Origin of the sequence: Thermococcus sp. LS1, from assembly GCF_012027395.1 — an archaeon.
GTDB lineage: Archaea > Methanobacteriota_B > Thermococci > Thermococcales > Thermococcaceae > Thermococcus.
Window position 1 is genome coordinate 385,079 of sequence record NZ_SNUJ01000001.1, and the last position, 438,558, is coordinate 823,636.

General features: G+C 51.2%; 464 protein-coding genes, 5 tRNA genes, 1 other RNA gene and 1 other annotated feature (1 of these 471 running past the window's edge). Of the genes, 254 read left to right on the plus strand and 216 right to left on the minus strand.

Features of this window, described 5'->3' with window-relative positions; all coding sequences use genetic code 11:
• From E3E26_RS02090 to E3E26_RS02270, 37 genes are all read left to right on the plus strand, one after another.
• Positions 1–428, plus strand: the final stretch of a protein-coding gene (locus tag E3E26_RS02090) for a formate/nitrite transporter family protein (protein WP_167899688.1). The gene continues 601 nt to the left of window position 1, outside the view; the window shows 428 of its 1,029 coding nt (coding positions 602–1,029); its start codon lies off the left edge, out of view; its stop codon occupies positions 426–428.
• Between the two features lie 41 nt (positions 429–469).
• On the plus strand, positions 470–751 hold the full coding sequence (locus E3E26_RS02095) for a monovalent cation/H+ antiporter complex subunit F (protein ID WP_167899689.1): 282 nt from the start codon (positions 470–472) through the stop codon (positions 749–751).
• Positions 748–1,107, plus strand: coding sequence for a monovalent cation/H(+) antiporter subunit G (gene mnhG, locus E3E26_RS02100; RefSeq protein WP_167899690.1), 360 nt, complete (start codon positions 748–750; stop codon positions 1,105–1,107). The genes E3E26_RS02095 and mnhG (E3E26_RS02100) overlap by 4 nt, the downstream gene beginning before the upstream one ends.
• The gene (locus tag E3E26_RS02105; protein WP_068665210.1) at positions 1,100–1,354 is read left to right on the plus strand and encodes a hydrogenase subunit MbhD domain-containing protein; all 255 of its coding nucleotides are present in this window, start codon (positions 1,100–1,102) and stop codon (positions 1,352–1,354) included. Before mnhG (E3E26_RS02100) ends, E3E26_RS02105 begins: the two co-directional genes overlap by 8 nt.
• A complete protein-coding gene (locus E3E26_RS02110) occupies positions 1,355–2,110 on the plus strand; it encodes an MnhB domain-containing protein (protein WP_167899691.1) in 756 nt (251 codons plus the stop codon).
• Entirely contained in the window at positions 2,107–2,511 is a 405-nt protein-coding gene (locus tag E3E26_RS02115; protein WP_012572540.1) for a Na+/H+ antiporter subunit C, read from the plus strand. The genes E3E26_RS02110 and E3E26_RS02115 overlap by 4 nt, the downstream gene beginning before the upstream one ends.
• A complete protein-coding gene (locus E3E26_RS02120; RefSeq protein ID WP_167712068.1) occupies positions 2,508–2,993 on the plus strand; it encodes a Na+/H+ antiporter subunit E in 486 nt (161 codons plus the stop codon). The genes E3E26_RS02115 and E3E26_RS02120 overlap by 4 nt, the downstream gene beginning before the upstream one ends.
• Positions 2,994–3,004: 11 nt before the next feature.
• Positions 3,005–4,573: a proton-conducting transporter membrane subunit gene (locus tag E3E26_RS02125; protein ID WP_167899692.1), complete on the plus strand. Its 1,569-nt coding sequence runs from the start codon at positions 3,005–3,007 to the stop codon at positions 4,571–4,573.
• A gap of 51 nt (positions 4,574–4,624) precedes the next feature.
• The gene (gene mobA, locus E3E26_RS02130; protein ID WP_167899693.1) at positions 4,625–5,212 is read left to right on the plus strand and encodes a molybdenum cofactor guanylyltransferase MobA; all 588 of its coding nucleotides are present in this window, start codon (positions 4,625–4,627) and stop codon (positions 5,210–5,212) included.
• 141 nt (positions 5,213–5,353) lie between these two features.
• The gene (locus E3E26_RS02135; protein ID WP_167899694.1) at positions 5,354–5,854 is read left to right on the plus strand and encodes a monovalent cation/H+ antiporter subunit E; all 501 of its coding nucleotides are present in this window, start codon (positions 5,354–5,356) and stop codon (positions 5,852–5,854) included.
• Positions 5,851–6,114 (plus strand): cation:proton antiporter, encoded by a 264-nt coding sequence (locus tag E3E26_RS02140; protein ID WP_167899695.1) that lies wholly within the window; start codon positions 5,851–5,853, stop codon positions 6,112–6,114. The genes E3E26_RS02135 and E3E26_RS02140 overlap by 4 nt, the downstream gene beginning before the upstream one ends.
• Positions 6,111–6,485 (plus strand): monovalent cation/H(+) antiporter subunit G, encoded by a 375-nt coding sequence (gene mnhG, locus E3E26_RS02145; protein ID WP_167899696.1) that lies wholly within the window; start codon positions 6,111–6,113, stop codon positions 6,483–6,485. Before E3E26_RS02140 ends, mnhG (E3E26_RS02145) begins: the two co-directional genes overlap by 4 nt.
• Positions 6,482–6,748, plus strand: a complete 267-nt coding sequence (locus E3E26_RS02150) for a DUF4040 domain-containing protein (protein ID WP_167899697.1) — start codon at positions 6,482–6,484, stop codon at positions 6,746–6,748. Before mnhG (E3E26_RS02145) ends, E3E26_RS02150 begins: the two co-directional genes overlap by 4 nt.
• Positions 6,745–7,047 (plus strand): hydrogen gas-evolving membrane-bound hydrogenase subunit E, encoded by a 303-nt coding sequence (gene mbhE / locus E3E26_RS02155; protein WP_167899698.1) that lies wholly within the window; start codon positions 6,745–6,747, stop codon positions 7,045–7,047. Before E3E26_RS02150 ends, mbhE (E3E26_RS02155) begins: the two co-directional genes overlap by 4 nt.
• Complete coding sequence (locus tag E3E26_RS02160; protein WP_167900108.1) at positions 7,037–7,483, plus strand: Na(+)/H(+) antiporter subunit B; 447 nt, start codon at positions 7,037–7,039, stop codon at positions 7,481–7,483. Before mbhE (E3E26_RS02155) ends, E3E26_RS02160 begins: the two co-directional genes overlap by 11 nt.
• On the plus strand, positions 7,480–7,839 hold the full coding sequence (locus E3E26_RS02165) for an NADH-quinone oxidoreductase subunit K (RefSeq protein WP_167899699.1): 360 nt from the start codon (positions 7,480–7,482) through the stop codon (positions 7,837–7,839). Before E3E26_RS02160 ends, E3E26_RS02165 begins: the two co-directional genes overlap by 4 nt.
• Entirely contained in the window at positions 7,836–9,371 is a 1,536-nt protein-coding gene (locus E3E26_RS02170; RefSeq protein ID WP_167899700.1) for a proton-conducting transporter membrane subunit, read from the plus strand. Before E3E26_RS02165 ends, E3E26_RS02170 begins: the two co-directional genes overlap by 4 nt.
• 1 nt (position 9,372) lies before the next feature.
• Positions 9,373–9,720, plus strand: a complete 348-nt coding sequence (locus E3E26_RS02175; protein WP_167899701.1) for a hydrogenase — start codon at positions 9,373–9,375, stop codon at positions 9,718–9,720.
• A 5-nt stretch (positions 9,721–9,725) separates the two neighbouring features.
• Positions 9,726–10,232, plus strand: coding sequence for an NADH-quinone oxidoreductase subunit B family protein (locus E3E26_RS02180; protein WP_167899702.1), 507 nt, complete (start codon positions 9,726–9,728; stop codon positions 10,230–10,232).
• Positions 10,229–10,756 (plus strand): NADH-quinone oxidoreductase subunit C, encoded by a 528-nt coding sequence (locus E3E26_RS02185; RefSeq protein ID WP_167899703.1) that lies wholly within the window; start codon positions 10,229–10,231, stop codon positions 10,754–10,756. Before E3E26_RS02180 ends, E3E26_RS02185 begins: the two co-directional genes overlap by 4 nt.
• A complete protein-coding gene (locus E3E26_RS02190; RefSeq protein ID WP_167899704.1) occupies positions 10,753–12,048 on the plus strand; it encodes a nickel-dependent hydrogenase large subunit in 1,296 nt (431 codons plus the stop codon). Before E3E26_RS02185 ends, E3E26_RS02190 begins: the two co-directional genes overlap by 4 nt.
• Positions 12,045–13,034, plus strand: coding sequence for a respiratory chain complex I subunit 1 family protein (locus E3E26_RS02195; RefSeq protein WP_167899705.1), 990 nt, complete (start codon positions 12,045–12,047; stop codon positions 13,032–13,034). The genes E3E26_RS02190 and E3E26_RS02195 overlap by 4 nt, the downstream gene beginning before the upstream one ends.
• Positions 13,031–13,456, plus strand: a complete 426-nt coding sequence (locus E3E26_RS02200; RefSeq protein ID WP_167899706.1) for a 4Fe-4S binding protein — start codon at positions 13,031–13,033, stop codon at positions 13,454–13,456. The genes E3E26_RS02195 and E3E26_RS02200 overlap by 4 nt, the downstream gene beginning before the upstream one ends.
• Positions 13,457–13,697: 241 nt before the next feature.
• A complete protein-coding gene (locus E3E26_RS02205; RefSeq protein ID WP_167899707.1) occupies positions 13,698–14,201 on the plus strand; it encodes a Na+/H+ antiporter subunit E in 504 nt (167 codons plus the stop codon).
• The gene (locus E3E26_RS02210; RefSeq protein WP_167899708.1) at positions 14,198–14,473 is read left to right on the plus strand and encodes a cation:proton antiporter; all 276 of its coding nucleotides are present in this window, start codon (positions 14,198–14,200) and stop codon (positions 14,471–14,473) included. Before E3E26_RS02205 ends, E3E26_RS02210 begins: the two co-directional genes overlap by 4 nt.
• The gene (mnhG, locus tag E3E26_RS02215) at positions 14,470–14,823 is read left to right on the plus strand and encodes a monovalent cation/H(+) antiporter subunit G (RefSeq protein ID WP_167899709.1); all 354 of its coding nucleotides are present in this window, start codon (positions 14,470–14,472) and stop codon (positions 14,821–14,823) included. The genes E3E26_RS02210 and mnhG (E3E26_RS02215) overlap by 4 nt, the downstream gene beginning before the upstream one ends.
• On the plus strand, positions 14,820–15,083 hold the full coding sequence (locus tag E3E26_RS02220; protein ID WP_167899710.1) for a hydrogenase subunit MbhD domain-containing protein: 264 nt from the start codon (positions 14,820–14,822) through the stop codon (positions 15,081–15,083). Before mnhG (E3E26_RS02215) ends, E3E26_RS02220 begins: the two co-directional genes overlap by 4 nt.
• The gene (gene mbhE / locus E3E26_RS02225) at positions 15,080–15,352 is read left to right on the plus strand and encodes a hydrogen gas-evolving membrane-bound hydrogenase subunit E (protein ID WP_167899711.1); all 273 of its coding nucleotides are present in this window, start codon (positions 15,080–15,082) and stop codon (positions 15,350–15,352) included. Before E3E26_RS02220 ends, mbhE (E3E26_RS02225) begins: the two co-directional genes overlap by 4 nt.
• Positions 15,349–15,816 (plus strand): MnhB domain-containing protein, encoded by a 468-nt coding sequence (locus E3E26_RS02230; RefSeq protein WP_167899712.1) that lies wholly within the window; start codon positions 15,349–15,351, stop codon positions 15,814–15,816. The genes mbhE (E3E26_RS02225) and E3E26_RS02230 overlap by 4 nt, the downstream gene beginning before the upstream one ends.
• Positions 15,809–16,174 carry a sodium:proton antiporter gene (locus tag E3E26_RS02235; RefSeq protein ID WP_206204299.1) on the plus strand — a complete coding sequence of 122 codons (366 nt, stop codon included), beginning with the start codon at positions 15,809–15,811 and terminating at the stop codon, positions 16,172–16,174. Before E3E26_RS02230 ends, E3E26_RS02235 begins: the two co-directional genes overlap by 8 nt.
• Positions 16,171–17,724 carry a proton-conducting transporter membrane subunit gene (locus E3E26_RS02240; protein ID WP_167899713.1) on the plus strand — a complete coding sequence of 518 codons (1,554 nt, stop codon included), beginning with the start codon at positions 16,171–16,173 and terminating at the stop codon, positions 17,722–17,724. Before E3E26_RS02235 ends, E3E26_RS02240 begins: the two co-directional genes overlap by 4 nt.
• Positions 17,721–18,074, plus strand: a complete 354-nt coding sequence (locus E3E26_RS02245) for a hydrogenase (RefSeq protein WP_167899714.1) — start codon at positions 17,721–17,723, stop codon at positions 18,072–18,074. Before E3E26_RS02240 ends, E3E26_RS02245 begins: the two co-directional genes overlap by 4 nt.
• Complete coding sequence (locus E3E26_RS02250; RefSeq protein ID WP_167899715.1) at positions 18,075–18,521, plus strand: NADH-quinone oxidoreductase subunit B family protein; 447 nt, start codon at positions 18,075–18,077, stop codon at positions 18,519–18,521.
• Positions 18,518–19,072 (plus strand): NADH-quinone oxidoreductase subunit C, encoded by a 555-nt coding sequence (locus E3E26_RS02255; protein ID WP_167899716.1) that lies wholly within the window; start codon positions 18,518–18,520, stop codon positions 19,070–19,072. Before E3E26_RS02250 ends, E3E26_RS02255 begins: the two co-directional genes overlap by 4 nt.
• On the plus strand, positions 19,072–20,310 hold the full coding sequence (locus E3E26_RS02260; protein WP_167899717.1) for a nickel-dependent hydrogenase large subunit: 1,239 nt from the start codon (positions 19,072–19,074) through the stop codon (positions 20,308–20,310). The genes E3E26_RS02255 and E3E26_RS02260 overlap by 1 nt, the downstream gene beginning before the upstream one ends.
• Positions 20,307–21,272: a respiratory chain complex I subunit 1 family protein gene (locus tag E3E26_RS02265; protein WP_167899718.1), complete on the plus strand. Its 966-nt coding sequence runs from the start codon at positions 20,307–20,309 to the stop codon at positions 21,270–21,272. The genes E3E26_RS02260 and E3E26_RS02265 overlap by 4 nt, the downstream gene beginning before the upstream one ends.
• 3 nt (positions 21,273–21,275) lie before the next feature.
• Positions 21,276–21,767 (plus strand): 4Fe-4S dicluster domain-containing protein, encoded by a 492-nt coding sequence (locus tag E3E26_RS02270; protein WP_167899719.1) that lies wholly within the window; start codon positions 21,276–21,278, stop codon positions 21,765–21,767.
• Between the two features lie 163 nt (positions 21,768–21,930).
• Here E3E26_RS02270 and E3E26_RS02275 read toward each other — a convergent pair whose 3' ends face one another.
• From E3E26_RS02275 to E3E26_RS02290, 4 genes are read right to left on the minus strand one after another with little or no spacing between them, the layout of a single operon-like run.
• Positions 21,931–22,413 carry a ferritin family protein gene (locus E3E26_RS02275; protein WP_167900110.1) on the minus strand — a complete coding sequence of 161 codons (483 nt, stop codon included), beginning with the start codon at positions 22,411–22,413 and terminating at the stop codon, positions 21,931–21,933.
• 47 nt (positions 22,414–22,460) lie between these two features.
• Entirely contained in the window at positions 22,461–22,634 is a 174-nt protein-coding gene (locus tag E3E26_RS02280) for a hypothetical protein (protein WP_167899720.1), read from the minus strand.
• Complete coding sequence (locus tag E3E26_RS02285; protein ID WP_167899721.1) at positions 22,631–23,329, minus strand: SagB/ThcOx family dehydrogenase; 699 nt, start codon at positions 23,327–23,329, stop codon at positions 22,631–22,633. Before E3E26_RS02285 ends, E3E26_RS02280 begins: the two co-directional genes overlap by 4 nt.
• Before the next feature lie 38 nt (positions 23,330–23,367).
• Complete coding sequence (locus E3E26_RS02290) at positions 23,368–23,853, minus strand: THUMP domain-containing protein (protein WP_167899722.1); 486 nt, start codon at positions 23,851–23,853, stop codon at positions 23,368–23,370.
• A gap of 61 nt (positions 23,854–23,914) precedes the next feature.
• On the opposite strand from E3E26_RS02290, the gene E3E26_RS02295 reads away from it, so the two are divergent.
• The 4 genes from E3E26_RS02295 (at position 23,915) to trxB (ending at position 27,590) form a co-directional block, all read left to right on the plus strand.
• Complete coding sequence (locus E3E26_RS02295; protein ID WP_167899723.1) at positions 23,915–25,120, plus strand: AAA family ATPase; 1,206 nt, start codon at positions 23,915–23,917, stop codon at positions 25,118–25,120.
• Positions 25,117–25,644, plus strand: coding sequence for a metal-dependent hydrolase (locus E3E26_RS02300; protein WP_167899724.1), 528 nt, complete (start codon positions 25,117–25,119; stop codon positions 25,642–25,644). The genes E3E26_RS02295 and E3E26_RS02300 overlap by 4 nt, the downstream gene beginning before the upstream one ends.
• A 45-nt stretch (positions 25,645–25,689) precedes the next feature.
• Positions 25,690–26,532 (plus strand): hypothetical protein, encoded by an 843-nt coding sequence (locus tag E3E26_RS02305; protein ID WP_167899725.1) that lies wholly within the window; start codon positions 25,690–25,692, stop codon positions 26,530–26,532.
• Between the two features lie 65 nt (positions 26,533–26,597).
• Positions 26,598–27,590, plus strand: a complete 993-nt coding sequence (gene trxB, locus E3E26_RS02310; protein ID WP_167899726.1) for a thioredoxin-disulfide reductase — start codon at positions 26,598–26,600, stop codon at positions 27,588–27,590.
• 19 nt (positions 27,591–27,609) lie between these two features.
• Here trxB and E3E26_RS02315 read toward each other — a convergent pair whose 3' ends face one another.
• Entirely contained in the window at positions 27,610–28,083 is a 474-nt protein-coding gene (locus E3E26_RS02315) for a hypothetical protein (RefSeq protein ID WP_167899727.1), read from the minus strand.
• A 1-nt stretch (position 28,084) separates the two neighbouring features.
• Here E3E26_RS02315 and E3E26_RS02320 point away from each other — a divergent pair, with 1 nt between their 5' ends.
• Both E3E26_RS02320 and E3E26_RS02325 read left to right on the plus strand, forming a co-directional pair.
• Positions 28,085–29,422, plus strand: coding sequence for an ornithine aminotransferase (locus E3E26_RS02320; protein ID WP_167899728.1), 1,338 nt, complete (start codon positions 28,085–28,087; stop codon positions 29,420–29,422).
• Between the two features lie 74 nt (positions 29,423–29,496).
• On the plus strand, positions 29,497–30,096 hold the full coding sequence (locus E3E26_RS02325) for an ECF transporter S component (protein WP_167900111.1): 600 nt from the start codon (positions 29,497–29,499) through the stop codon (positions 30,094–30,096).
• Here the strand turns inward: E3E26_RS02325 and E3E26_RS02330 are convergent.
• From E3E26_RS02330 to E3E26_RS02355, 6 genes are all read right to left on the minus strand, one after another.
• On the minus strand, positions 30,093–30,377 hold the full coding sequence (locus E3E26_RS02330) for a family 4B encapsulin nanocompartment shell protein (protein ID WP_167899729.1): 285 nt from the start codon (positions 30,375–30,377) through the stop codon (positions 30,093–30,095). The genes E3E26_RS02325 and E3E26_RS02330 overlap by 4 nt on opposite strands.
• Positions 30,364–31,041: a deoxyribose-phosphate aldolase gene (deoC, locus tag E3E26_RS02335; protein ID WP_167900112.1), complete on the minus strand. Its 678-nt coding sequence runs from the start codon at positions 31,039–31,041 to the stop codon at positions 30,364–30,366. The genes E3E26_RS02330 and deoC overlap by 14 nt, the downstream gene beginning before the upstream one ends.
• Positions 31,042–31,218: 177 nt before the next feature.
• On the minus strand, positions 31,219–31,521 hold the full coding sequence (locus E3E26_RS02340) for a hypothetical protein (protein WP_167899730.1): 303 nt from the start codon (positions 31,519–31,521) through the stop codon (positions 31,219–31,221).
• Between the two features lie 30 nt (positions 31,522–31,551).
• Positions 31,552–32,769 carry a CGP-CTERM-anchored Cys-rich protein gene (locus E3E26_RS02345; protein WP_167899731.1) on the minus strand — a complete coding sequence of 406 codons (1,218 nt, stop codon included), beginning with the start codon at positions 32,767–32,769 and terminating at the stop codon, positions 31,552–31,554.
• A 161-nt stretch (positions 32,770–32,930) separates the two neighbouring features.
• A complete protein-coding gene (locus E3E26_RS02350) occupies positions 32,931–34,148 on the minus strand; it encodes an MFS transporter (protein ID WP_167899732.1) in 1,218 nt (405 codons plus the stop codon).
• Positions 34,149–34,314: 166 nt separating this feature from the next.
• Entirely contained in the window at positions 34,315–35,790 is a 1,476-nt protein-coding gene (locus E3E26_RS02355; protein ID WP_240911652.1) for a radical SAM/SPASM domain-containing protein, read from the minus strand.
• Between the two features lie 167 nt (positions 35,791–35,957).
• Between E3E26_RS02355 and eno the strand changes: the two genes are divergently transcribed.
• Both eno and E3E26_RS02365 read left to right on the plus strand, forming a co-directional pair.
• The gene (gene eno / locus E3E26_RS02360; RefSeq protein ID WP_167900113.1) at positions 35,958–37,250 is read left to right on the plus strand and encodes a phosphopyruvate hydratase; all 1,293 of its coding nucleotides are present in this window, start codon (positions 35,958–35,960) and stop codon (positions 37,248–37,250) included.
• A 184-nt stretch (positions 37,251–37,434) separates the two neighbouring features.
• A complete protein-coding gene (locus E3E26_RS02365; RefSeq protein ID WP_167899734.1) occupies positions 37,435–38,271 on the plus strand; it encodes a radical SAM protein in 837 nt (278 codons plus the stop codon).
• Between the two features lie 79 nt (positions 38,272–38,350).
• Here E3E26_RS02365 and E3E26_RS02370 read toward each other — a convergent pair whose 3' ends face one another.
• Genes E3E26_RS02370 through E3E26_RS02380 form a run of 3 tightly spaced genes read right to left on the minus strand, consistent with a single transcriptional unit; the run spans position 38,351 to position 39,944 of the window.
• Complete coding sequence (locus E3E26_RS02370; RefSeq protein WP_012572577.1) at positions 38,351–38,803, minus strand: Lrp/AsnC family transcriptional regulator; 453 nt, start codon at positions 38,801–38,803, stop codon at positions 38,351–38,353.
• Positions 38,804–38,858: 55 nt separating this feature from the next.
• Complete coding sequence (locus E3E26_RS02375; protein WP_167899735.1) at positions 38,859–39,413, minus strand: XTP/dITP diphosphatase; 555 nt, start codon at positions 39,411–39,413, stop codon at positions 38,859–38,861.
• 42 nt (positions 39,414–39,455) lie between these two features.
• Positions 39,456–39,944, minus strand: coding sequence for an adenosine-specific kinase (locus tag E3E26_RS02380; protein WP_167900114.1), 489 nt, complete (start codon positions 39,942–39,944; stop codon positions 39,456–39,458).
• A 71-nt stretch (positions 39,945–40,015) separates the two neighbouring features.
• Here E3E26_RS02380 and E3E26_RS02385 point away from each other — a divergent pair, with 71 nt between their 5' ends.
• Positions 40,016–40,930: an Lrp/AsnC family transcriptional regulator gene (locus tag E3E26_RS02385; RefSeq protein ID WP_167899736.1), complete on the plus strand. Its 915-nt coding sequence runs from the start codon at positions 40,016–40,018 to the stop codon at positions 40,928–40,930.
• Here E3E26_RS02385 and E3E26_RS02390 read toward each other — a convergent pair.
• Both E3E26_RS02390 and E3E26_RS02395 read right to left on the minus strand, forming a co-directional pair.
• Entirely contained in the window at positions 40,927–41,859 is a 933-nt protein-coding gene (locus tag E3E26_RS02390; RefSeq protein ID WP_167899737.1) for an SPASM domain-containing protein, read from the minus strand. The two genes, E3E26_RS02385 and E3E26_RS02390, sit on opposite strands and share 4 nt — an antisense overlap.
• Positions 41,860–41,965: 106 nt before the next feature.
• Complete coding sequence (locus E3E26_RS02395; RefSeq protein WP_167899738.1) at positions 41,966–42,394, minus strand: molybdenum cofactor biosynthesis protein MoaE; 429 nt, start codon at positions 42,392–42,394, stop codon at positions 41,966–41,968.
• A 99-nt stretch (positions 42,395–42,493) separates the two neighbouring features.
• Between E3E26_RS02395 and E3E26_RS02400 the strand changes: the two genes are divergently transcribed.
• On the plus strand, positions 42,494–43,366 hold the full coding sequence (locus E3E26_RS02400) for a hypothetical protein (RefSeq protein WP_167900115.1): 873 nt from the start codon (positions 42,494–42,496) through the stop codon (positions 43,364–43,366).
• Here the strand turns inward: E3E26_RS02400 and E3E26_RS02405 are convergent.
• The 18 genes from E3E26_RS02405 to E3E26_RS02490 all read right to left on the minus strand — a co-directional run bounded on the left by E3E26_RS02405 (position 43,359) and on the right by E3E26_RS02490 (position 55,023).
• Complete coding sequence (locus tag E3E26_RS02405; protein WP_167899739.1) at positions 43,359–44,057, minus strand: ThiF family adenylyltransferase; 699 nt, start codon at positions 44,055–44,057, stop codon at positions 43,359–43,361. The two genes, E3E26_RS02400 and E3E26_RS02405, sit on opposite strands and share 8 nt — an antisense overlap.
• 1 nt (position 44,058) lies before the next feature.
• On the minus strand, positions 44,059–44,325 hold the full coding sequence (locus E3E26_RS02410) for a ubiquitin-like small modifier protein 1 (RefSeq protein ID WP_167899740.1): 267 nt from the start codon (positions 44,323–44,325) through the stop codon (positions 44,059–44,061).
• Positions 44,326–44,455: 130 nt separating this feature from the next.
• Entirely contained in the window at positions 44,456–44,593 is a 138-nt protein-coding gene (locus tag E3E26_RS02415) for a hypothetical protein (RefSeq protein ID WP_167899741.1), read from the minus strand.
• Positions 44,590–45,048 (minus strand): hypothetical protein, encoded by a 459-nt coding sequence (locus tag E3E26_RS02420; RefSeq protein ID WP_167899742.1) that lies wholly within the window; start codon positions 45,046–45,048, stop codon positions 44,590–44,592. The genes E3E26_RS02415 and E3E26_RS02420 overlap by 4 nt, the downstream gene beginning before the upstream one ends.
• 253 nt (positions 45,049–45,301) lie before the next feature.
• Positions 45,302–45,517 (minus strand): hypothetical protein, encoded by a 216-nt coding sequence (locus tag E3E26_RS02425; RefSeq protein ID WP_167899743.1) that lies wholly within the window; start codon positions 45,515–45,517, stop codon positions 45,302–45,304.
• 4 nt (positions 45,518–45,521) lie between these two features.
• Positions 45,522–45,803: a hypothetical protein gene (locus E3E26_RS02430; RefSeq protein WP_167899744.1), complete on the minus strand. Its 282-nt coding sequence runs from the start codon at positions 45,801–45,803 to the stop codon at positions 45,522–45,524.
• Positions 45,804–46,048: 245 nt separating this feature from the next.
• Positions 46,049–46,393 carry a hypothetical protein gene (locus tag E3E26_RS02435; protein ID WP_167899745.1) on the minus strand — a complete coding sequence of 115 codons (345 nt, stop codon included), beginning with the start codon at positions 46,391–46,393 and terminating at the stop codon, positions 46,049–46,051.
• A 16-nt stretch (positions 46,394–46,409) separates the two neighbouring features.
• Positions 46,410–46,919, minus strand: a complete 510-nt coding sequence (locus tag E3E26_RS02440) for a hypothetical protein (RefSeq protein ID WP_167899746.1) — start codon at positions 46,917–46,919, stop codon at positions 46,410–46,412.
• Between the two features lie 209 nt (positions 46,920–47,128).
• Complete coding sequence (locus E3E26_RS02445) at positions 47,129–47,755, minus strand: LPXTG cell wall anchor domain-containing protein (protein ID WP_167899747.1); 627 nt, start codon at positions 47,753–47,755, stop codon at positions 47,129–47,131.
• A 24-nt stretch (positions 47,756–47,779) separates the two neighbouring features.
• Positions 47,780–48,277, minus strand: a complete 498-nt coding sequence (locus E3E26_RS02450; protein WP_167899748.1) for a hypothetical protein — start codon at positions 48,275–48,277, stop codon at positions 47,780–47,782.
• Positions 48,278–48,281: 4 nt separating this feature from the next.
• Positions 48,282–49,130 (minus strand): hypothetical protein, encoded by an 849-nt coding sequence (locus E3E26_RS02455; protein ID WP_167899749.1) that lies wholly within the window; start codon positions 49,128–49,130, stop codon positions 48,282–48,284.
• 25 nt (positions 49,131–49,155) lie between these two features.
• Positions 49,156–49,575: a hypothetical protein gene (locus tag E3E26_RS02460; RefSeq protein WP_167899750.1), complete on the minus strand. Its 420-nt coding sequence runs from the start codon at positions 49,573–49,575 to the stop codon at positions 49,156–49,158.
• Positions 49,576–49,588: 13 nt separating this feature from the next.
• On the minus strand, positions 49,589–49,783 hold the full coding sequence (locus E3E26_RS02465; RefSeq protein WP_167899751.1) for a hypothetical protein: 195 nt from the start codon (positions 49,781–49,783) through the stop codon (positions 49,589–49,591).
• Between the two features lie 215 nt (positions 49,784–49,998).
• Positions 49,999–50,424 carry a hypothetical protein gene (locus tag E3E26_RS02470; protein WP_167899752.1) on the minus strand — a complete coding sequence of 142 codons (426 nt, stop codon included), beginning with the start codon at positions 50,422–50,424 and terminating at the stop codon, positions 49,999–50,001.
• An 86-nt stretch (positions 50,425–50,510) separates the two neighbouring features.
• Positions 50,511–53,387, minus strand: coding sequence for a hypothetical protein (locus E3E26_RS02475; RefSeq protein WP_167899753.1), 2,877 nt, complete (start codon positions 53,385–53,387; stop codon positions 50,511–50,513).
• Complete coding sequence (locus E3E26_RS02480; RefSeq protein WP_167899754.1) at positions 53,384–53,779, minus strand: hypothetical protein; 396 nt, start codon at positions 53,777–53,779, stop codon at positions 53,384–53,386. The genes E3E26_RS02475 and E3E26_RS02480 overlap by 4 nt, the downstream gene beginning before the upstream one ends.
• 169 nt (positions 53,780–53,948) lie before the next feature.
• Complete coding sequence (locus E3E26_RS02485; RefSeq protein WP_167731263.1) at positions 53,949–54,461, minus strand: CDP-2,3-bis-(O-geranylgeranyl)-sn-glycerol synthase; 513 nt, start codon at positions 54,459–54,461, stop codon at positions 53,949–53,951.
• A 40-nt stretch (positions 54,462–54,501) separates the two neighbouring features.
• The gene (locus E3E26_RS02490) at positions 54,502–55,023 is read right to left on the minus strand and encodes a GbsR/MarR family transcriptional regulator (RefSeq protein WP_167899755.1); all 522 of its coding nucleotides are present in this window, start codon (positions 55,021–55,023) and stop codon (positions 54,502–54,504) included.
• 290 nt (positions 55,024–55,313) lie between these two features.
• Between E3E26_RS02490 and E3E26_RS02495 the strand changes: the two genes are divergently transcribed.
• The 7 genes from E3E26_RS02495 to E3E26_RS02525 are packed head-to-tail and all read left to right on the plus strand — an operon-like array spanning position 55,314 to position 64,508.
• A complete protein-coding gene (locus tag E3E26_RS02495; protein WP_206204300.1) occupies positions 55,314–57,572 on the plus strand; it encodes a hydrophobe/amphiphile efflux-3 (HAE3) family transporter in 2,259 nt (752 codons plus the stop codon).
• On the plus strand, positions 57,569–59,941 hold the full coding sequence (locus E3E26_RS02500; protein ID WP_167899756.1) for a COG1361 S-layer family protein: 2,373 nt from the start codon (positions 57,569–57,571) through the stop codon (positions 59,939–59,941). Before E3E26_RS02495 ends, E3E26_RS02500 begins: the two co-directional genes overlap by 4 nt.
• 54 nt (positions 59,942–59,995) lie before the next feature.
• Positions 59,996–60,895 (plus strand): LEA type 2 family protein, encoded by a 900-nt coding sequence (locus E3E26_RS02505; protein ID WP_167899757.1) that lies wholly within the window; start codon positions 59,996–59,998, stop codon positions 60,893–60,895.
• 45 nt (positions 60,896–60,940) lie between these two features.
• Positions 60,941–61,459, plus strand: a complete 519-nt coding sequence (locus E3E26_RS02510; protein WP_167900117.1) for a DUF3201 domain-containing protein — start codon at positions 60,941–60,943, stop codon at positions 61,457–61,459.
• 9 nt (positions 61,460–61,468) lie between these two features.
• A complete protein-coding gene (locus E3E26_RS02515; protein ID WP_167899758.1) occupies positions 61,469–62,620 on the plus strand; it encodes an RsmB/NOP family class I SAM-dependent RNA methyltransferase in 1,152 nt (383 codons plus the stop codon).
• Positions 62,621–62,622: 2 nt separating this feature from the next.
• Positions 62,623–63,669, plus strand: coding sequence for a lysylphosphatidylglycerol synthase transmembrane domain-containing protein (locus E3E26_RS02520; protein WP_167899759.1), 1,047 nt, complete (start codon positions 62,623–62,625; stop codon positions 63,667–63,669).
• A 2-nt stretch (positions 63,670–63,671) separates the two neighbouring features.
• The gene (locus tag E3E26_RS02525) at positions 63,672–64,508 is read left to right on the plus strand and encodes an NAD(+) kinase (RefSeq protein ID WP_167899760.1); all 837 of its coding nucleotides are present in this window, start codon (positions 63,672–63,674) and stop codon (positions 64,506–64,508) included.
• On the opposite strand, the gene E3E26_RS02530 is transcribed toward E3E26_RS02525, so the two are convergent.
• The 5 genes from E3E26_RS02530 to E3E26_RS02550 are packed head-to-tail and all read right to left on the minus strand — an operon-like array spanning position 64,492 to position 69,388.
• Positions 64,492–65,283 carry a DUF835 domain-containing protein gene (locus E3E26_RS02530; RefSeq protein WP_167899761.1) on the minus strand — a complete coding sequence of 264 codons (792 nt, stop codon included), beginning with the start codon at positions 65,281–65,283 and terminating at the stop codon, positions 64,492–64,494. The genes E3E26_RS02525 and E3E26_RS02530 overlap by 17 nt on opposite strands.
• Complete coding sequence (locus E3E26_RS02535) at positions 65,274–66,251, minus strand: bifunctional N(6)-L-threonylcarbamoyladenine synthase/serine/threonine protein kinase (RefSeq protein ID WP_167899762.1); 978 nt, start codon at positions 66,249–66,251, stop codon at positions 65,274–65,276. Before E3E26_RS02535 ends, E3E26_RS02530 begins: the two co-directional genes overlap by 10 nt.
• Before the next feature lie 41 nt (positions 66,252–66,292).
• The gene (locus tag E3E26_RS02540) at positions 66,293–66,817 is read right to left on the minus strand and encodes a flavin reductase family protein (protein ID WP_167900118.1); all 525 of its coding nucleotides are present in this window, start codon (positions 66,815–66,817) and stop codon (positions 66,293–66,295) included.
• Between the two features lie 48 nt (positions 66,818–66,865).
• On the minus strand, positions 66,866–68,182 hold the full coding sequence (locus tag E3E26_RS02545; RefSeq protein ID WP_167899763.1) for an acetate--CoA ligase family protein: 1,317 nt from the start codon (positions 68,180–68,182) through the stop codon (positions 66,866–66,868).
• Positions 68,183–69,388 carry a hypothetical protein gene (locus E3E26_RS02550; protein WP_167899764.1) on the minus strand — a complete coding sequence of 402 codons (1,206 nt, stop codon included), beginning with the start codon at positions 69,386–69,388 and terminating at the stop codon, positions 68,183–68,185.
• Between the two features lie 72 nt (positions 69,389–69,460).
• On the opposite strand from E3E26_RS02550, the gene coaD reads away from it, so the two are divergent.
• A complete protein-coding gene (coaD, locus tag E3E26_RS02555) occupies positions 69,461–69,943 on the plus strand; it encodes a phosphopantetheine adenylyltransferase (protein ID WP_167711199.1) in 483 nt (160 codons plus the stop codon).
• On the opposite strand, the gene E3E26_RS02560 is transcribed toward coaD, so the two are convergent.
• The gene (locus E3E26_RS02560) at positions 69,921–70,148 is read right to left on the minus strand and encodes a hypothetical protein (RefSeq protein WP_167899765.1); all 228 of its coding nucleotides are present in this window, start codon (positions 70,146–70,148) and stop codon (positions 69,921–69,923) included. The genes coaD and E3E26_RS02560 overlap by 23 nt on opposite strands.
• A gap of 112 nt (positions 70,149–70,260) precedes the next feature.
• On the opposite strand from E3E26_RS02560, the gene tpiA reads away from it, so the two are divergent.
• Positions 70,261–70,941, plus strand: coding sequence for a triose-phosphate isomerase (tpiA, locus tag E3E26_RS02565; protein ID WP_167899766.1), 681 nt, complete (start codon positions 70,261–70,263; stop codon positions 70,939–70,941).
• A gap of 662 nt (positions 70,942–71,603) precedes the next feature.
• On the opposite strand, the gene E3E26_RS02570 is transcribed toward tpiA, so the two are convergent.
• The 6 genes from E3E26_RS02570 to E3E26_RS02595 form a co-directional block, all read right to left on the minus strand.
• Positions 71,604–71,679 (minus strand) — tRNA-Gln (locus tag E3E26_RS02570).
• 194 nt (positions 71,680–71,873) lie between these two features.
• On the minus strand, positions 71,874–72,572 hold the full coding sequence (locus tag E3E26_RS02575) for a hypothetical protein (protein WP_167899767.1): 699 nt from the start codon (positions 72,570–72,572) through the stop codon (positions 71,874–71,876).
• Positions 72,573–72,613: 41 nt separating this feature from the next.
• Positions 72,614–77,023 (minus strand): DNA-directed DNA polymerase II large subunit, encoded by a 4,410-nt coding sequence (locus E3E26_RS02580; protein ID WP_167899768.1) that lies wholly within the window; start codon positions 77,021–77,023, stop codon positions 72,614–72,616.
• A gap of 2 nt (positions 77,024–77,025) precedes the next feature.
• Positions 77,026–79,131 carry a DNA-directed DNA polymerase II small subunit gene (locus E3E26_RS02585; protein ID WP_167899769.1) on the minus strand — a complete coding sequence of 702 codons (2,106 nt, stop codon included), beginning with the start codon at positions 79,129–79,131 and terminating at the stop codon, positions 77,026–77,028.
• Positions 79,131–80,378 carry an ORC1-type DNA replication protein gene (locus E3E26_RS02590; protein ID WP_167899770.1) on the minus strand — a complete coding sequence of 416 codons (1,248 nt, stop codon included), beginning with the start codon at positions 80,376–80,378 and terminating at the stop codon, positions 79,131–79,133. Before E3E26_RS02590 ends, E3E26_RS02585 begins: the two co-directional genes overlap by 1 nt.
• A gap of 259 nt (positions 80,379–80,637) precedes the next feature.
• The gene (locus tag E3E26_RS02595) at positions 80,638–81,264 is read right to left on the minus strand and encodes a DNA-binding protein (RefSeq protein WP_167900119.1); all 627 of its coding nucleotides are present in this window, start codon (positions 81,262–81,264) and stop codon (positions 80,638–80,640) included.
• Positions 81,265–81,941: 677 nt separating this feature from the next.
• Between E3E26_RS02595 and E3E26_RS02600 the strand changes: the two genes are divergently transcribed.
• The 6 genes from E3E26_RS02600 (at position 81,942) to nucS (ending at position 86,834) form a co-directional block, all read left to right on the plus strand.
• Positions 81,942–83,057 carry a TrkA family potassium uptake protein gene (locus tag E3E26_RS02600; protein ID WP_167899771.1) on the plus strand — a complete coding sequence of 372 codons (1,116 nt, stop codon included), beginning with the start codon at positions 81,942–81,944 and terminating at the stop codon, positions 83,055–83,057.
• Between the two features lie 78 nt (positions 83,058–83,135).
• Entirely contained in the window at positions 83,136–84,197 is a 1,062-nt protein-coding gene (gene radA, locus E3E26_RS02605) for a DNA repair and recombination protein RadA (RefSeq protein WP_167899772.1), read from the plus strand.
• Positions 84,198–84,478: 281 nt separating this feature from the next.
• Positions 84,479–84,862: a hypothetical protein gene (locus E3E26_RS11355; RefSeq protein WP_370520069.1), complete on the plus strand. Its 384-nt coding sequence runs from the start codon at positions 84,479–84,481 to the stop codon at positions 84,860–84,862.
• Between the two features lie 88 nt (positions 84,863–84,950).
• Positions 84,951–85,460 (plus strand): hypothetical protein, encoded by a 510-nt coding sequence (locus tag E3E26_RS11360; protein ID WP_370520070.1) that lies wholly within the window; start codon positions 84,951–84,953, stop codon positions 85,458–85,460.
• Positions 85,461–85,471: 11 nt separating this feature from the next.
• Positions 85,472–85,819 carry a hypothetical protein gene (locus E3E26_RS02615; protein ID WP_167899773.1) on the plus strand — a complete coding sequence of 116 codons (348 nt, stop codon included), beginning with the start codon at positions 85,472–85,474 and terminating at the stop codon, positions 85,817–85,819.
• 262 nt (positions 85,820–86,081) lie between these two features.
• Positions 86,082–86,834 (plus strand): endonuclease NucS, encoded by a 753-nt coding sequence (gene nucS, locus E3E26_RS02620; RefSeq protein WP_167899774.1) that lies wholly within the window; start codon positions 86,082–86,084, stop codon positions 86,832–86,834.
• Here nucS and E3E26_RS02625 read toward each other — a convergent pair.
• On the minus strand, positions 86,831–87,211 hold the full coding sequence (locus E3E26_RS02625) for a DUF473 domain-containing protein (protein ID WP_167711217.1): 381 nt from the start codon (positions 87,209–87,211) through the stop codon (positions 86,831–86,833). The genes nucS and E3E26_RS02625 overlap by 4 nt on opposite strands.
• Positions 87,212–87,220: 9 nt before the next feature.
• Entirely contained in the window at positions 87,221–87,949 is a 729-nt protein-coding gene (locus E3E26_RS02630) for a proteasome assembly chaperone family protein (protein WP_167899775.1), read from the minus strand.
• A gap of 118 nt (positions 87,950–88,067) precedes the next feature.
• Between E3E26_RS02630 and E3E26_RS02635 the strand changes: the two genes are divergently transcribed.
• Together E3E26_RS02635 and E3E26_RS02640 are read left to right on the plus strand one after the other, a co-directional pair.
• The gene (locus E3E26_RS02635; RefSeq protein WP_167899776.1) at positions 88,068–88,841 is read left to right on the plus strand and encodes an S-methyl-5'-thioadenosine phosphorylase; all 774 of its coding nucleotides are present in this window, start codon (positions 88,068–88,070) and stop codon (positions 88,839–88,841) included.
• A 70-nt stretch (positions 88,842–88,911) separates the two neighbouring features.
• Positions 88,912–90,186: an amidohydrolase family protein gene (locus E3E26_RS02640; protein WP_167899777.1), complete on the plus strand. Its 1,275-nt coding sequence runs from the start codon at positions 88,912–88,914 to the stop codon at positions 90,184–90,186.
• Here E3E26_RS02640 and E3E26_RS02645 read toward each other — a convergent pair.
• Positions 90,183–91,007: a hypothetical protein gene (locus tag E3E26_RS02645; RefSeq protein WP_167899778.1), complete on the minus strand. Its 825-nt coding sequence runs from the start codon at positions 91,005–91,007 to the stop codon at positions 90,183–90,185. The two genes, E3E26_RS02640 and E3E26_RS02645, sit on opposite strands and share 4 nt — an antisense overlap.
• 138 nt (positions 91,008–91,145) lie before the next feature.
• Here E3E26_RS02645 and E3E26_RS02650 point away from each other — a divergent pair, with 138 nt between their 5' ends.
• The 5 genes from E3E26_RS02650 (at position 91,146) to E3E26_RS02670 (ending at position 95,474) form a co-directional block, all read left to right on the plus strand.
• Positions 91,146–91,703: a [protein ADP-ribosylglutamate] hydrolase gene (locus E3E26_RS02650; protein ID WP_167900120.1), complete on the plus strand. Its 558-nt coding sequence runs from the start codon at positions 91,146–91,148 to the stop codon at positions 91,701–91,703.
• Positions 91,690–92,568: an ABC transporter ATP-binding protein gene (locus tag E3E26_RS02655; protein WP_167899779.1), complete on the plus strand. Its 879-nt coding sequence runs from the start codon at positions 91,690–91,692 to the stop codon at positions 92,566–92,568. The genes E3E26_RS02650 and E3E26_RS02655 overlap by 14 nt, the downstream gene beginning before the upstream one ends.
• A complete protein-coding gene (locus E3E26_RS02660) occupies positions 92,561–93,268 on the plus strand; it encodes a multidrug transporter (RefSeq protein WP_167899780.1) in 708 nt (235 codons plus the stop codon). The genes E3E26_RS02655 and E3E26_RS02660 overlap by 8 nt, the downstream gene beginning before the upstream one ends.
• Positions 93,269–93,374: 106 nt before the next feature.
• On the plus strand, positions 93,375–94,817 hold the full coding sequence (locus tag E3E26_RS02665; RefSeq protein WP_167900121.1) for an NAD(P)H-hydrate dehydratase: 1,443 nt from the start codon (positions 93,375–93,377) through the stop codon (positions 94,815–94,817).
• Positions 94,818–94,826: 9 nt separating this feature from the next.
• A complete protein-coding gene (locus E3E26_RS02670; RefSeq protein ID WP_167899781.1) occupies positions 94,827–95,474 on the plus strand; it encodes a hypothetical protein in 648 nt (215 codons plus the stop codon).
• Positions 95,475–95,476: 2 nt separating this feature from the next.
• Here the strand turns inward: E3E26_RS02670 and E3E26_RS02675 are convergent, their stop codons facing one another.
• The 4 genes from E3E26_RS02675 to E3E26_RS02690 all read right to left on the minus strand — a co-directional run bounded on the left by E3E26_RS02675 (position 95,477) and on the right by E3E26_RS02690 (position 98,467).
• Complete coding sequence (locus E3E26_RS02675; protein ID WP_167899782.1) at positions 95,477–96,853, minus strand: alpha-amylase; 1,377 nt, start codon at positions 96,851–96,853, stop codon at positions 95,477–95,479.
• A 150-nt stretch (positions 96,854–97,003) separates the two neighbouring features.
• On the minus strand, positions 97,004–97,561 hold the full coding sequence (locus E3E26_RS02680; RefSeq protein ID WP_167899783.1) for a winged helix-turn-helix domain-containing protein: 558 nt from the start codon (positions 97,559–97,561) through the stop codon (positions 97,004–97,006).
• Positions 97,562–97,867, minus strand: coding sequence for a DUF211 domain-containing protein (locus tag E3E26_RS02685; protein ID WP_012572624.1), 306 nt, complete (start codon positions 97,865–97,867; stop codon positions 97,562–97,564). It lies immediately after the preceding gene.
• Between the two features lie 24 nt (positions 97,868–97,891).
• Complete coding sequence (locus tag E3E26_RS02690) at positions 97,892–98,467, minus strand: winged helix-turn-helix domain-containing protein (RefSeq protein ID WP_167899784.1); 576 nt, start codon at positions 98,465–98,467, stop codon at positions 97,892–97,894.
• A 201-nt stretch (positions 98,468–98,668) separates the two neighbouring features.
• Between E3E26_RS02690 and E3E26_RS02695 the strand changes: the two genes are divergently transcribed.
• Positions 98,669–100,078, plus strand: a complete 1,410-nt coding sequence (locus E3E26_RS02695) for a CoA-binding protein (RefSeq protein WP_167899785.1) — start codon at positions 98,669–98,671, stop codon at positions 100,076–100,078.
• A 192-nt stretch (positions 100,079–100,270) separates the two neighbouring features.
• Here the strand turns inward: E3E26_RS02695 and E3E26_RS02700 are convergent, their stop codons facing one another.
• Positions 100,271–100,690 (minus strand): hypothetical protein, encoded by a 420-nt coding sequence (locus tag E3E26_RS02700; protein ID WP_167899786.1) that lies wholly within the window; start codon positions 100,688–100,690, stop codon positions 100,271–100,273.
• Positions 100,687–101,700, minus strand: coding sequence for a hypothetical protein (locus E3E26_RS02705; RefSeq protein ID WP_167899787.1), 1,014 nt, complete (start codon positions 101,698–101,700; stop codon positions 100,687–100,689). The genes E3E26_RS02700 and E3E26_RS02705 overlap by 4 nt, the downstream gene beginning before the upstream one ends.
• Before the next feature lie 235 nt (positions 101,701–101,935).
• Here E3E26_RS02705 and E3E26_RS02710 point away from each other — a divergent pair, with 235 nt between their 5' ends.
• From E3E26_RS02710 to E3E26_RS02740, 8 genes are all read left to right on the plus strand, one after another.
• Positions 101,936–103,090 (plus strand): tryptophan--tRNA ligase, encoded by a 1,155-nt coding sequence (locus tag E3E26_RS02710; protein WP_167899788.1) that lies wholly within the window; start codon positions 101,936–101,938, stop codon positions 103,088–103,090.
• Positions 103,091–103,161: 71 nt separating this feature from the next.
• A complete protein-coding gene (locus E3E26_RS11120) occupies positions 103,162–103,971 on the plus strand; it encodes a hypothetical protein (protein ID WP_240911621.1) in 810 nt (269 codons plus the stop codon).
• Positions 103,968–104,945, plus strand: a complete 978-nt coding sequence (locus tag E3E26_RS02715) for a M1 family aminopeptidase (RefSeq protein ID WP_370520084.1) — start codon at positions 103,968–103,970, stop codon at positions 104,943–104,945. Before E3E26_RS11120 ends, E3E26_RS02715 begins: the two co-directional genes overlap by 4 nt.
• Before the next feature lie 9 nt (positions 104,946–104,954).
• Positions 104,955–106,670, plus strand: a complete 1,716-nt coding sequence (locus E3E26_RS02720; protein ID WP_167899790.1) for a M1 family metallopeptidase — start codon at positions 104,955–104,957, stop codon at positions 106,668–106,670.
• A gap of 63 nt (positions 106,671–106,733) precedes the next feature.
• Complete coding sequence (locus tag E3E26_RS02725) at positions 106,734–107,417, plus strand: fumarylacetoacetate hydrolase family protein (protein ID WP_167899791.1); 684 nt, start codon at positions 106,734–106,736, stop codon at positions 107,415–107,417.
• A gap of 46 nt (positions 107,418–107,463) precedes the next feature.
• Positions 107,464–107,820 (plus strand): hypothetical protein, encoded by a 357-nt coding sequence (locus E3E26_RS02730; RefSeq protein ID WP_167900122.1) that lies wholly within the window; start codon positions 107,464–107,466, stop codon positions 107,818–107,820.
• A 321-nt stretch (positions 107,821–108,141) separates the two neighbouring features.
• Positions 108,142–109,854: an OPT family oligopeptide transporter gene (locus E3E26_RS02735; protein ID WP_167899792.1), complete on the plus strand. Its 1,713-nt coding sequence runs from the start codon at positions 108,142–108,144 to the stop codon at positions 109,852–109,854.
• A gap of 4 nt (positions 109,855–109,858) precedes the next feature.
• Entirely contained in the window at positions 109,859–110,377 is a 519-nt protein-coding gene (locus tag E3E26_RS02740) for a cell division protein (protein WP_240911622.1), read from the plus strand.
• Between the two features lie 95 nt (positions 110,378–110,472).
• Here E3E26_RS02740 and trm14 read toward each other — a convergent pair whose 3' ends face one another.
• Genes trm14 through E3E26_RS02755 form a run of 3 tightly spaced genes read right to left on the minus strand, consistent with a single transcriptional unit; the run spans position 110,473 to position 112,939 of the window.
• Positions 110,473–111,570, minus strand: coding sequence for a tRNA (guanine(6)-N2)-methyltransferase (gene trm14, locus E3E26_RS02745; protein ID WP_167899793.1), 1,098 nt, complete (start codon positions 111,568–111,570; stop codon positions 110,473–110,475).
• A gap of 6 nt (positions 111,571–111,576) precedes the next feature.
• Entirely contained in the window at positions 111,577–112,650 is a 1,074-nt protein-coding gene (locus E3E26_RS02750) for a GTPase (RefSeq protein WP_167899794.1), read from the minus strand.
• Positions 112,607–112,939 carry a TIGR04076 family protein gene (locus tag E3E26_RS02755; RefSeq protein WP_167899795.1) on the minus strand — a complete coding sequence of 111 codons (333 nt, stop codon included), beginning with the start codon at positions 112,937–112,939 and terminating at the stop codon, positions 112,607–112,609. Before E3E26_RS02755 ends, E3E26_RS02750 begins: the two co-directional genes overlap by 44 nt.
• Before the next feature lie 76 nt (positions 112,940–113,015).
• On the opposite strand from E3E26_RS02755, the gene E3E26_RS02760 reads away from it, so the two are divergent.
• Genes E3E26_RS02760 through E3E26_RS02780 form a run of 5 tightly spaced genes read left to right on the plus strand, consistent with a single transcriptional unit; the run spans position 113,016 to position 119,308 of the window.
• Positions 113,016–114,461, plus strand: a complete 1,446-nt coding sequence (locus tag E3E26_RS02760) for a DUF515 domain-containing protein (RefSeq protein WP_206204302.1) — start codon at positions 113,016–113,018, stop codon at positions 114,459–114,461.
• Between the two features lie 10 nt (positions 114,462–114,471).
• Entirely contained in the window at positions 114,472–115,455 is a 984-nt protein-coding gene (locus tag E3E26_RS02765) for a hypothetical protein (RefSeq protein ID WP_167899796.1), read from the plus strand.
• Positions 115,456–115,461: 6 nt separating this feature from the next.
• Positions 115,462–117,321 (plus strand): CpaF family protein, encoded by a 1,860-nt coding sequence (locus E3E26_RS02770; RefSeq protein WP_167899797.1) that lies wholly within the window; start codon positions 115,462–115,464, stop codon positions 117,319–117,321.
• 11 nt (positions 117,322–117,332) lie between these two features.
• A complete protein-coding gene (locus E3E26_RS02775) occupies positions 117,333–118,397 on the plus strand; it encodes a type II secretion system F family protein (protein WP_167899798.1) in 1,065 nt (354 codons plus the stop codon).
• 5 nt (positions 118,398–118,402) lie between these two features.
• Positions 118,403–119,308, plus strand: coding sequence for a type II secretion system F family protein (locus tag E3E26_RS02780; protein WP_167899799.1), 906 nt, complete (start codon positions 118,403–118,405; stop codon positions 119,306–119,308).
• Here E3E26_RS02780 and E3E26_RS02785 read toward each other — a convergent pair.
• Positions 119,282–119,773, minus strand: coding sequence for a peptidylprolyl isomerase (locus E3E26_RS02785; RefSeq protein ID WP_167899800.1), 492 nt, complete (start codon positions 119,771–119,773; stop codon positions 119,282–119,284). The two genes, E3E26_RS02780 and E3E26_RS02785, sit on opposite strands and share 27 nt — an antisense overlap.
• A 133-nt stretch (positions 119,774–119,906) precedes the next feature.
• Here E3E26_RS02785 and E3E26_RS02790 point away from each other — a divergent pair, with 133 nt between their 5' ends.
• Positions 119,907–120,200: a hypothetical protein gene (locus tag E3E26_RS02790; protein ID WP_167899801.1), complete on the plus strand. Its 294-nt coding sequence runs from the start codon at positions 119,907–119,909 to the stop codon at positions 120,198–120,200.
• A gap of 39 nt (positions 120,201–120,239) precedes the next feature.
• Here the strand turns inward: E3E26_RS02790 and E3E26_RS02795 are convergent, their stop codons facing one another.
• A complete protein-coding gene (locus E3E26_RS02795; protein ID WP_167899802.1) occupies positions 120,240–120,734 on the minus strand; it encodes a DUF2118 family protein in 495 nt (164 codons plus the stop codon).
• 69 nt (positions 120,735–120,803) lie between these two features.
• Between E3E26_RS02795 and E3E26_RS02800 the strand changes: the two genes are divergently transcribed.
• From E3E26_RS02800 to E3E26_RS02820, 5 genes are all read left to right on the plus strand, one after another.
• The gene (locus tag E3E26_RS02800) at positions 120,804–121,643 is read left to right on the plus strand and encodes a DUF4129 domain-containing protein (RefSeq protein WP_167899803.1); all 840 of its coding nucleotides are present in this window, start codon (positions 120,804–120,806) and stop codon (positions 121,641–121,643) included.
• Complete coding sequence (locus tag E3E26_RS02805; RefSeq protein ID WP_167899804.1) at positions 121,630–122,082, plus strand: hypothetical protein; 453 nt, start codon at positions 121,630–121,632, stop codon at positions 122,080–122,082. The genes E3E26_RS02800 and E3E26_RS02805 overlap by 14 nt, the downstream gene beginning before the upstream one ends.
• The gene (locus tag E3E26_RS02810; protein ID WP_167899805.1) at positions 122,051–123,004 is read left to right on the plus strand and encodes a MoxR family ATPase; all 954 of its coding nucleotides are present in this window, start codon (positions 122,051–122,053) and stop codon (positions 123,002–123,004) included. The genes E3E26_RS02805 and E3E26_RS02810 overlap by 32 nt, the downstream gene beginning before the upstream one ends.
• Positions 123,005–123,094: 90 nt before the next feature.
• Positions 123,095–124,321 carry a DUF58 domain-containing protein gene (locus tag E3E26_RS02815; RefSeq protein ID WP_167900125.1) on the plus strand — a complete coding sequence of 409 codons (1,227 nt, stop codon included), beginning with the start codon at positions 123,095–123,097 and terminating at the stop codon, positions 124,319–124,321.
• The gene (locus E3E26_RS02820) at positions 124,318–124,743 is read left to right on the plus strand and encodes a hypothetical protein (RefSeq protein WP_167899806.1); all 426 of its coding nucleotides are present in this window, start codon (positions 124,318–124,320) and stop codon (positions 124,741–124,743) included. The genes E3E26_RS02815 and E3E26_RS02820 overlap by 4 nt, the downstream gene beginning before the upstream one ends.
• Here the strand turns inward: E3E26_RS02820 and E3E26_RS02825 are convergent.
• The gene (locus E3E26_RS02825) at positions 124,740–125,579 is read right to left on the minus strand and encodes a carbohydrate kinase family protein (RefSeq protein ID WP_167899807.1); all 840 of its coding nucleotides are present in this window, start codon (positions 125,577–125,579) and stop codon (positions 124,740–124,742) included. The two genes, E3E26_RS02820 and E3E26_RS02825, sit on opposite strands and share 4 nt — an antisense overlap.
• A gap of 150 nt (positions 125,580–125,729) precedes the next feature.
• On the opposite strand from E3E26_RS02825, the gene E3E26_RS02830 reads away from it, so the two are divergent.
• A complete protein-coding gene (locus tag E3E26_RS02830) occupies positions 125,730–127,229 on the plus strand; it encodes a carboxypeptidase M32 (RefSeq protein WP_167899808.1) in 1,500 nt (499 codons plus the stop codon).
• Between the two features lie 24 nt (positions 127,230–127,253).
• On the opposite strand, the gene E3E26_RS02835 is transcribed toward E3E26_RS02830, so the two are convergent.
• From E3E26_RS02835 to E3E26_RS02850, 4 genes are all read right to left on the minus strand, one after another.
• Positions 127,254–128,702 (minus strand): prenyltransferase/squalene oxidase repeat-containing protein, encoded by a 1,449-nt coding sequence (locus tag E3E26_RS02835; RefSeq protein ID WP_167899809.1) that lies wholly within the window; start codon positions 128,700–128,702, stop codon positions 127,254–127,256.
• Between the two features lie 47 nt (positions 128,703–128,749).
• The gene (locus E3E26_RS02840) at positions 128,750–129,697 is read right to left on the minus strand and encodes a hypothetical protein (RefSeq protein WP_167899810.1); all 948 of its coding nucleotides are present in this window, start codon (positions 129,695–129,697) and stop codon (positions 128,750–128,752) included.
• A gap of 63 nt (positions 129,698–129,760) precedes the next feature.
• Positions 129,761–130,096 (minus strand): ASCH domain-containing protein, encoded by a 336-nt coding sequence (locus E3E26_RS02845; protein WP_167899811.1) that lies wholly within the window; start codon positions 130,094–130,096, stop codon positions 129,761–129,763.
• Between the two features lie 9 nt (positions 130,097–130,105).
• Positions 130,106–131,218, minus strand: a complete 1,113-nt coding sequence (locus tag E3E26_RS02850; protein WP_167899812.1) for an NAD(P)/FAD-dependent oxidoreductase — start codon at positions 131,216–131,218, stop codon at positions 130,106–130,108.
• A gap of 61 nt (positions 131,219–131,279) precedes the next feature.
• Between E3E26_RS02850 and pcp the strand changes: the two genes are divergently transcribed.
• Both pcp and E3E26_RS02860 read left to right on the plus strand, forming a co-directional pair.
• Entirely contained in the window at positions 131,280–131,882 is a 603-nt protein-coding gene (gene pcp / locus E3E26_RS02855; protein WP_167899813.1) for a pyroglutamyl-peptidase I, read from the plus strand.
• Positions 131,883–131,932: 50 nt separating this feature from the next.
• Positions 131,933–133,927 (plus strand): DUF460 domain-containing protein, encoded by a 1,995-nt coding sequence (locus E3E26_RS02860; RefSeq protein WP_167899814.1) that lies wholly within the window; start codon positions 131,933–131,935, stop codon positions 133,925–133,927.
• Here E3E26_RS02860 and E3E26_RS02865 read toward each other — a convergent pair.
• From E3E26_RS02865 to E3E26_RS02875, 3 genes are all read right to left on the minus strand, one after another.
• A complete protein-coding gene (locus tag E3E26_RS02865) occupies positions 133,914–134,210 on the minus strand; it encodes a transcriptional regulator (protein ID WP_167899815.1) in 297 nt (98 codons plus the stop codon). The genes E3E26_RS02860 and E3E26_RS02865 overlap by 14 nt on opposite strands.
• A 9-nt stretch (positions 134,211–134,219) precedes the next feature.
• Entirely contained in the window at positions 134,220–134,828 is a 609-nt protein-coding gene (locus E3E26_RS02870; RefSeq protein WP_370520071.1) for a hypothetical protein, read from the minus strand.
• 100 nt (positions 134,829–134,928) lie between these two features.
• On the minus strand, positions 134,929–135,906 hold the full coding sequence (locus E3E26_RS02875; protein WP_167899816.1) for a TIGR00269 family protein: 978 nt from the start codon (positions 135,904–135,906) through the stop codon (positions 134,929–134,931).
• A 105-nt stretch (positions 135,907–136,011) separates the two neighbouring features.
• On the opposite strand from E3E26_RS02875, the gene E3E26_RS02880 reads away from it, so the two are divergent.
• Positions 136,012–136,740, plus strand: a complete 729-nt coding sequence (locus E3E26_RS02880) for a hypothetical protein (RefSeq protein ID WP_167899817.1) — start codon at positions 136,012–136,014, stop codon at positions 136,738–136,740.
• Here the strand turns inward: E3E26_RS02880 and E3E26_RS02885 are convergent.
• Genes E3E26_RS02885 through E3E26_RS02910 form a run of 6 tightly spaced genes read right to left on the minus strand, consistent with a single transcriptional unit; the run spans position 136,737 to position 142,896 of the window.
• Positions 136,737–137,876 carry a site-2 protease family protein gene (locus E3E26_RS02885; protein WP_167899818.1) on the minus strand — a complete coding sequence of 380 codons (1,140 nt, stop codon included), beginning with the start codon at positions 137,874–137,876 and terminating at the stop codon, positions 136,737–136,739. The genes E3E26_RS02880 and E3E26_RS02885 overlap by 4 nt on opposite strands.
• A 51-nt stretch (positions 137,877–137,927) precedes the next feature.
• A complete protein-coding gene (locus tag E3E26_RS02890; protein WP_167899819.1) occupies positions 137,928–138,812 on the minus strand; it encodes a glycosyltransferase in 885 nt (294 codons plus the stop codon).
• On the minus strand, positions 138,809–140,089 hold the full coding sequence (locus tag E3E26_RS02895) for a sulfatase-like hydrolase/transferase (protein ID WP_370520072.1): 1,281 nt from the start codon (positions 140,087–140,089) through the stop codon (positions 138,809–138,811). Before E3E26_RS02895 ends, E3E26_RS02890 begins: the two co-directional genes overlap by 4 nt.
• Complete coding sequence (locus E3E26_RS02900; protein ID WP_370520073.1) at positions 140,073–141,023, minus strand: glycosyltransferase family 2 protein; 951 nt, start codon at positions 141,021–141,023, stop codon at positions 140,073–140,075. Before E3E26_RS02900 ends, E3E26_RS02895 begins: the two co-directional genes overlap by 17 nt.
• Positions 141,020–141,886: an alkaline phosphatase family protein gene (locus E3E26_RS02905; protein ID WP_167899820.1), complete on the minus strand. Its 867-nt coding sequence runs from the start codon at positions 141,884–141,886 to the stop codon at positions 141,020–141,022. The genes E3E26_RS02900 and E3E26_RS02905 overlap by 4 nt, the downstream gene beginning before the upstream one ends.
• A 2-nt stretch (positions 141,887–141,888) precedes the next feature.
• Positions 141,889–142,896: a glycosyltransferase family 2 protein gene (locus E3E26_RS02910; RefSeq protein ID WP_167899821.1), complete on the minus strand. Its 1,008-nt coding sequence runs from the start codon at positions 142,894–142,896 to the stop codon at positions 141,889–141,891.
• Between the two features lie 116 nt (positions 142,897–143,012).
• On the opposite strand from E3E26_RS02910, the gene E3E26_RS02915 reads away from it, so the two are divergent.
• Entirely contained in the window at positions 143,013–144,005 is a 993-nt protein-coding gene (locus tag E3E26_RS02915; protein WP_167899822.1) for a sulfotransferase, read from the plus strand.
• A 2-nt stretch (positions 144,006–144,007) separates the two neighbouring features.
• Positions 144,008–145,345: a sulfatase-like hydrolase/transferase gene (locus E3E26_RS02920; RefSeq protein ID WP_167899823.1), complete on the plus strand. Its 1,338-nt coding sequence runs from the start codon at positions 144,008–144,010 to the stop codon at positions 145,343–145,345.
• Here the strand turns inward: E3E26_RS02920 and E3E26_RS02925 are convergent.
• From E3E26_RS02925 to E3E26_RS02955, 7 genes are read right to left on the minus strand one after another with little or no spacing between them, the layout of a single operon-like run.
• Positions 145,335–146,870 (minus strand): flippase, encoded by a 1,536-nt coding sequence (locus tag E3E26_RS02925; RefSeq protein WP_167899824.1) that lies wholly within the window; start codon positions 146,868–146,870, stop codon positions 145,335–145,337. The genes E3E26_RS02920 and E3E26_RS02925 overlap by 11 nt on opposite strands.
• 5 nt (positions 146,871–146,875) lie before the next feature.
• On the minus strand, positions 146,876–147,619 hold the full coding sequence (locus tag E3E26_RS02930; RefSeq protein ID WP_167899825.1) for a sulfite exporter TauE/SafE family protein: 744 nt from the start codon (positions 147,617–147,619) through the stop codon (positions 146,876–146,878).
• An 18-nt stretch (positions 147,620–147,637) separates the two neighbouring features.
• A complete protein-coding gene (cysC, locus tag E3E26_RS02935; RefSeq protein ID WP_167899826.1) occupies positions 147,638–148,183 on the minus strand; it encodes an adenylyl-sulfate kinase in 546 nt (181 codons plus the stop codon).
• 39 nt (positions 148,184–148,222) lie between these two features.
• Positions 148,223–149,653, minus strand: coding sequence for an alkaline phosphatase family protein (locus tag E3E26_RS02940; protein ID WP_167899827.1), 1,431 nt, complete (start codon positions 149,651–149,653; stop codon positions 148,223–148,225).
• A 5-nt stretch (positions 149,654–149,658) separates the two neighbouring features.
• Positions 149,659–150,594, minus strand: coding sequence for a DHH family phosphoesterase (locus tag E3E26_RS02945; protein WP_167899828.1), 936 nt, complete (start codon positions 150,592–150,594; stop codon positions 149,659–149,661).
• A gap of 29 nt (positions 150,595–150,623) precedes the next feature.
• Entirely contained in the window at positions 150,624–151,763 is a 1,140-nt protein-coding gene (sat, locus tag E3E26_RS02950) for a sulfate adenylyltransferase (RefSeq protein WP_167899829.1), read from the minus strand.
• 25 nt (positions 151,764–151,788) lie between these two features.
• Complete coding sequence (locus tag E3E26_RS02955; protein WP_012572670.1) at positions 151,789–152,016, minus strand: ribbon-helix-helix domain-containing protein; 228 nt, start codon at positions 152,014–152,016, stop codon at positions 151,789–151,791.
• A gap of 396 nt (positions 152,017–152,412) precedes the next feature.
• Between E3E26_RS02955 and E3E26_RS02960 the strand changes: the two genes are divergently transcribed.
• Positions 152,413–153,273, plus strand: coding sequence for a cation diffusion facilitator family transporter (locus E3E26_RS02960; RefSeq protein WP_167899830.1), 861 nt, complete (start codon positions 152,413–152,415; stop codon positions 153,271–153,273).
• A 33-nt stretch (positions 153,274–153,306) separates the two neighbouring features.
• Here E3E26_RS02960 and E3E26_RS11125 read toward each other — a convergent pair whose 3' ends face one another.
• From E3E26_RS11125 to E3E26_RS02980, 5 genes are all read right to left on the minus strand, one after another.
• A complete protein-coding gene (locus E3E26_RS11125) occupies positions 153,307–153,684 on the minus strand; it encodes a hypothetical protein (RefSeq protein WP_240911623.1) in 378 nt (125 codons plus the stop codon).
• Entirely contained in the window at positions 153,681–154,847 is a 1,167-nt protein-coding gene (locus E3E26_RS02965; protein ID WP_240911624.1) for a hypothetical protein, read from the minus strand. Before E3E26_RS02965 ends, E3E26_RS11125 begins: the two co-directional genes overlap by 4 nt.
• Before the next feature lie 211 nt (positions 154,848–155,058).
• Entirely contained in the window at positions 155,059–156,222 is a 1,164-nt protein-coding gene (gene mfnA / locus E3E26_RS02970; RefSeq protein ID WP_167899831.1) for a tyrosine decarboxylase MfnA, read from the minus strand.
• 37 nt (positions 156,223–156,259) lie between these two features.
• Positions 156,260–157,435: a cation:proton antiporter gene (locus E3E26_RS02975; RefSeq protein WP_167899832.1), complete on the minus strand. Its 1,176-nt coding sequence runs from the start codon at positions 157,433–157,435 to the stop codon at positions 156,260–156,262.
• A gap of 1 nt (position 157,436) precedes the next feature.
• Positions 157,437–157,685, minus strand: coding sequence for a DUF131 domain-containing protein (locus E3E26_RS02980; RefSeq protein ID WP_167731194.1), 249 nt, complete (start codon positions 157,683–157,685; stop codon positions 157,437–157,439).
• A gap of 83 nt (positions 157,686–157,768) precedes the next feature.
• Here E3E26_RS02980 and E3E26_RS02985 point away from each other — a divergent pair, with 83 nt between their 5' ends.
• Together E3E26_RS02985 and E3E26_RS02990 are read left to right on the plus strand one after the other, a co-directional pair.
• Positions 157,769–158,467: an HAD family hydrolase gene (locus E3E26_RS02985; protein ID WP_167899833.1), complete on the plus strand. Its 699-nt coding sequence runs from the start codon at positions 157,769–157,771 to the stop codon at positions 158,465–158,467.
• On the plus strand, positions 158,439–159,068 hold the full coding sequence (locus E3E26_RS02990) for a diacylglycerol/polyprenol kinase family protein (protein ID WP_167899834.1): 630 nt from the start codon (positions 158,439–158,441) through the stop codon (positions 159,066–159,068). Before E3E26_RS02985 ends, E3E26_RS02990 begins: the two co-directional genes overlap by 29 nt.
• Positions 159,069–159,108: 40 nt before the next feature.
• On the opposite strand, the gene E3E26_RS02995 is transcribed toward E3E26_RS02990, so the two are convergent.
• On the minus strand, positions 159,109–162,522 hold the full coding sequence (locus E3E26_RS02995; RefSeq protein ID WP_167899835.1) for a CARDB domain-containing protein: 3,414 nt from the start codon (positions 162,520–162,522) through the stop codon (positions 159,109–159,111).
• A gap of 110 nt (positions 162,523–162,632) precedes the next feature.
• Between E3E26_RS02995 and E3E26_RS03000 the strand changes: the two genes are divergently transcribed.
• Positions 162,633–164,591 (plus strand): alpha-amylase/4-alpha-glucanotransferase domain-containing protein, encoded by a 1,959-nt coding sequence (locus E3E26_RS03000; protein ID WP_167899836.1) that lies wholly within the window; start codon positions 162,633–162,635, stop codon positions 164,589–164,591.
• Between the two features lie 69 nt (positions 164,592–164,660).
• Here E3E26_RS03000 and E3E26_RS03005 read toward each other — a convergent pair whose 3' ends face one another.
• Complete coding sequence (locus tag E3E26_RS03005) at positions 164,661–165,572, minus strand: TIGR00269 family protein (protein ID WP_167900129.1); 912 nt, start codon at positions 165,570–165,572, stop codon at positions 164,661–164,663.
• Positions 165,573–165,619: 47 nt separating this feature from the next.
• Positions 165,620–167,074, minus strand: a complete 1,455-nt coding sequence (locus E3E26_RS03010; protein WP_167900130.1) for an NAD(P)/FAD-dependent oxidoreductase — start codon at positions 167,072–167,074, stop codon at positions 165,620–165,622.
• Between the two features lie 157 nt (positions 167,075–167,231).
• Between E3E26_RS03010 and E3E26_RS03015 the strand changes: the two genes are divergently transcribed.
• The 4 genes from E3E26_RS03015 (at position 167,232) to E3E26_RS03030 (ending at position 170,835) form a co-directional block, all read left to right on the plus strand.
• Positions 167,232–167,777 carry an HPP family protein gene (locus tag E3E26_RS03015; RefSeq protein ID WP_167899837.1) on the plus strand — a complete coding sequence of 182 codons (546 nt, stop codon included), beginning with the start codon at positions 167,232–167,234 and terminating at the stop codon, positions 167,775–167,777.
• Positions 167,778–167,808: 31 nt separating this feature from the next.
• Positions 167,809–168,951, plus strand: a complete 1,143-nt coding sequence (locus E3E26_RS03020; RefSeq protein ID WP_167899838.1) for a cation:proton antiporter — start codon at positions 167,809–167,811, stop codon at positions 168,949–168,951.
• Between the two features lies 1 nt (position 168,952).
• A complete protein-coding gene (locus tag E3E26_RS03025; protein WP_167899839.1) occupies positions 168,953–170,077 on the plus strand; it encodes a cation:proton antiporter in 1,125 nt (374 codons plus the stop codon).
• A gap of 140 nt (positions 170,078–170,217) precedes the next feature.
• A complete protein-coding gene (locus E3E26_RS03030) occupies positions 170,218–170,835 on the plus strand; it encodes a MarC family protein (RefSeq protein WP_167899840.1) in 618 nt (205 codons plus the stop codon).
• Positions 170,836–170,872: 37 nt separating this feature from the next.
• Here E3E26_RS03030 and E3E26_RS03035 read toward each other — a convergent pair whose 3' ends face one another.
• Positions 170,873–172,054 (minus strand): RNA-guided endonuclease TnpB family protein, encoded by a 1,182-nt coding sequence (locus E3E26_RS03035; protein ID WP_167899841.1) that lies wholly within the window; start codon positions 172,052–172,054, stop codon positions 170,873–170,875.
• Positions 172,055–172,162: 108 nt separating this feature from the next.
• Here E3E26_RS03035 and hisS point away from each other — a divergent pair, with 108 nt between their 5' ends.
• A complete protein-coding gene (hisS, locus tag E3E26_RS03040; RefSeq protein WP_167899842.1) occupies positions 172,163–173,476 on the plus strand; it encodes a histidine--tRNA ligase in 1,314 nt (437 codons plus the stop codon).
• A 4-nt stretch (positions 173,477–173,480) separates the two neighbouring features.
• Here hisS and E3E26_RS11240 read toward each other — a convergent pair whose 3' ends face one another.
• The 3 genes from E3E26_RS11240 to E3E26_RS11135 all read right to left on the minus strand — a co-directional run bounded on the left by E3E26_RS11240 (position 173,481) and on the right by E3E26_RS11135 (position 174,399).
• Positions 173,481–173,606, minus strand: a complete 126-nt coding sequence (locus tag E3E26_RS11240) for a hypothetical protein (protein WP_255453704.1) — start codon at positions 173,604–173,606, stop codon at positions 173,481–173,483.
• 33 nt (positions 173,607–173,639) lie between these two features.
• Positions 173,640–173,993 carry a phospholipase D-like domain-containing protein gene (locus tag E3E26_RS11130; protein WP_240911625.1) on the minus strand — a complete coding sequence of 118 codons (354 nt, stop codon included), beginning with the start codon at positions 173,991–173,993 and terminating at the stop codon, positions 173,640–173,642.
• 76 nt (positions 173,994–174,069) lie between these two features.
• Positions 174,070–174,399, minus strand: a complete 330-nt coding sequence (locus E3E26_RS11135) for a hypothetical protein (RefSeq protein WP_240911626.1) — start codon at positions 174,397–174,399, stop codon at positions 174,070–174,072.
• A gap of 132 nt (positions 174,400–174,531) precedes the next feature.
• Between E3E26_RS11135 and E3E26_RS03050 the strand changes: the two genes are divergently transcribed.
• The 3 genes from E3E26_RS03050 to E3E26_RS03060 are packed head-to-tail and all read left to right on the plus strand — an operon-like array spanning position 174,532 to position 178,012.
• Positions 174,532–174,828 carry an initiation control protein YabA gene (locus tag E3E26_RS03050; protein WP_167899843.1) on the plus strand — a complete coding sequence of 99 codons (297 nt, stop codon included), beginning with the start codon at positions 174,532–174,534 and terminating at the stop codon, positions 174,826–174,828.
• Positions 174,829–174,886: 58 nt separating this feature from the next.
• Positions 174,887–177,616, plus strand: coding sequence for an alanine--tRNA ligase (alaS, locus tag E3E26_RS03055; protein WP_167900131.1), 2,730 nt, complete (start codon positions 174,887–174,889; stop codon positions 177,614–177,616).
• An 18-nt stretch (positions 177,617–177,634) separates the two neighbouring features.
• Positions 177,635–178,012: a hypothetical protein gene (locus E3E26_RS03060; RefSeq protein WP_167899844.1), complete on the plus strand. Its 378-nt coding sequence runs from the start codon at positions 177,635–177,637 to the stop codon at positions 178,010–178,012.
• Here E3E26_RS03060 and E3E26_RS03065 read toward each other — a convergent pair.
• On the minus strand, positions 177,987–178,742 hold the full coding sequence (locus E3E26_RS03065; protein ID WP_167900132.1) for a Nif3-like dinuclear metal center hexameric protein: 756 nt from the start codon (positions 178,740–178,742) through the stop codon (positions 177,987–177,989). The genes E3E26_RS03060 and E3E26_RS03065 overlap by 26 nt on opposite strands.
• Positions 178,743–178,873: 131 nt before the next feature.
• On the opposite strand from E3E26_RS03065, the gene E3E26_RS03070 reads away from it, so the two are divergent.
• The 7 genes from E3E26_RS03070 (at position 178,874) to E3E26_RS03100 (ending at position 184,614) form a co-directional block, all read left to right on the plus strand.
• Entirely contained in the window at positions 178,874–180,652 is a 1,779-nt protein-coding gene (locus E3E26_RS03070) for a tRNA uridine(34) 5-carboxymethylaminomethyl modification radical SAM/GNAT enzyme Elp3 (RefSeq protein WP_167899845.1), read from the plus strand.
• A 263-nt stretch (positions 180,653–180,915) separates the two neighbouring features.
• Positions 180,916–181,509 carry a hypothetical protein gene (locus tag E3E26_RS03075; RefSeq protein WP_240911627.1) on the plus strand — a complete coding sequence of 198 codons (594 nt, stop codon included), beginning with the start codon at positions 180,916–180,918 and terminating at the stop codon, positions 181,507–181,509.
• Between the two features lie 21 nt (positions 181,510–181,530).
• Complete coding sequence (locus E3E26_RS03080; protein WP_167899846.1) at positions 181,531–182,058, plus strand: hypothetical protein; 528 nt, start codon at positions 181,531–181,533, stop codon at positions 182,056–182,058.
• 31 nt (positions 182,059–182,089) lie between these two features.
• The gene (locus E3E26_RS03085) at positions 182,090–182,602 is read left to right on the plus strand and encodes a YkgJ family cysteine cluster protein (protein ID WP_167899847.1); all 513 of its coding nucleotides are present in this window, start codon (positions 182,090–182,092) and stop codon (positions 182,600–182,602) included.
• A 41-nt stretch (positions 182,603–182,643) separates the two neighbouring features.
• The gene (locus E3E26_RS03090) at positions 182,644–183,153 is read left to right on the plus strand and encodes a PUA domain-containing protein (protein ID WP_370520074.1); all 510 of its coding nucleotides are present in this window, start codon (positions 182,644–182,646) and stop codon (positions 183,151–183,153) included.
• Between the two features lie 85 nt (positions 183,154–183,238).
• Positions 183,239–183,985, plus strand: coding sequence for a KaiC domain-containing protein (locus tag E3E26_RS03095; RefSeq protein ID WP_167899848.1), 747 nt, complete (start codon positions 183,239–183,241; stop codon positions 183,983–183,985).
• A 20-nt stretch (positions 183,986–184,005) separates the two neighbouring features.
• Positions 184,006–184,614 carry a hypothetical protein gene (locus tag E3E26_RS03100; RefSeq protein ID WP_167899849.1) on the plus strand — a complete coding sequence of 203 codons (609 nt, stop codon included), beginning with the start codon at positions 184,006–184,008 and terminating at the stop codon, positions 184,612–184,614.
• 3 nt (positions 184,615–184,617) lie between these two features.
• On the opposite strand, the gene speD is transcribed toward E3E26_RS03100, so the two are convergent.
• On the minus strand, positions 184,618–185,043 hold the full coding sequence (gene speD, locus E3E26_RS03105) for an adenosylmethionine decarboxylase (protein WP_012572704.1): 426 nt from the start codon (positions 185,041–185,043) through the stop codon (positions 184,618–184,620).
• A 307-nt stretch (positions 185,044–185,350) separates the two neighbouring features.
• Here speD and E3E26_RS03110 point away from each other — a divergent pair, with 307 nt between their 5' ends.
• From E3E26_RS03110 to E3E26_RS03180, 15 genes are all read left to right on the plus strand, one after another.
• Positions 185,351–186,268 carry a protein translocase subunit SecF gene (locus E3E26_RS03110; protein ID WP_167899850.1) on the plus strand — a complete coding sequence of 306 codons (918 nt, stop codon included), beginning with the start codon at positions 185,351–185,353 and terminating at the stop codon, positions 186,266–186,268.
• On the plus strand, positions 186,265–187,788 hold the full coding sequence (locus E3E26_RS03115) for a preprotein translocase subunit SecD (RefSeq protein WP_167899851.1): 1,524 nt from the start codon (positions 186,265–186,267) through the stop codon (positions 187,786–187,788). The genes E3E26_RS03110 and E3E26_RS03115 overlap by 4 nt, the downstream gene beginning before the upstream one ends.
• Positions 187,788–188,483: a TrkA family potassium uptake protein gene (locus E3E26_RS03120; RefSeq protein WP_167899852.1), complete on the plus strand. Its 696-nt coding sequence runs from the start codon at positions 187,788–187,790 to the stop codon at positions 188,481–188,483. Before E3E26_RS03115 ends, E3E26_RS03120 begins: the two co-directional genes overlap by 1 nt.
• 105 nt (positions 188,484–188,588) lie before the next feature.
• Positions 188,589–188,900 (plus strand): V-type ATP synthase subunit H, encoded by a 312-nt coding sequence (locus E3E26_RS03125; protein WP_167899853.1) that lies wholly within the window; start codon positions 188,589–188,591, stop codon positions 188,898–188,900.
• A 1-nt stretch (position 188,901) separates the two neighbouring features.
• A complete protein-coding gene (locus E3E26_RS03130; protein WP_167899854.1) occupies positions 188,902–190,881 on the plus strand; it encodes a V-type ATP synthase subunit I in 1,980 nt (659 codons plus the stop codon).
• A 15-nt stretch (positions 190,882–190,896) separates the two neighbouring features.
• On the plus strand, positions 190,897–191,385 hold the full coding sequence (locus tag E3E26_RS03135) for a V-type ATP synthase subunit K (protein WP_167899855.1): 489 nt from the start codon (positions 190,897–190,899) through the stop codon (positions 191,383–191,385).
• Positions 191,386–191,422: 37 nt separating this feature from the next.
• Positions 191,423–192,034 (plus strand): V-type ATP synthase subunit E, encoded by a 612-nt coding sequence (locus E3E26_RS03140; protein WP_167899856.1) that lies wholly within the window; start codon positions 191,423–191,425, stop codon positions 192,032–192,034.
• A 5-nt stretch (positions 192,035–192,039) separates the two neighbouring features.
• Positions 192,040–193,140, plus strand: a complete 1,101-nt coding sequence (locus E3E26_RS03145; RefSeq protein ID WP_167899857.1) for a V-type ATP synthase subunit C — start codon at positions 192,040–192,042, stop codon at positions 193,138–193,140.
• Positions 193,137–193,445 carry a V-type ATP synthase subunit F gene (locus E3E26_RS03150; protein ID WP_167731170.1) on the plus strand — a complete coding sequence of 103 codons (309 nt, stop codon included), beginning with the start codon at positions 193,137–193,139 and terminating at the stop codon, positions 193,443–193,445. The genes E3E26_RS03145 and E3E26_RS03150 overlap by 4 nt, the downstream gene beginning before the upstream one ends.
• A gap of 5 nt (positions 193,446–193,450) precedes the next feature.
• On the plus strand, positions 193,451–195,208 hold the full coding sequence (locus E3E26_RS03155; RefSeq protein ID WP_167899858.1) for an ATP synthase subunit A: 1,758 nt from the start codon (positions 193,451–193,453) through the stop codon (positions 195,206–195,208).
• 5 nt (positions 195,209–195,213) lie between these two features.
• Positions 195,214–196,605: an ATP synthase subunit B gene (locus tag E3E26_RS03160; RefSeq protein WP_048055114.1), complete on the plus strand. Its 1,392-nt coding sequence runs from the start codon at positions 195,214–195,216 to the stop codon at positions 196,603–196,605.
• Positions 196,606–196,632: 27 nt separating this feature from the next.
• Entirely contained in the window at positions 196,633–197,286 is a 654-nt protein-coding gene (locus E3E26_RS03165; protein ID WP_167731168.1) for a V-type ATP synthase subunit D, read from the plus strand.
• Positions 197,287–197,329: 43 nt separating this feature from the next.
• On the plus strand, positions 197,330–198,553 hold the full coding sequence (locus E3E26_RS03170) for a DHHA1 domain-containing protein (RefSeq protein ID WP_167899859.1): 1,224 nt from the start codon (positions 197,330–197,332) through the stop codon (positions 198,551–198,553).
• Positions 198,554–198,692: 139 nt separating this feature from the next.
• The gene (locus tag E3E26_RS03175; protein ID WP_167899860.1) at positions 198,693–199,712 is read left to right on the plus strand and encodes an ABC transporter permease subunit; all 1,020 of its coding nucleotides are present in this window, start codon (positions 198,693–198,695) and stop codon (positions 199,710–199,712) included.
• Positions 199,709–200,893 carry an ABC transporter permease gene (locus tag E3E26_RS03180; RefSeq protein WP_167899861.1) on the plus strand — a complete coding sequence of 395 codons (1,185 nt, stop codon included), beginning with the start codon at positions 199,709–199,711 and terminating at the stop codon, positions 200,891–200,893. Before E3E26_RS03175 ends, E3E26_RS03180 begins: the two co-directional genes overlap by 4 nt.
• On the opposite strand, the gene E3E26_RS03185 is transcribed toward E3E26_RS03180, so the two are convergent.
• From E3E26_RS03185 to E3E26_RS03210, 6 genes are all read right to left on the minus strand, one after another.
• The gene (locus tag E3E26_RS03185; RefSeq protein ID WP_206204307.1) at positions 200,882–201,025 is read right to left on the minus strand and encodes a hypothetical protein; all 144 of its coding nucleotides are present in this window, start codon (positions 201,023–201,025) and stop codon (positions 200,882–200,884) included. The two genes, E3E26_RS03180 and E3E26_RS03185, sit on opposite strands and share 12 nt — an antisense overlap.
• Before the next feature lie 33 nt (positions 201,026–201,058).
• Positions 201,059–201,877 (minus strand): 7-cyano-7-deazaguanine synthase, encoded by an 819-nt coding sequence (locus tag E3E26_RS03190; protein ID WP_167899862.1) that lies wholly within the window; start codon positions 201,875–201,877, stop codon positions 201,059–201,061.
• A 30-nt stretch (positions 201,878–201,907) separates the two neighbouring features.
• Positions 201,908–202,597: a hypothetical protein gene (locus E3E26_RS03195; protein WP_167899863.1), complete on the minus strand. Its 690-nt coding sequence runs from the start codon at positions 202,595–202,597 to the stop codon at positions 201,908–201,910.
• A 57-nt stretch (positions 202,598–202,654) separates the two neighbouring features.
• On the minus strand, positions 202,655–203,524 hold the full coding sequence (locus E3E26_RS03200) for a radical SAM protein (RefSeq protein ID WP_167900135.1): 870 nt from the start codon (positions 203,522–203,524) through the stop codon (positions 202,655–202,657).
• A gap of 81 nt (positions 203,525–203,605) precedes the next feature.
• Entirely contained in the window at positions 203,606–204,307 is a 702-nt protein-coding gene (locus E3E26_RS03205; RefSeq protein WP_167899864.1) for a dihydroorotate dehydrogenase electron transfer subunit, read from the minus strand.
• On the minus strand, positions 204,291–205,517 hold the full coding sequence (locus tag E3E26_RS03210; protein ID WP_167899865.1) for a dihydroorotase: 1,227 nt from the start codon (positions 205,515–205,517) through the stop codon (positions 204,291–204,293). The genes E3E26_RS03205 and E3E26_RS03210 overlap by 17 nt, the downstream gene beginning before the upstream one ends.
• 358 nt (positions 205,518–205,875) lie before the next feature.
• On the opposite strand from E3E26_RS03210, the gene E3E26_RS03215 reads away from it, so the two are divergent.
• The 8 genes from E3E26_RS03215 to E3E26_RS03250 all read left to right on the plus strand — a co-directional run bounded on the left by E3E26_RS03215 (position 205,876) and on the right by E3E26_RS03250 (position 215,155).
• A complete protein-coding gene (locus E3E26_RS03215; RefSeq protein WP_167899866.1) occupies positions 205,876–208,347 on the plus strand; it encodes an ABC transporter substrate-binding protein in 2,472 nt (823 codons plus the stop codon).
• 173 nt (positions 208,348–208,520) lie between these two features.
• Positions 208,521–209,576 carry an ABC transporter permease gene (locus tag E3E26_RS03220; protein ID WP_167899867.1) on the plus strand — a complete coding sequence of 352 codons (1,056 nt, stop codon included), beginning with the start codon at positions 208,521–208,523 and terminating at the stop codon, positions 209,574–209,576.
• Positions 209,577–209,587: 11 nt separating this feature from the next.
• Positions 209,588–211,048, plus strand: a complete 1,461-nt coding sequence (locus E3E26_RS03225; protein ID WP_167899868.1) for an ABC transporter permease — start codon at positions 209,588–209,590, stop codon at positions 211,046–211,048.
• Between the two features lie 10 nt (positions 211,049–211,058).
• A complete protein-coding gene (locus E3E26_RS03230) occupies positions 211,059–212,018 on the plus strand; it encodes an ABC transporter ATP-binding protein (RefSeq protein ID WP_167899869.1) in 960 nt (319 codons plus the stop codon).
• A 10-nt stretch (positions 212,019–212,028) separates the two neighbouring features.
• Positions 212,029–213,036, plus strand: coding sequence for an ABC transporter ATP-binding protein (locus tag E3E26_RS03235; RefSeq protein WP_167899870.1), 1,008 nt, complete (start codon positions 212,029–212,031; stop codon positions 213,034–213,036).
• Positions 213,037–213,068: 32 nt separating this feature from the next.
• On the plus strand, positions 213,069–213,545 hold the full coding sequence (locus E3E26_RS03240; RefSeq protein WP_167899871.1) for a hypothetical protein: 477 nt from the start codon (positions 213,069–213,071) through the stop codon (positions 213,543–213,545).
• On the plus strand, positions 213,542–214,303 hold the full coding sequence (locus E3E26_RS03245; protein WP_167899872.1) for an NAD+ synthase: 762 nt from the start codon (positions 213,542–213,544) through the stop codon (positions 214,301–214,303). The genes E3E26_RS03240 and E3E26_RS03245 overlap by 4 nt, the downstream gene beginning before the upstream one ends.
• Before the next feature lie 9 nt (positions 214,304–214,312).
• On the plus strand, positions 214,313–215,155 hold the full coding sequence (locus E3E26_RS03250; protein ID WP_167899873.1) for an EamA family transporter: 843 nt from the start codon (positions 214,313–214,315) through the stop codon (positions 215,153–215,155).
• Between the two features lie 24 nt (positions 215,156–215,179).
• Here the strand turns inward: E3E26_RS03250 and glnA are convergent, their stop codons facing one another.
• Entirely contained in the window at positions 215,180–216,511 is a 1,332-nt protein-coding gene (glnA, locus tag E3E26_RS03255) for a type I glutamate--ammonia ligase (protein ID WP_167899874.1), read from the minus strand.
• Between the two features lie 219 nt (positions 216,512–216,730).
• Between glnA and E3E26_RS03260 the strand changes: the two genes are divergently transcribed.
• The 4 genes from E3E26_RS03260 to rnpB all read left to right on the plus strand — a co-directional run bounded on the left by E3E26_RS03260 (position 216,731) and on the right by rnpB (position 219,437).
• Positions 216,731–217,138: a DUF61 family protein gene (locus E3E26_RS03260; protein WP_167899875.1), complete on the plus strand. Its 408-nt coding sequence runs from the start codon at positions 216,731–216,733 to the stop codon at positions 217,136–217,138.
• Complete coding sequence (locus E3E26_RS03265; protein WP_370520075.1) at positions 217,138–217,419, plus strand: hypothetical protein; 282 nt, start codon at positions 217,138–217,140, stop codon at positions 217,417–217,419. Before E3E26_RS03260 ends, E3E26_RS03265 begins: the two co-directional genes overlap by 1 nt.
• A 41-nt stretch (positions 217,420–217,460) precedes the next feature.
• A complete protein-coding gene (locus E3E26_RS03270; protein ID WP_167899876.1) occupies positions 217,461–219,068 on the plus strand; it encodes a hypothetical protein in 1,608 nt (535 codons plus the stop codon).
• Positions 219,069–219,115: 47 nt separating this feature from the next.
• Positions 219,116–219,437: RNase P RNA component (rnpB, locus tag E3E26_RS03275), an RNA gene on the plus strand.
• Here the strand turns inward: rnpB and E3E26_RS03280 are convergent.
• The 3 genes from E3E26_RS03280 to priL are packed head-to-tail and all read right to left on the minus strand — an operon-like array spanning position 219,423 to position 222,509.
• A complete protein-coding gene (locus tag E3E26_RS03280) occupies positions 219,423–220,274 on the minus strand; it encodes a DMT family transporter (protein WP_167899877.1) in 852 nt (283 codons plus the stop codon). The genes rnpB and E3E26_RS03280 overlap by 15 nt on opposite strands.
• Complete coding sequence (priS, locus tag E3E26_RS03285) at positions 220,271–221,311, minus strand: DNA primase catalytic subunit PriS (protein ID WP_167900137.1); 1,041 nt, start codon at positions 221,309–221,311, stop codon at positions 220,271–220,273. Before priS ends, E3E26_RS03280 begins: the two co-directional genes overlap by 4 nt.
• The gene (gene priL / locus E3E26_RS03290) at positions 221,304–222,509 is read right to left on the minus strand and encodes a DNA primase large subunit PriL (protein WP_167900138.1); all 1,206 of its coding nucleotides are present in this window, start codon (positions 222,507–222,509) and stop codon (positions 221,304–221,306) included. The genes priS and priL overlap by 8 nt, the downstream gene beginning before the upstream one ends.
• Positions 222,510–222,851: 342 nt before the next feature.
• On the opposite strand from priL, the gene E3E26_RS03295 reads away from it, so the two are divergent.
• The 3 genes from E3E26_RS03295 (at position 222,852) to E3E26_RS03305 (ending at position 225,958) form a co-directional block, all read left to right on the plus strand.
• Positions 222,852–223,601: an ATPase domain-containing protein gene (locus E3E26_RS03295; RefSeq protein ID WP_167899878.1), complete on the plus strand. Its 750-nt coding sequence runs from the start codon at positions 222,852–222,854 to the stop codon at positions 223,599–223,601.
• An 81-nt stretch (positions 223,602–223,682) separates the two neighbouring features.
• Positions 223,683–224,849 (plus strand): hypothetical protein, encoded by a 1,167-nt coding sequence (locus E3E26_RS03300; protein WP_240911629.1) that lies wholly within the window; start codon positions 223,683–223,685, stop codon positions 224,847–224,849.
• The gene (locus E3E26_RS03305; RefSeq protein WP_370520076.1) at positions 224,843–225,958 is read left to right on the plus strand and encodes a tripartite tricarboxylate transporter permease; all 1,116 of its coding nucleotides are present in this window, start codon (positions 224,843–224,845) and stop codon (positions 225,956–225,958) included. The genes E3E26_RS03300 and E3E26_RS03305 overlap by 7 nt, the downstream gene beginning before the upstream one ends.
• 11 nt (positions 225,959–225,969) lie before the next feature.
• On the opposite strand, the gene E3E26_RS03310 is transcribed toward E3E26_RS03305, so the two are convergent.
• Positions 225,970–226,278 (minus strand): DUF5748 family protein, encoded by a 309-nt coding sequence (locus E3E26_RS03310; RefSeq protein WP_167899880.1) that lies wholly within the window; start codon positions 226,276–226,278, stop codon positions 225,970–225,972.
• A 71-nt stretch (positions 226,279–226,349) separates the two neighbouring features.
• Here E3E26_RS03310 and E3E26_RS03315 point away from each other — a divergent pair, with 71 nt between their 5' ends.
• Positions 226,350–227,540, plus strand: a complete 1,191-nt coding sequence (locus tag E3E26_RS03315) for a class I SAM-dependent rRNA methyltransferase (protein ID WP_167899881.1) — start codon at positions 226,350–226,352, stop codon at positions 227,538–227,540.
• A 93-nt stretch (positions 227,541–227,633) separates the two neighbouring features.
• Here the strand turns inward: E3E26_RS03315 and E3E26_RS03320 are convergent, their stop codons facing one another.
• Entirely contained in the window at positions 227,634–228,377 is a 744-nt protein-coding gene (locus E3E26_RS03320; RefSeq protein ID WP_167899882.1) for an RlmF-related methyltransferase, read from the minus strand.
• A 107-nt stretch (positions 228,378–228,484) separates the two neighbouring features.
• Here E3E26_RS03320 and E3E26_RS03325 point away from each other — a divergent pair, with 107 nt between their 5' ends.
• Positions 228,485–229,471, plus strand: a complete 987-nt coding sequence (locus E3E26_RS03325) for a hypothetical protein (RefSeq protein ID WP_167711422.1) — start codon at positions 228,485–228,487, stop codon at positions 229,469–229,471.
• Positions 229,464–230,465 carry a hypothetical protein gene (locus E3E26_RS03330; protein ID WP_167899883.1) on the plus strand — a complete coding sequence of 334 codons (1,002 nt, stop codon included), beginning with the start codon at positions 229,464–229,466 and terminating at the stop codon, positions 230,463–230,465. The genes E3E26_RS03325 and E3E26_RS03330 overlap by 8 nt, the downstream gene beginning before the upstream one ends.
• A 9-nt stretch (positions 230,466–230,474) precedes the next feature.
• Here the strand turns inward: E3E26_RS03330 and E3E26_RS03335 are convergent, their stop codons facing one another.
• Both E3E26_RS03335 and E3E26_RS03340 read right to left on the minus strand, forming a co-directional pair.
• On the minus strand, positions 230,475–231,737 hold the full coding sequence (locus E3E26_RS03335) for a serpin family protein (protein ID WP_167899884.1): 1,263 nt from the start codon (positions 231,735–231,737) through the stop codon (positions 230,475–230,477).
• Between the two features lie 77 nt (positions 231,738–231,814).
• Positions 231,815–233,080, minus strand: a complete 1,266-nt coding sequence (locus tag E3E26_RS03340) for a M20 family metallo-hydrolase (RefSeq protein WP_167900140.1) — start codon at positions 233,078–233,080, stop codon at positions 231,815–231,817.
• Positions 233,081–233,196: 116 nt separating this feature from the next.
• Here E3E26_RS03340 and E3E26_RS03345 point away from each other — a divergent pair, with 116 nt between their 5' ends.
• Positions 233,197–234,012: an MBL fold metallo-hydrolase gene (locus tag E3E26_RS03345; RefSeq protein WP_167899885.1), complete on the plus strand. Its 816-nt coding sequence runs from the start codon at positions 233,197–233,199 to the stop codon at positions 234,010–234,012.
• On the opposite strand, the gene glmM is transcribed toward E3E26_RS03345, so the two are convergent.
• The 8 genes from glmM to E3E26_RS03385 form a co-directional block, all read right to left on the minus strand.
• Positions 234,009–235,379 carry a phosphoglucosamine mutase gene (glmM, locus tag E3E26_RS03350; RefSeq protein WP_167899886.1) on the minus strand — a complete coding sequence of 457 codons (1,371 nt, stop codon included), beginning with the start codon at positions 235,377–235,379 and terminating at the stop codon, positions 234,009–234,011. The two genes, E3E26_RS03345 and glmM, sit on opposite strands and share 4 nt — an antisense overlap.
• Positions 235,380–235,408: 29 nt before the next feature.
• The gene (locus E3E26_RS03355; RefSeq protein WP_167899887.1) at positions 235,409–235,813 is read right to left on the minus strand and encodes a UPF0146 family protein; all 405 of its coding nucleotides are present in this window, start codon (positions 235,811–235,813) and stop codon (positions 235,409–235,411) included.
• A gap of 33 nt (positions 235,814–235,846) precedes the next feature.
• Complete coding sequence (locus E3E26_RS03360) at positions 235,847–236,974, minus strand: ABC transporter ATP-binding protein (protein ID WP_167899888.1); 1,128 nt, start codon at positions 236,972–236,974, stop codon at positions 235,847–235,849.
• Positions 236,975–237,003: 29 nt separating this feature from the next.
• The gene (locus E3E26_RS03365) at positions 237,004–241,041 is read right to left on the minus strand and encodes a glucodextranase DOMON-like domain-containing protein (RefSeq protein ID WP_167899889.1); all 4,038 of its coding nucleotides are present in this window, start codon (positions 241,039–241,041) and stop codon (positions 237,004–237,006) included.
• A 9-nt stretch (positions 241,042–241,050) separates the two neighbouring features.
• Positions 241,051–242,301 (minus strand): ABC transporter permease subunit, encoded by a 1,251-nt coding sequence (locus E3E26_RS03370; RefSeq protein ID WP_167899890.1) that lies wholly within the window; start codon positions 242,299–242,301, stop codon positions 241,051–241,053.
• Complete coding sequence (locus E3E26_RS03375) at positions 242,298–243,197, minus strand: carbohydrate ABC transporter permease (RefSeq protein ID WP_167899891.1); 900 nt, start codon at positions 243,195–243,197, stop codon at positions 242,298–242,300. The genes E3E26_RS03370 and E3E26_RS03375 overlap by 4 nt, the downstream gene beginning before the upstream one ends.
• Before the next feature lie 38 nt (positions 243,198–243,235).
• On the minus strand, positions 243,236–244,579 hold the full coding sequence (locus E3E26_RS03380; RefSeq protein ID WP_167899892.1) for an extracellular solute-binding protein: 1,344 nt from the start codon (positions 244,577–244,579) through the stop codon (positions 243,236–243,238).
• Between the two features lie 125 nt (positions 244,580–244,704).
• Complete coding sequence (locus E3E26_RS03385) at positions 244,705–246,663, minus strand: alpha amylase N-terminal ig-like domain-containing protein (protein WP_167899893.1); 1,959 nt, start codon at positions 246,661–246,663, stop codon at positions 244,705–244,707.
• Between the two features lie 71 nt (positions 246,664–246,734).
• On the opposite strand from E3E26_RS03385, the gene trmBL1 reads away from it, so the two are divergent.
• The 7 genes from trmBL1 to E3E26_RS03420 all read left to right on the plus strand — a co-directional run bounded on the left by trmBL1 (position 246,735) and on the right by E3E26_RS03420 (position 254,867).
• On the plus strand, positions 246,735–247,757 hold the full coding sequence (gene trmBL1, locus E3E26_RS03390) for an HTH-type sugar sensing transcriptional regulator TrmBL1 (RefSeq protein ID WP_167899894.1): 1,023 nt from the start codon (positions 246,735–246,737) through the stop codon (positions 247,755–247,757).
• A gap of 266 nt (positions 247,758–248,023) precedes the next feature.
• Positions 248,024–249,376: an ABC transporter substrate-binding protein gene (locus E3E26_RS03395; RefSeq protein WP_206204308.1), complete on the plus strand. Its 1,353-nt coding sequence runs from the start codon at positions 248,024–248,026 to the stop codon at positions 249,374–249,376.
• 63 nt (positions 249,377–249,439) lie between these two features.
• Positions 249,440–250,318 (plus strand): trehalose/maltose ABC transporter permease MalF, encoded by an 879-nt coding sequence (gene malF, locus E3E26_RS03400; RefSeq protein WP_167899895.1) that lies wholly within the window; start codon positions 249,440–249,442, stop codon positions 250,316–250,318.
• Positions 250,315–251,151 (plus strand): trehalose/maltose ABC transporter permease MalG, encoded by an 837-nt coding sequence (gene malG / locus E3E26_RS03405; RefSeq protein ID WP_167894326.1) that lies wholly within the window; start codon positions 250,315–250,317, stop codon positions 251,149–251,151. Before malF ends, malG begins: the two co-directional genes overlap by 4 nt.
• A 9-nt stretch (positions 251,152–251,160) precedes the next feature.
• Positions 251,161–252,405, plus strand: a complete 1,245-nt coding sequence (gene treT / locus E3E26_RS03410; RefSeq protein ID WP_167899896.1) for a trehalose synthase — start codon at positions 251,161–251,163, stop codon at positions 252,403–252,405.
• Between the two features lie 35 nt (positions 252,406–252,440).
• A complete protein-coding gene (gene trmB / locus E3E26_RS03415; protein ID WP_167900142.1) occupies positions 252,441–253,466 on the plus strand; it encodes an HTH-type sugar-sensing transcriptional regulator TrmB in 1,026 nt (341 codons plus the stop codon).
• A 48-nt stretch (positions 253,467–253,514) separates the two neighbouring features.
• A complete protein-coding gene (locus E3E26_RS03420) occupies positions 253,515–254,867 on the plus strand; it encodes a glycogen synthase (protein ID WP_167899897.1) in 1,353 nt (450 codons plus the stop codon).
• A gap of 2 nt (positions 254,868–254,869) precedes the next feature.
• Here E3E26_RS03420 and E3E26_RS03425 read toward each other — a convergent pair whose 3' ends face one another.
• Positions 254,870–255,232 (minus strand): ribonuclease P protein component 2, encoded by a 363-nt coding sequence (locus E3E26_RS03425; RefSeq protein WP_167899898.1) that lies wholly within the window; start codon positions 255,230–255,232, stop codon positions 254,870–254,872.
• An 82-nt stretch (positions 255,233–255,314) separates the two neighbouring features.
• Between E3E26_RS03425 and E3E26_RS03430 the strand changes: the two genes are divergently transcribed.
• Complete coding sequence (locus tag E3E26_RS03430) at positions 255,315–256,397, plus strand: radical SAM protein (protein WP_167900143.1); 1,083 nt, start codon at positions 255,315–255,317, stop codon at positions 256,395–256,397.
• Positions 256,398–256,691: 294 nt separating this feature from the next.
• Here E3E26_RS03430 and ileS read toward each other — a convergent pair whose 3' ends face one another.
• The 3 genes from ileS to E3E26_RS03445 form a co-directional block, all read right to left on the minus strand.
• Positions 256,692–259,889: an isoleucine--tRNA ligase gene (ileS, locus tag E3E26_RS03435; protein ID WP_167899899.1), complete on the minus strand. Its 3,198-nt coding sequence runs from the start codon at positions 259,887–259,889 to the stop codon at positions 256,692–256,694.
• A gap of 427 nt (positions 259,890–260,316) precedes the next feature.
• A complete protein-coding gene (locus E3E26_RS03440; RefSeq protein ID WP_167900144.1) occupies positions 260,317–260,691 on the minus strand; it encodes a hypothetical protein in 375 nt (124 codons plus the stop codon).
• Between the two features lie 63 nt (positions 260,692–260,754).
• Positions 260,755–261,585 (minus strand): DMT family transporter, encoded by an 831-nt coding sequence (locus E3E26_RS03445; protein WP_167899900.1) that lies wholly within the window; start codon positions 261,583–261,585, stop codon positions 260,755–260,757.
• A gap of 115 nt (positions 261,586–261,700) precedes the next feature.
• Between E3E26_RS03445 and E3E26_RS03450 the strand changes: the two genes are divergently transcribed.
• The 3 genes from E3E26_RS03450 to E3E26_RS03460 are packed head-to-tail and all read left to right on the plus strand — an operon-like array spanning position 261,701 to position 264,353.
• Positions 261,701–262,231, plus strand: a complete 531-nt coding sequence (locus E3E26_RS03450; RefSeq protein WP_167899901.1) for a 4Fe-4S dicluster domain-containing protein — start codon at positions 261,701–261,703, stop codon at positions 262,229–262,231.
• A 4-nt stretch (positions 262,232–262,235) separates the two neighbouring features.
• Positions 262,236–264,107 (plus strand): aldehyde ferredoxin oxidoreductase family protein, encoded by a 1,872-nt coding sequence (locus tag E3E26_RS03455; protein ID WP_167899902.1) that lies wholly within the window; start codon positions 262,236–262,238, stop codon positions 264,105–264,107.
• A gap of 24 nt (positions 264,108–264,131) precedes the next feature.
• Complete coding sequence (locus E3E26_RS03460) at positions 264,132–264,353, plus strand: MoaD/ThiS family protein (protein ID WP_167899903.1); 222 nt, start codon at positions 264,132–264,134, stop codon at positions 264,351–264,353.
• On the opposite strand, the gene E3E26_RS03465 is transcribed toward E3E26_RS03460, so the two are convergent.
• Positions 264,354–264,662: a hypothetical protein gene (locus E3E26_RS03465; RefSeq protein ID WP_167899904.1), complete on the minus strand. Its 309-nt coding sequence runs from the start codon at positions 264,660–264,662 to the stop codon at positions 264,354–264,356.
• A gap of 128 nt (positions 264,663–264,790) precedes the next feature.
• Here E3E26_RS03465 and E3E26_RS03470 point away from each other — a divergent pair, with 128 nt between their 5' ends.
• Both E3E26_RS03470 and E3E26_RS03475 read left to right on the plus strand, forming a co-directional pair.
• A complete protein-coding gene (locus E3E26_RS03470; protein WP_167899905.1) occupies positions 264,791–266,527 on the plus strand; it encodes a glycoside hydrolase in 1,737 nt (578 codons plus the stop codon).
• Positions 266,528–266,656: 129 nt separating this feature from the next.
• Entirely contained in the window at positions 266,657–266,800 is a 144-nt protein-coding gene (locus E3E26_RS03475; protein ID WP_167899906.1) for a hypothetical protein, read from the plus strand.
• On the opposite strand, the gene cca is transcribed toward E3E26_RS03475, so the two are convergent.
• From cca to E3E26_RS03550, 15 genes are all read right to left on the minus strand, one after another.
• Positions 266,797–268,164 carry a CCA tRNA nucleotidyltransferase gene (cca, locus tag E3E26_RS03480; RefSeq protein ID WP_167900145.1) on the minus strand — a complete coding sequence of 456 codons (1,368 nt, stop codon included), beginning with the start codon at positions 268,162–268,164 and terminating at the stop codon, positions 266,797–266,799. The genes E3E26_RS03475 and cca overlap by 4 nt on opposite strands.
• Before the next feature lie 2 nt (positions 268,165–268,166).
• Complete coding sequence (thpR, locus tag E3E26_RS03485; protein ID WP_167899907.1) at positions 268,167–268,721, minus strand: RNA 2',3'-cyclic phosphodiesterase; 555 nt, start codon at positions 268,719–268,721, stop codon at positions 268,167–268,169.
• Between the two features lie 52 nt (positions 268,722–268,773).
• Entirely contained in the window at positions 268,774–269,637 is an 864-nt protein-coding gene (locus tag E3E26_RS03490) for a hypothetical protein (protein WP_167899908.1), read from the minus strand.
• A 22-nt stretch (positions 269,638–269,659) separates the two neighbouring features.
• The gene (locus tag E3E26_RS03495) at positions 269,660–270,214 is read right to left on the minus strand and encodes a hypothetical protein (RefSeq protein WP_167899909.1); all 555 of its coding nucleotides are present in this window, start codon (positions 270,212–270,214) and stop codon (positions 269,660–269,662) included.
• 212 nt (positions 270,215–270,426) lie between these two features.
• Positions 270,427–270,891, minus strand: a complete 465-nt coding sequence (locus E3E26_RS03500) for a phosphoribosyltransferase (RefSeq protein WP_167899910.1) — start codon at positions 270,889–270,891, stop codon at positions 270,427–270,429.
• A gap of 137 nt (positions 270,892–271,028) precedes the next feature.
• Positions 271,029–273,761: an adenosylcobalamin-dependent ribonucleoside-diphosphate reductase gene (locus E3E26_RS03505; protein WP_167899911.1), complete on the minus strand. Its 2,733-nt coding sequence runs from the start codon at positions 273,759–273,761 to the stop codon at positions 271,029–271,031.
• A 190-nt stretch (positions 273,762–273,951) separates the two neighbouring features.
• Positions 273,952–274,386, minus strand: a complete 435-nt coding sequence (locus tag E3E26_RS03510; RefSeq protein ID WP_167899912.1) for a ferritin family protein — start codon at positions 274,384–274,386, stop codon at positions 273,952–273,954.
• The gene (locus E3E26_RS03515) at positions 274,383–275,189 is read right to left on the minus strand and encodes an HAD-IIA family hydrolase (RefSeq protein ID WP_167900146.1); all 807 of its coding nucleotides are present in this window, start codon (positions 275,187–275,189) and stop codon (positions 274,383–274,385) included. The genes E3E26_RS03510 and E3E26_RS03515 overlap by 4 nt, the downstream gene beginning before the upstream one ends.
• A gap of 40 nt (positions 275,190–275,229) precedes the next feature.
• Positions 275,230–275,826: a TasA family protein gene (locus E3E26_RS03520; protein WP_167900147.1), complete on the minus strand. Its 597-nt coding sequence runs from the start codon at positions 275,824–275,826 to the stop codon at positions 275,230–275,232.
• Between the two features lie 83 nt (positions 275,827–275,909).
• The gene (locus tag E3E26_RS03525) at positions 275,910–276,899 is read right to left on the minus strand and encodes a DUF1616 domain-containing protein (RefSeq protein ID WP_167899913.1); all 990 of its coding nucleotides are present in this window, start codon (positions 276,897–276,899) and stop codon (positions 275,910–275,912) included.
• Positions 276,900–277,079: 180 nt separating this feature from the next.
• Positions 277,080–277,634, minus strand: coding sequence for a hypothetical protein (locus E3E26_RS03530; protein ID WP_167899914.1), 555 nt, complete (start codon positions 277,632–277,634; stop codon positions 277,080–277,082).
• Complete coding sequence (locus E3E26_RS03535; RefSeq protein WP_167899915.1) at positions 277,631–278,914, minus strand: DUF58 domain-containing protein; 1,284 nt, start codon at positions 278,912–278,914, stop codon at positions 277,631–277,633. The genes E3E26_RS03530 and E3E26_RS03535 overlap by 4 nt, the downstream gene beginning before the upstream one ends.
• Positions 278,911–279,831: a MoxR family ATPase gene (locus tag E3E26_RS03540; RefSeq protein WP_167899916.1), complete on the minus strand. Its 921-nt coding sequence runs from the start codon at positions 279,829–279,831 to the stop codon at positions 278,911–278,913. The genes E3E26_RS03535 and E3E26_RS03540 overlap by 4 nt, the downstream gene beginning before the upstream one ends.
• A gap of 1 nt (position 279,832) precedes the next feature.
• Complete coding sequence (locus E3E26_RS03545; RefSeq protein WP_167899917.1) at positions 279,833–280,831, minus strand: DUF4350 domain-containing protein; 999 nt, start codon at positions 280,829–280,831, stop codon at positions 279,833–279,835.
• A complete protein-coding gene (locus E3E26_RS03550) occupies positions 280,824–282,572 on the minus strand; it encodes a DUF4129 domain-containing protein (protein WP_240911630.1) in 1,749 nt (582 codons plus the stop codon). The genes E3E26_RS03545 and E3E26_RS03550 overlap by 8 nt, the downstream gene beginning before the upstream one ends.
• A 51-nt stretch (positions 282,573–282,623) precedes the next feature.
• On the opposite strand from E3E26_RS03550, the gene E3E26_RS03555 reads away from it, so the two are divergent.
• Positions 282,624–283,343, plus strand: coding sequence for a hypothetical protein (locus E3E26_RS03555; RefSeq protein ID WP_167899918.1), 720 nt, complete (start codon positions 282,624–282,626; stop codon positions 283,341–283,343).
• Positions 283,334–283,573, plus strand: a complete 240-nt coding sequence (locus E3E26_RS03560) for a hypothetical protein (protein ID WP_167899919.1) — start codon at positions 283,334–283,336, stop codon at positions 283,571–283,573. Before E3E26_RS03555 ends, E3E26_RS03560 begins: the two co-directional genes overlap by 10 nt.
• Position 283,574: 1 nt before the next feature.
• Here the strand turns inward: E3E26_RS03560 and E3E26_RS03565 are convergent, their stop codons facing one another.
• On the minus strand, positions 283,575–284,528 hold the full coding sequence (locus E3E26_RS03565; RefSeq protein ID WP_167899920.1) for an NAD-dependent epimerase/dehydratase family protein: 954 nt from the start codon (positions 284,526–284,528) through the stop codon (positions 283,575–283,577).
• An 87-nt stretch (positions 284,529–284,615) separates the two neighbouring features.
• Here E3E26_RS03565 and E3E26_RS03570 point away from each other — a divergent pair, with 87 nt between their 5' ends.
• The 18 genes from E3E26_RS03570 (at position 284,616) to E3E26_RS03655 (ending at position 299,475) form a co-directional block, all read left to right on the plus strand.
• Positions 284,616–285,611 (plus strand): sugar phosphate nucleotidyltransferase, encoded by a 996-nt coding sequence (locus tag E3E26_RS03570; protein ID WP_167900149.1) that lies wholly within the window; start codon positions 284,616–284,618, stop codon positions 285,609–285,611.
• A 99-nt stretch (positions 285,612–285,710) separates the two neighbouring features.
• Positions 285,711–287,069, plus strand: coding sequence for an ATP-binding protein (locus E3E26_RS03575; protein WP_167899921.1), 1,359 nt, complete (start codon positions 285,711–285,713; stop codon positions 287,067–287,069).
• Positions 287,070–287,750: 681 nt separating this feature from the next.
• A complete protein-coding gene (locus E3E26_RS03580; RefSeq protein WP_167899922.1) occupies positions 287,751–288,395 on the plus strand; it encodes a hypothetical protein in 645 nt (214 codons plus the stop codon).
• A gap of 3 nt (positions 288,396–288,398) precedes the next feature.
• A complete protein-coding gene (locus tag E3E26_RS03585) occupies positions 288,399–288,914 on the plus strand; it encodes a hypothetical protein (RefSeq protein ID WP_206204310.1) in 516 nt (171 codons plus the stop codon).
• A gap of 53 nt (positions 288,915–288,967) precedes the next feature.
• Complete coding sequence (locus E3E26_RS03590) at positions 288,968–290,053, plus strand: ATP-binding protein (RefSeq protein WP_167899923.1); 1,086 nt, start codon at positions 288,968–288,970, stop codon at positions 290,051–290,053.
• Between the two features lie 188 nt (positions 290,054–290,241).
• Positions 290,242–291,327, plus strand: coding sequence for an ATP-binding protein (locus tag E3E26_RS03595; protein ID WP_370520077.1), 1,086 nt, complete (start codon positions 290,242–290,244; stop codon positions 291,325–291,327).
• Positions 291,328–291,553: 226 nt separating this feature from the next.
• Positions 291,554–292,612 (plus strand): glucose-1-phosphate thymidylyltransferase, encoded by a 1,059-nt coding sequence (locus E3E26_RS03600; protein ID WP_167899925.1) that lies wholly within the window; start codon positions 291,554–291,556, stop codon positions 292,610–292,612.
• A 9-nt stretch (positions 292,613–292,621) separates the two neighbouring features.
• A complete protein-coding gene (gene rfbB / locus E3E26_RS03605; RefSeq protein WP_167899926.1) occupies positions 292,622–293,623 on the plus strand; it encodes a dTDP-glucose 4,6-dehydratase in 1,002 nt (333 codons plus the stop codon).
• Between the two features lie 45 nt (positions 293,624–293,668).
• Positions 293,669–293,956 (plus strand): hypothetical protein, encoded by a 288-nt coding sequence (locus E3E26_RS03610; RefSeq protein WP_167899927.1) that lies wholly within the window; start codon positions 293,669–293,671, stop codon positions 293,954–293,956.
• Positions 293,914–294,255 (plus strand): type II toxin-antitoxin system VapC family toxin, encoded by a 342-nt coding sequence (locus E3E26_RS03615; protein ID WP_167899928.1) that lies wholly within the window; start codon positions 293,914–293,916, stop codon positions 294,253–294,255. The genes E3E26_RS03610 and E3E26_RS03615 overlap by 43 nt, the downstream gene beginning before the upstream one ends.
• A gap of 118 nt (positions 294,256–294,373) precedes the next feature.
• Positions 294,374–294,577, plus strand: a complete 204-nt coding sequence (locus E3E26_RS03620; RefSeq protein WP_058938042.1) for a DUF2281 domain-containing protein — start codon at positions 294,374–294,376, stop codon at positions 294,575–294,577.
• Positions 294,577–294,975: a PIN domain-containing protein gene (locus E3E26_RS03625; protein ID WP_012572809.1), complete on the plus strand. Its 399-nt coding sequence runs from the start codon at positions 294,577–294,579 to the stop codon at positions 294,973–294,975. Before E3E26_RS03620 ends, E3E26_RS03625 begins: the two co-directional genes overlap by 1 nt.
• A 4-nt stretch (positions 294,976–294,979) precedes the next feature.
• Positions 294,980–295,537: a dTDP-4-dehydrorhamnose 3,5-epimerase gene (gene rfbC, locus E3E26_RS03630; protein ID WP_167899929.1), complete on the plus strand. Its 558-nt coding sequence runs from the start codon at positions 294,980–294,982 to the stop codon at positions 295,535–295,537.
• 63 nt (positions 295,538–295,600) lie between these two features.
• Positions 295,601–295,789: a hypothetical protein gene (locus E3E26_RS03635; RefSeq protein WP_012572811.1), complete on the plus strand. Its 189-nt coding sequence runs from the start codon at positions 295,601–295,603 to the stop codon at positions 295,787–295,789.
• Positions 295,777–296,247 (plus strand): type II toxin-antitoxin system VapC family toxin, encoded by a 471-nt coding sequence (locus tag E3E26_RS03640; RefSeq protein WP_167899930.1) that lies wholly within the window; start codon positions 295,777–295,779, stop codon positions 296,245–296,247. The genes E3E26_RS03635 and E3E26_RS03640 overlap by 13 nt, the downstream gene beginning before the upstream one ends.
• Positions 296,244–297,107 carry a dTDP-4-dehydrorhamnose reductase gene (gene rfbD, locus E3E26_RS03645; protein WP_167899931.1) on the plus strand — a complete coding sequence of 288 codons (864 nt, stop codon included), beginning with the start codon at positions 296,244–296,246 and terminating at the stop codon, positions 297,105–297,107. The genes E3E26_RS03640 and rfbD overlap by 4 nt, the downstream gene beginning before the upstream one ends.
• Before the next feature lie 239 nt (positions 297,108–297,346).
• The gene (locus E3E26_RS03650) at positions 297,347–298,738 is read left to right on the plus strand and encodes an ATP-binding protein (RefSeq protein ID WP_240911631.1); all 1,392 of its coding nucleotides are present in this window, start codon (positions 297,347–297,349) and stop codon (positions 298,736–298,738) included.
• Between the two features lie 215 nt (positions 298,739–298,953).
• Entirely contained in the window at positions 298,954–299,475 is a 522-nt protein-coding gene (locus E3E26_RS03655) for a helix-turn-helix domain-containing protein (protein ID WP_240911632.1), read from the plus strand.
• Positions 299,476–299,618: 143 nt separating this feature from the next.
• Here E3E26_RS03655 and E3E26_RS03660 read toward each other — a convergent pair whose 3' ends face one another.
• Positions 299,619–300,107, minus strand: a complete 489-nt coding sequence (locus E3E26_RS03660) for a hypothetical protein (protein ID WP_167899932.1) — start codon at positions 300,105–300,107, stop codon at positions 299,619–299,621.
• Between the two features lie 205 nt (positions 300,108–300,312).
• On the opposite strand from E3E26_RS03660, the gene E3E26_RS03665 reads away from it, so the two are divergent.
• From E3E26_RS03665 to E3E26_RS03680, 4 genes are all read left to right on the plus strand, one after another.
• On the plus strand, positions 300,313–300,570 hold the full coding sequence (locus E3E26_RS03665) for a DeoR family transcriptional regulator (protein ID WP_167899933.1): 258 nt from the start codon (positions 300,313–300,315) through the stop codon (positions 300,568–300,570).
• A 122-nt stretch (positions 300,571–300,692) separates the two neighbouring features.
• Positions 300,693–302,210 carry an ATP-binding protein gene (locus tag E3E26_RS03670; protein ID WP_167899934.1) on the plus strand — a complete coding sequence of 506 codons (1,518 nt, stop codon included), beginning with the start codon at positions 300,693–300,695 and terminating at the stop codon, positions 302,208–302,210.
• A 165-nt stretch (positions 302,211–302,375) separates the two neighbouring features.
• A complete protein-coding gene (locus E3E26_RS03675; RefSeq protein ID WP_167899935.1) occupies positions 302,376–303,905 on the plus strand; it encodes a flippase in 1,530 nt (509 codons plus the stop codon).
• Positions 303,906–303,927: 22 nt separating this feature from the next.
• A complete protein-coding gene (locus tag E3E26_RS03680) occupies positions 303,928–305,295 on the plus strand; it encodes a sulfatase (RefSeq protein WP_206204311.1) in 1,368 nt (455 codons plus the stop codon).
• Here E3E26_RS03680 and E3E26_RS03685 read toward each other — a convergent pair.
• From E3E26_RS03685 to E3E26_RS03715, 7 genes are read right to left on the minus strand one after another with little or no spacing between them, the layout of a single operon-like run.
• Positions 305,292–306,854, minus strand: a complete 1,563-nt coding sequence (locus E3E26_RS03685; protein ID WP_167899937.1) for an alkaline phosphatase family protein — start codon at positions 306,852–306,854, stop codon at positions 305,292–305,294. The two genes, E3E26_RS03680 and E3E26_RS03685, sit on opposite strands and share 4 nt — an antisense overlap.
• A 3-nt stretch (positions 306,855–306,857) precedes the next feature.
• Positions 306,858–307,811 (minus strand): glycosyltransferase, encoded by a 954-nt coding sequence (locus E3E26_RS03690; RefSeq protein WP_167899938.1) that lies wholly within the window; start codon positions 307,809–307,811, stop codon positions 306,858–306,860.
• Positions 307,795–308,892 carry a DegT/DnrJ/EryC1/StrS aminotransferase family protein gene (locus E3E26_RS03695; RefSeq protein ID WP_167899939.1) on the minus strand — a complete coding sequence of 366 codons (1,098 nt, stop codon included), beginning with the start codon at positions 308,890–308,892 and terminating at the stop codon, positions 307,795–307,797. Before E3E26_RS03695 ends, E3E26_RS03690 begins: the two co-directional genes overlap by 17 nt.
• On the minus strand, positions 308,889–309,566 hold the full coding sequence (locus tag E3E26_RS03700; protein ID WP_167899940.1) for an HAD family hydrolase: 678 nt from the start codon (positions 309,564–309,566) through the stop codon (positions 308,889–308,891). The genes E3E26_RS03695 and E3E26_RS03700 overlap by 4 nt, the downstream gene beginning before the upstream one ends.
• Positions 309,563–310,294, minus strand: a complete 732-nt coding sequence (locus E3E26_RS03705; protein WP_167899941.1) for a bifunctional 2-polyprenyl-6-hydroxyphenol methylase/3-demethylubiquinol 3-O-methyltransferase UbiG — start codon at positions 310,292–310,294, stop codon at positions 309,563–309,565. The genes E3E26_RS03700 and E3E26_RS03705 overlap by 4 nt, the downstream gene beginning before the upstream one ends.
• On the minus strand, positions 310,284–311,267 hold the full coding sequence (locus E3E26_RS03710; RefSeq protein WP_167899942.1) for an ATP-grasp domain-containing protein: 984 nt from the start codon (positions 311,265–311,267) through the stop codon (positions 310,284–310,286). The genes E3E26_RS03705 and E3E26_RS03710 overlap by 11 nt, the downstream gene beginning before the upstream one ends.
• Positions 311,268–311,287: 20 nt before the next feature.
• Entirely contained in the window at positions 311,288–311,767 is a 480-nt protein-coding gene (locus E3E26_RS03715; RefSeq protein ID WP_167899943.1) for an FdtA/QdtA family cupin domain-containing protein, read from the minus strand.
• A gap of 56 nt (positions 311,768–311,823) precedes the next feature.
• Between E3E26_RS03715 and E3E26_RS03720 the strand changes: the two genes are divergently transcribed.
• Entirely contained in the window at positions 311,824–312,834 is a 1,011-nt protein-coding gene (locus E3E26_RS03720; RefSeq protein ID WP_167899944.1) for a glycosyltransferase family 2 protein, read from the plus strand.
• Here E3E26_RS03720 and E3E26_RS03725 read toward each other — a convergent pair.
• Positions 312,831–314,537 (minus strand): hypothetical protein, encoded by a 1,707-nt coding sequence (locus E3E26_RS03725; protein WP_167899945.1) that lies wholly within the window; start codon positions 314,535–314,537, stop codon positions 312,831–312,833. The genes E3E26_RS03720 and E3E26_RS03725 overlap by 4 nt on opposite strands.
• Before the next feature lie 264 nt (positions 314,538–314,801).
• On the opposite strand from E3E26_RS03725, the gene E3E26_RS03730 reads away from it, so the two are divergent.
• Positions 314,802–315,965 carry a glycosyltransferase family 1 protein gene (locus tag E3E26_RS03730; RefSeq protein ID WP_167899946.1) on the plus strand — a complete coding sequence of 388 codons (1,164 nt, stop codon included), beginning with the start codon at positions 314,802–314,804 and terminating at the stop codon, positions 315,963–315,965.
• A gap of 3 nt (positions 315,966–315,968) precedes the next feature.
• Here E3E26_RS03730 and E3E26_RS03735 read toward each other — a convergent pair whose 3' ends face one another.
• Genes E3E26_RS03735 through E3E26_RS03750 form a run of 4 tightly spaced genes read right to left on the minus strand, consistent with a single transcriptional unit; the run spans position 315,969 to position 320,670 of the window.
• Positions 315,969–317,168: a glycosyltransferase gene (locus E3E26_RS03735; RefSeq protein WP_167899947.1), complete on the minus strand. Its 1,200-nt coding sequence runs from the start codon at positions 317,166–317,168 to the stop codon at positions 315,969–315,971.
• Positions 317,168–318,571, minus strand: a complete 1,404-nt coding sequence (locus tag E3E26_RS03740) for a sulfatase (protein WP_240911633.1) — start codon at positions 318,569–318,571, stop codon at positions 317,168–317,170. Before E3E26_RS03740 ends, E3E26_RS03735 begins: the two co-directional genes overlap by 1 nt.
• A complete protein-coding gene (locus E3E26_RS03745; RefSeq protein ID WP_167899948.1) occupies positions 318,568–319,740 on the minus strand; it encodes a DUF1972 domain-containing protein in 1,173 nt (390 codons plus the stop codon). Before E3E26_RS03745 ends, E3E26_RS03740 begins: the two co-directional genes overlap by 4 nt.
• 21 nt (positions 319,741–319,761) lie before the next feature.
• Positions 319,762–320,670: a glycosyltransferase family 2 protein gene (locus E3E26_RS03750; protein ID WP_370520078.1), complete on the minus strand. Its 909-nt coding sequence runs from the start codon at positions 320,668–320,670 to the stop codon at positions 319,762–319,764.
• Positions 320,671–321,093: 423 nt separating this feature from the next.
• On the opposite strand from E3E26_RS03750, the gene E3E26_RS03755 reads away from it, so the two are divergent.
• The 8 genes from E3E26_RS03755 to E3E26_RS03790 all read left to right on the plus strand — a co-directional run bounded on the left by E3E26_RS03755 (position 321,094) and on the right by E3E26_RS03790 (position 326,269).
• Positions 321,094–321,171 (plus strand) — tRNA-Glu (locus tag E3E26_RS03755).
• A 7-nt stretch (positions 321,172–321,178) separates the two neighbouring features.
• Positions 321,179–321,256: transfer RNA gene (locus E3E26_RS03760), tRNA-Ile, on the plus strand.
• A gap of 543 nt (positions 321,257–321,799) precedes the next feature.
• A complete protein-coding gene (locus E3E26_RS03765) occupies positions 321,800–322,915 on the plus strand; it encodes an ATP-binding protein (protein ID WP_167711657.1) in 1,116 nt (371 codons plus the stop codon).
• A 908-nt stretch (positions 322,916–323,823) separates the two neighbouring features.
• Positions 323,824–324,615 carry a hypothetical protein gene (locus tag E3E26_RS03770; RefSeq protein WP_167899951.1) on the plus strand — a complete coding sequence of 264 codons (792 nt, stop codon included), beginning with the start codon at positions 323,824–323,826 and terminating at the stop codon, positions 324,613–324,615.
• On the plus strand, positions 324,608–325,402 hold the full coding sequence (locus E3E26_RS03775) for a nucleotidyl transferase AbiEii/AbiGii toxin family protein (RefSeq protein ID WP_167899952.1): 795 nt from the start codon (positions 324,608–324,610) through the stop codon (positions 325,400–325,402). Before E3E26_RS03770 ends, E3E26_RS03775 begins: the two co-directional genes overlap by 8 nt.
• Before the next feature lie 89 nt (positions 325,403–325,491).
• Positions 325,492–325,671 carry a zinc finger domain-containing protein gene (locus E3E26_RS03780; RefSeq protein WP_012572828.1) on the plus strand — a complete coding sequence of 60 codons (180 nt, stop codon included), beginning with the start codon at positions 325,492–325,494 and terminating at the stop codon, positions 325,669–325,671.
• Between the two features lie 19 nt (positions 325,672–325,690).
• Positions 325,691–325,966 (plus strand): elongation factor 1-beta, encoded by a 276-nt coding sequence (locus tag E3E26_RS03785; RefSeq protein WP_012572829.1) that lies wholly within the window; start codon positions 325,691–325,693, stop codon positions 325,964–325,966.
• A 78-nt stretch (positions 325,967–326,044) separates the two neighbouring features.
• A complete protein-coding gene (locus E3E26_RS03790; protein WP_167899953.1) occupies positions 326,045–326,269 on the plus strand; it encodes a DUF2283 domain-containing protein in 225 nt (74 codons plus the stop codon).
• Here the strand turns inward: E3E26_RS03790 and E3E26_RS03795 are convergent.
• Complete coding sequence (locus tag E3E26_RS03795) at positions 326,266–327,291, minus strand: tetratricopeptide repeat protein (protein WP_167899954.1); 1,026 nt, start codon at positions 327,289–327,291, stop codon at positions 326,266–326,268. The genes E3E26_RS03790 and E3E26_RS03795 overlap by 4 nt on opposite strands.
• A 371-nt stretch (positions 327,292–327,662) precedes the next feature.
• Here E3E26_RS03795 and E3E26_RS03800 point away from each other — a divergent pair, with 371 nt between their 5' ends.
• The 13 genes from E3E26_RS03800 to E3E26_RS03850 all read left to right on the plus strand — a co-directional run bounded on the left by E3E26_RS03800 (position 327,663) and on the right by E3E26_RS03850 (position 342,225).
• Positions 327,663–328,790, plus strand: a complete 1,128-nt coding sequence (locus tag E3E26_RS03800) for an ABC transporter substrate-binding protein (RefSeq protein ID WP_167900152.1) — start codon at positions 327,663–327,665, stop codon at positions 328,788–328,790.
• 2 nt (positions 328,791–328,792) lie between these two features.
• Positions 328,793–329,839 (plus strand): iron ABC transporter permease, encoded by a 1,047-nt coding sequence (locus E3E26_RS03805; RefSeq protein WP_167899955.1) that lies wholly within the window; start codon positions 328,793–328,795, stop codon positions 329,837–329,839.
• Positions 329,832–330,605 (plus strand): ABC transporter ATP-binding protein, encoded by a 774-nt coding sequence (locus tag E3E26_RS03810; RefSeq protein WP_167899956.1) that lies wholly within the window; start codon positions 329,832–329,834, stop codon positions 330,603–330,605. Before E3E26_RS03805 ends, E3E26_RS03810 begins: the two co-directional genes overlap by 8 nt.
• Positions 330,602–334,360 carry a cobaltochelatase subunit CobN gene (locus E3E26_RS03815; RefSeq protein ID WP_167899957.1) on the plus strand — a complete coding sequence of 1,253 codons (3,759 nt, stop codon included), beginning with the start codon at positions 330,602–330,604 and terminating at the stop codon, positions 334,358–334,360. Before E3E26_RS03810 ends, E3E26_RS03815 begins: the two co-directional genes overlap by 4 nt.
• Positions 334,336–336,258, plus strand: coding sequence for a VWA domain-containing protein (locus tag E3E26_RS03820; protein ID WP_167899958.1), 1,923 nt, complete (start codon positions 334,336–334,338; stop codon positions 336,256–336,258). The genes E3E26_RS03815 and E3E26_RS03820 overlap by 25 nt, the downstream gene beginning before the upstream one ends.
• A gap of 236 nt (positions 336,259–336,494) precedes the next feature.
• Positions 336,495–338,129, plus strand: coding sequence for a thermosome subunit beta (thsB, locus tag E3E26_RS03825; RefSeq protein ID WP_167899959.1), 1,635 nt, complete (start codon positions 336,495–336,497; stop codon positions 338,127–338,129).
• Positions 338,130–338,201: 72 nt separating this feature from the next.
• Entirely contained in the window at positions 338,202–338,597 is a 396-nt protein-coding gene (locus tag E3E26_RS11140; protein ID WP_240911634.1) for an ATP-binding cassette domain-containing protein, read from the plus strand.
• 9 nt (positions 338,598–338,606) lie between these two features.
• Positions 338,607–339,083, plus strand: coding sequence for an ABC transporter ATP-binding protein (locus E3E26_RS11145; protein WP_240911635.1), 477 nt, complete (start codon positions 338,607–338,609; stop codon positions 339,081–339,083).
• On the plus strand, positions 339,070–339,747 hold the full coding sequence (locus tag E3E26_RS03835; RefSeq protein ID WP_206204339.1) for a multidrug transporter: 678 nt from the start codon (positions 339,070–339,072) through the stop codon (positions 339,745–339,747). Before E3E26_RS11145 ends, E3E26_RS03835 begins: the two co-directional genes overlap by 14 nt.
• Before the next feature lie 75 nt (positions 339,748–339,822).
• Entirely contained in the window at positions 339,823–340,023 is a 201-nt protein-coding gene (locus tag E3E26_RS03840) for an antitoxin family protein (RefSeq protein ID WP_167899961.1), read from the plus strand.
• 299 nt (positions 340,024–340,322) lie between these two features.
• Positions 340,323–340,589 carry a hypothetical protein gene (locus E3E26_RS11150; protein WP_240911636.1) on the plus strand — a complete coding sequence of 89 codons (267 nt, stop codon included), beginning with the start codon at positions 340,323–340,325 and terminating at the stop codon, positions 340,587–340,589.
• 13 nt (positions 340,590–340,602) lie between these two features.
• A complete protein-coding gene (locus tag E3E26_RS03845) occupies positions 340,603–341,397 on the plus strand; it encodes a hypothetical protein (protein WP_240911637.1) in 795 nt (264 codons plus the stop codon).
• Positions 341,398–341,430: 33 nt separating this feature from the next.
• Positions 341,431–342,225, plus strand: coding sequence for a hypothetical protein (locus tag E3E26_RS03850; RefSeq protein WP_370520079.1), 795 nt, complete (start codon positions 341,431–341,433; stop codon positions 342,223–342,225).
• Positions 342,226–342,312: 87 nt separating this feature from the next.
• Here E3E26_RS03850 and E3E26_RS03855 read toward each other — a convergent pair whose 3' ends face one another.
• From E3E26_RS03855 to E3E26_RS03870, 4 genes are all read right to left on the minus strand, one after another.
• Entirely contained in the window at positions 342,313–342,912 is a 600-nt protein-coding gene (locus E3E26_RS03855) for a hypothetical protein (protein WP_167899962.1), read from the minus strand.
• Positions 342,913–342,916: 4 nt separating this feature from the next.
• Positions 342,917–343,930, minus strand: a complete 1,014-nt coding sequence (locus E3E26_RS03860; RefSeq protein WP_370520080.1) for an ATP-binding protein — start codon at positions 343,928–343,930, stop codon at positions 342,917–342,919.
• An 81-nt stretch (positions 343,931–344,011) separates the two neighbouring features.
• Positions 344,012–345,961, minus strand: a complete 1,950-nt coding sequence (locus tag E3E26_RS03865; protein WP_167899964.1) for an IGHMBP2 family helicase — start codon at positions 345,959–345,961, stop codon at positions 344,012–344,014.
• A 110-nt stretch (positions 345,962–346,071) separates the two neighbouring features.
• A complete protein-coding gene (locus E3E26_RS03870; RefSeq protein WP_370520081.1) occupies positions 346,072–346,356 on the minus strand; it encodes a hypothetical protein in 285 nt (94 codons plus the stop codon).
• Between the two features lie 438 nt (positions 346,357–346,794).
• Between E3E26_RS03870 and guaB the strand changes: the two genes are divergently transcribed.
• The 7 genes from guaB (at position 346,795) to nadC (ending at position 355,292) form a co-directional block, all read left to right on the plus strand.
• Complete coding sequence (gene guaB / locus E3E26_RS03875) at positions 346,795–348,255, plus strand: IMP dehydrogenase (RefSeq protein ID WP_167899966.1); 1,461 nt, start codon at positions 346,795–346,797, stop codon at positions 348,253–348,255.
• A gap of 79 nt (positions 348,256–348,334) precedes the next feature.
• Positions 348,335–349,735 (plus strand): L-aspartate oxidase, encoded by a 1,401-nt coding sequence (locus E3E26_RS03880; RefSeq protein WP_167899967.1) that lies wholly within the window; start codon positions 348,335–348,337, stop codon positions 349,733–349,735.
• A gap of 50 nt (positions 349,736–349,785) precedes the next feature.
• On the plus strand, positions 349,786–350,973 hold the full coding sequence (locus tag E3E26_RS03885) for a TIGR00529 family membrane protein (RefSeq protein WP_167900154.1): 1,188 nt from the start codon (positions 349,786–349,788) through the stop codon (positions 350,971–350,973).
• A 45-nt stretch (positions 350,974–351,018) separates the two neighbouring features.
• Positions 351,019–351,927 carry a quinolinate synthase NadA gene (gene nadA / locus E3E26_RS03890; protein ID WP_167899968.1) on the plus strand — a complete coding sequence of 303 codons (909 nt, stop codon included), beginning with the start codon at positions 351,019–351,021 and terminating at the stop codon, positions 351,925–351,927.
• A gap of 190 nt (positions 351,928–352,117) precedes the next feature.
• Positions 352,118–353,017, plus strand: coding sequence for a hypothetical protein (locus E3E26_RS03895; RefSeq protein ID WP_167899969.1), 900 nt, complete (start codon positions 352,118–352,120; stop codon positions 353,015–353,017).
• Positions 353,018–353,021: 4 nt separating this feature from the next.
• A complete protein-coding gene (locus tag E3E26_RS03900; protein WP_167899970.1) occupies positions 353,022–354,383 on the plus strand; it encodes a hypothetical protein in 1,362 nt (453 codons plus the stop codon).
• Positions 354,384–354,458: 75 nt separating this feature from the next.
• Positions 354,459–355,292 (plus strand): carboxylating nicotinate-nucleotide diphosphorylase, encoded by an 834-nt coding sequence (gene nadC, locus E3E26_RS03905; RefSeq protein ID WP_167899971.1) that lies wholly within the window; start codon positions 354,459–354,461, stop codon positions 355,290–355,292.
• A gap of 162 nt (positions 355,293–355,454) precedes the next feature.
• Here nadC and E3E26_RS03910 read toward each other — a convergent pair whose 3' ends face one another.
• The 3 genes from E3E26_RS03910 to E3E26_RS03920 all read right to left on the minus strand — a co-directional run bounded on the left by E3E26_RS03910 (position 355,455) and on the right by E3E26_RS03920 (position 357,697).
• Complete coding sequence (locus tag E3E26_RS03910) at positions 355,455–355,742, minus strand: hypothetical protein (protein ID WP_167899972.1); 288 nt, start codon at positions 355,740–355,742, stop codon at positions 355,455–355,457.
• A gap of 236 nt (positions 355,743–355,978) precedes the next feature.
• The gene (locus E3E26_RS03915) at positions 355,979–356,635 is read right to left on the minus strand and encodes a hypothetical protein (RefSeq protein ID WP_167899973.1); all 657 of its coding nucleotides are present in this window, start codon (positions 356,633–356,635) and stop codon (positions 355,979–355,981) included.
• 57 nt (positions 356,636–356,692) lie between these two features.
• Positions 356,693–357,697 carry a hypothetical protein gene (locus E3E26_RS03920; protein ID WP_167899974.1) on the minus strand — a complete coding sequence of 335 codons (1,005 nt, stop codon included), beginning with the start codon at positions 357,695–357,697 and terminating at the stop codon, positions 356,693–356,695.
• A gap of 250 nt (positions 357,698–357,947) precedes the next feature.
• On the opposite strand from E3E26_RS03920, the gene pdxS reads away from it, so the two are divergent.
• Entirely contained in the window at positions 357,948–358,955 is a 1,008-nt protein-coding gene (gene pdxS, locus E3E26_RS03925; protein ID WP_167899975.1) for a pyridoxal 5'-phosphate synthase lyase subunit PdxS, read from the plus strand.
• A 32-nt stretch (positions 358,956–358,987) separates the two neighbouring features.
• Positions 358,988–359,581, plus strand: coding sequence for a pyridoxal 5'-phosphate synthase glutaminase subunit PdxT (gene pdxT, locus E3E26_RS03930; RefSeq protein WP_167899976.1), 594 nt, complete (start codon positions 358,988–358,990; stop codon positions 359,579–359,581).
• Positions 359,582–359,616: 35 nt separating this feature from the next.
• Here the strand turns inward: pdxT and purF are convergent, their stop codons facing one another.
• Positions 359,617–360,948, minus strand: coding sequence for an amidophosphoribosyltransferase (purF, locus tag E3E26_RS03935; RefSeq protein WP_167899977.1), 1,332 nt, complete (start codon positions 360,946–360,948; stop codon positions 359,617–359,619).
• Between the two features lie 161 nt (positions 360,949–361,109).
• On the opposite strand from purF, the gene purC reads away from it, so the two are divergent.
• Positions 361,110–361,805 (plus strand): phosphoribosylaminoimidazolesuccinocarboxamide synthase, encoded by a 696-nt coding sequence (purC, locus tag E3E26_RS03940; RefSeq protein WP_304940784.1) that lies wholly within the window; start codon positions 361,110–361,112, stop codon positions 361,803–361,805.
• Here the strand turns inward: purC and E3E26_RS03945 are convergent.
• Together E3E26_RS03945 and purM are read right to left on the minus strand one after the other, a co-directional pair.
• Positions 361,789–361,968 (minus strand): hypothetical protein, encoded by a 180-nt coding sequence (locus tag E3E26_RS03945; protein ID WP_167899385.1) that lies wholly within the window; start codon positions 361,966–361,968, stop codon positions 361,789–361,791. The two genes, purC and E3E26_RS03945, sit on opposite strands and share 17 nt — an antisense overlap.
• Before the next feature lie 22 nt (positions 361,969–361,990).
• The gene (gene purM, locus E3E26_RS03950) at positions 361,991–362,995 is read right to left on the minus strand and encodes a phosphoribosylformylglycinamidine cyclo-ligase (RefSeq protein ID WP_167900155.1); all 1,005 of its coding nucleotides are present in this window, start codon (positions 362,993–362,995) and stop codon (positions 361,991–361,993) included.
• A gap of 118 nt (positions 362,996–363,113) precedes the next feature.
• On the opposite strand from purM, the gene purT reads away from it, so the two are divergent.
• Positions 363,114–364,403 carry a phosphoribosylglycinamide formyltransferase 2 gene (gene purT, locus E3E26_RS03955; protein WP_167899979.1) on the plus strand — a complete coding sequence of 430 codons (1,290 nt, stop codon included), beginning with the start codon at positions 363,114–363,116 and terminating at the stop codon, positions 364,401–364,403.
• 133 nt (positions 364,404–364,536) lie between these two features.
• On the opposite strand, the gene purE is transcribed toward purT, so the two are convergent.
• Positions 364,537–364,968 carry a 5-(carboxyamino)imidazole ribonucleotide mutase gene (gene purE, locus E3E26_RS03960; protein ID WP_167900156.1) on the minus strand — a complete coding sequence of 144 codons (432 nt, stop codon included), beginning with the start codon at positions 364,966–364,968 and terminating at the stop codon, positions 364,537–364,539.
• Positions 364,969–365,074: 106 nt separating this feature from the next.
• On the opposite strand from purE, the gene purD reads away from it, so the two are divergent.
• The 12 genes from purD (at position 365,075) to E3E26_RS04015 (ending at position 376,558) form a co-directional block, all read left to right on the plus strand.
• A complete protein-coding gene (gene purD / locus E3E26_RS03965) occupies positions 365,075–366,391 on the plus strand; it encodes a phosphoribosylamine--glycine ligase (RefSeq protein WP_167900157.1) in 1,317 nt (438 codons plus the stop codon).
• Between the two features lie 10 nt (positions 366,392–366,401).
• Positions 366,402–367,544, plus strand: a complete 1,143-nt coding sequence (locus E3E26_RS03970) for a formate--phosphoribosylaminoimidazolecarboxamide ligase family protein (RefSeq protein ID WP_167899980.1) — start codon at positions 366,402–366,404, stop codon at positions 367,542–367,544.
• A 199-nt stretch (positions 367,545–367,743) separates the two neighbouring features.
• Entirely contained in the window at positions 367,744–367,869 is a 126-nt protein-coding gene (locus E3E26_RS11245) for a hypothetical protein (RefSeq protein ID WP_255453695.1), read from the plus strand.
• Positions 367,870–367,920: 51 nt separating this feature from the next.
• On the plus strand, positions 367,921–368,967 hold the full coding sequence (locus E3E26_RS03975) for a radical SAM/SPASM domain-containing protein (RefSeq protein ID WP_167899981.1): 1,047 nt from the start codon (positions 367,921–367,923) through the stop codon (positions 368,965–368,967).
• Positions 368,968–369,167: 200 nt separating this feature from the next.
• Entirely contained in the window at positions 369,168–370,343 is a 1,176-nt protein-coding gene (locus E3E26_RS03980) for an MFS transporter (RefSeq protein ID WP_255453701.1), read from the plus strand.
• A gap of 61 nt (positions 370,344–370,404) precedes the next feature.
• Entirely contained in the window at positions 370,405–370,632 is a 228-nt protein-coding gene (locus E3E26_RS11155) for a hypothetical protein (protein WP_240911638.1), read from the plus strand.
• A gap of 300 nt (positions 370,633–370,932) precedes the next feature.
• Positions 370,933–371,175 (plus strand): phosphoribosylformylglycinamidine synthase subunit PurS, encoded by a 243-nt coding sequence (gene purS, locus E3E26_RS03990; RefSeq protein ID WP_167900158.1) that lies wholly within the window; start codon positions 370,933–370,935, stop codon positions 371,173–371,175.
• A 1-nt stretch (position 371,176) separates the two neighbouring features.
• Positions 371,177–371,848: a phosphoribosylformylglycinamidine synthase I gene (gene purQ, locus E3E26_RS03995; protein WP_167899983.1), complete on the plus strand. Its 672-nt coding sequence runs from the start codon at positions 371,177–371,179 to the stop codon at positions 371,846–371,848.
• A 6-nt stretch (positions 371,849–371,854) separates the two neighbouring features.
• Positions 371,855–373,999 carry a phosphoribosylformylglycinamidine synthase subunit PurL gene (purL, locus tag E3E26_RS04000; RefSeq protein WP_167899984.1) on the plus strand — a complete coding sequence of 715 codons (2,145 nt, stop codon included), beginning with the start codon at positions 371,855–371,857 and terminating at the stop codon, positions 373,997–373,999.
• Positions 373,996–374,991: a formate--phosphoribosylaminoimidazolecarboxamide ligase gene (locus E3E26_RS04005; protein WP_167899985.1), complete on the plus strand. Its 996-nt coding sequence runs from the start codon at positions 373,996–373,998 to the stop codon at positions 374,989–374,991. The genes purL and E3E26_RS04005 overlap by 4 nt, the downstream gene beginning before the upstream one ends.
• Positions 374,992–375,058: 67 nt before the next feature.
• Positions 375,059–375,982, plus strand: a complete 924-nt coding sequence (gene guaA, locus E3E26_RS04010; RefSeq protein ID WP_167900159.1) for a glutamine-hydrolyzing GMP synthase — start codon at positions 375,059–375,061, stop codon at positions 375,980–375,982.
• Positions 375,983–375,991: 9 nt separating this feature from the next.
• The gene (locus E3E26_RS04015; protein ID WP_167899986.1) at positions 375,992–376,558 is read left to right on the plus strand and encodes a GMP synthase subunit A; all 567 of its coding nucleotides are present in this window, start codon (positions 375,992–375,994) and stop codon (positions 376,556–376,558) included.
• 392 nt (positions 376,559–376,950) lie between these two features.
• Here the strand turns inward: E3E26_RS04015 and E3E26_RS04020 are convergent, their stop codons facing one another.
• The 11 genes from E3E26_RS04020 to twy1 all read right to left on the minus strand — a co-directional run bounded on the left by E3E26_RS04020 (position 376,951) and on the right by twy1 (position 391,247).
• The gene (locus E3E26_RS04020) at positions 376,951–377,688 is read right to left on the minus strand and encodes a DUF2101 family protein (RefSeq protein ID WP_167899987.1); all 738 of its coding nucleotides are present in this window, start codon (positions 377,686–377,688) and stop codon (positions 376,951–376,953) included.
• A gap of 4 nt (positions 377,689–377,692) precedes the next feature.
• Positions 377,693–381,088, minus strand: coding sequence for a DUF2341 domain-containing protein (locus E3E26_RS04025; protein ID WP_167899988.1), 3,396 nt, complete (start codon positions 381,086–381,088; stop codon positions 377,693–377,695).
• Complete coding sequence (locus tag E3E26_RS04030) at positions 381,088–383,187, minus strand: hydrolase (RefSeq protein ID WP_167899989.1); 2,100 nt, start codon at positions 383,185–383,187, stop codon at positions 381,088–381,090. Before E3E26_RS04030 ends, E3E26_RS04025 begins: the two co-directional genes overlap by 1 nt.
• Complete coding sequence (locus E3E26_RS04035; RefSeq protein WP_167899990.1) at positions 383,184–384,674, minus strand: hypothetical protein; 1,491 nt, start codon at positions 384,672–384,674, stop codon at positions 383,184–383,186. Before E3E26_RS04035 ends, E3E26_RS04030 begins: the two co-directional genes overlap by 4 nt.
• A complete protein-coding gene (locus E3E26_RS04040) occupies positions 384,671–385,144 on the minus strand; it encodes a hypothetical protein (RefSeq protein WP_167899991.1) in 474 nt (157 codons plus the stop codon). Before E3E26_RS04040 ends, E3E26_RS04035 begins: the two co-directional genes overlap by 4 nt.
• A complete protein-coding gene (locus E3E26_RS04045) occupies positions 385,125–385,568 on the minus strand; it encodes a hypothetical protein (RefSeq protein WP_167899992.1) in 444 nt (147 codons plus the stop codon). Before E3E26_RS04045 ends, E3E26_RS04040 begins: the two co-directional genes overlap by 20 nt.
• A 2-nt stretch (positions 385,569–385,570) precedes the next feature.
• Positions 385,571–386,206, minus strand: coding sequence for a class III signal peptide-containing protein (locus tag E3E26_RS04050; protein ID WP_167899993.1), 636 nt, complete (start codon positions 386,204–386,206; stop codon positions 385,571–385,573).
• A gap of 39 nt (positions 386,207–386,245) precedes the next feature.
• Positions 386,246–386,875: a hypothetical protein gene (locus E3E26_RS04055; RefSeq protein WP_167899994.1), complete on the minus strand. Its 630-nt coding sequence runs from the start codon at positions 386,873–386,875 to the stop codon at positions 386,246–386,248.
• Positions 386,872–387,963, minus strand: a complete 1,092-nt coding sequence (locus tag E3E26_RS04060) for a cell division protein FtsZ (protein WP_167899995.1) — start codon at positions 387,961–387,963, stop codon at positions 386,872–386,874. Before E3E26_RS04060 ends, E3E26_RS04055 begins: the two co-directional genes overlap by 4 nt.
• A gap of 7 nt (positions 387,964–387,970) precedes the next feature.
• On the minus strand, positions 387,971–390,187 hold the full coding sequence (locus tag E3E26_RS04065; protein WP_240911639.1) for a terpene cyclase/mutase family protein: 2,217 nt from the start codon (positions 390,185–390,187) through the stop codon (positions 387,971–387,973).
• 73 nt (positions 390,188–390,260) lie between these two features.
• Entirely contained in the window at positions 390,261–391,247 is a 987-nt protein-coding gene (gene twy1 / locus E3E26_RS04070; protein WP_167900160.1) for a 4-demethylwyosine synthase TYW1, read from the minus strand.
• 132 nt (positions 391,248–391,379) lie between these two features.
• Between twy1 and E3E26_RS11250 the strand changes: the two genes are divergently transcribed.
• Positions 391,380–391,514, plus strand: coding sequence for a hypothetical protein (locus E3E26_RS11250; protein WP_255453696.1), 135 nt, complete (start codon positions 391,380–391,382; stop codon positions 391,512–391,514).
• On the opposite strand, the gene E3E26_RS04075 is transcribed toward E3E26_RS11250, so the two are convergent.
• The gene (locus E3E26_RS04075) at positions 391,511–392,092 is read right to left on the minus strand and encodes a HemK2/MTQ2 family protein methyltransferase (protein ID WP_167899997.1); all 582 of its coding nucleotides are present in this window, start codon (positions 392,090–392,092) and stop codon (positions 391,511–391,513) included. The two genes, E3E26_RS11250 and E3E26_RS04075, sit on opposite strands and share 4 nt — an antisense overlap.
• A 254-nt stretch (positions 392,093–392,346) precedes the next feature.
• Between E3E26_RS04075 and E3E26_RS04080 the strand changes: the two genes are divergently transcribed.
• Both E3E26_RS04080 and E3E26_RS04085 read left to right on the plus strand, forming a co-directional pair.
• Positions 392,347–393,627 carry a S8 family peptidase gene (locus E3E26_RS04080; RefSeq protein ID WP_167899998.1) on the plus strand — a complete coding sequence of 427 codons (1,281 nt, stop codon included), beginning with the start codon at positions 392,347–392,349 and terminating at the stop codon, positions 393,625–393,627.
• A 303-nt stretch (positions 393,628–393,930) separates the two neighbouring features.
• Positions 393,931–395,211, plus strand: a complete 1,281-nt coding sequence (locus tag E3E26_RS04085; RefSeq protein ID WP_167899999.1) for a S8 family peptidase — start codon at positions 393,931–393,933, stop codon at positions 395,209–395,211.
• 125 nt (positions 395,212–395,336) lie between these two features.
• Here the strand turns inward: E3E26_RS04085 and E3E26_RS04090 are convergent, their stop codons facing one another.
• From E3E26_RS04090 to E3E26_RS04160, 15 genes are all read right to left on the minus strand, one after another.
• The gene (locus tag E3E26_RS04090; RefSeq protein WP_012572872.1) at positions 395,337–395,492 is read right to left on the minus strand and encodes a 30S ribosomal protein S27ae; all 156 of its coding nucleotides are present in this window, start codon (positions 395,490–395,492) and stop codon (positions 395,337–395,339) included.
• A 2-nt stretch (positions 395,493–395,494) separates the two neighbouring features.
• Entirely contained in the window at positions 395,495–395,791 is a 297-nt protein-coding gene (locus E3E26_RS04095; RefSeq protein WP_167900000.1) for a 30S ribosomal protein S24e, read from the minus strand.
• Positions 395,781–396,314: a GTP-dependent dephospho-CoA kinase gene (locus tag E3E26_RS04100; protein WP_167900001.1), complete on the minus strand. Its 534-nt coding sequence runs from the start codon at positions 396,312–396,314 to the stop codon at positions 395,781–395,783. Before E3E26_RS04100 ends, E3E26_RS04095 begins: the two co-directional genes overlap by 11 nt.
• Positions 396,314–396,499 (minus strand): transcription elongation factor subunit Spt4, encoded by a 186-nt coding sequence (gene spt4 / locus E3E26_RS04105; protein ID WP_012572875.1) that lies wholly within the window; start codon positions 396,497–396,499, stop codon positions 396,314–396,316. The genes E3E26_RS04100 and spt4 overlap by 1 nt, the downstream gene beginning before the upstream one ends.
• A complete protein-coding gene (locus E3E26_RS04110; RefSeq protein ID WP_167900002.1) occupies positions 396,496–397,062 on the minus strand; it encodes a DNA-directed RNA polymerase in 567 nt (188 codons plus the stop codon). The genes spt4 and E3E26_RS04110 overlap by 4 nt, the downstream gene beginning before the upstream one ends.
• Positions 397,063–397,101: 39 nt before the next feature.
• Positions 397,102–397,638 carry an inorganic diphosphatase gene (locus E3E26_RS04115; protein ID WP_167711930.1) on the minus strand — a complete coding sequence of 179 codons (537 nt, stop codon included), beginning with the start codon at positions 397,636–397,638 and terminating at the stop codon, positions 397,102–397,104.
• A gap of 111 nt (positions 397,639–397,749) precedes the next feature.
• Positions 397,750–398,772, minus strand: coding sequence for a DUF5305 family protein (locus tag E3E26_RS04120; RefSeq protein WP_167900003.1), 1,023 nt, complete (start codon positions 398,770–398,772; stop codon positions 397,750–397,752).
• A complete protein-coding gene (locus E3E26_RS04125) occupies positions 398,769–399,818 on the minus strand; it encodes a hypothetical protein (RefSeq protein WP_206204313.1) in 1,050 nt (349 codons plus the stop codon). The genes E3E26_RS04120 and E3E26_RS04125 overlap by 4 nt, the downstream gene beginning before the upstream one ends.
• Positions 399,815–400,882 (minus strand): signal peptidase I, encoded by a 1,068-nt coding sequence (locus E3E26_RS04130; RefSeq protein ID WP_167900004.1) that lies wholly within the window; start codon positions 400,880–400,882, stop codon positions 399,815–399,817. Before E3E26_RS04130 ends, E3E26_RS04125 begins: the two co-directional genes overlap by 4 nt.
• Complete coding sequence (locus E3E26_RS04135; RefSeq protein ID WP_167900005.1) at positions 400,879–401,388, minus strand: DUF1102 domain-containing protein; 510 nt, start codon at positions 401,386–401,388, stop codon at positions 400,879–400,881. Before E3E26_RS04135 ends, E3E26_RS04130 begins: the two co-directional genes overlap by 4 nt.
• 61 nt (positions 401,389–401,449) lie before the next feature.
• Complete coding sequence (locus tag E3E26_RS04140) at positions 401,450–401,983, minus strand: DUF1102 domain-containing protein (protein ID WP_167900006.1); 534 nt, start codon at positions 401,981–401,983, stop codon at positions 401,450–401,452.
• A gap of 2 nt (positions 401,984–401,985) precedes the next feature.
• On the minus strand, positions 401,986–402,621 hold the full coding sequence (locus E3E26_RS04145) for a DUF1102 domain-containing protein (RefSeq protein ID WP_167900007.1): 636 nt from the start codon (positions 402,619–402,621) through the stop codon (positions 401,986–401,988).
• 181 nt (positions 402,622–402,802) lie between these two features.
• Positions 402,803–403,237 (minus strand): hypothetical protein, encoded by a 435-nt coding sequence (locus E3E26_RS04150; RefSeq protein ID WP_167900008.1) that lies wholly within the window; start codon positions 403,235–403,237, stop codon positions 402,803–402,805.
• A 4-nt stretch (positions 403,238–403,241) separates the two neighbouring features.
• On the minus strand, positions 403,242–403,457 hold the full coding sequence (locus E3E26_RS04155) for a hypothetical protein (RefSeq protein WP_167900009.1): 216 nt from the start codon (positions 403,455–403,457) through the stop codon (positions 403,242–403,244).
• Positions 403,458–403,862: 405 nt separating this feature from the next.
• Positions 403,863–403,938, minus strand: a tRNA-Gln gene (locus E3E26_RS04160).
• Positions 403,939–404,065: 127 nt separating this feature from the next.
• Here E3E26_RS04160 and E3E26_RS04165 point away from each other — a divergent pair.
• A complete protein-coding gene (locus tag E3E26_RS04165; protein ID WP_167900010.1) occupies positions 404,066–404,323 on the plus strand; it encodes a hypothetical protein in 258 nt (85 codons plus the stop codon).
• Between the two features lie 283 nt (positions 404,324–404,606).
• On the opposite strand, the gene E3E26_RS04170 is transcribed toward E3E26_RS04165, so the two are convergent.
• A tRNA-Pro gene (locus E3E26_RS04170) sits at positions 404,607–404,684 on the minus strand.
• Positions 404,685–404,763: 79 nt separating this feature from the next.
• Between E3E26_RS04170 and E3E26_RS04175 the strand changes: the two genes are divergently transcribed.
• A complete protein-coding gene (locus E3E26_RS04175; protein WP_167900161.1) occupies positions 404,764–405,822 on the plus strand; it encodes a glycosyltransferase in 1,059 nt (352 codons plus the stop codon).
• A gap of 64 nt (positions 405,823–405,886) precedes the next feature.
• Positions 405,887–407,575 carry a DUF4910 domain-containing protein gene (locus E3E26_RS04180; RefSeq protein ID WP_167900011.1) on the plus strand — a complete coding sequence of 563 codons (1,689 nt, stop codon included), beginning with the start codon at positions 405,887–405,889 and terminating at the stop codon, positions 407,573–407,575.
• Here the strand turns inward: E3E26_RS04180 and E3E26_RS04185 are convergent.
• On the minus strand, positions 407,572–407,913 hold the full coding sequence (locus E3E26_RS04185) for a transcriptional regulator (RefSeq protein WP_167900162.1): 342 nt from the start codon (positions 407,911–407,913) through the stop codon (positions 407,572–407,574). The genes E3E26_RS04180 and E3E26_RS04185 overlap by 4 nt on opposite strands.
• A 69-nt stretch (positions 407,914–407,982) precedes the next feature.
• Positions 407,983–408,633: a metallophosphoesterase gene (locus tag E3E26_RS04190; RefSeq protein WP_167900012.1), complete on the minus strand. Its 651-nt coding sequence runs from the start codon at positions 408,631–408,633 to the stop codon at positions 407,983–407,985.
• A gap of 514 nt (positions 408,634–409,147) precedes the next feature.
• On the opposite strand from E3E26_RS04190, the gene E3E26_RS04195 reads away from it, so the two are divergent.
• Both E3E26_RS04195 and E3E26_RS04200 read left to right on the plus strand, forming a co-directional pair.
• On the plus strand, positions 409,148–409,942 hold the full coding sequence (locus E3E26_RS04195) for a nitrilase (RefSeq protein WP_167900013.1): 795 nt from the start codon (positions 409,148–409,150) through the stop codon (positions 409,940–409,942).
• Between the two features lie 251 nt (positions 409,943–410,193).
• On the plus strand, positions 410,194–410,571 hold the full coding sequence (locus E3E26_RS04200) for a multidrug transporter (RefSeq protein WP_167900163.1): 378 nt from the start codon (positions 410,194–410,196) through the stop codon (positions 410,569–410,571).
• Positions 410,572–410,587: 16 nt separating this feature from the next.
• Here E3E26_RS04200 and E3E26_RS04205 read toward each other — a convergent pair whose 3' ends face one another.
• On the minus strand, positions 410,588–411,376 hold the full coding sequence (locus tag E3E26_RS04205; protein ID WP_167900014.1) for a class I SAM-dependent methyltransferase: 789 nt from the start codon (positions 411,374–411,376) through the stop codon (positions 410,588–410,590).
• A 103-nt stretch (positions 411,377–411,479) separates the two neighbouring features.
• Here E3E26_RS04205 and E3E26_RS04210 point away from each other — a divergent pair, with 103 nt between their 5' ends.
• From E3E26_RS04210 to E3E26_RS04225, 4 genes are read left to right on the plus strand one after another with little or no spacing between them, the layout of a single operon-like run.
• Positions 411,480–412,175: a hypothetical protein gene (locus E3E26_RS04210; RefSeq protein ID WP_167900015.1), complete on the plus strand. Its 696-nt coding sequence runs from the start codon at positions 411,480–411,482 to the stop codon at positions 412,173–412,175.
• Positions 412,151–412,846, plus strand: coding sequence for a hypothetical protein (locus E3E26_RS04215; protein ID WP_167900016.1), 696 nt, complete (start codon positions 412,151–412,153; stop codon positions 412,844–412,846). Before E3E26_RS04210 ends, E3E26_RS04215 begins: the two co-directional genes overlap by 25 nt.
• Positions 412,843–413,547 (plus strand): hypothetical protein, encoded by a 705-nt coding sequence (locus E3E26_RS04220; protein ID WP_167900017.1) that lies wholly within the window; start codon positions 412,843–412,845, stop codon positions 413,545–413,547. The genes E3E26_RS04215 and E3E26_RS04220 overlap by 4 nt, the downstream gene beginning before the upstream one ends.
• Positions 413,531–413,923 (plus strand): hypothetical protein, encoded by a 393-nt coding sequence (locus tag E3E26_RS04225; protein ID WP_167900018.1) that lies wholly within the window; start codon positions 413,531–413,533, stop codon positions 413,921–413,923. Before E3E26_RS04220 ends, E3E26_RS04225 begins: the two co-directional genes overlap by 17 nt.
• On the opposite strand, the gene E3E26_RS04230 is transcribed toward E3E26_RS04225, so the two are convergent.
• The 6 genes from E3E26_RS04230 to E3E26_RS04255 all read right to left on the minus strand — a co-directional run bounded on the left by E3E26_RS04230 (position 413,920) and on the right by E3E26_RS04255 (position 417,564).
• Positions 413,920–414,645 carry an SdpI family protein gene (locus E3E26_RS04230; protein WP_240911640.1) on the minus strand — a complete coding sequence of 242 codons (726 nt, stop codon included), beginning with the start codon at positions 414,643–414,645 and terminating at the stop codon, positions 413,920–413,922. The genes E3E26_RS04225 and E3E26_RS04230 overlap by 4 nt on opposite strands.
• Complete coding sequence (locus E3E26_RS04235) at positions 414,635–415,423, minus strand: DUF1648 domain-containing protein (protein WP_167900019.1); 789 nt, start codon at positions 415,421–415,423, stop codon at positions 414,635–414,637. The genes E3E26_RS04230 and E3E26_RS04235 overlap by 11 nt, the downstream gene beginning before the upstream one ends.
• Positions 415,411–415,779 carry a PadR family transcriptional regulator gene (locus E3E26_RS04240; RefSeq protein ID WP_012572893.1) on the minus strand — a complete coding sequence of 123 codons (369 nt, stop codon included), beginning with the start codon at positions 415,777–415,779 and terminating at the stop codon, positions 415,411–415,413. Before E3E26_RS04240 ends, E3E26_RS04235 begins: the two co-directional genes overlap by 13 nt.
• 5 nt (positions 415,780–415,784) lie before the next feature.
• The gene (locus E3E26_RS04245) at positions 415,785–416,495 is read right to left on the minus strand and encodes a YhfC family glutamic-type intramembrane protease (protein ID WP_240911641.1); all 711 of its coding nucleotides are present in this window, start codon (positions 416,493–416,495) and stop codon (positions 415,785–415,787) included.
• Entirely contained in the window at positions 416,495–416,824 is a 330-nt protein-coding gene (locus tag E3E26_RS04250) for a heavy metal-binding domain-containing protein (RefSeq protein ID WP_167731048.1), read from the minus strand. The genes E3E26_RS04245 and E3E26_RS04250 overlap by 1 nt, the downstream gene beginning before the upstream one ends.
• Before the next feature lie 152 nt (positions 416,825–416,976).
• On the minus strand, positions 416,977–417,564 hold the full coding sequence (locus E3E26_RS04255; protein ID WP_167900020.1) for a YiiX/YebB-like N1pC/P60 family cysteine hydrolase: 588 nt from the start codon (positions 417,562–417,564) through the stop codon (positions 416,977–416,979).
• Positions 417,565–417,792: 228 nt separating this feature from the next.
• On the opposite strand from E3E26_RS04255, the gene dph2 reads away from it, so the two are divergent.
• The 5 genes from dph2 (at position 417,793) to E3E26_RS04280 (ending at position 422,786) form a co-directional block, all read left to right on the plus strand.
• Positions 417,793–418,836: a diphthamide biosynthesis enzyme Dph2 gene (gene dph2 / locus E3E26_RS04260; protein ID WP_167900021.1), complete on the plus strand. Its 1,044-nt coding sequence runs from the start codon at positions 417,793–417,795 to the stop codon at positions 418,834–418,836.
• Positions 418,833–419,444, plus strand: coding sequence for an METTL5 family protein (locus E3E26_RS04265; protein ID WP_167900022.1), 612 nt, complete (start codon positions 418,833–418,835; stop codon positions 419,442–419,444). The genes dph2 and E3E26_RS04265 overlap by 4 nt, the downstream gene beginning before the upstream one ends.
• 77 nt (positions 419,445–419,521) lie before the next feature.
• On the plus strand, positions 419,522–420,481 hold the full coding sequence (locus E3E26_RS04270) for a hypothetical protein (protein WP_167900023.1): 960 nt from the start codon (positions 419,522–419,524) through the stop codon (positions 420,479–420,481).
• A 49-nt stretch (positions 420,482–420,530) separates the two neighbouring features.
• Complete coding sequence (locus tag E3E26_RS04275; protein WP_167900024.1) at positions 420,531–421,448, plus strand: HEAT repeat domain-containing protein; 918 nt, start codon at positions 420,531–420,533, stop codon at positions 421,446–421,448.
• 9 nt (positions 421,449–421,457) lie between these two features.
• The gene (locus E3E26_RS04280; RefSeq protein ID WP_167900025.1) at positions 421,458–422,786 is read left to right on the plus strand and encodes an RsmB/NOP family class I SAM-dependent RNA methyltransferase; all 1,329 of its coding nucleotides are present in this window, start codon (positions 421,458–421,460) and stop codon (positions 422,784–422,786) included.
• Here the strand turns inward: E3E26_RS04280 and E3E26_RS11365 are convergent.
• Positions 422,783–423,427: a mechanosensitive ion channel family protein gene (locus E3E26_RS11365; RefSeq protein WP_370520085.1), complete on the minus strand. Its 645-nt coding sequence runs from the start codon at positions 423,425–423,427 to the stop codon at positions 422,783–422,785. The genes E3E26_RS04280 and E3E26_RS11365 overlap by 4 nt on opposite strands.
• Between E3E26_RS11365 and E3E26_RS11370 the strand changes: the two genes are divergently transcribed.
• Positions 423,317–423,706 (plus strand): hypothetical protein, encoded by a 390-nt coding sequence (locus E3E26_RS11370; RefSeq protein WP_370520086.1) that lies wholly within the window; start codon positions 423,317–423,319, stop codon positions 423,704–423,706. The two genes, E3E26_RS11365 and E3E26_RS11370, sit on opposite strands and share 111 nt — an antisense overlap.
• 161 nt (positions 423,707–423,867) lie before the next feature.
• Here E3E26_RS11370 and E3E26_RS04290 read toward each other — a convergent pair whose 3' ends face one another.
• From E3E26_RS04290 to E3E26_RS04330, 9 genes are all read right to left on the minus strand, one after another.
• Positions 423,868–424,506, minus strand: coding sequence for a DUF432 domain-containing protein (locus E3E26_RS04290; protein WP_167900027.1), 639 nt, complete (start codon positions 424,504–424,506; stop codon positions 423,868–423,870).
• Between the two features lie 107 nt (positions 424,507–424,613).
• Entirely contained in the window at positions 424,614–425,756 is a 1,143-nt protein-coding gene (locus E3E26_RS04295; RefSeq protein WP_167900028.1) for a hypothetical protein, read from the minus strand.
• Positions 425,757–425,886: 130 nt separating this feature from the next.
• Positions 425,887–426,546 (minus strand): DUF434 domain-containing protein, encoded by a 660-nt coding sequence (locus tag E3E26_RS04300; protein WP_167900029.1) that lies wholly within the window; start codon positions 426,544–426,546, stop codon positions 425,887–425,889.
• A 21-nt stretch (positions 426,547–426,567) separates the two neighbouring features.
• Complete coding sequence (locus E3E26_RS04305) at positions 426,568–427,338, minus strand: HD domain-containing protein (RefSeq protein WP_167900166.1); 771 nt, start codon at positions 427,336–427,338, stop codon at positions 426,568–426,570.
• Entirely contained in the window at positions 427,314–427,973 is a 660-nt protein-coding gene (locus tag E3E26_RS04310) for a hypothetical protein (protein WP_167900030.1), read from the minus strand. The genes E3E26_RS04305 and E3E26_RS04310 overlap by 25 nt, the downstream gene beginning before the upstream one ends.
• Before the next feature lie 33 nt (positions 427,974–428,006).
• The gene (locus E3E26_RS04315; RefSeq protein WP_167900031.1) at positions 428,007–428,417 is read right to left on the minus strand and encodes a PIN domain-containing protein; all 411 of its coding nucleotides are present in this window, start codon (positions 428,415–428,417) and stop codon (positions 428,007–428,009) included.
• A gap of 28 nt (positions 428,418–428,445) precedes the next feature.
• Positions 428,446–429,678: a translation initiation factor IF-2 subunit gamma gene (eif2g, locus tag E3E26_RS04320; protein ID WP_167900032.1), complete on the minus strand. Its 1,233-nt coding sequence runs from the start codon at positions 429,676–429,678 to the stop codon at positions 428,446–428,448.
• A 157-nt stretch (positions 429,679–429,835) separates the two neighbouring features.
• Positions 429,836–430,213, minus strand: a complete 378-nt coding sequence (locus E3E26_RS04325; RefSeq protein WP_167900033.1) for a 30S ribosomal protein S6e — start codon at positions 430,211–430,213, stop codon at positions 429,836–429,838.
• Positions 430,214–430,333: 120 nt separating this feature from the next.
• Complete coding sequence (locus E3E26_RS04330) at positions 430,334–430,639, minus strand: hypothetical protein (RefSeq protein ID WP_167900034.1); 306 nt, start codon at positions 430,637–430,639, stop codon at positions 430,334–430,336.
• Between the two features lie 286 nt (positions 430,640–430,925).
• Here E3E26_RS04330 and E3E26_RS04335 point away from each other — a divergent pair, with 286 nt between their 5' ends.
• A complete protein-coding gene (locus E3E26_RS04335) occupies positions 430,926–431,096 on the plus strand; it encodes a preprotein translocase subunit Sec61beta (protein ID WP_167900035.1) in 171 nt (56 codons plus the stop codon).
• Here the strand turns inward: E3E26_RS04335 and E3E26_RS04340 are convergent.
• Positions 431,093–431,755 (minus strand): hypothetical protein, encoded by a 663-nt coding sequence (locus tag E3E26_RS04340; protein WP_167900167.1) that lies wholly within the window; start codon positions 431,753–431,755, stop codon positions 431,093–431,095. The genes E3E26_RS04335 and E3E26_RS04340 overlap by 4 nt on opposite strands.
• A gap of 93 nt (positions 431,756–431,848) precedes the next feature.
• Here E3E26_RS04340 and engB point away from each other — a divergent pair, with 93 nt between their 5' ends.
• Entirely contained in the window at positions 431,849–432,460 is a 612-nt protein-coding gene (gene engB, locus E3E26_RS04345; RefSeq protein WP_167900168.1) for a GTP-binding protein EngB, read from the plus strand.
• On the opposite strand, the gene E3E26_RS04350 is transcribed toward engB, so the two are convergent.
• Entirely contained in the window at positions 432,407–432,871 is a 465-nt protein-coding gene (locus E3E26_RS04350) for an Lrp/AsnC family transcriptional regulator (RefSeq protein ID WP_167900036.1), read from the minus strand. The two genes, engB and E3E26_RS04350, sit on opposite strands and share 54 nt — an antisense overlap.
• A gap of 162 nt (positions 432,872–433,033) precedes the next feature.
• Between E3E26_RS04350 and E3E26_RS04355 the strand changes: the two genes are divergently transcribed.
• Genes E3E26_RS04355 through E3E26_RS04365 form a run of 3 tightly spaced genes read left to right on the plus strand, consistent with a single transcriptional unit; the run spans position 433,034 to position 435,369 of the window.
• Positions 433,034–434,101 (plus strand): Clp1/GlmU family protein, encoded by a 1,068-nt coding sequence (locus tag E3E26_RS04355; protein ID WP_167900037.1) that lies wholly within the window; start codon positions 433,034–433,036, stop codon positions 434,099–434,101.
• Between the two features lie 44 nt (positions 434,102–434,145).
• Positions 434,146–434,976: a geranylgeranylglycerol-phosphate geranylgeranyltransferase gene (locus tag E3E26_RS04360; protein WP_167900169.1), complete on the plus strand. Its 831-nt coding sequence runs from the start codon at positions 434,146–434,148 to the stop codon at positions 434,974–434,976.
• Positions 434,977–434,988: 12 nt separating this feature from the next.
• A complete protein-coding gene (locus E3E26_RS04365; RefSeq protein WP_167900038.1) occupies positions 434,989–435,369 on the plus strand; it encodes a ribonucleoside-triphosphate reductase in 381 nt (126 codons plus the stop codon).
• Positions 435,370–435,414: 45 nt separating this feature from the next.
• On the opposite strand, the gene E3E26_RS04370 is transcribed toward E3E26_RS04365, so the two are convergent.
• The 4 genes from E3E26_RS04370 to scpB all read right to left on the minus strand — a co-directional run bounded on the left by E3E26_RS04370 (position 435,415) and on the right by scpB (position 438,363).
• Positions 435,415–436,221 carry an OB-fold nucleic acid binding domain-containing protein gene (locus E3E26_RS04370; protein ID WP_167900039.1) on the minus strand — a complete coding sequence of 269 codons (807 nt, stop codon included), beginning with the start codon at positions 436,219–436,221 and terminating at the stop codon, positions 435,415–435,417.
• Positions 436,218–436,595, minus strand: a complete 378-nt coding sequence (locus E3E26_RS04375; protein ID WP_167900040.1) for a replication protein RepA — start codon at positions 436,593–436,595, stop codon at positions 436,218–436,220. The genes E3E26_RS04370 and E3E26_RS04375 overlap by 4 nt, the downstream gene beginning before the upstream one ends.
• Positions 436,596–437,660 carry an OB-fold nucleic acid binding domain-containing protein gene (locus E3E26_RS04380; RefSeq protein ID WP_167900170.1) on the minus strand — a complete coding sequence of 355 codons (1,065 nt, stop codon included), beginning with the start codon at positions 437,658–437,660 and terminating at the stop codon, positions 436,596–436,598.
• Positions 437,661–437,784: 124 nt separating this feature from the next.
• Positions 437,785–438,363, minus strand: coding sequence for an SMC-Scp complex subunit ScpB (scpB, locus tag E3E26_RS04385; protein ID WP_167900171.1), 579 nt, complete (start codon positions 438,361–438,363; stop codon positions 437,785–437,787).
• Between the two features lie 99 nt (positions 438,364–438,462).
• Positions 438,463–438,550, plus strand: a sequence feature (5S ribosomal RNA rRNA prediction is too short).
• The last annotated feature ends 8 nt before the right edge of the window (positions 438,551–438,558 follow it).

Below are 438,558 nucleotides of genomic sequence, written 5' to 3' on the forward strand. Positions count from 1 at the left end.
AGATACTTGCCATATGGTTCCCAATCTTCGCCTTCGTTGCCATAGGCTTCGAGCACGCCATAGCCAACATGTGGGCCATTCCAACTGGCATACTCCTCAGCGACTACGCCATAACCTGGACCCAGTTCTTCCACAACATAATCCCAGTAACCTTCGGTAACGCCGTCGGTGGCTTCCTCTTCGTGGCCTTCTACTACTGGTACCTCAGCCACCCAGAGCTGACCACGGACAGGATGATCAAGGAAATCATCGACTTCTTCGTCGTCTTCATGGCCTTCTGGGTCGTCGCGACCCTCATCCCCGCAGGAATCGGCATAGCCCTCGACCAGGCCCTTGGCAAGGGTGCCATGTACCTCGTCCCGCTGGTGCTCTCAGCCTACTACATCGGCGGTGCCTTCGTCCTCTACAAGAAGGCCAGGCTGGCCTGACGACTTTTTCCTTTTTCCATCCATCGTGAGAGGTGAGAAAAATGCTCGAAAGCACGTTCATGACGCTCATGAAGCTCATCATTCCCCTTTACATAGCCGCGTTCGTCATCTATGCCGTTAGGGCCTTTAAAGGGCCAAGTATTCCAGATGTTATCCTCGCAGTGGACTGTATGAGCTTTGATATCGCAGCCTTTATGGCCATCCTGGCAGTCTACTTCAAGTCCACCTTCCTCGTAAGCGGCGCAATAACACTCACCCTCTGGGCCTACCTGCTGGACATCTACGTCGCCAAGCACTTGGCTAGGGGGGAGGTGGGAGCATGAGCGAGATACTCTTCTACATTGGAGCAGTCATGATAATCATCGGCGGCATCTGCGACCTCTTCGGAGCTATAGGCTTACTCCGCTTCCCCAACTTCTACGTCAGACTGCACGCTGCAACAGTTGGAACGATTGGCGGAGCGGTGGTTCCCCTCTTTGGCGTTGCCCTGCTTGCCCTCGGTGCGGACTTCCTCCCCCACAGGTACGCCATAGCTGGGGCCAGCTTCATCACGGGGATAATCGTCCTCCTCGCAGCGCCAGCGGGAGCTACTGCACTAGCCTACGCTGCCCATAAGGTCAAGCTCGTGGAGTGGAAGCCAAAGGTCGACCATCTGGCAGAGGTGAGGGGCAATGATTGAAATCCACCTGCTGATCTTAGCCACCGTCGCAGTCCTCGGCATGGTCTTCTCCTATCTGGCCATCACAGAGAAGGACCTGCTCAAGGCGGTCGGATTTTCCGCCGTACAGGCAATAGCTTACGCCATAGCCTTCTACATCCTAATGGCGCCGGACATCGTCCTAGCATATGTTGCCATAGCAGTAGGAATCTACTCTGCCCTGCTCGTCTTCGTGATAAGCAAGACCGAAAGGTACGAGGTGGTGTGAATGAAGCGCTTGGTCACGCTCATCCTCCTGCTCACCGCGGTCATCACGCTGGCCTACGTCTTCCAAGTCCCCCAGCCAGAGGACGTCAAACCCCTCGGTGAGTTCTACCTCGAAAACAGCTATTTCGGAGATTACTCGGCCAAGAGCCCGGAGGTTATCACCTCAATCCTCTGGGACTACCGTGGCATTGACACGCTCTTCGAGACTGCAGTGTTCTTCCTCGCAATAATAGGCAGCCTGACCGTCTTCAGGCTCACCAAGGAGCAGGAGAAAGAAGTTAAAACAGAGTCAACGCAGGTGGAACCACTCCCCCTGCCGATTAGGACGGTTACAAAGGTTATCGTTGCGATGATCCTCGCCGTTTCGGCTTCGATAGCCCTGCACGGTCACTTAACGCCCGGTGGTGGCTTCCAGGGTGGTTCAGCTTTAGCAGTTGCTCCATTGCTGATAATCGCAGCTTACTCTAAGTATGCCCTCGAAAAGAATGGCTTAGACAAGACCAGGGCGTTAATCCTGCGTTCTATCGGACTCCTAGGAATAGCGTTAGTGGCGTTAGTTCCACTCCTCAGCGGGAGCTACATAATGCAGAACCAGCCGATATTCCCTGCAGAGATCAACGGCCAGCTCATTGGCGGTTCGCTGATTTACTACAACTTCTTCGAGTTCCTCGCAGTTGGGGCTGGCTTTACAGCAGTGTTCCTCCTCCTGGCGATTCCAGAGGAGAAATTCAAGAAAATCCTGGGGGTGAGGAGATGATAGGCTTCCTCTGGAGCCTCGTGGTAATTTCACTCATGACGACACTGCTCATCGGCCTCTACGGAATTGCCAGAAGGCCCAACCTCGTCAAGAAGCTCATAGCACTGACTATCATCGGTGACACCGCGAACCTGCTCGTGGTCATGCTCGGCTACCGCCTGACCTATCCGACGGCTCCCCCGATCCTCCCGAGCCTTGAGAAGAGCGCACTAGGGAGCTTCCTGAGCGCCGCGGTTGACCCTCTCCCCCAGGCGCTGGTAATCACCGCCGTCGTCATTGGAATGGCTGTCAACGTGCTGATAGCCTTCGCAATCGTTCAGATTTACAGGCTCTATGGCACGCTCGACGCGAGGGAAATAGGTGTAAAACGCTCATCGCCGCTGGAGGGTGAGAAGATATGAGGGGTGTGATTCCCACCGCACTGCTCGCGTTCATTACCTACATCCTGTTCACTGGCTCCGCAACGCCCTACGATTTGGCAACCGGAGCCATCGTCGCAATCGCCGTAGGACTGCTAGCGGGCAAGTTCCTCGTGAAGAACGACGCTAAAGCGCTGAATCCGGCCAGGTGGCTCTGGCTTGGCGCTTACTTCCTCTGGTACATGCTGGTCGCCGAAGTCAAAAGCCACATTGACGTGATGCTCAGAATCATTACAGGAAACGTCGAGCCCGGAATAGTCAAAGTGCCTATCGACGTGAAGACCGAGTACGCCAAGACCCTCGTGGCGAACTCCATAACCAACACGCCCGGAACGGTCGTGGTGGACATGGACGAGAACTACCTCTACGTGAACTGGATTGACACTAGCACGGAAGACCCAGAAGAAGCTAGAAGTGAAATCTCCGCCGACTTTGAGAAATACGCGAAGAAAATATTCGAGTGAGGTGGTGAAAAATGGACATCGTGGGACTCACCCCCGTGATACCAATACTCTTCGCCTTTGCTCTCCCGCTCACGTCAATAATAGTCAAGGGCAACAGGAAGGTGACTCAAGCTTACGCCCTAATAGGCACGGGCTTGACTTTACTCGCCTCCTACGAGCTTTTCAGGCAAGTTTATAACTCCAGCAAACCTCTAATCTACACTTTCGGCGGTTGGGCCGCCCCAGTGGGAATAATATATGAAGTTGACAGGATGAGCGCCCTCTTCGCCCTGGTTACTGCCGCACTAATGTTCCTCATTGCGATTTACAGCTACCGCTACCTGGAGCACGAGGAGGGCTTAGAGTGGTACTACACGCTCTACCTCGGCCTTGAGGCAGGTTTACTCGGCGTTCTCCTCACGGGCGACGCCTTCAACCTCTTCGTCATGATAGAAGTCACAAGCATCGCAGCATACGCCCTCGTCATGTTCTACAGGGACAGGGGCGATTCAATCTGCGCGGGTCTGAAGTACGCCTTTATCGGCGCTCTCGGAACGACCATGTACTTCCTCGCGCTTGGGGTACTCTACGGGGCGTTTGGAACATTGAACATGGCCAACTTGAGCGCATTAATCCACGGATTGAGCTTCCCGATAGCGGGCACCACCTACGGCAATATTGCGATAGCTTCAGGTGTTGCCTTGGCCTTGGCAACCTGGGCGTTCCTCATAAAGGCCGCAATAGTCCCGAACCACTTCTGGCTTCCGGAAGCCCACCCAGCAGCGCCGAGCCCAATCTCGGCCGTACTCTCTGGATTAGTCGTCAACGTCGGAATTTACGCACTCATCAGATTCCTCTACACCGTCTACAGCGGCGAAGTCAGCGGTTCGCTCGGTGGGGTTATCCACGCCCTCAGCGTTATCTTGATAGCCCTCGGTGCAGTCTCGGCACTCTTCGGTGCCCTTATGATGAACGTCCAGCGCGACGTGAAGAAGCTCATCGCGTATTCAACGGTAATGCACATGGGTTATCTGGCGATGGCGGTTGGCGTTGGAACCCAGCTGGCACTTCAGGCAGCGGCTTTCCACATCATTAACCACGCAATCGCCAAGGCCCTCCTCTTCCTCGCGGCGGGTGCCTTTATCCACGCGGTCGGCTCAAGGGACATCTCAGACCTGGCAGGCCTCGGCAGGCAGATGCCCGTTGCCACTTTCGGCCTGGCCATAGCAACCCTCAGCCTCGTCGGAATCCCGCCATTCAACGTCTTCTTCAGCAAGTTACTGCTCTTCAACGCCTTCATGGAGGAGAGCCCTGCCCTGGCCCTGGTCCTCGTGCTGAGCTCTGTGATTGCACTGGTGGCTTACGTTAGAGTGTTCCAGGAGATCTGGCTCGGCAAGCCCAGGGAGAATACTACCATCAAGGAGCATGGCAGCATGAGCGGGGTTCTGCTGATACTGGCAGTCGTCTGCCTGCTGCTTGGACTCTTCGCACCATACATCATCGAACACTACATCAACCCCGCTGTAAGCCAGGCCATGGACTACAAGCTCTACATCCAGACGGCACTGGAATACGCGGCAAAGCTGAAGATGGGCCTTTAATCCTTTTTATATTCTTCAGACACACTAAAGCACCAACGTGGAGGGAAGGAATTGATCGGAGCGGTTCTAGCAGGAGGCAGGTCAAAGCGCTTTGGTGGAAACAAACTTCTGTACAGAATCGACGGAAAGCCGTTAATCCTTCATACAATTGAGAGACTTGAGTCAGCGAATGAAATAGACGAAGTTGTCATTGTTGCTTCCCCTGAAAACGCTGAAAAGCTGAAAACCTTTGGCTACCAGGTTCTTGTTGATGAGCTTCTCGTTGGCCCAATTGGAGGAATATTTACGACCCTATACCTCGGGGATTCTTTCGTTGTTGCAGGAGATATGCCCACGCTCGTCCCGGAGTTCATCGACTACATAGTCCGCGAATTCAAAAAGAGTGAAAAGGTTACCTGCGTTCCGCGCTGGAGCAATGGGTACATAGAACCCCTTCACGCGGCGTATTCCAAAGACTTTCAGAAGGTTCTTGAGAAGCAGATATCCTATGGGGAGTATAAGATAAGGAACGCCATAGAAAAAGTCAGTGCCCGCTACCTGCCGATAGAGATGCTTCCGATAGAGTGGAGGGAAAGCTTTTTCAACGTGAACAGAAAAGATGACCTGGAAAAACTCGGTATTCTTGAACCTTTGGTTTAAAACGGGGTGTTACATACTTTTATTTTCAATTCTAAGCTTCAAAAAACCCTTTTAAAAGCAAACATCCAATCACATCTCAGAAGGGGGGGTAAACAAAACCGTAAAATAGTGTTTTGAACCAAGCGTTGGGGTGGGAGAAATATGGCATTCATTGCAACCTTCGTGTGGTGTTACATCCTGTGGTTGGTCCTCACCGCAGGAAGCAAAGGGATGCTGTGGAGCACCGAGGAACTCATCGCAGGAGTTATATTCTCGGCAATCGTGGCCTACGCTACCAGAAACGTCATCGGAGAGAAAGCGTCACGCTTCCTGAACCCAGTGAAGTGGGTGGGCTTCATAGTATACTCCATCGGCCCGCTCTTCTGGGGCATGGTCAAGGCTAACTTCGACGTCGCTTACCGTGTCATAACTGGCAGGATAAAACCAGGAATAGTGCGCGTCCCCGTGGATCTGGAGAACGACGCCCAGTACACCATCCTGAGCAACTCGATAACGCTGACGCCGGGAACACTCACCATAGATGCGTGCCCAGAGGAGAAGGCTCTCTACGTCCACTGGATAAACGTGACGGACCCACACCCGGAGAGCTCGGAGGTTCTAGCGGGTTCATTCGAGAAGTGGGCGAGGAGGTTGGGAAGATGATAGCGCCGGAGTTCTTCTACTCAGCCCTGATAGTCATGATAGGAGCATTCATGGCCCTGCTAAGGGTGTTCTTTGGCCCATCGGTTCCGGACAGAGTGGTCGGCGTTGATACCCTCAACACCCTGGTGGTGGCCGGCATGATCCTCCTCGGAGCGGCCTACGACAGGACGATATACATCGACATCGCGATAGTTTACGCCCTTCTGAGCTACATCGGAACCCTCGCGATAGCAAGATACCTCCAGGGGGGATTGGAATGACCGATTACGTCACCTATCTGATTTACGCGTTCCTGGGAATCAACATAATATTCAACCTGCTGGGAAGCCTTTCGCTCCACCGCTTCCCGGACGTTTACACCAGACTGCACGGCGCGACGAAGTGCACCACCTTCGGAACGATCTTCGCGGTTTTAGCCGTCATCGTTCACGCCCTTAACCAGCTCCACGTCACTGGCGACCCTAAGTACCTCCAGATGGCCCTCCACAGCCTCGTGGCGCTGATAGCCCTCCTCCTGACCAACCCGACCGGAGCACATGCAATAGCCAAGGCCGCCCACCTGAGCGGATACAAGCCCGCTAAGGCAGTCATAGATGCCTACGAGGAAAAGCTGAGGGGGGAGAAGCCATGAACGTTCTCTCGATTGACATGATAATCCAGTTCGGCATACTCATCGGCGTGCTCATGAGCGCTTACCTCACGATAACCTTCAGGGACCTGCTGAGCGCAGCTCTTGCCTCTGCTGCCATGAGCCTGCTCCTAAGCTTGGAGTTCTACATGCTCCACGCCCCGGACGTCGCGATAGCAGAGGCAGCCGTCGGAGCGGGAGTTGTTACGGCGATAGTGGTTTACGGAATAGCCAAAACGGAGAGATGGGAGCGTGAGGGACCATGAAGAAAGCTTTCGGAACCCTGGCGTTACTCTTCCTGCTCGGCGTTCTCCTCGTTGTGGCGAGCCCGTCGAACGGGATAAAATTCGGCCTCGGCGGTGAGGACTGGAAGACCTACCGCTACACTGATGAGTACTACATCCAGCATGGTATGGATGAGGTTGGTGGAACCAACATAGTTACGGACATCGTCTTCGACTACCGTGGCTACGATACCCTCGGAGAGGCCACCGTTCTCTTCACGGCCATAGCCGGTGCAGTTGCCCTTCTGAGGCCGTGGAGGAGGGATGAGAATGAGGAGTGACATGGGTCTCATCGTTAAGACCACTGCCAGAGCAACCATACCGCTCATAGGCATATTCGGCGCCTACGTGGTTTCCCACGGACACCTGACACCGGGAGGAGGTTTCCAGGGAGGAGCGACGATAGCTGGAGCCGGGATACTGTTCCTCATAGCGTTCGGCTTCGGCGAGATGAAGAAGCGCTACAACCACCATCTCTACTCGGTTCTCGAGGGGTTCGGAGGCCTAGTCTTCCTCGGAGCGGCCATGCTTGGTCTGGGTGTAGCATTCTTCTACAACGCGCTGTGGCACGAAGGTCCCATTCTCAACGGCCAGCCAGGAACTCTCCTCTCAGCTGGCTACCTGCCGATAATGAACCTCGCCGTTGGCCTTAAGGTCTTCACGGGGCTCATAAGTGCGCTCTTTGCAATAGCAGCCTACAGGAGGTGGAGAGAGTGATACCCTTCCAGTTCATCACCGCGTTCCTGATGGTCTTCATGGGCATCTACGCCCTCCTGTACAAGAGGAACCTCATCAAGCTCATCCTGGCCTTGAACATCATCGACTCGGGGATTCACCTCCTCCTGATAAGCCTCGGCTACAGGCTCGAGGCAGATCAGCTCCCAACGGCGCCGATATACACCGGCTACGAGACTGTAAAAACCGCGATGGTCGCCCCGATCCCGCAGGCGCTCACCCTTACGAGCATAGTCATTGGAGTCTGTGTTCTTGCCCTTGCGATGGCCCTCACGATAAACGCCTACAGGCACTACGGAAGCCTCGACGTTAACAAGCTCAGGAGGTTGAGAGGATGATGCTCCCGTACCTTATAACAATCCCGCTCTTCGGAGCCTTCGCGCTGCCCATAGTGAGCCTAGCCGGAAGAAAGGCGAGGGAGCTCTGGGCGATCCTCGTCAGCGCGTTAACCCTTGGGGTGGCGACGGAGGTTTTCAGAACCGTCTGGAAATCGGGGGAGGTCATGGTTTACACCCTCGGCGCGGAGAGCCCGCTCGGGCAGGGAGTTGACTTTCCAATCAGGATAGTCTGGGAGGTCGACCTGCTCGGTGCGATAGTTGCCCTCATGATTGCCTTCATAGCTTTCGTGGCTATACTCTACTCGACCGAGTACATGAGGCACGACACCGGACTGGAGAAGTACTACGCCCTCATCCTACTCCTCGAGGTTGGAATGCTGGGCATAGCCATAACCGGCGACCTCTTCAACTTCTACGTCTTCCTCGAGATAATGAGCATAGCCAGCTACGCATTGGTCGCCTTCAGGAACGACACCTGGGAGGGCATCGAGGCAGGTATAAAGTACATGTTCGCCGGCTCACTCGCGAGCGCGTTCATACTCCTCGGCATAGCCCTCCTCTACGGCCAGTACGGAACGCTGACGATGGCTTACCTGGCCAAGCAGATAGCTGCCAACCCAACATTCACCGCCAAAGTCGCTCTGGGCCTCATAGCCGGAGGACTGCTCTTCAAGAGCGGTGCCGTCCCGGTCCACATGTGGCTCGCCGATGCCCACCCAGCGGCACCAAGTTCGATAAGCGCCATGCTCTCCGGACTGGTCATCAAGATAGGCGGAACCTACGCCTTAGCGAGGCTTGCCTTCAGCGTCTACGGCATGGGAATAAACCTCAGAACCCTTGGGTGGATCATCATATTCTTCGCCTGCCTCACGCTCATAGTCGGTAACGCCATGGCTATAGTGCAGACCGACATGAAGCGCCTCTTCGCCTTCTCGAGCGTGGGACAGATAGGCTACATCCTCCTCGGAATCGGCATAGGCCTGGCAGCCTACGGAAGCGACGTCGGCGAGGTCGCTTTGGCTGGAGCCATCTACCACACCGTCAACCACGCCCTCATGAAGGCCCTCCTGTTCCTTGTCGCGGGAGCGGTCATACACCAACTCGGAACCAAGAACCTCAACGAGCTCAGCGGAATAGCCAGAAAGATGCCGGTAACGAGCTTCGCGTTCCTCGTCGGTGCTGCGGCGATAATAGGCCTTCCACCCCTCAACGGCTTTGCAAGCAAGTGGCTCATCTACGAGAGCTCGGCGCTCTTCAACCCGTTCCTTGCTGCGATAGCCGTCATAGGCACGGCCTTCTGTACGGCAGCATACATCAGGGTGCTCTTCACCTTCTTCGGAAGGCCGAGCGAGAAGGTTATGAACGCGAAGGAGCCAGGAAAAGCCATGCTCGTACCCATGATGATCCTAGTCCTGGCGATAATCCTCATGGGACTCTTCCCGTGGGCGATAAGCGAGAAGGTCATGATTCCGGCGGCGAAGATGCTGGAGAACGTTGGAACCTACGTCTCAGCCGTGCTGGGGGGTGCGTGAAATGTTCGGCTACTGGGATGCCCTCTACTTCGTTTACGTCTTTGCCATAGGCCTGATCATCTCTTACCTGCTCTACAAGTGGGCGGAAAAAGCCAGCACAGGAACAAGGAGAACTGGCGACGGCACCAAGATATTCCTCAGTGGTGAAGACCCTGACAGAGTTATCCCTCAGTTCGAGCACTTCCAGGGATACGTCACGGGCAGGCACGTCATGTGGGGCCTCATCAGAGGCATACACAGGATGTTCCTCGTCTTCCGCAGGGAGCACACCGGCCTGTTGAGCGACTACATCAGCTACCTGCTCGTTACCGTTGCCCTCATCGTGGGGGCTCTCATAGTGTGGGGGTGAGATGAATGGCCATTAAGGTTCCCGCTAACGGTTCAAACGGAACGTCAGAGCGCGAGATGCTAGAGAAGAAAATATCGAAGCTCTGCAAGTACCTGGGACGCTCACCCTGGGTGTTTCACGTTAACTCAGGCTCGTGCAACGGCTGTGACATCGAGATAATCGCCGCTTTAACGCCGCGCTACGATGCGGAGCGCTTCGGAGTCAAGCTCGTAGGAACGCCGAGGCACGCCGACATACTGCTCGTCACCGGACCGATAACCGACCAGAGCCTCGAGAGGGTCAAGCTGGTCTACGAGCAGACGCCCGATCCAAAGGTGGTCATCGCGGTCGGAGCGTGCCCCACCGGCGGAAGCGTGTTCTTCGAGAGCCCGTTCACCAACGCGCCGCTGGACAAGCACATACCCGTGGACGTCTTCGTTCCGGGCTGCCCGCCGAGGCCGGAAGCGATACTCTATGGCGTTGTCCTGGGACTTCAGAAGCTTATAGAGAAGATAGAGGGGGGTAAGGAATGAACGTTGATGAGTTCGTCAAGGTCTTCGGCGAGAGGTTTCCAGAGGCAGAGATAGTGGTTAGCGAGAACAAGCAGCCCCATCCGAAGAAGAGGATCTGGATCCAGGTCGATAGGAGCATCTTCAAGGACGCCATGAAGTTCATCAAAGAGCTCGACCCCATGGCCCAGTTCTCGATCATAATAGGCATGGACGCCGGAGATAAGCTCGAGGCCAAGTACCACATGGAGCTCTTCTGGGAAGAGGGCGAGAGTCTGTCGGTCATAATCGGAACGAGCGCTCCGAAGGACGACCCCAAGCTTCCAACGGTTACCGACGTCTTTCCGAGCTCACTGCCCTACGAGAGGGAGATACAGGAGTTCCTCGGACTGTTCTTCGAGGGAATCCCTGACCCGAGGAGGCTTTTCCTGCCCGACGACTTCCCGGAGGGAATCTATCCGCTGAGGCTCGACGAGACCGGAATCAAGCCCGAGATGGTCAAGAACGCAGGACACCCCTATAAAATTAAGAAGGAGGGCTCGAAATGAACGGAAAGCTTGAGTACTGGGTTAAGATTCCGATTGGACCAATTCACCCCGCACTGGAGGAGCCCGAGAAGTTCATACTCACCCTCGACGGCGAGAGGATAATTCACGTCGACGTCAAGCTCGGCTACAACCTCAGGGGCCTCGAATGGATCGCCATGAAGAGGAACTACATCCAGATACTCTACCTAGCGGAGAGGATATGCGGAATCTGCTCCTTCTCCCACAACCACACCTACTCAAGGGCCGTAGAGGAGATGGCCGGCATAGAAGTGCCCGAGAGAGCCGAGTACATCCGTGTGATCATAGGCGAGCTTGAGAGAATCCACTCCCACCTGCTCAACCTCGGTGTGGTTGCACACGCCATAGGCTACGACACCGTCCTCCACCTCAGCTGGCTCGCCAGGGAAAGGGTCATGGATATCCTCGAGGCCATAGGTGGGAACAGGGTCAACTACTCCATCAACATGATAGGCGGCGTCAGGAGGGACATCGAGGAGAAGCACAAGAGGGCCATCCTCGACATGATAGAGTACTACCGCAACGAGGTCATGCCCAAGGTGGAGGAGATATTCCTCTACGACCCAACCGTTGAGGCCCGCCTGAGGGACGCCGGAGTCATCCCGAAGAGGATAGCCATAGAGTACAGTGCACAGGGACCAACTGCAAGGGGAAGCGGTGTCAAGAAGGACGTCCGCTACAACGAGAAGCTCAGCGTTTACCCCGACCTCGGCGTGAAGCCGATAACCCCGAAGGAGTTCACTGGAGTTATCAAGGGAGACGTTTTCGACAGGATGGTCGTCCGTGTCGGTGAGCTCTGGCAGAGCATGGACCTCATAGAACGCGCTTTAGACCAGATGCCCGAGGGCAAGATAAAGGCCGTCCCGAAGGACAATGCACTCCTCTTCCAGCTCAAGAAGGCCGATGGAGAAGGAATCGGAAGGTACGAGGCTCCGCGCGGAGAGCTCATCCACTACGTCAAGGGACAGAAGGGCAAGGACATTCCGGCGAAGTGGAAGATGAGAGAACCAACGTTCCCGAACCTCTTCGCCATAGCGAGGGCCCTCGTCGGCGAGCAGGTTGCGGACGTTCCGGTCGCGATAGCTTCAATCGACCCGTGCCTGAGCTGTACCGACAGGGTTGCTGTGATAGATGCCAGCACCGGTAAGAAGAGGATTCTCACCGAGAAGGACCTCCTCAAGCTCTCGATAGAGAAGACGAGGGAGATCAACCCGAACGTCAAGGCCAGACCCGAAGTAGTGGGTGTTGGCTGCCCGAGGGGTGGTGGACTATGAACGTGCTCTATGCTACTCTGGGATTCATAGCGGTTTACGCTTACGTTTCCTTCGCCTCACTGCTCTGGGGAGGAATAGACAGGAAGCTAGTTGCTAGAATGCAGCGCAGGATGGGCCCGCCGCTGCTCCAGCCGTTCTACGACTTCCTCAAGCTCGTCGGCAAGGAGTCAATAATCCCCAGGAACGCCAACAAGTTCTTCGAGCTGGCCCCCGTGCTTGCCCTCGCGACCTCGATAGCTCTCCTGGCCTACACGCCGCTCGGCTTCGAGCCGCTCTTTGGAACCAAGGGTGATGTTATACTCTTCATCTACCTGCTGACCCTCATAGGATTCCTCAGAGTGCTCGGTGCCGTCAGCTCCGGCTCTCCCTACGCCCAGATAGGCGCCCAGAGAGAGATGATAATCCTCGTCTCCAGGGAAGCGCCTATGATGTTGGGCCTCTTCACCGTCCTCTGGCGCCTCAACGAGTTCGGCGTCACGAAGCCGTTCAGCATGGGGACCTTCTACGAGCACAACATATGGGAGCTCGGAACGCCGCTGAGCTTCATAGGAACACTGATACTGCTCTTCGTCTTCCTGGTCTGGCTGGCCAGTGAGATAGAAGTCGGTTACTTCGACATCCCGGAGGCAGAGACGGAGCTTGCAGAGGGAACCATGGCCGAGTACAGCGGCAGACACCTGGCTCTCTTCGAGCTCGCCAACGCCATAAAGGCCTTCGTCAGCGCGAGCCTCGTCGTAGCAATATTCCTCCCTTGGGGCATCTCACCGTACCTTGGACTGAGCGGAACCGAAGGAATGATAGTTGACCTGCTCTTCCACACGCTGAAGGTCTTCGCGGTGCTCTTCGTCAGCATGAGCGTCTTCAGAGCAGTGACTGGCAGGCTCAGGATCACGCAGGCGGTGAACCTCTTCTGGACGAGGCTCCTGCCGGCGAGCATAGTTGGAGCCCTGCTGCTGGCCATAGACGCCATGGGGGTGATAGCATGAAGGTTCCACCGACCCTGTCAACGGTGCTCAGCAACCTGTTCAAGAAGCCGGCCACGAACCCGTTCCCGAATACCGAGCCGGTGCCGACCCCAGAGGGCTTCAGGGGCAAGCTCGTCTACGACGTCGACAAGTGCGTCGGCTGCAGACTCTGCGTCATGGTCTGCCCAGCGGGGGTCATAGAGTACGTGCCGGAGGTCAGGAAGGTCACCTTCTGGCTCGGAAGGTGCGTCTTCTGCCAGCAGTGTGCTGACGTCTGCCCCGTCAACGCCATCAAGATGAGCGACGAGTTCCTCCTGGCTACCTACGACAAGTACGACGACAACCTCCGCTGGTTCAAGGAGGACGAGATAGCGGAGCTCAAGAGGAAGCTCGAGGAGCAGAAGAAGGCAAAGGAAGCCGCGAAGAAAGAAGGGTCAAAGTGACCCTTTCCATTTCTCTATTCCTATTCGTTAATGTACTTTTCTGAACGTCCGTACTCAATAGCATACTACAGCGAGCCGTTTTTTGGACTTATGTAAAGAGTTGTTCTCTTTCTATTTGTCAAATTTCAGGTTATTAACCATTTGTTTTAGAAATGCATTTATAAAATTCTGACAAGTTACTATTGAGATTTCGGGAAAATACGCCCGATACGGGTTTAAAACTTAAAGTTGAGGTGGGAAAATGGGGTTTGCCGCACCGTTCCTGTGGTCCCTTATCGTTTACCTGCTCCTAACAGCGGGCTCAGGAAACGTCATTGCTTGGAGCCCTGAGGAGCTTCTTGCGGGAGTTGTAATAGCAGCCATCATAGGCTACGCCACCAGAAACGTCATGGATGAAAAAGTGAGCTACTTCTTCAACCCGAAGAGATGGCTGCTTATGATAATCTACGCCATCGGACCCCTCTTCTTCGCCATGGCCAAGGCCAACTTTGACGTCGCCTACAGGGTCATAACGGGCAAGATAAGACCCGGAATCGTCAAGATATCCCCTGGCCTGACGAGGGACGAGAGCAAAACGATTCTCGCCAACTCAATAACTCTTACTCCAGGAACTTTCACGCTCGAGATAGATGATGAGGGCAACTTCTACGTCCACTGGATAAACGTGCCCAAGGGAAAGGAGAAGCCCACGCCCGAGGAGCTGTGTGGATACCTTCCTAAATGGGCGAGGAGGATTGGAGAATGACGGTCGATGCCATGTTCATGTGGGCCCTGGCCCTGCTCCTGTTCTCGGCGATGCTGACGCTGATAAGACTTCTAGTAGGACCAACGATACCCGATAGAGCGGTTGCTCTGGACTCCATGACGACAACAACAGCCGGAGCGATGGTTCTCTACGGCGTGATAACAAGGCAGGCCATCTTCATCGACGTCGCGCTGGTCTATGCCATTCTGAGTTACATAGCAACCCTCTACATAGCCCGTTATCTGGTCAAAAAGAGGGTGGGGTTGGCATGATAGAGTGGACCATAGGAATTTTCCTCGCGATTGGGGTTACCTTCAACCTGCTGGCCAGCATAGGAATACTCCGCTTCCCTGACGTTTATACCAGAATACACGCCGCGACCAAGTGCACCACCTTCGGAACCATCTTCATAGTGCTCGCGACGGTCACTTACTCGATATACTCCTACTACTGGGTCCAGAAGGACCCTGCATGGATAACGATAGGAATACATTCGGCCCTTGTCGTCATCTTCCTCGTTCTGACGAACCCTGTCGGAGCCCATGCGATTGGGAGAGCCGCGAGGAAGTCGGGCATAAGACCCTATGGAGCCGTAATCGATGAACTGGAGGGTCGCTTATGAACTTTGGGGAGCTTTTCTGGGCGGTTCAGATATTAGCGGCCTTTGGGCTTCTGGTGTCCGCAATAGCCGCTGTCCGCTTCAAGAACCTCGTTGCGGCAGTCATAGCAATGGCCGTCTTCAGCCTGATACTCTCCCTGGAGTTCTACATCCTCCAGGCCCCGGACGTTGCCATAGCGGAGGCCGGTGTTGGAGCATGTCTGACAACGGCGATGTATCTTCTAGCGATAAAGAACACCACCGACGAGGAGGTGATAGAATGAGAAGGTCACTCGGCCTCTTCGCATTCATCGGGTTCACCCTCTTCCTGCTGGCTGCCGCAATCAGTCTGAGGCCCTTCGGGGAGCCTGTTCACACGGAGATGGACACCTACTTCATCCAGCACGCCCAGGAGGAGGCCTCGGCCAACAACGTTGTGACGAGCGTAGTCTTCGACTACAGGGGCTTTGATACCCTCGGAGAGGCGACCGTTCTCTTCACGGCAGTTGCAGGTGTCCTGATGGCCCTCAGGAAGAGGGAGGTGAGCTCATGACCACCGTCATAATAAAGACAACGACGAAGTTCCTCGCATCGCTGATACTGACCTTCGGAGCCTATATAATCCTCCACGGACACTTAACACCTGGTGGTGGCTTCCAGGGCGGAGCGGTTTTTGCGAGCGGTTTGGCGCTCCTCATAGTGGCGAACAGGTACGATGACGTTAAGAGAGCCTTTAAGAGAGTTCCGCTCAGCAGTCTTGAAAGTATCGGAGCCCTCGGCTTCCTTGGGACTGCCGCTCTGGGTTTCATGGGATACACATTCTTCAAGAACGTCATAGCCAACAGCGGCTTTCCGCTCTTCGGGGAGCCGACACCAATCGGAATAAACCCCGGCTACCTCAACACGGGCGGAACACTGACTTACATGAACATCTTCGTTGGAACTAAGGTCCTTGCAGGTTTGACTAGCATAATACTGATTTTCTTCCTTCTGCTGGGGGTGAAGAAGGATGAATAACGTGATTCTGGCTAACCTTCCCTTCGTCGTCGTGGCTCTGCTCCTGGCCATAGGGTTCTACACGATAGGCTTCAAGCGGAACCTCATCAAGGTGGTCATAGGTATTGAAATCCTCGAAGGAGCCGTCAACCTCTTCCTGGTGGCTTTGGGCTATGTCAAAGGCGCCTACGCGCCGATATACACCATGGCACCCGAGGATGCGGTGAACAACATGGTTCTCCCGACGCCCCAGGCGCTTACCCTCACAAGCATCGTCATCGGAGTCGCCGTTTCAGCCCTCATGCTGGCCTTCGCGGTCAACATATACCGCCACTACGGAACCCTTGACGTCACAAAGGCCAGGAGGCTGAGAGGATGATGGAGCACCTCCCGGCTCTGATGATAGCGGTTCCCCTCTTCGGAGCGTTCACAACTCCACTGTTCAAGAAAAGGGGAAGTGCGGCGGCCGTATGGGCGCTCATAATCGCCACCACAACGCTTGGACTCTCGCTCCTCCTCGTGAGACAGATTCTCAACAGCGGGCTCATGGTGTACGTCTTTGGAGCAGACAAACCAACGCTTGTCCTACCCTCCGGCTACTCCGTCCCGATAAGGATAATCTTCGAAGTTGACGCCATAGGCGCCTTTATGGCACTCTCGGCAACACTCATGACGTTCATCGGCGCGCTATACTCCTACAACCACGTGAAGAACGAGACCGGCCTTGAGAAGTACTACGCGCTGCTGCTCCTCCTCGAGGTCGGAATACTCGGAATGGTGCTCACAGGCGACCTCTTCAACCTCTTCGTGTTCCTCGAGATAGCCGGCATAGCCGGTTCGGCTTTAGTTGGCTTCAGGAACTACAGGGGAGAGGCCAGCGAGGCTGGAATAAAGTACCTCATAGTCAGCGCAATCGCTTCGCTCATGGTGCTCTTCTCAATAGGACTCCTTTACGGCGAATACGGAAACCTGAACATCGCCTACCTCAGCACGCAGATCAGGTTCAGCACGGTTGACATGATAGCCCTTGGAATACTCTTCACATCCTTCGCCATGAAGTGCGGCTCAGTGCCGACCCATCACTGGGTTCCGGATGCCTACACCGAAGTTCCGTCCGGGATAAACCCGGCCCTCCTCGTGGCGACTTACGCGAGCCTCTACGCCCTATTTAGGATCAGCTTCACGCTCTTCGGAAAGATAAGCCTCAGCATGAGCAACGTCGGCTGGATAATGTGCATCCTCGGTGTCCTCACGATGTTCATAGGCGTTACCATGGCACTGGTTCAGAAGGACGTCAAGAGACTGATGAGCTACCACGCGATTTCCCAGACGGGCTACATGCTCCTCGGCGTTGGCGTTGGCTTGGCGGTTCTCAACGACCCGGCCAAGCTCGCAGCCTTCGGAAGGGACGCGATGGCAGGAGGAATATTCCACATCATAAACCACATCATCTACAAGAGCCTCCTCCTCATGACTGCCGGGGCGCTGTTCTACGTCACCGGAACTAGGAACCTCAACGAGATGGGCGGCTTAGCGAGGAAAATGCCCTACACGACGATAGCCTTCATCGTCGGTGCGGCGGCCATATCAGGAATCCCGCCCTTCAACGGCTTCGCCAGCAAGTTCCTCATCTATGAGACATCCTATCAGCTCAACCCGCTGTTAGCGGTCTTCGCCCTGGTGACCAGCGTTTTAACCCTCGCATCGTTCGTCAAGGTCTTCGCGTCGGCCTTCCTCGGCCCGCCGGTCGAGAAGTACGAGAATGTCCGCGAGGTCCCGAAGGCCATGGTAGTGGCGATGCTGATACTGGCGGGGCTGTGTATACTTTTCGGCCTGTTCCCGAACCTGGTGCTCGACAAACTGGTCTATCCGGCCGTTGACGCGCTGCTGAACCTCGCCCAGTATCAGACGTGGGGTGGTGTCCTATGAACTGGCTCGAGCAACTGACCCTGAAGTCCCCCGCGGGCTTCTGGAACCCGATACTGTGGCTGGCCTTCCTGGTGATCTTTGCAATCATAGGCTACATCATCTACTCCCGCGGAAACAGAGGCTACAAGCCCAACACCGAACAGGTCAAGCCCTACCTCAGCGGCAACCCGGAGCCTGGGAAGGAGGAGATACGCGTCCGTGCCGGAGACATCTACTGGGGCTTCGTGGAGGCGCTGAAGAGCTACTACTCCGTTCTCATCAGGATGCACAGCGGCGACGTGAGGGACTACATCCTCTGGTATCTCGGGGTGGGTGCGGTTATACTGTTCATCCTCGTGGGGGGTGTGTGAATGGGGAAGCTCACCAGCTTTAAGCGCTCCCTCTGGGTTTTCCACGCATCTGGAGGGAGCTGCAACGCCTGTGATATAGAGATAATCGCAGCCTTAACACCGCGCTACGATGCGGAGCGCTTTGGAATCAAGCTCGTGGGTAGTCCGAGGCACGCGGATGTGCTGCTCGTCACAGGCGCCATTCCAAGGGACTTCGCCGACAAGCTGAGGCGCATATACGAGCAGATGCCTGACCCGAAGGCCGTTGTGGTCATCGGAAACTGCGGAACGACTGGAGGAGTCTTCTACGACTCCTACAACATAGCGGGACCGATAGACGAGATAATCCCTGTGGACGTCTACATTCCGGGCTGTCCACCGAGGCCAGAGGCGATAATAGACGGCATAGTGAAGGCCTGGCTCAAGATAGAGAAGCTGGAGAAAGAACTGGAGGGGAAGAAGGAATGAGAGAAGTCCTCAGCGCGGAAGAAGTCCTTAAGAGGCTCAAGGAGACACTCGGAGAGGCCCTGCTGTCCCACGAGATAAGGGAGTACACGATGGGTGTCAGGAGAAAGAGAACCTACCAAGAGCTGTGGATTGAAATAGACAGGGGGACCTTCAGAAAGGCCGTCGAGACCATATTCGGCATCGACTATCCCCACCTGCACTTCATAACCGGTGAAGACCCCGGAGGGGAAGTTCTCAGGATGGTCTACTCCTTCGGCCTGTTCCACGGGCTGCCGTGGAAGGAATTGAGCGTTACCATCACGTTCGAGCTCCCGAAGAGCGAGCTCGTTCTGCCGACGATAACAGACCTCATGCCCGGTGCTGAGACCAACGAGAGAGAAATCCGGGAGATGCTGGGCGTCGAGTTCGAGGGGCTGAAGAACACGAGGCACCTCTTCCTGCCCGACGACTGGCCCGAGGGCAAGTACCCGTGGAGACGGGACGAGTACGGCGTCGAGGACATGGTGAAGCACACCCACAGGAGCGTTAACGAGATACGGAGGGGTGAATGATGGGGAAGACGACCTACTACGTTCCCGTCGGGCCGATTCACCCGGCTCTGAAAGAGCCGATTCGCGTTGAGGCTAAGGTGGAGGGCGAGAAGATAGTCGAAGTTGATGTCAAGAGGGGCTTCGCCCACAGGGGAATCGAGTACATGGGCATGAAGAGGAATGCCATCCAGACCCTTTATCTCTCCGAGAGAATATGCGGAATCTGTTCAATCTCTCACCCCTACGCGTTCGTCATAGGGAGCGAAAAAGCTCTGGGAATAGAGGCCCCCCCGAGGGCTCAGTACATCAGGACGATAATCGGCGAACTGGAGAGGATACACAGCCACATCCTCTGGCTCGGGGTTATAGCACACGAGATGGGTTTCGACTCGCTCCTCTTCTGGACGTGGAAGGGCAGGGAAAAGGTGCTCGATCTGCTGGAGCTGCTTACCGGGAACAGGATAAACTACTCCGTCTTCATGATAGGGGGCGTTAGAAGGGACATCAAGGAGAGCCACATGAAGGCCATAAGGGATGCGATAAACTACTACAGAATCTTCACAGAGGAGATGAAGGAGATTTTCCTCTCCGACCCGGTCTACAAGGCAAGAACCCGCGGTGTCGCCCAGCTCTCGAAGGAGATGGCCCTCAAGCTCAACGTCGTTGGCCCCGTGGCGAGGGCAGCCGGACTGAGGGTGGATGTGAGGCAGGACAACCCCTACGACGCCTACGCCGATATCGACGTCAGGGCCATCGTTCCCCAGGATATCATCGGCGAAGCAAGGGGAGACGCCTATGACATCACCATGGTGAGGATATACGAGATAGAGCAGAGCCTTGACATAATCGAGTTCTGCCTCGACAACATGCCCGAGGGCAAGATAATGGCGATTCCAAACTACGTCGTGCTGCTGAGCAAGATAAGGAAAACCCAGGGCGAGGCCATAGGGATGCACGAGGCACCGAGGGGTGAGGTGATACACTACTTCAAGTACGACGGCAAACGCGACGGTCCAGCCGTGTGGAAGGTCATAGCACCGAGCTACAACAACATCAACACCTGGGGCCCGCTCCTCCTCGGGGCGGAGGTGGCGGACATACCAATAGTTGTCGCCTACATCGACCCCTGTATGTGCTGCAACGACAGGGTGGCGGTAGTCAGGGACGAGAGTGGCAGAATCATAGACCCCACAACGCTTCACAGGAAGGCGGTCGAAAAAACCCAGAAGCTTAGGAAAGAGCTGGGGGTGGGAGCATGACCCCCGAGACCCTGGCATATGCCTTCACCTTCCCGATCCTCGGAATCTTCCTTGGACTCGTCTACAAGGGTATAGACAGGCGTATCTCCGCCAGGCTGACGTCGAGAATAGGCCCGCCAATAAGGCAGCCCTTCTGGGATGTTGGGAAGCTCCTCCTCAAGGAGACAGTCGTTCCGGAAAATGCCGTGGCAGGGATATTCAATGCCATGCCAATAGTAGCGTTTGCCTCCTCAATGACGCTGCTCCTCTACATACCCTTCGGAGTGCTTAGGGCTCCCCTCGAAGGCTATGGAGATTTGATAGTCATCCTCTACCTGCTCACCCTCCAGTCTCTCACCATGGCCATAGGCGGCTTTGCCTCCGGAAGCCCGTTCTCATCCATAGGAGCGCAGAGGGAAATGGTGCTCATGATGAGCTACGAGATGCCGCTCGCTACGGTAATAGTCGGCTTTGCCCTCGTTTACAGGAGCTTCTCCCTAACCACGATAGCGACGACGCCAGTCTGGAGCCTCACCGAACCGCTCGCGGCTATAGGAATTCTGCTGCTCTTCGCGGCACTGCTCGTGGTGACTCCGGCGGAGCTGGCAAAGCTGCCCTTCGACATAGCCGAGGCCGAAACGGAGATATGTGAGGGTATGCTCGCCGAGTACAGCGGAAGGAACCTAGCCCTCTTCTACCTCTCCGACGCGGTCAGGGGCTTCGCTATGGCTGCATTGGAAGTTGTACTGTTCCTCCCGTTCACCCTCGATAGCCTCATCAACCTCGGGCTCACGGGATGGGCGTACTACACAGTGGAGGCGCTGTGGTTCCTCTTCAAGGTCATGGTCATCTACCTTCTCGCAATAACGCTCGTCAGAACTTCCTTCGCGAGGTTCAGAATAGAGCAGGCTTCAAGGATATTCTGGATCTATGTCAACATAGTGGCGCTGGTGGGACTGGCGCTCGTGTGGATGGGGGTGTGAAGAATGGTCAACAAGATGATGTTCGTCCTGCTCAAGCAGCTCGTCAAGAAGCCAGCAACGAACCCATTCCCCGTCAAGCACGCGCCGAGCAACGTCACAGAGCTCATAGAGAAGGTCCAGAAGGGGGAGGTTAAGATAAATCCGCCCGTCCCGACGCCGGAGGGATTCAGAGGGAAGCTGCACTATGACCCCGAGAGGTGTATCGGCTGCAGGCTGTGCATAATGGTCTGCCCTGCCGATGCCATGGAGTGGATACCAGAGCTGAAGAAGATAAGGCACTACGTTGCCAGATGTATGTTCTGCGCACTGTGCGTTGACGTTTGCCCCGGCAAAAAGTTCCCCGGCGAGGAGAAGGCCGTTAAAGCCCTCAGCATGAGCGAGGAGTTCCTCTTAGCCGACTACGACAAGTACAGCGACAACCTCATAGAGGAGCCGCCCGAGGCGAGGGAGATCGTGAAAAAAGAAGTAAACGCGGCAATGGAGTCAGAAAGCTAGCCCAAGCCCCCATACTCTCTTTTATCCCCAGTAGGATCCATGGTCTCCCGTAGGCGTCACTATCGCCCCTCATCGTCTATGGAAGGATTTTAGAATAGAGGGAGGATTTTGAATGAAATTTTTCATAAACGGGACGCCGATTCTGGTTTCCTAGTTTTGAACCTCAGCCCTTTACCAGCTCATCGTACCTCTGCCTCAGAAGCTCATAGTGACCCCACTCAACGTCGGCCAGCTTGGCGTAGAGTTTCCTGAGCTCTTCATCACCAACCATCTCGGAGAGGGACTTGTAGGACTTGTAGGCTATCAGCTCGCTCTCCATCGCGGCCTTGAGTATCTCCTCGAGCTGGTCGGCCCTCTCGAACTTATCGAGAAGGGGCAGAACTTCAAACGGTGGAACCTCACTCCTCGGCTTTCTGCCGTACTTTACTCTGAACTGCTCCTCCAGATCTTTTGCGTGCCCTACAGAATCCTCGGCAAGCTTCTCAAAAGTCTTCACGAGCTCCTCACCGAGTCCGAGGTCTCTGGCTCTTTTGGCCAGCTCCCTGTAAAATTTTGCCTCCTCCTTCTCACCCTCTATCCAGTAAGCCAGGACCTCCTCGTAGTTCAATTTTTGAAGGGCCGCCACTATCTCGTCAACGTCGTACATGGCCAATCACAATAACACTACTCCCTATGGGACTAAAAACCTTGAGTTCACCTCACGAACCATATGAGAATGACCATAATAAGGTACGTCGCGACGCTGAGGACTATGTGAACCTTGATCCAGAAGTCCCTTCGTTCCGAGAGGAAGATGAAAGCCCCGCTGAGCATCGTCAGGCTCATGAGGGCAAAGGTAAGATAGCCGAGCGTGTGGTGGTCTATCATCCTGGGACACCCACGGGGAAGATGTAGAGAGGAACGCCTTCGGTTCCGAGTATCTCAGCCACCTGATCCTCGTAGAAGGCCCCAACAGCGACGGTTCCAAGTCCAAGGGCGGTGGCCTGAAGGTATATGTTCTGTCCGATGTGTCCGGCCTCCATGTGGACGTACATTATTCCTCTGTCGCCGTAATAGGAGGTCGTTCTCTCGTAGAAGGCCACAAGGACTATGTCAACCGGAGCGTTTCCGACCCACTTCTGGTCGAGGGCGGCCTTCTGCAGTGCCCTCCTGTAGTCGCCCTCCTTTACCAGCGTCAGGCTGTGCTCAAAGGGGTCGTAGTGGTAGATACCCGGCTCAAGGCCCTCGACGTTTCCAACGACAATGTAGACCTCAAAGGGATAAGTGGCGCCGGCGCTCGGGGCGCTTCGTTTGTTCCCGTGCGTTATGCCCTGAGCCGCCCAGAGAAGCTGGGAGAGCTGCTCCAGGGTTAGGGGCTCGTTCCTGTAGGAGCGTATGCTCTTTCTCATCGCTATGGCCTCTTCAAGGCTCATCTCGCCTGTTAATCTGGGCTCCGGAAGTAGAACGACTTCGCCTGAGATGGTCTCACCTCCTCCACGCCCGAGATAGGGCTTTACGAGTATCAGAAGCGAAGAGACTATGACGAGCAGAATCACCATATACGAGACGTGTCGGTAGTCCATGTTATGAATTGGTCTTTAATCGTATTTTAGGTTTCCCACTAGTCCTTCACCTCGAACCTGAGCATCTCGTCGGGCTTGAGAACCCCCACTCCAGCCTTCTTTCCGATAACCTCGACGACTAGGGTGTATTCCGGCTCGCTCAGATTAACTTTGAGTCCGTAGCGCTCGACGATTAGAGAGCCGAGGTCAATCTCAAGCTCCCTCGCCTTGAGTGCCTTGTTTCCCCTAACCTTCGCCCGAACGGCGAAGGTTCCATCGATTTTTTCTGCAAGTTTAAGGGCGGCTTCCTCTATCTCCTCCCTTCGGGCGGGGACAAGAACTTCCAGCGGAATGACCCTCTGTATTGCCTGCGTTTCGAAGCGCTTAAGCCTTTCGAGGGCTTCCTCTCGGGACAGGGGGGTCTCGGCCAGGAGAACACCCTTCCAGTCCGTTCCCTTGACCTTAACCTTCTCCAGCGCCCATTCCAGCTCGAGGATTGCATCCCCCTCACGGCCTTGAGGTGCCGTAACGAGCAGAACTGTCATTTTTGCTCACCAATGGACAAGCTTTTATATTTCACAACCCTAAACTATGCGGTGAGTTAAAATGGAAACCGGCGGCCTTAAGCTTTACCCCTACCAGTCATACGAGGTTTATGGCCTTTCTCGGAACCCCTTCGAGCAGCTCGCAAGTGAGGGAATAGCCGACGTCGAGGGCATTCACGTCTATCAGGAAATCGACATGCGCCTGCAGATGATACTCTCCGAGATCATAGGAAATAAAAGCTCCATAGCCCTCTCCATAGTCGGTCCCCTCGGAATGGGCAAAACCCAGAGGCTGAAAACCATAGCAAAGGCCATCGAAGAGAATAAAGGAAAAGCCATCTACGTCAAGGTTGATACCAATGACATCCTCAAGCTCACGCGCGACATATTCTACGCACTGAAGCCGCCAAAGAGCAGGACGAACATCTTCCTTGAGAACCTCTCAAGAAAGCTCGGCTTCATCGACCGCTTAGAGAAAATGCTCAGTTCACGTCAGGAGTACAAGAGCAGGGATATAGCCGAGCTTTTGACGGAGCAGATGGGCAAGTACCCCTACTGTGCCCTTCTCCTCGACGAGCTCGAGAACATGCAGACCGCGAGTGAGCAGGAAAAGATACAGTTCTTCGAGATGTTGAGACACTTCATAAGCAACATGCCCAAGGGTTGTATAGTGGCCTTCGCCTGTGTGCCCGAGGCCTACGAAGAGTACAGCAAGATATTCCCCGCATTCTTCATGCGCCTGCATTATGAGTTCAAGCTGAGGCCGATGAGCCTCGACGAGGCTTACGAGCTCGTCAAGAAGAGGCTCAACATGGTCAGGATAAGGGACACCGACGACCCGCTTTATCCGTTCACGGAGGAGGCCATAAAGCTCATCCACGAGCTCGGAAAGGGCAACCCGAGACAGATTCTTCGCTTACTTCACTACGTTCTGAGCGAAGCTGCCAAGCACAAGTTCGATCCGATAGACGACTACGTGGTCACGACTATCCTCGAGGAGCCCAAGAGCCTTGAGGAATACCTCACGAGGATCCCGAAGGACTACAAGGACCTCGTCGAGGCGATAGTCTTCGAGTTTAACGGCGGACCGATCAGCTACATACAGGTCGCGAAGCACGTCAAGAAGCCCGGAATACAGGTCTATGATCAGCTCAACGAGCTAATAAGGCTCGGCTTCCTCGTCGGTGATCCAAAGGGCAACTACAAGGTTCCAGACTACGTCAGAAAGTTCCTTGAGGAGGCTTCGAATAAGGAGGAGAAAGAATGAACTACGAGGAGCACGTGCTGGCCGGGATAATAACCTATCCCCTGGCCATCGCGGTGGCTTCCCTCCTCAAAAACTTCGGTTTTCCGATTGAGCTCAGCACAATAGCAATGGTGCTCGGCTACGCCCTCTACGTTTTGGGAAGCGACCTGCCGGACATGGATCATCCCAACGCCCTCATCCACCGCGGAACGAAGCCGCTGGTCTCAGTTGCAGTCGGCAGCATCGTCTACCTCAGGAGCGTGGACATGGTAAACATCGGGACTGAGTGGGAGAACATCACCCTCGCATGGGTTCTTGGGGCCATAGCAGGAGTCATATCATGGTATGGCTTCACGGCCATAATGCCAAAGCACAGAGGCATAATTCACTCCCTGCTCTTTGCCTTCGTTTACGGTCTGCTCGCATTCGCCCTTGGGAACTTTGGTATTGGACTGCCATCTGGAGAATCCGTCTTCCTCGGCTTCGCGGCCTTCAGCGGCTACACGCTCCACTTGATACTCGACAGGGACGTCTCGCTGGTGTGAGGGAAAGGTTTATCGTTCCAAGGGGCAACACCCATCGGTGGTGCTATGGATCCGGGAGTTTTCTTTTTCTTCTTGATCATATTCATTATCTTGGCGATCATCCTCTGGGGCCATCGCCAGCGGGAGACTGCTAAGCAGAAAGCCGAAAGGTTCAGGGAAGGGTTAAGGATCGAGGGAAACGAGCTGGTTCTCCCGAGGAGAATGAGGCTCGTTAAGGGGAGACTCACCCTTAAGGGGTACTGGTCGAGCTCCGGGAGGAGCCGACATTACCATATCGACAGGAAGTTCACTCAGAGTGAGGAGTTAGAAACAGACAGAATAGAACTGAAGCCAGAGAGGTTCTCCCTGATCATGAATAAGAGCGAGGAGACCCTAATAGATGTTCCAGCGTACCTCCTCATGGAGCCAGAGCTCGAGAACATCCTGCTGATACCCATAATTCCGTCCTACAGGTTCGAGATCGACAAGCAATCGCTGGAGGCCTCAAAGGAGATGGAGTTCGCCCATGCAAGGATTGACCTAACCGAATGGGGCTTTTCCGGAAGGCTCTACGCCACCGTTCAGAAGTGCAGGGGAGCGAGGGTGGAGCTGAAGAGGAAAGGCCCTAAGGTCACTGAGAAGCTTGCTGAAACGAGGGAAAGCGCTGAATTCAGCAGGGAATTCATGAGGGAGAAGCTCATGATAATTTCCAACAAGAACGTCGTCGATCCGAGGGAGTTCAAGAAGGTCCTTGGAAAGAGCATCTTCCTAGAAGGACACGGTGAGTACATCATAGAGCTCACCCTTGACGTTCCCCTTGGGAGCGACATCCACGACAGGGCAACTTTGATGGCTGAACCAGGAGAGGAAATACCAGAGGGCGAAACAAGGGTCGAGATCGTGATTTGAATACACATCCCTGGGCAATAATGCTTTTAAATAGCCCACGTTAGAAAAGCCTGGAGGTGGGAGAGATGTTTAGTCTGGGAGGATTTTCACGCGGAGGCGAGTACGAGAAGAAGGCCTGGGACGTGCTCATCATAGGCGCCGGACCGGCTGGCTTCACCGCAGCGATATACGCGGCACGCTTCGGACTGAAGACCCTGATAATCAGCAAAGACCTCGGCGGAAACATGGCACTGACGGACCTCATAGAGAACTACCCCGGCTTCCCGGAGGGCATCAGCGGCTCGGAGCTGACCACCCGGATGCACGAGCACGTCAAAAAGCTTGGCGTTGACATAGTCTTTGACGAGGTCGAGAGGATCGACCCGACCGAGTGCGCCTATTACGAGGGCCCGTGCAAGTTCGTCGTCAGGACGAAGAACGGCAAGGAGTACAAGGGCAAGACCATAATCATAGCCGTCGGTGCCGCCCCAAGGAAGCTCAACGTTCCAGGCGAGGCCGAGTTCACCGGCAGGGGAGTCAGCTACTGCGCCACCTGCGACGGCCCGCTCTTCAAGGGCAAGAAAGTCATAGTTGTCGGCGGCGGAAACACCGCCCTGCAGGAGGCCCTCTACCTCAAGAGCATAGGAGTCGACGTCACCCTCGTCCACAGGCGCGACAAGTTCAGGGCCGACAAGATACTCCAGGACAGGTTCAAGGCCAGCGGAATTCCGACGATACTCAACACCGTCGTCACCGAGATCAAGGGAACCAGCAAGGTCGAGGCGGTGAAGCTCAAGAACGTTAAGACCGGCGAGGAGACGGAGATGGCCGTTGACGGCGTCTTCATCTTCATAGGATACGAGCCGAAGACGGACTTCGTCAAGCACCTCGGCATAACCGACGAGTACGGCTACATCCCAGTTGATATGCACATGCGCACCAAGGTCAAGGGCATCTTCGCGGCCGGCGATATAACCAACGTCTTCAAGCAGATAGCCGTTGCAGTCGGTCAGGGTGCCATCGCTGCCAACTCAGCGAAGGAGCTCCTCGAGGAGTGGAACGGGAAGGCAGCGGAGTGAGCTTCAGAGTCATCTCTTTTCATTTCTCGCTTTCAGCCGTCTCTGACACATCATCATAAGGAAGGGCCGAACGGCTTTCATCTTCTTCGTCAAAGAGAAAACCCCGGTCAAAGAGCGATATTAAGACAAAAACCCACAAAGCCATGAACGGGATTACCTTAACTGCCATGTCAAGGGCGGCTATTAAATCCCGCTCACCCATAAGAACCTCCATGGCAGCAATCACCATTATCGAGGCGATGGAACTAGCCAGAAGGGCTTTACCAAAATCCCCTCTCTTTCGCTCCTTCCGTTTGATGCTCCAGTAAAACTTCACCACCATCATACCGAAAATCGAAACTCTTCTAAGTTTATTAACTTTGCGTCCCCACGGGCGGTGGTCTTTTATGAGCTCACGCTTTTTGGCGTTCTCCCGAAGATTTTTCGACCAAAAGTGTTCATTGATGAACATAGGATTATATAGGAGAAGTTCCTTCTTCCATCGGTGATGCACGATGGTGGTTAGGCCAAACGTTAAGGAGCTTCCCGGGCCGAAGGCTCAGGAGATAATAAAGAAGAACTTCGAGGCTCTGGCGGTTACCACCCAGGACCCCGATACCCTCCCTATAGTCATCGACCACGGTGATGGCATACTCGTCTACGACGTCGACGGAAACGTCTTCTACGACTTCGGAAGCGGTGTCGGTGTTCTCAACGTCGGCCACGCCCACCCGAGGGTTGTTGAGGCCGTTAAGAGGCAGGCCGAGAAGTTCACTCACTTCGCACTGAACGACTTCTTCTACGAGAACGCCATAATACTAGCCAACAAGCTTGCCGAGCTCGCCCCGGGCGACTTCCCGAAGAAGGTCGTCTACCAGAACAGCGGTGCCGAGGCCAACGAGGCCATGATGAAGCTCGTCAAGTACGGCACCGGCAGGAAGAGGTTCATAGCCTTCTACCACGCCTTCCACGGCAGGACCCAGGCCGTTCTCAGCCTCACCGCAAGCAAATGGGTCCAGCAGGAGCGCTTCTTCCCGACCATGCCGGGCGTTGAGCACGTACCCTATCCGAACCCCTACAGGAACCCCTGGCACATTGATGGCTACGCCGAGCCGGACGAGCTTGTTAACAGGGTCATTGAGTTCATCGAGGAGTACGTCTTCCGCCATGTTCCGCCCGAAGAGGTTGGCGCCATAGTCTTCGAGCCGATTCAGGGTGAGGGTGGCTACGTCGTTCCACCGAAGAACTTCTTCAAGGAGCTCAAGAAGCTCGCCGACAACTACGGAATCCTCCTCGCGGACGACGAGGTCCAGATGGGTGTTGGCAGGACGGGCAAGTTCTGGGCCATTGAGCACTTTGGCATTGCCCCGGACACCATCCAGTTCGGTAAGGCCATAGGCGGCGGCATTCCGCTCGCCGGTGTCGTCCACAGGGCCGACATAGCGTTCGACAAGCCTGGCAGGCATGCCTCGACCTTCGGCGGCAACCCCGTCGCCATAGCGGCTGGAATAGAGGTCGTGGAGATCGTCAAGGAGCTCTTGCCGCACGTCCAGGATGTCGGTGACTACCTCCACAAGCGCCTCAAGGAACTTGAGGAGAAGTACGATGTCATCGGAGATGCCAGAGGTCTCGGTCTCGCCCAGGCCGTCGAGATTGTCAAGAGCAAGGACACCAAGGAGAAGCACCCAGAGCTCAGGAACGAAATCGTCAAGGAAGCCGTCAAGCGCGGCCTTATACTCCTCGGCTGCGGCGACAACAGCATAAGGTTCATCCCACCGCTGACCATCAGCAAGGAAGAGATCGACGTGGCTATGGAAATATTCGAGGAGAGCCTCAAGGCCGCTCTCCAGTGATCCATTTTTTCTTCTCGCTTTTTCCTGGGCCAAGTTTTTTAAAGTTGAAACTTGAAATTCTTCAGGTGGTGAACATGGGAGACCTAACTGAAATGCTAAAACCCTACGTGCCCTATGTACTTGGAGGGGCGATCATAGTCTACCTCGCCTACCTCTGGGCCAACAGAGAGAAGTTCAGGAGCGCCAATGTTATGGCAATATCTGCAATGATGGCGGCCGTAGTGGGTGTCACCACTGCATTCGTCACGATAACCATTCCAGCGACCGGCGGCTACCTCAACTTCGGCGACACGATGGTGATGTTCACAGCTATGGTCTTCGGCCCCGTTGTTGGTGTCTTTGCAGGTGGTGTCGGCTCTGCCCTCGGCGATGTTATAGCAGGATACCCCGGATGGGCGCCAATAACGCTCGTCGTCAAGGGACTGGAAGGCCTCGCCGTTGGTTATCTGGCAAGGAGAAGCGACAATGTCTCGACGCTCATCATAGCCGGCATAGTCGGTGGAATAATAATGGTAACCGGCTACTTCCTGTTCGAGGCGTACATGTTTGGAATTCCGGCGGCGGCCCAGGAAGTCCCACCCAACATCGTCCAGGCAGTCACCGGTGTTTTAGTCGGCACCGGACTAGCGCAGGCAATAAAGAAGAGGTATCCCGAGGTCGAAGACCTCATCTAAACGTTCAGCTTCTTTATTTCTTCCCACATTTCATTTTCTTCGAGGAGAGGCTCGACCGAAATCCTTCTGGAGGCGCGCTTTATCTGGCCGAGGTACTTGGAGTCAGCGACCACCGCATCGTAGCCGAGCTCATCAATCTTGTATATCTTAAGCTTGCACTCCCTGAGCACCTGGATGGTGTGCTCCAGGAAGCCTGGACCAACGAGGAGGATGTCCGGCTCAAGACCCTCCGCCCTGAGTTCCTGAATGGCCCGATCAAGGATGTCCTTAATTTCCTGCATCCATTGCCCCCTCCATAATTTTCACACCACTAGAGGTCCCTATCCTCGTCGCGCCAGCCTCTATCATAGCCATTGCCTGCTCGTAGGTTCTGATTCCTCCAGATGCTTTGACACCCATATCGGGGCCAACGACCTTTCTCATCAGCTTGACGTCCTCGACTGTTGCGCCGCCGGTTCCGAAGCCGGTCGAGGTCTTCACAAAGTCCGCTCCGGCCTCCTTGGCCAGCTCGCAGGCTTTGACTTTCTCTTCCTCAGTTAGATAGCAGGTCTCGATAATGACCTTGACTATTGCCCCCTTCTCATGGGCGACCTTGACGACCTCTTCTATGTCTCGCTTAACGTACTCATAATCGCCATCCTTCAGCGCGCCGATGTTTATCACCATATCCAGCTCATCGGCGCCGTCTTCAAGTGCTTTCTTCGCCTCGAAGACCTTGACTTCTGTGGGAGTTGCACCGAGTGGAAATCCTATGACGGTGGCCACTTTTACGTTCGAACCTTTGAGCTGCTCCTTGGCGAGTTTAACGCGGTAGGGATTGACGCAGACGGCGTAGAAGTTGTAGCGCTTGGCCTCATCGCAGAGCTTAACTATATCATCGGCAGTAGCGTAAGGTTTGAGATTCGTATGGTCAATATATCTGGCGATATCAATTTGATCGCTCATACCCATCACCGGTTACTACTCCATCTAAAGGCATTTAGAATTTTTCTCCTCAAAAATGGGGACTCAATCGGAAAATCTGCAGGTCCCTTTTTTGGATTTTTGACAATTTTTGGACTTTTTTTTAAAGGGCAGGGAAAGCACCACGGTTCTGGCAAAGGCGCAAGAAAGGAAGCCCCCTCATCTCAAGGATTCCAAAGCCTTCAAGAACCGCTCTTTAACACCCTCCTCACCAAACTGTGGCTCCTCTTCACCTCTGACTATCCGTTCAAAAACCCTCACTGCGTTGTCCCAGTTCTCCTCGAGTGTCCTTCCCTTCGGTATGGCGTTTCTCAGGACGTGCCATTTCCCGTTCTCATAGTCGTAGACGATTATTCTCGGTATGTAGTCCAAGTCCATGAAAGTGTTGTCCAGGGTAAGCTCCACCCTAAAGCCATCCAGCTCGAGAAAACCCTCTTCGCGAAGTTGTCTTTTCCAGTCCATGGTGAAAAGTTGGAGAGGAGGTTTAAAAGTTCACCTCCTCCGCAGGAGGGTAACCAACGACAGCCCAACGACTAAGGCAGGACCGCATATCCCACCGTTTGGTGAACTCTCCGTCGACGTGGTAGCATCTGTGGATGGAGGCTGGGTTATTGTTGGACCAACATAGACCGTTCCGTTCGGGAGGTTGTAGGTGGGCACCTCATCGGCGGTGCACCTGACCAACATTGGATTAAGGCTCTCATCATAGGGTATCCACGCATAAGTGCCGTCTTTTGTCTCATACCAGCCGATGTGGGAATTAGGCCCCGCCTTTCCAGGCCCGGCAACTTTAGCTATCGCTTCGATGTCTTCGTCGCTTATTTGAAGCACTCCGACATCCCTCAGCCACTCGAGCTCGACTTTTACCGCCTCCGAGAAGTTCACCTCGGAGGGATCAACCACAGGAACGAGCCTTCCACTCATGGGTTCCATGAAGGTTAGCACCGGGTTGCAGTCAACACCAAAGGCCGAGAGAAAATCCTTAACGGCGGCTTCAACCTCTCCAGGGTCCATGTCGTAAGCTTCAACCTCCACCCTCACGGAACCCGCCCGGATAACTTTCTCAGGATCAATCCCGTGCTCCCTCAGGCAGGACTCGAAGGCATCGTTTGGCTTCCAGGTGCAGATCCCGTTTACGCAGCCGCAGCTCGTCAGGCCGAGGCAGGTGTACCACTCGCGATAGACGCAGGGGGTTATTATCTTGGCAGCCTCTTCCCTCGGAGCACATACTTCCCCGGAGCAGCCGCCAGTGGCGCAGTCCCCATCCGAAGTGCACTCTCCCCCAGTCACGGGCTTCAGAGTTATCGTGACGTTGCCCCTAGTGAAAGTTAGGTTGTCCTTTGTTTTCCATCCATCAGCTTCCAACTTTTCAAGTGCGTCGGTTGTTATCAGGAGCGAGGCGTTGAAGGCTGTTTTAGCCAGCCCAGTCTCTCTCCACTCTGCCAGAATCTCTATCCTCAGGTGAGGACCGTCGCTGGCGTTCCATAGTATAACCGCAAGCCTTTTGTCGTAGTGGGAGCGAAAGATGAAAGTGCTGTTCTCGACTATCGCGTTGTGAAGAGCATTAAAAGCGGGATACGGCTTGTAAATTATCCCGGGCTTGTTCAGAACGACCTCGACCGCGTAGACATCGGTGGGGCTCATGCAGGCCTCGGACAGGGGTGTTAGAGCGAACATCAAAAACACAATCAGCACCATGACCCTCTTCATGATCTCCACCGTAGGAAATAAGGAGAGGAAATATATACCCCTTCCCATCGCTTCAATCCAGCTTGAACTGACCTCCTCCCGGCTAAGGGTGAGGCTTGAGAAAAGAAAAGTCAAAGGCCATCCAATTCCCAAATTTGCCATTGTATTGTTTAGGATACGGCCTACCGCTCATTTGGGATAGCCTCCGCGTGCCTGAGCCGTAGGGTCTCCCCGAGGGGCCCCACGATTTCACCGGCCTTCAGGAAGATTCCAGCAACCAGTAGCGCTATGGCAAACACCAGTCTCGCCTCCCCAAGCCCAAGCCAATCAACGGCAAACCCGTAGATGAAGTAGAAAACGCTCATGACCAGTGCCGAGACCATGGAGTAAACGGACAGTATGGTGGCCCTCTTCTCGCTCGGAATCCTGTACTGGATCTCTATCCCAAGGTTAAAGGAGAAGGCCGTGTGAATCACCGTAACGAAAATCCCAATGGCAATAATCCAAAGCGGATTCTGGTAAACGACCGACAATGCCGTCAATACTGGAATGACAACCGGGGCAAGGGAGTAGGCCTTAACGCTCCACGAGTCCCTTAAGCGAACGCCTATGAGCCTTGGGATAATCTTCACGATGGATTCAACAATTCCAAGGAGTCCAAGGGTTCCCATTAAGGTCGTTCCAAGGCTTTTTGCGAGTATCTCACCGAGGTAGGGCTCGAAGAACTTCCGGAACTGGTTCGTGGCCATGACGACGGTTATCGAGAGAACCACCAGCCAGAAGAGCTGGGGCTGGAGGATGTCCTTGAATGAATGGAGAGTGTGTGAGAGGTATGAGCGCTCTGGTTTTTTGAATTCATATTCTGGAATCGTGTAGGCCACGATAAGGGTAGCTATTTCAAGGATTAACGTAAGAAGAAGGGGAAGCCAGAAGCCGTAGAGCTGGGCGAGGATTCCTCCGATCGCTATGGCTAGTGCCGAGAGTGGAATCGTAAGAGTTTTAATGTCCCTCATTAGGCTCCGGTATTCTCTTTCCATCCCAAGGTGTTTGAGGTTGTCAAAGAGCCACGCTTGGAGGCTTCCGCTCACGAACGTTGCGCCGAACGAAGCAACAATGGCATAAATGAGCAACATCGGGAATCCCCTAAGGAATATCAGGAATATCATGGCCGTTATATTTATCGCAAAGCCCACCAGAACGCTGAGCTTCCTGCTCATCTTGTCCGCGACCACACCTGTCGGGACCTCAAACAGGAAGAATCCCACAGTCAGTATCGATGTCGCGATGCCTATCTGGGCATATGTAAGGCCCTTTGAGAGGTAGTAGACGATGAGGAGGTTCCCAATGAAGCCTGTATTCATGAAGATGTAAAGTAAGGTATAGCGCTTTACTATATCCATATTCCATCACCTGTCTCCCGATTACAGCGCAGACAAAAATAAAAATGTTAGAAGAATTCAGGTTATCTCCTTGACTTCACACCATATGTCCTTTATCGCAGGGCATGCCATCAAGGTGGCAACTTTTGGCTTTGTTTTGACTAAAGCCCTCAATTTGTCACCTCCTTTAAATTGTGGCCGTGATGTGTTCTGATTCTATCCTCTCAAGCTCAGGAGCAGTATTACGTTCAGGGTCAGAGCTGGGGACTGAGATTGACTTTTCTAACACCTTCTCGAACTCTTCCTCATATTCATCCCAGAGCCGGGAGTAAAGCCATAGTCCTATTTTGAAAGATTCTCTCGAATAGTAGCATTTCAGAGCAGGCGGTATGAATCCCTTGCCCGTGTATATTGTGTTTTCGTAGAAGCAAAAGTCGTGGCAGTAGAGTTTTAGCCAACAGCTCTTACAGGGTTCATGGTTGAAGAAGTTGTATTTTTGGAGCTCAAAGCGTTTTAGATGTTCCCATTCGAAGTTCTCAATGTGGCTAAGCTCAAAGTTCTTCATGCTGACGAACCGATGACACGGATAAATGTTTCCGTTCACGTCAATGGCAACGCTTCCCTTTCCAGCGCCACAATGGAAGCTACTTACTCTCCCTCTGTAAACATCCTGGATTATCTGTTTGAATTTGACGTAAACAACGGTTCCCAACTCCCCAAAGGTTTCAACTTCTTCGACGGCGATTTTCTTGAGTTGGTCCAGGTAAGTATCAATGTGCCCCTTGGTTACTACGCTGTCCGAGAGGGTGGCTAATTCAACCCCGACGTTGAGGACTCCAAATTCTGTCTTGATGTGGTGGTAGATGTCATAAACTCTATTAAGCTGTTCTGGGAGAACAGTTGCTCTCACAGAAATCTTGTGGAGCTTTCCTCTTTTTTTAGCTTCTTCAACGAGGTGCTTGAGGTTTTTAGCTACAACATTGTAGGTGGGGGAGTTGTCCGCAAAGGGTCTGTTATGGTCGTGGATTTCTTTAGGTCCATCCATGCTCACTATCACGTTGAAGGGGTGGTTTAGTACGAATTCAGCCACCTCTGGGGTGAGAAGGTATCCGTTGGTTGTAACGTTGAAAAAGACGGGTTTCTTTGTTTCCCTGGCCTTCTGCTCTGCATAGAGGACGCCTTCTTTTATTGCAGGAAAGTTTAGTAGGGGTTCCCCTCCAAAGAAGACTATGCTCACTCCATAGGGAGATTTTTCAAATAGGAAGTCTATGGCCTTTCGGATTGTCTCTTTGTCTATAAGTTTTGGCTTTTCGAGGGTATAGGTTCCTTTATTTGCGTAGCAGTAAACGCAGGAGAAATTACAGGCCTGGGAAACGTTGATACTCCCCCCAAGGAGGAAACCGTAATCTTCGTTGTATTCAAGGTTTAGGGGCGGGAGCTGGTTCAAATAGTTCTGAAGTTCCCTAAGTTTTGCTCGCTCTTCCGAGGTTAGTTTGTCCCCTTCCCCTTCTTTGATTTTCTGAAGGCCGGAGTAGATTTCGGGCTCTACCTCCACCACGTATCCCGAGCTATCGTGTATCACGAAAAACTTTGGAAAACCAGCTATTTCAGACTTTATACAGTTTAAATCTCTATTTGTATCATCTATATCCATTAATACCATCCTCAATAGGTTAAATGCATAAAATAATTTAAAAAAAATTTCGACTTTTTTGTTCTGCAAAACATGGCAACAACCTAGTTATAATAACAGCCAAAAAACCCACAACAAGCCCAGAGAGACTAAAAGCTTTATATGCTGCTTGGAGAATATCACCCGAGGTGATTGAGATGGAGAACCCCTTTGAGATAACCGCGGTCGTTGCCAGGGAGATACTGGACAGCAGGGGAAACCCTACGGTTGAGGTCGAGGTCTACACGCCGATAAGCATGGGAAGGGCAGCGGTTCCGAGCGGAGCGAGCACTGGAACCCACGAGGCCCTTGAGCTCCGCGACGGAGGAAAGCGCTACCATGGAAAAGGCGTTAGAAGGGCTGTTGAGAACGTCAACAAGATAATCGCGCCCGAACTCATCGGTATGGACGTCACCTGGCAGAGGGACATCGATATGCTCATGCTCGAGCTCGACGGCACCGAGAACAAGAGCAACCTCGGTGCAAATGCTATTCTCGGCGTTTCTCTGGCCGTTGCTAAGGCCGCCGCCAACGCCCTCGGCCTTCCGCTCTACCAGTACATAGGCGGAACCAACGCCTACGTAATGCCCGTTCCAATGAGCAACGTCATCAACGGCGGCGTTCACGCTGGAAACGAGCTCGACTTCCAGGAGTTCATGATAATGCCCGTTGGTGCAGCCTCCTTCAGGGAGGCCATAATGTGGGTCAGCGAGACCTACCACGTTCTTAAGAGCGTCATAGCCGAGAAGTACGGCAAGGGTGCAATAAACGTTGGAGACGAGGGTGGCTTCGCACCGCCAATGAAAGAGGTCACCGAGCCACTCGAGACCCTCATCAAGGCCATTGAGGAGGCCGGCTACAAGCCGGGCGACGAGATTGCCCTCGCTATTGATGCAGCTTCCAGCGAGTTCTACCACCCGGACATCGGCAAGTACGTCGTTGCCGGCAAGGAGTACACGAGGGAAGAGCTCGTTGACCTCTACAAGGAGCTCGTCTCGAGCTATCCGATAGTCTCTATCGAGGACCCGTTCCAGGAGGAGGACTGGGAGGGCTTCAAGCTCATCACTAAAGAGCTCGGCGGCAAGATACAGATAGTCGGCGACGACCTCTTCGTCACCAACCCGAAGAGGATAAGAAAGGGCATCGAGATGGGTGCCGCCAACGCGCTCCTCCTCAAAGTCAACCAGATTGGAACGCTGAGCGAGGCCATAGATGCCGCCTACACAGCCTTTAGGGCTGGCTACGGCGTCGTCGTCTCCCACAGGAGCGGAGAGACCGAGGATGCTACCATAGCAGACCTTGCCGTTGCCCTTAACGCCGGCCAGATAAAGACCGGTGCTCCAGCCAGGAGTGACAGGAACGCCAAGTACAACCAGCTCATCAGGATCGAAGAGGAGCTCGAGGGCATCGCGTACTATCCGGGCAGGAAGTTCAGGAACCCGTTCTTCTGAGCCATTCTCTTTCTTTTCCACATTATTGGCCAGCAAGAGTTTTTAACTTCGGCTTCAACGTTTTTTGAACTCGCAAGAACCAGGAGTGTGCCCATCCTGGGAGGCCTCAACAATGAAGAATGACTATCAAACTCTCCAAGTAGACTCTGTCCCCTACAACCCCCTGTTCTGCGAGGTGGTTTAAATGGCAGAACGAAAAAAACTCAAAATCTACATCCCCGGCATCAAATTTCCCTCAATCTCGCTCACCGGCAACTACTGTGCCCTCAACTGCGCCCACTGCGGGAGGCACTACCTGGAGAGAATGAGAAAACCCACGCGAAGGGAGCTCCTCAACTACTGTATGAATCTGGAAAAGGAAGGCTATACCGGCTGCCTCCTCAGCGGCGGCATGGATTCCAGGTTGAAGGTACCACTGGATAAGTACGCGGACGAGCTGAGGGAAATAAAGAGGAGGACGAGCTTAAAGCTCAACGCCCACGTCGGCTTCATCGACGAGAGCGATTTGGAGTGGGTCAAATACGTTGACGTCGTTTCCCTCGACTTCGTCGGAGATAACGACGTGATAAGGCGCGTGTACAAGATAAACAAGACCGTCAAAGACTACCTCAGAATTCTCGATCTGCTCACCGAAGCCGGTGTTAGGGTCGCACCCCATATAACAATCGGCCTTGACTTCGGCAGAATTCACTGGGAGTACAAGGCAATAGACATGCTCCTTCAGTACCCTATAGACGTCATCGTCCTCGACGTACTCATCCCAACACCCGGCACTGAGATGGAGAGCGTTCAAAAGCCAGGTGTGGAGGAGAGCCTCAACGTTGTCAGGTACGCCAGGGAAAAGTTTGATGGCGAGCTTAGCATAGGCTGCATGAGGCCGCTTGGGAAATGGCGCCTTGATTTTGATAAGGGGGCCGTCTCAGCGGGCGTTGACAGACTGACGAACCCACCAAGAAAAGTTATAGAATGGGCAAAAACTGTGAGGGAAGTTGAAATAATCTACGAGTGCTGCGTTATGTAGGGCGCCACGGTAGTGGGCTCAGTAAACCTCGCATCATCATAAAATCAGAAAGGAGAACGCCAATCATCGCCCTAAAGCTTTACAGCTCCTCCTTCACGGTAACGAATGACACCATAGTCACAGTTTGGCCGACGCCCTTGATTTCTCTGAGCCTATCAACGACTATCTTGCCAACCTCCTCCGATGAGGGGGCGCGCACCTTTATGAGGAGATCCCACTCGCCTGCTATGATGTGGACCTCGTAAACCCCTTCGAGGGCGGCTATTCTTTCAGCGACCTCCCGCTGGCTCAGGCCGGAATCTGGCTCGTATCTGGCAAGTATGAAAGCGGTAGTGCCAAGGTTGAGCTTCTTGTAGTTTGGCTTAACTGTGAACTTCTCGATCACGCCCTCCTCAACGAGCTTTTTGATGCGGTAGTGGACGGTGGTCCTCGGGATGCCCAGCTTCTTACTGAGCGAGGCTATGTTCTCCCTGGCGTTTTCCTTAAGTTCCTTCAACAGCTTCATATCAGTGGCATCGAGTGAAGTTACCATCGCGACCCCCTTCGTCACTTGTACAACTTCAATCATAATTTTTGGGAGGATGAGCTTATTTAAGGTTTTCCTTTAGCCACTCTGAAAAAGCTTTAAGAGCCTGACCTCTGTGTGATATTTTGTTCTTTTCGGTGGTTGTCATTTCGGCAAAAGTTTTGTCGAAACCCGAAGGCTTGAATACCGGGTCAAAACCGAAGCCCATGTTTCCGCGCTTCTCGTGGATTATCTCGCCTTCCACAATACCGGTAAAGACGTGAGCTTCGCCATCCCAGTAAGCTATGACACTCTTGAAGTACGCCCTCCTGTTCTCAACGCCCTCCATGAGCTTCAGAAGGCCGTCAACGCCGAGGGTCTTGTAGACGTAGGCAGAGTAAACACCAGGGAATCCCTTCAAAGCTTCGACGAAGAGACCAGAATCGTCGAGGAAAAACGGTCCATCGATTTTCCTGCTCAGCCACTCCAAGCCGAAGAGGGCAACTTCTTCGAGCGTATCTGCCTGTATCTCCGGATACTCAACCCTGAGCTGATAAACTTCAACGCCCAAGGGTTCAAAGTACTTTCGCGCTTCCTCAACCTTTCCGGGGTTAGAAGTGATGAACGCCAGCCTCATATAACCACCGAAGGATAGAGAAGAAAAGACGATAAAAAGCTTTCAGTCTATCTTGTAGCCAATCTTCTCGACGAGCTCGCGCCTCTCAGCCTTCTGCTCCTCGGTCTCTATCTTGTTTGCCGCTTTGCCGTCAACGACACCAAGCACTGACCTTCCAAGCTCGGTCTCAGCAACGATAACCTGGAACGGGTTCTCGCTGGCGCCGTAGACCATGGCAACGGCAGGGTGGTTCTTGATGGCGTTGAGGACGTTTATCGGGAAGGCGTTTTTCATGAGAATCACAAAGACGTGGCCGGCCCCTATCTTCACTGCGTTCTTGGCGGCGAGCTTCTTGAGCTCCTCATCGTTGCCGGTGAAGCGAGTAAGCTGAGGCTTTGCCTCATTCATGGCTACACCGAACTTTATACCCGGGACAGTGGTGAGAAGTGTCTTTGCGAGGTCATCAACTGTGAATATGGAGAAGTTCCCCTGTCCGATTATCACTTCAACACCCTCAGGTTTTTCTATATCAACAACCTCTATCTTCACCATGGTCACCACCGGAAGAATTTAATATCAAGAACGATTTAACTTTTTCCCGTGGGATAAATCGGTGAGGTAGAATGGCCGAGCCTGTGATGGAAGAGCTCGAGTTCCTGGTTGAAATCCTTGGCAGACATCCAACCGACAGCCTGAAGAAGATAGCGGAGGAGGAAGACATAGACTACTACAGGCTCAAAAGGCTCTACGACAAGTACTACGGGAAGTATCTAACCGTAAACGCCTCGTACAATCTAAGACTCATTGGACTGAAGAGTTTCGTTGCATTTCTGAGCGTGCCCCCAGAGGAGCTTATGGAGGTAGTTGACAGAATAGCGGCAAACCCGTTTATAGGCTACATAAATCCAGCCTTCGGCTTTAAGAACGGACTGTCGCTGATTATATACGTTCCGGCAGATCAAACCGATAAGATAGACGACCTTCTCTCCAGGTACTCCCGCGACTATGAGTACTACGAAGTTAGAGCCTATCCATACAGCGGAGATGACAACTTTGGGAGATGGACCCTCAGCTACGACTACGCCGTTCTCATGGACATTCTCAAGGTGGACGCCAGAACCCCGATAACCGAAATAGCCAGAAGACTTGGAAAGACCAGGCCAACGGTCAGGTTTATGATAAACAGGCTCAAAGAGGAAGGTATTCTCGTCGGTTTCGTCCCCCTCATTGATATGAATATCCACGACAGAGGTGTCATAGGGCTCACAAAGAGTCTGAACGAGGAAGTGCTGGAGCGCTTCAGAGAGTACGAGATAACAGTGGGCGTGCTGCCATCCTACGGCTATCTCCTTGAGTGGTTCTTCTCGTCAAAGGAAGATCTTGGAAGCAAGATACTCGAGTTCAGCAACTACGTGGACAAGCTCCTCATAGAGTACTTCGACACTTTCAAGGAGTTGAACGACATGAAATACACCAAAAGGCTCTCTGGTATGGTTAAAAAAGATGGGAGCGGGTACCACTCCATACTGGACTTTTAAAACACCATCTGGCAGTACTCAAGACCGTAAAGCTCCCCAGTTGCCTGGTATTCGAGTGCTCTGCAGTCGTGGCATATGTACCTAAATGGGCAACGGCTGCAGGCTTCTATCTTGTCTTTTGTAAGCCTCCAGGACTCCTTGAGGCGCTTCTTCCTGAGGGCCTTCCTCAGTCCGACCTCCTTAACATCAGCCACGATGTAATTCCTGAGGAGCGGACACGGAAGGGCGTACCCCTCAGCGGTTATTGCCAGGGTTCCTGCAAGGCAGTCATGGTACATCTCGGCGCTCTGGTTAAGAACCCTCTTCATCTCTATGACGTTAAAGTCAAGCTTCCTGGCCGAACCCGGGTAGAGTATATCAACGTAGATTTCCCCGGAGAAGCTGATCTTGAGGCCCTTAAGTTCATCGTACTGCTTTGCGGTGGCCATTACAAGAGCTCCGTGGAGCCAGTCCTGAGCCTCAAGCTTCTGAATGTTCTCTTTGGAGTATTCTAGTTCGGCTATGAAACGAACCCCCTCAACCGGATAGACTGATTCGAGGTCCTCGAGCTTAACAACGGCGTACACCTCGGGGACGCCTATCTCAACGGCATATGCAGCGATGCTGGTGAGGTATTCGATGCGATCGTAGTTTGTGAGCCAGAGCTCCCTTCCACCGATATCCCTGAAATCCTTTATTATTTCCCTCACCCTCTCGGGGCTGAGGGGTTCCCGCCGGAGTAGAAATGAGTTGTTACCGATGCAGCCTATCGAGCGGGGGATACCGGTAACCTCAGAGAATTTTCCACTTCCGGCGCCGAGCTGGAGGATAAGCCTCTCCAGCCTTCCGCTGTGGGACTGGCTGCTCCATGGCGGCTTTCCAACGGAGACAATGTTTGTGGACGTTCCGACATCAACTGAATTAGCGACACTGTATACAACCTTCTCCATTGACCCTCACCGACGGAGAATGGACAAAATCGTATATATACTTTTTCTATTCCGATTTTGCACACCACTAACAGTAGTCTGCAAAAAATGGAGAGAACAGAGATGTTCATTTGTCTGGTACTAATCTATCCCCCTCAATCCAGAAGATACCCTCATCAGTCACCTCCCGTTTCCAAACCGGGACGCGTCTCTTGACCTCGTCGATTGCCCACATACAGGCCTCAAATGCCTCCTTCCTGTGCTTGCCACTGGCAATAATGAGTATCGTGTCCTCGCCCACACTGAGCTCGCCGTAGCGGTGCCATATCAGGATGTCCAGTATGGGAAACTTTTCAAGGGCCTCCCTCCGTATCCTCTCCATCTCCTCAATGGCCATCTCTTCATAGGCCTCGTAGATGAGTTTTCTGACTTTTCTGCCATGGTTTTCGTTCCTGACCTTCCCCAAGAAGAAAACGTAGCCACCGGCCTCTGGAACGAGAAGATAACTCAACGCCTCATTGAGATCGAAGGGTTCTTTAGTAATCTTAACCTTCATATCCATCCCCCATGGAACTTAAGGCTTCACCCAATTAAATCTGTCGGGCTAATAAAAAGGTTTAAGTGGTTTCAAGCTCAGGAGTTGTCGGTGAAGGGAATGAGAAAATACGCGCTTGTGCTCATCCTCATTTTGCTCACTGGACTCATGGTGGGCTGTATATCTTCCAGCGGCTCAACCACGACATCGAGCGAGTCCCTTCCACCTGAAACCCAGACGTTGAGCCCAACGACCACGAGTACCTCCACAACCACCACCCCCACTGAAACCCCAACCTCAACGGAGACCCCGGGAAGGTATGACATTTCTGAGCTTCTACGGGCAGTCTCAGAGATAAAGCAGTTTACCTACGTGAGCAACGCCACGATTTCAATGGTAGTAACAGTGGAGCAGGAAGGAATCACCCAGAAAGACCACGTGAACCTCAGCATAGTCGAGGAAGGTTACATGGACTTTGAATCGTGGAGCGCGTGGATAAATTCCACCACCGTCAGCATGCCGGATGGGGCTTCCACCAACTTCTCACAGGTAATTGTGGGCAACGTGACATACATCCGGACGATTGCCGGATGGATAAAGACGGACGATAGTACCACCAGTGAATTCCTCTGGGAATACAATCTCGTAAGCCTCGCCAGGAAGTATCTAACCAGAGAACCCGACGAACGCGAAGAGGATGACGTTCTAACGCTCATATACTACCTCAGAAGCTCCGATCTCGAGCCACTGGCAAGGATGTACTTCGCAACCACTCCAGACACGGAGATAAGCGTTGACAGCGGTATTTTGGAGCTCTACTTCAGGGACGGAGAGCTCGTTGGCGGAAAGATAAGCTACACTGTTAGTTCCAAGACAGTGATAGACGACCCGACGCTCGGCACCATGACGATAACCCAGGAGGGATCCTGGAGCGAGATCATCGAGATAAAGAACATCAACGAAAAGAAAAGCGTGAAGGAGCCCGCTACTTGAGCTCCACGACATCAAAGGTGTTGAAGGCCAGATCGACTATGAGAAGCTTGTTCAGTAGCGGCTCGCCGATGCCTGTGAGTAGCTTAACGACCTCCATTGCCTGAAGCGTGCCGATGACCCCCGCGGTAGCTCCTAAAATCGGGAACTTCTCCTTCTTTCTCCCTACGTTTGGAAAGATTTCGCGCAGGCTTTTGGTGAAGCCCGGAACTATCGTCGTCACTTGACCGTAGGTTCCTTCGACCGCGCCATGGACGAGGGGGATTTTCTTCCTCTGCGCATAATCATCGAGAAGGAAGCGCGTCTCGAAGTTGTCGAGGCAGTCAACGATTATGTCAACGCCTTCGAGAACCTCATCGATGTTCTCCTCACTTAGACGTCCCACGAAGGTCTCGATTTCTATGTCGGAGTTAAAGCGTTCCAGCTTCCATTTGGCGGAGAGCGGTTTGGGGTTCTTATCTAAATCCTCCTCCCAGTGGAGTATCTGTCTGTTGAGGTTGCTGAGCTCGGGCGTCTGCTCATCTATGAGGAGGAGCGTCCCTATTCCAGCGGCGGCAAGGTAGTAGGCGACCGGACTTCCAAGGCCGCCTACTCCTACCACGGCCACCTTGGAGTTCTTGAGCTTCTCCTGACCTTCCTTTCCGAAAATCATAATCTGCCTGTCGTAGCGCTCCAGTTCCCTCTCGCTCAGCATATCAACCACCACTCACCGGAGGGAACAGCGCTATCGTGTCACCGTCTTTCAAAACCTCGTCGAAGCTCACATAGCGCCCGTTCCGCGAAACGTTGACGTCGGCCAAATCGTCGTCCTCCGCGAAGACCTCGTTTTTGAGGACCGGGTGCCTTTCTTTGATGATATCGATGAGCTCTCTAACCTTTATCCCATCCGGAACCTCCAGCTCCTCCTCACCAGTGCCAACAAGGGAGCGGAAGCGGGCAAAGTACTTGACCTTTACCTTCATCTTTACACCACCGAAGGAGTTGGGAAACGGAAGTTAAAAAGGGTTGCTGGACAAGGAACCAAAGTTCCAACTCCTTGGACATTAAGCTATGTCCATTACTGGATGGAATGTCCCCATCTTCATCGTAAGATCATACCATCTTACCACCAAATTCAAATCTCTCCAAGTTAAGCGTTAATGTCGTCTGCTCTTTCAGCTTGAAATGTACAGTACACTGAGCTGAGCCACCTAGACCAACAACTGCAGGGCATGTCATCGTCGGCTTCACCGGTCCGGGTTGGATAACGTTGATTTTTGCGTTTTGTAAGAGTAAAGTGCTAGAACTGAGTAGGCTAGATAAACCACGCCCAATGCAATTCCAGCATTTGCTGAATCAAGCTTCCAGTAAACCATTGCAAAAGAAAGCAGGGATAAACCGATCAGATAAACCACAGACCATGCGGGACTTTTCGAGATTTTGCCAAACAGCCTTTCCCCGACTTCCTCCTTTCTTTTCCCCACCAGCAGTATAAAAACAAATGCTCCGATGTATCCAGCGGTTTCATATACCAAGCCGAGAACCAGCAAGATAGTCATGGTGGTCGCCATAGAAAGCACTGGCACAGTCCAGTTCCTCCAGCCCTTGGGGATTTCAGCTGCCATAATTTTATAGGCAAGCACAACAATAAAAGCAAAGTTGATGATAAAGTAAACAAGGAAGATATCCACCAGACTCATTGGCATCACCCAAAATCACCTACTATCAAATCGTTACCCGTTATATCGTCTTTTGAACTTCCGGAGTTTTCTTAGGGATTTAATCGTGTATGCCGTGTGTAGTGTGATGACGCCATAGGACACCAATAAAAATTGCCAAAAAAGTGGAGTCGGGGAATTCAAAATAACCCCACGGCATTTTTAACTACCTCCCCATTTGAAATGGGAACGCTGTGTCTCTTTAAACACTTCTTTTGAGTTTTCAAGGATTTTTGAGACTTTATCTGCGTTTCCAGTTTATATTTATATCGTCTAGCGGTGCTAGAAGGTAGAGTACCACAATAAAACCTGCGAATATTAAGAAAACTATGTGAAGGACACCGAGTATCGCCAATAATGAGGCTCCCTTGAATGAGTCAGTAACAAAAAATACTAACCACACAAACAGATATGCAATAAAAATAATAGCAAGAAAATCTCTTGGGATTTTCTTCATCTCATCACCCCCCAATTATCAAATTGTTATCACCAGGGTCATTTGGAGGTATAGGATCGAAGAGTCCGACTTTTAGTTCATAAAGCCAGAGCCCAACTAGAGTTGCAGGAATGCCAGCCAATGCACCCTCTCCTGCCGCTATAAAAATTCCCATTGCTGTTATCTCTTCAGTAGTTAGGCAGTATCCTGCAACCCCAACTATAGCACCTGCAGTTTCACTAATTGCAAATTCTGTTGATACTTGAAGTCCCGTTAGGTCTCTGGGATTCATTTCTATCACGTACATCACTGGCTCGTTTAGGATTAATCTGTGTGCCTTTTTAATCAACTGGTATTAGCAGATAGGCAACTAGTATTAGTCCAGCAAATATGAGAAAGACGAAGTGAACTCCAAATAAGACTTCAGGGATACTTGTATTTCTAAATCCGTCTGTGTTTATCACTGCAATGAACCATACAAAAATATAAAGAATAATAAGCCACCTAAGAAGGATTTTAGGGATCTTAAGTTTCATGACTCATCACCTACTATTAAATTATTGTCTCCAGGATCACTCGGAGGTATCGGCTTAGTTCTTCATAGGCCAAGTAAATCCAAAATCCAATAATGGAACCCAGAGAAACATATGCGCTCAAAGCCTCCATTCCAGCGGCTGTAAGAGCTCCCGCTAGGGTAGCTTCCTCATTTGTAGTGAAGTAAGTTAAAGCTCCTGCTATCCCGCTTCCAATACCAACTGCGATTTCTTTTTCAGGCAATGAAAGATCACCAAGATCCCTTGGGTTCATTTTTACCACGTACATCACCGGTTCTTTCAGCCGGTTTAAGTAGGCCTTGATTGCTATTGGCGTTCCAGGGTTTATGTCACTTAAGTCCACCGGCACTCTCTTCTCATTACCCGTTACATCGTTTTTGAGCTCCGCGAGTTTTCTGACTTCTATGAATCTCCCTAAGGAGCTTGAAGGAATACCCGAAGTAAAGAATTGCTATTGCAAAGTAGATGGCCGAACCAATGGAGAACTCTTTTTTGAGGAGGGTAATGAATGCTGGAATCAGGATGTACACTGTTGCCAGTATGCCTGCCAGCATGTAATCATGTTTGGAAAATCTCCTTACCTTGAGTGGATCTCCTTTGAGGTTGCCGGTTATGTATAGTACTCCCACAGTTAGAACTGTAAAAATAATTGCACCAATGAGAGGGTACCTGAGCATTACATGGAAGGTAAACACAAGCGGTAGGTAGTACCCTGGAAGTATAATCACCCAAGTGTAAATTTTTGTAATCCCCTCTGGAGATCTATAAATAACGTCTTTGTTGCCGACTAACACTGCCAGCGAGAGCAAGAGGAATGGAGCTATGACAATTAAAAGAAAGGAGGAGAAGCCTTCGAGACTAACGGTCACTTCAACCACCTCCATATAGCTCTTAGAGCGGAAGGAGCTGGAGTGCCCGCAAATTTGTCAACATATGTTCTGTAGATAGGTTTCCCAAAGTAGTAGTTCGCTAGCTCGTCATTCATTGCAATCCTCACGGTTAAGTCCTCCTGCATGTTCCTCCCACAAGCCTCCTATAATGGTATAACAGGATTATAGATGTAGGCACTTTACACATTTTAAGTACTCCCCAATTCATTTTGTAGTGCCTGAGTCATCTTGATGGCATAGTGAATCATCACGAACACAGCAAATCCAAAGAAGAATCCCATGCCGAGCACGAGATAGTCCACTTTGTAGGCTTGATTCACAAACGCCCATAATATTACATACGACGCTATATATTGAAGTTCCCGTCTCTTCCTGAAGGCATAGAATGCTAAAGACAGGAGTATCATCCCCGTCACTATGAGAAGCTTGTTTGATATGCCAAGACACGCCAACAGTGAAAGGGCAAAAACAATGGTATTGATTTGTTTATCCCCAGCTCTATAGTACCTCATTGAGAGTAGTGGAATCAAAATGATCAAACCAACCAAAAGCCAAGACACGGGACTCCTAACAGCGTATACAAATGGATAGAACCCAAAAATTGGTAGCACATCGCTCACCCATTTTATATCTTCTTTTCTATTCTTTGCCAGATAATAGCCAGCAAAGAGGAAGGGCAGGATCACTGTTGAAAACAGAGCTCCAGCAGCTATCCCATCTTCTCTACCGGAGACTGCTACCATTATCTGAAGCGTGGAGATCATTAAAAGTCCAGGAAAAATAAGGGGAAGAGAAACTTGCATCCTCGGTCTCATAACCGCCCCTCCTCTTGTTGTGAATCAACTCTCAGATATTTTCCTTGTTGTTTCTTCTGATCTTAATAGGCAATATAACACGAAAAGGGAATATGTCAGAGAGAGTAGGGGGTATTTGTAATATAGTATCCACGCGAGGCAGATTAATAATATATAATATATAGTGATTAATCTTGCAACTTTATTGGGTTGTTGTCTTGTTATGAAGTGTATTGCAATTTCAATTGCTATAAATATCGTTATTGTGTAAATTACAAAGGACTTTAACCCGGAACTCAGAGCAAACACTTTAATAACAATTAGGAACATGAAGGGATAAAGGAGGAGGTCATTAAGATTGTACCATGTAGGCATCTTTTTGCTTGGAGTTGCCAGAAACATTCCTACAGTCCATAAAAATACGCCAATGAAAGTGTATCCCCACCATTCAGAGTCGTTGACTTTGACTTGATATGCTGAATACAAGATTACCAAAATATTAATAAAGAGGGAGAACTTAAAGACCTGAAAAGGATTCCTCATGCTGTCATCCCCCTATCACGTTGTTGTTATCTTCATCTGAGGGTGTCGGTGCTCTGAGCCAGTTTATAACATCTCTTGCAGTTAAAAGCCAACCAACAATCCCAAGTACTTTTGATCCCACTACTGCCGCTTTTCCTAAAGATCCGCTGACCACGGTCTCCAGTTGTCCCATATGTTCAGCTGCTTTCTCGAGCACAGACTGAGCAATACCCCCTACTTCTACTGCAGTCTCAACTTTCTCACCAAGCGAGGAAGATTTATCGGTTATTTCAATTATATCACTGGTTATAATGCCATCACTGAAGACTGCTCTAATGAGGTAGGAGTATCCTACAAGTCTGTCACTATATGATCCCCACCCAAGTGGCTCCTTCTCAAAGTAATAATCTGCTAGTTCGTCGTTTATATCTATGGTTATTGTCAAGTCCTCTCGCATGTTCGTTGGAGTTAGGGTTACGGTTTGCTTGTTAACAACAACGCTACTTGGCCCATTAGGCCACACTTTCTTACCCCCAAAGGCAACCTCTTCAAGGTTCAAAGTCACGGTATCGACACTCTTCAGTTCAAAGTGGACAGTGCAAGTAGTGGACGAACCCAGCGAAACCACCGCTGGCTTGCACTCCATGCTTGCCTTAACTGGCCCGTCCTGCTTGATGTTGATTTTTGCACTTGCCAGTGTCTTGCCCCCAACCTTTAAGTACAGGGTAGTGGCCTGACCGACATTGTTGAAATCCGTCCACTCACTCATTGTTTTGTCAGTGATTACAATTTTATTTAGCAGTGTCCATACGGATACGTAAGTCATCGTTCCGGAGTAGTGGTCAGCGGTGATTGTCTTTGCATTCGTTCTCATCTCGCTCCTGAGTGCCTCCTTTATCCTAAGTTTTAACCTGTGATTTCTGGCATCTCTTATTTATCCATCGGTATGTGAGCCCAATTAAGCCTGTTGTAAGAGGGAAGAGTGACAAGAAGAATCCTATGGAATCCTCAACCAGCGGAAGGTTAGGCAACCCGCTGAGGGCAAAATACCCTACGAAAAGGGCAAAAAGTTGTCGGGATTTACCCTTAGCACCTGAGAGCTTGGTATAGCCGATTATATACTGTGTTATCCTACCTCTGTAACTCTGAGAATTTAACTGCTTACCAGTCCAGCAAATTGATAACATGAGTATGAACGCCACTGCAGAACCCGCTATTGTCCTGATGGCGCTCCATAACCCAAAGTACTTAGTCTGCAAAAATAAAGATAGAAAAATCAGAGAGCCAAAGACAAACCTGGGGCTAGTTTCACTCCTCATTTTCTATCCCCCTTTACGTGTGTTCTAAGATAACTGGCTTGATGAATGTATTCCAGAGTATCGGCCACAGATCCGTGCTTAGTTTAATATTGACACTCCTACCGAAGACTGTCACTGTTCCAATGTTGTAGCTTATCACAGTATCTGGATCGAAAATAGCCATTCCTCCGCTGAGTATGTAGTCCGCCGCAACGGTCTTACTGTCCATTTCTACTTTCACCCCGTATCGAATGTTGCCAGTGAAATGCAACCATGCATCTTGAATTCAAGTTTGTAGCCCAGAGTGTACATTATATATCCACTGTGCTCGGATCGTTGTTTTTAATCACTACCTCCGTGGCATCAGCAACACTGACTGGAACCCAATTGCTAATTTCCATTCAGGAGTTTAAATGTAACCCATATAATCTCGCCTCTGCTTCATTATTTCCTCTCAAGTTCCCACTCATAAATTGTTCCCCCTATTGCGATAAAGGTTAGGAGATATATGAGATTCAATGGAGCAGGAACCGCTATATAGACGAGTATCCCAATTGAAATAAAAACCGTAGGCAAGAGCATGATACTGTGATCCCTTAATATTCTTATGGTATCTCTGATTTTCTCTTCTGTCCTGCCAAAGAGTACAAGGATAAAAATCCACACAGCGACACTAACAAAAAACTGTATACCTGTGCTTGAAAGTGCTGCTCCTATGAAAAGAACAGAGACACCTATTATCATGAACAATAGGTACCAAATCTTATCCTCAAACGATATTCTCTTTTCATTAAGAACTTCTCGAACGAAATGATAATAATAAACGCCCCAGAATATCCCGGGGAGTAAATACAGTAAAGCCGTGTTCATACTGCCCAATTGGAGTCCCTTATAAAAAAGATACAAAGAGGAAAGTACTGCCAAAAACCTAAAGGCTTTGGAGATCCACATCTTCCCTACCCTCCCACAATATTGTTTCCGTCATTTCCTGTGTTTGGTGTCGGAGCAAACAGCCAGTCATGAAGATCCGTTACTAGGAAAAATCCACTGACAAAAACCATTGCTCCATTGACGACTTTCCCGTATTTTCCAGCTACTGTTACAAACTTTTTACCTGCGCTAGACAATCTTGTAACCTCTGAGACGATAGCTTTGCCCTTAGTTGCGACATCTACTGCTTCATCAAATCCAGATTGCTCAGCCACTGCAAACACATCGCTAACAGTTACTCCATTGCTGAATTTTGCCTTAACAAGATACGTGTACCCTGCAAACTGGCCAACAAAGCTCTCCTTGAAAATATACCTGTCAATCGGATCCCAAGGCCTCTCTCCAAAGTAGTAGTTTGCCAGCTCATCATCTATGTCAATTGTTATTGTCAATTCTCCCTGCATGTTCATGGGGGTTAAAGTTACGCTCTGCTCACTTACGATAACACTACTAGGTCCGTTCGGCCACACTTTCTTGCCTCCAAAGTCAATCTCTTCCAAGCTCAGCGTGACAGTATCAGCACTCTTAAGTTCAAAGTGCACAGTACATTGGGTTGGCTTGCCCAGTGGAACAACCGTAGGCTTGCACTCCATGCTTGCCTTAACTGGCCCAGGTTGTATCACGTTGATCCTTACACTCGCGAGTTCAACGCCATTGACTTTTAAGTGCAGAGTAGTGTTTTGAGTTAATCCTTTAAAGGTAGTTTCTTCACTCATAGTTTTGCCCGAAGCGATCGTTAATACTCCATTGATCAGTTTATAATCGTTTTCCAATATTGCGCAAGGCCATGTTTCAGGGCCAAGCAATACGTAATCTCTTTCCGGCCACCAAACAGCCCCAGAATCATCAACCAGGGCAATTTCTCCCTGGTAGAAACACGAAGCTGAACCAATATTCTTCACAACAATGTGCACGCTAACGTTGCCACCGGCTTCTACTGGATTGGGATAAACTTCCAGATATCCAATCAGGGGCAAATCTGGATGTCCAACCTGGATAGGCTTTGTTTCACTGTCTTCTGGATTCCAGGGATCATCTGAGCCGATGTTTCTTGACCAGGCTTCTATCTTTACAGTATACTCGCCCCCTGGGAAGTCATCCGGAACATTCCAGATAAGGATCACTCCCGAGGAACTACCTGCAGCAACAGTGGTCTCAACGACATTAACGGTAGTCCCATCGACTTCTAATTTAACCTTCACAGACTTGTCTACCGAATACGTATTCACCAAATCCACATCAAATTCAACGGAATCCCCAAGACGAGCCGTACTTGGCCAACTTGTTGGAACAACATCAATCATCTTCACAACAATGGGATCCGTGGAGTCACTCTCCTCCACCGTCACGCTTCCGCTGAAGCTTTTTGTGTACTGGTCGAAACTGCACTCTCCAGTGTACGTGAAGGTTCCGGACCAGGCATAATGAACACTACCAAAAGTTTCCGTTGCACTCCCACCCACGGGAGCGTTAACGCTAACGCTAAAACTCCTCGTGCTCGTGTCGCTACTGCTTATTGGGTACCTCACATCAATCCGGCAGACTCCTGCAACATTAGCATTATTGTCATTCTCCACCACAACCTTAAAGGTAACGTCCTCGCCTGCCGTGACGGTCCCATCACCATTCTCATCATAAGTCTCAATGCTTACGTAAATCTTACTGGGATCAACGCCCTCATCCAGCGTTATCGTCTTTGAGTAACTCTTGGTTATCTCACGCTCGTCATTAGCCGGACCAACACTGTTCGGCGTTGGGCCAGAACTGGGAGTGTACGTTATCTTAACAGTTCCGCTCACCGTCACTTGACCGCTACCATACACCTTTCCACTGACGGCACTTTCCACTACAAGGCTATCATCAGGATACAAGAAGCCCACAGACTTGGAGTCACTCAACTCAGTTCCCTGAAACTCTGCATTTACGTTTGAGACTGCGTTATCCTCAACATGGAGATAAACTACAACCCTGTAGGTGACGTAATCAGAAGTTACCTCAACCACTTCCACATCAACGCTGTCAACCACTAAGCGTCCTTCCTCGTTGTTGGGATCAAGGGCCAACAGTGTAATCTCATCGGGCTGAGTTGTGGTAGTGGTGCTTTCTGGGAGTGTAGTGGTTGAAAGCGTGCTCGTGCTTTCAATGGATGATGTAGTGGAGGAGTCAGGCAGCAGGATTGGCTCTGGTGGAGAAGGTATTATCGGGTCTTTAATTATGGGATCAATAGGTTCTATCGGTTCAAGGGGAGTTACACTTGTGCTACTCTCAATGACAATGACTTTCAAGGCTTCCCTTAACTCTGCGACTTTCTGGTTAAGCATCCAGTCTAATTCAACGTTGGCATTACCGTAGTTTCTTGCCTTCACCAGCGTGTAAACGTTGCCGATAAGCTCGTAAGCATTAAGCGCGTTAGGCCAGTAGTACGTCGTCTTAGTGGTGACTATTCCGGTAGAAGTCACTGAAGTGGAAGTTGCAGTGAAAATAAGACCACCATCATTAACCCAAGTGACGCCTCCAACTTCACCATTCGCCGTGATAAGCGATAAGTCCTTGTAAAACATTAAGCTAGTACTCGTGCTCTGGTCAGTTAGCAGCTTATAAGCAGCTCCTCTCAAGCTTTCAATGGCTGGCTCCATTTTCTGATAGTCTCTTTGATAATACCCCACATAAAACAACACCCACGGGTTAGCTAGAACTGGGTTTATCAATTCTCCATTGTTCGCCGTCGGAGCTTCAGCGGGCTGAGTCCACTTCCATTTCTCCAGCGCCCAAGCCTCGTAGTGATTATATTTAAAACCAACTTCAATAAATGCCATCGAGAAGTCTTTGAGGAAAGCAGTCATATTGAAGTCCTCAGTAATGTTCCCCCATCCTGGACAATATACTCTTCCAAAGCCTGAATCTGCTCGTCAGTCCAGTTCTCAGCCTTTAGGGCCCCTATAGTCTCCTGTGGAAGGCCGTTCTCACTAACGTTTTGCGCCATCTCCTGGAGTTCTTCAGCAGTATAATACGTTTTGACCCCAGAGGTTTTCAGCTCTTCCAAAGCCTGCCAGATTAAGGCTGAAATGTTCGCAGCATTATCCGCACCAAGGCGAGAATTCTGAATTAACTCTGGAGCAAGACTGAGGTTGCCGTTTTCAATGCCAACCACAAGCTCTGCCTCCCGGTTTAGGATGTCCCAGAATGTCTCATAGGGATCGCTGGTCGTTGCTGCTGCCACGTAGTTACTTGACATTCCAGCACTTACTGTCATGCTCAAAATCAGTATTACTAACCACAGTCCCAACGTCTTCCTCACGAGAGCTTCACCAAAATACTAAGGTTAATTGAAATTTAAAAGCCTTTTCTATCCAAATTTTGCACACCACTAAAAATAGTACACGAAAAATCTGAAAGAGCACTCATCACCACGGCACGCTCTTCCAGCCCATTTTGTAGGCGAAGTAGTTGGCCCCCCAGTGAACGAAGGGCGAGACGACGAGGAGGAAGATTATCTGGCCAGAATCGAGTGTTTTGACTGGATAAGCAAAGGCCAGCGCTGAAATCAGGAAGCCGAGCTGGTCGAGACCTATCGCCGGAGAGCCACGCGGAAGATCTATCCTCCTCTTGAAGAAGCTCCCGACCAAATCGCCAAAAAGGGCACCGAATGACAGCAGGAACGCAAGAAGAAGGGCCTTCTCAAGTGAACCGTAGAACTCAGGGGTAATGAAGTACTGGAGAGCGCCAACTGCAGTTCCAATTGCAACTCCTCCGATTAAGCCGCGCCAGGTTTTACCGTCCCCGAAGACCCTCCGCCCGTCTTTCCAGTACCTGCCGCCGTCTATCGGCCTCCCACCGCCGACCAGGACGGGCGATGCATTGGCAAAGTAAGCGGGAAGGATATACCAGAATGCCCACAGTAGCGATGACAGCGACATTCCTCCACCCCGATTTGACTATCAACGGCTGGTTTTAAAGCTACCGCCCAAGCTTTTCCTCCAGACACTCAAGCAATGCCCTGAGGACTGCATCTTCGTCGTTCTTGAGGAAGATGTTAACTATCTTTTCGGTTATAGCGTTTCTCTCGAGCGCAAATTCAATCCTCTCCTTTATTCTCTGCGCTTCCTCACTTTCATCCCCCTCTATCTCCTTCAGGGCCCTTAAGAGGTTTTCACGGGTCTGTCTAACGTCCTCCTCTATCTTCCTGTAGTAGGCCTCCCTGCGCCATTCCCGAATGTTTTTTATGGCCTTGAAGTAGGCCTTTTTGTCGCCGGGCTTCTTAATTCTCTTTACCAGCCCGATGTTTTCGAGAAGTTTCAGTGCGGTGCTTACGTGAGAGAGGGAATAGCCCGTCTTTTCAGCAATCTCTCTCAGGCTCATCGGCTCCTCCTCAAAAAACAAAACCCCGTATATGTAGCCGTAAAGCTCATTCAGACCGAACCTCCGAGCGGTGTTGGCAAAATGTTCCATTATAATCCTCTTGGCCTCTTCCACACCCAACTCTATCCCCCCTAGATATCAGTGCCCCTGTATAAAAGAGCGAGACCGCTTTTTATTACGTTCCACCTAAACCTCGCAGACATCAGAGCTTCCTCACCCCAATCTCGACAGTGCCATCGTAGTCCCCGCAAGTTGCGTGGGCTCCCTGACATTTTTGGGAGCACTTCAACGACTCCCCTGCTGGGAAGAGTCGCCGCCAACACTGGGGTCATCATGATGACCTCCAAAAGCTTTTTAAGTTCACGATATATAAAACTTTCGGAAATTTCCGAAAGTTTGGAGGGGAAATAATGGAAGTGCTGCGCAGTGCCGCAAGAATAATCGTGAGGTACAGAGTCGCTTTCGCCCTAATAGCGATATTTCTGTTAGTGGTCTCCATCTACGGGATTCAGAACCTCCGCTTTGAGAGCGACCTGAGAAGCATGCTTCCCGAGGGGCATCCTGCCATAGACGACTATACAACACTTCAGAATGAGTTCCAGAGCGGCGACAGCACTATCATAGTGGTCAAAGTGAACTCCATCGAGCCGGGTGGAGTTTACGACGTGAGGGACCCCCAGGTAATTCAAGCCATTTATGAACTCGAGCAGAGGCTCCTCCAGAGGGAGTACGTCACGGACACGATAAGTATCGCCGACATCTACATGCAGGTTCTTGGCAGGCTCCCGGAAAATGAGGAAGAGGCAAAGTTCGTCCTTGACATGCTTCCACCGGAAACGAGAAATCAGCTCGTGAGCAGGGATTACACGACGACGATGATAGTGGTGACCATAAGCAGGGAGAAGAACTCCAAAACCCTCGTCAGGGTCTATGAGGGGATTCAGGAGGACATTAACGACGTGAAGTTCCCGAAGAACGTCGAGGTTATCCAGACCGGCAACATAGGTATAACATACCGCATACTGGAGCTCCTCCAGAGCGACCTCAACAAGACGATGGCGATATCGTTCATAATCGTTCTCGCCCTGCTCCTCTACTTCTACCGCTCGCCGGTCAAGGCGCTGATACCTCTAACGCCGCTCGTCTTTGGCGTGGCCATGACCCTGGGTGCGATGGGGCTCCTCGGCATTCCCCTCGACCTTGCGACGACCACCATAGGTGCGATGCTCATAGGAATGGGCATAGACTACGGAATCCACGTCACGAACCGCTATTACGAGGAGCGCAAAAGGGGAAGAACCATCGAGGAGGCCGCTGAGGAGGCTATAGCCGAGACGGGAAAGGCCCTGCTCGGAGCGGCGCTGACGACCGTTGCCGGCTTTGCTGCCATGTACCTCTCGAGCCTTCCGATGCTCCACAACCTGGCGACGACCTTGATCCTAGGACTGAGTCTGGCGGCACTGAACGCGGTCGTGATAACACCCTCTGTGATAATCCTTGAGGAAGACGTCATGAAGAAGCTCAAGGGGCACTACGAGGTTCCGGAGATACGCTCCCATTCAGGCTTCGTTGGGAAAGCCTTCCGCTCCCTTGGAGAGGCCGTGAGGAGGAAGCCCTTTGCGTTTCTCGGTGCAGTCTTTCTGATAACGCTCATCTTCGGCTATGGTGTGACGCAGGTAACTACCGAGGTCAGACTCGAGAAGTTCGTCCCCAAGGGAATGCCCGAGATAGAAGCTTTGCTGGACATACGCAGCGATTTCGGCGGCCAAGATGAGCTCTACATTCTCGTAAAAGCGGATGACGTGAGGGATCCCACCGTAGTAAGGAGCATCTACCGCTTCGAGAACCAGATAAAGGCAGACACCTACTACAACAACGTCTTTGACTCCGAGAGTATCGCCGACATCGTTGTCCAGAAGTACGGCTACATCCCCGACGACAGGGAGAAGATAAAGGAAGCTCTGAAGGACTACCAGGGGGTTCAGCTCGTTTCATCGGACTATTCCATGACGATAATCAAATTCACCGGCGACTTCAGCGGCTCGAGTATAGACGACTTTAGGAGGATAATACGCTATTTTGAAGAAGAAGTTCAAAACGCCGTCTTCCCACCGGGAGTGAGCCTCTCCCTGACGGGTGACATCTACCTCAACTACGTTCTCGACCAGCTCACAAACGAGGAAATAAACCGCATCTCCATGTATGGAACGGTTTTCGTCGTCCTGATAGTTTTGCTCCTCTTCAGGCGCCCAAAGGTCTCCCTGGCGATGATAACGCCGATGTTCCTCGGTGCCCTCTGGACGGTCGGCTTCATGGGTCTCGCTGGCATTCCTTTCACCCAGACACTGGCTGGTGTTATCTCGATGATAGTCGGCCTGGGCGTCGATTACGGGATGCACCTGACCCACCGCTTCCTTGAGGAGATGAACGAAGGGAACCCGCGCCCGATAGTCACTTCGATAGAGAGCGTGGGTCCTGGAATACTCGCCGGCGCCCTGACGACTGCCGGAGGCTTTCTGGCGCTCCTGGCTGGAGAGCTGCCGACGATACACGACTTTGGATTGACACTCGCGTTTGGAATATTTGCCTCTATGTTTGCCGCTTACCTTGTAACGCCTGCACTGCTGCAGGTCTTCTACGGAAAGAAAATTGGAGGTGATGCGGGATGAAAAAGATAAAGGTTGTCCTGCTCGGATTGATGCTCATCACGAGTCTGCTCGGAAGTGCGGTGAGCGCCTCGACGGGAAGCCCGCTTTTCGAGGGCTACTTAAGCAAGGGCGAGGCCATACTGGTTGGGCCGCTCATAATCTCGCTGACAGATACGCAGAAGGACTATGGGAACGGCGAGTACTACGCCTTCCTGGTGATAATGAAGGATGGAAAGATACTCAACGCCGAGTATAAGACGATATACGTACCCGACCCTGAAAAGATTCAGAGACTCCTCCTCGACCCAGAGTTCCTGCTGGCCCTCGCCGAAACTCAGGGCTACGATGTAAGTTCGTGTTCCCAGTACGTCAACGACACTACAGCGTTCAACGCGTGCCTGATGGCCAACGCCTTCGGCTTCTACCAGTGGCTCAACACGGCATCGCCGAAGGAGATAGCCGACGCGGTCGTGAAAACCATCGAGGAGCACCCAGAGCTCGGGATAAACAAGGAAGACATCTTAATGCCCATAACGTATCCAGACATAACTCCCGTGCGGGAGGGAGAAACGGTAGAAGTTGATGTTGATGATCAGACAGTTTACGTGACCGTCCTCGAAGTATATCCGAACGGGATAAAGATAAGCATCAGCGGGCCACCCGAGTGGAGAGCAGCAACCGCCCCGGGAGTGGTGATTTCAAGCGTTGAAATGCCAGAAACGGTCCAGCCAGGCGATACAGTCATGATAAAAGTCCACCTGAGGAACGAAGGAGCGCTGAAGGTTCGCTATCTGAACGTCTTCGTTTCACCAGCGCCGGTGAGCTTCAACGACAGCTCCTCCATAGCGAGCGCGATATCAATGGCACTGAGTCAGAGCGGATTATCCCAGAGTGCATTCTACCCCGAGGGGAGCGCGATCCAGTACATAGAGTATCTCGACGGCAAGGAGAACACAACACTGACGTTCAGGATAAAGATAAACCCCAACGCCGACGTCGGCACCTATCCGCTCTACGTTGGGGTGGTTTACTTTACGGGCCTGGGGACTAACATGAAAATGCTTCAGAGCTACAACTTCGTCGCCCTTACCGTCAAAAAGAGCAGGGAGGGCTTCGTCGAGATAACGAAGGTCGAGACGATTCCAGGGGAGATAAGCCCCGGCGATACCTTCACAGTGAGGTTTACGGTGGAAAACACCGGAGCCGAGCCCATCAAGGCCCTCAGCTTGAAGATAACCTCCTACCAGGTCCCGGTCCAAGGGGAAATCAAAAACGTTGACCTCTCAGCCCTTTCACAGTTGCCAATCCAGGGAAGCGAGGCCCTAAGCGAGAACCTTCAGACGTCGCTCAACCAGATAATGCGCGAGCTGGCGAAGCAGAACATTGACGCATTCCTGCCCATCGGCGAGGACAACGTAAAGTACGTGGCCGAGCTCCAACCGGGACAGAGCACAACGCTGGAGTTCAGGATTAAGGCCAACGACAGGCTCGAGAACGGCATATACCCTCTCAGGATAGAGCTCAAGTATCTCAGCGAGCCGGACGAGAAGGAAATAACCGATGAGAGGCTGGTGGGAGTAGACATCACAGGAAGGGCCGAGCTGATCCTCTCAAAGGTCTCCACCTCGCCGAGCAAGATTTTGCCAGGAACCGACAACGTGGAGGTAAATATTCAGATAGACAACGTCGGAACCGGAACCGCAAGGACGGTCATAATAAAGCCCCAGTCGGTCTGGCCGTTTGAGCTCAGCGAAACGAGCCAGCAGGTCATAGGTCTGGGAAGCCTAAACAAGGGCGACTCGGCCCAGACATCTTTCAGGGTCAACGTTGCAGAGAACGCGAGCTCCGGAACCTACGAGATACCGCTCCTAATTATGTACACCAACAGCCTTGGGGTACAGAAGAACATCACACTGAAGGTTCCAATCATCATAGGCGCCAAGCCGAATATAGAGGTCGTTGACATCAGGTTTGAACCCGAGCCCCTCCAGGGAGAGAGCGTCAAGGTTTACATCACCCTGAAGAACACAGGCGGAGAAAAGGCCACGAGCGTGCTCATCGAGGGTGTGGTTAAGGCGGATCAGCCATTCAACCTCGACAAGAGGACGGACTACGTCGGTGATATAGCACCCGGAGCAACCGGTGAGGGTGTAATAATCCTCAGGATAGACCGCGACGCCATACCCAAAGACTACAAGATTCAGCTCAGGATAAGGGCCGTCGGAGACCCCTCCCAGGGTGACGACAACGTCTACGTCTTCGAAAGGACCGTAGATGTAACGGTGAAGGAGAACACCAAGACCTCAACCAACCTGAGGAACCTCGCCGTGGTCGTGGGAGTACTGGTGGTGATCGTGGTAATCTACACCCACAGGAGAAGGGCCAGCTGAGAAAATAGGAAACATTTAAACGCCCCACAGATAACAAATAGGAAGGTGAGAGAAATGAACTGGAAAATAGCGGTCTTAGCAGTACTCCTCGCGTTCATCCTGTGGGGCAGTTACGTCGGCTACGCCATCCTCACGCTTCAGCCCAGCATCAACGCCCGGTGGGGCTACGTGGACGACAACACAACGGAAGTATGGATAAGCGCCCACCTCGACAAGCCTCTGCTCGTTCCGGCATCCATAGAGAACGTTAGCCTCGAGTTCGCTGGTGTCCCTGTGGCAAAGGTGGAGAGGTTCGATTACGGGGCGACTGAAAAAGACGTGACGCTCGCGATATCCATAGACAACAGGAACCTCGTGAAGGCCATGATAAACTATCTGAACAACGGGCAAAGAGGCTCCTTCACCATATACCTCAAAGGCAAGCTCCTCGGAGTGGTACCAGTGAAGGGAAGCATCAGCGAAGAGGTAAACGAGGATATACTGAGCTATCTCGATGTAAAAGCCGAGAGCAGGGACCTTGGCATAGCCAAAACTCCCGCCCTCGTCGAGACAGAGACAGAGTGGGCTGGAGTGCGGGGGAACAAGGCGGTAATAATTAACCACCTACAGCTCTACAACCCCAATCCCTTCCCCCTCCCGATCACCGGAGTCAGCTACACCCTCTACGTGAATGGGGTCAAGATAGGTGAAGGCACAATAGTCGAGAGCGTCGTCCTTCCGGCGAAGGGCTACGGAACGGTTGATGTTGAAACGTTCATAGACACAAACGCCCTTCCAGAGGCCTGGGTCAGGCACATAAAGAACAACGAGACCAGCTACGTGAAAGCGGAGATATACCTCGACGTCACGGTGCTTGGTAAGGAGTTCAAGATGGAGCTGGCGACGGTAGATGAGACCGTCCGGACGGACATAATGGGAGACCTCAACAGGATGCTGGAGGGGCTTGTGAGGTAACCAAAGTTTTTAAGCCCTCCATCTTTTTCCTTTCTGGTGGGAGAAATGAACGTGAGAGAGGTTCATGAGTTTCTCAACGAGATGTGGGAGAGCATCTTCAGGCTCAACGAGGAACTTAAGGCCGAGCTTCCTGAGAAGGGCTTCAAAGTGGAGGACGTGGAGGAGGTCTTTGGTGCTTACATCTTCCTCGACGGCGAATGGAGGCTCATGAAGTACCCACACCCGGCCTTCGAGATAAAGCCCCAGATAGAAGTTGGGGCAACACCAGAGGCTTACTACTTCGTGGTCGCGGTTCCAAAGGAAAGGATAAGCGAGAACTTCGTTGGCCTCTTCGTGGAGCTCTTCCCGAGGAGCTTCATCTACGGGGCGGAGGACTTCCTGAGCGACGTATACAACTGGAGGCGCGACGGGAGGATTTCTCCGAGCGAGATAATGGCACGCATAGAGAAAAGCAATGAGAAGATTTTCCAGTTCGAAGCCAACTTCGAGAGCGTGGAGACCCTCCGGGAGGGCATTGAGAGACTCATTGATATCGGGAAGCGCTTTGAAATCTTCGACCTCTGAGGTGTCGGGATGAGCTACGAGGAGGCATTTCCACCGGAGCTGAGGGAGTACTACAGGCGACTCTTTGGCGAAGAGGCCGAGGAGATAATGGCCTCTCTCAGGACGCCGGTTGAGAAGTACTACATCCGCGTTAACACACTCAAGACGAGCCGCTCAAAGCTGATGAGAATTCTCCGAAAGGAAGGTCTGAAGCCGAAGAGGAGTCCCTATCTGGAGGAGGGCATCTACTTCGAGCGCGAGGGTCCAAACTTCCCCGATGACTATGAGCCCGACCTTCCCGTTGTAAGGGCAAACAAGTTCGCCAGCGAGAGCGTCTATCAGGGGGCAATGCTCTACGCACCCGGTGTCCTCCAGGCGGACAAGAAAATCAGGCCCGGCGACGAGGTCGAGATTCGCGATCCAAGGGGCCTCCTCGTTGGAATTGGAATAGCGAGGATGAGCGCCAAAGAGATGATCGTCTCGACGAGGGGTATAGCGGTGGAGGTCACCCTGCCCAAGTTCAGGCTTCCCAGCCTGAGCGAGCTGGAGAGCTTTAAGGAGGGGCTCTTCTACGCCCAGAGCCTGCCTTCAATGATCGTTGCGAGGATTTTAGAGCCGAGCGAGGAGGAGCTGATAATCGACATGGCGGCCGCTCCAGGAGGAAAAACGAGCCACATCGCGCAGCTCATGCAGAACAGGGGTGAGATAATAGCCATCGACAAATCAAAGAATCGGCTGAGGAAAATGGAGGAGGAGCTTAAGAGGCTCGGGGTCAAGAACGTCAAACTAATCCACATGGACTCAAGGAAGCTGCCCGAGCTCGGAATAGAGGCCGACAAGATACTCCTCGACGCTCCCTGTACCGCCTTGGGAATCAGGCCAAAGCTCTGGGAGAGCAGGACGCCAAAGGACATCGAGGCGACGGCGCGCTACCAGAGGCACTTCATCAACGCGGCAATCAAATCCCTCAGAAAGGGTGGCGTTCTGGTTTATTCTACCTGCACGCTCAGCTATGAGGAAAACGAGGCGAACGTTAAGTACATGCTGAGCAAAGGTTTAAAGCTCGAGGAACAGAGCCTATTCATAGGCTCCCACGGCATAGGCCTCGACGGAGTGCAGAGGTTTTACCCGAACAGACACCTAACGCAGGGCTTCTTCATAGCGAAGCTCAGGAAGGTGTGAGGATGGACTGGAAAAAAATAGCATTCCTCACCCTCGGACTGCTCATAATCGCCCTCCTCATTGGATGGGTAGGGGTAGAGGAGGTACTGGACGTTTTAAAAAAGGCCAGGCTGGACTACTTCCTGCTCGCCGTTCTCGCTTATCTAGCTGGGATTTTCATCTGGGCCCTCCGCTGGCGTGTACTTCTTAAGAGCCTCAACATAACCGCACCATTCAGGGCCATCCTGGGGGCAATATTCGTCGGTATCTTCGTAAACAACGTTACGCCGGGAGCGAGGGGCGGCGGCGAGCCCATTAGAATGTATTACCTCTCTAAACGCTCCAACGGAGCCTACGGTCCGGTCTTTGCCACAGTCATGGCAGACAGGATACTCGACCTCATTCCCGTGGTGATAATGCTTCTGGCCTCCACCATCTACGTTTACCTTCTCGGTTCGAGATCTTTAACGATAATGCTCCTCATACTCGACTTCCTCCTCGCCCTCCTCATAGTCATAACCCTCGTCATACTCCTCAACGAGAGGAGGACGAAGAAGATACTCTACTGGTTCTTCAACTTGGTCTCCAGGATCATGCCCAAAAGGGCACAGAAGTACGAGGAGAAGTTCATTCACAACATAGAGGTCAGCGTTCCCAAGTTTCAGAAGGGCTTCAGGCTCCTGCTGAAGGATAAGAAGGCCTTCTTTTTGGCCCTGGCTTATTCCTTCGTCTTCTGGTTTCTGACCCTCCTCCGCGCATACTTCATCTTTCTGAGCATAAACTATCCCATTGGACTGATGGACGTAATGGTCGTTCAGATGATAGGCATAGTTGTCGGGCTACTCAGTATAATTCCAGGCGGAGCAGGCTTCATTGAGGCTATTAATTCAGGTGTTTACGTCCTCCTGGGCATAGACAAGAACTTCGCGGTAACGGCAACGCTCATCGAGAGGGTCGTATCCTACTGGGCCCCGACGGTTTTCGGAGGCTTCATAACCACACACTTCGGGATTAAGGTCAGCGAGGAGAAGAAAAAGAAAAGTTTAACTGATGAAGGGGAGAAGAAGTAACCATGAAGTTCGGGATAGTGGCCAGGAGGGATAAAGAGGCCGCCCTCAAGCTCGCATACAGGGTCTACGACTTCCTCAAGGTCAGCGGTTATGAGGTGTACGTGGATACCGATACGTACAAATATCTTCCCGAGTTCCACGAGGAGGACGTTCTCCCGCTGGAGGACTTCGACGTCGACTTCATCATCGTTATCGGGGGAGATGGAACGATTCTCAGGGTGGAGCACAAGACCAAAAAGGAGATACCCTTGCTGGGCATCAACATGGGGACGCTCGGTTTTCTCACGGAGGTTGAACCACACGAAGCCTTTTTTGCCCTCAGCAAGCTGATTGAAGGTGATTACCACATAGACGAACGCATAAAGCTAAGGACGTACCTAAACGGCGAGAACGTAGTTCCCGATGCCCTCAACGAGGTTGCCATCCTGACCGGCATACCGGGCAAGATAATCCATCTGCGCTACTACATAGATGAAGGCCTCGCCGATGAAATCCGGGCGGATGGGCTCATAGTATCGACTCCGACGGGCTCGACTGGCTACGCTATGAGCGCGGGAGGTCCCTTCGTAGACCCAAGGCTCGACGTAATAGTGATAGCTCCTCTTGCGCCGATAGCTCTGAGCTCAAGGCCAATGATAGTACCCTCCTACACCAAAATAGACGTCAGGAACTTAGCCTTAACTAGAGAGATAATCCTGGCGATAGACGGCCAGTTCTACACCTACCTCGAGCCTGAAACGGAGATAACGATAAAGCTTTCCCCGAGAAAGGCAAAGTTCGTAAGGTTCACGAATGAGGTCTACCCAAAGTACACCATGAAGATCAAGAGGAAGTTCTGAGGAGGTTCTTAGGATTCCTGACTGGAGTAAACTCCCTCATAAGTATCTTCAGCTCTTTCTCTCCAATGGTTCCTTTAACGACAACCAGGAGCAGGGTGGATTTTGCCTCGACGGCGTAGTCTTTTAGAGACGAGAGGAATCTAAAGATGGCCGTAAAGTCGTTGTACAGGATAAGGGTCTCCAGGCAGTCCACCACTATCAATCTGCCGCCTCCCCGGAGAAACTTTACCGCACTCTCCATGATCACATGAAGTTTCGTTGGCCCTATCCCCCTGTCAACGGCAGGGGTTATCCAGAGCGTCTGAACGTGCTCTCCGATATTTTCGTACATCCAAGGACTCCTGGTAATTACAAGCACTGGAGCGTCAATTGAAGAAATAAACTCCGCAAGATCATCTGTGTCCTCTCCCGTGTAGAGATAACCTCCCGGGAAGAGCCTTGCGCTCCCAGAGGCCTTTGCAGGAACCGGAAGAATAGTTTTTTCAACATGGCTTATATAGCTCAACAGGCCATATGTTATACCGATTATCGAGAAGAAGTAGAGAATCTGCTCTAGAGATATAATAGTGGGCACTTCTCCAGTGAAATCGTCAACGATATCAAGTGCCCTTCCTGTCGCAGCCGTGAACATGGAAACTGCCACTATAACGAGGAACCTGTTAAGGGGTTCACCGTAGCGTGATATCCTTCTGAGGGCGTAGAACGCGGAATATCCGATAACGATGAACAGTACGATATCAATAAAAAAGATCCAGATTGAAACCTTTAACCCCATACAACCTCCACCTCATCCGTCCTGAACTTCTGCTTTACCACAGTTTCCTCGAGACTGAACCTGACACCGCCGAGATACATCCTTAATCCAGTGTAAGCTATCATGGCTCCGTTGTCCCTGCAGAGGTCGTAGGGCGGAACGAAGAACTTTATCCCTCTGTCCTCGGTCATTATTCTAAGCATCTCCCGCAATCTGTTGTTCGCGGCGACGCCTCCAACGAGAACGACCTCATCCTTGCCGGTGTGGGCAACGGCCCTCTCGGTGACCTCAACGAGCGCTGCAAATGCCGTCTCCTGAAAGGAATAGGCAAGATCCTCAACCCGATACCGGCTCGTGCGGTACTTCCGAACGGCCTCAGTGAGTATCCCGGAGAAGCTCAAATCCATACCCTTAACCGCATAGGGGAGCTCGATGTATTTCTCTCCCTTCAGGGCAAGCTTCTCTATCTTGGGCCCCCCAGGGAAACCTATCCCAATCTCGCGCGCAAAGGTGTCTATAGCGTTGCCGATGCCAATATCAAGCGTTTCGCCGAAGACGCGGTAGCGGCCTCCCTCCAACGCCAGAACCTGGGTGTTTCCACCGCTCACGTAGAGGCCAACGGGGTCTTTAACACCGAACATCTTGGTTATCTCAACGTGGGCTATGCAGTGGTTTACGCCGATTATTGGTTTGTTATGCTTTATGGCAAGAGCTCGTGCGGCCGTGGCGACAACTCGCAAAGCAGGCCCGAGACCCGGCCCCTGGGAGAAGGCTATCAGGTCAACGTCCTCGATAGTTATTCCAGCCTCGTCAAGGGCCTTTCTCAGAAGGGGCTTCAAAAGCCTTGCATGGTGCTCGGCGGCTTCCTTTGGGTGGATTCCACCCTTTTCAGTGGTGAGGGTATCAAATACGTTGGCAAGAACTTTCTTCTCGGTGACTATACCTATGCCAAGAGTATGCGCCGTCCCCTCTATACCTAACGCTATCATCAGGATGGGAGGGTAAAAAGGGTATAAAAAGATTATCAGAATCAAACCTGCGGTGGACGGTGGATGCGTTTCTCAAATGTCACAAAATCAGTCCAAGAGGCGTGTGCAAGGAACCCTGCCTCAAGCTTCGGCCTGTCATCCTCAAAGGCATCTTCCCTGTAAGAACTTGCCACGACCTCTCCGACAAACCATGTGTGGTCGCCGTAGTCCCTCTCATCCACAAGTCTGCACTCAACGTTCGCAAGGGCCTCTTTTATGCTGGGAGTTCCAAGAGCCTTCGATGGAACAAGGGTTATTTTCATCTCTTTCAGCTTCTCAGGGCCGTGTCTTGTGCCGGCTATCCAGACGTCCCGGAGCATATCGAGACCCGGCACGCTGATGACAAACTCGCGGTACTTCTTTATCAGCCCCCATGTGTACCTCTCAGGAGCAACGGCAACACCAACCATGAAGGGCCTGAATGAGACTATCGTGACCCAATCAGCGGCCATCACGTTTGTTTCCTCACCATTTCCTGCCACGATGAGGTAAGTCCTCAAAGGATAGAGGAGTCGGTACGGCTTCATGAGAACCACCAAAAATGAATTGAACTTCACCTTAAAAAGTTAAAAGCCTCAGCGGCGGGAGAGCCACGCCAAAGCTTTGGCCGCCCTCTCCGGCGTCGGGAAGTTCTTTATCCCACTTCCCTCCAGCAGCTTAACCCCATCCCTGACGAGCTCTCCGGCCATGAAGTTCACTATCACTGGCTTGTCGCACTCGGCGTCGATTACGGCCTTCGCTATCTCTTCGCTCGGGATGAATATCGGCGGGACGCAGATTACCAGCAAAGCATCGACGTTCCCGTCCCTGCAGACAATCTCAATCGTTTTCTTGTAGCGCTCGTAGTCCGCGTCGGCTATGAGGTCTATCGGGTTCTTAACCGAGCACTGCGGTGGAAGGAACGAGTGGAGCTCTTCAACGGTTTCATCGCTTAGCTGGGCTATTTCGAGACCGAGGCTCTCAAGCTTGTCGGTGGCGAGAACACCGGGCCCGCCAGAATTAGTAATCACGGCAACGCGCCTCCCGGCTTTCTCGTACATCTCAAAGGCCTTCGCCGCGTCGAATAGCTCTTCCATCTCCTCAACCTCTATGGCGCCGGCCTGCTTGAAGGCCGCCCTATAAATCTCGTAGCTTCCGGCGAGCGAGCCGGTGTGTGAAGCGGCTGCCCTTGCACCACTCTTGCTCTTTCCAGCCTTGAGGATTATCACAGGCTTTTTGCTAGCCGCATAGCGGAGGGCCTCCATGAAGCGCCTCCCGTCCCTAACGCCCTCAATGTAGAGTGCTATGGCCTTCGTGTTTTCGTCGTCTGCAAAGTACCTCAGAAAGTCGCTCTCGTTCAGGTCGGCCGCGTTTCCATAAGAGACGAAGGCCGAGAAGCCTATTCCCTCGTCGTTGCCCATCGCCAAAGCGGCACCGCCGAAGGCGCCGCTCTGACTTATGAGCGCCAGTCCACCGGGATTAACGCGAACCTCAAAGGAGCCGAAAAACTTGCCGTGGACGCCGAAGATGCCGGCGCAGTTAGGACCGATGATTCTAACGCCATGCTTTCTGGCTTTCTCGACGAGCTCGCGTTCAAGCTCAACGTTTCCGACTTCGGAAAAGCCAGCACTTATGACGACGGCACCCTTGATTAGTTCACCAATCTCGTCTATGAGCGATGGAACGAACTTCGCCGGAATGGCAATTATGGCAGTATCAACGGGCTCCTCCAGCTTCGGGCGAATTTCAAAGGCTTTCCCCGCGACCTCAACGGTTCCACCCTTCGGGTTGACTAGAACTATCTTCCCATCAAAGCCACCTTCGACGATGTTCCTGAGAATCTCGTAGGCTATCGCACCCACCTTAAAGGAGCCAAAGACCGCGACGCTCTTGGGATAAAAGAAGAAATCCATTTACTCACCTCCAGGTTCGGAGGTTTCATCATTCGGCTCCTCGACTTTTTCATTTTCAGTGCTTCCTTCTTCAACAGCCCCACTCTCTTCTCCAGTTGGCTGCTCTGGCTCCTCTGAAGATGTCCCACGCCTCTTGATCCAGAATATTCCGAGAACGACAACCAGAATCAGGCCCGCCCAGATGTAAGGCAGACGGCTCGTCTTTTTCTCAGTCACAGTGATTACGATGGTGTTGTCGGGAGCCATCTTGTAGGTGCCGCCCACCACTGAAACCCTGTCAAACGACCCGGGCAGTTTAAGAAGGGCCTCCCATATCTTTTCGGAGGAGGTCTCCCTGTAGGCCACCTTGGGTTTTGCCACACCTATGACAACCAAGGTGCCGTTCTCCTGGCGGGTGTCCAGGCTTATTATGTCCATCGTGGCCTTGAAGCTCGAGAGGAGCTGATCGATAACCACGGGCGTTGCGTTGGCACCGGTAAATGTGGCATTAAACTGAACGTAGCCCTCGTGGGGGTCGTACTGGAGCGATATCTCCTTCCTGGTCGAGTTCAGAAATATCACATAAGAATACACGGGGGTGTAAAGCTCTATTAGGGGTATGAAGTCGCCGTTAGTCCAGACGGCGACGTTGTCACTGAAGTCGTCGGGAGCAGGAGCAAGGTTTTTCACCTCGTAGTCCTTCGGAAGCACGAGCGTCAGCTTGTCCCAGCTGTAGTCGAAAACGTGGCCCTTAAATACGAAGTCCATCGGGCCGCTGAGAGGACAGCTGATGATTTTCCCATCACTGACAAGGAAGTTTGAGAGAGCAAAGGTAACGACCGCAGACCAGTTGTCGAGAACTTTAACCGGACCCCCGGAGGGGAGGTAAATCGTGCTGTTAATGCCTTTGGCCTCAAAACGATCCTTGAAGTTGTTCTTCAGGTTGTCGTAAATCAGCTGCTTGACAAATGACCGGAACTCCTCGTTTGCCTTCGTCGTGTTGTTTGTGGCGAGGTAGTCAAAATAGGCTCTGTAACCCGGATCCTTGAGGGTGGCGTATATCCTGAACTGGCCCATCCAGGTGGAAGAGCCGTTTATGACCACCGGTGAGACCCGAATCATAATCTCGACCTTGAAAAGGGGCTGTGGGTTCCCAGCGGCATTGACCTCACTGACCAGGGGCGTGAGAAGAAGAACTGTCAGAATGAACGCGATGAGCTTCTTCATTCTACCACCTCCAGGAAAAATCTCTGGAGGTTGATAAAAAAGCTTATTGGTTCTTCAGCCTAATTTCAGCCCATGAGGAAAAAGTACCGCAAAGTGGTCGTCGGAGGGACCTTTGACAGGCTCCATCTCGGGCATAAGGCGTTGCTGAGGAAGGCCTTCGAAGTGGGGAAGTACGTCTATGTTGGACTGACCGCCGACGAGATGGTGAGGAACAAGCCCCACGCAGATAAAATCCTTCCCTACGAGCTCCGCCTGAGGGATCTGCTCAAGTTCTTCGAGGTTAACGGCTACTCCAACTACAGGATCATCAAGATACACACGGCCATAGGCTTCGCGGATAAGATGAAAAGCCTTGACGCCATAGTCGTCAGTGAGGAGACCTACAAAGGGGCACTCATAGTGAACAGAGCCAGAGAAGAGAGGGGCCTGAAGCCCCTCGAGATAGTGACCATAGGGATCGTAAGGAGCAGCCTCGGGGCGAAGATAAGCTCCTCCCTGATCAGGGCAGGCCTCATCGACCCGCTCGGAAACCCTAGGAAGAGAGATTCACCGTAATGCTCCCCATGTTATTGATACATACTCCATCTGACCTCCTCCCCCTCCCGAGGGTGAGGGCTCCAACGAGGAACCCCATATCCGGCGGGCAGAAAGGGTGGTGGGCTTCAATAAGGCCCCTTAGGATTGGCATCTTGACTCTCAGGAGAGTCTTCCCTATTACCCCCAACCTGAAGTAGAATAATCCCTCCGGATTCAGGAGCATCTTTCCAGCAACCTTTTTTCAAAATATTAAAAGTCCCAACCGGGTCCGAGGAAAAGTTCCTCACCAGGAAAGAATTTAAGAGTTGAGCGTTAATTCACTCCTGGTGATATCTATGACGAAGCTGAAGGAGCCGATAATAGCGATAAACTTCAAGACGTACATCGAGGCCACGGGCGAGAGAGCCCTTGAGATCGCCAAGGCCGCCGAGAAGGTCTGGAAGGAGACTGGAATAACCATAGTGGTCGCGCCGCAGCTGGCTGACCTTTACAGAATTGCCCAGGAGGTCGAGATTCCGGTCTTTGCTCAGCATATAGACCCGATTAAACCGGGAAGCCACACCGGCCACGTCCTCCCGGAGGCAGTTAAGGAAGCCGGGGCCGTCGGAACTCTCCTCAACCATTCGGAGAACAGGATGATCTTAGCAGACCTTGAAGCGGCCATAAGACGCGCCGAGGAAGTTGGATTGATGACGATGGTCTGCTCCAACAACCCAGCAGTCAGCGCCGCTATCGCCGCTCTGGGACCAGATTACGTCGCAGTTGAACCGCCCGAACTGATAGGAACTGGCATTCCAGTCAGCAAGGCCAAGCCGGAAGTCATAACCGACACCGTCGAGCTCGTCAGGAGAGTAAACCCAGAGGTCAAGGTTTTGACTGGCGCGGGTATTTCCACTGGAGAGGACGTCAAGAAGGCTTTGGAGCTCGGAAGCGTTGGCGTTCTCCTCGCGAGTGGTGTTACTAAGGCAAAAGACCCGGAGAAGGCGATAAGGGATTTGGTGTCGCTGATTGTCTGAGCTTTTCTCTTAAAATTTTCAACGCCGATGCGGACAACCTTTGCAAAGCAAAGCCTGATCAAAGTTGAGACTGCCCGATAAAATGTTCCTTTGGATGAGTGCCCCTCTAAATTCTGCAAGTTCGAGGGGATTTCCATTTAACAGGAGACTTTAATTTGGAGTCTGCTTTTCTTTTTGACGCCCTTTGGGCGTCGTACTTTGAGAGACTTCTTGAAAATTGGCCAGTTAAGAAGAAATCCAACTTAAATCGCCTTTTTGAAGGAGTGCACACTCAAAAATCATCATTTTTAGAAGCAGTCAGAATTTTTCCGCCAGCGCCGAAGCTTTTGGGAAAAGCTTCACCAAAAGTTTGTAGCTCTTGGAAAATTTGGGGTATTTGAGTGTGATTACTTCTTGATAGGACGCTCTTAACTTGGAATCTTCTCAACCTGCGAGTTAAAAGGAGTTCCTCCTTGTTGACGCCCTTCGGGCGTCGGTTGAAAGTGAACTCCTCACAAAAGGGTAGGCTTTAATGGATTCCAACACCCCAGAGACCAATCTAACAGCAATCACGCTCTGGAATAGGATTTTGAGAAGGAGCTATGAACCTTGATCAAACTCAACGGGACTATCGTCCCGTGCGTTGAAGCTTCGCTTCAACGTCGCGAAGGCGAAGTTTGTATTGGTAGCCCCGCCGGGATTCGAACCCGGGTCGCGGGATCCAAAGTCCCGCATGCTTGGCCGCTACACCACGGGGCTGCCCGATAGGAAAAGCTAAGAAAGAGCTTATAAACCTTAAGCCCACAAGTAAGCCAACACCCCTGACCCCTTGCTCTCCAAGCTTTGATTGGTGTGCGATTGTCCACTGTCCCCTCTAAAATTGCACGCTTCAGTTCTCTCGCCTTTGAAATAGAGGCAAACTTTTTGATCAAACTTTGCGCAAGCAAAGTTTGCTAGAAGGCGAACTCCTCCACGCTGAAGCTCTCCATGACACGCTCGAAGTCGTTCTCCGGAGCGTAGACGAAGCCGCAGCGGGTGCACTTAAGAACGCCGTTCTCCTCACTCAGTGGGGAAAAGCAGACCGGACAGCGGTACTCCTCACGCTGGAGGGAATCATAGACCTCATCCTTCATCACGAGGAGATTAAGCTCGGCCTCCCAGTCCTCGTGGAGCATGCCCCAGTAGGGCGTTTCGATGGGATAAAAGTCCTCCAAAATCAGGGCGTTTATTCCGATGCTCTTAACACCAGGCGGGAGCTTTCCTGTCGGCTCTATACTGACCACGTACTGATCGTAGAACTCGATGTACTCCGCGCGGATCGTTAAGCCGCGGGAGAGCCTTGAGCGGAGGGGAATAATCTGAAGGAAGAGATTTTCCCGCTCGACGTCCCAGCTCGCGCTTATCGAAACGCTACCCTTAGTAAAGAACTGAGTGATGTAACGGTCGTCCCTTTCTTCACCGGCCAGAGAAAAGCCCAGCTTGGCCATTGCACGGTTTAGGAAGTTCGGCCGCGGGAGCTTCTGGTAGTTTATCAGATACTCCCCTACCCATCCGGCCAGGGGCATGGAATAGCCTAGGAAGACCTGCTTCTGCACGCGGAGGTAGGCGACGCTGGGGAGCAGTTTGAACTGGTGTTGTGTAGGCAGTCTCATCAAAAGGAAGGAAAGTCATAATAATATATATGGTTATCGGCCTAACTGCCGCCGAAGAACTCGTCCAGGCTTATGCCCTTCTTGGGCTTCTTCATCTTGGACTTCTCCTTCCTGATGTCCTTCTCAAGACCTTCAGAAGGCTTGGTCTTTTTCTCAGCTTTTTTAGACTTCTTTTCAGATTTCGTCTCAGCTTTTGACTTCTCAGCCTTTTTCTTGAGCTTCCCGTTGGCCTTAAGCTCGTCAAGGTAACCGTTCCTGCCGTTAGACTTGCCGGTCCTAGCCTTTATCATCTTCTCGCAGATGTCAGCAGAGAAGCCCATCAAAGTCCTCTGCCTCTCCGGAAAGACGTTCTCAAAGAGGCTCTTGATGTCCTTTTCTGTCATGCATATCCTCTGCCTCGTGTAGTCCAGCACGTTGTACCGCGTAACCAACATCTTGGCCGTCGGCAGGTACTTCTCAATTGCACCTTTACTGACGGTCAGGACGATTTTGCCGCCGCACTTGGGGCACTTGCCGGTGAGCGGTGGCCTCCGGTACTTCGTGTTGCACTTGACGCAGCGGAACTCCTGTCTGGTGAAGCTCCTGAGGTTGCCCCTCAGATCTGGAACGAGGTGGGAGTTGATTATCGTCTCGGCAACGTGGTGCTCGTCAACTGCGCGAATACGCTCCGCCAAAGCCAGCTGGCGGGCGACCTTCTCCTCCATGTCGCCGAGCTGTTTGTACAGGCTCATCTTCGGGCCGAGGCCGATGTCATCAGTGTCGTGGGTGAATTTTATGCCTTCGTACATCTCGGGCTTTCCTAGGCGGTCCTCAACGCGCTCGATGAACTTTATCTCCTTGGGCGATTTCATCTCGTAAGTGGCCGCGTAAAACTCGAGTGGATAATACCTGACAACGTCCATGTTGTGAACCTCGCTGTCAACCTCGCGCGGGTCAAGGCGGGTGGTAACGACCAGCGGCGCGTCCATCTTTCCACCGCGCTTTTCGGGCAGGTAGTACTTGCTGAAGTTCAGGAGGGCATCGAGGAGGAGCATTACTGCATCTTCGTCGCCATCACAATTTGCTGTAGTAATATTATTACTAATTATTATAGTATGATACTTCGAGGCACTTAGCGAGTACACGAAGTCGTCGGGAGGTTTAATGTACTGAACTTCAGTGACTCTAAGAAGGCTAACGTCCCCAATCTGAAGGGTAGAAAGCCCATTTTCAAAAACAGGAATCAAATCGCCCTCCTTGACCTCAAATGCCCTCTTCTCTATGAATTTCCCGTTTTCGTAGACAAGAACCGGATGGTCAACGGTTGTCTCAAAGGCCCTTCCCAACTCAAGCTCGAAGCGAATGGTGTGGTCAGTGCTTGGAGCTTTGATGACATCCTCGATATCTGTCAGAACGACCTTTCCGCTCTCTGGGTCAAAGGAGTAAACTTTGACATCAACCTTCGGCTTCCTTCTGACGTAAACCATGTTCTCGTAGTGCTCATCCTCGAAGAGCTCGTAGAGCTCTCTAAGCGTTATCCTCATTGGCATTCCGTCAATCTGGACGAGTATCCTCGTGTCGCCAGGGAAGCAGTTCCTTCTCTTCGCGGCATGATAATACGGGTGAGCATAACCAACCAGCACGTCGGAAAAGCCTATTATCCTGCCAATGATTCCGGCAGACGTGTGGGGAGCAAGACCGATGACGAGGTGGCCTATCAAATCCTCCATCTTCTCGGCGTTGTAGAACCTCGGCAGTCCGTAGAACTTCTCAAGCAGGTCATCTATGAAGCGTGCGACTTTGAGGAGGTACCTGCCAGCCTCGTAGGAGAGGATTACGTCCTGCACCTTGAGCTCGACTATCTGGTCGTCTCGCTCTAACGGTTTGCCCTCGAAGTCGTGGGTGTAGCCAAGCTCGCGGAGCTTCTCAACGCTTACACCTATCTCTCTCGGCTTGAAGTGGGTTATCGGGGCATCGGTGGCGTCGAAACGAATTGTACCATCTTTAAAGACGTAAACGTCGTTCTTGGCCCTGAGTAGGCCTTTCTCTAAAGGTTCAGCCATCTTGTAGCCCGAGGTCATTCCCTGGACGCCCTTGAGCTTGTCTATGCCGTAGACCTTGACGTTCTCCATGGCAGCGCGGAGAAGCTCAGAGGGTTTTATCCTCCGCCTGGTGTAGGGCTTGAGCTCGATCCCACACTTCGGACACCGGAAGTCGAAGTTATCGGCCTCACCCTCAGGATAATCAGTGTTGCACTTCGGGCAGTGCCAGAGAAGCTCTTTCCTCGTTCCGCAGCTAGGACATATATGTTCTGGCCCAACGTGGCCGCATTTTGGACACTTGAAGAAGGCTATCTCCACCTCTGTGGTCTTTCCTTCTTCAGCGGCCTTCTTTATATCACGGGAGCTTCCGCCGGCGAGGCCTATCGGGAAGAGCACCTGAACGGGCGGCTTCATCTTCCTCTCTTTGGCCTTCTCAGGCCTGCCCATTCTCGCGCCGATCCAGCTTATGCCCCTGTCGCGGAGCTTAATCCTGTTGCCCTTGTTGATGATGTCAATTACTGTGTGGAAGGGCTTGGCCTTGAATTCCCACTCGAGGTTGCCGAGAGGAGTCAGTAATGCGGCACTCCAGGGATATTCGATTATGATAACCTTCTTCCGATCTTCCGTCCGCTCCAATCGGTGCGGAAGGCCCAAAAGCTCGAGGTAGCGCTTTATCTTCGAGTCGTTGTCGAGGATGACTTTTCTCGCGAACTTGTTCTTCATGTGCTCGTCCCACCCGATTTGGGCGCCGAGAAGGGCCTTCTGGAGCTCCTCGACTTCCTCCGGCTTTAGTGTGTTCCAGTAGAGGGTGTAGTAGGGGTGGAAGGGAATGTCGAGAACCTTGGAGATGTGTATGGCTTCTTCAATGCTCGGCCTGACGCGAAGAGGGTCTTTAAGGAGCCTTTCAAGGAAGTCAGGATCAAGCTCGATGTATTCAGCGGCCTCTTCTACCGCCTCGCGTGGGTTGTCCTCGAAGGGCTTCAGCTCGACCTCGTAGATATCCACGATGGCTTTAGCAAACTCCTGAATCCACCATTCTTCAGCGTAGTTGGCAGGCAAGAGAGTCTGATTGTTCTCAACAAAGTCGCCGAAGTTAACAAGGGCGTCGCCGACGTAGAGTATCTCCTCGATTTTGTCGCGGATTTTGAGGGCGGTTTGATAGTCGTCAACCCGGATAACCGAGCCATCCTTGAGCTTGACTATCGGGCCTTCGACGGTGGTTGCGGGGGTTACGATACAGCCCTTTCCGGGGCGTTCAGTCTTCATCTGCGTGCCTATGGCTATGAACTCGTCGAGGATGAGCATGGTTGCAGGATTGACGCTCCAGGTTGCGAAGCCACTAACCCTCGAACGGCCGTATCTAAGCCTGAAGCCACCGTTAGTGGAGGGTTCGGCGAAGAGCGGCCTGCCACCGATTATCTCCTTCGTGTACTTCTTGTTGGGGGCGATATTAGCCCTGAACTTCTCGTAGAGTTCGTAGTAGAAGCCCTTCTCAATTTTCTCCTCAACTTTCTCAGTGGGAGCTTCTTCACCGGCGCTCTCGACCTTCTCTTCCTTGACCTCAGCTTTGCCTTTCTCCTTCGCCTCGACGAACTCCTTTATCCAGTCCCAGCCCTCTATGCCCATCTTGTCAATGTACTTGACGAGCTTCTTGGCCTTCTGGAGGACACCTTCAGCAAGAACGAGGATTGCACCGCCGCGCAGGTGGTTGGTCTCCACTCCAGGGACATCGCGGTGGGAAACTTCAACCTTGTCGGTCTCTTCGCCGGTTATCTCTATGGGGATGTTCTTCATGGCAAGTCTTACTTCGTCTGCCTCCGGATGATACTGGAGCCTCGTAACTGCCCGGTGGTAGAGGTCTATCTCCTCAACCATTCTCTCAATGTGCTTCTCGCTCGGCTTGAACCTGTCGAGGCCGAGCTTTTTTCTCACGTAATCGCCAACGAGAACACTCAAAGCCTGGGCCGTTCCACCAGAGCTTCTTATTGGCCCGGCATAGTAGAGGGCTAAGTACTCACTCCCATCAGCCCACTCGTTGCGCTTGATTTTAACGTCGGCTATTCCTTCCAGCGGGGCGGAGACGATGCCCTCAGTGAGAATAGCAAGGGCCGTCCTTACCGCCTGCTCTGCGTATTTCTCCTTGCTCCCAAGGTCACCGAATTTGCCATCTATTATCTCGTCAACGACCTTAAGGGCGGCCAGTTCCTTTCCATACTCTTTGACGAGCGCCCTAATCCTCTCGGCAACGCCTGGAGGGCCAACGAGGCTTTCGACACGACCGGCCATGTCAGTAGCTTGAGGAACCTCAACATCGGTGCTCGGATCCTTACCCTGGGCGCGGGCCTTTCTCGCTATCTCGTAGGCCCTGTCGATCTCGCGCTGGAGAGATTCAAAGTAAGCCTTCATTTCTTCAGAATAAAGCTCGGCCATTGTCAAACACCCTCACAGTACTGGTCAAAGTGCACAACAGCCCTCAAACGGGCGGTTTCCACATCGATTATTGGAACCCTTGCCGGGGTAGGAACGATGTTCACCATCTTCTGGAACTCCGTCTGAGCCTGCCATGTGCCGGTGTTTATCAAAAAGACGCCGTTGTAAATCTTATACTGCATAACGTGGACGTGGCCGGCCTGGAAGAGGTCTGGAACGCTGTCTATGACAAGGGTATCCTCCGGATCCGGAGCTATTGGCACCTTCTCACCGAAGGTGGGTGCAAGGTGGCGGAGCTTGAGGAGGTCGAGCATTGCCTCCGCAGGCCTGTGGTGGGTTCTGTTCGGGATAAAGCTAACGACGTCCTCTATCCCCCTTCCGTGAGCTATGAGAAAGTCCCTGCCGTGAAGCCTTACCACCGCGGGATTGCTTATTATGACCGCGTTCTTGAGCTTAAGGAGTGGTCTGGCGTATTCTTCGTAAAAGCCCGGCTGAGGAAGGGCTGTTCTGGCCGCATCGTGGTTGCCCGGGCCAATGAACATTGTTATATGGTCCGGCACGTTGGAGAGGAGGTTCGCCAAAGCCTCGTACTGATCGAAAATGTCAGGGATAGCAAGCTCGTTGTACTGGCCGGGATAGATGCCTATGCCATCAACGACGTCGCCAGCGATTATCATGTACTTAATCCGGCTCACGAGCTCCTCCTCGGCCCTGTTGTTGACATCTCCGTTGAGCCACTCAAGGAAGCGCATAAAGGCTTTCTCGCAGAACTTATTGCTTCCGACGTGGATGTCACTGAGCAGAACAGCGTAGACCTTTTCTTCGAGGGGTGGCTTTTCGCGCTTGAACTTTGGAACGTCCGGCAGGTAAATCTTATCCGCGAAGAAGATGCCCCTTCCAGAGTAGCGGCCCTTGAAGGCCACCACAGCGTCGGGCATTATCTCGAAGAACTTCTTCGAGTCCTCGTTGTTGCGGTTTATGAAGACCTTGATTATTCCCGTGTTGTCCTCAACCTCGAACATGAAACCCTTAGCAGTCTCCCTCTTGGAGTTCACGAGGCCGATTATCGTGACGTCCTCATCGGTTCTAACGTAACTTAGCTTGGCTATGTCTATCACACTACCTATCTCCGGATTCTCGCGGAGAATGCGGCGCATCTTCTTGAGCCTGCTCCTGAAGTAGTCCGCATAGACCTTGATTATTATCTCCCCTTCCTTGCCCCGGGCGTCCTTAGCCTTTGGAAGGGTGAACTTGACGTTCTTGACATCGAAGGCAATCTCGTAATCATCGGGAATCTCTTTGGCCCTGTAGTGGAAGCCCTCCTTTGGGGATACCCTAAAGTCAGAATAGACGGAATAACTCTTCTCCTCTTCGGGAACCTCCTCGACGTAGGCTATCGGGACACCGTAGTCACCGTAAACTATCTTCGGCTTGACGTCATTATCAGTCTCCTCACTGTTCGCGTAGCCGTGGGCATAACCATTGTCATTTTCAGTCGGAGTCTCTTCGACTGAAATCTCCCCTTCCACTGGAAGGGTTTCATCAGCAACCTCCGAAAGGGAGGCAGCCATGACTTCGGTTTCAGATTCAGAGTCGCCTACGAGGGGGGATTCCCCCAGAGTTCCAGTAGAAATATAACTCTCCCCCCCAGAAAAGTCGGGCTCTTCTTGCCCCGACGGACCCATTTCAGACATATCACCCCCGCTTTCAGAGGAGGTTCCAGTGGAAATAGACGTCTCTTCGCCAGTATCATGAACAACAACCACAGTTGTTGGTTCAGACATTTCTCCACGCATAGCAGATGATTCGGCAGTTCCAGGTATTTCAGTAGGCATTTCCGCTTCAGAAGCCATATCATCCGAAATTTGCTCTTCAGCATGGGGGTGGGATTCTGCAGAAGAAGAGATCGAATTTTCCAATGGAGCCATGCCCTTTTCCATGAGAAACTCCCTGGCAATAGTGGCGTCTATTACAAAGGTACCCCTCGCCTTAGCGAACTTGATGAGCTCCGCGAGAGTAAAGTCCTTCTTATAGCCATCAACGAGAAGGTAATAGGCCGACGGGGTGATTAGATAGTTGTTAGCCATTAAATCCTCAATCAAGCCCATCAGAGCAGCCTCCTCTGGCGGGACATGCTTATAGTGAGCACCGTCTGGAGCTGATGATCATGACGGTATATGTTCTTGACCTTATAAGGAGTTACGTTGAGCCTTATCTCTTTGGTTCTACCATAGCGGCCCTTGCTGACAACCTTGGCGTTTATGATGCCGAGCATGTCTAGTTCATTTATTAAATCACTCACACGCCTCTGAGTTAGCGGTTCAAGATCTATGTGGTCACATAGGGACTTGTAGACAGAATAGACGTCGCCAGTGTTTGCGGGCAACTCGCCGTTCTCGTCCAGGAGAACTATAGCATAGAGGAGAACCTTTGAGTGGAGCGGAAGGGTCTTTATGACCTCCTCCATGGTGTCCTGCTCTATCTTCTCCTGGGCCTTCCAGACGTGGCGCTCGGTTACCTTGCTCGCCCCTTCGCGCTCGGCTATTTCTCCAGCGACGCGGAGCAGGTCGAGGGCGCGCCTTGCATCACCATGCTCGCGGGCTGCCAAGGCGGCACAGAGGGGAACTACACCGTCATCGAGAACACCCTCGTTGAAGGCATCCTTCGCACGCTGCATGAGTATATCCCGCAGCTGGTTGGCGTCATAGGGTGGGAAGACAACCTCCTCCTCGCTTAGACTTGAGAGAACGCGTGGGTCCAGGTAGTCCTTGAACTTGAGGTCGTTGGATATACCGATTATGCTAACCTTCGCCCGGTGAAGTTCGGTGTTTATCCTCGTGAGAGAGTAAAGAATATCGTCACCGCTCTTTTTGATGAGTTTGTCAATCTCATCGAGGACTATGATGACGAAGCGCTCTTTGGCGTCTATGACAGCCTTGAGCTTGGAGTACACCTCATCGGTCGGCCATCCTACGAGCGGAACTTCAACGCCGCTCTCCTCGCGGAAGTAGTTCACAATGTTGGCGAGAACGCGGTACTGTGTATCAACTATCTCGCAGTTGACATAGATAACATCAACGGGAACGTTGTACTTTTGAGATATCTTCTTCAGCTCCTCTGTGACGAACTTTATGGTGACGGTCTTACCAGTACCTGTTTTGCCGTAGACGAAAACGTTGGAAGGAGTTTCACCTCTAAGAACCGGAACAAGGATGTGCGCAAGGTTTTCAATCTGCTCGCGCCTGTGAGGAAGCTCTCTGGGTGTATAGCTATGCCTTAAAACCTCCTTATTTTTGAAAATCTTCTTGGCATGAAGATACTTCTCGAAGATTGAATCAAGGTAATTGTCGTCCATCAGCACCACCCATTCCACTGGAAATCCAGCTCCAGCAGTGATTATTGTACAGAGCTCCGAATCACAGTTGGAACATATGACAATTTTAACGACAATAATTGTAAATCATGCGACTTTATCATCTGGATTATGAACGCTAAACATGTGCTCCACAGGAAGCACCGGATACAGAGGAAAGCATAGGTAGTGAGCCCCAGGGGTTTATATGCCTTGTTGAACAGAGGGATGTAAAAAGAACAGAGAGCCAACAGGAAAATCGTCAGAGATATATTGTGTTGTCCTGTTCACGAGAGTTGGCCTCTTCCTGGGCCTCAAATATCTCTTTAAGCAGCTGTTTGGCATCAGCTTCGGGCATTCCGACTTTAACCACCAAGAAGCGGAGAAGTTCTTCCCGGGTAGCCCCTTTCTGAAGCCTCTCAAAGATCATCCAGACAAGGCGGTCGAACACATCCTGGGCAAAGGCCTCCTCCAAGCCAAGGGCCTCGACGGCCGATTGAAGACCTATCAGAAGGGACGTCAGGGCGTCGTTGAACTCGGCCTTGCCCAAGGATTTCTTGTCGAGGTCCACGCGGAGGTATATCTCATCGTTCATTCCGGAGAGTGTGAATTTCATGAGGTTGACCCTATCATTGAGCAGGAGAAGCGTGTGATACACCTTCAAGCGCTCGTCTTTTGTCATGGAGAGGGTCTCCAGACGAAGAGGAACTATCAGATGGACGAAGTCGTCGGAGAACATCACGAGAAGGCTAAACGGCATACGGGGGTGCTCAGCAACATAAGCGTTCTGACCGACGTTTTTTATGACCCAGGGGAGGTCCACGATGTCCTTAGCGTTGTCGTCACCCTCCCTAAGCCAGCTGAGAACTTGATTCTCAATATCTTCCACTGGAATCACCAAGGGAACTTTTGATTCGAAACTTAATAACGGTATCGCTCCAGCGGAAACTGAAGGGGTCAAAGAACATAATAGTGCATCGAAGGTTTACATTCGAAAATGAACAATAGCATCCAAGAGGACATTTCCACTGAAAGAAGAATGAACATTTTTGGGCAGAAGACTGTATACACTGACGTTCCAAATTGTACCATTTGGGCAAACATACATATTAAACACAAACCAGAACATTAAACGGTTTTGTAGTCCCCCAGAGTTCTGTTTCCTGTGGAGGAGGACTTTGGCTACTCCTATACTATCATTCCGTTTTTGGTGAAACTCTCCCGTCTTCTTTACAATTTCGAATATTTATATTTTTTCATGAACAATGTTCATAAAAAATCTTGAACTTACGGAAGTCATGAAAATTAGTCTAAATATCCAAAGAGTAGATTTAAAACCTGTTGATTTTATGTTTGTAATGTCCTTTATAAATGGAGTTTTCTGTTTTTTCTGACATGTGGGCCATCCATTCTCCGAAACTGGGTTCCAGTGGAAATGAAACTCTGGGGGGTCTTTCAGATAATCATCGAAATGGACTTCCGTTTCCAGTGGAAATATACCTCCATTCTTGGACAACACAAGGCATCAATGATAATTTTTTAAACCTGCCAACGATAGTGTACAACATGATTCCAGTACCCCTCGTTAGAAGACTCCTGAAGCTCAAGATCCGGGTGAGTAGGAACAAGCTTCTCCTAATTGCCACCGTGGTTCTGGGACTGGCGTTAGTTTTTGCGGGTCTGTTCATGTATTCTGAGGGTGTGGACTTCTTTACGGCGTTCTACTGGGCAATAATAACCATGGCCACGATCGGCTATGGAGACATAACCCCCCAAACCGAAGCCGGCCGGATAGTGGCTATGATAGCCGCTGTCGCTGGAATCTCGACTTTCACCGCCCTGGTTTCCGTTCTGGCTGAATACTTCATTTCATCGTCTTTGAGGAGGATGATGGGCATGCACCGCGTAAAGTATTCTAGGCATTACGTTATCATAGGTCAGGGGAGTAGCGTTCCCAGCTGTGTGGGTGAGCTCATGTCGGCGATTTCCTCTGGAGATGCTGATGCGAGGCCAATAGTCGTTGTTCTCCCCAGTGAAGAGGAGCGCAAAAAACTGGAACTTCCGGAAGAAGTGGAGATACTCATTGGGGATCCCACGAATAGAGAAACTCTCGAGAGGGCTCGGGTGGGGGATGCGTCCCATGTGATACTTTCCCTCGAGGATGACTCGAAGTCTGTCTTCACAACCCTAATGATAAAGCGCATGTCCGATGCAAAGGTCTTTGTGGAAGCACTGAAGCCAGAGAGCGTCGAGCTGCTTAAGCAGGCGGGTGCCGACAGGGTTATAACAAGCAGGAGCCTCGCGGGCAGGCTTTTAGCGAGTTCCGTCTTCGAGCCTGAGGTCGTTGATGTCATAGATGACCTCACTACCGCCTCCAGGGGCTATGACATATCCACCATTGTAAGGAAGAACCTCTGGGGTGTTCCCTACATCGAGGCGTTTCAGAAGCTTTATTCGGAGGGCTACTTCCTTGTCGGTTACTACACTGATAGAGCCATCCTCGGACCCAAGCTCAATGAACCCATCCCGGAGGGGGCAAAAACTGCTTGTGATAAGGAGTGTTGTTTCCACTGGAAAGGGCTGAGCTCCTGGGATTTTGGGGCTTTTGCTTTATTATCCTGTGTTTGCTCTACTAAATTTGGTCAGTTTGATGGCCTTTTGGCTTTAGAACCAAAATCTTAAAAGTTCCTTTCCCTGAGAAAAGTATATAACCCTCCAGCTTTTTACCCCTATGAAAGGTAGTCGTAGCGGGTGAGTGGGATGCCGAAGAAAAAGAAGGCTGAGGATGAAATAAAAGAGCTCGAGGAGTTTGAGGAGCTCGACGTTGTTGAGGAGTCATCATCAAGCTCAACCAAGAAGAAGCAGAAAGAGATTAAGACGTTAGAGGATCTTCCGGGCGTTGGTCCCGCCACTGCCGAGAAGCTCCGCGAGGCCGGCTACGACAGCATTGAGGCCATAGCCGTTGCATCTCCGATGGAGCTCAAGGAGATCGCCGGCATAAGCGAGGGAGCGGCACTCAAGATAATCCAAGCTGCCAGAGAGGCAGCCAACATAGGAACCTTCATGCGCGCCGACGAGTACATGGAGAAGCGGAGGACTATAGGCAAGATATCCACTGGAAGCAAGAGCCTCGATAAGCTGGTCGGCGGCGGTATAGAAACCCAGGCCATAACCGAGGTCTTTGGTGAGTTCGGAAGTGGTAAGACCCAGCTGGCCCACACTTTGGCGGTAATGGTTCAGCTCCCGCCAGAGGAAGGCGGACTTCACGGCTCGGTCATCTGGATAGACACTGAGAACACCTTCAGGCCTGAGAGGATACGGCAGATCGCTGAAAACCGCGGCCTCGATCCGGAGGAGGTCCTCAAGAACATCTACGTTGCCAGGGCCTTCAACAGCAACCACCAGATGCTCCTCGTCGAAAGGGCGGAGGAGATAATCAAGGAGAAGGCCGAGACTGACAGGCCCGTCAAGCTTCTCGTCATAGATTCGCTCATGGCCCACTTCAGAAGCGAGTACGTTGGAAGGGGAACCCTCGCCGAGAGGCAGCAGAAGCTGGCAAAGCACCTCGCAGACCTTCACCGCATTGCTGACCTCTACGACATAGCTGTCTTCGTCACCAACCAGGTCCAGGCGAAACCCGACGCCTTCTTCGGCGACCCAACGAGGCCAGTTGGAGGTCATATACTCGCACACTCCGCGACGCTGAGGATATACCTCAGGAAGGGCAAGGCTGGAAAGCGTGTCGCCAGGCTCATAGACAGCCCGCACCTGCCCGAGGGAGAGGCTATATTCCGCATCACCGACAAGGGCGTTGAGGATTAATTTGTTCCTTATTGTTTTTAATGTTGGCGTTTATAGGCTGGGTAGTTCTAATCATAGTAGGATTGAGCTGATATGCTTTGGGTTATGTGGGGGTAGATGGACATCTGTCTCCATTTGTTCTTTCTTTTACTTTGGCTTCTTTTGTCTTGTTCTCCTCTTGATACAATGGTTGAAAATTGGAAATTCTACGAAAAAAAACAGAATAGTTTAAAATTTATAATTAGAAAAACTTTTGAGGGGTTTTGCATTAGTTTTGATGACGACCTCTGGGGGTGTCCTCTGTGGAAGGTTTGGTTAAGAAGGCGGGTGCCATACTCTTGCTTGCCATGCTTTTGAGCCTTCAGCTTGTAGCCACTCCTCAAGCAGTAGCAATGACTACCAGCAACTCTACCATTACCTTCCGCAGGGCAGTCGTTGCTTGGTACGATGAGAAGGACAAGCTTCAGCTCAATGTCACTTGGGTGAACAAGACCATAGACTTCGCGAACTTAACCAACGTCTCATGCTCTTGTCATAACTCAAGCTCTTGCAGTGGCACTAATCTCAATGTTTCTGTTGTCACTCTTTACAACCTCACTACGAAGCACGAGCAGTTATTGTTCTTGGGCATAAGCCTCTACAACAGTACATTCAATTACACGAACGATATACTCTCTGGTTTATAGAGCTGAGAAGAGTCAGTACAACTTCACATTAATTACAAGGATTTTTACTGATCCAGAGACTGGTAAGTACCGAGTTTTCGTTACTGGAATGAACATTGCTCCGAAGGACGAGGATAAGGTCGTTCCGGTTGGTGACAATATCATTACTGCCAACAACTTGACTCTCTCGGAGTACTACTGGACTCTGAACAAGGTTCTCATGAAGCTCAGGCGTGGAGATGAGACGAACTGGATTTGGGGCAGGAGCGCTTACGAGTTGAGGCACTTATCACACTTGGTAAGGCTAAAGTTGCCAGAATACAATCAGGAAAAAGCAGTAGGGGTAACCATAGCAATTGATGTAATTGGGATAACATTAACATGCATAACATATCCTAAGCACATAAGTTGGTGGTGTGCAATTACATCATGTGCAACCTCGATAATATTGGGGATAATTGAATGTGGTGAATGTGCCGCAAGTCTTTTAGCTAGAAAACCAAACACTAAAGCATGTACGGCATGTGTAGCCGCAATTGGCAGTATCAGTGGAGACTGTGGTAAATGTTTTAGTGACTGGACAACAGTCTGTATGCCCGGATATGGGACACCGTCATAGGTGATGATACCATGAATCTCACGTTGACTGGAAATGTAATCTCGGCTCTGATGTTTCCTTTGCTTTTATATTATGCAATCTCGGCCGTAAAATCCCGGGAATTCGAGAAGCCTCAAACCTGGGCAGTACTTGCGGCTCTTTTTATGTCGGTTCGGGGAATATACAGCACTGCAGTTTATTTTAATATCATTCAGTTTTATCTGTTTGTCGATGAATTGCTTAATACATTGGCTGTGGTATCTGTGATTCCAATGTTGCTTACAGTAAGAAGAAAGGGAATGACTAACAAATCAGAGGGAGAAACTTTCCGGGACTATAATCAGTCAGACCACGAAAATAAACGGAAGCTGATTTTTTGAGTTTAAAATGGTTCAGCTTTAAAAATTCTGGTTCGTTCCGTGAGTATTACTTGGTGTCATTGGTAGTGCACTGGGTTTATTTGTTAGTGTCAAAGGTAATCAACTCAGGATTACCCTTAATAGTGTATCTTTGGCTTTTTAGTCGGATGGACTGTTGTGAGTTTTGGATTATCCAAAGGTGGTAGGTAACTATATGCGTTCACTGTTTAAAGTTCCTTTTTAAGACTTCACTTTTATAAACCCCTCTTCTTTACCTCTTCCCATGTCAAAAGTTGAGGCAGTGACGAACCCCTCTCGCGAGGAGCTCCTCGGGATAATCGATTCCGCGCTATCAAAGGAGGCCATGCTGACGATTTTTGCCCGATGTAAGGTTCACTACGACGGCAGGGCTAAGAGCGAGCTAGGCTCCGGGGATAGGGTCATAATCGTCAAGCCGGATGGTGCTTTTCTCATCCACCAGAGCAAGAAGCGTGAGCCTGTCAACTGGCAGCCTCCTGGAAGCTTCGTAACCGTCGAAGAGCGCGATGGGATTATCGTCCTCCGATCCGTAAGAAGGAAGCCCAAAGAAATCCTTGAAGTTGAGCTGGAGGATGTTTACCTCGCCTCCCTCTTTAAGGCCGAGGACTACGAGGAGCTGGCATTAACCGGCAGCGAGGCTGAGATGGCGGAGATGATATTCAAAAACCCCGAGCTAATTGAGCCTGGCTTCAAGCCCCTCTTCCGCGAGAAGTCCATTGGCCACGGCATAGTGGACATCCTTGGAAGGGATAGGGAGGGCAACCTCGTGGTTCTGGAGCTCAAGCGCAGGAGGGCAGATCTCCACGCGGTGAGTCAGCTCAAGCGCTACGTTGAGGCTTTGCGGGCTGAGCACCCAGCCGTCAGGGGAATTCTCGTCGCACCTTCGCTTACCTCTGGCGCTAAGAGGCTCCTTGAAAAAGAGGGTCTGGAATTCAGAAGGGTTCAGCCACCCAAGAGGGAAAGCGTGGCTAAGGGCAGGCAGACGACACTGTTTTAGCCAATGTCCATCTCCTGCGGGAGCATCTCCCTGACCCTGACGAGCAGAATTGTATTCTTCTTCCTTATCTCGACGATTCTTCCCAGTCCCAGCAGCCTCACCTGCGCCCTGCAGACGGTGATTTCCCTCTCGTCGCTCTCCTCCCATGGAATGCGCTGCTCCATGCTCTCGAGTTTTAACAACTCGGCGAGGAGTCCCTCCGTTCCGATGGTTATATCCTGGTAGGTTTCGTAGGTGAGAAAGACCCTTCCCAGCTCGCGCGCCCTTTCGAGGGCTACGACGTTCCTCGCACTTCTGATTTCCAGCGTCTTGTAGGGGCTCCTGAGGAGCTCATCCAGAACGCGTCTCGCGATTCCAGCTAAGGTCACCGCCTCCATGCTCTCACCTCACAGATAGATGCTCTCGTACTGCTTTTCGGCCTTTCTCCTCGCCTGCTCCATCTGCTCATGCATTTTCCTGAGCTGCTCCTCTATCATCTCCGCCTCCTTGATAAGCGGCTCCGTGGAGACCTCTATGGGCGTCAGCTTCTTGAGAACCTCAACAACGTTGGCTGCCGCCCTTGGGTCTGGTCTGTCTCCAAAGGTCTCGCCGAGAAGAACGTAGGCGTCCAAACCTTCTCTGCTAGCCTCCCATAGGAGCTTGCCGCTCATGCCCATTATTGATCCGTACTGGAGTATCTTAACGCCGAGGTTCTCCAGCTCCTTGTTGAGCTCCTCACGCGCACCGACGCCCCACACGTCCATTTTCTCCTTGAAGAAGCCTATGCCAATACCTCCAAGAGAAATGACCTTCGCTGCGTTCATATCTTTCAGATACCTCACCAGCTCCTTTGCTATCTCGCTTACCAGAGTTGGAGGCACGTAGATATCGGCAACGGCGAGGATTATGTTGTCTTTTCCGTAGAACCTGAGTGGTGGGTTGGGCTTTCCCTCAAGGATGAGCGCCATCGGCGGGATGAATGGGCTCTCCACGTAGCCTATCATTTCCATTCCGAGTTCCTTCGCTAAGAAGTTGGCCGCTATGTGGCCTACTAGGCCTATTCCGGGATATCCCTCGATGAGAATGGGGTTCTTTATCTCGGGCAGGACTATCTTGACGGGCTTCCCGTTCTCCATCCTCTCACCCCCGAGAAATTTTTAGTTTCTAAAGGTTATTAAAGTTTCGGAGTTTGGTTTCCACTGGAAAGGCAAGTTTTAAATAATTCGAGCCTGATTTTTACAGGGTGATGTCCAAATGCCGAGGATAGGTATCATAGGCGGTTCTGGTGTTTACGGAGTTTTTGAGCCTGAGGAGACGGTGAAGATCCACACCCCCTACGGGAGACCATCGGCTCCGATCGAGATAGGCGAAATCGAAGGCGTTGAGGTGGCCTTCATACCGCGCCACGGCAAGCACCACGAGTTCCCGCCGCACGAGGTTCCATACAGGGCGAACATCTGGGCCCTCAAGGAGCTCGGCGTCGAGCGCATCATCGGCGTAACCGCCGTCGGCTCGCTCCGCGAGGAGTACAAGCCAGGGGACATAGTCATAACCGACCAGTTCATTGACTTCACGAAAAAGCGCGACTACACCTTCTACAACGGGCCAAGGGTTGCCCACATCAGCATGGCCGACCCCTTCTGCCCCGAGATGAGGGAGATATTCTACGAGACGGCTAAAGAGCTCGGCTTCCCTGTTCACGAGAGGGGCACCTACGTCTGTATCGAGGGACCGAGGTTCTCAACGCGCGCCGAGTCATTCATGTTCCGCCAATTTGCTCACATAATCGGAATGACCCTCGTTCCCGAGATCAACCTCGCCAGGGAGCTCGGAATGTGCTACGTCAACATCGCAACGGTCACAGACTACGACGTCTGGGCAGACAAACCGGTTGATGCCCAGGAAGTCATGAAGGTCATGGCTGAGAATAACTATAAGGTTCAGGAGCTCCTCAAGAAGGGAATTCCGCGCATACCGGAGGAGAGGAAGTGCGGCTGTGCTGATGTTCTCAAGAACGCTTTCGTTTGAGGCTTTTCTTTTGACAACCTTTTTAACTCCCTTGCGGAATATCCCCTCTTAAAAAGCGAGGGTGGTCTGGATGAGCGTTCTAATAAAAAACGGTTACGTCATCTACGGCGAGAACTTTGAAGTTATCAAAGCGGACGTCCTTATCGAAAGCAATGAAATAGTAAAGGTTGCCAAAAACATTAACGATGCCGCCGACACTGTCATAGACGCTAAAGGAAAAGTTGTTTCTCCAGGCTTCGTCAACCTGCACACCCACTCTCCAATGGGCCTCTTCCGCGGCCTCGCTGACGATCTGCCGTTGATGGACTGGCTCCAGGACCACATCTGGCCGAAGGAGGCTAAGCTGACAAGAGAGTACACCAAAGTCGGTGCTTACCTTGGCGCGCTGGAGATGATAAAAAGCGGGACGACGACGTTTTTGGATATGTACTTCTTCATGGACGCGGTCGCCGAGGTGACCCTCGAGAGTGGCCTGAGGGGATACCTGAGCTACGGCATGATCGACCTGGGCGACCCTGAGAAGACGGAGAAAGAGATAAAGGAAGCCCTCAGAACGATGGAGTTCATCGAAGGGCTCGACTCGGAGCGCGTTCAGTTCGTCTTTGGTCCCCATGCGCCATACACCTGTTCCCTGGCCCTGCTAAAAGAGGTCAGAAGGCTTGCCAATGAGCACGGGAAGATGATAACCATCCACGTCAGCGAAACGATGGCTGAGATAGGTCAGATATCCGAGCGCTACGGCAAAAGCCCTGTTGTCCTCCTCGACGAAATCGGCTTTTTGGAGAGGGACGTCATCATAGCCCACGGCGTCTGGCTAGACAGCAGGGACATACAGATTCTGGCGAGACACGGCGTCACCGTCGCCCACAACCCTGCGAGCAATATGAAGCTCGCCAGCGGCGTCATGCCCCTTCAGAGGCTTCTTAATGCGGGCGTTAACGTTGGCCTTGGTACGGACGGCTCAGCGAGCAACAACAACCTCGACATGCTTGACGAGATGAAGCTTGCGGCTCTCCTCCACAAGGTTCACAACCTCGACCCCACCGTTGCCGATGCAAAGACCGTCTTCAGAATGGCAACCGTTAACGGTGCGAGGGCACTCGGACTCAAGGCAGGCATAATCAAGGAGGGCTACTTGGCCGACATCGCAATAATAGACTTCGACAAACCTCACCTGAGGCCGATTAATAACGTTATCAGCCACCTGGTTTACTCCGCCAATGGCAACGACGTCGAGACGACGATAGTGGACGGAAAGATCCTGATGCTCGACCGCGAGGTCTTCACTCTCGACGAGGAGAAGATACTCGATGATGTGGAAAAAGTTATAGAAAAGCTCGCCTAAAGGCTAGCGAGCCAGTCCGGATCGATCTCAGGCGGGATTGTCTCTTTTCTTTCTATCACCACTGAAAGCCTGCTGTACATGGCAGCCCCTGCGGTGTTTGAAACAACGTTCATAAGGCCTGTGATTGAGCCATCTATGAGGCCCACTATGAGGGCGCCAATGGCCCCATCGAGTACCCACGAGAAGACTTCCACAATTCCTGCGGCGGCAACAGTCAGTCCAATCAGCGCGAGCAGCATCACCGTGCCGAAGACTATGGTTTCCTTCTTGTTTTCCCACGCGGTCCCGATGACGCCAAGGCCAGCGTCGAAGTCGTCAGTCCAGATGTACGCGGGAATCATCATGAAGAGCACTCCTGCGAGGAAGAGAGCCGGTGGGAGGGCAAAAGCAACTGTGATAACATCCCCAACGACTCCTGGTATTACGTAGTGGGCTATTATCGCGGGGAGCAGCAGGATGACGGCGACTATTCCAAAAACAATGCCGTAGACTATGCTCACCAGAACCACCATAAATCCGCCTGCGATGGATTCCTTTATCAGGTCAGTTTCTTTGAAAGGGATGCCCTTTTTGTGGTAGTAGAAAGCCTTGGTGGGATAGTAGAGCACCGTGAGCTTAAGGAAGAGCGCGATTAGTATCATTGCTACGATAGCCACCACCGGTAGGTCAGGTTCGTACTGGATGAGGGCTGCATCATCTCCTATTCCGGTCAGTGCAATGAGTGCGGCTGCCATCCCGGAGGCTATTACTGGATACCTCCATATTTTGGGATTCTCCGCAGTTGAGTTTATGGCATCTCCCACTGCATCGAACGCCTTCATCCCATCACCTGGGTTGCTTAAGCAGAAGACTTTTTAAATATTACTGCTGCTAGTTGTATTGATGCTTTAGTCTCGGAATGTAATCTCTCGCGCAAGGGTTAAAATCGCGTGGAAGTAATTCTCAAGACGGTGATTGGGGTGCTCTCCTTCGAAATCGTCCGTGGAGACATCACCAGTTTCCCGGCCGAGGTGATAGTCAACGCGGCGAACAGGTATCTGGAGCACGGCGGTGGTGTAGCCTACGCGATAGCCAAAGCGGCCGCCGGCGATGCCCGCGAGTATATACGGATAAGTAAGGAAGCGATGAGGGAGCAGCTCGGAAAAGACTGGATAGAACACGGCGAGGTCGTTGTAACACCAGCTTTGGGACTGGAGCAATACGGGATTAAGTACGTCATCCATACCGTTGGTCCGTACTGCGGTGGGCGATGGGATGAGGATAAAAAGGAAAAGCTGAGGAAGGCTATACTCGGCGCTCTGAGGAAGGCCGACGAGCTCGGTGTCAAAACCATAGCCTTCCCTGCCATAAGCGCTGGCATCTATGGCTGTCCGCTTGAGGAAGTCGTGAGAACCTTCAAGGAGACAGCGGAAGAGTTCTCGCGGGAAACGAGGAGCGTCGAGAAGGTCTACCTCGTGCTCTATTCAGAGAGGGACTATAATAGGGCCAGAGCGGTGCTCGAAAATGGCGGTTATTGAAGTGGGGCATCTGACGAAGCACTACGGAACGGTTAAAGCTCTCGAAGACGTTACCTTCGAGGTCGATGGGGGCATAGTGGGCCTCATAGGCCCCAACGGTGCCGGAAAGACGACGCTCATAAAAATCTTAACCACCCAGCTGAAGCCCACCTCTGGAACGGCGAGGGTTCTTGGCTTCGACGTTTTAAAGGAGCCAATGGAAATCAAAAGGAGAATTGCCCTCCTGCCCCAGGAGGTCAGAGCGCACTTCTACACCCTCACGCCGAGGGAGTATATCTACCACTACCTCAGAATGCGCGGCCTTCCGGGGGGCAAAGCGAGGGCAAAGGCCAGCGAGTGGGTGGAAAAGCTTAACCTCTATTACGCGGACAGGCCGATCGTCGAGCTCTCGGGTGGGATGGTTAGAAAGGCCCTTCTCGCGATGGTTCTGGCCTACGACGCTGAGCTCTACTTTCTGGATGAGCCGACGGTTGGCCTCGACCCCTCTGCGAGATTCGAGCTCTGGGACGTTCTGAGGGAGAAGTCTGAAAACGCCACGATTTTTCTAACAAGCCACTACGTGGACGAGATCTCCAGGGTATGCGATGAGGTGATACTCCTCAAGAGGCGGGTTCTTCTGAAGGGGAAGCCGGAGGAAATAGCCAGGCTCTACCTTCCGCACTTCAGGAAGAAGGTAGTGCTCTTTGAGAGCTTTGAGCTAGAGGGCTTCACATCAAAGCGCGCCGGGAGGTACACCTTCGTCTACCCCGCGAGCGAGACCGAGCTGAGGGAGCTTGAAGGCCTTCTCCTCGATAGGGGCGTTCCCTTCAGGGTGGAGGAGCTCACAATCGAGGATCTCTTCCTGATGGGGTGGGAGCATGATTAGCATGCTGGAATACTATGCGGGGGCCTTAACTAAAAACCGCTCCTCTCTCATCAGCTTCGCGATTCAGCCGCTCTCGTTTATCTTCCTCTTGACAGTCATCAGCGGTGGACGGCTCCTTCCGAACGCTCTAATCGGTGCGATGGTGAGCTTTATCGCCGGCGTCGGAATAGCTGACCTGGCCATAGAGCTGGCCGGTCTTAAAACCCGCTCGAAGTTCTACGACATTCTCATGACCCTCCCAGTGCATCCACTCAAGCTAGGACTCGGCATCTCCATTGGAATGAGCCTTCCCGCGCTGCCTTACCTGGTTCTGCTCGTTCTATCCTTGGCTTACCTCGAAGGTCTGTCATTCCCCAAGCTTCTCTCGCTTCTCGCGGCTCTTGCCCTGCTATGGCTCTGGAGCGTCTTCGTAGGCCTTTACCTAGGGGTGAAGCTGAAGGAGCCCATCGTTATTATGCGCGCCTCAAACATAGCGCTAACGCTCCTCACGGTCTTCCTGCCCGTTTACTATCCCGTCGAGGTCCTGCCGAGCGTTCTCCAAAAGCCTCTACTACTGCTCCCCACGAGTGCCGCTGCCTACCTCATAAGGTCGCTCTACGAGTCCCTGCCTTACTGGAAGCTCTCCCTCGCCGCTCTGCTCATGTGGGCTGCCCTCTCTGGAATGCTGGCTTTTTGGGAGGGGATTTTCAGGGAGGAGTAGTTGTCCTGACTCTGGGATTCCCTGGTGCTTTCGGGATAGGTGGGCAGGGGGCTCTCTTTGTGTTACCTTTTTATCATCAAAGACGGAGTTTTCACTGGTGGTGCCCATGAGAATCGAGGACGTTTACATCTGGGACATCAACGCCAAGTGGCTCGGAATCTCACCCTTCCAGCTCATGGAGAACGCCGGCGCTGGAGTTGCCAGAACGATTGAGGAAAAGTTTGGGAAAGGCCTCAAGATAGCCGTCTTCTCTGGAACTGGCAACAACGGCGGCGACGGCTTTGTTGCCGCTCGGCATCTCAGCTTCGAGAACGATGTTACTCTCTTTCTCGTAGGCGATGAGGCTAAGATACGGAGTGAGGAAGCTAAGCATAACTGGGAAATCCTGAAGGGCCTCGACTTCGTGAGAATCAAGATCCTCAAGGACTCGACATACATTAAGGCCCTCGATTTGTCTGGCTTCGATGTCATAGTGGATGCCCTTCTTGGAGCAGGCACAAAGGGCGAGCCGCGCGAGCCGATCCGCTCGGCCATCGAGAAGATAAACGAATACGCCGGAAAGACCAAGATAGTCAGCGTTGACCTGCCGAGCGGCTATCCATCTGCGGTTCGCGTTAAGGCCGACTTCGCCGTAACATTTCAGTGGGACAAGGAGGAGTATGAGGGCTTCGAGCGCGTTGTGGTTAAGATAGGCTATCCCAAGGAACTCTACCACCTCGTTGGCCCCGGTGATGCGAAGTTCGCTTTAAGGAAGAAGGGCGAGCACAAGGGTCAGAACGGAAGGCTGTTAATAATCGGCGGAAGCGAGGACTACTTCGGCGCGCCCTACTTGGCGGCAAAAGCTGCTGCATATCTTGTGGACTTGGTTTATTTAGTGATGCCGGAATATTCAGCGAGACGCATAACTGACCCGGACATGATTTTGAGGCCCCTTGAAGGAAAGAACTTTACAAAAGAGCATCTTGAAGAAGTCTTGGCACTGGCAGAAAAGGCTGATGCCGTCATCATAGGGCCTGGCATAGGATTAAGGGAAGAAACTAAGGAGTTCGTCAGGGAATTTGTAAAGCGCTGCGAAAAGCCTTTAGTCATAGACGCCGACGGCCTAAAGGCCATAGCCGAGGACTTGAGCGTTCTCAAGGGCAAGACCTTCGTCCTAACTCCCCACGATGGCGAGTTCAAGGTTCTCTTTGGCGTCAAGCCCGAGGGTTCCTTCCAGGAAAAAGCAGAGCTCGTGAGGGCAAAGGCAAGGGAAATTGGCGGCGTTATCCTGCTCAAAGGTGCTTACGACGTCATAAGCGACGGAAAAATCTGGAAGTACAACAGAACAGGCAACAGGGGAATGACCACCGGAGGAACTGGAGATGTCTTGGCTGGCCTCGTTGGGGCCTTGCTGGCTCTGGGCAACGAGCCGCTAAGGGCCGCTTCCGTTGGCGCCTTCCTCAACGGCCTCGCTGGGGATATGGTGAAGGAAGAGCTTGGCGAGAACTTCACCGCACTGGACGTGGCAGGAAAGGTTCCCTACGCGGTTAAGTGGGTTTTGGAGTTCTGAGGTGGTTCCATGGCTGACCGCCTTTCAAAGGCTTTCCTCTTTTTCATTGCTGTTGTCATTATAGTTGTGGGTCTTACTATTTCCCTTTCAGAGGAGAGATACCGGATTAACGTGGAGGTCCACTTTGCTTCTCCCGCGGAGCTTGAGGGAATTGAGCTGCTGGAGAAGTATCCCAACGAGGTCACCCATGTTGCACTCTTCAGATTCAGATATTCAGAGCATGGCAGGCGGGACTTTCACTTCACCGAGGACTTTGACGTTTCTCCCGATTACGTGGTGGCTGAGATTCGCAACGGGGACACCTTTTACTGCAGGGCGAGTTTTGAGGACGGACATTTTGTGATTCGTGAAGAAAAGTGCTCCCCAACCCTTGAAGGCGCCCTCAAGAGGAGGATAACCCTCAGCGCCTGCGTCAACGGCACCTACCTTGGCCACGAAATCGAGAGGGGCTCAATCGTCTACTTCCTCTTCGAGGCTTCCAACGGGACGACCTGCGTGAACGATACTGTTGAAGTGCTCGGCAGAACCTGGGGGATATTTGCTAGAATAGTCAGTGGCAACGTAACGATACTCTGCAACCTGGAGAACATCAACGGGACATCTCTAACGGACGAGGTCGTGACAATAAATAAAGAATGGTGCGGGCCGGAAAATTAATGTCAACCAACACCACAGTAGCTCCAGACGGAGTAGCCGTAATAACCATTGGCAGGGTCGTGCGGCGGTGCCTCGAGGTAAACCCATCCGCTGTAGTCCACCCATTTGTCCACCCAGCCGCCCAGATTGCCTGTGTACTCGTGAATGCATGAGCCCGCGAACTTGGGCACATATACCCACCTACCTGCCCAGCTGCTTCCTAGGTTGATGTATGTTATCAATCCTGGCTTGTCGCCGTAACCGTTTCTAACGAAGATGAGCTCGTCGCTGTCGTAGTAGACTATAGTTGTGCTCCCTCCTGCGAGGTGGTCGTGTATCCAGATGAGGTTTATCAGCTTGTCCTTGTTGAGCCACTCCTCGTAGTCGCGGTAGAATATCATGGGCTGACCCTCGTAGGTGAGGATGAAAGCGTATGCCGGATACTTGTTCCAGATTATGTCAGTGTCGTGGTTGGCCACGAAGGTTACGGCCTTGAAGGGGTCGCGAGAGACAACAGTTCCACCGTTCTGGAGGGCGTAAACGAGAGCCGGGATGTTGGTATTGTCAAAGGCCTCGTCCATCTTATAGTAAAGCGGGAAGTCGAAGACCTTGGCGCCGCTCGCGTAGGCCCAGTTGAGAAGGGCGTCGACGTTAGTGTCCCAGTATTCTCCAACGGCCCAGCCTCCCCAGTAGCTCAGCCACGAGTTAACCACCCACGCCGGGTAGCCCTTCACATAGTCGAAGCGCCACGCATCGAAGCCGATGCTTCTCAGATAGGCAGCGTAGCTCTCGTTGCTCTTCCAGAGCCAGTACTGGTTCCATTCCTTGTCATGGTCTATGTCTGGATAACCCCCAAAGGTACCCTCATCGGCGTAGCTGACATCGTTGGGATGGAAGTCGAGGTAGCAGGCAGTGTATTTGCCTGAAGCAACGCCGGAGAAGTCCGTCCAGGTGTAGTCGTTGACGAAGGGGTTCCACTCTAAATCGCCGCCCGCCCTGTGGTTTATGACTATGTCCGCTATCACCTTCATGTTGTAGACGTGTGCCGTATTGATTAGAGCTATGAGCTCGTCCTTTGAGCCGAACCTCGTTTCTACCGTCCCCTTCTGGTCATATTCGCCGAGATCGAAGTAGTCGTATGGATCGTAGCCCATGGAATAGCCGCCGCTCATGCCTTTACTCGCCGGCGGCAGCCATATTGCGGCTATGCCCGCTTGGGACCACTCAGGCACTTTAGCCCTTATTGTATCCCACCAGATTCCACCCATGGGCACATCCCAGTAGAAGGCCTGCATTATGACTCCGCCGTTTTCCAGTGTTTCCGCCCTGGCTGGGACTGCAAACAGGCTCATAGAAATCAGAAGGGCTATCAAAACTGCAACGGCTGCTTTTCTGGCCATGATACCACCCCAGGTAAGCTGCTCATAATATATCACCGATGGTGAAATATTTAAACTTTGCCGCCAATGTGCATTGGAGAACCTAATCGTTCATCCACTGGGCGATGAAAATGAAACTTCATGTTTTATCAGGAATGATAAAAAGAAGCCTCAGAATTCCACGAGCTTCTTTACTTCTTTGGCTTTCTCGCAGAGCTCGCAGCTCTGGAGGAAAACGAGCATGTTGAGAAGGTGGAAGAGCTCTACCTCCGTCAGATCCACTTTGGCTTGGGATATTCTCTTGAGTATAGGCTGGGAGTTGAGTTCAATTTCGTTGAGCACTGTCTTGGTGAGATGCTTTAGTTTTTCTCGGTCTTTTATTTTGGCGCCTGCTTTTTCAAGGATTTGGATGAGCTTTTCAGCCTCTACCTGGAGATAGGCCTGTCTGAACTCTTCTATGACCTCGTCAGGGTCTGCTTTTATGAGGAAGAGCCTCGCTGTCCTGGTGTATATCCTCTCGTTACCGTCATTGTCGAGCTCCTTGATGAGTCCCGCGTTCTCGAGCATCTTCACGTGTCGATAGACGGTTGTTCTGTCCTTTCCAAGTGCGCTGCTAAGCTCGATAATTGTCATTGGGCGCTCTCTTAGTAATTGGAGGATTTTGAATCGTGTCTCCTCCGACAGGACTTTTACCTTTTCAGGTTCTGTGATAATGAGGACTTCCTTCACTCAGTACTCCTCCAACTTGTCTTGAGGGGTTTCTCCTTCCTCAACGATTTTCTTTCCGGCTGCAACCATATCGATGCTGTGAACAACTCCGCCGAACTCCTCGATAGTCCTGACTATCTCTTCGTAATCCAAATTGTCTCCGACCATGGTTATCTTGACGTTCTCCGTCTCCTTGTCTATCTCCACGAGGGTTATGTTAACTCCATCGACCCCCTCGAGCTCGCTCAGTCCCAAAGCCAGCTCCGTCACTATCGGCTGGTGTGGCTTAAGCACGTCTAAAACTAGAAGCCTTATCCCCTTTGCCATAGTCCATCGCTTCCCCTTTCACCCTCACTTTTTAAGTATTTTCCCGAGCTTCCGGAGGAGCTCCATCGCTTCCTCATCGCGGCCCATCTTGGCCATTGCCAGCCATTCTATGGCGTGGATTATGTCCTCGTTGGAGAAGTCCCTAAGCTTCTCCTCGTTTACCTCTATCTCCTTGGATATCTCGGTCTTGTATTCGTGCTCCTTCTCGAGGATGTGGTCCATCACGTCGAGGAGCTCATCGTCATCGAATTCATATCCAAGGGCCTTGAATATCTCGAGTTTGGTCTTGAGCCTCGAGCGGGCGAAGTAGCGGAGCTCTTCATCGCCGAGATAGAGGTTGATGTAGAAGGCATCCGCCGTTCTTCCATAGTACTTCTCGACGAGGTTGCCTTTCATCTCCGTCCTCTTGACCTCAACGAGGCCGGCCTCTTTGAGCTTCTCTATGTGGTGGTATATTGTCTGCGGCGTCTTACCGAGAATCTCGCTGAGCTGGGAAATTGTCATCTCCTTGTTGCGGAGCAGCTGGAGAATCTTTCTCCTAGTATCTTCGAGCATAAGTTTTATGACCTCTGGGTCAGTTATGACCTTTACTTTTGCCATTTCCACCACCCAATTTTAACGTTCTAACGATTTTTTGAACGTTTTGGGATATAACTCTTTCCCTTTGGCGCTAGGTTTATATATGTAAAGTTCGCGCTCAAGTAAGACGTCTCCTGGACAAAATATCCAATATGGGACGCTACGCCCGTTCGGGGGAAAGCTTAAATAAAGCCGACCGAAAAACTTTCGGAGGTGGATACGGTGGAGACCCCAAACCTTGACTTCCTGTTTTACCCCAAGAGCGTCGCGGTTATAGGTGCGTCCAACGTTCCCGGCAAGATTGGAAACTCGATAATGCGCTCGATAACCCTCAACTTCGATGGTAAGGTCTACGCCGTCAACGTCAAAGGTGGCGAGGTTGAGGTCAACGGGAGGAAGTTCCCCGTTTACAGGAGCATTAAGGATATTCCCGACGAGGTTGACGTCGCGGTCATAGCCGTTCCGGCCAAGTTTGTTCCTGATGTCATCGATGAGTGTGGCGAGAAGGGCGTCAAGGGTGCGGTCGTTATTTCCGCCGGCTTCAAAGAGGCTGGAAACATAGAGCTTGAGGAAGAGCTCGTTAAGAGGGCTAAGAAGTGGGGCATTCGCTTGGTTGGCCCCAACTGTCTCGGTGTTACCAACCTTGAGAACGGCTTCGACTGCAACTTCAACCCGCCGGAGAGGCAGGCGAGGCCGCCCTTTGGAAAGATTGCTTTCATGAGTCAGAGCGGTGCTTTTGGAGCCGCCATTCTCGACTGGGCCGCCAACCACATGATAGGTATGAGCAAGTTCATCAGCCTTGGAAACATGGCTGATCTCGATGAGAGCGACTTCATGGCCTACCTAGGCGAGGACCCCAAGACCGGAGTTATCACCGGTTACATCGAGGGCGTCAAGGACGGAAGGAAGTTCTTCGAGACGGCCAAGGAGGTTACCCTCAGGAAGCCCGTCATAATCATCAAGGCCGGAAGAACCGAGGCCGGCGCTAAGGCGGCGGCTTCCCACACTGGCTCGCTCGCAGGCTCGTACAAGATATACGAGGCTGTCTTTGAGCAGACTGGAGTTCTCTCGGCCAAGAGCATGAGGCAGCTCTTCAACTACGCCAAGGCCCTTGCAATGCAGAAGCCGGCAAAGGGCAACCGCGTCGCTATAGTCACAAACGGCGGCGGCGCTGGTGTCATGATGAGTGATGGTTTGCTTGAGCGCGGCATGAAGCTCGCCGAGCTGAGCGAAGAAACCAACGAGAAGTTCAGAAAGGGCATAGAGGAAGGAAAGCTCCCGCACCACATGAGCTACAAAAACCCGATAGACGTCATAGGTGACGCCCCGTCCAGCAGGTACGAGATAGCCATGCGCTATGCCCTTGAGGATCCGAACGTTGACGTTCTCGTTGTCATAGCCCTCTTCCAGAGCCCGGCTTTAGACGAGGGGATAGTTGACGCAGTAGCTAAGATGCAAGAGTACGGCAAGCCCATAATCTTCGTCGCTCCTGGAGGAGACTACCCGCACAGGATGGCAAGGAATATCGAGCTCAAAGGCGTTCCGGTCTACGAGACTGTTGAGGATGGAGTTGATGCTGTTTATGCCCTTGTCAAATACGGTGAGTGGCTTAGGGAGAATGGAAGGCTTTGAGCCTTCTTTTTACCATAAAATCCTTTTTATTGTGATTTTGTAAGTTCAAAATAGTGACGCTAGGGGAGTTTTTGAAGGAAAATTGGGGCAGAATAAGTTGAGGTTTAATCTCTAATCCATGATTACTTTTTGAAAGCCTTGCTCCTCCAGGCCACGAAGAGGTCAGTTTATTGAACTTTTTGTAGGAGAATTTCACCCGATGGAACCACACTTTGAAAGGATATTTTTCTCGTCTTCTTTGGTTGAGTTTTCCAAGGATATAATCTCCCAGTTTCTCATGTCGATAGTTGCTTTGTAAACAGAGTAATTATCAGTGCAGGCTTCTAGATTGGGCCCTATGTGGATGAAAACTACTGCTGTACAGGTTGTTATGTTGAAACAACCGACATGGCCACAATTTGTCATGTTGGGAAACTTTTCTGAGGTTATTTCATCTGCAATAGTGTCAAGTTTGGCAACATTGATGGAGCAGTTCTGTATTCCAGCAGAAGATGTGTTCGTATGATTTATCACTTTTCCATAGTCTTCGTGATCGATGAACTTTGGAACTTTGACGAAGAGATAGGTAGCGGCCAATAAAAAGATAACAAAGAAGAAAAGAAGCTTTTTCAAGAGTTATCCCCCCTGATCGTTACATTTATCCCGATAGGTTCTGGATAATAATAGACAGGTTTTCCAGACTTTTTAAATTTCTCTGCGATCGATTTTGGCAATCCAAACTTTGAACTGTACTTGTATATTGCGTTTGGGTTAATTTTGTAAACTGGTATCCTTTGGCCATTATATGTAATGTAGAATTTTGTTATGTCTCCATGATATCGTATCCGATAATAGACGTTGATTATTTTATTTAGGACTCTATCCGTTGTGCTTTGTATTGATATTACTTCTGGGTCTCCAGAACTTGGAAAGACGTCTATCATGACGTCAAATGCTACTTCTGTAAACTCATTGGAATTATACGCCCCGTAGACTCTGTCTTTCACTGAAAATTCTATGAGCTTATTTGTTTCTGTATCTATCCAGAATTTTAGATAATGGGAACATTTTGACTCTCCAACTGGACCCAAGTCCCATTCGGCTGTTAGACTGCCATCCATAGTTTTGTCTCCGTTTAGAAACTCGTCTATGCCTTGCTTCATTTCCTTGGCTATTTCTGCCGCAGATATTGCAATACCTGCTTCCCAGAATAATTTGGAAGCTGCTATCTCTAGCAAATCACCTATGACGTCGGCAAAGTAATAATCTATTCCTGGATGTGGCCAAGCACCAAGAACTTTCTTGTCGGTCTGACTGCTTAGTATGTAGAAGTAATCATGTCCTCCTACTTTATTTATGTACACACCCATTTTGTGAATAGCAGGCCATGAACCAAATACGGGATTCTTTGCGGCTCCTGTAGATGTCACTTTAAAAACGTATATTGCACGCTGTTCTCCGTCCTCATATCCGACAAAATACCCGCTGTATTCTAGTACTGCGCTGTTGTATATAACGTACGATCCAAAGTCCTCATGGTTAACTTTGGACCATTTGGTTCCTACAGGGGCCGCTAGTGCATAACTCGATATTATTACTCCTAATATGCACAACAATGTTAACATCTTTTTATGTTTAATCACGAGACATCGCCAACACATTGATATATTAAATTGTTTTTAAGATTTACTGTTTATCGTTTAATATTAAGGGTAGTAGCATAAAAGTCGTAATTTTCATGACTTCCAAAAACTTTAAATCCTCTTCCTTCCTTTCTCTTCCCATGCTTGGTGATTGTTTTTGGCCTTGGTGAAGCCTTCCTCTTCTGCCCCGGCTTAGTCTGGAGTTTCGTTTCCACTGGAAATGGAGGTGCTTTGAATGGACGAGTTTAAGGTTACCCCATGGGACGTTGAGGGATTGGTAGACTACAACAAGCTGATAGAGGAGTTTGGAACGAGTCCTTTGACGGACGAGCTGCTTGAGAAGACCGCCCAGCTGACCAAGAGCGAGCTGCCGCTCTACTTCAGGAGGAGGTTCTTCTTCTCCCACAGGGACTACGATAAGGTTCTCCAGGACTATGAGAGCGGAAAGGGCTTCTTCCTCTACACCGGGAGGGGTCCGAGCGGGCCGATGCATATAGGCCACATCATACCCTTCTTCGCGACGAAATGGCTCCAGGAGAAGTTCAACGTGAACCTCTACATCCAGATAACCGACGACGAGAAGTTCCTCTTCAAGGAGAAGCTGAGCTTTGACGACACCAAGTACTGGGCCTACCAGAACATCCTCGACATCATAGCTGTCGGCTTCGACCCGGACAGGACCTTCATCTTCCAGAACAGCGAGTTCACCAAAATCTACGAGATGGCCATTCCGATAGCTAAAAAGATAAACTTCTCGATGGCGAAAGCCGTTTTTGGCTTCACCGAGCAGAGCAAGATTGGAATGATCTTCTATCCGGCTATTCAGGCCGCGCCGACCTTCTTTGAGAAGAAGCGCTGTTTAATTCCAGCGGCCATAGACCAGGACCCCTACTGGAGACTGCAAAGGGACTTTGCCGAGAGTCTTGGCTACTACAAGACGGCGGCTCTGCACAGCAAGTTCGTACCCGGTCTGATGGGCCTTGAGGGCAAGATGAGCGCCAGCAAGCCGGAGACGGCCATCTACCTGACCGACGACCCGGAAGAGGCCGGCAAGAAGATATGGAAGTACGCCCTGACCGGCGGCCAGCCGACGCTCAAGGAGCAGCGCGAGAAGGGCGGCAACCCGGAGAAGTGTGTCGTCTTTAAGTGGCTGGAGATATTCTTCGAGGAGGACGATAAGAAGCTCATGGAGCGCTACCACGCCTGTAAGGCTGGAGAGCTGACCTGCGGCGAGTGCAAGCGCTACCTCATCAAGAAGGTGCAGGAGTTCCTCATCGACCACCAGAAGGAGCGTAAGGAAGCCGAGAAGAAGGTTGAGAAATTCAAGTACACCGGTGAGCTCGCTAGAGAGCAGTGGGAGAGGAGCATCCCGGAGCCGCTGAGGGGCTAAGGCTCTGATTTTAATTCTCCTTCAAAACCCTTTTATACTTCTTTGGGTTTAAATTTTACTGGAGGATAAAAATGCGGAGGGCATCGCTTCTGGTCCCTCTTGTGGTCTTCATGGTCATAGTGAGCGGCTGTCTCGGCGGTGGGAATACCCCGACTAGCACGCCTTCGAGTGCTTCTTCACCCGCGCTTGAAACCACTTCAACGACTTCCGTGGAGCAGGTTCCCCCTGTGAAGTTCCTCTATCCTGAGGAGCCAAAGGTCGTTAATCTGAGCTATGGGGAAGTCCAGGGATTTTTCGTGGAGAAATATGCCAAAGTTCCATACTCCCAGCATGGCAACATAACAGTCAACTACACCAACGGCGTCTTCAGGGGAAGATACGAGTTTGTTCTCACCAATTTCACCTCAAGGACACTTTATCTGGCACTTCTCGTCACCCCAAACGGCCCCCTAACCCTCAACATTACCATTGAGGGCGTTCCGCTTGAGCTTTCCCGTATGAACGTTTACCGGTGGATTGATGATGAGGGCTTTGGTGTTGGGTTTTACGCGGTCAACGTTTCGACGAACTTCACCACCCTAAAAGGCGTTGTCACCTACGATTTCCGCTACCTCGAAAATAAGGACTATATACGCCAGATGTGGGAGCGTGACGTTCTCATTGGAACGGACTTCTCTTGGTGGGAGTTTGCGTCGAAGAACGCGACTATTACTGTCACCCCCATCTGCCCAAAGACACTGTTTTCGTGCTCTTTGACTACGGAGTCGTCCGCAATGGTTCAAAGGTGGTCTACACTTCACCATTATACCCCCACCTCGGTTTCTCGCTTTATCTCCAGAACCTCGGCTGGAAGGAGCTGTCGGTTAATGGCGTCAACGTGACGGTTTACTATTCGGGGAGCTGCTACAGCGAGGAGGGTCTAAACCTCGTCCAGAAGGAGCTTGAGTTCGCCTTTGGGCTGTACACGAACATTACTGGAATCAGACCGGTTGAGCGGTTCGACGTGGTCTTTGTCCCAGGATTTTTCTACCGTTCAAGGGAGATATTTGGGGAGATGGCCAAGGGTCTTGACGTGAAGGGAACGTTCCTCGTGGACTGTCCGGTGGATATGGAGGATTCCGCAACCAACTATGCCTCCCTGTTCTTCCACGAGCTGGCCCACGAGTGGTTCGTCCACTACGCAAGCTTCCATCGCTTCAACGAGGCCTTTGCCGAGTTCATGAGGTTTGAGGCCTATTCCCGTTGGAACCCCGAGGGATTCCCCGCATGGGCAAACAATAGGGAGAGAAGGGCGATAATGGAATCCGGAAACTTCACCTACTACCAGGCCATGAACGCTTCGATTCCCTACTGGAAGGTGCATTCCGTCCTCTATTACAAGGGTGCCTTCATACTACGCTCTCTCCGCTTTGTCCTTGGAAATGAAACGTTCAATGAGATTCTCCACGAGGCGCTAACGGAGTGCCACGGTTCTTACTGCACCGTCCAGGACTTCCAGCGTATAGCCGAGAACGTCTCCGGCGAAGACCTCGATTGGTTCTTCAGCGAGTGGTTTAACTCGACGCTGCTGCCGGACTACACGGTTGAGAACCTCACGGTGGCCAATGAGAGCGGCTCGTACAGGCTCATCTTTAAGCTCGTTGACAGGAACAACTTCACGATGCCCGTTTACGTTAGAATAGTCACGGAAAACGGCAGGTTCGTGGATAAGACGGTCTGGGTGGAAAATGGCCTCGGGAGCGTTGATGTCACCCTGGAAGCTAAGCCAACGACGATAATAATCGACCCCGACGAATGGATGGCCAACGTGAACAGGGAGTTCGATATCAATGGCATCGCTGTGAAGGTCAACTGAGGGGATAATATGAAACGCCTCCTCACTTTTCTCCTCGTTTTTATGGTTCTTGCGAGCGGCTGTCTCGGGGAAAGCGGCACGTCAACGAGCACTTCCAGCCTTACCCCTTCCAGTAGAGCCTCCAATTTCGCGGTGCTATATCCAGAAAATCCTAGGGTCGAAAACCTGACACCCGTGAGCGACGATCCCCTGTGGGATGAGCTCATCTCATCAACCTTGGTTCAGCGCGGCAACCTGAGCATTGAGTACGATGGGGAACTGATACGCGGGCGCTACGACTTCGTGCTGAGCAATCTCTCGGAGAAGGTGATTTATTTCATGCTCTCCCACCTCAACGACAACTCGGGCTTCCTGAGGGTCAACCTCACGATTGAAGGCGTCCCCATTGACTTCTCACGGCTTGACGAGCACAGGATAGTTGAGAAGCACGGCTATCTGTCCATTTACGCGGTGAGGTTCAACTCCTCGGGGGAAACCCTTCGCGGGGAGCTCACCTACGTGCTGAACTACAGCGCCTTCGTGGAATTAACCTACCACTACATCGGCTCACCGCTTACCTGGTGGGAGATAAACGCGGTTTCCACCGGTCTGAACCTCTCGTACTCCCTGCCCGATGGATACACCCTTGTAGTACCGGGCTACGGCTTCTTCAACTCCACCGGCCGGCTCAGCGGCCCTAAGCTCCCCTATGCCCTCGGTGAGGCGTTTATTTATCATTGGGGCATCGTTACCGAGGACTTCACAACGGCCGGCATCGAAGTTACGGCCTACATTCCGCATGAGAAGTACGACCCGGTTATCTGGCGGAAGATGGAGCGCTTAATAGCACTCTCCCTCGGACTGTACATCAACGTCACCGGCGTTGCACCGCTTGAGAATTTATCTGTGGTGTTTGAGCCCTACTACAACATCGGGCACGGCATGGAGATGCCGGGGGTCAATTCGGTCGTTCTGGGTGCCAGAGAGGGTTTTGGCGACCTCGTCTACCGCAACCCGGCACTTGTGTTCCACGAGATCGCCCACATGTGGTTCGCCGGCTACGTAAAGCTCGGCTACCTCGACGAGAGCTTCGCCACTTACTTCCAGATGCTTGCCACCACCCACTACGCGCCTGCGAGCTACACTACCGTATTTGACCGCATAGAGGACTTCGTTGCCGAATACGGCACATCCAGACCGATTTACGAAGCGATTAGGATCAACAACCCCAAGGCTTACTGGGCCGAGGACTTCATCCCCGTGGTGTACTACAAGGGCGCTTTCGTATTTCGCTCGCTCAGGTTCGTGCTCGGAGACGAGGTTTTCTTTGAAGGGTTGAGAAAAATACTTCACGACTGTCACGGAGCAACCTGCGATTTTGCCGATGTCCAGAGGGCCTTTGAAGGGGCCTCGGGCAGGAACCTAAACTGGTTCTTCGGCGAATGGTTCAACAGAACGGAACTGCCCGACTACACCATCGAAAACCTCTCGGTTGACAACGAGAGCGGCAGCTACAACCTGACCTTCAGGCTGATTGATGCAAACAACTTCACAATGCCGGTAGAGCTTAGAATAGTCATGGAGAACGGCAGGTTCATGGACACGGTCGTTTGGGTCAACGGTACCGCCGAAGTGTCCATAACCCTCGAAGCCAGGCCAATCATAATTATTGTTGACCTCGAGGAATGGGTGGCAAACGTGAACAAGAAGTTTGAAATTGACTGGGTTGAGGTGAAGGTCAACTGAACTTTCTCTTTTTTCTGCGTAGGGTTATAAACCCTTGAAAAGTAGGTCTTCTGGTGGTTTTCAATGTCCCTAATTAGACTCCCCTTTCGTGACACCTATTACGAGATCAGGCCGACCAAGATAATAGCGCTCGCCAAGAACTACGCGGAGCACGCTAAGGAAATGGAGAGCGACGTCCCTGAAAGGCCAGTCTTCTTCCTAAAGCCGCCCTCGGCTCTAATCGGTCCCAACTCAACGATAGTCCTCCCACGGATGAGCAAGCGCGTTGACCACGAGGTCGAGCTTGCTGTGATAATTGGTAAGCGCGCGAAGAACGTCCCTGCGAAGAAGGCGATGGACTACGTCCTTGGCTACACAATACTGCTCGACATTACGGCGAGAGATTTGCAGGCGGAAGCAAGGAAAAGCGGCATGCCGTGGACCCTCTCGAAGGGCTTCGATACATTCGCACCGGTCGGGCCTAGAGTTGTGGACAAGCGCGAGCTTGACATCAGTGACCTTGAAATCGGTCTGAAGGTAAACGGCGAGCTTAGACAGCTCGGCAGAACGAGTGAGATGGTCTTTAAAGTTCCCGAGCTGATAGAGTACATAAGCTCAATAATGATGCTGGAGCCGGGCGATATCATCGCCACCGGCACCCCCGCAGGCGTCGGTCCGCTCAGGCACGGCGACAGGATTGAGGCGTGGATAGAGGGTATCGGGACTTTAGAGGAGGACGTTATAGCGGAGAGCTCGATACTCTGCTGAGAAACTTTTTAAAGTTTTTCTTTCATAACTCTCTTCGGTGGTGTGGATGAGGCGCCTTGCTGTTTTCCTCGTTGTGCTCTTGGTTCTCTCTGCCGGCTGCGTTGAGACCAAATTCGCTTACAGCAAGGCGAAGTTCTTGGGTTCTGGAGAAACTCTGGAGTACGTCTTTGCTGGCCCCTCTAACCTAACGGTGAAGATTGACTCCGACATTCCAGTAGATGTGAAGATAGTATCAAACGACGGCGAAGTTTTGAAGGACTTTGGAGAAACCCATCATATAGACACGGTGATTGAGTTGCCCAAAGGAAAGTGGAAGCTCACCATACACAAACCGAACGACAAAAAAGCCGTTCTGAGTATGACACTGAGGGTAATAAGTCGACTTTCATTCGTTTTCTTTTGAATTTCTTCTAAGTTACTTTCGAGTTATCTTCTCCAACGGGTCATCGTTCGTTTTGTTTCATCTGTCCTCAAAGATTCTTCGATACTGTAATGACGTAATGTGCGCTGGTGTCCATTTGAACATGCTGCTGATGAATCCTTATTCATGAAATATCAAAAACCTCCATAAAGGCTTAATTTGGCTGTTTGTTGGTTTTAAATTCCCGTTCTTGAATTTTAACGTCCTAACAAACTTTATATCCTAAAAAAAGCAATACCTATGCCCTAAGCTTTCCATACCAATGTGGACATGAGTGCTCATAACTGTGCAGGGGGTTGAGAAATGGGTGAAGAAAAGGGAACCTATCGCGAAGTCACGCCTGCGGCGGTAATACTTGGTGTGATCTGGGGCGCCTTCATGGCTGCGAGCTTCACCTACGCCGGAATGATTATGGGATTCACCTCCGGCGGCTCTGCAATAGCCGCTATAGTCGGCTGGGGAATCCTCAGGGGACTGCTCAAGAAGGGAACCATCGTCGAGAACAACATCGTCCAGACAATAGCCTCCGCAGTTAACATCTCGGTCTCCGGAGTCATATTCACCATACCGGCGCTCTACATAATGGGTCTCAACGAGGAAATCAACATGCCGTATTTCTTCATTGCAACCGCGGCTGGAGCCATACTGGGAATCACCTTCATAATCCCACTGAGGAAGCAGATGATCGAGATAGACCGCCTCAGGTTCCCGACGGGAACTGCAGTCGCTACCGTCCTCAAGACCCCGGGAAGCGGAATCGAGAAGGCCAGGCTGCTCTTCCTTGGAATGATAGTCAGTGCCGGAGTCTATCTCGTTCAGCAGTTCCCCATCCTCGGCCTTCCAGAAATAATCCCGGAGTACGTTGACCTCGGCTCTATCCTTCACCTGCCCTCCTGGGTCAACCTCACAATAGCGCTCTCCCTTATGGTCTTCGGAATGGGACTCATAACCGGAAGGAATGGTCTCATAGTCCTTGCTGGTGGAGTGCTCTCCTACTACATTATCACCCCACTCGTCAAGGCCCTTGGATGGATTCCAAGTGATGTCACCGACGGTGCGATAAGCTCCTTCGTCTACGCCAACATGACAAGGCCCCTCGGTATCGGAATGCTCCTTGGAGGCTCCATAGCTGGTCTCATACTCTCGCTTCCAGTCATAGTCGTTGCCATCAAGAGCATTGCGGGAGCCAGCAAGCTGGGCTCAAGGGCTAGGAACGAGGAGCTGCCGATAAGCTACCTCTACGCTGGAATCGCCCTGGCGTTCCTCCTTCTGCTGGTGACAACCTACCAGCTTGGAGACCTCGGCCTGGGCAGGAGCCTGCTCACGGCCCTCGTCGGCGTCGTGTGGATTTTCGTCGCGTCGCTCCTCGTTGCAATGTCCACTGGAATGACCGACTGGAGCCCGGTTTCCGGCCTCTCGCTCGTGTCGGTCATGATACTCCTCTACCTGACCGGCAAGAACGTCCCGCTCACGATACTCCTTGGCGCCACCGTCGGAGTCGCCATCTCCGGAGCGGCTGACATGATGCAGGACCTCAAGACGGGCCACCTCGTAGGAGGCATCCCATCAAAGCAGCAGAAGGTCGAGCTCCTCACCGCCTGGATAGGGCCGATAATAGCCCTGACCGTCGTCGGTCTCATCTGGAAGGCCTACGGAATAGGAAACGAGATGGTTCCGGCGCCGCAGGCAATGGCCCTCAAGTCGATGGTCGAGGCCATCCTCGGAGGAAATGTCCCGGTGGACAAGTTCATCGCCGGTGGAATCCTCGGCTTCGCCCTTTCGATGAGCGGCATTCCAGGACTTGGAGTCCTCGTTGGACTCTCGATGTACCTGCCGATGCTCTACATCATTCCCTACGGAATAGGCTGTATCGTCCACGAGGTCGCCAAGAGGAAGAAGGGACACGAGTTCATTACGGAGAAGGTCCTCCCGGTTGCGGCAGGTCTGATGGTAGGAGAGGCCGCGATGACCCTCCTGTTCGCGGTCCTCACCGTGCTGGGAGTCCTTCACCCATGAGGTGATGGAAATGAAGAAGCTCATAGGCAACGTCATACTCACCATTGGACTCGTTGGGGGAGCTATCACGGCTGCCAGGATACCGCCGATGTGGAGTGGCTTGGCGGTTTCGCTCGGTGTCATGGCCGTTGGCATAGTCCTGAGAAGACAGGGTGCCAAAGAGGAGCTCCACAGAGCTGCCCAGAGCGGAACCGGCGGCGTCAAGGAGCTTGAAAGGCTCCTCACCGAGAGTCTCGCAAGGCTCGAGGCCATAATGGACGTCCCAAGGGAGAAGGTTCTCAGTGAACTCACCGCCGTACTGGAGGAGCTCGAAGAGTTCGCAGAGAAGGCCCAGCCTCTCAGGATAGAGGGCCTCATGACCTATGGAACCATAATGACAGTCTTCAGCAGGGGCGAAAGGGCCCTTAACAGAGCCTGGAGCGCCTTCGCCGACGGCTATGAGGAAGAGGGAAGAAAGTACCTGCGCTTTGGCTACGAGGATCTGAAGGAGACCCTCCAGGCCATCAAGGGCCTGAGGGTCTGACTCTCTTTCCCCTTCTTCTTAGCTGTTATTTATGCCCTTTTTTGGGAGCGAGAAGCTGTTGGCTGGCTTTAGCCCTTTAGGAAGATTAGGGATAGTTATTCAATAACGTAGGTGTGCACCATTAATCCACCGTGCCCGATGAGCCTGTGGTGGGCAATCTTGAAGCCGTTCTCCCCTATCGCCTTTTCTATGGCCCTTTTCTCCGTCGTTATGAAAACGCCGCGCTTTTCAAGAACCTTGGCCAGTTCACCAAAGAACTCCATGTAGAGCTTTGGTATCATGCTCTTCCTCCCGATTTTGAGGCCGTAGGGCAAGTTGCTCACCGCGAAGTCAACGCTCTCAACGTATTCGCTCAGCTTCGTCGCATCGCCGAGTATAAAGTCTATCCTGTCGTAAACTCCAGCGGCCAGTGCGTTCATCTTGGCCCCACGGAGGTGCTTTCTGTACTTCTCAAGGCCAATTATTTTGCCTCCGTAGCCTCCCAAAGCCAGCTCTATCGGAATCGTCCCACTTCCGCAGAAGGGGTCGATGAAGGGCCCACCGTCTGGCTTGACCAGCTCTATGAGTGCGTTAGCTATGCTAGCCTTGAGGTGTGCTGGATGGTCGTAGACTCTCCAAGGCCGCTTGTGGAGGGAAGAATCGCCGGTGGTGTCTATTCCGAGGAAGAATACGTCACCAATCAGCTCCGCTCGGAAGATAACCGCTGGATGGTCGAGGTTAACCTTTGGAGTCCCGTATCTGCTCAACCTGTCAAAAATTGCCTTTCCGACGGTTTTTGCTATATCAACACTGGTTATCTTGTGTTCTCCTTTCCTGAAGGAGCGAACCGCGAAGCTCTCACTGACCTTGATGTATTTTTCCACTGGAAGGGAAGCCACGAAGTCTTCTATTTTCTTCAACGCCCTCTCTGATTCGTCCTCACTTATTCCCTCGAACCTCTCGCTCGCTATCTCAACTATGACGCGGTGGAGCAGTCTTGAGCGTTCGTTTAAATATGTCGCAACGCTCAGCTCCCTCTTTCTGCCCTTCTCATCGGTGTAGAAGGCCTCGCCTACTTCGGCCAGGACTCTACCCTCTACGCCCAGCGGCTTTTCCTCTACCCGAAACGGAACTCCAAGCTGGCTGAGAAGGCTCTCTACCTCGGCCTTTGCTAAATCTTCAATTCCCTGAGAAGTCGTGAGTAGCAGTCTCATCCTTCATCACTCCATTATCACAACGACACCTTTCCACTTCTTCCCGAAGCACTCACTCGCAAGGACATGCTTTCCGGTGAGCTTTTCGAGGAGCTTTATTCCGCCGTCGCACTTCTTGAAGCCCGTCGCAATGCCGACGGTGAACCCCTCAATTTCCCGTATTCCAACCCGCTTCGTGTTGTCAAGCTTTTCCCTCAGCTCTTCGCCGTATTTCCAGAGTATCCTCCTTGGGTCGAGGAGCAGATCCTTCTCGATGCCGTCAAGAACATCTTCGAAGTCCCAGACGAACTCTTGGCCTTTCTCCTCTTCCTTTCCGAAGAGGGTGAACCTTCCGGTCTGCCACTCGCGGAGGAGCCAGCGAGCCGTTTCCTCAAGGTCAACCTCGCCGCCCTTCCTGATTATGCCCTTGCGCTTTCCTATATCCCTAAGGATGTCTTCTTCGCTGGAAAAGTCTTTAATGCCAAACTTTCCCGTTAGCGCCTCCTTTCTCGTCTCCAGGATTCTGCCGATGAGCTTCAGTGCCGGCTTAACGGGTTCCTCTATCTTGTCTGCGGGAAAGCCCCCTTTGATAACGAGCTCGTCGAAGTCGTCTATGGGAACCACTCCGGGGCTGTCGAGGAGCCATATCTTTTTGCTCAGCCTTATGAGCTGTTTTCCCTTTGTGTAGCCAGGAATAGGGGCTGTTCCTACGGCCTTCTTGCCCTTCAGCGTGTTGATTATCGTGCTCTTGCCGACGTTAGGATAGCCTATGAGGGCCACCTTGACTTTATCCTGCTCGTCCAGCAGGCCCTTTGCGAGCTTTTTGATTTCCCTCCTTAAAATTCCTGTTCCCTTCCTCTCGCGGGCGGAGATAAAAACGACCGGAATCTCGCTCTTTCTCTTATATTCCTCGGCCCACTCCTTGGGCACGAGGTCGGCCTTGTTCATGACTATAAGGAGCGGCTTTCCCTCCTCCTGAACGAGTCTCTCCAGTTTTCTGTTCCTCGTTCCTATAGGGTCTCGCGCGTCAACTACCTCGACGATGATATCAGCCTCGTCAATTACCTCTCTCACAACTCGCCAAGCTTTTCTCTGCTTCATCTCGCACCACCGTTATCTCGAAGATTACCGTCCCTCCGTCTGTGTAGGGCGGTCCAGGATCAAGGCACTGCACGTAGGCTTTCTCTCCCATACCAAGCCCAAGTTCTTTTGGCTTAATACCCTTTCGCAGTGCAACTATGTACGGCAGTAGCGAGGCAAGAGCATGGGTGCACAGTGCGTCTGTCTCCTCTAGGTTGATGGTTGGGCCATCAATCACTATTTTGTCCCCAAGGCGAAAAACGGGACATTTTCCCCGAATTTCAACTACTCTAATCTCTAACCGCTCCATATCACCACCGAAATCTAAATAAAGCTTGAGGTTCAAAAAACTATTTGATACGAGAAGCTGATTATGATAACAGTTGATGGTGGTGCTCAACGTGTCCGAAGATATCGAGGCGAAAATTCGCCGTTTGAGGGAACTAGGTAAGGCCAGTGCGGAGCCTGACGCTCCTAAAGTGGCCAAACCCCCAGTCAAAAAGCCCCCTAAAAAACCTCGTCCAGTGGGGAGCATTAGGGAAAGAGAGAGAAGGAAGAGAATTCTTACTGGTGCTGCGATTCTCATCATTATCATTCTTGTAATCTCTGTGGGAGCATATGTCTATCTCCAAAACCGTGCCGCAGAGCAGCTATCGCAGGCTAAGGCCAAAAAGCTGGCCGAGGTTAACCAGTACTTCCAAGGAGAGATAATGAATAGTACCATTGGTCAGCAGGCTAAGCAGGAGCTCATAAATGAGATCAACTCTGCCCAGTCCGTTGATGAGGTCAACGCAATAGACGTTAAGGCTGCCTATGCAAAGGCTTGGCAGGAGTATCAGGCATACCTTGCGGAGCAGAAGCGTCTCGAGTACGAGAAGCAGCTTAACCAGGCCAAACAGGAGAAGATAAAGAGCATAGAGATGGAGTTTCAGCCGCTTCTCTCGATGCCTCTGCCCGACGACATCAAAAAGAAGGTCATTGACTCCATGAAGAGTCTTGAGGATCAGGTTGCGAGCGCAACCACGATAGAGGAGGTCAACTCTATCACAACCTCGCCGTACCTTCTCGAGCTCTGGAGGGACTATTACTACTACCTCATCGACACTATACCAACTCAGAACGTTATACTGCAGAAGGGTGACCTCAAGAGAATCGTCACAAAGACTGAGGCTAAGTCTATTCTCGGAGGAATAATGGATTACAAGGATCTTATCCAGTACAAAGTTTACAAGGTTGAGTTCGTTGACATTGCCCTCGTCCTCTCGAGGGACAAGATAAACGGAGCCTTCCTCGCTCCGGGGGACAAGATAATGATATTCGCCAAGAACGCCACCAATGCCCAGTTCAAGGAGATAGTGAACGAGGGCTACGTCCAGCTCGTCCTCCTACCGACTGAGGCTGGAACCATATCGGTCAACGAGGCCCAGAGCCAGACCAGCTCTTCAAGCAGCTCATCCTCAACCCAGTACACCGAGGATCACACGACCACATACACGCCGGGAGACACTTCAATAACCAACGGCCAGGCCATCAGCGATATCTACACGAACACCCAGACGGCTACCCAGAGCGCCTCGGCGAGCTACACCTACACCGTCGACCTCACTGAGATACTCAAGGCGATAGCAGCTGGAAAGATACAGGCCAGCGAGGATGTTAAAGAGCAGCTCAGGGCATACGGATGGGAGATAGTCGACCTGGAGAAGGAGTCGGGCATGCTCGTGCTCGATCCGAACACCCAGTTCCTCGTCATCGTTAGGGTTCCGTCGATCTTCGTACCAGACATACTCTCCAACCAGCAGTACCTCTACATAGCGAAGGTCGCGAGCTGAGGTGATTAACATGAAGCGCCTCGCAGTATCTCTCTTTATTCTTTTGTTAGCTTCGTCTCTAGTTAGTGCAGCGACCTATAGCCTTCCAGGGGACACCTACAACAATATCGGTATAATGGGGCAGGTAATGATAGACCTAAATGTCACCATAGTCAACACAGCTCCCTTCCCGAAGTTTATAGTGGTTAATCCGCGCTATGACTTCACAGTTTACAGGCTCGACAACAGTGAGGCGATGAAGGCATTTCTCCTTGGGGATAATGTAATTCATAACCTCTCAAACATCCAGAGGACGACCCTTAACTATTACACTGGCTTTTGGATAATGCCCTATGAAACGGTTGTTGTGAACTTCAGGATAACCTCTCACTACTCCTACATCATCCCAACCGTGGACTATCAAACTGCCTGTGGTGATCAGGCTAAGATAACCTCTGTTGAGTACAACGGAAGTCAGGTTAGCGGCGTTATAGAGGATCTTGATGAGATCTCGGTAATAAGCTGTGGGGTTATATATCCCCAGCTCATAAACACTCCCAAGGTCATATATCTGAGAAGTATGTTTCCGATGGTTGATGGCCACATTAAAATCCTTAAGTACGACGGAACGGTCACATTCCGCCTCGCCAACGTTCCCAACGAAGGCGGACTTTTCAACACGTTCTTTGCAGCGTCGATACCCATCATCTTCGATGGTGCCGAGACCTACGACTTCGTACCTAACTACACCATGACCTACAGAGAGTATATGGAGGACTTCGTCTGGAGATACAAAGGTCTCACTCCACCACAGAAGACTCCTCAGCCGCAGCCGGCTCCATCTCTCCCTGGAATGTTCCAGCTCTCGAACACGCTGATAAGCGGTATCTCAGTAGGAACACCTGAAATCACTCCCCCGCGCCAGGCGGGATTCGACTTCCCGGTCTGGATAATCTTCATGGGGAGAAGTGTGGATATAACCTATCACGTTAGCTGGACGAACGAGGGGCGGTGAGAGTTGGTGTTAGATGAGAAGAAAAAGAAGAAAGAAGGCCTCTCATGGATAGATGAGATACTTAACGGAGAGGATGATCTCCTTGAGAACATGCTCAAGGATGAAAAGAAAAAAGAGAAAGAGGAGTCGCTTCCTTTTGTGGATGAGAAAGGTGGGATTGATCTAGAGGAGATTCTCAGCAGGCCCTCCCCTGAGGAAGCTCTGAAGAGCAGGCCCACTGGCGCTGATCTCCTTGGGGAGATACTCACCAAGGATACTCCGGAGAAAAAACCCAAACCGGTTGAAAAGCCAAAACCCAAGCCCCCCTCAACACTTCAGGACATACTTGGCTCATCCGCCCGTACAGAGGAGACAACCTATGCTGGAAGGGCTGAGGTCCTCGATGCCTACGGCAACGTCCGCATTCTCAAGGTTAAGGGAGAGCCAGTTCCGATATATGAGATCCGTCTTCCCAAACTCACCCGCGATGAGGAGGAGCTCTTTAAGAGGGTCAAGGAGAGGGCAATAACAGAGCTTCAGATAGACCCCACGGCATTTCCAGACCCCGAAGAGCGCCGGCGGGTATTCATGAACGCCATCAGGAAGATGATAAAGGAAGAGGCACCACACTTCTCGGAGGGCAGGATAGAGATACTCACGGAGATGATCGTCCAGTCAATGATAGGTTACGGTAAGCTCGACCCGCTCGTCCGCGACGACAACCTCGAGGAGATTATGGTAATCGGAACCAAAAGACCCGTTTACGTCTGGCACAGGCGCTTTAACATGTGTAAGACCAACATAATGTTCCCCGAAGACAGGGAGATACTCAACATAATCGAGCGCATAGCTAGGGAGGTCGGCAGGAGAATAGACCAGCAGAGTCCGCTTCTCGATGCCCGTCTGCCTGATGGAAGCCGTGTGAACGCCACTATACCTCCGATAAGTCTTGATGGACCCACCATAACCATCCGTAAGTTCAAGAAGGATCCGCTCACGATTATAGACCTCATCAAGTACGGAACTATGAACACTGACATAGCAGCTCTGCTGTGGATATTCGTTGATGGCCTTGGAGTAAAGCCGGCCAACGTACTCGTCGCCGGTGGAACTGGCTCGGGTAAGACCACTACCCTGAATGCCATTGGAATGTTCATTCCCCCGAGCGAGCGTGTCATCACTATTGAGGATACCGCGGAGCTCCAGCTTCCAGTTGAACACTGGGTGCGTCTTGAAACGAGGCCCCCCAACCTTGAGGGTAAGGGAGAAATAACCATGGATGACCTCGTTAAGAACACCCTGCGTATGCGTCCTGATAGAATCATCGTTGGTGAGGTTCGTGGCCCAGAGGCAAGAACGATGTTCACTGCAATGAACACGGGTCACGACGGATGTATGGGCACAATCCACGCTAACTCTGCTAGGGAAACTATAATCCGTCTCGAGAGTCCGCCGATGAACGTCCCCAAGATAATGATTCCGGCCCTTGACATCATCATAATGCAGGTCAGGTTCCACAGCAGGAAGAAGGGAACCATCAGAAGGATAACAGAGATAGCCGAGATTTCGGGTATAGAGGGGGAGAACATCCAGCTGAACAAGTTATACAAGTATGATCCTGCTAAAGATGAGCTCGTTCCTACGGGTGTTCCGAGCAAGACCCTCAATGCACTCGCTCACCACACCGGAATGAGCATGGCAGAGCTGGAGCTGGAGAAAGAAAAGAGGAAAATAATCCTTGACTGGATGGTTGAACAGGGCATCAGGAGCATTGAGAAGGTTGGGTACTACATAAGGCAGTTCTACGTCGATGAAGAAGCGTTACTCAAGAAGATTGAGGCCGAAAGCAGCATTGAGACCAGCAGACAGATTAGGAATCTGATCTAAGGGTGATAATCGTGAGCATCGTTAAGGCATTCACAGACTTTTTGGAGCGACTAGGTGGAAAAACCATTGAGGTAACTGAAAAGCCCCTTAGGAGAATTCCGAAAGGTAAGAGCGTCCAAGAAAGGCTGAGGGCCCTTAAGGAGCTCCAGAAAGAGATCGAAATGGAAAAGACAGAAGTGAAGAAGGAGAGAGAGATAGAAGAACTTCTCGAATGGAGAAAGCAGGAGATTCAGAAGCCCTTCTCAGAGAGGCTCGCTGAAACAATGCTCCGCTATTTTAGAGGCCCAATAGGGTCGCTCACAAACTCCTTTAAAGGTCTCGATCAGGATCTATACAGGGCCAGCATTTTGATGCCCACGGATAAGTACGTTGCCCTCATGCTTAGTGTTGCAATATTCTCAGGTATCTTTGGGTTCCTTTTTGCGTACCTTATTTACATGCCAATAGATACGTCCATTCTAATTGGCATTCTTGGTTTCATTGGTGGCTTCATATACATGAGGCAGTACCCTAAAATGGTGTGGAAACGCAGGGTCGTCGATGTTGAGAGAGCGATGCCGTATGCGCTCAGACACATGGCCGCACTCCTAAGCGCGGGAGTTGGTATATCCGAGGCAATACTATCAGTTGCACGTGCCGATTATGGTGTCATCTCCGAGGAGTTTGAGCTTATACTCAGAGACATGAGGACAGGTTCCTCCTTTGAAGAGGCCCTAACGAAGTTCGACGAGAAGATGGGTTCAGAAAATGTGAGCAGGGTTGTTAAGCAGATCCTTAGAGCTGTGAAGTTTGGTGGAAACCTCTCGGAAGTTCTCTACAAGCTGGCAGAAGATTTTGCCTTTGAATACAGGATGAAGCTGATAGAGTACGTCCAGAGGGTCAATGGTATAGCTTTCATTTACATGTTTATGACCATAGTCATGCCGACGATGTTCGTCGTCGGAATCCTGGCTGGGTCAGTAATGGCGCAGGCGCTCATAATGCCACCGGAGACCTTGGCGATAATACTCTGGTTTGCATTCCCGGCGCTGTCTTTCATCATAGTCAACATGATTAAGAAGGGAGAGCCGAGGTGAAGAAGATGCCCAAGGGACTGTCATCACTTTCAACACGGCTTGTTGAACGGCTCCTTCCAGAGAAGTGGTTGAAGCGCTATGAAGTTTTCATATACTCCGCTGGAATAAACTTCCTGGCTACCGAGTATCTCGTTGTGTCTTTCCTTATGGGACTAATTGGAGCCCTCGTGGTTGGCCTATTCCTTACTGGGCTCTATGCAATCGCTGCGTTCTTGGCGCTGTTCCTTGGGATGGCCTTTGGCTATCCCTACTGGAAAATAAACAAGCGCATTGAGGAAATGGAGAAGATGCTTCCAGATGCATTCTTCTATCTGGCGAGCTCCCTCAGGGCGGGCATATCCTTCTCTGAGGCACTTGAGGAGCTCACCACAGCCAAGTTTGGTGCATTGACAGAAGAGTTCAAGAAAACTGTCGCTGAGATAAAGAAGGGCCGTTCAACTGTCGAAGCCCTCAAAGCATTTGCCATAAGGAACAGGAAGTCCACTGTTATCTACAGATCCATGATGATTATCATCGAGGCCATTGAAAGGGGCGCCCCTATGAGCGATATCCTTGTCTTCGTTGGAAACGACGTCAGGGAGATACTCAGAATCAAACAGGAGCGTAAGGCCTCAACGGGCATGCAGGTGATGTTCTTTATAATAACAAGCGGTGTCATCGGACCGCTTATCCTTGGGATAGTATCTCAGGTCATGGGAGCTATGAGCACTGGAGAAATCACATTCCCAATAGACACTATAAAAACGATACTGCTAGGCTTCGTTGTCCTTCAGGCAATAGTCTCTGGCCTTGGAATTGGGGTTATAAGAGAAGGAAAGTTCTCAGCAGGCCTTAAATACAGCCTGCTGCTCGTGGTCATGGGTGTTGTGGTCTTCAAGGGAGCTTCAAGCTTCCAGCTCGGAGGCCTCTGATTCTTTAACCTTTTGTATGTCCACTATCTCGACCTCAAAGACAAGGGTCTTGCCTGCGAGCGGGTGGTTGAAGTCAAGGGTAACGTTCTCCGATCCAACCTTTGCTATCCTGGCTATTCCTGAGTCGGTCATTACGTACATGCCCTCGATGGGCTCTATGCCAGCGCTTGAGAAGTCGGCTATGGGCACCTCAATGATGAGTTCAGGGTTTGGCATGCCATAGCCCTTTTCGGGTGGTATTGTGATGGTCTTCTTCTCACCAATCTCCATTCCGATAAGCGCCTCGTCAAGGCCGGGTATTATCTCACCAACGCCAACGTTAACTCCGAGGGGCCCGTATTCCCTCTCCTCCACGTATATCTCGTTCTCCTTTGCGATATCCTCGTAACTCGTGTCAAAAATTTCTCCATCTTCAAATCTTCCGATGTAGTTGAACACCACAAAATCTCCAACTTCTACTTTCATTTCCTTCAACTCCAAAAGTGCTTCAGTGGGAGTGGACGCACGCCCTTATAACGGTTTTGGTTGTACTTCTATTAACGAAGCGAGGTAATGTATATAAGGAATAACAAATTAAATTCCAATTGAGGTATACGAAATGGGATATCTTTCAGATAGACTCCGAGAGGAGTATAAAGACCTCCAGATCAAGGAGGTTTACGCCACAAAGCTTGGGGACACGGATGTTGAGATTCTTGAAGTCTCGAAAGATGAGCAGAAGTTTATAGCCATGTTTCAGAGCCGGCCGCTTAGGAAGGGCATTTTTCAATGGTCCCTCATAATAACAAGCGCAAACAATACGAGAACCATCAAAGGTCTGGATCCAATGGACGGCATAAAACTTGCCCTTAAGTCGAGCATAGACGCCATGATAGCTGGGATGAAAGAGTGAATCCCTACCAACGTCTAAAAATTTAGACAAAGGTGGGGACTACTCTTCAGGCAGAATGTAGTAGACGTAGTGCGGTCTGTTGGTTATTTCGTCAATGAAGACAACCGTTCCTGTCTTAGGAGGCTTAAGGTAGTGGACTTCGCCCTTCTTTGTCGTTACCGCTGCGAAGACGTCGCCGGTTCTGACGCGGTTGCCCACGTTGGCTATGAGGGTCTTAGTGTAGCCCTCGACCGGGAGGAGGAGAAGCTCGTCGCCCTTCCTTAGGTATATTCTTGTCCTCCCGTCTGGGAGCACAAGGACGGCATCCACCTCCATCCTGCCCTCGAGCCTGTCCACGTAAAGGTAGAACCTGTCGTAGACTTCTTTGGCGAGGAACCTGGCTTTCTCGACGTCGATGAACTCTGGAATGCTCTCGCCCTTCCTCAGCCATACCTCAACGTTGTTCATGATGATGAGACAGTCCCTTGAAGCCTTGTTGTTTTCGATACACCCCTCCTTGGGGACTTCAACGTAAAGCTTTGGCATCTTCTCCATACATATCACCTGACCTTTACCTAGGGGTAAAAGTTTTTAAACCTGCCTTCCATACTACACCCGATAAAAATGTCCACCAGGGTAAAATTTCTAGCCCTCTTTGGACTGCTATTTTCATTGATGACCTTCATGCTTAACTACAGCTCGGCCACTTCGGAAATTTCTCGGGGTAGTGAAGCTCAGTGGTCGGGTGTTTTGGGGGTTGTTCTTGCGTTTTTGATGTTGGTATTCGCGATTGAAGTCGTCCTGAGCTGGAAGGATCCATTCGCTGTTTTTAAGAGTGGTCCTGGAAAGCCCTTTATCTACTACGTAGTCTGGGCACTGGCCGGGATAGGGACTCTGGTTATCGGCAGATACATCAAGGAGATATCCAGGATCAGGATTCCAGTGAACAACACGACCACCCTCAATGGCTCGGCTGCCCCACCTGCCCCCATCTATTACAACAACACTACCACACTCACACCTGCTAGGGAGTCCCTCTCCTCTCAGTACGTCCTCTACCTCGTGCTCATTGCAGGGATCACTGTTTTTGTCTACACAACTGTGCTCATTTATAGGGATGCTCTCAAGAAGAGGGAGAGAAAAGAGATGAAGCTCAGGGCAGAGCTGTTCGATAAAAAGCTCGACGAACTCGGCCTTGACATGTTCAGCGACCCGAGGGAGGCTGTTGTTGGCATATACAAGAACGCCGTCCTCTGGCTTGAGGTTCTGGGTATTCCTTACAGGGAGAGCTGGACTCACTGGGAGCACGCCGAGCGCGTTAGGTACATGCACGACGCCTTCGTCGAGCTCACGAGACTCTTCGAAAAGGCCAAGTACGCTCCGGAGAAGGTAACCTGGGACGATGCAAAAAGAGCGCTTGATGTTTACAGGAAGATGAGGGGTGGGCTGCGTGAGGCTCAATAAATACCTTCTTCTCCTCGCGGCGGTTCCAGCGCTTGTGGCAGCAACTGCTGGCTCTTATATGGTCAGATGGCTATCTGTGCTTTTCCTTGGGGTATTGCTGGCGCTCTTCCTCTTTGGCGTTGAGCTTCAGGTTGCAAGACCGGAGTTCAAGAGGGCCAAGAAAGTTGAGAGGAAAACGGACATCGAGAGAACCGTTGCCCTGATAGAGAAGGCCAAGAGCGGGAAGGTGGCGCGAACCCTCATAGAAGAGAAGATAATCGAGATATACGCCACCCTTTCAGAGGACTACAATCAGACATACCTGAATCTTAACTCTGACTCTAACGAGGCTCTCAGGATTCTCCGCTCTGAGGGCGACTTTCTCGATAATCTTGAGAAGGCTCTAGCGATTGTGGAGGCTGATCTAAATGAAGGTAGAAGAGGTAAGCCTGAAGGGTAATCTGGTCTTGGAAGAGGTCAAGAAGGCCATAGTAGGAAAGGACGAGGTGCTCAAGTTAATCCTGACGACAATCTTAGCCGATGGCCACATACTGCTTGAGGATCTTCCGGGTCTCGCAAAGACCTTGATGGCGAAGAGCTTCGCCAAGGCTTTGGGTGTTGAATTCAAGCGCGTCCAGTTTACTCCAGATCTGCTTCCGAGTGACATTCTTGGCGTGAGCGTCTTCAACCAGAAAACGCTCGAGTTCGAGTTCAAGAAGGGGCCGATATTCACCAACATCCTCCTCGCTGACGAGATAAACCGTGCCCCTCCGAAGACCCAGAGTGCACTCCTCGAGGCGATGCAGGAGAGACAGGTTACAGTGGAGGGTAAGACCTACGAGCTGCCCAAGCCCTTTATAGTTATAGCCACCCAGAACCCGATAGAGCAGGAGGGAACCTACCCGCTTCCGGAGGCCCAGCTCGACAGGTTCTTGGTCAGGCTCCGCGTTGGCTACCCTAGCAGGGGGGAGGAAATAGAGATACTCCGCAGGAGGATGGCCAGAAAGAAGGAGGAGGTAGACATAAACTCCATCCTTACTCCCGAGGAAGTCGTGGAGATGCAGAGGGCAATCGAGGATGTCTACGTCAGCGACGCCATCCTTGAGTACATAACGGACATCGTCATCGCCACCCGGGAGGACAGAAAGGAGATAGAGGTCGGTGCCTCTCCGAGGGGAAGTCTCGCCCTCCTCAAGCTCTCCCGCGCCTATGCCGCACTCGAGGGCAGAGACTACGTGATTCCCGACGATGTTAAAGCGATAGCCGTTCCTGCCCTGAGCCACAGGCTCATCCTCAAGCGCGAGCTCTGGTACACCAAGGTCAGCCAGGAGAGCATCATGGAGAAACTCCTTGAGCGCGTTCCCGTTCCCAAGTTCGAGTGAGGTGAAAGAGTGGCCGAGAGCGGTGAGGTCATACTCCGGACCCCCACGGACGTCAAGGGCAGGGAAGAGCCTGCAGGACTAGCTGGGAGAATGATGCCCACCGAGAAAGCCGAGGAGATACTGATAGCCCTTTGGCTCATCGTCCTCTTTGCCTTTCTCTTGCTCCGCTGGGAGATGGTTTACCTCGTTCTTCCAATTCTCTGGCTGCTCTTCATAGCCGTTTTCTTCTTCAAGCCCAGCCTGAACGTTGAGATAGAGCGTATCATTCCCCATGATCGCTTTCTAGAGGGCACCGAAGTCGAGATCCGGCTCAGGATAAAGTCCCATGAGAGGATCCCGAGCCTTAAGCTTGTGGAGGACATACCGCCCGGCCTTGAGCTTGTCGAAGGGAGCAGGGAGCACGTGCTCTCCCTAAAGAAGGGCGAGGAGAGAACGCTTAGATATAAGGTCCGTATAAAGCGCGGAATCCACGAGTTCAACTGGGTCGAGCTCAGCTACCGTGACCCCTTTGGCTTCTTCAAGGTTGATAAGAAGATTGAGCTCTACACGGAAATCGTTGGCGTCCCCATAATCGAGGACGTCCCCACCCCATACTCCACCAGGGGAACTAAAATAACCGTTGGCCCGCTCCCCTCACCGAGGGTCGGTGAGGGCGTTGAGTTCCACGCAATAAGGGAGTACCAGCCTGGCGATCCGCTCAAGATAATAAACTGGAAGGCCACCGCAAGGACTGGGAAGATAATGGCCAACGAGTACGAGAGCGAGAGGAAGGTGGACGTCGTCTTCATCGTCGATTCCTCCTACACGGGAGAGCTCGTCTTTGACTATCTCGTCCGCGCTGCTGCCTCGCTCATGCTCGACGCCCTTAACAACGGCACGAGCTTCGGTTTGCTACTGGCTGAAGAAGTTCCCCTCTGGATCAGGGCGGACTACGGAAAGAGGCACTTCTTCAAGTGCGTTGACTTTCTCAGCACGGCAAAGCCGGACAAGAACAACCTGATTGCCTACCAGGTTGAGCATCTCATAAAGTCCCGCTTCCCGGCGAGGGCTCAGCTGCTATACTTCTCGCCCCTTCTGACGGAAGAGAGCAGGGAGGCGCTTAAAACCATGGCGAGGTACGGCTACAACGTCGTTGTCATAAGTCCCGACCCATACACGGCCCTCGAGCCAAAGAGTAGGGAAGAGGAGCTCGCATTGAAGCTTCTCAGCCTTCAGAGAAAGGCCATGCTGAGGAAGATGGCAGCCTATGGAATAATAATCGACTGGGATGTCAGGAAGCCCCTCAAGTCAGCGATAGCAGAGGTGATGGGTGTATGAAGATAAAAAGGCGGCTCTTTTCAGTGATTCCATTGGCTCTCCTCTTTGCGCTGCTGGCGAGGATTGACGGTAGGACCCTCTTCCTAATCCCCCTTGGCCTTATGGGAATCCAGTGGTACTTCATCGGCTCCCTCTTCCTCGTGACCATTGGAGCATTCCTCATCTACACACGCACCGGCGGACTTTACGGCCTCGCGATAATGGCCCTAACTCTTCTGGCCATCGAGATGGGCTACCTCGACAGGGAGAGGGCTCCAAAGGAGCACTACTTCGTCGTCTTAGCTGCGGTAGTGCTGGCTTTTCCAACTTACCTCCTCATGGAGAGTATCTCCCCTGCCCTTCCGAGGCTCGAGGTTACTGCCTTGGCTGCTTTCCTGCTCATAGCCCTGTATGTCTTCACGAAGGCTGTTGCTGAGAGCTAAACCTCTATGCTCCAGCTCCCCATCTTTTTGAGGATCTCGCGGGCTCTCTCGAGACCTGTTCTAACACACTCCTCGAGCGGTGCTCCCTTCGAGTATCCCGCCAGGAAGCCGCCCGCGAATGCATCTCCAGCCCCGGTCGGATCCACGATCTCCTCGGGGCTTATTGGGAGTGCCGGGAACTCTTTGAAGGTTCCGTCGTAGATTAAAACTCCCCTCTCGCTCCTTGTGATGACCACCAGCTTCGCGCCCCAGTCGTGGAGAATCCTCGCGGCTTCCTCCGCGGTCTTGGCTTTCGTTATCGTTAACGCCTCCCTCTCGTTGGGGAAGATAACCTCAACGCGCGAGACTATCTCCTTCATAAGTTCGGTTTTCCTCTCGTAGTCTTCCATGTAGGTCGGGTTGAAGTCGAGACTTATCCTTTTCCCTTCGAGCCTTTTGATGGCTTTCAGCTGCTCCTCTGGGGGAATGGGGGCTATGTGGAAGAGTTCGGCTTTGAGGTATTCCTCGGGAATGGGCGTTTCCCCCATGGCCTGGGCAACTCCCATGTCAACGGGTGCATCCACGCTTCCATCCTCGTGGTATATCATGTAGATGTGTATCGTCCTTCCAGGGAGAACCTGAACGCCTCTAACGTCGAGGATCAATGAGAGCTTCTCCAGCCACTCCTTCGGGAAATCCTTCCCCACCTTGGTAACGAGGCCCACCTTAGCCCCTGCTAGGGCCGCGGAAGTCGCCACTGCCGTTGCGGCTCCTCCTGGAAGGAGTATCTCCTCCTTGCCTGGAAACCTGAGATGATCTATTGAGACATGACCGAGCACGACGAGGTCCATCCTCATCACCGTCTTTTATTCTGGCCATCATTATGAACCGGTCTTTAAGCGATTTCCGGTTGAGTAATCGATTTCTACCCCTCCGTTCAGATGCTCATCGAAAAGATTAAAAGAGCCTAATTCCAATGCTAAATCAAAGACAGTGGGGTGGTTGCCATGGAGGAAGTCTTCCAGAACGAAACCATCAAGCAGATTCTCGCCAAGTACAGGCGCATCTGGGCCATTAGCCACGCCCAGAGCGTTCTCGGCTGGGACATGGAGGTTAACATGCCGAGGGAGGGCATACTCGAGCGCTCTGTTGCCCAGGGCGAGCTGAGTGTTCTCAGCCAGGAGTTCCTCCTCAAGCCTGAGTTCGTCGAGCTCGTAGAAAAGGCGAAGGGAATCGAAGACCTCAACGAGTACGAGCGCGGCGTCGTTCGCGTCCTCGACCGCTCAATCAGGATAAGCAAGTCTTTCCCACCCGAGTTCCTCAGGGAGATGAGTGAGGTAACGAGCCAGGCAACGAAAGCATGGGAAGAGGCTAAAAGAACCAACGACTACTCCAAGTTCGAGCCCTGGCTCGACAGAATCATAGACCTCGCCAAGAGGGCCGCCGACTACCTCGGCTACGAGGACGAGCCCTACGATGCCCTGCTCGACCTCTTTGAGGAGGGGACAACCACAAGAGACGTCGAAAGGATGTTCAAAAAGCTGGAGAAGGAGCTCAAGCCGCTCCTCGAAAAGATAATGGATGAGGGAAAGGTCCCGCAGAGCCACCCGCTCGAAAAGGAGAAGTACGAGAGGGAGCAGATGGAGCGCGTTAACCTCTGGATTCTGGAGAAGTTCGGCTTTCCGCTCGGTGTCCGCTCGAGGCTTGACGTCTCGGCCCATCCGTTCACCACGGAGTTTGGCATAAGGGACGTCAGGATAACGACCAGATACGAGGGCTACGACTTTAGGAGGACCATACTGAGCACTGTCCACGAGTTCGGTCATGCCCTCTACGAGCTCCAGCAGGATGAGCGCTTCATGTTCAGCCCAATCGCTGGAGGCGTCTCCCTTGGAATCCATGAGAGCCAGAGCAGGTTCTGGGAGAACGTAATCGGAAGGAGCAAGGAGTTCGCCGAGCTGATTCACCCAGTGCTCAAGGAAAACCTGCCGTTCATGGCCAACTACACGCCCGAGGATGTTTACCTCTACTTCAACATGGTCAGGCCGGACTTCATCAGGACAGAGTCCGATGTTGTAACCTACAACTTCCACATACTCCTTCGCTTCAAGCTTGAGAGGATGATGCTCAACGAGGGCGTCAAGGCGAAAGATCTCCCTGAGCTCTGGAACGAGGAGATGGAGAGGCTCCTCGGCATAAGGCCCAAGACCTACGCCGAGGGAATACTCCAGGACATCCACTGGGCCCACGGCACTGTCGGCTACTTCCCGACTTACAGCATCGGAACGCTCCTTTCAGCGCAGATATACTACCACATGAAGAGGGACATTCCGGACTTCGAGGAGAAGGTTGCCAGAGCCGAGTTCGAGCCCATCAAGGCCTGGCTGAGGGAAAAGATACACCGCTGGGGCAGCATCTACCCACCGAAGGAGCTCTTAAAGAAGGCCATCGGCGAGGAGCTGAACCCGGAGTACTTCGTCCGCTGGGTGAAGGAGAGGTATCTGTGATTTCTTTTTTCTTCACCGGCAACTTCATTTTCTACCCATTTTGGCGCCGATGAGCACGCCGATCAAAAGCCCTATCGCAAAAACCGCCGGCAACTTCCATGAAACTTTGGATGAGGGGCTTGGTTTCTCTTCCACTGGCCTTGGTTTGTTACTCTCCCATCTTTCACTATAGAGGCTCAGCGCTATCAGCGCGTAGGCATCCCCATCGAAGGTCATGGCCTCTTTCGGAGTCGCCAGTTCGAGGAACCTCAACGCGTCATCTATATTTTCTCCCTTCTCACCGGCAAGGTGGAGCCATATCAGCGCTATCGCCGTCGAGTAGACGTCGTGGTTCCAGGAGCCGTCAAGATGGGGCTCTTCAATCACCGCGTAGTTCTCTCCATCCTTGAACTGAAAGACGCCTCTTTCGGTGTATCCAGTTCCGACGAAGAGTATGTAGTTCCTCGGAAGCTCTGGATAGAGCCTCATTCTTCCCTTGAAGAAGCCGGATTCGTTGTCAAAAAGAGATTTCTCCGAGCGTATCAGAAACTTGCTTCCAAGACTTGGACTGACGTTTATCTCAGCCCTTCTTCCGGTTCCTTTCCAGGTTTCGACGGTCTCCCAGCCGTTTATGGTGTGGACCATCTCCTCCACGGTGTAGTTTGTAACTCCCTTAAAGCTCAGTCTCAGCGTCGCGTTCCCGACGTACTGTGTCCTCTTGAACAGGGAAGCCATGAACTCAAGCGTCTCCTTTGGCGGTGTCATGTTCTCCTCCCTGAGGAAGAGCAATGGGAGAACGATGCTCTCATAAGGCGCCCTCAGGTCGCAGTAGGGCATCGGAAAGATGAATCTTGTGAAGAAATTGTCCAAATAAGGATTCACGAGCCTCTCCGGCGTCAGCCTCTCCTCCAGCCATTCCCACTCCCGGGAGACGTTGTAGTCGAGCCTAGAAAGCGCTGCAACTGCGTAGGTCGTCGCCACGATGCTGGGAGACTCGTTGAGTTTATGCAGCCCCATCTTCTCCCAAAACATGTGGACAGTGCCCGTCCAGTGGTTCTCGCTCTCGTTCTTCAGGAGAAATTGAGCCGCCTTCTCTATCTCTTTGGAATCGGGATTTTCACCTGCCTCAAGGAGCGCAAGAACCGCCAGCCCGGTTCCGGCGGCCTTTGAAGTCTCCCAGTAGAACCACTCCGAGTCCGGTTGGGGATAGTCGTTGGTTATTATTGCCGGAAAAGAACCGTCTTCACTCTGCTTCGATTTTATCCACCCGACGAGCTGCCGAAACTCCGTCGAGTTCCTCGGGTAGCCGCTCCGCGCGAGGGCTATTATTTTGAGGCATGCCAAGTAAAAGGTCTCGTTCTCCCTGAAGCCTTCCCATCCGGAGACGCTTCCGGTATTCCATGCATGGTTCAGGGTTCGGAGCTGGTATTCGTTTATGTAATACTCTGACTCTCTACCTGTTAATGCACTGACTCTTTGTGATGGAAACAACATGGATGAAGTAATAAAAAGTATAAAAAACGAGATAAGTAATTTTCGGATCATACTTTCTTAATACCTCCAAAATTGTTCTTTAAAGACTGGTATTCCCAAAAAATTACTCCATCAAAATACTCAAGAGCATCATACACGACCTGTTGCAGTTCGCTATAATACCTATAAGTCCCAGGATATGTTGAAAGCAGTATGAAAAGCTCCTTCTTTGTCCCGTTTGTTGAGTACCCATCGTAGCTGTCGTTCTTTGTTGCTAGGTTATACATCCACCATATGTAGTCCTCTCTGGGAATATAATATAACATCATTGCACTGAATCCTAGTGGTGCGGTGAGGCCTTTCCCATCATCATATGCTTGGCCGACATTCCATGCTTGGCAACATGTTGTTTGAGATGAATTTCTTGGCGGATGCATAACTGCACCGAACTCAGAACTGTTCATGCCTGTATTAGTGGAGAGATAATTAACTATTCTAAATGTTGCCTGAGTTACGTTGTAGATGTGATTTTGCCAAGTAGAAGTGCTGCAGTTCGGACAGTAAGCACCACCCTGGGGGTACCTAATGTGATCAAATAGAATCCTGCCGCGTTCCCAAGACAGCCTGTTGATGTAGTTTGAAAGATTATCGAGCAGAGATTTATATCTCCCATCAAAGTTTATTCCGTTTTTGTAGATTAAATATGGGTCGATCCATCCTTCTACATTCTCCCCAGTAGTACATGCAGGGGCAGTATATGATCCGTAATATGGCCCAAATGCATCAACAATGAATCCTGTATTCATAACATAATCTTCAAACGCTGAAAAATATTCCTGGAATCTATCTTTTTCATCAAATCCAGAATTGTAACTTAAAAACACTCCATCAACATCCCAGCTTAAAATGGTGTTTCTGACTATTACGGGGTCTTCCGTTTGGTATGGGTTTTGCGGAGTTTCGATTATTACGTACACTTTTTTAGAACTTGGTATGGATATCATCACAACCACCATTGTTATTCCAATGTTGTTAACTTTATAAAATTTTCTATTTTCCGTTCTTATTGAGTAGTATCCTCATATCCACCCAACAGGCTCTACTTCTATCGCCGCAACACCGTACTTCTTCTCCTTATCCTCGCTGTAGAACTTTCTGTAAACCTTCACACCTTCCTCGATGCTCTCTACCCCTGGTAAGACGTTCTCAAGACCCTCCTTCTCCAGCATCTCTCTGAAGGAGGAGTAGACTCTGATGTCCTTCACGACCACCATGAGCTTGTTCTCGAAGATTATCGTATCGCCCGGCTTTATCCCCTGCCTCTTCTCGTCGTAGAGCCTTCCCTCGACCTTCTTCCTGCCCTCGGCTATCGCCTTGAGGTACTCCTCCTGAAGACCCATTCTCCACGTTACCATACTCCCACCTCACACGAGGTACCTGACGATGCTCGGGCTTATCCTCAGGAGCTTCGCAAGGAGCTTTGGCCTTCTAAGTATGGCTTTGGTGGTCTTAACATGGTCATCGAAGTCAGCTTGACTCTCTATTACCTCCCTTGCCTCCTCACTTCCGAGAACCTCAAAAATCTTTTCGATGTCGTCCTGACTCAGGCCCCTGAAGACTTTCCTGAAGCGAAGCCCGAAGGATATCTGTCTCTTTATGTTCTTGCACAGCTTTTCGTATTCCTCGGGCCTGCCTTCGAGAAGGGCGCTTCTAAGGGCGTGGGCGCAGATCATCCCGAAGACTATTCCTCCCGCCGTCGTGGGCTTTATCTGAAGTGCCGCATCGCCTATAAGCGCCACATTCCCCCTTATCCAGGGCTTTCTCACGCCAAAACCGACGCTTCCGGCCTTGAACTCGACCACAGCGTTCGGCTTGAGCATCCTGATCTTGAGGAACCTGTAGAGTGCTTCAAGGCTTCCGAAGGTTCCGACTCTGGCCAGACTCTCGTTTACCGGCGCCACCCAGAAGAAGAACTCCTCGTTGATGTCCTTGTTCACCCATACCTCTACGAAGTCAGGCTTGAACTCACCAACGACCTCGACCTCGTAGCCGCTCAGGAACTCTGCCTTTGTCTGAGCTCCAATGGCTTTTGCCACGGTGCTGCTCACGCCGTCGGCGCCAACGTAGAAGCCAGCTTCGATCTCAAACCTCTCGCCGAACCTCTGAAGAACTGCCCTTCCGTTCTTGAAGCCTAAGAAAGTTGTGCTCATGTAATAGTCGGCTCCCCTCCTAACGGCTCTCTCGGCGAGGCTCTTCTCAAGGATTTTCCTGTCGACAAGGTAAGCCTGCGGTGATTTTCTCTCAATCTCGAAGCTCTGTATTCTGGAGTAGAAGACTGCTCCCCTAAGCTTGTTGAGGATGGCCTCCTCCGGAAGACCGAGCCTCTCGAAGTTCTCGGCCCCTATTATCCCGGTGCAGGCCTTTCCCCCGAAGGAGCCCTTCTTCTCCACCACCGCTACTTTGAAGTCCCTAGCGAGCAGGTTAGCGAGATAATTGCCAACGGGTCCGCCACCGATTATAAGAACGTCGTACCTCATTCTCACCCCTCAAGCTGAGTGTGTTTTTAAACCTAAAAACCTAACCTTTTCGGTGGTCATCATGAAGGTGCTGATTACTGGTTTCGAGCCCTTTGGTGGGGAGGAAATAAATCCCTCGTGGGAGGCAGTCAGGAGGCTGCCGGACGAGATCGCCGGTGCGGAGCTGATAAAGCGCCAGCTTCCAGTAACCTTCAGGGGCGTGAGGGAGCTCCTGCCGAGGCTCATAGTGGAGACAAAGCCGGATCTGGTCATTCTGACCGGGCAGGCCGGCGGGAGACCGAACATCACGGTGGAGCGCGTTGCCATAAACGTAATGGACTCGACGATGCCCGATAACGAGGGTTTTGTCCCAGAGGACGAGCCGATTTTTGAGGGGGCACCGGATGCATACTTTGCCACACTTCCAATAAAGGCCATCGTGAAGGCTTTGAGGGAAGCAAAGATACCCGCGGCCGTTTCAAACACCGCCGGAACCTACGTCTGCAACACGGCTATGTACACTGCCCTCCATACGATAGCCGTCGCGGGAATGGAAACCAAAGCCGGCTTCATCCACGTGCCTTTCATCCATGAGCAGGCCCTCGACAAGCCGAGGCCTTCAATGGCCTTAGAAACGGTAGTGAAGGCCTATGAGGTTATCACTAAAACCTCGCTGAAAGCCTGATAACCTTTTTAAGGCCCTTCTCTAACTTTTTACAAAACCCCTTGAGGGTGGTGCCTATTCTAATCCTCGGAATTGACATAATAAGCGAGCACCCAAAGAGGTTTGCCGTCGTGAGCTGGTTCAACGGCAGACTAGAGAGAAAGGGTGAGTTCACTCTATACCGCTTAATCCGTTTCATCCAGAGCAAGAGACCGGATATAGTTGCCATGGACAGCGTTACCGAGCTGGGTGACGACCTGAGAAAGTTCCTCCGGGCGCTACCCAGCGGGACGAAGCTCGTCCAGGTGACCGGGAGACCCGGGGAACAGCGCTCTCTCTGGGGCCTCGCGAGGGAGCAGGGGATAAGGATAACCGACAAGTTCGACCCCTACGAAGAAGCTAAAGTCTGCGCTCTCCTAGCTTCGAAAGGAATAGGTTATGAAGTTCTGGCCTTCGAGGATGAGGTCATAATCAAGGTAACACGCGGTAGGAGTCATGGGAAAGGCGGCTGGAGCCAGGACCGCTATAGGAAGCGCGTCCACAACCTGGTTAGAGACAAGGTTAGGGAGATAGAGGACAGGCTGAGGAGGGCCGACGTTCCCTTTGATTTAGAAGTTGAAGAGAAGGACTACGGCCTGGCGAAGGGCGAGTTTAAGGTCTACGCGAGCAGGGAAGAGCTGGCTGGCTTAATAAGACCCATGCGCGGCGGCGACGTCGAGGTTAGGATTTACCCCGTCGAGAGAGCCGAGCTGGGTTTTGCTCCGCTGAAGAGCGAGAGAGCCATAGAGGAGCGCAGAAGCATAATAGTCGGCATAGATCCGGGAATAACCGTTGGAATAGCGGCTATCGATTTAAGTGGAAACATAGTGGCGCTCCACAGCGAGAGGAACATGCCCGTTGGCGAGGTCTTCCGCTTCATAAGCGACGTCGGTCATCCGGTGATAGTGGCAACCGACGTTAATCCAGCCCCGGGTTTCGTTGAGAAAATAGCTCGATCCTTCAAGGCCCAGCTCTTCGTCCCGAGGGAGAGCCTCCGCGTGGAGGAGAAAAACGAGCTTTTGAGAAACCTTGGTGTAAGCGTTGAGGACGATCACCAGCGCGACGCCTTGGCTGCAGCCTACAAGGCCTACCTTCGCCTGAAGCCCAAGCTGGAGCATGTAGAGGCGAAGCTGAGGGAAGCCGGGCTGATCAAAAAAGCGGATGAGGTCAAGGCCCTTGTGATTCAGGGCTACAACCTCGGCGAGGCTATGCAGCGCGTAACCCTCCGTGAGAGGCCGAAGAGGGAAGAGGAGAAGCCTGAGGAAAAGCCGAGCGTTGATCTTGGACCCTATCTCAGGAGAATTCGCGAGCTTGAAAAGAGGATTGAGTTCCTTGAGAGGGAAAACGCTGAGCTGAGGGAAATCATAAAGGAGCAGAGGAAGACGATAGGGCGGCTCGAGCGCAGGCTTGTTGACTATGACGAGGAGGTCAGAAGGAAGGTTCTCCGCGAGAGGGAGCTTGAGGCTAAGGTCAAGCGCATAGAGAGGCTTGAGAGGGAACTTAGAGAGGCCAAGGCGATAATTGAAAGGCTGAGCAGGGATTTGGCTCAAGTTAAGCGGATGAACGTCGTTGAGATACGGGGAAGTGCAGTTCCGCTCAGGGTCATGGAGGTTCTCAGCTGGCGCGAGCTCGAGAGGCTTGAGAGGGAGATAGGCATAAGGAGGGGTGACGTCCTCTTCGTGGTTAATCCCGCTGGAGCTGGAAAAGCCATAGCGGAGTCTCTGGTCGAAAAGAAAATCCGTGCGCTGATAACCGAGAAGCCCCTGCCTCAAGCCGTCGCTGAGATTCTCAGAGAAGCTCACGTACCATTTTTCACCTCTGAAGAGCTGGACGTCAAAAGGGTTGACGAGTTTGCCGTCGTGGAGAGGGAAACACTGGAGAAGGCCATCGAGGAACTCTTGGCGAAGTGGGAGGAGGAAGACCGCGAGAGGGAAACTGAAAAGTTCCTCCGCCTTATCGAGGAATACCGCATTGAGAGGGCCAAAGAGCTGATGAGAAAAGCTGAGGACGAGTCTAAATCCTACTGAGGATCTTCTTCAACGTCGCTAGGTACTCTGTTATTTCCTTTGCTCCTTTTTCCGTTATTTTAACTGCAGTTCTAGGTCTATCGGCGATTACCTTGTAGATATCAACGTAGCCGGCTTTTTCAAGAGCCTTTAAATGTGAGTCAAGGTTTCCGGGCGTTACCTCGAGGACTTCGAGCAGATCTCGGAACAAGACCTTTTCTCTGGGCAGAAGAAAGAGCATAATGCCTAGCCTGATCGGATTTCCAAGGACGTGGTTCTTCGTCAGCTCCCGCAGGGGCTCCATTTTATCACCCTACTCGATGGCCTTGAAGGCGTTGTGGATGTAGATGAGTATCGTGACCGCGAAGCCTAAAGCCACGACGAAGCCGGCCAGAATCATGGCTCCGTTCTCCATGTTCCAGACGATGGGAATGTGTATTCCCGGAATGAGGAATGCGGGAATCATCTCCTTCTCGCCTCTCATGACGAGGGCGAACATCCCTGCAATCGATATAGTTATGAAGCTCAGGAAACCGACGGCAAGCCTCGCTTCAGCGTTAACTGCTATTGACGTCTGGGGAATTGCTATCCAGCCTATTGCTATCCCGAGAATCCACGAGAAGGCAATGAGCATTCCCTCCCTTTTTGAGGACTCCATCTCTCTGCCGGTTGCCTTTGCTATCTTGACGAACCTCTTCCACACCCTTCCTGTGAACGTTATCGCCACGATAAAGGCAATCGGCCAGTAGACAAGGTTGAACTGCCATGGTACATCAAGGAGTGCCAGGATGTCGTAGTAGAGGAGCATTATTGCCAGCCATACCGCGAAGTTCAGGGCACCGTACATCTTTCCGGCGGCGATCAGCTTTCGCTCTACCTTCTCAAGCACACTCTTAAGCTCCCGAACCTCTTCCATATCCATCACCTCGATTAGAACTAGGTGGTGAAACTATTTATAACCGGTTGAAACTCTGAAATTCAGAAAAACAACTAAAAGTTCTCCACACAAATTTGGGTGGTATTTAGTCCTGTTCCATCCTGAAGGTCAGCCCCTTCTCCCTAGCCTTTCTCTCTACCTGTAACCTGAACTGGCAGGCCTTGCATATATCGCCTGTTGTCGGCTGACCACATATCTTGCAGCGATTAAGCTCGCTCGTCTTCTTCGTGTAGGTCTTCGCTATGAGCGGGAAGAGCTTGTCGTAGCTCCTGAGAATCTGGTACTTCGTTCCCGGATGCTTCTCCTCCATCTCGTTAAGCCAGTCCCTTATCTCGGCGCGGAAGGCTTCAACAGCGTAGGGGCACTCGCTCAAATCGACTTCAATCTCGTTCAGCACCGCGTAGAGTATTATCTCCTTCTCGGGAATCTCGCGGAGGGGCTTTATCCTTGGAACCAGCTCGGGGTGAATCTCCTCGTAGTAAGGTCCTGTCCTTCCGAGGCGGGCGATATCTCCTCTGAGAATGTTCATTATGAACATCTGAACCTCATCGTCGAGGTTGTGGCCTACAGCCAGCTTATCGGCCTCCACATCTTTGGCCGCGTAGTTGAGGAGCCATCTCCTCCAAACTCCGCAGTAGGAGCAGGCACCCACTCTTTCACCTTTCTCAAAGCTTCCCATTATCTCAACTGTCTCGTCGAGGGTGAAGCCTATGTACTCCTTGAAGGAATAGATTCTATGCTCTATTCCGAGCTTCTTGGCGTTTCTCTTGGCTATCTCCACGCTCGGTGGACGGTAGCCGGCTATTCCCTCGTCTATCGTTACCGCTACCAGCTCGAAGGGGAACTTTTTCTGGAGCTTAGCAAGGAGGTGGAGCAGAACGACGCTATCCTTCCCGCCGCTCACACCAACGGCTATCCTCTCGCCCTTCTCAATAAGGCGGTACCTCTTAACAGTCTCCTTGAACTTCTTCTCCACCATCTCGTTGAAGTGCCTCTTACAGTAGTATCTCCCGGTGTAGCGTGCATGATAGACGGCTGGTCTCCCACATTTAGAGCATCTCATGCTATCCCCAAGTGGGTAATCTCGCGAGCTTAAAAAAATTCACATTGGAGGATATTCTATCGAAATATTAATATTGTTTAAATTAAAAAAAGTATTGGTGGGAAAATGCTGAGCACCGGTATAGAGAAGTTTGACAAACTCATAGGTGGTGGGCTTTTAGAAGATTCCGTCTTGTTGATTGTTTATGATACGTATTCTATCGGATGGGCCCTGGGTGCTAAAATTCTAAAAAATAGGATGGACATGGGCGATTTTGGGGTAATAATAAATACTGTCCTCCCTCTTTCTGCTCTCAACATGGAGCTAAACTTTGCTGGTATCGATATATATCATGAGGGAGAACGCGAAAATTTGGGTGTTATTGATATCTTTGCATCATATAACCAGTTAAGATACCCTCATCGTTACGTGCGTACCTTACCAAATTCGGATGTATCTACCTTCATTCCAAAGTATGTTGCGGCTTACAGGCAGCTGCTCAGGGAATATGTAAAAGACAGAAGGCCGGTGGGTTTAGTAGTAACATCTGACGGATTTGGATTTCTAATGGGGGAACGTACTTCAATCCGCCTAAATCAGAAAATTTTTGCATTAAAAGAAACCGCGAGAATAACTGAAAACAGGAAGAGACCAATAAATATCTGGTTGCTAAACAAAGATCGTGTGTCAAAACGATACATGTCTTGGCTGGCATTGTACAGTCAGTATATTGTCGAGTTTCGTTCTGGTGACCTGAAATACGAAGAGATGATCATAAGAAAATCTCCACTACCTGACTTTGAGCCGGGAGCTTATAAATTCCGGATAAAAGGAGGTAAAATAAGGATATCTTAGCCCATAATGCCCCTTAAGGCTGGCCACAGGTTCAGCGCCAGGAGGAACAACCCGACTCCTATCGTGAAGTATCTTACGGGCTTGGCCACATTTTCCGGCAGATACGTCTTGACTACATCATCGAGCATCCTGCCGCCGTCCAATGGAACGAGTGGGAAAAGGTTCATGAGGCCGATTCCAAGGTTGAGCACGTATATCCAGTAGAACGTGAAGAACAGCGGAAAGATTATGTCCTCGTGTCCTACCTTTGAGACATAGTGTGGTGCTGGATAAATACCAATATAACCTCTTTCCGGGTTATCTGGGTGCGCTCCGAGCTTCAGCTGGAGGTTTATTTCATTCCCGTCCCTCAATACTGTGATTGTCAGCACCTGGCCTGGCTTAGTCGTGTTCATGAAATTAATGAACTGCTCCATGTCCTTGATCTGCTGACCGTCCATTGCGATTATTACATCCCCCTGCTGGAGAACACCGTAAGCGGGACCGTCTTCAAGGACTCCAGAGACGAGTATTCCTGCCGGCTGGAGAACCGGGGTTATTGCGAAGTTGATTATGAGAACTGCTATCAGAGCCGTCACTATGTTGGCGAGCGAGCCTGCGCCGTAAACCCTCAGCCTCGTTCTCAGTGGGGCTTTCTCAAGGGCCTCCTCGTCGGGCTCAACAAAGGCACCGGGGATTACGGCGAGAAGAACCAAACCGACTGACTTGAGGGGCAGATTTTCAGCCCTTGCGACTACTCCGTGACTCAGCTCGTGGACGACCATGACAACTACAAGGGCTATCAGGCCGTATGAGAGGGGAATCGTAATGCCGGGTATCACAAGCTGGACTCCGGCCTGCTCGCCTCCGGTCTGTATCGTATTCATCGCGGTCTTTAGAAGGGCGTAGAAGACATAGGCCATGCCAAGGAAGCCGAGGGCTATTCCTATATCTCCATAAACCCTCCAGAAGCGCTTCCATCTATGGGCGAGATTGTCTATGAAGCCTAACAGTTTCTTTGTTCGCCACATGGCTATGAAAAGGTCAACAGCCAAGCCCTCTTCATTCTCTTCGTCGTATTTTCTCCCGAAGAGGGCGTAGAGCACAGCCCAAAATGCTAGGATGCCAATGATTATCATGATGAGCGTGCTGTTCATTTGAGTCACCTAATAAAGCGTTTTCGAGCTGAGTTTAAAAAGTAATCGCACTCACAGTCTGCCCAGGAACTTCAGGATGTATATCTTTGTTCTCACATCGAAAATAGAGCCGAGAACATCTTGGAGATTGCCCGTCATCGTGGGGTTAAGCTTGAAGGCCCTGAGTACATCCTTTCCACCCGTTCTGTCACCGCTGAACAGCTTTAGAATGCCTATCTGGAGAAGGTGGTAGCTCAAAACTTGAGGGTCATGCCTTATGTCCCCATGCGCCTCTATCATTCTGTACCTGCCGGCCAGATATTTGGCAAAGGAGAACTGGCCAGTGTGTATAGAGTAGTTCACGAGCGGCTTGTCGATAGCCTCGAAGAGACATATTCTCGACATCCTGAGCCACATATCCCAGTCCTCGCACGTTGGGAAGCTCATTCTGAATAGACCCGCCCGTTTGAAGCACTCCCTTCTCACCATAATCGTTGACGTTCCCGTTATGTTGTCCTTCAGCAGGTGACGGTAAACGTTACCCCTAGCCTTTGGCTTTTTGGTTCCAAGGATTTTGTTTCTCTCGAGATAGTAGTAGTTGAAGGCAGTGTATATGAGGCCGTAGGTGGAAGGTATGCTCCTAAAAAGCTCCATCTGGAGTTCGAGCTTTTCCGGAAGCCACTGATCATCGTCATCCAGAAAGGCTATGTACTCTCCCCGCGCTTTCTTAACGCCGAGGTTCCTCGCGTCGGCTATCCCCTTTCCTCTCTGCGGAATGTAGCGAAGCCTTCCATCCCCGTACGAGCGTACGAGTTCCCTCGTTGAATTGCTTCGCGCACCGTCTATTACGAGAACTTCGAAGTCGTCGAATCCCTGGCTTAGAACGCTTTCAATAGCCCGCGTTAAGAGCTTGTTTCGGTTATATGTGGGGATAACGATGGAAACAGCTGGCCTCACTTGGCCACCCCCTTGCCTGCGAAGAGGCTTAGGTGTTTGACTATGAGCTTTTTGGCGATATTCCTGAACTCTTCTTCGTTTTCCGCGTTTATTTCTTCAAAGCACCAGTCCTCAACGTTGAAGACAGCCGTGCCATCCCTGTGGTAGAGCTTCAGCCTGTACTTCTCAAGCTCTTGGACGAGCTCCTTTTTATCCTTCGCCAGATTTGGATACGGATAGTGAGTGCCAAAACTCTCTGCTATGGCGTACTCTGATGTAAGACTGAACTCCTTGCCTTGAATAGTGCTTAAAATTAGGGATTTTATCCTTGCAAGGCTGATGTATCCGTTTTCCTTCTCGGGGGGTTCTTCATTGGGCAATCTGATGAGAAGAGGAACTCTTAAAAGCTCGTCATGGAGAAAAACGCCGTGCCCGAGCTTTCCCCCATATTCCCCGAGCAACTGGCCGTGGTCGCTGGTCACTATGGTTATGGAGTTCTCGAGTATCCCCTTTTCCTGAAGGATACCGAGCATCTCCACGAGTCTTTTTTCAAGGTATTTAACCTGTTCTGGATACCCTTTCCTCCACTTCTCCACCAGCTCGGGCTCTTCCCCGAGGAGTCTGTTGACTACGGGGGCATCTGTGAACCCTTCAAAGAGGGAGTAGGGCTCGTGGACTTCCATCAGGTTGATGAAGATGTAGGATGGAGCCTTAAAGTTGAGTTCCCTGAGGAGTTCGTTCGTAACTTTTGCACCCTTGTCCTTTGGCCACCCTTCACCATACCTGCTTAGAATTCTCCAGAGGACTTTGAAGGGCAGGACGAACTTCTTCTCCTTCATCAGGGCTTTGACAAGTTCCAGCCCATTTTTGGGCTGATACTTTTTGAGCACCCTGTTAAGCTCCTCTCTGTCCCGATCCTCGATGAGGGGCTTTAGCGTGTCGTGGAATTCGGAAAAGCCCTTTATCCCAAAGTCTGGCCCGATAAAGAAGTTTGCAGTGAAGAGGTATGTCGTATATCCGAGGGAAGCTAAAACCTCATGCAGGTACGTCCCATCCTCCCTGAACCTCACATCGGGCACTTTCCTCTTCTTGCCCTCGTGCACCCCATGATATATAGGGTACAGACCGGTAAACATCGATGCATGACTCGGGATAGTCCATGGTGAGGGAGCTATTGCGTTCTCGTATCCTGTGAATCCGAACTCCCTAACCAATTTATCCTCTATCCCATTGGAGTAGTCCTTTCTGAGGGTATCAAGGACTATTATGATTACATGGGGTTTATCCACGGAGGCCACTCTCCTTAACGGGGACCTCTCGCGCGGCGGTCTTTATCCTCTTCAGCTTCTCGAGATTGCTCATGAAGGAAAGGTCGCGCCTTATCATCTTCCGGAGGTCTCCGTTCTCAATTCTCCTCTCCCCAGCTTTAAACGCTTTTAGGTATCCAGCTATGAGACCGTAGGCTTTTACTGGATTCTCCAGCATGAGAAAAGCTGCCCTTGCGAGTATAGAGGTAAACGCGGCGCCGAGCTTGTAGTTTGACCACCCGAGCATCTCGTAACCTCTCAAAAAGCCGAATCTGCCCTCTGTTTCCCTGAGCTGAACTGCGATTGCATCCACTACCTGTCCCGTCTCCCATCCAAGGAACCTCGCGAGGTAATGGGATATCGTGTCCGGACTCGGGCCCCTTCTGTATCCTCCGACCTCTCTAAAGCACTCCCTTCTGAAAAGCCTTGGGCTTCCTTTTGGTCTCTTTGGGTCGGTGCCCTCCCATACCAAGCGGCCGTTCCTGATGTAGTACCCTCCCCCGCTCACTATTCCGAGTCTGTTGTTTTTGTGGAACGCGTCAATCAGCTTTTCAAAAAACCTTCTCTCGAGGATGAAGTCCGCGTCGAGAACTCCGATGTAGCCAAAGACTGTTCCTCGCTCCATGGCCATTTTGAGTGCATGTCTGAATCCCTTTCTAACGACAACGGAATACCTGTATCTGAGGTCATAGCCGGTGACTTTGTCCTTGAGGTGGAGGACTTCAATCCAGTTGAACTCTCTTGAGAGCTCTTCCGCTATCTCCCCCGTCCTGTCCGTGCTGTTGTCATTCACAATAAGCCACAGCTTTGGCTTAACGCTTTGGTTGATGACGCTCTTGGCTAACAGGGGCAGATTTTTTTCCTCGTTTTTTGCGGGAGTTACGATGATGTATCCATTTGTTCGGGAGCTTCTCAGTTTTTTCACTTCCTCCCCTCCGCCTTCTCAACGACCAGCTTAAACAAATCTTGGGGCTTCTCTATAAGTTCCCCAGTATTGCTGCTGAAAAAGCCGTGGTCGGAGTGGTCTCCACCGCGCGGGTCGCCGGGAATTGGCTCCATTCCATGGTCAGAAATTATGTAGAGCACATCACCTTCGTCCAGCTTCTCTGAGACCTCTTTGACAAGCTTGTTCACATCAAAGTAGAGGTTCATCAGCTTTAGCTTTTTCCTGATGTAGAAGTGGGAAATCTCGTCGAGGAAGGGTGTATACCAGAAAATGAGCTCGTAGTTCCCATCAAGCGCCTCAAAGAGAGCCCTTCTATCCTGCTCGTAAGTCCTCATTGCGTATTCCACGAGGGGTTTGAGGTTCCCCCTTATGGCTTCTCTCATAGCGGCTTTTGTCTCCGGATTCGACACGTTTCTTCCGTAGGATGGGACGCCATTCGTCCAGGTCTTGTCGAAGTAGTCGAAGATGGTCTTATACTTCCGTGTCCTGAGCAGGTAGTCGTAGGTCTGTTCAAAAGGGTTGGGAGCCAGCAGGTTTCCAATCTTCCGCCTGAGGTTCTTCGGCAGTATCTTAGCCCCAATTTTAACATAAATAGGCTTTTTAACGTCCTTCGCAATGGCCGTCTCCTGGGCTATGAACTTCTGCCTCTTGACGAAGGGTTCCTCTATTTCAGGAACCTTTCTGCCGGTGAGCATGGAGGCCCATATTGGAGGAGTGACTATGACCTTGAAGTCTGAAAGATCCGTCTTGGTATAGGCCCTTTGTTTGAGGTGCTTGAGATTCCACTCTTCAACGAGGTTGTATTCGAGCCCGTCTATCCCGAGTATGACTATCCTTCCCATCGTCAGTTCCCCCGGTTTACCCAGAAGTTTACCTCTCCCTTCTTAATCCTGTTTCGGTTTGAGAGGGCAAGCCACATGGCTTCGATCATGTAGATGATCTTGAGAGCTTTCTCCTTCTTGAAGCCGGAAGTCACGAAGAGTATGGAGTGAAGCAGGAGGTCTCCAATCCTGCCAAGAACGTAGATGGTCTTGTTTCTAGCGTTCTGCTCGAAGAGCTTGTAGAACAGATAGAGATGATAGACCTGCCTCATGGTTTCGAACTGCTTTGATGGGAGCCTTCCCGCCGGAGCCTCCTGATGCACCAGCCTTGCGTGGGGAGTCTGGTAGAGCGAACCCGGAAAGAGCTTGTGAACTCTGTATGAGAAGTCCTTGTCCTCCCCTATTGCGTACCTCTTGAGGTGCTCGTCGAATTCGAGACTTTTAAAGACTTCTCTCCGGTAGGACATGTTCGTTCCGCTGAAGCTCTCTCGCCTTATCACCCGGGTAACACGGTAGGGGAGAACCTCAAAGAGTGAGGGGAGTTGTTTGTGAACATCGACCTCGTAGTAGCCGCGCTGGAGGAGCCACCAGAGGAACTTCAGAAAACCGAACCTGATGAGCGGGTTGTTTGGGTTTATCCTGTTGGTTATAAAACCCTGAACACCCATGGCGTTTGGGTATTCCTTATACACCTTGATGAGGTTCTCTATGTAGTCTCTCTCAAGAACGACGTCGTCGTCGAGGAAGAGGAGTATCTCTCCCTTTCCGAGCTTTGCTCCCGTGTTCCTGGCATGGGGCAGGCTGGCACCCGGGAGGGGAATATGCTTCACGGCGATTCCGGCGTCTCGCATTTTCTTGAAGATGTCATCGAACTCCTCCTTCACCTTCTCCCACGAACCATCGAAGCTGCCGTTGAGGACGATGATCTCCGTAGGGTGGACTGTCTGTTCAATTATGGACTCGAGGCACTCTTTGAACTCTCTGGGACGTTTGTAGAGTGTTGATATGATAACTGATACGGACATGGACATCACTATCAAAATGAGAACCCTGGAACGATTTAAAAAGATAGCTAAGCGGATGTCGCAAACTATTTAAGCAGCCCCCGTTAACGCATGTTTCGAGTGTCATCGGAGGGAGAAAACTGATGGGACCGCTCTCGTTCCTTGCTTCTAGAACCAATTATACCCTCGATTTAATCACCGCGCGCCTACACGATTTTAGAATCGAGGACACCATAGTAATCTCTGGAACTCCCCGTTCTGGCTCCACGTGGCTCATGGAGCTTCTGGAGTCCATTCCAGAATACAAATCCGTCTTCGAGCCATTTCACCCCTCATGGTATCCCGAGTTCAGGAAGCTTGGCATACCCTACGACCCCTACGTTCCCACACAGGAGGACTACCCGAAGCTGAGGGCATATTTGGAGAAGGTTTTTACCTGCCGTGTCCACGCCCGCTTTCCCTACATGCAGTACCTTAGATTGGGGACCATAATCCGCCGTTTCAAGGCATCCAAGCTCGTTGTTAAGTTTGTCAGGGCAAACACAATGCTTCCATGGATAGCAAATACATTCAATCTGCGGGCTACCTACTTCATAATCAGACATCCCTGCGCCACGATAGCCTCCCAGCTCGCCACGGGCTTCTTCTCGAAGATAACCGTAGAGCAGCTCCTGAACGAGGTCAACAAGGTTCCAGAGCTTGCGGAGAATGAGGAGCTTGTCACGCGTCTGAGAGGGATCAATTCCGAGATAGAGCGTCTGGCCGCCATCTGGGCCTTTGAAAACTACATTCCTCTGGCCTCTAAGAAGCCGTATCCATGGTACACTGTGATTTATGAGCGTCTCGTTGTGAATCCGGAGGGGGAGCTGAAGGCAATTTTTGGATACATCGGAGAGGAAGTGCCAGAGGGGGCCATAAAGCGGATAAAAACGCCCAGCAAAGTAACCAGGAAGACCTACGGAAGGGACTACATAGGCACCCTCAGGCAGCTGATAAAGTGGCGCGAAAAACTTAGCGAGAGGCAGGTTGAGGACATCCTGAAGGTAGTCTCGTGGTTTGGCATGGACTTCTACACGGAGGAGCCGGAGCCGGACTACGATGCTCTCATGAAATGGGAATCTTCTGGGGGTAGATGAATATGGATTCATCTCATGTTATTTTTATCATGCTTGATACACTTCGAAAAGATTATGGGAAGGTTATTGAGGATTCTCTATCTCAACTTGGATTTGTTTCTTATGACTGGGCGATAACACCCGCCCCGTGGACACTTCCAGCTCATGCATCAATATTCAGTGGCCTTTATCCTGCGCTTCATGGTGCTCATGAGACTAGAGATAAGAAGAATTTTGAAGTGAGATTTAAAGGTCCAAATTCGTTACTCCAGTCTCTGGATGAAATGGGATATAAAACACACCTTCTGAGTGCTAATATGTTTATTCGGCCCGAGTTTGGATTTTCAGATTTTTATGAATTTTATGATATCTATCCCTCGCGTCCTTTCTCTCTTCTCTCTAGGGATGAAAAGTTATATCTTCAGAAGCTCATGAGTGATGTTAACGGAGATACTATCAAGGTTATCTGGCGTTTATTTCATAACAGCAAATATAAGCTCCTGCTTAAAATTCCTCCAAACTTAATACTATCCCGGCTCCATAGGTACTACAAAATGAGTGTCCAAGGGTGGCCAATAGAGAAAGGTTCTAGAAAGGCTGTTAAATTAATTAAATCTTTTAAATTTGATGACCCGACTTTTGTTTTTATGAATCTTATGGAAGTCCATCAACCTCTATTTGTCAATAAATCTTTTTCATACTATCTGAATCTACGGGAAAGAGCCATAGACGACCGCACTGCTCAGGAGTGGCACAAAAAATACTATAAAGCAACCAGATATCTTGAGAGGCAGCTTAACCAGCTGTTTTCGATTCTAAAGGACAAGGGGATATTTGACGAAGCCTTCATCATCGTGCTCAGTGATCATGGTGAACTCATCGGGGAGCGTGGGAAGATACTCCATGGGACGTTCCTCTATGATGAACTCCTTAGGGTCCCCCTGATGATAAAGTATCCCTCCTCATGGGATGTAGAGATAGAAAAGCGCGAAGGCTACGTAAGCCTGACCTCCTTGGCATCCTTCCTAATAGGGCTTCTCAAGGGTCAAGTTCACTCGGATGGAGAGCTGTACTCAGAGACGGTTTTCGCTGAATCGTACGGTGTGTCAAATCCCATAGATCCTTCCCTACTTTCAGAGGCTGAGAAGATTCGCTACTCAGAACTCAACAGATACCGGATAGCAGTGTATCACAGAGGTTTTAAAGGGGTGTTTAACATCGCTGACTGGAGATTTGAGGAAGTAGTCTCTTACAAGGGCGATATCGAACCTACCGAGGCAGACATTAAGAATCTAAAGAAGGAAGTCGTTAGGTTCCTGAAGATGTCAACCTCTGCAAAGATTCCAAGAATCAAACTCTAATGAATCGTTCCAATATTTTCCTAAGCCACTTGAGGTTGATTCCAAGCTTTTTCTCTACCGCTGCTAGGAGCTCGATGTCCTCCTTCTCGACGCTCCTGAGGACTAGTATCAGCGCGAAATAAACAACAAAGAAGACCAGCAGAACACCCAGCGCGGCCCATATGCTGGAGACGGATACGTTGGCGAGTTTGAGAATGACGATAATACCAATTCCAACAAGGAGTTGCTTGAGGTAGCTCCCGCTGAATGGGTGTATTCCTGTCTTCTTGTAGAGCCATGAGGTGCGGAATATGTTCGCGATGATATACGAAACGGCAGTTGCCGTTGCCGCGCCCTCTATTCCATAGATTGGTATAAGGAGGACGTTGAGAACCACGTTGGCGACTGATGCGAAGAAGTTGCCGATGAGGTTGGCGTTCGTCTCCCCGATCACGGTAAGGCTCATTCCGTTGAGGCCCAACAGAGTGTGGAACATAAAGCCTGCCGCCAGAATCTGGAGCGTTAATGCGGCCTCCGCATACTTGGAGCCGAAGAACGTTGTTATGGTGACCTCTGGGAACATGAATATGAGTGCAAAGAGCGGAAACGTGAGCAGGAAGACCCATCTCGTCATTATCCTATATATTCTCTCCATCTCCTGGAGCTTCCTCTGGGCGAAGAATATCGTCGCTATCGGGATATAGAGGAAGCCCGCGGAGTTGAGGAATATTGGGAGGAGCCTTGCTATAGGTGCGGCTGCGTTGTAAAGTCCGACCACGTCCGAGTTGAGGTAATAGCCGAGCATTAGAGTGTCCGTCCAATTCATGATGTAACCCAAGATTCCGGTGAGCATGAGGGGGAACGAGAACAGGACGAGCTCCTTTGCCAGCTTCGGTTTGAAGATCAGCCTCCGCGGTAGAATCTTGAGCTTAATTGTCTCGAGGGTGAGGGCCAGAAAGCTGGCCGCCTGGGAAAGGACGTAGGCCGCGAAGATTCCAGAGAGGCCCCATCCCATAAAAAGGGCCAGCACTGTGAGGAGAAGGAAAATCAGGGGCATGAGTAGATTTTGATAGTAGAACTTCTCCCTTACCCTTCCAAATCCTCTGGAGATAGCAACGAGGATCGTTAGCAGTGCCCAGAATGGCAGGGAAAGCGCCGCTATTCTGAGGGTGGATGAAAGAAGGCTCTCGTTGAACAGGGGGGAGAGATACGGTGCTGAAAGCACCATGATGATTGTCAGAATCGTTGAGGTTACGGTAACCATTATAAACGCGGTGGAAACGAGTTCAGGAACCCTCTGCGGCTCGTTTTTCCTGTATCTGGAGAGCTCCCTCGGGAGGCCGTTAGCGAAGCCGAGGAGGGCAAGGGTTATGCCTATGTTAAGAATCGTCAGGGTGAGTGAGAACACTCCATACTGGCTCCTATCAAGGGACCTTGCTATCAGAGCCCTCGTCAGAAAGCCCAGTAGCATCGAGAGTACGGTCCCCGCGAACACTATCCCTGTGCCCCTGGCTATTCTCTGCAGTGCCCAGTTGACTTCGTCCAAATTCCTCACCTGTTGAGGATGGTGAAGACGCCTATCAGCAGGATTATGATGTTTATCGCCCTTTTAAGCTTCTCCCTGTCTGCCATCGTGTTCACGTGAGTTCCAAAATAAACGCCGGGCAGAGTACCGAGGATCAGCGCAGCCGCGAGGTGGTAATCCACGCTTCCTAGGAAGGCATAGTTGAGGAAGCTGAAGGTCGAGAGGGCTAACCCGTAGACTATCGTAACGCCGACAACTTCTTTCGGGTCGAGCCTTGCCACGTTCATCAGCGTAAAGCTCACTATGACGCCAGCTCCGACGGAGGTGAACTGCACGGTAAGTCCAACGATGAAGCCTAGGAGATAAACGTAAGCCCACCTCGGCTTTATCGGAACGTGGAGCTCACCCTTGAGAAGGCTCAGAACTGCGCTGATGACCAGAATAAGGCCGAGGAGAAGTGTGAGGTAGTCGTTGAGGATCTCCTTGTTTATCTCCCTGAGTATCAGTCCACCAAGGGCTATCGCGGGCAGGCTTCCTGCGAAAAGCCTCAGTGATACGTCATACCTTATCCTGCCCCTCCTGTGGTGGAAGAAGACACCAAAAATCCGCGTTACGGTGGCGTAGAGCAGGTCTGTGCCTACCGCTATAAGCGGCTCCACGCCGAGGAAGATAAGGGAGGGGGTCATTAGAGCTCCCCCACCTACGCCGGTTAACCCGACGAGGAAGCCCACGAGGAGGCCCAGACCGACGAAGATTATCAGCTCCTCCATGCCCCTCCCCCGTGGGCGTCACGGCAGGTACCCAAGCTCCCTGGCCTTCTGAATAACGAGTTCAACTTCTTCCTCAGGCGTCATCTTCGAGCTGTCCACCTTTACCTCCGGGTTCTCGGGTTCTTCGTAAACGCCATCGTAGCCGGTGAGACCCTTTATCTCGCCGCGCAGGGCTTTTGCATAGAGCCCCTTCGGGTCGCGCTGTATTCTGACCTCCAGCGGGGCGTAGACGTAGACCTCTATGAAGTTTCCTATCTCCTTCCTTGCGTGCTCTCTAACTGCCCTATACGGAGAGATCAACGAGACTATCGCTATAACGCCGTTTCTTGAGAGGAGCTTGGCCATATGGATGACGATTCTGTTGTGCATCTCCCTCGCTTCCTTAGAAAAGCCGAGCTCCGGATAGAGCGTCTTCCTTATCGTATCGCCGTCGAGTATTTCCACGCGGTAGCCCATTTCTCTGAGTTTCTTGGCAAGTTTGACAGCTAGAGTAGTCTTTCCGGCACCGCTCGGCCCCGTGAGCCAGATCGTAAAGCCCTTCTCTAGGTTCCTTAACTCGGACATTTCAACTCTCCCCCATTTCAGTGGTCAAAATTTGGGAACTCAGAGGATACTCCTCCCATGCATTCCCGCCAGCGGCTCCTCTATTCCAAAGAGCCTGAGCACCGTCGGCGCGAAGTCGTAGATGGTCAGCTGGGTGTGCTTTGACTCGTCCATGCCCGGCAGGTACATGGAAAACACTCCAAGCTCCGAGTGGTTCGCATCGTCAGGCCCGGTGTCGTTCTCAGGTAAATAGTTGCTCGGGTGGCCGAGGGTCCCTGCTGCTCTCCAGTTGAGGTTGTCGAAGTAGACCATAATGTCAGGCTTGCTTCCCTTTGCGACGGGGTAGATGTCCTCAGGGTAGAAGACCTTCGTGTCCCACTTCTCGCCGTTCGGGCCGCGTATGGACTTTATCATCTCCGCAACCTCATCGCGGACGCTTTCGAACTTTGATAGGGGTATTCTGCCCTCCTTCTCCCTTCCGAGGACGTTGAGGAAGACACGCGAGTAGTAGCCGCCCCATCCCCAGGCCGTGCTCTCCTTCCAGTCCACGTCCAGCTGCTCGAAGCGGATTACCTTACCGCTGTGGATAACCTCCGGGTTCCTGACCTTCAGCAGGCCCTCTTCGATGAGCCACTGGTTGACGGCGAAGTTGCCGTGCATGCCTTTTATGCCGTGGTCGGAAACTATAAAGACGGCCGTCTCGTCGAGGTCTATGAGCTTGAGCGTCTCGCCTATCTCCTTATCCAGTAGCTTGTAGTAGTCTGGAATGACGTTCTCGTATTTGTTTCCCTTCCCAGGGTAGAGGTGGTGGTTCTCGTCGAAGTAACGCCAGAAGGCGTGGTGAAGCCTGTCGAGGCCTATCTCGACGAAGTGGAAATAGTCCCACTCCTTCTCCTGAAGGAGGTAGCGGATAACCTCGAAGCGCTTCTCCGTCATCTCCCAGATGCCTTCCTTGACCTCGTCCTTGGCCTCTTTCCTGAAGGGGACGTCGAAGATGTACTCACCGACGAGCCTCTCTATCTCGCCTTTCAGCTCCTTCGGGTATGTGTAATCAACGCTCGCATCTGGTGTTATGAAGCAGCTAACTAGATGGCCCTTTATCGGCTTTGGCGGGTATGTTGGGGGGACACCAACGATTATCGACCTCTTCCCGCGCTCGCCGAGGTAGTCCCACACGGTCGGCTCCTTGACTTTCTTGCTGTGGGCTATCCAGTAGTCGGTGTAGCTGTAGCCCGTCCTGTGCCTGAAGCCGTAGAGACCGAGCTCGCCGGCAGTTTTGCCCGTGACCATGACCATCCACATGGGGATCGTGATCGCCGGGATACCCGTCTTCATGGGGCCGTAAATTGAGCGCTCAAGGAGCCTCCTGACGTTGGGCATGTCGTCAAGAAAGCGCCCGAAGAGGAGCTCCGGCGGGGCCGAGTCAAGGCCTATCACAAAGACCTTCTTGGTCTCCGTCATACCCTCCCTAATCTTCTTCTCAAACTCCATACTTCTCACCCCAGGTATTCCTCAACGATTTTGAGCGCGTCTTCGATTTTATCCCTCTCACATACGCAACCGAGGACTTCCCTCTTGCCCCCGGCATTCGTTCCGAGGACGCGGAGCCTCTCAATGACTTCTGCCATGTTTATCCTTTCGGCTTCCTCCTTCGAGACCCTGAAGTAGAGCTGAGCCTTCCCGTGGAAGTTCTTATTGACAACGACGGCACCTCTAAAGCCCATTTCCCAGACGAGCCTCCGTGCAACCTTGGAGATTATGTTAAACGGACTCTCGAACTCGACTATCGCGAAGCCGTTCCTCTCAGCCACGCTTGAGAGGGCTTCCTCTATTGTGCGTCTTATCTCATCCGCTCGCTTCACCCACGGCTCATATTCAAGGAGCTCTTTAGTTTCTTGACTGAGCAGAACTGCAACGGCATCTTCAACGGCTTCTCTGTCCACGGCTATGTAGTTCGAGTCCATCAGCTCGACGAGCCTTAAAGCTTCCTCCCGTGATAGGCCTTCCCTGTCGAGGAGCTCATTAACGCGAGGAATCTCAAAAGCCCTCTCTCCGATGTCGCCGACTACGCCAAGGGCGCTCCAGGCGTTCCAGAGGCCGAAGTACTCGGAAACCACCAGCGAGGCGGATGGATAATATTCACCGTCGAGTGAGGGGTTAATCTGCTTGACCTTCGGGTTCCTTATCCTCGGCTGCGTGTGATGGTCTATGAAGAGTGTTTCGACGTTTACCTTCTCCACCTCACCCGGAACGTTGAAGTCCATCACGTAGAGCTTTTCAGCCCCTTCTATTGCCTTCCAGATCCTCTCATCGAAGCGGAACTCGCCTATTGGTGCTGTCATATTTGTGAATTCTTCTAAACAGAGTGCTCTGACGAGCAAAGCTGCTGAAGTTATTCCGTCCGTGTCCCAGTGATGAACTATTAGATGCACCTAACTCACCCCGCAAAAATAAAAGGAGCTCACTCCACGAAGGGCTTCTCAAAGCTCCTTATGACCTCGTAAACCTCGGGCCTCATCATGTATTCTGGCGGCTGCTCGCCGGCCATTATCATCTTCCTGAGCTTGGTGCCGCTGATTCTGACGTGGAACTCCTCCGGGTGCGGGCATATCTTGGCGTTAACCATTCCGCCGCACTTCCTGCAGTAGAAGGCTTCCCTGATGAACATCGGCGTTATGCCGAGGTCGGGGAAGTTGTCAAACATGTCCCAGGCCTCGTAGGGCCCGTAGTAGTCGCCGACACCCGCGTGGTCGCGTCCAACAATGAAGTGCGTTGCACCGAAGTTCTTTCTCATTATTGCGTGGTGTATGGCCTCTCTTGGGCCTGCGTAGCGCATCTCATAGCGCACTGTCGCCAGAGTTGCGGCGTTCTTCGGGTAGTAATGCTCAAACAGAACCTCGTAGGCCTTTATTATGACCTCGTCCCTGTAATCTCCTTTCTTCTTCTTTCCAAGGACGGGATTTATGAAGAGGCCGTCGACGAATGTGAGTGCTGCCTTCTGGACGTACTCATGGCCAAGGTGCGGCACGTTCCTCGTCTGGAACGCAACGATGGTCTTCCAGCCACGCTCCTTGAAGAGGATCCTCGTCTCGACGGGTCTGAGGGTGTACTTGGCGAAGGGGTTTGGAACTTCATTGAGGAGCTCTATCTCACCACCGACGAGGTATTCGCCCATGGAATAAACCTTGGCAACGCCCGGATGATTTGGATCGGTGGTCTTGAAGACTTTCTGGGCAAACTCTCTCTTGTCGTAGGTGTATATTTCCTCAACGTGCATCCTTGCAATAGGTATGTCTTCGTAGTAGAGCAAAACCGCGTCTCCCTCGTCAAAGGTCTTCTCCATAACGTCGAGCACTATCGGAATAGTCCAAGGGGTATCATCGCTCAGACGCATGTGGTCGAGTACACTTTGGAAATCATCGCTTGTGAGAAAGCCTTTCAGGGGAGAATAGACACCATGGGCGATGTTCTCGAGGTCTATCGCCCTTCCGTGGTCGATCTTAACGGAGGGATACTCCTTCTGCTCGCTCAGAATTCTCTCGCGGGTTCTCTCCGCGACGAGCCTTCTGACTAACTTGCCTCCGTGGGGCTTCGAGACCATGCTACCACCTCAAAAATTTAGGGAATCAGTCGAGGTAGCCCAGAGCCCTGAGCCTCTCTTTGACCTTCTCCTCTTCTTCCTCTGTGAAGACTTCTTCCTTCTCCTCCTCTTCGAGGCTCGCCAGAACCTCGCGGAGGACGTAGGTAACGTAGTCTGAGACGGAAGTGAATCCGGTGCCCTCTATCCTCTTCTTAATCTTGTCGTAGAGGGGCTTTGGTATGGAAACGGTTGTGTACTTCTTTTCGTCAGCCATCCGATACACCTCCAGCCTTTAATGATATTTAATGACATTTAATTAAATTTCATTAAGGCGTATAAGGCTTTCGGTGAGGGAGGGGTATCTTTAAAACCCTCCGGACGTATGTTATGCTGCGATGATGATTGATGGGCGAACCGAGTGGTGAGGAAGGAAAGGTGATCGCTGAGCATACCTTTTTAAGGCCCATCCTCCCACTTTTTCTGGGATGATGATTTCAGCCTTGCCTGAGGCTTGTGATGAGGGAGTGACGGACTGACCGTTGACCTTATTTTTATGGCAGTTTAATTAGGAGGCCCGAATAAAATTGGAAAACCTAATAAAGTTTGGCGGAAATTCTATGCACGGTAACGTTTAAGTATTGTGTGCATATGCACAAAAATAGGTGATACGATGAGGGATGTCTATAAGCCCATCTGGGTTAGCATCGTCGGCAACGTCCTGTTAGCGCTCATCAAAATCATCGTGGGTCTCTGGTACTCCAGTATAGCACTTATATCGGACGGCGTTCACTCGCTCTCGGACGTTGTAACGAGCGTTATTGGCTACTTCGGCATAAGGATATCCTCAAAGCCACCGGACGAGAGTCACCCCTTTGGTCATTCCCGCTTTGAACCCTTGGTGGCGTTTCTCATCGGTGAAGGCCTTGTTATAGTTGCCTATGAGATTGGTAGGGAGGCTTTTTTTAGAATGCTTTACGGAAGCATTGTGGAGGTAAATTCCATTATGCTTGCCATCACGATTCTTTCAATCCTTGCGAAGGAGGCCATGGCGCGCTATTCCCTCCACGTCGGCAAGAAGCTCAACAGCCAGATTTTAATAGCCGATGCCTACCACCACAGGAGCGACGCGCTGAGCAGCGTCGCAGTCTTCATTGGACTGGGAACTCAAAAGCTGGGCTTCGAATATGGTGATGCCCTGGCTGGTCTGGTGGTTGCGGTTTTCCTAGTTAAGGTTTCCTTTGATATCATTCTTGAGAATATCGGCTACCTCACAGGTCAGGCGCCCCCCTTCGAGCTCTGCGAAGAGATAAAGCGCAGAGCGCTGAGCGTTCCTAACGTCCTTGGTGTTCACGATTTGAGGGCGCACTACGTTGGGAGCAGGCTCCACGTCGAGCTGCACATAGAAGTCCCGCCCGAGCTTTCCCTGAAGGAGGCGCACGACGTAAGCGAGGAGGTCAAGAGAAGGATTGAGGAGATTCCAGAGGTCGATAGGGTCTTCGTGCATGTGGACATAAAGGGGGTTACAAAATAGCTGACAAATAAGAAAGAGAAAAGGATTAGTGGATTATTGCCCTGTTAAATCGTCTGAAGTGGGGCATATCCCCGTTCTTGGGTCGCATGGTGGAAGGCTTCCACTGCTATGGATATAAATATCTCCGTACATACCTGCCAGACTGTACTTGTTGTCCTTATATTGGAACTTGACTTTACTTGAATAGAAAGTTCCGTCCACATACTGGTTTTTGTACTCCTCTTTTAGTTGCAAGTTAAGATGAATTAGCGAGAACTCCGTGCTGTCAGTATTGAACCCAACTCCCATCGCCATGATGAACGGTGCAATTTCAAGGTTGTTGTAGTCAAGGGTTCCGAGTACCGCCGCCGACGCTGAGAAGAGGGGAATCGTGTTGGTGGACGACACGAAATCCACGTCGAGTTTTGTCAATCCCCCTGCTGGCTCTCGTGGGTCGTTGGCTCCCAGTAGCTGTGGACGAACCACATTGTCCTCTCTCCAATACCTCCATATTGGCTTGGCCACCCATGTTCCACGAACTTCTGTAGGCTCATGTCCTCTTCATCGGGCTTCCCAAGGATTACGTAGGCAACGTCGTCGAGTTTTTGGTAAACGAGACCGTCCCACCAGTAAAGCCTGTATTTTGCCAGCACGACGGTGCCCTTGATGCCTGCCCCTATTACCGAGGGATTGGAAATCTCCGAGCCCCAAATTGTGATGTGTGATTCCGGAATCGTAAGGTCTTCTGTGTTGATACTATAAGAAGTTCCTATTATCTCCGCTTCTGTAGAGGAGCTGCTACCTCCTTTTTGTACGGCCGCGGCTGCAGAGAAGATTAGTTCCAGGCTCTGGGTGGTCCTCTGCCGATACATTGTAGTTATGGTAATCCCGTTTATCTTGCTTGTGTCACCAGTGACTTGGAGGGCAACTAGGGGTATTATCGTGTTGGATTTTGAGACTATGGTTTTCTCCAACTTCCATACCAGGCAAACTTGGTAGCATGACCCAGTCCACGGATCACATTTCCAGTAGCACTGATCATAGTCAAAGCTTGGCGGCCAGTTTTCTGTGGTTGCTGAAATATTGTTGCCCTTAATCTTTTGGAGTTCTATTGATTTGAGCTTCTCCTCTATCTGGTTTTTGGTGTAGAGAATTTTAGAGCTCCCTCTGGGTAGCTTCACCTGAATGCTCCTCTTGTCGAGCACTTCTCCCACATTAATCGGCACGGCTTTTATGAAGTATTGCACGTTGTTGTTTTCATCTCGGAGGGTTCCCAAGAGCAGAAGTGATGCCGACACCGCTCTGGAATCGAGCTTGGCACTTTTCAAGTAAGAACCCCAGAGTTTCATTGCTTTAGTGAGCTGGCTGTAGCTTATTTTTATCTTATCCTGTCCTGAGAAAGTTCCAAGTTCCATCAGAGAACCGTTTGGAAGAAGGATTGACGCCGTAACTATTCCGTATCCCTTCTCCGGAAGCTCAATCTCAAGGCTGGGGTCGAGTATGAAGTTCCGCTTGTATTCAACCTTTGCTCCAAGGTACTCCTTGGAGTCTATTGGGATGTTATATACTGCAGCTCCCGAGGCTATGCTTCCCAAGAATAAAACTACTATTAGTACTATAATAGTTTTTTCATAGCATCACCTCAATATTACAATTCGGAATCGTTCTTAAAAACTTTTTGATAGTATAAAAAGAGAAGTGCCTAATACGAAAACAATAACTTCCGATTTTAGTACTTCCACTACAACATCAACCCTCTTGTGGTCTTCTTGTATCCTTGTGTCCAAGATTAATGTTTACACTAAATCATAGCTTGATAGAATGAACCGTTACCTCCCTCAAATCCCTCAGAAACTCCTCTAGGTGCTCCCTCTTCACGTGGGGCATCATGACTATTCTTATGTAACCGCGGTGGGCGCTGATTCCCCAGCCACGTCTCTTCAGCTCCTTCTCGACCTCCTCAAGGTTCCTCGTTCCGAAGGAGACTATGTTGAGCATAGGCTCCCTTATCAGGTAAACCCCCGGTATCTTCTTTATCTCGACCGCGAACCACCTGCTCAGCTCCATCGCGCGCTTCACTACCTCTTTGTAGCCCTCGAAGCCGAGGTGCTTTATCATGGCCCACGCAGCCAGAGCGTTTGCTCCAGGCCGTGTTCCGGTTATCGTTGCCTGCCATACTTTGCCTCCCGCCAAGTAGGGGGCGGGAACGCTTATGGCCTCCAGGAACTTCTTCTTCCTGAATATTATTCCACCTGCCGGGATGGGCACCATACCCATCTTATGGGGGTCTATGGTTATGCTCTGAACGCCTTTAAGCCTGAAGTCGAAGTCGGGTAGGTCATAACCCAGCTCCTTTGCAAAGGGTATGACGAAGCCTCCAAAAGCTGCATCAACGTGCAGAGGGAGGCCGTAGTCGAGGGCCAGGTCACTCAGGGCGGGGATGTCGTCAACGACACCTAGACCAGTGGTTCCGGCTATACCAACGATGCCTATCGTGTTGTCCGTTATCTTTCTTTCGACGTCATTGACATCGACGGAGTAGTCCTCTTTAAGCTCGGCCCAGACAAGCTTGACGCCGAGCATCTCGCTCGCCTTGAGGAAGGAGAAGTGGGCGCTCCTTGGGATGATAAGCTCCGGCTTTTCGACGTCGGAGAGGTTGCGGAAGGCTCTAACGGCCAAGATGTTTGCCTCGGTTCCTCCGGAGACTATGTTCCCGTAACCACGTTCAAGGGCCAGAAGATTCGAGAGCATCTGGATGGCTTCTTCCTCAATCTTCTGACTGCCGACGTGAAGGCCGGGGTCGCCGAGGTTTCTGTCGATGTAGAGGGAGATTACCTTCCGAGCGAAGGGATGGGGATATGTGCACATTGAACCTAAAATCCGTCCGGAATCGAAGGTTAAATCCTCCGCCGTTTTCTCCTCCAGCTCTGCTAAAACTTCTTCCTCGCTCGCGCCTTTCCTCGGGAACATGGTCTCACCAGCCTGGCACTACTCCACACCCTTCAATTTAAGCTTTTGCCCTTTTGATGTAGGTCTTAAAGAACAGCGGCGTCGTTAAGGCTGTCATCATGGAGACGACTATGACGCTCGCGAAAATGGTCTGATCGATGAGCCCTGTGTTGAGGCCGAAGGTGAGTATCGCCAGCTCCAGGCTTCCCCTGCCACCCATGCCTATGCCAACGAGGATTGAATCCTTCCAGCTCAGGCCGAAGAGCCTGCTCCCCAGCCCACAGCCGAGAAGCTTCCCAAGCACTGCCGCGAGGTAGAGGGTTCCTATCAGGGCAAGGCTTATTCTAGCCAGCGGTGGGTTGAACATCAGTCCGACGTAGATGAAGAACAGCGGAATGAAGAACTCCGTAAGAACGACCTGGAGGTCTTCGATGAGTTCGTTGAGCTTTATCCTAGTCACAACGAGAGGATCTTTTCTCTCACGCAGTCTGCTTATCGTCAGTCCCGCAAGGTAGGCGCCGATTATCTGGTTGAGACCGACCTTTTCAGCTATTATCGCCAAGGCGAAGGTTAGTATTAGCGTGAAGGTGAAGAAGACATTTAGGTTCTTGACTATTGAGTAGAACCAGCGAGAGCGTTTGAAGACGAACTCCGAGATTAATAGGGTAGCTCCTATGAAAAGGAATATCTTGACGGTCAGTATTCCCAGGGAGAGCGCGTCAATGCTTCCTTTGGCCATTGCGGTGATTATACCTATCAGGTAAACCGCCAGTATGTCGTCAACGAATGCAGCTCCCATGAGAATGGATGAAATCTCTCTTTTAACGCGCTCCTTAACGAGGACGCCGCTCGTTACCTCTATTGCGGTGTTTCCGAGGGTAACGCCGACGAAGATAGCCGCCGAAGTGCCTTTGCCGAAGAACTCCACCGTGGTAAAGCCAAGAATAAACGAGAAAGCCACTCCGAGGACGGCAACTATCACGACTTTTTTCGTGTTTTGGGCTATGGCCGAAAAGTTGCTGGTGAGCCCCATGTAGAGCATCATCATTATGAGCCCGAACTCGGCTAGAACGCTGAGCTGCTCGGTTGGTTCGATGACTCCAAGAACGAAGGGTCCCAGCACGACTCCTGTGAGCACGTGGGCGATAATCGGGTGTATCTCGACCCTCTCGAAGAGCCACTCGATGCTCTTGGCAGTCACGAGCAGAATCGCGAGCGCCGCTAGGAAGTCCACGTCATCCCCTCCTCGCGAGCAGAGCCCCTATTATCCAGAGTGCCATCATAATTATCGCGAGAACCATCGCCAGCGTTGCACCTCGACCGGTGCCGAAGACTATCGGGATGGGGCCTATCATTATCACTCCGCCGCTTTCGACTTCTGCCTCTCCGCCCATGGCCGAGAAGAGGGTTCCAATGAAGACTAGGAGGAATCCGAGGAATATCATTCCCATGCCGAGTGCTATGAGCAGGGTTCCTTTGTCCATACATTATGAGCTTTCTTTTCCTCTTTTAAACCTTAACCCAGAGGAACCCAAAGGGTTAAAACACTCCCATCAAATCCTCTAACATGCTTGTGCTCGTTGACCTCGACGATACCCTCTGCAACACCTGGGATGCCGGAAAGTACACGCTCCTCCGTCTTATACCCTTCCTTCTCAGAAGGAGGAAGTTCAAGTCTTTCTTCTACATAATCACTGCCCGCTATAGGGAGCTCGAGCAGTCGCGGGAGTTCCACATGATGGATCTTGACAAAATCGTTGAGAAGCTTCTCGGAAAAGTTTACGCCAAGATAACCCCTGAGGAGTTTGAGGAGATAATGGACCTCGTTGATAGAGTCTTCTTCTCGAACCTTAAGCTCTATCCTGACGCCCTTCCGTTCCTTCAGGGACTCAAGGAAATGGGGGCAAAGATAGTGCTCATAACGGACTCCTCGAGCTACTGGCAGAGGAAGAAGCTTGAGTATCTCGGGATAAAGGACTACTTCGATGCGCTTATAATCAGCGGCGAGACCGGCCACAGCAAGCTCGACCCTCACAACTTCCGCCTGGCAAGGAGCATGTTTCCCCACGAAGAGGAGATCTATATGGTCGGTGACAGGGACGACACTGATATGAGGGGCGGCAAAGATATTGGGGCTACAACCATCCTCGTGAAGCGGGGTTATTTCAAGGGAAGACGCCCAAAACACGCCGACTACATTGTCAATGATCTGCTGGAGGCCTTGGAGGTGATTAAAAATGAGCATGAAAAGCGAGCTAAAGCGTAAGTCCCTTCACATCGTGGGATTGTCGGTTCCAGTCTCGTACCTCATCTTTGGGAGAGATGTAACGCTTACTCTTATCGGGTTGGCCTTCTTCATCTTCGTGGTTCTGGAACCCTTCAGGATAATCGAAGCTTTGAGGGATAAAATCAAGGAAAAACTCCGGCTCTACGTTTACGACGACGTCATCGAGCGCGTGGAGATGCTGGAAAAGCAGATAGACGAGATAACCCGCGAGCACGAGCGCTACCGTGTTGCGGCCCACATATACTTTGCAGCGGCAGCATTCATCGTGGTGTACTTCTTTCCTGGGGAAATAGCCATTGGAGCAATTGCCGTTGCTACCATTGGTGATGCCCTTGCGGCCATAATCGGGAAGTCGTTCGGAAGACACCGCTTTAAGAATGGCAAAAGTGTTGAGGGGAGTCTGGCTTACTTCATTTCAGGCCTGCTGATCCTGTGGCCTCTTGTGGGGCTTCCCTTAGCAGTCCTCGGTTCACTTGCAGGTATGCTGGCCGAGTTCTACAACCTTCCGCCAGATGACAACTTCTCGAACCAGCTGGTGATAGCGACGGTGCTGTATTTGGCCGATATTCTCGTCCTTTGAAGCTCCAAATGGATAAAGAAGAACAGAAAAGGGGAGAGGCTCACTCTATCGTAACCTTTGCGAAGGTGGTGAAGTTATCTACGTCGGTCCACTCCTCTCCCGGCGCTCTGTCGTGAATGCTCGGGTCGTCTGGGAGGCTGTCAACTGCTGAGTCTCCAGCTCCCTGACCGGTCACGTAGGCGACGATGTATATCTCAGACGACTTTCCTCCGAGGGCCTTCCACGGAATGGCTATCTCGAGAGTCTGTAGTCCGTTCTCAGCGCCACCGGTGTAGGCGTAGAAGCCGGTCCACTTGAGATCGTTGTATATCCAGGAGCTTCCGTTCCAGAGGACGAGCTGGGCGCTGGTTATGTTGCTTGTTCCGGGATCGCCGAAGAACTCACCGTTCCAGAAGAAGTAGAGCTGTGCGTCTATGCCCCTGCTGAAGCTCATCTTCTTGGCCCATGAGTCCTGACCGGTCGTGTAGCCACCGTCCTTGTAGTCCAGTGAGATGCCGTAGGCAACTCTCCATGAAGCCTTGTTCTCCGTGGTGAGTGCTATGTAGAGGAACTGGTCATCGTAGTCAACGTAGAGCGCCTTGAGGTTTGCACCATCCTGGCCGAAGCCGGTGGTGTCCTCAGCAACTGGCTCGACGCTCCAGTCGTCGAGGTTGCCGTCTATGGTCTTGGTGAGGTTCTTGGCGAGCTCTTCCATCTCTCTCTGCTTCTCCAGCTCGCCGCTCTTTGCCTTTTCGAGCATGGCCTCGAGGTCCCTCACCATTTTCTTGAGGCCCGTGTAAGAGCGGTATATCTTGAGCGAGGCGCTGAAGGCGTAGTTCGGCAGGTCTATCGTGGACTTGCCCTCATTGTAAAGCTTCAACAGGTCCATCAGCTCGGAATCGTACTGCTCGAGCTTCTTCCGCATGTCGTCCGTTAGCGGCATGTTCCTGAGCTCGCTGGCGAGCTCCTGGTAGCGGGCGTAGTCCTTCTCGAAGTTTCTTATGCCGTAGAACTTGTTGATCATGACGAAGGTGTTCTGGTACTGGATGAGCCTCTGCACCTTGACACTAACAAGGCCAGCGCTCTCGATGATGTTGTCCATGGTTACGCGGACGTAGTAGTCCGGAATGTTGTCCACCAGCTCCTGGGTGGTGGTTGGCTCAATGGTAATGGTGTCAACGATATCGCTGTTACCGTCGTTGGCGAATGGGTCTCCGAAGTTCCAGACGGCCGGGCCATAGCTGAAGCCGGTGGCAACCTGGAAGTTGAAGTTCCTCGCACCCTCAAAGACGCTCAGGGGAACTCTCACTTCGACGGTGTTCTTGGTGAGGTCAACTCCAACGAGAGCCCCGTCCACGGGGATAACGTTTCCTTCGGGGTCAACGAAGTAGAGCAGTGATGTGACGCTGTTGCCGGCTGAAGCCACGGCCTGCTCCTGGCCAACGTATTCGCTTCCGCCAAGGTTCACCGCCATCTGAATGTCCCACGCTATGACAGTGTTGGTGTCCATCTCACCGGCGAACCAGTATGCGCCGCCGTCCTTGTAGTCTATCGGAACCGCTATGAAGGTCGCGCCGTTGTCCCCTATCTTGATGTTGCTCATATCCGCGAACTTGAAGAGGAAGTAAACGTACCTATCGTCTTTGGTTACGCCAACCTCTGTGAGATCGGCGTGCGATGAGCTTCCTCCCGGCAGGTATGGGTCCTTATCATGCCTCTGGTCATCGACGGGGTCGCTCCAGATGAAGAATCCATTCTGGACGGTGTATGAATTGGGTTCAAGGGTAACTGCCAACCAGTCGTTGGGGTTTCCGTCAACGTCGATGTTGCCGACCCACACAACGTCAACATTCATAACGAACTCGTTGTTGTCCTCGTTGGCTTCGGCTATGGTGTTCTCCTCGTCAACGACGGCCCTTATGGTGTAAGTTCCGGTAGCGTTGGGCGTCCAGTTGAAGAGGAACCACTTCTCCTCTCCTGCTCCGAGGTCGGCCGTCCAGTTGGTGTAGAGGTTGCCGTCGATGTAGACCTTGACCGTTGCTCCAGTCACGGGCAGGGAGCCCTCGTTCTTGACCGTAACATTGTAGTTGCCCACCCTGTTGAGGCCAACCACGCCGGGTCCGGTGATGCTGACGGTCAGGTCCGGCATGAGGAACCACTCGCCGACGAGCAGGTTTGTGAAGGTGTCGGTGTCGCCCCATTCGTTCCCGATGTTGGTGTAGTCTATTGCCGGGTCAACGGGGAGGGAATCAACCGCGCTTCCACCACTTCCAGTAACCCAGGCCATTATTGCGAACTTTGAGCGCTTTCCTCCGAGGGCGCTCCATGGTATTGCTATCTCAAGCGTCTGGAGACCAGTGGAAGTGTCCCCTGTGTAAGCGAAGCTTCCACCAACGCCGCTTATGCTGTTGTAAGTCCAACCACTTCCAGTCCATGTGTTAAAGTTGTCAGTACCCATTCCAGTGTTCCAGCCCCACCAGAAGTAGATTTCGTAATCAATCGCGTACCCGGCTCCAAACTCCACGCTCCTACCCCAGGAGTCCCCACCAGTAGTGTATCCGTTTCCGGTTCCTGGATCAACGTCAATGCCAATACCATAAGCAACATCCCAGCTTGCAGTATTGTTGGTCTTAATGGCTATGTAGAGGTAGGTGTCATCCCAGGAAACGTACATCCTGTCAAGATTGGCTCCGGCTTGGCCGTTGTCCTGGCCAATGACTACGAGGTCCGACGGGCCCCAGTCGCTGAGGTTGCCGTCTATGGTCTTGGGGGCGACGTAGATTTCGGCGAGGTTGGTGAATGTATCGGCATCTCCCCATTCGTTCCCGATGTTGGTGTAGTCTATCGCAGGATCCACCGGGAGGCTGTCAACTGCCGAACCGCCGCTTCCAGTCACCCAGGCGATAATTGCTACCTTGTCCGGCTTTCCTCCGAGTGCCGTCCAAGGCACCTTGATTTCAAGGGTTTGTAATCCAGTGGAAGTGTCCCCTGTGTAAGCGAAGCTTCCACCAACGCCGCTTATGCTGTTGTAAGTCCAACCACTTCCAGTCCATGTGTTAAAGTTGTCTGTGCCCATTCCGGTGTCCCAGCCCCACCAGAAGTAAATCTCATAATCAACGGCATAACCGTTTCCGAAGCTTATGCTCCTGCCCCAGGAATCGCTGGTTCCAGTGTATCCGTTTCCGGTTCCTGGATCAACGTCAATGCCAATACCATAAGCAACACTCCAGCTCTGGGTGTTGCCTGTTGTTATTGCTATGTAGAGGTAGTTATCGTCCCAGGCAATGTACATCCTGCTCAAATTTGCACCTGCCAGCCCATTGTCCCACCCGACGGTTATGAGGTCCGATGACGTCCAGTCGCTTAAGTCTCCGTCGATTATCTTGGTTCCGTACATAGCGCTTACCATTTTAGTCGCTGGAACTAAACTTAAAAAAAGCAAAACTACCATTAAAATTCCAAGGCCTTTCCTCATAGGATTCACCTCTGGTGATACCTGTTCACTATTGATGATACCTGTGCATAAAATATTTATATACCTTTTCCAATATCACCGGTAGTGATAACAGTTTTGGGGGTGCATCGATGGTCAATTTCATCTTTGGAATACACAACCATCAGCCTCTTGGCAACTTTGGATGGGTGTTTGAGGATGCTTACAACCGTTCTTACCGTCCTTTCATGGAGATTCTGGAGGAATACCCCAACATGAAGGTCGCGGTTCACATAAGCGGGCCTCTGCTGGAGTGGCTTGATGAGAACAAGCCTGACTACATCGACCTCCTCCGCTCTCTGGTGAGTAAGGGTCAGCTTGAAATAGTCGTGGCAGGTTTTTATGAACCAGTCCTTGCTGCCATCCCAAAAGAAGACCGTATAGAGCAGATCAGGCTTTTGAAGGACTTTGCCAAAAAGCTGGGCTACGATGCCAAGGGTGTCTGGCTCACCGAGCGTGTCTGGCAGCCGGAGCTGGTTAAGAGTCTCCGCGAGGCAGGGATAGATTACGTCATAGTTGACGACTACCACTTCATGAGCGCGGGTCTGTCAAAGGAAGAACTTTTCTGGCCCTACTACACCGAGGACGGTGGTGAGGTTATAGCAGTCTTTCCGATAGACGAGAAGCTTCGCTACCTCATCCCATTCAGGCCGGTAGAGAAAACGCTGGAGTACCTTCACAGCCTTGATGACGGCGATGAGAGCAAGGTTGCGGTCTTCCACGACGACGGCGAGAAGTTCGGCGTCTGGCCTGGAACCTACGATTGGGTATATAAGAAGGGCTGGCTCAAGGAGTTCTTCGACAGGGTTTCGAGCGACGAGAGGATAAACCTCATGCTATACTCGGAGTACCTCCAGCGCTTCAGGCCTAAGGGCCTTGTTTACCTCCCAATCGCTTCATACTTCGAGATGAGCGAGTGGTCACTGCCAGCTAAGCAGGCAAAGCTCTTCGTGGAGTTCGTTGAGAAGCTGAAGGAGCACGGCCAGTTCGAGAAGTACCGCGTCTTCGTCCGCGGCGGCATCTGGAAGAACTTCTTCTTCAAGTATCCTGAGAGCAACTACATGCACAAGCGCATGCTGATGGTGAGCGGACTCGTTAGGGACAACCCTGAGGCGAGGCACTTCATCCTTAAAGCCCAGTGCAACGACGCTTACTGGCACGGCATCTTTGGTGGTGTTTACCTCCCCCATCTGAGGAGGACCATCTGGAAGAACATCATTAAGGCGAACAGCTACGTTTCCACTGGAAGTTTCGTCAGAGATATAGACTTCGATGGCCGTGAGGAGGTCTTCATTGAGAGTGAGAACTTCTTCGCCGTATTCAAGCCCGCCTACGGTGGGGCGCTCTTTGAGCTCAGCTCCAAGAGGAAAGCGGTGAACTACAACGACGTTTTGGCGAGGAGATGGGAGCACTACCACGAGGTCCCGGAGGCAGCAACCCATGAGGAAGGGGATGGTGAAGGAGTTGCCAGCATTCACGAGATTGGAAAGAAAATACCTGAGGAGATAAGGCGCGAGCTTGCCTACGACAGTCACCCAAGGGCTATCCTCCAGGATCATTTCCTGTCCCCTGAAACGGGCCTCGACGACTACCGACTCGCGCGCTATGAGGAGCTCGGTGACTTTCTGACCGGCGCATATGACTACAGCCCCCTCGAGGGCGGCATAACCCTCTGGAGGGACGGGAGCGTTTCAGGAAAACCGGCGCGCGTGGAGAAATCCCTTCGCCTGACTGATGATGGCTTTATCGTGGACTACACTGTCAAGAGCGAGGCTAAGGTGCTCTTCGGCGTTGAGCTGAACCTAGCGGTTCACAGCGTCATGGAGAAGCCAGATGAATTCGAAGCCACGGAGATAGAAGTGAACGATCCATACGGCATCGGAAAGGTGGAAATAAAGCTAGACAGAAAAGCTAAAGTCTGGAAGTTCCCGATAAAGACCCTTTCCCAGAGCGAGGCCGGCTGGGACTTCATCCAGCAGGGTGTCAGCTATACGGTGCTCTTCCCGGTTGATGGAGAGCTGAAGTTCAGACTCCGCTTCAGGGAGTTGTGAGAGGCCTCAGCTAGGGAGGCCCTCATCACCCATCAGGGCCCGAAAGGCTCACCTCATCGGCCCTTGCCGTTAATCTTTTCTTACCCTGAAGTCCAGCGGCTCCTCAAGGCGCCAGAAGCGGCAGAAGGAACATACCTCACCGCTCGACGGCATGCCGCAGACTTTGCACTCCCTCAGCTCTACCTCTTCAAGCTCGGCCTCGAAGATGTGCTTCTTCCTCAGGTAGCCCTTCACGAAGTTTATCTTGGTTCCCGGTCTCTTCTCCTCCATCTCGTTGAGGACTTCCTTGAACTCAAGTGTTGTTGCTCCGCGAGCGTGCGGGCACTCCTCGATATGATACTCTATGCCGTTGGCAAGTGCATAGGCAACAACTTCTCTCTCGGTGAGCTCGTAGAGGGGCTTAATTTTCTTCACGAATTTGCCCTCGCCGGGGGTTAGCGGTCCCTGTTTGGCCAGATACTGCGTATTCCAGTGCATCAAGTTGGAGAATATGAAGCTCGCCTCGTCGTCGAGGTTATGGCCGGTGGCGACTGCATCGAAGCCGTTGTCGTAGGCGAACTTGTTGAAGATATAGCGCTTCGTTAAGCCACAGTATGAGCATGTGGGTCTTCTCGTCTTTACTTCGCCAATTCCGTGGCCCAGGAGCTCCTTAACGCGGACTATGTGGAGCGGAACTCCCAAAGCCTCGCACTGCTTCTTTGAATATTCTTCGCTCTTCTCCGAGTACTCCCCTATGCCGAGGTTTATGTGGAGGCACTCTATATCGTAGCCAAGCTTCTTGAGGACGTAAGCAGTAACGGCTGAATCCTTTCCCCCGCTCACAACGACTAGAACTCTCTCGTCGGGCTTCAGCAGCTTGTATCTCTCTATTGTGCGCTTAACCTTCCTCTCGAAGTATTCCATGAAGTGCTCAGGGCAGAGGTACATTCTTGGGTAGTGAAGCTTAATGAAAGCTGGTTTCTCGCAGAACTTGCATCTCATAGGCATTCTCTCTCACCAAAGGCTGAAAAGAGGAAGAGGTTAAAAAGCTAATCCTCCATAGTCTCTATCATGTGCCTCCAGTTACCGGGCTTCCTGAAGTCCTTCTCCGTGTAGAGGCCCTCCTTCTTGAGTATGCCCCTCGCGGCCAGAAGACCCGTCGCGGCGGCATTGACTATGTCCCTACTGAGGCCCGCACCATCTCCAGCGGCGAAGATTCCCTCTATACTTGTTTCGAGGTTCTCATCAACCTCGGCGCGCATGGCGTAGTACTTGATCTCAGGTGCATAGAGCAAAGTATGATCACTGGCGACCCCGGGCAGAACCTTGTCGAGCTTCTCCAGGCCTTCTAAGATGTTGGTGACGACCCTGTGCGGTAGGGCCATCGCGATGTCTCCTGGAGTAACGTGCTTGAGTGTTGGCTCGACGTCGCTTCTCTTTATCCTGCTCCATGTGCTCCTCCTTCCACGCCTTAAATCGCCAAGCCTCTGGAGGAGGGGCTTTCCTCCGCCTATAGTTGTGGCTAACTGCGCTATACTCTTTCCGTAGGCGGTGGTATCCTCGACCGGCTCTGTGAGTTCAATCCTGCTCAGGAAGGCGAAGTTAGTGTTGTTGCTCTTCTTCTCGTGCATGGAGTGTCCGTTTACTCCAACGTAGCCGTCGTAGCGCTCTTCGACGACGAAGCCGTTCGGGTTGGTGCAGAAGGTTCTCACGAAGTCGTCGTAGGTGTCTGTATAGATGTGAAACTTAGGGTCGTGGTTTATGCTCGTTATGGGCTCCATCACTATGGCAGGAACCTCGACACGGACGCCTACATCGATGGGTCCGTGCTTCGCTTTGAGGCCTATCTTCTTGGCCACGTCGTGGAACCAGTCCGCTCCTCCCCTTCCGGGGGCGACGATAATATAACGGGTGTTTATGGTGAAGATGTCCTTCCCGCGCCTGACTTTCACCCATCCCTGGCCGAACTCCAGAGCTTTCGTCCAGAGAAGGAACTCAACGCCCTTGTCCTCGAGGTGCTTTTTTATGTCACCGATGACTTCGGGCGTTCTGTCCGAGCCGATGTGCCTTTGGATGATGGGGATGAACTTGACGCCGGCCTGAGCGGCCCTCTGCTCCCAGTACTTTACCTGCTCAGGGTCGCCTTTGAACAGGTTTTTTGGGGCTTTATGTTTCAGAAAAATCTGGTCAACCTCCCAGACGAGCTGCCAAGCGTAGTTCTCGTCGTTTGTGAGCTCCCTTAGGTCGCCGCCTATGTCCGGACGGAGATTGATGGTGCCGTCGCTCAGTCCTCCCGCACCGCCAACGCCGCTCATTATGTGGCAGGGCTGGCAGCCAATGCAGTAGCCGAGCTCGTACATGGGACAGACACGCTGGTTGATGTCTCCACCCTCGTCTATTATCAGAATCCTAAAATCGCTCTTCTCTGCCAGTTCGTAGGCTGCGAAAAGACCTGCCGGACCGGCTCCGATGATCACAACGTCGTACATCTTTCCAGAAACCATATTTCCCTTGTTGAGGTTTGGGGCCAATCTCTTAAAAACTTTTTGGCAAGTTTTTGGTTAATTTCACCAAATTATTGGGCAATTTTTGACATTTAAATTTTAAATACTTTCCCGAAACCTTTAAACAGAATTGAGTAGTACAACTTTCAGTGGGAGCATGGCCGGAGAGAAATCGGATAAAGCCAAGGCAAATAAGATAAAGATAATCCACAGCAAGAGAAAGCTTCTCCAGCTCCGGAGAAAGGAGGAGCTGAGCCACAACATTCGCTACATCTCCAAGGTCCCCGTCGAGATAGTCATGGACAGGGACTTTCTTGTTGTTCATCCTGACGATCCGCTCTCCGAGCTCATCCAGAACCTTCGAGACGAGGAGAGTTCTGCTGTTGTCGTTGATGATGAAGGGAAGCTGATGGGCTTTGTAACTATGAAAGACCTGCTTCATTTCTTTGAACCCCCAAGGAGATATTCCATAGTAGGAATCGGCCTCCTGAAGAAGTACTCCATAAGCAGGGCATCCCGCGTTAGAGACATAATGGTAAGAAAGCCCATAACGATTCACATCGATGACAACCTGGGGAAGGCCATAAAGATAATGATTGAAACCGGGAAGCATCATCTCCCGGTAGTTGACGAGAACGGCCACGTTCATGGCGTGCTTGAAGTTAAGGACATAATCCGCCTCATCCGCATAGTTTCGGCTTGAGATCACTTAAAACTACACAGGGATGGTAATCATGGACGTCTTCCTAGAGCTGGCACTGATACTCATAGTTGCGAAGCTCTTTGGGTATCTGACGGTTCGCATTGGCTTTCCAGCAGCCCTCGGGCAGCTCCTTGGAGGAATCCTTATTGGTCCCTCCATACTTGACATAGTTTCCTACGATGAAGGCGTGAAGCTCGTGGCCGAACTCGGTGTCGTCATGCTCCTCTTTCTGGCTGGGCTTGAGACGGACATAGAGGAGTTCAAGCACGTTGGTGTTTCGGCCTTCATAGTTGCAGTCCTTGGGGTTGTTATACCCTTCGTACTCGGCTATGTTGGCGCTCTGGCGTGGGGATACTCCAACATACAGGCCCTCTTCCTCGGTGGAATCCTCACCGCCACCAGCGTGGGCCTTACCACCAGCATACTCATGGAAATGAAGAAACTGAGGAGCAGGGTGGGAACGACCATTCTCGCCGCTGCCGTAGTTGACGACGTGCTTGGCATAATAATTCTGACGGTTCTCGTGGCCATGAACACGAAGGGAAGCGTTTACCCGATGGATGTGCTCATAATCCTTGGTGAGGTTACATTGTTCTTTATTTTGGGCCTTCTCCTTGGCAGTCCCGCTATAAAGGAAGCTCTCCGCGCGTCGGAGAGAATAAATCTCCCCGAGACGGTCTCGGCCTTTGCGATAGCCATAATGCTCTTCTTTGCCTACATCGCCGAGCAGTTCCAGCTGGCGGGCATAACTGGCGCTTATCTCGCCGGCCTCCTCATAGCCGGGAGTGCAGAGGCCAGAGAAATAACGAGCAAAACGCTGACCATAGGCTATTCCCTCTTTATTCCCGTTTTCCTTGTGAGCATAGGCGTTGAGACCGACATCCACGTTCTGGGCCACATCGGGCTTTTTGCCGGAGTATATGCACTCCTTGCAATAGCAGGTAAGGTAGTGGGCTGCGGTATCGGCGGTCTGCTTACGAAGTTCAAGCCGCGGGAAGCTCTTCAGATAGGCGTCGGCATGGTTCCCAGGATGGAGGTTGCGCTCATAATGGCCAACATAGGCCTCCGCGAGGAAGTGTTTGACAGAGGGACTTTCTCCATCCCCGTAAGCATGGTCATCATAACGACGCTGGTAACGCCCTTCCTCCTGAAGTGGGCATTTTCGAGGGAGTGATATGGAGATACTGCTCCTCATAGCCCTGATGCTTGCAACGGCTAAATTGATGGGTTACATCTTTGAGCGCGCTGGCCAGCCGGTTGTGCTGGGCCAGATATTCGGGGGGCTTTTGATCGGCATCTTCTTCGATACCAACCCAGTTATAGGGCAGTTCTCGAATCTGGGGGTCCTGCTCCTCCTCTTCATAGCCGGCCTCGAGAGCGAGCTCGAGGAGTTCAAGCGCGTCGGGAAGCAGAGCGTTATGGTTGCTGGCCTGGGTGTGTTTATAGCCTTCGTCTTTGGCTTCTCAGTTGCTTACCTGTTCGTTCCTCTTCACGAGGCGGTTCTCTATGGGGCGATGATGACACCCACGAGCGTCAGCATAACCGTCAAGGTGCTCATGGAGCTGAGGAGACTGAACACAAAGGAAGGGACGACGATTCTCGCTGCCGCCGTCGTCGATGATGTGCTGGGAATCCTTATCCTGACGATCGCGATCTCAATGATAAAGGGCGGTGAGGTGAACTACACCAGCCTTGCAGAAGTCTTGATATCTGTGTCCCTCCTTCTGTTCTTCTTCCTTTACTTCGGGCCTGGACTGGCGGATAGGGCTTTTAGGTTCATCTCGAGGATAGACCTGCCGGAATCAGAGACAGCCTTTGCCCTAGTTTTTCTGATAGCGTTTGCATACCTTGCCGAGCACCTCAACCTCGCCTCCATCCTTGGGGCATATCTTACAGGCCTCGCCCTGGGTCAGAGTGCCAAGAAAAAGGCGGTAATGGAGCACGTGAACGTTATCGGATACTCCCTTTTCATCCCCCTGTTCTTCGTCGAGGTAGGGATGAGGATTGAGCTGGGCTACATCCTCCACGCAGGTCTCTTTGCGGTTCTGTACACCGCTGCGGCCATATTGAGCAAGGTACTCGGATGCGGAGCGGGAGCAAGACTTGCCGGCTTTGACTGGAATTCCTCCGTCAGGATAGGCGTCGGCATGATACCCAGGCTGGGTGTCGAGCTGGCCATGCTGGCGGTTGCAATGGCAAGTGGGATCATAGGGCCCGATGCACTGACCGTTGCAATCCTAATGGTCTTCGTCACGACGATAATAACTCCGCCCCTGCTAAAGTGGCTCTATTCGAGGTAGCTCAGCCAACCGAGTGCTCTTCATCCTCCAGTCAGTGCCGGTTGCTCGAAGAGAGCGTAGCGGTTCGAAGAGAGCGCAGCGCATCATCGCATGCACACTTTAGGGCATAGATTTATAAAATCCTTGCCGGAGGAAAGGCTATGAGTGAGTTCACGGCGATACTGAGTTCGGCCCTCTTCATGCTCATCATGATAGACCCGAGCGATAAGGTACTCCTGGTTAGTCTGCTGCGTGAAGACTTCCACATAGAGGATATAAGAGCCCTAATCATTAGGGCCAACCTCATAGGATTTCTTCTCCTCCTCCTATTCGCGGTTTCCGGCCAAATAATCCTCCAGGAGATTTTCCACATAGACCTCAACGCCCTCCGTGTCGCTGGAGGCTTTGTTCTCTTCAAGATAGGTCTTGAGGCCCTTGAGAGCGGTGGAATGATAACCCTCAAAAAGGAGAAAAACATCCTTGCTCTGGCTGCCGTACCTGTGGCTACCCCGTTGATAGCCGGCCCGGCGGCAATAACAACGGCAATAACCCTCACAGCCGAGAAGGGAATCTACCACGCCACCGCTGCTATATTCATTGCTATACTCCTTACAGCCCTCGTGATGTTCCTTACCCTATACGTTATCAAGAACATCAGCAAAACAACGCTCGGTGTCTTCATCAGGATAATCGGTATGTTCACGATGGCCATTGGAGCGCAGATGATGGTTCAGGGAGTTGTTGGCATATATCTGCTCATGACTTCGGTTTCGCCATAACGAAAAATTTTTTGGGCTAACCTTTTAACCGTTCTGGTTATCCGCTATTTGTGGGACTTTTGAACCACTCGTAGCGGATAACCTTCCCTCCTCCCATCTTCATCGTGGAGCTTTCGGGGGGAACGGAGACTCCCCACATCTTCAGGGCGCGAAGAGAAATATTCCAACTTCCGACAACGTCCCTGTCAGCCTCGAACCCACACTTCTCACACTTCAAAACCCTGTGCCCATTCGGGCTTAGTTTACCCCCACATATCGGGCACAGGGACGAAGTGAAAGCGGGATTTACGAAAACAACTGTTAACCCCTTCAGCTTCGCCTTGTATTCAATAATGCTCTGAAGTTTGCGAAAACTCCACCTGTGAAGCCGCCCATTAATCTCGGCAGTAAACCTAATCGAATCTCTGATTTCGGTTAAATCCTCTAAGGCAATCCCTCCATACTTCTCCGCAATCTCGACAATCCTGTTGGCCAGCCTGTGATACAAATCGTTAAGCCTGTTCCTCTCACGCTCGCCATATTTTTTCAGTAGCTCTCTTCTTCTCTTGCCAGTCTTCAGCTTTTTCTTAATCCTGTTCCGTTTTAAGAAATAGCTCGTCCTAACTTCACGTTCATGGGTAATAATTTGCACGAATTCACCGCTTGGAAGACTGAGAGTAACGTTGTTCTCATTTAAGTCCACGCCAACAAAGGTCAAAGGCGCTTTTATTTCGACTTCTTTTGAAAAAACTACATTTATGAAGACCCCTTTCGGCGTTCTAATTAACCAAGCCTGTCCAATCTTCCAGCCTTTGAACTTCTCATGGTACTTTGCGGGATGAATTTCTAGTGTTAACCTACCTTTGGGAGTTGAGAGCTTTAGTACTCCTGTCTCAAGGCCAATCTTAAACAGATGGCCATCTAGCATTATGGTTTCCTTTTTGAAGACAGGTTTACTTTTAGCTGTACCCTTTCTCTTCCTCTTGCGGTAGCTTTTGAAGATGGCCGTGGCCATTTGACAGGCTGTATAAAGATAGTGGCTTGGAAGTTCGGGATACTCTCTGCGGAGACTTTTGTAGGTCTCTTTTTTTAGCCGGTAAAAGCTTGTGATGTTGTTCTCATAGGCGTAAGTGATAAGATAGTTTACAATTTCACGATATGTGGTGAATAAATCATTCAATTCCTCGGGAACCGTTTTTATATTGAATTTCGCAGTTAGTTTAATAATCTCTAATGACATTTATTACTCCCTAAAAAGGTGTTTATTCTGAGGTGCTACTTAAATGTTTTGTTTATGGACGATACCTATAAATACAGCTCTCTTCTCTCCAGGAAAGGAGGGTCGAAAATGAATGTTAGACTCGAGAAGGTAAAGGGAACGCGAGACCTCCTGCCAGAGGAGATGGCGAAGAGGAGATGGGTCTTCGAGAGAATAAGGGACGTCTTCGAGCGCTACAACTTTCACGAGATACTCACACCGACTTTCGAATACACCGCTCTCTTTCAGCTGAGGAGCGGTGAGGAGGTCGTGGAGCAGCTCTACGCCTTCGAGGACAAGGGCGGCAGGAACCTCTCACTGAGGCCTGACATGACGTCGAGCGTAGCGCGCTTATTCGTCAACCAGTTCCAGAACGCACCAAAGCCGGTGAAGTGGTACTACATCGCCAACATGTTCAGGTACGAAGAACCCCAGAGCGGCCGCTATAGGGAGTTCTGGCAGGCTGGAGTCGAGCTCATCGGTAGCGACAAGGTCGAGGCCGACGCTGAGGTCATAGCCCTCCTCGTCGAGAGCTACCTCGCGACAGGCCTCAGGGAGTTCACCGTTAACATCGGCGACCGCATTCTGCTCGACGAGTTCGCGAAGATGCTCGGCGTTAGTGATGACATTGGTTTGATGAGGCTCATCGACAAGAAGGACAAGATGAGCAGGGAAGACTTCATAGGGTCCCTGAGAGAGTTCGGTCTAAGCGACGAAGGCATCGAGAAGGTTCTGGCGCTGATAGAGATAAAAGGAAAGCCTGACGAGGTTCTCCCGAAGGCGGAGGAGCTCTTCACGAGCGAGAAGGCGAGGGAGGAAATAAAGCGCCTCTACGAGCTTGTGGACCTCCTCAAGGCTTACGGCGTCTACGACTTCATACTCATAGATCTTGGCATAGCCAGGGGCTTCGACTACTACACGAGCGTCGTCTTTGAGGCGATAGCGCCGAACGACCTCGGGATAGGCTCGATAGGTGGCGGCGGCCGCTACGACAACCTCATAGAGGTCTTCGGCGGAAAGCCAACTCCAGCGACGGGCTTTGCCATCGGAATAGAGCGCCTCATCCCAATCCTTGAGTGGAAGGGCCTAATTCCAGAGCCGAAGCTCAGGCCAGACGTCTACGTGATTCCAATCGGGAAAGAGCTTGAGTTCAGGGCAAAGGCCATTGAAATAGCTCAGAGCCTTAGGAAGAAAGGCATCACGGCCGACTACGACCTCATGGGCAGGAAGCTCAAGAAGGCTCTGGACTACGCAGGAAGGCTCGGCGTGCCCTACGTCATCTTAGTCGGCAAGAAGGATCTGGCTGAGGGTAAGGTCACGATAAGGGACATGGAGAGTGGTGAACAGATAGCCGTTAAAATTGAAAGGGTCTCGGAAGAGCTCTCGCGGCTTCTTGGGGGGTAAACCCTCACCTCCTCTTTACCTCGAATTTATTCGCCTTTCTTTTCATTCTCCACTCTTCGAGCTTTCTGACGAAGGGGCAGCGGGAGCGCCACTTCCAGTAGGCCCTCTTCAGCGACTCCATCATCTTCACCACGAAAAATGTTGGGGGAGTGAATTTAAAGCCTTAGCGGATGCTCCAGAAGTAGTTAATCAGGCTCTGGGCGAGATCTTCGGAGACTATCTTGATGCTGACCTCGTGGTTCCAGTAGAGGGCGCTCTCGCTCCAGTTGTGACTCCCGAGGAAGACTATTTTCCCGTCTATCACCACCACCTTAGCGTGAAGCGTCGTTTCGAGCGAGTCAAAAGAAACGTCCACGCCGTTGGCCTTCAGGTAATCGTAGGCGGCCTGATTGATGTCCGGGGAGTCCTCGAGGAGGACATGAACGTTGACTCCCCTCTTTTCGGCCTCCGCCAGGGCTCTTATGAGGTCGTTTGCCCAGTCGAAGCTGTCCGCGGGGTCGTACTTCATGGAGAACATCATTACGTAGATGCTCTCACCGGCGTTGTTTATGGCGTTGAGAACCTCATAGTAGTATTCATTATCGAGGAGTATTTCAAAACCTGCCCCGTTTCCAAGAGCCTGCTGAATCAGACAGGTATTTAGCCTTCAACGAGCTGAGTTCTTCCTCCTTCTCGGCCAGTGTGGAGTTGAGCTCGGAGAGCTTTGAGACGCACAAGCTAAGATTCCCGGTCAGCTCGGTGACGTTGATTTCAGGCTCTATCACTTTCACCTCGGTATGGGTTTCGGTTACGGTTTCGGTGAGCGTGTGATTCTGGATTTCAGTTACGGTGGTTGTCACGGTTTGAGTTCCACCCAGACAGCCCGCTGATAGAACAGTTATGATGAGCAGAAATGCCAGAATTTTCTTCACGTGTACCACCATCCGGTATTGTACATCCAATAGGAATTTAACCTTAACGCAGGGCAACCGTTAAAACCATGAACGGCCAAAGTTATTGGGATGATGAGTCTGGAGCCCCCTGATTGATGAGGAGGTTTCGCGGGGCTGACCGCTATGATAAAGCGCTGGCTGTGTAAGGACCTTTACGATGAGATTGAGAGGCTCGAGCGTTCCATTATTGAACTGGAGGAGCAGATAGTCGAGCTCCGAATGCAGCTCAACATGAAGGTCGATGAGGCTAATAGGCTCGCCATAGAGAACACCAGTCTGAGGCACAAGGTTGAGATGATGGAACGCCGCGAGAAACGCCTCAAGGAGTTCCTTGCAAAGCTCAAAGTCCCTCTCGTTATCGTTGATGAGGAGCAGTTTGAGGACGTGGACGTTGACCTCGAGGCTGATTTGAAAGACTAACAAAAACCTTAATTAGGCTCCGACTCTTTTTACTTCAGCTTAAAAAGAGGTGATGCTCATGAGCATGGACATGACCACGCGCATGTTTAAAGAGGAAGGGTGGATGAGAAAGCAGTGCCCCAAGTGCGGAAAGTTCTTCTGGACGCTCGACCCAGAGAGGAAAACCTGCGGAGACCCGCCGTGTGACGAGTATGGATTCATCGGTAAGCCCGGCATTCCGAAGAAGTACACCCTCGACGAGATGCGCGAGAAGTTCCTGAGCTTCTTTGAAAAGCACGGTCATGGAAGAGTGAAGCGCTATCCCGTTCTGCCAAGATGGAGGGACGACGTTCTCCTCGTTGGTGCTTCAATCATGGACTTCCAGCCGTGGGTAATCAGCGGTGAAGCCGATCCTCCAGCCAATCCGCTCACCATCTCACAGCCCTCGATTCGCTTTACCGACATAGACAACGTTGGAATAACCGGCAGGCACTTCACGATATTTGAGATGATGGCGCACCACGCCTTCAACTACCCCGGCAAGCCGATATACTGGATGGACGAGACGGTTGAGCTCGCCTTCGAGTTCTTCACCAAAGAGCTCGGTATGAAGGCCGAGGACATAACCTTCAAGGAGAACCCCTGGGCTGGCGGCGGAAACGCCGGACCTGCCTTCGAGGTCCTTTACAGGGGTCTTGAGGTTGCAACGCTAGTTTTCATGCAGTACAAGAAAGCTCCTGAAAACGCCGACCCAAGTCAGGTCGTTGAGATAAAGGGCGACAAGTATGTCCCGATGGAAACGATGGTCGTTGATACCGGTTACGGCCTTGAAAGGCTTGTCTGGATGAGCCAGGGTACCCCAACAGCCTACGATGCCGTCCTCGGCTACGTCATAGAGCCCCTCAAGCGTGCGGCTGGAATAGAGAAGATAGACGCGAGAATCCTCATGGAGAACTCTAAACTGGCCGGAATGTTCGACATCGAGGACATGGGAGATTTGAGGGTTCTCCGCCAGGAAGTTGCCAAACGCGTCGGCATAAGCGTTGAGGAGCTGGAGAAGCTGGTAAGGCCCTACGAGCTTATCTATGCGATAGCCGACCACACCAAGGCCCTAACCTTCATGCTCGCCGATGGAGTCATCCCGTCCAACGTCAAGGCGGGCTACCTTGCCAGGCTCCTCATAAGGAAGAGCATAAGGCACCTCCGTGAGCTTGGTCTGGAAATGCCGCTGGCGGAGATCGTTGCCATGCACATCAAGGAGCTTTCGCCGAGCTTCCCTGAGTTCAAGGAGATGGAGGACGTCATACTCGACATAATTAACATCGAAGAAAGGCGCTATGCTGAAACCCTCCGGCGCGGAAGCGACTTGGTGAAGCGCGAGATAGCCAAGCTCAAGAAGAAGGGTGAAAACGAGATTCCGCTTGAAAAGCTCATCCTATTCTACGAGAGCCACGGGCTGACGCCGGAGATAGTGGCGGAAATAGCTCAGAAGGAGGGTGTTAAGGTCCACATACCCGACAACTTCTACACCCTCGTCGCCAAGGAGGCCGAGAAGGAAGAAAAGAAGGAGGCCGCCCAGTACGTCGTTGACTTCGAACTCGTGAAGGGCTTGCCCGACACGAGGACACTCTACTACGAGGACCCGTTTATGAAGGAGTTCGACGCGGAGGTTCTCAGGGTAATCGATGACTGGGTCGTTCTCGACCAGACTGCATTCTACCCCGAGGGCGGCGGTCAGCCCTACGACACGGGCGAGCTGAACGGAGTTAAAGTTACCAACGTCCAGAAGGTCGGAAAGGTTATCCTTCACAGGGTCGAGGAGCCCGAGAAGTTCAAGGAGGGCATGACCGTCCACGGAAGGATCAACTGGGACAGGAGAATCCAGCACATGCGCCACCACACGGGAACCCACGTCCTCATGGGTGCCCTGGTTAGGGTTCTCGGAAAGCACGTCTGGCAGGCTGGCTCTCAGCTCCATACCGACTGGGCCAGGCTGGACATATCCCACTACAAGCGCATAACCGAGGAGGAGCTCAGGGAGATAGAGAGGCTCGCCAACAGGATAGTCATGGAGAACAGAAGGGTAACCTGGGAGTGGCTTCCAAGGACTGAAGCCGAGATGAAGTACGGCTTCAGGCTCTATCAGGGCGGAGTTGTGCCGGGCAGGATTATCAGGGTGCTCAAGATAGAGGACTGGGACGTTCAGGCCTGTGGTGGAACCCACCTGCCGAACACCGGCCTTGTAGGCCCGATTAAAATCCTGAGAACCGAGCGCATACAGGACGGTGTTGAGAGGATAATCTTCGCCACGGGAGAGGCCGCCGTAAACTGGATGCAGGAAACTGAGAGAATCCTCAAGAGGACAAGTGATGTCTTCCGCGTCCCGCCCGAGAAGCTGCCAGAGACTGCTGAGAGATTCTTCAACGAGTGGAAGGAGGCAAGGAAGGAAGTTGAGAAGCTCAGGAAGGAGCTGGCGAAGCTCCTCGTTTACGAACTTGAGGACAAAATCGAGAGGGTCGGGGAAGTCGAGTTCATTGGCGCAGTCGTTGAGGGAACCATGGACGACCTCCGCGAGGCGGCAAACAAGCTCAGGAAGGATAAGAGAGTTGTTGTCCTTATCAGCAGGGAAGGCCACTTCGTCGTTGCCGTTGGCGATGGCTTCGACCTTAAGGCTGGCGAGCTTGCGAAGGTAATTACCAGCGTCGCCGGCGGTGGTGGGGGCGGAAGGAAGGAGCTCGCCCAGGGCAGGATAAAGAATCCACTGAAGGCCGAGGAGGCTATAGCCGAGGTGAAGAAGCGCCTCGGCTGATTTTTCAAACTTTTCTTGGTGGTCAAAATCAAGGTCAAGACCCTGACGAGGGAAGCCGTTGAGCTTTGTAAAGAGCTCGGACTAACGGCAATCCCCGAATACAAGACGGAAGATGGCAGTAGGATAGACATAGCGGTTCTAAACGGCGAGGAAAAGCTGGTCGCAATTGAGCTCGAGGCGTCGTTTAAGTGGATGCGCCAGAGGGTTCTCTACAACGCCGTGAAGGCGCATCGCGCAGGCTTCCGGGAGCTCTGGATAGTAACACCCTTCAAAAAGCCGAAACTGGGGTGGGTTGAGGGATATGTTAAGGAACTTGGCCTTCGATTGGAATTTGTGAACGACGGGGAGATGTTGAAAAGGATAGACGAGCTCAAAGTCCAGTTGGCTCGTCTATGAAGAAAACCTCAACGTCGAACTTCTCCTTAATGAGCGGCATCAGCGCCTTTACGCCTAGCGTTTCTGTCTTGTAGTGGCCAGCAACCGCGACGCTTATCCCAAGATCCAGGGCGGTTAAATAGTTGGCGTGTGTAAACTCTCCGAGAACGAATAGGTCAATGTTCTTTCTCTTTGCTTCCTCCAGTGCAAAGCCACCGGAGCCCGTTATGGCTCCAACGCGCCTTATCTCCCTCACCCCGAACTCGTAGGTCTTAACTGTCGTGTCCAGCTTCTCCGCGAGAACCTGTGCCACTTCCTCTACCGGCTTTGCCTCCTCAAACTCCCCGATGTAGCCTATCGTAACCCCTCCGTACTCGCCGAAGGGTTCCTTCGGTTCAAGCCCGAGAAGTTTGAGGAGCTGGACGTTGTTTCCGACCTCGGGATGGGCATCTAAAGGCACGTGGGCTACGTAAAGGTTCATGCCAGCATCGAAGAGCGCCTTAAGCCTGCGGTATGTCACTCCGGTCACGTAGTCTATGCCACCCCATATCATGCCGTGGTGGACTATCATCATGTCGGCTTTGGCCCTGGCGGCCCTCTCTATGGTTTTCAGTGTCGTGTCAACGGCAAAGGCTATCCTCTCGATCTCCTCCTTCCCTTCCACCTGGAGGCCGTTCTTTGACTTGTCAGGGAAGGCGTTAATGTTGAGGTATTCGTTGAGAAATGCGACTATCTCGTCTCGCGCGACCATTTCGACCACCAAACTTAATCCCCGCGAGAGCTTTTAACGTCTCCGTATTCACTAACTGAATATCTCGAGCAACATCTCCGACCAGCTAACCTTTTAAAAGGCCTGCCCAACTCGCTCCGAGAGGTGTTGGTATGGGTGAGAGTAACAACTTCCGGCGAGCGGTTGAGGAGCTTGCGAGGGCAGTTTTGGCGGGCGAGATTAAAACGCGGGACGAGCTTAACCGCTATAAGATAATCGTCTCTAGGAAGTATCATCTGAGCAAGATTCCCGGTAATTCTGATATTCTCAAAGCCATTCCCGAGGGGGAGCGCGACCGCTTTAGGGATCTGCTCAAGAGGAAGCCGACCAGAACGATAAGCGGCGTTGCAGTCGTTGCCATGATGACCAAGCCCTTTCCCTGCCCCCACGGACGCTGCATCTACTGCCCGGGCGGTCCGAGCGTTGGCTCACCGCAGAGCTACACTGGAAAAGAACCTTCCGCTCTGAGGGCCGTCCAGAGCGCTTACCACCCCTACATCATCATGATGCGCAGGCTAAAGCAGCTCACTGACATAGGCCACGACGTGGATAAGGTCGAGGTCATAATCCAGGGTGGAACTTTTCCCGCGGTTGATCTGGATTACCAGGAGTGGTTCATCAAGTGTGCCTTCAAGGCCATGAATGACTTCCCGCACTTCAGGGACATAGAAAACCTCGAGGAGAAGCTCGTCCGCCTGATAGTCCACGGCGATAAGTCCGTTCTTGATGAGGATCCGAAGTTCAAGGAGGCCTGGGAGAAGACCCACAGAAAGCCCTACTATTATCTCGAAGATGAGCAGAGGAAGAACGAGAAGGCTAAGGTGAGGATGGTCGGGTTAACGATAGAGACGAGGCCTGACTGGGCCTTCGAGAGGCAGATTGACAGGATGCTCAAGCTGGGAACGACGCGCGTTGAGCTCGGTGTTCAGACGATTTTCAACTTCATCCATGAGAGAACCAAGCGCGGCCACGGTGTCGAGGAGATAGTCAAGGCCACCCAGCTCCTCCGCGACGCTGGATTGAAGATAAACTACCACATAATGCCCGGTCTGCCCGGGAGCAACTTCGAGAGGGATTTGTACACCTTCAGAGCAATATTCGAGGATGCTCGCTTCAGGCCGGACATGCTGAAGGTATACCCGACCCTTGTTACTGCCGACGCTCCTCTCTACCGCTGGTGGAGGGAAGGTAAATACCGGCCATACCGCACGGAGGAAGCCGTTGAGCTTCTCGTCGAGGCCTACAAGCTCTTCCCCAAGTGGGTTCGTGTCATGAGAATCCAGCGCGACATCCCGGCAAAGCTTATCGTCGACGGTGTCAAGCACTCCAACCTTGGGCAGCTCGTCTTCAACGAGCTGATTAAGAGAGGAATTCGCCCGAGGGAGATTAGGTTTAGAGAAGTTGGCCATATGATGCAGAAGTTCGGTGTGGAGCCCGAGATGGAGCACATTGAGCTTCTTAGGGAGGACTACGATGCAGCTGGCGGTAAAGATATATTCCTCAGCTTCGAGGACACGAAGAATGACATCCTCATAGGCTTCCTCCGCCTGAGGATTCCGAGTGAAAAAGCCCATCGGAAGGAGATAAACTGCTGTCCTTCGGCCATTGTCAGGGAGCTCCATGTCTACGGTCCGCTCGTGCCGATTGGGGGGAGACCGAAGTACGAGTGGCAGCATCGCGGCTATGGACGGGAGCTTCTTGCTGAGGCGGAGAGGATTGCCCGCGAGGAGTTTGACGTCAAGAAGATGCTCGTCATAAGCGGCGTAGGTGTGAGGGAGTATTACCGTAAGTTTGGCTATCGGAAGAACGGTCCGTACGTTGCCAAAAGGCTTGACAAAAGCTATGCAGACTTCGGCAAGAGCAAAAGCTTCGACGCACACTTAAACACTTGAAGGAACAGATAAAAAGGCTTATGTGGCTTGGGTCTCCCTTCTCTAGGACTTTTATAATACTCTTTTTGAGCATCATGAACAGCCAGCCGTTCTGAGGGTTGCAAATATCAGCCTAATCTCTAGTATCCACACCCAGTCTCTCTTGACGTTCTCTGGCTCCATTGTATCGTCTTCATTTGGTATTTAAAATTACTCCAGTGCATTTAAAGACTTTGTCCAAACTTTTTCAAGACCGTAAATCTTTTGAACATTGATAACCTACTTTGGACGAGGGATTCAGGATGGAGAAGAACAGGAAGATACGCATTCCTTACGAAATCTCTTTCAGGGGAAAAGTGCTCTTCCTAGTCCTGCTGTTTGGAATAGCGATATTCTTCATCGTGTACTACCCGCTTATCTCTCATCAGGTTAATCCATTTGACGTTGCTGCTCCAAAGGGCCAGATAGTCCTTGCTCAAAACTTCACGTTTGGATCTGTGAACTACACAAACGCCATCGCAATGACGTCCCAGAACAACATTCTGGTCTTAAAGGGAAACGATAACATGGGCGATACGCTTACGATGAAGATGGTTACCCCTGACTGGTGCATCGACCTATGGGTCTGGGGAGGCTCCACCAGCGGCTGGCAGCTGAAGTACAACTGTTCTCGGGAAATCCAGATAAGTCAGTACGCCTTCAGAAGAGTCCCGACCCATGAGGCAAGAGAGATACTTTACTGGTACCTTGAGTCTGGCTATATAATTGTGCTCCACGAGACAGGACCAGTGCAGAACTACGAGCTGGTGAACTTTACGGTAACATACGGGGAGACGACAGGAAACGGCTTCCTGAAGGTTGCCCTTGGTAAATCCTGATCCATGTTTGGAGGTGATCCTGTGAGGATTTCCTACGAGACCGAGTCGGCCATTAAGATCCTCGCTGCTGTTGCGATCATTGCAGTGGTTGTCCTTTACTATCTCCTTGCTCCCATAGTTACCCATAAGCCCGTGCCCTACGGTGTCGCTGCCCCGAAGGGTCAGATAATTCTGCTTGAGAACATAACCCTTGGAAAGTACAACTGGGAAAACGCCGTTGACCTTCAGAAGTACCTCATCCTCAAGGGCAGCGAGGACTATGGAGACTCCGTAACTCTGAAGCTCCAGAACCCTGATTGGTGCCTTGACATTGTCATCTGGGAGGGGCAGAAGTACGTGAGGACCGAGGAGTGTATCCGAGAACTTGTCATACCCAAATATCTGTTCGCGATAAGCAGCGCCTTTTACTGGTACGTGGAGAGCGGCTACCACATAATAGTCTACAAACGCGAAGGAACTCCGGAAAACTATGAGCTGGTGAACTTCACAGTGACCTACGGCGAAGAAACCGATTGGGGTGCCTTTAAGGCCGCCTATCCCAGGGACTAAACCCTTTTAAGGGTTCCCCATAACTTTTTTCATGCGCTTCAAACCAAAACCCTTCAAGGAGCCCGTAAAGTTCAGGTGCCTCTACTGCTTGGACTGCTGCAGGGGGAGGTTCATCTATCTAACCCTTAAGGATATACAGAAAATAGCCGAGGCTGGCTACGACCCGCAGGACTTCGTTCTTATGGTTCCCAGTGGGGATAAGGTTCGCTTCGTCATGGCCTACCGTGAGTGGGACCTCGGCTGCGTCTTCCACGACCCTGAGACGGGCAAATGCAGAATCCATGATAGAAATCCCGTAATCTGCCGCATCTACCCATTCATGGTCTCCAGGAAGCCCCTGGGAGTTGAGGGAGAGGAGCCCTTCGAGTACAAAGGCGAAAGGTTTTGGCTCTACTACGATGAGAGCTGCCCTGGAATAAACCCGGAGGAACCTGAGAGGGTCATAACTCCTGAGGAGATAGCTGAGCTCGGCCTCGAGTTTGAACATGAATTAGAGACGACGGATATGGAAGGTTTTCTCAAACTGCTTGAGGAACTCGACTGAGAAGATTAACCCTTATAAACGGCTTCCCCAACCCATGATTGATGTCGATGAGTGAACTCCGCTACAGGCGAGCCTCCTCATGGGAGTACGACCTGATCCTCCGCGAGGCGGAGAAGTACGGTGAACTTAAGCACCACACCTTCGCGATAGTCGAAGGAAAATTCCGGGACGTTTATGCGGTAAACGAGAAGGTATGGCAGGAGATAGAGGACCTCAAGATCAAGCCCTACGCCTACGGCACCTTCGTTGGCACTATCAAGGTTGACAAAAACCTCGTTGAGAAGTTCTATCCCAATGTCGAGTTCTTCTATTTTGTGGACATTCAAAAGAACTACGCAGTTCTAAGCCCAAAGGCCGGCTTTCTCTTCACAACCGGCAAAGACGTCCCGAGGAGCGGCGTCAGGAAGTACAACTGGCAGGGGACTAAAAAGCTGGTTGTTTTTGACGAGAACGGGATAATCCTTGGTATAGGAAGGATAAATCCAGACAGCCGGAACAAGTTCATCCTGAACGTCACGGACGTGGGCGAGTTCTTGAGGAGGAAGCGCTGACTTTTCCTAACCGGCCGTAACTTTTTTAAGACCTATTGCGTAGGCATAATTGGTAACAAAAGGTAACTAAAGGGGGTGACGCCCGATGATTAGGAGGGTAAAGACGGGCATCCCCGGAATGGACGAGGTTCTCCACGGGGGAATTCCCGAGAGGAATGTGGTTCTGCTCAGCGGCGGCCCTGGAACGGGCAAGTCTATCTTCAGCCAGCAGTTCCTCTGGAACGGCTTACAAAACGGCGAGCCTGGAATATATGTGGCGCTTGAAGAACATCCCGTCCAGGTCAGGCAGAACATGGTCCAGTTTGGCTGGGACGTCAGGAAATACGAGGAGGAAGGCCTTTTTGCCATGGTTGACGCCTTCACAGCTGGAATCGGTAAGAGCAAGGAGTATGAGAAATACATCGTCCACGACCTTACCGACATCCGCGAGTTTATAGACGTCCTCAGAACGGCCATCAAGGACATCGGTGCCAGGAGGGTCGTTATAGACTCGGTTACGACTCTCTACATCAACAAGCCGGCCGTCGCGAGAAGCGTAGTCATGCAGCTCAAAAGGGTTTTGGCTGGCCTTGGGGTTACGAGCATACTCGTCAGTCAGATAAGTGTCGGTGAGCGGGGCTTTGGTGGACCTGGTGTTGAGCACGGTGTTGATGGAATAATCCGCCTTGACCTTGACGAGATAGACGGCGAGCTGAAGCGCTCCCTCATTGTCTGGAAAATGCGCGGAACGAGCCACTCCATGAGAAGGCACCCCTTTGAGATAACCGACAAGGGAATAGTCGTCTATCCCGACAAGGTTCTGAAGAGGAAGGCCGTTGTTGAGCTCGAGTGAAAACTGGAGGGGGTGGGAGTATGGAGGTGCCGCTGAACCCGCTTGGGAGGGAAGAGATACACAGGCTCGAGAGTGTACTGCTCTTTGCAACCCTCTTCAGGCCCGAAGTGATAGAACTCATCAAGGATCCGGCCGAGAGGCTCACCTGGGTCGACAGCCTGGCCGTTGCAGCCGGGGCGATAGCCAGAGAGAAAGCCGGCATGACGGTGGGGGAAATTGCCGATGAGCTTGGCAGGACAGAGGCAACCGTTAGAAAGCATCTCAAGGGTGAAACTAAAGCCGGCCAGCTTGTCAGAGAGACTTATGAGCTCATCAAGCAGGGCAAGCTCGACGAGCTTGTGAAGAACGTCGAGGTCTTGGCCAAGGGCGGCCAGCTCATTGCCCTTGAGGAGTACGAGAATCTCAAGAAGGAGAAGGAAAAGCTTGAGGCCAAAGTGGGTGAACTTGAGAGGGCATTGAGGAATGCTCTGGCTGAGAAGGATGAGCTTGAGAAGGAACTCAGAGAGTTTGAAAGATTAGCTGGGGAGCTCGGAAGGGAGAACGAAGAGCTTAAGAACAAGCTCGAGAAGGTAAGGGAGATAACAACCACCCTGGAGAAGAAGATAGAGGAGATTAAAAGTCTACTCTGAGGTTCAGCTCTTTTCATCTCCGTTCTTTCTCTCGAGCTTCTCTTCCCAGGTAAGAATCATGTGGGTGAAGGTCTCGTCGTCCTCCTCGATACCTCTCTTGATCTCTGAAACGTGAGCATACTGGGCCTTTATCTTGTCGAGGATGTAGTCAACGGCTTTTTCCGGATCCGCGGTGGTTCCGCAGGTGTAGACGTCGAGAGCAGCGTAGCCCTTCTCCGGCCAGGTGTGAATCGAGATGTGGCTCTCGGCAACGATGACCACTCCGCTGACACCGGTTGGTGAGAACTTGAAGAAGTAGCTTGCTTTGACCTCCATTTTGCCTACTTTGGCAGCCTCGAGGAATATCTGCCTTATCTTGTCAGCGTTACCGAGGATTTCTGGATCGCAACCTGCAGCCTCAACCACGTAGTGAAACCCTATCGTCTCCATGGCCTCTCACCTGTTGTTCCAGTAGGACCTACCCTTTTTAAAGTTAAGCCCTGAAGCGAAGAGACCTGGGCGGGTCTTTCGGGCGTTGAACTGTTCAGAACGGGTTTTGAATGCATCAAACTGACAGTTACTTACCGTTTTTGAAGTTTCCCGTTGGTTGCTGCATAAATGAACTTTCTGCGGTTCATTCGGTACCTTTATCCATTCTGGTGAGCGGTGGCCATTTTTAAGCTTTGAACCACTAATTTTAAAACTCGTCAAGCGAACTAACGACAAGTTTTGCAAAAACTCAGAACGGGGTGAAGGTATGTCGAAGTCTAAAACCAAGGACATTGCCACCGCCGGGGAAGCTGTCCGCGCTAAAAAGCGGCAGAAGCTGAGCTTCCTCGCAAGAATGGAATACAAAAAAATGATTACCTACCCGCTGGCGGTCTTTATAGTCGCCCTGATTCTCCTCGCGGTTAACTTCCCCACCCTCGGAATAGACCTTCAGGGTGGTGTGGTGGTTACCGCCTATGGAATAGACGCAAACCCTGACGAGCTGGCTAAGTACATAAGCGACCAGATCGGCGTCGACGTGAGGGTTGAGAGCTTCACCGGCGTTGATACCAACGGCGTCAGGGTCTACGCTCCGGTTGGAACAGACCCCCTCAAGATAATCAATGTGATGAAAGTCAGATATCCAGACGCGGAGTACACACACAGCGAAGTTCAGCCGACCTTTGGTAAGATTTCGCAGCAGCAGGGAATAAAGGCCCTTATCTTTGCGTTCATTGCAATGGCCGTTGTTGTGTTCCTGTTCTTCAGGAACCTTGTCCCGTCGCTCACGATAATCTTCTCGGCCCTCTCGGACATGACCATTGCGGTTGCCATGATGGGACTCTTCGGGATACAGCTCACCACTGCGACGATAGCTGCACTGCTCATGCTCATCGGTTACACCGTGGACAGCAACATCCTCCTTACCACGAAGCTCCTCAAAAGGAAGGAGGACACCATAGAGGAAGCATACCTCGCGGCGGTCTCCACTGGATTCACTATGACCACAACGACCCTCGGTGCACTCCTCATCCTCTGGCTCATATCGACATCCCAGACCATAGATAACATAGCAATAGTCCTCATCTTCGGTCTCCTTGCGGACTTCATGAACACATGGGTGCTCAACGCCGGAGTGCTGAGGTGGTACCTCGCCAGAAACGCCGTCAGGGGTGGTAACGAATGAAGAGAAGAACCAAAAAGCTCCTCCTTAACTGGAGGATAATCCTCCTCACCCTGGTTCTCATTGGTTCAATTGCGACGCTCGCGGTCAGGCCGCTCACCTTTGGTATAGACATCGCCGGTGGTGTAGCCATTGTGGCCCAAACTGAACATCCCGTTGACGCTGACACCATGCAGCTTGTTGTTGATTCCCTCCAGAAGAGGCTGAACACCCTTGGTGTTAAGGACATAACCGTCGAGGCCCAGGGAGACCAGATAGTGCTCGTCAAAGTCGCCAACGTGACGACTCCTGAGGAGGCCAACCAGATCAAGAACGTCATCGAGAGTCAGGGTGTCTTTTACATGGAGTTTGGGGGTGTAATCTTCGGAACCGGCCGGGACGTCGAGTACGTGGGTATATACCAGATAAAGTCTGACAACACATGGGCCGTTCCCTTTAGGATATCCAAGAGCGCCGCTGAAAAGTTTGCCGAGCTGGCCAAGGGTAAGGCCGGCTGGCCCGTCGATATGTTCCTTGACCCGCCCGTTAACTCCCTCATGGTCGTTTCGGAGAGCGTTTACAAAACCCTGAACAGCTCGGAGTTCAACGCTCAGGCTCCGGAAGCTCCGACCCTTATGGAGAGGATAACGAAGGCTTTCAACATAACCGTCGTCACCTACGCCAACCAGAGCGCTGATGAGATTGCCAAGCTCGCCGAGGGTAAGGAGAAGGTCGTTCTCGTGGACGTTCCTCAGGAACTCCAGCCCGAGCTGGAGAACATGAACGTTACTGTGAGGTTCGTCCCGAGGAACCCGGGAGAGAGCGACCACTCTCTCATCATCAGGGTTCTCGGTCTTTACGGCCCGTATTCGGTTGGTGAGGGTCTTGCAACCGGCACTCCCCAGCAGGAGGTCCAGATAACCGGAACCGCCCCGGACAGGCTCACCGCCGAGCAGGAAGCCAGTACCATCTACACCGTTCTAAAGAGCGGTTCGCTCCCGGTCAAGCTCACCGTTGTTGGCATGGAGTTCATTTCCCCAAGGCTTGGTGAGGGCTTCAAGAACCAGGCCCTCTACGCTGGAATAGGCGCCCTCATAGCGGTGCTCCTCATAGTCTACTTCCACTACAGGAACTGGAAGATAGCCCTACCAGTTGCCTCGACAAGCCTCTTTGAGGCCATAATCATCCTCGGCTTTGCAGCGCTCATCCAGTGGAACCTTGACCTGCCGAGTATAGCCGGTATCATAGCTGCAATTGGTACGGGTGTTGACCAGCAAATAGTCATAACCGATGAGCTCCTCGGAGGAGAGAAAACCACGAAGATAACCAGGCGTTCCAGCGTGCTCAAGAGGATGGGCAGGGCGTTCTTCGTCATATTCGCCTCAGCAGCGACGACCATAGCGGCCATGAGCTTCCTGCTAGTGTACTTCGTTGGCACACTCAAGGGTTTTGCTTTCACGACGATACTTGGTGTGCTCATTGGAATCCTCATCACGAGGCCAGCCTATGCTGAAATAGCCAAATACATCCTCGGTGAGGACTGATGTTCGTCGTGATAATGGGCGCCGGAAGGGTTGGCTACCTCGTGGCGAAGATGCTCGAGGAAGAGGGCCATGACGTCACCATAATCGAGATGGACAAGGAGAGGGCCAAGGAGCTCTCCCTTCTTATTAACGGTCTCGTTATCGAGGGCGATGCAACTGACCCGAAGACGCTCGAGGAGGCCAACATAAAGCAGGCCGATGCATTTGCGGCTCTAACAGGCAAGGATGATGCCAATCTGCTGGCGTGCATACTGGCGAAGCACCTTAATCCAAAAATCAAGACCTCCCTCAGGATAGGAAACCCCAAGAACAGGCGCATCTTCGAGGAAGTAACTGACCTCAAGAGGTACTTCGACTTCGTCATATCCCCGGAGGAGATAGCGGCTGAGTACATAAGCAGGAACATCGTCACTCCGGGCTTCGACAGGGTGCTCTTCCCCAAGGAGGGAGCAGAAATAGTGCGCTTCACCATAGACACGGACAGTGAGATATCCGGAAAGCTCGTCAGGGATCTCAAGATACCCAAGGATGCCCTCATCATAGCCATCTACGATGAGAAGGGCAACCTGCTGATACCCTCCGGCGATACAAAGCTGCCAGAAAGAGGCCAGGTAATTGTCTTTGCCAAGAACAGTGTTCTCGACGACGTGAAGGAGCTTCTGGAGAAGAAGAAGCCTACAGAAAAGCGGGAGTGAAGTTTTTTCCTCCCCTTTTCTTCTACCATAAACTATTTAAACCAATTAGGGAAGCCAAAGTTGGCGTGAGAAACACCTGTTTTCAGGGTCATTGGGGGGCTCATCATGGAGGATGTCATCAAACAGATTGTTGACGCTGAAAAGCAGGCCGAAGAAAGGATTGAAAAGGCAAAGGAAGATGCTAAGGCTATAGTCCTTAAAGCAAAGGAGGAGGCAAAGCTCATTGAGAGCAAAATAATCGAGGAGGCCGAGGAGAAGGCAAAGGCCCTCATTGAAAAGGCCCGCCTCGAGGGTGAGGAAGAGGCCAAGAAAATCCTCGAAGAGGGTGAGGCTGAGGTCGAGGAGCTCAAGATAAAGGCCACCACAAACTTTGAGAAGGCCATCTCCGCTGGCATAGAGCTCGTAAGAGGGAGCTGAGATGTTCAGGCCCGAAGAGATGGTCAAAATCGAGGTAATCACGCTCAACCGTTACAAAGATGCCTTACTGACTTACCTGCATGAGCAGGGTATTGTGGAAATCAGGGAGCTCGAAGTCAAGGTTGCCCAGAAGGATTCTCCCAACGAGTACCACAGAAAGGCTGCCTCGTACAGCATAACTATTTCCAGACTGGTTGATTTCCTTAAAACCTACAGAAAGGCCAATGGCGGAGGAATAAAGGAGTTCTTCTTCCCGCCCGAGAGGGCGAAGAAGACTTACAAATATGGAGGAATCGAGAAGCTCATAAAGGATGTTGAGGACTTTTTAAGCGTCGTCGAGCCCGAGATAAAGGCCGTCGAAGGTAAAATCACCGCGACTCAGACTGAGATCGAGAGGATAAAGGCGGACATAACGATTCTGGAGCTTCTTTCGGCGCTTAACCTTGATGTTTCCTATCTCAGGCCCACAGATATGGTCGAAATAGTTGTCGGAACCGTCGACAGGAACAAGTTCAATCCGCTCATTGAGGAGGTAAAGAAGGCCACCGAGGGCAGGGTTGTCTTTGTCTCCAAGGATTTCAAAGACAAAGTTCTGGTCGTGTTTGCCTTCCTCAAGAGGGACTACGAGAAGGCCAATCCAGTCTTAGCTAAGTACTCCCTTGAGAGGATCGAGGTTCCAGAGGGAGAGGGAACTCCACGGGAGCTCATAAAGGTCTACGAGGAGAAGCTCAGGACCAAGGAGAAGGAGCTTGAGAAGGCCAAGAAGGACGCAGAAATGCTTGCAGAGAAGTACTACGAGGACGTGGTGTTCTACCAGGAGCTCATGGAGAACGAGAGGGACAAAGCGACGGTCCTTCCAATGCTCGCCAGAACCAACATGACCTTTGCCATGACCGGCTGGCTCCCGAGGAGTGAGGTTCCGAAAGTTCTGGAGGGCATAAAGAGAGTCACCAAGGGTAAGGCCTACATCAACATTATGGAACCGAGCAAGGAGGAGCTCGATGAGATTCCAATCAAGCTCAAGAACCCCAGCTGGGCGAGACCCTTCGAGATGCTTACCGAGATGTACGGTGTCCCCAAGTACAACGAGATTGATCCGACGCCGATAATAACCTTCACCTACTCGTTCTTCTTCGGTTTCATGCTCACCGACTTTATGTACGGCCTTATAATAGCCATAGTCGCCGCACTGCTCGTCAAGGGCCACAAGAAGTTCAACGATGGTGCATACAAGTTTGCCTACACTCTGCTCATTAGCGCGGCCTTCACCATGATTATGGGTGTCCTCTTCGGCAGCTACTTCGGCAACGCCCTTGACTTGGCGGGCTTCAACGTCTGGCGCAAGTGGGACAGCATGACAGACGCGCTGGTAGTCCTCCAGCTGGCGCTGGCGATAGGCCTGGCTCACCTCTTCACTGGCTATACAATAGGCTTCATAGTCAAGGTGAAGAACGGCGAAGTCAAAGACGCAATCCTCGACCAGCTCTCATGGATGTTCATAATACTCGGTGTTGTCTTCCTCGCGCTCGGAATGACCGGCAAGGAAGCCCTCACCCTTCCGGGCAAGGCTCTCTTCGGAGCTGGCCTAGTGCTCTTCATAATCGGCGAGTTCAGGAACGGTGCACTGGCTGTGTTGCTGACCATCTCGGACTTCTTCGGCTTTGTCGGCAGCTGGCTCAGCTACGCAAGGCTGATGGCACTGGCCTTAGCTACCGCTGGAATAGCGATGGTCATCAACATCCTCGTCCAGATGGTCTGGGGTGTTAGCATAGGCCCAGTTCCGATAGGCATAGTCATTGGTCTCATCCTCTTCGTTGGCGGCCAGCTGTTTTCGGTCGCCATCAACGCCCTCGGAGCGTTCGTCCACTCGCTCCGTCTCCAGTACGTTGAATTTTTCGGAACGTTCTACTCAGGTGAAGGCAAGCCCTTCGAGCCTTTCAAGGCCAAAAGGGAGATCTCAAAGTTAGAGTTTGAAGCTTAAGGAGGTGTTTGAGAAATGGACCCGATAGTTTACGTATCCCTCGGTGCGGCACTCGCCGCTGGTATAGCAGGTGCAGCCTCGGCGTTCGGTGTCGGAATAGCCGGTGCAGCCGCTGCCGGAGTGGTCGCTGAGGACGAGAAGAACTTCAAGAACGCCCTCATCCTTGAGGGTCTACCAATGACCCAGAGCATTTACGGACTCATTACGCTGTTCCTCATCCTGATGGTCTCAGGAATCCTCGGTGGCGGCTTTAAGTTCACCGACCCGAACAACATGGACAACGTAGTTAAGAGTGCCATACTCCTTGGTGCTGGCCTTACCGTCGGCCTTACCGGTCTCTCGGCCATACCACAGGGTATCATAGCCAGCGCAAGCATCGGCGCGGTTGCCAAGAACCCGAAGACCTTCACCCAGGGTATCATATTCTCGGCTATGGCCGAGACCATGGCAATCTTCGGTCTCGTTGGAGCCCTCATCATGATAGTTACCGGAGTCGGCTTCTGACTCCCAAACTTTCTTTATAGCCTAAGGAGGAAGGAGGATGGAAGGAGCAGAGCTGATCATTCAGGAGATAAACAGGGAGGCGGAGCAGAAGATACAGTATATACTCAGCGAGGCTCAAAAGGAAGCGGAGAAGATTAGGGAGGAAGCGAGAAAGAGGGCCCAAGCCAGAGCCGAGTGGATACTCAGGAAGGCCCAGACCCAGGCCGAGATAGAAAAGCAGCGTATAATAGCCAACGCCAAGCTTGAGATAAGAAAGAAGAGGCTCGAAGTTCAGGAGGCCCTCATCCAGGAGGTCATAACGGCCCTCCGCGAAAGGCTCGCCGAACTTCCTGAGGAAGAGTACTTCCCGATGCTCGTCGATTTAACCCTCAAGGCTGTCGAAGAGCTTGGAAGCGACAGCGTCGTCGTGAAGTCCAACGAGAAGACCATTGAGCTGCTCAGAGGAAGACTCGAAGAGTTCAAGAAGGCCCTCGCTGAAAAGCTCGGAAGGGACGTTGAGGTTACCCTCGGTGAACCGATTACCACAATCGGCGGCATCCTCGTCGAGATCCCCGACGGAACCGTTAGGGTAGACAACACCTTCGAGGCCAGGATAGAGAGGTTTGAGGGCGAGCTCAGGGCGGCGATAGCCAAGGCTCTCTTCGGGTGAGGCTAATGGAGACAGGAGCGGTAACTGGAATCCTCAACACTACTCTGGCGGTGGTGTTTACCTGGGTGGGCTACAAGACGGCGAGGATAGTCTGGAAGTATACTCCCTACTCCTATCCGAACGCAAGGATTAAGGCCATGGAAGCGAAGCTCCTCAGCGAGCAGAGGTTCAACGAATTGGCCGAGAGCAGAACCCTCAACAACTTCGTGGTCAGCCTGGAGGACACCGACTACAAGGACTACCTTGCGAGCGTTTCAAGCTACACCGTTGAGGAGATTGAGAGGGCCTTGGAGAGAGCTTTGGCAGGCACCTACGAGTTAATGGTCACTATCCTCCCGAAGAGGGTTAACCCATTCTTTAGGCTCCTTCTGGAAGAGTGGGACGTCAGGAACATAACCAGCGTCATCAAGGCGAAGATGGTAAACGAACCGGCGAGCGACTACGTCGTCGAGATTGGCACAATGCTTCCCAAGGTTAAAGCTATGGCAGAAGCAAAGACCATGGAGGAGATACTCGTCATACTGGAGGGCACACCCTACGAGGAGCCATACCAGAAGCTCCTGCTCGGCGAGATTTCCCTTAAGGAGTTTGAGACTGAGCTCTACAGGATGCACTACGCTAAGCTCTTGAACTACGCTCTCTCGAAGAAGGAGGACGAGAGGATTATCCTAGAGGAGTTCATCAGGCTCAAGATCGACAAAACCAACATACTCACAGTGCTGAGAGCGAAGACTGCGAAGATGGGTGCAGAAGAGATAAAGCCGCTTATAATACCCGGTGGAACGATTAAGCTCGACTCAATACTCCACGTCGATGACCTGAGCATGGCCTTAGCCGAACTTGACTCCACCAGGTACGGGGCGGTAATCAGGGACGTCAGAGAGGAAGTCGAGAGGGACTTAAGTGTTCTCGAGAGGGCACTTGATAGGCACATAAGGGAGAGGATGAACGAGCTTACCCGCTTCTACCCGCTCAGCGTGGCGACACCTCTAAGCTACATCCTTCAGAAGGAGCGGGAGGTCAGGAAGCTCAGGGCTATTGCGAAGCTCATAGATGACGGAGTTGAGCCAGAGAGGATAAAGGAACTCGTGGGTGATGCCGCATGAAGATAGCGGTGCTCGGAGACAAGGACACGGCTTTGGGCTTCAAGCTCGCCGGCGCTCACGAAGTTTACTCCTTTGAGGACACTCCACTCGACATGGAGAGGCTGAAGAACAAGCTCAATGAACTTGTTGAGAGGGAAGATATCGGGATAATCCTGATAACCGAGAGATTCGTCCAGAAGATTGAGCTTCCCGACGTTACGTTTCCAATCATCCTTCAGGTGCCGGACAAATCCGGCTCCAAGTTCGGGGAAGAGGCAATTAAGGAGATAGTTAGAAGAGCCATTGGTGTTGAGCTGAAGAGGTGAAGGAAATGGGAAGGATAATTCGTGTTACGGGCCCACTCGTCGTGGCTGATGACATGAAGGGCGCTAAGATGTACGAGGTCGTCAGGGTCGGCGAAATGGGACTCATCGGAGAAATCATTCGTCTTGAGGGAGATAAGGCGGTCATCCAGGTCTACGAGGAAACGGCAGGCATAAGGCCGGGCGAGCCGGTCGAAGGAACCGGTGCTTCGCTCAGTGTCGAGCTTGGTCCCGGACTGCTCACCGCAATGTACGACGGTATTCAGAGGCCACTCAACGTTCTGAGGGACCTCAGCGGAGACTTCATAGCGAGAGGCCTTACCGCCCCGGCCCTTCCGAGGGACAAGAAGTGGCATTTCACCCCGAAGGCCAAGGTCGGCGACAAGGTCGTCGGCGGAGACATCCTCGGTGTAGTGCCGGAAACCAGCATCATCGAGCACAGAATTTTGGTTCCGCCCTGGGTCGAGGGTGAGATTGTCGAGATTGCTGAAGAGGGCGACTACACCGTCGAGGAAGTCATTGCAAAGGTCAGGAAGCCCGATGGAACCATCGAAGAGCTCAAGATGTACCACCGCTGGCCGGTCCGTGTCAAGAGGCCCTACAAGAACAAGCTCCCGCCGGAGGTTCCGCTTATCACCGGCCAGAGAACCATCGACACCTTTTTCTCCCAGGCCAAGGGTGGAACTGCTGCCATTCCCGGTCCGTTCGGTTCAGGAAAGACCGTTACCCAGCACCAGCTTGCCAAGTGGAGTGACGCCCAGGTCGTCGTTTACATAGGCTGCGGTGAGCGCGGAAACGAGATGACCGACGTCCTTGAGGAGTTCCCGAAGCTCAAGGATCCGAAGACCGGAAAGCCGCTCATGGAGAGAACCGTCCTCATAGCCAACACCTCGAACATGCCCGTCGCTGCGCGTGAGGCTTCCATCTACACCGGAATCACCATCGCCGAGTACTTCCGCGACATGGGCTACGACGTCGCTCTCATGGCCGACTCTACGAGCAGGTGGGCTGAGGCACTCCGTGAGATTTCCGGCCGTCTCGAGGAGATGCCCGGTGAGGAAGGTTATCCGGCCTACCTTGCCAGTAAGATCGCCGAATTCTACGAGCGTGCCGGTCGTGTCATAACCCTCGGAAGCGACGAGAGGATTGGAAGTGTTTCCGTCATCGGTGCAGTCTCGCCGCCGGGTGGAGACTTCAGCGAGCCAGTCGTTCAGAACACCCTCCGTGTCGTCAAGGTCTTCTGGGCTCTCGATGCTGACTTGGCCAGGAGGAGGCACTTCCCGGCAATCAACTGGCTGAGGAGTTACTCGCTCTACATCGACTCCATCCAGGACTGGTGGCACAAGAACGTTGACCCTGAGTGGAGGGCAATGAGGGATAGGGCCATGGAGCTCCTTCAGAAAGAGGCCGAGCTCCAGGAGATTGTCAGGATTGTCGGTCCGGATGCTCTGCCGGACAGGGAGAAGGCCGTCCTCATAGTCGCCAGGATGCTTCGTGAGGACTACCTCCAGCAGGATGCCTTCGACGAGGTCGACACCTACTGCCCGCCCAAGAAGCAGGTAACTATGATGAGGGTTATCCTCAACTTCTACGAGAGGACCATGGAGGCCGTTGACAGGGGCGTTCCAGTCGACGAGATAGCCAAGCTCCCGGTCAGGGAGAAGATAGGTCGTATGAAGTTCGAGCCAGAGATTGAGAAGGTTGCCGCACTGATAGACGAGACCAACGCTCAGTTTGAGGAGCTCTTTAAGAAGTATGGGGCGTGATGCTCATGCCGGGAATGGAGTACTCAACCGTTAGCAAGATTTACGGGCCGCTCATGATAGTACAGGGCGTTAAGGGAGTCGCCTACGGTGAGGTCGTTGAGATAGAGACCGAGAGTGGCGAGAAGAGGAAGGGACAGGTTCTCGAGGCAAGGCAGGACATGGCTATCGTCCAGGTCTTCGAGGGAACTAGAGACCTCGACATAAAGACAACCCGCGTAAGGTTCACCGGCGAGACGCTGAAGGTTCCGGTCAGCATGGACATGCTCGGAAGGGTGTTCAACGGTATCGGTAAGCCCATCGACGGCGGCCCTGAAATCATTCCTGAGGACAGGCGTGACGTCCACGGTGCTCCCCTTAACCCTGTCGCCCGTGCCTATCCGAGGGACTTCATCCAGACCGGTGTTTCGGCCATCGACGGAATGAACACGCTCGTCCGCGGCCAGAAGCTGCCTATCTTCAGCGGCTCAGGTCTTCCCCACAACATGCTGGCTGCACAGATAGCCAGACAGGCAAAGGTTCTCGGCGAAGAGGAGCAGTTCGCCGTCGTCTTCGCTGCGATGGGTATTACCTACGAGGAGGCCAACTTCTTCAAGAAGAGCTTCGAAGAGACTGGAGCAATAGAGAGGGCAGTCCTGTTCCTCAATCTCGCCGACGACCCGGCAATCGAGCGTATCATCACCCCGCGTATGGCACTCACCGTTGCCGAGTACCTCGCCTTCGACTACGACATGCAGGTTCTAGTTATCCTCACGGACATGACCAACTACGCTGAGGCCCTTCGTGAGATCTCCGCCGCCCGTGAGGAGGTTCCGGGTAGGCGTGGCTATCCAGGTTACATGTACACCGACTTAGCCACCATCTACGAGCGTGCCGGTCGTGTGAGGGGCAAGAAGGGAAGCATTACCCAGATGCCTATCCTCACCATGCCCGACGATGATATCACCCACCCGATTCCAGACCTCACCGGTTACATCACCGAGGGCCAGATAGTCCTCAGCAGAGAGCTCTACAGGAAGGGTATCTATCCACCAATCGATGTCCTTCCGAGCCTCAGCCGTCTGATGAAGGACGGTATCGGTAAGGGCAGGACCAGGGACGACCATCCGCAGCTCAGCCAGCAGCTCTACGCCGCCTATGCCGAGGGTAGGTCCCTCAGGGATCTCGTCGCAGTCGTTGGTGAGGAAGCCCTTAGCGAGACCGACAGGAAGTACCTCAAGTTCGCCGACCGCTTTGAGAGAGAGTTTATCGCCCAGCGCTACGACGAAGACAGAAGCATCGAAGAGACCCTTGACCTCGGTTGGGAGCTCCTTGCTGAGCTTCCGGAGAGCGAGCTGAAGCGTGTCAGGAAGGAGTACATCCTCAAGTACCACCCCAAGTACAGGAAGAGGGAGGGCTGACCTCCCTTCAACCTTTAGGTGGTCGAGATGGCAGAGCTGCTCAACGTCAAGCCGACCCGTATGGAGCTCCTGAACCTCAAGAGGCGCATTAAGTTAGCCAAGAAGGGCCACAAGCTCCTCAAGGACAAGCAGGACGCCCTTATCATGGAGTTCTTTACCATCTACGACGAGGCCCTAAGCCTCAGGGAAGAGCTCGGCAGGAAGATGGAGGAGGCCTTCAAGGCCCTCCAGATGGCGGAGATAGACGTCGGAATGCTCCGCCTTAAGGAGATAAGCCTGAGCGTTGAGCCCAACAAGGAAGTTGACATCAAAAAGAGGAACGTCATGGGCGTTTCAGTTCCCCTTATAGAGGCGGAATCCTTCAGGAGGAGCACCAGCGAGAGAGGGTACGCCTTTGTCTCCAGCTCGCCGAGGGTTGACTTGGCCGCGGAGAAGTTCGAGGAAGTGCTTGACCTCGCCGTCCGTCTCGCTGAAGTCGAGGAAACCCTCAAGAGGCTCGCCAGAGAGATTGAGGTCACTAAGAGGCGTGTCAATGCGCTCGAATACATCATTATCCCGAGGATGGAAGCTACCGTCAAGTTCATCAAGCAGCGCCTCGACGAGATGGAGCGTGAGAACTTCTTCAGGCTCAAGCGCGTTAAGGCCCTCATCGAGGCTAGGGCACAGGCCGAGGGTTCATGAAAACCCTTTTATTTCTCGCCTCCCTTCTTTTAACGGTGGTGGCATGACAGTTAAGCTGTTCTACGAAAACCCCTATCTCTGGGAGGCTGGAGCTACAGTTCAGAAGGTCGAGACTGACGGAGAGAAAGTCAAGATTCTCCTCGACAGGACGATATTCTACCCCGAGGGCGGTGGTCAGCCCTCTGACCGGGGCTGGATACTCGGTGAGGACTTTAAGATAGAGGTGACTCACGTTTCCGGCAAAGATGAGATATGGCACGAGGGCAAGCTCAATGGCAGACTCCCAGAAGTTGGGGAGCCTGTGAGACTCCTCCTCGACGCTGAGTGGCGTTACGAGAACATGCGCCAGCACACCGGCCAGCACATTCTTTCTGCAGTTTTCAAAGAGCTCTGCGATGCCAACACAACCGGTTTTCAGATATTTGAAGACTATAACAAGATTGAGATAGACTACCCCGGCGAACTCACCTGGGAAATGATTTTTGAGGTCGAGAAGAAGGCCAACGCCATTGTCTGGTTCGACCTGCCCGTTGAGGTCGAAGTTTACGAGGAGCTCCCCGATAAACTGAAGGGTAAACTTAGGAAGGAGCTCTCTGACAAGGTCACGCCTCCCATAAGAATAGTGAGTGTTCCAGGTGTCGATGTGATTCCCTGTGGTGGCATACATGTAAAAAGCACACGGGAAGTTGGGATAATCAAGGTTGTGAACTTCTACAGAAAGAGCAAGAAACTCTGGCGCATAGAGTTTGTGGCTGGAAACCGGGCCCTCAAATACCTTAACAAGCTCCTAGCTGACTACTGGGAGAGTCTCGATGAGATGCCCAACAAGAACCGCCCCCTCGTTGAGCGTGTAAAGGATCTCAAAGCGGAGCTCGATAAACTCGAGGATGAAAAGGATAATCTAAGGAAAGAACTGTGGGAGTGGAAGGCAAAGGCTTTGCTCGATAGGGCCGAGGAGATTGGTGGGGTGAGGATTGTCTCCCACATTGAGAGTGCCGACATGAAGGACGCTCAGGCCTTCGTGGTTTACCTCGTCGACAAGAACCCTAGAACAATCGCTCTCGTTGTAGGAAAGAACTACGTAATCTTCGCCAAGAACAGGGACGTGGAAGGGATATCGATGAACGAGCTCCTTAAGGAAGTCCTCGCCAAAGTTGGCGGTGGCGGAGGTGGGAGCGAGGTGCTGGCAAGGGGAGGTGGATTTAAACTCCCACCAGAGGACGTTCTGAGAACAGCTCTGAACGTTCTGAAAACTTACCTTTCGTGATGCTATCCCCTCTTTTTCTTCACGACTTGTGGCTACTTTCTCAGGCTTTAGTCTAATGTAAAACTTTATAAGCGTTGTTGAGAATTTTTACTTATCGAAGTCACAACTAAATTCGCTCTCTGGTTCCGGAGGTGATTTCTTGCCCCTCCGAAGGATGGCCCTCAGGTATGTTATAGTCACTCTGCTAGTGGCCATAGTTGTTGGCTATTCAATAAAGAGCATGGTCGAGATGAGGGCTCAATACGAGGCCGTTGGCTTCTTTCAGTACGATCCCCGGGCCCAAGTTGTCGTAGAGGAAGCGAAGAAGCTTGGAATGGACCCCATCGATTACTACATGAAGTACATAGCTCCAAAGAATCATCCAGAGTTGGAGATGTCTATCCTGCGCATTGGGCTTGAATACATGTGGAACTCTATAATCGATACCGGAAAGCTGTCGGGCAGGTTCAGCAGGTGGAACTACCTTTACGGGCCGGTTCAGCCTAATTGGGGTTACGTCTACAGGACGCTCATTTTCCTCATTCTGGCCGAGATTGCTGTTGTCATCTCCGCACTTTTTCTGTCGTTTAGGGCAGTTAAGAGCGAACGCTTCTATGATTTCCTTCAGATGGCGGCGAGAACGTTCAACGGCATACCTGTATGGTTCTTTGTGGTTCTCTTTTTCCTCCTCATAATATACTCCCCCCTTCCCTCGGATCTCGCCAACGGCATCAGGGGCTCAGGCTGGGACATGCTGGTTTACTTCGTTTTCCCGGTTCTCTCCGTTTTACTCGTTGCCTCTTGGGGGCTCGCTGAGGGCATCACGGTGGTCATGAGAGAGGAGTTCGACCAGCCTTACGTTGAGGCCAAGCGGGCCATGGGACTGTCTGAGAGACGAGTTAAGAAGCACGTTATTCGAGCTTCCATAGTTCCAGTGATGCACGTCTGGCTCCAGAATTTTATCGAGATACAGACTCTCGTTCTGGTCGTTGACTATCTCTTCAAGCTCGGCGGCCTGGGATTCCTTCTGAGCAATACGCTGATTATAACCCCGGACAACGTGTGGTTCTATTCCATGACCTTTGCATTTATAGTAACTGTGCTGGTGCTTCTGAACTTCATCGCCTCTATGGCTGTGGAGCTGTTCTCGATAAAACTGGAGCCGAGGGGGGTGCAATGAAGCGGAAGATCGGAGCACTTATACTCGTTGCGTTCTTTCTCTTTACCACGGTCTCCTATGCCACCATCGACAGGATGAAGCTTGAGAACTGGGACAACTATCTCTTCTGGGTGGACTATCCAAGGGGTGCCAAGCCAGTCTGGCTCGGGGATGACCCGAGTACCATCAGCTTCACTGGGCGGGCTGATTACACTGTGAAAGACAAACAACCGAGCAACATACTCCTGCGCGGTTACGGCAACGTTACGCTGACCGTATTTCGGCCCGACGGGAGGGTTGTCCGGCTTAGAATGGAGATAAACGGCACCACCAGCGTTAACTCGGATACAGACCTCGCCCTCCAGGTCATACGCTTCGCCATTGAGGAGCTCGGCTTCAGGAGGGAGGATCAGGCCTTCTTTACGCCGACGCAGATGATATTCTCTGACGAAAACAAAAAGCCCCTCCATGGAACCTACACGATTCAGGTCATCCCTGAGAGTGTTGAGGTAACCGTTGTCGGAGACACCTATGGATTTCTTGGTACCGATTACAAGGGCAGGGACCTGTGGGTGGGCTTCGTGGGTTCGACTGTCAACACGATAACGCTGGCCATTATAACGACAGTTTTCGTGATAATCTTTGGACTAGTTTTGGGTCTTACCTCTGGCTATTATGAGAACCGGCTTGGAGACGCGGTGTCTGTGCTCCTGGAGGCCCTTAACTCGATTCCCTACCTTCCACTGGCGATTATCTTGATCTTCGTGCTTTCCTCCACAGGCTCCCACGGGAAGCTCCAGATAGGCACCATTGAGCTGGCGGTTATACTGGCCATCCTCCTTGTTGGAAAGTTTGCAAGCTCGGTTAAGGGCATCGTCATGCACGAGAAGGTTCAGGAGTACATAGAATCTGCAAAGGCTCTCGGCGCCAGTGACCTGGCCATAGTAAGGCGCCACATCATGAGGGCCGTTGTCCCTTACGCACTCTCATACTCCACACTGCTCTTCGCCCAGATGATAGCGGTGATCTCGATACTTGGCCTGTTCCAAATAATCCCCGGAGTGAACTGGGGTTCTTTCGTGGCTGAGGCCTTCAGCCAGAGCGCCATCTACACTCTCTGGTGGTGGCCCCTATCTCCTTCAATCGCGATAGTTATCGTTAGCATAGGGCTGACACTGGTCTCGAATAGCTCATCTGGTTAGGAACTCCTCTTCCATGCTCATGTTTATCAGCACGAATGCCATTGCGAAGAGCGCCAAAGCGGCTCCAATCGGCACTACTATCCACCATGCCATGCTGAAGAGCTGGTTCTCCGTTATCATGTTTCCGAGCAAGGTTCCCGCTTGCTCTTCAGGGCGGAGAGGAGATCATATATCCAGTCCAAGCTTGGAGTACACGAGCTTCCTCTGCTTCTCAGGCACTTCGGGCTTCGCCACTTCCCTCTCGGCTTTCTCCCTATCCAGCAGGCCGTAGCGGACAAGGGCAGCTATCCTTCTATGCTCGAAGCTGTGGCCGTGCTTCTCCCAGTAGCGCTCGAGAGCGGGCCCGAGAACGAGGCAGTTGGTGGTGTATCCTGTCAGGCTTGGGAACTCGAAGGGGAGCTTTTCGAGGATTTTCAATCTCTCTCTTTCCGGCATCAGGCTCAGCAGTCTTATCTGCATCACACCGCCGCTCATGAGCCTGTAGGGATGATGTCCAAAGGGAAGCTCGTGTCCAGTGATTATGTAGCGGTAGCCCTTTTTGAGGGCGTATTTTCTGAGCCTCTCCATAGTCCTCTTGGAGCAGCGCCTGCAAGGTGACTCCGCCTTTAACAGAGCCTCCCTGAAGATGTCGGAATAGTCGTAGCGCAGAATTCTGAAGGGGACGTTGAGGTGCTCGGCTATTCTCTTAGCGTTCTCTATTGCCTCTTCCGCCATGAGTCCGTGGTCTATCATGACAGCCTCAAGTTCTGGAACTTTGTAGACTTCTTTAGCAAGATAGAGAGCCACTGTGCTGTCTTTACCGCCTGAGAAGGCGAGAATGGCTTTATCGACCTTTTTCATTAAATCATCGAGCTCTTGCCTTATGGCCTCTCTGTTGAAGGGGTGCCTCAGGTAGACCTGACACTCCCTGCATATCGGCTTTCCGTCGAGGATATCTATCCTCGCTGTTCTCTCGTCGTGGATGCAGAGTGAGCACTTGAGCATGATGGGAAAAAAGAAGGGCAGTTTAAAAAACTACCTTCTGAAGAATTTTCCCTCTTTGAGGAGTTCCTTTCTGGGAAGCTTTGACCGTGCCTTTTCCCCAACCTTTTTGACTTTTTGTCTTCCTGTTCTGCCTGTGAAGAAGCCCACAGTTATCATTGCGTTTCTTAGGAGTATTCCCTGGTTGTTTCTAGTTATGAGCCACCCGAAGAGCACTCCAAAAGCCAAGCCCCCCAGCCAGAGGAGTATGATGAAGCTGTTGGCACTCATACCGTTGGAGTTGAGCGTCATGGAGAGGGTCTTGTACACCAAAGCGAAAGCTACCACAAAAATAGTTTCGGTGAGAATGGACAGCTGGGTAGCCTTTCCAACGAGGACCAGAACTCTACTATCATCGGTGTACTGCTCTATGAGCCGGGTATCGTGGAGGCCATAAACGAGGGTTCTCGTTATGTTTGCCCCGCTCCTGAAGGCAAGGAAGCCGAATATCGCTGCAATCCAGCTGGCGTTCTTCAGCTGCCAGAAGGCCCAAGCCCCAACCGCTATCCAGACAATGGTATAAAACTTTTCCAGACCCTTCTTTTCGTTTTCGGGTATCTCAAGCCTGAGCAGCTTTCTCCACGTCATTCTGGCTATGCTACTAAAGAGCCTGATGAATATGATCATAACATTAATCAGGAGAAATCCCAGCAGGAAAAACCACGCAAGAATCTCATGGAGCATGGGGCTCACCGAAGGGTGTCTTAGAAAATAAAGATACTTAAAACTTGCGAGTGGTAACTAAAGAAGCCGCTTCCTCTTCACAAGGGGGGCAACGTCTCTTGCAATCCTTCTCGCGCTGAAGAGCGTCAGTGGATCCATTGTCCGATATATCGCCAGCTGACAGCCGCTTATGCGGACGTCTATGTATTTCTTCGCCTCCATTGCGGCCTTGAGGTACTCCCGGATACTTTCGGCTCTCTCAAAGTCGAGGCCCGCTTTCCTCAGCCGCTCAACGTTCAGCTCGTGCACCGTCAGCGGTTGGAGCATCATCTCATCCACGCCAAGTGAAGCTGCTAATTCGGCTATCTTTGGTATGTCCTCGTCGTTTATTCCCGGCATGAATATCGTCCTAACGATGGAGCGGACGGATTTATCTCTCCCAACTATTCTGAGCGCGTTGACGACGTTGTCGAAGGTGTCGGCGTTGGTTATCTTGAGGTGCTTCTCTCTGCTCGCCGCATCTAGGCTTATCATCACCAGGTCAAAGTCCAGCTTTTCCCAGAGCTCTTCGGTCAGAAGCGAGCCATTAGTCTGGAGGTCGAGCCTTGCCTCCGGAAACCTCTCGCGGAGCATTCTGTTGACTTCTACGATCCTTGGTGATATCAGCGGCTCACCGTACTGCGAAACCGTTATTGCCTTGGGGTTATCCCAGCCGTAATAGCCTGGTTTAGGAGCTTTCCCGAGTTTTACGGCTACATTTGAATAACAGAAGATGCAGTCGTGGTTGCACGCTGGAGTTAATTCGTAACTTGGGTGGTGGACAGGGTTTGGATTGCTCAAATCTAGCCCCTGACAGAACCGACAGTGAGAAGGATAAGCCAAATCGTCCACAAACTTCTTTAAAAGCCTAGCCTCTTCGTTCTCCAGAATCTGAGGCTCAACGCCCATTTTTCTCGCGAATTCTTCCCACGAATACTTCACGGTTCTCACCGAGGGCGGAGGAGAAAAGGAGTTTAAAAATATGATTGGTCAAAGAAGTCCCATGAGCTTGGAACCATCAAAGACTGGACCGTCCCTGCACACTAGATATGGGCCAAGGTTGCAACTGCCGCACACCCCGATGCCGCACTTCATGTATCTCTCCGCGGAAACTTGGACGTTTCTGTAGTCCATGACACGCAATACTGCTTTTAGCATGGGTTCTGGGCCGCAGGTATAGACCTGGTCAAGCTCCTCCTTCCTTTCGGCCAGAACATCAGTGGGAAAGCCTCTCCTACCGGCCGAGCCATTGTCAGTGGTTATTATCAGCTCGTCCACGTAGTTCTCGATATCCATAAGTGCGAGCTCTTCCTTTGTTCTGGCTCCGTAGATAAGGGTGACCTTCTCGAACCTTCCGGCGTTCTGCTTGGCGAAGGCATAGAGCGGTGGAATCCCTATTCCGCCGCCAATAAGGGCTATATTTCTCCCCTTCGGCTCGAATCCATTCCCGTAGGGTCCGCGGAGCCAGAGATAGTCCCCGGGTTGGAGTTCAAAGAGCCTGTCCGTGAACGGTCCAACGCGCTTGACTACTATGAGGTCTTCATCGGCCAGGCTGAACGGCTTCTCACCGACTCCCGGAAGCCAGGCCATCACGAACTGGCCAGCTTTGAAGTCAAATTTTTTCTCGAACCTGAAGGCCTTAACGTCCCTGGCGACGTCCCAAACCTCTCTCAGCTCAACCCGTTCCAGCATCGATTCTAACCCCCTGCGGTTTTCCTATGATTTCATCTTCCTCCATAACAACGCTCCCGCGGAGAACGGTCATCACGACCTTTCCTCTAAGCTTTCTACCCTCCCAGGGGCTCCATTTTGCTTTGGTATAGAACTCCTCGGGCTTAACCACCCACTCGCGCTTCATGTCAACTATCGTGAAGTCCGCGTCTTTGCAAATCTCAAGTCCCTTGTTCCTTATTCCAAATATTATTATTGGATTGGTGTGCATCTTCTCCACGATGTCTTTGAGCTCTATCATTCCCCTGTTCACGGCGTCGAGGAGGAGAGCAACTTCTGTCTCAAGTCCTGGAATTCCAGCTGTCCCGTTTTCTTTATCCTCCTGGGTGTGGGGTGCATGGTCGCTTGCTATAATTGGGATCTTGCTGAAGTTCTTCCACATGAACGCTCTGTCGCTTTCCCCTCTCAGGGGAGGATAAACTTTGAGAAGTGGGTTCCTCTCGTAGTCCTTTCTCATGAGAAAGAGGTGATGGGGTGTCACCTCAAAACTCACCCACGGAAGGTTTTTCTTCATGATTAGATTCATGCCATCGGCTGTCGAGACGTGGCATATGTTGAGAGGCTTTTTCAGCCTTTCCGCTGCTTCGAGAGCTTCTTTTATTGCTCTGACTTCAGCCTCCGGTGGTCTCTCTGGTTTTTCCCGAATTATTCTTGCGTCTTCGGCATGAACGCTGACTATACCGGGCGCACAGGCGTAGTCATTCTCAAAGTCCTCGGAATATATGCCCCCTGTAGAGGCGCCCATGAATATTTTGTAGAAGTCTGCCTGGACTTTTTTCGCCTCTTCGCAGTTTCCGGCGATGAGAAAACTTAGGGCATAGTCCACGCGGGATTTTCTCCTGAGCGCAGCCTCGCGGAGCTCAAAGATCTCCGAGTTAGTTATCGGTGGGTCCGTATTGGGCATGTCAAAAACTGTAGTTATACCGCCGTGTAGGGCTGCCATCGTTCCTGTCCTGATGGTATCTTTTGATTTCTGCCTGAAGTCCCTGAGATGGACATGAACATCTATCAACCCGGGAAGGATGACCTTTCCTCGGTCAATTTGCAGGACATCTTCTCCCCTCAAGTCACCGCGGGAAATTCGGGAAATTCTACCATCGAGAATCCCTATGCTTCCTTCTATCAGTTTCCCATCCTTCAGAAGCTTTCCTTTTAGAACTAGGTCATACATAGTGCCCGCACGGAGATGGAGACCTAAGGATTTTAAGTTTTTTGCCCCTTCGCCTATTTCCCTAACTATCTAAAAGGCAGCTAACGATTTTTTGGGCTTTCCTCATAATTGTGAAATCTTTTTATCGTGATTTACCCCATTTTAACTATCTATTTTTAATAAAACTGTCTCTAAGAGACGCAAATCTAAAATTGGACAACAAAAACTTTGAAACTGGTGATATCTACTAGGGCTGCTTTTTTTCATTAGGGCTACTTTTACAAGAACGTAACCCTTAAATAGGCTTTCAATGTATATTGTCATGCCATTATACACCACATATGGCAATATTGCCAAAAAATGAAGGAGGCAGTGGAATATGAAGAAGGCTTTGGGATTGTTTGTTATGGGTTTGATGTTGTTTAGTTTGTTTTTTGTGCGCCCAGTGAATGCAGTGGACTACACCCCCAAGGACATACCGCTTAACAGCGACGAGGCCAAGGCCAGGTTCAAGGCTGACCTCCAGTGGTACCTCCAGTACGGCCACTTCGTGATCAGCAACGGTCCGTACATCCTCGTCATGTACTCTCCGGAGAACCTTTACCTCAAGCTTGAGAAGTTCACCGGTGCGAGGACCGTCTACACCGATACCCTTCCGAAGGATGGATATGCTGATGTTATTGAATACCAGGGTGTCCAGAACCCTGAGAACGTCATCCTCCAGATCGCCAAGGGTGAGTACGACCTTGGTATGTTCGCCTTCCCGGCCGGCAGGTACCAGGGTCTTGGTGCTGACATTCTTGCCAACCTCAACCTGTACAAGAGTGCCAGCTCCTATAACGAGCTGACCTTCAACACCTACCACGACCCGGACAAGGATGCTCCGATCGTCACCGTTGGTGACCAGGTTTACTTCAACCCGTTCGCCATCAGGGAAGTTAGGTTTGCTATGAACTGGCTCATCGACAGGGACTACATCGTCCAGAACATCTACCAGGGTAGCGGTGCCCCGATGCTCGGCTGTATCAGGCCCAGCCACCCGGCCAACAAGTACTTCGAGCCGGTCTACCAGGCCCTTGGAATGACCACCAGTGGCAACGAGGACCTTGCTCTCAAGATGATTGACGATGCCATGAACAAGGCTGCCCAGGAGGTTGCCCAGTACGGTTACACCCTTGAGAAGAAGGATGGAATGTGGTACTTCAACGGTGAGCCGGTTACCCTCAAGTTCATCATCCGTATCGAGGACGAGAGGAAGGAGATTGGTCTCTACGTTGCTGACCTCCTCGAGAAGAAGGTCGGATTCACCGTTGACAGGCTCCTCTGGGACAGGCAGAAGGCCGGTCAGGTTGTCTTCGCCAAGCCGCCCAGCAACTACGAGTGGAACATCTACACCGGTGGATGGGGTACCAGCGGTATCCCAAGCGTTTGGATTGACGACTACACTGCCTGGTTCTACGCTGCCTGGTATGGATACGTTCCGGGTGCCGTCGAGCCGAAGCACGTTAACACTGTGACCGTTGAGGAGGCCCTCAAGTACATCGGCAACGGCGACGTTAACGCCGGCCTCCAGAAGCTCGGTACTGAGTACTACAAGAACGCTGACAGCCTCGGTCCAATGCTCAAGTGGACTGAGGAGGAGCTTACCTACCTGCTGACCTACTTCACTACTGCAGGTGCTAACGAGACCCCGCACATTAACCCGGACCTCATTCCTGCGGAGCCAATCAGGATAACCACCGCCGGCCAGTACTGGGACCTCCAGAAGATAAGCATGCTCATCGGTGTCATGGAGAGCGAGAGGGTCTTCCTCATTGAGACCTGGGAGTTCTACCCGGCCAACAAGCAGAGGGTCGTCAAGATCACCCCCGAGGCTAGCACCGGTATCGGCCAGCGCTGGAGCATCATGACCGCCGAGACCCCGGACAAGCACCTTAAGATTGCCCAGTTCGCTTCAACCGGTGCTATGTTCATGAGCGCCTTCAACCCGGTTGGCGGTCTGAGCGACGTTTACAGCGTCAGGGTCTGGTACCTCATCAGGGACTTTGGCGGTACTACCAACTTTGACGGTATTTACACCCCGTACAGGTGTACCTGGACCCTTGAGAGGGGTGAATTCACAGTTCCGGACGATGCAGTCATCTACAACCAGACCCAGGGTTGGATTGCTGCCAACGCTGGCTCCACTGCCAGCGTTAAGGTCACCGTCAAGTGTGACATCGGCGAATGGCACAACGGCGTGAAGGGCAGCGTTGACGACATCAAGTACTACGTTGCGTTCCTCTACACCTGGGCTTACAAGGACGGCGCTGACGATCCGTACTACGACGAGGGCCTTGGTGGAACTGCCGCTGCACTCCAGAACGTCCTCGGCTTCCAGTGGACCGACGACGGTTACGTTGCCTACGGTACCTACGAGCACCCGCTCGCCGACGACATGACCGCAGGATTCTACATCTTCTACCCGAGCCTCCCGTGGGAGCTCTACTGGGCCATGGGTGAGCTCGTTGCCAAGAGCAAGGAGTACGGCATCGACAAGACCTACTCCTTCAGCAGCGCTGGAGAGGGTATCCTCTGGCTCGACCTCCTCACCAAGGAGCACGTCGACGACCTCGCTACCGTCATGCTGAAGATCTCTGGTCTCACTTGGGACGATGTTACCAAGACTCCGACCACCACCTCACCGGAGACCACCAGCCCAGAGACCACCAGTCCGGAGACTACGACCACCCAGCCTGAGACCACCACGACCACCACTCCGAGCGGAACCAGCACCACCACCTACGTGGTCGTCGGCCTTGTGATAATCATCATCGCCGGCGCGGCCTGGTACTTCACCAAGAAGAAGTGATTTCGTTATTCCCCTCTTTTTTGAATTTTACTTGTTTTCTGGTTGTTATCATTTAATTCTTGGAGTGCACTTCTATGAAAATGTGTACATTTAAGCAGTAAGATATATAAAGTCAGTTTTACAATGCTGAAAAAGATACATCGAACACGAGCAACCTACGTGGGGGTGAAAGGATGGGGTATCTCAAGTACCTTGCGTTTAGAATTGTGAACGCAGTTATCGTTCTCTTGATAGTGACATTTATTATCTCGGCGCTCTTCGTTAAGGTCGCCGAGGAGAGCAACAGGTCAAAAATGTACGAGGAGCTGATGCAGTGGGAAAGGACTGAAGGTGCTAAAATCAAGCAGAGTCAGGGTTTGGAGGCTTTTGAAGCGGCCAAAGCTGCTAAGCAGGCGTCCCTCGAGGAAAAGTATGAGCTGAACATCCCCTACTGGCAGAAGGTATATAATAAAGCGGTTCGTACGTTGAAACTTGACTTCGGAACCACGAGCATGCCCATTTTCGGTACCAACAACGTTTCGGATATCATCAAAGTTGCCGTTCCGAGGAGTGTTCTGCTCTTCACAACTGCGACTATAATAGTCATCATCCTTGGTATCTTCCTTGGAGTCAGGGCAGCCAGACACGCTGGTAGTGTTTTCGACAGGGCTCTGTCTGTCTTCGCGTTGCTCACCTACAGCTTGCCCATGTGGTGGACGGGAATGATGTTCCTGCTCATCTTTGCCTACAAGCTCGGCTGGTTCCCACTGAGCTCGATGTTCGATCCTCAGCTCACTGGCTGGGCCCATGTTAAGGACGTTATTTGGAGGCTCGCCCTTCCGGTCTTCACCTACGTCTTCGTTGTCTTTGGTGGATGGGCTTGGACCACTAGGAACATCATGATTGGTACCCTTCAGGAGGACTTCATCATGGCTGCCAGGGCCAAGGGCATTCCAGAGCGCAAGATCATCTACGGTCACGCTCTCCGTGCTGCTGCTCCGCCGATAGTAACCATGATTATCTTTGCCCTCCTTGGATCGCTCAGTGGTGCAATCATCAGTGAGCTTGTCTTTAACTACCCTGGAATGGGCAGGCTCTACTGGGTCGCTCTTCAGCAGAACGAGACCAATCTCCTCATAGGACTCACGTACTTCTTTACAGTGCTCTATCTTGCCAGCGTTGTCCTAGCGGACATGATATATGGATTCCTTGACCCGCGTGTTAAGGTTGGTGCTTCCGCCAGGATGTGAGGTGATTCACAATGAGATGGGTCGACGTCAAAGAGGGGTTTAGGGAGTTCCTTGATGAGTTCAAGAGGGAGAAGACCGGCATAGCCGGTGTGATTCTCCTCATCCTCCTCGTTATTGTTGCACTTACAGCACCGTACACCACCATGCCTGACCTTCCGGATAAATGGAGGAACTCTCAGTACTGGGAGGATAATCCCAAGAACGTCCCGCCAACATGGTACAACATGTTCACCTCTCAGAAGCTCGTTCCTCAGGAGGTTTACTACGTTAACGACCTCAAAATCAGCCACCCAAGTGATACTCTCACTGTAATCGAAACTGAATACGTCCTGCCCAAGGACTACTACTTCGGACCCCAGGGTATCATTGTTAAGAACATCAACGTGACTCTGAATGATCCTGTCTCTGTTCCAAAGATAAGCGTTTACCTCCAGAGACCGGACGGAAAGACCATCCCGCTTCTCATTAACAAGCAGCTTAGTTCTTCAACCACAATTGCCGTGGGTAGGGACAGCGCTATCTCAACCAATGTTTACATCTGGCTTGTTAACGTAACTGAGGGTAGAGAGATAACGATGTTCGATGTTCCGCTTGAGACAATCCTCATCAGCGACATGGTTGCTCCCCTCTTTGCCAAGGTCGAGCCGGGAATGAACGTTGATGACATCATCGAGAACCCAGAGCCGCTTCCAGGAACTTATAAGCTCATACTCAAGATAGAGAACCCCGCTCCCGACCAGAACAAGGTCATATATGACAACATAAAGATCACATTCCTTGGAAGAACCTACGGAACCATGGGAACTGACTACCTCGGCAGGGACCTGTGGGCTGGCATCATCTGGGGTAGCAGGGTCTCGCTCACAATTGGTATCCTCGTCTCCGTGCTGAGCACAATCATCGGTCTTGTCTACGGAGTTACCAGCGCCTACCTCGGTGGAAACGCCGACGAGTTCATGATGCGTATCAACGAGATATTCGCCTCCATTCCGAGCCTGCCGATACTTATCCTCATAGGTGCCACCGCCGGACACATTACCCTGTGGTTCATAGTGGTGCTGTTGGTCATCTTCGGATGGATGGGAATCGCGAGGATTTCGAGGAGTATGGCACTCCAGATCAAAGAGCAGACCTATATCGAGGCAGCTAAGGCCCTCGGTGCCGGCAACGGCAGGATAATCTTCAAGCACATCCTTCCGCAGCTGCTCCCGTATGCATTCGCCGTCATAGCCCTCAGCGTTCCCGGTGCGGTTATCGCCGAGGCCTCACTGAGCTTCCTTGGTATCGGTGATCCAACGGCCGTTACCTGGGGACAGATACTCCACGCGGCCCAGAATCAGGCGGCAACTACCAAGGGTTACTGGTGGTGGGTTCTTCCACCTGGGCTTGGAATCGCCGTGGTTGGCCTTACCTTCGTGCTTATAGGTACGGCCCTCGATAAGATACTCAACCCGAAGCTCAGGAGGCTGTGAGGTGGTATAAATGGCTAAGAACGTGCTCGAAGTTAAAGACCTCAAGATGTATTACTTCACCAGCAAGGGTGTCGTCAAAGCAGTGGACAACATCACCTTCAACCTCAAGAAAGGTGAGGTGCTGGGACTTGCCGGTGAGAGCGGATGCGGCAAGTCCTCCCTTGGTTTTACTTTAATGGGAATGCCCACTTCGCCAGGGAAGATAGTCAGTGGCAGCATCAAGATAGACGGCAGAGAGATAGTTGGTCTTCCTGAGGATGTGCTCAGGAAAGAAATACGTTGGCAGAAGATATCCATGATATTCCAGGGTGCAATGAACGCTCTCAACCCAGTTTACACCGTTGGTTATCAGATGACCGAGCCCCTTATACTCCACAAGGGTATGGACAAAGACGATGCCCTTGACAGGGCCCAGAAGTACCTTGAGCTCGTTGGCCTCCCACCTGACATCGTCTACCGCTATCCTCACGAGCTTTCGGGTGGTATGAAGCAGCGTGTCATCATCGCCACCGCCCTGCTCCTCGAGCCCGATGTGGTTATAGCCGACGAGCCGACAACGGCACTCGACGTCGTTGTGCAGGCACAGATCATAAACCTCATGAAGAAGCTCAAAAAGGAGCTCGGACTGTCGATGATATTCATCACTCACGACCTTAGCATTCTCGCTGAGATTAGCGACCGCGTTGCGATAATGTACGCCGGTAAGATTATTGAGATAGGCGACAGCGAGAAGATTTACTACGAGCCGGCCCACCCGTACACCCAGAAGCTCCTCGCGGCCATACCGAGGCTTCACGAAGACATTGAGAGGCTCGAGTTCATTCCTGGACAGCCACCCAACCTCATCACCCCGCCAAAAGGGTGCCGCTTCCACCCGAGGTGCCCGTACGCAATGCAGGTTTGTAAGGAGCAGGAGCCCGAACTGAAGGAAGTTGATAAGGATCACTATGCCGCATGCTGGTTGCTGTGAGGTGTGAGAGATGGCGGAGCCGGTACTCAAAGTTGAAAACCTTAAGAAGTACTTCCCAATCAAGAGGGGACTCATCAGCGCGCTCAAGGGTGAGCCTCAGAGGTACGTGAGGGCTGTCGACGGCATAAGCTTTGAGATCGAAAAGCAGGAGGTCTTTGCCCTCGTTGGTGAGAGTGGCTGTGGTAAGTCAACCACGGGTAAGCTAATAGTCAAGCTCCTCGAGCCGACGGAGGGTAAGATATACCTTGAGGGCAGGGACGTTACCGACATCAAGACCAAAGAGGAAATCCTGGATTACAGGAGGCATGTTCAGATAATCTTCCAGGACCCGTTCAGCTCAATGAATCCGCGTTTCAGGATATTTGACATCCTCGAGGAGCCGCTCCTCATACACGGCATTGGCGAAACCAAGGCCGAGCGTGAGGAGCTCATCTACAAGGCCCTTGAGATGGTCAAGATAACCCCGCCAGAGGACTACGTCGGAAGGTTCCCACACATGCTCTCTGGCGGTCAGAGACAGCGTGTCGCTATTGCTAGGGCCCTCATATTGAACCCGACGTTCATAGTTGCCGACGAGCCTGTCTCGATGCTTGACGTTTCCATTAGGGCTGAGATCCTTGAGCTGATGAAGGAGCTCAAGGAGAAGATGGGTGTTACCTACCTTTACATCACCCACGACCTCTCAACGGCCAGATACTTCGCCGACTACATTGCAGTCATGTACCTCGGAAGGATCGTGGAGATGGGTCCTGCTGAGAAGGTCATTGACAACCCGCTTCACCCGTACACTAGGGCACTCCTCGCTGCGGTTCCAGAGCCGAAGCCAGAGAGGAGGAACGTCATCAAGGAGCTTCCAATTAAGGGTGAAGTTCCAAACGCCGCTGAGGTTCCACCGGGATGCAGGTTCCACCCGAGGTGCATCTACGCCCAGAAGGGACTCTGCGACACCAAGCACCCGCAGCTCGTCGAGTACGAGCACAATCACTTTGCAGAGTGCCACCTGGTCGGTAAGTACTGACCTCCCTTCAACTTTTCTTTTAGGTGAGACCCATGGGAACTCTGAAGGAGGCGCTTGGGTATCCTTTTCTGAGGGCCGGCCTGATAATGCTCCTCTTGGCAGTGATAATTTCTGCTATGGGGCTTTATGGGGTTGATAAGTCTTACTCATCCAATGGCACCCTTGGTAAGGGCAGGCATTTTCTTGGAGATGAGGACTTTGAAAAGAGCTACGTCTATTACAACCGCACTCTTATTATCTCTTCATCCAACGCAACCTTCTCCGTAATCCAAGGAAACGTTACAGAAAGATACACTCAGTTAAACGGAACCGTGAAGATAATACCCACGACTCGGCCTGCGATAGACGTTTTTAATGGAACTCTCAACTATACATACACCGTCAGTGCGAAGGACTATCCTTATGCGATTTATTCCCTCATAGCCTTCGTGCTTATGCTCGTGGGAACGGTAATGGCTTTTATAGGTTACACCCAATTCCTTAGGGATGTCAAGGAGGGTAAGAGATGAGGAGTTTGGATTACGATGTTGTGATTGAAAGAATCGTTTCGTTTATCCGAGAGAAGGTCAAGGAGGCAAGGGCAGATGGTGTCGTCGTAGGAGTAAGTGGCGGCATAGACAGTGCCACCACCGCTTATCTAGCCGTTAAAGCTCTCGGCAGGGAGAAGGTCCTGGGCCTAATAATGCCCTACTACGAGAACGGCGACGTTGAAGACGCAGAACTCGTCTGCAAAAACCTAGGAATCGAGTACAAGCTCATAAACATAAGGCCCATCGTGGACGAGTTTGAAAAAGCCGTTGGAGAGCTCGATGTTAAAAGCAAGGGGAACATCATGGCCAGGACGAGAATGATTCTCCTCTATGCTCACGCCAACTCCATGAACCGTCTCGTCCTCGGGACAAGCAACAGGAGTGAGCTTTTGGCAGGTTATTTCACCAAGTGGGGTGATGGGGCGAGTGATTATGCACCGCTCATAAACATCTACAAGACTGAAGTTTGGGAGCTGGCCAAGCGCCTGGGTGTTCCAGAGAAAATTATTCAGAAGAAGCCAACCGCAGGCCTTTGGGAGGGTCAGACCGACGAGGACGAGCTGGGAATAAGTTACAAACTGCTCGATGAGATTCTCTGGCGTCTCGTCGACCTCAAGATGCCTAAAGGGGAGATTGCTGAGGAGCTTGGAATTCCGTTGGAGAAAGTTGAATACGTTGAACTGCTTGTCAAAAGGAGCGAGCACAAGAGACGCCTTCCATCGGGCCCTGAATTCTGAGGTGAGTCCATGAAGAAAGGCTACCTTTTCGTTTTTCTTGCTGCCTCAATGTGGGGGACACTGGGTATCTTTGCCAAGTATCTTGATGGCTTTGGGCTCAGCCCGTTTACAATGGTTTTTTACCGCGTTCTCTTCGCACTTATGTTCCTGGGGGTCTATCTATCCTTTCGAGGTAGCTTCTCCATAGAGCGTTCTCGCCTAAAGTTCTACGCCGCTTACGGCTTTTTCAGCATCTTCCTGTTCTATACTCTCTACTTTTATACGGTCACCATTTCCTCCGTTTCTTTTGCAGTTTTGCTCCTCTATACTGCGCCAGTCTATTCAATAATCTTGGGCAGTCTGATTTTCAGAGAGCCTCTCAAGAGAGAGAAGGTCATCGCGTTGACAATGGTAATGGCTGGTGTTCTCCTCGTCAACTGGGGTGATGTCCAGTTCTCTACGAAGGCCCTTATTTTCGGCCTTCTCACAGGCTTCACCTACGCACTCTACGGCGTTCTCGCCAAGTTAGCCGTCAGAAAGGAAGAGCCTGAAAAGGCACTCTTCTACACTCTGCTTTTTGGTATGATTTACCTTTTACCGTTCGCGGACTTCGGCGTTCCAGCGGGAGCAGTTCCCTACCTCTTCGCGCTCGCGTTCTTCCCGACTTTCCTTGGATACATACTATACAACCGTGCTCTAAAGGAGATAGAGGTCAGCAAGGCCTCAATAGTAGCTACGATAGAGCCAGTCGTTGCCATAATTCTGGCCTTTCTGCTATTTGGGGAAACCCTTACCATAAAACAGCTCGCAGGGGCAGCCCTTATCATAGGCGGCTCGATGCTCATTCACATGAAAGAGGAAGAAAAAACCTGAAGAAGTTGTCCTCGAGGAAGTGCATTAGACGTGGAAGTACCTCTCCAGTTCCCACTCCGTTACCTTTTTCGTCTCCAGTGGCAGCTCCTTTGATTCGAGGTATTCAACGTAGCGTTCCCACTCGAGCTCTTTGTAGGATATGAAGTTTTCGTAGGCCTTTCCGAGGGCCTCTTTGACAACCTTGTCCTTCCTGAGCTCTTCGAGGGCTTCACCCAGGCTTCCGGGTAGTGTATCGATGCCGAGTTCCTCTCTTCTGCTTTCACTCATCTTGTAGACGTTCTCTTCAACGTATGCATCAGGCTCGATCTTCCGCTTAATGCCATCAAGTCCCGCCATCAATATCGCTGCAAACGCGAAGTATGGGTTTGCGCTCGGGTCCGGGCAGCGGTATTCAATCCTTGCACCGTCACCCCAGAAGGCCGGAACCCTTACCAGTGCGCTCCTGTTCCTGTAGCCCCAGCTTATGTAGACTGGAGCTTCATAACCAGGAACCAGACGCTTGTAGCTGTTCACTGTGGGGTTCGTGATTGCAGCTAGAGCCTTTGCGTGCTTGAGTATTCCCCCGAGGAAGTACAGGGCCGTTTCACTGAGCCCATCCTCACCTTTGAAAGCGTTTTCCCCGTCCTTCCAGAGGCTTATGTGGAGGTGCATTCCGTTGCCAGGCATGTCGTAGAGTGGTTTGGGCATGAAAGTCGCGTAGAGGCCGCGCATCTCTGCTATTGCTTTGACGACGTACTTGAAGCTCACGATGTTGTCTGCCGTCTTTAGTGCCTCGTCAAATCTGAAGTCTATCTCGTGCTGAGCCTTCCCAACCTCGTGGTGAAGAACTTCAGGAGTTAGGCCAAAGGATGGCATGTAGAGTGCTATTTCCCTCCTTAGGGCTCTTGCCTTATCGAGTGTAACGAGGTCAAAGTAACCTCCGCTGTCTGGTATGTGGAGTTCCCACGAACCGTTCTTTTTGAATAAGTAGAACTCTGGTTCTGGGCCGATGTAGGCCGTGAACCCCTCCTTTTCGAGCCTTTCCAGGACTTTCCTGAGAACTCCCCTCGGGTCCGCGTGATAGGGCTTTTCATCCTTGTAGATGTAGCCGTAAACTCTGGCTATGCCCTCCCATGGAATTTCGGCGTAGGTGCTCGGGTCTGCCTTGAAGATGAGGTCGCTGTCCTCTATTCCCTGAAAGCCTGGGATTGAGGAACCATCAAAGGTTATTCCATCTGTTACTGCTTCCTCGTACCTGCTCGCCGGTATCTCCATCCCCTTTGGAACCCCATTGATGTCCACGAATATCAGCTGAATGAATCTTGGGGATTTGGTGTAGACTTCATCTGCCCCCTCCACCTTGATAATTTCGTTCATTTTTACCACCATTTACTGTTCTAGTGTTCAGTTTTAATGACAATTTACTGAACGATTTATCCAATAAAAGCATTTTTGTTGAGTTTTTGTCATTATGACGAGGATACGGGGTGTAGAGAGTCGATTGACAGAATTTTGCAGATTTTGTTCACGGTATTTGGATAGATTTACAAATATATGTTAAACAAAGGTTTTTGGGTGTCAAGCGTATGCAAAAATATGCCCACAGCTGAAGACATTCTCAATAGGGAAATCGCCCGAGTGAACCTCCATCTGCCCGCTGCAAGACCTACACTCAGCCAGCTCATTAACGAGGATGAGCCAAAGGTTCGGCTTCGCGATGGCAGCTATCACTACTTCAAACGCTCTGAGCTCGAGTATCTTCGTTCCCTTATAGATGACGGTGAGGAGGATACCTTGAGAGTCCCAATAGTCTTGGAGATAAGCACGACTTACCGGGGATACTTCCGGGTTAGAGGAAGGGTGGAGGTCAAGGTTATAGACAAAATTCTCGGCACATACGATATACTGGAGGACAAAAGTGAGGAACTTTACCCAAGATACCTTCTCCCGAAAATCAGAAAAGCCCTTCCGACGACAACGACATACGCATTCATAGCGGAGTGATGAGTATGAACGAGGACACTAAGGTTCTTCGGGACTATCTCCTCTTTACAGTTCCCCATGTGACGGTGTTAGCCGGGGCACTGCTGGGTGTTCTCCTTCTCCTCGGGGTTAAGCTTAACGTGGCCCTCGGAATCTTCACGATCTTTTACGGGTTCATGCTCCTCATCCTCGCCTTGGTAATCAGGGAACACTTTTCTAAGCTGCTCTGGTACAGGCTTGCGGTGGCTTTTTTTGTTGGTCTGGTTCTTATGGGGCTCCTGCTTCTTTTTTATGGAGAGTAGCCTTTATATGGATAAAGTACAACTACCAATGGTGGGAACGCATGAGGAAGGCAACGGTCACGTTGATTGCCTTACTGCTGGTTATCTCAACCCTACCCGGCTCCTCCGCTCAGTTCGTGAGCTTCACGACTAACGATACAATATCCGTTCTCAGGGGAGACTACAGCACCGGGACGATTCAGCTTACCAACGCAGGTGGATTCAGCTTCAAGGTGGTCAGCTACCAGAGCTTCTGGGTTGAAGATTCGGAAGGAAACATTGTCCAGGGATTCAATCTTACAGTGAGCCCGAGGATATTCAGCGACTGGTCGCCCCAGAAGACATATTCCCTCTCTTACAACATTTCCTGCAACGGCAGCGTTGAGGGGGGAACTTACACCCTCTACCTCAAGTTCTGGGCATTCACTGCCGGTGGCTCCATGTACATAGTCCACGCCAAGGTTCCCCTCAACGTTATATCTGAACCGCTCCGCTTTGAAGTAGCTGAGGCCTACGTCAAGGAAAGGCCCGGCTCCCCATACATCCTGAATGGTGAAACCCTTGTTGTTTTTTCCCACGTTATCAACATTGGCCACTCCGCAGTTACGATTAATGCATCCGTTTCGTTCACCGGAAACGGAATGGTCTACTTCTTCGAAAATAGGACGCTGGAGATGGCCCCGGGCGATAACCTTGTCAAGTTTGAAATCCCCGTGGGCTATGACGTCCCAGAGGGCATCTACCGGCTTGAGTACTCCATTCAATACGATGGTGATAGTTACAGGTATTCCCGGGAGTTCCAGGTTAAGTTTGGAGTTAGGCTCGTTGGCCTTTCCCTTCAGGCGGATGAAGTAAAGCTCGGGGAGGAGAACAGAGCTTACCTCACCGTCCTCTCGGAAAGGGCGATAGGCGTGAACCTCACAGTGGAGACGTATCGGGGTGAGAACCTCATATCGAACATGACAACTCCGGTAACCATCCAGGGAGGCACGGATGTTCTGGACGTACCTCTCCTCACGAACGTTTCGGGCTCCATAACTGCCTTCATAAAGCTGACCTTCAACGGCAGATTAATCGGCGAGGGCAACGTCTCTTATACAGTCCTGGCTCCGGCAGTGATCAGAAACGTAACCTACGAGCGCCTCTCGGATGAGGAGGTACTGTTCAAGGTCACGGTTCTCAATCCCGGTGAGGATGGTGTTGACGTTATCCTCACGTACAGGATAACAAGTGGAGGTAAGGTTCTCTACAAGGATTCTCTGCAGGAAACACTGAAGGCTGGTGTTAATGAAATAGCCCTCAAGTTCAAGCTCCCCCTTGGGGAGGTTGTTGAATACGAGTTTACGCTCGTTTCAATGGATGAAACCAGCACCTCAAAGGGTGAGCTCTACCTCCAGCCGCCGGCTCCCCCAACCACGACCACAACAACGACAACTAGTCCGTCGAACACCACGACGACCTCTGGGGACAACGGTTCCTCAATCTGGTGGATAGTTCTCGTTATAATGGTCTTCCTGCTCTTCATAGCAGGTGCTTTCTACTACACGAGAGCTGGAGAAAAATCCAAGAAGCGTGTCAGGCCTAAACCCAAGAGGCGTTCGCCCCTTGGAAGGTTCAGAAGGCCAAAGGAGCCGAGATTCCCGGAAAACAGGGAGCTTCCGAAGAAGTGATCTGGGTGTACCAAACCTTTTTATCCCCTTTTTCATAACTCTTCTTGGCGAGGGGGTCGGGGGCTCTCGGGGCACTCCCGAGGAAGTTCCGCCCACCGCACCGGGGCCGCGGTGCCGTAAGGCACCTCCCGAGAGGGAGGGCAACGGCGCAGAAACGACACGCCCTGGCAGGGATGGGAATGAAAGCGGCGAAGGGGCCGGCGACGGCTCCCGAGCTAACCCGCAGACGACCTGTCAGGGAGCGGTGAAACGGCCGTCCCGCGGGGTGCAAGGCCGAAGAAGGGACGATGAATTCCCGGTGGGAGTCCCGTGGTAGGCCGCTCAGTCGAATGCCCCCTTGACACGGAAGGCGGGCTACGACCCCCTCGCCCAAACGTCTAACATCGATGCCAGAAGAATCAGCGCACCGCCTATGACTGTTCTAAGCTCTGGAACTTCACCGAAAATTAGGAACGCGTAAACCACGGCGCTCAGCGGGTCTAGATAGCTCAATATGGCCACTTCGTTGACCTCAACATCTTTCAGGCCATCCATGTATAAGAAGAGCGCGAGGGCAGTATGAATGACGACAAGAATTATGATAGCCCACCAGACCGGGTCTCCAATGCCTGAAACTACCATAAACGGCGCAAGAACCAGTGATGCTATCGCCAGCTGGAGGAAAGTTAGAACCGAGCCCTCAACGTCCCTCAGGAACCTTCCGAGGTTTGGGATGAGGGCATAGAAAAACGCTGCCGTTAGTGCGAAGATTACCCCTAGAAAGTCTCTGTCGTTGAAGTTCAGCTCTTCTCCACTCATTATGAGGAGCAAGCCGAGGAAGGCCAAACCTATGAGGGCCCACCTTTTTGGGGTTAACCTCTCTCCTAGGAAGCGCCATGATATTATGGTGGCGATGACCGGAGCGAGGTAGTAAACGAGCACGGCCTTCGCTATTGTGGTGTAGTTGAATGCCGTGAAGAGAAATACCCAGTTGAGGGCCAAGGCAACTCCGAGTGCGATGAGGGGCTTCGTCTTCTCTTTCAGGGACTTCCCGACTTCTCTGAGCCATGCCCTCTTCCCGGTTCCGAAGGTTAGAAAGAGTAGTAGCGCACCTAGAGAAACTCTGAAGAAGGCCACTCCTAGGCCGGAGAGGTTGGAAAAGCGCGCGAAGATGCCCACGCTTCCCCATATGAGCATTGAGACGATTATTTTCAGTCTTCCGTTCACAGCTCATCCCCGTGAAGCTCGAGCCACTCTTCGTAGGCCTCTTTGACTTCTTCCTCCCTGAACTTTGGAACTGCATCGCGGAAGGGATTGAACTTCTCAAGCTTTCTCTCGTCTGAGCCAATGTATGTCGCTACCAGTCCAACTTTTGAGTGCAGGCTGGATGGAACGCGGAGGATTCTCTTGACGTCAACCGTGACTCTCCCGTCAAAGTAGGCCTTTGAGAAAGTGCTGGAGAGGGCGAACAGCCTTGTCAGTGTTTTATATCCTATCCCCTGTGGAAAGGCCGTTAAAAGACCTTTTCTGACGAAGCCCTCGTATATCTCATCGCGGCTCTCGAGTATCTTCTTCACCTGCCCTTTTCTCAGCCCGATGTTAAGCAGGTGATTCTCGTTGGCGCGGGCGATGAAGTAGCCGAAGCGAAGGCGAAAGACCCTGAAGTAGCCCGAGGAGAGCATTATCTTCCTGCTCTGGATGTCTTCGAAAGTTACTTCTTCGGTCGCCGAAATATAGGCTAAAATCTTCTCCCTTGCTTTCGAGTCAAGCTGGATGGCCCAGTCATCGAGAACTCTTATGTGATAACCCCTCCCAGAATAGACCACGTGAACATCCTCAAAGCCGAAGTCTTCCTTTAAAATCACCAGAGTGTCCCTTGCGAGCTCCTTCGCGTCCTCCAAACAAATTGGACACACTTTTCCATGCTCATGAATGTGTCCGCACCTTCTCAGGGGCAAGTCCTTGGCGTCTATGTCGAACACCAGCTCCGCACCGAGCCAGCCGCTCATCCCTTTTGGATCCTCGTACAGTGCAACGCTCGAGTAAATCGCATAGGGGGCCGTGGCCTTGATGTAGTCCTCCAGATCTCTGACGTCCATGAAGACGTTTTTCCTATCGCTTGGCCCTTCCCCTGTGTGGTCAAAGCCGAACTCCCTGTTTTCCAGCTTCTCAACTAGGAACTTCGGCAGCTTCTTTGCGTTCCATTCGGCTTTGTAGTAGAGGGCTCTCTCTTCTTTGGTGACCTCCCTAAAGAGCTCAGCCACCTTCACCACCCTCTTCGCGCTTCTCTTTCTTTCTGTTCTCCAAGTAGAGCCGTCTCAGGTAGTACGTCAGTGGGTTCTTGATGTTCCTGCAGTGTCTGTCGGGCTTGCAGAGCTGGGGAGCGTTGGCCCTTATTTTGGAGCAGTTGGGAGGGAAGTACCATGTAGAGTTCCCGCTGTCCTCGAGAGTTGGTTTGTCTGTTAAGCCGAAGCCGAGGTGGTACCAGATGTTTTTGATCTCGTGAGGCTGATCTTCGAATAGCGGTGGGCTGCACCTGTTTCCTGCCTCTATGATAATGGGAAGTATCTCCTTCTCAATTACGCTTAAATCCTGGACGCAGTCCCTGACCCTGACGTCCCTCCGCGGTGGGTTAGGACAGAGCCTCGCATAGCTCAGGAAGCTCGTCAGGAGGACGGTTATCGCGTAGTTCCTCAAGCCAGCGGGGACGCCGCCAAGGGCAATTTTAACGCACGGAGGGAACAGCTCAAAGCGAAGCGGCTGGGCCTCTGCAGAACCCATCCTCTCGAGTCTTTCCTTGAAGTATTCCCTGGCTATCTCGCTCAGCTTCTCATAGAGCTGCAGGTAGTAGGTTGGCAGCTCGTCTCTTATCTCGTAGAGGAGATTTACCGCTTTCTCGAAGTTCTTCTCAAAGGACTTCTCCCACAGCTTCAGTGCCTGTTCCCCTGTCAGGTAAGCGTAGCCTTTTCTGATGTAGACTTCTTTGAGGCTCCCCTCCCAAAGCTCGAGGAACTTTTTGAGCCCGGTCTTGTATCTCAGTCTCAGCTTTTCTCTCTCGCTTGGGGGAAGTTCAGTGTGGTGGGTTCTTTCGAGTATTGTTCTGTCCCTGTTGGGAATCTCATCCCTTTCAACCATCTTCAAAGGTATTGCCGTCCCTGATATTTTGCTGACTCTCCTTATCCGCTCGGAGTATATCTTGATATTGGCCTCTCTCACGAGCTCCATCTCGATTCCGTACGGCGAGAAGGCAAGGGCACCAAGAAGGGCATAGAACGTCAGTAAATCCTGGATGTCGCTTAGCTCAAGGATATCTTCTGGAATCTCTCCAGATTTTATCCACGAGACTCTCTCCAGTGCCTGCTCTATTCCAATGTATGAAGGAATTATTGAAAGCAATTCATTTATTCCACCAAATTCTTCCTTGACGAGCCTCTTGGCTTCGCTTCCGAAGGGATCCAGCATGGCTTCACCTCTCATCAATAAGTGCTGGTTGGAACATAAAACGGTTTCCTTCTACAAGAAAGTTTTGTTTGTTGATGGTGTCTAGCATGAAATTATATTTGAGTAAGTTTTAAATCTCACCTCAGTTGAAGTCGATAGTTCAAATTTCGTGCAGGGTACCTAAAGTCTTTATTACGGCCTTTGCAGCAGAGAAAGCTACAAACCTCAAAACACTTCTCGATTTTTCACCGTTTTGGGTGAAGTGGCTACTTGCATCCCAAAAGTTTTATATCTATTCGACTCCACATGTTATATTAGAAATTAAAAACATGAGTTCGTAAAGAACTCTTAAAGGTGATTTGAATGGTCACGAAATACACCGTCAAAAGAGTGAAAAGTGGGATTCCTGGTTTTGATGATTTAATTGAGGGGGGATTTCCTGTTGGAACTACCGTTCTAGTTACCGGCCCGACTGGAAGCGGTAAGACAACCTTTGGCGTTCAGTTCGTCTATAAAGGTGCTGAGCTGTACAACGAGCCAGGGGTCATAGTTACCCTTGAAGAGAGAGCACAGGACCTAAGGAGGGAGATGAGGGCCTTTGGGTGGGATCTCGAGAGGTATGAACGGGAGAGAAAGATAGCTATAGTTGATGGCGTCAGTGCCGTCGTAGGGCTTCCTTCGGAGGAGCAGTACGTTCTTGAAGGCAACCTCAATGCCGAGGACTTTCTCCGCTACATCTACCGTGTGGTTAAGTCCATAAACGCGAAGAGGCTCGTCATTGACTCTATCCCGTCGATAGCCTTCAGGCTCAAAGAGGAGTCCAGGATAAGGGAGGTTCTCCTGCAGCTCAACACAATACTCCTGGAAATTGGCGTTACTTCGATCTTAACCACTGAGGCTCCCGATCCAAGCAGGGGCAGGATAAGCAGGTACGGTATGGAGGAGTTCATTGCGAGGGGAGTTATCCTCCTCGACTTTGTTGAGAAGGAGGTCGAGCTCAAGCGCTACCTCCTTATCAGAAAGATGCGTGAGACCAAGCACTCTATGAAGAAGTATCCATTCGAAATAAACGAGGAAGGCATCGTTGTTTACCCGAGCGGCGAGGTTTATTAACCTCCTACTCTTTTCTGTATCCCTCTGCATCGCTGCAGGTTTTGGGATAAATTTTTTAAACCTCTGTGATTACTAAAAATCATGGTGAGAAACAAAAGATTAGTAGTTGTTTTAATAGTTGGATCAATCGTAGTTCTCGGTACCATGGTCCTACTTGGCGAGAGCACTCGGGAGTTCCAGGAGTTCACCGGATTGTGTGTCTACTCTTCGGACTCTTTCTCTGTGTTGAGCGATGGGGAAACAGTCGTGGGAGTGTACACAGCTCTTGAGGAGGGTAAAGTTTACCGGATAAGGGGGAGGTTATTCAATTCCACTTCTGGGTTAAGAATGCGCCCAGAAAGAATAGAGTCCGCAGAGCCATCTTTTCATCTTGATGTAATTGAAGGAGCATACTGGCCATCAGACGGTCATTACCTGCTGGCTCCAGGCAAAATAAAACTGGGAGTCCCAATTGATGCAAGAAAAGGTGAATTAGTTAGGGTTGAGGGCATCTGGTACGGGAAGAAGTTCTATCCTGTGAGGTACGAGACCCTTGGATTCTCAGAGAAGCCTGAGGATCGTATGCCTTGGAGCGTTGAGGGAATCATTATCTACGCCGGCTCAAAAACAGTACTCTGGAACGGCAGCGAGGAAATAGTACTGTATCTCCCCTATAGAACGAAACTCGAGCTCGGCAAGAGGGTTCGCGTTGTGGGAATAGTGCGGTTTTACTCGAAGCTCTCCCTTATTGTAGATTCTCAGGAGGACGTACAAGTCATTGGAGATGCAGAGCGCAGGGACGTCTTACATGCTGGGATCGGTGAGGTGGCGGTTGGAAGTTGCACTGTCATTGGGAGTGGGAGCTCTCTCAAGCTGAACTGCACTGATTTGAGGCTCTACGGCTTCTCCGCCCGGGTGGGAGATAGGGTTTACCTCGAGGCCATCAGGAGGAAATCCTCCCTCTACTGCATGAATTGCAAGATTGTTACGCCAAGGGAGGAGCTTCCCAATGAAATCTGCTCGTTTGAGGTGGGGGAATTCGCAAAAGTGAGCGGCTGGGTCGAATGGGTTAAAGTATACAAAAACGGCTTTGGGCTTGCGAACGTTACTGATGGGAAATGCTGGGTTCTCCTAAAGCTCAGGAAATCCCTTGAAGTCTCACTGGAGGAGAATCAGACGGTCACGGCCTATGGGATCTTCACGACCTACCGCGGCATGCCGGCCTTTGAAATAGCCTCGGGTGATGACCTTTGTTCTGGGAGATGCTAGCCGGGATCCTTGGCGGAACGCTGAGCGGTATCTCCCCCGGAATCCACGTGAACACACTGGCTGCTTTTCTCTCAAGTGTGGGGGTAGACGGCAACCTGCTCCTCTTTTCCATGGGATTGACCCACACTTTTCTTGACGTCATTCCATCGGCATTCTTCGGCGTTCCGGACGAAGGAACTTCCCTTGGTGTTCTTCCCGCACACAGACTCGTTCTTCAGGGTAGAGCGATGGAAGTCGTCAGGATCGCTCTCTGGGCCAGTTTTCTTGCCGTGCTAATGGCGGCTCCCCTAATGACTCTGTATCTCCTTCTGGCTCCCATATACCGCCCGGATTTTGGCAGGCCCTTCGTTTTGCTCCTCGCTTTGATCCTGATACTCACGGAACGCGGCTGGAGAAAGCTCTTCGCACTCTTTGTCTTTCTCCTTTCGGGAATCCTGGGTATCTTTACCTTTAGGCTCTCACTCAGCCAGCCTTACTACCACCTCTTCACGGGTCTCTTTGGCCTCCCCGTTCTCATTGTGGCGCTTGGCTCAAAGAATCCTCACCTGAGTCCCGGAGACAGGGACATTAAAATGAGCACAAAAAGCTTCATTGGCTTTTCCTTCCTTGGGACACTTCTTGGTATGGTTGCTTCACTCGTTCCTGCCTTCACGGCCTCTCAGGCGGCCTTGCTGGGTTCTTTCTTTTCAAAGGACGAACGCTCTTTCCTTACAATCGTTTTTTCCATCAACACTGCAAACTTCCTTTTCTCCTTTGCGAACTTCTTGGCAACGGGCAGAATAAGAAACGGCATCGTCGCCCTGATGACGCCCATTGGAGAAGAAGCCCTCCGATTTTATCTTCTTGCAGCCCTTTTTGTCTCGATGGTAGTTCTGGCCTATGGAGAGGCCCTTGCGGATCTTATTTTGAGTATCATCTCCCAAATACCTTACAGAGCACTCAACATAGCTGTGGTTCTCGTTCTTCTCGCCCTCTCCTACCTTTTTGACGGCCTTTTTGGTCTCCTCGTCTTAACTGGGGCGACCCTAATCGGTCTTCTAGCCGTAAACCTCGGCGTTAAGAGAACGAGTTGCATGGGAGTGTTGATGCTTTCGATAATAATCGGATAAGAAGAGAAGAATCAGATGGACTTCTCCTTTAGAATCTTCTGGAGCTCAACGTAGTCTGTGACTATCCTCTTGTTGTCGAGGGTAGTGAAGTAAGCTTTTTTGATTTTAACGGTCTTAGCGCTGACGTACTTCTTTTCGGGCGGATTATATGAACCGGGCTCTACGACCTCGTACTCTATAACGTACGTCTCGAGGTCAGGCTCTCCCATATATTTCCAGACTTCATAGAAAATTTCGGGGTCGAGGTGAATTTCGCCATCTATTTCTGTCCAATCCGCCCCGATTTCTTCCAGAAACTCTTTCACCACATCGAAGTTCATAGAACCACCATTAAATATTAGGGACGCTAAGGGTTATATACCTATCGCCGAACTTCCCACGGTGGTGAGAGATGGCGAAGGTTTACGTTGACGCTCAGGCCGCGAGAGCTATAGGTAAAGGCGCGATGATAGTCTTTAAAAAGGGCGTGATCCGCGTTGAGGGTGAGGTTAAGCCGGGAGACATCGTTGAGGTTTACACGCGCGGAAAGAAGTTCCTCGGAAAGGGCTTCGTTAACCCCAACTCAAACATCATGGTTCGCCTCGTCACGAAGGACAAAGATACTGAGATAAACAAGGAACTCTTTCGGGAGAGGATCAAAAAGGCCAATGAGTATCGGAAGAAGGTTTTGGGTTATGATAAGGCCTACAGAATGGTCTACGGCGAGGCAGACTACCTGCCGGGTCTCATCGTGGATCGTTTCAACGAGATCGCTTCACTCCAGATTTCAAGCGTTGGAATGGAGCGCTTCAAGCTTGATCTGGCCGAGGCTATAATGGAGGCCGAGCCCGAAATAGAGACCGTCTTCGAGAAGAACACCGGCCGCTCGCGCAGGAGGGAAGGCCTGCCCGAGATAGAGCGCGTCCTCCTTGGCAAGGAGAAGTATCGCACGATAATAGAGGAAGGAAAGGCAAAGTTTATCGTGGACATGCGCGGGCAGAAGACAGGCTTCTTCCTCGACCAGAGGGAGAACAGGATAGCCCTGGAAAAGTATGTCAAGCCTGGGATGAAGGTTCTGGATGTGTTTACTTACACGGGCGGCTTCGCTATCCACGCGGCCGTCGCCGGTGCCGAAAAAGTAGTTGCCGTCGACAAGTCACCGAGGGCCATCGAGATGGCCAAAGAAAATGCAAAGCTCAACGGCGTTGAGGACAGGATGGAGTTCATAGTTGGCTCCGCCTTCCCTGTTATGGAGGAGATGATAAAGCGCGGCGAGAAGTTCGACATAGTGATCCTCGATCCACCCGCCTTCGTCCAGCATGAAAAGGACCTAAAGCGCGGTCTTAGAGCTTACTTCAACGTGAACTACGCAGGTTTACAGCTCGTCAAGGAGGGGGGAATACTCGTTACTGCCTCGTGCTCCCAGCACGTTGACATGCAGACCTTCAAGGACATGGTGATAGCTGCAGCAGCAAAGGCTGGCAAGTTCCTCAGGATGCTTGAGCCCTACAGAACCCAGGCGCCAGACCATCCGATACTTATGGCCTCCAAAGATACGGAATACCTCAAGGCGCTCTTCCTCTATGTGGAGGACATGAAGTGAGACTCCGCCCAGCGGAGCGTCGAGGGACGATGAGGAGAAAGCACCTCCTCTGATTCCGGCGTGAGTGATGAGACGCCCACGGGCCCGAGTCCCTCATGTCTCTAAAATCAGGCTGTGCCTCCAGCGGGTTCCGGCTTTGAACCTCACGTCTTTGATTTTATATCCTAGTTCTCTTCCTTTTTCGGCTATCGCCTCGATGAGAGGTTTCTTATCTGGCAAGAAGAGGGCAACTTTTCCCCTGGGCTTCAGGCAGTCAAGCGCCTCCTCGATGAGCCTCACTGAAAAGCCTTCCCCATATTTCCCCCCACCGACGCCTTCCGTTTCTGTCAGGACTCCCCTCGTAGGCCTCTCGTAGTAGGGTGGGGCAGAGAAGATAACGTCGAACTTCTCTCCCTCAGGGATTACACCCCGGATTATCCCGCCGTTGCTTTTGATTAGCCTGACTCTGGCATTGTTCCTCTCGATGTTGGCCTTGGCGTAGGCGAAAAACTCCTCATCAATCTCCGTCGCGGTAACGTCGCAGTTGAAAAGCTTCGCCGCCATGAGCGCCATCATGGCAGTATGCCCGGTTCCTATCTCCAGAACTCTCTCGCCGCCGCGGAGGAAGGTTTTCAGAAAGATGTATCGTGAAACGGGGGTAGTAACAAGTCCGCGCGGGTGGTATTCTATGTCGAGACCGAAAACGGCCTTCGCGATAGCCCGGTTGTAGAGTATCCTTGCCTCCCTGTTCGAGAAGTCCAGCCTGCCTTTCTTGTCGAGGTGTCTCTCCAGCTCCGGGAAGATCTTAACGGCCTCACTGATAGGCAGTCCGAGCTTTCCGTCCTTCCAAGTGGGCATGGGAACATAATCAGCACGGAGGTTTTTCAACTTTATGAGTTATTTTGTTTAGAAGTCATAGAAAGATTTAAATAATATCGTCATTAAAATACTATTGGTAATCGTTGATGGCAACATTTGGACTGTGGTATTTTAGGTGGAATGGCGAAGAGAACGTCTCCACGCTGGGCAATGCTGAGAATGAGTTTGGGAGATTCTTTGACTATGCAGTGGCCCTTCCAGCTAGGGAAAGGGTAGATAGTGGTGTCAAAGAACTTGCTGTATACACTGGAAATGGCTTCAATGATGGGAGAAAATTCGCTGAAGATATCTTCTCGACAATAAAAAGTATCCCGGTATATGTGGCAATTCCTTACTGGAAGAGCTATATTCCAGAACCACGAGAGAATCCAAAAGGAGGGAACAAGTACTGGCTTGATTGGCTAAACGGTGTACTGAGTGTAAATTCTTCCAACCTCAGGGGATTTTATTGGAGTCTTGAAAGTGCTTGGATGTTTATAAATTACTATAAAGATGTTCTTTGCAATCAGGGACAAATGCCTTACGTGAACCCCCAAACTATTGACATTTTAAGTGAAGAAATCCACAACAGAGGCCTTGAGTTTATATGGATTCCCTACGCCAGGACATATGCCCTCCAAAATACCGATATCTGGCCCCGTGATTATCCAGTGTGCGGAAAGGATTGGTCAATTCCAGGAGGTTCAGAATTTTTTGATCTGGTCTTCGTTCAATCAAATTATTATCAATGCAGGGATTGGTATAAAAATGTGCAGTGGACAGATGAGGAAGGAAAAGTGAGGACTGGCCTTTCTTTGGGTGAATGGGTGGATATGCTAACTGACATAAATCGTTCCAAAAATACCAGCAACGTCTTCGTCGAATTTGAATGTGATGGCAGAATTTTGACAGGCGGTGATGATAATTGCAGTGGGATTTGGCATCCCTCCACTGAATACAAAGATAGGGCATGTAAATACGTCGAGTGTTCTGGGCAGTTTATTAACCGAGCATACTACTTTGATACAAACTTGAATAACATTAGTTTTATGAATGGATACTGCCAAGAAACGTTAGGTGAAAGGTATGTCTAGCTTCCTTAAAATAATTGCAGTATCCTTGTGTTTCCTTATTTTTACATTTCCTTTTGTGTCATCTAATGTCAAGATTATAACCCAAGGACTACCTCCAACCAGGGGTATTCACGTGTCCATAGGAACCCTTCCAAATTCGAACATAATATTCATCTCCACCGAAGAGATTGATGCATACGATGATGTATGGGTGAATCCCGACACGGAAATTGATTGGTACTACTATGTGGACTCCTCTGGGGTGCGCTTTCTTGGGGCTGAGTGCTACACAAGGGCATACTCAATGTGCCCCAGACTAAATTTGAACGTTTCGGAAAATCTGGTACGATTTAGGACTAAAACAAAATTCGTTAAGGGAGTTCCTGTAAATGGCTCCATACTGTTTAATTTTGGGGAGAGTATCTACAAAGTTCCTGTTTCCGAAATATTGCCATATCTCTGGGATAAAAGCTGGATCCGGCACCTGTGGGGATATAACATGAATGGGAGCTTGATATTTCTTCCAAAAGTAATCATTGAGATAAGGGGGGCTGGGGTTAGGTATCAAGACTGTTCTATTCAAAACAGCTCTGCATCTGTGCTATACCTTGATCAGCAGTATAACATCACATATTATGTTAAGACCTCTTGGAAAAAGTCAAAAATTAAAAGTGAGGTAATAGACCAGTACAAACTCCTGCATCTCCTTAAGAAGCCGATCTATATCTTCTTTTACAATGGAACTTTTAAAGCCTTTAAAGTTGGCAGGATTAATTTTAGATATTCCACTGTTCTTGCTACCGCGAACAACAGCACTTCTGTTTTTGTAAGTCCGAGTTTTTACTATTCTAACATGGCATCTCCTTTCGTTTCAGCCAATGCCACATATTCACATTCGAAAGGAACTAACGTTACCTCCCCTCGCCAAGATAAACATGAATTCTGGCTGTTAGCTGTGATACTATTTGCTGTTGCCATCACATGCCTGCTGTGCAGAAACAGAAAGAATATGTAATAGGGTTGGTCATTCCCTCGGGTCCACCACCCTCCCCATGAAGAGTATTGCCCCCGTTTCCCTGTCGTAGATGAGGAAGATGAACGGGTGGTCTGCCCTGAATACTTTCGTGTCTTCCGGTTCTACTGTGGCAGCCAGGGTCATTATGACGGCTGTTGCCGCTGCCGCCTCGGTTCCGTTCTCGGCAACGCTTATGAAAGTCTTGTGGATGACGTCGCTTATAACCAGGCCACCTCCCGACGAGATTCCCGAGAAGTCTGGCAAGGTGAAGGCGCTCCTCATGCCCATCTCCATGAGGGTGTCCTTCAGGTGGTACTCCTTCTCGAACCTGAACTTTGGCAGGGTTACCTCCACGCTCTCCTCCACTGTGCCGTTCAGGATGCCCTCTATGAGCCCGAGGCTCAGGCTCGCCTCGACCTCGTCAAACCTTCCCCTTCTGGGCAGGATTATCAGCATGCCCAGCCTTCCGCCTTCGTAGGGCAGCTCAAGTGCCTGGAGCTCATTGTTTTCGAAGTATGGGAACTTCCCGGTCTGGTGCATCATCGGAACCGTAACCGGGCCCGATGGCGAGTAAAACGTCCCGTTCTTTGTCTCGCTCACCTTGAATCTGCTCGACCAGTTCCCCCTGAAGTAAATCGCGTTCGTTATTACGAGCTTTGTCGCGGGGCTGAGCCTCGAGACGATGTCCTTAATCCTGCCGTTCGTCTGGTTCTCCACCCAGCCGTTTATTTCCCTGGCAGCTCCCTCCGGGTCGTTCATGAAGTCGACCTTCTCGACCTCACCCATGTAGAACCCCCTCGTGACCCAGAGGTACTTCTCGTTGATTGGGTAGTCCCTCTGAACCCAGAGCGCGTTCGCGGTTTTGAGGACGTATGGAGAACCGCCTGGGGTTCCCAGGGAGAGCAACAGGTACCTGAAGCCCGTCCACCTCGTGTCGTTTTCGGGGGGTAGATGGAGGACCTTTCCCATTTCCTCCCTCGTGCTTCCTCTCGCCCCCTCGTATGTCATTGCTAGCGCCGTTTCAACGCTGTAGGGCGAGAAGAACACGTTGCCGTCTTCTTCGGCCAGTTTGTGATACAGGTCAATGGCAAAGGCGTTGATTCCCTCAACTACCGGGTCTTCCTGACCCTCTTCCAGCACGTCGTATTTCGTTCCCGGCGGCGTGAAGGTTGAGCTGCTTGATGTCGTGGAGGGCCTGACATTCTCGGCCTGCCCGAGACAGCCCGCAACGATGACGGTGAGGAGCAAAACCAGTAAAACGGCCCGGTTCATGGAATCACCGAAATTACTACCCTGGAGAAGTATAAATACCTGGCGATGGCTTCAAACTGGCTTGAAACGGATAAAAATCAGAGCAGCGCCAAGGCCGCCATAACCTTGGCGTCTTCAACCATGTTGTCTATCTTTGCGTACTCGTTGGGCTGGTGAGCCATCTCATCAAGTGTTGCCCACACAACTGCTGGAATGCCGAGCTTTCTGAAGTAGGCTGCGAAGGTTCCGCCGCCTATTCCGCCGACCGTTGCCTCCTTTCCGCGGAGCTCATTAAGGGCCGTCTGGAGGAGTTTCACTATCTCGCTGTTCGGATCGGTTGGCTCCGGAGCATCAAGGCGCTGAATAACCTCGATCTTTATCTCTGGGAGAACTTCCCCATCGATTTTCTTTTTGTACTTGGCCTTAATCTCCTCGGCAAGCTTCTCTGCATCGCTCAGTATCTCATCTAGGCTGTACTTCGGCAGAACTCTGCAGTCGAAGACTACCTCGTGTTCTCCGGGGGCAATGTTCGGTGAATCGGCGGGGCCGTTAACCATCGTCGGCTCGAAAGTGCTCTCTGGCGGATCGAAGAGCTCATCCTTCTCGGAATACTTCTCGTGGAGGAGCTTATCCAAGTGGTAGGCGTAATCAAGGGCAACGCGGTGAGCGTTTAGGCCCTTATCGGGCATGCTAGCGTGAACCTGCTTGCCTCTGACCTTAACCCTGAACCAGAGGATGCTCTTCTCGGCGACCTCTATGAAGGTTCCATCCTCGTTTCCGCCGTCCGGAACGAGAACGAGGTCATCCTTACTGAAGAGCTCCGGGTGCTCCTTCATGAGCCACTCGATGCCGTACTTGCTTCCGGTCTCTTCATCGCTGACGAAGGCTAGGATTATCGTTCTCTTCGGCCTTATTCCGAGGTTCATCATGGCCCTAACTGCATAGAGTGAAGCGACCAGGCTCTGCCCGTTGTCCTCGCTTCCCCTGCCGTAAACTTTGCCGTCTTTAACGACTGGCTTGAAGGGCTCTGTGACTGTCCACTTGCTTAGGTCTCCGGGCGGGACAACATCGAGGTGGGTGAGTATCCAGAGCCTTGGTGAGTCCTCTCCTTTCTCGCCGTAATAATAGGCGAGAATGTTCGGTCTCACGCCGTTCTTGGCCCTCTCGTCGGGTGCATTGTAGACCTCAACCTTATCGAAGGGCCAGTCCTTGATTATCTCGAGAAGCTTCTGGGCCTTGTCGTATTCACCCTCGTAGCCGTAGTTCGGACTTATTGCCTGGATTTTGATGAGCTCCACCAGGGTTTTCACCATATCATCACGTAGGTTTTCGATTTCTCTCGATACCCTTTCAATATTGACCATTCCAACCACCGGATTTGGTAGGGTCTTCGAACTTAAACGGTTTTCGACGTCCCAAATGTCTTATATACCCTCACGGCGATACTCATACGTCTGCAAAAGAACGCGGGGGTGGAGAGTTGATAGAGATAACCTTCCTCGGCAGCGGCGGCGGCAGATTTATAACCATAACACAGTTTCGCTCCACGGGAGGCTTCCACATCAGGGCCAGCAGGAACATCTACGTTGACCCCGGGCCGGGGGCCCTGGTTCGTTCGTGGCGCTACAAGCTCGACCCCAGGAAGCTCGACGCTATCTTCGTTTCACACAGGCACGTTGATCACTGCAACGACACCGAAGTCATGATTGAAGCCATGACGGGAGGGGCGCTGAAGAAAAGGGGCATGCTTATAGCTTCGAAAAGCGTTGTCTACGGTGACGAGACACACACCCCAGCGGTCAGCAAATATCACATGGACGTCCTTGAGAGCATACATACCCCTGAACCGGGCAACAAAATCGCGATAGGAGAGGAGGAGCTCATAATAACCCCCACGAGACACTCAGACCCGACGACCATAGGCTTTCGAATGAGAACCAGATATGGCGACATCTCATACATACCGGATACCGCGTACTTCGATGAGCTCATTGAGTGGCATGACGGCTCGAGGCTCATTATAGCCGCCGTAACCCGGCCGAGGGATATGGGGATTCCCTACCATCTCAGCACCGATGACGTCGTCATGATGCTTAAGAAGATGGAGAAAAAACCTGAAGTCCTCATAATGAGCCACATCGGCATGAAGATGCACTTTGCGAACCCATACAAAGAAGCAAAATACATAGAGACCGTAACGGGCGTGAAGACCTACGTCGCCAAGGAGGGCTTCAAAGTAATGGTGAATAAAAACGAAATAGCTGTGAGAACTCTCAGGCCGGCACGCTTCGTTTAGGTCCTTTCTTTTTTCATTGCCTCTTCCACTGCCCTTCTGACAGTGTTGTAGGCCAGCTCGAAGAGCTCGTCGCGCCTCTTTTCGGTTGGGCCTTCCACGACTACCCTTATCTTTGGCTCTGTTCCGCTCGGTCTTACGAGAACCCAAGAGCCATCTTTGAGGTTGAAGCGGAAGCCGGAGATCGTCAGGATCTCCTTTATGTCCTCCCTGAGCTTTTCTTCGAGAACGTGCCTTGCGACTTCGAGGACGGTCTTCTTGTACCTGTCCGGACACTTCACGTTCTTCTTGGTGAGGTAGTAGGTTGGAATCTCCTCACGGATTATTTCGGATAGGGGTTTTCCGCGCTCGTCGATGAGCTTGATGAGCAGGCCCATCGTAACGAAGCTGTCTATCCATAGGCCGAACCTGGGGTGGATGAACTTCCAGGGCTCGGCGGCAAAAATAGCGTTGTACTTCTTTATGCCATCGTGGGGCTGGCCGAGTGGGACGCGGTAGACCCTTCCACCAGCGTTCTCGACGACTTCATCGATGCGCGAGCCGGTGTTTATCGATGTAACGATGACTCCACCCCCGTGCTCCTCGACGTAAAGCTTGGCAAAGAGCGCTATCAGCGTGTCCTCATCGACGTAGTTGCCCTTTTCATCGAAGACCGCTATTCTGTCGGCGTCGCCGTCTTGGGCTATAGCTAAGTCAACGCCGAGCTCCCTCACAAGATTTCCGAGATATGCTATGTTATCGTACCTCGGCTCGGGCTTTCTGCCCGGGAAGTAGCCGTCGATGTGAGCATTGATGCTTATCACCTTCGCCCCCATCTCGCGAAGCAGATAGGGAGCAACGACGCTTCCGGCGCCGTTCGCACCATCGTAGAGGACTTTCAGACTCGTTTCATGGTCGACGAAGTCCAAGACTGCGCCGATGTACTCGTCGACGATGTCCCTCTGACGAACCTTCCTTATCTCGTCCCAGTCCGCTTTCTTATAATCCCCTGAGAAGATTATCCTTTCCAGCTCCGCCTCCTGCTCGAGGTAGAACTCGGTTCCGTCGCCGTTGAAGACCTTTATTCCGTTGTCCGTGGGCGGGTTGTGGCTGGCTGTTATCATGACTCCAGCGTCGCCATAGCGGTTGGTACCCCATGCCAATGTTGGCGTTGGTATCAGTCCGAACTGGATTACCTCCATGCCTGAACTCAAAAGCCCAGAAACGAGCGCGTTCTCGAGCATTATGCTTGAAGTCCTTCCGTCCCTTGCGACAGTCACTTTTCCCTTCCTGATGTACGTTCCGAGGGCTCTCCCAACGTTCAGCGCTAGATCTGGTGTGACCTTTTCCCATAAAGTGCCCCTAATTCCAGCCGTTCCGAAGAGCTTCATAACACCACCATGACTACTTGGGAGCGGCTTTAAATAGTTTTAGCCATGTATATGGCCAACCCCCTGTGGTTGATAAGCTTCAGATTACCTGGCATTGTGTCACCACTGAGGGGAAGGATGTAAACTGGGAGTCCAAGCTTCTTCCCGAGCTCGAGAATCGGGCGGACTATTTCGGGCGTCGGTCTTACGGAGTACAAGGCTTTGGCATTCCTGTATAGCTCCATCCTTGGGTTGAAGATATCATCCCGGACGGCGTTTATTCCAAGCTCCCTTGCTTTTTCAACGGAGGCTGGATTCCAGTCAACTGCAAGAACATCGTAGCCCATCTCTCTCAGCTTTAAGGCCACTTTGAACTGGAAACCTATACCGAGTTCGACTATTTTCCCTCTTGGAACCCTTTCCGCCAAGAAATCTGCGAAGTCTTCAATCGGCATGGTAGAAAATGGGAGAGGGGAGTTTAAAAAGCTTCAGAAAACGGCCGTTCCGCTTCCCTTGTCAAAGACGTGGACTTTCCTCATGTCGAAGACGACGTCTATCTCCTGGCCTTCCTTAACCTTGGATTCGGAGCGGAAGGCGCCCAGGAAGGTTACATCTCCGACGCGGAGGTGGACTATCTTCTCGCTTCCGAGGTTTTCGATGATATCAACCATTGCCCTGGTCATGTTTTCTCCAGGTATCTTGACCTGCGCGAACATTGCGTCGTAAATGTCTTCTGGGCGAATTCCGAAGATGACCTCCTTTCCGATCAGATTCTTTTCCCTGAGGACTTCGGCCTGGTCGTCGAGGAGTTTGAGCCTGAACTCCCCGAAGTCGGCCCAGACGCCCCTATCGTCCTCGATTATTGAAGCATCGATGAAGTTCATCGGTGGGCTGCCTATGAATCCTCCAACGAAGGTGTTTGCTGGCCTGTCATATACCTCGTCTGGCGTGCCGACCTGCTGGAGAACACCCTGGTTTATGACCGCAATCCTGTCTCCCATGGTCATTGCTTCGACCTGGTCGTGGGTGACGTATATCGTTGTGACTCCAAGCTGTCTCTGGAGTCTTTTGAGCTCGGCGCGCATTTTCACCCTAAGCTTCGCGTCGAGGTTGCTGAGCGGCTCGTCCATGAGGAAGACCTGGGGCTTTCTCACGATGGCCCTTCCGAGGGCTACCCTCTGCCTCTGACCGCCGCTTAACTCCCTTGGCTTCCTCTTGAGGAGTTCCGTAAGACCGAGCATCTCGGCGACTTCCCTTACACGCTGGTCTATCTCCTGCTTTGGAACTTTCCTAAGCTTGAGAGGGAAGGCCATGTTGTCGTAAACAGTCATATGCGGGTAGAGAGCGTAGCTCTGGAAGACCATGGCTATATCGCGGTCTTTTGGTGGAACGAAGACTCCTTTTTCCGGGTCGGCTACGAGTTTGTCGCCGATGTAGATTTGTCCCCTTGTGGGCTCCTCAAGGCCGGCTATCATTCTGAGTGTGGTTGTTTTTCCGCAACCGCTCGGGCCGAGGAGTATCATGAACTCGCCGTGTTTGATCTCCAGGTTCATGTCCTTGACGGCTGTGAAGTCCCCGAACTGCTTCCAAACTCCAATGAGCTTTACTTCGGCCATGGTATCACCTCAAAAAATTTGAAAGGGAGTCACTTTCTCCTCCTGAGCAGGAGCGGGGCTAGAGCCAGCCCGAAGAGCAGTGCTGGGCCGCAGATTCCTCCCTCCTCGCCCGGAGTGGTGGTCGTGGTGGTTTCACTGCTGCTTGTGGTTGTTGTAGTCTCCTGCGGCGTTGTTGTGGTCTCGCTTGGGGTGGTCGTCGTTTCGGTCGGAGTCTCTGTGGGTGTCTCGGTGGGGGTTACTTCCTCACCACCGGTTCCCTCAATGAGCGGTATCATGAGCACTGTCGCGAGTGTCTTCTTCTCAAGGTCGTAGGAGCTGAGTTGCTCTTCCTGGGTTGGTTTGAACCCTTCTGGGACGAGCTCGTCAACAACTCTCGGAGCGAGGTTGTCTATGACAGCGTTCGGATCAGCTCCTCCGAGTTTCCACTGCTCGGCTTCAACGGCTACTGGCCTCCACTTGTCCGGACCGTAGCCGTCCTGAGAGCCTACGAGCACTGCAGTGTAGAGCCCGTAGTCGGTGATGCTCAGGTACTTCTTGGGAACCTTGACTATTATGGCGTTCTTAACTGGGTCAGCGCTTATCTGCATCTCGCCCTGGTAAACGGTTCCGTCGGGCAGGACTATCAGGTTTCCGTAGTCCCAGCCCGCTATTCTAAGCGCCAGATCCCACGGGTGTCCCGGATCGAGCTGGACGTTGCTTCCTGGGCCATCGGGGAACATCTTGATGGCGCTGGTGTTTCCTCCGTTGGTGAAGTCGAAGTAGACCTCGATGATCTGGAGGCTGAAGCCGTTTGGTCCGTTCCACGGGTTGCCGCCGAGGTCCTTGAAGTAGAACTCCAGCGTCCAGGCGTCGTCGCCCTCTATCATCTTGAACTTGAGCAGGTCGAGGTGTCCCGGCACAAAGACCTTGTCGGTCGGGTAGGTGTAGGTTCCCGGGCCGTGGTCGTCACCCTCTGGATCGAGCACGGTTATGCCCTGCTTAAGGAGCGGAATGGCCTTAACGGTGGCGAGCTTTATCTCGTTGGCATCGTAGGAGCTGAGCTGCTCCTCCTGGGTTGGTTTGAACCCTTCTGGGACGAGCTCGTCCATGACCCTTGGTGCCACGTTGTTGATTACCGCCTGCGGGTCAGCTCCTCCGAGTTTCCACTGCTCGGCTTCAACGGCTACTGGCCTCCACTTGTCCGGACCGTAGCCGTCCTGAGAGCCTACGAGGACGTCTCCCCAGAGGCCGTAGTCCTCGTTTATCTGGATGTACTTCTTGGGTATCTTGACGATGACGGCGTTCTTAACTGGATCGGCGCTTATCTGCATCTCACCCTGGTAGACAGTTCCGTTCGGCAGGACTATGAGGTTACCGTAGTCCCAGCCGGCTATCCTCAACGCCACGTCCCACGGGTGCTCCGGGTCGAGATTGACGTTTGCTCCCGGCCCGTCCGGGAACATCTTAATCGCAGTGCTGTTTCCTCCCTCTTTGAAGTCGAAGTAGACTTCAATGATCTGCAGGCTGAAGCCGTTTGGCCCATTCCAGGGATTGCCGCCGAGCTCCTTGAAGTAGAACTCCATTACATAGCTGTCGGTCTGCTCGAGCATTCTGAACCTGAGCAGGTCGAAGGCGCCCTCCACGAACACCTTGTCAGTCGGGTAGGTATAGGTTCCTGGACCGTAGTCATCGCCCTCGGGGTCGGTGATGTCCACGAGGGTTACTCCCTTGACCTCCGTGGGGAGCTTCAGCTCAATCGGAGTGGTTATAACCTCAAGCTCTCCGTCCTTAACTGTGGAGACCGCGAAGTAAAAGTCCTCAGGGGTCTTGATGTATTCGAAGGGAACGATGATCTCCACTCCGCCGTTTACCTGCTTAACGACAGCATCGCCGAGCTTCTCGTAGTTCTCGTAGTCAGTGGCGCCGTATATCTCGGCCGCTCCATTATTGTAGACGAGGTGCTTGGTTATCATCAGCCCGACGCTGTCCTTTGAGAACGGGAACATCGAGTACCTGAGCTCAGTCGGCCTATCCTGGAGGATCGTGAAGGTGTTGCCAACGCGCTCGCCCTTCTCGTATATGCTTATCTCGAACTCGCTGAGCTCTCCCTTAACTATGAAGTGAATTCCATCGCCGTCGAAGTAGACGCTTACACCTTCAGCGACGGGGGACATGCTCGAGTAGTTCTTGACCTGGCCCTCCCCGAGGCCGTCGAGGGCTCTAACTGTGTAGGGCTCTCCATCGGGGAGGAAGTTTCCATAGAGGTAGCTCGGTGGTTCGAGGCCAGCTAACCTGTACATCTCGTAGAGGTAGGTCTTGAGGTAGCGGTCGAAGGTGTAGTCTTGCCCGCTGCTCTGGTCGCTTCCGTACCACCAGAACCAGTCGCTGGCCTCAGCGCGAAGGAGGTACTCATAGGCTTTCTCCCAGTCGGCCTGGCTCATTTCATCCTTGTGCTCCATAAGGGCCTTTCTCGCCAAGTAGAGCCAGTACCAGCCGTAGTTCTCCTGGGGCTCGCCTATCCACGTTGAGAGGGTTCCATCAATCCAGCTCGACTCAGGCCACTGCATTTCTTCCTTAACGCCCACCATGTCGTAGAGCTCTCCGAGGCTTTGGGCCTTCGTGAGAGCCTCAACGTTGTCCCCGGTCAGGTCAAGGCGCTCCATCATCTGGGGCGTGAGCTTGTTTGCCTGGTCTCCGTAGAGCTGGATGTACTCGCTCGGGGTGAGGGTTCTTATGAGTCCCTGCTCCTGGAGCTCGGTGAGCCTCTTATAGAGCGTCTCAAGGAAGAGCTTGCCGTCGTATGGGTAGTGCTCCCACGGGTTCTCTCCGTCGAGGGTTATGACGTAGACGAGAGAGCCATCGTAGTTCTGCTTCTGGAGCTTGAGGAGCTCGTTTATGAAGTCCTCAACGGCATCGTACTGGTTCATTCCACCGTAGGTAAATCCAACGCGGTCGCTCAGCGCGTGGTCCCTCGGGAAGAGGTATATCTTCTTTCCGTCGAACTCGGCCACCCAGGGCTTGTAATAGTTCTCGACGGTTCCCTCTATGCCGAGCTTCTGGAGCACGAGCTGGTCGGTCATGACCCAGGTCCAGCCGTTGTCGGCGAGTATCTCGAGGGTCTTGTCGTTGAGGGCGCTTTCAGCGGCCCATCCTCCAACCGGCTCAACCTGACCGCCGCCGAGGTACTCCTTGTAGAGCTCGTCGGCCTTCTTCACCTGGTCGTTGAAGTCGCTCTCCCAGCCGAAGTCGTTGAGGATTGGGCCTATCGGGTGGGCATAGGGGACGACGGTAACCTCCACGTTGCCGTTGCCGAGGAGGAGGTTAATGGCCTCGTGCTCCTCGAAGGTGTGGTTGAGGAGCCACATCTGGGCGTCCAGAACTGTCTTAACGTCTTCCCTCGTGTAGCCTCCTTCATCAACTTTATCGTAGAGGGCCTTCAGCTCTGGATGGCTCATTATGTAGCCGTAGTCTATCCAGGCGAGGTTGAACAGAACGGCAAGGTCTATGTAGTCCTGCTCAGTGAACTCGTTGGTAACGGCTATTTTCTGCTCCTCGAGCGGCAGGTTGGCATACTTGGCCTTGGCCTGCATCATCTTGTTCTTCAGCTCGGTGTAGCGGTCCCAGAAGTCCCTTATGGGGTTGCCGTTCGGGTCGGTTATCGGCTCACCGTTCCACGGAATCGTGTGGTCAAAGAACCCTCCCGGGGCCTGGAGCATGAACCACTTCTCGTCAACGGTGAGCGGCTCGCCGTTGGCTATCTTCTCGGTGATTATCTGGTAGTTGTCCTTAGCGCCGTTCATATAGTCAGCCAGCTGGGCTATGAGCGAGCCCGAGAGGTCTATGGTAGCGTGAACCTCAGGATACTGGCTCAGGTAATAGGCCATCTTCCAGTAGTTGTTGGCCGCGTGGAGCCTGACCCACGGCCTCGTGTAGATGTCCTGTATCGGGTCGTAGTAGTAGGGCTGGTGCTGGTGCCAGACTATTATCACGTTCAGTGGCTTGGGCTCTTCAGCCGTTACACTCGGCTGAACTGCCAGGAGGCTTCCGAGCATTAAAAAGGCCACAAACAGGGAAAGGACCTTTCTCATATTATCACCTCACTCCTTTAAACCTCCAAGGGTTAGACCGCTCCTTATGTAGTTCTGAGCGAGCATGAACATCACGAACACTGGCAGCGCGAAGAGCAGCGCCGCTGCCGCGAAGTAGCTCCAGTCTATTCCCCTGCCGATGCCGCCCATGAGGAGGTAGATCCACACCGAGAGTGGCTGGTTCTTCTCCGTCAGGAGCAGGCTCGCGAGTATGAACTCCGTCCAGCCGCCGATGAAGGCGAATATTGCCACTGTGGCTATTCCTGGCAGGGCCATCGGCAGGAGGACGTACCTTATAATCTGCAGGTAGCTTGCACCATCGACTAAAGCAGCTTCGTCGAAGTCTGGACTTATTGAATCTATGTATCCCTTGAGCAGCCATGTGTTGAAGGGAACGCTTCCTGCCGCGTAGATGAAAGACAGCACTGGGAGCTTGTCGTATAGGCCGAGCTTCACCACCATACCATAAAGGGCTATCAATCCGGCTATGCCGAGACCTCCTGCAACCTGCGTGAACATCAGGTAGAAGTACAGAATGTGATCCCTGCCGAAGAACTGCATCCTTGAGAATGCGTAGGCCGCTGGAACGACGAAGATCAGTGACAGGAGGACTGTCAGCGTGGCCAGCAGGAGGCTGTTCTTCAGGTAGCCGAAGAACACCGAGTTGACGAATTTGCCTACCATTGTAAACTCGGCATTACCTGTGTTTCTGATCACGACGTACTTCTCCATCGGGCCGGAAACTGAAACGCCGTTGACATCACCGCTCGTCAGCTCAACCTCCCTGACTATTCCGAATCCTATGCTGCCATCATCGTTCATCCTGGTGAGGACAAACAGTCCCTTTATCTCTCCCTTGAGCGTCCCCTGAACGTTCTCTGTCGTGGAAACGTCGAAGATGATGCCAGAGACGGGTATTTCAAACTTCAGTCCTGTGAAGGGTCCATACTTGATGGCTCCTGTTATCTTTCCATCAGTGAGATAGAGCTTGCCGTCCTCGATTTTGGCCTGTCCTTCAATGGTTCCAGTGAAGTTTTTGCTTATCTTGCTTCCTTTGAATCCGAAGAGCACTTCCCTGTAGGCATCGAGCGTAACGTTCCTTGGTATGAGCTCGATTTTTGTTGTTGCGAGCGTTGCGGCTGGTTTTATCGACACGGTGAATATATAGTACACTGGGAAGAGGATGATAAACATTATGAAGATGGCCGCGAGGGTGAGGAGGAAGCTTTTGATTATCTCCTTTTTCTTTTGGCCCATCATCCCTTGGCACCCTCCTGGAGCTTGGTTATCCTAACGTTGACGTACATGTAAACCGCCAGCACGAGGGTCGCTATTATCATCACCGCCGCTGCCCTTCCGTAGTGGGGTGCTGCACCGAATGCCTTTCTGAAGCCGTAGAGCAGTATGAACTTGTCCTCGAAGAGGCCAGCGTTGTAAATGTATGGCACCATGAAGTACTGGAAGCTGGCTGCACTGGTGAGTATTGTGGCGAAGGCTATTGGCTTGCCGACTATCGGGAGAACGACGTGCCTGAGCCTCTGCCAGTAGTTGGCACCGTCTATTATTGCCGCTTCCACGAGCGTGTCCGGGACGGACTGAAGCGCCGCTGTGATGACGGTTATCATAAACGGATAGGCCAGCCAGACCTCGATTATGTTGAGAGCTACAAGGCCCCAGAAAGGATCGTTCGTCCAGTTGGGGAGGGTACTCACGCCGATCGATTTGAGAATCTGATTAATCGGACCAAAAACCGGATCAAACATAAACCTCCAAACGGTGACCGAGAAGAGGAGCGGTAGGGCCCATGGGATTATCAGGAGCGACCTGTAGACCATCTTGCCCTTGACGTATTTGCTGTTGTAGAGCAGGCTGAGGAAGGTTCCCACAAGAACCTTGAGGGTAACGCTCGTTGCGACGAATATCCACGTCCACATAAAGGCGCTCCTGAACTTCTCGTCGCTCAGTATCCACCTGAAGTTTTCGAGGCCGACGAATTTGAGCGGCTCAGTGTCAGGGGCCTGAATCGGAAAGTTACCGAGCTGGGCGTTGGTGAAGGCCAGGTAAATCGAGTAGATTATCGGCCACAGGTTGAAGAGCAGAAACGCCGCCATCCCTGGGAGAATGAGGAACAGAGCAATGGTGGTGATCTTCTTCATCCCAATCCCTCCAAAAAGGTAGGAAAAGGGAAAAGGCTTCAGCCTCCAATGTTATTCAGAATTTCCTGCTGGTACTTCTGGAGTATGGCGGGTATGTCAGCGGTGGCCGGGTCCTGGAGTATCTCGTTGATGGCTCCGTCAACACCGCCCCAGACGGCGCCCATCTTCGGGCTCTTCGGCATGAGGTAGGCGTGCTGGACGGCCTGACCGAAGCCGTAGATGACCGGATCTGCCTGAATCTCTGGGTCCTCAAGAACCGGCGAAAGAACCGGGATGTATCCGAGCTGGAGGGAGAGCTCCTTTATGACCTCTGGGCTGGTGGTGAACCACTTGACGAAGTACCAGGCGGCCTCCTTGTTCTTTATGCCCTTAGCGAAGTATATGTCCTTGACTCCACCGTAGGGCCTCGGCCAGTACTCCTTACCGTCTTTGATTATCGGCGGGAGTGGGACGACACCGAAGTTGATTCCAGCATCCTTGACGCTAGCGATGCTCCACGGACCGTTGACCATCATCGGAGCACGGCCCTCGAGGAAGATGCTCTGCTGGGTGTTGTAGTCAGCGGTCGGGGCCATATACGGCCAGACGTTCTGGAAGAAGAACTCGAAGCCCTCTATGGTCTCGGGCTGGTCGAGACCGGGCATCTCAGTCTGGTCGTCGAAGTAGTAGCCTCCAAAGGCCTGAGCCCAGGCAGAGATGAAGTAAGCGTTAACCGGGTAGGCTATGCCGTACTTATCGTTGTCCGGGTCGTAGTACTGCTCCATTATCGCCTTCATCTCGTCGAAGGTCTTGGGCGGCTCGCTTACCATATCCTTGTTGTAGATGATTGCAACGGTCTCAGCAGCGAAGGGCATGGCGTAGAAGTGGCCCTTGTACTGCATAGCATCCTGGGCCATCGGAGCGAACTGGTTAAGAATGTCGTCGGTAACGTAGTCGTCAATCGGCTCGAGAAGACCAGCATCGGCGAACTTTCCAATCCAGTCGTGGGCCCATATGAAGAGGTCCGGACCCTGGCCGGTCGGAATTGCGGCTTTGAGGGCACTCTCAAGATCCGGCTTCTGCTCGAAGACTATCTCAACGTTCGGGCACATGGCCATGTACTCTTCTGCGAGGCTCTGGAAGACCTCGAGCTCGTTCGGCTGCATGGCGTGCCATATGACTATTTTTCCACTGCCGCACTCAAGCTCCGGGGTAGTGGTCGTTTCAGTTGGGCTTGTGGTCGTTGTGGTTGTCGGGGTGGTTGTGGTCTCGCTCGGGGTGGTCGTTGGCTGGGTTGTGGTCGGGCTGGTGGTAGTCTCTTCTCCCCCACCTATGCAGCCGCTGGCCACGACGCTAAAAATCAAAACTGCAACCAAAAGTAGGGTAAACAGTCCTTTCTTCATAGCTTTATCACCCGCCTCGGTGTTGGGTGGTATAGTATCATCGTCAGTGATATATATACCTTGCGCTTCCCTGTTCAAGTTTACACGGTGTGTACAACATAGAACCCTGGTGAAAAAATGTGGCATCAGGTGGTTGAGGCGAGGACGACAAAGGACCAGGGTTCCAGCTTGAGGAACTGCACTCCATCCGCTGCAGGACGGTAAGCCTCGGGAATCTGAATGACTGTGGGAACGTCTGAGTAGTTTATCCCCACCAGAACTCCCTCGTCCCTGTAAACCCTCTCGTAGAGGAGCAGGCCGCCTTTGAACTTCAGTGGTCTGAATTCTCCCAGCTGTAATGCTCTGCTCTTCCTTCTCAGCCGTATCAGCGCTTTTGTCATCCCGAGTATCTCGGTGTTCCACGTCTCTTTCTTCCATCTCATTGGAGTCCTTGAGCTTTCCATCCCAGAAGCGCCTATTCCCCTCAGTCCTATTTCGTCACCGTAGAAAAGCGCTGGAATCCCCTTGTAGGTCATCAGGAAAGCGAGAGCGCAGAGGTATCTCCTCTCGTCACCGACGAGGTCGAGGAAGCGCTCAACGTCGTGGTTGTCGAGGAAGTTGTACATGGAGTATTCAGCGGGCCCATAATAGGTGCTCAGGAGCTCGAGCCAGTTGAGGAACTCTTCGGCACTTATCTCTCCACGCACGAAGAACCTTAGAATGGCCTCGTACAGGGGATAGTTCATCGTTCCGTGGAACTTGTCGAAGAGCCAGAGCCTTGCGTCGTCCATGACCTCGCCGACCAGATACGCGTCCTCAGGCATTTTCTCCCTGACCTCGCGCCACAGCTCTGGCGGGACGCCGTGGGCGACATCCAGCCGCCAGCCATCGGCACCCTCTTCGAGCCAATGTTTCATTACACTGACTATGAACTCCCTGACCTGTGGGTTGTCATGGTTCAGGCGGGGCATGAGCCACACCGAGAAGAAGTTCTCATAGTTCTGACGGACCTTCTTCAGCCTCTGGTACTTCCGCTCTGGTGGTTCGTTCGAGTTGAGAATCCGAAGGAAGTCCTCCGACACCACCGGGAACTTCAGGATTCTGTAGAAGTCTCGGTATCTGCTCTCTCTTCCATTCTTCACGACGTCCTGGAAATAGGGGTGGAAAAAGCTCGTGTGATGGAAGACGCCGTCGAGAATCAGTTTTATGTCCCTCCTTTTCAGCTCCCAAGCGAGCTCTCTGAAGGCCTCGTTACCTCCGAACTTCCGCGCGACCTTGAAGTAATCAACTATGTCGTAGCCATGGTAGGTCATGGACTCGAAGATTGGGGTCAGATAGAGCGCATTCACACCGAGCTCCTCAAGGTGACCGAGCCTCTTCACGATTCCGGCTAAATCGCCACCGTGGTGCCCCAGACCGGTTTCGATTATCCTTCCCAAGGGCTTTTTGATCATACCCCTCTCGAACCTGTCGGGCATTATCTGGTAGAACACCCGGTCGAATACCCATTTCGGAACTTGGAGCTCTTTAGGTTCGGCGGTGAAGTTGCCGTATTCGATTGTTCCCTCTCCCGTCTCTATCTCGAAGTGGTAGCTCAGCTCCCCAGTTCTTGGAAGAACGGCCTCGAAGTAGTCGAAAAGCTCGTCGCTTGCCTTCTTTCTCATCTCTATACGCTCATCGGCGATGAGGTACGTGGAGATTGCTTTCCCCTTCACAGCCCTCAACAGGACGTGGGTTCTGTCGGCAAAGGAGTACAAGTAAGCGAGTGCGGGTTCGTGATAGAAGTCATCCCCGGCGGATATTCTGGCAACGCTGGTTTCCCTCTTGAATTTGTATGAGAGCCGCCTGTAGGTTCTCTTCTCTGGATTCTCTGGGTCTGGAGTGTATTTTCCGTCAATTGAGAAGCCGTAGTACCAGACCCCCTCCGGCAGCTCGACCCTTATCCGCCACCTTCCTGCCTCTCTTCTCATCCGAAAGCTGCCTTCGTTAAAGGCGTTGAAGCTCCCGACGAGGTAGGCGTAGCTTCCCCTGGACGGGACTGAAAATTCAACCTTTGCGACCCGGCCAAAGTACTCGTTTGACTCGAATCCGAAAATTTTATACACCTTCCCCACCCAGGTATCACTAGTGATGATTAAACTAATGCTAGTGAACTTAAAAAGTTGGAGGTCTGGAAATGAAGGAAGAGGAAATTGTCGAAAAGCTCCAGAAGCTCGGCTTGACTAAGTACGAGAGCTTAGCTTACATAACCCTCCTCAAGCTTGGCCCCAGCAAGGCCACGGACATAACAAAGGAGAGTGGCATTCCTCACACGAGGGTGTATGACGTTCTGAGCTCCCTTCACAGAAAGGGATTCGTTGACGTAATGCACGGTGCCCCAAGGCTCTACAAGCCGGTCAATCCTGAAGTTGTCCTCGAGAAGATAAAGGAAGAATTCATCGAGGACATGGAGAACCTGAAGGCAGCCTTCCTCGAGCTCTACCGCCAGGTGCACGGGGAGGAACTGCCTGAGATATGGACGATTCAAGGCTTTGAGAACACCGTCGAGAGGGCAGAGTACGTCATCAGGACGGCCAAACACGAAGTTTTAATAAACACCCCATTCGATTTCCTTCGCCTTTTGAGGGACGAGATAAAGCGCCGGAAGGACATAATCTTCGTCATAATCAGCAACTTCGAGGAGATTCCGGAGTGGCTCAGCGGCGACAACATCATCCTGGCGAAAACCGGCGGCGCCCCCTGGCTCATGGCCAGCTGGATAATCGGGGACATCGACTACGCGCTCTTCTTCGGTGCTTTGCCGAGGGACAAGAGGCGCGAGAAGTTCTACTCCTTCTGGGCCAAGAGTCCAAAGATCATCCAGAACTACATGCACTGGTTCTACACCATCTACTTCGACAACAGCAAGATAATCAAGCCCCTGAACTACGATAAGCTCTCCAAACCGCTCTCGCTCGTCAACATCAGGACCCTAATAACCCTGCTGAAGTTCACAGAGCTCCCGAAGAGAGCCGAGATAGTCGGCAGGCTCGTTGAGACGAAGGAGCCCGTGACCCTTGACGGGGAAATAGTTGAGTACGAGTACACGCCGCTCATGGCCAACGTTACGGTTAAGGCCAGCGGCAAGGAATGGAAGGTTGGCGGAATCGGAAGCTACTTTGAGGACGTTGAGGGCGAGAAGTTCATCCTTCTGGAATGACGCCTGTCTCCCTCTTCTGCTTTAAATTATGTGATGTATACTTATGGTACAATTGTAATATAAACAATGTCTTTGATAGTTCCTAGTTTTTCCATATAACTTAAGGTTCAGAGAGTTGGGATGGTTTGCCCTTTTGGCAACCCTACAATCGGCGAATGCACTTGAACAGAGGAATTCTGCTATTGTTCGTCTGAGGATTCTAATGTCCACGTCAGTACCGCAAAGCATATATACTTTTAGTATACACAATTTTCGAGGTGCCTCACATGAGTATAGCATTGAGGAAGCCCCTCTGGGGGATAGTTCTGGTCGGTCTGGTGGTTTTCGGCGTTGTTGCCAGTGGGTGCGTTGGTGGGACTACCGAATCCACCACAGGCACACAGAGCACCAAGCTTGAAGGGAAGATTGTGTTCGCGGTCGGCGGTGCCCCAAACGAAATTGAGTACTGGAAACAGGTTATCGCCGAGTTTGAGAAGGCATATCCAGGGGTTACCGTTGAGCTCAAGAGGCAGGCTACGGATACGGATCAGAGGAGACTTGATCTAGTAAACGCGCTGAGGGCCAAGTCCAGCGACCCCGACGTTTTCCTGATGGACGTCGCCTGGCTCGGCCAGTTCATATCCTCGGGGTGGCTGGAACCCCTTGATTCCTACGTCCAGAAGGATAACTACGACCTCAGCGTTTTCTTCCAGAGCGTCGTCAATCTGGCTGACAAGCAGAACGGCAATCTCTGGGCGCTCCCTGTTTACGTTGATGCGGGTCTGCTGTACTACAGGGAGGACCTCCTCAAGAAGTACGGTTATGACAAGCCCCCCGAGACCTGGGATCAGCTCGTCGAGATGGCCCAGAAGATACAGCAGGGCGAGAGGAAGGACAACCCCAACTTCTGGGGTTTCGTGTGGCAGGGTAAGCAGTACGAAGGCCTCGTCTGTGACTTTGTTGAGTACGTATACAGCAACGGCGGCGAGCTTGGATACTTCAAGGATGGAAAGTGGGTTCCGACCCTGAACAAGCCTGAGAACGTTCAGGCCCTCCAGTTTATGGTGGACTTGATACACAAGTACAAGATATCGCCGCCGAGCACATACACCGAGATGACCGAAGAGCCGGTCAGGCTTACGTTCCAGCAGGGCAACGCCGTCTTTGAGAGGAACTGGCCGTACGCGTGGGGGCTCCACAACGCCAACGACTCCCCGGTCAGGGGCAAGGTCGGGATAGCCCCGCTTCCGCACTTCCCCGGACACAAGAGCGCTGCCACCCTGGGCGGATGGCACATAGGCATAAACAGGTATTCGGACAACAAAGAGCTCGCTTGGGCGTTCGTTAAGTTCGTTGAGAGCTATGAGCAGCAGAAGAACTTCGCCATAAAACTCGGCTGGAACCCCGGAAGAACCGATGTCTACAATGACCCCGATGTGCTGAAGGCCGCGCCTTACCTGAAGGACCTCAGGAGCGTCTTTGAGAACGCGGTTCCGAGGCCCATCGTTCCCTACTACCCGCAACTCAGCCAGATCATACAGAAGTACGTGAATGCAGCCCTTGCCGGCAGCATGAGTCCGCAGGAGGCCCTTGATGCGGCCCAGAAGGAGGCGGAGGAGCTGGTTAAGCAGTACGGTTGACAGCTCTCTCGTTTTCCTTTTCTTTTCGGGCAATCTACGACTTTCCACTACAGGGTGGTGCTGATGGGCGGAGTGAAGTACACCGAGGAGAAGTTTGCCTACGGCATGCTGTCCCCCATGCTGGCATTTGTGGTGCTTTTTATCATAGTGCCTGTCCTTGGAACCTTCTGGATAAGCTTACACCGGGATGTAACTTTTATTCAGGGTTTTAAATTCGTGGGGCTCAATAATTATATTACCGTGCTTGAAAAGAGAGATTTCTGGTACTCTCTCTTCGTCACCGTGTCCTTCTCGCTCGTGAGCGTGAGCCTGGAGACTTTACTCGGTCTGACTTTTGCCCTCATATTGAACGAACGTATAAGGGGAAGGGGAATTTTGAGGGCAATAGTGCTGATCCCCTGGGCCGTTCCCACGATAATATCTGCCAGAACGTGGGAGCTGATGTACAACTACAGCTACGGCCTCTTCAACTGGATACTGGGCGCAGTTGGGCTGAGCGGCGTTAACTGGCTCGGTACCCCTCTGAGCGCGTTTTTCGCGGTGGTTCTTGCGGACGTGTGGAAGACGACACCTTTCATGGCCCTTCTTCTCCTGGCGGGCCTTCAGGCTATACCTGCGGACACTTATGAGGCCGCCATAATCGACGGGGCCAGCATGTTCCAGAGGTTCAGGCACATAACTCTCCCGCTGCTTAAACCCGTTCTGATAGTTGCGGTTACCCTGAGGACGATAGATGCCCTGAGGGTGTTTGACATAATATACGTCCTCACCGGTGGAGGGCCGGGCGGGGCGACCACCTCTGTGTCCCTGATGGCGTTTAACTACTACAACCTCGGCGACTACGGCGTTGGCTCCGCTATCTCAATACTCACGTTCCTAACGGTTCTGAGCTTTACCGTGGTGTATCTAAGGGTAGGGAGGTTCCAGGAGGGATTGAAATGAACGAAAAATCCCTTAAAAATATCCTGCTGGCCATTGGGGCAGTCTTAATGGTATTGGTGTGTCTCTTCCCCTTCATCTGGATGATAATAATATCCTTCACAAAAGACGCCACCTTCTTGGGCTCCCCCTACGTCAGCTTTGAGTTCACACTGAGCAACTACAGGACGGTCCTGAGCGACCCGACCCTCCACTTCATGGACTATTTCAGGAACAGCCTTATCATAGCCACCGTCGTGACGGTGGTAACCGTCATGATATCAGCCTTTGGGGCATACGCGGTCTCAAGGATACGGTTCAGGGGCAGGCTCATAGTGCCAGTTTTTGTCCTGGGAGTCTCGATGTTCCCGCAGATAAGCCTCGTAGGATACCTGTTCAAGTTCATCGAAGAGCTTGGATGGATCAACACGTACAAGGCCCTGTTCTTTCCGTACGTGGCGTGGACACTGCCGCTGGCTCTCTGGATACTCCTCAGCTATTTTGCCCAGCTCCCCAAAGATCTCGATGAGGCCGCCCTAATAGATGGTGCGTCGAGGATTCAGACCCTTTATAAGGTCATACTGCCCTTGTCTGCTCCCGCCCTGTTTTCAACGGCTCTTCTGGTCTTCATAGCAGCCTTCAACGAGTTCATGTTTGCACTGCTCTTCACCACTGATTACCGGGCCAGGACGGTGCCCGTCGGCATAGCTCTGTTCCAGGGGGTTCACGGAGAGGTGCCGTGGGGCAACATCATGGCCGCCTCCGCAATCTCGACAATCCCGCTGGTCATACTGGCGCTCATCTTCCAGAAGTACATAGTCAGCGGGCTTACCGCTGGTGCCCTGAAAGGAGAGTGAGGTGGTAGCATGTTTGAGGTAACAGAATTTGGAGGGCAGGGAAAGAAGCTCCGGGACTACAAAGGAATAATCGGGGAGGACGCCCTGAACAGGATACTGGAGAAGGCCGAGCTGGTAAAAGGGGCGGCCTTTGCCAACGTGAACTCGACATCGTTTGGTGGAGGGGTTGCGGAGATACTCCACAACCTCATACCGCTCATGAGGGACGTCGGGGTGGACGCCAGATGGTTCGTCATTGAGGGTAGCGATGAGTTCTTTAACGTGACCAAGGGCTTTCACAACGCCCTCCAGGGGAACAGAGAGCTCCGGCTAACCGACGAGATGAAGCGCCTCTATATTGAGACCAATAGGAAGAACGCCCGCGACGTTGATCTAGGGGCCTTTGACTACGTGCTCATCCACGACCCCCAGCCGGCACCGCTGATCGAGTTCTATGACAAGAGACAGCCGTGGATATGGAGGTGCCACATAGACCTAAGCGACCCCAACATGGAGTTCTGGGAGTTCCTCAGGGGCTTCGTGGCGAAGTATGACGCGTACATATTCCACATGGAGGAATACGTGCGCGGGGACTTTGAGGGGAGCAAAGTCGTGATAATGCCCCCGTCAATTGACCCCCTGAGCGAAAAAAACATAAAGCTCAGCGAGACGGAAGTGCTTAAAACACTTGAAAGGTTCGACGTCGATCCAGAGAGGCCGATACTCACCCAGGTTGCCCGCTTTGACCCCTGGAAGGGAATCTTCGACGTCATCGACGTGTACCGGAAGGTCAAGGAGAAAGTCCCCGATGTCCAGCTGCTGCTGGTCGGCGTTATGGCCCACGACGACCCGGAGGGCTGGGTGTACTTCGAGAAGACGCTGAGAAAGATAGGCGAGGACTACGATGTGAAAGTCCTGACAAACCTCAACGGAGTCCATGCCAGGGAGGTTAACGCCTTCCAGAGGGCCAGCGATGTTGTCCTGCAGATGTCCATAAGGGAGGGCTTTGGGCTGACGGTCACGGAGGCCATGTGGAAGGAGAAGCCCGTGGTCGGAAGGGCCGTTGGGGGAATCCGGCTTCAGATAGTTGATGGTGAAACCGGTTTCCTCGTGAGGGACGTGGAGGAGGCCTCAGAAAAGGTGCTTTACCTCCTCAAACACCCCGAGGTCGCGGGGAGGATGGGTGCGCGGGCAAAAGAGCGGGTCAGAGAGAACTTCATCATAACAAGGCACCTTGAGAGGTACCTCGACATCCTAAACTCTTTTAGACCCTAGTTTAATTTTTTAGCTATACTGTGAAGGTGGTGGCAATGGAGATTCCGTCCCATCTCTCGCAGGCACTGAGCGAGATAGGCTTCACAAAGTATGAGGTCATGACGTACTGGACGCTCCTTGTCTACGGGCCCAGCACTGCGAGAGAGATATCCACAAAAAGCGGGGTGCCCTATAACAGGGTCTACGATACGGTGTCGTCCCTAAAGGCAAGGGGATTTGTCACTGAAATAGAGGGCAATCCCAAAGTCTACGCTGCTTACTCCCCCAGAATAGCGTTTCTCCGATTCAAGAAGGAACTCGAAACAATAGTGGAGCAGCTGGAGAAAGCACTGAATGATGTGAAGCGTGAGGATCACAGGCCTGCAATATGGAGAAGCAGGAGCCTCGACGAGGCCCTTGAAATGTTCCGGGAGGCCATTGATTCCGCTGAGAATGAGGTCATTGTCGTCATTCCCAGCGAGTTCTTTGGGCACGTGGAGGAAGACCTGGTGAGGACGTTTAAGCGGGGTGTGACCCTGTCGGTATACACCGACAAAATTCCGGAGCTCTCGAAGTTCCAAGGAAGAGGAAACCTGTTTGTGAGGGAGTTTTACAAGCTCAACCACATCATAGGGATGGTTGACGGAAAGGAGGTCATAGCGGTTCAGAACGTTGCTTTCAACTCAAGGAGTCCCCCAGCTTTCAGATCAACGTATCCTGAGATAATCTTCTCCCAGTACAGCCTCATAATAGAGATCTTCAAGGAGTCGTCACTGAGGGTGGAAGTTATCAACAATCCCGGGGATCTCCGGTTTTTTGCTATGTTCCATGCGGTTGATTTTGTCAGCAGATACCTGAAAGACAGGCATATTATGGCCACGATCAGGGGCAAACACATTGAAACGGGGAAAAACGAGACGATTAATGGGCTCGTGGTGGGGTATACATTTTCACTCAAGGAAGCTATTAACAACATCCATGTGGAGACGGAAGGGGGCATAGTAAAGATCGGAGGAATGTTTGCCGTTGTTGAGGATTATGAGAGCACCGACGTCAGGTTCACAGTGGGTGAGCCATCATAATTCCGGCATCCGAGATTATATTCGATTAAAACGTCTGGAGGTGTCTGGATGAGGATTTTGATACTGGGATTTGAGTACCTTCCCGTTAAGGTCGGAGGCCTAGCCGAGGCCGTAACCAGCATAGCCGAGGGCCTCTCGAATCTCGGCCATGAAGTGGCCGTTTTTACCCCGAGCCACGGAAAAGAACTTGGCGAGCCTTTCACATCCTTTAGGGTTTCAGCCTTTGGTAAGAGAGTGGAGGTGGCTGTAAAAAAGAGAGAGCAGAATGGTGTCGTGGTTTATTCTCTTGGCGGCGGTGTTCTTGACAGTTCTGACGTTTATGGCCCCGGCTGGGACGGCCTGCTGAGGAAGGCCGTTCTCTTCGGCAAGGCCAGTGTTGGACTCATGAACGAACTGGTAGGTGAGTTCAAGCCCGATGTCCTCCACGCTCACGACTGGCACACGGTCTTCGCGCTCGGTCTTCTCAGAAAATACTTTGGTTTGAGGAGCGTCTTCACCGTCCACAGGCTCAACAAGGCCAAGGTTCCAGCGCGCTACTTCCACGAGGCCAATCTCGATGAGCTCGTCCCCTATCCGGACATAGACCCCGAGCATACGGCCGCTTACATAGCCGACGCAGTAACGACCGTCAGTAGGAGCTACCTCCTGGAGGAATGGGACTTCTTCGGGCTCTTCGAGGGCAAAGTTACGCATGTCTTCAACGGTATAGACTGCTCCTTCTGGAACAAGGAGCTGATGGAGACAGGAGACCTTCCGAGGGAAGAGCGCAGGAGGAGGATTCTTGAGGATCTTGGATTAAGCGACGGAAAGACCTTTATGTTCATAGGGCGTTTTGATAAGGCACAGAAGGGTGTGGACACCCTGCTGTATGCGATAGAGCTCCTCTCCACGGACCCCTCTTTCAGTGAAATGAGGTTCATCATCATCGGCAAGGGGGATTCGGAGCTGGAAGCGTGGGCAAGGGCCATGGAAAACCGTTTCCCTGAGAACGTGAGGGCAATTACCAAACTTCTCAGCAGAGAGGTCGTTAGGGAGCTCTACGGTTCCGTGGACTTCGTTGTAATCCCGTCGTACTTCGAGCCTTTCGGTCTGGTTCAGCTCGAGGCGATGTGCCTTGGTGCCGTTCCAATAGCTTCCGCCGTTGGGGGATTAAAGGACACGATAATAGACCTCAGCAGCGATCCAGAGCGTGCGACGGGGATGCTCGTTCCTCCAAGGGACGCCTTTGCCCTGGCGAGGGCGATGATATGGGCCAAGGAGCTCGACGATGAGACCCTGGAGAAGCTCAGGGAGAACGGGAAAAAGCGGGCCAGGGAGGACTTCAGCTGGGAGAAAGCGTGCGAGCGATACGTGCAGGTTTACGAGGGAAGGGTTGACAAGGCAGTTTCATTCCTTCGCTGATTTTATTTCCACCCAAACTCACTCAGGAACTTTCTCTTCAGCCTCTTTATCGTCCCAGAAACACCGAGCGTCCTGAAAATCGCCTTAGAGCCGTTTATGTGAGTGACGAGCGTCAGGGCGAAGCGAAGCTCCTCCACGTGCTTTCTATCAACGCGCACTATACCAGTCTGGCTCTTCTCGTCGAACTTTATGAACCAGGGCTTGGCCCGAGCGGAGCCGAGCGTTCCGAGGGTCGAGAGGCTTGCCTCCCAGATGGCCCTCTTTATCTCGTCCTTTGTGAAGGTTCTCTCACCGATGACCTGAAAGGCAATATAGCGGTGCTTATCCCTTAGTGTCGGCGGCAGTGTCTTGGGTCTTTCCCTCATTCCAACACCTTCCCATTTTTGGCTACCAACCTTTTTAAGGCCTGCTCCTCTGGTTGTGTTAGCGAGAGCTGGAGGGATTTGGATGTGGGAGACCCCTTACTTTTCATACGCCGTGAGAGAACTGCCGAAGGGCTGCCAGATGTGCGTTAGAGGAGAGAAGCTCGTTCTCTTCACCACGGGCGCATGTCCGAGGGACTGCTTCTACTGCCCGCTGAGCCCTTGGAGGAGAGAGGACGTCGTTTACGCCAACGAGAGACCTGTTAAAAGGATAGATGACATCATTGAGGAGGCCAGAATTCAGGATGCAAGGGGAGCAGGGGTCACCGGTGGAGATCCGCTGGCGAGACTGGAGAGAACAGCTGAATATATTCGAGCCTTAAAGGAGCAGTTCGGGGAAAAGTTCCACATCCACCTCTACACGACCGGAGCTCTCACAACGAAAAAGGCACTTGAAAAGCTCTACAATGCTGGTTTAGATGAGATCCGCTTCCATCCGGACCTCTTCAACCCGAACTCAAGGCTCTTCAGGGTGGAGATTGAGAACATAAAGAACGCATTCGACTTCGACTGGGACGTTGGGGGAGAGGTTCCCGCCGTTCCTGGTCAGGGCGAGAGGATTAAGTGGTTCGCGGAGTTTTTGGACGGACTTGGAGCGAAGTTCCTCAACATCAACGAGCTGGAGTTCAGCGAGACCAATTTGAGGAACCTCTTGGACAGGGGATACCGGCCCATCAGCGACGAGAGTTCGGCGATTAAGGGAAGCTTAGAGCTTGGCCTCGAAATCCTCCGCTGGGGTGAGGAGAACACCTCACTGAGCTACCACCTCTGCACCGCCAAGCTCAAGGACGCGGTTCAGCTCAAGAACAGGCTGAAAAGGATGGCGAGAAACGTCGCTAAGCCTTACATGGAGATAACCGAGGACGGAACGCTTCGCTTTGGCATAGCAGAGTACGAGGACTTAGACGAGCTCTACGCTCTCCTCGTGGAGGAGGCCGAGGTTCCCGAGGAGTGGCTTTACGTAAACCGCGAGAAGGGCAGGATAGAGATGCCTGAGGAGGTCGCGGTCGAGCTGGCGGAAGCGATAGAGGGCGACGTCAGGTTCTTCATCGTCGAGGAATACCCAACCTGGGACAGGATAGAGGTCGAAAGGATGCCACTGCCTTGAGTTTTACTTTTTCAGGTTGCTGGTTCTGGGGGCGTAAGTAACTTACGGGGGCGTAAGTTACGAGGGTTTCGAGAGTTGTTTACCTAACTCTCTCAGAGAACTTCCTCTGGAAGAGTTTTCGGAACAAGCCCAAGCACTTCTGGATGAGATGGCTGGGGATTTTCTCAGGGGCATTTCTGAGGAAAGACAGAGAAACGCAAGGTTGAAGATAATCGTGGGAATTGCTGGTTTGACTGTCTCTATACTCGCCACAGTTCTTCTGGGTAAGATGCTTTAAAGGAAAAGGGAGAGAAGTCAAACCTTCTCAATCCCTATCTTCGCCTGAACCTCGGGCCACTCGACGACGTAGCCCTTTGCTTCTCCAAAGACTACCTCAACCGCCCTGGTTTCCCTCTTTACGTAGTCGAGGTTCTCGCTAAGAAGCTCGCGGTTCTCGTCGGTGGTCTCTATGGTGACGATTATCCTGTCGTTGACGTCGAGGTCGAGCCTCTTCCTCATCTCCTGTATTCTCCTGACGAACTCCCTCGCGAGGCCCTCAGCGAGGAGCTCCCTGGTGAGGGTCTTGTCCACGAAGACCCTTCCGCCGTCGAAGTCTTCGCTGACGAAGAAGTCTGGCAGCTTCTCCTCTATGCTGAGGTGCTCCCTTGTGAGGTGGAAGGTCTTTCCTTCGATCTCGACGTCCATCTCGCCGGCCTCGTAGAGCTCCCTGCCGTGCTCGGCTATCCACTGGGAGACGAGTCTGGCGTCGCCCTTGAACTCCGGCCCGACCTTCGCGAAGTTCGGCTTTATGATGAGCTCGCGCTCGACCTTTTCTACAACGACCTCCTTGGCGTTGAGCTGGTCGCGGAGTATTCTGTTAAGCCTATCGACTGCCTTGACGACGGTTTCATCCTCTGTCTCTATGATTATCCTCCTAACTGGGTAGCGGAGCTTTATCTTTGCCTTCTGTCTGGCACTTGAGCCGGCCTCGACTATCTTCCTTACGGCTTCCATCTCCTTCTCGAGCTCTTCATCGATGGCCTTCTCATCAGCCTTGGGCCAGTCGAGCATGTGGACGCTCTCAACGCCAAGGAACGGCTTGAGGAGGTTCTGGTATATCTCTTCAGCTATGTAGGGCGTGAAGGGTGCCATAAGCCTCAGGAGGACGTTGAAGACCTTCCAGACGGTGTAGTAGGCAGCTAACTTGTCCGGGTCGTCGCCTTCAACCCACATGCGCTTCCTGATCAGCCTGATGTACCACCTGCTCAGGTCCTCGACGACAAAGTGGTATATCGCCCTCGTCGCCCTGCTGAGGTAGAAGCTCTCTATGCCGTTCTCGACCGCTCCGATTAGGCTGTTGGCCCTGCTTAGTATCCACCTGTCCTCCTCGCGGAAGGGCAGCTCTTCGGGGTTGACTCTCGTTGGGTCGAAGTTATCCAGGCTCATGTAGGTGGCGCTCAAAACGTAGACGTTCCAGAGTATGTTGAGCATCCTCTTGACCTGAGCCAGGCCCTTCCAGCTGAACTTGAGGTTCTCCCAGGGGTTGGTGGCCCAGAGCATGTAGAACCTGAAGGGATCCCTTCCCTCCTTCTGGACGACCTCCTCCGGCCTTATGATGTTGCCGAGGCTCTTGCTCATCTTGTCGCCCTTTTCATCGAGGACGTAGCCGTGCATGGCGACCTTCCTGTAGGGGACCGTGTCAAAGGCTATAACGCTGGCCGCCTGCTGGGAGTAGAACCACTTGGTTACCTGGTCTTCACCCTCTACTATGAAATCCGCAGGCCAGAGCTCCTTGAAGAGCTCCTCGTTCCTCGGGTAGTCGAGGGAAGCCCAGCTGGCTATTCCGCTGTCAAACCAGACGTCAACGACGTCCTTAACGCGGCGCATCTCCTTGCCGTTGACCTTTATGATGAATGCATCCACGTAGGGCCTGTGGAGATCCTCCGGGCCGAGCTTCTCTTCAATGACCTTGAGCTTCTCTTCGTAGCTCTCCGGCAGCTCTATTCTCTCGCCGTTCACCTCTATGGCCACCGACAGCTTTACGAGCTCCTCAAAGCTTCCAACGACGTATATCTCGCCGTCCTCGCTCTGCCATATCGGCAGGGGTATTCCCCAGTAGCGCTGTCTGCTTATGACCCAATCTCCGGAGTTCATGACGCCGTTGTCGTACCTGACCTTCACCCAGTCGGGGTACCAGGTCACCTTCTCGTCGTTCTCCTTGATTATCTGGTCTTTGACCTTGCTCACCTTGAGGAACCATTGGTCGGTGGCGCGGAAGATGAGCGGCGTCTTACAGCGCCAGCAGTGCGGGTACTTGTGCTCTATCGTTCCGGCCTTGACGAGGTAGCCCTTCTCCTTGAGGTGGTCTATGATCTCAGGATCGGCGTCTTTGACGTAGACTCCCTTCCATCTGCCCTCCACGTATCTGCCCTGGTCATCAACTGGTGAATATGCCGGAAGGCCGTACTCCCTTCCGACTTCGAAGTCCTCCTCACCGTGGCCCGGTGCGGTGTGAACCAGTCCGGTACCATCCTCAAGCGTCACGTGCTCGCCGAGGATAACGCGGTGGGCCCACTCGTACCTCTCGCGGAACTCCTTCTGAGTTGGGTACTCCTCCATAAGTATGTGCATGTAGCGGAGTCCCTCGAGGTCTTCACCCTTGAACTCCTCGACTATCTCGCCCTTAACGCCGACCTCGGCAAGAACCCTCTCGACGAGGGCCTTCGCCATTATCCAGTACTCCTCGCCGTTCTCGGTCTCGACCTTAACCTTGGCGTAGTCGTATTCGGGATGAACTGCAACCGCGAGGTTGGCCGGCAGAGTCCATGGCGTGGTGGTCCAGATGAGAAGGTACTCGTTGTCTTTGCCCTCAACCGGGAACTTGACGTATATGCTCGGATCCTCCCTTATCTTGTACTCACCACGAACCTCGTGCTCAGCCAGGGCCGTCTCACAGCGCGGGCACCAGTGCAGAACCCTCTTGTCCTTCTCAAGGAGGCCCTTCTCCCAGGCGCGCTTGAGCGTGAACCAGCCCGATTCTATGTACTCGTTCTTTATGGTCATGTAGGGGTTGTCCCAGTCCATCCATATGCCGAGCATCTTGAACTGCTCGGTCATCACCTTGAGGTTGTTGAGGGCGAACTCCTTACACTTCCTTATGAACTCGTCAACGCCTATCTCGGTCTCTATGTCCTTCTTGGTCTTCAGGCCGAGAGCCTGCTCGACCTTGACCTCTATCGGTAGGCCGTGCATATCGAAGCCCGGCTGCCTGCGAACGTTGTAGCCCTGCATGGTCCTGAACCTTATCACCATGTCCTTGATTATCTTGTTCCAGGCCGTTCCGAGGTGTATGGCACCGCTGACGTAGGGAGGCCCGTCGAGGAAGTAGTACTTCGGGCCGTTCTGGCGCGCGGCTTTCACCTTCTCATAGATGTTGTTCTCCTTCCAAAATCGCTCAACCTTTTCCTCAAGCTTCCCTGGGTTGTATTCCCTAAACTCTGGCTCCCTTATCATCTCAAAACCCTCCAGAAATGATCTTTACGATAGACTAACCCAGAATAGGGGGATTCAAGCAAGGGCCACGTAACGGGCGAAGCGAAGGATAAAACACTCCCCCCTCATGGGCATCGGGGCAAAATTGGGAACTTTCCTTATAAGGTTTTTGGATGGGAAGCGCTACGCGTCTCTCATTTTCCAAACGTTCCCTCCTGATTTTGGCTTGCTGGAGACTAGTGGAGAGAAGTGTGCCCTCCCCGACCGACCCCAGGTCACTTCTCCCAGGGGCGTGAGGGGGAGGGCGCGGTGATGATTATCTCTCTAGAGAATTTAAACCTCACGGAGAACTGGGTGACGTGAAGAGCACGGTGAGAATTGGGGGGTCCTCTAGAGGCTTGTTTACTTGGCTTGTGTCAAAAGAGGGGATTAGAAAATCGAAAGGGGCTTACTCCGTCTTCACCTGCCTCTCTTCCTCCGGCTCGCCCTTTCTCCTGCTCTCATTCTTGATGACCTGGATGACGTAGTCTATGAACTTCCTGACCTCTTCGAGGTCTTCTTCGGGGATGTCCTGGATCTTCTTGTTCTTCGTCTTGTATGTGAGGAGCTTGAGGAGTGCGAGCCTGCCCAGTGCAGTCCTGGTGCTTATCTCCCCCTCCTTCCAGTCGCGCCAGATGGCGTTGGCTATTCCATAGAACTCGGGGATGCTGTCCAGTCCGGGATCTCCGACATCGAGGACTTCCTTACCCAGATACTTGTAGCGCTTCTCCTTCTCTTCCTTTGAGAACTCCTTCGTTTTCTCCTTAATGTACGCGTGGACCATCTTCATCACCTCCAGAAGGGGATACGTGAAAGAATTTATTAACCTTTTGTTGGTAAATACTTCTCAGCTCTCTTTTCTGACCTCGTTCCATATGCCTGCCATAATCAGCGCCGCGCCGAGGTAGCCTTTTGGGCTGAGCACTTCCCGTATCGTGAGGAAAGCCGCTATATGGCCGAAAATGGGCTCTGCGGAGTATATGAGGGCTGCCCGATGGGCCTTGGTGTTCCTCTGGTGCTTTACCTGGAGGGTGAACGCTATTACCGTCGCGAATACGGCGGTGTAGAGGACACCCAGCCAGGGCATTGGGTCCCTTGGAACCACCAAGGGCTCAAAGAGCAGAGCAAAAGCTAACGAGAAAACGAAGTTCCAGAGTATCTGCCAGAAAGCCAAGCTGAGATAGTCCTTCTTTCCAAAGCGCTGAACGAGGACTATCTGAAAGGCAAAGCTCAGAGCGCAGAGGACGGTGAGCAGATCACCGTAGTTAAAGTTCAGACTGGCCCCGGATATGAGATAAAGGCCGGTCAGCGCCACGATCAGGGAAAGAACGTCCCGCCCCTTCAACCTGTCTCCGAGCAGGAAGTAGGCTATAAACGGCGTGAAGACGACATAGAGCGACGTTATGAATGCCGAGTTCGATGCCGTCGTGTACTTCAGACCGACTATCTGGAAGCCGTGGCCGAAGACGAGGGTTAGACCGAGGATGAAGCCTTCTTTCAGAGTCTCCTTCCTGAGAATCCGCGAGCGGAAGAGAATGAGCATCAGGAGGGAAGCTACGCCGAAGCGGTAGGCCAGAAACAGTATGGGTGGCAGGTAATCGAGGCTAACTTTCATTGCAGGAAATGTGAAGCCCCATATTGCAGTGATGCCTAAAAGGATAAGCTCGGAGCGGTTCATCGCAGGTTTATCATGTTCGACATTTATAAGGACTTCTGCTTGTATAAATGCCAATCTGAGCGTTTTCACAAGAGTTATATAGTTTGGGTTCCACTTTTGATATCAGGTGTTCCAGATGAGTGACGCTGTGTCCGATGAGAGGATGTGGATACTAATAACTCCCGACAAGTGCAGCGGATGCAGGCTCTGCGAAGTGGCCTGCTCACTCGAGCACGAGGGTGTAATATGGCCAGAGGCATCGCGCATAAGGATTTTTGAGGAATTCCCAGGCGTTAACGTCCCACATACCTGCGTCCAGTGTCCTGACTATCCGTGCGTAAACTCATGCAACTTCGGAGCCCTGAGCGTTGATGAGAAAACAGGGGCCGTTCTCGTGGACGAGGATAAGTGCACCGGATGCGGCGCATGTGTCTTGGCATGTCCGGGCAATGTCCCAAGGATTCCTGCCGGCAAGGAAAGCGTCGTTATCTGCGATCTATGCGGAGGCAACCCCAAGTGCGTGGAAGTCTGCCATGAGGCCGGCCACGACGCCCTAAAACTCATTAGGGGCAACTACCGTTCAATATACAGGACGTTCGCAAAGGATCCGCTCGAAAAGACCGACGATTTGGCGAGGAAGCTCTACGGGGAGGAGCTGATGGGGTGATACCATGTACGGCTACACCGGAAAGCTCTTAGACGTTGATTTGAGCAGGGAGAGCGTGAAGGTAGTTGAGCTCGATGAAGATATGAGGAAGTTCTACGGAGGCAGGGGGCTGGGGGTTTACATCCTGTGGAAGGAGCTCGGTAAGGACTGGGAAAATATCGACCCCCTTGGCGAGGAAAACCTCCTGCTCATCCTCACGGGCCCCCTGACGGGATACTATCCGGGCATGAAGACGGCGGTTGTTTCGAAATCGCCCGAGAGCAACGGCGTTGTGGGGAGCGTCCTGAGCAGCGAGGTTGGACTGGAGCTGAAAACAGCCGGCTACGACGGGATAATCATCAGGGGAAGGGCAAAGAGCCCGGTATATCTCTTCGTGAACGATGATACCGTTGAAATCCGTGATGCTTCCAAGTACTGGGGCATGGGTGGAGTAGAGCTTCATAAAACTCTTCTCAGGGAAGTTCACGAGGAGATAAGGAAGAAAGAGAAGCTCAAGGGAATCCCGAAGGAGCCCGCCATGATGTACATTGGGAAGGGTGGGGAGAACAAAGTCCGCTTCGCCGCGATAATGGCAAAGATGATGCACGCCGCTGGCTACGGTGGCTTTGGGGCGGTGATGGGCAGCAAGAACCTGAAGGCAGTTATTGTTAAGGGGAGCAAGGCCCTCCCGGAGGTCTATGACAGGGATAAAATCAAGACCATGCTGAGGGAATTCTGGAGTGAGCTGTTCCAGATGACAACCTTCAGGGAGTGGGGCACCGGATCTGGCGGCTACAGCGTAGGAAAGGACCGCTCGAGCCAGCCGGTAAGGAACTGGCAGGAAGAGTACCATGACGACGAGAGGATAAGCGTGGTAAACTTCGAGAACAAGGCCTGGGTGAAGAAGTACTGGGCCGACTACGGCTGTCCCGTTAACTGCATGAAGATTTCATACCTCCGCTACGGGCCGTATAAGGGAGCCATCACAGACGCCCCGGACTACGAGCTGATGGCCTACATGGGGACCAACCTCGGCATCTTCGAGCCCGAAAAGATAGTCTACCTCTCCTACCTAGTGGATGAGCTCGGGCTCGATGGAATAAACGCCGGCAACGTCCTCGGCTTTGCTGCCGAGCTCTACCAGAGAGGCATCCTCACGGAGGAGGACATCGGCTTCAGGCTTGAGTGGGGCGACGAAAAGGCCTTTGCAAAGCTCTTAGAGCTCATAGTCGAGAGGAAGGGCATCGGTGAAATCCTCGCGGAGGGAACCTACCGCGCGGCGCTTAAGATAAGCGAGATGAAGGGGGTTGATGCCACGAAGTACGCGGTTCACGTCAAGGGGATAGGCGTCGGTGCCCATGGGGTTAGGAGCGATCTCGACTACACCAAGGATATAAGCTACGCAGTCTCCGTTCAGGGAGGCGACCACACCGCGACGGCTGGCCTTCCGGCGAGGAGCTACGAGGGTGAGCTCGTGAATGCCTTCTACGACTCTGCAGTGGTCTGTATGTTCGTCACCAAGCCGGGCTTTGAGAGGATCATAGAATTTGGAAACGCGGTTACTGGCTTTGAGCTCACTCCCGAAAAGTGGTTCAACGAGACCGGCCTGAGGATAATCCACCTCCAGAGGATTCTGCTCCTTCTTGGCGGCCCCGACACCTACTGGGACCCGAGGAGGGATGACGACAATCCACAGCGCTTCTACGAGCCCCTGCCGAGCGGTCCTGTTAAAGGCAAGGTCCCAAGCAGGGAGGAGATACGCGCGAAGGTGAAACAATACTACGATGAGGTCGGCTACGACGAGCACGGCATTCCGAAGGAAGAAATCCTCGAGGAGCTCGGCCTTGGCGAGGCAAAGCGCGAGGTTAAGCGCATAAAGAAGCGCCTCGGCCTCTAACCTTTATTTTTCGGAGGTGGTTCAATGAAGGTCATGCTGGTTCTCTACGGCGAGGTGGCCCTTCGCTTCTCACCGCGGATGGAGCTTGATATTGGGGAAGGAACAACCGTAGGTGAGCTTCTGCGGGAACTAGGGATAAGCGCCGCCGAGCACCACATACTTGTGAATGAGAGGAAGGTCAATGAGGGTTACGTCTTGAAGGACGGCGACGTCGTTAAGCTCCTCCCTGTGGTCTATGGAGGGTGATTACTCCCCCGGCCCGTGGACGCAGGACATGTTCATTGCAAGGAGCATCTCGACGTAACCAGATTCTAGGTTCCCCTTTATCTTCTCCGCGAGTGCCTTGAACTCATCAAGCGTCAGTGGTCTCTTGGTTTTGAGCCATTTGATTTTTCCGTCGTTCTTATCAAGGACGACTATCTCTCCATCCGCGATGAGCGGGACGTAGTTCATCTTGATTCCATACATCTCCTCGGCGAAGGCCATCTTGGCCCTGAGGAGCTCGAGATAGTTTGCCAGATCCTCTCCGAGAAGCTTTCTAAATTCCTTCTCCATCCTCCCACCGGGCTTAGTTGGATGCTCAGATTTATTAACTTATCGGCCAGATATGGGTAGAAATAATCTCTAAAGAGCACTCCCGAAAGGGCAATAAACCTCAATGATGTATCACCCATGGTGAGACCATGCGCCCGAAGTGTTTTATGAAGTACGCCCACCACTTCCATGCCTACCAGCCTGGTGATATGGTTTATGTCAGGGACGGTGATGGGAGTAAGCCAATAGAGTACGAAGAGCGCAAGAGTCCGGTCGCCATAAAAATCCGTGGGGAGGAAGTCAGGGGCGAGAACTGGACGAGGGCAATGCTCTATTCCTACGAACACATAGCCGATACACTCTCGCGGATGAAGGGAATAAGCATAGACATTGAGCCGTTCACCTTTCTAATGCTCCTCCGCTACCACAGGAAGGCCTTCGAGGAGACGGTTTTCCTCCTGGAGAAGTTTGACGCTGTTCCGACCACACCCTTCCATCCAATCGTCCCGCACCTCGACGAGTTCGAGCAGCGGATTCTGGCGAGGGTTTCCTTTGACTTCTACGCTCCACTTACAGGCAACAAGCCTGTCGTTGGCTACTGGCTTCCCGAGGCTGTCATAACACGGAGGAGCGCCGAGATAGTCGAGTCCTCAACGGACAAAAGGCTCGTCTTCCTCCTCGACGAGAGGCAGCTCCTCTACGACTTCCCTCAGGCCAAATACTCCTGCAACCGCTATTCTAACTCCTTTGTCTTCGGTCGCGAGTGGGGACTGAGCGATGCCTTCGCCTTTAACACCCTCGACGTCCCGGGACTGATAGAGGGAACCCTCGGACGGCGGGACGACTATAAGGAGAGCTTGGGAGTTCCGTACTTAGTTTTCACTGCCAGCGACCTTGAGAGCCTCCTCGGAAATCCGGCCCAGCTCGACCGCTTCACAGCATGGATGGAGGGTCTCGAAGGGAATGGTGTCGAGAGAGTCTCTGCCATGGAGTTCGTTAAGAAAAAGCTCACTGGTGAGTTCAAGCGCCTCGAGGGAGAATGCGAGTTTGAGATGGGTGTCAAGGACTACTCGGCTTGGAGCGACTACTTCGACTTAAGCCTCGACGGAAAGACGAGCGATTCAAGGTGGCTGGGCTACAGAAGGGCCGATGGAAAGGTCTTTGCCCGCGAGGTGGAGGGGAGGAGGATAAGCCAGCTCTGGAAGGTCGCCTTCACGCGCCTTTTTGAGGAGCTAAACAGGATCGTGAGATTGGGCGTGCTTGAAGGTTTGAAGGATTTCAACGCCAACGCCGAGGAGTTCCTCGTGAGATACGCGAGGATTTTCTTCAAGGATTACTATGACTACTTTGGCATTGAAACTTCAATGGACTACGTCCTCGAGCCAGCGAACGGCGAGAAGAAGGCCCTGAAGCTTGGAAGGATATACTACCTGATGCTCCTGGCGAACCACTCATGTCCGCGCTTTTGGGAGAACCTCGACACGCGCGTGGCCTTCGGCAACGTCTCTGTAATGGCGAAGGCCCTCATCGAGCTTATGGATTACTTCAACGACGAGAGGATGAACATCTTCGTCGAGGCCTACCTGAAGCTCCTGAACTTCGGTAGACTCTACCACCTTTGGGACCTCGGCTCATTACCTGCTCTCGAAGGCTGGGAAACGAGCGAGAAAGCGTGGAATAGCGCGCTGAAGCCGGAGGTACCTAACAGCGGCTACAACGTGGTGACGAGGGCCGCCCTCTACGTCGGAAAGAGGGACATGAAGGGAGAGCTTAAGGCCCTGATCGGGCCCTACAACCTCGAGTGGGCCGTTGCCGACACTGGTCACATCCCTGGTGAGAGGCACGGACACTGGGAGAACCCGGGGTGGTGCGAGCACAGAAACTGAATATTCTGACTTCAAATTTTCTTTATTGACGCAAGCAATGCCAAAACACGGTGATGCCGTGGGTGCAATCATGGAAACCGAGAAGGAGGTTGGCAAAAGAAAACTGCTTCCTTCATAAGGTGGTGCTGAGTGAAGGAGTCCAAGTCCTCTAGAGAGAACTCTTTCATACTGGGGCTGATATCTGGAACTCTGAATGGGGAGGAGTATTTGAAGTTGAAACGAATACTGGAAGAGATTGAAAAGCTGTTCGATGAACGGGAGCTTCGGCCTTAGCCCTTTAAATCCCACTTTTTCCTGCTCAGGAAGAGGTATGCCTCCCTCTCGAGCTCCCCTGGAACGTAATCCACCAGAATATCAGCGGAGTGGATGAACTCTCTTACTTGCTTGCCTAGGGCAACTTGATTCTTCTCCAGGAGCTCTACGATGACGTCGACGATGCTCTCCTTAACCCTCTTTTCCGCATACAGCCTCTTTCCAATCAGCCAGACCCTCTCGTTCTTCCGGTAGAAGTCCCAGCCCCTCTCAGTGAAGAACTCCGGGCCGGGTTTTATGGTTATCTTCTCGCGCACTATTCTGTCCAGCTCCAGCATGATGAACGCTTCCTCCCCAACGTAGCCGTAGTCCCAGCCGAGAACCCTGAAGTTCTCCCTGCCCAACGCTTTCTCGAAGCCTTTGGCACTCCTCTCCAGCTGCGGGAGGATCAGGTCATCAACAAGCTGGGGCTTTTTGAAGAGGAGCGTGACAAGGTGTGTTCCCTTCCTTCTGAGCTCTCCGAGGTAGTTCTCTCCCGCGCTCTCCGTCGGGAAGAAAAACTCTACGAGGGGCTCTTCCAGAAATTGATGGGCCTTGAAGTAGAACCTCCCGAACTTCTCCCAGCCCAGATTTGCAGCGACGTTCCTCCTCGGGTCAACGGGATCTATGACGATGAGCGGCTTGTCCCCTTCAGCTTCCCTCTTAATGGTCTTCATGGCTATTTCTGGCTCACTCTTGAGCCAGCCGGCGGGGTCTATTATCTTCTGCCTCAGCATGAAGTCGGCCTTCTCCAGAACGTCCAAGAATGAGCCGTACTTGATAATCAGGATTTCGGCAAGGTAGCCCGAAAAGCCTCTCACGTAAATCTCGCTGCCGTAGGCGTTTATTCCCTTGAGGAAGCGCTTCAAAAGCCTGACATCGTCGTTTCTGCCGTTGAGGTTTTCAAGCACCCACTTCGTGTGGAGTATGGAGCGGTCAACTGCCGTTCTGACGTCCTTCCAGCTCTCGACGTCGTAGCAAGGGACTAGATCAACCTTAACCCCTTTATAGCGGGCTCTCACGTAGGGGTGCTCCGCGTAGGCAACTTCGTAGTTATCGAGCCTCTCCGCTATGGCCTTACCGAGCTCAAGGCCCTTCCCGCGGAGCTCTTCGAGGGGAGTGTCGAGGGGAAAGGCCAGGAAGAGGTCAACGTCGTGGTCACCGGCGAGGTAGGTGTCCTTGGCGAGGGAGCCAACGAAATAATGTTTAACGTCAAGGCCGAGCTCTTCGGCCCTTCCGCGGGCTATGTTCTCGATCTCCCGCATTAGGCCCTCAACAAAAGCCCTCTCCTCCTCGTTCGGCCTGATTCTGGTGAGGACCTCTCCGATAACTTCTTGAACCATCACCATCACTCCGCCAGCTCGAACCTCGCCACGGTCTCGTAAATCGGGCCCTTGGGAGTGAGCGTGCTCTTCTTCAGTTCTATAGCCTCGACCTCAAACTCCCCGAAGTCCTCGTTGGCGAGGTCTTTGAGCGCCATCGCCAGCTCCAGCTTGTCCCTCACGAACTTGACGCGGCCGATTGTGATGTGGGCGACGAAGTCCTTATCCTTCTTGAAGCCCAGCCTTCTCATGGCCTTTTCTACGTCCTGGGCTATCGCCTTTATGCCCTCGTCGTTCTCTATTCCCGCCCAGATGACGCGGACGTAGTTCGGGTTGGGGAAGAGGCCGATGCCCTTGACCCTAACGCGGTGCTTCTTGTGCTTCTTCGCTATTTCTGCCAAAGCCCCCTTCACTTCCTCGGCAGTTGCCTCGTCGATCTCGCCGAGGAACTTGAGCGTGACGTGGAAGTTCTCCCTCTCGACGAACTTTATTTTGGCGGACTTGTTACCTATTCTCTCCTGGGCCTTCAGAAGGTTGTCGCGAACCTCATCGCTGACATCTATCGCTATGAACGCCCTCATAACACCACCGAGAAAAGTTGGGGGGGAGGAGGTTAAAGGGGTTGTGATGAACTTAACCTCCACCCAGGATATAGTAAGGAATCCCTGGAACTTCCCACAATTTTCCGTTGTTGCAATCTTTGATTTTAAATTTTAGCGAGATGATAGCATTTTCTGCTGGAGTCCCGATGCGAAGAGGAACGATTAGGGCTATAGCTTCACCCGGTTTGATTTCTAGTCCACTTTGGGGGATAACTTTTGCTTTTTTGATATTTGGAACGTCAAGATCTTGCGGTGGAGCATTCTCTGGTATCTCCTGATAATAGAAACCAAGTATCTCTATCAAAGGGCTATTGGCATTGACATTTGTGATCCTGATGCTCCCGTTTCCGATGTTTTTGAATACGGTATAGTAATAAAACGTGTCGTTTGGTGTTATATTATCACTCAAGTAGCTTCCGGCATAGGGATAATAAATTGATTTTATGCCTTCGAAGGTGTCGTTGGTAACTTCAAGCTTCACTCTTCCAAGCTTTGAGGAGACCGACCATGAATTCGAGGTTATCCTTATAGTCACATCTGAGAGGTCATAACTTCCTGGAGATGTGGGAACTAGCATGATGGTAATGTCTCTGCACCTCCAACTTTTCAGCCTGTTGGGACAGGAGATGTCCCTAATCTCCGTTTTTCTTTGGAGCCCTATGGGGATGTTCTTAACGTCAATAGAAAATCCCTGAGTGGGCTCTTTCTCCATTAGAATGCCATGGAATTCTAGTGTTGCGTTGGTTCTAATGAATGCATATCCTACATAGTCATAACTGAGACGGGTCATGGGTTTTTCTGTGGGATTTTCATTGTTTAAACTGTCCTGAATCATCCATCCCGTGATGAAAAAAATAGAAACTATAGCTATAGCCAACATGGCCTTCTTTCTCATTTCCACTTCACCTACCCACTCATTAACCCCCCAAGTCAATTGCTCTGAACTCTATGTGGTCCCATTTGGATGCATAAACTGTTTTGTGTTCACCAGTGTTGTGCTCTCGTCCCCACCTATCGACGTAGTATTTCGTTTGAATTACTCTTTTTGTTTTATATACGTCTCTATACTGGATTGCTAAGTGTTGGTTGGGATATTTGTAGTGGTATGTGGCACTTCTTTCAACACTACCTGACTTTGTTACGTCAAATCCCACCGCTACACTTAGTTTATACCGGGATACTTCAAGTTCGCCGGAGATAGTATTGTGCCAAGTGTATGAACGTCCTTCTGTGAATGCGCATGTCAATGAATCTGGGGGAGAGCCATATCCACTTACGCAAGTTCTCCAAGCTCCATATGTGGTGTAAAAACTGCTTGTGTACGTAATCTTCCAGATGTACTCTTCTGGAACCCAAATAACGTCTTTGGGTGTCTCCCCTGGGAAATTTTGAGTCGCTGCTGCCGCGCTCCCTGCCGTCACTCCGACCATCAGCAGTCCCAGCAGGACTGCGAACAACGACTTCCACTTCACAAGGTTCACCTCACAACGATTTTTGCATCATATTTTAACCAACTTATCCTTATAAATTTTTCCTTTTACTTTAAGTAAAAATTTTTCCTTTTTTTTCGAGTGTGAATTTATTCTAATCTCTGTTTTTCTCTTAGAACCCGTCAAAAGAAGCTTGAGTAAAAGAGTTGCATGAATATGCAACGGAGAGGAGAAGTGAACTAAAAGTCAAAACCTCACTCCCTCACAACAACAGGGAACTCTTCCCAGGGGAAGACTATCCACTTGTCGGTCCTGAAGACGTAGAAGTCAGGAACGACCTTGGTCCAGGGCTTCATGCTGAGGCAGGCGACCTTTACCTCCTTGGCGCCGGCCTTCTTGACCTCCTCTATGACAACCTCGAGGGTCTTGCCCGTGTCGCTGACGTCGTCGACGATGACGACCCTCTTTCCATCCAGCGAGCCATGCAGCGGTATTGTCACCACGGGTTTCTCCATGTGCTCCTCTATATCCTTGTAGAACTTGACGGCTATGACCTTGACGTCAACGTCGCCGAGGATGTGGCTGAGCCTTACAGCGGGAATAAGGCCGCCCCTGGCGACTCCGACTATGACGTCGGGCATGAACTTCTTCCTCAGCTCTTCGGCGAGCGCGAAGACCGCCCTGTCAATCTGCCACCAGGTGAAATAAACCTTGTCCATATTAACACCTCCGAATAGCGCAGGTTGGAACGGCCCTTAATTTAAGGCTTTCGTCTGATGGGGAGAAGTTAAATCTGTGAGCTTAAAAAGCCTCCGTTAACAGGGAGATGTCAAAGCATAAGGAAAAGGGGGAGAAGTCACCCAATGACGCACTTGCTCCAGCCGCAGACGGGGCAGGTGGCGCAGCCGCTCTCCATTTTCAGCTCGACGAGCTTTCCGTCCTTCTCATAGCAGACTGGACAGTAAGTGACCCCTAAGAGCTCCTTTATCTTCTCCTCGGGAATCTCCGGCGGCTCCCTGTGGTGCGGATGCTCGCGGGCCTCGGGTTTGATGGCCTTTGTCATGTTCAGGGAAAAGCTGAGTGCTGGTGCTTCTTTCTTTTCCTTGCCGTTGGTGCCGTTGAGTATGCCCTCGACGTTGATGAACTTGGCCAGCCACGGCTCGGCCTCAACGACGGTCTTGAGCTTCTCGACAGCGTAAGCGCTCGGTTTGCTCTTGATGCGCTGCTTCTTCTCTCCTTCAACGCTGTAAACCTGAACGCTGAGCGAACCGTCGCGATAGACGGTTATGCCCTTACAGCCGAGCTTGTATGCGAGCAGGTATGCCGCCTTAACGTCCTCGACGGTGGCATCGTTCGGCATGTTGATGGTCTTGCTCGCTGAATCGGTGAGCCAGAGCTGGATGTTGGCCTGAGCCAGTATGTGGTCGAGCCAGTGGATGTCCATCGAGGTGACGAAAACGCGCTGCATGTCCTCTGGGATTTCCTCGAGGCCCTGGACACTTCCGTAGTTGTCGTTTATCTTCCTCAGTATCTCGTCGCTCCAGAGGCCGCGCTTCTTCAGCTCAGCCTCGAAGACGGGGTCAACGTAGTAGAACTCGCCAACGGTGACGCTCTTCTTGTAGACGAGGGCAAAGATAGGTTCTATACCACTGGAGGTATCGGCTATCATGCTGACCGAACCGGTGGGCGGACAGGTGGTCACCATTCCGTTCCTGACGCCGTACTTCTTGATTTCTTCAACCAGCTCGTCCCACGGAAGGGTCCAGACCTCCCTGTGGTAGTAGCCCTCGACTGGAAGCTCCCCATCCTTGTATCTCGTCTTCTCGTAGAGCGGGAAGGGTCCGCGCTTTTTCGCGGCCTCAACGCTGTATTTGTATGCGTAGAAGGTGAGGTACTCAGTGGCTTTCCTCATGAAGTCGTAGCCTTCCTTGCTGTTGTAGGCTATGCCGAGCTTGAAGAGGGCATCGGCCAGGCCCATCATTCCGACGCCTATCCTCCTCGTCAGCTTGGTGTTGTAGTCTATCTCCGGGAGCGGGAACTTGTTGACGTCGATTGCGTTGTCGAGGTACTTGGCGACCTTCTGGATTACATAGGCGTACTCGTCCCAGTCGAAGTAGGGCTTGCCTTCTTCATCGTACTTGACGAACTTGGCGAGGTTTATGCTGGCCAGATTACAGGATTCGTACTCGTAGAGGGGCTCTTCTCCGCAGGGGTTGGTCGCGCGTATCTTTTCACCTTTTGCGGGCTCTAAGACGTTCCTCCTGTTGATGACATCGAAGAATATAACTCCCGGATCGGCCTTGGCCCAGGCCATAAATGCTAACTCCTCGAAGAGGCTCTTCGGGTCGATCTCTTTGACCTTCTCGCCAGTCCTCGGGTTAATGAGCGGATAGCGCTTGCCTTCTCTCAGAGCCTCCCAGAAGTCGGCCCATATGCCCACGCTGATGTTGAAGTTGGACAGAACGTTCGTTCCGATGTTCTTCTCCTTGGCGTGGATGAACTTCTCGATGTCGGGATGCCAGACCTCAAGAATTCCCATGTTCGCGCCCCTTCTCACTCCACCCTGCTTTATCACGTCGCTGACGGCATCGATGAGGTGCATAAAGCTGACAGGGCCGGAGGCCGCTCCAGTTGTGGTTCCGACGAGGTCTCCCTCGGGGCGGAGTTTGGAGAAGTTCAAACCGGTACCGCCGCCCATCTTCTGTATTATGGCCACATCGTGCGCTGCCTTCATTATGCTCTCCATGTCGTCCTCTATTGGGACGACGAAGCACGCTGAGAGCATCCCGAGCGGTCTTCCTGAGTTGATGAGGGCCGGCGTGTTCGGCATAAAGGTCTGGCTCGTCATCAGGCGGAAGTACTCCTCTACTTCGTCCTCGTACTTGTCAAAGGCCCCGTTCTCGAGCATCTTGATGACTTCGTCGATGGAGACCTTCATCTGGCCCTTCTGGGCGAGCTCGCGGTAGAGGTTGAGGAACCTTTCGAAGTGGTACTTGTTGAGCTTGAACCTGCCGATTGAGAGTTTTCTATCGTACTCGTCGAGCCTCTCCATGTATTTCTCGACCTTACTTAGGTCCTGCTCGTGGTTTCCTTCCCTGTCGAAGACCCTCTCATCATAGAGCAGATCAGGGATGACCGCCAGAATCGCGACCCTCTCGAAGAGCTCCCTTGGGCTCTCAATTATTTCTCCCTTCTCGTTCTTGATGAGGTAGCGAGAAGCCAAAACACGGAGGGCGTTGATGGAGAAGCGCTTGTCTATCTCGTCGAGCTTGTCTTTGTTGAGTATCTTCTTCTTTTCCTCCCTGATCTCGGCCTTCTTCTTACGGTAGAGGATGTAGGCCTTGGCAACGTCGAAGAGACCCACTCTCATCAGTTCAAGCTCGACTATGTCCTGGATGTTCTCTATGTGGGGCACCTGCCCGTCGTAGAGTTCGTTCACCCTTTTGACGACCCTCCTAACGACTCTGTTGAGAAGCTTCTCGTCACGGACACCAACTTCAAGCATTGCCCTTTGGATAGCCCATTTTATACGCTCTTTATCAAATGGGACAATTCTGCCGTCCCTTTTCATCACTTTTTCAACGGCCATATAAACACCCCTGACGTGCAGTTGTTTATCGTTGCCCCCATTAGTAGAAGCATCAGCACAACTTTATGGCTGTCACCCCTACATATACCTTACCCCGGTGGCCTTTGCCGAGGTGACAAATTTATGCCCCTAAATTTGCCTGCGGGGTAAGGAGGTAGAAAAGGGAGATGTCGGACAAATTATCCAAACGTCAAAGCCCTTCGTAGACCAGCCTGAGCCTGTAGGCGTGTTTGAGCTCCTCACTGGCCATCATTCTGAAAATCTGGCTGAGAGAGCCCTCCAAGATTTCAGAGAGCTTCGTGTAGAGCTCGTAGGCGTGCTTCTCCCTTATCAGCGCCTCGAGTATCAGCTCCTCGAGGCTCTCGGGCTCGGCCCTTTCGTCGCTCAGCATCGGCTCCAGCGAAAGTGAGTCTAGGTAGTCTATAACGGCCGTGTCCTTTAGGGTTCCCTCGGAGAGCATCCCCTCGAGGGTCTTCCTGTGTCTGAGCTCCTCCTCGGCTATGAGACGGAACGTCTCGACGAACTCGGGCCTTTCGTAGGTGGCGAACGTTTCGCCGAGCTTGTACAGGTTGTAGAGCTCGTTCTCCTGCCAGATGAGTCTTTCGAGCAGCTCACGAAGGTTCATTCTGAAGCCTCCAGCCTGACCTTTAGGTATTCGAGCAGCTCCTTAATGCTCGGGAGGATCAGGTCGGGTTTTACCTCGCTCTTCTCAACGTCTTTCAGCGTGCTGACGCCCGTCAGGACCATTATCGCCTTCATGCCAAATCTCCTGGCGAAGGCTATGTCCGTGTCGAGCCTGTCGCCCACCATCCATATCTCGTCGACGTCACCGAGCTTCTCCCTGACGACCTCGTAGGCGGGTTCGTTGGGCTTGCCTATTATGAGGGGATCAACATCCGTCGATGCCTTCAGCGCCGCTATAATCGACCCCGCTCCTGGATAGAGACCTTCCTCGGCGGGATACGTTGTGTCCGGGTTGGTTCCTATGAACTTCGCTCCCTTTCTTATTGCCAGCGTTCCGTACTTGAGCTTCTCGTAGGTTAACTCAGGGTCGAGGCCGACCACGACGTATTTGATATCCCTCCACCTCTCCCTTGCTTCCTCGAGGCCCATCACGGGCCAGCCCATCCTCACTACTTCCTCTTGGAGTCCTTTCCCGCCAATGACAAAGATGGGGCCTTCCTTAAAGTGGGTCTGGAGGTACCTGGCGGTGGCGTAGCCGGAGGTGACGATACGCTCTTCTTCGACGTCTATTCCCATCCCGAGGAGCTTCTCGCGGTACATCCGGGCGTTCTTGGTGGAGTTGTTGGTAAGGAAGGCGAAGGGGATGTCCCTTTCTTTCAGGAAGTTTACTACCTCCCGCGTGCCATCTATGGGCTTATTGCCCCGGTATATCACGCCGTCCATGTCGAAGATTATCCCGATCATCGTGAGCACCTGAAGAAGAAAAGGTGGGGAGTTTAAAAGCTCACTGCTCGGCGTTTATCTTCATGTCCACATCCACCCTGTCGGTCTGGCACTCGTTGCCTGCCTCTGGGGAGAACCTTACCCTCATGACGACCTTCAGCACCTCACCCTCGCCAAGGGAGCCTTTGAAGAGCTCTATCTCCTTCCCGTCAAGTTCCTTTAGGGTTTTGCCCACTACCTCTGCCAGGTCGGTGGTTATATCCCCATGCTGTACCGAGAGGCCGGTTATCACGAGATAGCCGCTCAGCTCGCCCCTATCCGTGGTGTTGTCGACCTCCTTCTCGGCGGGAGGGAGGGCACCGTCCTCCAAGTCATTAATGTAAAGGGTCATCGTAATCCTTGAAACCTCGAGGTCCCCGCGGTTCTTCACGTAGAATGTTACTGCCCTCTCGTCGCCCGGCTTTAAATCCGAGAAGTCGAAGAGCTTGAGGTCGTTGTAGAATCTTTCCCCGTCCTTGCTTATGCCTATGTCAAACTCTCCCGAGGAGATCTCGTTGTTCTCCGAGAGAGCAACGTCTGTGAAGATGGAGCGGGAGAATCCCGCGAGCGCAACCAGCAGCAGAAGGGCCCCGGCTAATACTATCTTCTGGTGTCCCATTTCCACCACCGATAATAGTATTCGGTGACGATTACGTATGGCCAACTTATAAAGTTTTCTCTCAAAATAGTAAGAAATGAGACTCAGGAGGTCACCTTCACGTTGAGCTTGAGGCTCTGCACCGTGCCGTTTATCGCCTCAAGGATGAGGTTCCTGGCATCGGTTTCGGCGTAGTTCCCGTCCGGCGGTGCCGGCGGAAGCTCTGGTGGCTCGTCCTTGAAGAGGAGGAACCAGACCTGCCACTGGCCGGGTTTATCGATGCTGAAGGTGTAGTTGGTCTCGAACTGGGGAGTCCAGTTGCCCTCGATGTTGACGGGAACGTCCGGCAGGGTGACGTTGAACCAGCCCTGCATAGGGTACATCTCGTATATTATCGTCGTGTTGGTCGTGTTGTCCCACGTCAGGTTAACGAGCCATATCTGGACGTAGTAGGTTACGTTCCTGTGCTCGTGGTTGACTATGCCGATTATCACCCTTCCCTCCTGGCCGACTCTCAGCTCGGTTGGATAATCGGCGGCCTTGCCCTCCGGCCCAAGGATGTAGAACTCCGTGAAGGCCTCGCCGGGCTTTGGGTGGGTTATGACGTAGCCCAGGGTGCCTATGGAGGTTATGATGGCGATTATCAGGATCACCGTGAGGGCCTTGTCGAGCTTGCTCGACTCATCCCACTCGAGCTCATCCTTTATCCTCTCGAGCGTTATCCATGGAATCCACGGCTCGAAGGCCTTTGCCCTGCGGTAGATGGCGATGATTGAAAAGGCAATGTTGAAAATCGTCAGGCTGACGAGTATCGGGATGAGCCTTATGCCCCAAGGGGTGTAGTTGAGGCCGAGGCCGATGAGCGGGACGATGGCTATGCTGAGGCCGAAGCTGAGGGCGAGCCTCTCGAGGTTGTCGAGCTCCTTCCTGTTGGGGAAGAGGGCGGTTATGAAGACATATCCCGGGAAGAAGAGGACGAAGGCTAATCCGAGGGCTTTTCTGAGCAGGCTGTCCGGGAAGAAGGCTATCAGGAGGTCGAGGATCAACGACAGGGCGATGATTGTGAGCAGATCCCAGTAGTCTTTGAGCTTCATTCACTCCCCTCCCTTTGGACGGGGTTGTCCGGCTTAAAACCCTTTCTTCCAAACCAAAGGGTAAGGTGAGCGCTTGGATGCAACCATTCTGGATTGGGCCCGGCTGGGATAGAGGAGGGCAGACTTCGGTAAACCGAAAAGAGGATTGTAGTGAAAGCCAGCGAACAAAGGAAAAACCCATCACTTCTTTCCAAAGAGCCTCACCTCGAGGAACTCGACGTCTTTCCGCTCGGCGAGGAGTATGAAGAGCAGGCCGAGGCCTATGAGGACGAAGGCCTGACCCACTGGGTCACTGAGGCTGTCCTTTGTCAGGTACATCACTACGGCAGAAACGCCCAGCCAGCCGGCGAGGTAGGCAACAACTTTCCCGAAGTGCCTGTAAGTCGAGTAGGTGACGACGGCCAGGAGGGCTATGAGGAACGTGTAGTCCGTGAGGGCTGAAGCTATGAGGACTGCTGAGAGGATGAGCTCCTCTTTTCCGATTTTAACCCCTCTAAGGACGTCGTCGAGTGCAAGAACCGTGGAAAGGGCCACGAACCCGGCAAGTCTTAGTCCTTCCCACGTGTAAATCGAGATGCCCGGGAGCGAGACTGTCATGAGGAGGACGTAGAGATAGAAAGCGGCCAGTGAGAGGTCCCTGTCCCTGAACCGCAGTACGTAGGCCGGTATAACCAGGAGGAAGACGTAGTTGCGGAGTGCTATTCCGGTCAGGATAGTCGCTATCAGCCCTATCACAGCCTACCCACCACCCTCGGAAGCACATCTTTGGGGCCCACTTCAACGACCCTTATCCCGTTCATGACCTTCCTCATGATGGCCTTCCTCTCGCGGTAGCCGCGGTAGAGGACCTCTATCTCCCCCTCGGTGAGTTCGTCCTTGTTGACGAAGAGGATTGGGTTTGGATATATGAGAACCGCCTTTGAGCCCTTCCTCTCAAGCACCCTTGCCGCCTTTAGTATCTCTCCCGGGTGGATGCCCAGGTCATCGACCATTATCACATATGCCCCGTTCTCGACCTTCATGGCAGCCTTGAGCGGACCGGAGGCGGTGGAGCCGCGCTTCATCTTCAAGATCAACCTGCCCATCTTTGAGGGAGACGATATTCCTGCGGGTTTGAGCGGAGGCAAGCCCCTCTCGCCCCTGAGCCCGAGCTCGGAGATTGCGGTTAACGGATCCCTCGCGTACTCAATCACCTTGACGATGTCGTTCTCGTCGTAGGCTATCAGCTTCACGCTGTGGCCGAACCTTCTGAAGTATGTGAAGAGCTGGGTGATTATCAGAACGAGGTAGTCTATTTTACCGGCCTTGAGCTCCCTCCGGAACTTACTGTCCACGTTGACGAGCAGGTACACATCGGCCAGGGTTTCCCTCTTGAAGACCCTGACTATGAGGGTGTTGAGCCTCGATGTGGCCTTCCAGTCGATCTTGGTTATGTCGTCCCCCGGGAGGAACTCCCTCAGCTCCTCGAAGTCGAGGGTTTCCGCCCCGATTCCAAGCGCGCTCTCCGCTTCGGCCAGGGCTTCGACCTGGCGCCTTTCCTTAAGAGCCTCCATTATGCTCTTCGGCGACGGAAAGACCGTCATTTCTCCGTGCTCAACTACCTGAAAGTCCCTCTTGAACAGCCCAAGCTCGTCCTCAAAGGTTGCCTCGGCCTTGAGCGTTATCCTGCCCTTTGACTGGGGCACCACCGTCTGCTCGAGGTACTTTCTCTCACCGGGATTCAGGAATACCTTAAGCTCCTTCACAAAGACACGCCTTGAAGTTTCCCGTATCCTCAGGAGGCCCTTAACCCGCGAGAGGTTCTCGACTTTGATTCTGGCTTTTGCAGGTTCCCGCTCCATTCCCCTGTTGGGGACGGTTCTCTCGACCCTGACGTTGGGTTCGAAGCTCAGCTTGGCGAGGGAGTAGTGGGCCATGATCCCGACCGCTATCAGCGCCGCCGCTGGGCTGCCCGTCAGGTAAGCGGCCGCTGAAACCACCGCCGCGAGGGAGAGCAGGACTTCCGCCCTTTTCATTCCGTTGGCACCTCTACCCTTTCGAGGACTTCCCTCACTACCGCCTTCCCGTCGATGCCGTCCACCTCGTACTCCGGTTTGACGACGACCCTGTGGGCCAGGACGGGAACGGAGAGCTCCTTGACGTCGTCCGGGATGACGTAGCTTCTCCCTTCAAGGTAGGCTTTGACCTTGGCGGCGTAGAGGAGATGTTCTCCAGCTCTCGGCGACGCTCCGATGATGACCCTCTCGTCGAGCCTGGTTTCTCTGACGATAGAGTAGATGTAGTCGATTATCGCATCACTCACGTGAACCTTCATGGCTTCCCGCCTAGCCTTGGCCAGCTCGCTCCCGAGGACGACCTGGCTTGCCTCCGAGAACTCGCCGCGGCTCTTCCTCCTGAGCATGACCTTCTCGCTCTCCTCCGGGAGGTAAGTGAGGTCGATCTTCATCATGAACCTGTCCACCTGCGCCGTGGGAAGTTCATAGACTCCCTCCATCTCCACAGGGTTCCTGGTTGCGAGGACGATGAATGGATCCGGGAGCTTGAGAGGGAGGCCCTCTATGGTGACCTGCCGCTCCTCCATCGCCTCGAGCAGAGCGCTCTGAGTCTTGGGCGACGCGCGGTTTATCTCGTCGACCAAAACAACGTTGGCGAATATCGGGCCCTTCCTTATCTTGAACTCCCCGGTGCGCATGTCGTAGAAGGTGTGGCCGATTATGTCTGCCGGCAGTATGTCCGGCGTCATCTGTATCCTCGAGAACTTCAGTCCAAGGGTCTGCGCGAAGTTCTTGCTCAGGGTCGTTTTCGCTATTCCGGGGACTCCCTCCAGGAGTATGTGGCCGTTGGCTATCAGCGCTATTGTCATCAGCTCGACCACGTCGTCCATTCCGACTATGGCCTTTCCAACCTCGGCCTTAATCTTCCTGAGTATCATATCAACCACCCATCCTTTCGAGCATCTCGATTATTTCTTTCTCATCCCAGCCCCGCTCCCTCGCCAAAGCTAAGGCGAGCTCTTCGGGGCTTTTCCTCTTCCCGAAGAAGCGCGAGATCGGCCTCCAGAGCAGCCTCCCTATGACCCTAAAGGTTCCAAGCTCCTTAAGGAGTATCAGAATGCCGATGGCGAGTATGAGCTTAACGGCCAGCTCTTTGGGCAGCAGCCTCGTTATCGTGACTGTTCCGGCAGTGTATAGGTTGAAGTCCGGGTGATGGGCCTCGTCGATATAGAAAGTATCTCCTCCAAGGTACTCGACGAGGTTCCTCAGGAAGGGCTCGTTCTCGTCGTAGAGCTGGTTTATCAGGACGTCCGGGTCTGCCAGGATTACGACCCTCCCCTCCCCGTATTCGACCTCCGTCAGGAGGGGATACTGCCTCCTCTGGAAGTTTATCATAGCCACCTTGCTTGCGTAGACCGCACTGCCTCCCGTCACGAGAACTGCCGAGGGCTCGTTGGTGACTATTTTGGTGACGTTCCTGGCCAGTATGGGGTCCTCTATTCTCACGGACACTATCAGCCTGTCGTCTTCCTGATAGAAGAAGTCGCGGAGCGGGTAGCTGGATATGCCAACGGACAGGTTGAGGGCACGCAGTATCTCGTTGCCGGTGCCGAAGTCGTCTGCTATGAAAAGCGTGTTCCCACGCTCCACGAATGCCTTGAGCTGCTCTATCTCGGCGTCTGTGAACGTCATGTTGGGGCCGACTATGATTAGGACGCCGTTTTTGCCGCTGATATTGGCCATGTCGAAGGATTCAAAGATAGGAACGATCTGCTTCCCGTCCTCGTGGATCAGTCTGACGAAGTTCGAGATGCCGTTCCAGTTTGTGTTGAACATACTGTACTGGGTGGAGCTCTTGAAGAGGGGCACAGTTAGGGGCATGGTAATGAGGGTGAAGATGAGGAGGATGAGGGCGAGGTACTTGATGGTTTTATTCACCGCTTCCACCCCGCAGGAGCTTCTTCAGTCCCTCTCTGAACTCTCTCAGCTCTTCCTCACTCAGGGGAATTTCACCGTAGACGGCCTTCTCGTGGAGCCTCGTTACCTCCTCCAGGTCAGTGTAGAACTCCCAGTCGCGGAGAATCCTTAAGACTTCCCTCGGGGTCAGGCTCTCGCTTATCCCAAACCTATCCTTTAGCTTTTCCCTTAGGAGCTTATAAGCCTCACCGACGTCCTCGGGTATTCTCTCTTCCCAGATAACCTCATGCTCCGCAGGAACAGCCTCAACGACTCTCTGCGGTGCCGGAGAAATTGGCTTTCTCTCCCTTCTCCTCACAATAACGATGGCCAGCGCGAGCAGCAGGGAGAGGAGTGCTATCGCTATGTACCTCGGGAGCATGTTCACCGGCGGAACAACGTTGAGCACCACCACGTTGGAGGTAGCGCTATCATACACCTCGCTGCCAGCGAAGGCAACGTAGACCCTCAGCTGGCCGGGGCTCTGGGGCTCTACTGTGAAGGAAAAGGTTCCGTTCTCGGCCGTGATGTTGAACCAGGGAGTGTCGTTGACATAAACGATGAGGGGGAAGGTCATGTTCGGCTTCACCCTTCCTGTGAACGCGGCTTTTTCCCCGAGGGTTATTCTCTCGGGCCCGTTGAGGGTTATCGCAACCGGGAAGCGCCTGAACTCAACCGTGACTATCTCTGAGGTTCCGGTGTGGGTTCCGTCGCCGGCGAATTCCAGCGGCACCTGAAACGTTGCTGCCTCCGATGAGCGATAGACCTTGGCAAAGGTTCCGTTCTCGCCGGTAATCAGCGTCTCGTCCTCTATGGTTATCTCCCTTCCCTCAAGGGGGTAGCCGTAGTAGTCAACGAGCCTGCCCGACAGCACAAGAGTCTGGTTCAGAAAGGCGCTGTACACTCTTTCCACCAAAAAGAGGGATGGTATCTTCCTGACGGTCACGTTGAGCGTGTTTGATTTCATTCCTCCCTGAGTGGCGTATATCGTGTACGTCCCAAGCTCTCTGAACCTGTAGGTGGTGGAAAAAAGCCCGTTTTGGGGCGTGACTATGATGAACGACGTGAAGTTCTCCCTGGTGATGACCACAGTAACGGTGTCGTTGCCGGGGCAGGAGCCGAAGATGGTAACCCTCTGATAGAGTATAGGCTCGGAATTCGAGATTCCAATCTCAAACCTCCCGCTTGGGAGCTTTTCAGAGCTCACCTTCTCGATTATCTCGTTTAGATACCTCCTAACCTTTTGGGTGTTGAACTTCATGAGCTTAGTCCCGTTCATCAGCTCGAGGGAGTCTATCTCGTCCAGGAGGGACTCCATGTTGAGGGCTGTGCCCTTGATTCCGGCTGTAACCGCGGGTGTCGGATTTTTGTGGAACTCAAGCATGAGCTCGTTCAGAACCACCAGCTCCCTGGAGAACTCGTAGAACGGAGGGATGACTTTCATCACCGTGGAGTTAACCCCCTTTTCCTGGTAGTACAGCGTCTCCAGGTGGATGAGCTTCAGCTCCTCCAGGGTGGAGTTGGCGAGCGTTAGGCCGTAGCTCTCGTTAACCAGGGCGTACTTCAGCGAGTACTCAAAGCGAAGGATAATCTTGGAGAAGTACTCATAGAGAAAAACATCCCTCTGGGTCGGCTCTTCAACGGCCTTCCCGGAGGCGAGTGGAACGGAGCCGACGATTAGAATGAGGATTATTATTAAAAGCGACGCTCTCCTCATCGCCATCACATCCATAAGGCATAAAAACCTTTTAAGTTTATTCATTCCGGTGTTAGAATGGGGAGGATTTTGGGAAGTATCCTTTCAGCGGCTGGAATCGTCCTATGGTACTATGGGGGAATGTCTGGAATAACATCTCTGGTCAACCTGGGGATAGGAGCGATAATTCTTGGTCTGGTAATAGCGGCCATGCCTTCCCGGGGCCACGTTGACAGGGAGGCCCTTTTCCTAACGTGCGGACCTTCCAGTGAGTTCGTTGAAAAGCTCAGAAACGACCTCGAACTCAGGGGGAAGCCAGTGGTCATACCGCCCTACGAGAACCTCCCCAAAGGCGGCATCTTCCTCCCCAAGTCTGAGACTGTCTCCCTGAGCCTTGGAAAGCTCGACGAGGGGACCGTCTTTGTTACGGGCACCGAGGAGGAGAGCGGCGTTCTGATAAGTCCCCCAGCCGGGTGGGCACTTGTGAACTACATCGAGGAGAACGTCGGCGGGCTCTCCGGAACGGGCCTCGGATACGCCTCCTCGGCCGTCTCCTCCGGCTTAAGCGCCCTGGGCCTCGGTTCGGCGGAGGCCTTTGAGAGGGAGGACGGGACGGTAGAGGTCTTTGTGAAGCCCCTCTGCGACGGCCCTGTCTACGCTGACCCCGTTGCCTCGGCCGTTCTCCTCGGAATCGCCGCCGGAATGGAAGAACTCCTGAGGATAGAATCCGTTGAGAGCGTAAAGGACTACGTCAAGGTGATCCTTGAGCGGCTCGGTGGGATCGAGAGATGGCTATGAGGGAGAACGTCGTCCTGTTCCTTGCGGTATGGATCGTAATAGCCGCACTTATAAGCCCCTCTGTCGAGATATTCCTGACCATCGCCCTCATTGGAATCCTGATAACGCTCGAGATAGGCGAGTTCTACCTGCCAAGGGACGTCAAAAGCTCCCTGAAACTCTCCGCCTATCTGCTCCTTCTCGCCTTTGCCTTCATAGTGGCGAGAAAAGTGTATGAGGTAATAAAATAAATTAGACAGTCGCCAGTAGTTCCCTGACCGTTCTCCTCACAGCCTCGTAGCTGTTGAGCTTTGGTTCCCAGCCGGTTTTCTTCGCCTTCTCTATGCTCAGGCGCATGAACTTGACGTCGCCCTTCCAGCCGCGGCCGCCGTCGACGCCGCCCGTGAACCTGAAGGCTGGATTTAACCCCATCTCCTCGCTGACTATCTCCGCTATCTCTTTAACTGTAATCCAGTCGTCGTTTCCAAGGTTGTAAGCGTCGTAGGTTTTGCCTTCCTTCCTGAAGTGCTCGAAGATGTGGAGCATCCCATCAACGGTGTCGCTCACGTGGAGGTAGCTCTTCCTCTGGGTTCCGTCGCCCAGGATTTCCAGCTCATTGGGGTTCTTCCTGAGCTTGTTGATGAAGTCGTATATTACGCCGTGGTTGGAGCGCTCGCCTATGATGTTGGCCAGCCTGAAGGCCAATGCCTTGAAGTCGAAGGTGTGGGCGTATCCGCTTATCAGGGCTTCAGCCGCGAGCTTCGCGCCGCCGTAGACGCTTATCGGCTCGAGCGGGGAGTAGTCCTCTGGAGTGGGAATGACCTCGGCGTCGCCGTAGACCGTTGATGATGAGGCGAAAACCAAGTATTTGACTCCGGCTTTTCTCATAGCTTCAAGGAGGTTGTAGGTTATAACGACGTTGGTCTCGTAGAGCAGCTCCGGGCTCTGGGAGCCGATTCTGACCTCAGGATTAGCGGCCAAGTGAAAAACAATATCAACACCATCAACGGCCTTCTTCACGGTCTCCATGTTCCTCATGTCCCCTCTGATGAACTCAAACCTCTCGTGGTTCAGCCAGCGCCCAATGTTGTCCAAGCTCCCGGCGCTTAAATCGTCAAGAACCCTGACCTCGTACCCGAGCTCCATGAGCCTGTCCACGAGATGGGAACCTATGAACCCCGCACCGCCCGTGACGAGAACCTTCATTCATAACCACCACCAATGATGAAGCAAAATTATTTAAATATGTTAGGGATAACTATGCGGTTGAAGTACGTTCAAACGGTGGGTGCCATGAAGGTCCTAATAATGGCCGGTGGCTACGCAACGAGACTCTGGCCGATAACCAAGGACAACCCCAAAGCCCTCCTCCCAGTTGGGAACAAGGTGATACTCGACTACATCCTGGAGAAGGTCGAAGAACTTGGCCTCGAAACATACATATCGACCAACAGGTTCTTCGAGATGCACTTCCGTCCCTACGCCGAGAAGAAAGGCTTGAACCTCATCGTTGAGGACACCCTCCACGAAGAAGAGAAGCTGGGCACAATGGGGGCCATGAAAAGGGCCGTCGAGGAGCTTGGCTTAGATGATTATCTCGTCATATCTGGGGACAACATCTTCTCCTTCAGCCTGGTGGACTTCCTGAAAGCCTACGACGGGAGGACCCTCATAGCGGTCTACGACGTCGGCGACCTGGAGCTGGCCAAGCGCTACGGTGTGGTCGTTCTTGAAGGCGACAGGGTCATCTCCTTCCAGGAGAAGCCGGCCGAACCGAAGTCGACCCTCGTCAGCACTGGAGTTTACGTCTTCCCGAGAAGGGTGATGGAGAAAATCGATGAGTACCTCTCCGACGGAAACAAGGATTCACCGGGCTACTTCATCCAGTGGCTCCTGGAGAACGGTGAGGACATCAGGGCCTACCGCTTCTCAAAGTACTGGTACGACATAGGAAGTGCGGACAGCTACCTGGAGGCCCTCAAGACCCTGCTGAAGGAGAGCCGCGTCGAGGAGATTCAAATAAGCCCCTACGCCAAGATAATCCCGCCGGTGGTAATAAAGCGCGGCGCAAAGATACTGGGCAGGTCGATAATAGGGCCCTACGCCTACATAGGAGAAGAGTGTATCATAGAGAACTCCGACATCAGCGACTCGATAGTATTCAGGAAGACCATTATCAGGAACTCGACGATATGGCGCTCCATCATCGATGAGAAGTGCGAGATAAGGAACCTTGAGCTGAGAAAGAGCCTCGTCGGGGGTCACGCAAAGATACAGAGGGGCGAGTAAGATCTCTACATATTTTTTGCATCTTTGAACGGCCATTCCCCACTAGAGCATCCGCAACTTTTTTATACCTATAAGGTATAATACCTGTGGGGTATAAAAATGAAGTTTTATGATCGTGAGCGGGAGATTGAACTCCTCAGAAGGGGCAAGAGAATTGCCATAATCGGACGGCGCAGAGTGGGAAAGACTAGATTGGTTGAGGAGGCTCTCAACCCTATAACGCTCTTCATCCCTGCCGAAAAGAACGAGGCCTTAATATGCCGAGATTGGATCGAAGAAATTCGCGAGAGGAGATACATTCCAACGCTCAACTCTATGAAGGAAATCGTTGAGTTCTTAATGAGGGAAGGGGAGACGATATTCATTGATGAACTCCAGAATGCCCTCAAGGTAAATCCCTCATTTCTTTATGATCTCCAAAGGCTCCTCGACAAGTACCGCGATGCAAAGCTCGTCGTTACGGGTTCACTCATTAGTATGAGCAAGAAGCTCGTTGAGGACTATCAAGGCCCGCTTTATGGCAGGTTCGATTACATCATAAAACTCCGGGAGCTGGGTTTTGGGACAGTGACGGAAATAATGCGCGATTTGGGCTACAGCATCGAGGACGCCGTTGTGATGTGGGCGGTCTTTGGCGGCTCGCCCAAGTACTACGAGACGCTTGAGAGATTCAGTCTGCCGGTTGAGGACTTCATCCGTATGATGTTCTTTGAGGAGCCTTATCCAATGTTTCCTGAAGTCCTCATGATGCTCAAGGAGGAGCTAGGTAAGGAGTACAGGACTTACTTCAGCATCCTCCAAGCGATAAGCGAGGGCAAGAACATGCTAGGGGAGATTTCCTCTTATCTGTCCGTCAAGAGCACGAGCCTCACCAAGTATCTCGCAGCCCTTGAGCGGGAGTATGAACTGGTCACAAAGCGGAAAGATGTCTTTGAGCGGGGGAGAAACAGGTATTACATAACCCAAAACCTGGTTGACTTCTGGTTCAGGTTTCTGTGGCGGAATTATTCCAAGCTCGAGAGGAACGAGCTGAGCTTTGATAAAAACGACTTCAACGCTTACGTTGGCCGTAAGTTTGAGAGTCTGGTGGAGCTGCTTGTTCCAAAACTTGTGCCTTTTGAGGTCATCAGAACGGGCAAGCTCTGGGGGAAGTTCAAAGGCAAGGAGAAGGGTAAGGATTCCTTTGAGATTGATGTGGTCGCCCTCGGAAGGGAAGACATTGCGTTTTTTGAGGTGAAGTGGGAGGAGCTGAGCTTTGGCGAGGCCAAAAAGGAGCTCAAATTGCTGTCCAAAAAAGCCGAAGCTGTGGGGGATAAGCGGAGGGTTCATTTAGCCCTCGTCGCGAAGAGGATTGGAGGTAAAGAATGGCTAGGTGGTATGGTGTACGATTTGGAAGATTTAGACGAGATGCTGGGCAGTGGCCACACACCGTTTAGAAACGGAGCGGTAGAATCGTGAGGAGCGCCATACAGACGAGTCTGGAGTGAAGTTCCACTCTTGACAGACCTTTCCCTAGTTAATAGTGACTCCGTGACCCTCTCAGATCATGGAATCACTGTTCGGATTGGGTCTGCTCGGGGTGAAGCTTTCGCTTCAGTCTCCCTTGCACAGCACTCCTCATACACTATTAGGTGCTTTAACTATATAAACTTTTGCTTTTATTTAAAGCAAAATTTTTTGGCAACTTTCCGAAATAACTTCAATAAAGTTGGGAATTCGGTTTGAGAGGGAGGTGTTTAGTAGTTAGCTAGAATGGAAATCGAATCATACATCGAGAAAATAGTGAGGAGCACCTTGCAAGTGGGGCCTCGGTGAAAATCCCACTCTCAAGGAACACTAGGCTCGTGACTCCAGCCCTCTCGACTTATGGAACACGTTGGGCTTAGCACCCGTCAAGGGTGAAACTTTTGCTTCGGTCTCACCGACAGAGTACTCCTCATATACTATTAGGTGCTTTACCTATATAAACCTTTGCCTTTTTATAATACAAGTACCTGTTGAAATATGTTCGAAACATGCCGAGTCATTAAGTCCAGAAAACAAAATAGAAGGTGCCGCTCCCGCCCGGCAATCGTTCGGAGAAGAATAAACCCAACCCTTAAATTCTGCAGAGATCAAAATTATACAGGGGCGTGGGCGATGGGCGAGAGGTTAGTTAAGGTGCTGACGGTTCTCGTGGTTATTCTGCTTATCTTCAACATCGGCATGGTCTACGGTGCGCTCAAAGCCAGGAGCATAGCGTTGGAGGAAATCGACAGCGTCATAACCCTCGTGGAGGGCATGAAGAACGAGAGGATAACCATCCAGTACCCGTTCGACCAGGAGATACAGGTTCCCCTCAGGATGAACCTCAGCGTCCCCGTTTCCATGGTGGCCAGGGTTCCGGTCAACGAGGATATTGCCGTAAAGGTTCCCCTCGATACCTACGTTGACGTTCCCGTCAACACCACCGCGAGGGTGCACATCGTCCAGAACATAACTACCACAGTTGATGTGAACGGCGAGCAGGAGACAGTGGTCATTCCGCTAGATACCTACGTCGATGTCCCCATAGTCACGACGGTCAGGGTTAGGGTCAGGGACGTCGTAGACACCACCGTGCCCCTCAACATGACCCTTGAGGTTCCCATCAACCAGACGGTTGTTGTGCCCGTTGATGAGACGCTGACCGTTCCGATTAAGATGAACCTCACCATCGAGACAACTCCTGAGGAGATGGGCCTGGGTGAAGTGATTGATAGGGTTGTTAAGATGCTCGAGGGAATGAAGGCGGCGATTGGGTGAGCTTTGAGGATCGGAAGTCATAAGCTGCAAAACTCCATCAAAGCGAGGGAGTTCTCCGGGGATTCTGCCCTGATATGGAGCGGAGTTGGGGAGTTTATTCTGGCGACGGAGAAATACCTGGGGAAGGACATCGGAGACTTCCATCTGACGGGTGTTGAAAGGTTCGGGGATTTTGGGATGGAGCTTGTTGGAACCGGGCGGTATCACTATTATTATTCCGAAAAGGCCAAGAACCTATCCCTGGAAGAGGTTGTTGTGCATGCGCTGCTCGTGGAGTTCGGACCGAGGACGATCCTGTATTCAACCGTCCTGCTGCTGGCCCATAGGGACAAGATAGGCCGGAAGAAGCTTTTTGAGCTCGGCATGAAATACGACGTGGATGTGGAAGGGCTGCTGGAGTACCTTAAGGGCAAAGGAGTTAAAAGGTACCCTTACCCTTCTATGGAAGAAGTGAGGGAAACTTTCAAAATGTACTTCGGTGAAGGGAATTTTGGTGCAGTAACTCAAACTGAATTTTGAAAGGAAAGACCTAAATATGGAAGGGGCTTCCATATGGAATGGGGTGTCTATAAATGTTTCAAATTCGACCGATAACCGATGAGAAAAACCTTTACGGAAAAAGGCACAGAGAAGCCCTTAAACAGCTGAAGAAGAATGTTGAGGAAAGGACTTTTACGGCAATTCTCGGCCCAAGGAGGGTCGGCAAGACGAGCATCATTAGAGTTTTTTTGAATAAGTACAAGTACCGGTACATATACTATGATCTCTCTCCCTTTATGGGTAAGCAGGGGATCAGCTACACCGAGCTGACTCCGGCAATGATGAACATTGATACAAGCGAACTCTCGTACCATGCCCAGCTCAGCCTGGGCCTCGTGCGGCTTGATGTTAAACCTGAAAACGGGGTGCAGTTCCAAAACGCCCTGATCAATCTCATCAGAGAACTGAATGCCAAATACGATGAACTCCTTGTGGTAATAGACGAGGCCCAGGTAATGCCCCGCATCAGGGGTATCAACATGCTCGGCCTCCTCCAGCTGATAAGCAACACAATGGACAACACGACCGTGATAATGACGGGTTCGATGCCGGGTCTGCTTGAGAGGATACTCAGCCCATCGGCGTCCCAGCCGATGTTCGCCAGATATGTTGACAAGATTCACATACCGCGCTGGACACCGGAAGAAAGCATGGGGTACCTCAAAAAAGGATTGAGTGAGGCAGAAGTGTCATACACCGGGGTCGAACTTGAGGAAGCCGTAGAGGAGCTCTCAAACGTGCCCGGATTTCTGGCATACTACGGCAGGCAGAGGGTTAGGGGCATGAGCCATGATGATGCCCTTGTGGAGACTTTGAACTATGCCATCGGCGTTTGGGAGCAGGACCTGGAGGCGTTTCTTAACATCTACAGCACCAGGGCTTACGTAACTACACTCTGGGTGCTGGCGCAGTCAAAATTTGGCCTCGCGCGGAAGGAAATTGCTGGAGAAGTGCTTCGCAGGGAGGAAGTTAGCGACAGGAGCCTCACCCGCATATTGAAGAATCTCGTTCTCTCAGGGATGGTCGAGCACAGCAAAAAGCGCGGAAAGTACCGTATTGCGGAGAATCCGCTTGCAAAGGCAGTCCAGAACATAGCCCGCAAGTACAACATTCATTGATTTGTGATTCAGAAGGCGCAAAAAAGGTGACCCCACGAGCGAAGCGAGCCAGGCCCTGCAGAAGATCGCCAAGGGGAACGGAACGGGAATAGTTTTTGCGGGGACGGTTATTTCGATGCTTTCTGGTTGGTTGCCCAAACGAAAGACTTATGAATAATACCCTCCGAACTGGTTCGGGGGGTATCGGAGTGGGGCGCAGGGTGGAGAGAGGCATATCATTTTTTGATCAAAGACCCCGGAAAGACAAAAGCCGGCTGTTTGGACGTTCTGAGGAGCTGAACATGTTGGTAAACGCTCTTCACGCGAGAAGCTGGGTGGCGATTCTTGGGCCGAGAATGGCAGGAAAAACAAGCCTTGCACTGACCGGTGCCAACTCCTTTGCAGAGGAAATGAAATATAGGGTAATTTTTGTTGATCTAAGGAATACTGAAACCTCCCGCCAGGCTACGGAGAAGATATTGGGCAGACTGCCAAAATCGATTGTCGAAACCCTCACCAAGTATATTGCCGAGGTTTCTCTTTCCGCTGGAGGCACAAGTGGTGGTGTAAGGCTCAGAGAAAATGTCGCTGCCAAAAATGCGCTGGAAGATGCTCTCTTTTCCCTGAACAACACAATACTAGTACTCGATGAAGTCCAGAACGTGAAACAGGGTGTGAACAGCTTTCTAAAAGCTCTAGCCACGGCGTTTAATGAAAACGATTCCCTGCTGGTAATATTTACAGGCTCCTACGCGGGTGTCGTTAAAAAGCTGTTCGAGGCCACCCACAGGGACAGTTTTTATGGAAGGCCACCGATTGAGATACTCCTCCCTCCATGGCCTGAATGGGTGGCGGCGGAGTTTCTGCGGAAAGGTCTTGGGCAGTGTGGAGTTGATGTTACTCAGAGGGAGATTCAAGATACACTCTGGAGGCTTGGAACACTGCCCGGTTGGTTAAACCTTTATGGACTCAGACGATGCCTTGGAGCATCTCATGAAGAAGCACTGCAGAGGGTATTTGAGAAGGCGGTGGCTGAGGCGCTGAGAGAGCTGGAGCACTTCCTAGAAGGGAGGAGCCCAAAAGCCAGAGAAGTGATCAAGAGATTAACCTACGGTGCCACGTGGGGGGAGCTAGAAAAAACCGGGATCTCAAAGGATACCCTCAGCAGGCTTCTGGATGCCCTTACAGGGGAGCTGTTCGCAGTGGTTAAAGACAGCATAGGAGTTTACAAGTTTTCGGATCCAGTTTACAGGTACGCTGCAGAGAGACTGCCCCTCTCTCCAAAGGCGAGATGAGTGGATTGTAGTAATGAACAAAAAGGTGAACCCCGTGAGCGAAGCGAGTCAGGCCCTGCAGAAGATCGCTAGGGGTACGGGAATTGTTTTTGCCGGAGCGTTCGGTGTTTGCATGGGGGGAGATGGATTCGTGCTAGGCTTCTCCTCCAAACAGTGCCGATAATGTTCTCCTCATAGCACGATAGGTTTTTATTTTCTGGGATAGTATTGACGGCGGTGGATAATCATGAAGGCCCTTATTCTCTCCGGAGGTCACGGTACGAGGTTGAGACCCCTCACTTATTCCCAGCAGAAGCAGCTCATCCCCGTCGCGAATAAGCCCGTCCTGTTCTACGCCATCGAGGACGTCATCGAGGCCGGCATTCACGAGATTGGAATTATCGTCGGCCCAAACAAGGAGCAGGTGATGGAGACCGTTAGGAGCGTTGATTGGGACGCGGACATAGAGTTCATCTATCAGGGTGAGCCGAAAGGTTTAGCACACGCGATAAAGGTCGCGAGGGACTATCTCGGTGACGACGATTTTGTGATGTACCTCGGTGACAACATCCTCAGGGAAGGCATAGTGGAGCACCTGAACCACTTCAAAGGGGGAAACTTCGACGCCAGCATTTTGCTCTGTGAGGTTCCCAATCCCCAGCGGTTCGGTGTGGCCGAGCTGAGTGAGGACGGAAAGACCATCAAACGGCTGGTTGAGAAGCCCAAGGTGCCGCCGAGCAACCTGGCGCTTGTGGGAATCTACTTCTTCAAGCCCGTCATCCACGAGGCGGTCGAAAACATAAAGCCCTCCTGGAGGAACGAGCTTGAGATAACTGACGCGATCCAGTGGCTCATCGACCACGGCTATCGCGTTGGGTGGACGAAGGTCCAGAACTGGTGGAAGGACACCGGAAAGCCCGAGGACATACTCGACGCCAACAGGCTCATCCTGGACGACATCCAGACGGATATACGGGTCGAGACGAAGGCCAGAATCCATGGAAGGGTGGTCATCGGGGAAGGTACCCAGATTGACGGGAACACCGTCATAAAGGGCCCCGCGATAATCGGCAGGAACTGCATCATCAGGAACGCCTACATCGGCCCCTACACAAGCATCGGTGACAACTGCGTCATCGAGAACACCGAAATTGAGGACTCCGTGATCCTTGAGGGAAGCGAGATTAGATGCGGCGGCAGGATAGTAGAGAGCCTCATAGGGAAGAACGTGAAGATTTTAGAGGGGAACAACCACCCCATTGGAAGGAAGCTGGTCGTCGGCGACAACTCCCAGTTGATGCTGTGAGGTGGGACCATGAGACTCTTGGTGACCGGTGGAATGGGCTTCATAGGGAGCAACTTCATCCGCTACATCCTGGAAAAGCACCCTGACTGGGAAGTGATAAACCTCGACAAGCTCGGCTACGGCTCGAATCCGGCAAATTTGAAAGACATCGAGGACGACCCGCGCTACACCTTCGTCAAGGGAGACATAGCGGACTTCGAGCTCGTTAAGGAGTTAATCAAGAAAGTTGATGCGGTGGTTAACTTCGCCGCCGAGAGCCATGTGGACAGAAGCATCTCAAGTCCGGAGCACTTTCTGAAAAGCAACGTCATCGGTGTTTACACCATTTTAGAGGCGATAAGAAAGGAGAACCCTGAAGTTAGACTAGTTCACGTGAGCACCGATGAAGTCTACGGCGATATCCTGGAAGGCTCGTTCACCGAAAAAGACGCGCTTATGCCCTCATCTCCATACTCCGCTACTAAAGCTGCCAGTGATGTTCTCGTGCTTGGCTGGACGCGGACTTACAGTCTGAACGCCTCCATAACGAGGTGCACCAACAACTACGGCCCCTATCAGTTCCCGGAAAAGCTCATCCCCAAGACGATAATCAGGGCCAGTATGGGGCTGAAAATCCCCATCTATGGCACCGGCCAGAACGTCAGGGACTGGCTCTACGTCGAAGACCACGTCAGGGCAATCGAGCGGGTCCTCCTGAAGGGCGAACCGAGGGAAGTGTACAACATCTCTGCCGGAGAGGAAAAGACCAACCTCGATGTAGTTAAGACCATCCTCAAGCTGATGGACAAAGGCGAGGATTTGATTGAGTTCGTCGCGGACAGGCCCGGCCACGATTTGAGGTACTCCCTCGACTCCTGGAAGATAACGCGCGACCTCAAGTGGAGGCCCAGATATAACTTCGAAGAAGGCATCAGGAAGACCGTTAACTGGTACCTTGAGAACGAGTGGTGGTGGAGGCCTCTGGTGAACGAGAAGGTCCTCCACCCGACGCCGTGGAAGCTGGGGTGGTGAGAACATTTAAATATGTGCATACACATAATTATGTATGGTGATGATATGCCAACTATGACCCTTTCAATACCTCCGGAGCTCTACCGCAAGATGAAAAAGCACCCAGAAATCAAATGGAGCGAAGTGGCGAGAAAAGCCATAGCCGAGTACCTCAATGAGCTCGAAAACTCCCGAACTGAGATGTCCATGGTGGAGTTCAGAGAACTTCTGGGAGAGGGGACTCTTGAGGAAATAGAGTCTATTCCGGACGAGGCTTACGAGAAGTACCACCTGAAAATGAGGGATCTGGAATGGGAGAGGACAAAAAGAAACTCTACGACACAAACGTTCTGATCGACCTCGCTAAAAGCGGCGAGAACCCCGGGGACGGCTATACAACCACACTCAATCTCGTGGAGTACCCGAAGGGAGTCTCTCTGGATCTGGGAGTCCTCATACCCTCTCCCAGGGAATACGCCCTGGCCGTTAAGCTCTCTGAGAAACTTGTAAAGGCAGGCACCCCTGTTCCCGCCGTGGACGTGATAATAGCCGCCGTTGCAATCTCCAGAGGCATGGCCCTGATAACAAAGGACCGGCATTTCTTACTGGTAAAGGATGTCGCCCCCGAGCTCAGACTCGAACTGGTTGAATGAGATGGGTTATTAATCACTTGGCAGTAAGCAAAAGCTGACCTCCTCCCGCCCTAAAGGGCGAGGCTTTCAAAAGAAAAAGTAATTAAGTTCCGCGAGAATGTTTAGGATGGTGAACGTGATGGAGGACGCTTACAAGCTCTTTCAGCAGCTCCCAGATGACCTCAAGGAGGAGGTGCTGGACTACATCGAGTTCCTCCTAGAGAGGAACGCGCGCAGGAGACGCTCCCCCATGAAGTTTGGATGGCGCGGGGGGCTGAAGGAGCTCAGGAAGAAGTACACTTCCGTGGAGCTTCAGCACAAGGCCCTTGAATGGTGGGGCTGATGTATCTAGTTGATACCAACGTGTTCCTTGAAATCCTTCTTGATCAGGAAAACGCTGATAACGCGGAGAGGTTCCTTAGAGAAACTCCACCCAGCGAGCTTGCCGTCTCGGATTTCTCGGTTTACTCAATAGGGATAATACTCTTCAAGCAGAAGAAACACGGGGTCTTCCGGGAGTTCGTTGAGGACGTTCTCCTGCGCGGTGGGCTCTCCCTGCTGAGACTCACTCCCTTTGATTTTGAATCCCTGGTTGAAGCCTCCCGTAAATTCCACCTCGATTTTGACGATGCGTACCAGTACACCTTGGCCCGTAAATACGGCCTCCGCATAGTCAGCTACGATTCAGATTTTGATGCAACCGATATCGGTAGGGTCACGCCACTTCAGGCGATGAGGTGATGTTATGCCGTTCGAATTTAAAAGGCTGGAAATCCCTGATGTTATCCTGATCAAGCCCAAGGTCTTCGAGGACGAGAGGGGCTTCTTCATGGAAACTTACAAGAAATCGGATTTTGAAAAGGCCGGAATCAAAGGGGAGTTCGTCCAGGACAACCACTCGAAATCAAAGTATGGAGTGCTTAGAGGCCTGCACTTCCAGCGCGAGCCCTACGCCCAGGCCAAGATCGTGAGGGCCGTTAGGGGGGTTATCTACGACGTCGCCGTTGATTTAAGGAGGGACTCACCGACCTTCGGCAGATGGGTGGGGGTAATCCTCTCGGAGCACAACAAATACCAGCTCTACATTCCGAGGGGCTTTGCCCACGGATTTGTAGTGCTGAGCGACGTTGCCGAGGTCGTATATAAGGTTGACAACGTCTACGCCCCTGACTATGAGGGCGGAATAATATGGAACGACCCGGATATAGGCATAGACTGGCCGGTTGATGACCCCATAGTCTCGGAGAAGGACAGAAAGTGGCCAACGCTGAGGGAGGCCATCGAAAAGGGATGGGTGTTCTGAGACACTACTATCGCAAAACATTTTATAACGCTATGATAAAAAATACACCGACGGTGGTTGGATATGGGAAAAATCGCCATTGAGCTTAACATCCCTGACGAGATACTGAAGACGATTGACCTCAAGCGGCTGAAACGAATCGTTGAGCGGGAGGTTATTATAGAGTACAGTGTCCAGAAACTTCACGGAAAGTTCAAGGACATGGATCTTAAAAAACTCCTCAGAGAGGTCGAAGAGGAATGGGCCATCTAACGGCCTTCGTGGACACCAACGTAATAATTGAGCACCTAGGAGGCAATATTGACCTCCTCGACTTAAGGGAGAGGTTTGACGTCCTGTATTCTAACAGCATAGTGTTCAGTGAGGCGCTTATGGTGTACCTAAGGGCATTAACTGGCGAACGCCCGTATACACTCAAACACAACCCCGATATTATCAGGAACCTGAGGGAGGAGCTCCTGGACTTCTCAAGGCTTTTTGAACTTTTTCTTAATCTGGAAATAAACAGGACTGTTGAAACCCTTGCCGTTGAGTACATGATAAAATACGGCCTGCTGCCGAATGATGCACTCATTCTCGCAACCTGTAAGTTTTACGACGTCAAATATCTAATTTCGTTTGACAGCGATTTTGCCAATGCCTGTGAGAATGAAGGGATATCTCTTCTCAGTGATCCAGAGGAGATAACTAGGCTTGGTGATGTCCCGTGAGGGTGGCGATAATCGGGGCCAACGGCCAGCTTGGAACCGACCTGGTGGAGGTCTTTGGGGAAGACCCGTCTTTTGAGGTCATCCCGCTGACCCACAAAGACTTAGACGTTACAGTTCCCGAGACCCTGAAGGTGCTGAAAGAGCTGAAGCCCGACGTCATCATCAATACCGCCGCCTACGTGAGGGTCGACGATGCGGAGCTCTATCCGGAGAAAGCTTTTGCGGTGAACGCGATAGGGGCATTGAACGTTGCCAGAGTTGCCAGTGAGATTGATGCAATCAACGTCTACATCAGCACGGACTACGTCTTTGACGGCGAGAAGGGAGAACCATACACTGAGGACGACGTTCCGAACCCGATAAACGTCTACGGAGCGAGCAAGTACGCCGGCGAGATTTTCACGAGGAATTATTCGACGAAGTATTACATCATCAGGGTTGCAAGCCTTTATGGGAAGGCGGGGGCGAGTGGAAAGGGCGGAAATTTCGTCAACTGGGTCATTGAGAAGGCAAAGCGCGGGGAGGAGCTGAGGATAGTTGACGACCAGTTCATGAGTCCGACATACACGATGGACGTCGCTAGGACTCTGAGGGAGTTTCTGGAGATTGGGCCCGAGTGGGGCGTTTACCACATGGTCAACGAGGGATACTGCTCGTGGTATGAGTTCACCAGAGCGATATTTGAGATCCTGGGCTGGGACGTTGAAGTGAAGCCTATAAAATCGAGCGAGCTTAACAGACTGGCGAGGAGGCCGAGGTTCTCTGCGCTGAAGAACGCGAGGCTTCATGGACTTGGCCTGAGGATGCCGGGCTGGAGGGAAGGGCTGAAGGAGTATCTGGGAGAGAAGGGGTATCTCTAAACGTCTCTGAACAAAGGGGCTCCGCCCCTTAGACCCCGTTTTATCCTCTTTTATCTCGGCGCTTACGCGCCGCACGTATTATATGATGCAAAAATGAAGCAAGAATGATGCAAAAGATGCAAAAAAGGTGAACCCTATGAGCGAGGCAGGTCAGGCTTTACATTTTTCTTTGAAAGCCTCGCCCTTCAGGCAAGGAGGAGGTCAGGTTGCTAAAACCAAAATATTTAAATATTCGAGTCATGATTATTATAATCATGATTCGAAAATTTGTAAATAGGAAGAGAGAGCTCGAAGTCCTAGAGAGGGCGTGGAGGGGAGGCTTTCGACTTTTTGTGGTCTACGGGAGAAGAAGGGTGGGAAAGACTGCCCTTTTGAGGAAATTCTTGGAGAACAAAAGGGGCATATATTTTCTCTGCTCCCAGAGGGGATATGAGAAAGACCTCGAGAGATTTTCTCACGAGATAAGTTCTTTTATTGGTGCTCCGGTAAGATTCGAAAGCTTTAGGGATGCATTTAAGTTCCTAAGAGGGCAGGGGAAGCTTTTGGTGATTCTTGATGAGTTCCCTTACTTAATAGAGGCAGACAAGGGTGTTACATCCGAGTTTCAGGAGGTAGTGGATATAGTGCTTGAGGGTTCAGAGATCACCATTATCCTCTGCGGTTCGAGCGTTGGAATGATGGAGCGTGAGGTTCTCAGCTACAAGAGCCCCCTCTATGGGCGGGCAAGTGGGGTTCTGAAGGTCAAACCATTCCGCTTCTTCGATATGGTCGAATGGTTTGGAAAGGACTTTGAGGGGCTTTTAAGACTCTATGGGGTCACGTGGGGGATTCCTAAATACATGGAATTCTTCAAAACGGGGAGCGATGATGAGATTATCAACAACTTCTTTGACCCGAGTGCATTTCTTTTCAACGAGGCGAGGCTTCTCCTCATGGAGGAACTGAGGAATCCAACCAGATACATGCAGATCATCGAGGCCATAGCCATGGGAAAAACCCGGCTTAACGAGATCGCTCAGTACGTTGGGATGGAGGCCAAAGACCTGTCTGCATATCTCAGGGTGCTCTCAAATCTTGGAATTGTGAGTCGTGAGGTTCCAATAACAGAGAGGAAAGCCAAGAGGGGGATTTATGTTATAGAAGATGAATACTTCCGTTTTTACCACCGCTTCGTCAGTCCGCACTATGAGGATATAGAGTCGCTCAACCCCGAGCCGGCAGTTCAGGACTTCCTGAGGAACTTTAACACCTACCTTGGAAAGACCTTCGAAAAAGCAGCCAAAGAGTTTCTAATAGAACTTAACAAGCATGGGGGGCTGCCGTTTAAGTTTACGAAGATCGGAAAGTGGTGGCATAAAAATGAGGAAATTGATCTCGTTGCACTGGACAAAAGGGAAAATAAGGCTTTGCTGGTGGAGGTAAAGTGGAAGGAGTTGAGAGAGAAAGAGGCGAGGGGAGTTTTAAAAGATTTAGAGCGTAAAAGTGGGCTTGTTGGGTTAGAAAACTGGCAGAAGTATTACGGGTTGATAGCGAAGGGCATTGAAAGTAAGGAAGCCATCACAGGTGAGGGCTGGCTCCTGTGGGATCTGGAGGACTTCGAGAATTTGAATTTCAAGATAAGAAAACTCTGAACAGGCCCATTTCGAAGGCTAAAGACTCATCGTGAGTCAAATGAGTCAAAAGGTGAACCCCGTGAGCGAGGCAACTTAATATCAATTAATTTTTGGGTAAAGGGGCTTCGCCCCTTAGACCCCGTTTTATCCTCTTTATCTCGGCGCTTCGCGCCGCACCTCCAGAACCAAAAAGCTATTAATTTCCCAAATCGTTTTTTACATCTGGTGGTTAAATGGATGTTAAAGACCTGATTAAGAATGGAGAGAGTGAAACTATTGAGTTTAAGAGGGAGCTAAATGATTCCCTGTATAAGACGCTGTCGGCATTTGCTAATACTGCTGGAGGAATTCTGCTCCTCGGTGTTAGCAATGATGGTAAAGTTTTTGGTTTTTCTGGAGACTTGGACAGCTTAGCCAGATCAATAAGGCACAACCTTGGAATAAACCCATCCATAAAAGTTGAAGATATTGATGGAAAGAAAATCGTCATCATTGAAGTTCCCCAATCCCCTGTTCCAGTCTCTTTTAGAGGGAGGTACTACAGAAGAGTCGGTGCCCAGACCGTTGAGATGGGCTGGGAGGATCTGCAGAGGTTTTTCCTTAAAAAATCCGGAACTACGTGGGACTCCCTGCCATCTCCTTCAACTCTGGAAGATCTGGATGAGGAAACTATCAGAAAGTTTGTTCATATGGCTAAGAATAGGCTACCATACATCAGTGAAAACGAGGACATAACATCTATCTTCGATAAGTGAGTGCAAACTTTATAAAGGATTGGTGCATATATACTGTTGAGCCCGTGAGAATGATCGGGCTCGGGCCCTTTGAGTGGTGGCCTCGGCAGACCCTCATGAAGCCGGGGATGCACCGTGAGAAGGGCTCATAATTGATGTCTCTTTTATAATATTCCTTTTCTGCGGAGCTCCTTTTTGAAAGCTGTTAAATTTGGAGTTTTCTCGTAAATCTCACGACTAATATATGCAATGTTGTCAGTTAGAAGAACAATGTGACGGAATTCTCTTCTTTTCTTGGCAATGCTTTCTTTAAAAACGTTCTTTCTGTCTTGATATCCTCGAAGTTTCTTTGATAACACTACATCGTCAATTATTAAGACCCTAGCATTATTTTCAAATTTGCTCATTTGATTGTAGAGATCATCAAAATAGGGAGTTATCCATACGTATTCTAAGAGCGGTTTAATAGGGGCAAACCTTTGTGGAAATTTTGAAATGTAGCTTCTTTTTTCTTGCTTTCTAAGCTCAGCTATATGTTTAAGCCAACTGGTCTTCTCTCTAAGCTCCTTTAGATTATCATAATTAACCACAACCAAGGCATAGATTGTCCTTTTTTCTCTGCTTCTATCAACTGAGACTACTAATGTTTTCATTCCCTCACCAGCCACTTGGGTTTCTTTTCCTGTGGAATTAGTGCGATGATCTCTTTGGGTTCCTTTGGAGTGAGGGGATAAACTTCTTCTCTAAATTCAATCTTGGATGGGATGTAAACTACTTTCTGCGTCTGTATTACAGATTCTGACCTTCTTTTTCTACTTTTTGGATAAGTTGAAGACCTGAGTTCAAAGAGGGGTTTTTGTGGTTCTTTTGAGGAAGGATATTTATACAGAGGATTACCTGAGAAAGCTGGGTTTAAATGACAGGCAGATTAGAGCTGTGCTCTATGTGAAGGAAAAGGGGAAGATTGGCAATAAGGAGTATCAGAAGCTGTTTGGAGTGTCGGAAGCTACCGCCACCAGAGATTTAAAAGAACTTGTTAAAAGGAGAATATTTGAAAAAATCGGAGCAACTGGGAGGGGCACTTATTACAAATTAAAGCCCTCAAAGCCATCATAATGCCATCACAAAGCCATCATAATTACGGGTGAAACCCATGAGCGAGGCGAGTCAGGATAACCAAAAATGTATTAAATTCTAATGCATTACAGTTTTATGCATAAATCTGTAAGGGTGATATCATGTTTGTTGACAGAAGGGTGGAACTGAAGGTGTTACACTCTGCCTATGGGTCACTAAAGAGTGGAGAGAAGGTTAATGTTGCTATTATCGGGCCGAGGAGAATTGGAAAAACTGAACTTCTTCTCAAATTCAGAGAGGAAGCCAAGGGAGTTGTTCCATACTTAAACTTACAGCGGATTGGAAGCTTAGACTCATTTATCTTTGCATACACGAGGGAGCTTCTATATGAAATTGCTAATACACTGGGAATGAAGATTGAAAGGAGTGAGCTCTTAACCTGGGATGACCTGCTAATCCTGTCAGCAAAGCTTGACGTTGATAGGGAAGTTAGAGCAATCAAGGATGGGAACCTCGAAACTCTCTTTGAAATTCAGGAGTCAATTCTGGAGAAAACAGGACAAAATGCTGTTTTCATTCTCGATGAATTCCAAGAAGTTCTTAATTTCAAGGGATTCTTGGAAGTAATGCGTGCTGTTACGGAAAAGCAGAGGAACATTGCATACTTCATTTCTGGCTCTGCCGTTAGAATGATGGAAGAAATACTGGCACCGGAGAATCCCTTCTTTGGCCAGTTCAGGCGGATTTACCTGAAGGGTTTACCGAAAGAAGATGCAGTAGAGCTTGCAAAAACAACCCTGGAAAGGGCAGGGATTGAAGCTTCCCGATCAGCACTTGAACTAATTTATAAGCTCACCCAGGGTCATCCGTTTTATGTTCTGGCTGTGTGCAGGCGTTTAATTGAGGAGGGCTTTGAAAAGATCAGGCGGAAAGATGTTCACTATGCCTTTCTCACTGAACTATTGACAGAGAAAGGGGACATCTATATGCACCTTGAATATGTTTTCAATGAGTCCCTCTCAAGGGCCTACAGAGGACCCGTCCACAAGCAGATTCTTCTCATCTTAGCTCAGGAAGAGGGATTGAGGCTTTCGGAGATTGCCAGACGTTTGGGCAAGCCCAGTGGTGAGGTATCAAACTATTTGAAGTTCCTTTTGAGGACGGATTTGATTGTAAGGCAGAATGAAAAGTATTACTTTGCCGACAAGCTCATGCGTTTCTGGCTTGCAAAGACCTACCTTGGCATCACCGAGCTGGAGCTCAGGCGGGAGAAGTATTTGGAAGAGCTGATTAAGGAGCTGGAGGAGAAGTATCTCAGGGTGAAGAGGGAGCTTGGACTTGCAAGAGAATCCGTGGTCAGGGAGAAGATGAGGGAAGTTTTCGGCATTGATTTCAAGCCCTATCGGAGGGGTGATGTTGAGTTTGATGGTGTTGCCTTTGGTGACAGGATTTACGTGCTCGAGGTTAAGTGGAGGAATAAGCCGGCAACTTACAGGGATGTGGAAGAGTTCGTGAGGAAAGCAAAAGAAGAGTTTGGATCTGCGGTCATGTTCTTCTTCTCGGAATCAGGCTTTACTGAAAAAGCAAAGGAACTGTGTAAGGAAGAAGGTGTTAAAATGCTAATACCCGCGGATCTGGAGTGTAGCGCTGAAGACGTTAGGTTCCGAAGAAGTCGATGAAAACAACAGCCCGAATTTGAGTGGTCTTCACACCCGGGGGAAGATAAGGGGGGAGGAGGTCAGTTATAGCACTTCTGTGAGAATTTTCCTGAGCCCGGGATAACCTTAAGAATCTAAACTCACTCAATAAATTTAGTTTTAGCTACACCGGTTCAGGTGAAACCCATGAGCGAAGCAAGCCAGGCACTGCAAAGGATTGCCAGGGGGACAGGAATAATCTTCACAGGAACCGTGATCTCGATGTTCTTTGGATTTTTAAGCAGGGCGGTGATAGCGAGGTACTTTTCCACTGCAGAGTATGGAGTGTTTAATCTAGCTCTGACTGTTTTGAACATAGCTCTTGTAATAGCTACCCTTGGATTTCAGAATGCTCTTCCTAGGGAAGTTGCCTTTTATAAAGAGAGGGAACCTTCAAGAGTTAGGGATTTAATTTCAACGGCTTTGGTGATTGTTGCTGTGAACAGTTTAATCTGGACGGTAATCCTGTTCTTAGAAGCGGGGAATATTTCTCAAGTTTTCAAAGATGCAAGGCTGGTTCATGCTCTGAGGATAATAGTTTTTGCCCTGCCTTTTTGGGCGTTAATCGTTGTGATGATCTCGATCTCAAGGGGCCTTGGAAGGGTTAGGGAGCAGGTGTATTTTCAGAACATAGTTTATCCAACGGTGTTTTTGGTTCTCATTGTGGTTGGGGCATTTTTGAAGTTCTCGTTTACTTTTGTCTTTGTTGCTTATGTTGTTGGGTGGAGCTTGACATTTTTGGCTCTGGCATTTAACGTGTGGAAAATCGAGCTCCTTAAGTTCAGACCCCAGCTAAATTTGGAGATTGGAAAAAAGCTGACTCTCTTCTCTATCCCATTAATGTTTTCAGGCATTCTGAACTTTCTAATGACGTGGACGGATACGCTGATGTTGGGGTATTATAAATCTTCTGAAGTCGTTGGAATTTACAATGCCGCCGCTCCTTTAGCAAGACTTATTCCCATCTTTTTAGCCTCAACTTCGGTTTTATATGTCCCGATAGCATCAAGACTCTATGCTCAGGAGAAGCTTAAGGAGCTGGGCAGAACTTATCAAATATTAACGAAATGGACATTTCTACTGACTCTTCCCTTGTTCAGTATGATGTTTCTATTCCCTGAAGCTGTGATTTACTTCCTTTTTGGAGCAAAATATGTTTCAGCGGCTCCAGCGCTTCAGATTTTGGCTTTGGGTTTTATGTTTCACACATTTTTAGGATTGAATGGGTTGAGCTTAGTTGTTATTGGGCAACCAAAGCTCAACATGATTGGAGATACGTTTGCAGTTATTTCCAACGTCTTGCTAAATGTTCTTTTAATACCAGAGTACGGGATAGTAGGAGCAGCCATTGCAACGGCTGTTTCCTATTTTGTCGCCAATGTGTTTAGATCACTCTGGCTTTATCAAAGGACTAAAATCCATCCTTTCAGCTGGAACTACGTGAAGCCTTTGGTAATCAGTTTTGTTCTATTGGGACTAATTCAGAGCTTGCACCTGAGAGTGCCAAGCATATGGTATGCGATTCCTGTCCTTGCAGTGTTTTTGGGAGTTTACTTCTTCTTGGTTTTGCTTAGTAGAAGTGTTGATAAAGAGGACGTTGAGCTGTTTTTGGCGATAGAGAAGAAGTTGGGAGTTGATTTAAAGATAATAAAGAAAATTTTAAGGAGGTTTGTTTAGAGGTTAAAATTAAGGAGGTGCTATGGTGTTTAAGCCAATAATAAATGCTGCAAAAAACATTGTAAATAAGAATAAGATGCTTAAAAGTATTGCATTTAAATTTTACGGACTACATGAGGAAAGAAAAGCCAAGAAGGAGTTCTACTCGAGGATTAAAAGCATTAATATAAATAAATATGTTGACACTTCAAATAAGCCTGACTTAAATGTGATTGTTTTAACAATAGACTGTCTTAGGTATTCTAACTTATCATTTACTGGATATCAAAGAGAAACAACGCCTTTTTTAGATTCTTTGAAGGTAAAGTTTAGAGCAATTTCCGCTGCACCGTGGACGTATCCTTCGGTTCCATCAATTTTAACGGGATTGTATCCACATAATCATAACGCCTACATACACAGCAAAGTCAGGCATCTTAATTATCTTAAATATTTCAAACCAATTAGGAAGAGTGTATTAACTTTGCCTGAAATATTCTTCGCTTTGGATTATGATGTTTACTTTGAAACAACGATTGGACTTGCAAGATTTCCTTTAAAGGGGAGAATTATTCCCAAAATTTATCCAGAAGACGCTCCTGCCGAAAAACCGCTTAACGATTTAAAGAAGTGGATAACAAAGAGAAGAAAGCCCTTCTTTGCATATGTTCATTTGGGGGATTTACATGAACCTTTCGCTCCACCCAAAGAATTTAAAAGCTATTTCGGGAAGGTGGAAGAAAAACCAGAGGATAAAGAGGGATATAGGGAAAACAGAATCCTTCTCTACGATAACATACTCAGGTACGTTGATTATGCAATAGAGCAGTTTTATGTATTTCTTGAAGATTCTGGCTTGTTAGACTCTACAATTCTTGTGATTACAGCGGATCATGGCGAAGAGTTTTGGGAACATGCAGAACTTGAAGCAAAGTACTTTTATGACCCAAGGGGACACTCGGGTGGGCATGGTCATAATGTTTTTAATGAGATTATTGAGGTGCCGATTTTGTTTGATGGTGCCCTTAAGAAAAAAGGGTATTATACCGAAAACAGGGTCAGTTCCGTTGATATTATGCCTACGATTTTAGATTTGTTGGGTGTTTCTCATAGTCTAACTTTTGATGGGCAAAACTTGTTTGAGGTTAAAAACAAGAAAAGGCCTTTGCTTTCTGAGGCTACGGGTTATGGGTATGAGAAGAAGGCTTTGATCTTGGGGAGGTATAAGCTTCTTTATGCTCCGGATGATGGTGTTCAGTGGCTCTTTGACCTTAAAAAAGATCCTTTTGAACAGCATCCTATCAAAGATGAGGAAGTTACATCAATATTTGTGGATAAGTTGAATAAGATGCTTAAAGAAGATGAAAAAAGGAGATTAAAGGAGATAATTAAACTGAAAATCTCCGCTTAGATTTTACTTTTGAGTTTTAGGTTTTTGATTGCTTTTTTGAGTTTTTCGTCTTCTTGTTTTTTCTCGTAGTAGCTTGGATCAACGTATTTTGGCTTTCTTTTAGCAAACTCTGAATTTTCTTCAAAAATTTCCATTAACACTCTTCCATCCATATCGTTCGGAAGTGGTAAGCCAAATATATGGAGGATTGTAGGGGCGATGTCGTAGATTTTAGCATTGACTCTTTGACCTTTCTTAATTCCCGGGCCATAAGCTAAGAAAATACCAAACAACTCATGAAATGAAGCCGGCTTATAAGGTTCGACTAATTTATCAACAGAAACCGCCGCATCAACAAAAAATCCATTTGTTAGAAAGAGAATGTCAGGTGCAAAATCAACGAATGGTCCTGAATAAATTTCTTCTCTTGTGAAAACTCGTTTGAATACTTTCTTGCCATTAAATTCCAGCTTGTTTAGAAGGTTTATCAATTCATTCCTAATCCTTTCTCTCTCATGTGTATCATTTACGTTTAAATATATACTCCACGATTCAGAAGTAGGGACAAAAGCCCTTGAATTTTTAAAATCTACAGATTCGACAAGTCCTATCTGTTTGCTCTTGAATAACAGCCTATAGATTTTGCGCGAAATTGGTTTTAGGATAGGATGGGTTGCTAGTTTAAGAAGGATTTTAGGGGGTTTGATATAGCTTATTTTCTTTTTTGTTCCAGATTCCGATATTCTCTTAGAGAGCGTCTCATCTTGAGATACATCTTTTATTACAGTCTTTAGGTACCCTCTATCTTTCAACAGTTTATTCAGATGAATTACATATGGATAATGACCAAATCCATGATCGGACATTATGATTAGGATGTCGTTCTCTTGAAGATTACCCAGAACCCATCTAAGAAATTCGTCAGAAATCCTAAAAACAGCTTTTACTTGTTCTTTTAGATATCCATTCCCTTTTAAGTCCTTCCAAAAATGATGAGAGACACTGTCTGTCTCACCTATCCATACAAAGTAAAAATCCCACTCCTCATTAAGAAATAGAGTTTGAGCAAGTTTTATTCTGTTCTTTAATGTCCGAATCAACTCATTTAACAACTCTCTTTTGGGTGTTTTAGTCAGGTCAGGGACAATATCAAGGCCATCAAGATATTGACGTTTTGAACTTGGAAAAGTATCTTGTTGGGGATACAAAAAGTCAGATATCATTATTCCATTAAACTCACTGGTAGGAGGAAATGATAAAGGGAGGCTTATTATTATATTTTTTAGCCCTTTTTTGGATAGAAAGTCATAAAACGGCTTCGCTTTGATATCCTTTGATGTATGGAGCTTCAAGCGACCATTTTCAAGATATACAAAATCAAAAATCCCGTGTTTTCCTGGATTTTTACCAGTAGCAAAAGAAACCCATGCAGGTCCCGTAACTGGTGGGATTGTAGATTCCAGATATCCCCAGCTTCCATTTTCCATGAGCTTCTTAAATGTTGGTAGTTCTCCTTTCTCGGCCCATGGTTTTATTAGCTCCCATGTTGCACCGTCGAGGCCTATTACAACAACACGCATTTGCTACACCTCTTGAAGTATTTTGTTAATCGACAAGTACCATTTTCTAAGAACGTTTCTTATAAAACTGTCTTCTTTGGTGTGCAGTATGACTAGTAGCATGCCCCAATATAATGATGCTGGATATGTCGAGAGGATCTTATACAAATATTGCTTGGCAGCTCTCTTATTTCCCAGTTGAGCATATGCGGAAGCAATTCTATAATATAGCATCGCTCTTAGTTTTCTCGATATTCTGTCTCCATATTGTTCTAGGAAATACTTATTGACCCTTACAGCATCAATGAGCCATCCCTTTTTATCGGATAATATTGTATTTCTTCCATGTATTCTGTATTTGGCAAGGGGATTTTTAATAAAGTGATATTCATACTTCCATGCTAAGTCAACAACAAATTTATAATCATTGAGATATTTTAGACTTTCATCAAATCTTATTTTATCAAGATTTTTTCTTTTTAATATCATACTAGAGCCAAAAATGAAGTTTCCTTTTAATAATTCTTCAAATATCCGTCCACTCTTTTTTCTATTCGTTGCATTATGTCTTTCAGTAAAAGCTTGTCCGGTAGGATTACCATTAGCATCAATGATTTCCCCTTCGCTCCATACCACTAAGTCTTCATTGCGGGCTAAAATTTCCAACTGAACCTCTAATTTATTTGGCACCCAAACATCATCTGATGCTATAAATGCTATGAACTCCCCTTTGGAAGCTCTAAGTCCATCATTTAAAGTTCGAGCTATTCCCATATTCTTTTTGTGAAATATCGGCTTTATTCTTGAATCAATCTCAGCAAATTTTTGTATAATTTCCTGAGAATTATCAGACGAGCTGTCATCTATGATAATTAATTCAAAATCGTCAAATGTTTGATTTAAAACACTCTGGATAGCCTCTTCAATAAACCTTGAGTGATTATAAGACGGCATGATAACACTAACAGTTGGACGCATTTTTAACCACCATTGCTATCTTCTCAATTTCGGCATCTGTCAAATATGGAAATATTGGAAGTGACAGTATCTCCCGGCTAATTCTCTCCGTAACAGGTAACTTCACTCTAATTCCAAGATCAAGGTAAGCTTTTTGGAGATGAACTGGAACAGGGTAATGTATCTGGGTTTTTATTCCCTTCTCTGTCAAATACTTTTGTAACTTATCCCGTTCTCTATGCCTTATTACGTAAAGATGATAAACATGCTTGGCCCACTCCTTTTCAATGGGTGTAATTACATCAGAATCTTCTAAAAGCTCATTATACAACTTAGCAATCTTTCTCCTTTTCTCATTCCATTCGTCTAAATGTCTTAGCTTTACCCTAAGCACTGCTGCTTGAATTTCATCAAGCCTGCTGTTGACTCCAATGAATTTATGGTAATATTTTTTGGGTGAACCATAATTTCTCATCATTCTTAATTTTTCAGCAAGCTCGTCATCATTTGTAACTACTGCACCGGCATCACCATAAGCCCCAAGGTTTTTAGTAGGGTAAAAGCTAAAACATCCTATATGCCCTATACTACCGACTTTTCTCCCTTTATACTCAGCCCCATGAGCTTGGCTGGCATCCTCTATTACATACAGTTCATACTTCTCTGCTATTTCCATTATGGGGTCCATATCTGCGGGATGGCCATACAAATGAACCGGTATAATTGCTTTTGTTCTTTCTGTAATAGCTTTCTCAATCTGGCTTACATCCATAGTATATGTTTCTGGATCGATATCCACAAAAACAGGCTTAGCACCGTTTCTTGCAATAGCATCCACCGTTGATATAAACGTGTGAGAAACAGTTATAACTTCATCACCTTTGCCAATACCAAGAGCCTTAACGGCTAAGTATAATGCATCAGAACCAGAATTCACACCGATTACGTGCTTTACCCCAATGTACTCAGCAAACTCTTTTTCAAAAGCCTCAAGTTCCTTCCCTAAAATGAACCATCCACTTTCCAATACTCGCTGTATTGCTTGATCTATTTCGTCCTTAATAGCTTGGTATTCTCTCCGCAGGTCAACGAATGGTATCATTTCTTACTCCCCCATCCAAGTTCAGATATTAAAATGTCCTGGAGTTCGGAGACAGTCTCAACGCAATAGTTTGGTTGTAATTTTATTAAAAATTCTTTACTTCTTATGCCCCAAGTTACTGCAACACAGGGGATCTCAAGTTTTTTGCTGGAGGATATGTCCACCTCGCTATCCCCTACGAGTATAAATTTTCCCTTGGCTGAACTCTTAGAGTGTTTTTCGATATAATCCTTCAGCAATGGTGTTTTGTTCTGCATTTTTAGAGGATTTCCCACTAATACTGCCTTGAAATATTTTAATAATCCAAATCGATTAAGCTCCCAAAAAAGATTTCTCTTATTATTTCGTAGAGTTACTAATACGAGATCCGCTTTGGTCTCCAATACTGAGAGGAGGTTTAAAGTTCCCTCAAAAGGTCTGTCATAAACAAGATAAGTCTTGTCTTCTATTCTATTTATCCATTCTTTTGCAAATTCCTTTTGTAGTTCTGAGTTAGATGGTTCTGGCAGGAGTTCTGTAGTTTTCTTTCCCTTTCTCTTTTCTGCCCAAAAAGATTCCTTTGGAAGCACTTTGCGTATTCCATACATGCTTAAGATATCTAGATAAACCTTATAGTGCCGATAGGAAGTATCGAGCAATGTTCCATCCAAATCGAAAAATACTACTTTCCTCATATTTCGCACACCACGTAGATATGTGCGCAGTAATCTGGTAATTCCTTGCCAACTTCATAGAATCCCCTGATGATATTCTCGTTAAGTTGCATCATCATGGAGTTCGGCAATGGCTTCAGAAATATGCCTTCCCAATGTACTATTTTATACCCACACTTTTTGAGCTCTTTAAACAGAGTTTCCCTGTCGTATACTCGTTTATGTCCAAGTAACTTATCTCTCTCACTGAATTCATGGACATCACCGATGATGCCCATATACCAAGCGACTCTCCTGTGTAGTGAATATGCATTCGGGACTACAATGTGCAATCTACCACTGGGTCTGAGCCAGTTTTTGATTGTACATAGGATTTTTTCTGCGTCATCTTTGCTTATGTGTTCTAATCCGGAGAAAAACACTATATCGCTTATATCTTTCTTTTCATATTTGAACTCTTGCCATAATGAATGGTAGAACCTTATATTTGAATAGCTCTTTAGTTTCTCCTTTACGTAATCGATATTTTTTTTAGAGCCTTCAACAACAATAAGCTCTTTGCATACTCTTGCCAACTTTTCTGTCAGAACACCTCTACCACAGCCCATCTCAATAACTTTTTCGCCAATCAAGAATTTACGTAAGGCTTCGAAATCGAATTGTATGAGCCAAAAATCGAAATCGTTTTCTGGGGAACTTGGATCGTATTTTTCGGCAATTTTTTCCAACTTTAGTTTGTCAGTCTCCATAAAAGAACACCTCCTCCCAATATCTACACATTCTTACCTTTTTAAACCTATTTATAGGGTTCAAAGTCTCTCCCATCGCCAATTTAACAGCTAATAATGGTGTATTAACACCTGCTGCTATTGTTAGGGGGAGACCTCCCGAAAATCTTGGGTTAATCTCTATCACTTTTATTTCTTTTTTGTTTTTGATTATTTGAATATTGGCGGGTCCAAATATTTCTAGTTTTTTGACAATTTTTTTAGCAAGAGAGATAAGGCTTTCATCGTATTCTGTCTCTCCTTTGTAGGAAATGCCAGCTCTTGTTTCAATTCGTTTCCTAGGAACAACTGCTATGGCTTTTTTACCATCAGAAAAAACATCAATTGTGTATTCCTGCCCAAAGATTTTTTCTTGGATGATTGGATCCTTGACCCTATTTATAAGAACTATCTCATCTTCGTTATGTATCTCCCATACCCCTCTGCTACTAACTCCCTTTCTGGGTTTTGTAATTACGGGAAAACTTATACCTGCCTTATAAATTTCAGCTAAAATTTCTCTAGGAATGCTGGATTTGACTAATATTGTTTTAGGTGTAGGAATGTTATGCTCTAGAAAAAACTTGTATGTCCTATATTTATCATTACTAATCAAAACAGTTTCATACGGTGAAACTAAGACTGTAGTGTACTTTTCAAGCATTTCCTTGTTTCTTGAGATAACTTCAAGTTCAATATCGACTATCGGAATAACTAAATCTACTGACTCTGACTTGATAATGTCCATTAGTTTTTTAATATATTCCCTTTCCTTACTTGCAGGCGGGACTTTGAAAAACTTATCACAGAACTGAGCCCCAGCAATGGTATGATAATCATTAATATCAGTACCAACAATGAACACTTCATATTCATCTTGTCTCCTTAGTCCCTTAATTACAGATATTGCAGTAGTACTACCCACACCAGTCACTAAAATATTGGTCCGTTTCATGCTTAATCCCTCATTTTTTGCTATTTGAAAGCTCTCACTCTTGATATTTTCTCTGCAACTCTCTTATCAGACTCATCCCAAAATCCCTCCCTTACCATTCTTCTGAATTTCTCATAGTCTCTTATATAGTCTTTCTCATCATAGGGCATTGAAGCTAATACTAAAGCCACTGAATTTGAAGAGAAGTTTACTAATTCTCTCCAAATCCCCGGAGGAATGTACAAACCATAGTGAGGCCGGTTAAGGAAAACACTTCTTCTTTTGTACCCATCGTCGATTATTACTTCGAAGCTACCGCTTAACGCAATTATCACCTGTTCTAGGTTAATGTGAGCATGCCCTCCTCTCGTTGCACCGGTTGGAACATCGTATAAATAATAGACTCTCTTAATTTCAAAAGGCACGTGCCTGTTCTCTTCGATGAATGTTAGATTTCCCCGATAATCTGCGACTACTGGAAAATTAATAATTTTGCATAGATTTATTCTGCCAATTGGCATAAGCGTTCCCCCTAAGTATCTCAAAAGATTTAAGAGAAGCGATGCTTAAAAGGTTGATGGTGATCCCTGTGTTTCCTCGTGTTTCAATTATTATTTTGAATTGGAATGGGTGGCGAGACACTGTAGAGTGCTTGGAGTCGCTTTACAGGATTACTTATCCCAGCTATGACGTTATTTTGGTGGATAATGCTTCCAAGGATGATTCAATAGAGAGAATTAAGGAGTATGTGGAAGGTAAAATTGAGGTTAACTCAAAGTTCTTCAATTACAGCCCTTATAATAAACCGATTAAAGTTTTTGAAATAAGTGAGGACGAAGCAAGGCAAGGGAAATTCAACAAACCTCTCTATGAAAAATATGATGTCAACAGGAGATTAATTCTAATTAGGAACAAAGGCAATTATGGTTTTGCTGGTGGAAACAATGTGGGGATAAAATTTGCTTTGAGTGTGTTAAATCCAGAGTATGTTTTGCTTTTGAATAATGATACTATTGTGGATAAGAGATTTTTAGATGAATTAGTTAAAGTTGCCGAAAGTGATGAGAAACTTGGGATTGTCGGGCCAAAGATTTATTATTATGATTATTATGGGAGAAATGACATTATATGGTCCTCTGGCGGAAGTATACATTGGTGGTTGGTGTGGGTATATTCATCTAATAAAACAGGAGTTCGAGATTCTGAAGAAGATCTTCTACCAGAAGATGTTGAATGGATCTCAGGTGCAGCTTTGATGATGAATACAAAGTATTTTAGGTGGCTAAATCCCAATTACTTTTTTGGAAATGAGGATGTTGAACTTGGCATAAATGCTCGGCAAAAAGGACTAAGAGTTGTTTATGTTCCTAAATCTAAAGTCTGGCATAAAGTTGGTGTTTCACGAAAAAAAGCCAAAGTTAGTGTTAAAGTATTCGAAGGGTATTTTAAGTTTATTAAGGCAAACTTTCCTCTATTGATATATATTTACCAGATTTTAATTAATACTCTGCTTATACCTCTCCGGGCTATGAGGAACAAAGATTTAGCCATGTTTTATTATCTTCTCAGCAAATTTAGAATAAATTAAACAACGGCAATAGTGTTCCCCGTAGTATATATAGTGTTTTTAAATGCAATGATTCTTGCAAGAACCCTTTTAGTTTCTGCACCAAAAGGCAAGTATGCTCGTTGAGAATACCCTTTACCCAAGACAAAGTATCTCTCTTGGATCAAATTCATTCGCATTAAGACTAAACAGTCACCGTTTCTGATGATATCATCAAAAGTCTTGAGATTACAAATAGGGTCTTTTCTAAAGCTCTCATTAAGCATTCCTACTTTAATCGAACTAAAATGTTGAAAATCAATATCGGTAGCTATTGGAAGTGAAGATCTTGTTATTGCAAACTTTGCCGTTAAAATTTCTGAATCATACCATCCTGTCCTTATTGTGTACTCTTTAACAATTGGGTTATCATCATTTGAGATCGACGCAGTAAACATTAGCCACATAATCACAAAAGCTGAGAACATAACTAAGGATCGTTTTATCAACCTAAACCTCTTTGATTGCCATACTCGTGAAATTAAATAGCCCGTATATACACTACCTAGGACCTCTCCATAGTACCACAATCTCTCATTAATCCCCAAGAAAGTGGGTATAAATGGGGCGACTATACCAGTAACAATAAAGAATGCGGAAACTATCGCAAGTTTAATTACTTTGAAGTTATGTCTATTCCTACCAGTTAATATTGCTAGAATACCGATACTACCGGTTCCAAACAGTAGTAGCATACCTAGCCTAGCAAGTATAACATAAACAAAAGGAACTGTAAGATTTTGTACGTACTGTTGTACGCCCTCATCTCCCGCAACAAAGAACCACCGAATCCTCATAATAGCTCCTTCAAAATAAAAACCTGATACAAATGCCCACACAAATATAGCGATAACAAAGAACACCAGCGTCCAACAAAGATTTTCGCGAACCGACTCTTTATCTTTATTGATAACAAAGTCTAAAATTATCAAAAGTATTAGTTGAGTTAATGCAAATGCATAACTAATAGTATGAGTGAAAACGAGTCCCAGAATCAGTATCACTACTAAGAACTTACCTTTAAGATGCGCTATCAATTTTTCTTGCTGTATAAACAGATATAGGAGCAAAAGCGTGAGTCCTATGCCAACTGTATTAGGTACGATATTCTTTCCCGTCATACATAGGACAACATCAGAGACCGCCACAAACAGCATAGCCAAAAAAGCAATATTTTCCTTAAACAGTGACCTTGTCAGAAGGTATATTATAAAAAACTCTAGCAGTAAGGTTCCGGTCCCTGCTACCAGATATGAGGCCCACTTATACGTCATTCCAGATATTAGCATATAGGTGGCAATTAAAATATGAAAATTTGGTATCTTCACATAAGGACTTGGAATCTCATTAAAGGAGGGAATATGCCCTGTACGTATTATTGTTTCCGTTAATATCCAATGCCCCCAAGGATCCCTGCCTGTGACTGTTTGGTATAACAACTGCTGAGTAATGTTGAATGAGACAGATAAGAGAAATATCTCAGAGAAAAGTACGAGTTTACAAAATTTGGGCATGCTCTTTGGAGACATAAGTACTTGGATTAAGGTAATGATGCCCATGATAGAGAGAATAATGAAATATATTTCTGGGCGAACATAGGGTTTTGTTCTGTTCCAGGATATTAGCCAAGAGATAGAAAAGAGCAAAAAGTAAAATATAACAAGTAGAAGCACTTTATTTTTCATCCAGTCCCCTCCCATATAATTCTAATATTCTCTTTGCAACTCTTTCCCAAGTAAACTGCTCTGCGTATTTCCTTATCTTCTCTCCATTCTATTTCTTGTCGAGAGCTATTAAAATTTTTTCTGTTGCACTTTAGATTGGTAATTGAGCTGGGAATACACGCTTCTGAGAGGGTACTTCAAGTCCTCTTATGTTTAAATTCCTGTTTTAGTTGGCAACTTTTATAAGTGAAATGTTATCTACAGTTTCTTGGGATTCTTATGCGAGTGGGGGTAGCAATAAACCCAATGGGTGTGAGCATTGCAAATTATACGAATAATTTAATTTCTGAATTAGTCAAGATAACCAATGATGATTTTGAGATATTTCTTATCGATTTCTTTACGGGAAAGATAATTGAAGATATCTCTCCAGAGGATAATTTAGTGCCGATTATGAAACAGGTCAACATGTTATCTTTTTCTAAGATACTTATGAGGCAAACAATTTATAGTGGAAAACTCCAATCAAAGATTATCGAGAAGAAAATAGACGTTGTCCATGTGCCCTTCCTTGGTAGGCCCGCTCCGCCTATTCCCCTTGCATTCTCCAAAGTTAAGGTTGTTGTTACAAACCATGGTATGGCAAATCTAGCGTTGCCAAAGTCTTACTTTTATAGAAAAAATGATTTAGCTAGGAAAATGTTTGATTTTACTCAGGTATTACAATGGCATCTAATTAAAGATAGACTTGCTACAATTATCACTGTTTCACATAGCGAAAAATATAATATTGCTAAAAATCTTAACATATCTCTTGATAAAATCAGAGTCATCTATCATGGAGTGTCTGATGAATTTAGACCAATAAGCGATAAAAGAGAGCTAGAAGAAACTTTCAAAAAGTATGGGGTTAATCAACCCTATATCTTTCACCTAAGTGCATATCAACCAAAGAAAAATCTCGTGGGAGTTTTGAAGGCATTTGCCGTTGCTAAGAAAAAATATAGAATCCCAGATAGATTAGTAATTGGGGGTAAACAACCTACCATTATTAAAGATATAACAAAATCGCTAAATATTCAAGATGATGTTATTTTTACAGGATTTATTGCAAATAAAGACTTACCAAAATTATATAGCGGGGCAAAATTCTTTATTTTTCCATCATTTCATGAAAGTTTTGGACTTCCAATTTTAGAGGCCATGGCATCTGGGACTCCGGTAATAACGTCTAATGTGTTCTCCCTAAGAGAATTAGGCGAGGGTGTGGCATTATTAGTTAATCCATATAACCTAAACGAAATAGCTGAAGCTATGTATACCCTCTCTGTAGATAATGTACTCCGAAGAAAACTTAGGAATAAAGGCCTTAAGAAAGCACAAGAGTTCTCATGGGAAGTTACTGCTAAAAAGCATTTAAAAGTTTACCAAGAAGCATTGGCATCTTGACAATTATTGTTGGTCTTTTAAGACCTCTTTGTACACCTTGAGGGTCTCTCTTGCTATTCTATCCCATGTAAATCTCTGTGCATATTCGTGTATCTTTTCTCTGTCCCAATCGAGGTCTAGAGCTTTCATAATTTTCTCTGCGAGATCTTCTGGATTTCCTGGATCAACAAGAAGCCCATATTCATTGGAGGTTATTATTTCAGGAACACCCCCTACTTTGGTTCCTACAAATGGCACCCCACAACCTAGTGCCTCGAACATAACAGTTGGATTTCCTTCACTTAAACTTGGTAGTACAAATATGTCCGCTGAATTCATCCATAATGGTACTTCCTGATGGGGAACTTTGCCAGCAAGAAAGACATATTCTTGTAAGTTTAAATTTTTAATTAATTTCTTTAATTCTTTTTTCAACTGACCATCCCCTACCAATATACAAAGAACATCCTGTCTTTCTTTGATTACGTATTTCATAGCATTTACTAAAATATGTTGCCCTTTTATTTTTGCTAGATTACCTACGCATACTATTATTTTTTTATTGATTGGTAGTCCTAGTGCCTCTCTTGCATGTTTCTGGGGAAGAGGATAGAACATTGTGGGATTGAACCCATTGGGAATTACAGTAATTGGCGGAGTTTTATGGCATATTTTCTTAATATATTTCGCTGTGTTATTGCTAGATGCAATAATATGATCTGGTTTGGAAAGGATGTATTTCATTATCTTTAGCCAGAACCCTCCTCTCTGAGCGACATAATAAAAACCCAGACCGTGTATTGTCACTATTTTGGGAATGTTAAAATATTCTCCAATATTTATCGCGGCATATCCAGATGGCCATCTAAATTGTCCATGAACAATATCAAAGTTTGTGTTTTCTTTTTTTAAATAATCAATGAATTTTTTTGTTACAAGATTCCCAAGTCTTTTATTCCTACCATCTGGGATTAAATAATACATTGGCACTACCTGAATTTTGACATTTTGGGGAGTATTATTTGTGTCAATTAGATTCTCTTTTGTAAATAGCCGTACCCAGTCAATATATCCCCCCACAGGTATAACTTTTGATAGTTCAACAAGGGGATTATAATGAACAAGCACAACAATTTCTTCTATGTATTTTGATAATGCTTCTACCCAGTGTTTTATGTAAAATCTATAAAATGGAGCAATAACCAAAAGGCGTCCTATGTCCATTATTGAACACCCCAGTACAATAATTTAGGAGATGTTAGTTTCTCTAAGTTTTTCATGAATATCTCCGAAAGTTCCTCATCTACAATCGGCTTCTGCTCCTTTGGATCGTTTTTAAGATTAAATATCCAAGCAACGCCATCGTCTTTAGAATAAATAAATTTGAGCTTTCTAAAAATCAATGCCTTCTTCTCATGCCCATGTATTGTGTTTTCAGTAAGGATCATTCTCCTTTTGGATGCATTGAATATGCTTGTTCCATCAAACAGAATACTATGTTGAATATCGAGTAGCTCTAACAATGTTGGCACAATGTCTACACCGCTAACTAGCCTGTCCTTTTCTTCCCTTCTAGGAACACCCGGACCTGTCATTATTAGTGGAACCTGAATAAGCTCATTGAACACACTATGACCATGTCCTATCCCTGCGTAGCCGCGTATGTCGTAGAAATATTTAGCCTCTACCTCTGCGTGATCCCAAAACTCTTCGCCATGATCTGCTGTGATTATTAGGATTGTATTATCTGTTAATCCTTGATCTTCAAGAAATGCATAGAATTGTTCTAATGTGTAATCTACATATCTTAAAGTGTTATCATACAGTAAAATCTTGTTTTCCTTGAACTCTTCAAATTCTCTTCCTTTTTGATTTTCGGGCTTTTGGAAATCTCCCCAGTATTCAATTTTATATAGCTTTTTGACTTTACCAAAATAATTGTAGAACTTCTGAGGTGGTGTAATTGGTTCGTGTAAGTCTTTCAAATGAATGTGTGCAAAAAAGTTGTCTTTCTGTTTTCCTATCCAGTCTTTTAGGTCATTTAAAATGACCTCTGCATCTGTTAAAGAATTAAGCTTTTGTTCGTGAAACCTTCTTCTCACAGAAAGCATTGCAAGATCAATTCCAGAATTAAAGTAAGTTGCATACCCAAATAGTGCCAAGATTTCGCTCAATGTTAAGATGTTACCTTTTAATGGCTTTAACTTGGATAAATCAAACTTTCTATCATATCCATCTAGAATTGCTCCGTGATTGTGGGGGTAAAACCCCGTAAGGAGAGATGCAACAGCAGGATAAGTCCATGGGGAAGTCGCAATTAGCGATGCCTTATATCCTTTAAGCGAATCTAAAAATGGTGTGGTTTCCCTTTGATAGCCATTGTAAGATAAATGAGTATTTCTAAGGCAATCAATTGTTACTAAAATAATATTTTTGTCTGGCTTACTTGATATGTCTAAAAACTTCTCTGCAGAGGGTTTTATTTTTCTGATTCTCTTTTTAAAATACTCTTTATCCTTTGGTGCATTTTTCTCAAACTTAACTTTATCATAAAATTTGCGAATCATTTTGTACAGTCTTATGTTTCTCTTAATTGTCTTATCAATTATTGATTCCATGAATGTCATCCCTGTCTCCTCCTAATCAAAAATTTAAACAGTCTCTCATACTCCTTCGCAACCTTCTCCCAGTTATATTGCCTCTTTATTCTTCTAATCTGCGTCTTCTTTATAAGCCTTAAGTCGAACCCTCCCCTTTCGAGCATTTCCATTTTGTTAGCTAAATCTTCGGCATCTTTAAAGTATATTCCTCCCTCTTGCAGAACTTCTTTGTTAAACGGCACATCATAAGCCAATATTGGTCTCTTAAACAGCATCTGCTCAAGTAGAGAGGGATTTGTTCCTCCAACTTCATAAGCGTGAATGTAAGCAAAGCAGTTTTTCCTCAAAACTCCGAGGACTTCTTTATCATAGATTGGATTTAGCAGAATTATGTTCTCATCGTCCTCCTTCAATTTGAAAAGGTACTTTGTATAGGGATCCTTTTTATTGAAGTTCCCTACGATAACAAGCTTCTTGGTAGAGTTCGCTTTCTTGAATCCTTCAATTTCTAAGTGAATATTGTTCTCGGCAACTATACGGGCAACTGTCAGGTAATATTCTCTAGGTTTAAGTCCAAATTTATCAAGGATTTCCATTTCCTCTTTTTTTGAGAACTTTGGCGGAAGAAGTTCCCTTGCACCATAGGCAATGTAAACTACATTCTCTACCTTATGCGTCCTTTCTAAGTGATCCTTTATCCCACCAGAATCTGCAATGGTAATTTCGGGCAATTTACAGGATAAGTACTCCATTAGATACATGTAAACCATCGTGGTGAGATACAACGGGATCATGTAAAACGGAATATAGTGGCTTCTCTTTATTAAACGCTTCCACTCGATTCCATCTGGATTTATAACGACTTTTTTCTTGAATAACTTGGCAATAATTGCTGATAATGCTCCATCTGGAGCTACGTAGTACACAACGTCGATATCCTTAGAATGTCTAAGAAGAAGGTATGTCGTGGCGATCACATCGTTCACAGAGGGTATGGTCACACTTTTCCCCTGAATTGATGGAACGTGCACTCTGATTATGCCATTATACCCATCCTCAAAGAATCTATTCGATTCAGACGTGACGTATATTTGAAACCCTTTTTCCATTAGTCTCTTGGAGATCTCTTCAACAAAAGTCTCATTTCCCCCATATTTGGCGGGAATCCCCCTGGAACCTATGAATGCGATTCTCATATTGATTTCATCCCCCTATGCTCACTCCCTCACCATCTTCGCCAGCACGTTCAGCGTCAGCCCGGCAACGAACAACTGGATCCCGATTATCGCGAAGATCCCCGAGCCGATGGCGGGGGTAAGGTAGACGGTGCCCTCCTCGTAGTAGGGCAGGAACGCTAGGTATCCGAGAACGATGGCAGCAAGGAACGAGAGGAGGCTCAGCGTCCCGAAGAGCAACAGGGGTCTCTTGTACCCAATCAGGCTCACAATGTCCGCCAGCACTCCAAACCCATGGGCCAGGGGGTTCTTCTTGTGCTTGTTCGGGACATCATAGCAGACGGTTATCGGCACCTCTTTAATCCTCACTCCCTTCTCGGCCAGGTGCACCAGCATATCGCTCTCCACGCTGTAGCCGTTGCTGTTTATCTTCATCAGTTCACCTAGGGCTTTTCTGTTCATCGCCCTGAAGCCCGACTGGGAGTCTGTGATCTTCAGCGTCCCGTTCAGGCTCACGTTCGTGGTGGCGTTCAGGACCCACAGGCCGAGCCTCCTGTAGAAGGGGATGTTCTTCTTGGCCCCGTCCAGGAACCTTGACCCTATGACCATGTCGGCTTCATCATTAAGAATTGGCTCAAGGAGTTTGGGTATCTCCTCGGGGTTGTGCTGCCCGTCGGCGTCCAGGCACACCACAATATCATAGCCTTTTTCTGTAGCATACTTGAAGGCCGTCTTAAGGGCCTGGGCCTTCCCCATGTTCCGGGGGTGCTGTATAACGTGGGCCCCGGCAGAAATGGCGATGTCATAAGTCTTGTCCTTACTCCCATCATCGACTACCAGAACATCACCGTACCTCTTAGAAAGGGCTACCACAGACCCAATGGTCAGCCCCTCATTGTACGCTGGAATAGCGATCAGGATGTTATGCCCCATAATTCCCACCGGTGACATCGTTGCAGTATTTCCAAATTTTAGCAATACTACCAATAATTCAAATCATATATATACCAGGAATCCAAGTAACTTCTATTGTCTGTTCCTTTTAAGTTTTTCTAACTATGGGAGATATTTTGGTTCGCGTGTGGAACGTTATTTGGTGGGAATCGTCCCTATTAGTGTCGAATATAGAACATTTTTTGACATTATGGTGCTTTTAGAGCCACTATTCATGCTGAAACTTGAATAATGTTCCCCTCTGGACATCCAAAGGGCATCTTAATGACGTTCGGGTCATCCACTGTGGCTGGAATTCTGCGCTGATTTATTTCAATCTCTCCCCTGTAGTCTCATGGAGAATCTCTGCCAGTGCCGGGGTGTCGCTGTTTCCATCACCGAAAACTTTTTAAATCCTCTTCCCTCCCTAATTTCGGACACGCCCCGGTGGTGTAGCCCGGTCAATCATGCGGGACTCTCGATCCCGCGACCCGGGTTCAAATCCCGGCCGGGGCACCATTCTCTCGGGCCCGTGGCTCAGCCTGGTCAGAGCGCCCGCCTGATAAGCGGGAGGTCCGGGGTTCGAAGCCCCGCGGGCCCACCAGTTCTACAAACTTCGCCTGCGCGAAGTTTGATCAAGGTCGGTGATTCCTGTTTGAGTGCTCTTTTGGGAGTGTTTGCCTTTTTGAGTGTGCGGTTTTTAGTGAAGAATTCCTTTGAAAATACATTATTCAAGTGGGTTTACTTCTCCTGCGCTCCGTTGGAGCGCTTTAATGGTTTAAACCCGCGTTTTGAGGCTTGTGAAATGCGAATTCCAGCTTAAAATAGCAGTTTGGTAGTGCAAACCCTTTCAACTGCACCTTTGGGGAGAAGAATCACAAACTTTGATGAAACTTTGCAAAGCAACGTTTCTTTGGTGAAGCTTTTCCAAAAGCTTCAGCACTAACGGAAAATGAGGTGCCTATTCTGAAAAGTGCTTGTTTCTGTATGAGTTGTGAGGCAAATTGATCATTTCGTGATTAATTCTCAGAGGTGGTAATGGTCAGAGTAAACTCTGGTCCCTCTCAAAAACAAAGCGGACGATTGGGAATTTCATCACAATTAAATTTTTATCCATATTCCCATGAAACCTTATGTGGTGAAAGCTATGGGATGTCAGAAGCCGAACTATTTCAGTACGGCACCAAAAACCCGTGTATGCGATCTTTTCGGAAGGGACTATCACGTACATAAGTTCGAAAGATGGATGCTGAATCCAAACCGGAGATTCTTCATAATTACCGGCCCTCGAAGAGTTGGTAAAACGAGCTTTCTCTACTCCACACTCAACGAGTTGCATAAATCAAAGAACTATCAGACCATTGTAATTGACGTGAGGAAAGTAATCTCAATGAACAAAAACTATCCAGAAAAACCCATCTCCCAAAAAATGACTGGACTCTTATCGGGAAAAAAGCGTTTCAAAGAAATATTCCCCTTTGCAAAAATAACCGTGAAACTCCCGTTCATCGAGGTAGCGTGGGAAAATAAGGAAGAGCTTTCCCTCGCCGAGATATTCGACGCTCTAGGAGAAACAGACCACACTTTCGTAATAGCCTTTGATGAAGCGCAGGAACTGAGATATGGACAAAATGACCTCAGAGAACTTTTTGCATCGGTACTTGATTCGCCAGAGTTACAAAACATAAAACTTATCTTCACCGGTTCACAAGTTGGCATACTCGAAAAATGGCTTGCGGTTGATGATGGCGATTCCCCGCTCTATGGACGCTTTGAAAAACGTATCCACCTCAACCGTTTCAGTCCCAACGAAACAATACGCTTCCTTGAGGAGGGCTTTGAGCAAAACGAGTTTGATGATTATGATTTCGATGAACTCATACTCGCGTACGATGAGGTAGGTGGCACGCCGGGCTGGCTCATTGATTATGCAAATGACCGCCTTGAAGGCTACACTCACAGAAAAGCGCTCAAAAACATGATCGAGAAGGCGAAAAGAAACGTGATAAGTGAGTTCAAGCAACTGAGAAAAGACAAGAAAAAAGAATCAAACTACGAAAAGGTCATGAGGGTCATCGCGAAGAAAGTTCATGAGAGGGGATATGCGACGTTTGGGGAAATAAAGAACTATATGGGTCTAAATGATTCCACGGTGAGAGAATTACTCATCAAGCTTGAGGATTATGGATACATTGAACAGGTAGGTCATAACAGATATACAATTTTTGACCCTATTGTAGTGAATGTGTTCATTGATGTATAAGATTATGCATCCCAAGTTACTTGGGATGTGGAAAGTTGTTCGTTGATAGACATGTTTGGCGTGGTTGGAAGTACATACACCCTTCGATGAGCTTGGGAACTGAAGTGATGTTCTCAAGATGTTGCTTTTCTCATTTTCGCCATTCTTCGAGCGCTCCTTCTTTTCCCGGGGAGAAAAGTTCAACCGGCTCGCATTTTCCCAATTTGAAAATGGTCTGTCATTTTTGCAAAATTTTTTGGGGCAATTCACTGGCCTTTTATAGTATGTGCATCACTATCCCTAACTTTTCCATCTGCTTCCCTAACTTCAAAGGCCTCCCCCAGAACTTCCATCTGTGTCTCACCGTCCCTAGTGAAGGGGGTTCATTTGCGGGGGATCCTCTCTGGTCGATTCTTGCTAAGTGTTCAACTCTAGTCTGCTCAAGCCAGACTAAACCACGAGGTTTTTATTCCGTTCGGACAGACTAGACTGTGGCGTGGTCGTCCATAACGGGAAGCTTGGAAACAGAAATGGCGTGTGGTTTGTCCCCCGTGAAATGTTTCTCCTGATGCTTTGATCTTTTTCGTAGTTCCCTTTATACAACCTGTATGAGGGGAGGCCGGTGTTGTTAAGGTTTGGTTAACTCCCGCAACTCTTATGTACATCTTTGGACGTCCCCCATAATGGGGGACCTCTCATTTCTCCGGAAACCTGGCCCCATTAGGGGATCCTTCTTAAAGAACGGGGGGATAAAGCAAACCTCCGGGGGCGTGGGGGCGGAGCCCCCCAGTAATTCAAATAAAACCGGGGTGCGGGGTGGAACCCCGCATTTCACCATATCAAGTGAGTGGTTATAGAATGCCATATGTTACATCCCTTTAACCTCGTTCCGAAAATTTTATTAAGAAAGTTACCATAATGGTCACTATATGCAGAAAAATTACTACCTTACAAAAACTGAACAGGACATAATGAGGGCGATACGAGGGACTGATATAGTGAGTGCTGACGAGATTAGAGAACTCTTCCCAAGTCTCAGCAGGGAGATGGTTAAAAAGGTTCTTTGGAGCCTCTCAAAAAAAGGATACCTCACAAGGCTGAAGAAAGGCCTCTACCTCGTCAATGAACATCCTGGAAACCCCTCAATAAAAAACCCTTACAGGATAGCCCTCGCCCTGTTCCCGGGATACATAGCCTTCTCTTCCGCCCTGAGGCTTTATGACCTACTCGAGTACGAGCCGTTCACGGTATTCGTGGCCACACCGAGAAAATCCGGTGAAAGAACCATTGGGGAGTACACGATCAAGGCCGTTGCCCTCGGAGAAAAGGCCACTGGAATGACGCTTAAGGATGGGATTTATACATCCACCCTCGCGAAGACGTTCTTCGACTGTTTTTACAAGCCTGGATACTGCGGGGGTTACTCCGAGATAACCAAGGCCCTCTACGAGGCCGGAAAGCTCGACTGGGACGAATTCTTGGGCTACTTCGAACGCTTTGCCAGCGACTCCCTCTGTCAGAGAACCGGTTACGTCTTGGAGCTCCTCAAAAACGAGTTGGGGGTCGACATCCCAGAGGAGGTTCTTAACTATCTAAGGGGCAGGGTTAGAAGCTGGACGAAGCTCGTTCCAACTCTCCCCTCCCGCGGGAGGAGCATTAAGGAGTGGAAAGTGATAGACAACCTTGGAAAGGAAAAGATACTGGGGTGGGCGTATGGATGAGGAAATGCTCAGGTATCTGGCAGCGAAGACTGGGCTGGGCTTGAACTACATTGCCAAGGAGGAGAGGATTTCCTTCCTGCTGAGTCAGCTGTGGGAAATCTTCGGCGAGAAGGCGATACTCAAGGGCGGCACTGCCCTCAACAGGGTTTACCTCGCAAAGATTGGAGCGGCAAGGTTTTCCGAGGACATAGACATTGACTATTTCAACGGCGACGTTGGCAGGGCAGCTGAGGAGATAAAAAAGGGCATGAAGCTCGTCGAGGAGTTTGACGTTAAAGGCCCAAGGGTTCTGCACAGGACTTTTCGGTTCGATTGCTATTACAGGAATCCTCTAGGGAATAGGGATAGGGTCAAAGTTGAGTTCTACCTCAGCAGGCCGCCCTACGTTGAGGCCAGAATTGAGCTGGTTAAGTCTCCCTTCGTCAGTGAGTATCCGACCATGTTCAGGGTCTATTCCTTTGAGGACCTGCTCGCCAAGAAACTCGCTGCCCTCTACAACCGCACTGAAGGCAAGGACATCTACGACTCCTTCCATGCCCTCAACATGGAGTTTGATAAGAAAAGGTTGGAAAATGCTTTGAAGCTCACCCTTGAGTTCTACCACATAGAGGATGGGGACTTCCTAAGGAGTTTAGTTGAAAAGCTCGATTATGCAAAGAAAAATGCCCGGTACATCGGCAACTCCACCAACCACTTTATCCCCAAGAGCTTACGTCCAAACTGGGAAGAGATGATAGAAAGCCTGAAGCTCAGAATTGAAGAACTGGGTCGGGTGCTTTCATTGTAGTTCGCGCCTTTTCCCAGAGAAAGGTTTATAAGCCAACTCCCTCAATGCCCACCAGTGATTAAAAACCACCTTTCTTGGAGGTGTTCGCAGTGGAAGCCAAGTTCGAGATACCCGTATGCACATCATGCGGAAAGGAGATAACCCCAAGGGAGCACGCCACTCACTTCGTCTGCCCGAACTGTGGCGAGGAGATCATCTGGCGCTGTGAAAGCTGCAGGGTCCTCTCAGTCCCCTACAAGTGCCCCAAGTGCGGCTGGGAGGGGCCGTGAAGTTTAGGAGGTGAAAGGAATGGCTGACTACAACCTTGTTGGCGTTATAAAGGTCATGCCGACCGATCCGGATGTCAACCTCGACGAGCTCGAGGAGAAGCTCAAGGCCGTCATCCCGGAGAAGTTCGGCCTCGCCAAGGTCGAGCGCGAGCCTATAGCTTTTGGTCTCGTTGCCCTCAAGTTCTACGTCCTCGGTAGGGACGAGGAGGGCTACTCCTACGACGAGGTTGCCGACCTCTTCAGGCAGGTCGAGAACGTCGAGAGCGCCGAAGTTGAGACCGTTTCGAGGATCTGAATCCTCGACTTTCTTCTATTCTCTCGTGATTTAACACGATGTTTTTAGTTTGCTGCTCTGATTAAGGTGGGTTGAGGTATGAAGGTTAGGTATGACCCAAAGGCTGATATCCTCTATATTCTGATCAGAGAGGGCCCGGTGGCAGACACCGACGAAGTTGACGAAGACGTGTGGTTCGAGTACGATGAGGAAGGAAACGTCGTCGGAATCGAAATATGGAACGCTGGGGAGAATGTTATCAGAAAAAGTCTCTTGGAAATAGAGCGCTATACGAAGGCGTTGGATAGAAAAATGGAAGCCTAAAGCCCTAAACTCAGGCTCAGCTTTGGCTTCTTCCACTCGTCGAGGATTGCTTTCAGATCCTCGTTCTCGACCTTTGAATAGAGCTCGTCGAACCTCTTCTTCGCTTCCTCGTCTCCTCCCCTCCAGCGGGCGAGCTCGCCTATCGCCCTGAAGAAATCCGCCGTGTCGTCCTCGAAGACTTCAACAAAGAGCCCGATGTTCTCGTAGATGTCCTCGTAGGCCTCCTCGTTGAACAGTCCCTCGATGAAGTCAACGAGCGTGTCGAAGACGAGGCCGAAAATCTCTTCGTTCGTATCGACGGCCTTCAGGAGCGCGTCGCGGAGGGCTTTGAAGGCCTTTCCGTACTCCTCTCTGCCAGCCCAGATCTCGGCCTCCACCAGCTTGGCGTTTATCTCTATCTCGTTGTCCCTCGGGTTCTTGAGAACCTCGTTTATCAGCGCCTCGGCGGTATTGTAGTCTCCGAGTTCGTATCTGAAGTGCGCCAGGTCGAGGAGGCTTATGAGGTAGTTCTTCTCGTCGCTGAGCCTCTCGAATATGTCCCTCGCGCGCTCCATGAGCTCTATGGCTTTCTCGGTCTCGCCGATCTCGTCGAGGTTCACGGCAATGTTGGCCAGCGTCAGCGCTATCTCCTTCTCATTTTTGAGGACTTCCTCCTCAAGCTTGAGCAGCTCCTCATAGGTCTCTATCGCCTTCTCTGGCATGCCGAAGTGCTCGTAAGCATCGGCCAGGTAGTAGAGCGCCGTCGCGTACTCCTCCGGATCTTCCTTCTTCCTTTCGGCTATCCTTTTGTAGAGCTCAATGCCGCTCTCGGCGTCGTCGAGGTGAGCGTAAACGTGGGCTATCTCATGCGCTAAATCGTAGGGGTCCTCGCACTCGATGACGACTTCCTCAAGCCTCTTCAGCTCCTCCCTCAGCGTCTCCTCATCTTCGATGTTCTCGATGTAATCGTCAAAAAGCTCAAGTAACTTCTCACAGTCCTTCTCGCTCAGGGCTTTCTCCCATTCAGCTCTAACATCGCTCATTTTCTAATCACCAAGATTCGGTTGGCCAAATTGGTTAAAAAGCTATGGCTTATTCTCTTGAAGACCTCGCCCTCCAGGGCGGGGAGGAGGTCAGACTGGCTGATGCATCATCGCTTGGGTCTTCGCTTAATTATGGGGAACATGGGAACAATGACTGATATTTCCTGGTTAAAAGAAGAAGTGGGACACATGGGGATAAGGTTACGTGCCCACCATTGAGATCAGATGGGGATGGGTAATTCTTTCTGTTTTGATATTATCGAAACCATAAGTTATGAACCTGCTGTTTTAAAAAGTGTTAAAAATAAGCAATATTCCTCGAGTTTTGTATTACTAAATTAGAAATTAGTAGCACACTGGTGGTGAGCACGATGAAATCCCGTGGGAAACACTTTGCCCTGCTTTTGGTCGGCGTCTTGATCCTCGCCGTCGTGGCGAGCGGCTGTATAAGCGGCGGAACTACTACGACTACCACCGCGCCCTCCTTCAGCCCAACGGAGACGGCTTCATCCCCGACAACCACCACTGCCGCTCCCAAGTACCCGATAACCGTCACGGACTTCGCGGGAAGGACCGTCACCATAGATAAGCCGCCCGAGAGGGTGATAGTGCTCTCCGGCTACTGGGCGGAGATACTCTGTGTCCTCGGCGTCCAGGACAGGATAGTCGGCATAGGCAAGTACGTCCCCTACGACCCCTACCTCCCGGATGATGTGAAGAACAAGACCGTCGTTGGCAGCAACTTCAAGGGCCTCAACTGGGAGACCGTCGTCGGTTTGAATCCAGACCTCATAATAATCGACTGGTACGGCGGCAAGTACGCCGACGCCGAGACGATACAGAAGGCGGAAGAACTCGGCATACCCGTCATAGCACTCACTGCTAAGACCATCGAGGACAACGTGGATGTCGTCGAGCTCCTTGGAAAGGTGTTTGGTGAGGAAGAGAAGGCCGGTGAGCTGGCAGGATGGATGAAGGAGAAGCTCAGCGCCGTGAAGGAAACCGCCGCCCAGATTCCGGAGAGCGAGAGAAAGAACGCCCTCCTCATAAGTGCCCCCAAGGACATCGCCGGCCCGGTCACTGTCTACGCCAACGGAAGCGCGTGGGCGAGTATGGTGGAGCTCATCGGTGCCCACAACTTAGCTTTCGACATGACATTCGACACCCAGTGGCCCAAGCTCGACCTCGAGAAGATAATCGCCTACTGGGGCAACGACACGGACGTTTTAATCCTGACGTCATTCAGCCAGGACAGGCTTGAGGACGCCGTGAACGGCATTAAAAATGACTCAAGGTGGCAGGAAATCAAGGCCGTGAGGGAAGGACACGTTTACGGCATCCTCGCAGGTTCAAAGGGCTACCTCGACTGGGGCCCGAGGATAATAGTCGGCCTCTACCAGATGGCCAACATAGTCTACCCCGACCGCTACCAGAGCTGGGAGTCGGTCAGGGACGAGCTGATTGAGAAGTTCTACAGCCCGTTCTACCAGGGTGGGTGAGCATGAGGAGAGCCCTCTACCTTTCCTTTTTGCTCTCCCCAGTCCTTGCCCTCATCGTAAGCCTGTGTATAGGGACCTATCCAATTCCTCCCTCCGCCGTAGTGAGTATGGTGCTCCTTAAAGGGGCCCAGATCATCTCCGAAGTTTTGAAAACTTTAACCCTTGGGAAGGTATCCTTCTCCGTCACAATTCCCTACCCGAGCGTTTACCAGACCATACTCTTTGAGATACGCCTTCCCCGCGTCCTGATGGCCATGCTCGTCGGCTCGGCCCTTGCCATCTCTGGAGCGGTTCTGCAGGCCATATTCAGGAATCCCCTCGTCAACAGCTACATCCTCGGCATATCTTCCGGGGCGGCATTCGGCGCGGCTTTGGCCATAGGCCTCTCCGTTGGATTAGGTGTAACTCCTTCAGCGTTCGCCTTCGCGCTCCTCGCGGTCTTCATAACGACCTCGCTGGCGAGGGTCGGCGGAAGAATAACCCCAGTCTCGCTGGTTCTCGCCGGAATCATAGTCAACGCCTTCTTTTCAGCTTTAACGTCCCTTCTCAAGTTCCTTATGGAGCACGATAAGCTGGCGAGCATCGTCTACTGGCTCATGGGGAGCTTCGCCAACTCTGACTGGGGCTCGGTCAAGGTGGCCTTCCCGGTGATCCTCGCCGGCTGTTTCCTGATATACTCAATGCGCTGGCAGCTGAACGTGCTCTCCTTCGGTGAGGAGGCTAAAATCGTGGGTGTCGAGACCGAGAAGCTGAAGTTCGTCTTCATAGTCATCGTCTCCATGATAACGGCCGTCTCAATAGCCTTCTGCGGTATAATCGGGTGGGTCGGGCTGATGATACCGCACATAGTCAGGATGGCCTTCGGCCCGGACCACAAGACCCTGATACCCCTGACGATAACCCTCGGGGCTTCGTTCATGGCCCTGGCCGATACGCTCGCGAGGTCTGTGGCGACCTACGAGATCCCGATTGGTATAATAACGACCCTCCTTGGAATTCCCTTCTTCGCTTACCTGCTCAGAAAGACGGGCGGTGGATGGGATGCTTGAGGTCAGAGGCCTGTCGTTCAGCTACGGTGATTTCAGCATCGAAGGGGTCACCCTCGAGGTGAAGGAAGGGGAAGTCGTGACGCTCCTTGGCCCCAACGGGAGCGGGAAGACCACCATACTGAAGGCCATCTACGGGCTGCTGAAGCCCAAGAAGAGGTGCGTCTTCATTGACGGCCGGGACTTCCACGGGCTGCCCATCAGGGAGAGGGCCAAGCTGGCCGGCTACGTCCCACAGTCCCACACACCGCCCTTCCCCTACACGGTTCTGGACGTGGTCGTCACGGGTTTGGCTTCCCAGCTCGGCCCCTTTGAGAGCCCGAGAAAAGAACACTACGAGAAGGCCCTCGAAAAGCTCAGGCTCCTCGGACTCGAGCGCCTTAAGGATAAACCCTACACCCAGCTGAGCGGTGGACAGATGCAGCTGGTTCTCATAGCGAGGGCCCTAGTCCAGGAGCCTAGGGTTCTGCTCCTCGACGAGCCAACGGCTCACCTTGACTTCAAGAACCAGGTCAAAGTCCTCGGGATAGTCAAGAGGCTCGCGCGGGAGGGGGGTATCTCGGCCATCATGACGCTCCACGACCCTAACTTGGCCTCCCTCTACTCCGACAGGATAGCCCTCGTTAAGGAGGGCAAGATCAGGGCCGTCGGGAGGCCGCTTGAAGTCCTGCGCGAGGAGATGCTCCGCGACGTCTACGGCGTCCCAGTGTGCGTCCTTGAGTTCGACGGTTTCAGGCTCATACTCCCCAGAACGGAGGTGATTCAATGATATGCTTAATCCTGGGATACGGCGCGAGACCCCTGCCCCTGTTGAGGGAGATACTTGAGGAGGAGAGAATAGATGGGCTCGTGCTCATCGACCAGAACTGTGAGGGGGAACTGGATAAAGTAGAGAAAGCTAAGGTGATCTTCATCTACGCCCACGAGCTCCCCAAAATAGTGGAGGAGAGGATTAAAGAAAGCAGGGCTAAAGTCATTGCCTGCGCCGGTTTGGAGGGCCTGGCGAACGTCCCGGAGGAGGTTCTGATAAAGGCCAAGACCTACTACGTCCTAGGGGGCGAAAAGAACCTGAGGAACCTGGTCAGGTTCCTTGCGGGCCTCGCTGGGGCTGAGCTTGAGTACGAAGATCCCCAGGAAGTGCCGATGCACGGCATCTACCACCCCGAGCTGGGCCTTTTTGAAAGCCTGGACGAATACCTGAGAGTTTACAAGAAGAGGCCCCTCATTGGAGTCCTCTTCTGGAGGAGTGCCTGGCTCTACAAGGAGTTCAGACCAATTGGAGAGCTCATCAAAGCCCTTGAGGAGGAAGGCTTTGGGGTAATCCCGGTCTTCACCTACGGAAAAGACTCAAGGACAGGGCTTGGAAGGGAGAAGAGCGAGGCCGTTGAGGAGTTCTTCATGAAGGACGGAAAGCCGGTTGTAAAAGCTTTAGTGAGCTTAATCTCCTTCGGCACGGTCGAGCTGAAGAACCTGGGGAGGCTCAACGTCCCGGTCTTCGCCCCGATACGGTCCTACTATCAGTCCCTCGAGGATTGGAAGAAAAGCGAGAAGGGCGTTGACTACATGACTCAGGTCTATGGGGTGATAATTCCGGAAGTTGCGGGTGCAATTGAGCCGATTTTCATAGCCGGAACCAGAAACATTGAGGGCTACAAGAAGGGCGAGCCCTATGAAGAGCACATGAGGTACCTGGCCAGAAGGGTGAAGAAGTGGGTCGGGCTGAGGAAGAAGCCCAGGGATGAAGTTAGAATAGCAATCGTTTTGATAAACCCGCCGTGCAAAGGCCTTGAGGCGAACGTCGCCGTGGGCCTCGGCCTGGATGTTCCCGAAAGCATCGTCAGACTTCTGCACGAGCTTAAGGAGAAAGGATACTACGTTGGCGAGGACCTGCCGGAAAACGGTGAAGAGCTGATAAAGCTTATCCTGGAGAGGAAGGCGATAAGCGAGTTCAGGTGGACGAGCGTTGAGGAGATAGTCAGGAGCGGCGGGGCGATTGACTTCGTGGGCCTGGAGGAGTACCTGGAGTGGTTCAACGAGCTGCTGGATGACCTGAGGGAAAGAATCGTCAAGGACTGGGGAAGACCTGAGGATGTCCTGGCTGGAAAAGTGGACAAAGCGCTGGTCGGGATGGTCTATGATGGAAAGTTCGTCGTCCCGGGGATAAGGTTCGGAAACGTCCTCATAACCCCCCAGCCCAAGTTCGGTTGCGCCGGGGCGAGGTGCGATGGAAAGGTGTGCAGAATTCTGCATGACCCAACGATAACCCCACCTCACCAGTGGTGGGCCGTTTACAGGTGGATAACCAGGAAATTCAAGGCTGATGTAATGGTCCACTTCGGAACCCACGGCTACCTTGAATTCAGGCCCGGAAAAGGCGTCGGGCTTTCCCCATCGTGTGTACCTGAAGCTTCTTTGGACGACGTCCCTCACCTCTACGTTTATGCTGTCTCCAATCCAATGGAGGGTGTTATTGCCAAGAGGAGAAGCTACGCAGCGCTTGTAGACCACATCTACCCCCCGATGGGAATGGCGGGGGTTCTGGACGATCTGGACTCCCTCCTGACCCAGTATGCAAAGGCTAAGAACCTGGGAGATGAAGCGAGGAGAAGGAAGATTTACGAGCAGATCCTTGAGAAGGCCAAGGAAAACAGGCTGAGAATAGCGAACCCTGAAAATGAAGAGCGGACGATAGAGGAGATACACCGCTACGTCGAGCTGATGAGGGGCTCCCAGATAAACCTCGGCCTCCACATCTTCGGCTATCCGCCAGGGGAGCCCGAGAGGCTGGCGGAATACGTTGCCACTGCAATGGCCTATGATTCCTACGCTTCTCCTTCGATTAGGAGAGTCATAGCCGAGGCAGTGGGCCTGGACTACGATGAACTAAAAAAGAACCCCTTGGGAACTACAAACGGGTTCACGAACAGGGAACTGTTGGAGATCTTTCACAAGATAGCAGTCAAGAGCCTGGAGCGTTTGCTTAAGGGAGAAAGCTTTGAAGTCATTGCAGAAGAAATTGAGAAGTTCGGATTCAAAGTTAAGGAGAAAAAGAAGCTTGAAGAAACGTTTAGAAAAGCCCTTGAAGTTGCAGGGAAAATAATCGGGTGTAAAAAGGAGCACGAAGGGCTCTTGAAAGGACTGAGTGGAGAATACGTTGAACCCGGCCCCTCGGGAGCGATAACGAGGGGGAAGTTCGAAATTCTGCCGACGGGAAGGAACTTCTATGCAGTTGATCCAAGGACTCTGCCGACTAAAGCGGCGTGGCAGATAGGAGTTGAAACCGCGGAGAAGCTCCTGGAGGAATACATGAAAAAGCACGGAAAATACCCGGAGAGCGTCGGACAGGTTCTCTGGAGCATAGACGGATACAAGGCTGATGGAGAGCAGATAGCCCAGATTCTGTACCTGATTGGAGTCAGGCCGGTCTGGAAGGGAGATGTGGTTGCCGGGCTTGAAGTCATACCTCTGGAGGATCTCGGAAGGCCGAGGATTGACGTCCTGGTGAGGATAAGCGGAATAGTGAGGGACACGCTGCCGAACTACATCTACCTGATTGACGAGGCCATAGAGAAGGTCGTTACGCTGGATGAGCCCTTGGAGATGAACTACATTAGAAAGCACTACGTTGAGCACATCAAAAAGCTAATTGAACTCGGAAAGAGCTTTGAAGAGGCGCAGAGGTTCGCAAGGTTTAGGGTTTTCTCGGCCCCACCGGGTGCCTACGGGGCTGGAGTGAATTTAGCGGTTGAATCATCGGGCTGGAGAAGTGACGAGGACTTGGCCAAGGTGTGGATTCAGTGGAGCGGCTACGCCTACGGAAAGGATACCTTTGGCGTTGAAGCATATGACTCGCTGGTTCTGAGCCTAAAAGAGGTGGACGTGATCAACAGAAACCACATAAGCGACGAGCACGACCCGACTAACTGCTGTTGCTATTTTGCCCATCATGGAGGGTTTAAGGCAGCCGTTGATGCCCTAACCGGCAAGAACGCTGAAGTGGTTCAGACGGACACGAGGGACATAAGCGATACCAAAATCGTTGAGGTGAAAGTTGAGCTTGAGAGGGTCGTCAGGGCAAAGCTCCTCAACGAGCGCTGGATTGAAGAGATGAAGAAGCACGGTTACCGGGGGGCGAGCGAGTTCTCCAAGAAGATCAACCACCTATACGGCTGGGAGGCGACAACAAAGCTAGTTGAGGACTGGGTTTTTGACGAGATAGCAGGGAAATACGTTCTGGACGAAGAGATGAGGAGATGGTTCGAGGAGCACAACCCCTACGCCATCGAGGAGATCGCGAGAAGGCTGATTGAAGCCTATGAGCGCGGCCTGTGGGAGACGAGCGATGAGCTCATTGAAAGGCTCATGGAAGTTTATTCGGAAATCGAAGGAATTCTGGAAGAAAGCCTTGGTGAAGGATATGTTCAAGGTGGAACGATTGAAATCTACACTGCCCAAGACGACGAACACTGGAGTGAAAACATGAGGGAGGTGGAGGGAATATGGAGCCTCGTGAAAAACGATTAGTCTTCCCGTTCTCTGCAATAGTCGGGCAGGAAAAGGCCAAGCTGGCACTACTCTGTGTAGCCGTTAATCCACTGATCGGTGGTGTCCTGCTTAAGGGTGATAAGGGTACGGGAAAATCGACCCTGGTCAGGGCTCTGGCCAACGTTTTGCCCGAGATTGAAGTCGTGGCGGACTGTCCTTTCAACTGCAACCCGAGGAACCCGCTGGAGATGTGCGACAGCTGCTACGAGCGATACGAGAGGGGAGAAGAACTGCCAGTGGCAAAGAGGAAGATGCGCGTTGTGGACCTGCCCTTAAGCGTTACGATAGACAGATTAGTTGGAACAATTGACGTTGAGCGCTTTTTAAAAGAGGGCAAAAAAGCTCTACAGCCTGGAATACTCGCGGAAGCGAACAGAGGAGTTCTTTACATCGATGAGGTGAACCTTCTCGATGACTACATAGCCGATTCACTCTTAGATGCTGCAGCAATGGGATGGAACACGATAGAGAGGGAAGGGATTTCTTTCAGGCATCCGGCGAGGTTCATCCTGGTTGGAAGCATGAACCCTGAGGAAGGCGAGCTCAGACCGCAGATCCTCGACAGGTTCGGTTTATGCGTTGAAGTTTCAGCACCGATGGATCCGGAGGAGAGGATAGAGATAGTCAAGCGCGTTGAGGAGTTCCATGAAGACCCCATAAGCTTCTACAAAAAGTATGAGAGCGAAGAGAAGAAGCTCACGGAGAGGATCGTTAAGGCGAGGAGGATTCTGCCGAAGGTTGAGATAAGCGACGATTTGCTGAAGCTTTTGGCTGAAACTGTCGTTAACCTGGGAATCAAAACCAACAGGGCCGAGATAGCAACGATAAAGACGGCCAAGGCAATAGCTGCTTTAAACGGAAGGAGAAGGGTCTCACTGGAAGACCTGGAAAAAGCCATGGAATTAGCTTTGCCGCACCGCCTGAGGGACAGGCCGTTCCAAAAGTCACCCCAGATGAGGCCCCCAAAGCCTAAGGACGATAGCAAGCAGGATCACGACCACAAAGGCGATCATAAGCATGAGCACAAAAAGGGAAAAAGGAGTGAAAGGAGGAACCAGGAGCCTCGAAGTCGAGGGACTGGAAACTTAGAGCAGAATTTTCGCTCGAGCGAGGCTAAAATCCCGAGGATAGAGAGTAAAAACTTTGATGGAAGTGAATTCAAGGGATACCGCTCCTCGAGGGACGTCAGCGTCACGGTGATAAACTTTCCGAAGGGAATTCCCGTCTCTTACGTTCCCCCCAAAGGTGAAATAAGGGATGTTGATTTTTACAACTCGGTTATTTGCGCCATGTTGAATGGCAAAAAGCCCCCAATAAAGCTCGATTTAAACGATATCCGCGTTAGGGTCAGGAAGGCAAAGGCACCAACGCTCTGGGTTCTGCTCCTGGACTCAAGCGGAAGCATGGCCGTGCAGAAGAGGATAAGCATCGCGAAGGGAATAGCGGAGAAATTGGTTGAGAACGGCTACATCAAAAAGTCAAAGATGGCCCTGATCGTTGCGAAAGGTAACCAGGCGGAGATATTCGTTCCACCCACCAAGAACTACTGGGAAGTGCTTGAGAAAATAGAGAGCGTTCCGACTGGAGGGAGGACACCTTTAAGCTCCGCCCTCTACAATCTTCTGCTTTTGGCGAACAGGGAGAGGGTGAAGGACAGGTCTGTCAAGGTGAGGGCTTTTCTAATAACCGATGGAAAGGCGAACGTGCCGCTCTTTGGAAAGAGGATCAAGGAGGAAATAACGGAGCTGGCCAGGGCGCTGAAAAAGAGAGAGATTGAGCTCACGATTTATGATACGAGGGGAAGGGGAATAAACCCGGGCCTGTCCTACGTCCCCATCCTGGAGCAGGTTGCCGGGGCGAGGGTGCACAAAGTTTAACCTCTTGAATCGCTCTGTAGCTGGGAGAACGGCTGTGCTGGTGTACGGGGGAGCCGGGCCAGCCGAGGGCTTTAGATTTCTGAACCTTTCTTCTCCACGCGTACTGTGGTGCCGCATGGTGCTGCTAAGAAACCGAAAAATTTATAAATAATCCAAAGGAACGATAAAGCGGATACACTAATTGTAACTAAAAGTCCTCCACCCATAAAAAAGAGAACGGGCGGAGGTGAGGGGAGATGGCCCAGCTCGCTGGACAGCCGGTCGTTATTCTGCCTGAGGGAACCCAGAGGTATGTTGGAAGGGACGCCCAGAGGCTCAACATCCTGGCCGCTAGAATAGTCGCCGAGACCATCAGGACCACCCTCGGTCCGAAGGGTATGGACAAAATGCTCGTCGACAGCCTCGGCGACATCGTCATCACCAACGACGGTGCCACCATCCTCGACGAGATGGACATACAGCATCCTGCTGCTAAGATGATGGTTGAGGTTGCTAAGACTCAGGATAAGGAGGCTGGTGATGGTACTACTACTGCTGTTGTGATTGCTGGTGAGCTTCTCAGGAAGGCTGAGGAGCTTCTTGACCAGAACATTCACCCGAGCATCATCGTCAAAGGTTACACCATGGCCGCCGAGAAAGCCCAGGAGATACTCGACAGCATCGCTAGGGACGTCGATGTCGAGGACAAGGAGGTCCTCAAGAAGGCTGCCGTGACCTCCATCACCGGTAAGGCCGCCGAGGAGGAGAGGGAGTACCTCGCCGAGATCGCCGTCGAGGCCGTCAAGCAGGTCGCCGAGAAGGTCGGCGACAAGTACAAGGTCGACCTCGACAACATCAAGTTCGAGAAGAAGGAGGGCGGCAGCGTCAAGGAGACCCAGCTCATCAGGGGTGTCGTCATCGACAAGGAGGTCGTCCACCCAGGCATGCCGAAGAGGGTTGAGAACGCTAAGATCGCCCTCATCAACGAGGCCCTCGAGGTCAAGGAGACCGAGACCGACGCCGAGATCAGGATCACCAGCCCGGAGCAGCTCCAGGCCTTCCTCGAGCAGGAGGAGCGCATGCTCAGGGAGATGGTCGACAAGATCAAGGAGGTTGGAGCGAACGTCGTCTTCGTCCAGAAGGGTATTGATGACCTTGCCCAGCACTACCTCGCCAAGTACGGCATAATGGCCGTCAGGAGGGTTAAGAAGAGCGACATGGAGAAGCTCGCCAAGGCCACCGGTGCCAAGATCGTCACCAACATCCGCGACCTCACCAGCGAAGACCTCGGTGAGGCCGAGCTCGTCGAGCAGAGGAAGGTCGCCGGCGAGAACATGATCTTCGTCGAGGGCTGCAAGAACCCGAAGGCCGTCACCATCCTCATCCGCGGTGGAACCGAGCACGTCGTTGACGAGGTCGAGAGGGCCCTTGAGGATGCCGTCAAGGTCGTCAAGGACATCGTCGAGGACGGCAAGATCGTCGCTGCCGGCGGTGCTCCGGAGATCGAGCTCGCCATCAAGCTCGACGAGTACGCCAAGGAGGTCGGCGGCAAGGAGCAGCTCGCCATCGAGGCCTTCGCTGAGGCCCTCAAGGTCATCCCGAGGACCCTCGCCGAGAACGCCGGTCTCGACCCGGTCGAGACCCTCGTGAAGGTCATCGCCGCCCACAAGGAGAAGGGTCCGACCATCGGTGTCGACGTCTTCGAGGGCGAGCCGGCCGACATGCTCGAGAAGGGCGTCATCGCTCCAGTGAGGGTCACCAAGCAGGCCATCAAGAGCGCCAGCGAGGCTGCTGTGATGATCCTCAGGATCGACGACGTCATCGCCGCCAGCAAGCTTGAGAAGGACAAGGGAGACAAGGGTGGCGACGACTTCGGCAGCGACCTTGACTGAAGGCCTTTAACTTCTTCCTTTCCTTTCAACACCTCCGAAAGGCATTTTTAGTCAGATGGGAACTTTTCTTGTATGTCCTCCATTGAGGTAAGAGGCCTCTCCAAATGGTACGGCTCAAAAAAGGCCCTCAGCAACGTTTCCTTCACAGTGGAAGAGGGCGAAATAGTGGGAATAATCGGGCCGAATGGAGCGGGAAAGACGACACTGATAAGGATTCTGAGCTGTCTCCTGAAACCCGACTCCGGTGAAGTCAGAATTTTTGGAGAGGGGCCCTGCGAAGCGAGGAACCTTTTTGCACTCCTCCCACAGGACGTTAGGGCCCACTTCTACACTCTAACGCCGAGGGACTACGTTTACCACTACCTCCGCATGCGCGGGCTTTCGAGGAAGAATGCGAGGGAGAGAGCTAATAAGGCGATGGAGGCCTTTGGGATAGACTACGCCGACGAGCTCTTCTCAACCCTCTAGGGCGGAATGGTGGGAAGGGCCCTCCTGGTGATGGTTTTCTCGGAGGAGGTTCCGCTCTACTTCCTCGATGAGCCGACCGTTGGCCTTGACGTCCAGAACAGGCTCAAGCTCTGGGAGATGCTCCGTGAGAGGGCTGAGGAAGCCACAATAATCCTCACCAGCCACTACCTCAACGAGATATCGAGCGTCTGCGATAGAGTGCTCCTCCTCAGGGGAGGGAGGGTGGTTGCGGATGGCAAGCCGGAGGAGATAGCGAAGGACTATTTGAGCGGTTTCATCTCGAAGATTGTAGCTTTTGAGGGAGTCTCCCTTGAGGGCGTCGTCATTAGAAGGGCTGGAAGGCAGGTCTACCTCTACGCGCGCTCCAAAGCGGAGGAGAGGGAAATCATCGAGAGGCTTGAGGAACTCGGAGTGCCCTTCAAAAGGGAGGAGGTAACCATAGAGGACGTCTTCTTGGTGGGTGGTATCGGTGATGGCCCTGATTGAGTACTACGCCAAGGCCCTGACGAAGGGGAAGTTCGCACTGCTCAGCTTCGCAGTTCAGCCTATTTCCTTCATCTTCATCGTCTACATCGTAAGCGGGGGGAGGTTCCTCGACAGGGCCCTCGCCGGCGCCGTCGTAAGCTTCATAGTTGGTGTCGGGATAGCCGACCTATCCATCGAGCTCGTTGGCATGAAGGCCCGTTCAAAGTTCTACGACATCATAATGTCCCTCCCAGGAAGGAACTGGAGAAAGGCCCTCGGGATATCCACTGGCATGAGCATTCCCGCAATCCCTTACGTCCTGCTCCTAACGCTCCTCCTCTCATGGCGCCTCGGACTGAAGGCTGTGCCGGGGATTGTCTTCGGGATAGCGTCGCTCTGGCTCTGGAGCGCTGGAGTCGGCTTCCTCATGGGAGTCAAGGCGAGGGAACCGCTCACAGTGATGAGGCTCTCCAGCTTAACCGTTACCGCCCTAACCGTCTTTCCTCCGGTTTATTATCCGAGTAAAATCCTCCCGGAGAGGCTCGCCGAAGTGATGAACCTCCTCCCAACGGTGAGCGCATCCCAGCTTATGACTGGGGGGAGCAGAGAAGCGTTCGGGGTCTCGCTTTTCTGGGCGGTCTTTGGGGCGCTCCTCCTCTGGAGGTTCAGGGGGCTTGAAGAGTGAGGGCATTCCGGTTTCAAAAATCCTCTTCGCCAAGACCTTTTTAAGGTTCAAAAATAAACCCCAAACGGTGAGAGAATGGAGGAGATAGAGGCAGTTTACGAGAACGGTGTCTTTAAGCCGCTCAAAAAGCCCCATCTTAAGGAGAAAGAGATGGTTGTCATAGTCGTCAAAGAGAAGGTTATCACTAAAAACTTCCTTAAAAAACTTGAGGAATTCAGTGAGACCCTCCCAAAGTTCCAAAGCCCCTCAAAACTCCTTGAGGAGGACAGGAGATGATAGTGGTTGGTGTGAACATGTCATGGATATCTCTGCGAAGGCAGATTTTCCGTAAACCTCTTCTTTTGGGGTTAAATCTTTGAAATTCTGTCTAAAAGATCAAAAGTTAGCTTTTACTGTCCGTGTGTATTCCTCTGTCCTCTCTTTTACTCTTGCTTCTATTGACTTACCCTCGTCATTTTGCCATCGTTGTAAGTTGAAAATCATACGAAAAAACGTTAGCTAATCCAACTAGTAAAAAGAAAAGTTCATATAATCTCGTGCATTATTTCAAGTGACCAACTGGTCAGGTAGTAGCCATGGAGTGGAGGAGAACAGCCTTTGGTTTGTTTCTTGTGGCTATGGTGTTGAGCCTGCAGTTGATCGCAGCACCACAGGCAATGGCCATGAGCACTAACAACGCCAGCGTGACCTTCCGTAGAGCGGTCGTTGCCTGGTACGACGACAGGGGCAGGCTTCAGATGAACATTACCTGGGTGAATCAAAACAATAGACTTCGCGAACTTAACGAACTCTTCCTGCGCGTGTCACAACTCAAGTTCCTGCAATTCCAACTTGACCGCTAACCTCAACGTTTCCGTGGTTACCCTCTACAACCTGACGAAAAAGCATGAGCAGTTACTATTCTTTGGCGTTAGCCTGTACAATGAGACATTCAACTACACGATGTACGCCCTCGTTTACAAGGCTGAAAGGAGTCAGTACAACTTCACGCTAATTACTAAAATACTCACTGATCCTAAGACGGGTAGGTATAAGGCTTTCGTCACAGGAATGAATATTGCTCCAAACAACGAGAAGAGGGTTGTTCCAGTTGGGGATACAATACTCACTGCGAACAATTTGACGCTCTCTCAGTATTACTGGACTTTGAATAAGGTTCTCATGAAGCTCCGCAGGGGTGACGAGACTAACTGGATTTGGGGCAGGAGTGCATTCGAGTTAAGGCACTTATCCCACCTCGTGAGGCTCAACCTTTCAAAGTATGACCTGCAGGCAAATTTGGGATATACCATAACTATTGATGACTACTCAGCGTGCTCTCACCTCTGTGATTTAGCATGTACCTCGGCTTTTACTATAGTATGTTTGGGTGCTATGGCATCCAGTGGGGGATGGCTTGGTGTAGCTTGTCTCCTTGGCGGGGGATTTTGTACAGTGGGATGTAGTGCTCTATGCAACTCAGGATGGGGATGGAATACAATTGTAAGCGGGGGCTGCTCTTATGCTTGCAGTGAACTCATTATAAAGACTGGAGTTTGTGGAAAGATATGTCCTGGATTCATTCCTGGATGCCGCAGTGGCTGTGCAGCTGTTTTAACTCCTATATTCTGCCCTCAATTCTGTGCGGCTATTAGTGCATTGCTGCCCTAGAGTTTTTATTTTTCCTAATTCAATAAGCCCGTGGTGGTCTCTGTGAAGGGAAAAAAGGTCCTTGTAATGATTATTTACATGGTGGTGCTCGGCATAGCACCGTTTAGCTTTATCTGGATAGAGCATGGTGGCATGACCCTTGAATGGGCTCTTGGTACGGTTGCTTTCCTCCTCCTCACGGTGGCCTCGATGGTGTTCTTTCTCGCCCGCGTTCTTGAGAAACACGGGTACAGCAAGAAGGACATCAAAAGGCTCCACGTGATTCTTGAAGAGCACTGGGAGGAGCCGTGGGAATGGGGGTACCTGAAGTACGACGTGCAGCGGTATATTGCCTACCACATTGTTTTCTGGGGGTTCCTCAGTACGGCTCTCCTGGAGCTTCGAGATGTTTCTCTGGTCATCGTGGGGTTTATTGGCGTAATCTTCGTGCTGGTGACATTCTATCCGATTCTTGCCACAATGATAGTATGGTTCCTGTGCCTTCCGTTGTACCTCCTTAAAAACGAAAAAGCCAAAGGGATGTTTGAATTCGTTGGTAGGTCTTCTCTGGTCTCCACTTTCGGAATCCTGGGTGTTTGGGCCGCTTCCTCTTATTTCACAACGAGGAACTATCCTGAACAAGTTTTGAACATGTTCAGGGGTGTGGTTAGCAATGCCGGAGGGCTCTTGGTTCTCTCCGCTTTGAACGCTCTATTTGGGGTCTTGGGGATTTATTTTCCGCGTAGGTTTGACAGAAAAATCGTCACGATGGTTTTACTTACCCTAGCTATATTCGCACTCCTCGTTGTCTGGGATATCCTCACTCAAACTCGAGTCCTCCGGTTATAATTCTCCAAGGAGATTGGAAGACACAGAAAGAAGTCCGCGGAGCTTTTGGGATTATTATTTTTGCTGTTTCTGCTGGGGCGGGTGTATTTAAACTTGGTCTAGCTCCTGATTTACATTTTCCTCAAGCCTCTTCAGCTTGGCCTTAAAGCGCCTCACCTGGGCGTTGCCCATCTCGACGATTCTGGCGATGTACTCCTCATCAACCCAGAGCTCCCCATCCTCCCCGAGGGGAACGTCCATCCTCTCAGTGGAGCGTATCTCAACGACCAGCTTCTTGTGGCTGACGCTCTTTATGTTGGAGTACTTGAACCCGAGGCCTATAGCCAGGTTAAGGAGCTTTACAGCGTCCTCCAAAGTTCTGGCGGAAACATGGAGGATGGGGCTCCTCACCATGAACCAGAGCTGACCGCTGGAGTGCTTTTTGATGGCTTCAAGGACTTCCCCGAGCTCGACTTCCCTGTGCCACTTGCCGAGCCAGACGGCGTTGATCTTGTCTCCAAATTCGGGCATCTCCATTACCGAAATCCTTCCGGAGCAGGAGGACGTTGTGAAGTAGTTCTCGAGTGAGTTTATCTTCTCCAAGAGCGGGATTATGTCCTCATCTACCTTACCCTGCTCCAGCGCCTCCTTAAGGCCCGCCATTGCCTTCTCTCTCTGGAGCTCGAAGTTCTTGGTAAATAGGAACATGGCATCACCTCAGTTCAATTAACTGGGCGGCTTTCCGATAGGAAGGCTCGGTAAACTGGTACACGGTTCTGTTTCCAATCCGGGATTTTGAGACGACGTAGAGGTCGTTTATCAGGGAATCTAGGAGCACATGGAGTGCCCTCTTTGAAATACCCGTTTTTTCAAGCTCACTCCACGTCGCTCCATATGCCAGGAGCTTTATAACCCTTGGGGCGTTGGAGGACCTTCCATCCAATAGATTTTCAAGCTCGCGTTTGGCCTCCATCACGGCACTTTCGCTAACCCTGTTGAGGGCCTTCACATGGTCATCTCCAAGACACCGCCGTAGGCCATAGGCACTCAACCAGCCGGGTAGCGTTCCAAGTTCCCACAGAACGTCTTCAAGCTCGTTTTCAGTTATCCCAACCCTGCATTCTGCGAGTCCTCTTTTGAGAAACTCCTCAGCAACGCTTCGTTTCCATGGATTCAACGTTATCTCAAGGGGCTGTCTTGCGTACAGCCCGTCAGAGTACGTTTGGGAAAAAAGCTTCCTTACAAGCCCTGCGTATGAACCTGAAAAGACAACTAAAAGCTCTGGGTTCTCATTGAATGCAACGGACAGAGCACTGAGGAACTGGGGCAGTCCTTCTCTAACTTTCTGAACCTCATCCAAAATAAGGACGGTTTTTCTTAGATTCCTGAGGGCTTCCTCAAGCGCTCCCGATGCAGAAGCCTTAGGTTTTAATCTGATTCCAACACCTCCAACCTGGACAGAAGCAAGGTAGCTTCTGAGTCTTTTAATCACTCCCTGAGGCAGATTGCGAAGTATTCTCTCCGTGGCTTCCCTTAGTGTTGTTGAGTTTCTCAAATCGATATACACTGTAGAATAACCATGCATTCTGGCAAACTCCTTGGATGACGCTACGGCCAGGCTGGTCTTTCCTGCCATCCTCGGTCCAAGAACCGCGACCCAGCTGTTGGACTCAAGTGCTCTGATCAACCTGTTTACCTCGATATCTCTTCCAAATAACTCACTCACGTTTTCCCTTGGACGTGGAGAGAACCAATGCATGCCAACCCCCGAAACATGTTTCGGGGGTATTGCCTTAAAAAGATATCCTCAAATCGGGATGAAGATCCCATTTCCCCTCACAAACTCGATGAACCTTTTGTAAGTTGGGTGAACGCTTAAAGTCTCGGAATCCCCAACCACTACCAGCTTCCTCTTCGCCCTCGTCAGCGAGACGTTTAATCTTCTCAAATCAGTTAGGAAGCCTAGCTCGCCCTTTTTATTCGAGCGGACGAATGAGAGGATGATAACTTCCTTTTCCCGGCCCTGGTAGCCATCAACTGTTTTGACCTCGACTTCTTCTGACAAAAGCGAGCTTATTAAGTCCCGCTGGTCGTCGTAGGGCGTTATGACCCCAATCCATTCGGGCCTAACGCCCATCCCCATGAGCCTCTCAACGATTTTCTTAACCAGCGCCGATTCGAGCCTGTTCTCTCTCGACTGGGATCCCTTCCTCTGCCTCTCCCACTTCTCCGGGTGTTTGGATGTGTCCACAAAAACGAGCGGTTCACTTGGGTCTAAAATCGAGTCCCAGGGCTCCCCAAACCCTGGCCTTCTCACCTTCAAATCGGCCAGCGTTATGTTCCTCACGCTCTCATCGGCCCTTATCCTTCCGCCGTAGAACTCCCTGCTCGGAAACTCCATGAGCCTCTCGTTCATCCTGTACTGGACTTCGAGCATCTGGGCCTTGGCTGGATACCTCTCTATCAGGCCCTCAAAGAGCGTCCTGCTCAGCTCCTTTGCCTCTTCGCTCAGAATCGTCGGCGGCAGCTGCTTGTGGTCGCCGGCTAAGACAAAGCGCTTCGCCCTGTTTATCGGAATTAGAACGCTCGGAATCGTTGCCTGGGAGGCCTCATCTATCACCGCGACGTCGAATTCCACCCCATCTAAAAACTCGAGGGCGGCCGAGGAGTTGGTGGCCAGCACGACCTGGGCGTTCTCGATTATCTCCCTGACTATACCCTCCTCTATCTTCTTTGCCTCGTCGTAGAGGAGCTGGACTTTTCGGTTTATCCTGATCCACTCGGCCATCTCCTTTATCTTCCTCGCCGGAATCCCGCGTGTTCCGATGCCCTTTTCGGCGAGCCTTAGGATTTCCCTATCCGTCAGCCCGCGCCTCCACTGGGGGGTCGGCTTGGTGAGTCCGTCCCTCATCATAGCCAGCCTCTCTGCCCTGTTCCTGAACTCCCTCACGCGTCTGTAGCGCGGGTGGTTCTCGACCTTGTATGCCAATGTGGTCTCCTTGAGGTGCTTCGAGACCCTCGACGGATGCCCGAGCCTTACAAGCTCAACCCCAGAAAGCCTCTCGACGAGGTTGTCCACTGCAACGTTGCTCTCAGCCGTGGCGAGGACCTTGTTTCCTCTCTCCACCTCCTGCCTGATAAGCTCGACGAGGGTTCTTGTCTTTCCAGTCCCGAAGGGGCCGTGAATGAGGAAGAAATCGCCGCTTCCGAGAGCCAGGCTTACTGCCTTCCTCTGACTCTCGTTTAGGTTCCTGTCAAAAGGCTCGAACTTGAGGGACCTGCTTTCTTCCGGCTCTCCAAGTCCGAGGAGAAACTCTAGGGCCCTTTTTCCACTCTTGCCCAGCTTTTCGAGGTTCTCCAGCTGGCGCCTGAAGGTAATGTCGTTGGCGTAGAGGTCTATCCTGACGTTTCTCAGCGCCCAAGAGGGAACGCTCTCCAGGGCAACCACAAGAAACCTCTTTCCCTTTTCGGTGACCGTCCCCACCAGGTCGCTCCGGAGCGGGTCGTTCCTGCTTATCACGACCAAATCGCCGACGCTTATCTCGGTCTTTATCTCTCTCTCACGGCCGTATTTGACCAGCTTGTAGCCGAACTCCTCACCTATTATCTTCCCGTTCAGCCCGAGAATCGCCCGTCCAGCCTTTTCCCTCTCCCTCCCGCTGAGCCTGCGCATCTCCTCACGCATGGCATCTATCTCTGCTTCCCTCTCAAGCTCCACGAGCTCCCTGAGGTGGTTGATGAATCTCAGAAGGTTCATGCCCAACACCGCTAAAATTTGAGGGGTGGTCAGCCCATGCGAGTTTCCTCACCGCTCGGACGAAACTTCCCTCATCATCCCAAGAAGAGTAGAGAAAGGGGGTTAAAAAGCTAAGCCTTCTCAAAGGAAATCACTGCGATGATGTCTCTTTGGAAGGATTTTAGCGCTTTCATGTGCCGCTCTTCTATCCTGCCGCAGCAGGCGACGCGGTTGTAGAATATCTCCAGCTCCCTGAGTAGATCCGCGAGCTCCCTCTTGGTGCTTTCACTGTACCCGTTGTTCAAAAGCTTGCCCCTCAGAAACGGCATCACTTCCGACGGCCTTCCGAGAGCCGCCCAGAAAAGGCCTTCCTTCAGTATTTCACCCAAAATCTCCTCAAAACTAAAGCTCCTCACCTTCAAAATCCTTTCCTTAGCGATGGGTTTGGTACTCCCCCCTCATCGTGGAATCACCAAAGGGAAGGATGTTTGGAAGTATTTTGGCTTTTCGGCGGAAGTCTTGATGTGATGACAAAATGTTGGGAAAAAGGGCATAAATTTCGGACGGACTGCCATTTATTCCTGCTCTCTTTGTCACATCATCAGGACGATGACGCCGAGCGTGAGCAGTATCGGTGCCGCGTAGGAGAGGATTATCGCGAGCTTTCTCACTTCAATCACCGTGCCCAAACGTACACATTTGCTTATAAAGTTTACGTTTGTAAAGTTATTAAATGTGAAGCCACCGGTTCGAAGCTGTACATTGAAACCGCGGCCGAGTTCGATCCCCGATGTGGAAACCCTTAAAAACTCCTGCCAGGTTCATGTTAAAAAGGAGGGGGAGGTTCGCGAATTATGGGGAAATTTGAACAAAAACTTGTCAATGCAATTAAGGGCTACACCTTCGACGACGTTCTTCTGGTTCCGCAGGCAACCGAGGTCGAGCCGAAGGACGTTGACGTCTCGACACAGATAACGCCGAGGATTAGGCTCAACATCCCGATTCTCAGCGCGGCTATGGACACCGTCACCGAGTGGGAGATGGCGGTAGCGATGGCTAGGGAGGGCGGCCTTGGAGTGATCCACAGGAACATGAGCATCGAGGAGCAGGTCGAGATGGTAAAAAAGGTCAAGCGCGCCGAGCGCTTCATCGTCGAGGACGTCATAACGATTGGACCCGAGGAGACCTTGGATTACGCGCTCTTCCTGATGGAGAGGAACGACATTGACGGCCTTCCGGTGGTCGGGGAGGATGGGAGGATCATCGGAATCATCACCAAGAAGGACATAGCTGCGAAGGAAGGCAGGCTCGTGAGGGAGGTAATGACCAGGGACGTCATAACGGTTCCGGAGGACATCGACGTCGAGGAGGCCCTCAACCTTATGGTCGAGAACAGGATTGCCCGCCTCCCCGTGGTCGATGGGGACGGTAAGCTGGTCGGAATAATCACAGTGAGCGACCTCATGATGAGGAAGAAGTACAGGAACGCGGTAAGAGATGAAAACGGTGACCTGCTGGTTGCCGCCGCGGTTGGCCCATTCGACTTAAAGAGGGCCAAGGCCCTTGACGAGGCCGGGGTTGATGTTATAGTCATCGACACGGCTCATGCCCACAACCTCAAGGCGATAAAGGCTATGAAGGAGATAAGGAACGCCGTTGATGCCGATTTAATCGTCGGAAACACCGCCAACCCGAAGGCCGTCGATGACCTAACCTTCGCCGATGCCGTCAAGGTCGGGATAGGGCCAGGAAGCATATGCACCACGCGCGTTGTCGCTGGCGTCGGCGTTCCGCAGATTACCGCCATAGCCATGGTGGCTGACAGGGCCCAGGAGTACGGTATTCACGTCATCGCCGACGGAGGCATACGCTACTCTGGAGACATCGTCAAGGCAATAGCCGCTGGAGCCGACGCTGTTATGCTCGGTTCGCTCTTGGCTGGAACCAAGGAGGCCCCTGGAAAGGAGGTCGTCATAAACGGCAGGAAATACAAGCAGTACCGTGGCATGGGATCGCTTGGAGCCATGATGAAGGGCGGGGCTGAGAGGTACTACCAGAAGGGCCACATGAAGACGCGCAAGTTCGTCCCCGAAGGAGTCGAGGGGGTCGTCCCCTACAAGGGAAGCGTGAGCGATGTTCTCTACCAGCTCGTCGGTGGCCTGCGCTCGGGAATGGGCTACGTCGGGGCGAGGAACATCGAGGAGCTCAAAGAGAGGGGCGAGTTCGTGATAATAACCCAGGCTGGCGTTAAGGAGAGCCATCCGCACGACATCTTCATCACCAACGAGGCTCCAAACTATCCAGTCGGGAAGTGAGCTTTTCTTCCTTTGTTCTTCTATGCTTGATTCCAAAAACCGTTATAAACCCCCTTTTTGAGCCCCATTGGGGGAGAGCATGACCAAGATTGGAATCGTCGGCGACGGCGCAGCTGGTTTAACGGCCGCCATAGCCCTGGCGAAGAGAGGTTTTGACGTCACGGTCATAGGTGAGGGGTTCAAAAACACCAACTCCTACCTTGCTCAGGCTGGGATAGCCTTCTCGATTCTTGAGGGAGATTCATCTAGGGCTCACTTCCTCGACACGGTTAAGGCGGGCAAGTACCTTAACGACGAAGAGGTCGTCTGGAACGTCGTGACAAAATCCTCTGAGGCTTACGATTTTCTAACCTCGCTCGGCCTTGAGTTCGAGGCCAACGAGACGGAGGGGGGACACTCCTTCCACAGGGTCTTCACGATAAGGAACGAGACAGGAAAGCACCTGATAAAGCTCCTCCACATGGCCGCAAGAGAGCATGGGGTGAACTTCGTCGAAGGCCTTGCCGAAGAGCTCGCCGTTAGAGATGGTATAGCCTACGGCGTCTTTCTCGATGGGGAGCTGATGAAGTTCGACGCTACCATTCTGGCCACGGGCGGCTTCGCTTCGCTGTTCAAGTACACCGCCGGCTCGCCCCTCAACCTCGGGACACTGATAGGCGATGCCGTCATAAAAGGTGCTCCCGCAAGGGACCTGGAGTTCGTCCAGTTCCATCCCACCGGCTTCATCGGGAAGGAGGGCGTCAAGCTCGTGAGCGAAGCCGTCAGGGGGGCCGGGGCCAGGCTCGTGACGGATGACGGCGAGCGCTTCGTGAACGAGCTTTCCACGAGGGACATTGTGGCGAGGGCCATATACCACCAGATGCAGGCTGGAAAGAGGGTCTATCTCGATGCAACTGGCATAGAGGACTTCAAACGTAAGTTCCCCCAGATATACGCCTTCCTCATCAAGGAGGGCATAGACCCCTCCAAGGATCTTATTCCAGTCTTTCCAATAGCCCACTACACTATCGGCGGAGTAGCGGTCGACCTGTGGTATCGTACGGGCATTAAGAACCTCTATGCGATAGGCGAGGCTATGAGCAACGGCTTCCACGGGGCGAACAGGCTGGCGAGCAACTCCCTGCTTGAGTGCATCGTGAGCGGACTTGAAGTTGCCAGAACCATAGCGAGAGATAGGCCGAGGCTTGGCGAGGTTCCAGAGGTTCCCTACACCTTCGACTCCCTCGGGGACGTTGAAGCCCTCAGGGAAATACTGTGGGAGCACGCTGGTATAGTGAGGACTGCCGAGGGCCTGGGGGCTGGCCTGGAAAAGCTTAACGAGATCGATGCTGATGCGAGGCTTAAGCTGCTCGCGAGGGGTGTTCTTGAGTGTGCTTTGGCAAGGGAGGAGAGCAGGGGGAGCCACTACCGCGAGGACTTTCCCGTCATGAGGAAGGAGTTTGAGAGGCCGAGCTTCTTCGACGGGAGGTGCAGGCTCTGAGCCCAAACATTTAAATTCTCATCGAATCATTATCATACCCGGTGAAACGGGTGGAGCTCCTCTACCTCATAGCCTCATTCGCAGTCATCATCGCCCTCATCTGGCTTAAAATCAACATTGGTGTCTCGATATTCGTCGGCTCACTTGTTCTGGCCTTTCTGTTCGGCATGAGTCCCTCCGATGCGGTTATGGCCCTCTACCACTCTGCCGCCTCCTGGGAGACCATCAGGCTCGTACTTATCATCGCCTTCATCATGGGGATGACCTCGGTGTTCTCACAGATCGGCTATCTGAAGGATATGGAGGCCGCCGCGGGCAATCTCTTCCCTAAGGCCAAGTACTCACTGGCAATGCTCCCGGCGCTTATAGGTCTTATGCCCATGCCCGCTGGCGCCCTCGTTTCGGCCCCCATGATAGACCCCGTCGCGGACAGGCTTGAGCTGAAGCCAGAGGATAAGACACTGGTCAACTACTGGTTCAGGCACATATGGGAGCACTCCTGGCCGATGTACCAGGCCATAGTAATCGCCTCCGCCATCGTCGGGATTTCCATAAGGGAGATAAGCACCAAGATGTTCCCCCTGACGGTTCTTATGGCTATCATCGGCTACCTGATGCTGATTCGGCCCCTTCCGGATGACGGGAGTGGCGAGGGCGACTTCAGAACCGGCCTAAAGCTCCTCCTGAAGAGCACATACCCTATACTGGTTATCATACTCGTTTCAATCGTTCTGGGCATCGACATGGTCTACGGTGCTTTTCTCGGCTTCCTCTCGGCTCTCATTCCCAACCTGAAGAGGGTGAGCCTGAAAGAGGTCATTGCTCATGCCCTCCAGCCCAAGATAGTCTTCCTCCTCGTTTCGGTCATGTACTTCAAATACGTCCTTGAGGTTACGGGGGCCGTGGAGGCCCTCCCAAAGGCCATGCTGGCCATGAACCTCCCGGTAATCCTTGTCCTCATGGTGACGCCCTTCGTTGTCGGCCTGATGACGGGCATAAGCTTCGCCTACGTCGGCATGACCTTTCCGCTGTTGCTCCCCTTCTTCACGAGCTTTGACAGGGTCGCCCTTGCCTATCTAAGCGGCTATATGGGGATGCTCTTCAGTCCCGTCCATCTCTGCTTCGTTTTCTCGGCCGAGTACTACGGGGCCGAGCTCCGGAGGGTCTATTTGAGGCTGCTGGTTCCCGCTCTGGTCCTCTTCCTGCTCGGGCTTCTTTACATCGCCGTTGTGCTTTAGAACAAGCTTTTATACCTCTGGGCATAGCATTCTCTAGGTGAGAGCATGAAAATGGAGGAGCTCGTTAGGGAGATTGAACGCCTCAAAGAGGAGAGAAACGCTATAATCATGGCCCACAACTATCAGTTGCCCGAGATTCAGGACATAGCTGACTTCCTCGGCGACAGCCTCGAGCTCGCGAGGAAAGCTGTTAACGTTGATGCGGACGTCATAGTTTTTGCGGGCGTCGACTTTATGGCTGAAACTGCCAAAATTCTCAATCCAGAGAAGACCGTTCTGTTGCCAACGAGGAGGGCAACCTGCGCGATGGCCAACATGCTCAAAGTCGAGCACATCCTCAAGGCCAAGGAGCAGTATCCGGACGCGCCGGTGGTTCTCTACGTAAACACCACCGCCGAGACCAAGGCCTACGCCGACGTTACGGTTACCTCTGCCAACGCCCTCAAAATAGTCGAGAAGCTCGACTCGGACGTCATAATCTTCGGCCCGGACAAGAACCTCGCGAGCTATGTGGCAAAGATGACCGGCAAGAAGGTCATCCCCGTTCCTGAGTACGGCCACTGCTACGTGCACAGGCAGTTCACCCTTGAGGATGTCGAGCGCGCGAGAAAGCTCTACCCCAACGCCAAGCTGATGGTTCACCCGGAATGCGAGCCAGAGGTACAGGAGAGGGCCGACATCATAGTCTCCACGGGCGGAATGATAAGGCGCGCCCCCGAGCACGACGAGTGGGTGGTCTTCACGGAGAGGGAGATGGTTTACCGCCTTCAGAAGCTCTATCCGGACATCAAGTTCCACCCGGCTAAAGAAGACGCCATCTGCATCGGCATGAAGGCGATAACGCTCAACCACATCTACGAGTCGCTCAGGGACATGAAGTACGAGGTTACGGTACCTGAGGAGATAGCCGAGAGGGCAAGAAGGGCGATAGAGAGGATGCTGGAGATGAGCTGAGCTTTTTGATTGGTTCTTTATTTTTAAATCCCTTTTGAACGTTGATTCCTGTAAGAACTTTTTGATGCTCTTTTGTATGTTTGTTCCTGGCGGGAATCTGTAAAACATACGTGTCCGGAGATACTTTTTGACAGAAAAGCTTATATACAACTGATAGAAGTTTTCAATGATAATTTGGTAGGTGATTTAAATGACGACTTGGGGACTGTGGTATTATAGGTGGGATAGGTCAGAGTACGTGAGGATAAGCGACTGGAACGACCAGAAGTTTGACTACATAGTTGTCACTGATGGAGGCTACAACGGGACTGAAGGAAAAACTGCCAAGTACTCCGGACCAGGTTACGATGATGGCTACAACGATGCTGGGGAGTTAATAGACATGATAGAGAACCAGTGGTTGCATAACAGAAACTACATCGTTGAGATACCTTATTTCTACGTCCCTCCCGAAGGTGGTAAAAAGGCACGTCCCCTGGACTACTGGCTTGGCTGGATCGATGGTGCCGCCAGCAGGGGGAGCTCACGGCTGAGGGGCTTCTACTGGTCGCTTGAGAACATAAGGTACATTCAGGCTGGAAAGCTGAGCAGGTACACGATAGAAACCATCTGGGGCAGGATAATGGAAAACAAGAGAGAATATGGAGTGGATTACCAGTTTATCTGGATACCGAGCTTGAGGAGTCTCTTTGTGAGCAGAGACTTCTCCTCGGAGCAAGATATTTTAGAGGCAGTAACTTATGAAACGGACGTTCCCAACATAGCGAACTATTTCAACGATGTTTTCATTCAACCTGGCTACTACTTTATGAACATGGACAATATACTTATTAATGGAGGGATACCTTACACATACTCTCTTTTCGTTGACATCCTAAAGACGATACACGAATACATGCCTTCAAACGTCTCCATCGAGATGGAGGCCGATGGAACTGTTAGGGTTAATGACGACGCTGAAAATTATGCCTGTGATTACGTACGCGCCCAGATAGATGCGCTGGGTTATCTGTGGTCAGACAGGGCATACTACTTCGACAAAAGTGAAATCACCTTTGAGCACATGAAAAACGCCTGCCCAGGATGGTGAGTTAATGCGAAAGTACATTCTACTGATTTTTCTGCTGCATCTTTTTCTTTCCCATTATGTTTTAGCCGATTCTCCAGAAATTACAGGAATAATCCATTACCATGACGGTTTTCTAGTCCTGACTCAAGGATCAGCAAACAACACTACTCAGCTCTGGTTCTTCGAACCGGGGAAGGGTTTTAAGCTCCTGAACGCTACTTTCCCAAACCTAACCTTCGTCCATTCAAACGGGGAAAGAGTTCTTCTCTACCGAAACCTCTCAAACCCTTACTTCCCGGACTTCCAGCTTTACACCTACGATGGTAAACTTCACTTCTTGGGGAACTTTACGGGGATAGATGACTTGTACGATGCGAGTGCAATCTACTGGAACGGGGAATTTTACTTTTTCTTTGAGATAGAAGGGACGTTTAAGGTTGGGCTGTACCACTGGTACGCGATAGTCAATAATTCGATTTACAGCTTAATTAAACCGAGCGACATTGATAAGGAGTATTCCTTTGCATGCACCTGGCTTGACGACTCCTGCTATCTGGGAGACATCCAGAGCGTTCCACACGGTTATCTGGTGGTGTACACACCGTTTTCCAGTTACTGGGGAGAGCCGCAACTTGTTAAACTCAATGGCTCCGAGTTGGTAATCAAGAATTTGACGGAGGATGGCCTGTCCAGTGACTGGGTGCTTCCAAATCTAGATGGACATTACGAAGGTTTCCTATGCTTCAACGGCACCCACTTCGCTACCATAATGCATAATGCAAACCAGCTTCTCTTTAACAATAGCACGGTCTGGACTCGCTATTTTGAAATAATCAACCTAAATGGCAGTTACAGACTTATACCCCTCGGTTCTATTCCGCGAGAGAGCAACCTGTCCCTCACCTTTGCAGGGACTTACAATGGTAAGTGGATCATTCGCAAGGATTACTGGTGGAAACCGGAGAAAGGGCAAATTCCCAAGTGGCACCGTAAGGTTCTTGAGTACATCCTTATCTCATCCAAGGGAATTGAGGAGGTTGAAAACGCGACCGATATAACTCCAGTATGCAGGAAGAATCGGCCCCAGGTTGTTTTTATTGGAAGACGTCCAGTTAAGGGCACCCTTAAGTTCAACGGCAGTGAAGTCACGGTAAACGGAAGTGTTCTGTACCACAAGGGCAACGCCTTTAAGTTGCCCTTTAAACCAAAAATAGCGGACTGTGGCAACGGCTGTCTGCTGTCTGATGGGAGGAGACTGGCCTACTTCGATGGGAATGGCGTCCGTATCGTTGAGTTCCCAGGAGAGCGTTCCTTAGAAAGGAGTTATCTCGCCGCACTGGGAATTGCGGTTATCGTGCTTCTTTTGGCGTGGAGATTAAGGAAATAAAATGAGTTTCGTTTTTGGCTTCCCACGGAAAACGAAATAAAGCCCGCAGTGGAATCCCCTCAGAGGTGAGACGAAATGATTTCCCTTTCATACCTGCTCAGATTCCTTGAGGAAGATGCCCCCTTTGGCGACGTCACGAGTGAGGCGGTTATTCCGAAGGAGTTGAATGCAAAGGCCGTAATCATCGCGAAGCAGGAAGGAATAATAGCGGGCGTTGAAGAGGCCAAAGCCCTGTTCGAGTACTTTGGGGTTAAAGTTGAGGTCAGGAAGAGGGACGGCGAGGCCGTGAAGAGGGGCGACGTCCTCCTTGAGCTCGTCGGAAACGCCCGCTCAATCCTCCTCGTCGAGAGAACCGCGCTGAACATAATGGGCAGGATGAGCGGCATAGCGACCGAAGTCAGGAAGCTGGTCGAGAAGGTGAGGGCGGTAAACCCGAAGGTTCGGATTGCCGGAACGAGAAAAACCCTCCTCAAGCCGATAGACAAGAGGGCGATACTCATAGGTGGCGGTGAGCCCCACCGCTTTTCCCTCAGCGATGCCGTACTCATAAAGGACAACCACCTGGCTCTTGTCCCCCTGGAAGAAGCCATAAGGCGCGCCAAGGCCTTCAGTGTTTACAAAGTCGTCGAGGTTGAGGTCGAGACCCTCGAGGATGCCCTCAAAGCGGCCAGGGCAGGTGCCGACGTTGTGATGCTCGACAACATGAAGCCTGAGGAAATAGCCGAGGTTTTGGAAGCCCTCAAGCGAGAAGGGCTCAGGGAGAGAGTTAAAATTGAAGTCAGCGGCGGGATAACACCCGAGAACATAACCGATTACGCCAAGCTTGACATCGACGTCATAAGCCTGGGCTACCTGACGCACTCTGTGAAGAACTTTGATGTCAGCCTCGATATTGTTGGGAGGCTGTGAGTTTTATCTGTTTCTTGGAGATTTCTGTGCATTTTTCTTTTGGGTTCCCTTTCTGTATCTCTCGCCGGCCAAGGCAGAGGAGTCAGTGGGACGCCGAGAAAGAAAGTGGAAATAGTCAGGGTGCCGCCCGAACTGTTGGAGCTCATAATCATAATTCCACACTTATTCTCTCCCCAGTGCACCTGCATACCTGCTGTTTCGTATAAGCTCCTTCACCCGTTCAAGGGCGGTTAAGTATGCATCTTCTGTGGCATCTTTTAAGTACTCCTCAAGGAACCCTACGGCGGCTTTAACGTACTCCTCAACCCCTATCTTCTCCCGACCAACGAACTGCCTCTCCTCAAAGGATTTAATAACTACATAATCGCCCTCCTTCCTGAATACTACTACGAAAATTGGTTCGTAAGTGCCAAAACTTACCCTAAGCTCTCCGTTCTTGCAGTTCCTCATTATTGCGCTCTTTTCGTCCTCTCAAAATTTCTCAAGCGCGTAGGGAATTTCCCTGCATGACTTGACCGCGTAAGTTACAGAAGCAAAGAGCGCGCTCAATGCTTGTACAATGTAGCAAGCGGCCTACACAATCCTCTTCTCGTTGACTTCTATGATAAGCCAGGCTCCAAATCCATCGGATTCCTTCAGCTTTTCAAGACTTGGCTTAACACAAAATTTAATGCCCATCACTATCCTCACTCTTCGCTCAATTCTTTCAGGTTTTTAAGGAGTTCTTTGTAGTCATTAATTATCTTTAGGTACCCTTTAATCCCGTTCTCCTCAAATATGCGAGTGCAGGATTCCAACTCTTGGATGGCCTTGTCAGTGACGTTTATTGCAACCTTCACAAACTCTTTAACCGGTACCCTACAGACCTTCCTGTAATCCACACTTACGAGATAGATATACTCATCCTCCCTGAATCCGTAGATGACTAAAGTTGGATCATAACTTCCAAGAAAGGATCTCAAGAACAGGTCTGATGCCAATTTGTTAAATTTGTTTTTCAATAGTCCTCTGAGAATTCTGACTTCATTGTCAAGCCAGTTCGGGAGCTCTTTAGGGATCTTAAAGCTCCATCCGTAGGACCTTACGTTCTTGGGAACTTCCCCAGTTATAGCATAAAATGCAAAGCGGAGAAGCTCATAGAGGAATTCATTGAAGTTAACGGTCGCATTAAAGATCTTCTCACCTTGGCAGTAGATAGAAACATCGTACTCGCTGAGAGCCATCTCTATTATTGATTCGTTTGAATATTCATATTCTCTTCCTTCCGTTGTTGCCTTTTCCGCCATCTTTTCTAATGGTCCAAAGGGTTCGTTAAGTGTGAACGTGATTTTGAATTCCCCCATTTGTACCACCCTTATGGTTATGTAATAAAAATTAAAAAATGGTTTCTTAGATACTATTCAGTCCCAATCTATTGGATGTGCTGTCACTATCCTGTAGAGATTATTGGACACTTTCCTAATAACCACCCTTAGCTTGTTCTTGGCGCCAAGCCCGTAGTAATACTTTTCAAGGACTACTTCATTTGGTGGATTGCTTCTGTCACAGTTTATTTCACCAGTTTCAATTGTCTCTTTGAGCATTTGGAGGAGCATATCTGCGGTTAAGTACTTGAATTTTGACTTGTATTTCCATTTTTCTTCTAAGATGTGTCGCTCAATTATGTGCTTTGCTCCCATACTGTCAATAATGACATCCCCTTCTGGGAAGTAGCCACCACAGCTGTATCTCCCCTTAAAGTGTGCCCTGAAGCTCTTGTACTTTCTGTCAAATTCCTCGGCAAGTTTCTTCGCGTCATTTGCGTCCCATCCGTTAAGCCAGGCCCTCGCGAGTAGTTGTCCAAATTCTTTTGGACTGAAGAGGTCGCTGACTTGGTCAAGCTCGCTGGTTTTGACTTCCACTATCTTTCTTGAGCCATCATAGATTACAATACTTTCAACTTTAGGTAGTGGAATGATCCAGATTTTCTTTAGGTTGTACTTAACGTCTGGATCCTTCATGTAATGGCCTGCAGTCGTCAGGAAACCATCACCAAACTCCGAGGTTTGTTTAATGCCTATGGCCTTCAGCACATACTTGCCAGGTGAACCCCCGTATTTCTCAATGACCCTGTAAAGTCCAATGGCAGCTATTGTAGCTAAGCTTACGGTTATGGCTAACAGTTCAGTACTGCCCACTACTATACTTATACCAACACCAATAGCTGGTAGGAACTGCGGCTGGACTTCATCTCCTGGCTTCCTCTCAGGATTGAATTCTGACGGGAGTTCTACGGTGCTGTTCGAGGTAGTGTTCACTAACTCTGCCGTGGCGCTTGCACTGCTGACTGTCATTCCAAGAAAGAGTACAACTAGGATAAGGGCAACAATCCTACGCCATTCCATTGTATCACCAGTGTTGAGCACACGATTGCAGTTTTTAAACTTTTCTTAGTAATAAAGGAGTTATGTCTTGGCAAACATCGTTGAGTAGTAAGCTAGGGACAGAAAAATATTTGCTGGATTTTTAATCCAATCCGAACAACCCTGTACAATATTCTCCGGCTGTTAAGTCTTTAAACTGCTTCCCTGGTCATTTCTGCTCCCACACCGCAATCCTTATATTCAAGTTTTTTCTTGAGATTATTGCAAGTTAAAGCTTGAAAAGGTGATACCGATGGGAAGGCTCCACGTTATTGAGGCTAAGGGCACGGAAAGGCTGAAGCGCGGCTTCGCCAAGATGGTCAAGGGCGGCGTAATTATGGACGTCACCAACGCCGAGCAGGCGAGGATTGCGGAAGAGGCCGGTGCAGTTTCTGTCATGGCCCTTCACAAAGTTCCGGCCGACATTAGGAAGGCAGGTGGAGTTGCAAGGATGGCTCCGATAGAGAAGATCCAGGAAATAATGGACGCGGTGACGATTCCTGTCATGGCCAAGGTCAGGATAGGCCACGTCGCCGAGGCTAGAGTTCTTGAGGCGCTCGGTGTAGACATGATAGACGAGAGCGAAGTATTAACTCCAGCGGACCCGTTCTTCCACATAGACAAGAGGGAGTTCAACGTTCCCTTCGTCTGTGGAGCGAGGAATCTCGGGGAGGCCGTCAGGAGGATATGGGAAGGCTCCGCCATGATAAGAACCAAGGGTGAGGCCGGAACCGGCAACATCGTCGAGGCAGTCAGACACGTTAGGCTCGTCGCCGACAACATAAGGCTCATCCAGCGCATGACGGACGAGCAGGTTTATGCCGTGGCTGAAAAGTTCGCCGAGCCGTACCTCAGGCTGGCCAGGCAGATAAGGGAAATAAGCGGCCTGCCGGGGCAGGTCCTTGAGAACGAGCCCGTTTACGGCCACTACACCTACCGCGAGATAGTTGACGGCCTCTACAAGATTCTCCTGGAAATAAAGAAGCTCGGAAGGCTGCCCGTGGTTAACTTCGCCGCCGGAGGAGTTGCCACTCCAGCTGACGCTGCCCTGATGATGCAGATGGGCATGGACGGCGTCTTCGTGGGCAGCGGCATCTTCAAGAGCTCCAATCCGGAAAAGATGGCCAGGGCAATAGTTGAGGCCGTTAACCACTGGGACGAGCCGGACGTTATAGCCGAGATAAGCAAAGAGATCGGCGAGCCCATGAAGGGCTTGGAGATTGAGGAGCTCGAGGTCCGCCTCGAGGAGAGGGGCGTCTGAGCTTTTCTTTCTCTATTTCTGGGGGTGAGAAGGTGCTCAAAGTCGGAGTTATTGGTGTTCAGGGGGCGGTTAGCGAGCACATCGAGGCGGCGAAGAGGGCCTTCGAGAGGCTCGGCGTCGAGGGGGAGGCATTCTGGCTGAGGAGGCCCGAGCAATTGAATGCCATTGACGTGATAATCCTGCCGGGCGGAGAGAGCACGACCATATCTCGGCTGATGCAGAAGAACGGTCTCTTTGAGCCGGTTAAGAAGCTCGGTGAGGAAGGGCTTCCAATAATGGGCACCTGTGCCGGTTTAATCCTCCTCGCAAAGGAGGTCGAGGGAGCCGTTGAGGGGCAGCGCTTTCTGGAGCTCCTCGACGTCAGGGTTAACAGAAACGCCTACGGCAGGCAGGTGGACAGTTTCGAAGCCCCGTTAAAGCTGTCCTTCAGCGATGAACCGTTCCCGGGTGTCTTCATCCGCGCGCCGAGGATAGTCAAGCTTCTGGGCGATAAGGTCAAGCCCATAGCCTGGCACGGCGATGAGGTCGTTGGCGTAGAGCAGGGGAACATCATTGGCTTAGCGTTCCATCCTGAGTTAACCGAAGACGCGAGGCTGCATGAGTACTTCCTCAGGAAGGCTCTTTGACTTTACAAATTTTCATGTATTCAGAATAAGGAGGCTCAGAAGCGGAAAGCCCACTCTGGATACTCGCCGGTGAGGCAGGCGGTGCAGAGCCCCCTCTTCCCCACTGCCTTTTTCAACCCCTCGACGCTTAGATACGCCAGACTATCAGCTCCAATGGCTTTCATGACCTTCTCGATGCCGCCGAAGGCCGCTATGAGCTCGTGCCTGGTGGGGATGTCTATTCCCATGTAGCAGGGATACCTTATCGGTGGCGAAGCGATCCTCACGTGCACCTCCTTCGCGCCGGCCTTTTTGAGCATTGCAACGATCCTCTTCATCGTCGTGCCCCTGACTATTGAATCGTCCACGAGGACGACTTTTCTGCCCTCGACGATTTCCTTAACTGGCGAGAGCTTGAGCTTGACCTTCAGCTCGCGGTAGAACTGCCCCGGGGTTATGAACGTCCTTCCGATGTAGCGGTTCTTTATGAGCCCCTCAGAGTATGGGATGCCGCTTTCCTGGGAAAAGCCCAGAGCGGCTGCCCTTCCGGAGTCGGGAACCGCTATGACGACGTCTCCATCGGCAGGGCTTTCCTTTGCAAGTTCATGGCCCATTCTGACCCTCGCCGAGTAAACGCTAACACCCTCAATCGTGCTGTCCGGCCGGGCGAAGTATATGTACTCAAAGACGCAGTGGTGGTGGCTCTCCTCCACTAGAACTTTGCTCTCAACCGAATCATCCACGAAGAAGACCTCGCCGGGCTTTACGTCCCTTATCTCATCAACAAAGAGACTCAGCGCGGAATCTTCGGAGGCGAAGTAGTGGCCGTCTCCGGTTCCGTAGCTCAGCGGGCGAAATCCTACAGGGTCCCTCGCGACGATTATCTTCCCGTCGAAAAGGAAGGCAACGGAATACGCGCCTTTGACCTCGTTGAAAACTTCTCCCATCGCCTCGAACTCGTCCCTGGTTTCCTTGAGGTGCCAGAGGAAGGAAACGCCAAGGAGCTCGGAATCGACGGAGTGGCTGAACCTAACACCAAGTCTCTCGTAGTGCCTCCTCAGGGGAAGAAAATTCGTGAGGGTGCCGTTGTGAGCCAAAGCAAGCCTCTTCCCGCAGCAGGAGACCTCGAGCGGCTGGGTCTCGTTCAGCGAGCCGGAGGTGGAGTAGCGGACATGGGCTACGGCAAGGTTGGACTTCAGCTTTGCCAGCCCCTTTCCCTTGAACACCTCGGAGACAAGGCCTTGGCCGGCCACCGTTTTAATTCTGTGCTTCCAGATGCTTATTCCTGCACTCTCCTGGCCGCGGTGCTGCAGAGCGATGAGTGCGTAGTATGCCTTCGTCGGGGCGTTTTCAGTCTTCGCTGCAAAGATCCCGCACTTCTCCCTCATGGCGTACCCTCACACTGATTGACGTGAAAGTGATAATTATGATGGATTTTTGACGGTCTTTTTTAGCGTTTTATGTTTAAAAGCTTTGCCCATGTTTTGCCATATTAATGGCAAAATAACGCTTAAATATTCACAAAATTTACATAAATATGGTGAAGTCTATGCATGTTTATGAAGGTAAGGCCAAGAAGATAATCCCGCTCGACGACGGAAAGGTTATTATGGAGTTCAAGGACGATGCAACGGCCTTTGACGGCAAGAAGAAGGCCCAGTTCAACGGAAAAGGCTGGCTTAATGCTCAGATAAGCGCGGCTCTTTTCAGGGTTCTTGAGGAGAGGGGTGTTAAGACCCACTTCATAGGTGTTGCAGGTGACAACAGGCTCATTGTTGAAAAGCTCGATATGTATCCGCTCGAGGTTGTGGTCAGGAACGTCGTTGCTGGAAGCCTGAAAAAGCGCCTTCCGCTGGAGGAAGGAACCGAGCTTCCGGAGCCGGTAATCGAGCTTTACTACAAGGACGACAGCAAAGGAGACCCGATGATAAACCACTACCATGCCAAAATTCTCGGAATAAGTGAGGGGGAAATTAGAGAGATGGAGCGCATAGCTCTGAAGGTTAACGAAATCCTGAGGGAGTACTTCGCCGAGAGGGAAATAATCCTCGTCGACTTCAAGCTCGAGTTCGGAAAGAACGGCAGAGGCGAGATAGTCCTTGGGGATGAGATAAGCCCTGACACCTGCCGCTTATGGGACGCCGAAACGAGGAAGAGCCTCGATAAGGACGTTTTCCGCTTCGACAAGGGCAACCTGATAAACGCCTATGAGGAGCTCTACAGAAGGCTCACCGGGGAGGCTTGAAGTCAGACTCGTAGGTTATGAAAACTGTGTAGCAGCCCTTCTCGTCTTCCGCTATTTCTATTCTCCTCAGTCTCGGGCCATACTCCCTAACGGCATCATCTACGACCTTCGGAAGTTCCTCGAGGAAGGCCTTTCTCTTGACGGTCATTTCCATTGGATTCACAGAGAAAAATTGGAAAGAGTGTTTAAAGCCTTATTCCGTAGTTCTCCACGACTATTCCCGGCTCCTTTGTAACCATTCCGAGCTCAAAGCTTTCGTAGTGTTTGCTGAGAATTTCGAGGGCCTCCTCCTTCCCCTCTTGGGGGACTATGACAGCGAAGCCCACTCCCATGTTGAAGACCCTGAACATCTCCTCCAGCAGAACGCCGTTCTCGTAGATCAGCTTGAATATGCCCTCGATGGGCGGCATCTCCAGCCTGAAACCGTGGTTCGTCAGGCGATTGAGGTTGAGCAGGCCGCCGCCGGTGATGTGTGCCAGCCCGTGAACCTCAACGCTCTTCAAAAGCTCAAGCACGGGCTTCACGTAAATCCTCGTGGGCTCAAGGAGAAGCTCCCAGAGCTTTCTGCCCTCGTACTCGTAGTCGAGGCCGTACTTCGGGATGAGGAGCTTTCTGGCAAGGGTTAGGCCGTTTGAATGTATCCCTGAGCTGGAAACTCCAATGACCACGTCTCCGGGCTTTATCTTCTCGCCCGTTATTACTCCGTCTTTCTCGACGACACCGATGGCGGTTCCGGCTAAATCGAAGCCGTTTATCAAGTCAGGCATTACAGCCGTTTCGCCGCCCACTATGGCTATTCCCGCTTGCTTTGCCCCCTCATAGAGGCCCTTCGCTATCTCGCTGAAGACTCCCTCGTCCGGCTCCTTAACGGCAAGGTAATCGACCAAGGCAACGGGCTCTGCACCGACGCAGAGCAAATCGTTCACGTTCATGGCTATCATGTCTATTCCTATGGTGTCGAACTTTCCAACGTCCTCAGCAACGAGCACCTTTGTGCCAACTCCGTCCGTGGTCATGGCGAGGTAAAAGCTTCCGAAGTCCATCAAGGCTGCGTAGTGGCCGAGATCTTCGGCCGGCTCACCGATTTTACCCTTCCTGAACTCGAAGGTCTTCTTTGCGAGTGAGATTATTCCCTTCAGGGCCTTTGAGGTCTTTTCGTCATCAACTCCTGCTTGGGCATAGGTCAGCATGAGCATCACCACTGGCTGGTTCGCGGAAGAGCTTAAAAAATTTGCCATTTTTTTGCTTAAAAAGGCTTAAATACTTGCAAATTTTAACATTTTAACGTCAAACCTTGAGGTGATTTTCATGGTGAAGCTTAGGGATGAGCTTGGAACCGCCATGACGGATTCTGCCCAGAAGATACTTCTCCTCGGTAGCGGCGAGCTCGGGAAGGAGATAGCTATAGAGGCCCAGCGCCTGGGCGTTGAGGTCATAGCCGTTGACCGCTACGCCAACGCCCCTGCTATGCAGGTTGCTCACCGCTCTTATGTGGGCAACATGAAGGACAAGGACTTCTTGTGGAGTGTCGTGGAGAGGGAGAAGCCTGACGCAATAATCCCCGAGATTGAAGCCATAAACTTGGATGCGCTCTTTGAGATTGAAAATGAAGGCTATTTTGTTGTCCCAAACGCCAAAGCAACGTGGATAGCCATGCACCGTGAGAGGACAAGGGAGACTTTAGCGAAGGAAGCTAAGGTTCCAACCTCGTGCTATGCCTACGCGACAACGCTCGATGAGCTCTACGAGGCCTGCGAGAAGATAGGCTACCCCTGCCACACCAAGGCCATAATGAGTTCTTCTGGAAAAGGCTCCTACTTCGTTAAGGGCCCCGAAGACGTTCCGAAGGCCTGGGAGGAGGCCAAGAAGAAAGCCCGCGGTAGTTCGGACAAGATAATCGTTGAAGAACACATTGACTTCGACGTCGAGATAACCGAGCTGGCTGTGAGGCACTTTGACGAGAACGGTGAAATAGTTACCACCTTCCCCAAACCGGTTGGCCACTACCAGATCGACGGTGACTACCACGCCAGCTGGCAGCCGGCGGAGATAAGCGAGAAGGCCGAGCGCGAGGTTTACAGGATAGCCAAGCGCATCACAGATGTCCTCGGCGGCCTCGGCCTCTTCGGCGTTGAGATGTTTGTCAAGGGCGATAAAGTCTGGGCCAACGAGGTCTCCCCGAGGCCCCACGACACAGGTATGGTAACGCTCGCCTCCCATCCGTCCGGCTTCTCGGAGTTCGGCCTCCACCTGAGGGCAGTTCTTGGCCTCCCGATACCGGGCGAATGGGTCGATGGGTACAGACTCTTCCCGATGCTTACTCCAGCCGCAACCCACGTCATCAAGGCCAACGTCTCGGGGTTCTCCCCGCGCTTTAGAGGGCTGACTAAGGCGTTAAGTGTGCCCAACACAACTATAAGGCTCTTTGGAAAGCCCGGGGCTTACCCTGGAAGGCGCCTGGGTATTGCCTTGGCCTGGGGCAGGGATGTTCAGGAAGCGAAGAAGAGGGCTGAGAGGGTCGCCCACATGGTGGAACTGAGAACCAGGAGCGCCGACTGGCACTCCCAGGACTACGAGAGGAGGAAGCACCTCCTATGATTAACATTTTGTTACAGTTCGACGGAAGAAGCAAAGATTTAAAAGGATTTTGATGTTCCATAGAGTAAGCTAAAATAAGCGAAAACTTGCTAAAATAATGTGGGGTGAAATAAGCCCGCTCTAAACTGCGGGCCTACGCCCGCATCTTCTCCCTGTACTCTTTCAGCTTCCTTCTCAAGTCTTCGTCTTTCAGTGCCAGAATCTCAATCGCGAGCAGAGCAGCGTTCTTGCCGTTGTCTATGCCAACGGTGGCGACGGGAACGCCCGGTGGGAGCTGGGCGATGCTGAGCAGTGCATCGAGGCCGCCCAGTTTGGCCGAAACGGGGACACCTATGACCGGCTTAACCGTGTGGGCGGCTATGACGCCCGGCAGGGCCGCACTCAGGCCTGCTATCGCTATGAAAACATCATAGTCCTTCTTTGCCAACTCCTCGACCTTTTTTGGGTTCCTGTGGGCTGAAGCAACCTCGAGATCGTATTCAACGCCGAACTCCTCTAGGACCGCGGTAACTTTCTCTGCTATATGCAAGTCGCTCCTGCTGCCCATAACAACGAGCACCTTCATGGTCTTCACCGGAGTTCGTTCGTCGTTGACCTTTATAAATTTTGCCGTTTTTGTGTAAAAACAAAGCTTAAAAACTGAAGTTTTTGACAAGTTTATGGTGAATATCATGAAGGTTCTGCTTGTTGGTGGCGGCGGTAGGGAGAACGCCATAGGTGAGGCTCTTGTAATGGCCGGGGCCGAGCTCTACGTTGTCTCAAAGCATGTTAATCCCGGACTTAAGAGGCTTGCGAAGGAGTACAGCCTGGCGAAGGAGACCGACGTTCCCAAGGTTCTCGAGTATGCAGAGAGGTGGGGAGTCGAGCTCGCTTTCATCGGTCCCGAGGCCCCTCTCGAAGCCGGTATCGTGGATGTTCTGGAGGAAAACGGCATCCCAACTGTTGGGCCGAGTAAGGAGGCTGCCAAGCTCGAAACCAACAAGGCCTTTGCCCGTGCGCTGATGGAGAAGCACAAAATCCCTGGAAGGAAGCTCTTCAGGGTCTTTGAGGACGTTGCCGAGATGAAATCCTGGATAGACGACTTCGGGAGGCCGGTCGTTGTTAAACCCCTCGGCCTTACCGGCGGCAAGGGAGTTAAGGTCGTCGGCTACCAGCTAGAGGACAACGACGAGGCCAAGGTCTACGCTGAGGAGCTTATCAGAAAGGACGGCAAAGTCCTCATCGAGGAGAGGACCGATGGAGTGGAGTTCACCTTCCAGGTCTTCACGGACGAGAAGAGGGTTCTTCCAATGCCCCTTGCCCAGGATTATCCGCACGCCTACGAGAACGACGAAGGTCCCATAACCGGAGGAATGGGGAGCTACTCCTGTGCGAATCATCTGCTCCCCTTTGTAACAAAGGAAGACTATGAGAAGGCTTTGGAGACGCTCAGGGCGACGGTTAAGGCGATGAGAAAAGAGGGAATCCCCTACAAAGGCATTCTCTACGGCCAGTTCATGCTGGGCAAGGATGGTCCTGTTATAATCGAGTACAACGCCCGCTTCGGAGATCCTGAGGCGATGAACGTCCTCCCGCTTCTGGAGACAAGCCTCCTTGAAATAGCGGAGGGAATCGTCGACGGGAGCTTAAAGAAAGCCGAGTTCGAGAGGAAGGCCACCGTCGTGAAGTACCTCGCGCCCGAGGGATACCCAACGCACCCGGTTAAGGGTGTCAGGATAGAACTCAATGAGAAGGCCATAGTCGAGACGGGAGCGAAGCTCTACTACGCCTCAATTGACGAGAACCTCACTTTACTCGGCTCACGTGCCTTGGCGGTGGTTGGTGTAGCAGATACGCTTGAGGAAGCCGAGAGGATAGCCTCGGAAGGAATCTCCCACGTTAAGGGTGAGCTGTTCTGCAGGAAGGACGTTGGAACGAGAGAGAGCATCGAGAAGAGGATCAGGCTGATGAGGGAGTTCGGTAAAGATTTCGAGCCTTTGGCCTGCTGAGGTGGTCGGGATGATAAGCCGCGAGGAGATTTTGGGAGTTCTTGAGAAGTACGAGCCGGAGAAGATAACGGTGGGTGTAATCGGCAGTCACTCAGCACTTGATATAGTGGACGGGGCCAAGGAAGAGGGCCTGCCAACGCTTGTCATTGCCCAGAGGGGCAGGCACAGGACTTACACGGAATACTTCAAGCTGAGGAAGACGAGAGACGGTTTAACCAAGGGGTTCATCGATGAGGTTATAGTTCTCGAAAAGTTCGCCCAGGTGATTGATGTCCAGGATGAGCTCAGGAGGAGGAATGTTATCTTCGTCCCTAACCGCTCGTTCATTGTCTATACCGGAATAGACCGCGTCGAAAACGACTTCCTCGTTCCGCTCTTTGGTAGCAGAAACCTCCTCAGGAGTGAGGAGAGGAGCGAGGAAAAGAGCTACTACTGGCTGCTCGAGAAGGCTGACCTGCCTTACCCAGAGCCTGTTAAGCCCGAAGAGATCGACGAAATCGGTTTAGTCATCGTCAAGCTTCCTCACGCCAAGAAGAGGCTTGAGCGTGGCTTCTTCACCGCTGCAAGCTACAAGGAGTTCCGCGAGAAGTCGGAGAGGCTGATTAAGCTTGGGGTAATCACGGAGGAAGATTTGAGCAGGGCCAGAATCGAGCGCTACATAATCGGCCCCGTGTTCAACTTCGACTTCTTCTACTCGCCTATCGATGGGGAAATCGAGCTTTTGGGAATAGACTGGCGCTTCGAGACGAGCTTAGATGGCCACGTTCGCCTGCCCGCTTCCCAGCAACTCACCCTGCCCGAGCACCAGTTTGAGCCAGAATACACTGTCTGCGGCCATGCTTCATCGACGCTCAGGGAGAGCCTGCTTGAGAAGGTCTTTGACATGGCCGAGAAGTACGTTGAAGCCACGAAGCGCTATTATTCCCCGGGAATAATCGGACCCTTCACTCTCCAGACGGCCGTTGACAAGGACCTCAACTTCTACATTTACGACGTTGCCCCAAGAACCGGCGGCGGAACGAACATCCACATGGCGATGGGCCATCCCTACGGCAACGCCCTATGGCGGAGACCGATGAGCACGGGTAGAAGGGTGGCGCTTGAGATCAAGCGCGCGATTGAGCTGGGCGAGCTTGAGAAGGTTGTTACATAATTTCCAATTGTTCGGTTACTTTTTATAATTTTACTTTCTTAAAAATCCTGGATTTGTGAAAAGAAGCTTTTTATGTGTTACTTTTTTTTTTAGAAATTTATTAACTTTATTTATGAACTTTAAGTTTACGAAAAACTTAAATATATTAAAACTCAACAATAGTATGCTGAGATAACGATGAGGCAAAGAAAAATTGGGGGTGGAGAAAGTGGAGAACAAACAAAAAACTAAGATTTTAGCTTTAGAAATTGATGAGGAGTTCGACGTTGAAATAAACACAAAAGTTAATGGAGATGAGGGATACTGCAAAGATCTGATGTTTTGATTTTTATTATATTTTTAATAATCTATTCGGAATAAACGTGGGGGGAGTTTGATGGAGGCGAAGTTAGGTCTACGGAGTGTTGACCTCTCAATAACATCGTCATGTAATTTAAAATGTAAACATTGTTATCTGGAAGACTTGAAAAACGCAAAGATTATATTGCCTTTTAGGAAAATTGAAGAAGTCCTCACAGATGCTAGGGATCTTGGCGCACATCACGTAACGTTGACTGGAGGAGAGCCTACCCTCCATCCAAAATTTCCAGAAATTCTTAATCTTGCTAACAAATTAGGGTTTAGGATAACAATATTTACCAATGCAACGACATTGAACGAAGACATAGTAAGTGTTTTGAAAGAGTGCAACATAAATGGAGTTCAAGTTAGTCTTGAAGGACTAAAAGAGATGCACGAAAAAATTAGAGGTAAAGGAACCTTTGAAAGGACCATATCTGGGATAAAACTCCTTGTAGATGCTGGTATTAGGGTTACTGTTAATACTCAACTAACAAAAGACATAATTGACAATATTCAAGAATATGCTTCATTTTTGAAGTCAATAGGCGTTTCAAAGCTTCTGTTAACTATCCCCTCCCTAGTTGGTGAAGCAAAAAAGAATAATGTTTGTTTTCCAGATGAAAAATTAGACGAGATTAGGAGCATGCTAAAAATACACAAACTCAAAGATCAGTTTAAGATCGATTCTACAAACCCTGACTCAAATTATACTTGCTCAAATTATACTTGTACTGCACTAATTCATCAGCTTGCCATAAATTTTGATGGCACAGTTTATCCGTGTCACTATTTTAGATCGACACACCACCACTCACTAGGAAATATTTATGTCGAAAGTTTGAGGGATATATACATATCCTGGATGAACGGGGATTCAGAACTTCTTCATTACCAGAAGTATGGAACCGCCAAGTGTAACGTGTGTAAATTCAAAGAAGTGTGTGAGCCATGTGCTGGCAGAATATATTCATTGTACAAAAACTTCAAGAATCCAGATTTGTTGTATTGTATGTTGCTTGGGAAAGAAAAAGTATTCCACGACGTACACATTAGTAGGTTAGTATGGGGCCGTATAGAATGATATAGATCTCTTTACTACGAGGTGATTTAGTTGCTAGGACAGATAAAGAAGAAAACAATCAAAGGGCTGGTTTTAGATATTGATGGACTAGAAGTTGAAGTGAATACAAAATGCAACGGAGGTGGGTGTGACGAGGACATCGACGAATGGATATAAATCTTTATCTTTTTCCTCTTTGTCTCTGGGCAGGATATCAAGAAATGGGGGGAGAACTAGTGAAAAAGATTTCACCAGAAAAGGGATACTTACTCGTATCCTCCTTAGGGGCGTGGATGACTCACTTAATGGGCCCGTATCTCACAATCTGGCTTAGGAGTTTGGGAATCTCATTTGCTCAAATCGGCTTTTTTCAGTCGGTTTCATCTTTCCTTACATTCATAACGGACTTCCCGACGGGAGGTCTGGCTGACAGGTACGGGCGAAGGCTTAACTACGCGGTTGGTATCTTGCTATTTGGAGTCTCTCTTATCATAATCGCCTGTTCGAGCAGCTTTTTTATAATAGCCCTGGCATTTGCTCTGGCTGGTATTGGAAGTGCCTTTATGAGCGGAACGCTCACTCCCTGGCTCTATGATACCATTAAAGGCGATAAAAAGAGGGCTCACATGGTCTTCAGTCGCATGAGGATTATAAACGGCATTTTAGGGACAGTAGCTGGCTTTGTTGCTGGAACCATCTCACGCTATGCCCTTAACCTTCCCATACTCCTGGCCGGCATCTGTGGGATAAGCGCTTCCCTGCTGGCACTCCTCTTCCTTGAGGAAAACTATGGCCACGGAAAGGCAAAACCTTACGGAGAAATCCTTAAGGATGGATTGAAACATATAGCCCGGGAAAGGACTCTCCACTATCTTCTCGTTGCGAGTTTCTTCCTGTCGTTCGCAGGTCGCTCGTTCTTCATGTTCTGGATGGTTCTTGCAAAGGAAGCCGGACTCAGGGAAAGCAGTATAGGTTACGTTTATCCCCTGCTGATACTTTCAACGTCTTTCGGGGGATTCGTGTCTCTCAGGCTCTCTAGGTTCATGGACCACAGGAAAATTTTAGCAATCACAACGCCGTTGATGGGTCTTCTGATAATCGCAATGGGCATTGTTAAGGGCCTCTTATCCCTCCTCGCACTCATAACTCTCTTTGAGATAATAATAGCCATTAGAGCACCCGCCATGATAACATTCAGAAACGAGCTTATACCCTCTCCAATCCGCTCTACCGTTACATCCGCACTTAGCACGATAGGAGGTATGTTCTCGATGCTTGCCAACATTGCAGTTGGGCTCATTGCTGATATCTTTGGCCTTGGAGGCGCTTATGTTGTATCTGGAATCCTTGCGCTCTTTGCGAGCTTATTCTTAATGATGGCGATCAAACATTCTTAAAAAAATAAGTACTCCTTCTCATCTTTGCTTTTTTGTTCAGATGTATCAAGCTTCCTCTTCTTTGTCTTCCCTGAGACCGAGAGGAAGTTGGGTCTTCATGAAGACGCTTCATACAGATGTCGTTCTCCTCATGGGGGACAAGGGGGTAATGAGAGTCGTCTCGGAGGATTTCAGGAGGAGGGGTGGAACCGTCGTCGGAATCCTGTCGTACTTGGAAGAGAGCAACGGGAGCAACTCCGTCGGGATAAAGATTGGCCTCGACCGGTCTGCAGGAGCGTCGTCCTGGTGAATTCAGCCGACGTCCTTGTTGTCCTCGGCGATGGTTTCGGGACTATGGTCAGACAATGATGACTTACAACCTCGGAATACCTGTGATCGTCCTCACGGGAACCGACTACATGAGCGATCTCCTCAGGGAGCTTGTTCCCGATGGGCACTTTGACCACAGGGAAAGGGTTAGGTAGTTTTCACAGAGAGCCCGGAGGATTCCGTAAGGCTCGCGCTGGAGCTGGCGCATTTTTGACACTTTTCTGTTAAAATAACCCTTAAAAACTCTAAATTTTTACACTTTTCTGGTAAGGTGATGGCCATGAAATGGAAAGTTAGGGTAACCGTCCGCCTTAAGGAGGGTCTCAACGACCCCGAGGGAAGGGTGATAGGAAAGGCCCTTAGAAACCTCGGCTACTCCGTTGGGCGCCTCAAAGTTCCGAAGTGCTTTGAGTTTGAGCTGGAGAGCGATAATCCAGAGAGGGAAGTTGAGGAGATGTGCAGGCGGCTGCTGGCTAATCCCGTCATACACACCTACGAGTACAGCATCGAAAAGGTGAGCTGAGGTGCCCCGCTTCGCGGTTATAGTTTTCCCTGGAACCAACTGCGACTTCGAGACCGAGCGGGCAATAAGAAAGGCCGGCGGCGAGGCCGAGAGAATCTGGTACAGAACCTCGCTCAAGAATTTTGATGGCGTCGTCCTTCCTGGGGGTTTCAGCTACGCCGATTATCTACGTGCTGGAGCGATCGCGGCGAGGCAGGAAATAATGGAGGAAGTGAAGGAGCTGGCAAAGGACGGAAAGCCTGTCCTCGGCATCTGCAACGGCTTTCAAATACTGACTGAATCCGGCCTCCTCCCGGGTGCTCTGAGACCCAACAGGATTCCGAGGTTCATCTGTAAGTGGGTTCACCTCAGGATCGTCGACACCGAGACAGCCTTCACTCAGTTCTACGGGCCCGGTGAAGTGATAAGAATGCCAATAGCCCACGCCGAGGGCAATTACTACGTTGATGAGCCCTCAAAGGTTCGCATGGTCCTCCAGTACAGCGATGAGCGGGGGAACGTCACCGGGGAAGCCAACCCGAACGGCTCACTGCTCAACATAGCGGCCATAGCCAACGGGAAGGGCAACGTCCTCGGAACCATGCCTCACCCGGAGAGAGCCAGCGACCGCTTCTTAGGGAGTGAAGACGGTCTGAAGGTCTTCCGCTCGATGGTTGAGTATGCAAAGAGGTGAAAAGCAATGTTCCATCACGAGGAGAAGCTCATCCGCGAGAGGCTCGGCCGGGAGCCGAACGAAGTTGAGTGGGCGATGCTTGAGGTCATGTGGAGCGAGCATGCCTCCTACAAATCAAGCCGCCCGTGGCTTAAGCTTCTGCCTACAAAAAACGAGCACGTCATCCTCGGCCCCGGTGAAGACGCTGGAATAGTGAGGTTCGACGATGAAACTTGGATAGTGGTGGGAATAGAGAGCCACAATCATCCCTCCGCGGTCGAGCCCTACGGCGGGGCGGCTACTGGCGTTGGGGGAATAGTGAGGGACATCCTCTGTATGGGTGCTCGACCCATAGCGCTCCTCGACCCCATACGCTTTGGGCCTCCTAAGAAGGAGCGCAATCGGTACCTCTTCGAGTACGTGGTGAAGGGAATAGCCGACTACGGCAACAGGATAGGTGTTCCGACCGTTGGGGGAGAAACTGAGTTCGATGAGAGCCTCGATAATTACACCCTTGTCAACGTCGCCTGCGTTGGAATAATGAAGCCCGAACATTTAGTTCACAGCTACGTCACTGAAGCAGATCTGAAGCTCATTCTCGTTGGCAACAGAACTGGAAGGGATGGAATCCATGGGGTAACCTTCGCCAGCGAGGAGCTGAGCGAGGACGCCGAGGAAGAAGACCGCTCGGCCGTTCAGATCCCCGATCCTTTCACCGAGAAGCTCCTCATTGAGGTCACGCTCGAGGCGGTCTACACGGGCAAGGTCAGGGCCCTCAAGGATTTGGGCGGCGGTGGCTTGACCTGTGCCGCTTCTGAGATGGCAGGAAAGAAGGGCTTCGGTGCGGTGATTTACGCGGACCGCGTGTCCCAGAGGGAGCCAGGGATGAACGCGATGGAGGTCATGATTTCGGAGAGTCAGGAGAGGATGCTCTTTGCAGTTAAGCCCGGGGACGTCGAAGCGCTGGGGAAGATATTCGAAAAATACGAGCTCGAGTGGACGGTAGTTGGGGAGATCATCGAGGAGCCGCGCTTCATCGTCTACTGGCACGGTGAGAAGGTCGCCGACCTGCCGATAGACCTGCTGATCGAGGTTCCAACCATAGAATGGTCTACGAAGCCGTACAGCATCGAGAGGGACGTTCCCGCTCCAGAAGTGGGCTTTGAGGAAGCCTTCGAACTCGTCTGGGGCAGCCCGAACGTAATGAGCAAGGCTTGGATATGGGAGCAATACGACCACGAGGTTCAGGGGAGGACCGTTGTAAAGCCAGGAAGGGATGCGGCAGTTCTGAAGATAAACGAGGAGTATGGTTTGGCGTTCGTGGCAGATGGAAATCCACGCCACAGCTGCCTGAACCCCTACCACGGGGCTATGGGAGCCGTCGCCGAGGTTGTCAGGAACCTCGTAAGCGTCGGAGCTGAACCCCTGGCTTTAGTTGACAACCTGAACTTCGCTTCGCCTGAGAGGCCGGAGGTTTACTGGAGCTTCGCCGAGACAGTCAGGGGACTTGCCGATGCTGCCAGTGCCTTCGGCCTGGCATACGTCAGCGGAAACGTCAGCTTCTACAACGAAGTTGCCGGAAAGCCAATAAGGCCCACACCTGTGGTTGCTGGTCTCGGAAAAGTGAGGCTTGAGGAGATACCAGAATTTGGCCTTGAGGAGGGTCTGCTCATTGGAGTCGTGGGCTTTACGAGGAGAGAACTCGGCGGAAGCGAACTCTTCAGGGTTCTCGGTGTTGATGGAGGCATGGCACCAAGAGTCCGGCTCGATGAGGAAAAGAGAAACGCCGATGCGGTGCTTCAGGCCATCAAGCTTGGTTGGGTCAAAGCAGTTCACGACGTTTCCAAGGGCGGCATCGCGGTGGCCCTAGCTGAAATGGCGATGGCTGGAAAGGTTGGTTTCACGGTTGACCTCTCGAAGATTCTGGTCGAGGGAAGTCTCGGCCCACTTGATGTGGCCTTCTCTGAAAGCCACGGACGCTACATTGTAGCCTTTCCCGAGGAGAACCTCGAGACCCTCAAGGGCATCTTCAGGGACTTCGCCGTCATCGGCAGGGCTGGAGGAAGGGAAGTGGTCTTCAAATGGAACGGTGGGACTCTGCTGAGGAGACCTTTGGAAGAGCTGGAAAATATCCACCGCTCGCTTCCAAAGCTTTTGGGTGAGGGGGAATGAGGATAGCGACCTACGCTTCCCACTCCGCCCTTCAAATTTTGAAGGGGGCCAAGGATGAGGGCTTCGAAACGGTAGCCTTCGGGAAGGTGAGGGTCAAGCCCCTTTACACGAAGTACTTTCCGGTTGCGGACCACTTCATAGAGGGCGATTATCCAGAAGAGGGGCTTCTTAGGCTGAATGCAATAGTCATCCCAACTGGTTCTTTCGTGGCACACCTCGGCATCGAGGTAGTTGAAGGAATGAGGGTTCCCTATTATGGCAACAAGGCCGTTCTCAAATGGGAGAGCGACAGGAACCTCGAGCGGAAGTGGCTCGAAAAGGCCAAGCTCAGGCTTCCGAGGGTCTATGAGGATCCAGATGACATAGACGGCCCAGTCATAGTCAAGCCTCACGGTGCTAGGGGCGGCAAGGGCTACTTCCTGGCGAAGAGTCCTGAGGACTTCTGGGGGAAGGCGGAAAAGATAGGCGCAAAAAGCAAGGAAGACCTATTCAACGTTCAGATACAGGAGTACGTCCTCGGAGTGCCGGTCTATCCCCACTACTTTTACTCGAAGCTCAACCGCGAGCTGGAGCTCATGAGCATCGACAGGAGGTATGAAGCAAACGCCGATTCGTTGGGAAGGATTCCCGCTAAGGAGCAGCTTGATCTCGGCGTTGAGCCGAACTATACGGTTATAGGCAACATCCCCATAGTCCTGAGGGAAAGCCTGCTTATGGACGTTATCGAGGCCGGCGAGAGGGTGATTAAAGCTGCCGAAGAACTCATGGGCGGTCTCTGGGGCCCCTTCTGCCTCGAGGGGGTCTTCACGGAGGATTTGAAGTTCGTCGTCTTCGAGATTTCGGCCAGAATAGTGGCTGGCACGAACCCCTTCATCCATGGCTCGCCCTACAGCTGGCTGAGGTACGACGAGCCCGTTAGCACAGGCAGGAGGATAGCTATGGAGATAAGGGAGGCTTTGGAGGAAGACAGGCTTGACGAAGTTTTGACATAAACGTGAGGATTTGCTACAGGATAGATTTATAAATTGACTGTCCAATGTGAAGGAAAAGGTGATGCTCATGTGGGAGAGCTTCATAGAGGAGAAGGTTAGAGAGATTAGGGAGACCGTTGGCGATGGGAAGGCCATCATAGCGCTCAGCGGCGGCGTTGACAGCTCGACCGCTGCTGTTTTAGCCCACAGGGCCATCGGGAATAAACTTCACGCGGTCTTCGTGAACACTGGCTTCCTAAGGAAGGGCGAACCGGAGTTCGTGGTGAAGACCTTCAGGGACGAGCTCGGTATGAACCTTCACTACGTTGACGCTCAGGAGAGGTTCTTCGAGGCCCTCAAGGGCATAACCGACCCCGAGGAGAAGAGGAAGATAATAGGCAGGGTCTTCATAGAGGTGTTCGAGGAGGTTGCGAGGGAAATAGACGCGGAGTTCCTGATTCAAGGCACGATAGCTCCAGACTGGATAGAGAGCCAGGGCAAGATAAAGAGCCACCATAACGTCGGCGGACTGCCGGAGAGGCTGAACCTCAAGCTTATCGAGCCGTTGAGGGACCTCTACAAGGATGAAGTCAGGGAACTGGCAAAGGAGCTCGGCCTTCCGGAGAAGATATACAACAGGATGCCCTTCCCGGGCCCTGGACTGGCCGTCAGGGTTCTTGGGGAGGTTACCCCCGAAAAGGTCGCCATCGTCAGGGAGGCCAACGCCCTCGTGGAGGAGGAGATAGCTAAAGCTGGACTGAGGCCGTGGCAGGCCTTCGCGGTTCTGCTGGGCGTCAAGACCGTCGGCGTTCAGGGTGACATAAGGGCCTACAAGGAGACGATTGCCGTTAGGGTCGTGGAGAGCCTCGACGGCATGACTGCAAATGCCATGAACGTCCCCTTTGAGGTTCTCCAGAGGATAGCCTTCAGGATAACGAGCGAGATTCCAGAGGTTGGTAGGGTGCTGTATGACATCACCAACAAGCCGCCAGCGACGATAGAGTTCGAATGAGGTGATTAGATGATAATCATAATGGATAACGGCGGCCAATACGTCCACAGGATCTGGCGTACTCTTAGATACCTCGGCGTCGAGGCGAAGATAATCCCCAACACTACGCCCCTCGAAGAAATCAAGGCGATGAAGCCTAAGGGAATAATCTTCTCTGGGGGACCGGACATAAACAAAACTGGCAACTGCGAGGCGATTCTGGAGCACTACGACGAGTTCAGCGTGCCCATCCTCGGCATCTGCCTCGGCCACCAGCTCATAGCGAAGTACTTCGGCGGTAAGGTCGGCAGGGGTGAGAAGGCTGAGTACAGCCTCGTGGAGATTGAGATACTCGAAGAGAACGACATCTTCAGGGGACTTCCGAAGAGACTCAAGGTTTGGGAGAGCCATATGGACGAGGTGAAGGAGCTCCCACCTGGCTTCAAACTTCTGGCAAAGAGTGAGACCTGTCCGATCGAGGCTATGAAGCACGATGAATTGCCAATCTACGGCGTTCAGTTCCATCCGGAGGTCGCCCACACCGAGCGGGGAAGCGACGTTTACCGCAATTTCGTCAAGCTCTGCGGGGAGCTTTAGTCAGCTAGTCGATCCTCTCCTCATCTTTTATCGGCAACGGGTTTAGTCATCATCCCCCAGCTATTCTCCTTCTTTGTCTTAAAGCATTTCCCTGATTACGACAGTACATTGCAAAATCAAAAACTTTTTAAAGTTTTACTTCTTACTCTTTGTGGTGATATTTTGGGACACACGGTGTACTATCGCACTCGAATCGAGCGGTGGGATGACCTCAAGCGGTTCATCGAGAGAATCTGCGATGGCCTCGGATATGAATTCGTGGAGATGGAGGAGTCTGCACTGATAGTTCCGGGATGTTGCAGTGTTGAGCCCCTACAGATAAAAAGAGAAGGGTTCGGGTTTGCCAAAACCAACCTGGTTGAGCCCTGCCATTCGGTTTACCTATTAATCCTTCACTCGCTTTCTTCTTTCGGCTCCGTTGAGGTCTGGGAGGACAGGTAGACCTCTATGATCTTAGTCGGCACCGCACCTCTCAGCCGTCTGTCCTCCACGATTAGCTTCACCACCCTTCCGACCTCTAAGTCATCGACGGCATCGACCCAGTAGCGACCTGGCTTGACGTTGGCGGCAATATCGTCGTGGACGAATACCTTCACAACGTCTTCCCTAATTTCCTCCACAACGCCGTAGGTCCAGTCACGTCCGTATTTAGCCTTGAAGTACCATCTGAATGTCATGACTGCTATGAACACAAGCACAAGGTATCCGTAGTAATGGTAGATGCTAGTGGCGATTTTCCTGATGAGGGAGTAGCCAAGGAACGCACCAAAGGATATTAGGGAAATGGAGTAGTAGAATAATCTGTACGGCTCTGGCTCTATGAAAAACTCCCTGTTTCTTGTGAGCAGGTAGCGAAGGTAGAGGAAGTATATCAGGGCTATCCCCACGAGCCAGAGAGGATTAAGCTTTAGGAACAGGACTGCGAGGTTTGTCAGGAGATAGATTAAGAATGCAATTTGGAGCTTAAGGCTGAGGAACTCGTGGGTTGTTAAATCCTTCTTTATCAGCCGTGTAAGGTATCTGAAAGTGGGTGGCTCTTCTGATGGAGAGGGGTTGATAAACTCAATTAGTTTGTGAATTCCGGAGTCCACCGCTTCACCTATGTTATAAAGGAAGTCTTCCAGCGACATAATTTCACCTCTTTAGTAGGTCTTGTGCACCCGTCGGTCCCAGTATGGCGGTGGCGGTTTCATTGTCAATGAAGAAAGGCACCACGCTCAGGTCTCCTGTAAGAGCGCTGGTGCCGTATGAAATGCCCCAGACGCGGTAGCCTGTCTTTTTAGCTATCCTTCCAAAGTAGTAGTTGAGGAAGTAGTAGTCCACGCTACTTTGTCCCTCTTCTACGAGTATTCCAAAGTTGTTGAAGAGGTCAAAGAGCTTCTGGTCGTAGTCTGCGTTTGGAACCATAAAGCTGACCAGCCCGATGGGATAGTACTCATCGCCGTATTTTATTCCGAGTTCATCCTGCATCTTCTTTGCTAGCTGGAAGTAGCGGTCGTGATTGGTTACACTGTTTTCAAGGCGCTCAAAGAAGGACACTCCCTCGTATGTTCCAAAGTACCTCTGGCCGATTATACAGGATATCAATGGCTGGAGGTCGTAGGCGCGGGCGTCGTATGCTCCCTCGGTCTCTGGAGCGGATTCGATTCCGCTGCTTCCCACATCTATGGGATCCACAGTGTAGTAGGGCATCCTGCCGATAACTATCCAGTCGAAGTATGCTGTGTTGAGAATGCTGCCCTGACTGTCTATGACTATCCCCACTTTAACTGGAGAACTCACCTGCTTGTCCAGAGTGTAGGATACGCTCCTGGCGGTGCTATCGATGTCTTCAAAGCTGAGCTCTATGTTGGTAGCTCCTGGCCTGAACACAACCTGGTATCTGTGATAGTCGGATAGCACCGAGGTACTGCCGGATATTAAGCTGTTCCCCCAGTTCTCCAGAAGGGCAAGGGTGTCTCCTCCGTGATCCTCGTAGGATGGGTTGTCATCTATGAATTGAAGAGTGTCCTCTTCCATGATGGTCTGGGTACTTCCTGAGACCCTTGTTGTTGTATAGCTGAGGTATTCATCCGCCAGATACTTGCGGACAAAGATCCAGTCATACTCGCTAGGTCCGTTGGTCCACTGCTCGAGGCCGAGGGCGCGGTTGGCCAGGTTGTATCCATTCCATCTGTTAAATGTGTAGAAGCTCTTCAGTTCCTTGTTTAGCCAGTCACTGAACTGGTATATCTTCGTCGAAGTGGGCGTGATGCGTACTTCAATGTTGTTGAACGAGTTCATCGTGTACTCGGAGATTCCGTTGTCGTACCATCCGTACCATTCTCCGTTTAGTACATTGAAGTTCCAGAGGTATCCGAGCTGATCTCCATAGTAGTTGATGTCCTCTATGCGCCCCCATCCAGAGGTGGGGTTTATGTTCCACATTATTCCAGGATTATCCACTAACTTTGCGCGGAAGTCTAGGATGTATGTGTTCGGGAATGTCTCAACTGTCCATATCCAGCTCTCAGCTGGCAGGTACAAGAGGCCATTGCTAACGCTGGGGTTTCCTGATGTGTGCCACTTTGCGGTGTCCAGAGTGGTTCCGCTGAAATCGTCGAAGAACTCGAAGACTTTGCTTCCATCTCCCCTTGTGAGCGTGCCGGTGTTGTACCTGATGTACACGGTAGTGGTGTAGTAGTAAATCCATCCTGTTATGCTCCATCCTCTACCAATGTAAGTGAGGTTGGCCTTTACCCATACCTGCGCCCCGTTTGAGTTCCAGTACTCTATCCAGAATGGCAGTGGATTCTGGAAGCTCTCGTCCGAATACACGGATATATTTGCCATATTTGTCGTTGGGTCGTAGTTTATGCCGCTTATATTCGCGGCACTTAACCTTATCGGGATTTGGATGTTCGTGATGTCATATAACTGGGGTCCTTCGTAGTTTATCACGACCTTTAGGTAGTCTCCAGTCTGCTGGTACTCTGTGTAGTTAAACTCCAGCTCAACTCCACCGTCAAAGTCGAGACTGGTATATTCCGGTTTCATTCTGAACCTTACGAAGAATGTCCCGTCTATCGCCTCTGCCGTCTGGAGGGCAAGCTTCTCTGTTCCCCCTGGAACTACGAGGTGACCGTTCCCATCGAGGTAAGCGTCCGCGAGATCGTTCCAAAGCACGGGGTTGATGCTCGTTCCATCAAAGGTATCTATGAGCCAGAACAGGTACTCCTTATTGTAGCCGTCCGTTGCGTATGCGGGATCGTCTGTGAAGTAGATGGTGTAATCTGTACCGCTTGCCTTGATCCACACCCAAACATATGTCGGGCCCCAGTACTCTATCCAGAACGGAACCTGAACGCAGGCTGTGTCGGACTTCTCGTATATCATCATCGAGGCTTCTTCGTCGGTGTGATAGATGTTGGGGAAGATACTAGTGGGAAGTTTAAGTAACACAAGGCTGCCATCGGGGAACTGGGGTATGGTGATGTTGACCCTCCATTTGTAGTTCAGACTGCACCAGTGAACTGATGATCCGATATCCCCAAAAACTAGGACTCCGATATCGTTGTCCTTGAACACTAGCCTAGGTGAGAGAGGAACCCCCTTTAGGGTTGTGTTTACTATTACTGGCGCGGTAATTTTGTTAATATCCCCCGTGCGCAGCACATATCCGGTGGCGCCATCCCCGGGATAGTACTCACCGAAGAATATGAATCCCTCGCTCCAGGTTACGGAAGAATATTTGCCCAGAACGTGGTCGGTATCGCTGCTTCCGTTACCGTAAAGAACCTTTACGGGCCTTTCTATGAGCTCCGGGAAGGTGTACTCACACGGCTCTATCGAGCGGTAGTATCTTCCGTAGGTTAATGCTGAGAAGAGCGGGTCCTCGAGGTTTTCCAGTGTGATTATTGAGTACACGTATCCTTCCCTGGGTATCGGGCCGGTGTAAACAACCTTCCCTGCCGAATCGGATATGGTCACATCGTTTATCTTGGCCTTTATCACAATCCTGAATGAATCGAGGGGAGCAACGACCAGCTCAACATTCTGCCTCAGGAAATCAGCCCGCTCGGCAGAGCTCATGGCTCTTATCTGGGAGACGCTAATATTCGCTATCTTAAAGTCGTATCCCTGCTTCTGGAGCTCTGCTGACATGTTGCCGAGCCATCCAATGATGGTCTGATCCTTCATGAGCTTATCAGAGTAGTTTTTCGCTATCTCATTGGCCTCTCCGAAAAGGACAAGGTCACGTATGGTCGCGTTCGCCATGTTGTCGGGGTTATTTGGGTCTAGAAAGTCACGCGTGTTTGCTATGTAGTCGACTATCGTGACTATAGCCCTCTTTCCGGATATCTCGAGAGTTCTCTGGAAGTCCATCTCAACGTAGGATACTATCCTGTAAGTTTTTTCAATCTGTATCCTCTCGCTCTGGGAGATGATTATCTGTGATGATACGTCCTCATACGTCGCGAGAAGAAGCATAAGGGGGATTAGAAGAAGGATAACGGTGGAGTTAAGAACGAATGCGCGCCGCTTTCTCATCAGTCTTCCCTCCAGATCCTTAGGGTTATTGTTATCGGTTCAAAGAGACCCGGAATGTTGCCCATGGAAACGAAGACTATGTTGACAGTTGGGGGCAGCTTTATCAGTATCGGGTTAGTCTGGGTTCCATCGCCGCCGAGATTGCGGAAGAGCCTTATTATCGCGTCGTCAACGGCGTATCGCTCCATTCCATCGAGGAGATCCTGGGCGGTGACATCACAGTATGGGGCATCTCCTGCGGTAACGTAATGCGGAGAGCTGTCTCCGGTCCAGTAGTAGGTGATGTTGTATCCGGAACAGCCGCTCCTCAGGAGTTCTGGGAAGACGTTACCGTATCCAGCAAAACCCTGAATAACGTAGGTTAGTTCTCCGTCTCCATTGCTTGGCTGGAGGTAGTATCCCTCCCCAAGGCTTATCGTTAGGGTGTTGATTCCAGGGGCTATTGCATTTGGGAGAGGGTGGTATTCATAGTCATAGCTGTTTCTTGTGTATCCAATCCTTGCGAGTGCGTATATGAACGGATTGGGGGGATGCTGGTAGATGTATGTGGGATCTATCAATGGATTGTCAATCCTGATAGACTGATCCGGCTGGCCGTAGTTCGTGTAGTATAGCCACGGAAACTGGAACTTTACCCAGAGGGGGGTAACACCCTGGGGAACATCGAAGCTGATTGTTATATACCTGCTCCAATCCAGATTCGGAAGCGTTATCGGTTCGGTTATGTCGATGGTGTAAGAAGTGAGCAGCACGCCGGGTGTGTAGTCCGCATAAACAAAGGATTCATTGCCTATGAGGTGGATGTTTGGAACGTACTCAGTATTCTCATCGCCTGCCCTGACTATTATCGTGGTATATCTGCTTGAGATGTGGGTATAGTTGTACCCAGCGTTTTCAAGGGCAGTTGCTATGGTGGTGTTGTCCCAGTAGCACACCTTCGTCATCGTGGTGGCGTTATACTGGCACGGTGCGCTTAGAGGTATAGGTATTTCTTCGTTGAACATGAACGATAATGAGACTGGAGTCTGAGCGGAAACGTTTCCAACGGCGATCTGAATACTAAGGGCATTAAGTTTTCCAGGGATGAAGAGATATTTCCACGCTGTTATTCCGTGTTTGGCCGTAACGTCCTCGAAATAGAACCTGTCGTTAAATTTAAGCGTGGAGGGAATTGATGTGGTATACTTTATCTTAATGTATTGGGCACCGTCTTCACCGCCATCGTATCCGCTCTTGTAGACCCTTACTTCGAATACGTTGGTCTCCCCGGGTTTGAAGTTCTCTATTAACTCCAGTCCTCCGGATGGGTCAGTATCCACGAGCTTTTCGTTGTTGTCAACGTACCCTGACCATATGAGTTGGCCATTAAGATAGACCTCATAGTTAGAACCGACCCATGCCGGCTCAAGGAACCAAGTTATTTCCTGAATTTCGGCATCCTTTGGAATAGCATCCGCGGGAATTATGTATTTTATTATGACGGCGTCATCTTGGTTATCCGTTCTTGCATATATGTATCCTCCCCTGGCTGTGTAGGTGTTTTCCTTGCTTCCTAGCTTGTTGAGAAACGCCCTCGCCATGTATCCCCTTGGGGTCTGGTTGTAGGCGTAGCCGCTCAGTATGAGTGTTGCAGGGGTCACGTCCGAGGCCGTTGAATAGTTGGCTCCAGTCTTTCTTAGATATGGGCTTGTGTAGTTGTTTATCATGAGTTCATAGTTGTAGTCCGTTAAGGTGTTGTTGAGGACGTAGCCCATTATTACCTCCGCTTTGTGCTTGAGATTTGCCTCCGGAAAAACCGGGGCGGTTGCCCAGTACGTTGCCACAATGTCAATCGGGGACATATCTGGAGTTACAAGCGTTGTGTTGAGAGTCCCATCGCTTATCCACTCTTCGAGCTTCTCGGGTGGAACGAGCTCCCTAAGGGGAAGGGTTCTGAACATGGTCAGGGTATCTTCTGCTACATATTTGGATTGGGAGCGCATATATGTGGAGTAAACTTGGGCACTTGTGTTAATCTGGCTTATACTAACTACAAACATTGTTACGAGCAGGAGCGCAAGTATTGCGTCAAGTGTGAATATAAAGCCCCGTCTCTTCATGAGTCATCCCACACCCACAGCTTTAACACAGCGAGGCTCGCCTGAGGCTTCATTATTGTCTTGATTCCATTCAGATCCGTTATCTCAACTTGGTCAATGTCTCTCATCTCGTACACCCAAACGTAGATGTCTAGGCTCTCGCCCTGTTTTATCTGGGTAAGGAACTCCTTCCACTGGACTATCACGTAATCCGGACTTCCGGAGGTGTAGGACTTAACGTATGTCTTCCCATTGATGGTCTGATTGATAATGAGCTGTATGTTGGAATCGACAGAGGCTTTGTAGGCGGCCAAGACAGAATAGCCCGAGATGTTCGTTCCCCTCATCCATGCCACCATGACAATGTAGCCGGTATCGTTGAACCCTACCTTGAGGGCCATATAGTCGGGAATCGGGGTGTAAATACTTCCAACATAGAGCTCTTTTGGTAGACCATTTGGTGTCACTGTGTAGCTTCTGTTGTATATCATCTTGGTCATCGGAACCCTTCTCTCGGTGTAGGTTATCCACGGAGAACGGTTCATTGAGGTCCGGATTATGCTGGAATCTTCCACAAAGGTGCCGTTTATCATCGTCATGTTATAGTCAGCGTCAACGACCTTGGTAGCATAGATGTACCTTATGGTAAGGTTGGTTGAGTAAACTCCACCCTGCTGTCCCCACCAGATAACACCGTCCCACGTGGTGGAAACTTCCAGGCCCTCTCTGTGGTAGGGTAGCCATAGCTGGTACCCACCATTCTCGAGGGGGGTCCATCCAATTGGAAGCCATCCTGAATCAACCCGCACGTATACAGTTGAACCCGCCGGGATCGTGACTATTTCTTTTGGTCCTCCAGCTGCCTGCCCTGCTGGTATAGAGTACACCACATTGACATCCTCGGTAATCTTGAAGGTGAATATCTCTCCGGCACTCATGTTCATAACGTACTGGATATTCCCAACACCGGGGAAGTCCTCTCTCAGGGGTGAAGCCCACGGGACCACTATTGAGAGTCCATATGCGTAGCCAGGTCTGGTAGTGAGTGAGAAATGCCTCCCCTCAGTCAGCTCGACTGAACCTTCTATTTGTGGGGGTATAACGGTAACGTTGCCGATAATCTCAACCCTAGTCAGGTAAAATCCAAGCGTGAAATCCTTACCCATGCTCAAATTGGCAAGGGCACTCCTAATCGTTGGGTCATTATCATTAACAGCCTTGTTCAAGGCCTCTATTTTTAGATAGTCAATGGTATTGGGATATCTGCTGTTCTCGAGGCCTAGATAAACAAGGTTTGATGGGTCGCTCTCCCAGTTGCCTGGAGTTCCGGGGTTTTTCACTACGATATCGAGCATGTTGTCTCCGATATTGGCCCTTTCGTACCAGCCCAGCATGGTAGTTATATCATCTTTTAGCGCACTGGATGTGCTGATTATCATTCCCAGTATGAGTATAACTATGACCAATGAGAGCATCGCGTCAAAGGAAAGCAGCTGACCTCGCCTCATTTTCTCACCACATCCACGTTTATCTCAACCTCTTCTCCACCAAAATACAGCTTGCCTCCGCTCAGCTGGACGTTTGTGTTTGAGGCAAGGTCATTGACTATGTACTGCTTTATGTTGGCCTCCAGGGTTGCTTCGGGGACGGCACTCCCCGAGTACGTTATGATGATATTGACCTGTATCTTGCTATCCAGCTCGTTCATGCTAATGGAGGTGAGCTGGAATGTGTGGTAAGTGTAGTTGTCGGCCTTTATTATTTCGTTCAGGGGAGCGTAGCCAGCTTCGTTGATCATAACCCCGGTGTTTATGTATGCACAGGCACTGGATGCAGAGTTCCTTACGTAAACAACCAGTGAGGTGTCCCTGTTCTCATTCAGGTAGGGAGGTACTATTATCAGAATTCCCGTGAGGATTATGGCGACTATGAAGAGGGTCTCAATCGCGGTTTGAGCCCTACGACGAGATACCGACATACAGCCTTCCCTCCGCCTCGTTGTACGTTGCCACTATCTGGAATTCTCTATCCGCCTCTGTGAGGGTGACTGAACTCTCCCTGTAAATTGGCACGGGACTGTTCTGGATGACGAGGTACTTTCTCCCAGCTATTGTGGCGTTTATCATGATGGTATCGTTGGATGGTACGAGTGTAATCGTAACTTTGTCGCCTGAATCGAGGTTCATGGGAAGTTCTTTCCTCACACTGAAGCCATCTCCTGCGGCGTAAACTTTTACAACCGAATCTCTCATGTCTATTGAGAATGCTTTGAGCTTTGCAGCCTCATTGAAGGTCTCGGCGTGGGTTGTCTCGCTACTGGCAATATAAACTAGGTTAACCATTGTTAAGGTTATCAGAGTAACCGCAAAGAGGAAGTCAATGCTTATCTGTCCCCTCTTCATGTTCAGTCACCAGGATTAATGTTTATTCTCAGCTCGCCCTTCGTGGAATCAAACGTCCAGCTGTTGGGATTGTCGGGGTTCCACTCGACGACTATCTTCAGGGTCGCGGGGAGGTCATCGGGGTCTATCTCCAGGCCGTAAATGGTATCCGCGCCAATAGTGATGCTTCCCAGGGGGGACCATATGGACGGGTTATCGTACAGCACCGCCTGATACATCGACCTGCTCCAGAATATGTTCTTATCTCCACCACTAAGAACGAGGTTAAAGCCCGTGCCAGTGACAGTGACGTAAGTGCCGTTGCCGTCACTGCTGTAGTTGCCGTAGGTTATGAACACCTTTGGATTCTCCACGTTCAGACTCTTCTCAAGCATTCCGGAGTCCTTCAGGTAAGTTAGCTTGACGTAGGTGGTGGACTTGGCACCGGGTCCCTGGGCATAGACTTGGCTTATCGTGTTGGAAACGGCATTGGCGAGGTTCTTCTCCTCAAGACTTACCTGAATACGGAGAGTTTCGGTTGAAGTTGAACCTTCTCGGAAAGTAACGTTGTTCACAGAGTAAAGTAACAGTATAAGCATTATACCGAATATGAGCATAAACTCCAGTGAAACCTGGCCACGCCTCGCTTTTTTCATCATACATTCTCCCCTCAGTATTGATATGGTGTGAACATCTATTTAATGGTTACTCTCGGATTTTTCAGCTTTTACTACCGCAAAAAGGCCCGTTCCGACTTTTCTGGTTGCAACTCCGAAATAATCGCCGCTGAATATCTTGAACTTGTACCTTTCGGGGGGCAAGGAATGCTTCTCCACAAGTTCAGTCAGCTCATCGATGAAGAACTGGGTGAGCTCGTAGTAAATCAGGTCGAGCTTCTCTTTAGTGTAGTCCCTGATGAAGAGAATCACGGGCAGCATCGCGAGGCCGAGGATGAAGTAGGGCTGTTTTAGCAGCAGGGAGGCCGCTGCCGTGGCTGCAATGAGGCCTCCTACGACGGCGTATGCTGCTTTTTCCTTTTTCTTTATCCCCTTGATTTCCTTCACCTTTTCTTCCCAGATGTCCAGAAGCGCCGGATTGTAGAAATCAAAGGCGGTGTGACGCTTTCCCTTGGCTATTCTTTCTCTTATCAGGTCGTCCCAGTCATCCCTGTAATAGATGACCTCTCCATGGAGCTTGGCCCTTTCGGCATCGAGAGAGGAGATTATCCTGATTATGTCCTCGGCGCTTTCGTGGGCTATGTGTGCGTAAACCTCCTTTTCGTCGAGCTCCAGCGCGACCTCGACAGAGTCCTTTATTGGCTCGGTCATTCCCCATCACCAGGATATATGTCGTCGAAGTCGGGCAGACCGCTCAGCAACTCTTTCTTCTTAGCTTCAGCCTTTTCCTTGGCTTTTATGAACGACTGAGCGTAGCGCTTGGCAGTTAGTACTATCTCCTCGATGCTCTTGCTCTCGTAGATGCCGCTCAGCAGGGTTACAACTTCAACCTCTCTCTCGCGCGGATCTGGATAGAAGCCGCGGAATATCTGCTTGCCTCGTATCTTGTTGGTGAGGTAATCGAGGGCCTCGAATATCTCCGTAGCTTTGAGCAGCTCCGGCGGTCCGTGAATAGCAACGAGGCCGTAGAGCGCTGACTCTATGTTTGCATCCAGATAAAGCCCCTCGTTCTCAAAGGACTTCATTATGAGCCTTGAGAGGCTCTTGACCTTGTTAGCGTCAGCTTTCGCATAACCAATGGTGGCAAAGCTTCCAAAGGCCTTGAGAACGAACTTCAGATCGCTCGCGTCAAGCGTCTGCTCGCCGGGAACGTCTACAAGTGCCAGCAGGGATGCTATGCGCTCGACTATCGTGTAGTTTATCCTCTCGTAGGCCTTTGTTATGTCGTCACCGCTCTCTTTCAGCTTGTTGTTGTCGATGGCTATGATGGAGTCGGCTATCTTGGAGAGCTTGTCTATAGTTATGGCCGCGTTTATGGTCGGCCTTATGCCCTCTTCTTTGAGTGGAAGTGCTCCAATAGCCACGACGAGCGAATCGGGGTACTCCTCCTTCAGGGCCTCTGCCAGAACTGGTGTTCCTCCGGCTCCAGTTCCACCGCCGAAGCCAAAAGTTAAGAAGAATACGTCTATGTCTTCGTAGCCGATTATCGATCCTATCTTACGCATTACCATTGGTAAATCGCGCTTCATTGCCTCTCTGCCAAGTAGTGGGTTGGCGTTGACACCCTTTCCACCGGTGAGGCCCTCTCCTATGAGTATTCTTCTCTCGTGAGGAATGTGTTTTAGGTAATCCAGGTCTCCCCGGGAGGTGTTTATCGCCAGTGCCTCAAAATCAACTAGGGCGAAGAGGTCGGCTATCTTCGTTCCGCACTGGCCGACCCCTATGATTAGAGCCCTCACCTTTTAATCACCCCACTACGATGACGCGCACCTTCCCATTCTCTCTGAGGAGTACCATTGCCTCTCCTCTTATGTATCTAATGAAGCCGGTGGTGAATATCTCCTTCGCTATTTCTGCGTTCTCTGGTTCGTAGAATATGAAGAACACGACGCCCTTTGGAGTCTTGCCGGGAATGAGGATCACTGCTTTGTCGGTCGGAACCGTGACGTTGCCCACAGTAACTGTACCATCCTCAATGTAGAACCTTATATAGGGGTTGTAGTCTCTGATGCAGTAGTCGCCGAAGTTTGTCATCACTATGTAGCTCTCCTCTCCGATGACCGTCGAGTTGGTCGGTATGAAGCCTCCGCTGAAGAGATCGTTCAGTGTGGCTATTATCTCGTTTACGCTCTCCGGATCCATCCCGGGTGCAATGATCTGGAACACATCGGTGTTAAGGGCTCTCTCGACATCATAGAGGTTAACGGGCGGTACGTACTGGAAGCGCGAGAGGTAGAGTATAGCGTTCGCTGTCTCTATGGTCTTGTCCTCTATCAGTCCGCTGTCCCTGGCTTCCATCACGAAGTCGAGGGTCTCATTGGTGTAGTTGTGACCGTACTTGATGAGTAAGTCGGTGGCCCTGACGGTGAGCTCGACGCTCGGGGTTCCCGGGAATTCTTTGTTCTTCTCCCAGACGTAGTAGGTCTTCCAGTAGGGCCAGCCGCCATCAACCCTCTGCTCTATGAGCCACTCAATGTGGGGCTGAAGTTCTTCGGGCGTGGCTATTCCGTCGAGGGCCTCAAGGACTGTGAGAGTGGTCAGGACGTCAGGCTTGAGCATGTAGGCGAAGTACCTCGTTGTCACGTAGGTTCCCCAACCGTCGTTGGTTATGCTCAGGAGCCAGTCCTTAGCCTTCTGGATTAGCGGGTCGTCCGAAGGAACGCCCAAATCGCGGAGGGCCTTAACGGCCAGAGCGGTCTCGTAGGGCTGAGGCCCAAGGACGGTGTTGCCCCAGAGGCCGTAGTCGAGCTGAGCGTTGCGTATGAGCTCTATTGCCTGAGCTTTCTCCTCCTCGGTGAGATCATTGTACATGAGGAGTATCTCGAGAGCGTAATAGTAGCCAACGGACATCCTGCCGTTTTGCTCTATCCAGAGAGCATCCCTCTGGAATGCCTCTCTTGCCCACGCCACTGCCTTGTCTATGGCCTCCCTCTCGGGATAGCACTCCTTGATCGCTATAAGTGCGTAGTAGGTGGCCTTCTCGTTGGAGGGGGAGTTTAGAGTAAGACCCCACCCTCCATCGGGGTTCTGCATGTTCTTCAGGGCTTGGCAGGGCATCTCGTATGGGTTTTTAACCTCGCTTGGAGGAAGTACTTCAAAGGACGTGGAGAGCGCCATCAGGGCAAAGGATGTTGTCGCTATGAGTTCGGTAGAAGAGAACAGATCCGGAGTGTTCATCCAATAAACGAGGTCGTTGGATGTTTTGCTGTAAGATTCGAGCTTTATTAGTATTCTCGCGGTGTCAAAATCGGGTGGGGTGTGGAGAACCAGGGCATATGTGAGTATTGCCCTCTCTTTCATATTTATATCGCCGTTGAGGAGGACATCCTTGACCTCATCTATAGTCTCTTTGTCGACGGGATATCCTGTGCTGTGATATGCGATGAGCTTAAGGGCTAGAGCTTCGTAATCGGAGATCTCGCAGGAGGCGTTTTCGAGATATTTAATCGCATCGCGGACGGTTTGGCTGTTGTAGGTGTATCCGCTCTCACCAAGGGCCCACACGGCCATGACCGTTGGATAGCATGAGGCAGATGTTCCAGGGACGTAGCCCCAGCCGTTTTCGTTCTTCGCAGAGAGAAGGTATGAAACTCCACTCTGAATGGCAGGCCTTACCTTGAGTCTGGTCATTGTATCCAGATGGGGATACGCTCTCTTCAGCGCTATGACAGCATAGGCAGTGTCGAGGACGTTGCTTGTCTCACCTGGATAAAGACCCCATCCCCCATCCGGGTTCTGGTATGCGAGAAGCGTCTCCAAAAGGGTTGAGATGTCCGGGACAATGCCCCCGTCCAGGTCGCTGGCAGCCTCGGATAATGCCATGACTGCCAAGCTTATTTCCCTCGTCTGCTTTGTAGATTTGGCCGCGTCTTCAAGAAACTTTGCAGAGCCGTCTATCGTTCCGGCGCTAACGGCTGGAATCAACATGAAAACAATCATCATCAAAGCCAGAACTTTCTTCATCATCTTACACCCCTAAGTTCATTCTAAGCGGCCAGAATAAATAAACCTTTTCCATAAAAAGGGGAGAGAAAGCTCAGTGCTTTATGAAGCGTTCCGTTTTGCCCACATCGTCCCGCATTATCAGAACGACACGGCTCGGCTCGTACTCGTCCTCGATGTGGTAGCCGGGCAGGTGCCTGACGAGCTCTTCGGCGAAGGCCTTAATTTCTTCGTGGCGCGGCATATTGTTTATCGTGAGTCTGTTCCTCGAGAAGCCGACGAACATGTAAGCTTTGGCCTCGACGAACATTGGTTTGGCCTTCATTATGAGCTTTGCGTAGCCCTCTGGATTATGCATGTTCTCGCCCTTGACGAGCGTGAGTCTTATCACCGTCCTCGTCTGCAGGCCGTTCATGAGCTCGAGCGTTCTAAGGATTTTCTCCCAGCCGTCGGGAATCATTGGGACATTGACGCGGTTGTAGGTCTCTATGTCTGGAGCGGTGAGCGAGACGTAGAGCTGGGTCGGAAGCTTGTCCTCCTTAATCATCTCTTCGAGTCTTTCCGGAGCGGTTCCGTTTGTGACTATAAAGGTGGTGAATCCGCGCTTGTGGAACTCTTCGACGAGGTCCCCCATGTATGGATAGAGCATCGGCTCACCGGAGAGGCTTATGGCGGCGTGCTTCGGATTCCAGGCCTCCTCGAACTTCTTCATGTTTATTCCAGGCATGCCCTTGTAGCCGACGAGGAGCTTTCTTTGAGCTTTTATGCTCTCCTCAACAATGAACGCCGGGTCGTCCCATGGCTGTGGAAGCTCAATGCCCAGGAACCCTTCCATAGGACGCCAACAGAAGATGCAGTTGTGGGTGCACCACGCGGTAACAGGGGTCATCTGCAAACAGCGGTGTGAGTGTATTCCGTAGAACTTCTGCTTGTAGCAGAACCTGTCGTGCTTTATGCTCTCCTTTAACCAGTGGCAGAGCTTGACGGCGCTGTGATGACCCACTAAAGCATAATGCTGCTTCTGGAACAGTCTCGCGATCTCCTCAGGCATGTTTGGATTGGACTTGAACGTTATCGCCATTAGTCTCACCTAACTCCACTTCAGACACACTTTTAAAAAGGTGTTGGGAACAAAGCTGTCCCATATCTCATCGTCGAAAAACCCTTCGTCAATCGGGGAAAAGTTTAAAAGGAAAAGTTCGAGGTTAAGCCTATGTTCGAGCGAGTAAAACCAATTTCAATGCTCAAAACGGAGGAGTTTGAGGTCTTTCCCGAGGAAGAGCCCGAGGTCGAGAACAGGCCGAAGGTTAAGTTCCTGTTTGAAGTTAAACGGCACCATTTGGCCTAATCATCAAGCAGGGCGTTTATCAGGACTATGTCCTCAAAAAAGACATGCTTCTTAGCGGCTATTTCTCCCTTTAGGCCAACTTCTTTCAGCCTCTTGAGAGTCTCTTCTATTCCTGTTATGGAGCTCTGAACTATCTGAACGATTCCACCTGGCTTTAGGTAATCGGCAACTTCATCTATGAACCTGTCGAGAACTTCCCTCCCGGTTTCTCCCCCCACCAGTGCAAGGTCTATCGGCTCCTCGGGTTCGCCGGGCAGATAAGGCGCGTTGAAGGTGATGACGTCAAACTCCCCATTAACCCTCTCAAAGAGGTCGCTCTGGATGAACTCAACGTTTTCAATGCCGTTGAGCCTCGCATTTTCCCTTGCCAGCTTAACGGCGAGGGGATTTACGTCAACACCGAGGACGTACTCTGCCTTCCTCGCCATCAGAAGTGCTATTATGCCCGTCCCGGCACCCATGTCGAGGGCAACGTCGCCATGTTTAACCGCTAAGTTCTCGGCTAAGAGGAACGTGTCCTCCGCTGGCTCGTAGACCTGAGGGTGGATTTTTATCCTCAGTCCTCCGTAATACAGCATGATGGTAGCTGGTTCCCAACCTTTTTGTGTTTAACGCTGTCATCTCTGACACCATAAGGCATTTTTGAAAATATTTCGAACATTCCGAGAAGATTCTTGTATTTTGTATACTTGCCAAAATATTACTGTACATAAACATCACATGACAGGATTTTCTTACATTTGATGGCGATATGCCATATGTAATCTACGAAAGACTTAAGTATAAATGCCTTCATGTATGGGTGCATAAACATGTACTGGGGTGTTGGCAGATGGACAGGAAAGTGGCTATAAGTGGTTTGATGGCTCTGCTGCTTCTGGCGGCAATCTTTGCAGTCCCCGCTGTCGCTGAGAAGCCAGAGACCGTCAGGGTTGTCGCACATATAGACAGGGGTCACTTCAAGGCCGATGCCGTCAAGGGAGTCGGGGGTAAAATCGTCTACGAGTTCAAGCTGATTGATGCCGTTGTCATTGATATCCCGGCTAATGCCGTTGGCAAGCTGGCTAAGCTCGACGGTGTTACCAAGGTTGAGTACGACCACATGGCTCAGGTTTACAGGGGTGGTCCGCCGTGGCTCATCAGCGAACCGACCCAGCCGGCCCAGACGATTCCGTGGGGAATTGAGCGTGTCATGGCTCCCGAGACCTGGAGCATAACCGACGGCTCTAGCAATGGTGTTATTGAAGTCGCAGTCCTCGACACCGGTGCCGACTGGGACCACCCAGACATAGCTGCCAACATCGTCTGGGGAGTTAGCACCATAGGAGGAGTCGTCAGTACTGACCCTGCCGACTGGTATGATGGAAACGGCCACGGAACCCACGTCATTGGAACCATTGCTGCCCTCAACAACGACATCGGAGTCGTCGGCGTTGCCCCGAACGTTGAGATCTACGCCATCAAGGTTCTTGACGACAGGGGAAGCGGTGCTTACACGGACATCGCCATCGGTATCGAGCAGGCCCTCCTTGGTCCGGACGGAGTGCTTGACGCTGACGGTGATGGAATAGTCGTTGGTGACCCGGATGACGACGCTGCCGAGGTCATAAGCATGTCCCTCGGTGGCCCGAGCGACGATGAGTATCTCCACGATATGATTATCCAGGCCTACAACTACGGCGTTGTCATAGTTGCCGCCAGCGGTAACGAGGCCGCCGACCAGCCGAGCTACCCGGCCATCTACCCAGAGGTCATCGCCGTTGGTGCCACCGACTCAACCGACGCCATAGCCTACTTCAGCAACCTCCAGCCTGAGGTCAGCGCTCCAGGTGTTGACATCCTCAGCACCTATCCAGACGACACCTACGAGACCCTCAGCGGAACCTCGATGGCCACCCCGCACGTCAGCGGTGTTGTCGCTCTCATCCAGGCTGCCTACTACAACAAGTACGGCAAGGTTCTCCCGGTTGGAACCTTTGAGGACATGGACACCAACACCGTTAGGGGAATCCTCCACGTTACGGCCGACGACCTCGGTGACCCCGGCTGGGACATCTACTACGGTTATGGAATAGTGAGGGCTGACCTGGCTGTCCAGGCGGCTCTTGGCTGATTCTCTTATTTTTCACTACTTTTTACTTTTGAGATAACACATTAGAATTAAGATTGAGCTTTGAGGCCTTTGTAGTTGCAAATTAGAGTACGTTGACTCCAACTTCTCTGTGTTTAACGCTTGTTCTCTTGATTTTGCGCATATTTTGGTATCTATTATAACGTTTGATCTTTGCGTACTCGTCGATGTATTGACAACGATATCCAGCGTTCTGTGGCGTTATGTCAGATTATTTCTAGAAACATTTAAGTATATGCATTTTATTAGGTATTGCTGAACTAATATGTGCTGAGGTGGTACTGTATGGTCAGTAAGCATGCGATCAGTGCGCTACTCCTTGCTCTGCTGGTCTTGTCGCTGCTCGCGGTTCCGGCAACCGCGGAGAAGCCTGGGATGATCAGGGTGGTAGTGCACATTGATAAGACCCAGTTCAAGCCGAACGAGGTCCTTGGAATTGGTGGCCACGTTATCTACCAGTTTAAGCTCATAGATGCCGCGGTTGTTGAGATACCCTCAACTGCAGTGGGCAAACTTAGGAAGCTACCGGGAGTCAAAATGGTTGAGTTCGACCATCAAGCGGTTCTCCTAGGAAAACCCCCGGGAGTCGGAAAGCCTGGGAGTTCCCAGCCGGCCCAGACGATTCCGTGGGGAATTGAGCGCGTTCAGGCTCCAACCGTCTGGGGTATAACCGACGGCTCCAGCAACGGCGTCATTGAGGTTGCAATTCTCGATACTGGAATAGACTATGACCACCCAGATCTTGCGGCTAATCTGGCTTGGGGCGTTAGCACCTTGAGGGGCAAAGTTTCTACAAAGCCGAGAGACTACTACGACCAGAACGGCCACGGAACCCACGTCGCAGGAACCATAGCCGCCCTTAACAATGACATTGGCGTCGTCGGAGTCGCCCCGAACGTTGAGATATATGCAATCAGGGTCCTTGACGCCAGCGGAAGGGGTTCTTACACCGACATTGCCATTGGAATTGAGCAGGCCCTCCTCGGTCCCGATGGAGTTCTCGATGTCGATGGCGACGGAGTAATAGTTGGCGATCCCGATGACGACGCTGCCGAGGTCATAAGCATGTCCCTCGGTGGTTCGGTCGATGACCAGTACCTCCACGATATTATAATCCAAGCCTACAACTACGGTGTCGTCATCGTTGCCGCTAGCGGTAATGAGGGTGCATCCAGTCCCAGCTATCCGGCAGCTTATCCAGAGGTTATAGCCGTCGGTGCAAGCGACATCAACGACCAGATTGCCTACTTCAGCAACCTCCAGCCCGAGGTTAGCGCTCCTGGCGTTGATGTGCTCAGCACTTACCCGGACGATTCCTACGAGACCCTCAGCGGTACGAGCATGGCTACTCCGCATGTCAGTGGTGTCGTCGCTCTCATCCAGGCTGCCTACTACAACAAGTACGGCAAGGTTCTCCCAGTTGGAACCTTTGATGACATGAGCACCAGCACTGTCAGAGGAATCCTGCATAGCACTGCTGATGATCTCGGTGAAGCTGGTTGGGACATCTACTACGGCTACGGAATAGTGAGGGCTGACCTGGCCGTTCAGGCGGCCATCGGCTGATTCTTTTCTTTGTTTTCCTTTGATGGCTCTTCTCAGAAAAGTTTCCCAACTTTCGCAAAGTTCTAAAGGTTCAAAAATGATCCCAAGAAACGTTCTAGGACGATTTTAGAGAAGAGAAAAAGAAATCACTTTCTCTTCCACTCGGTGTAGCCGCAGCGGCCGCAGCTCCAGCGGTCCTTGTGCTCGGCCATGAAGACACCCGGACCGCAGCGCGGGCAGAACTTGTTCTTCCTCTTGACCTTACCGCCCTGAACCTCGTAGAGCTTCCACTTCTGTCCCATCTTCACTCCTCCTCCTTGGTTATTATTCCGTCCCTAACGAGGATGTACTCGGGCTCGATGTAGAGCATCCTCTCCTTGCTCTCATAAGCCTTAGCGTAGCCCTTGCTGACCCTGCTACCGAAGTAGGATCTTATGTACTGGATGACGGTAGTCTCGGGGTCAAGGTCGAGCATGGCGACGAGCTTGCCCTTGACGTCCTTCCTGCTCGGGGTTGGCTCACCCTCGTGAATGACGTCGAAGTATATCTCCTTCCTTCCGAGGAGCTTGTTCTCCTTAATCTCGGTAACCTTAATCTCCATCGCGAACCACCTCCATCTTAGACATGAGCTTCCCGCACTTGAGCTTGCATTCGGGTGTTACCTTTATAAGCACTACTCCCTCGTCGGGCTGGCCGTAGAGCACCACCGAGCCCTCGGGGGCGTAGAGCACGGCCGGAATCGCCGCGAGGTCTTCTTCCCCGCACACCTTTATGTAAACCTTTCTGCCCCTCTCGGCCAGTCCAAATCCCTTTTTGATTGCGTTTAATAAAGCTTTCGTTATTGTTCCGGGCGGATTCTGCACGGTCATTATGACCGCGTCGTTCTCAATGTCCGGACTGTATTCCTGCCTCTTAGTTTTATGATCGTAGATGGCCAGGCTCGGCTTTATCCCGAGCCTGAGGACGTTTTCCGTAACAACGTCGCCGACGGTGACGACGTGCCTGGCCCTTTCAAGCTCTTCCCTAATCATGAGGTATGGCTTAGGTATTTCCCCCCGGATGAGCTTCCCGAGGGGGTCCTTTAACTCCTTCCTGAGTTCGGGAGTTAGCTTGAAGTGGAACATCATCTGACCCTTATGGCATACTTTCCTGGGACTTTGACGCCCAGTTTCTGGGCTATTTTCGACTTCTCGGGTTCAGTGATTATGACGAGGTCGAACCACTCGTCGCTCAGATCCCTGCTGCCGCAGACGGGGCAGCGGTCTTCCGTGGTTATATAGTGGCAGTGCCTGCAGGCGCGCTCCTTCATGCCTCTTCAGCCTCCTCCTTGCGCTTCTCCTTAGCTATCCAGTCGGGCTTGCCAAGACCGGGCTGGCGCATGGTGAGGCCTATCTTGTTCTCCCTGATAACGCGGCTCTTAATGCTTATCGCTATAATCCTCGCCCTGACCTCGTCGCCAAGCTTGAGGATTCTCTTGGTCTCCTTACCGAGGAACTGCTTGTTCTTCTCGTCGAAGACTACGTAATCGTCCATAAGCTGTGAGATGTGAACGAGACCGTCCATCGGACCGATCCTTATGAAGGCTCCGTAGGGAGCGACGTCTATAACCTCGCCCTCAACAACCTCGTGCATCTCGGGCTTCCAGACGAGGACGTCGAAGACAACCTCGTGGTAGGTTGCGCCATCGCCAGGAACGACGACACCCTGGCTTATCTCTTCAACGTCCATGACGGCTAAAATAACCCCCTCGTCCCTGTCGTAGATGCCCTCGTAGGTTTCTCTGAGGACTATCTTTGCCGCCTCCTTGGGATCCATGGTGAACATCCTGGGGGGAATCCTTACAACATCCTTAATCTTCAGGAGCTTGTACATGCCTTTACCTCCTTGGTGAAGGAAATAAGAGGAAAGAAATCACTCCTTCTTGCCAAACTTCTCTTTGTACATCTCGATGGCCCTGAGGATTTCCCTCTTGGCCTCTTCGGCGTTGCCCCAGCCTTCAACGGTGGTGACTTTGCCCTGGAGCTCCTTGTACCTCTGGAAGAAGTGGGCTATCTCGTCAAGGAAGGCCTTCGGAACGTCGTCGATGTCCTTCCAGTCGTTGAAGTACGGGTCCTCGACGGGAACGGCGAGAACCTTCCAATCCTTATCTCCGCTGTCCTCCATCTTCATGATGCCTATCGGCCTGGCCTCGACGATGGTGAGCGGGTAGACCGGCTCGCGCATGATGACCATTATGTCGAAGGGGTCGCCGTCGTCGTACCATGTCTGTGGGATTATTCCGTAGTCGACCGGATAGAAGAACGGGCTGTAAAGCACTCTATCAAGCTTGAGAAGGCCGGTCTTCTTATCGAGCTCGTACTTGTTCCTGCTTCCCTTCGGAATCTCTATGAGAGCGTAAACGACCTCTGGAACCTCCGGTCCGGGCTCAAGCTCGTGGAACGGGTTCACCTCTACCACCTCTTACTCCTTGTAGAACTTCTAGGTTAGGCTTTCGGATAGGGCTTTTAAAGTTGTTGGTTGTGAAACCGAGAAAAAAGCAGTGGGGAGAAGGAAAGGCCCTCAGTTGGCCTTCTTCTCCTCCTTGGGTAGGGGCTTCCTGTACTCGTAGGAGATACCATCGTCTATTATTGCGTAGACCTCTTCCTCACCTTCTATGTAGTGCAGTATCGGTTTATCCAGTAGCTCGAATGTCGTCTCCAGATCCTTGGAAGTCCTCAGGACGACCTTCTTTTGAACCGTTCCGGGTGCGCCCTTGACGATGTAAGGCCGTATCTTTGCCATCTCGTCTTTGGGTGCCCTGGCAGTGTAAACGTATCCGAGCAGTGGAACGAGCATCAGCAGTGCCAGTACTGTGGTAACGGTCTTTGCCGTCTCGACGTCACTTGCTACTCCCAGAACGCTGGCGCTGGCTTCTTCCCTAACCGTTTCGGTCAGGGTTCTCTTCTCCGCCTTGCTTGCCTCCGTGAAGTAGTACAGCCCCGCGGTGGGATCCTTAATGAGCTCCACCTCGTGGTTGAAGTTCGCCTTTATCTCCCTTCCATACGCCGTCCCAATGCCAACGACGGTCGCTGTTATTGTGACCCTCTTCTTCAGCCTCTTTATACCCAGCTCCTCGGATATCCAGGCGCTCATGTCGTCCAGCTCTTCCATGTTCAGCACGTACTCAACGGTGAATCCTCCGTCCTGAAGCTGGCCTTTCTCGTCGAAGAGCGTTTCCTCCCACAGGACGACCTTTTCGTTCCCCTTGTTAACGTAGTACTCAACCGTTCCGGTAACGTGGTAAGTTCCGCTACTCAGTGCCGGCTGTGAGCTGTAGGTGTACCTCAGCAAAAACCTGTCAACCATTGATATTGGATAGTTGTCCATGGTTACTAGGTAGCCGTAGAGCTCGTTGGGCTCTAAATAAGCAGCGTGTTTAAGAGTTCCCTCCTCCTCGTAAGTTCCAAGGGTTTCAGTGCTCACCACGTATGGGTGTGCGCTCATGAGCTTCACTGAATAAAACGCAAAAACGAGAAAAAGAATCAGGAATATCCCTAGGACTTCCTTTCTCCTAATAAACTTAGCCAACTCTTCCTTTTTCATTCTTCACATTCTCCTGTGTCGCTTTCGTGATTGGAACCGTTGTCATGATTGCATCCGCATCCATACTGTTCCTGACAGCACCCTTCGTGGTCATCGCAGCAATCCACAGTCACCACGAGTGCGTTGCTGGTTATACCGTACTGAACTATGGTTGCGCCTTCGTTTAGATTGTAATCACCGCACGAGGTGAACTCCTGCTGTCCTCCGGGGTTTACCCTGGTGAATACAGTCACGTTTATGTGGGCGCTTCCCCCTGCAGGGATAGTCACGTTCCACTCCATCTTTGTGGCCGGTTGGGCGTCATGCCCTCCGTGTCCACCTCCGCAGTACCCTCCGCACTGGCTTCCATCGTTTGCTGCCCAGAACCTGTACGTGCCGGAGCTTGCGCTGGTTTCACTCAGGCTCACGTTGAATTCCGCTGGTATCGTGTCGGTTATGGTTAGGATAAGGTCCTCACCGGTTGGGTTTGTTACCAGTATCTGGAAGATCCACTCCTGGTACATTTTCAGAGGTATTCCAGTGGTGTTGCCGTAGAAGAGTATCTTCTCTATGGTTGGACCGCCTGTGATGATGAGTTTTATCGGACAGGTTTCTACAACCGCATCTCCGCCGTTCCAGCGGGCGTGCATTGTAATGGGGATTATGTACTCTCCCGGCGTGACCTCACTTACATTCACGTGGCCGGTGAACGTGTATTCATTCCCCGAAGCTATCATTCGCTCGGCACCGTCTTCCGTTTCTATGAACATATCGACGTTGCCTGGAAGATCTGAGTAGTCCGGATCGAGCGATATCCAAACGTCCTTCATCTCGTTCAGATAGTTTCTTGCCGTCAGTGCATCAAAGTCAGTCTCACTGTAAGGACTAACCTCAACAACTGCGGCGTAGCCGTTTTCACAGTCAAAGCCGAGGTACTCCTTATCATGGGGGACGACAGTGGCCTTGACTTCTCTCGATGCCTCAAAGCTTACAAAGGTTCCACTGGAGCCTACGAGAATCAGCGATGCCAGTGCGAACGTTATAATAATTGAGAACAGAGCTTTCATATCCTAAACACCTCCGCTATCTCTCTAAAGAAGGAACTCCTCCTTCTCCTGATTCTAAGGACATCTTCGTTTCCGATGCCTGAGACCAGGTAGAGCACTCCGAGAAATGCTGATATTTCGAGCAGAATTGCCATGAGCGGCACCATTGGATGAACCCTGTAGAGGGGCTCCATAACTGAAGTCGGAAGAAGTGGGAGGTACGCGTTAACCTGTAGCCTGGGGGAATACATTGCGGTTGTCTGTGGTGCCCTGAGGGTTACTGTAATGGATTCGTCCTCTCCCCCGCCCAGCTTGAACCCATCCTTTGATACGCCCGTTATCGTTGGTCCCGGCGAGACGTAATACAACATGGGGTATACGTTGCTGTTCTTTATGGTGACCTTCTGCTGGAACTCTTCACCTGGGAGATACCAGCCCTCCCTGAGGCCTCCGGCGGACGTCACCGAGTATGTGATAGGAATGACCTCCCACGAAACAAGGGTTGAGACAGCCACCATAAGAAGGAGGAACACCGATGTCAGTGCGTAGAGTGTCTTGAACTTTACCGTGATTTTTTTCTGGCTTTTCCTGGAATGTCTGGCCGTTTCGTCTCCGGTGAATGCCAAGATGCCAATTACTATCAGAAGCCCTGCAAGAAGTACCTTGCCCCTGTCCGAGAGGCCTGTTCCAAAATAGTTTCCGAGTTGGGGTATCCTTAACGGGGCACCGTTAAGGGTAATCACCGTGCCGGCTATTCTGTCCCCAGGTATTGGGGGGATATTGTGGCTCTGCTGGTCGGTTGCTATGTTGTTGTCCCCCTTAGTTATGTATCCACCTTCTGTAACCGCATAGACCCTGTGAACGGTCCATACGTTACCCGTCTGGAAAACGATAATATCGCCGGCTTCCGGGCTCCTTGCAAGGGGATTGATGAAAAATATGTCCCCCTTGTTTATCGTGGGTTCCATACTTCCTGAGTATGCGTATGATATGAAAACCGGCCTGTCGAGGAGCATTCCAACCAAAGAGCCTGTAACAAGAACTCCGATAATTGCTAGCACAGTATATTCGAGTATCCTCTTCATCCGCAACTTCCTCCCCAGGCCTCTATGCTCATTCCTTCACTGTAGTCTCCCAGCTGGAGGCCGTGGGTGTCAATTCTCACCCCAATACCCACACTCTCATTGGCCTGCAGCGTCACTTCAACGATATCGCTCCAGTTCCCTTCAAAGTTCCCGACGAAGAATCCCACTTTCTGGGCCTCCGAGCTTACCCTCACACATATCTCGCTGTATCCTGTCTGGCTCTGGTTGTTCTCGATGATGAAAACGTTATCAAAGACGTAGGTGCTGTTTACGCTTAATCCATCTCCATAGCCGGGATAGAATGGACTGTCCGGTGAAATATCGATGACAAGGATCCCATTGTCAGAATAAGCATATGGGGGAACGGGGTTCTCAATTGAGAGTGTCCCGTTTTCAGGGGTAGCATAAACAACTGTTAGAGGGTCTGAAGAATACAGTTCCCAAACCCCTATGAGTAGGACAATGATGATTCCAATACTGGTACCAATCTTTATGGTTTTTCCCAATTTTCTCTCCCCCTGGCGCGTATAATGTAAAAATGGAGCAAAGGCCCCAGAACTAAATCACTCAGTCCTCCTCACACGGTCCGGGGACTGCGTAGAACTGGACCTGCCCGTTTATGGCATCTCCGTCCACCAAGCCAGTGCTGTTGAGAATAAGGCCTATAGGCACGACTTCGCCCGGCATTACGGTTACATCAAGGGTGGTCTCACCTGGTTGGCCAGTGTAGTTTCCAACGAAGAACTTAACTCCACCGTCGCCGCTGTATGTGATATGCATACAGATCGGAGTTCCCTCCCAAAGGTCGTTGCTAACACCAAAGACTTCCTTGAAGACGTATGTGCTGTTCGGGCTGATGCCCTCGCCGAATCCTTCCTGCCAGTTTCCGTTGTACTTGCTCAGGTCTATGACCAGCATTCCGTTATCGTTAATGTACGCATAGGGCTGCATGGGTCTAAGGTCTATGAGCTCGCTGTCATCTGGGACGACCTCAATATGGACACCCCTGTCGGCTTCGAAGTATGCAAAGTGGGCGCTGCTTGCTGCGACTGCAACTAGAAGCCCTACCATAAGTGCAAAGAGTCCTATGATCTTTCTCATCTTCAGCCACCTCCGCACTCGAACGGTGCTTCGTTGGCAGGCCATGCCTGAATAGCTATGTTAACGTCGTAGCTCCCAAGAGTGTTGGGTGCTGCAAGTTCCATGCCCACACCGAGTGCCTCTCCGGGCTCAAGGTAGAAGCAGACGTCTCCGACGGCTGTGTCCGAGTTGTACGGCTGGCCGCCTCCGTTTGTGTTATACATCATGCCATTGGGCTCGTAGAATGAGACCATTCCGGGATCTGATGAGATGATCCTGACTAGTATGGTTTCCTGCTCCCAGAGATGGTTGCTCACGTTGAATATTTCGTCAAAGTTGTACCGGCTCTGCGGGCTGAGTCCTATTCCTCTTGCGGGGACAGCAGTATCCAGTTCATCATCCCATGCCCACCAGCTCTCGTTTTCCCAGCCTGGCCAGTTCGGGTTGTCTGCTGAGAAGTCAATAACAAGTTGCCCTCCATCGTTAAGGTACGCGTAGGGCTGAACGGGCGTCAGGTCAATGAGCTCGCTGTCGTCGGGGACAACGGCAATATGAACGCTCCTCTGGGCCCTGTAGTCCCTGAAGGTTGCGCTCGTGCCTAGTGCAAAGGCCGCCGCGATCATCAGCCCCAGCATACCGAGGGCCAAAATTTTCTTCATGGTACATTCCTCCATGTTTTCCAAACCGACACCCTAGGCAGTGGCCATCATGGGGATGCCTCAACTTTTGTAGTGAGACCAACCTATATAGTAAATTCCGGCTTACCGGGTGGTAATCCCCCATTACCGGAGGTAAAACCACCGGGTTTGATTAGAATAGGCAAGATATAGCGGTTATACGCTAAAACAGCCTCTTAATCTTCCTGTGGTGCACAACACTCATGGCTAGATACACGATGGCAGCCAGCAATAAATGCATGCTGCCCAAGTACCAGCCGGCGATAATGAAAATTATCGACGTCCCCATGTAGAAGGTGCTCCAGCTTATGTCGTTCTTCTTGACGACCTCCATATAGACGGTAACATCGTCCGGAATCTTCAGGAGCGTAACGACTCCATGGTCAAAGGTAACCACACCCTCCCTCTCGAGTTTCGGGATGTGCGTCTGCACCAGGCTGACGTAAACGCTTTTCCTGTGCCTCCGGTCAGTGTCACCTTCTTTCTCGGCTATGTATTCCACTAAATCCCTGAGCTCAGCCTTCCCGTCCTGTCTCTGAAGGAACTCTATCAGGAGCATTCTCCTGTCGTTCCCCAGTATCATAGCGGTTGTACCCATAGTATCACCGCAGGCGGTAGTGCTTTCTCTTGTTTCCATTGGTGTAGAAAGCCTCTACCTTCCTTTGCTCCACCATCCTTCTGAGCGTTCTTTCCACTCTCTGTCTTGTGCAGAATACCCCTCTCTCGTTAAGGAATCTCGTTAGGAACGCTACGCTCAGTGAACCATGAACCTTGAGTAAGCTTAGGATCTCGCCCTCAAGGTTGGCCATACTGTTCATCCTCCCACCTCCATATTAGGCCATCAGTGTGTAACATCATATGTACCTTATCTCTGATGTTATTTAAAAGTTCCTAAAAAGTCTGATTTTTGAATTTTCGCGGTTTTTGTGTTTATTTTTCCCCAAAGAACTATTATCTTGAAAGAAACTGTTAAACAGGCCTGTTTTTGTTGTTTTTTGGGATGGTACCTTCTCGGATCGTTAGAGAATATCTAAATATTTTGAAAAGATTCTGCTGGGCGGGAGAATGGACCGTGTTGTATTTGCTGGGGATCCAAAGGCCGAACCTCGAAAATGATGATGTGTACCGGCCACAGGATACGTTTTGAGGTACAATATGAGGTTCGAAGAAGAAACTTGGAATGCAGTAAGAGGGTGGGGTTCGAGGTCTGGAGCCCAGTTGAATGGTAGCCCCGCGGGGATTCGAACCCCGGTCGCGGGATCCAGAGTCCCGCATGCTTGGCCGCTACACCACGGGGCTGTGCCCGTTGATAGGTTCAGGTATTGATTTATAAATTTTATCATCTTCTCCGGAATTTCATACTCCTAACGGGGCTTGTGCAAAAAGTTTATATTTTTCTCTACTTCAATGGTAACTGGTAGGATCAGTGGACTTCGCCCTCTTCATGGAGAGGTATGGCTACCGAATTTTGGTGCTGGTTTTTGGCGCCGCTGTACTCGGAATCATGCTCGCGCCCTTTGTGATGACTTTCTGGGCCTTCAGCAGCAGCGGCATTGTGGCCGCGGTTATCGCGGTGATAGTGCTCGCAATAGGCATTGCATTGATGGTCGTCCCGAAGTTCTGGAATTTCGCCGACAAGATGAGGCAGACCCACGTCATTGAAGACTGGAACGAGGAAAAGTAGCACCAAACGTTTCTAGCGAAAAGTTTGATTAAAACAGATTTACTGTGAAGTAGCCGAAGTACATTTGTATGCCTTCTCTCCAAGTTGAAAAGTGAAAACAGTTTCCACACTCAAACCAGCTTTTTAAGGTGTTTCGACTTTTCTTTTGACGCCCGTAGGGCGTCGTGTTGAAGTGAAACACTGTAAAATGGTCTTTTACTCGTAGAAATCACTTAGAGAACTGGAAGTTCAAAAGGGCATATACGAACTTTGATCAAACTTTGCTTGGCAAAAGTTTGTTTTCTGGTGGGGCCGCCGAGATTTGAACTCGGGTCCCCGGCTCCCGAAGCCGGAAGGATAGGCCAAGCTACCCCACGGCCCCATGCCCGCTGATAAGGGGACTCGCAGGACTTATAAAGTTTACGGAGTAGTCTGATGTACAGGGTGGAGGAGTGGAGAACATGAAGGTCTCGGTGATAGTACCAACGTACAACGAGCGCGACAACCTTGAGAAACTCTTCGAGAGAATGAGCAAGGCCCTTGCTGATTACGATTATGAAATCATCGTTGTTGATGACGATTCTCCTGATAAAACCTGGGAATTCGCCCAGAAGCTCGCCGAAAAATATCCAGTCAAGGTTATCCGCCGGACGAGAGAGAAGGGCCTCTCCTCAGCGGTCATCCGCGGCTTCAAGGAGGCGAGCGGCGACGTCTTCGTCGTGATGGACGCCGACCTGCAGCATCCGCCGGAGGTGATTCCCCGGCTGCTGGAGGCAATCGAGAACGGCGCGGACATAGCCATAGCCTCCCGCTACGTTAAGGGAGGGGGCGTCAAGAACTGGTACTGGTACAGGAAGCTAATCTCCAAGGGAGCCATAATGATCGGCCGCATCGCCCTGCCGAAGATAAGGGACGTTAAGGATCCCGTGAGCGGCTTCTTCGCCCTCAGAAGGGAAGTCGTCGAAAACGCCCAGCTCAACCCCATCGGCTTCAAGATACTTATGGAGATACTCATCAAGGGCAGATACCAGCGCGTCGAAGAGGTTCCGTTTGTCTTTGGCCTCAGACACGCTGGCGAGAGCAAGCTCGGCGGAAAGACGATACTCAACTACCTCAAGCATATTTACAGGCTCATGAAGTGGGAGGGCGAGCTCGACAGGCTGCTCAAGTTTACGATAGTTGGGCTCTCGGGCGTTCTCGTGAACCAGGGATTTCTGTGGTTCTTCGTCTCTAAGCTCGGCTGGGACAAGATACTCGCCAACATTCCAGCCACGGAGCTGGCCATACTCAACAACTTCACCTGGAACGACCTCTGGACGTTTAGGGATCTTAAGACGAGACCGCTTCATCTCCGACTCCTGAGCTTCCACCTGGCAGCGCTGACCGGAGCAGTCGTACAGTGGATAATTTACGCTGGTCTGGTCCTCCTCGGGATGCACTACCTGCTGGCGAACATGGTCGGCATTGTGGTCTCTTTCATAGTTCGCTTCCTTGTGAACAGGCACGTTACTTGGGGCTGATTCTTTGTTCTTTTCCGAACAACCTTAAATATACCCAGATTTATTCTCTCGTTGGGGGATTAACATGAGACGCTTTCTGAAGGAAACTGAGGTTTTTGACTCGACGAACGTTCTCCACTACATAGCCGAGATAAGCCAGTTCCACAGGATACAGGGCTCGAAGGAGCTCCCCGAGGCAGTGAGGTTCATTAAGGAGGAGCTTAGGATCTGGGGAGTTAACGCCCAGCTCTTTGAGGAGTTTTACGATGGGAAGAGCTGGTATCTAACATTAAAGTCGCCGATAGCCTGGGATTTAGTCTATGGAAAGGTCGAGCTCCTTGGAAAGACCCTAACAACATCTCTAAGCCCACTCGTCGTCATGGCTCACTCCCCAAGTGGAAATGCAGAGGGCGAAGTGGTTCACATAGTCCGGGAAGAGGACTGGGAAAAAGCGGAGGGGAAGATAGTTCTAGTCGGAAAGGAATGGCGTGAGGCCTACAAAAAGGCCAACAAGACTGGTGCTAGGGCTTTCATAGCTTACCGCGAGGGAACCGGGGATGCAATCCCCTACATCGGCCTTTTCCTCACGAAGGATGAACTCGAATGGGCAAGGATTCCGGCCGTTGCAGTTCCAGAGAGCCTCGCCAAGAGGGTCATAAACAAACTGAATTCGGGAGAAACAGTTAAAGCGAAAATAGAGGTCGAGACCCAGATAAACGAGCGTCAGGTTCTCCCAATCCTCTACGCCGAGATAGGTAAGCCTCCTTTCATACTCTTCACCGCCCACATCTGTCACCCGAAGCCTGGAGCCAACGACAACGCCAGCGGAAGTGCGATGCTCATAGAGCTCGCAAGGGTTCTGAACGGCCTCTACAACGACTCCTTCCGCTTTGGCTTTGCCTTCCTTTGGATACCCGAGTACTACGGAACCCAGGCCTTCATCGAGAAGTACGCCGAGCTCGACAAGTACTATGCTGTTATAAACCTCGATATGGTTGCCGGGAGCGAGGACAGGGCTGGCTCGACGGTGATGCTCGTCACAACGCCGGCTTCGAGATTTTCCATAGTTTCCGGTGTTCTGGAATACTTCCTCGAGCTGTCCAACGGAGCTGGAAAGAGCTTCTCTGGCAGTCTGATGCCGAGGCTGAAGCTCAAGTCATACCCCTATGAGATGGGCAGCGACCACGACGTCTTCAACTTCTTCGGGATTCCTTCGGTTATGCCTATAACCTGGCCCGACCGCTTCTACCACTCCAGCGAGGATACGGTGGATAAGGTGAGCAAGGCAACCATCGAGCTGATTGGTAAGGCTGTTCTGGCGACTGCCCTGGCACTGGCAAAGGCAGAAAAGGAGGAGCTCCAGCGCTTCGCCAGGGGCTATGCCATGAAGTACCTCGGAGAGCTGGGTAGAGACAGAGACACGGAAAGGATAGAGAGGCTTGTCATGACTGGCCTTGCGAGAGATTCACGCTTCCTCGGGATCGAGAGCGGCCACGAGTTCGAGAGGAGGCCGTGGCTCAGGTGGGTCAAGAAGGGAAGAGTATCCGGTGAGCTGATTAGGGAAGCGGATAAGGAAGCCTACGAGGAGTTTAAAGAGCTGACCAAGGACAGGAAGATTCTCGTCCACCTCCACGAACTCCTGATGCTCGGCGAGTTTCTGCCGAAGGAAGAGGCCTTTGAGGCTTTAGAAGAGGAGTTCGGAGAGGTGAATAGGGAAAAGCTCGAGAAGCTGGTCGATGTGCTCGAAAAAACGGGAGTCGTGGAGCTCCTCTAGTTCCTCTGGCCTGTGGAGCTCTTCAGCTCTTTTTCCAGCTCGTTTATCTTCTTTACAAGGTTCTCTTTAATGTGTTCGAGAACCTCGCTTGGGGTCACGGCAGTGTAGACGTAGCCGAGCCAGCCCTGTTCTATCAGTCTCCTCCTGAGGATGCCCTTGCGATAAAGGCTCAGCACGTGCTCCCTGACTGAGCGCTCGCTTATGCCCAGCTCTCTCTGGATTTCGGTTATTCTCATGGGCTCTCTCTTCTCGAGAAGGAGTCTGTATATCCTAAGCTCCGTCTTCTTGAGTCCCAGTGAGCGCAGCAGTGCCTCGAGCTTCTCGTAGACGTCGCTCATCTCACCCCACCTGATGTACTTTCGTCCCACCTATGAAACCTTATCTTCATACCCATTAATAAAGCTTGCCTATCTGAAGGGAACCTCGCCCACGTAGATTCCTTCGGGTAGAAAAGCTTTTCCACCCTTGGTGTCTTTCAGAAAGGGCACCATCTTTATACCTTCCCTCACGTCAAAGCCCTCAATGAACGGGTTCACCGAAGGTAGAATGAGGAACCTCCCAACCCTGAGGAAAATCTTGGTTTTCCTGGCTACTCCTCCGGATTTGAAAGTGTAGGCGGGATGAATGTGGCCGAGATATGCCTCGCTGAACTCTACCTCCGGCAGATTTGTATGGCCGTGTAGGAGGAGTATCTCGTCGGCCAGTAGGTGTTCTCTGACCTCAACGTTCGGAAACTTTCTGGCAACCTCTTCTATCCTTCCGTCATGGTTGCCCTTGGTTATAATCGTCGGAATTTCCTTCAGCTCGGAAAAGAAGCCCATTAAGAGTCTTTTCATGGTGAAGCTCATCCCTATTGGCTCCTTAACGTCCCCCAGAAGAACCAGCAGGTCCGGGTCCTTTTCGACTATGAACTGAGCCAGTCTCTCCTCGAAATGCGTCCTTATCCTCAGCCCGCGGGAAAGCTCGAATCCTATATGTGGGTCTGCCATGAGAAGAGTTCTTCCACGTGAAGTTTCAATTTCCAGTGAGAGCCTTTCAAAGGCTTCAAAAGAGTCCATAGCACCACCAAAAAGGAAGCAATAGAAAATGAATGGAAGGGCGTCAGATGAGTCCGCGCTCCTTCCTGCGCTGCCTCTTGAGGCGCCTGATCCTCTTCTTGATCCACTTCCACCTCATCCTTCCCTTCTTCTTCCACTTCCTCGGTCTCCTCTTCATGAGCATCACCCCTGAGCTCTAACTCCACCCTTAGCTCCAGCGGCTCCTTTTTAAGCTTTTCCGTGGGGAAAGGTTAACTCCCTTTGGACGGTCGAAAAGGTGCACCAACGCTCCAACCTGCCCGAAAAGCCGATAGAGGATGGGTTCTTACTTTTAAATTTTTCCTGGATGTATGGAGCTTTTATGCTTTATTTGTTGGGTATTTGGGTTATTTGGACTGAGTGCGTTGTCAACCGTATCGCAATTGCATGTATTGGTTCTATGGACCGGTGTAACTGGAATGCGGCTGTTCTAAAGTTCGAGGCACTTCTCCGCTAACCTTATCTACTTCTCCGAACAAAATCTCGCGGTGGTAGTATGAGGGTCGCCTACGTCCAGATGGAGCCGAAGCTTTTAGAGCCTGAGAAAAACTACTCCAAAGCTGAGAAGCTAATAAAGGATGCTGCCAAGGAAGGAGCAAAGCTGGTGGTTCTTCCCGAGCTCTTCGACACCGGCTACAACTTCGAGAGCAGGGACGAGGTGGGAAGCGTCGCCGGCCAGATTCCGGACGGAGAAACCACTGAGTTTCTTGTTGAGCTCGCCAAGGATCTTGAGGTCTTCATCGTCGCGGGAACCGCGGAGAAAGATGAGAAGGGGAGACTCTACAATTCCGCAGTAATAGTTGGCCCGATAGGCTGGGGCTATATCGGGAAGTACCGCAAAGTTCACCTCTTCTACCGCGAGAAGCTCTTCTTCGAGCCCGGAAACCTCGGCTTCCACGTTTTCAACATCGGCATCGCAAAGGTCGGAGTTATGATATGCTTTGACTGGTTCTTCCCAGAATCGGCAAGAACGCTCGCTCTGAAGGGAGCGGAGATAATAGCCCACCCGAGCAACCTCGTCATGCCCTACGCACCGAGGGCCATGCCAATCAGGGCCTTGGAGAACCGTGTTTATACTATAACCGCTAATCGCATAGGCGAGGAGCGGGGTCTTAGGTTCATAGGCAAGAGCACAATAGCCTCACCGAAGGCCGAAGTTTTGGTAGTGGGAAGTGAGGATAAGGAAGAGATTGGTGTTGTCGAGATTGACCTGAACCTCACCGGGGACAAGAGGCTCAATGAGTTCAACGACATATTCAAGGACAGGCGGCCTGAGTTCTACCTCCTGTGATAATTTCTCTTTATCTTTTCTTGGATGTTATGTAAATGTCTCACTCTCTGGGAACGATATCTTGGATGGTCATCAGCGATGTTGCAGAATCCTTAAACATTACGGTTGTGATTTTCATAACCTACAATGACCAACCATTTTCGTTGGATAAATTACATAAAAACCTCTCCACAGCCCTCCGTTTCAGTTTTGGAGGCTTTTTTCGAAAGGGTTTTAAGAAATAAGGTCACAAATAATAACTGGTGCTTAAAATGAGAAGCTCAATCTTCATAGGGCTTGCACTCATGGTCGCCTTGGTGATTGGCTTCGCAGTGCAGGCGGAACTCTTCACGGCCAACTATGTCTACCAGAAGAGCTATCTTTGTTCTGATAAGATACAAGCCGAGTTCATCCCAGCTGACACTCACGTCACGGGCTACATAAGGGCGGAGAACCCGTTCTCGGCCTACGTCGTTGTATCGAACTCTGGATACTTTGAGAGCCTTGAAAAGAGTGAGGTTGTCCGCAGTTGGGAGAACGTGACAGAGGCCAAACTCGATTTTGATGCGCCGGGTGAGAACTGCTACCTCGTAGTGAAGAACGGGAACACGAGCCAGATAGTTGAGATAAAGTTCAAAGCTGAGCGCTGAATGGAAAAATAGAGGATCAAAAATCAGCGAGTACCTCCCTAGCGGTGTTCTTCCTCGGCCTTCTGAAGTAGAGCAGGTGGGAAACACCGTTGATCCCGTGTTCGTTTCTTGTGATGAGTTTCCATTCCCTAAAGAAAACGCTTCCGATGGCCAACTGGGAAGCGAGATCCCAGAGCCTATGCTCCTCTTCGGTGATCTTCTCGAAGCCCGGCAGCTTGTAGTACGTCCTCCTGAAGGTGCCCCTCTTGAGGTTATAGCCCTCATGAACCGAAATTAGGGTGTAGTCTTCCGTTTTGGATTCGACGAGGAAGTCCTTGTAGCCTATCTGGTAGAGGATTCCATAGACCCTGTCAGTTTCCTCCATAACGAAAACTCCGTCTTCGCTCAGGCTCAGGGCCACGTTTGCGAATATTCTTACCGCATCGAAGGGGTCGAAGTGCGGCATTGTGAGTCCCCAGAGTAGGGCCAGATCGTGCTCCCCTACGAGCTTTGAAACTTCCCTCACATCCCCGGTGACGAGTCTGAGCTCAGGACTTATCTCAGCTATCTCGAGCCACTTCCTGGCCTTCTCAAGGTCCTCCTTCCTTGCGTCCAGAACCGTCAGCAGCGGGGCATTAGTAGCTCTGGCAGCAGCGACCCCGGCAATCCCCGTGCCGGCGCAGAGGTCGAGCACTCTGGGCTCTTCTGGCAGGAGCCCTTCCATGAACTCGAAGACCTTCACTATCCTCCAGAACCTCCCAACTGCCCGTTCATCATCAGGATCCATTCTCCAACGAAGGTAGCGGTAGAGCTCCTCCAGTGACATGGTATCACCACAGCCAATAATACATGAAGTTATTTAAATCAATCGAAAGACTTAAATATCTTGTAAACTTACATAGGTTGACAAAAATACCCGGTGGTAGCGCATGAGGTCAGGGATTCACAGAGGATATTTGACCATCACAACCCTGGCATTCGCGGCGTTCACTATGGGTGCAGTGTTTCAAAACGACACTATGTTGGTGTTCTCGTTCCTGCTTCTGGCTATTGGTATATTCATGTTCTACGGAAGGAAAGTCCGGATGGAGAACGGTAGGATTATCTTAGAGTGGGGATTCTTCCTGAAACGTAGAAAGGTAATTGAGCCCGGTGATATCATCGAGGTTGTGGATGCCCCATCGAACAGGTATCTTGTCTTTGCCCGCTATATGCCGGAGGTTCTTCTGCTTCCGGCTGTTATGGTGCTCTTTGGTTTTTTGGCATTTTTTGTCACGGATTTTAGATGGGTTGGCCTGGGATGGATCCTCTTTGGTGGAATACAGCTCGTATCGTACACCTACTCCGAAGCCGAAAGAAGGAAGGGAGCGGCCCTGATTCTTTCACTTACACTGCTCGTTGCACTCGTCGGGTATTTTGTTAAGGTTGAGGTTGTTGCTCCAATAGTTGTTTCGGGAATGCTGCTTGCAGGTCTGTTCTGGGAGGATGGTCCCATATTCACGAATATGATTTTCATTGTGACTAGAGAAGGAGTTTACACGATAACCTACACCTCCCGAAACGATATAAAGGCTCTGCTGGCTGCCTTGGGTGGTGAGGGATGGAGGTTAAAGGAGCGAGAATGATACCTTTTAGCGGGTTGCCCTTTTTGTTCTCGGCTATGGGGGTTTTGATGCTTATCTTAGCGGGCTATCTGGAGGGGTTAATTGGTTACAACCCTGGGATAATACCTATTATACTGTTTCTGCTCTCCAGCGGTACTTCAGTTGAGGTTCGGAATAATGAACTTCTTCTCCACTACGGATTTGGAAAACTGGCTGTGAGAATAGGGCTCGAGGACATCAGGGAGCTGACCCTTCTGAACAGGCTTGAAAGAGGGGTGATTATGCGTTATTTCAAGGGTGAGGCTTTCATAGTGCTAATCCTGTTAGTTTGTGCCATTTTTGATATGGTTCTCATGAAGGGCGAGGGGATTGGATGGGAAGTTTATGGAGACGTCTTGGCAATGATCTTTTTGACTCCATACTTTCTTCTGTTGATGCTTCCGTTCAGGAGCAGGTGGATAACCTACTCTGTGGGGTTTATCTGTGCTGGACTGGCTTTGATTCTCCCAATGATGTTTCATGATGCTGCTTATCTCTTTTGGGGACCCTTCTGGACTGCTGTTGTTATTTTCATGCTTCGAGAGTTCTATTCGAAGGACTACGTGCTCTTGAAGACTGAGAAGGGGATGTACCTGATAGCAACGGATGACGGCAGTGCGTCCCTCAGCACCATCCGGGGGGAGATTTCATGACCCTTCGTCCAAGTTGGCACAGGAGAGCATGGTGGATTGGAACAGCCATTGGAGTTTTCATGGTCTTGTACATTCTGACAGGTAGGAGAGAGTTCATGTTGGCTTCGGCAACATTGTTCTGGAGTTCCCTTGCGATCTTCATGGGACGACCTGTTCGCATTGAGGAAAGAGAACTTGTGCTCGAGTGGGGATGGCCCCTTGTTATCCTGAGGAAGCATATCCCTCTGGATGCGATAGTCGAAGTGCTGGATCCATCTTCAGTTGGGATGGTGAGACTCCTCAAATACTTCAAAGAAATGATCATTCTCTCCATCCTATGGGTCTTCATTGGAATTCTGGGCATTGTCACGGACGCACCATACGGTCCCTACATGTGGGCGATGTGGATATACTGGGGCATCCTGCCCCTTCTAATGTATCTTTTCCCATACAGCGCCAGGAAGGAACTTACTATGAGCATTCTTCTCCTTACGATCCCAGTGGCGGCTTACCTTTATCGGACAGTTGAACCAAGCATAGGCCTTTACATTCTGATGGCTGGCATGGTGATGGCAGGAATGGCCTATGACGGTGTATTGCAGCAAAAGGGTGTTATATTAATAACTGAAGATGATGTCTATATGCTGTTTGCCGGGAGTTCCGGGGACGTTGAAAAGTTCCTCAAGCAGCTGGCGGGGGTCTTCAATGCTTCGGCTTCCTGAGGGTATGGAAAGGATCTGGCTCATGAAGGCAAGAGGAATGAGAGAAGTTGAAATAGCTGAGACTCTTGGGATTTCGAGACAGGCCGTCAACAAAGCTTTGCGGGACGCCAGGATGAAACTTTTTGAGGCCTTTTTTGGTTTGGCTGAAATCTTCTCCTGGGATGTGGTTAGAGTTAACGCGGAGAAGGGGTTCATGGTTGCAAGGGGAAGGTGCGGAAGCTCTTCGGTGAGGGTCTATGCCTTCTACCTTCCGGGAAAAGGGATAAGGGCCTTCTTCAACGGGGAGTTCCCGGACTATATACTCGAGCACGCCGTCGATATAGGCCTCATTAGGAGACCGGAAAAAGAGGAGCTTGTTAGGGCGCTGGAGGGCTAATAGTAGCCCTCCTCGTAGGCGCTAACGAGAGCCTTGAAGACCCCGTAGGCAAGAATCGTTAAGCAGAGAAAGGTCAGGAGCAGGCCGCCAAGGACTCCGACGTTGAAGGCAGCTCCGAGGGCTAGGATGAGGAGCATCAGCGAAGCGACGCTCATCGAAAAGGCAAAACCTCTCGCCATCTTCCCCTTAAAGCTGGGAGCTAGCTGGAAGACGAGGGGACGGGAGGCGAAGGCAGTGAGAGCCATGAAGACCGCGATGAGAATGGAGAAGAAGGCAACGCTTCCCTCCGGCAGCCTCGGCGAGAGGGCAAGGACACCCAAGAGGCAGATGGCCTGAAAGGCGAGATGCCTTCTAACGTCCGGCGGCTTTATCTCCCTTCCCTTTCCCTCAGGAGCCTCTACCGAAAGCTCCTCAAGCTCGTACTCCCTCTTTGCCACGAGGTAAGCGATTGCAACCGAGGAGAGCAGCCCGACGAGCAGGAGCCCCCACAGATAGAACATCGGCAGGAAGAAGCCCGCGATAATCAGCAGGGTGCCTGTTGCGATGATCAGTCCGCCTGAAACGCGGTTGGCCTTTCTCCTCGCCCGCTCGGAGAGGTAGGTGTAGCCGATGCGAAAGCCGATTCCGGGCTCGTCTTTGGCCGTGAAGGTTAATGCCCCCATAATTATGAGGAAAGCGCCCATGAAGAGCGCGTAGAGAACCCTGAGGAGCTCAGCCCACATAGCCCCTCGCCCTCAGGAACCTGTATATCATAATGCCCGTGACAGCCAAAATGAGCCAGGCGGAGTAGCTTATCCATTCCCCAGCCAGGAGACCCGCGTTGTATAGGAGTGTCGCGGTGAGGACCACAATGAGCAGGATGCTGAAGACCGTCATGAACTCGGCGAAGGCCCTCCAGCCTTTCTCGCTGAACTTAAGCTGTGGTGCAAAACCCGGCTCCCTGAGGAGAAGGGTCATCGTGATTGGGAGGACTTGGGCAATCAGGGGGAGGATAATTGCTCCCACGTCTTTAGATGCGAAGTTGTCCGGTTCTCCGCTCGCGTTGAAGTGGATGGCTACCTTTTCCGGCAACTTGTCCCAGAGGAGAATCGTTAGTACGAGATAGAAAACCACTGCTGAGAGCTGAACGATTATGTAGGGTCTGACGTTGACATTTATGGGCTCAGTTGGTCTTTCCGGGGCATTATCAGAGAGATCCTCAATCTCGTAGGCTTTCTTTGCAATTAAAGTGCCAAGAAAAAGGAGCAGGAGGATGCCGGCTATCATGACAAGGACGAATACGTTGAGGGAAACGTCCGCGATGGCCAGGACGAGGAGGAAGAGCGATAATGCCATCATGAATATTCCAGCGAAGGTATTTGCCTTCCTCCATGCCTCGTCGGACTGATAGGTGTAGCCTATCCTGAAGCCTATGAAGTACTGCCTTTTGTTTCTGAAGGCGAGGGTCAAGAGACCAGCAACGAAGAGCGTCATAACGATGTATAGTTCTACCCACTCCATTCAAATCCCTCCACACGCTCAAGAATTGCACGTATCTCCTTTATTTCACCCCTCAGCTCGGTTAGAACTTCCCTTCCAAGATCCGTAAGTCTGTAATACTTCCTCGGCCTTCCGCCGACCTCGGCCCAGAAGTCCTCAACGAGCCCGTACTTCTTCAGGCTCTTGAGGAGGTCGTAGAGAGTTCCCTCGCTCGGAACAAGCCTTCCACTGCTCAGCTTCTCAAGCTCCTTCCTTATCACATATCCGTGCATCTCTCCTCTCTTTTCTAAGAGAGAAAGGACTAAATAGGAGTAAAGACCGGAGCGTAGGTCCTTGAGAAGCTTTTTGAGTGCCCTCTCCTTTTTGTTACCAAGCAATCACTTCACCATATTACTTTTTCTTCCTCAGGCTTCTCGACCTTCACCCTGGGGATTATGTAGTACATGAGCGCGAGCGCTATTACGGCAAAGATTGCCTCAGTGGCGTACATAAATGTCTCGCTCCCTGTCAGCTGGTAGTAGGCTGCCATTGAATCAACAATCGTATGCAGACCGACGATTGCGATCAGTCCCTTCTTTCCGAAGCCTTCTCTGTATGCGTAGGCGAGGAAGACCGTTGTTCCCACATGGAAGAGCACGGCAAAGTAGCGCTCGACCAGCGAGAGGAGGGCCGTGCTGACTGGAACGTCCAGTGGGGTCTCGCTCGCTATCGCGGCAACGGCGGCGATTATTCCCACAAAGAAAGCTTCGGTAACGCCGAATCCAAGTCCCACGAAGAGAGCAGTCCTTAGGTTCTTCCCTTTAACTAGAAGATATTTGGTGCCCTCCTGGACGAGGCCGGCAACAAAGCCCAGCCACAGCGAGGCCGCTATGGTAAAGGCTGCTCCCTTGGCTACCACGTCAGCGTTCGAACGTATTCCCAGCGCCAGTAGAGGCAACTGCTGGATTGGGTTCTGAACGATTATCGCAATGAAGAATATTGCCAGCCCGAATACAAACTCTGACCACTTCGTCCTTTTGAAGCCCAGAAAGTATATCGTGGCCCAAGCGAGCAAACCTCCCAGTATCGGGAACGGGAGGAGGTACATAGCCATCACTCCTTTTCCACGACCACCGCAGTACCGTAGGCGTAAACCTCAGCAACGCTAGAACCGACGTTCGCAGTCGCGAAGCGGACGTTTACAACGGCGTTTGCTCCGAGCTCCTTGGCGTGGAGTATCATCCTTTTCAGAGCCTCCTCCCGGGCCTCGGCCATCATCTGAGTATACTCTTTCACTTCACCACCTTTTATGTTCCTGAAAACGGCCATTATGTCCTTTCCCAGGTGAGTGGCCTTCACGATGCCACCGCGGGCTATTCCCTTGACTTCCACTATCCGGTACCCGGGCACGCTCTCAGTTGTAACCACAATGATGTCCTCCATAACGTTCACCTCCAATACCTCGGACTTCGAGGTATGTTGGGGGGGTGGAAATATAAAAAGTTTTTTTATTGTAGAAACTACTGCTCCCTAAATTTTGAGTTATTTACAGAGTTGGGATTAACCCGTGAAGTGTTGTTAAAATAGAAAAGAACTCAGCTGACCGAGTGATAGTAGATCACATAGGTATCCGAATCATCGTAGACCTCTTGGGGTGCAACGCCATACGCGTAGGTCCAGCTCCAGCCTGGATTGGCATCAATGTCTGGTCCACCGGCGGCTATGTAGGATGCCCAAACGAGCTCGGAGCAGTAGTAGCTATCGCCATAGACCTGCTTGGTGTACCAAGCGTAGTCATAAGGCTTGCCGAGCTGATAATATGCAAAGTACACGGCGTTCAGTCTTACATAATCGTTGGTGTTGACTCTAAGGACGGCAACCGTATCGTACCTGCTGAGGAACTCGCTTAGGGGAGTGAGAATGACACCATCGAAGGTAGCCTCAATGACTATCCATTCCCCAATTGAAGTGTCGTAGTATGCTATCATTCCTGTGTGGGTCCAGTATCCGGGGATTACTAAGTCGGTTGTTGGGTTGTGGCCTATAACTATGTCCCCTGCAATGAGGCCTGTTGGATATGGGTGGTAGTAGCTGTCTTCTTCGGTGCTGCTTGTTGCAGTTACCGGGGTGGCAAGTACTACCACCAGCATGATACTCACGATAAGGTATTTTAATGTCTTCATTTGAGCACCCCCGTCCATTGATAGTCACCAAAGTATTTTGGCAATCTTTTATAAGTTTTTTCCAATATTTTGAATAACATACGCGTTAAGTTATATTATTCCTTTATGTTGGAGAAACTATAATGCGCTGTCTATTTACTTTCGCCAATAACGTCTGCCTCAAATGGGCTTGTGGTGTTCTCTTGTCTCAACGCAACAGTTTTAATAAGACGGTCCAAATTTCCTGCCATGAAGAGTGTTCATGATATACCTGTTTCGAGCGTTTTGTCGGTGCTTCATAATATTCGGGCTACACGCGTCCTCATCCAAACTCCCGAGGGACTGAAAAGAGAGGCTCAGAATCTCGCTGATTTCCTTGAGGAAAACGGGATAGAGGCGATAATAAGCGGCGACATCAACTACGGAGCCTGTGACCCGGCTGACAGAGAAGCGAAAGCCCTTGGTTGTGATGCCCTGATTCACCTCGGCCACAGCTACATGAAGCTTAACCTTGAGGTTCCCACCATCTTTGTTCCAGCCTTTGCCAAAGTTGACGTTCTTCCTGCGCTGGAGAAGAATCTGGACGAAATTAAAAAGCTCGGGAGGAAGATAGCGCTCGTTACAACCGCCCAGCATATACACCAGCTGGAAAGGGCCAAGGAGTTCCTTGAAAATGCCGGCTTTGAAGTCCTTATAGGTGCGGGCGACGGAAGGGTAAGCTGGTGCGGCCAGGTTCTCGGCTGCACATTCACCGCCGCCAAAGTTGACGCCGATGGAGTGCTTTTCATTGGGGCAGGGTATTTCCATCCGATAGGAGTTGCCTTAGCGACGAAGAAGCCCACTCTGGCAGTAAACCCCTACAGCGGCGACGCGATATGGATGGAGAAAGAGGCTGAGCGGATTATTCGGAAGAGGTGGGCCCAGATAGCGAAAGCCTATGATGCCAAAAAGTTCGGTGTCGTTGTAAGCACCAAGAAAGGCCAGCTTCGCTTGGCTGAAGCCAAAAAGATTGTGGAACTCCTGCGTAGGCATGGCAAATACGCCAGGCTAATAGCTATGAACCACATAAGCTACTCTGCGCTGGAGGGCTTTGACTTCGATGCCTATGTGGTTGTTGCCTGCCCCAGGGTGCCCATAGACGACGCTGAAAACTGGAGAAAGCCAGTTCTAACGCCCCCTGAGGTTGAGATTCTCTTGGGCCTTCGCGAGGACTACGAATTCGATGAAATCCTTGGCGGGAAGCGCGAGAAGGACGAGCCGTTCGGCATAGCCCTCCACGGGGTGAGAGGGTGAAAAAGAAGCACCTTGCGATGATACTTTCAAAGCTGAAGGGTTTCCCCGAGCCGAAGCCCGAACTTGAGCAGTACAGGACACCTGGCGACGTCGCGGCGGAACTGCTTTGGCTGGCCCACTCTGTCGGAGACATTGGGGGAAAGGTTATAGCGGATTTAGGTGCCGGGACTGGAGTTCTGAGTGTTGGTGCGTGCCTGATGGGGGCTGAAAGGGTCTATGCCGTTGAAATAGATGAAGAGGCTTTAGGGCTCGCCAGGAAAAACGTTGAATCTCTCGGTCTCGAGGACTGCGTTGAGTTTGTGAACTCTGACGTCTTGGATTTCTCTGCTCGGGTTGATACCGTGATAATGAACCCTCCCTTTGGCAGTCAGGTGAAGCATGCCGACAGACCCTTTCTTATGAAGGCCTTTGGGATAAGTGACGTCGTTTATTCCATTCACCTCGCGAAGCCCGAAGTGAGGAGGTTCATCGAAGCGTTCGTTAGAGATGCTGGTTTTTCAATAACTCATAGAATAACCCTTCCCTTTGAGATTCCTGCCCAATTCTTCTTCCATAGGAAGAAACTGGAGAGGATTTTGGTAGATATTTACAGGTTTGAAAGAACCTGAAACACTGGTGAGCGAAAAAAATATATTGGATAACCTCCAACTAATGGCAGTTGCTATAATCGGTAATGGTGGCTGTAATGACTGGGGTTTCCGTTGATAAAATTAGAGAGTTAATACTTTCTTGGCAGATGAGGGATGCAGTAAAGCTATCCCGAGATAGTGAAGAGGTTCTCTTGGCTCTCATTGAACTCATCAGCGAGGAAGACAGGATCACAAAGATACGAGCTCTTTCTGCTCTGGGAGAGGTTCTCAAAGGGGCCGACAAAAAGACAAAGTCCTTAATACTGGGGAATGGCTTCGATGCAATAGTCGGAACCCTCCGGGAAGGGGATGAGCGGCTGAAAGTGAGAGCTCTTAGGGTTTTAAAACGTCTGCTTGAAGGAAATCCCCTAACGAAAAATCAGCTGGCTAAGCTAGTGGATGCGCTTGCTTCGCTAGTTTCTGATAACGACGGTCTTGCATGGCTTGAGGCGGTGGAGCTCACGGGAAATATTTCCACGACATATTCCATTGATGGAGTGCTGTCTAGGATTGATCCTCTTCTCACTTCACCCAATCTTCGTGAAAAGGCTCTGGGTATTCGGTTGCTCCTGGCCTTAGGAGGGCCCTCAGAGGAGAACTGGGGTTCCATCGTTAGCGGAATCGCTGAACTCCTGAGGAGCAAGGACCCTCTTCTCGTGGAGGTCGGTCTTGATTCTGCGGCTGATATGCTAAATCTTCCCATTGCTCTTCCTATGGAAAGGATCATCGAGAATATTCTTCCTGCCCTCAAGGAGTTCACAAAGAGTGCGGATACTTTAGTCCTGCGCGCAAAAGCCAGAGAAGTCATAGGGCTCTTGGAAGGTGCACTCTACAATTACTACCGCTCTAGGCCCATTGAGGCACGGAACGCCGTTAGGAAGTTCCTTAGTGCAGGATTTGTTGACGAGGCTATGATGCTTTCCTTGGTCGTGGGGGACTCTTCGCTACTGCTCGGGACGAGCAGTGGTATGGGATCATTCAGCGTGCCGGGACAGAGATTTGATGAGATGCCGTAGTCCAGGATAGGTCGTAACTTCTGTTTGTATTATCTTACGGATCAGTTAAATGAACCTTGAAGTTACTTTGGAATTCGGAAAGCGAAATCAATATATGTACAGATTCAAACTCTATAATATAATGCCCGCGAATAACCCCATATCAAAGACTGAGCTTAGGGAGTTAGTGCTTTCGTGGCAGATATTGGACGCAGTTAGTCTAGCCTTAGAGGATAAGCGGGCACTTTTTCTGATTCTGGAGCTTGCAGGAGAAGATGATGAAACCACACGCCTTAGAGCTTTCGTAGCTTTAGGTGAGATTCTCAAAAGGGCCGACAGTGATCTTAGGATGATGGTTCTGGAGGGGCACTTGGATGTGTTTACCGATGCACTATCCCTGAAGAACGAAAAGGTCACTATCAAGGCCCTTCGTGCCCTGGGATATCTGGTTGAGGGCATCCCCCTGGAATCAAAAGCGTTTCTGAAGGCGGCGAAAGCTCTGGTTAGCTTGTTAGGAAGCTCGGACGATGTGATGAAGATAGAAGCCATTGATGTTCTTTCAAAGCTGCGGCCTCTGGAAGATTCGAAATTGGTGAGGGCCTACATAAACGAACTTGTGGCTTCCCCCAATCCATACACAAAGGTGACAGGGTTTTATCTGTTCCTTAACGTGCTGAATTCGTCCGCTGATAGCGGCTCTTTGACACGCATACTCGATGAAATTCCTCCTCTCCTCCAGAACGACAACGAGTTTATCGTTGAACTGACTCTAGATGTACTTGAAAAAGCTCTGAGTTTTCCTCTTCCAGAAGACGTAAAGACAGAACTCTTGGAGATTTCCCGGGTTGTGAATGGTTTGGTTTACCGGGAAGGGGCACCCGTGATACGATTGAAGGCCAAAAGGGTTTCCAATCTCATTGATTCCATTGTTTCTGTCCAACCCCAGCTGTTCGCAGACTTTAAAACCCCAACCGGGAACACCCAATGAGGGGTTGAAGTGGGGAAGCTTAAGCTGAGCGACAGGCAGCTCTATGCCATCATTGAAGCTGTTAAGCTTGGTGAGGAGCTTAAGCCGAGCCAGCAGGCTAAGAGAAAGGCCTTCGCCAAGTATAAAATCGAAGGCTGGGAAAATTCCAAGCTAACGGGTATATTTTACTCCATTCAGCGCAGACTCGGTTTGATAGATGAGATAATAGAAGAGCTTGTTGGCGTTTCCCCGTTCATCCTCGACCCGTGGCTGAGGGCTACGCTGAGGGTTGCCATTGAGGTGTCGGTCTTTAGGGATCCAAACGAGAGGACGAGGCAACATCTCAAGGGGCTCGCCCAGTTTCTATCGAAGAAAACGCACCCCTTTGTGGGCTATTACTACTACGACCTTCTTCCGAGGATTCTTGAGTACGTTCCAAAGCTCGACACCGAAGAGAAGCGCCTGAAGTGGGACTACCTCTTCCCCGAGTGGTTCATAAAAAGAATGAAAGAACTCATTGGAGACGAGGCGGAGGAGCTTCTCAAGGCCCTCAACGAGACCCTGCCGACGAGCATGAGGGTTAACCTGCTGAAAACGAGCGTTGAAGAGGTCGAGGATTATCTAAAAAGCAAAAATGTCCGCTTTGAGAGGAGTGAGCGCGTTGGAACAGTTTTGAGAATCCTCGACTCCTTCAACCCTGAGTGGCTCTTCAACAAGGGCTGGACAATTCCCCAGGAGGAAGCGGCAGCGATTGCCTCACTTGTTCTGGCCCCGGAACCTGGCGAGACCGTCGTTGATCTGGCCGCCGCTCCTGGCGGAAAGACTGCCCACATGGCAGAGCTGATGAACAACAGAGGCAAAATCTACGCTTTTGACATTGACTCGGCGAGGATAAAGCGCATGAAGGAAGTTCTCAGGAGGACTGGGGTTGAGATAGCCGAGACCATAAAGGCCGACGGCAGAAAAGCACCGGGAATTCTCGGTGAGAGAATAGCCGACAGAGTCCTTCTTGATGCACCGTGCACGAGCGACGGGACGATAGCCAAAAATCCAGAGCTTAGATGGCGTCTGCGTGAGAAAAATATTTCAAAGGTCGTTCAGCTCCAGAAGGAGCTCATTGAGAGTGCCTGGAAGCTTTTGAAGCCTGGGGGGAGGCTGCTTTATTCAACCTGCTCGATGCTGCCAGAAGAAAACGAGGGCGTTGTGGAGTGGTTCCTGAAGAGGCATAAGAATGCTGAACTGATACCACTAAACGGTCCCTACGATGAGGGATTTCTGCCCGGAACGATGAGGGCGTGGCCTCACAGACATAAAACGATAGGCTTCTTCTATGCCCTGATAGAAAAGAAAGGGGATTAGGACTCCTTATCTACCTTTACCCTTAGCTCGTTGGCGAACCAGTTCACCCTCTGCGGGAACGGTATCTCTATTCCCGCCTCGTCCAGAGCCTTCTTGATTCTGGATATGACCTCAGTCCTGACGTCGAACCACTTCTCACTCGGCGCCCAGCCCCTGATTGAAAGCACCACTGCGCTGTCCCCAAGTTCCTTTACGAACACGACCGGCTCCGGCTCGGCTAAAACGAGGGGCATCTCGTCGAGGGTCTCTTTTATAATCTCGATAGCCTTCTCAACATCGGTACTGTAGGCTATGCCAATCTCAACCTCTACCCGTCTCGCAGGATACCTCTGGAGGTTGACGATATTGCTGTTGAAGAGCTTCTCGTTCGGAATCCTGATGAGCGTTCCGTCCCAGGCGCGGATTCTCGTTGAAAGTATCCTTATGTCCTCAACAATACCCTCGAGTTCACCTATTTTCACCTGGTCGCCGATGTTGAGGGGCTTGTCGAAGTACATGAAGACTCCTGAGATGAAGTTTGCAACGACGGTTTGTGCCGAGAAACCGAGGATGATACCAGTTATTCCTGCCGCTGCCAGGAGGGCGCTCAGCTCAGCACTTATTCTGGCAAAGCTGAGAGCCAGAAAGAAAGCTATGGTGATGAAAGTGTAGTAGAATATCTTCGCCTTTATCTGAACGTCGGGGGAAGGTTTCTTGCCCGCGCTCATTATGAGGTAGTCCTTGGATTTTTTGGCGATGAGGTATGCAAAGTAGAAGAAGCCGACCGCGAAGGCGACGTTTCCAACGCTGGTGGGTCCTATCTGGTAGTTCATCACGCCTATCACGTAGAGCGCCCATATCATGCCTCCGAGCACGAACATGCGGAACACTATATCAGCGGTGTCCTCGTTGATTATCCAGGTGAGAGTGGTTTCCTTTGACTTTCGAATTATGAGCTTTCTCAGAATTCTCCCGAGGATTATCATGCCTATTATGATGAGAACCGCCTCAATGCCCGTCCAGAGACTTATCTCAATAGGTACCAGACTTTCCACGCCTCCCGGTGAAGTTGTGGTCGTGTTGCCTGTCACGTTAGCCATCGTCACCACCTCATCCTGAAGTTCGGCAGAGGTTCTGCTTTATGGGTAGCCTTGAGCGTCCCATCGGGCGGGTTGCCGGTGTTGTTGACCTCGTAGGGCTCTTTCGTTGTCAGTATCACGAGGGGATAATAGGCCTTTTCGCTGGAGTAGAACATAACACTGTTCCTTATCGGGACGGTTATCCTTTCCACCAGCTTCCATTCGTCAGTAGGGTTGTTTATCACGAGCTTCATGATTCCCAGCTCGTCGGGAATCTTATCGTGAAACTCGCTCACGTGATAGCGCGCTATCACTCCGATGTTATTCTCGCCATAGAGGGCGTACTTCTCCCTTCCTACAACGAAGCGGTCTATCGTGACGTTTCCGCTCTTGACTTCAATGTCCACGGGGGCGGAGAGGTATCCGGTCAGTCTTTCCCTGGGGGGAACGGCTATCCTTGGTGAGAACCTTATCATGAGGAACTTGACGCCGTAGCCCTCAGCCGGGGCCGGGAGTACTCTGAAGGCACCATCGCCCTTCTTTATGAGAACCCGAACATCATCCCGCGTGTAAAGCACGCTGTCATCGGGCCTTTCGAGGAGGTGTATCTTCTTGTCGAGGATTTTGATGAACTTCGTTCTGAGCTCGTGCTCTCCAAACATGGAAGAAAATAGGTTTTGAAAGATTTAAAGTTTGCCTGAATTAATCGTCTATACGTCGTCTATGCGAACAGGCCTTGGAGAAGGGGTAAGAAAAAGTAAATGCTCTATCAACCGCCCTTCTCGAGTCCCAGGTCTTCCAGCTTAAGGTATGAATATACTACGGTAGTCTTTCCTGTCTGAGCATCTTTATACGAGTAATAGCCGTCGCTTTCAATGACTAATGGCAGATCCGGTGAGAACTTCCCTTCTCCCTGGAGGATAACCCCCTCCCCGGTTCCCTCGTACTTCCACTGGAAGTCGATCAGCTTGAATGTGAAGCCTGCGTAGCTAGCTGTTCCGTCCGGGTTCGTGCTCCAGCTCCAGGTGTGGCCCATTCCGTCCGTCCACATTCCGGACTGTGGTATGAGGACATTGACGTCGCTCCACTCGTACCAGAACCCGAGATGGATGAGGCTCACCCATCCCATGTAGAGATAGCCCAGGTCCTCGCTAATCTCTCCTGGAAGGTCCATGTCTCCATCAAAGCATGGGAAGAGCCCGCTCTGGAAGGGCGTCGGGTTCATCATCCTGAAGGTTCTGCCATTGTACTCGAACTGCATTCCGACGAAAATGTTGTCCCCGCTTCCCGTTGGGGAGAGGTACGTGAACCACATGACGTCCCAGGGATACATGAAGGCGTCACTCTCGTTGGAGAGGTACCAGACAGTTACCGTAAGGGTATCGTCCAGAAACGCGCCCTTTATGGGCGTTACGATGGTTGTGTACGCGTAAACATCCTCTTCGCCGAGATCCTTTTTGTTCCCCATCAAATCCATGCCGCACACGTTGACAGTCGCCTTTTCAACGCCCTTCTCGATGATGTACTCGTAAACAGGGGCGCTCTGATTCGGCTGAATCTTATAGCGGTACTTGTAGTAGGTTATCCAGTATGTCTCGCCGCCGAGGTTGAGGGGGGCGTACTCCCACGGGTGTTGCCAGTAGGCTTCCTCCGTGGGGGTCTGGGTTTCCGTCGGAGTGGTTTCGGTTGAACTCGTCGTCTCAGTCTGAGCCGGACTCTGAGTTTCAGATGATGTTTGGGTGGGACTCTGGGCTGGACTGGATGCCGGTGGGGAGGTTTGAGAAGGAGACATCTCGGAAGTGGGGATCTGACTCGTGCTTGTAGGGGTTTGCTCACCCCCACCAAGACAGCCGCTTGCCACGACCATCCCAAACAGTAACAACACCAGCAGAGTCGTTACGATACGTTTCATCCAAATCCCTCCAAACCCGCGAAAAAAAGAAAGTGGGTTGTAGAGATGTGTTATATATTTTCTTGTCGTTTGTCATATTAAAGATTTTCTAAGACTTCAAGTGAACCTGAAGCTATTCAAGAAACGTCGTCTACATCAGTTCTGCCTTCTCCTCGATAAGTTCGATAAAAGGTACTGCCTCGCGTCTAAGCCTTTCGCCAGTGTACGCTACAAGGTCGAACACGTGGGGAACTTTGGATATTATTCCAACGTCGGCCGTGGCGACCATTTGCTGGGCCTTAAGCTCGAAGTCTGGGCTCTTAACGAGCTTCACCTCCCCCGAAACCCCAAGGGCTTCCAGTCTGGTCTCCGTTAGGGCTTTGACTTCCCCGCTCCTCGGCATGTTCTTCCCGTAAAAGAAGACTGCCTTTTTAATCCCCAGCTCCTTCAGGGCCATCGCGATTTCAGTAAGCAAATCACCGGTCCTCTCGTTGATTCTGTACTTCCCCTGGTACTTTAGGTCCCTTATCAAGCCGTCCTCGCAGAGTATTGCTTTCCCATCGAGGAGAGATTCGAGGGTTATGATGACGTTGAAACCGTCTATCGCCAGAACCTTCCCGGCAAGTTCTTCGGGTTTTAGGAGCTTTCCCTTAACTTCCCTGATCCATCTATCAGAAAAGACGCATCTGGCCAGAAGATGCCGCTCTTTTTTCGTAAGCCTGTAGTGGTTGGCAACGAATTCTAATGCATAGCTTTTCCGGTAGCCCCTGTTGAGCAGGTACTTGAGATCAACGTAAGCATCTCGAAGCATGGAGAAAGTTGGGAGGGAAGGTTAAATAACCTTCTCCATTATCTCCTCGCCGACATGAATTCTTATCCTGACCTTTCCGCTCAGTACTGAGCTCTTGACCTTCTTGGTGAGAATTTCGTCTACCTGGAAGACTCCTGCGAGGTGCTTCATCCATATCTCAATGAGTATCGGTTGCTCCTCGTTTCCTTCCCTTATCTCGACCTTCTCTATTGCCAGGGCTGAGACGGCGTGTATGTCAACGCGGTCCTTCTTGTGGACGAGCCTGCTCCTTCCGGCTTCCATATCGCAGCCGTCCGCTATGGTGACGAGGCTCCCCTCAATGGTTGTGCACGGCACGTGCTCATCGTGCGTGTAGATGGCGTTCAGCGTGAGCGCTTTGAGGAGAAGCCAATCATCCGTTTCAAACTCCCTGGCGAGCTTGTCTATTATTGGCTCCGTAAGCAGGGCACTGAACTCGTAGTGGTTTATTCTGTGTATCATGTTGCCGACGTCGTGGAAGAGCGCTCCAAAAGCAACGATGAACTTGCTCCAGCGGAAAGGCTTGCCGAGCTTCTCCGCTGTGGTCTCAATTCCAAACTTTTTGATAATTTTCAGTAGCTCCAGGGCCCGTCTCGTTGTGAGGAGAACGTGGATCGGTCCGTGGTCGTTGAACTGGTAGATATTCAGCACTATGTAGTTGGTCGTCTCGAAGTAGTAGATGTGTTCCCTGAAGGCCCTCTCGTACATCTGGTAGAGTTCGTCGTCCTCCATTAGTTCCCTAATCTCTCTCAAAAGATCCTCTTCGGTGTACATATTTCCCACCCAAATGCATGGAGAAAAGGAAGTTTTAAGGGTTTTGAACGTGCGTGTTTAAATCCCGGAAAACGTTTCTTCCTCTCTTGACTTTTCCTGAGCCGTTCGGTTGCACTCCTAAGGAGCAAAGGCGGGATCAGGACGAGGAGGTAGACCGCGTAGATGGGGGAAAGTGCGGAGAGAACAGCGGTCGGAAACATCATGAGGAGCACGAAAAAGACACCATTTTCATTTATCAAACTGGCAAAGCGATAATAAAGAGAACTCGCCAGTATGGTCCCAAGCAGAATTATGATACTACCTAGAGGACCGGGAAGTTTTTTCATCTCCCGATAAACTTCCGGAAATTCAAAGTAGAGGAGCGTCAGAAAGGGAATCGCATTGACAGAAGAAAGCATCAGCTCGGCAATCTCTTCGCTCTTTTCCTTGATGGTTTTCAGTGAGGGAATACCCGTGAGACCAACGTACGCCATGGGCAAGAGGATTGCTAGAAAACCCTTCCCATCAACGAATCCGAGGGAATAGAGGAAGATGCCGAGGATAGGTGATCCGAAAAATAGCAATTTCATTATGAGGATTACCTGCTCTATCCTGCCGGCCGCGTACTCATCGGGTATTACCTCGTCGTACGGCATGGTTGTGGTAAAGATGGCCACCTTAAAAACTTTTCACTCCAGCATTCCTTCAAGCTCCAGAATCTTCTTGGAGCGGAGGTACACGACTGGAATGCCCCTCGCGCGGAGCCTCTTTTTCAGCCCCTTATCGTTGGTGCAGACCACAACGCGCTCGTTATTCAGGGCGAAGTCAAAAATCTGATCGTCTATCGGTCTCTCTCCAAACCGGCCTATATCCACGGTCTCGAACCTCTCAGCCAGCTTCTTCGCCATTCTGATAGCCATCAGATCTTTCCCGCGGGACTTTCTTTCGATGACGTCCAGTTCCTGAAGGACAACGTTTGGAATTACAATCCTGAACTTCACATCGAGAACCCTGTTCAGCTCGGATATTATGTCGACGCCGAACTGTCCCGGAACGAGGAGAAAGTTGGTGTCGGGAATAACGAGCCATTCGCGGCGCATGGAGACCACCAAAGGAGAAAAGAGAGGGTCACTCCCTGATGAAGCCGTAGCCTATGAGGCGCCACCTGCTGCCGACCTGTCTGCTGATGGCAACCCTGTCGCCGACCTCGGCGCAGATGGGTATCTGGAGCTTGAGCTCGATCTCGTCCTTGCCGAGTCCGGTGACGAGACCCATCGTTCTTGCCGTTCCAACGTTGAGGAGCAGGACTTCCCTCCTTTTGATCGGCTCGACCTTGAGCTCCTCCTCGGTTCCCACAACCCTCTCGAGGAGGTGAACCTCAAGCCTGAGCTCGTCCCACACCGGCGGAAGCTGGCCAGGTTTTCCTACGACGTTTCCGGCCATGAGGTCGCCCTTGGTGAGGTACGGATCTAGCTTGGTGCCGACGCCGACGAGTCCACCTGGATATGCCTCCTCGACGAACCTTCCTCCCGCCTGAAGGGACACTATCTCGGTGGTTATCGGCTCGTACTTGATTCTGCCGTGCTCCTCGTAGGGAACGCCCGGGCGGATCTCTATCTCGTCGCCGACCTTGAGCTTACCCTGGACTATCGAACCGCCGATGACTCCGCCGACGAGCTTTTCTGGCTTGGTTCCGGGCTTGTTAACGTCAAAGCTCCTCAGAACGAGCATCTTGGGTGGCTTGTTCGGATCATGCTCAGGTGTTGGGATGAACTCCTCTATTGCGGCCAAGAGAACGTCAACGTTGGCTCCATGCAGGGCTGAAATCGGAATTATTGGGGCGTTCTCAGCGACGGTGCCTTTGACGAACTCCTTTATCTCCTGATACCTCTCGATGACCTTCTCCCTGTCGACGAGCTCGATCTTGTTGAGGGCTATGACGATGTTCTTATTGCCGACTATCTGGAGGGCCATGAGGTGCTCCCTGGTCTGGGGCATTACACCCTCGTTGGCCGCTATGACGAGAACGGCGCCGTCCATGAGGGAAGCTCCAGCGAGCATTGTTGTCATCAATGCCTCGTGACCGGGAGCGTCGATGAAGGAGACTCTCCTCTCAAATTCGGTTTCATGGCTGCAGTAGGGACATATCGGTGAAGTCGAGTACCTGCCGCAGCTTGGGCACTTCCTTATCTCCGCATCGGCGAAGCCTATCTTGATGGTGATTCCTCTCCTCAGCTCCTCGCTGTGAGTGTCAGTCCAGATTCCGGTCAGAGCCTTTGTGAGTGTCGTTTTACCGTGATCAACGTGACCAACCATTCCGATGTTAACCTCGGCCTGTCTAAACTCATTCTTCTTTGCCATCTTCTCTCACCCCTAAATTTAGAGAGTTTGGGCATTTATTAAGGTTACCTCGTGGTGGAGGAGATAGAAACTGGAAGATGATTCGGCTCATCAAAATTCCGCACACAGGAACATCTGAGGGAAAACCGGAAGAAGTTTAAGGGTGAAAGGAAGAAGCTCAGAAGACGATCTTCATGTTGATCTGAACGATCTCGGGGCTGATGGTGTTACCCCTGACAGTCTTCTTCCTCCTCTCACCCTTCTCCTTGGGCCTGAAACCCGGTCCCCTGGAGACGAGGATCTTGACCCTCCTCGGACCGTGAACATCAGGCCTCATGGGGAAGCCGTCCTTGTCGGTTCCGCCGGTTATCTTGAGCTTGGCATCGGCCGGAATCTCCTCGCCGAATATCTCGGTGAGGTTGAGGCCGAGCTCCTTGGCGGAGATCTCCTCTCCAATCCTCTTTCCGATGAGCTTCTCTGCCTCTTCGCCGCTTATCTCAACCTGCCTGGCTATCCCGTTCTTTGGGTTCGATATGACGAGCTTAAAGGTCGCCATTTCCTCCCACCTCCTACGTCATTAGCGGGATTCATTGGGTAAACCCCTTATCCACCATGGGCTGTGGGTTACCGTTTAAAAAAGTTTCTTCTTCAAAAATCTGGGAAGGAGCTAAAGCCCCTACCCTTGGCTCAGGCGGTACACCCAGTTCCACATCCTGATCATGTACTCAATGGTCGGCGGGTAGCTCTGGATTACCTCCGTGATCTCCATGTTCTTTCTGAACGTCGGGGAGGAGATTACCATCTCAAGAACCTCCTTGCTGGGTGCCTTCCAGATGGTGTAGGCCCCTCCGTCGAAGTTGTACGCGGCCAGGAACTCAACGCCCTCGGGCAGTTCTCCTGAGGAGAAGAAGTCGGCGGCCTCCTTTGCGGCAATGGCACTTTCCTCTGTTGACCATCTGTGGGTTACGTGGTACACGGGCATCGGCACACCCCCATAATCCTATATAAATTCCATGTGCGTCTGTTAGATGGAGCACCGCTGGGTGAAAAGAATCATTGGGCTTCCGGGCGCTCCAGTTCAAGATTTCACCCAGATAGAACCTGCTACTTGTTGGTTTGACTTATTGTATATAAAGATTTTGGGCAATAAATTTTGATGTTTATCCAGGAAAACTTTGTATAATATCCTCGACTTCTGGGGAGTGGCTCATAGCAATCAAAACTTTTTTATACCTCTCGGGTGGTAGCCATCTTAAGAGGTGAGAGAAATGGCAAAGGAAAAGGCCACACTTCCCCCGACCGGTGCGGGTCTCATGAGGTTCTTCGACGAGGATACCAGGGCAATAAAGATAAGCCCAAGGGGCGTTATAGCCCTCACGCTGATACTCGTTGCCCTTGAGATACTTCTCCACGCCTTTGGGTCCCAGATCTTTGGCTAAATGAAGCTCGTTTTCTTTAATCCCCTTGCGTTCAGCTCTTCGTTTATTATTGCCCTGACGATTTCTTCAAGCTGGCTCTGGATGAGCTTGTCAACATCGTCCTTTATTTTGTCTATGTCGTGCCTGAGACCTTCGAGGAGCCTTATGTAGTCCTTGGCCATCTCGAGCTGGCCCTCCTGTCTGACCAGTTGCTCCTTGAGGTGTTCGAAATCCTCCTTCATGACATGGAGCTTTCTGAGCTCCCTCTGAAGCTCATCCAGCTGCTTGGTAAGTGAGTAGTTCTCCTCCTTGAGCTTTTCTATGAGCCTCTCCTTGGCCTCGAGCTCCCTAACCAAGGCGTTGTACTCCTCGGCTATCTGAGTGAGCCTCTCTATCTCCCTCAGCGGGGGCACCTTGCCGTTTCCGAGGATTATAACGTCTGGACCAACGTTGACTATATCGCTTGGCCTTATTTTCATCTTCTTCTCGTTGGAGAACATTCCCGGGTGTTCACCCTTTCCAAGGTTCTCCACGAGCTTCATCTTCAGGATGAAGTAGAACTGGTCGCCCTCAACCTCAACGTTGATGTCCGTCACAAACCCGAGTATCTTTCCCTCCGTGAGGGATATCACAAACTTGTTGATGAGCTGGTTGGCTTTAGCTTCACCGCCCTCTACCATAAACACCACCGCGATTATTTATCGCTCGGCCTACTTAACTTTTCCGCCAAGCCTTATAAGGTGAAAAAACTTCAACTCCCTTCGGTGAGAGCCATGATAATCTTCGTGGGACGGTCGAACGTTGGAAAAAGCACGCTCATCTTCCATCTTACCGGAAAGTGGGTCAGGAGGGGCAAGAGGCCAGGAGTTACGAGAAAGCCCGTGGAGGTCAACTGGAGGAATCGGAAGGTCGTCGATATGCCCGGCTTCGGCTTCATGAGCGGTCTGCCGAAGGAAAAGCAGGAGAAGATTAAAGATGAGATAGTGCACTTCATAGAGAACAATGCCGACGAGATAGACCTGGCAATCCTCGTTATAGACGGCAAGAGTGCACTGGAGATCATCGAGCGCTGGGAGAAGCGCGGCGAGATTCCAATAGACGTGGAGTTCTTCCAGTTCCTGCAGGAGCTGAAGATACCGACGATAGTGGCAGTGAACAAGATAGACAAGGTGAAGAATGTCCAGGGGACCATAACGAGGCTCGCCGAGAAGTTTGGAGTTCCGTATAGTGAAATAAACGAGATTTTCGTGCCAATCTCTGCCAAGTTCGGAAAGAACCTCGACGAGCTTAGAAGGTTAATAGAGAAGAAGCTGAGGGAGGGTAGGAAGCCCTCAGAGAACCTCGAGGACGATGTGGGTGATGGTCTCCTTGACGCCGTCGAGTGAGGCTATCTCCTCAAGTATCTCATCGAGCTTGGTCTTGTCAGCCTCGATGATGAGGTCAATGTCGCCGGTGACACGGTAGATCTTCTTTATCTTGAGCTTCTTTATCTGCTCGTAGACGTACTTCCTCTTGGTTGGCTCTATCCTAACGAAGACGAAGACGTCGCCCTTCTTTTCGCCGAGGATGTCGAGGGCCTTATCGGTGAGGTCGATGAAGCCCCTGCCGGTTCTTATGTAGCCAAGCTCCTTGAGAACCTTGAGGTGGTTGCTTAGAGCCTGTCTGGTTATTCCAAGTTCTTCGGCTAGCTCGTCCTGGGTCTTTTCAACGGTGTGAACTTCTATGGTCTTTCCTTCCTCGTAGAACTTCCTGAGCAACCTAATCTGCCTTGGAGTGAGGGTGGGCCTCTCTTCCATTTTTAAAACCTCCTTTGCAAGGTTAGCGTTTACAGCTTTATTAAACCAACTATTTTCAAGGCCAATGTCAAATTTTTCTGGCCTCTAAACTGATAGCCCCTGACCATACTTATAAGTCTTTCTCAAAGTTAGCTTTTTAATCCCCGGCTCTAATCAACTCACATGAACAAAGCGGCCTACACCGAGGACGTTCCCCCGGACAGGTTCGAACTCCTTGACAAGATAGCCCAGTCAGAGAGACCCATCAGGGTAATGCTCATCGGTGGAACCGACAGCGGAAAGACGACCCTCCTGACATTCCTTGCGAACGGGCTCATTGAAATGGGTCTTAGAGTTGCGATAATCGACAGCGACGTCGGCCAGAAGGGAGTCCTCCCTCCAGCGACAGTGAGTTTAGCTTTTCCTAAAGGTCCCTTTGACTCAACCAGCAATCTAAAGGCTTACGCTCACTATTTCATTGGGACCACTTCTCCTGGGCAGTACACCGGTGAGATGGCCGTTGGTGTCAAGAGACTGGTTGATATTGCCGTTCAGAGTGTGGATGTCGTTTTGATAGATACTACCGGCTTCGTCACCGGCCCGGGCATAGAGATGAAGCGCCTCAAAGCCGAGCTCGTGAGACCTGAACTGATAGTTTTCCTTGAGAGGAAAAATGAGCTCTCTCACCTAAGACGGCTCCTCTCTCCCTACGGTGAAGTCCTGAGCCTCTCAGTGAGCGACAGAGCGAGGGAACACTCGAGAGAGGAGCGTAGAGAAGTACGGCGAGAGAAGTGGGGTGCTTACTTCTCAAGCGCTGGTCTGATTGATGTTGATTTGAATAAGGTCGTTCCGACCGGAACGGAGCTCTTCAGAGGCAGACCGTTAACGGCCGAGGAAAAGGAACTTCTATCGTCCCTCTTCAAGTGGCTCGTCCTGGCCGGCTGGAAGGGCGAGCGCTACACCGTAGTCAAGGCCGACGTCGAGAACGTTCCAAGGCACTACAGCAGGTCTGTTATCCACGCCGTTGACTTCGAAAAGCTAAGCAACTTGCTGGTCGGTTTCATCGATAAAGACGGTCTCTGCCTCGGCGTTGGGATACTGAAGTGGATAAACTTCAGCGAGATGAAGGCCCAGATCCTGACGCCCATATCTTTAGAAGAACTTGAGAGGGCAGTCGAGCTTCGCTTTGGGCGCATAAGGGTGCTCGAAAGCGGCGAAGAGCTTGGCCTGCTGAGAAGGGAGGAGCTCTAGCAAAGATTTTTAAGTCAATAACCTAATCGAATTAGGTGGCCCTAATGGAGCTCAAGGCGTTCATCGAGATAACCCGACCCCACAACTGCATCCTTGCCGGGATAGTGGGCCTTCTGGGCTCGATAGTGGCTGTTGGTCACTTTCCCGACTCAAAAACGGCCTTACTTGTCTTCCTGGTGGTCACTCTGGGCTGTGCCGGAGGAAACACGATAAACGACTACTTCGACTACGAGATAGATAAAATCAACCGCCCCGAGAGGCCCCTGCCAAGGGGAGCAATGGGCAGGAAGGCTGCACTCTATTACTCGATGCTCCTCTTTGCCCTCGGTCTTGTCCTGGCATACATGATAAACATCTACGCCTTCATCCTTGGGACGATAGCTTACGTCACGATGTTCATCTACGCCTGGAAGCTCAAGCCCCTTCCGTTCGTCGGAAACATTATCGTTGCCGGCCTGACCGGTGCGACCCCGCTCTACGGTGCGGTCGCTGTTGAACACCTCGGGCTGGCCGGCTATTTAGCGATCTGTGCCTTCCTCGTGAACGTTGCCAGGGAGGTTATTAAGGACATTGAGGATGTAGAGGGGGACATGGCCAAAGGCGCTAAAACACTACCAATAATCTGGGGGAAGAAGAGAGCGGCCTACGTTGGGGCCCTCTTTGCGCTCCTGACGGTCATCGCTTCGTTCCTTCCTGTCAAGGCGGGTGTTGGCGTCGGCTACTATGCGATGGTTCCTGTTGATTTACTCATACTCTACGCGGCCTACCTGATCCTGAGGAGCCAGGACAGGGAGGTTGCACATAAATCACAGAAGCTACTCAAGATGAGCATTTTCCTGGCGGTTATGGCTTTCCTTATAGCAGCGATAGTTTGAGGAGGTGAGATCATGGAGTTTAAGGATGAGCTCATAAGAAGCCTTGAGGGGGAGGAGCTCTGGACAGTCATCACATTTAAAACCCCTCACGGTCCGGGAAAGACTCTGGAGAAGCTCGTAGAGGCACTTGAAGATGCCGGCTGGAGGATAACGTTTAAGGCCAACTGGTGGACGGCTGACATTCCCTACGGCTTAGTCAGAATAGACGCGAAAAAGGACGGAAAGGAGAAGATAGTGCTTGGCAAGTGGATACTTGGAGGCAAATGCGAGCTGATAAGGATTGAGAACATGGATCTCATCAAGGGCCGCGACGAGTTCTTCCGCATGGTGGACAGCATAACCTCGACGCTCATTCACGACCCTGTCATAAGGACGATGAGGGAGCAGTACTGACTCCCGCTTCTTCTATTTTTCGAGAGAATTAAAAAGAGAAAGAGCTCACAGCGGCTCGTAGTAGCCTATCTCCGGCTCGTAGATTTCTCCTTCAGCCAGGAGCTGGGTTATAGCTTCCTCGATGAGCTCCTCGTCGAACTCCTTCGAGAGCTTCTTGACGATGAACTTGTGGGACAGTGCCTTTTGCTTCTCCTTCAGCAGATCAAGGACGGCCTTCTTGGCCTTTTCGAGCTCTGGGTTCTCCTCAGTCTTTTCCTCGACCTCCGGAACTTCCTCTTCGAAGAGCTCCTCCTCGAGGTTCCTGTGCTCGAGCATTATCGTGTAGAGCTCGTCAATTGTCAGCAGTAGGTCTTCGCTAACGCCCTTGTTCTTGGCTATGACCTTGGCCTTCGCGGTGATGCCGTACTTGTCGTAGATCTCGAATGCTATCTGGGCCTTCTTGGCGTGTTCGACCTTCTCCTTCAGCGTCTCGAAGCGATGGAGTATCCACATGTTGGGATGGACTTTGGCGATGCCCTCGACAAGTATCTGCTTGTCGTCGCGCCATTCAGCAACCTTGCCTATTATCTGGACGAGGTCGCCCTTTTTGACGAGCCTGATGAACCTCGTATCGTCCCTAAAACCGAGCACCCAGATGGTTCCGGTTCCGTCGTCGATCTGGAGCTTTCCATAGGTCTCGTCGTCGCTTATAACCGGCTCGCGAACGACGGTGGCGACGACCTTGACGCGGTAGACCTTTCTCGCGTCCTTCGTTATGAGGTAGTTGGGCTCGAAGTCCCCTTCACTCTTAACGTAGTAGCCGTCGATGATGTCCTTGATGTAGACCCTGCTCGCTGGGAGGCGCTTTTTCATAGCTCCTCACCTCCAAAGAACTCGATGACGCTCTCCACCCGGGGGAGAACCTTCCTCTCAAGCTCCCTAATCTCCTCCAGCGCTTCCAAATCTGCCTCGCTGAAGTCCTGTATAACCTCGCCGTAGATGTGAATGCCTTCTTCGTTCCTGATGACCCTGCCGATGACCCTAACGGTCTGGCCGTTCTGGGGGAGGACGTTCTCCTCGCTCTCGATGAGTATGACCCCGGTTCCGTCGTCGAGCCAGAAGGTGTAATCCATCTTGTCGACCTTGAAGGCCTTGCCTATGAGCGCAACTCTCGTGTCGTCTTCCCTTATCTCGCCTATCTTCCTCTCGACGGCAGGCTTGCGCCGCCTGTACCTGACCTCTTCCATTCACAGCACCTCCTTAATGGCCTCCTTCAGCTCGGCCCTGACGCGGCTTATCTCTCTCTTGTAGTCCACCTCGTCCCAGCCAAAGGCCTTGAGGATCAGCCCAAGGAACTTGTCGTCCACGACGTTGCCCCTGACGACTATCTCCCTTCCGAGCAGGTAGTAGTACTCCTCCTCCGCGAGCTTTCTGCCGGCTTCCTTGAGGGTCAGTCCTTCCTCCACCAGCTCCCTGAGCTTTTCTGCTATCTCATCTGGGTCTTTTCCGAGAAGCTCGGCCGCATCGTCGCCGAAGAGCGTCGTCCTTATGTAACCAGTTGAGTCGTCGAGGCCAAAGTCGATGATGGTTATCTTTATCGGCTGGATCTCGCCGTGCTCGGGGCATATCCAAGTATCTGTTGCCGGCTCGTAATCAACCTTCCTCCTGCACTCAGGGCAGGCGTCGTAAACGGTAACCCTGTAAAGCCTCGCTATCGTTCCCCTAACCTCAACAAAGCGCTCGCCGCCCATGAGCTCGCCTATCTTTGTTCTTCTGTAGTTGTAGCTTCTCACTTCCTCGAGCGGCGGTATCTCCTCGACGCGCGGGTCTTCCGGATTGAGTATTATCCTCGTCCTGAAGTTGGCGTGGAGCTCAACTCCTCCCCTTCCCTCTCTAACGCTCGGATCGATGATCTTAATGACGTCGCCCGGGTTCAGCTCGTTGTAGTACTTTGCTACCTGAGCGTCCCAGAGAACGAGCCTTGTCTTTCCGGTTGAGTCGTAGATTATCACGTTTGCAACCTGGCCAGTTGAGCCGTCCCTCTTCTGGTACTCCCTCGGTGGGTACTTCCTCAGGATCCTCGCGACTATGTTGACGTTGGCCATTCCAGGGACAAGGTCCGCTATGTGAAGAAGCTCCTCTTTGCCCTCCAGATTAACGCCCAGTTCCTCCGCGAGCATTAAAGCTGCCGCGTGCTCGGAAATACCCTCGCGGGACGCTATCTCCGCTATCCTCTCCTCAATTTCATTCCTCGAGAGGCCTTTCTGCCTCTCGATCATCTCGATGATCTGCTCCTTTGTCAGCACTGCCATAACACTCACCTTAATGGTAATACAGGGTGGTGGTATTTAAACTTTTCTCCGGAGGCCGAGTTTCCGGAAAAAGCTCCCGTATTCCTCTCAAGAACAGAAATAAGTAAACTGAAGGGTCAAGAAATTACTCCTCGCTTTCCTGAGGCATTTCTTCTTTCCCTTCGAGTTTTGCTATCAGGTCGCTGTACTCGGCATGAACAACCTTCTTGAATGCTTCCTTGATTATCATGGGGTCGTTCTCCGGAAAGCCGTAGAGCTCTGCGAACTTGGGGGTCGTTCCAAGGAGCTTTGTCCTCTCGTAGGGCTCGGCGTAGATAAGTCCCATCTCGAGGAGCTTTCTTATGTGCTCATAGGCCTGACTCCCGCGGAGTTTGACCAGCTTGCTTTGCTCTATGGGCTGGAGGTAGGCTATAAGGGCCAGGGTCTTCAGCTCGCCAGTCCTTAAGTCCGGTCTTGGCATCAGATGGACAACTCTCTGCGAATACTCCTGCTTCACCTGCATGACGTACTTATCGCCCAAAACGCGAACCACTTCGATTGCGCTCTTTCTCTCGGCGTATTCAGCTGCTATAAGCTCGATGAGCTTCTCGAGGTAATCCAGCGACCTTATCCCAAGGGCTCTTGAGAGCTCTTTAACGCTCAGCGGCCGACCAGAAACGAAGAGGGCAGCTTCGACAAGGGCCTTGTCTTCTAGGAGTCCCATTATCATCACCTCTTCCTAAAGCCTCTCCGGCGATGACTATAATCTTTTTCCTTCTTTGACCGTAATCTTTATAAACCCATCCCGATAGGTCAATAGCGGTACGGCGGTCATAGCGGCGGGGTTACACCCGGTCTCGTTTCGACCCCGGAAGTTAAGCCCGCCAGCGATCCCGGGTGTACTGCCCTCCGAGAGGGG

Coding starts and splice junctions, on each gene's coding strand:
- E3E26_RS02095 (WP_167899689.1), top strand. CDS start 470: ATGCTCGAAAGCACGTTCATGACGCTCATGAAGCTCATCATTCCCCTT.
- mnhG (WP_167899690.1), top strand. CDS start 748: ATGAGCGAGATACTCTTCTACATTGGAGCAGTCATGATAATCATCGGC.
- E3E26_RS02105 (WP_068665210.1), top strand. CDS start 1,100: ATGATTGAAATCCACCTGCTGATCTTAGCCACCGTCGCAGTCCTCGGC.
- E3E26_RS02110 (WP_167899691.1), top strand. CDS start 1,355: ATGAAGCGCTTGGTCACGCTCATCCTCCTGCTCACCGCGGTCATCACG.
- E3E26_RS02115 (WP_012572540.1), top strand. CDS start 2,107: ATGATAGGCTTCCTCTGGAGCCTCGTGGTAATTTCACTCATGACGACA.
- E3E26_RS02120 (WP_167712068.1), top strand. CDS start 2,508: ATGAGGGGTGTGATTCCCACCGCACTGCTCGCGTTCATTACCTACATC.
- E3E26_RS02125 (WP_167899692.1), top strand. CDS start 3,005: ATGGACATCGTGGGACTCACCCCCGTGATACCAATACTCTTCGCCTTT.
- E3E26_RS02135 (WP_167899694.1), top strand. CDS start 5,354: ATGGCATTCATTGCAACCTTCGTGTGGTGTTACATCCTGTGGTTGGTC.
- E3E26_RS02140 (WP_167899695.1), top strand. CDS start 5,851: ATGATAGCGCCGGAGTTCTTCTACTCAGCCCTGATAGTCATGATAGGA.
- mnhG (WP_167899696.1), top strand. CDS start 6,111: ATGACCGATTACGTCACCTATCTGATTTACGCGTTCCTGGGAATCAAC.
- E3E26_RS02150 (WP_167899697.1), top strand. CDS start 6,482: ATGAACGTTCTCTCGATTGACATGATAATCCAGTTCGGCATACTCATC.
- mbhE (WP_167899698.1), top strand. CDS start 6,745: ATGAAGAAAGCTTTCGGAACCCTGGCGTTACTCTTCCTGCTCGGCGTT.
- E3E26_RS02160 (WP_167900108.1), top strand. CDS start 7,037: ATGAGGAGTGACATGGGTCTCATCGTTAAGACCACTGCCAGAGCAACC.
- E3E26_RS02170 (WP_167899700.1), top strand. CDS start 7,836: ATGATGCTCCCGTACCTTATAACAATCCCGCTCTTCGGAGCCTTCGCG.
- E3E26_RS02175 (WP_167899701.1), top strand. CDS start 9,373: ATGTTCGGCTACTGGGATGCCCTCTACTTCGTTTACGTCTTTGCCATA.
- E3E26_RS02180 (WP_167899702.1), top strand. CDS start 9,726: ATGGCCATTAAGGTTCCCGCTAACGGTTCAAACGGAACGTCAGAGCGC.
- E3E26_RS02185 (WP_167899703.1), top strand. CDS start 10,229: ATGAACGTTGATGAGTTCGTCAAGGTCTTCGGCGAGAGGTTTCCAGAG.
- E3E26_RS02190 (WP_167899704.1), top strand. CDS start 10,753: ATGAACGGAAAGCTTGAGTACTGGGTTAAGATTCCGATTGGACCAATT.
- E3E26_RS02195 (WP_167899705.1), top strand. CDS start 12,045: ATGAACGTGCTCTATGCTACTCTGGGATTCATAGCGGTTTACGCTTAC.
- E3E26_RS02200 (WP_167899706.1), top strand. CDS start 13,031: ATGAAGGTTCCACCGACCCTGTCAACGGTGCTCAGCAACCTGTTCAAG.
- E3E26_RS02205 (WP_167899707.1), top strand. CDS start 13,698: ATGGGGTTTGCCGCACCGTTCCTGTGGTCCCTTATCGTTTACCTGCTC.
- E3E26_RS02210 (WP_167899708.1), top strand. CDS start 14,198: ATGACGGTCGATGCCATGTTCATGTGGGCCCTGGCCCTGCTCCTGTTC.
- mnhG (WP_167899709.1), top strand. CDS start 14,470: ATGATAGAGTGGACCATAGGAATTTTCCTCGCGATTGGGGTTACCTTC.
- E3E26_RS02220 (WP_167899710.1), top strand. CDS start 14,820: ATGAACTTTGGGGAGCTTTTCTGGGCGGTTCAGATATTAGCGGCCTTT.
- mbhE (WP_167899711.1), top strand. CDS start 15,080: ATGAGAAGGTCACTCGGCCTCTTCGCATTCATCGGGTTCACCCTCTTC.
- E3E26_RS02230 (WP_167899712.1), top strand. CDS start 15,349: ATGACCACCGTCATAATAAAGACAACGACGAAGTTCCTCGCATCGCTG.
- E3E26_RS02235 (WP_206204299.1), top strand. CDS start 15,809: ATGAATAACGTGATTCTGGCTAACCTTCCCTTCGTCGTCGTGGCTCTG.
- E3E26_RS02240 (WP_167899713.1), top strand. CDS start 16,171: ATGATGGAGCACCTCCCGGCTCTGATGATAGCGGTTCCCCTCTTCGGA.
- E3E26_RS02245 (WP_167899714.1), top strand. CDS start 17,721: ATGAACTGGCTCGAGCAACTGACCCTGAAGTCCCCCGCGGGCTTCTGG.
- E3E26_RS02250 (WP_167899715.1), top strand. CDS start 18,075: ATGGGGAAGCTCACCAGCTTTAAGCGCTCCCTCTGGGTTTTCCACGCA.
- E3E26_RS02255 (WP_167899716.1), top strand. CDS start 18,518: ATGAGAGAAGTCCTCAGCGCGGAAGAAGTCCTTAAGAGGCTCAAGGAG.
- E3E26_RS02260 (WP_167899717.1), top strand. CDS start 19,072: ATGGGGAAGACGACCTACTACGTTCCCGTCGGGCCGATTCACCCGGCT.
- E3E26_RS02265 (WP_167899718.1), top strand. CDS start 20,307: ATGACCCCCGAGACCCTGGCATATGCCTTCACCTTCCCGATCCTCGGA.
- E3E26_RS02270 (WP_167899719.1), top strand. CDS start 21,276: ATGGTCAACAAGATGATGTTCGTCCTGCTCAAGCAGCTCGTCAAGAAG.
- E3E26_RS02275 (WP_167900110.1), bottom strand. CDS start 22,413: ATGTACGACGTTGACGAGATAGTGGCGGCCCTTCAAAAATTGAACTAC.
- E3E26_RS02280 (WP_167899720.1), bottom strand. CDS start 22,634: ATGATAGACCACCACACGCTCGGCTATCTTACCTTTGCCCTCATGAGC.
- E3E26_RS02285 (WP_167899721.1), bottom strand. CDS start 23,329: ATGGACTACCGACACGTCTCGTATATGGTGATTCTGCTCGTCATAGTC.
- E3E26_RS02290 (WP_167899722.1), bottom strand. CDS start 23,853: ATGACAGTTCTGCTCGTTACGGCACCTCAAGGCCGTGAGGGGGATGCA.
- E3E26_RS02295 (WP_167899723.1), top strand. CDS start 23,915: ATGGAAACCGGCGGCCTTAAGCTTTACCCCTACCAGTCATACGAGGTT.
- E3E26_RS02300 (WP_167899724.1), top strand. CDS start 25,117: ATGAACTACGAGGAGCACGTGCTGGCCGGGATAATAACCTATCCCCTG.
- E3E26_RS02305 (WP_167899725.1), top strand. CDS start 25,690: ATGGATCCGGGAGTTTTCTTTTTCTTCTTGATCATATTCATTATCTTG.
- trxB (WP_167899726.1), top strand. CDS start 26,598: ATGTTTAGTCTGGGAGGATTTTCACGCGGAGGCGAGTACGAGAAGAAG.
- E3E26_RS02320 (WP_167899728.1), top strand. CDS start 28,085: ATGGTGGTTAGGCCAAACGTTAAGGAGCTTCCCGGGCCGAAGGCTCAG.
- E3E26_RS02325 (WP_167900111.1), top strand. CDS start 29,497: ATGGGAGACCTAACTGAAATGCTAAAACCCTACGTGCCCTATGTACTT.
- E3E26_RS02330 (WP_167899729.1), bottom strand. CDS start 30,377: ATGCAGGAAATTAAGGACATCCTTGATCGGGCCATTCAGGAACTCAGG.
- deoC (WP_167900112.1), bottom strand. CDS start 31,041: ATGAGCGATCAAATTGATATCGCCAGATATATTGACCATACGAATCTC.
- E3E26_RS02340 (WP_167899730.1), bottom strand. CDS start 31,521: ATGGACTGGAAAAGACAACTTCGCGAAGAGGGTTTTCTCGAGCTGGAT.
- E3E26_RS02345 (WP_167899731.1), bottom strand. CDS start 32,769: ATGAAGAGGGTCATGGTGCTGATTGTGTTTTTGATGTTCGCTCTAACA.
- E3E26_RS02350 (WP_167899732.1), bottom strand. CDS start 34,148: ATGGATATAGTAAAGCGCTATACCTTACTTTACATCTTCATGAATACA.
- E3E26_RS02355 (WP_240911652.1), bottom strand. CDS start 35,790: ATGGTATTAATGGATATAGATGATACAAATAGAGATTTAAACTGTATA.
- eno (WP_167900113.1), top strand. CDS start 35,958: ATGGAGAACCCCTTTGAGATAACCGCGGTCGTTGCCAGGGAGATACTG.
- E3E26_RS02365 (WP_167899734.1), top strand. CDS start 37,435: ATGGCAGAACGAAAAAAACTCAAAATCTACATCCCCGGCATCAAATTT.
- E3E26_RS02370 (WP_012572577.1), bottom strand. CDS start 38,803: ATGGTAACTTCACTCGATGCCACTGATATGAAGCTGTTGAAGGAACTT.
- E3E26_RS02375 (WP_167899735.1), bottom strand. CDS start 39,413: ATGAGGCTGGCGTTCATCACTTCTAACCCCGGAAAGGTTGAGGAAGCG.
- E3E26_RS02380 (WP_167900114.1), bottom strand. CDS start 39,944: ATGGTGAAGATAGAGGTTGTTGATATAGAAAAACCTGAGGGTGTTGAA.
- E3E26_RS02385 (WP_167899736.1), top strand. CDS start 40,016: ATGGCCGAGCCTGTGATGGAAGAGCTCGAGTTCCTGGTTGAAATCCTT.
- E3E26_RS02390 (WP_167899737.1), bottom strand. CDS start 41,859: ATGGAGAAGGTTGTATACAGTGTCGCTAATTCAGTTGATGTCGGAACG.
- E3E26_RS02395 (WP_167899738.1), bottom strand. CDS start 42,394: ATGAAGGTTAAGATTACTAAAGAACCCTTCGATCTCAATGAGGCGTTG.
- E3E26_RS02400 (WP_167900115.1), top strand. CDS start 42,494: ATGAGAAAATACGCGCTTGTGCTCATCCTCATTTTGCTCACTGGACTC.
- E3E26_RS02405 (WP_167899739.1), bottom strand. CDS start 44,057: ATGCTGAGCGAGAGGGAACTGGAGCGCTACGACAGGCAGATTATGATT.
- E3E26_RS02410 (WP_167899740.1), bottom strand. CDS start 44,325: ATGAAGGTAAAGGTCAAGTACTTTGCCCGCTTCCGCTCCCTTGTTGGC.
- E3E26_RS02420 (WP_167899742.1), bottom strand. CDS start 45,048: ATGCCAATGAGTCTGGTGGATATCTTCCTTGTTTACTTTATCATCAAC.
- E3E26_RS02425 (WP_167899743.1), bottom strand. CDS start 45,517: ATGAAGAAAATCCCAAGAGATTTTCTTGCTATTATTTTTATTGCATAT.
- E3E26_RS02430 (WP_167899744.1), bottom strand. CDS start 45,803: ATGTACGTGATAGAAATGAATCCCAGAGACCTAACGGGACTTCAAGTA.
- E3E26_RS02445 (WP_167899747.1), bottom strand. CDS start 47,755: ATGAGACCGAGGATGCAAGTTTCTCTTCCCCTTATTTTTCCTGGACTT.
- E3E26_RS02450 (WP_167899748.1), bottom strand. CDS start 48,277: ATGAGGAATCCTTTTCAGGTCTTTAAGTTCTCCCTCTTTATTAATATT.
- E3E26_RS02455 (WP_167899749.1), bottom strand. CDS start 49,130: ATGAGAACGAATGCAAAGACAATCACCGCTGACCACTACTCCGGAACG.
- E3E26_RS02460 (WP_167899750.1), bottom strand. CDS start 49,575: ATGAGGAGTGAAACTAGCCCCAGGTTTGTCTTTGGCTCTCTGATTTTT.
- E3E26_RS02465 (WP_167899751.1), bottom strand. CDS start 49,783: ATGGACAGTAAGACCGTTGCGGCGGACTACATACTCAGCGGAGGAATG.
- E3E26_RS02470 (WP_167899752.1), bottom strand. CDS start 50,424: ATGAACACGGCTTTACTGTATTTACTCCCCGGGATATTCTGGGGCGTT.
- E3E26_RS02475 (WP_167899753.1), bottom strand. CDS start 53,387: ATGACTGCTTTCCTCAAAGACTTCTCGATGGCATTTATTGAAGTTGGT.
- E3E26_RS02480 (WP_167899754.1), bottom strand. CDS start 53,779: ATGTCAAGTAACTACGTGGCAGCAGCAACGACCAGCGATCCCTATGAG.
- E3E26_RS02485 (WP_167731263.1), bottom strand. CDS start 54,461: ATGTCGCTGTCATCGCTACTGTGGGCATTCTGGTATATCCTTCCCGCT.
- E3E26_RS02495 (WP_206204300.1), top strand. CDS start 55,314: ATGGAAGTGCTGCGCAGTGCCGCAAGAATAATCGTGAGGTACAGAGTC.
- E3E26_RS02500 (WP_167899756.1), top strand. CDS start 57,569: ATGAAAAAGATAAAGGTTGTCCTGCTCGGATTGATGCTCATCACGAGT.
- E3E26_RS02505 (WP_167899757.1), top strand. CDS start 59,996: ATGAACTGGAAAATAGCGGTCTTAGCAGTACTCCTCGCGTTCATCCTG.
- E3E26_RS02510 (WP_167900117.1), top strand. CDS start 60,941: ATGAACGTGAGAGAGGTTCATGAGTTTCTCAACGAGATGTGGGAGAGC.
- E3E26_RS02515 (WP_167899758.1), top strand. CDS start 61,469: ATGAGCTACGAGGAGGCATTTCCACCGGAGCTGAGGGAGTACTACAGG.
- E3E26_RS02520 (WP_167899759.1), top strand. CDS start 62,623: ATGGACTGGAAAAAAATAGCATTCCTCACCCTCGGACTGCTCATAATC.
- E3E26_RS02525 (WP_167899760.1), top strand. CDS start 63,672: ATGAAGTTCGGGATAGTGGCCAGGAGGGATAAAGAGGCCGCCCTCAAG.
- E3E26_RS02530 (WP_167899761.1), bottom strand. CDS start 65,283: ATGGGGTTAAAGGTTTCAATCTGGATCTTTTTTATTGATATCGTACTG.
- E3E26_RS02535 (WP_167899762.1), bottom strand. CDS start 66,251: ATGATAGCGTTAGGTATAGAGGGGACGGCGCATACTCTTGGCATAGGT.
- E3E26_RS02540 (WP_167900118.1), bottom strand. CDS start 66,817: ATGAAGCCGTACCGACTCCTCTATCCTTTGAGGACTTACCTCATCGTG.
- E3E26_RS02545 (WP_167899763.1), bottom strand. CDS start 68,182: ATGGATTTCTTCTTTTATCCCAAGAGCGTCGCGGTCTTTGGCTCCTTT.
- E3E26_RS02550 (WP_167899764.1), bottom strand. CDS start 69,388: ATGAAGAAGCTCATCGCGTTCATTCTGACAGTTCTTCTTCTCACGCCC.
- coaD (WP_167711199.1), top strand. CDS start 69,461: ATGAGGAAAAAGTACCGCAAAGTGGTCGTCGGAGGGACCTTTGACAGG.
- E3E26_RS02560 (WP_167899765.1), bottom strand. CDS start 70,148: ATGCTCCTGAATCCGGAGGGATTATTCTACTTCAGGTTGGGGGTAATA.
- tpiA (WP_167899766.1), top strand. CDS start 70,261: ATGACGAAGCTGAAGGAGCCGATAATAGCGATAAACTTCAAGACGTAC.
- E3E26_RS02575 (WP_167899767.1), bottom strand. CDS start 72,572: ATGAGACTGCCTACACAACACCAGTTCAAACTGCTCCCCAGCGTCGCC.
- E3E26_RS02580 (WP_167899768.1), bottom strand. CDS start 77,023: ATGGCCGAGCTTTATTCTGAAGAAATGAAGGCTTACTTTGAATCTCTC.
- E3E26_RS02585 (WP_167899769.1), bottom strand. CDS start 79,131: ATGGGCTTGATTGAGGATTTAATGGCTAACAACTATCTAATCACCCCG.
- E3E26_RS02590 (WP_167899770.1), bottom strand. CDS start 80,378: ATGGACGACAATTACCTTGATTCAATCTTCGAGAAGTATCTTCATGCC.
- E3E26_RS02600 (WP_167899771.1), top strand. CDS start 81,942: ATGATTCCAGTACCCCTCGTTAGAAGACTCCTGAAGCTCAAGATCCGG.
- radA (WP_167899772.1), top strand. CDS start 83,136: ATGCCGAAGAAAAAGAAGGCTGAGGATGAAATAAAAGAGCTCGAGGAG.
- E3E26_RS11360 (WP_370520070.1), top strand. CDS start 84,951: ATGAACATTGCTCCGAAGGACGAGGATAAGGTCGTTCCGGTTGGTGAC.
- E3E26_RS02615 (WP_167899773.1), top strand. CDS start 85,472: ATGAATCTCACGTTGACTGGAAATGTAATCTCGGCTCTGATGTTTCCT.
- nucS (WP_167899774.1), top strand. CDS start 86,082: ATGTCAAAAGTTGAGGCAGTGACGAACCCCTCTCGCGAGGAGCTCCTC.
- E3E26_RS02625 (WP_167711217.1), bottom strand. CDS start 87,211: ATGGAGGCGGTGACCTTAGCTGGAATCGCGAGACGCGTTCTGGATGAG.
- E3E26_RS02630 (WP_167899775.1), bottom strand. CDS start 87,949: ATGGAGAACGGGAAGCCCGTCAAGATAGTCCTGCCCGAGATAAAGAAC.
- E3E26_RS02635 (WP_167899776.1), top strand. CDS start 88,068: ATGCCGAGGATAGGTATCATAGGCGGTTCTGGTGTTTACGGAGTTTTT.
- E3E26_RS02640 (WP_167899777.1), top strand. CDS start 88,912: ATGAGCGTTCTAATAAAAAACGGTTACGTCATCTACGGCGAGAACTTT.
- E3E26_RS02645 (WP_167899778.1), bottom strand. CDS start 91,007: ATGAAGGCGTTCGATGCAGTGGGAGATGCCATAAACTCAACTGCGGAG.
- E3E26_RS02655 (WP_167899779.1), top strand. CDS start 91,690: ATGGCGGTTATTGAAGTGGGGCATCTGACGAAGCACTACGGAACGGTT.
- E3E26_RS02660 (WP_167899780.1), top strand. CDS start 92,561: ATGATTAGCATGCTGGAATACTATGCGGGGGCCTTAACTAAAAACCGC.
- E3E26_RS02665 (WP_167900121.1), top strand. CDS start 93,375: ATGAGAATCGAGGACGTTTACATCTGGGACATCAACGCCAAGTGGCTC.
- E3E26_RS02670 (WP_167899781.1), top strand. CDS start 94,827: ATGGCTGACCGCCTTTCAAAGGCTTTCCTCTTTTTCATTGCTGTTGTC.
- E3E26_RS02675 (WP_167899782.1), bottom strand. CDS start 96,853: ATGGCCAGAAAAGCAGCCGTTGCAGTTTTGATAGCCCTTCTGATTTCT.
- E3E26_RS02685 (WP_012572624.1), bottom strand. CDS start 97,867: ATGGCAAAGGGGATAAGGCTTCTAGTTTTAGACGTGCTTAAGCCACAC.
- E3E26_RS02690 (WP_167899784.1), bottom strand. CDS start 98,467: ATGGCAAAAGTAAAGGTCATAACTGACCCAGAGGTCATAAAACTTATG.
- E3E26_RS02710 (WP_167899788.1), top strand. CDS start 101,936: ATGGACGAGTTTAAGGTTACCCCATGGGACGTTGAGGGATTGGTAGAC.
- E3E26_RS11120 (WP_240911621.1), top strand. CDS start 103,162: ATGCGGAGGGCATCGCTTCTGGTCCCTCTTGTGGTCTTCATGGTCATA.
- E3E26_RS02720 (WP_167899790.1), top strand. CDS start 104,955: ATGAAACGCCTCCTCACTTTTCTCCTCGTTTTTATGGTTCTTGCGAGC.
- E3E26_RS02725 (WP_167899791.1), top strand. CDS start 106,734: ATGTCCCTAATTAGACTCCCCTTTCGTGACACCTATTACGAGATCAGG.
- E3E26_RS02730 (WP_167900122.1), top strand. CDS start 107,464: ATGAGGCGCCTTGCTGTTTTCCTCGTTGTGCTCTTGGTTCTCTCTGCC.
- E3E26_RS02735 (WP_167899792.1), top strand. CDS start 108,142: ATGGGTGAAGAAAAGGGAACCTATCGCGAAGTCACGCCTGCGGCGGTA.
- E3E26_RS02740 (WP_240911622.1), top strand. CDS start 109,859: ATGGAAATGAAGAAGCTCATAGGCAACGTCATACTCACCATTGGACTC.
- trm14 (WP_167899793.1), bottom strand. CDS start 111,570: ATGAGACTGCTACTCACGACTTCTCAGGGAATTGAAGATTTAGCAAAG.
- E3E26_RS02750 (WP_167899794.1), bottom strand. CDS start 112,650: ATGAAGCAGAGAAAAGCTTGGCGAGTTGTGAGAGAGGTAATTGACGAG.
- E3E26_RS02755 (WP_167899795.1), bottom strand. CDS start 112,939: ATGGAGCGGTTAGAGATTAGAGTAGTTGAAATTCGGGGAAAATGTCCC.
- E3E26_RS02760 (WP_206204302.1), top strand. CDS start 113,016: ATGGTGGTGCTCAACGTGTCCGAAGATATCGAGGCGAAAATTCGCCGT.
- E3E26_RS02765 (WP_167899796.1), top strand. CDS start 114,472: ATGAAGCGCCTCGCAGTATCTCTCTTTATTCTTTTGTTAGCTTCGTCT.
- E3E26_RS02780 (WP_167899799.1), top strand. CDS start 118,403: ATGCCCAAGGGACTGTCATCACTTTCAACACGGCTTGTTGAACGGCTC.
- E3E26_RS02785 (WP_167899800.1), bottom strand. CDS start 119,773: ATGAAAGTAGAAGTTGGAGATTTTGTGGTGTTCAACTACATCGGAAGA.
- E3E26_RS02790 (WP_167899801.1), top strand. CDS start 119,907: ATGGGATATCTTTCAGATAGACTCCGAGAGGAGTATAAAGACCTCCAG.
- E3E26_RS02795 (WP_167899802.1), bottom strand. CDS start 120,734: ATGGAGAAGATGCCAAAGCTTTACGTTGAAGTCCCCAAGGAGGGGTGT.
- E3E26_RS02800 (WP_167899803.1), top strand. CDS start 120,804: ATGTCCACCAGGGTAAAATTTCTAGCCCTCTTTGGACTGCTATTTTCA.
- E3E26_RS02810 (WP_167899805.1), top strand. CDS start 122,051: ATGAAGGTAGAAGAGGTAAGCCTGAAGGGTAATCTGGTCTTGGAAGAG.
- E3E26_RS02815 (WP_167900125.1), top strand. CDS start 123,095: ATGATGCCCACCGAGAAAGCCGAGGAGATACTGATAGCCCTTTGGCTC.
- E3E26_RS02820 (WP_167899806.1), top strand. CDS start 124,318: ATGAAGATAAAAAGGCGGCTCTTTTCAGTGATTCCATTGGCTCTCCTC.
- E3E26_RS02825 (WP_167899807.1), bottom strand. CDS start 125,579: ATGAGGATGGACCTCGTCGTGCTCGGTCATGTCTCAATAGATCATCTC.
- E3E26_RS02830 (WP_167899808.1), top strand. CDS start 125,730: ATGGAGGAAGTCTTCCAGAACGAAACCATCAAGCAGATTCTCGCCAAG.
- E3E26_RS02835 (WP_167899809.1), bottom strand. CDS start 128,702: ATGTTGTTTCCATCACAAAGAGTCAGTGCATTAACAGGTAGAGAGTCA.
- E3E26_RS02840 (WP_167899810.1), bottom strand. CDS start 129,697: ATGGTGGTTGTGATGATATCCATACCAAGTTCTAAAAAAGTGTACGTA.
- E3E26_RS02845 (WP_167899811.1), bottom strand. CDS start 130,096: ATGGTAACGTGGAGAATGGGTCTTCAGGAGGAGTACCTCAAGGCGATA.
- E3E26_RS02850 (WP_167899812.1), bottom strand. CDS start 131,218: ATGAGGTACGACGTTCTTATAATCGGTGGCGGACCCGTTGGCAATTAT.
- pcp (WP_167899813.1), top strand. CDS start 131,280: ATGAAGGTGCTGATTACTGGTTTCGAGCCCTTTGGTGGGGAGGAAATA.
- E3E26_RS02865 (WP_167899815.1), bottom strand. CDS start 134,210: ATGGAGCCCCTGCGGGAGCTGACGAAGAACCACGTCCTTGGAAATCCG.
- E3E26_RS02870 (WP_370520071.1), bottom strand. CDS start 134,828: ATGGATATGGAAGAGGTTCGGGAGCTTAAGAGTGTGCTTGAGAAGGTA.
- E3E26_RS02875 (WP_167899816.1), bottom strand. CDS start 135,906: ATGAGATGCTCTAAATGTGGGAGACCAGCCGTCTATCATGCACGCTAC.
- E3E26_RS02880 (WP_167899817.1), top strand. CDS start 136,012: ATGCTGAGCACCGGTATAGAGAAGTTTGACAAACTCATAGGTGGTGGG.
- E3E26_RS02885 (WP_167899818.1), bottom strand. CDS start 137,876: ATGAACAGCACGCTCATCATGATAATCATTGGCATCCTAGCATTTTGG.
- E3E26_RS02905 (WP_167899820.1), bottom strand. CDS start 141,886: ATGGGAAGGATAGTCATACTCGGGATAGACGGGCTCGAATACAACCTC.
- E3E26_RS02910 (WP_167899821.1), bottom strand. CDS start 142,896: ATGTCCATGTCCGTATCAGTTATCATATCAACACTCTACAAACGTCCC.
- E3E26_RS02915 (WP_167899822.1), top strand. CDS start 143,013: ATGGGACCGCTCTCGTTCCTTGCTTCTAGAACCAATTATACCCTCGAT.
- E3E26_RS02920 (WP_167899823.1), top strand. CDS start 144,008: ATGGATTCATCTCATGTTATTTTTATCATGCTTGATACACTTCGAAAA.
- E3E26_RS02930 (WP_167899825.1), bottom strand. CDS start 147,619: ATGGAGGAGCTGATAATCTTCGTCGGTCTGGGCCTCCTCGTGGGCTTC.
- cysC (WP_167899826.1), bottom strand. CDS start 148,183: ATGTCCGAGTTAAGGAACCTAGAGAAGGGCTTTACGATCTGGCTCACG.
- E3E26_RS02940 (WP_167899827.1), bottom strand. CDS start 149,653: ATGGAGTTTGAGAAGAAGATTAGGGAGGGTATGACGGAGACCAAGAAG.
- sat (WP_167899829.1), bottom strand. CDS start 151,763: ATGGTCTCGAAGCCCCACGGAGGCAAGTTAGTCAGAAGGCTCGTCGCG.
- E3E26_RS02955 (WP_012572670.1), bottom strand. CDS start 152,016: ATGGCTGACGAAAAGAAGTACACAACCGTTTCCATACCAAAGCCCCTC.
- E3E26_RS02960 (WP_167899830.1), top strand. CDS start 152,413: ATGAGGGATGTCTATAAGCCCATCTGGGTTAGCATCGTCGGCAACGTC.
- mfnA (WP_167899831.1), bottom strand. CDS start 156,222: ATGTTCCCGAGGAAAGGCGCGAGCGAGGAAGAAGTTTTAGCAGAGCTG.
- E3E26_RS02980 (WP_167731194.1), bottom strand. CDS start 157,685: ATGGACAAAGGAACCCTGCTCATAGCACTCGGCATGGGAATGATATTC.
- E3E26_RS02985 (WP_167899833.1), top strand. CDS start 157,769: ATGCTTGTGCTCGTTGACCTCGACGATACCCTCTGCAACACCTGGGAT.
- E3E26_RS02990 (WP_167899834.1), top strand. CDS start 158,439: ATGAGCATGAAAAGCGAGCTAAAGCGTAAGTCCCTTCACATCGTGGGA.
- E3E26_RS02995 (WP_167899835.1), bottom strand. CDS start 162,522: ATGAGGAAAGGCCTTGGAATTTTAATGGTAGTTTTGCTTTTTTTAAGT.
- E3E26_RS03000 (WP_167899836.1), top strand. CDS start 162,633: ATGGTCAATTTCATCTTTGGAATACACAACCATCAGCCTCTTGGCAAC.
- E3E26_RS03005 (WP_167900129.1), bottom strand. CDS start 165,572: ATGAGATGCAAGTTCTGCGAGAAACCAGCTTTCATTAAGCTTCACTAC.
- E3E26_RS03010 (WP_167900130.1), bottom strand. CDS start 167,074: ATGGTTTCTGGAAAGATGTACGACGTTGTGATCATCGGAGCCGGTCCG.
- E3E26_RS03015 (WP_167899837.1), top strand. CDS start 167,232: ATGGCCGGAGAGAAATCGGATAAAGCCAAGGCAAATAAGATAAAGATA.
- E3E26_RS03020 (WP_167899838.1), top strand. CDS start 167,809: ATGGACGTCTTCCTAGAGCTGGCACTGATACTCATAGTTGCGAAGCTC.
- E3E26_RS03025 (WP_167899839.1), top strand. CDS start 168,953: ATGGAGATACTGCTCCTCATAGCCCTGATGCTTGCAACGGCTAAATTG.
- E3E26_RS03030 (WP_167899840.1), top strand. CDS start 170,218: ATGAGTGAGTTCACGGCGATACTGAGTTCGGCCCTCTTCATGCTCATC.
- E3E26_RS03035 (WP_167899841.1), bottom strand. CDS start 172,054: ATGTCATTAGAGATTATTAAACTAACTGCGAAATTCAATATAAAAACG.
- hisS (WP_167899842.1), top strand. CDS start 172,163: ATGAATGTTAGACTCGAGAAGGTAAAGGGAACGCGAGACCTCCTGCCA.
- E3E26_RS11130 (WP_240911625.1), bottom strand. CDS start 173,993: ATGTTCTCCATGAAGTACGACCCCGCGGACAGCTTCGACTGGGCAAAC.
- E3E26_RS11135 (WP_240911626.1), bottom strand. CDS start 174,399: ATGGTGGTACACGTGAAGAAAATTCTGGCATTTCTGCTCATCATAACT.
- E3E26_RS03050 (WP_167899843.1), top strand. CDS start 174,532: ATGATAAAGCGCTGGCTGTGTAAGGACCTTTACGATGAGATTGAGAGG.
- alaS (WP_167900131.1), top strand. CDS start 174,887: ATGAGCATGGACATGACCACGCGCATGTTTAAAGAGGAAGGGTGGATG.
- E3E26_RS03065 (WP_167900132.1), bottom strand. CDS start 178,742: ATGGTCGCGCGAGACGAGATAGTCGCATTTCTCAACGAATACCTCAAC.
- E3E26_RS03070 (WP_167899845.1), top strand. CDS start 178,874: ATGGGTGAGAGTAACAACTTCCGGCGAGCGGTTGAGGAGCTTGCGAGG.
- E3E26_RS03085 (WP_167899847.1), top strand. CDS start 182,090: ATGCGCTTCAAACCAAAACCCTTCAAGGAGCCCGTAAAGTTCAGGTGC.
- E3E26_RS03090 (WP_370520074.1), top strand. CDS start 182,644: ATGTCGATGAGTGAACTCCGCTACAGGCGAGCCTCCTCATGGGAGTAC.
- E3E26_RS03095 (WP_167899848.1), top strand. CDS start 183,239: ATGATTAGGAGGGTAAAGACGGGCATCCCCGGAATGGACGAGGTTCTC.
- E3E26_RS03100 (WP_167899849.1), top strand. CDS start 184,006: ATGGAGGTGCCGCTGAACCCGCTTGGGAGGGAAGAGATACACAGGCTC.
- speD (WP_012572704.1), bottom strand. CDS start 185,043: ATGGAGACGATAGGGTTTCACTACGTGGTTGAGGCTGCAGGTTGCGAT.
- E3E26_RS03110 (WP_167899850.1), top strand. CDS start 185,351: ATGTCGAAGTCTAAAACCAAGGACATTGCCACCGCCGGGGAAGCTGTC.
- E3E26_RS03115 (WP_167899851.1), top strand. CDS start 186,265: ATGAAGAGAAGAACCAAAAAGCTCCTCCTTAACTGGAGGATAATCCTC.
- E3E26_RS03120 (WP_167899852.1), top strand. CDS start 187,788: ATGTTCGTCGTGATAATGGGCGCCGGAAGGGTTGGCTACCTCGTGGCG.
- E3E26_RS03125 (WP_167899853.1), top strand. CDS start 188,589: ATGGAGGATGTCATCAAACAGATTGTTGACGCTGAAAAGCAGGCCGAA.
- E3E26_RS03130 (WP_167899854.1), top strand. CDS start 188,902: ATGTTCAGGCCCGAAGAGATGGTCAAAATCGAGGTAATCACGCTCAAC.
- E3E26_RS03135 (WP_167899855.1), top strand. CDS start 190,897: ATGGACCCGATAGTTTACGTATCCCTCGGTGCGGCACTCGCCGCTGGT.
- E3E26_RS03140 (WP_167899856.1), top strand. CDS start 191,423: ATGGAAGGAGCAGAGCTGATCATTCAGGAGATAAACAGGGAGGCGGAG.
- E3E26_RS03145 (WP_167899857.1), top strand. CDS start 192,040: ATGGAGACAGGAGCGGTAACTGGAATCCTCAACACTACTCTGGCGGTG.
- E3E26_RS03150 (WP_167731170.1), top strand. CDS start 193,137: ATGAAGATAGCGGTGCTCGGAGACAAGGACACGGCTTTGGGCTTCAAG.
- E3E26_RS03155 (WP_167899858.1), top strand. CDS start 193,451: ATGGGAAGGATAATTCGTGTTACGGGCCCACTCGTCGTGGCTGATGAC.
- E3E26_RS03160 (WP_048055114.1), top strand. CDS start 195,214: ATGCCGGGAATGGAGTACTCAACCGTTAGCAAGATTTACGGGCCGCTC.
- E3E26_RS03165 (WP_167731168.1), top strand. CDS start 196,633: ATGGCAGAGCTGCTCAACGTCAAGCCGACCCGTATGGAGCTCCTGAAC.
- E3E26_RS03170 (WP_167899859.1), top strand. CDS start 197,330: ATGACAGTTAAGCTGTTCTACGAAAACCCCTATCTCTGGGAGGCTGGA.
- E3E26_RS03180 (WP_167899861.1), top strand. CDS start 199,709: ATGAAGCGGAAGATCGGAGCACTTATACTCGTTGCGTTCTTTCTCTTT.
- E3E26_RS03190 (WP_167899862.1), bottom strand. CDS start 201,877: ATGCTCAAGTGCTCACTCTGCATCCACGACGAGAGAACAGCGAGGATA.
- E3E26_RS03195 (WP_167899863.1), bottom strand. CDS start 202,597: ATGCTCCATGAGATTCTTGCGTGGTTTTTCCTGCTGGGATTTCTCCTG.
- E3E26_RS03200 (WP_167900135.1), bottom strand. CDS start 203,524: ATGGGCGTTGAGCCTCAGATTCTGGAGAACGAAGAGGCTAGGCTTTTA.
- E3E26_RS03205 (WP_167899864.1), bottom strand. CDS start 204,307: ATGCTGGAACGGGTTGAGCTGAGAGAGGTTTGGGACGTCGCCAGGGAC.
- E3E26_RS03210 (WP_167899865.1), bottom strand. CDS start 205,517: ATGTATGACCTAGTTCTAAAAGGAAAGCTTCTGAAGGATGGGAAACTG.
- E3E26_RS03215 (WP_167899866.1), top strand. CDS start 205,876: ATGAAGAAGGCTTTGGGATTGTTTGTTATGGGTTTGATGTTGTTTAGT.
- E3E26_RS03220 (WP_167899867.1), top strand. CDS start 208,521: ATGGGGTATCTCAAGTACCTTGCGTTTAGAATTGTGAACGCAGTTATC.
- E3E26_RS03225 (WP_167899868.1), top strand. CDS start 209,588: ATGAGATGGGTCGACGTCAAAGAGGGGTTTAGGGAGTTCCTTGATGAG.
- E3E26_RS03230 (WP_167899869.1), top strand. CDS start 211,059: ATGGCTAAGAACGTGCTCGAAGTTAAAGACCTCAAGATGTATTACTTC.
- E3E26_RS03235 (WP_167899870.1), top strand. CDS start 212,029: ATGGCGGAGCCGGTACTCAAAGTTGAAAACCTTAAGAAGTACTTCCCA.
- E3E26_RS03240 (WP_167899871.1), top strand. CDS start 213,069: ATGGGAACTCTGAAGGAGGCGCTTGGGTATCCTTTTCTGAGGGCCGGC.
- E3E26_RS03245 (WP_167899872.1), top strand. CDS start 213,542: ATGAGGAGTTTGGATTACGATGTTGTGATTGAAAGAATCGTTTCGTTT.
- E3E26_RS03250 (WP_167899873.1), top strand. CDS start 214,313: ATGAAGAAAGGCTACCTTTTCGTTTTTCTTGCTGCCTCAATGTGGGGG.
- glnA (WP_167899874.1), bottom strand. CDS start 216,511: ATGAACGAAATTATCAAGGTGGAGGGGGCAGATGAAGTCTACACCAAA.
- E3E26_RS03260 (WP_167899875.1), top strand. CDS start 216,731: ATGCCCACAGCTGAAGACATTCTCAATAGGGAAATCGCCCGAGTGAAC.
- E3E26_RS03265 (WP_370520075.1), top strand. CDS start 217,138: ATGAGTATGAACGAGGACACTAAGGTTCTTCGGGACTATCTCCTCTTT.
- E3E26_RS03270 (WP_167899876.1), top strand. CDS start 217,461: ATGAGGAAGGCAACGGTCACGTTGATTGCCTTACTGCTGGTTATCTCA.
- priL (WP_167900138.1), bottom strand. CDS start 222,509: ATGCTGGATCCCTTCGGAAGCGAAGCCAAGAGGCTCGTCAAGGAAGAA.
- E3E26_RS03295 (WP_167899878.1), top strand. CDS start 222,852: ATGGTCACGAAATACACCGTCAAAAGAGTGAAAAGTGGGATTCCTGGT.
- E3E26_RS03300 (WP_240911629.1), top strand. CDS start 223,683: ATGGTGAGAAACAAAAGATTAGTAGTTGTTTTAATAGTTGGATCAATC.
- E3E26_RS03305 (WP_370520076.1), top strand. CDS start 224,843: ATGCTAGCCGGGATCCTTGGCGGAACGCTGAGCGGTATCTCCCCCGGA.
- E3E26_RS03310 (WP_167899880.1), bottom strand. CDS start 226,278: ATGAACTTCGATGTGGTGAAAGAGTTTCTGGAAGAAATCGGGGCGGAT.
- E3E26_RS03315 (WP_167899881.1), top strand. CDS start 226,350: ATGGCGAAGGTTTACGTTGACGCTCAGGCCGCGAGAGCTATAGGTAAA.
- E3E26_RS03320 (WP_167899882.1), bottom strand. CDS start 228,377: ATGCCCACTTGGAAGGACGGAAAGCTCGGACTGCCTATCAGTGAGGCC.
- E3E26_RS03325 (WP_167711422.1), top strand. CDS start 228,485: ATGGCAACATTTGGACTGTGGTATTTTAGGTGGAATGGCGAAGAGAAC.
- E3E26_RS03330 (WP_167899883.1), top strand. CDS start 229,464: ATGTCTAGCTTCCTTAAAATAATTGCAGTATCCTTGTGTTTCCTTATT.
- E3E26_RS03335 (WP_167899884.1), bottom strand. CDS start 231,737: ATGAACCGGGCCGTTTTACTGGTTTTGCTCCTCACCGTCATCGTTGCG.
- E3E26_RS03340 (WP_167900140.1), bottom strand. CDS start 233,080: ATGGTCAATATTGAAAGGGTATCGAGAGAAATCGAAAACCTACGTGAT.
- glmM (WP_167899886.1), bottom strand. CDS start 235,379: ATGAAGCTCTTCGGAACGGCTGGAATTAGGGGCACTTTATGGGAAAAG.
- E3E26_RS03355 (WP_167899887.1), bottom strand. CDS start 235,813: ATGCCGATTGAAGACTTCGCAGATTTCTTGGCGGAAAGGGTTCCAAGA.
- E3E26_RS03360 (WP_167899888.1), bottom strand. CDS start 236,974: ATGGCCGAAGTAAAGCTCATTGGAGTTTGGAAGCAGTTCGGGGACTTC.
- E3E26_RS03365 (WP_167899889.1), bottom strand. CDS start 241,041: ATGAGAAAGGTCCTTTCCCTGTTTGTGGCCTTTTTAATGCTCGGAAGC.
- E3E26_RS03370 (WP_167899890.1), bottom strand. CDS start 242,301: ATGATGGGCCAAAAGAAAAAGGAGATAATCAAAAGCTTCCTCCTCACC.
- E3E26_RS03375 (WP_167899891.1), bottom strand. CDS start 243,197: ATGAAGAAGATCACCACCATTGCTCTGTTCCTCATTCTCCCAGGGATG.
- E3E26_RS03380 (WP_167899892.1), bottom strand. CDS start 244,579: ATGAAGAAAGGACTGTTTACCCTACTTTTGGTTGCAGTTTTGATTTTT.
- trmBL1 (WP_167899894.1), top strand. CDS start 246,735: ATGAAGGAAGAGGAAATTGTCGAAAAGCTCCAGAAGCTCGGCTTGACT.
- E3E26_RS03395 (WP_206204308.1), top strand. CDS start 248,024: ATGAGTATAGCATTGAGGAAGCCCCTCTGGGGGATAGTTCTGGTCGGT.
- malF (WP_167899895.1), top strand. CDS start 249,440: ATGGGCGGAGTGAAGTACACCGAGGAGAAGTTTGCCTACGGCATGCTG.
- malG (WP_167894326.1), top strand. CDS start 250,315: ATGAACGAAAAATCCCTTAAAAATATCCTGCTGGCCATTGGGGCAGTC.
- treT (WP_167899896.1), top strand. CDS start 251,161: ATGTTTGAGGTAACAGAATTTGGAGGGCAGGGAAAGAAGCTCCGGGAC.
- trmB (WP_167900142.1), top strand. CDS start 252,441: ATGGAGATTCCGTCCCATCTCTCGCAGGCACTGAGCGAGATAGGCTTC.
- E3E26_RS03420 (WP_167899897.1), top strand. CDS start 253,515: ATGAGGATTTTGATACTGGGATTTGAGTACCTTCCCGTTAAGGTCGGA.
- E3E26_RS03425 (WP_167899898.1), bottom strand. CDS start 255,232: ATGAGGGAAAGACCCAAGACACTGCCGCCGACACTAAGGGATAAGCAC.
- E3E26_RS03430 (WP_167900143.1), top strand. CDS start 255,315: ATGTGGGAGACCCCTTACTTTTCATACGCCGTGAGAGAACTGCCGAAG.
- ileS (WP_167899899.1), bottom strand. CDS start 259,889: ATGATAAGGGAGCCAGAGTTTAGGGAATACAACCCAGGGAAGCTTGAG.
- E3E26_RS03440 (WP_167900144.1), bottom strand. CDS start 260,691: ATGGTCCACGCGTACATTAAGGAGAAAACGAAGGAGTTCTCAAAGGAA.
- E3E26_RS03445 (WP_167899900.1), bottom strand. CDS start 261,585: ATGAACCGCTCCGAGCTTATCCTTTTAGGCATCACTGCAATATGGGGC.
- E3E26_RS03450 (WP_167899901.1), top strand. CDS start 261,701: ATGAGTGACGCTGTGTCCGATGAGAGGATGTGGATACTAATAACTCCC.
- E3E26_RS03455 (WP_167899902.1), top strand. CDS start 262,236: ATGTACGGCTACACCGGAAAGCTCTTAGACGTTGATTTGAGCAGGGAG.
- E3E26_RS03460 (WP_167899903.1), top strand. CDS start 264,132: ATGAAGGTCATGCTGGTTCTCTACGGCGAGGTGGCCCTTCGCTTCTCA.
- E3E26_RS03465 (WP_167899904.1), bottom strand. CDS start 264,662: ATGGAGAAGGAATTTAGAAAGCTTCTCGGAGAGGATCTGGCAAACTAT.
- E3E26_RS03470 (WP_167899905.1), top strand. CDS start 264,791: ATGCGCCCGAAGTGTTTTATGAAGTACGCCCACCACTTCCATGCCTAC.
- thpR (WP_167899907.1), bottom strand. CDS start 268,721: ATGAGGGCGTTCATAGCGATAGATGTCAGCGATGAGGTTCGCGACAAC.
- E3E26_RS03490 (WP_167899908.1), bottom strand. CDS start 269,637: ATGAGAAAGAAGGCCATGTTGGCTATAGCTATAGTTTCTATTTTTTTC.
- E3E26_RS03500 (WP_167899910.1), bottom strand. CDS start 270,891: ATGGACAAGGTTTATTTCACCTGGTGGCAGATTGACAGGGCGGTCTTC.
- E3E26_RS03505 (WP_167899911.1), bottom strand. CDS start 273,761: ATGGCCGTTGAAAAAGTGATGAAAAGGGACGGCAGAATTGTCCCATTT.
- E3E26_RS03510 (WP_167899912.1), bottom strand. CDS start 274,386: ATGAACCTTCGTGAGCTGCTCGAAAGACTCATCTGGCAGGAGAACGAG.
- E3E26_RS03515 (WP_167900146.1), bottom strand. CDS start 275,189: ATGATCGGGATAATCTTCGACATGGACGGCGTGATATACCGGGGCAAT.
- E3E26_RS03520 (WP_167900147.1), bottom strand. CDS start 275,826: ATGGGACACCAGAAGATAGTATTAGCCGGGGCCCTTCTGCTGCTGGTT.
- E3E26_RS03525 (WP_167899913.1), bottom strand. CDS start 276,899: ATGAAGCTCAAAGACTACTGGGATCTGCTCACAATCATCGCCCTGTCG.
- E3E26_RS03535 (WP_167899915.1), bottom strand. CDS start 278,914: ATGAAAAGGGCGGAAGTCCTGCTCTCCCTCGCGGCGGTGGTTTCAGCG.
- E3E26_RS03540 (WP_167899916.1), bottom strand. CDS start 279,831: ATGATACTCAGGAAGATTAAGGCCGAGGTTGGAAAGGCCATAGTCGGA.
- E3E26_RS03550 (WP_240911630.1), bottom strand. CDS start 282,572: ATGGCGATGAGGAGAGCGTCGCTTTTAATAATAATCCTCATTCTAATC.
- E3E26_RS03555 (WP_167899918.1), top strand. CDS start 282,624: ATGGGGAGGATTTTGGGAAGTATCCTTTCAGCGGCTGGAATCGTCCTA.
- E3E26_RS03560 (WP_167899919.1), top strand. CDS start 283,334: ATGGCTATGAGGGAGAACGTCGTCCTGTTCCTTGCGGTATGGATCGTA.
- E3E26_RS03565 (WP_167899920.1), bottom strand. CDS start 284,528: ATGAAGGTTCTCGTCACGGGCGGTGCGGGGTTCATAGGTTCCCATCTC.
- E3E26_RS03570 (WP_167900149.1), top strand. CDS start 284,616: ATGAAGGTCCTAATAATGGCCGGTGGCTACGCAACGAGACTCTGGCCG.
- E3E26_RS03575 (WP_167899921.1), top strand. CDS start 285,711: ATGAAGTTTTATGATCGTGAGCGGGAGATTGAACTCCTCAGAAGGGGC.
- E3E26_RS03580 (WP_167899922.1), top strand. CDS start 287,751: ATGGGCGAGAGGTTAGTTAAGGTGCTGACGGTTCTCGTGGTTATTCTG.
- E3E26_RS03590 (WP_167899923.1), top strand. CDS start 288,968: ATGTTTCAAATTCGACCGATAACCGATGAGAAAAACCTTTACGGAAAA.
- E3E26_RS03600 (WP_167899925.1), top strand. CDS start 291,554: ATGAAGGCCCTTATTCTCTCCGGAGGTCACGGTACGAGGTTGAGACCC.
- rfbB (WP_167899926.1), top strand. CDS start 292,622: ATGAGACTCTTGGTGACCGGTGGAATGGGCTTCATAGGGAGCAACTTC.
- E3E26_RS03610 (WP_167899927.1), top strand. CDS start 293,669: ATGCCAACTATGACCCTTTCAATACCTCCGGAGCTCTACCGCAAGATG.
- E3E26_RS03615 (WP_167899928.1), top strand. CDS start 293,914: ATGGGAGAGGACAAAAAGAAACTCTACGACACAAACGTTCTGATCGAC.
- E3E26_RS03620 (WP_058938042.1), top strand. CDS start 294,374: ATGGAGGACGCTTACAAGCTCTTTCAGCAGCTCCCAGATGACCTCAAG.
- E3E26_RS03625 (WP_012572809.1), top strand. CDS start 294,577: ATGTATCTAGTTGATACCAACGTGTTCCTTGAAATCCTTCTTGATCAG.
- rfbC (WP_167899929.1), top strand. CDS start 294,980: ATGCCGTTCGAATTTAAAAGGCTGGAAATCCCTGATGTTATCCTGATC.
- E3E26_RS03635 (WP_012572811.1), top strand. CDS start 295,601: ATGGGAAAAATCGCCATTGAGCTTAACATCCCTGACGAGATACTGAAG.
- E3E26_RS03640 (WP_167899930.1), top strand. CDS start 295,777: ATGGGCCATCTAACGGCCTTCGTGGACACCAACGTAATAATTGAGCAC.
- E3E26_RS03650 (WP_240911631.1), top strand. CDS start 297,347: ATGATTATTATAATCATGATTCGAAAATTTGTAAATAGGAAGAGAGAG.
- E3E26_RS03655 (WP_240911632.1), top strand. CDS start 298,954: ATGGATGTTAAAGACCTGATTAAGAATGGAGAGAGTGAAACTATTGAG.
- E3E26_RS03660 (WP_167899932.1), bottom strand. CDS start 300,107: ATGAAAACATTAGTAGTCTCAGTTGATAGAAGCAGAGAAAAAAGGACA.
- E3E26_RS03670 (WP_167899934.1), top strand. CDS start 300,693: ATGTTTGTTGACAGAAGGGTGGAACTGAAGGTGTTACACTCTGCCTAT.
- E3E26_RS03675 (WP_167899935.1), top strand. CDS start 302,376: ATGAGCGAAGCAAGCCAGGCACTGCAAAGGATTGCCAGGGGGACAGGA.
- E3E26_RS03680 (WP_206204311.1), top strand. CDS start 303,928: ATGGTGTTTAAGCCAATAATAAATGCTGCAAAAAACATTGTAAATAAG.
- E3E26_RS03685 (WP_167899937.1), bottom strand. CDS start 306,854: ATGCGTGTTGTTGTAATAGGCCTCGACGGTGCAACATGGGAGCTAATA.
- E3E26_RS03690 (WP_167899938.1), bottom strand. CDS start 307,811: ATGCGTCCAACTGTTAGTGTTATCATGCCGTCTTATAATCACTCAAGG.
- E3E26_RS03695 (WP_167899939.1), bottom strand. CDS start 308,892: ATGATACCATTCGTTGACCTGCGGAGAGAATACCAAGCTATTAAGGAC.
- E3E26_RS03700 (WP_167899940.1), bottom strand. CDS start 309,566: ATGAGGAAAGTAGTATTTTTCGATTTGGATGGAACATTGCTCGATACT.
- E3E26_RS03705 (WP_167899941.1), bottom strand. CDS start 310,294: ATGGAGACTGACAAACTAAAGTTGGAAAAAATTGCCGAAAAATACGAT.
- E3E26_RS03710 (WP_167899942.1), bottom strand. CDS start 311,267: ATGAAACGGACCAATATTTTAGTGACTGGTGTGGGTAGTACTACTGCA.
- E3E26_RS03715 (WP_167899943.1), bottom strand. CDS start 311,767: ATGCCAATTGGCAGAATAAATCTATGCAAAATTATTAATTTTCCAGTA.
- E3E26_RS03720 (WP_167899944.1), top strand. CDS start 311,824: ATGGTGATCCCTGTGTTTCCTCGTGTTTCAATTATTATTTTGAATTGG.
- E3E26_RS03725 (WP_167899945.1), bottom strand. CDS start 314,537: ATGAAAAATAAAGTGCTTCTACTTGTTATATTTTACTTTTTGCTCTTT.
- E3E26_RS03735 (WP_167899947.1), bottom strand. CDS start 317,168: ATGGACATAGGACGCCTTTTGGTTATTGCTCCATTTTATAGATTTTAC.
- E3E26_RS03740 (WP_240911633.1), bottom strand. CDS start 318,571: ATGACATTCATGGAATCAATAATTGATAAGACAATTAAGAGAAACATA.
- E3E26_RS03745 (WP_167899948.1), bottom strand. CDS start 319,740: ATGAGAATCGCATTCATAGGTTCCAGGGGGATTCCCGCCAAATATGGG.
- E3E26_RS03750 (WP_370520078.1), bottom strand. CDS start 320,670: ATGTCACCGGTGGGAATTATGGGGCATAACATCCTGATCGCTATTCCA.
- E3E26_RS03765 (WP_167711657.1), top strand. CDS start 321,800: ATGGGATGTCAGAAGCCGAACTATTTCAGTACGGCACCAAAAACCCGT.
- E3E26_RS03770 (WP_167899951.1), top strand. CDS start 323,824: ATGCAGAAAAATTACTACCTTACAAAAACTGAACAGGACATAATGAGG.
- E3E26_RS03775 (WP_167899952.1), top strand. CDS start 324,608: ATGGATGAGGAAATGCTCAGGTATCTGGCAGCGAAGACTGGGCTGGGC.
- E3E26_RS03785 (WP_012572829.1), top strand. CDS start 325,691: ATGGCTGACTACAACCTTGTTGGCGTTATAAAGGTCATGCCGACCGAT.
- E3E26_RS03790 (WP_167899953.1), top strand. CDS start 326,045: ATGAAGGTTAGGTATGACCCAAAGGCTGATATCCTCTATATTCTGATC.
- E3E26_RS03795 (WP_167899954.1), bottom strand. CDS start 327,291: ATGAGCGATGTTAGAGCTGAATGGGAGAAAGCCCTGAGCGAGAAGGAC.
- E3E26_RS03800 (WP_167900152.1), top strand. CDS start 327,663: ATGAAATCCCGTGGGAAACACTTTGCCCTGCTTTTGGTCGGCGTCTTG.
- E3E26_RS03805 (WP_167899955.1), top strand. CDS start 328,793: ATGAGGAGAGCCCTCTACCTTTCCTTTTTGCTCTCCCCAGTCCTTGCC.
- E3E26_RS03810 (WP_167899956.1), top strand. CDS start 329,832: ATGCTTGAGGTCAGAGGCCTGTCGTTCAGCTACGGTGATTTCAGCATC.
- E3E26_RS03815 (WP_167899957.1), top strand. CDS start 330,602: ATGATATGCTTAATCCTGGGATACGGCGCGAGACCCCTGCCCCTGTTG.
- E3E26_RS03820 (WP_167899958.1), top strand. CDS start 334,336: ATGGAGCCTCGTGAAAAACGATTAGTCTTCCCGTTCTCTGCAATAGTC.
- thsB (WP_167899959.1), top strand. CDS start 336,495: ATGGCCCAGCTCGCTGGACAGCCGGTCGTTATTCTGCCTGAGGGAACC.
- E3E26_RS11140 (WP_240911634.1), top strand. CDS start 338,202: ATGTCCTCCATTGAGGTAAGAGGCCTCTCCAAATGGTACGGCTCAAAA.
- E3E26_RS03835 (WP_206204339.1), top strand. CDS start 339,070: ATGGCCCTGATTGAGTACTACGCCAAGGCCCTGACGAAGGGGAAGTTC.
- E3E26_RS03840 (WP_167899961.1), top strand. CDS start 339,823: ATGGAGGAGATAGAGGCAGTTTACGAGAACGGTGTCTTTAAGCCGCTC.
- E3E26_RS11150 (WP_240911636.1), top strand. CDS start 340,323: ATGGAGTGGAGGAGAACAGCCTTTGGTTTGTTTCTTGTGGCTATGGTG.
- E3E26_RS03855 (WP_167899962.1), bottom strand. CDS start 342,912: ATGTTCCTATTTACCAAGAACTTCGAGCTCCAGAGAGAGAAGGCAATG.
- E3E26_RS03865 (WP_167899964.1), bottom strand. CDS start 345,961: ATGAACCTTCTGAGATTCATCAACCACCTCAGGGAGCTCGTGGAGCTT.
- guaB (WP_167899966.1), top strand. CDS start 346,795: ATGGGGAAATTTGAACAAAAACTTGTCAATGCAATTAAGGGCTACACC.
- E3E26_RS03880 (WP_167899967.1), top strand. CDS start 348,335: ATGACCAAGATTGGAATCGTCGGCGACGGCGCAGCTGGTTTAACGGCC.
- nadA (WP_167899968.1), top strand. CDS start 351,019: ATGAAAATGGAGGAGCTCGTTAGGGAGATTGAACGCCTCAAAGAGGAG.
- E3E26_RS03895 (WP_167899969.1), top strand. CDS start 352,118: ATGACGACTTGGGGACTGTGGTATTATAGGTGGGATAGGTCAGAGTAC.
- E3E26_RS03900 (WP_167899970.1), top strand. CDS start 353,022: ATGCGAAAGTACATTCTACTGATTTTTCTGCTGCATCTTTTTCTTTCC.
- nadC (WP_167899971.1), top strand. CDS start 354,459: ATGATTTCCCTTTCATACCTGCTCAGATTCCTTGAGGAAGATGCCCCC.
- E3E26_RS03910 (WP_167899972.1), bottom strand. CDS start 355,742: ATGAGGAACTGCAAGAACGGAGAGCTTAGGGTAAGTTTTGGCACTTAC.
- E3E26_RS03915 (WP_167899973.1), bottom strand. CDS start 356,635: ATGGGGGAATTCAAAATCACGTTCACACTTAACGAACCCTTTGGACCA.
- pdxS (WP_167899975.1), top strand. CDS start 357,948: ATGGGAAGGCTCCACGTTATTGAGGCTAAGGGCACGGAAAGGCTGAAG.
- purF (WP_167899977.1), bottom strand. CDS start 360,948: ATGAGGGAGAAGTGCGGGATCTTTGCAGCGAAGACTGAAAACGCCCCG.
- purC (WP_304940784.1), top strand. CDS start 361,110: ATGCATGTTTATGAAGGTAAGGCCAAGAAGATAATCCCGCTCGACGAC.
- purM (WP_167900155.1), bottom strand. CDS start 362,995: ATGCTGACCTATGCCCAAGCAGGAGTTGATGACGAAAAGACCTCAAAG.
- purT (WP_167899979.1), top strand. CDS start 363,114: ATGGTGAAGCTTAGGGATGAGCTTGGAACCGCCATGACGGATTCTGCC.
- purE (WP_167900156.1), bottom strand. CDS start 364,968: ATGAAGGTGCTCGTTGTTATGGGCAGCAGGAGCGACTTGCATATAGCA.
- purD (WP_167900157.1), top strand. CDS start 365,075: ATGAAGGTTCTGCTTGTTGGTGGCGGCGGTAGGGAGAACGCCATAGGT.
- E3E26_RS03970 (WP_167899980.1), top strand. CDS start 366,402: ATGATAAGCCGCGAGGAGATTTTGGGAGTTCTTGAGAAGTACGAGCCG.
- E3E26_RS03975 (WP_167899981.1), top strand. CDS start 367,921: ATGGAGGCGAAGTTAGGTCTACGGAGTGTTGACCTCTCAATAACATCG.
- E3E26_RS03980 (WP_255453701.1), top strand. CDS start 369,168: ATGGGGGGAGAACTAGTGAAAAAGATTTCACCAGAAAAGGGATACTTA.
- purS (WP_167900158.1), top strand. CDS start 370,933: ATGAAATGGAAAGTTAGGGTAACCGTCCGCCTTAAGGAGGGTCTCAAC.
- purL (WP_167899984.1), top strand. CDS start 371,855: ATGTTCCATCACGAGGAGAAGCTCATCCGCGAGAGGCTCGGCCGGGAG.
- E3E26_RS04005 (WP_167899985.1), top strand. CDS start 373,996: ATGAGGATAGCGACCTACGCTTCCCACTCCGCCCTTCAAATTTTGAAG.
- guaA (WP_167900159.1), top strand. CDS start 375,059: ATGTGGGAGAGCTTCATAGAGGAGAAGGTTAGAGAGATTAGGGAGACC.
- E3E26_RS04015 (WP_167899986.1), top strand. CDS start 375,992: ATGATAATCATAATGGATAACGGCGGCCAATACGTCCACAGGATCTGG.
- E3E26_RS04020 (WP_167899987.1), bottom strand. CDS start 377,688: ATGTCGCTGGAAGACTTCCTTTATAACATAGGTGAAGCGGTGGACTCC.
- E3E26_RS04025 (WP_167899988.1), bottom strand. CDS start 381,088: ATGAGAAAGCGGCGCGCATTCGTTCTTAACTCCACCGTTATCCTTCTT.
- E3E26_RS04030 (WP_167899989.1), bottom strand. CDS start 383,187: ATGAAGAGACGGGGCTTTATATTCACACTTGACGCAATACTTGCGCTC.
- E3E26_RS04035 (WP_167899990.1), bottom strand. CDS start 384,674: ATGAGGCGAGGTCAGCTGCTTTCCTTTGACGCGATGCTCTCATTGGTC.
- E3E26_RS04040 (WP_167899991.1), bottom strand. CDS start 385,144: ATGTCGGTATCTCGTCGTAGGGCTCAAACCGCGATTGAGACCCTCTTC.
- E3E26_RS04045 (WP_167899992.1), bottom strand. CDS start 385,568: ATGAAGAGGGGACAGATAAGCATTGACTTCCTCTTTGCGGTTACTCTG.
- E3E26_RS04050 (WP_167899993.1), bottom strand. CDS start 386,206: ATGATGAAAAAAGCGAGGCGTGGCCAGGTTTCACTGGAGTTTATGCTC.
- E3E26_RS04055 (WP_167899994.1), bottom strand. CDS start 386,875: ATGACCGAGCCAATAAAGGACTCTGTCGAGGTCGCGCTGGAGCTCGAC.
- E3E26_RS04065 (WP_240911639.1), bottom strand. CDS start 390,187: ATGAAGAAAGTTCTGGCTTTGATGATGATTGTTTTCATGTTGATTCCA.
- twy1 (WP_167900160.1), bottom strand. CDS start 391,247: ATGGCGATAACGTTCAAGTCCAATCCAAACATGCCTGAGGAGATCGCG.
- E3E26_RS11250 (WP_255453696.1), top strand. CDS start 391,380: ATGTTCGAGCGAGTAAAACCAATTTCAATGCTCAAAACGGAGGAGTTT.
- E3E26_RS04075 (WP_167899997.1), bottom strand. CDS start 392,092: ATGCTGTATTACGGAGGACTGAGGATAAAAATCCACCCTCAGGTCTAC.
- E3E26_RS04080 (WP_167899998.1), top strand. CDS start 392,347: ATGGACAGGAAAGTGGCTATAAGTGGTTTGATGGCTCTGCTGCTTCTG.
- E3E26_RS04085 (WP_167899999.1), top strand. CDS start 393,931: ATGGTCAGTAAGCATGCGATCAGTGCGCTACTCCTTGCTCTGCTGGTC.
- E3E26_RS04090 (WP_012572872.1), bottom strand. CDS start 395,492: ATGGGACAGAAGTGGAAGCTCTACGAGGTTCAGGGCGGTAAGGTCAAG.
- E3E26_RS04095 (WP_167900000.1), bottom strand. CDS start 395,791: ATGGAGATTAAGGTTACCGAGATTAAGGAGAACAAGCTCCTCGGAAGG.
- E3E26_RS04100 (WP_167900001.1), bottom strand. CDS start 396,314: ATGTTCCACTTCAAGCTAACTCCCGAACTCAGGAAGGAGTTAAAGGAC.
- spt4 (WP_012572875.1), bottom strand. CDS start 396,499: ATGAAGGAGCGCGCCTGCAGGCACTGCCACTATATAACCACGGAAGAC.
- E3E26_RS04110 (WP_167900002.1), bottom strand. CDS start 397,062: ATGTACAAGCTCCTGAAGATTAAGGATGTTGTAAGGATTCCCCCCAGG.
- E3E26_RS04120 (WP_167900003.1), bottom strand. CDS start 398,772: ATGAAAAAGGAAGAGTTGGCTAAGTTTATTAGGAGAAAGGAAGTCCTA.
- E3E26_RS04125 (WP_206204313.1), bottom strand. CDS start 399,818: ATGAAAGCTCTGTTCTCAATTATTATAACGTTCGCACTGGCATCGCTG.
- E3E26_RS04130 (WP_167900004.1), bottom strand. CDS start 400,882: ATGAAGAGGATACTCGAATATACTGTGCTAGCAATTATCGGAGTTCTT.
- E3E26_RS04140 (WP_167900006.1), bottom strand. CDS start 401,983: ATGAGAAAGATCATAGGACTCTTTGCACTTATGGTAGGGCTTCTAGTT.
- E3E26_RS04145 (WP_167900007.1), bottom strand. CDS start 402,621: ATGAAGAAAATTTTGGCCCTCGGTATGCTGGGGCTGATGATCGCGGCG.
- E3E26_RS04150 (WP_167900008.1), bottom strand. CDS start 403,237: ATGGGTACAACCGCTATGATACTGGGGAACGACAGGAGAATGCTCCTG.
- E3E26_RS04155 (WP_167900009.1), bottom strand. CDS start 403,457: ATGAACAGTATGGCCAACCTTGAGGGCGAGATCCTAAGCTTACTCAAG.
- E3E26_RS04175 (WP_167900161.1), top strand. CDS start 404,764: ATGAAGGTCTCGGTGATAGTACCAACGTACAACGAGCGCGACAACCTT.
- E3E26_RS04180 (WP_167900011.1), top strand. CDS start 405,887: ATGAGACGCTTTCTGAAGGAAACTGAGGTTTTTGACTCGACGAACGTT.
- E3E26_RS04185 (WP_167900162.1), bottom strand. CDS start 407,913: ATGAGCGACGTCTACGAGAAGCTCGAGGCACTGCTGCGCTCACTGGGA.
- E3E26_RS04190 (WP_167900012.1), bottom strand. CDS start 408,633: ATGGACTCTTTTGAAGCCTTTGAAAGGCTCTCACTGGAAATTGAAACT.
- E3E26_RS04195 (WP_167900013.1), top strand. CDS start 409,148: ATGAGGGTCGCCTACGTCCAGATGGAGCCGAAGCTTTTAGAGCCTGAG.
- E3E26_RS04200 (WP_167900163.1), top strand. CDS start 410,194: ATGAGAAGCTCAATCTTCATAGGGCTTGCACTCATGGTCGCCTTGGTG.
- E3E26_RS04205 (WP_167900014.1), bottom strand. CDS start 411,376: ATGTCACTGGAGGAGCTCTACCGCTACCTTCGTTGGAGAATGGATCCT.
- E3E26_RS04210 (WP_167900015.1), top strand. CDS start 411,480: ATGAGGTCAGGGATTCACAGAGGATATTTGACCATCACAACCCTGGCA.
- E3E26_RS04215 (WP_167900016.1), top strand. CDS start 412,151: ATGGAGGTTAAAGGAGCGAGAATGATACCTTTTAGCGGGTTGCCCTTT.
- E3E26_RS04220 (WP_167900017.1), top strand. CDS start 412,843: ATGACCCTTCGTCCAAGTTGGCACAGGAGAGCATGGTGGATTGGAACA.
- E3E26_RS04225 (WP_167900018.1), top strand. CDS start 413,531: ATGCTTCGGCTTCCTGAGGGTATGGAAAGGATCTGGCTCATGAAGGCA.
- E3E26_RS04230 (WP_240911640.1), bottom strand. CDS start 414,645: ATGTGGGCTGAGCTCCTCAGGGTTCTCTACGCGCTCTTCATGGGCGCT.
- E3E26_RS04235 (WP_167900019.1), bottom strand. CDS start 415,423: ATGGAGTGGGTAGAACTATACATCGTTATGACGCTCTTCGTTGCTGGT.
- E3E26_RS04245 (WP_240911641.1), bottom strand. CDS start 416,495: ATGGCTATGTACCTCCTCCCGTTCCCGATACTGGGAGGTTTGCTCGCT.
- E3E26_RS04250 (WP_167731048.1), bottom strand. CDS start 416,824: ATGGAGGACATCATTGTGGTTACAACTGAGAGCGTGCCCGGGTACCGG.
- E3E26_RS04255 (WP_167900020.1), bottom strand. CDS start 417,564: ATGAAGACATTAAAATACCTTATCGTGAGTATCATGCTGGTGGTAGTA.
- dph2 (WP_167900021.1), top strand. CDS start 417,793: ATGAAGAGTGTTCATGATATACCTGTTTCGAGCGTTTTGTCGGTGCTT.
- E3E26_RS04270 (WP_167900023.1), top strand. CDS start 419,522: ATGACTGGGGTTTCCGTTGATAAAATTAGAGAGTTAATACTTTCTTGG.
- E3E26_RS04275 (WP_167900024.1), top strand. CDS start 420,531: ATGAACCTTGAAGTTACTTTGGAATTCGGAAAGCGAAATCAATATATG.
- E3E26_RS04290 (WP_167900027.1), bottom strand. CDS start 424,506: ATGTTTGGAGAGCACGAGCTCAGAACGAAGTTCATCAAAATCCTCGAC.
- E3E26_RS04295 (WP_167900028.1), bottom strand. CDS start 425,756: ATGAAACGTATCGTAACGACTCTGCTGGTGTTGTTACTGTTTGGGATG.
- E3E26_RS04300 (WP_167900029.1), bottom strand. CDS start 426,546: ATGCTTCGAGATGCTTACGTTGATCTCAAGTACCTGCTCAACAGGGGC.
- E3E26_RS04305 (WP_167900166.1), bottom strand. CDS start 427,338: ATGTACACCGAAGAGGATCTTTTGAGAGAGATTAGGGAACTAATGGAG.
- E3E26_RS04310 (WP_167900030.1), bottom strand. CDS start 427,973: ATGCCGTACGACGAGGTAATACCCGATGAGTACGCGGCCGGCAGGATA.
- E3E26_RS04315 (WP_167900031.1), bottom strand. CDS start 428,417: ATGCGCCGCGAATGGCTCGTTATTCCCGACACCAACTTTCTCCTCGTT.
- eif2g (WP_167900032.1), bottom strand. CDS start 429,678: ATGGCAAAGAAGAATGAGTTTAGACAGGCCGAGGTTAACATCGGAATG.
- E3E26_RS04325 (WP_167900033.1), bottom strand. CDS start 430,213: ATGGCGACCTTTAAGCTCGTCATATCGAACCCAAAGAACGGGATAGCC.
- E3E26_RS04330 (WP_167900034.1), bottom strand. CDS start 430,639: ATGCCCGTGTACCACGTAACCCACAGATGGTCAACAGAGGAAAGTGCC.
- E3E26_RS04335 (WP_167900035.1), top strand. CDS start 430,926: ATGGCAAAGGAAAAGGCCACACTTCCCCCGACCGGTGCGGGTCTCATG.
- E3E26_RS04340 (WP_167900167.1), bottom strand. CDS start 431,755: ATGGTAGAGGGCGGTGAAGCTAAAGCCAACCAGCTCATCAACAAGTTT.
- engB (WP_167900168.1), top strand. CDS start 431,849: ATGATAATCTTCGTGGGACGGTCGAACGTTGGAAAAAGCACGCTCATC.
- E3E26_RS04350 (WP_167900036.1), bottom strand. CDS start 432,871: ATGGAAGAGAGGCCCACCCTCACTCCAAGGCAGATTAGGTTGCTCAGG.
- E3E26_RS04355 (WP_167900037.1), top strand. CDS start 433,034: ATGAACAAAGCGGCCTACACCGAGGACGTTCCCCCGGACAGGTTCGAA.
- E3E26_RS04360 (WP_167900169.1), top strand. CDS start 434,146: ATGGAGCTCAAGGCGTTCATCGAGATAACCCGACCCCACAACTGCATC.
- E3E26_RS04365 (WP_167900038.1), top strand. CDS start 434,989: ATGGAGTTTAAGGATGAGCTCATAAGAAGCCTTGAGGGGGAGGAGCTC.
- E3E26_RS04370 (WP_167900039.1), bottom strand. CDS start 436,221: ATGAAAAAGCGCCTCCCAGCGAGCAGGGTCTACATCAAGGACATCATC.
- E3E26_RS04375 (WP_167900040.1), bottom strand. CDS start 436,595: ATGGAAGAGGTCAGGTACAGGCGGCGCAAGCCTGCCGTCGAGAGGAAG.
- E3E26_RS04380 (WP_167900170.1), bottom strand. CDS start 437,660: ATGGCAGTGCTGACAAAGGAGCAGATCATCGAGATGATCGAGAGGCAG.
- scpB (WP_167900171.1), bottom strand. CDS start 438,363: ATGGGACTCCTAGAAGACAAGGCCCTTGTCGAAGCTGCCCTCTTCGTT.